General features: G+C 46.7%; 426 protein-coding genes, 7 tRNA genes, 1 other RNA gene and 3 pseudogenes (1 of these 437 only partly in view). 227 read left to right on the top strand and 210 right to left on the bottom strand.

What is annotated here, in order from left to right:
- The 4 genes from D0S45_02185 to D0S45_02170 form a co-directional block, all read left to right on the top strand.
- Window positions 1-764 carry the 3' portion of an 8-amino-7-oxononanoate synthase gene (locus D0S45_02185; GenBank protein ID TIH20173.1) on the top strand. 412 nt of this gene lie to the left of the window's left edge, so the window shows 764 of its 1,176 coding nt (coding positions 413-1,176); its start codon lies off the left edge, out of view; its stop codon occupies window positions 762-764.
- On the top strand, window positions 764-1,363 hold the full coding sequence (locus D0S45_02180; protein TIH20172.1) for a hypothetical protein: 600 nt from the start codon (window positions 764-766) through the stop codon (window positions 1,361-1,363). The genes D0S45_02185 and D0S45_02180 overlap by 1 nt, the downstream gene beginning before the upstream one ends.
- 7 nt (window positions 1,364-1,370) lie before the next feature.
- Window positions 1,371-2,120 (top strand): methyltransferase domain-containing protein, encoded by a 750-nt coding sequence (locus D0S45_02175; GenBank protein ID TIH20171.1) that lies wholly within the window; start codon window positions 1,371-1,373, stop codon window positions 2,118-2,120.
- Window positions 2,121-2,218: 98 nt separating this feature from the next.
- Window positions 2,219-2,899 carry a CBS domain-containing protein gene (locus D0S45_02170; protein TIH20170.1) on the top strand — a complete coding sequence of 227 codons (681 nt, stop codon included), beginning with the start codon at window positions 2,219-2,221 and terminating at the stop codon, window positions 2,897-2,899.
- Window positions 2,900-2,954: 55 nt separating this feature from the next.
- On the opposite strand, the gene D0S45_02165 is transcribed toward D0S45_02170, so the two are convergent.
- The gene (locus D0S45_02165; GenBank protein ID TIH20169.1) at window positions 2,955-3,368 is read right to left on the bottom strand and encodes a hypothetical protein; all 414 of its coding nucleotides are present in this window, start codon (window positions 3,366-3,368) and stop codon (window positions 2,955-2,957) included.
- Window positions 3,369-3,400: 32 nt separating this feature from the next.
- Window positions 3,401-3,637, bottom strand: a complete 237-nt coding sequence (locus tag D0S45_02160) for a hypothetical protein (protein TIH20168.1) — start codon at window positions 3,635-3,637, stop codon at window positions 3,401-3,403.
- 219 nt (window positions 3,638-3,856) lie between these two features.
- Here D0S45_02160 and D0S45_02155 point away from each other — a divergent pair, with 219 nt between their 5' ends.
- Window positions 3,857-5,011, top strand: coding sequence for a hybrid sensor histidine kinase/response regulator (locus D0S45_02155; protein ID TIH20167.1), 1,155 nt, complete (start codon window positions 3,857-3,859; stop codon window positions 5,009-5,011).
- A gap of 20 nt (window positions 5,012-5,031) precedes the next feature.
- Window positions 5,032-6,603, top strand: a complete 1,572-nt coding sequence (locus D0S45_02150; GenBank protein TIH20166.1) for a DUF3369 domain-containing protein — start codon at window positions 5,032-5,034, stop codon at window positions 6,601-6,603.
- Between the two features lie 58 nt (window positions 6,604-6,661).
- On the opposite strand, the gene plsY is transcribed toward D0S45_02150, so the two are convergent.
- The 3 genes from plsY to D0S45_02135 all read right to left on the bottom strand — a co-directional run bounded on the left by plsY (window position 6,662) and on the right by D0S45_02135 (window position 11,096).
- Window positions 6,662-7,249: a glycerol-3-phosphate 1-O-acyltransferase gene (plsY, locus tag D0S45_02145; GenBank protein TIH20165.1), complete on the bottom strand. Its 588-nt coding sequence runs from the start codon at window positions 7,247-7,249 to the stop codon at window positions 6,662-6,664.
- A gap of 204 nt (window positions 7,250-7,453) precedes the next feature.
- Window positions 7,454-9,517, bottom strand: coding sequence for an RNB domain-containing ribonuclease (locus D0S45_02140; protein ID TIH20164.1), 2,064 nt, complete (start codon window positions 9,515-9,517; stop codon window positions 7,454-7,456).
- A gap of 304 nt (window positions 9,518-9,821) precedes the next feature.
- Window positions 9,822-11,096 carry an IMP cyclohydrolase gene (locus D0S45_02135; GenBank protein TIH20163.1) on the bottom strand — a complete coding sequence of 425 codons (1,275 nt, stop codon included), beginning with the start codon at window positions 11,094-11,096 and terminating at the stop codon, window positions 9,822-9,824.
- Window positions 11,097-11,274: 178 nt separating this feature from the next.
- On the opposite strand from D0S45_02135, the gene D0S45_02130 reads away from it, so the two are divergent.
- A complete protein-coding gene (locus D0S45_02130) occupies window positions 11,275-11,646 on the top strand; it encodes a hypothetical protein (protein ID TIH20162.1) in 372 nt (123 codons plus the stop codon).
- Here the strand turns inward: D0S45_02130 and D0S45_02125 are convergent.
- Entirely contained in the window at window positions 11,587-13,068 is a 1,482-nt protein-coding gene (locus D0S45_02125; GenBank protein TIH20161.1) for a lytic transglycosylase, read from the bottom strand. The two genes, D0S45_02130 and D0S45_02125, sit on opposite strands and share 60 nt — an antisense overlap.
- Window positions 13,069-13,301: 233 nt before the next feature.
- Between D0S45_02125 and D0S45_02120 the strand changes: the two genes are divergently transcribed.
- Window positions 13,302-14,582, top strand: a complete 1,281-nt coding sequence (locus D0S45_02120) for an adenylosuccinate synthase (GenBank protein TIH20160.1) — start codon at window positions 13,302-13,304, stop codon at window positions 14,580-14,582.
- Between the two features lie 74 nt (window positions 14,583-14,656).
- Here D0S45_02120 and D0S45_02115 read toward each other — a convergent pair whose 3' ends face one another.
- Complete coding sequence (locus D0S45_02115; protein TIH20159.1) at window positions 14,657-14,878, bottom strand: hypothetical protein; 222 nt, start codon at window positions 14,876-14,878, stop codon at window positions 14,657-14,659.
- On the opposite strand from D0S45_02115, the gene D0S45_02110 reads away from it, so the two are divergent.
- Window positions 14,865-15,731, top strand: a complete 867-nt coding sequence (locus D0S45_02110; protein ID TIH20158.1) for a DNA polymerase III subunit delta' — start codon at window positions 14,865-14,867, stop codon at window positions 15,729-15,731. The genes D0S45_02115 and D0S45_02110 overlap by 14 nt on opposite strands.
- Window positions 15,732-15,740: 9 nt before the next feature.
- Here D0S45_02110 and D0S45_02105 read toward each other — a convergent pair whose 3' ends face one another.
- The 5 genes from D0S45_02105 to D0S45_02085 form a co-directional block, all read right to left on the bottom strand.
- Complete coding sequence (locus tag D0S45_02105; protein ID TIH20157.1) at window positions 15,741-17,225, bottom strand: peptidase S41; 1,485 nt, start codon at window positions 17,223-17,225, stop codon at window positions 15,741-15,743.
- Window positions 17,226-17,929: 704 nt separating this feature from the next.
- The gene (locus D0S45_02100) at window positions 17,930-18,940 is read right to left on the bottom strand and encodes an alpha-hydroxy-acid oxidizing protein (protein ID TIH20156.1); all 1,011 of its coding nucleotides are present in this window, start codon (window positions 18,938-18,940) and stop codon (window positions 17,930-17,932) included.
- Between the two features lie 19 nt (window positions 18,941-18,959).
- The gene (locus tag D0S45_02095; GenBank protein TIH20155.1) at window positions 18,960-19,757 is read right to left on the bottom strand and encodes a sulfite exporter TauE/SafE family protein; all 798 of its coding nucleotides are present in this window, start codon (window positions 19,755-19,757) and stop codon (window positions 18,960-18,962) included.
- Window positions 19,758-19,785: 28 nt separating this feature from the next.
- Window positions 19,786-20,484, bottom strand: a complete 699-nt coding sequence (locus D0S45_02090; protein ID TIH20154.1) for a FadR family transcriptional regulator — start codon at window positions 20,482-20,484, stop codon at window positions 19,786-19,788.
- Between the two features lie 146 nt (window positions 20,485-20,630).
- Entirely contained in the window at window positions 20,631-21,281 is a 651-nt protein-coding gene (locus D0S45_02085; protein ID TIH20153.1) for a succinate dehydrogenase/fumarate reductase cytochrome b subunit, read from the bottom strand.
- 333 nt (window positions 21,282-21,614) lie between these two features.
- On the opposite strand from D0S45_02085, the gene D0S45_02080 reads away from it, so the two are divergent.
- Window positions 21,615-24,443: an insulinase family protein gene (locus D0S45_02080; protein ID TIH20152.1), complete on the top strand. Its 2,829-nt coding sequence runs from the start codon at window positions 21,615-21,617 to the stop codon at window positions 24,441-24,443.
- A gap of 45 nt (window positions 24,444-24,488) precedes the next feature.
- On the opposite strand, the gene D0S45_02075 is transcribed toward D0S45_02080, so the two are convergent.
- Window positions 24,489-25,118, bottom strand: coding sequence for a YigZ family protein (locus D0S45_02075; GenBank protein TIH20151.1), 630 nt, complete (start codon window positions 25,116-25,118; stop codon window positions 24,489-24,491).
- A 185-nt stretch (window positions 25,119-25,303) separates the two neighbouring features.
- Here D0S45_02075 and D0S45_02070 point away from each other — a divergent pair, with 185 nt between their 5' ends.
- The 3 genes from D0S45_02070 (at window position 25,304) to D0S45_02060 (ending at window position 29,200) form a co-directional block, all read left to right on the top strand.
- Window positions 25,304-25,648, top strand: a complete 345-nt coding sequence (locus D0S45_02070) for a hypothetical protein (protein ID TIH20150.1) — start codon at window positions 25,304-25,306, stop codon at window positions 25,646-25,648.
- A gap of 149 nt (window positions 25,649-25,797) precedes the next feature.
- Complete coding sequence (locus D0S45_02065) at window positions 25,798-27,801, top strand: response regulator (GenBank protein ID TIH20149.1); 2,004 nt, start codon at window positions 25,798-25,800, stop codon at window positions 27,799-27,801.
- A 208-nt stretch (window positions 27,802-28,009) separates the two neighbouring features.
- Entirely contained in the window at window positions 28,010-29,200 is a 1,191-nt protein-coding gene (locus tag D0S45_02060; protein TIH20148.1) for a PLP-dependent aminotransferase family protein, read from the top strand.
- Window positions 29,201-29,279: 79 nt separating this feature from the next.
- On the opposite strand, the gene D0S45_02055 is transcribed toward D0S45_02060, so the two are convergent.
- Window positions 29,280-31,001, bottom strand: coding sequence for a chemotaxis protein (locus D0S45_02055; protein TIH20147.1), 1,722 nt, complete (start codon window positions 30,999-31,001; stop codon window positions 29,280-29,282).
- A gap of 161 nt (window positions 31,002-31,162) precedes the next feature.
- Window positions 31,163-32,095 carry a LysR family transcriptional regulator gene (locus D0S45_02050; protein TIH20276.1) on the bottom strand — a complete coding sequence of 311 codons (933 nt, stop codon included), beginning with the start codon at window positions 32,093-32,095 and terminating at the stop codon, window positions 31,163-31,165.
- A gap of 166 nt (window positions 32,096-32,261) precedes the next feature.
- Between D0S45_02050 and D0S45_02045 the strand changes: the two genes are divergently transcribed.
- The gene (locus D0S45_02045) at window positions 32,262-32,699 is read left to right on the top strand and encodes a hypothetical protein (protein TIH20146.1); all 438 of its coding nucleotides are present in this window, start codon (window positions 32,262-32,264) and stop codon (window positions 32,697-32,699) included.
- Window positions 32,700-32,716: 17 nt separating this feature from the next.
- Here the strand turns inward: D0S45_02045 and D0S45_02040 are convergent, their stop codons facing one another.
- From D0S45_02040 to D0S45_01975, 14 genes are all read right to left on the bottom strand, one after another.
- Complete coding sequence (locus D0S45_02040) at window positions 32,717-33,487, bottom strand: ABC transporter substrate-binding protein (GenBank protein TIH20145.1); 771 nt, start codon at window positions 33,485-33,487, stop codon at window positions 32,717-32,719.
- Window positions 33,488-33,720: 233 nt separating this feature from the next.
- Window positions 33,721-34,632 (bottom strand): bifunctional enoyl-CoA hydratase/phosphate acetyltransferase, encoded by a 912-nt coding sequence (locus D0S45_02035; protein TIH20144.1) that lies wholly within the window; start codon window positions 34,630-34,632, stop codon window positions 33,721-33,723.
- 65 nt (window positions 34,633-34,697) lie between these two features.
- Window positions 34,698-35,177 carry an acetolactate synthase small subunit gene (ilvN, locus tag D0S45_02030; GenBank protein TIH20143.1) on the bottom strand — a complete coding sequence of 160 codons (480 nt, stop codon included), beginning with the start codon at window positions 35,175-35,177 and terminating at the stop codon, window positions 34,698-34,700.
- A gap of 100 nt (window positions 35,178-35,277) precedes the next feature.
- The gene (locus D0S45_02025) at window positions 35,278-38,400 is read right to left on the bottom strand and encodes an EAL domain-containing protein (protein ID TIH20142.1); all 3,123 of its coding nucleotides are present in this window, start codon (window positions 38,398-38,400) and stop codon (window positions 35,278-35,280) included.
- Between the two features lie 87 nt (window positions 38,401-38,487).
- On the bottom strand, window positions 38,488-40,689 hold the full coding sequence (locus D0S45_02020) for a transglutaminase domain-containing protein (protein TIH20141.1): 2,202 nt from the start codon (window positions 40,687-40,689) through the stop codon (window positions 38,488-38,490).
- 102 nt (window positions 40,690-40,791) lie between these two features.
- Window positions 40,792-41,103, bottom strand: a complete 312-nt coding sequence (locus tag D0S45_02015) for a heme biosynthesis protein HemY (GenBank protein TIH20140.1) — start codon at window positions 41,101-41,103, stop codon at window positions 40,792-40,794.
- A gap of 152 nt (window positions 41,104-41,255) precedes the next feature.
- A complete protein-coding gene (locus D0S45_02010) occupies window positions 41,256-42,092 on the bottom strand; it encodes an AraC family transcriptional regulator (GenBank protein ID TIH20139.1) in 837 nt (278 codons plus the stop codon).
- A 10-nt stretch (window positions 42,093-42,102) separates the two neighbouring features.
- Entirely contained in the window at window positions 42,103-42,495 is a 393-nt protein-coding gene (locus D0S45_02005; protein TIH20138.1) for a cupin domain-containing protein, read from the bottom strand.
- 157 nt (window positions 42,496-42,652) lie between these two features.
- Window positions 42,653-43,048, bottom strand: a complete 396-nt coding sequence (locus D0S45_02000) for an osmotically inducible protein OsmC (protein ID TIH20137.1) — start codon at window positions 43,046-43,048, stop codon at window positions 42,653-42,655.
- A 130-nt stretch (window positions 43,049-43,178) separates the two neighbouring features.
- Window positions 43,179-43,640, bottom strand: coding sequence for a YkgJ family cysteine cluster protein (locus D0S45_01995; GenBank protein ID TIH20136.1), 462 nt, complete (start codon window positions 43,638-43,640; stop codon window positions 43,179-43,181).
- 40 nt (window positions 43,641-43,680) lie between these two features.
- Window positions 43,681-44,130 carry a GtrA family protein gene (locus D0S45_01990; GenBank protein TIH20135.1) on the bottom strand — a complete coding sequence of 150 codons (450 nt, stop codon included), beginning with the start codon at window positions 44,128-44,130 and terminating at the stop codon, window positions 43,681-43,683.
- 188 nt (window positions 44,131-44,318) lie between these two features.
- Window positions 44,319-45,521, bottom strand: coding sequence for an MFS transporter (locus D0S45_01985; protein ID TIH20134.1), 1,203 nt, complete (start codon window positions 45,519-45,521; stop codon window positions 44,319-44,321).
- A 53-nt stretch (window positions 45,522-45,574) separates the two neighbouring features.
- Complete coding sequence (locus tag D0S45_01980; protein ID TIH20133.1) at window positions 45,575-46,012, bottom strand: MarR family transcriptional regulator; 438 nt, start codon at window positions 46,010-46,012, stop codon at window positions 45,575-45,577.
- Window positions 46,013-46,215: 203 nt separating this feature from the next.
- Window positions 46,216-46,614, bottom strand: a complete 399-nt coding sequence (locus D0S45_01975) for an N-acetyltransferase (GenBank protein TIH20132.1) — start codon at window positions 46,612-46,614, stop codon at window positions 46,216-46,218.
- Between the two features lie 272 nt (window positions 46,615-46,886).
- Between D0S45_01975 and D0S45_01970 the strand changes: the two genes are divergently transcribed.
- The 14 genes from D0S45_01970 (at window position 46,887) to D0S45_01905 (ending at window position 60,314) form a co-directional block, all read left to right on the top strand.
- On the top strand, window positions 46,887-48,206 hold the full coding sequence (locus tag D0S45_01970) for a diguanylate cyclase (protein ID TIH20275.1): 1,320 nt from the start codon (window positions 46,887-46,889) through the stop codon (window positions 48,204-48,206).
- Between the two features lie 570 nt (window positions 48,207-48,776).
- Entirely contained in the window at window positions 48,777-49,154 is a 378-nt protein-coding gene (locus tag D0S45_01965; GenBank protein TIH20131.1) for an NADH-quinone oxidoreductase subunit A, read from the top strand.
- Window positions 49,133-49,672 carry an NADH-quinone oxidoreductase subunit B gene (locus D0S45_01960; protein ID TIH20130.1) on the top strand — a complete coding sequence of 180 codons (540 nt, stop codon included), beginning with the start codon at window positions 49,133-49,135 and terminating at the stop codon, window positions 49,670-49,672. Before D0S45_01965 ends, D0S45_01960 begins: the two co-directional genes overlap by 22 nt.
- Complete coding sequence (locus D0S45_01955) at window positions 49,669-50,202, top strand: NADH-quinone oxidoreductase subunit C (protein TIH20129.1); 534 nt, start codon at window positions 49,669-49,671, stop codon at window positions 50,200-50,202. Before D0S45_01960 ends, D0S45_01955 begins: the two co-directional genes overlap by 4 nt.
- Window positions 50,199-51,350, top strand: a complete 1,152-nt coding sequence (locus tag D0S45_01950) for an NADH-quinone oxidoreductase subunit D (protein TIH20128.1) — start codon at window positions 50,199-50,201, stop codon at window positions 51,348-51,350. Before D0S45_01955 ends, D0S45_01950 begins: the two co-directional genes overlap by 4 nt.
- Window positions 51,351-51,363: 13 nt before the next feature.
- Window positions 51,364-52,332, top strand: a complete 969-nt coding sequence (nuoH, locus tag D0S45_01945) for an NADH-quinone oxidoreductase subunit NuoH (protein ID TIH20127.1) — start codon at window positions 51,364-51,366, stop codon at window positions 52,330-52,332.
- Window positions 52,333-52,344: 12 nt separating this feature from the next.
- Window positions 52,345-52,962, top strand: a complete 618-nt coding sequence (locus D0S45_01940) for a 4Fe-4S dicluster domain-containing protein (GenBank protein TIH20126.1) — start codon at window positions 52,345-52,347, stop codon at window positions 52,960-52,962.
- A complete protein-coding gene (locus D0S45_01935) occupies window positions 52,962-53,483 on the top strand; it encodes an NADH-quinone oxidoreductase subunit J (GenBank protein TIH20274.1) in 522 nt (173 codons plus the stop codon). The genes D0S45_01940 and D0S45_01935 overlap by 1 nt, the downstream gene beginning before the upstream one ends.
- Window positions 53,483-53,791, top strand: a complete 309-nt coding sequence (gene nuoK / locus D0S45_01930) for an NADH-quinone oxidoreductase subunit NuoK (GenBank protein ID TIH20125.1) — start codon at window positions 53,483-53,485, stop codon at window positions 53,789-53,791. Before D0S45_01935 ends, nuoK begins: the two co-directional genes overlap by 1 nt.
- A 4-nt stretch (window positions 53,792-53,795) precedes the next feature.
- Complete coding sequence (locus tag D0S45_01925; GenBank protein ID TIH20124.1) at window positions 53,796-55,289, top strand: monovalent cation/H+ antiporter subunit D family protein; 1,494 nt, start codon at window positions 53,796-53,798, stop codon at window positions 55,287-55,289.
- Window positions 55,290-55,300: 11 nt separating this feature from the next.
- The gene (locus D0S45_01920) at window positions 55,301-55,561 is read left to right on the top strand and encodes a hypothetical protein (GenBank protein ID TIH20123.1); all 261 of its coding nucleotides are present in this window, start codon (window positions 55,301-55,303) and stop codon (window positions 55,559-55,561) included.
- Window positions 55,551-57,323 carry a Na(+)/H(+) antiporter subunit D gene (locus D0S45_01915; protein ID TIH20122.1) on the top strand — a complete coding sequence of 591 codons (1,773 nt, stop codon included), beginning with the start codon at window positions 55,551-55,553 and terminating at the stop codon, window positions 57,321-57,323. Before D0S45_01920 ends, D0S45_01915 begins: the two co-directional genes overlap by 11 nt.
- A 15-nt stretch (window positions 57,324-57,338) precedes the next feature.
- Window positions 57,339-58,874, top strand: a complete 1,536-nt coding sequence (locus tag D0S45_01910; protein TIH20121.1) for an NADH-quinone oxidoreductase subunit M — start codon at window positions 57,339-57,341, stop codon at window positions 58,872-58,874.
- Between the two features lie 18 nt (window positions 58,875-58,892).
- Window positions 58,893-60,314, top strand: coding sequence for an NADH-quinone oxidoreductase subunit N (locus D0S45_01905; protein TIH20120.1), 1,422 nt, complete (start codon window positions 58,893-58,895; stop codon window positions 60,312-60,314).
- Window positions 60,315-60,397: 83 nt separating this feature from the next.
- On the opposite strand, the gene feoB (D0S45_01900) is transcribed toward D0S45_01905, so the two are convergent.
- Together feoB (D0S45_01900) and D0S45_01895 are read right to left on the bottom strand one after the other, a co-directional pair.
- Window positions 60,398-62,524: a ferrous iron transport protein B gene (gene feoB / locus D0S45_01900; protein TIH20119.1), complete on the bottom strand. Its 2,127-nt coding sequence runs from the start codon at window positions 62,522-62,524 to the stop codon at window positions 60,398-60,400.
- Window positions 62,525-62,526: 2 nt separating this feature from the next.
- The gene (locus D0S45_01895; GenBank protein ID TIH20118.1) at window positions 62,527-62,763 is read right to left on the bottom strand and encodes a ferrous iron transport protein A; all 237 of its coding nucleotides are present in this window, start codon (window positions 62,761-62,763) and stop codon (window positions 62,527-62,529) included.
- A 472-nt stretch (window positions 62,764-63,235) separates the two neighbouring features.
- Here D0S45_01895 and D0S45_01890 point away from each other — a divergent pair, with 472 nt between their 5' ends.
- Window positions 63,236-63,799 (top strand): type I restriction endonuclease subunit R, encoded by a 564-nt coding sequence (locus tag D0S45_01890; protein ID TIH20117.1) that lies wholly within the window; start codon window positions 63,236-63,238, stop codon window positions 63,797-63,799.
- Between the two features lie 212 nt (window positions 63,800-64,011).
- Here D0S45_01890 and D0S45_01885 read toward each other — a convergent pair whose 3' ends face one another.
- From D0S45_01885 to D0S45_01875, 3 genes are all read right to left on the bottom strand, one after another.
- The gene (locus tag D0S45_01885) at window positions 64,012-65,757 is read right to left on the bottom strand and encodes a long-chain fatty acid--CoA ligase (protein TIH20116.1); all 1,746 of its coding nucleotides are present in this window, start codon (window positions 65,755-65,757) and stop codon (window positions 64,012-64,014) included.
- Window positions 65,758-65,882: 125 nt separating this feature from the next.
- On the bottom strand, window positions 65,883-66,560 hold the full coding sequence (locus tag D0S45_01880) for an acyltransferase (protein ID TIH20115.1): 678 nt from the start codon (window positions 66,558-66,560) through the stop codon (window positions 65,883-65,885).
- Between the two features lie 187 nt (window positions 66,561-66,747).
- A complete protein-coding gene (locus D0S45_01875) occupies window positions 66,748-68,346 on the bottom strand; it encodes a sodium:solute symporter family protein (GenBank protein ID TIH20114.1) in 1,599 nt (532 codons plus the stop codon).
- A gap of 652 nt (window positions 68,347-68,998) precedes the next feature.
- On the opposite strand from D0S45_01875, the gene D0S45_01870 reads away from it, so the two are divergent.
- The 5 genes from D0S45_01870 (at window position 68,999) to D0S45_01850 (ending at window position 75,164) form a co-directional block, all read left to right on the top strand.
- On the top strand, window positions 68,999-70,345 hold the full coding sequence (locus D0S45_01870) for an NADP-specific glutamate dehydrogenase (GenBank protein ID TIH20113.1): 1,347 nt from the start codon (window positions 68,999-69,001) through the stop codon (window positions 70,343-70,345).
- Between the two features lie 118 nt (window positions 70,346-70,463).
- The gene (locus tag D0S45_01865; GenBank protein ID TIH20273.1) at window positions 70,464-73,442 is read left to right on the top strand and encodes a hypothetical protein; all 2,979 of its coding nucleotides are present in this window, start codon (window positions 70,464-70,466) and stop codon (window positions 73,440-73,442) included.
- 55 nt (window positions 73,443-73,497) lie between these two features.
- Window positions 73,498-73,866: an anti-sigma factor antagonist gene (locus D0S45_01860; protein ID TIH20112.1), complete on the top strand. Its 369-nt coding sequence runs from the start codon at window positions 73,498-73,500 to the stop codon at window positions 73,864-73,866.
- 299 nt (window positions 73,867-74,165) lie between these two features.
- Complete coding sequence (locus D0S45_01855; GenBank protein ID TIH20111.1) at window positions 74,166-74,570, top strand: anti-sigma factor antagonist; 405 nt, start codon at window positions 74,166-74,168, stop codon at window positions 74,568-74,570.
- A 117-nt stretch (window positions 74,571-74,687) separates the two neighbouring features.
- Window positions 74,688-75,164, top strand: a complete 477-nt coding sequence (locus tag D0S45_01850) for an anti-sigma factor antagonist (GenBank protein TIH20110.1) — start codon at window positions 74,688-74,690, stop codon at window positions 75,162-75,164.
- Between the two features lie 185 nt (window positions 75,165-75,349).
- Here the strand turns inward: D0S45_01850 and D0S45_01845 are convergent, their stop codons facing one another.
- Together D0S45_01845 and D0S45_01840 are read right to left on the bottom strand one after the other, a co-directional pair.
- The gene (locus D0S45_01845) at window positions 75,350-78,436 is read right to left on the bottom strand and encodes an efflux RND transporter permease subunit (GenBank protein TIH20109.1); all 3,087 of its coding nucleotides are present in this window, start codon (window positions 78,434-78,436) and stop codon (window positions 75,350-75,352) included.
- Between the two features lie 2 nt (window positions 78,437-78,438).
- Window positions 78,439-79,608: an efflux RND transporter periplasmic adaptor subunit gene (locus D0S45_01840; GenBank protein TIH20108.1), complete on the bottom strand. Its 1,170-nt coding sequence runs from the start codon at window positions 79,606-79,608 to the stop codon at window positions 78,439-78,441.
- Window positions 79,609-79,836: 228 nt separating this feature from the next.
- On the opposite strand from D0S45_01840, the gene D0S45_01835 reads away from it, so the two are divergent.
- Window positions 79,837-81,639, top strand: coding sequence for a DegV family protein (locus D0S45_01835; GenBank protein TIH20107.1), 1,803 nt, complete (start codon window positions 79,837-79,839; stop codon window positions 81,637-81,639).
- A gap of 391 nt (window positions 81,640-82,030) precedes the next feature.
- Here the strand turns inward: D0S45_01835 and D0S45_01830 are convergent, their stop codons facing one another.
- Window positions 82,031-82,297 carry a hypothetical protein gene (locus D0S45_01830; protein TIH20106.1) on the bottom strand — a complete coding sequence of 89 codons (267 nt, stop codon included), beginning with the start codon at window positions 82,295-82,297 and terminating at the stop codon, window positions 82,031-82,033.
- A 74-nt stretch (window positions 82,298-82,371) separates the two neighbouring features.
- Here D0S45_01830 and D0S45_01825 point away from each other — a divergent pair, with 74 nt between their 5' ends.
- The 11 genes from D0S45_01825 to D0S45_01775 all read left to right on the top strand — a co-directional run bounded on the left by D0S45_01825 (window position 82,372) and on the right by D0S45_01775 (window position 93,314).
- Window positions 82,372-83,100, top strand: a complete 729-nt coding sequence (locus D0S45_01825) for an amino acid ABC transporter ATP-binding protein (GenBank protein TIH20105.1) — start codon at window positions 82,372-82,374, stop codon at window positions 83,098-83,100.
- Window positions 83,101-83,157: 57 nt separating this feature from the next.
- Entirely contained in the window at window positions 83,158-83,973 is an 816-nt protein-coding gene (locus D0S45_01820) for an amino acid ABC transporter substrate-binding protein (GenBank protein ID TIH20104.1), read from the top strand.
- An 83-nt stretch (window positions 83,974-84,056) separates the two neighbouring features.
- Complete coding sequence (locus D0S45_01815; protein TIH20103.1) at window positions 84,057-84,758, top strand: amino acid ABC transporter permease; 702 nt, start codon at window positions 84,057-84,059, stop codon at window positions 84,756-84,758.
- 12 nt (window positions 84,759-84,770) lie between these two features.
- On the top strand, window positions 84,771-85,466 hold the full coding sequence (locus D0S45_01810) for an amino acid ABC transporter permease (protein ID TIH20102.1): 696 nt from the start codon (window positions 84,771-84,773) through the stop codon (window positions 85,464-85,466).
- A gap of 202 nt (window positions 85,467-85,668) precedes the next feature.
- Window positions 85,669-86,322 (top strand): deoxyribose-phosphate aldolase, encoded by a 654-nt coding sequence (gene deoC / locus D0S45_01805; GenBank protein TIH20101.1) that lies wholly within the window; start codon window positions 85,669-85,671, stop codon window positions 86,320-86,322.
- A gap of 3 nt (window positions 86,323-86,325) precedes the next feature.
- A complete protein-coding gene (locus D0S45_01800; protein ID TIH20100.1) occupies window positions 86,326-87,000 on the top strand; it encodes a precorrin-8X methylmutase in 675 nt (224 codons plus the stop codon).
- Between the two features lie 117 nt (window positions 87,001-87,117).
- Window positions 87,118-89,949 carry an EAL domain-containing protein gene (locus D0S45_01795; GenBank protein ID TIH20099.1) on the top strand — a complete coding sequence of 944 codons (2,832 nt, stop codon included), beginning with the start codon at window positions 87,118-87,120 and terminating at the stop codon, window positions 89,947-89,949.
- A 410-nt stretch (window positions 89,950-90,359) separates the two neighbouring features.
- Window positions 90,360-90,689 carry a 4Fe-4S dicluster domain-containing protein gene (locus D0S45_01790; GenBank protein ID TIH20098.1) on the top strand — a complete coding sequence of 110 codons (330 nt, stop codon included), beginning with the start codon at window positions 90,360-90,362 and terminating at the stop codon, window positions 90,687-90,689.
- 11 nt (window positions 90,690-90,700) lie between these two features.
- Window positions 90,701-91,852 (top strand): 2-oxoacid:acceptor oxidoreductase subunit alpha, encoded by a 1,152-nt coding sequence (locus D0S45_01785; protein TIH20097.1) that lies wholly within the window; start codon window positions 90,701-90,703, stop codon window positions 91,850-91,852.
- Window positions 91,853-91,854: 2 nt separating this feature from the next.
- Window positions 91,855-92,691, top strand: a complete 837-nt coding sequence (locus D0S45_01780; GenBank protein TIH20096.1) for a 2-oxoacid:ferredoxin oxidoreductase subunit beta — start codon at window positions 91,855-91,857, stop codon at window positions 92,689-92,691.
- The gene (locus D0S45_01775; protein ID TIH20095.1) at window positions 92,691-93,314 is read left to right on the top strand and encodes a pyruvate ferredoxin oxidoreductase; all 624 of its coding nucleotides are present in this window, start codon (window positions 92,691-92,693) and stop codon (window positions 93,312-93,314) included. Before D0S45_01780 ends, D0S45_01775 begins: the two co-directional genes overlap by 1 nt.
- A gap of 205 nt (window positions 93,315-93,519) precedes the next feature.
- Here D0S45_01775 and D0S45_01770 read toward each other — a convergent pair whose 3' ends face one another.
- The 5 genes from D0S45_01770 to D0S45_01750 form a co-directional block, all read right to left on the bottom strand.
- Complete coding sequence (locus D0S45_01770) at window positions 93,520-94,104, bottom strand: hypothetical protein (GenBank protein ID TIH20094.1); 585 nt, start codon at window positions 94,102-94,104, stop codon at window positions 93,520-93,522.
- A gap of 3 nt (window positions 94,105-94,107) precedes the next feature.
- A complete protein-coding gene (locus D0S45_01765; protein ID TIH20093.1) occupies window positions 94,108-95,676 on the bottom strand; it encodes a GAF domain-containing protein in 1,569 nt (522 codons plus the stop codon).
- A gap of 176 nt (window positions 95,677-95,852) precedes the next feature.
- The gene (locus D0S45_01760; protein ID TIH20092.1) at window positions 95,853-96,440 is read right to left on the bottom strand and encodes an indolepyruvate ferredoxin oxidoreductase; all 588 of its coding nucleotides are present in this window, start codon (window positions 96,438-96,440) and stop codon (window positions 95,853-95,855) included.
- Window positions 96,440-98,284: an indolepyruvate ferredoxin oxidoreductase subunit alpha gene (gene iorA / locus D0S45_01755; protein TIH20091.1), complete on the bottom strand. Its 1,845-nt coding sequence runs from the start codon at window positions 98,282-98,284 to the stop codon at window positions 96,440-96,442. Before iorA ends, D0S45_01760 begins: the two co-directional genes overlap by 1 nt.
- Before the next feature lie 156 nt (window positions 98,285-98,440).
- Window positions 98,441-99,091 (bottom strand): hypothetical protein, encoded by a 651-nt coding sequence (locus D0S45_01750; protein ID TIH20090.1) that lies wholly within the window; start codon window positions 99,089-99,091, stop codon window positions 98,441-98,443.
- A 307-nt stretch (window positions 99,092-99,398) separates the two neighbouring features.
- Here D0S45_01750 and D0S45_01745 point away from each other — a divergent pair, with 307 nt between their 5' ends.
- Both D0S45_01745 and nadD read left to right on the top strand, forming a co-directional pair.
- Window positions 99,399-100,658: a glutamate-5-semialdehyde dehydrogenase gene (locus D0S45_01745; protein TIH20089.1), complete on the top strand. Its 1,260-nt coding sequence runs from the start codon at window positions 99,399-99,401 to the stop codon at window positions 100,656-100,658.
- 177 nt (window positions 100,659-100,835) lie between these two features.
- Window positions 100,836-101,486 (top strand): nicotinate (nicotinamide) nucleotide adenylyltransferase, encoded by a 651-nt coding sequence (gene nadD / locus D0S45_01740; protein ID TIH20088.1) that lies wholly within the window; start codon window positions 100,836-100,838, stop codon window positions 101,484-101,486.
- Between the two features lie 111 nt (window positions 101,487-101,597).
- Here nadD and D0S45_01735 read toward each other — a convergent pair whose 3' ends face one another.
- The gene (locus D0S45_01735; GenBank protein ID TIH20087.1) at window positions 101,598-102,611 is read right to left on the bottom strand and encodes a glycosyltransferase family 9 protein; all 1,014 of its coding nucleotides are present in this window, start codon (window positions 102,609-102,611) and stop codon (window positions 101,598-101,600) included.
- A 220-nt stretch (window positions 102,612-102,831) separates the two neighbouring features.
- Here D0S45_01735 and D0S45_01730 point away from each other — a divergent pair, with 220 nt between their 5' ends.
- The 21 genes from D0S45_01730 (at window position 102,832) to D0S45_01630 (ending at window position 122,179) form a co-directional block, all read left to right on the top strand.
- The gene (locus D0S45_01730) at window positions 102,832-103,893 is read left to right on the top strand and encodes an HlyC/CorC family transporter (GenBank protein ID TIH20086.1); all 1,062 of its coding nucleotides are present in this window, start codon (window positions 102,832-102,834) and stop codon (window positions 103,891-103,893) included.
- 14 nt (window positions 103,894-103,907) lie between these two features.
- Window positions 103,908-104,324, top strand: a complete 417-nt coding sequence (locus D0S45_01725) for a cytochrome c maturation protein CcmE (GenBank protein ID TIH20085.1) — start codon at window positions 103,908-103,910, stop codon at window positions 104,322-104,324.
- A 78-nt stretch (window positions 104,325-104,402) separates the two neighbouring features.
- Window positions 104,403-106,280, top strand: coding sequence for a heme lyase CcmF/NrfE family subunit (locus D0S45_01720; protein ID TIH20084.1), 1,878 nt, complete (start codon window positions 104,403-104,405; stop codon window positions 106,278-106,280).
- A gap of 9 nt (window positions 106,281-106,289) precedes the next feature.
- A complete protein-coding gene (locus D0S45_01715) occupies window positions 106,290-106,970 on the top strand; it encodes an ABC transporter ATP-binding protein (protein ID TIH20083.1) in 681 nt (226 codons plus the stop codon).
- The gene (locus D0S45_01710) at window positions 106,963-107,640 is read left to right on the top strand and encodes a heme ABC transporter permease CcmB (GenBank protein ID TIH20082.1); all 678 of its coding nucleotides are present in this window, start codon (window positions 106,963-106,965) and stop codon (window positions 107,638-107,640) included. Before D0S45_01715 ends, D0S45_01710 begins: the two co-directional genes overlap by 8 nt.
- A 36-nt stretch (window positions 107,641-107,676) precedes the next feature.
- A complete protein-coding gene (locus D0S45_01705; GenBank protein TIH20081.1) occupies window positions 107,677-108,342 on the top strand; it encodes a cytochrome C biogenesis protein CcmC in 666 nt (221 codons plus the stop codon).
- A 22-nt stretch (window positions 108,343-108,364) separates the two neighbouring features.
- The gene (locus tag D0S45_01700; GenBank protein ID TIH20080.1) at window positions 108,365-108,505 is read left to right on the top strand and encodes a CcmD family protein; all 141 of its coding nucleotides are present in this window, start codon (window positions 108,365-108,367) and stop codon (window positions 108,503-108,505) included.
- On the top strand, window positions 108,495-109,118 hold the full coding sequence (locus D0S45_01695; GenBank protein ID TIH20079.1) for a tetratricopeptide repeat protein: 624 nt from the start codon (window positions 108,495-108,497) through the stop codon (window positions 109,116-109,118). Before D0S45_01700 ends, D0S45_01695 begins: the two co-directional genes overlap by 11 nt.
- A gap of 479 nt (window positions 109,119-109,597) precedes the next feature.
- Complete coding sequence (locus D0S45_01690; GenBank protein TIH20078.1) at window positions 109,598-110,713, top strand: branched-chain amino acid ABC transporter substrate-binding protein; 1,116 nt, start codon at window positions 109,598-109,600, stop codon at window positions 110,711-110,713.
- Window positions 110,714-110,790: 77 nt separating this feature from the next.
- Complete coding sequence (locus D0S45_01685; GenBank protein TIH20077.1) at window positions 110,791-111,693, top strand: branched-chain amino acid ABC transporter permease LivH; 903 nt, start codon at window positions 110,791-110,793, stop codon at window positions 111,691-111,693.
- Between the two features lie 68 nt (window positions 111,694-111,761).
- Window positions 111,762-112,985 carry a branched-chain amino acid ABC transporter permease gene (locus D0S45_01680; GenBank protein ID TIH20076.1) on the top strand — a complete coding sequence of 408 codons (1,224 nt, stop codon included), beginning with the start codon at window positions 111,762-111,764 and terminating at the stop codon, window positions 112,983-112,985.
- Window positions 112,978-113,781, top strand: a complete 804-nt coding sequence (locus D0S45_01675; GenBank protein ID TIH20075.1) for an ABC transporter ATP-binding protein — start codon at window positions 112,978-112,980, stop codon at window positions 113,779-113,781. Before D0S45_01680 ends, D0S45_01675 begins: the two co-directional genes overlap by 8 nt.
- Window positions 113,774-114,481, top strand: a complete 708-nt coding sequence (locus D0S45_01670) for an ABC transporter ATP-binding protein (protein ID TIH20074.1) — start codon at window positions 113,774-113,776, stop codon at window positions 114,479-114,481. The genes D0S45_01675 and D0S45_01670 overlap by 8 nt, the downstream gene beginning before the upstream one ends.
- A gap of 487 nt (window positions 114,482-114,968) precedes the next feature.
- Entirely contained in the window at window positions 114,969-116,426 is a 1,458-nt protein-coding gene (gene guaB / locus D0S45_01665) for an IMP dehydrogenase (GenBank protein ID TIH20073.1), read from the top strand.
- Window positions 116,427-116,438: 12 nt separating this feature from the next.
- On the top strand, window positions 116,439-117,986 hold the full coding sequence (locus D0S45_01660; GenBank protein TIH20072.1) for a glutamine-hydrolyzing GMP synthase: 1,548 nt from the start codon (window positions 116,439-116,441) through the stop codon (window positions 117,984-117,986).
- Between the two features lie 381 nt (window positions 117,987-118,367).
- On the top strand, window positions 118,368-118,703 hold the full coding sequence (gene tatB, locus D0S45_01655; protein ID TIH20071.1) for a twin-arginine translocase subunit TatB: 336 nt from the start codon (window positions 118,368-118,370) through the stop codon (window positions 118,701-118,703).
- A complete protein-coding gene (gene tatC, locus D0S45_01650) occupies window positions 118,700-119,848 on the top strand; it encodes a twin-arginine translocase subunit TatC (GenBank protein TIH20070.1) in 1,149 nt (382 codons plus the stop codon). The genes tatB and tatC overlap by 4 nt, the downstream gene beginning before the upstream one ends.
- 38 nt (window positions 119,849-119,886) lie before the next feature.
- Complete coding sequence (gene hisB / locus D0S45_01645; protein ID TIH20272.1) at window positions 119,887-120,474, top strand: imidazoleglycerol-phosphate dehydratase HisB; 588 nt, start codon at window positions 119,887-119,889, stop codon at window positions 120,472-120,474.
- Window positions 120,474-121,130: a hypothetical protein gene (locus D0S45_01640; GenBank protein ID TIH20069.1), complete on the top strand. Its 657-nt coding sequence runs from the start codon at window positions 120,474-120,476 to the stop codon at window positions 121,128-121,130. The genes hisB and D0S45_01640 overlap by 1 nt, the downstream gene beginning before the upstream one ends.
- Window positions 121,127-121,855: a 1-(5-phosphoribosyl)-5-[(5-phosphoribosylamino)methylideneamino]imidazole-4-carboxamide isomerase gene (gene hisA, locus D0S45_01635; protein TIH20068.1), complete on the top strand. Its 729-nt coding sequence runs from the start codon at window positions 121,127-121,129 to the stop codon at window positions 121,853-121,855. Before D0S45_01640 ends, hisA begins: the two co-directional genes overlap by 4 nt.
- A 117-nt stretch (window positions 121,856-121,972) precedes the next feature.
- Window positions 121,973-122,179, top strand: coding sequence for a heavy-metal-associated domain-containing protein (locus D0S45_01630; GenBank protein ID TIH20067.1), 207 nt, complete (start codon window positions 121,973-121,975; stop codon window positions 122,177-122,179).
- 65 nt (window positions 122,180-122,244) lie between these two features.
- Here D0S45_01630 and D0S45_01625 read toward each other — a convergent pair whose 3' ends face one another.
- From D0S45_01625 to D0S45_01590, 8 genes are all read right to left on the bottom strand, one after another.
- Window positions 122,245-124,080 carry a hypothetical protein gene (locus D0S45_01625; protein ID TIH20066.1) on the bottom strand — a complete coding sequence of 612 codons (1,836 nt, stop codon included), beginning with the start codon at window positions 124,078-124,080 and terminating at the stop codon, window positions 122,245-122,247.
- A 176-nt stretch (window positions 124,081-124,256) separates the two neighbouring features.
- Window positions 124,257-124,520: an RNA-binding protein gene (locus tag D0S45_01620; protein ID TIH20065.1), complete on the bottom strand. Its 264-nt coding sequence runs from the start codon at window positions 124,518-124,520 to the stop codon at window positions 124,257-124,259.
- A gap of 413 nt (window positions 124,521-124,933) precedes the next feature.
- Window positions 124,934-126,397, bottom strand: a complete 1,464-nt coding sequence (gene gatA, locus D0S45_01615) for an Asp-tRNA(Asn)/Glu-tRNA(Gln) amidotransferase subunit GatA (GenBank protein ID TIH20064.1) — start codon at window positions 126,395-126,397, stop codon at window positions 124,934-124,936.
- Window positions 126,398-126,418: 21 nt separating this feature from the next.
- Window positions 126,419-126,712 (bottom strand): Asp-tRNA(Asn)/Glu-tRNA(Gln) amidotransferase GatCAB subunit C, encoded by a 294-nt coding sequence (gene gatC / locus D0S45_01610; protein ID TIH20063.1) that lies wholly within the window; start codon window positions 126,710-126,712, stop codon window positions 126,419-126,421.
- 106 nt (window positions 126,713-126,818) lie between these two features.
- Window positions 126,819-128,888 carry a hypothetical protein gene (locus D0S45_01605; protein TIH20062.1) on the bottom strand — a complete coding sequence of 690 codons (2,070 nt, stop codon included), beginning with the start codon at window positions 128,886-128,888 and terminating at the stop codon, window positions 126,819-126,821.
- A 202-nt stretch (window positions 128,889-129,090) separates the two neighbouring features.
- Window positions 129,091-131,010: a molecular chaperone DnaK gene (dnaK, locus tag D0S45_01600; GenBank protein ID TIH20061.1), complete on the bottom strand. Its 1,920-nt coding sequence runs from the start codon at window positions 131,008-131,010 to the stop codon at window positions 129,091-129,093.
- A gap of 88 nt (window positions 131,011-131,098) precedes the next feature.
- Window positions 131,099-131,677 (bottom strand): nucleotide exchange factor GrpE, encoded by a 579-nt coding sequence (gene grpE / locus D0S45_01595; protein TIH20060.1) that lies wholly within the window; start codon window positions 131,675-131,677, stop codon window positions 131,099-131,101.
- Between the two features lie 143 nt (window positions 131,678-131,820).
- Window positions 131,821-133,032: an aminopeptidase gene (locus D0S45_01590; GenBank protein TIH20059.1), complete on the bottom strand. Its 1,212-nt coding sequence runs from the start codon at window positions 133,030-133,032 to the stop codon at window positions 131,821-131,823.
- A gap of 282 nt (window positions 133,033-133,314) precedes the next feature.
- Here D0S45_01590 and D0S45_01585 point away from each other — a divergent pair, with 282 nt between their 5' ends.
- Genes D0S45_01585 through D0S45_01575 form a run of 3 tightly spaced genes read left to right on the top strand, consistent with a single transcriptional unit; the run spans window position 133,315 to window position 136,849 of the window.
- On the top strand, window positions 133,315-133,548 hold the full coding sequence (locus D0S45_01585) for a ferrous iron transport protein A (GenBank protein ID TIH20058.1): 234 nt from the start codon (window positions 133,315-133,317) through the stop codon (window positions 133,546-133,548).
- Between the two features lie 3 nt (window positions 133,549-133,551).
- The gene (feoB, locus tag D0S45_01580; protein TIH20057.1) at window positions 133,552-135,732 is read left to right on the top strand and encodes a ferrous iron transport protein B; all 2,181 of its coding nucleotides are present in this window, start codon (window positions 133,552-133,554) and stop codon (window positions 135,730-135,732) included.
- A gap of 49 nt (window positions 135,733-135,781) precedes the next feature.
- Window positions 135,782-136,849, top strand: a complete 1,068-nt coding sequence (locus D0S45_01575; protein ID TIH20056.1) for a DUF1016 domain-containing protein — start codon at window positions 135,782-135,784, stop codon at window positions 136,847-136,849.
- A 122-nt stretch (window positions 136,850-136,971) separates the two neighbouring features.
- On the opposite strand, the gene D0S45_01570 is transcribed toward D0S45_01575, so the two are convergent.
- The 8 genes from D0S45_01570 to coaE all read right to left on the bottom strand — a co-directional run bounded on the left by D0S45_01570 (window position 136,972) and on the right by coaE (window position 145,850).
- Complete coding sequence (locus D0S45_01570; GenBank protein ID TIH20055.1) at window positions 136,972-137,142, bottom strand: transcriptional regulator; 171 nt, start codon at window positions 137,140-137,142, stop codon at window positions 136,972-136,974.
- 283 nt (window positions 137,143-137,425) lie between these two features.
- Entirely contained in the window at window positions 137,426-140,047 is a 2,622-nt protein-coding gene (clpB, locus tag D0S45_01565; protein ID TIH20054.1) for an ATP-dependent chaperone ClpB, read from the bottom strand.
- A 290-nt stretch (window positions 140,048-140,337) separates the two neighbouring features.
- On the bottom strand, window positions 140,338-140,652 hold the full coding sequence (locus tag D0S45_01560) for a MerR family transcriptional regulator (protein ID TIH20053.1): 315 nt from the start codon (window positions 140,650-140,652) through the stop codon (window positions 140,338-140,340).
- Between the two features lie 12 nt (window positions 140,653-140,664).
- Window positions 140,665-141,654 (bottom strand): J domain-containing protein, encoded by a 990-nt coding sequence (locus D0S45_01555; protein TIH20052.1) that lies wholly within the window; start codon window positions 141,652-141,654, stop codon window positions 140,665-140,667.
- 332 nt (window positions 141,655-141,986) lie between these two features.
- A complete protein-coding gene (locus D0S45_01550; GenBank protein ID TIH20051.1) occupies window positions 141,987-142,313 on the bottom strand; it encodes a hypothetical protein in 327 nt (108 codons plus the stop codon).
- Window positions 142,295-142,894, bottom strand: a complete 600-nt coding sequence (locus D0S45_01545; GenBank protein TIH20050.1) for a hypothetical protein — start codon at window positions 142,892-142,894, stop codon at window positions 142,295-142,297. The genes D0S45_01550 and D0S45_01545 overlap by 19 nt, the downstream gene beginning before the upstream one ends.
- A gap of 182 nt (window positions 142,895-143,076) precedes the next feature.
- Window positions 143,077-143,808, bottom strand: coding sequence for a rhomboid family intramembrane serine protease (locus tag D0S45_01540; protein TIH20049.1), 732 nt, complete (start codon window positions 143,806-143,808; stop codon window positions 143,077-143,079).
- A gap of 392 nt (window positions 143,809-144,200) precedes the next feature.
- Window positions 144,201-145,850 (bottom strand): dephospho-CoA kinase, encoded by a 1,650-nt coding sequence (gene coaE, locus D0S45_01535; protein ID TIH20048.1) that lies wholly within the window; start codon window positions 145,848-145,850, stop codon window positions 144,201-144,203.
- Window positions 145,851-146,046: 196 nt separating this feature from the next.
- Between coaE and upp the strand changes: the two genes are divergently transcribed.
- The 11 genes and pseudogenes from upp (at window position 146,047) to D0S45_01480 (ending at window position 157,333) form a co-directional block, all read left to right on the top strand.
- Window positions 146,047-146,673 carry a uracil phosphoribosyltransferase gene (upp, locus tag D0S45_01530; protein TIH20047.1) on the top strand — a complete coding sequence of 209 codons (627 nt, stop codon included), beginning with the start codon at window positions 146,047-146,049 and terminating at the stop codon, window positions 146,671-146,673.
- A 61-nt stretch (window positions 146,674-146,734) separates the two neighbouring features.
- Complete coding sequence (locus D0S45_01525; GenBank protein TIH20046.1) at window positions 146,735-147,988, top strand: uracil-xanthine permease; 1,254 nt, start codon at window positions 146,735-146,737, stop codon at window positions 147,986-147,988.
- Between the two features lie 192 nt (window positions 147,989-148,180).
- The gene (gene mnmA, locus D0S45_01520; GenBank protein ID TIH20045.1) at window positions 148,181-149,263 is read left to right on the top strand and encodes a tRNA 2-thiouridine(34) synthase MnmA; all 1,083 of its coding nucleotides are present in this window, start codon (window positions 148,181-148,183) and stop codon (window positions 149,261-149,263) included.
- A gap of 441 nt (window positions 149,264-149,704) precedes the next feature.
- On the top strand, window positions 149,705-150,472 hold the full coding sequence (gene pssA / locus D0S45_01515; GenBank protein TIH20044.1) for a CDP-diacylglycerol--serine O-phosphatidyltransferase: 768 nt from the start codon (window positions 149,705-149,707) through the stop codon (window positions 150,470-150,472).
- Between the two features lie 172 nt (window positions 150,473-150,644).
- Window positions 150,645-152,192, top strand: coding sequence for a 2-isopropylmalate synthase (locus tag D0S45_01510; GenBank protein ID TIH20043.1), 1,548 nt, complete (start codon window positions 150,645-150,647; stop codon window positions 152,190-152,192).
- Window positions 152,185-153,444, top strand: coding sequence for a 3-isopropylmalate dehydratase large subunit (leuC, locus tag D0S45_01505; GenBank protein TIH20042.1), 1,260 nt, complete (start codon window positions 152,185-152,187; stop codon window positions 153,442-153,444). The genes D0S45_01510 and leuC overlap by 8 nt, the downstream gene beginning before the upstream one ends.
- A gap of 244 nt (window positions 153,445-153,688) precedes the next feature.
- Complete coding sequence (locus tag D0S45_01500; GenBank protein ID TIH20041.1) at window positions 153,689-154,183, top strand: 3-isopropylmalate dehydratase small subunit; 495 nt, start codon at window positions 153,689-153,691, stop codon at window positions 154,181-154,183.
- Window positions 154,184-154,368: 185 nt separating this feature from the next.
- Window positions 154,369-155,436: a 3-isopropylmalate dehydrogenase gene (leuB, locus tag D0S45_01495; protein ID TIH20040.1), complete on the top strand. Its 1,068-nt coding sequence runs from the start codon at window positions 154,369-154,371 to the stop codon at window positions 155,434-155,436.
- A gap of 253 nt (window positions 155,437-155,689) precedes the next feature.
- Entirely contained in the window at window positions 155,690-156,253 is a 564-nt protein-coding gene (locus D0S45_01490; protein TIH20039.1) for an N-acetyltransferase, read from the top strand.
- Window positions 156,254-156,842: 589 nt separating this feature from the next.
- Window positions 156,843-156,941, top strand: a pseudogene (locus tag D0S45_01485) (dinitrogenase iron-molybdenum cofactor biosynthesis protein).
- 14 nt (window positions 156,942-156,955) lie between these two features.
- Window positions 156,956-157,333 carry a CGGC domain-containing protein gene (locus tag D0S45_01480; GenBank protein TIH20038.1) on the top strand — a complete coding sequence of 126 codons (378 nt, stop codon included), beginning with the start codon at window positions 156,956-156,958 and terminating at the stop codon, window positions 157,331-157,333.
- A 241-nt stretch (window positions 157,334-157,574) separates the two neighbouring features.
- On the opposite strand, the gene D0S45_01475 is transcribed toward D0S45_01480, so the two are convergent.
- From D0S45_01475 to D0S45_01395, 17 genes are all read right to left on the bottom strand, one after another.
- Window positions 157,575-158,453, bottom strand: a complete 879-nt coding sequence (locus D0S45_01475; GenBank protein ID TIH20037.1) for a 4-hydroxy-tetrahydrodipicolinate synthase — start codon at window positions 158,451-158,453, stop codon at window positions 157,575-157,577.
- Between the two features lie 22 nt (window positions 158,454-158,475).
- A complete protein-coding gene (locus tag D0S45_01470) occupies window positions 158,476-159,207 on the bottom strand; it encodes a hypothetical protein (protein TIH20036.1) in 732 nt (243 codons plus the stop codon).
- A gap of 155 nt (window positions 159,208-159,362) precedes the next feature.
- Window positions 159,363-159,638, bottom strand: coding sequence for an integration host factor subunit beta (locus D0S45_01465; GenBank protein ID TIH20035.1), 276 nt, complete (start codon window positions 159,636-159,638; stop codon window positions 159,363-159,365).
- A gap of 93 nt (window positions 159,639-159,731) precedes the next feature.
- The gene (locus tag D0S45_01460) at window positions 159,732-160,556 is read right to left on the bottom strand and encodes a MinD/ParA family protein (protein TIH20034.1); all 825 of its coding nucleotides are present in this window, start codon (window positions 160,554-160,556) and stop codon (window positions 159,732-159,734) included.
- 15 nt (window positions 160,557-160,571) lie between these two features.
- Entirely contained in the window at window positions 160,572-161,423 is an 852-nt protein-coding gene (locus D0S45_01455; protein TIH20033.1) for a GGDEF domain-containing protein, read from the bottom strand.
- Window positions 161,413-162,480 (bottom strand): peptide chain release factor 2, encoded by a 1,068-nt coding sequence (locus D0S45_01450; protein TIH20032.1) that lies wholly within the window; start codon window positions 162,478-162,480, stop codon window positions 161,413-161,415. Before D0S45_01450 ends, D0S45_01455 begins: the two co-directional genes overlap by 11 nt.
- A 69-nt stretch (window positions 162,481-162,549) precedes the next feature.
- Window positions 162,550-164,076, bottom strand: coding sequence for an apolipoprotein N-acyltransferase (lnt, locus tag D0S45_01445; GenBank protein TIH20031.1), 1,527 nt, complete (start codon window positions 164,074-164,076; stop codon window positions 162,550-162,552).
- Window position 164,077: 1 nt separating this feature from the next.
- Window positions 164,078-164,896, bottom strand: a complete 819-nt coding sequence (locus D0S45_01440; protein ID TIH20030.1) for an HlyC/CorC family transporter — start codon at window positions 164,894-164,896, stop codon at window positions 164,078-164,080.
- Window positions 164,897-165,126: 230 nt separating this feature from the next.
- Window positions 165,127-166,161 (bottom strand): hypothetical protein, encoded by a 1,035-nt coding sequence (locus tag D0S45_01435; GenBank protein TIH20029.1) that lies wholly within the window; start codon window positions 166,159-166,161, stop codon window positions 165,127-165,129.
- A gap of 97 nt (window positions 166,162-166,258) precedes the next feature.
- Window positions 166,259-168,142 (bottom strand): tRNA uridine-5-carboxymethylaminomethyl(34) synthesis enzyme MnmG, encoded by a 1,884-nt coding sequence (mnmG, locus tag D0S45_01430; protein TIH20028.1) that lies wholly within the window; start codon window positions 168,140-168,142, stop codon window positions 166,259-166,261.
- An 18-nt stretch (window positions 168,143-168,160) separates the two neighbouring features.
- Complete coding sequence (locus D0S45_01425) at window positions 168,161-169,381, bottom strand: M20 family metallo-hydrolase (GenBank protein ID TIH20027.1); 1,221 nt, start codon at window positions 169,379-169,381, stop codon at window positions 168,161-168,163.
- 265 nt (window positions 169,382-169,646) lie between these two features.
- Window positions 169,647-169,937, bottom strand: coding sequence for a hypothetical protein (locus D0S45_01420; GenBank protein ID TIH20026.1), 291 nt, complete (start codon window positions 169,935-169,937; stop codon window positions 169,647-169,649).
- Between the two features lie 156 nt (window positions 169,938-170,093).
- Window positions 170,094-171,413, bottom strand: a complete 1,320-nt coding sequence (locus D0S45_01415) for an amidohydrolase (GenBank protein ID TIH20025.1) — start codon at window positions 171,411-171,413, stop codon at window positions 170,094-170,096.
- 132 nt (window positions 171,414-171,545) lie between these two features.
- Window positions 171,546-172,292: an S-methyl-5'-thioadenosine phosphorylase gene (gene mtnP, locus D0S45_01410; protein ID TIH20024.1), complete on the bottom strand. Its 747-nt coding sequence runs from the start codon at window positions 172,290-172,292 to the stop codon at window positions 171,546-171,548.
- A gap of 103 nt (window positions 172,293-172,395) precedes the next feature.
- Window positions 172,396-172,908 carry an adenine phosphoribosyltransferase gene (locus D0S45_01405; protein TIH20023.1) on the bottom strand — a complete coding sequence of 171 codons (513 nt, stop codon included), beginning with the start codon at window positions 172,906-172,908 and terminating at the stop codon, window positions 172,396-172,398.
- A gap of 157 nt (window positions 172,909-173,065) precedes the next feature.
- Complete coding sequence (locus D0S45_01400) at window positions 173,066-173,518, bottom strand: hypothetical protein (GenBank protein ID TIH20022.1); 453 nt, start codon at window positions 173,516-173,518, stop codon at window positions 173,066-173,068.
- Between the two features lie 96 nt (window positions 173,519-173,614).
- Entirely contained in the window at window positions 173,615-174,925 is a 1,311-nt protein-coding gene (locus D0S45_01395; protein TIH20021.1) for an NCS2 family permease, read from the bottom strand.
- A 147-nt stretch (window positions 174,926-175,072) separates the two neighbouring features.
- Here D0S45_01395 and rsmA point away from each other — a divergent pair, with 147 nt between their 5' ends.
- The 9 genes from rsmA (at window position 175,073) to D0S45_01350 (ending at window position 186,850) form a co-directional block, all read left to right on the top strand.
- A complete protein-coding gene (gene rsmA, locus D0S45_01390; protein TIH20020.1) occupies window positions 175,073-175,861 on the top strand; it encodes a 16S rRNA (adenine(1518)-N(6)/adenine(1519)-N(6))-dimethyltransferase RsmA in 789 nt (262 codons plus the stop codon).
- Between the two features lie 249 nt (window positions 175,862-176,110).
- Complete coding sequence (locus D0S45_01385; protein TIH20019.1) at window positions 176,111-176,383, top strand: HU family DNA-binding protein; 273 nt, start codon at window positions 176,111-176,113, stop codon at window positions 176,381-176,383.
- Between the two features lie 347 nt (window positions 176,384-176,730).
- Window positions 176,731-176,931, top strand: coding sequence for a 30S ribosomal protein S21 (locus D0S45_01380; GenBank protein TIH20018.1), 201 nt, complete (start codon window positions 176,731-176,733; stop codon window positions 176,929-176,931).
- Window positions 176,932-176,934: 3 nt separating this feature from the next.
- Window positions 176,935-177,381 carry a GatB/YqeY domain-containing protein gene (locus D0S45_01375; protein TIH20017.1) on the top strand — a complete coding sequence of 149 codons (447 nt, stop codon included), beginning with the start codon at window positions 176,935-176,937 and terminating at the stop codon, window positions 177,379-177,381.
- 127 nt (window positions 177,382-177,508) lie between these two features.
- On the top strand, window positions 177,509-179,830 hold the full coding sequence (locus D0S45_01370) for an endonuclease MutS2 (protein ID TIH20016.1): 2,322 nt from the start codon (window positions 177,509-177,511) through the stop codon (window positions 179,828-179,830).
- Between the two features lie 100 nt (window positions 179,831-179,930).
- On the top strand, window positions 179,931-181,670 hold the full coding sequence (gene dnaG, locus D0S45_01365) for a DNA primase (GenBank protein TIH20015.1): 1,740 nt from the start codon (window positions 179,931-179,933) through the stop codon (window positions 181,668-181,670).
- A complete protein-coding gene (gene rpoD / locus D0S45_01360) occupies window positions 181,657-183,414 on the top strand; it encodes an RNA polymerase sigma factor RpoD (protein ID TIH20014.1) in 1,758 nt (585 codons plus the stop codon). Before dnaG ends, rpoD begins: the two co-directional genes overlap by 14 nt.
- 290 nt (window positions 183,415-183,704) lie before the next feature.
- Window positions 183,705-184,664, top strand: coding sequence for a cobalamin biosynthesis protein CobD (cobD, locus tag D0S45_01355; GenBank protein ID TIH20013.1), 960 nt, complete (start codon window positions 183,705-183,707; stop codon window positions 184,662-184,664).
- Between the two features lie 218 nt (window positions 184,665-184,882).
- Window positions 184,883-186,850, top strand: coding sequence for a hypothetical protein (locus tag D0S45_01350; GenBank protein ID TIH20012.1), 1,968 nt, complete (start codon window positions 184,883-184,885; stop codon window positions 186,848-186,850).
- 221 nt (window positions 186,851-187,071) lie between these two features.
- Here D0S45_01350 and proC read toward each other — a convergent pair whose 3' ends face one another.
- From proC to D0S45_01285, 13 genes are all read right to left on the bottom strand, one after another.
- On the bottom strand, window positions 187,072-187,875 hold the full coding sequence (gene proC, locus D0S45_01345; GenBank protein ID TIH20011.1) for a pyrroline-5-carboxylate reductase: 804 nt from the start codon (window positions 187,873-187,875) through the stop codon (window positions 187,072-187,074).
- 1 nt (window position 187,876) lies between these two features.
- Complete coding sequence (locus D0S45_01340) at window positions 187,877-188,296, bottom strand: nucleoside-diphosphate kinase (protein ID TIH20010.1); 420 nt, start codon at window positions 188,294-188,296, stop codon at window positions 187,877-187,879.
- Window positions 188,297-188,382: 86 nt separating this feature from the next.
- Window positions 188,383-189,177 carry an ABC transporter ATP-binding protein gene (locus D0S45_01335; protein TIH20271.1) on the bottom strand — a complete coding sequence of 265 codons (795 nt, stop codon included), beginning with the start codon at window positions 189,175-189,177 and terminating at the stop codon, window positions 188,383-188,385.
- Between the two features lie 17 nt (window positions 189,178-189,194).
- Window positions 189,195-190,094: an ABC transporter permease gene (locus D0S45_01330; protein TIH20270.1), complete on the bottom strand. Its 900-nt coding sequence runs from the start codon at window positions 190,092-190,094 to the stop codon at window positions 189,195-189,197.
- A gap of 199 nt (window positions 190,095-190,293) precedes the next feature.
- A complete protein-coding gene (locus D0S45_01325; protein ID TIH20009.1) occupies window positions 190,294-191,244 on the bottom strand; it encodes an ABC transporter substrate-binding protein in 951 nt (316 codons plus the stop codon).
- Between the two features lie 164 nt (window positions 191,245-191,408).
- Complete coding sequence (locus tag D0S45_01320) at window positions 191,409-192,680, bottom strand: divergent polysaccharide deacetylase family protein (protein ID TIH20008.1); 1,272 nt, start codon at window positions 192,678-192,680, stop codon at window positions 191,409-191,411.
- Window positions 192,681-192,699: 19 nt separating this feature from the next.
- Entirely contained in the window at window positions 192,700-193,971 is a 1,272-nt protein-coding gene (locus tag D0S45_01315; GenBank protein TIH20007.1) for a S41 family peptidase, read from the bottom strand.
- 49 nt (window positions 193,972-194,020) lie between these two features.
- Window positions 194,021-195,145, bottom strand: a complete 1,125-nt coding sequence (locus D0S45_01310) for a peptidase M23 (GenBank protein TIH20006.1) — start codon at window positions 195,143-195,145, stop codon at window positions 194,021-194,023.
- A 9-nt stretch (window positions 195,146-195,154) separates the two neighbouring features.
- A complete protein-coding gene (locus D0S45_01305) occupies window positions 195,155-195,808 on the bottom strand; it encodes an endonuclease III domain-containing protein (protein ID TIH20005.1) in 654 nt (217 codons plus the stop codon).
- Between the two features lie 117 nt (window positions 195,809-195,925).
- A complete protein-coding gene (locus D0S45_01300) occupies window positions 195,926-196,786 on the bottom strand; it encodes a 50S ribosomal protein L11 methyltransferase (protein TIH20004.1) in 861 nt (286 codons plus the stop codon).
- A 154-nt stretch (window positions 196,787-196,940) separates the two neighbouring features.
- Complete coding sequence (locus D0S45_01295) at window positions 196,941-197,150, bottom strand: hypothetical protein (protein ID TIH20003.1); 210 nt, start codon at window positions 197,148-197,150, stop codon at window positions 196,941-196,943.
- Window positions 197,151-197,186: 36 nt separating this feature from the next.
- Window positions 197,187-198,389 (bottom strand): aspartate aminotransferase family protein, encoded by a 1,203-nt coding sequence (locus tag D0S45_01290; protein ID TIH20002.1) that lies wholly within the window; start codon window positions 198,387-198,389, stop codon window positions 197,187-197,189.
- A gap of 25 nt (window positions 198,390-198,414) precedes the next feature.
- Window positions 198,415-198,888, bottom strand: coding sequence for a dUTP diphosphatase (locus tag D0S45_01285; protein ID TIH20001.1), 474 nt, complete (start codon window positions 198,886-198,888; stop codon window positions 198,415-198,417).
- Between the two features lie 207 nt (window positions 198,889-199,095).
- On the opposite strand from D0S45_01285, the gene D0S45_01280 reads away from it, so the two are divergent.
- The 12 genes from D0S45_01280 (at window position 199,096) to D0S45_01225 (ending at window position 213,538) form a co-directional block, all read left to right on the top strand.
- Window positions 199,096-201,663 (top strand): glycosyltransferase family 1 protein, encoded by a 2,568-nt coding sequence (locus D0S45_01280; protein ID TIH20000.1) that lies wholly within the window; start codon window positions 199,096-199,098, stop codon window positions 201,661-201,663.
- 10 nt (window positions 201,664-201,673) lie between these two features.
- Window positions 201,674-202,360, top strand: a complete 687-nt coding sequence (locus D0S45_01275; protein TIH19999.1) for a nuclease — start codon at window positions 201,674-201,676, stop codon at window positions 202,358-202,360.
- A gap of 144 nt (window positions 202,361-202,504) precedes the next feature.
- Complete coding sequence (locus D0S45_01270) at window positions 202,505-204,031, top strand: 4Fe-4S dicluster domain-containing protein (GenBank protein ID TIH19998.1); 1,527 nt, start codon at window positions 202,505-202,507, stop codon at window positions 204,029-204,031.
- Window positions 204,032-204,106: 75 nt separating this feature from the next.
- Window positions 204,107-204,556 (top strand): 4Fe-4S dicluster domain-containing protein, encoded by a 450-nt coding sequence (locus D0S45_01265; protein TIH19997.1) that lies wholly within the window; start codon window positions 204,107-204,109, stop codon window positions 204,554-204,556.
- Window positions 204,553-205,830 carry an NAD(P)/FAD-dependent oxidoreductase gene (locus D0S45_01260; protein TIH19996.1) on the top strand — a complete coding sequence of 426 codons (1,278 nt, stop codon included), beginning with the start codon at window positions 204,553-204,555 and terminating at the stop codon, window positions 205,828-205,830. Before D0S45_01265 ends, D0S45_01260 begins: the two co-directional genes overlap by 4 nt.
- Before the next feature lie 107 nt (window positions 205,831-205,937).
- On the top strand, window positions 205,938-207,038 hold the full coding sequence (locus tag D0S45_01255) for a hypothetical protein (protein ID TIH19995.1): 1,101 nt from the start codon (window positions 205,938-205,940) through the stop codon (window positions 207,036-207,038).
- A 4-nt stretch (window positions 207,039-207,042) separates the two neighbouring features.
- Entirely contained in the window at window positions 207,043-207,795 is a 753-nt protein-coding gene (locus tag D0S45_01250) for a hypothetical protein (protein TIH19994.1), read from the top strand.
- A 45-nt stretch (window positions 207,796-207,840) separates the two neighbouring features.
- Window positions 207,841-208,191, top strand: a complete 351-nt coding sequence (gene yajC / locus D0S45_01245) for a preprotein translocase subunit YajC (protein ID TIH19993.1) — start codon at window positions 207,841-207,843, stop codon at window positions 208,189-208,191.
- Between the two features lie 116 nt (window positions 208,192-208,307).
- Window positions 208,308-209,909 carry a protein translocase subunit SecD gene (gene secD, locus D0S45_01240; protein ID TIH19992.1) on the top strand — a complete coding sequence of 534 codons (1,602 nt, stop codon included), beginning with the start codon at window positions 208,308-208,310 and terminating at the stop codon, window positions 209,907-209,909.
- 13 nt (window positions 209,910-209,922) lie between these two features.
- The gene (gene secF / locus D0S45_01235; protein ID TIH19991.1) at window positions 209,923-210,996 is read left to right on the top strand and encodes a protein translocase subunit SecF; all 1,074 of its coding nucleotides are present in this window, start codon (window positions 209,923-209,925) and stop codon (window positions 210,994-210,996) included.
- Window positions 210,997-211,192: 196 nt separating this feature from the next.
- Complete coding sequence (locus D0S45_01230) at window positions 211,193-212,008, top strand: sulfotransferase (protein ID TIH19990.1); 816 nt, start codon at window positions 211,193-211,195, stop codon at window positions 212,006-212,008.
- A 378-nt stretch (window positions 212,009-212,386) separates the two neighbouring features.
- Window positions 212,387-213,538 (top strand): aromatic amino acid permease, encoded by a 1,152-nt coding sequence (locus D0S45_01225; protein TIH19989.1) that lies wholly within the window; start codon window positions 212,387-212,389, stop codon window positions 213,536-213,538.
- 39 nt (window positions 213,539-213,577) lie between these two features.
- On the opposite strand, the gene D0S45_01220 is transcribed toward D0S45_01225, so the two are convergent.
- Window positions 213,578-214,816, bottom strand: a complete 1,239-nt coding sequence (locus D0S45_01220) for a hypothetical protein (protein TIH19988.1) — start codon at window positions 214,814-214,816, stop codon at window positions 213,578-213,580.
- Between the two features lie 406 nt (window positions 214,817-215,222).
- Here D0S45_01220 and D0S45_01215 point away from each other — a divergent pair, with 406 nt between their 5' ends.
- Complete coding sequence (locus D0S45_01215) at window positions 215,223-216,950, top strand: aldehyde ferredoxin oxidoreductase (protein TIH19987.1); 1,728 nt, start codon at window positions 215,223-215,225, stop codon at window positions 216,948-216,950.
- 60 nt (window positions 216,951-217,010) lie between these two features.
- On the opposite strand, the gene D0S45_01210 is transcribed toward D0S45_01215, so the two are convergent.
- The 11 genes from D0S45_01210 to D0S45_01160 all read right to left on the bottom strand — a co-directional run bounded on the left by D0S45_01210 (window position 217,011) and on the right by D0S45_01160 (window position 226,811).
- Window positions 217,011-217,484: a universal stress protein gene (locus tag D0S45_01210; protein TIH19986.1), complete on the bottom strand. Its 474-nt coding sequence runs from the start codon at window positions 217,482-217,484 to the stop codon at window positions 217,011-217,013.
- 116 nt (window positions 217,485-217,600) lie between these two features.
- Window positions 217,601-218,701 carry a hypothetical protein gene (locus D0S45_01205; protein ID TIH19985.1) on the bottom strand — a complete coding sequence of 367 codons (1,101 nt, stop codon included), beginning with the start codon at window positions 218,699-218,701 and terminating at the stop codon, window positions 217,601-217,603.
- A 10-nt stretch (window positions 218,702-218,711) separates the two neighbouring features.
- The gene (locus tag D0S45_01200; GenBank protein ID TIH19984.1) at window positions 218,712-219,677 is read right to left on the bottom strand and encodes an HlyD family secretion protein; all 966 of its coding nucleotides are present in this window, start codon (window positions 219,675-219,677) and stop codon (window positions 218,712-218,714) included.
- A gap of 148 nt (window positions 219,678-219,825) precedes the next feature.
- Entirely contained in the window at window positions 219,826-220,800 is a 975-nt protein-coding gene (locus D0S45_01195; protein ID TIH19983.1) for a 4Fe-4S binding protein, read from the bottom strand.
- A 19-nt stretch (window positions 220,801-220,819) separates the two neighbouring features.
- Window positions 220,820-221,704, bottom strand: a complete 885-nt coding sequence (gene rfbD, locus D0S45_01190; GenBank protein ID TIH19982.1) for a dTDP-4-dehydrorhamnose reductase — start codon at window positions 221,702-221,704, stop codon at window positions 220,820-220,822.
- Entirely contained in the window at window positions 221,701-222,723 is a 1,023-nt protein-coding gene (rfbB, locus tag D0S45_01185; GenBank protein TIH19981.1) for a dTDP-glucose 4,6-dehydratase, read from the bottom strand. The genes rfbD and rfbB overlap by 4 nt, the downstream gene beginning before the upstream one ends.
- A 116-nt stretch (window positions 222,724-222,839) precedes the next feature.
- Complete coding sequence (locus D0S45_01180) at window positions 222,840-223,325, bottom strand: tRNA (cytidine(34)-2'-O)-methyltransferase (protein ID TIH19980.1); 486 nt, start codon at window positions 223,323-223,325, stop codon at window positions 222,840-222,842.
- A 476-nt stretch (window positions 223,326-223,801) separates the two neighbouring features.
- Complete coding sequence (locus D0S45_01175; protein ID TIH19979.1) at window positions 223,802-224,182, bottom strand: RidA family protein; 381 nt, start codon at window positions 224,180-224,182, stop codon at window positions 223,802-223,804.
- A gap of 15 nt (window positions 224,183-224,197) precedes the next feature.
- Entirely contained in the window at window positions 224,198-225,181 is a 984-nt protein-coding gene (locus D0S45_01170; protein TIH19978.1) for a hypothetical protein, read from the bottom strand.
- Between the two features lie 76 nt (window positions 225,182-225,257).
- A complete protein-coding gene (locus D0S45_01165) occupies window positions 225,258-225,611 on the bottom strand; it encodes an anti-sigma factor antagonist (GenBank protein ID TIH19977.1) in 354 nt (117 codons plus the stop codon).
- An 81-nt stretch (window positions 225,612-225,692) separates the two neighbouring features.
- Window positions 225,693-226,811: a response regulator gene (locus D0S45_01160; protein TIH19976.1), complete on the bottom strand. Its 1,119-nt coding sequence runs from the start codon at window positions 226,809-226,811 to the stop codon at window positions 225,693-225,695.
- Window positions 226,812-227,015: 204 nt separating this feature from the next.
- On the opposite strand from D0S45_01160, the gene D0S45_01155 reads away from it, so the two are divergent.
- The gene (locus D0S45_01155) at window positions 227,016-227,702 is read left to right on the top strand and encodes a pilus assembly protein PilZ (protein ID TIH19975.1); all 687 of its coding nucleotides are present in this window, start codon (window positions 227,016-227,018) and stop codon (window positions 227,700-227,702) included.
- 1 nt (window position 227,703) lies between these two features.
- Window positions 227,704-227,907 carry a hypothetical protein gene (locus D0S45_01150; GenBank protein TIH19974.1) on the top strand — a complete coding sequence of 68 codons (204 nt, stop codon included), beginning with the start codon at window positions 227,704-227,706 and terminating at the stop codon, window positions 227,905-227,907.
- A gap of 73 nt (window positions 227,908-227,980) precedes the next feature.
- Here the strand turns inward: D0S45_01150 and D0S45_01145 are convergent, their stop codons facing one another.
- The 3 genes from D0S45_01145 to D0S45_01135 all read right to left on the bottom strand — a co-directional run bounded on the left by D0S45_01145 (window position 227,981) and on the right by D0S45_01135 (window position 230,699).
- The gene (locus D0S45_01145) at window positions 227,981-228,712 is read right to left on the bottom strand and encodes an amino acid ABC transporter ATP-binding protein (protein ID TIH19973.1); all 732 of its coding nucleotides are present in this window, start codon (window positions 228,710-228,712) and stop codon (window positions 227,981-227,983) included.
- Window positions 228,712-229,725 carry an amino acid ABC transporter permease gene (locus tag D0S45_01140; GenBank protein ID TIH19972.1) on the bottom strand — a complete coding sequence of 338 codons (1,014 nt, stop codon included), beginning with the start codon at window positions 229,723-229,725 and terminating at the stop codon, window positions 228,712-228,714. Before D0S45_01140 ends, D0S45_01145 begins: the two co-directional genes overlap by 1 nt.
- 155 nt (window positions 229,726-229,880) lie before the next feature.
- Window positions 229,881-230,699 carry an amino acid ABC transporter substrate-binding protein gene (locus D0S45_01135; protein TIH19971.1) on the bottom strand — a complete coding sequence of 273 codons (819 nt, stop codon included), beginning with the start codon at window positions 230,697-230,699 and terminating at the stop codon, window positions 229,881-229,883.
- Between the two features lie 430 nt (window positions 230,700-231,129).
- On the opposite strand from D0S45_01135, the gene D0S45_01130 reads away from it, so the two are divergent.
- The 5 genes from D0S45_01130 to D0S45_01110 all read left to right on the top strand — a co-directional run bounded on the left by D0S45_01130 (window position 231,130) and on the right by D0S45_01110 (window position 236,767).
- On the top strand, window positions 231,130-231,873 hold the full coding sequence (locus D0S45_01130; GenBank protein ID TIH19970.1) for a basic amino acid ABC transporter substrate-binding protein: 744 nt from the start codon (window positions 231,130-231,132) through the stop codon (window positions 231,871-231,873).
- A gap of 97 nt (window positions 231,874-231,970) precedes the next feature.
- Window positions 231,971-232,753, top strand: a complete 783-nt coding sequence (locus D0S45_01125) for an amino acid ABC transporter permease (GenBank protein TIH19969.1) — start codon at window positions 231,971-231,973, stop codon at window positions 232,751-232,753.
- Window positions 232,743-233,480 (top strand): amino acid ABC transporter ATP-binding protein, encoded by a 738-nt coding sequence (locus D0S45_01120; protein TIH19968.1) that lies wholly within the window; start codon window positions 232,743-232,745, stop codon window positions 233,478-233,480. Before D0S45_01125 ends, D0S45_01120 begins: the two co-directional genes overlap by 11 nt.
- A gap of 159 nt (window positions 233,481-233,639) precedes the next feature.
- Window positions 233,640-235,595 (top strand): hybrid sensor histidine kinase/response regulator, encoded by a 1,956-nt coding sequence (locus D0S45_01115; GenBank protein ID TIH19967.1) that lies wholly within the window; start codon window positions 233,640-233,642, stop codon window positions 235,593-235,595.
- A gap of 77 nt (window positions 235,596-235,672) precedes the next feature.
- The gene (locus D0S45_01110) at window positions 235,673-236,767 is read left to right on the top strand and encodes an AI-2E family transporter (GenBank protein ID TIH19966.1); all 1,095 of its coding nucleotides are present in this window, start codon (window positions 235,673-235,675) and stop codon (window positions 236,765-236,767) included.
- Window positions 236,768-236,852: 85 nt separating this feature from the next.
- On the opposite strand, the gene D0S45_01105 is transcribed toward D0S45_01110, so the two are convergent.
- The gene (locus tag D0S45_01105) at window positions 236,853-238,478 is read right to left on the bottom strand and encodes a bifunctional metallophosphatase/5'-nucleotidase (protein ID TIH19965.1); all 1,626 of its coding nucleotides are present in this window, start codon (window positions 238,476-238,478) and stop codon (window positions 236,853-236,855) included.
- 147 nt (window positions 238,479-238,625) lie between these two features.
- Here D0S45_01105 and D0S45_01100 point away from each other — a divergent pair, with 147 nt between their 5' ends.
- Window positions 238,626-239,861, top strand: coding sequence for a transglycosylase (locus D0S45_01100; protein TIH19964.1), 1,236 nt, complete (start codon window positions 238,626-238,628; stop codon window positions 239,859-239,861).
- A 4-nt stretch (window positions 239,862-239,865) separates the two neighbouring features.
- Entirely contained in the window at window positions 239,866-240,594 is a 729-nt protein-coding gene (locus tag D0S45_01095) for a hypothetical protein (protein TIH19963.1), read from the top strand.
- An 80-nt stretch (window positions 240,595-240,674) separates the two neighbouring features.
- Here D0S45_01095 and D0S45_01090 read toward each other — a convergent pair whose 3' ends face one another.
- Together D0S45_01090 and D0S45_01085 are read right to left on the bottom strand one after the other, a co-directional pair.
- Entirely contained in the window at window positions 240,675-240,884 is a 210-nt protein-coding gene (locus D0S45_01090) for a zinc ribbon domain-containing protein (GenBank protein TIH19962.1), read from the bottom strand.
- Window positions 240,885-240,991: 107 nt separating this feature from the next.
- Window positions 240,992-241,984 (bottom strand): hypothetical protein, encoded by a 993-nt coding sequence (locus D0S45_01085; GenBank protein TIH19961.1) that lies wholly within the window; start codon window positions 241,982-241,984, stop codon window positions 240,992-240,994.
- A gap of 329 nt (window positions 241,985-242,313) precedes the next feature.
- Between D0S45_01085 and D0S45_01080 the strand changes: the two genes are divergently transcribed.
- Entirely contained in the window at window positions 242,314-242,769 is a 456-nt protein-coding gene (locus tag D0S45_01080) for a hypothetical protein (protein ID TIH19960.1), read from the top strand.
- 94 nt (window positions 242,770-242,863) lie between these two features.
- Here D0S45_01080 and D0S45_01075 read toward each other — a convergent pair whose 3' ends face one another.
- The 7 genes from D0S45_01075 to D0S45_01045 form a co-directional block, all read right to left on the bottom strand.
- Window positions 242,864-244,972 (bottom strand): electron transporter RnfB, encoded by a 2,109-nt coding sequence (locus tag D0S45_01075; GenBank protein TIH19959.1) that lies wholly within the window; start codon window positions 244,970-244,972, stop codon window positions 242,864-242,866.
- 70 nt (window positions 244,973-245,042) lie between these two features.
- Entirely contained in the window at window positions 245,043-245,618 is a 576-nt protein-coding gene (locus D0S45_01070) for an RnfABCDGE type electron transport complex subunit A (protein ID TIH19958.1), read from the bottom strand.
- Window positions 245,619-245,630: 12 nt separating this feature from the next.
- Complete coding sequence (locus tag D0S45_01065) at window positions 245,631-246,296, bottom strand: electron transport complex subunit E (protein ID TIH19957.1); 666 nt, start codon at window positions 246,294-246,296, stop codon at window positions 245,631-245,633.
- A gap of 1 nt (window position 246,297) precedes the next feature.
- A complete protein-coding gene (locus D0S45_01060; protein TIH19956.1) occupies window positions 246,298-246,885 on the bottom strand; it encodes an RnfABCDGE type electron transport complex subunit G in 588 nt (195 codons plus the stop codon).
- A complete protein-coding gene (locus tag D0S45_01055; GenBank protein ID TIH19955.1) occupies window positions 246,882-247,862 on the bottom strand; it encodes an RnfABCDGE type electron transport complex subunit D in 981 nt (326 codons plus the stop codon). Before D0S45_01055 ends, D0S45_01060 begins: the two co-directional genes overlap by 4 nt.
- A complete protein-coding gene (locus tag D0S45_01050) occupies window positions 247,859-249,019 on the bottom strand; it encodes a 4Fe-4S dicluster domain-containing protein (GenBank protein TIH19954.1) in 1,161 nt (386 codons plus the stop codon). The genes D0S45_01055 and D0S45_01050 overlap by 4 nt, the downstream gene beginning before the upstream one ends.
- A gap of 16 nt (window positions 249,020-249,035) precedes the next feature.
- Complete coding sequence (locus tag D0S45_01045) at window positions 249,036-249,782, bottom strand: cytochrome C (protein ID TIH19953.1); 747 nt, start codon at window positions 249,780-249,782, stop codon at window positions 249,036-249,038.
- A 334-nt stretch (window positions 249,783-250,116) separates the two neighbouring features.
- Here D0S45_01045 and D0S45_01040 point away from each other — a divergent pair, with 334 nt between their 5' ends.
- From D0S45_01040 to D0S45_01030, 3 genes are all read left to right on the top strand, one after another.
- Window positions 250,117-251,631: an alkaline phosphatase gene (locus D0S45_01040; GenBank protein ID TIH19952.1), complete on the top strand. Its 1,515-nt coding sequence runs from the start codon at window positions 250,117-250,119 to the stop codon at window positions 251,629-251,631.
- 88 nt (window positions 251,632-251,719) lie between these two features.
- Window positions 251,720-252,847, top strand: coding sequence for a YibE/F family protein (locus tag D0S45_01035; protein ID TIH19951.1), 1,128 nt, complete (start codon window positions 251,720-251,722; stop codon window positions 252,845-252,847).
- Between the two features lie 81 nt (window positions 252,848-252,928).
- Complete coding sequence (locus D0S45_01030) at window positions 252,929-253,606, top strand: acid phosphatase (protein ID TIH19950.1); 678 nt, start codon at window positions 252,929-252,931, stop codon at window positions 253,604-253,606.
- A gap of 125 nt (window positions 253,607-253,731) precedes the next feature.
- Here D0S45_01030 and D0S45_01025 read toward each other — a convergent pair whose 3' ends face one another.
- From D0S45_01025 to D0S45_01015, 3 genes are all read right to left on the bottom strand, one after another.
- Window positions 253,732-254,643, bottom strand: a complete 912-nt coding sequence (locus D0S45_01025; protein TIH19949.1) for an NAD(P)/FAD-dependent oxidoreductase — start codon at window positions 254,641-254,643, stop codon at window positions 253,732-253,734.
- Window positions 254,644-254,753: 110 nt separating this feature from the next.
- Window positions 254,754-255,515: an HD domain-containing protein gene (locus D0S45_01020; protein TIH19948.1), complete on the bottom strand. Its 762-nt coding sequence runs from the start codon at window positions 255,513-255,515 to the stop codon at window positions 254,754-254,756.
- A 3-nt stretch (window positions 255,516-255,518) separates the two neighbouring features.
- Entirely contained in the window at window positions 255,519-255,845 is a 327-nt protein-coding gene (locus D0S45_01015; protein ID TIH19947.1) for an SHOCT domain-containing protein, read from the bottom strand.
- Window positions 255,846-256,001: 156 nt separating this feature from the next.
- Here D0S45_01015 and D0S45_01010 point away from each other — a divergent pair, with 156 nt between their 5' ends.
- From D0S45_01010 to D0S45_01000, 3 genes are all read left to right on the top strand, one after another.
- A complete protein-coding gene (locus tag D0S45_01010) occupies window positions 256,002-256,412 on the top strand; it encodes a response regulator (GenBank protein TIH19946.1) in 411 nt (136 codons plus the stop codon).
- 97 nt (window positions 256,413-256,509) lie between these two features.
- Window positions 256,510-257,448 (top strand): DUF1517 domain-containing protein, encoded by a 939-nt coding sequence (locus tag D0S45_01005; GenBank protein ID TIH19945.1) that lies wholly within the window; start codon window positions 256,510-256,512, stop codon window positions 257,446-257,448.
- A gap of 158 nt (window positions 257,449-257,606) precedes the next feature.
- Window positions 257,607-257,909, top strand: coding sequence for an Hpt domain-containing protein (locus tag D0S45_01000; protein ID TIH19944.1), 303 nt, complete (start codon window positions 257,607-257,609; stop codon window positions 257,907-257,909).
- Window positions 257,910-257,915: 6 nt separating this feature from the next.
- Here D0S45_01000 and D0S45_00995 read toward each other — a convergent pair whose 3' ends face one another.
- Entirely contained in the window at window positions 257,916-259,058 is a 1,143-nt protein-coding gene (locus D0S45_00995; GenBank protein ID TIH19943.1) for an HD-GYP domain-containing protein, read from the bottom strand.
- 406 nt (window positions 259,059-259,464) lie between these two features.
- On the opposite strand from D0S45_00995, the gene D0S45_00990 reads away from it, so the two are divergent.
- A complete protein-coding gene (locus tag D0S45_00990; GenBank protein TIH19942.1) occupies window positions 259,465-260,403 on the top strand; it encodes a MerR family transcriptional regulator in 939 nt (312 codons plus the stop codon).
- 98 nt (window positions 260,404-260,501) lie between these two features.
- Window positions 260,502-260,930: a hypothetical protein gene (locus D0S45_00985; protein TIH19941.1), complete on the top strand. Its 429-nt coding sequence runs from the start codon at window positions 260,502-260,504 to the stop codon at window positions 260,928-260,930.
- A gap of 36 nt (window positions 260,931-260,966) precedes the next feature.
- Here D0S45_00985 and D0S45_00980 read toward each other — a convergent pair whose 3' ends face one another.
- From D0S45_00980 to D0S45_00920, 13 genes and pseudogenes are all read right to left on the bottom strand, one after another.
- Window positions 260,967-261,380 (bottom strand): PqqD family protein, encoded by a 414-nt coding sequence (locus D0S45_00980; protein TIH19940.1) that lies wholly within the window; start codon window positions 261,378-261,380, stop codon window positions 260,967-260,969.
- Window positions 261,364-262,260, bottom strand: a complete 897-nt coding sequence (locus D0S45_00975) for a hypothetical protein (GenBank protein TIH19939.1) — start codon at window positions 262,258-262,260, stop codon at window positions 261,364-261,366. The genes D0S45_00980 and D0S45_00975 overlap by 17 nt, the downstream gene beginning before the upstream one ends.
- A gap of 167 nt (window positions 262,261-262,427) precedes the next feature.
- Entirely contained in the window at window positions 262,428-264,389 is a 1,962-nt protein-coding gene (locus tag D0S45_00970; GenBank protein ID TIH19938.1) for a peptide transporter, read from the bottom strand.
- Window positions 264,390-264,659: 270 nt separating this feature from the next.
- Complete coding sequence (locus D0S45_00965) at window positions 264,660-266,633, bottom strand: hypothetical protein (protein TIH19937.1); 1,974 nt, start codon at window positions 266,631-266,633, stop codon at window positions 264,660-264,662.
- 17 nt (window positions 266,634-266,650) lie between these two features.
- Window positions 266,651-271,519: an FtsX-like permease family protein gene (locus D0S45_00960; protein TIH19936.1), complete on the bottom strand. Its 4,869-nt coding sequence runs from the start codon at window positions 271,517-271,519 to the stop codon at window positions 266,651-266,653.
- Window positions 271,520-271,538: 19 nt separating this feature from the next.
- On the bottom strand, window positions 271,539-272,273 hold the full coding sequence (locus D0S45_00955) for an ABC transporter ATP-binding protein (protein ID TIH19935.1): 735 nt from the start codon (window positions 272,271-272,273) through the stop codon (window positions 271,539-271,541).
- A gap of 46 nt (window positions 272,274-272,319) precedes the next feature.
- Window positions 272,320-272,997 carry an FtsX-like permease family protein gene (locus tag D0S45_00950; protein TIH19934.1) on the bottom strand — a complete coding sequence of 226 codons (678 nt, stop codon included), beginning with the start codon at window positions 272,995-272,997 and terminating at the stop codon, window positions 272,320-272,322.
- Window positions 272,998-273,263: 266 nt separating this feature from the next.
- Window positions 273,264-274,049 (bottom strand): DUF2334 domain-containing protein, encoded by a 786-nt coding sequence (locus tag D0S45_00945; protein TIH19933.1) that lies wholly within the window; start codon window positions 274,047-274,049, stop codon window positions 273,264-273,266.
- Entirely contained in the window at window positions 274,049-275,206 is a 1,158-nt protein-coding gene (locus D0S45_00940; GenBank protein TIH19932.1) for a glycosyltransferase family 28, read from the bottom strand. Before D0S45_00940 ends, D0S45_00945 begins: the two co-directional genes overlap by 1 nt.
- Window positions 275,203-275,820 carry a histidine phosphatase family protein gene (locus D0S45_00935; protein TIH19931.1) on the bottom strand — a complete coding sequence of 206 codons (618 nt, stop codon included), beginning with the start codon at window positions 275,818-275,820 and terminating at the stop codon, window positions 275,203-275,205. Before D0S45_00935 ends, D0S45_00940 begins: the two co-directional genes overlap by 4 nt.
- A complete protein-coding gene (locus D0S45_00930; protein ID TIH20269.1) occupies window positions 275,820-276,938 on the bottom strand; it encodes a glycosyltransferase family 1 protein in 1,119 nt (372 codons plus the stop codon). The genes D0S45_00935 and D0S45_00930 overlap by 1 nt, the downstream gene beginning before the upstream one ends.
- A gap of 269 nt (window positions 276,939-277,207) precedes the next feature.
- A pseudogene (locus D0S45_00925) lies at window positions 277,208-278,471 on the bottom strand (colanic acid biosynthesis glycosyltransferase WcaL).
- Window positions 278,471-279,637 (bottom strand): glycosyltransferase, encoded by a 1,167-nt coding sequence (locus D0S45_00920; GenBank protein TIH19930.1) that lies wholly within the window; start codon window positions 279,635-279,637, stop codon window positions 278,471-278,473. The pseudogene D0S45_00925 and the gene D0S45_00920 overlap by 1 nt, the downstream one beginning before the upstream one ends.
- A gap of 249 nt (window positions 279,638-279,886) precedes the next feature.
- On the opposite strand from D0S45_00920, the gene D0S45_00915 reads away from it, so the two are divergent.
- The 4 genes from D0S45_00915 (at window position 279,887) to ilvN (D0S45_00900) (ending at window position 284,010) form a co-directional block, all read left to right on the top strand.
- Complete coding sequence (locus D0S45_00915) at window positions 279,887-281,056, top strand: hypothetical protein (GenBank protein TIH19929.1); 1,170 nt, start codon at window positions 279,887-279,889, stop codon at window positions 281,054-281,056.
- Entirely contained in the window at window positions 281,043-281,756 is a 714-nt protein-coding gene (locus tag D0S45_00910; GenBank protein ID TIH19928.1) for a class I SAM-dependent methyltransferase, read from the top strand. The genes D0S45_00915 and D0S45_00910 overlap by 14 nt, the downstream gene beginning before the upstream one ends.
- Window positions 281,757-282,073: 317 nt before the next feature.
- The gene (gene ilvB, locus D0S45_00905) at window positions 282,074-283,735 is read left to right on the top strand and encodes a biosynthetic-type acetolactate synthase large subunit (protein ID TIH19927.1); all 1,662 of its coding nucleotides are present in this window, start codon (window positions 282,074-282,076) and stop codon (window positions 283,733-283,735) included.
- Between the two features lie 2 nt (window positions 283,736-283,737).
- The gene (gene ilvN / locus D0S45_00900) at window positions 283,738-284,010 is read left to right on the top strand and encodes an acetolactate synthase small subunit (GenBank protein ID TIH19926.1); all 273 of its coding nucleotides are present in this window, start codon (window positions 283,738-283,740) and stop codon (window positions 284,008-284,010) included.
- A gap of 45 nt (window positions 284,011-284,055) precedes the next feature.
- On the opposite strand, the gene D0S45_00895 is transcribed toward ilvN (D0S45_00900), so the two are convergent.
- The 4 genes from D0S45_00895 to D0S45_00880 all read right to left on the bottom strand — a co-directional run bounded on the left by D0S45_00895 (window position 284,056) and on the right by D0S45_00880 (window position 289,223).
- Window positions 284,056-284,886: a hypothetical protein gene (locus D0S45_00895; GenBank protein ID TIH19925.1), complete on the bottom strand. Its 831-nt coding sequence runs from the start codon at window positions 284,884-284,886 to the stop codon at window positions 284,056-284,058.
- A gap of 319 nt (window positions 284,887-285,205) precedes the next feature.
- Window positions 285,206-285,790, bottom strand: a complete 585-nt coding sequence (locus D0S45_00890; GenBank protein TIH19924.1) for a hypothetical protein — start codon at window positions 285,788-285,790, stop codon at window positions 285,206-285,208.
- Window positions 285,791-285,794: 4 nt separating this feature from the next.
- Window positions 285,795-287,225: a DNA-binding protein gene (locus D0S45_00885; protein ID TIH19923.1), complete on the bottom strand. Its 1,431-nt coding sequence runs from the start codon at window positions 287,223-287,225 to the stop codon at window positions 285,795-285,797.
- Between the two features lie 75 nt (window positions 287,226-287,300).
- Window positions 287,301-289,223 carry a YgiQ family radical SAM protein gene (locus tag D0S45_00880; protein TIH19922.1) on the bottom strand — a complete coding sequence of 641 codons (1,923 nt, stop codon included), beginning with the start codon at window positions 289,221-289,223 and terminating at the stop codon, window positions 287,301-287,303.
- A 212-nt stretch (window positions 289,224-289,435) separates the two neighbouring features.
- On the opposite strand from D0S45_00880, the gene thiD reads away from it, so the two are divergent.
- The 4 genes from thiD to D0S45_00860 all read left to right on the top strand — a co-directional run bounded on the left by thiD (window position 289,436) and on the right by D0S45_00860 (window position 291,740).
- A complete protein-coding gene (thiD, locus tag D0S45_00875; GenBank protein TIH19921.1) occupies window positions 289,436-290,797 on the top strand; it encodes a bifunctional hydroxymethylpyrimidine kinase/phosphomethylpyrimidine kinase in 1,362 nt (453 codons plus the stop codon).
- Between the two features lie 151 nt (window positions 290,798-290,948).
- A tRNA-Leu gene (locus D0S45_00870) sits at window positions 290,949-291,033 on the top strand.
- A 105-nt stretch (window positions 291,034-291,138) separates the two neighbouring features.
- Window positions 291,139-291,441: a type II toxin-antitoxin system RelE/ParE family toxin gene (locus D0S45_00865; GenBank protein ID TIH20268.1), complete on the top strand. Its 303-nt coding sequence runs from the start codon at window positions 291,139-291,141 to the stop codon at window positions 291,439-291,441.
- 2 nt (window positions 291,442-291,443) lie between these two features.
- Window positions 291,444-291,740: a putative addiction module antidote protein gene (locus D0S45_00860; GenBank protein ID TIH19920.1), complete on the top strand. Its 297-nt coding sequence runs from the start codon at window positions 291,444-291,446 to the stop codon at window positions 291,738-291,740.
- A 109-nt stretch (window positions 291,741-291,849) separates the two neighbouring features.
- On the opposite strand, the gene D0S45_00855 is transcribed toward D0S45_00860, so the two are convergent.
- On the bottom strand, window positions 291,850-292,524 hold the full coding sequence (locus D0S45_00855) for a hypothetical protein (protein ID TIH19919.1): 675 nt from the start codon (window positions 292,522-292,524) through the stop codon (window positions 291,850-291,852).
- 202 nt (window positions 292,525-292,726) lie between these two features.
- Between D0S45_00855 and D0S45_00850 the strand changes: the two genes are divergently transcribed.
- Both D0S45_00850 and D0S45_00845 read left to right on the top strand, forming a co-directional pair.
- On the top strand, window positions 292,727-293,116 hold the full coding sequence (locus D0S45_00850) for a hypothetical protein (protein TIH19918.1): 390 nt from the start codon (window positions 292,727-292,729) through the stop codon (window positions 293,114-293,116).
- Window positions 293,117-293,183: 67 nt separating this feature from the next.
- On the top strand, window positions 293,184-293,417 hold the full coding sequence (locus tag D0S45_00845) for a hypothetical protein (GenBank protein TIH19917.1): 234 nt from the start codon (window positions 293,184-293,186) through the stop codon (window positions 293,415-293,417).
- Window positions 293,418-293,514: 97 nt separating this feature from the next.
- Here D0S45_00845 and D0S45_00840 read toward each other — a convergent pair whose 3' ends face one another.
- Window positions 293,515-293,898, bottom strand: a complete 384-nt coding sequence (locus D0S45_00840) for a hypothetical protein (GenBank protein TIH19916.1) — start codon at window positions 293,896-293,898, stop codon at window positions 293,515-293,517.
- Window positions 293,899-294,232: 334 nt separating this feature from the next.
- Here D0S45_00840 and putP point away from each other — a divergent pair, with 334 nt between their 5' ends.
- Window positions 294,233-295,705 (top strand): sodium/proline symporter PutP, encoded by a 1,473-nt coding sequence (putP, locus tag D0S45_00835; GenBank protein TIH19915.1) that lies wholly within the window; start codon window positions 294,233-294,235, stop codon window positions 295,703-295,705.
- Window positions 295,706-295,760: 55 nt separating this feature from the next.
- Here putP and D0S45_00830 read toward each other — a convergent pair whose 3' ends face one another.
- Complete coding sequence (locus D0S45_00830; protein ID TIH19914.1) at window positions 295,761-297,743, bottom strand: HAMP domain-containing protein; 1,983 nt, start codon at window positions 297,741-297,743, stop codon at window positions 295,761-295,763.
- 316 nt (window positions 297,744-298,059) lie between these two features.
- Here D0S45_00830 and D0S45_00825 point away from each other — a divergent pair, with 316 nt between their 5' ends.
- The 7 genes from D0S45_00825 to argH all read left to right on the top strand — a co-directional run bounded on the left by D0S45_00825 (window position 298,060) and on the right by argH (window position 305,682).
- The gene (locus D0S45_00825; protein ID TIH19913.1) at window positions 298,060-299,226 is read left to right on the top strand and encodes a class I SAM-dependent RNA methyltransferase; all 1,167 of its coding nucleotides are present in this window, start codon (window positions 298,060-298,062) and stop codon (window positions 299,224-299,226) included.
- 133 nt (window positions 299,227-299,359) lie between these two features.
- Window positions 299,360-299,728 carry a response regulator gene (locus D0S45_00820; GenBank protein TIH19912.1) on the top strand — a complete coding sequence of 123 codons (369 nt, stop codon included), beginning with the start codon at window positions 299,360-299,362 and terminating at the stop codon, window positions 299,726-299,728.
- A gap of 80 nt (window positions 299,729-299,808) precedes the next feature.
- Complete coding sequence (locus tag D0S45_00815) at window positions 299,809-300,789, top strand: PhoH family protein (protein TIH19911.1); 981 nt, start codon at window positions 299,809-299,811, stop codon at window positions 300,787-300,789.
- Between the two features lie 71 nt (window positions 300,790-300,860).
- Complete coding sequence (gene ybeY / locus D0S45_00810) at window positions 300,861-301,244, top strand: rRNA maturation RNase YbeY (GenBank protein ID TIH19910.1); 384 nt, start codon at window positions 300,861-300,863, stop codon at window positions 301,242-301,244.
- A 208-nt stretch (window positions 301,245-301,452) separates the two neighbouring features.
- On the top strand, window positions 301,453-302,430 hold the full coding sequence (gene argF, locus D0S45_00805; GenBank protein TIH19909.1) for an ornithine carbamoyltransferase: 978 nt from the start codon (window positions 301,453-301,455) through the stop codon (window positions 302,428-302,430).
- 230 nt (window positions 302,431-302,660) lie between these two features.
- Entirely contained in the window at window positions 302,661-303,896 is a 1,236-nt protein-coding gene (locus D0S45_00800) for an argininosuccinate synthase (protein ID TIH19908.1), read from the top strand.
- A 403-nt stretch (window positions 303,897-304,299) separates the two neighbouring features.
- Window positions 304,300-305,682: an argininosuccinate lyase gene (gene argH / locus D0S45_00795; GenBank protein ID TIH19907.1), complete on the top strand. Its 1,383-nt coding sequence runs from the start codon at window positions 304,300-304,302 to the stop codon at window positions 305,680-305,682.
- 92 nt (window positions 305,683-305,774) lie between these two features.
- Here the strand turns inward: argH and D0S45_00790 are convergent, their stop codons facing one another.
- Window positions 305,775-306,176, bottom strand: a complete 402-nt coding sequence (locus tag D0S45_00790) for a hypothetical protein (protein TIH19906.1) — start codon at window positions 306,174-306,176, stop codon at window positions 305,775-305,777.
- A 191-nt stretch (window positions 306,177-306,367) separates the two neighbouring features.
- Between D0S45_00790 and D0S45_00785 the strand changes: the two genes are divergently transcribed.
- On the top strand, window positions 306,368-306,835 hold the full coding sequence (locus D0S45_00785; GenBank protein ID TIH19905.1) for a hypothetical protein: 468 nt from the start codon (window positions 306,368-306,370) through the stop codon (window positions 306,833-306,835).
- Between the two features lie 128 nt (window positions 306,836-306,963).
- Here the strand turns inward: D0S45_00785 and D0S45_00780 are convergent.
- A tRNA-Sec gene (locus D0S45_00780) sits at window positions 306,964-307,057 on the bottom strand.
- Window positions 307,058-307,253: 196 nt separating this feature from the next.
- Between D0S45_00780 and D0S45_00775 the strand changes: the two genes are divergently transcribed.
- The 8 genes from D0S45_00775 to priA are packed head-to-tail and all read left to right on the top strand — an operon-like array spanning window position 307,254 to window position 317,269.
- Window positions 307,254-309,341 (top strand): ATP-dependent metallopeptidase FtsH/Yme1/Tma family protein, encoded by a 2,088-nt coding sequence (locus D0S45_00775; GenBank protein TIH19904.1) that lies wholly within the window; start codon window positions 307,254-307,256, stop codon window positions 309,339-309,341.
- Between the two features lie 13 nt (window positions 309,342-309,354).
- Entirely contained in the window at window positions 309,355-310,197 is an 843-nt protein-coding gene (gene folP, locus D0S45_00770) for a dihydropteroate synthase (protein TIH19903.1), read from the top strand.
- Complete coding sequence (locus D0S45_00765) at window positions 310,197-310,943, top strand: TIGR00159 family protein (GenBank protein ID TIH19902.1); 747 nt, start codon at window positions 310,197-310,199, stop codon at window positions 310,941-310,943. Before folP ends, D0S45_00765 begins: the two co-directional genes overlap by 1 nt.
- A 5-nt stretch (window positions 310,944-310,948) precedes the next feature.
- Window positions 310,949-311,860 carry a YbbR-like domain-containing protein gene (locus D0S45_00760; protein TIH20267.1) on the top strand — a complete coding sequence of 304 codons (912 nt, stop codon included), beginning with the start codon at window positions 310,949-310,951 and terminating at the stop codon, window positions 311,858-311,860.
- Window positions 311,861-311,896: 36 nt separating this feature from the next.
- Window positions 311,897-313,246 (top strand): phosphoglucosamine mutase, encoded by a 1,350-nt coding sequence (locus D0S45_00755; GenBank protein TIH19901.1) that lies wholly within the window; start codon window positions 311,897-311,899, stop codon window positions 313,244-313,246.
- Window positions 313,247-313,299: 53 nt separating this feature from the next.
- A complete protein-coding gene (gene galU, locus D0S45_00750; protein ID TIH19900.1) occupies window positions 313,300-314,169 on the top strand; it encodes a UTP--glucose-1-phosphate uridylyltransferase in 870 nt (289 codons plus the stop codon).
- The gene (locus D0S45_00745) at window positions 314,160-314,924 is read left to right on the top strand and encodes a hypothetical protein (GenBank protein TIH19899.1); all 765 of its coding nucleotides are present in this window, start codon (window positions 314,160-314,162) and stop codon (window positions 314,922-314,924) included. The genes galU and D0S45_00745 overlap by 10 nt, the downstream gene beginning before the upstream one ends.
- 2 nt (window positions 314,925-314,926) lie before the next feature.
- Entirely contained in the window at window positions 314,927-317,269 is a 2,343-nt protein-coding gene (gene priA / locus D0S45_00740) for a primosomal protein N' (protein ID TIH19898.1), read from the top strand.
- 133 nt (window positions 317,270-317,402) lie between these two features.
- Here the strand turns inward: priA and D0S45_00735 are convergent, their stop codons facing one another.
- Both D0S45_00735 and D0S45_00730 read right to left on the bottom strand, forming a co-directional pair.
- On the bottom strand, window positions 317,403-318,425 hold the full coding sequence (locus D0S45_00735; protein ID TIH19897.1) for an anti-sigma factor antagonist: 1,023 nt from the start codon (window positions 318,423-318,425) through the stop codon (window positions 317,403-317,405).
- Complete coding sequence (locus D0S45_00730) at window positions 318,425-319,168, bottom strand: DNA mismatch repair protein MutS (GenBank protein ID TIH19896.1); 744 nt, start codon at window positions 319,166-319,168, stop codon at window positions 318,425-318,427. The genes D0S45_00735 and D0S45_00730 overlap by 1 nt, the downstream gene beginning before the upstream one ends.
- 282 nt (window positions 319,169-319,450) lie before the next feature.
- Between D0S45_00730 and D0S45_00725 the strand changes: the two genes are divergently transcribed.
- The 3 genes from D0S45_00725 (at window position 319,451) to D0S45_00715 (ending at window position 322,069) form a co-directional block, all read left to right on the top strand.
- Window positions 319,451-320,215: an ABC transporter ATP-binding protein gene (locus D0S45_00725; protein ID TIH19895.1), complete on the top strand. Its 765-nt coding sequence runs from the start codon at window positions 319,451-319,453 to the stop codon at window positions 320,213-320,215.
- A gap of 25 nt (window positions 320,216-320,240) precedes the next feature.
- Complete coding sequence (locus tag D0S45_00720; protein ID TIH19894.1) at window positions 320,241-321,401, top strand: SufD family Fe-S cluster assembly protein; 1,161 nt, start codon at window positions 320,241-320,243, stop codon at window positions 321,399-321,401.
- Between the two features lie 215 nt (window positions 321,402-321,616).
- Entirely contained in the window at window positions 321,617-322,069 is a 453-nt protein-coding gene (locus D0S45_00715) for a hypothetical protein (protein TIH19893.1), read from the top strand.
- A gap of 77 nt (window positions 322,070-322,146) precedes the next feature.
- Here D0S45_00715 and D0S45_00710 read toward each other — a convergent pair whose 3' ends face one another.
- On the bottom strand, window positions 322,147-322,584 hold the full coding sequence (locus D0S45_00710) for a CBS domain-containing protein (GenBank protein TIH19892.1): 438 nt from the start codon (window positions 322,582-322,584) through the stop codon (window positions 322,147-322,149).
- Window positions 322,585-322,820: 236 nt separating this feature from the next.
- Here D0S45_00710 and D0S45_00705 point away from each other — a divergent pair, with 236 nt between their 5' ends.
- The 19 genes from D0S45_00705 (at window position 322,821) to D0S45_00615 (ending at window position 340,854) form a co-directional block, all read left to right on the top strand.
- Window positions 322,821-323,465 carry a protein-L-isoaspartate(D-aspartate) O-methyltransferase gene (locus D0S45_00705; GenBank protein TIH19891.1) on the top strand — a complete coding sequence of 215 codons (645 nt, stop codon included), beginning with the start codon at window positions 322,821-322,823 and terminating at the stop codon, window positions 323,463-323,465.
- Between the two features lie 6 nt (window positions 323,466-323,471).
- Entirely contained in the window at window positions 323,472-324,431 is a 960-nt protein-coding gene (locus D0S45_00700; protein TIH19890.1) for a DUF368 domain-containing protein, read from the top strand.
- 55 nt (window positions 324,432-324,486) lie between these two features.
- A complete protein-coding gene (locus D0S45_00695) occupies window positions 324,487-325,383 on the top strand; it encodes an ATP-binding protein (protein TIH19889.1) in 897 nt (298 codons plus the stop codon).
- Window positions 325,384-325,560: 177 nt separating this feature from the next.
- Complete coding sequence (gene pgsA, locus D0S45_00690) at window positions 325,561-326,106, top strand: CDP-diacylglycerol--glycerol-3-phosphate 3-phosphatidyltransferase (protein TIH19888.1); 546 nt, start codon at window positions 325,561-325,563, stop codon at window positions 326,104-326,106.
- Between the two features lie 39 nt (window positions 326,107-326,145).
- Window positions 326,146-326,424 (top strand): hypothetical protein, encoded by a 279-nt coding sequence (locus D0S45_00685; protein TIH19887.1) that lies wholly within the window; start codon window positions 326,146-326,148, stop codon window positions 326,422-326,424.
- A gap of 11 nt (window positions 326,425-326,435) precedes the next feature.
- A complete protein-coding gene (locus D0S45_00680; GenBank protein TIH19886.1) occupies window positions 326,436-326,762 on the top strand; it encodes a septum formation initiator family protein in 327 nt (108 codons plus the stop codon).
- On the top strand, window positions 326,746-327,621 hold the full coding sequence (locus D0S45_00675; protein ID TIH19885.1) for a hypothetical protein: 876 nt from the start codon (window positions 326,746-326,748) through the stop codon (window positions 327,619-327,621). Before D0S45_00680 ends, D0S45_00675 begins: the two co-directional genes overlap by 17 nt.
- A gap of 93 nt (window positions 327,622-327,714) precedes the next feature.
- Entirely contained in the window at window positions 327,715-328,515 is an 801-nt protein-coding gene (locus D0S45_00670; protein ID TIH19884.1) for a hypothetical protein, read from the top strand.
- Between the two features lie 86 nt (window positions 328,516-328,601).
- A complete protein-coding gene (locus D0S45_00665; GenBank protein TIH19883.1) occupies window positions 328,602-329,618 on the top strand; it encodes a class 1 fructose-bisphosphatase in 1,017 nt (338 codons plus the stop codon).
- Entirely contained in the window at window positions 329,618-330,688 is a 1,071-nt protein-coding gene (gene tsaD / locus D0S45_00660; protein ID TIH19882.1) for a tRNA (adenosine(37)-N6)-threonylcarbamoyltransferase complex transferase subunit TsaD, read from the top strand. Before D0S45_00665 ends, tsaD begins: the two co-directional genes overlap by 1 nt.
- 214 nt (window positions 330,689-330,902) lie before the next feature.
- The gene (gene trxA / locus D0S45_00655; protein ID TIH19881.1) at window positions 330,903-331,223 is read left to right on the top strand and encodes a thioredoxin; all 321 of its coding nucleotides are present in this window, start codon (window positions 330,903-330,905) and stop codon (window positions 331,221-331,223) included.
- 3 nt (window positions 331,224-331,226) lie between these two features.
- Window positions 331,227-332,147: an FAD-binding protein gene (locus tag D0S45_00650; protein ID TIH19880.1), complete on the top strand. Its 921-nt coding sequence runs from the start codon at window positions 331,227-331,229 to the stop codon at window positions 332,145-332,147.
- On the top strand, window positions 332,147-332,878 hold the full coding sequence (locus D0S45_00645) for an outer membrane protein assembly factor BamD (protein TIH19879.1): 732 nt from the start codon (window positions 332,147-332,149) through the stop codon (window positions 332,876-332,878). Before D0S45_00650 ends, D0S45_00645 begins: the two co-directional genes overlap by 1 nt.
- 216 nt (window positions 332,879-333,094) lie before the next feature.
- Entirely contained in the window at window positions 333,095-333,895 is an 801-nt protein-coding gene (locus tag D0S45_00640; protein ID TIH19878.1) for a hypothetical protein, read from the top strand.
- 47 nt (window positions 333,896-333,942) lie between these two features.
- Window positions 333,943-335,967 (top strand): elongation factor G, encoded by a 2,025-nt coding sequence (fusA, locus tag D0S45_00635; GenBank protein TIH20266.1) that lies wholly within the window; start codon window positions 333,943-333,945, stop codon window positions 335,965-335,967.
- 49 nt (window positions 335,968-336,016) lie between these two features.
- A complete protein-coding gene (locus tag D0S45_00630; protein TIH19877.1) occupies window positions 336,017-336,520 on the top strand; it encodes a DUF2062 domain-containing protein in 504 nt (167 codons plus the stop codon).
- A 193-nt stretch (window positions 336,521-336,713) separates the two neighbouring features.
- Window positions 336,714-338,891, top strand: coding sequence for a chemotaxis protein CheA (locus D0S45_00625; protein TIH19876.1), 2,178 nt, complete (start codon window positions 336,714-336,716; stop codon window positions 338,889-338,891).
- Window positions 338,891-339,778: a chemotaxis protein CheR gene (locus tag D0S45_00620; GenBank protein ID TIH19875.1), complete on the top strand. Its 888-nt coding sequence runs from the start codon at window positions 338,891-338,893 to the stop codon at window positions 339,776-339,778. The genes D0S45_00625 and D0S45_00620 overlap by 1 nt, the downstream gene beginning before the upstream one ends.
- Window positions 339,779-339,780: 2 nt before the next feature.
- Complete coding sequence (locus tag D0S45_00615) at window positions 339,781-340,854, top strand: chemotaxis response regulator protein-glutamate methylesterase (GenBank protein TIH19874.1); 1,074 nt, start codon at window positions 339,781-339,783, stop codon at window positions 340,852-340,854.
- Here D0S45_00615 and D0S45_00610 read toward each other — a convergent pair whose 3' ends face one another.
- Together D0S45_00610 and crcB are read right to left on the bottom strand one after the other, a co-directional pair.
- Window positions 340,855-341,199, bottom strand: a complete 345-nt coding sequence (locus D0S45_00610; protein ID TIH19873.1) for a DUF190 domain-containing protein — start codon at window positions 341,197-341,199, stop codon at window positions 340,855-340,857. It lies immediately after the preceding gene.
- A gap of 33 nt (window positions 341,200-341,232) precedes the next feature.
- A complete protein-coding gene (gene crcB / locus D0S45_00605; protein ID TIH19872.1) occupies window positions 341,233-341,613 on the bottom strand; it encodes a fluoride efflux transporter CrcB in 381 nt (126 codons plus the stop codon).
- A 69-nt stretch (window positions 341,614-341,682) separates the two neighbouring features.
- Here crcB and D0S45_00600 point away from each other — a divergent pair, with 69 nt between their 5' ends.
- From D0S45_00600 to D0S45_00585, 4 genes are all read left to right on the top strand, one after another.
- Window positions 341,683-342,258 (top strand): CYTH domain-containing protein, encoded by a 576-nt coding sequence (locus tag D0S45_00600; protein TIH19871.1) that lies wholly within the window; start codon window positions 341,683-341,685, stop codon window positions 342,256-342,258.
- A 126-nt stretch (window positions 342,259-342,384) separates the two neighbouring features.
- Window positions 342,385-342,693, top strand: coding sequence for an ATP-dependent Clp protease adapter ClpS (gene clpS / locus D0S45_00595; GenBank protein ID TIH19870.1), 309 nt, complete (start codon window positions 342,385-342,387; stop codon window positions 342,691-342,693).
- A gap of 1 nt (window position 342,694) precedes the next feature.
- Window positions 342,695-345,004, top strand: coding sequence for an ATP-dependent Clp protease ATP-binding subunit ClpA (clpA, locus tag D0S45_00590; GenBank protein TIH19869.1), 2,310 nt, complete (start codon window positions 342,695-342,697; stop codon window positions 345,002-345,004).
- A gap of 175 nt (window positions 345,005-345,179) precedes the next feature.
- Window positions 345,180-345,902: a leucyl/phenylalanyl-tRNA--protein transferase gene (locus D0S45_00585; GenBank protein ID TIH19868.1), complete on the top strand. Its 723-nt coding sequence runs from the start codon at window positions 345,180-345,182 to the stop codon at window positions 345,900-345,902.
- Between the two features lie 71 nt (window positions 345,903-345,973).
- Here the strand turns inward: D0S45_00585 and D0S45_00580 are convergent, their stop codons facing one another.
- The 3 genes from D0S45_00580 to D0S45_00570 form a co-directional block, all read right to left on the bottom strand.
- On the bottom strand, window positions 345,974-346,312 hold the full coding sequence (locus D0S45_00580; protein ID TIH19867.1) for a type II toxin-antitoxin system HicB family antitoxin: 339 nt from the start codon (window positions 346,310-346,312) through the stop codon (window positions 345,974-345,976).
- On the bottom strand, window positions 346,309-346,569 hold the full coding sequence (locus tag D0S45_00575; GenBank protein ID TIH19866.1) for a type II toxin-antitoxin system HicA family toxin: 261 nt from the start codon (window positions 346,567-346,569) through the stop codon (window positions 346,309-346,311). Before D0S45_00575 ends, D0S45_00580 begins: the two co-directional genes overlap by 4 nt.
- 116 nt (window positions 346,570-346,685) lie before the next feature.
- On the bottom strand, window positions 346,686-347,183 hold the full coding sequence (locus D0S45_00570; protein TIH19865.1) for a hypothetical protein: 498 nt from the start codon (window positions 347,181-347,183) through the stop codon (window positions 346,686-346,688).
- Between the two features lie 100 nt (window positions 347,184-347,283).
- On the opposite strand from D0S45_00570, the gene uvrB reads away from it, so the two are divergent.
- The 5 genes from uvrB to D0S45_00545 all read left to right on the top strand — a co-directional run bounded on the left by uvrB (window position 347,284) and on the right by D0S45_00545 (window position 354,803).
- A complete protein-coding gene (uvrB, locus tag D0S45_00565) occupies window positions 347,284-349,290 on the top strand; it encodes an excinuclease ABC subunit UvrB (protein TIH19864.1) in 2,007 nt (668 codons plus the stop codon).
- A 37-nt stretch (window positions 349,291-349,327) separates the two neighbouring features.
- Window positions 349,328-350,365 (top strand): potassium channel protein, encoded by a 1,038-nt coding sequence (locus tag D0S45_00560; GenBank protein TIH19863.1) that lies wholly within the window; start codon window positions 349,328-349,330, stop codon window positions 350,363-350,365.
- A gap of 263 nt (window positions 350,366-350,628) precedes the next feature.
- Window positions 350,629-352,473, top strand: coding sequence for a DNA ligase (locus D0S45_00555; protein ID TIH19862.1), 1,845 nt, complete (start codon window positions 350,629-350,631; stop codon window positions 352,471-352,473).
- 300 nt (window positions 352,474-352,773) lie between these two features.
- The gene (locus D0S45_00550; protein ID TIH19861.1) at window positions 352,774-353,550 is read left to right on the top strand and encodes a 4-hydroxy-tetrahydrodipicolinate reductase; all 777 of its coding nucleotides are present in this window, start codon (window positions 352,774-352,776) and stop codon (window positions 353,548-353,550) included.
- Window positions 353,551-353,699: 149 nt separating this feature from the next.
- A complete protein-coding gene (locus D0S45_00545; protein TIH19860.1) occupies window positions 353,700-354,803 on the top strand; it encodes a metallophosphoesterase in 1,104 nt (367 codons plus the stop codon).
- A gap of 47 nt (window positions 354,804-354,850) precedes the next feature.
- Here D0S45_00545 and D0S45_00540 read toward each other — a convergent pair whose 3' ends face one another.
- A complete protein-coding gene (locus tag D0S45_00540) occupies window positions 354,851-355,555 on the bottom strand; it encodes an SDR family oxidoreductase (protein ID TIH19859.1) in 705 nt (234 codons plus the stop codon).
- Window positions 355,556-355,774: 219 nt separating this feature from the next.
- Here D0S45_00540 and D0S45_00535 point away from each other — a divergent pair, with 219 nt between their 5' ends.
- Together D0S45_00535 and D0S45_00530 are read left to right on the top strand one after the other, a co-directional pair.
- A complete protein-coding gene (locus D0S45_00535; GenBank protein ID TIH19858.1) occupies window positions 355,775-357,844 on the top strand; it encodes a GAF domain-containing protein in 2,070 nt (689 codons plus the stop codon).
- On the top strand, window positions 357,837-358,490 hold the full coding sequence (locus tag D0S45_00530) for a DNA-binding response regulator (GenBank protein TIH19857.1): 654 nt from the start codon (window positions 357,837-357,839) through the stop codon (window positions 358,488-358,490). Before D0S45_00535 ends, D0S45_00530 begins: the two co-directional genes overlap by 8 nt.
- A gap of 30 nt (window positions 358,491-358,520) precedes the next feature.
- Here D0S45_00530 and D0S45_00525 read toward each other — a convergent pair whose 3' ends face one another.
- A complete protein-coding gene (locus tag D0S45_00525) occupies window positions 358,521-359,318 on the bottom strand; it encodes an amino acid ABC transporter substrate-binding protein (GenBank protein ID TIH19856.1) in 798 nt (265 codons plus the stop codon).
- 88 nt (window positions 359,319-359,406) lie between these two features.
- Here D0S45_00525 and D0S45_00520 point away from each other — a divergent pair, with 88 nt between their 5' ends.
- The 5 genes from D0S45_00520 to D0S45_00500 all read left to right on the top strand — a co-directional run bounded on the left by D0S45_00520 (window position 359,407) and on the right by D0S45_00500 (window position 362,684).
- Window positions 359,407-359,931 carry a hypothetical protein gene (locus D0S45_00520; GenBank protein ID TIH19855.1) on the top strand — a complete coding sequence of 175 codons (525 nt, stop codon included), beginning with the start codon at window positions 359,407-359,409 and terminating at the stop codon, window positions 359,929-359,931.
- Window positions 359,928-360,500 carry a flavin reductase family protein gene (locus D0S45_00515; protein ID TIH19854.1) on the top strand — a complete coding sequence of 191 codons (573 nt, stop codon included), beginning with the start codon at window positions 359,928-359,930 and terminating at the stop codon, window positions 360,498-360,500. Before D0S45_00520 ends, D0S45_00515 begins: the two co-directional genes overlap by 4 nt.
- Window positions 360,501-360,513: 13 nt before the next feature.
- Window positions 360,514-360,945: a hypothetical protein gene (locus D0S45_00510; protein TIH19853.1), complete on the top strand. Its 432-nt coding sequence runs from the start codon at window positions 360,514-360,516 to the stop codon at window positions 360,943-360,945.
- Between the two features lie 87 nt (window positions 360,946-361,032).
- Window positions 361,033-361,860, top strand: a complete 828-nt coding sequence (locus D0S45_00505) for a nitroreductase (GenBank protein ID TIH19852.1) — start codon at window positions 361,033-361,035, stop codon at window positions 361,858-361,860.
- A gap of 95 nt (window positions 361,861-361,955) precedes the next feature.
- Window positions 361,956-362,684 carry a hypothetical protein gene (locus D0S45_00500; protein ID TIH19851.1) on the top strand — a complete coding sequence of 243 codons (729 nt, stop codon included), beginning with the start codon at window positions 361,956-361,958 and terminating at the stop codon, window positions 362,682-362,684.
- 42 nt (window positions 362,685-362,726) lie between these two features.
- On the opposite strand, the gene D0S45_00495 is transcribed toward D0S45_00500, so the two are convergent.
- The 5 genes from D0S45_00495 to D0S45_00475 all read right to left on the bottom strand — a co-directional run bounded on the left by D0S45_00495 (window position 362,727) and on the right by D0S45_00475 (window position 368,334).
- Window positions 362,727-363,557, bottom strand: coding sequence for a hypothetical protein (locus tag D0S45_00495; GenBank protein ID TIH19850.1), 831 nt, complete (start codon window positions 363,555-363,557; stop codon window positions 362,727-362,729).
- Between the two features lie 10 nt (window positions 363,558-363,567).
- Entirely contained in the window at window positions 363,568-365,397 is a 1,830-nt protein-coding gene (locus D0S45_00490) for a hypothetical protein (protein ID TIH19849.1), read from the bottom strand.
- Window positions 365,397-365,987: a hypothetical protein gene (locus D0S45_00485; GenBank protein TIH19848.1), complete on the bottom strand. Its 591-nt coding sequence runs from the start codon at window positions 365,985-365,987 to the stop codon at window positions 365,397-365,399. Before D0S45_00485 ends, D0S45_00490 begins: the two co-directional genes overlap by 1 nt.
- Window positions 365,988-366,145: 158 nt before the next feature.
- Entirely contained in the window at window positions 366,146-367,225 is a 1,080-nt protein-coding gene (locus tag D0S45_00480) for a hypothetical protein (protein TIH19847.1), read from the bottom strand.
- 2 nt (window positions 367,226-367,227) lie between these two features.
- Complete coding sequence (locus D0S45_00475) at window positions 367,228-368,334, bottom strand: hypothetical protein (GenBank protein TIH19846.1); 1,107 nt, start codon at window positions 368,332-368,334, stop codon at window positions 367,228-367,230.
- A 150-nt stretch (window positions 368,335-368,484) separates the two neighbouring features.
- Here D0S45_00475 and D0S45_00470 point away from each other — a divergent pair, with 150 nt between their 5' ends.
- Together D0S45_00470 and D0S45_00465 are read left to right on the top strand one after the other, a co-directional pair.
- Entirely contained in the window at window positions 368,485-368,892 is a 408-nt protein-coding gene (locus D0S45_00470) for a hypothetical protein (protein ID TIH19845.1), read from the top strand.
- 81 nt (window positions 368,893-368,973) lie between these two features.
- Window positions 368,974-369,288: a hypothetical protein gene (locus D0S45_00465; protein ID TIH19844.1), complete on the top strand. Its 315-nt coding sequence runs from the start codon at window positions 368,974-368,976 to the stop codon at window positions 369,286-369,288.
- A 90-nt stretch (window positions 369,289-369,378) separates the two neighbouring features.
- Here D0S45_00465 and D0S45_00460 read toward each other — a convergent pair whose 3' ends face one another.
- The gene (locus D0S45_00460) at window positions 369,379-370,404 is read right to left on the bottom strand and encodes a hypothetical protein (GenBank protein TIH19843.1); all 1,026 of its coding nucleotides are present in this window, start codon (window positions 370,402-370,404) and stop codon (window positions 369,379-369,381) included.
- Window positions 370,405-370,650: 246 nt separating this feature from the next.
- Between D0S45_00460 and D0S45_00455 the strand changes: the two genes are divergently transcribed.
- On the top strand, window positions 370,651-371,397 hold the full coding sequence (locus D0S45_00455) for an ABC transporter substrate-binding protein (protein TIH20265.1): 747 nt from the start codon (window positions 370,651-370,653) through the stop codon (window positions 371,395-371,397).
- 5 nt (window positions 371,398-371,402) lie between these two features.
- Here D0S45_00455 and D0S45_00450 read toward each other — a convergent pair whose 3' ends face one another.
- From D0S45_00450 to D0S45_00405, 10 genes and pseudogenes are all read right to left on the bottom strand, one after another.
- Entirely contained in the window at window positions 371,403-371,675 is a 273-nt protein-coding gene (locus D0S45_00450) for a hypothetical protein (GenBank protein TIH19842.1), read from the bottom strand.
- Window positions 371,676-371,749: 74 nt separating this feature from the next.
- Window positions 371,750-372,379: a hypothetical protein gene (locus D0S45_00445; protein TIH19841.1), complete on the bottom strand. Its 630-nt coding sequence runs from the start codon at window positions 372,377-372,379 to the stop codon at window positions 371,750-371,752.
- 111 nt (window positions 372,380-372,490) lie between these two features.
- The gene (locus D0S45_00440) at window positions 372,491-374,323 is read right to left on the bottom strand and encodes an SLC13 family permease (GenBank protein ID TIH19840.1); all 1,833 of its coding nucleotides are present in this window, start codon (window positions 374,321-374,323) and stop codon (window positions 372,491-372,493) included.
- A 233-nt stretch (window positions 374,324-374,556) separates the two neighbouring features.
- A complete protein-coding gene (locus D0S45_00435) occupies window positions 374,557-375,531 on the bottom strand; it encodes a sirohydrochlorin cobaltochelatase (protein ID TIH19839.1) in 975 nt (324 codons plus the stop codon).
- Window positions 375,532-375,630: 99 nt separating this feature from the next.
- Window positions 375,631-375,966, bottom strand: a complete 336-nt coding sequence (locus tag D0S45_00430; protein TIH20264.1) for an ABC transporter ATP-binding protein — start codon at window positions 375,964-375,966, stop codon at window positions 375,631-375,633.
- Window positions 375,967-376,044: 78 nt separating this feature from the next.
- A pseudogene (locus tag D0S45_00425) lies at window positions 376,045-376,620 on the bottom strand (ABC transporter ATP-binding protein).
- On the bottom strand, window positions 376,569-377,522 hold the full coding sequence (locus D0S45_00420; protein TIH19838.1) for an ABC transporter ATP-binding protein: 954 nt from the start codon (window positions 377,520-377,522) through the stop codon (window positions 376,569-376,571). Before D0S45_00420 ends, D0S45_00425 begins: the two are co-directional and overlap by 52 nt.
- Window positions 377,498-378,349: an ABC transporter permease gene (locus D0S45_00415; GenBank protein ID TIH19837.1), complete on the bottom strand. Its 852-nt coding sequence runs from the start codon at window positions 378,347-378,349 to the stop codon at window positions 377,498-377,500. Before D0S45_00415 ends, D0S45_00420 begins: the two co-directional genes overlap by 25 nt.
- Window positions 378,349-379,203: an ABC transporter permease gene (locus D0S45_00410; protein TIH19836.1), complete on the bottom strand. Its 855-nt coding sequence runs from the start codon at window positions 379,201-379,203 to the stop codon at window positions 378,349-378,351. Before D0S45_00410 ends, D0S45_00415 begins: the two co-directional genes overlap by 1 nt.
- A gap of 101 nt (window positions 379,204-379,304) precedes the next feature.
- The gene (locus D0S45_00405; GenBank protein TIH19835.1) at window positions 379,305-380,840 is read right to left on the bottom strand and encodes an ABC transporter substrate-binding protein; all 1,536 of its coding nucleotides are present in this window, start codon (window positions 380,838-380,840) and stop codon (window positions 379,305-379,307) included.
- 79 nt (window positions 380,841-380,919) lie between these two features.
- Between D0S45_00405 and D0S45_00400 the strand changes: the two genes are divergently transcribed.
- Both D0S45_00400 and D0S45_00395 read left to right on the top strand, forming a co-directional pair.
- Entirely contained in the window at window positions 380,920-381,780 is an 861-nt protein-coding gene (locus D0S45_00400) for a methyltransferase domain-containing protein (protein TIH19834.1), read from the top strand.
- 396 nt (window positions 381,781-382,176) lie between these two features.
- A complete protein-coding gene (locus D0S45_00395) occupies window positions 382,177-383,208 on the top strand; it encodes a hypothetical protein (protein TIH19833.1) in 1,032 nt (343 codons plus the stop codon).
- 583 nt (window positions 383,209-383,791) lie between these two features.
- Here D0S45_00395 and D0S45_00390 read toward each other — a convergent pair.
- Window positions 383,792-388,093, bottom strand: coding sequence for a hypothetical protein (locus D0S45_00390; protein TIH19832.1), 4,302 nt, complete (start codon window positions 388,091-388,093; stop codon window positions 383,792-383,794).
- A gap of 219 nt (window positions 388,094-388,312) precedes the next feature.
- On the opposite strand from D0S45_00390, the gene D0S45_00385 reads away from it, so the two are divergent.
- Together D0S45_00385 and D0S45_00380 are read left to right on the top strand one after the other, a co-directional pair.
- The gene (locus tag D0S45_00385) at window positions 388,313-389,422 is read left to right on the top strand and encodes a Fic family protein (protein ID TIH19831.1); all 1,110 of its coding nucleotides are present in this window, start codon (window positions 388,313-388,315) and stop codon (window positions 389,420-389,422) included.
- A 97-nt stretch (window positions 389,423-389,519) separates the two neighbouring features.
- Window positions 389,520-392,744, top strand: coding sequence for a hypothetical protein (locus tag D0S45_00380; protein TIH19830.1), 3,225 nt, complete (start codon window positions 389,520-389,522; stop codon window positions 392,742-392,744).
- A gap of 4 nt (window positions 392,745-392,748) precedes the next feature.
- Here the strand turns inward: D0S45_00380 and D0S45_00375 are convergent, their stop codons facing one another.
- From D0S45_00375 to D0S45_00325, 11 genes are all read right to left on the bottom strand, one after another.
- Window positions 392,749-393,012, bottom strand: a complete 264-nt coding sequence (locus D0S45_00375; GenBank protein TIH20263.1) for a type II toxin-antitoxin system RelE/ParE family toxin — start codon at window positions 393,010-393,012, stop codon at window positions 392,749-392,751.
- A gap of 1 nt (window position 393,013) precedes the next feature.
- Window positions 393,014-393,259, bottom strand: a complete 246-nt coding sequence (locus tag D0S45_00370) for a ribbon-helix-helix protein, CopG family (protein TIH19829.1) — start codon at window positions 393,257-393,259, stop codon at window positions 393,014-393,016.
- A 73-nt stretch (window positions 393,260-393,332) separates the two neighbouring features.
- Complete coding sequence (locus D0S45_00365; GenBank protein TIH19828.1) at window positions 393,333-394,085, bottom strand: ankyrin repeat domain-containing protein; 753 nt, start codon at window positions 394,083-394,085, stop codon at window positions 393,333-393,335.
- A gap of 12 nt (window positions 394,086-394,097) precedes the next feature.
- A complete protein-coding gene (locus D0S45_00360; GenBank protein TIH19827.1) occupies window positions 394,098-395,618 on the bottom strand; it encodes a hypothetical protein in 1,521 nt (506 codons plus the stop codon).
- The gene (gene mobC / locus D0S45_00355) at window positions 395,609-395,914 is read right to left on the bottom strand and encodes a plasmid mobilization relaxosome protein MobC (GenBank protein TIH19826.1); all 306 of its coding nucleotides are present in this window, start codon (window positions 395,912-395,914) and stop codon (window positions 395,609-395,611) included. The genes D0S45_00360 and mobC overlap by 10 nt, the downstream gene beginning before the upstream one ends.
- 267 nt (window positions 395,915-396,181) lie before the next feature.
- Window positions 396,182-397,831, bottom strand: a complete 1,650-nt coding sequence (locus D0S45_00350; GenBank protein TIH19825.1) for a DUF3987 domain-containing protein — start codon at window positions 397,829-397,831, stop codon at window positions 396,182-396,184.
- On the bottom strand, window positions 397,803-398,027 hold the full coding sequence (locus tag D0S45_00345) for an AlpA family phage regulatory protein (GenBank protein TIH19824.1): 225 nt from the start codon (window positions 398,025-398,027) through the stop codon (window positions 397,803-397,805). Before D0S45_00345 ends, D0S45_00350 begins: the two co-directional genes overlap by 29 nt.
- A gap of 147 nt (window positions 398,028-398,174) precedes the next feature.
- Complete coding sequence (locus D0S45_00340; protein ID TIH19823.1) at window positions 398,175-398,831, bottom strand: hypothetical protein; 657 nt, start codon at window positions 398,829-398,831, stop codon at window positions 398,175-398,177.
- A 14-nt stretch (window positions 398,832-398,845) separates the two neighbouring features.
- Entirely contained in the window at window positions 398,846-400,045 is a 1,200-nt protein-coding gene (locus tag D0S45_00335; protein ID TIH19822.1) for a DUF4102 domain-containing protein, read from the bottom strand.
- A 203-nt stretch (window positions 400,046-400,248) separates the two neighbouring features.
- Window positions 400,249-400,609, bottom strand: a transfer-messenger RNA (tmRNA) gene (gene ssrA / locus D0S45_00330).
- Window positions 400,610-400,767: 158 nt separating this feature from the next.
- Window positions 400,768-401,091 carry a hypothetical protein gene (locus D0S45_00325; protein TIH19821.1) on the bottom strand — a complete coding sequence of 108 codons (324 nt, stop codon included), beginning with the start codon at window positions 401,089-401,091 and terminating at the stop codon, window positions 400,768-400,770.
- Between the two features lie 130 nt (window positions 401,092-401,221).
- Here D0S45_00325 and D0S45_00320 point away from each other — a divergent pair, with 130 nt between their 5' ends.
- Window positions 401,222-401,425: a hypothetical protein gene (locus tag D0S45_00320; protein ID TIH19820.1), complete on the top strand. Its 204-nt coding sequence runs from the start codon at window positions 401,222-401,224 to the stop codon at window positions 401,423-401,425.
- A 4-nt stretch (window positions 401,426-401,429) separates the two neighbouring features.
- Here D0S45_00320 and D0S45_00315 read toward each other — a convergent pair whose 3' ends face one another.
- The 4 genes from D0S45_00315 to D0S45_00300 form a co-directional block, all read right to left on the bottom strand.
- The gene (locus tag D0S45_00315; protein ID TIH19819.1) at window positions 401,430-402,797 is read right to left on the bottom strand and encodes a response regulator; all 1,368 of its coding nucleotides are present in this window, start codon (window positions 402,795-402,797) and stop codon (window positions 401,430-401,432) included.
- Between the two features lie 161 nt (window positions 402,798-402,958).
- On the bottom strand, window positions 402,959-403,723 hold the full coding sequence (locus tag D0S45_00310) for a DUF4198 domain-containing protein (GenBank protein TIH19818.1): 765 nt from the start codon (window positions 403,721-403,723) through the stop codon (window positions 402,959-402,961).
- A gap of 33 nt (window positions 403,724-403,756) precedes the next feature.
- The gene (locus D0S45_00305; protein TIH19817.1) at window positions 403,757-404,392 is read right to left on the bottom strand and encodes a hypothetical protein; all 636 of its coding nucleotides are present in this window, start codon (window positions 404,390-404,392) and stop codon (window positions 403,757-403,759) included.
- 170 nt (window positions 404,393-404,562) lie between these two features.
- Window positions 404,563-405,948: a hypothetical protein gene (locus tag D0S45_00300; GenBank protein TIH19816.1), complete on the bottom strand. Its 1,386-nt coding sequence runs from the start codon at window positions 405,946-405,948 to the stop codon at window positions 404,563-404,565.
- A 243-nt stretch (window positions 405,949-406,191) separates the two neighbouring features.
- Here D0S45_00300 and D0S45_00295 point away from each other — a divergent pair, with 243 nt between their 5' ends.
- Complete coding sequence (locus D0S45_00295) at window positions 406,192-406,971, top strand: ABC transporter substrate-binding protein (GenBank protein TIH19815.1); 780 nt, start codon at window positions 406,192-406,194, stop codon at window positions 406,969-406,971.
- 9 nt (window positions 406,972-406,980) lie between these two features.
- Here the strand turns inward: D0S45_00295 and D0S45_00290 are convergent, their stop codons facing one another.
- The 5 genes from D0S45_00290 to D0S45_00270 form a co-directional block, all read right to left on the bottom strand.
- The gene (locus D0S45_00290; GenBank protein TIH20262.1) at window positions 406,981-407,394 is read right to left on the bottom strand and encodes a hypothetical protein; all 414 of its coding nucleotides are present in this window, start codon (window positions 407,392-407,394) and stop codon (window positions 406,981-406,983) included.
- Window positions 407,395-407,407: 13 nt separating this feature from the next.
- Complete coding sequence (locus D0S45_00285; protein TIH20261.1) at window positions 407,408-409,690, bottom strand: PAS domain S-box protein; 2,283 nt, start codon at window positions 409,688-409,690, stop codon at window positions 407,408-407,410.
- A gap of 173 nt (window positions 409,691-409,863) precedes the next feature.
- Window positions 409,864-409,940 (bottom strand) — tRNA-Met (locus D0S45_00280).
- Between the two features lie 168 nt (window positions 409,941-410,108).
- Window positions 410,109-410,185: transfer RNA gene (locus D0S45_00275), tRNA-Met, on the bottom strand.
- 133 nt (window positions 410,186-410,318) lie between these two features.
- Complete coding sequence (locus D0S45_00270) at window positions 410,319-411,113, bottom strand: undecaprenyl-diphosphate phosphatase (GenBank protein TIH19814.1); 795 nt, start codon at window positions 411,111-411,113, stop codon at window positions 410,319-410,321.
- Window positions 411,114-411,261: 148 nt separating this feature from the next.
- Here D0S45_00270 and D0S45_00265 point away from each other — a divergent pair, with 148 nt between their 5' ends.
- From D0S45_00265 to D0S45_00255, 3 genes are all read left to right on the top strand, one after another.
- Window positions 411,262-411,456, top strand: coding sequence for a hypothetical protein (locus D0S45_00265; GenBank protein ID TIH19813.1), 195 nt, complete (start codon window positions 411,262-411,264; stop codon window positions 411,454-411,456).
- A 102-nt stretch (window positions 411,457-411,558) separates the two neighbouring features.
- Window positions 411,559-412,719, top strand: a complete 1,161-nt coding sequence (gene lptF / locus D0S45_00260) for an LPS export ABC transporter permease LptF (protein ID TIH19812.1) — start codon at window positions 411,559-411,561, stop codon at window positions 412,717-412,719.
- Window positions 412,716-413,846, top strand: coding sequence for an LptF/LptG family permease (locus tag D0S45_00255; GenBank protein TIH19811.1), 1,131 nt, complete (start codon window positions 412,716-412,718; stop codon window positions 413,844-413,846). The genes lptF and D0S45_00255 overlap by 4 nt, the downstream gene beginning before the upstream one ends.
- Window positions 413,847-413,904: 58 nt before the next feature.
- On the opposite strand, the gene D0S45_00250 is transcribed toward D0S45_00255, so the two are convergent.
- A complete protein-coding gene (locus D0S45_00250) occupies window positions 413,905-414,516 on the bottom strand; it encodes a YihA family ribosome biogenesis GTP-binding protein (GenBank protein ID TIH19810.1) in 612 nt (203 codons plus the stop codon).
- A 127-nt stretch (window positions 414,517-414,643) separates the two neighbouring features.
- Here D0S45_00250 and D0S45_00245 point away from each other — a divergent pair, with 127 nt between their 5' ends.
- From D0S45_00245 to D0S45_00235, 3 genes are all read left to right on the top strand, one after another.
- Window positions 414,644-415,099 (top strand): 3-dehydroquinate dehydratase, encoded by a 456-nt coding sequence (locus D0S45_00245; GenBank protein TIH19809.1) that lies wholly within the window; start codon window positions 414,644-414,646, stop codon window positions 415,097-415,099.
- Window positions 415,100-415,225: 126 nt separating this feature from the next.
- On the top strand, window positions 415,226-415,786 hold the full coding sequence (efp, locus tag D0S45_00240; protein ID TIH19808.1) for an elongation factor P: 561 nt from the start codon (window positions 415,226-415,228) through the stop codon (window positions 415,784-415,786).
- A gap of 150 nt (window positions 415,787-415,936) precedes the next feature.
- Window positions 415,937-418,141 carry a DNA translocase FtsK gene (locus tag D0S45_00235; protein ID TIH19807.1) on the top strand — a complete coding sequence of 735 codons (2,205 nt, stop codon included), beginning with the start codon at window positions 415,937-415,939 and terminating at the stop codon, window positions 418,139-418,141.
- Between the two features lie 175 nt (window positions 418,142-418,316).
- Here D0S45_00235 and D0S45_00230 read toward each other — a convergent pair whose 3' ends face one another.
- Window positions 418,317-418,784 (bottom strand): L-2-amino-thiazoline-4-carboxylic acid hydrolase, encoded by a 468-nt coding sequence (locus D0S45_00230; protein TIH19806.1) that lies wholly within the window; start codon window positions 418,782-418,784, stop codon window positions 418,317-418,319.
- Window positions 418,785-418,844: 60 nt separating this feature from the next.
- On the opposite strand from D0S45_00230, the gene lolA reads away from it, so the two are divergent.
- The gene (gene lolA / locus D0S45_00225; GenBank protein TIH19805.1) at window positions 418,845-419,489 is read left to right on the top strand and encodes an outer membrane lipoprotein carrier protein LolA; all 645 of its coding nucleotides are present in this window, start codon (window positions 418,845-418,847) and stop codon (window positions 419,487-419,489) included.
- A 159-nt stretch (window positions 419,490-419,648) separates the two neighbouring features.
- On the opposite strand, the gene D0S45_00220 is transcribed toward lolA, so the two are convergent.
- Both D0S45_00220 and yedF read right to left on the bottom strand, forming a co-directional pair.
- Window positions 419,649-420,404, bottom strand: coding sequence for an rRNA pseudouridine synthase (locus D0S45_00220; GenBank protein TIH19804.1), 756 nt, complete (start codon window positions 420,402-420,404; stop codon window positions 419,649-419,651).
- A gap of 163 nt (window positions 420,405-420,567) precedes the next feature.
- Window positions 420,568-421,188, bottom strand: coding sequence for a sulfurtransferase-like selenium metabolism protein YedF (gene yedF / locus D0S45_00215; GenBank protein ID TIH19803.1), 621 nt, complete (start codon window positions 421,186-421,188; stop codon window positions 420,568-420,570).
- Between the two features lie 186 nt (window positions 421,189-421,374).
- Between yedF and D0S45_00210 the strand changes: the two genes are divergently transcribed.
- Together D0S45_00210 and D0S45_00205 are read left to right on the top strand one after the other, a co-directional pair.
- Window positions 421,375-423,138, top strand: coding sequence for an ATP-binding cassette domain-containing protein (locus D0S45_00210; GenBank protein ID TIH19802.1), 1,764 nt, complete (start codon window positions 421,375-421,377; stop codon window positions 423,136-423,138).
- Between the two features lie 2 nt (window positions 423,139-423,140).
- Entirely contained in the window at window positions 423,141-423,785 is a 645-nt protein-coding gene (locus D0S45_00205; GenBank protein ID TIH19801.1) for a DUF374 domain-containing protein, read from the top strand.
- An 86-nt stretch (window positions 423,786-423,871) separates the two neighbouring features.
- Here D0S45_00205 and D0S45_00200 read toward each other — a convergent pair whose 3' ends face one another.
- On the bottom strand, window positions 423,872-426,310 hold the full coding sequence (locus D0S45_00200) for a PAS domain-containing protein (GenBank protein TIH19800.1): 2,439 nt from the start codon (window positions 426,308-426,310) through the stop codon (window positions 423,872-423,874).
- A gap of 290 nt (window positions 426,311-426,600) precedes the next feature.
- Between D0S45_00200 and D0S45_00195 the strand changes: the two genes are divergently transcribed.
- Window positions 426,601-427,320 (top strand): HD-GYP domain-containing protein, encoded by a 720-nt coding sequence (locus tag D0S45_00195; protein TIH19799.1) that lies wholly within the window; start codon window positions 426,601-426,603, stop codon window positions 427,318-427,320.
- On the opposite strand, the gene D0S45_00190 is transcribed toward D0S45_00195, so the two are convergent.
- The 4 genes from D0S45_00190 to D0S45_00175 all read right to left on the bottom strand — a co-directional run bounded on the left by D0S45_00190 (window position 427,314) and on the right by D0S45_00175 (window position 431,028).
- Window positions 427,314-428,207 carry an amino acid ABC transporter permease gene (locus D0S45_00190; GenBank protein ID TIH19798.1) on the bottom strand — a complete coding sequence of 298 codons (894 nt, stop codon included), beginning with the start codon at window positions 428,205-428,207 and terminating at the stop codon, window positions 427,314-427,316. The two genes, D0S45_00195 and D0S45_00190, sit on opposite strands and share 7 nt — an antisense overlap.
- A 9-nt stretch (window positions 428,208-428,216) precedes the next feature.
- A complete protein-coding gene (locus D0S45_00185; protein TIH19797.1) occupies window positions 428,217-429,101 on the bottom strand; it encodes an amino acid ABC transporter substrate-binding protein in 885 nt (294 codons plus the stop codon).
- A gap of 256 nt (window positions 429,102-429,357) precedes the next feature.
- On the bottom strand, window positions 429,358-430,191 hold the full coding sequence (locus tag D0S45_00180; GenBank protein ID TIH19796.1) for an amino acid ABC transporter substrate-binding protein: 834 nt from the start codon (window positions 430,189-430,191) through the stop codon (window positions 429,358-429,360).
- 24 nt (window positions 430,192-430,215) lie between these two features.
- On the bottom strand, window positions 430,216-431,028 hold the full coding sequence (locus D0S45_00175) for an amino acid ABC transporter permease (GenBank protein TIH19795.1): 813 nt from the start codon (window positions 431,026-431,028) through the stop codon (window positions 430,216-430,218).
- 227 nt (window positions 431,029-431,255) lie between these two features.
- On the opposite strand from D0S45_00175, the gene D0S45_00170 reads away from it, so the two are divergent.
- A complete protein-coding gene (locus tag D0S45_00170) occupies window positions 431,256-432,014 on the top strand; it encodes a M15 family peptidase (GenBank protein ID TIH19794.1) in 759 nt (252 codons plus the stop codon).
- 61 nt (window positions 432,015-432,075) lie between these two features.
- Here D0S45_00170 and gap read toward each other — a convergent pair whose 3' ends face one another.
- From gap to surE, 3 genes are all read right to left on the bottom strand, one after another.
- Entirely contained in the window at window positions 432,076-433,062 is a 987-nt protein-coding gene (gap, locus tag D0S45_00165) for a type I glyceraldehyde-3-phosphate dehydrogenase (protein ID TIH19793.1), read from the bottom strand.
- A 235-nt stretch (window positions 433,063-433,297) separates the two neighbouring features.
- Window positions 433,298-434,221 carry a class II fructose-1,6-bisphosphate aldolase gene (fba, locus tag D0S45_00160; GenBank protein TIH19792.1) on the bottom strand — a complete coding sequence of 308 codons (924 nt, stop codon included), beginning with the start codon at window positions 434,219-434,221 and terminating at the stop codon, window positions 433,298-433,300.
- Window positions 434,222-434,417: 196 nt separating this feature from the next.
- The gene (gene surE, locus D0S45_00155; protein TIH19791.1) at window positions 434,418-435,173 is read right to left on the bottom strand and encodes a 5'/3'-nucleotidase SurE; all 756 of its coding nucleotides are present in this window, start codon (window positions 435,171-435,173) and stop codon (window positions 434,418-434,420) included.
- 159 nt (window positions 435,174-435,332) lie between these two features.
- Between surE and D0S45_00150 the strand changes: the two genes are divergently transcribed.
- The 6 genes from D0S45_00150 (at window position 435,333) to D0S45_00125 (ending at window position 441,234) form a co-directional block, all read left to right on the top strand.
- The gene (locus D0S45_00150; GenBank protein TIH19790.1) at window positions 435,333-436,367 is read left to right on the top strand and encodes an HD domain-containing protein; all 1,035 of its coding nucleotides are present in this window, start codon (window positions 435,333-435,335) and stop codon (window positions 436,365-436,367) included.
- The gene (locus tag D0S45_00145; GenBank protein TIH19789.1) at window positions 436,343-436,996 is read left to right on the top strand and encodes a dTMP kinase; all 654 of its coding nucleotides are present in this window, start codon (window positions 436,343-436,345) and stop codon (window positions 436,994-436,996) included. Before D0S45_00150 ends, D0S45_00145 begins: the two co-directional genes overlap by 25 nt.
- Before the next feature lie 483 nt (window positions 436,997-437,479).
- A complete protein-coding gene (locus tag D0S45_00140; GenBank protein ID TIH19788.1) occupies window positions 437,480-438,427 on the top strand; it encodes a twin-arginine translocation signal domain-containing protein in 948 nt (315 codons plus the stop codon).
- A gap of 57 nt (window positions 438,428-438,484) precedes the next feature.
- Window positions 438,485-440,194, top strand: coding sequence for a nickel-dependent hydrogenase large subunit (locus D0S45_00135; protein ID TIH19787.1), 1,710 nt, complete (start codon window positions 438,485-438,487; stop codon window positions 440,192-440,194).
- 269 nt (window positions 440,195-440,463) lie between these two features.
- Entirely contained in the window at window positions 440,464-440,955 is a 492-nt protein-coding gene (gene hybD / locus D0S45_00130) for a HyaD/HybD family hydrogenase maturation endopeptidase (protein ID TIH19786.1), read from the top strand.
- Between the two features lie 21 nt (window positions 440,956-440,976).
- Window positions 440,977-441,234, top strand: coding sequence for a HypC/HybG/HupF family hydrogenase formation chaperone (locus D0S45_00125; protein ID TIH19785.1), 258 nt, complete (start codon window positions 440,977-440,979; stop codon window positions 441,232-441,234).
- A 76-nt stretch (window positions 441,235-441,310) separates the two neighbouring features.
- Here the strand turns inward: D0S45_00125 and D0S45_00120 are convergent, their stop codons facing one another.
- On the bottom strand, window positions 441,311-441,871 hold the full coding sequence (locus D0S45_00120; protein ID TIH19784.1) for a lectin: 561 nt from the start codon (window positions 441,869-441,871) through the stop codon (window positions 441,311-441,313).
- A gap of 236 nt (window positions 441,872-442,107) precedes the next feature.
- Here D0S45_00120 and D0S45_00115 point away from each other — a divergent pair, with 236 nt between their 5' ends.
- Entirely contained in the window at window positions 442,108-443,214 is a 1,107-nt protein-coding gene (locus tag D0S45_00115; protein TIH19783.1) for a M20/M25/M40 family metallo-hydrolase, read from the top strand.
- A gap of 80 nt (window positions 443,215-443,294) precedes the next feature.
- Entirely contained in the window at window positions 443,295-443,798 is a 504-nt protein-coding gene (gene tsaA, locus D0S45_00110; GenBank protein TIH19782.1) for a tRNA (N6-threonylcarbamoyladenosine(37)-N6)-methyltransferase TrmO, read from the top strand.
- Window positions 443,799-443,894: 96 nt separating this feature from the next.
- Here the strand turns inward: tsaA and D0S45_00105 are convergent, their stop codons facing one another.
- The 8 genes from D0S45_00105 to D0S45_00070 all read right to left on the bottom strand — a co-directional run bounded on the left by D0S45_00105 (window position 443,895) and on the right by D0S45_00070 (window position 453,134).
- On the bottom strand, window positions 443,895-444,314 hold the full coding sequence (locus D0S45_00105) for a cytochrome C (GenBank protein ID TIH19781.1): 420 nt from the start codon (window positions 444,312-444,314) through the stop codon (window positions 443,895-443,897).
- Window positions 444,315-444,331: 17 nt separating this feature from the next.
- Window positions 444,332-445,075: a formate dehydrogenase gene (locus D0S45_00100; GenBank protein TIH19780.1), complete on the bottom strand. Its 744-nt coding sequence runs from the start codon at window positions 445,073-445,075 to the stop codon at window positions 444,332-444,334.
- Window positions 445,075-447,498, bottom strand: coding sequence for a formate dehydrogenase-N subunit alpha (fdnG, locus tag D0S45_00095; GenBank protein ID TIH19779.1), 2,424 nt, complete (start codon window positions 447,496-447,498; stop codon window positions 445,075-445,077). The genes D0S45_00100 and fdnG overlap by 1 nt, the downstream gene beginning before the upstream one ends.
- A gap of 48 nt (window positions 447,499-447,546) precedes the next feature.
- Window positions 447,547-448,137, bottom strand: coding sequence for a twin-arginine translocation signal domain-containing protein (locus D0S45_00090; protein ID TIH19778.1), 591 nt, complete (start codon window positions 448,135-448,137; stop codon window positions 447,547-447,549).
- A 408-nt stretch (window positions 448,138-448,545) separates the two neighbouring features.
- Complete coding sequence (locus tag D0S45_00085; GenBank protein TIH19777.1) at window positions 448,546-449,382, bottom strand: class I SAM-dependent methyltransferase; 837 nt, start codon at window positions 449,380-449,382, stop codon at window positions 448,546-448,548.
- A gap of 177 nt (window positions 449,383-449,559) precedes the next feature.
- Window positions 449,560-450,180: a hypothetical protein gene (locus D0S45_00080; GenBank protein ID TIH19776.1), complete on the bottom strand. Its 621-nt coding sequence runs from the start codon at window positions 450,178-450,180 to the stop codon at window positions 449,560-449,562.
- An 86-nt stretch (window positions 450,181-450,266) separates the two neighbouring features.
- Window positions 450,267-451,328, bottom strand: coding sequence for a glycine cleavage system aminomethyltransferase GcvT (gene gcvT, locus D0S45_00075; GenBank protein ID TIH19775.1), 1,062 nt, complete (start codon window positions 451,326-451,328; stop codon window positions 450,267-450,269).
- Between the two features lie 60 nt (window positions 451,329-451,388).
- A complete protein-coding gene (locus D0S45_00070; GenBank protein ID TIH19774.1) occupies window positions 451,389-453,134 on the bottom strand; it encodes a hypothetical protein in 1,746 nt (581 codons plus the stop codon).
- A gap of 370 nt (window positions 453,135-453,504) precedes the next feature.
- Here D0S45_00070 and D0S45_00065 point away from each other — a divergent pair, with 370 nt between their 5' ends.
- The 4 genes from D0S45_00065 to D0S45_00050 are packed head-to-tail and all read left to right on the top strand — an operon-like array spanning window position 453,505 to window position 456,573.
- A complete protein-coding gene (locus tag D0S45_00065; protein TIH19773.1) occupies window positions 453,505-453,711 on the top strand; it encodes a hypothetical protein in 207 nt (68 codons plus the stop codon).
- A 3-nt stretch (window positions 453,712-453,714) separates the two neighbouring features.
- On the top strand, window positions 453,715-454,740 hold the full coding sequence (locus tag D0S45_00060; GenBank protein ID TIH19772.1) for a GAF domain-containing protein: 1,026 nt from the start codon (window positions 453,715-453,717) through the stop codon (window positions 454,738-454,740).
- A 27-nt stretch (window positions 454,741-454,767) separates the two neighbouring features.
- Window positions 454,768-455,793, top strand: a complete 1,026-nt coding sequence (locus D0S45_00055; protein ID TIH19771.1) for a rod shape-determining protein — start codon at window positions 454,768-454,770, stop codon at window positions 455,791-455,793.
- A gap of 3 nt (window positions 455,794-455,796) precedes the next feature.
- Entirely contained in the window at window positions 455,797-456,573 is a 777-nt protein-coding gene (locus D0S45_00050; GenBank protein ID TIH19770.1) for an inositol monophosphatase, read from the top strand.
- 1 nt (window position 456,574) lies between these two features.
- Here D0S45_00050 and D0S45_00045 read toward each other — a convergent pair whose 3' ends face one another.
- On the bottom strand, window positions 456,575-457,090 hold the full coding sequence (locus D0S45_00045) for an NUDIX domain-containing protein (GenBank protein TIH19769.1): 516 nt from the start codon (window positions 457,088-457,090) through the stop codon (window positions 456,575-456,577).
- Between the two features lie 130 nt (window positions 457,091-457,220).
- On the opposite strand from D0S45_00045, the gene rimI reads away from it, so the two are divergent.
- From rimI to D0S45_00015, 6 genes are all read left to right on the top strand, one after another.
- Window positions 457,221-457,685 carry a ribosomal-protein-alanine N-acetyltransferase gene (rimI, locus tag D0S45_00040; protein ID TIH19768.1) on the top strand — a complete coding sequence of 155 codons (465 nt, stop codon included), beginning with the start codon at window positions 457,221-457,223 and terminating at the stop codon, window positions 457,683-457,685.
- A gap of 36 nt (window positions 457,686-457,721) precedes the next feature.
- Window positions 457,722-458,912 (top strand): phosphoglycerate kinase, encoded by a 1,191-nt coding sequence (locus tag D0S45_00035; GenBank protein ID TIH19767.1) that lies wholly within the window; start codon window positions 457,722-457,724, stop codon window positions 458,910-458,912.
- Window positions 458,912-459,667 carry a triose-phosphate isomerase gene (locus D0S45_00030; protein TIH19766.1) on the top strand — a complete coding sequence of 252 codons (756 nt, stop codon included), beginning with the start codon at window positions 458,912-458,914 and terminating at the stop codon, window positions 459,665-459,667. Before D0S45_00035 ends, D0S45_00030 begins: the two co-directional genes overlap by 1 nt.
- A 42-nt stretch (window positions 459,668-459,709) precedes the next feature.
- On the top strand, window positions 459,710-460,051 hold the full coding sequence (gene secG / locus D0S45_00025) for a preprotein translocase subunit SecG (protein ID TIH19765.1): 342 nt from the start codon (window positions 459,710-459,712) through the stop codon (window positions 460,049-460,051).
- Between the two features lie 54 nt (window positions 460,052-460,105).
- Window positions 460,106-460,192, top strand: a tRNA-Leu gene (locus tag D0S45_00020).
- A 130-nt stretch (window positions 460,193-460,322) separates the two neighbouring features.
- Window positions 460,323-460,409: transfer RNA gene (locus tag D0S45_00015), tRNA-Leu, on the top strand.
- A 60-nt stretch (window positions 460,410-460,469) separates the two neighbouring features.
- On the opposite strand, the gene D0S45_00010 is transcribed toward D0S45_00015, so the two are convergent.
- On the bottom strand, window positions 460,470-461,003 hold the full coding sequence (locus D0S45_00010; GenBank protein TIH19764.1) for a hypothetical protein: 534 nt from the start codon (window positions 461,001-461,003) through the stop codon (window positions 460,470-460,472).
- A gap of 236 nt (window positions 461,004-461,239) precedes the next feature.
- Between D0S45_00010 and D0S45_00005 the strand changes: the two genes are divergently transcribed.
- Window positions 461,240-461,326, top strand: a tRNA-Leu gene (locus tag D0S45_00005).
- Window positions 461,327-461,373 lie beyond the last annotated feature (47 nt).

The following is a 461,373-nucleotide window of genomic DNA, read 5'->3' as shown; positions in this document are numbered from 1 at the left end:
GTATATTGGATGGTATTAGGATGTCCGGGGCGCGTCAGGTGCGTTATCGCCACAATGACATAGACCATCTCACCAAAAGGATGGAAGCTGCTAAGGATGTTGAAGAAAAAATTTTGATTACAGATACTATTTTCAGCATGGATGGCGATCTGGCATATTTGGAAGAAATTGTCGATCTTTGCGATTTTTACGATACCATGCTTGTGGTGGATGAGGCCCACGCTGAAGGTGTTTTTGGGGCAGGGAAGGGCGTTGCCCACGAACGAGGGCTTGCCAAGCGAATTGATTTGCACATGGGAGCCTTTTCCAAAGGTTTCGGTTCCCTCGGAGGGGCTGTTTCCGGGCGTAAGGAACTTATCTCTTACCTGCGAAACAAAGGGCGTTCCTTTGTTTTTAGCACAGCCTTGCCTCCGGCGGTTATCGGTGCGAATCTCGCCGCTCTGCGGCTCGTTGTTGCTGATCCGTCACGGGGAGAGAAATTGCTGCGCATGAGTCGTGAGCTAAAGGTTTATCTTGAATCGTGTGGATTTGATTGTGGGCAGTCTGAAAGTCAGATTATCCCGGTGATTCTGGGTGATAATGAAAGAGCTCTTGCCGCACGCGATAAGTTGATTGCAAAGGGACTTTATACGGCCGCCATCAGGCCACCCACCGTGCCGGAAGGGACGGCCCGTTTGCGTCTTTCCCTGCGTGCTGATCTGACTGAAATTGATCTGCAAAAAATAAAGGCCGCTTTTGCCGGGCTGAAGGCGGAACTGGAATAATGAACATAGTTTTTGTGGGCGGATGGGCTACCTCTGCGCAACAATATCCCGCATTGGCGAAGTCTGCGCGTTTTTTAGTGCCTTTCACCGGATTTGAACCAAGGGAGCTACCTGATCTGGTTAAGGATGGAGGCGATATTCTGGTGGGCTGGTCCACCGGGGCGCACATGCTTTTGAAGGATTGTTGCCATTTATTCGAATTATATGACAAGGTTCTCTTGATAGCTCCGTTTTTATCGTTTACCGACTCTTTTCCTGCAAGGTTGGTCCGGGGGATGATTGCCGGGATGGAAAATGATCCTGCTGCTGTTGTCAGTTCCTTTCATGAAAATTGCGCAGAGCCGCAGCCGCCTGATTATGATCCGGCAGACCATGGCTCTTTGGTTGCCGGGCTTGAATATCTCATAGATTCAAATATCGAGCCGGATGGAAAAATGATTTTGCCCAATTGTACTGTGCTTTACGGTTCTCGTGACCGCATCGTCCGGCGTAAGGCTTTTGATAAATTTGCCGCAGTTGTCGAGGAAGCAGATATTTTGAATATTGAGGGCGGACATAAAATTTCAGAATCGCAATTAATGAGCATTCTCAGGGGATAGTAATCAAGTGAAAAATAGGATTCGTCAGTGTTTCGGTAAGGCTGCCGCAAGTTACAGCAAGGCCGCATCCGTGCAGCGTATCGTTGCCGGGAATTGTGCTGCCCTTTGCTCGGAAGCTGAATTTGGCAATGTTTTGGACATAGGTTCAGGCGTTGGTTTTTTGCATGATGAACTACGCGAACGCATTACTTACGATAAGTATCTTTCCCTTGATTTGGTGCGGCCTATGCTGATGGAGCAAAAAGGTTCCGGGGCTTTGCTTGTGGCAGCGGATGGCGAAGAGCTTCCTTTTGCGGCCGAGAGTTTTGATCTTTTGGTCAGTTCTTCGGCTATGCAATGGTATGTCGACCCGGAAAAATCCATTCCACGCAGTTTTGAGGTTTTAAAGTCCGGTGGAAAGTTTGCCATTGCTATTTTCGCATACGGCACCCTTTGTGAGCTTGCTCAAGTGAGCGCAAAGACTGGATTCGGTTCAGTAAAGGAACTGAAGACATGTTCTTTTTACCGAGAGTTATTTAATAGTATAGCAGGACTTAAGGTGGATTACGCAAGTGAGGAGCATGAGGTGTTCTTCCCTTCCGTAAAACACTTCCTGAAGAAGCATAAGATGACCGGTGCCGTCGCCTCTAGCGAGAACCTCTCGTGGGGACGGGAGAAATACCGTCGGTTTGTTGAAGAGTATGAAAATTTATACAGGGGAGAATCAGGCATAAAAGCCAGTTACAGGGTTTTTCTTGCTTATGGTGAGAAATTGTAGCTAGCCGGATAGTGGAGAACGGCAGTTTCCCTTTGACTTTTTTGCCGATCAATACGAACTTCTTCGTAAGATTAATGATGAGATTCAGGAGTGAATAAATGCTAGTAGGGGATTGGATGACTGAAGAGGTGTTGACCCTCATGTCGGGTGCACCCATAATTGACGCCATGGAAATGATGCGTGATGCCGGAATCAGACAGATTCCGGTAACAGAGGCTTCCGGCCTTGTGGTTGGTATTGTTTCCGACAGGGACGTGCGTGACGCAATGCCTTCCAAGTTTTTGCCCGGAGATAATACATCTGGAAAAGGTGACGGATTAATGGGCCTCAAAATCAAGGACATTATGACCCATGATCCCTATATAGTTTCCCCGGATACCTGCATGGAAGTTGCGGCTGAACTGCTTCTGGAGAAGAAGATCGGCGGTCTGCCTGTTGTGGATGAGTTCGGTCTTGTCGGGATTGTTACTGAAGTTGATATTTACCGTTTCTTGACTACGGTGACAGGTGTCAGCAAAGGAAGCTCCCAGTTTGCCTTTGTGCTTGAAGATACAGTTTCCGCCCTTGAAGATTTGTTGAGTGATCTTTGGGCAAGGGGAGTAAGGCTTTCCACTGTTTTTACTTCTTATGAAGGGGTAGAGCAGGGATCTCGCCGTGTTTTTGTCTGGGTGCAGAAGCTTGATGACGATATTGTGGAAGCATTGGTCATGCATCTGAAAAAGGCATACGACCTCAAGTATCATGTACATCGAGGCGAGACTTATAAGACTGAATTTTAATTTTTTTGTACTGCTAAAGAGAACCGCACTGGGACACCGGTGCGGTTTTTTGTTTTTAAAGTAACTTCAGCTTTTTAGCTTCTTCGTAAAGTTCTACCGAGACCATATTCAAGGTCAAAAGCGCAGCAATTACATCAATGTTTTTTTCCGTGGCATATATTTCAGCGGATAGGAACTGTGCTTCGCTCAATATTCCTCTATGAACCAACCAGCCTTTAAGATCTTCGGGTTCTTCTTTGGGTTTTGCCGCTGCTTCGGTTTTAATTCCTGCTTTTAAAAAAGTTTTTAAATCATCAAGTCTACGGGAAAGCTCTTTGCGTTTGCCACGTAGGTCTTGCTGTTTTTCAAGCAGTTTTTTTTCTTTTTCTGCCAGAGCTTGGTTCTTGAGATCAAAGTTGTCGTTGATCGTTTTGCAGGCAACTATTGTGGCTATTGTTCCAAATAAGACAAATATAATGGAAAAAGTCATGATTATGATATCTTGTGGTGTTGTCTTGGCTGTTAAGACTCTTCTGGGTCTATGTCCAGTTCATCAATTTTTTTTTCAGTCTCAGCCACTTCTTTCTCAATTAAACTGATTTCAGAGCGTATTTTGTCCATAGATTTTTCCATGTGTTGCTCTTTCAGTTCATATGCTTTTATTCGCTGGGCATATTTTGCACCTTGTGCAGCGTATGCTGAATAAATAATGAAGGCAAAAATGATGAGTGCAATTGATGCAACAAGCAGTTCCGTCATTTCAATTCATCCCTGTGTGTGTATATTGTGGGAACCTTAGTTTATATATCTTTCATGTTCAAGGGGAAATAGCTATCTGTTTAAAATAATGTGTAATGTGCAAGGCTGGACTAAATAATTAATCGATTGAGGCCAAAATACAGTTTAACTTTTTTATTAACTGAGGTAATATCCTGATAGGATTGTTCAATTATATTTGTTTTTTTGGCGAGGGCTTGCATGCATAATGATGATCTGTTTGCAGATGATGAATTGCTTTTTTCCGGTGAGGATTCGGAGGAATCCGCGGTTCGCAAGGTTGAACCGTGGATGGTGCTTGTTGTTGATGATGAGCCGGACGTCCATTCTATGACCAGAATGGTTCTTGGGGATTTTGTGTTCGAGGGGCGTCCTCTGGAGTTTGTCAGTGCTTATTCAGGAGAGGAATCAATAAATATTCTCAAAGCTAATCCTGATTTTGCAGTGGTCCTTCTCGATGTAGTAATGGAGACCAATACTGCGGGGCTTGATGTTGCTCACAGAATCAGGAATGAATATAATAATCAGTTTATCAGAATTATTCTCAGGACGGGGCAGCCTGGGTTTGCACCGGAACATAAAGTTATTACCGAGCTGGACATTAATGATTACTGGCAGAAGGCAGAGCTTACTTCAAGAAGGTTAACCACTTCTATGACTACGGCTCTTCGTTCCTATCGGGATCTGCGCAAGATAGAACTCAATCGCGAAAGCCTTGCTCAGATGGCCAAGTCCGTAGCCCATCAGATTCGTAACCGGACCATGACTATCAATGGTTTTGCAAATCTTGCTTCCCGCAAGTTGGGGCCGGATTCCGAGGCTGCACAGTATCTTGAAACTATTTCCCATGAAACAGCACGGCTGGAAGACATTGTGAACAGTGTTTCTTCTTTTGCGGCTATTGACCGTTGTGACCATTGCAGTGCAGATATGAAAGAGGTTGCAGAAAAGGCGATGAAGCTTTGCCGCGAATATGCGGAAGTGCTTGGAAAGGATGTTCAGTTCACCACTGATTTTAAAGAGCTGAAAGTGGACTCCCGGCCGGACCTGCTTTCCAAAGTCATAGTTGAGCTTGTGAATAATGCTATTGTTTTTGCTGATGCCCAGAAGCCTCGTGTCAGCGTTGAGATCATGGTAGAAGGAAATGTTTGCAAACTGGTTGTTTCCGATAATGGCTCATGCATTTCTGACGAGGACTTACCTTATATTTTTGATCCATTTTTTACGACCAAACCAGAAGCTGTAGGAATGGGGCTAAGCATTGTAAATCGAATTATCAGTGGCTATAATTGGAGTATGGATGTTTCCTGTTCGGGCGAAGGTGGAGCTGTTTTTACGTTAGTGATTTCCCAGTGATATTCAAGTGAGGTCAGGTTATGGTAGATAGTTCTAATCCTGTTGATAATGATGAGCTTTTCTTTGCCGATGAGACTCCCGAAGAAGTCGGGGGAAGAAAAGGTAAGAACTGGAAGATACTTATCGTTGATGATGAAGATGATGTACATAGCACAACCCGTCTTGTTCTTGATGATTTTGCATTTGAAGGTGCCGGGCTGGAGTTTTTAAGTGCGTATTCAGCGGAAGAAGCCGTTTCTGTTTTGAAAGATAATCCTGATATTGCAGTGATTCTTCTTGATGTCGTCATGGAAACAAACCACGCCGGACTGGAACTGGTGAAGACTATCCGTGAAGGAATGAATAATTCCATGGTGCGCATCATCCTGCGCACTGGGCAGCCGGGACAGGCTCCGGAACGTCAGGTTATTATTGAATATGATATTAATGATTATAAACATAAGGCGGAGCTGACCGCCCAGCGTCTATTTACGTCCGTTCTTTCAGCGTTGCGATCCTACCGGGATCTTCAGGTTATTGAGCAGAATCGCAAGGGCTTGAAACATATTATTGAAGCTTCTGGAAGTCTTTTTAAACAGCAGTCAGTGGGGCGGCTTGCGCAGGGAGTGCTGACGCAGGTCATCTCACTTATCGGTTTGCGCGATTCGGTTTACCTAGAAGGGGATGGTGTTGCCGTTTCCAGTCCGGATAAGGAAAGTATGAGAATTATTGCTTCCACCGGTAAGTATGCAACTTGTAATTCTTCAATTGAAGATTGTCCTGTGCTGTCTCAACAGACTAGGGAGCAATTAGAAAAGGTTCGTGCAAAAGGGTGTGGTAGTTTCGCGAACAATGACTATATAGGTTATCTGCCTACCCATCAGATGGGCTCACATCTTCTTTATGTGGAAAATTGCGGTGATGAATTCAGTGAGCAGGATGAGGATTTGCTAAAAATTTTCTCGGATAACGTAGGTGTTGCCTTTGACAATATTTATCTTAATCAGGAAATTTTGGATACGCAGAAAGAGATTGTACGCATGCTTGGCGAGGTTGTGGAATTTCGCTCCAAGGAAACAGCTTTTCATGTAATTCGCGTTTCGGAAATTGCCCGTATTCTGGGAATGGCTGTAGGACTTGATCCGGTTAAGGTCGATGAACTTTACTATGCATCTCCCATGCACGATGTCGGCAAAATCGGTATTCCGGATTCAATCCTGCTCAAGCCGGGCAAATTGAGTGATGATGAAATGGCAATTATGCGCAGTCACACCGAGATCGGATATAATATCCTTCGGGCCAGCAACCGCAAACTGCTTAAAGCGGCTGCAACCATTGCCCATGAGCATCACGAGTACTGGGATGGCTCTGGGTATCCGCAGGGCTTGAAGGGGGATGAAATCAGCATCGCCGGACGCATAATATGTATTACCGATGTTTTTGATGCGCTGTGCAGCGACCGTGTTTATAAGCAGTCCTGGGAAGTTGATCGGGCATTGGAATTTCTTAAGTCAAAAAAAGAAACCATGTTCGACCCTGACCTGGTGGATCTTTTCTTTGAAAATCTTGATAAGATAATGGAGATCAGGGAAAAGTATAAAGATGATTTCTAAAAAAAAGGGGAGCTTAGAAGCTCCCCTTTTTTTAGTGTATATCTAGTAATTTGCGTGGTTATTTTTTCTTTTTCCAGGAATTTTCTTCGCCCTTAGCCAGACGTCGGATGTTTTCCCGGTGGGTCCAGAAAAGGAGCAGGGTCATGCCACAGGCCAGTGGAACGATACCGATTGATCCGGTTACCAGTGTGAAAAAGGGCAGGGCCACGGCAAAAGTGAGCGAACCCATGGAAACGAATCCGGAAAGGAGTATTACGGCCAGCAGTACTACGATGGAATAGAGTGTTGCTGCCGGGGCAAGAGCCAGAAATACACCGATGGTGGTGGCTACAGCTTTGCCGCCTTTCATATCCATGAAGATGGAGAATACATGTCCGATAACGGCTGCTGCGGCTACAAGTGAAATAAAAATCCAGTTATGGCTGTACTGATAGGCCATAAGCACAGGGATGAAGCCTTTGGCTACATCAAGAAGCAGGGCGGCCACACCGTATTTGAATCCACAGAGACGGGCCACATTAGTGGCTCCGGTGCTTTTGCTGCCTTCTGTGCGGATGTCCATGTTGTAGCAAATCTTGCCAATAAAAAGTCCGAAGGGAATAGATCCCAGAAAATAGGCGAAAACCAGCCAGAATATCCAGAGCATGTGCTAACTCCTTTAAGTCGTTTTCGTTACAGGTCTGCCGGGTTAATTTCCCGCTGCTTTCCCCTTTGCGGGATGGTCCGGGGTGCCTGTATGTTTCCTTGATGACGGCATTTAAAGTCTTACGTGACCTTAAAAACCGAAATCTCATTATGCTGATTCCCGTAAAAATAACAACCGGAAATCAGCATCTCCTCTCCTTGAAAATTATTCTTCCATTGCTTCCACAACCCGAAGTTCATTGGTCAGTGGGTCGATTTTATTGAAGCGTATTTGAAAGCCCTGACCGGGATAGAGCTTGTCACCCAGCATAGGTTTGGGGACTCGTACGTTGATCTGGATTTCAGGCATGGCCAGTGTGGCAAGAGGACCGTTGTCATCCACCACAACTGCATGGTGCCAGCCTTTTCTGTTCTGGGCCAGATAGAGCAGTTTCCAGTAACGCGGCCTAAATCTCTGAATTTTGATGACCGACTGCAAACGTAGTTGCAGATTGTTAGCAATGGATTCCAGGTCTTCCGCATCCCATTTGGGTTGTTCTTCAACAAGATAATGGCAAAGCTGTGCCATGTTGAGGAAGTCCGCGTAACGGCGCAGTGGCGAAGTTATGGGGCTGTACCCGGTTACTGCCAGTGTCGCGTGTTTTTTGGGAGTGGTGTCCATCTGCGGGGGAACCATCTGACGCACCCGCATATAAATTTCGTGCGGTTCGGTAATGATTCCGCTTAGATCTGAGGGCAGGGCAATGTCCTGCGTACGGTAAAGTAAGGGAAAACCATTTTCCTCGGCGAATTTCCCCAGTCCAGAGTTGGCGAGGATCATGAATTCGCTGATGATCTGGTCCGCGCGGGTAGTCTTCTCTTTGGAAGACATTATTACTTTGGTTTGTTGCGGCCAGTTTTCAAGAGAAAGTTCCGGTTCCGGTCTGCGGATGACAATTGCACCGTGTTTGATACGTTCCTGAAGCAGTTTTTCGGAAAGTTCAAAGGCAAGGGCCATTTCATCATCGCTACCTTCTTCAAGCATCTGCTCAACAGCGAGGTAGGTGGAGTTGTCTGTTATTTTCACCCAGCCGTTGTGGGGAGTTACAGACTGTAAAATTCCATGCGCATCCAGTTCAAAAGTAGTGATCAAAGCCGGGCGAACTTCCCCGGCAAAAAGACTGAATGCCCCGATGCCGAGAGCTTCGGGCATCATATGGCTTGTTCCCTCGGGGAGGTACACGCTTGTCCCGCGGTTCATAACCGCCTGATCCAGATCGGAGCCGAAGTCCCAGCCCATGCAAGGGCGGGCAAGGGCGATGGTCAGAGTGTAACCGCCGTCTTCTTTCTTTTTGAGATTGAAGGCGTCATCAATATCTTTTGTGGTAGCAGAGTCGATGCTGCGCATGGGCAGGGGGCAGGGATCAACTGCTTTTGTTTCGACTGCTTTGACCAGTCTGTCAATTTCGTCGCCATGTTTGGCAGACCAGCTGTCGTCAAAAGCGTAATCTGCTTCATCCAGCAGATAGTTGTGGTGAGGATGTACTATTCCCCAACCTTGAGCCAGCAGCAGCGGCAGATGGGGATGGTCGGGCAGTCCCTTACGCAGTGCGGACCACATTTTGTTTGATTTGTCTTCATTCAGTCCGGAAACCCTGTCCATGAGAAAAGATTTAAGCCCTTCAGCGATTTCATCGGACATAGCCGGAATCTGGTCCGGCCTGATTTTTCCGCCGGATTCACGGGCGGTCCAGATTTTTTTGAAAAGATCCTGACCTACACTCATTATTTCTTCGTGAGCTTTTTCTTCTGCCTGTTGTTTCAGGCGGAGATCTACTTTTTCCTGAGTGTAGATGATAAATTCAGGCGGCTGAAATTTAAAGTGGGTCTTGGCCGCGATCATGGCCCGTCCGAGAGCGGAAATCTGGTCAGTATCAGGTTTTTCCCAGAGAAGTCCTGCGAACCAGTTCAGGGGTGCTTTTTCAAGCTCACCCTGAGCTAAATCCCAGATTTCCATGGTATCAAGACTGGCTTGAAGTTCGCCCCGTTTTTCCTGATGGGTGACCATGTAGTCCAGCATTTCCTGACGGGATGCCGTAGCGGAATATTGCGGCCCAACCCAAGGAAGTACCCGTGCTGCGGGCATCTTGGTTTCGCGCTTATTGATGGTGTATAGTTTGAGCTTTCCGGATTGCTCTTCCATGACAAAGGCTAGCTGAGGCTGGTTGCCGTGCATGAATTCCACAATATTTCCGGGCGCTACGTAGCGTCCTTCCTTGAATAGGGACATGTAAATCCTTCCGGGAACTGCTGTGTTTGCTTGTACAGTAAACGTTTCCCGCACTCCGCCTGTTCGCAATCAGGTGGAAGAAATGTTCTAACTTGTAAGTCGTAAAAAAAATAAACCCCGAGCGTCTGAAAAGACATCCGGGAATTCTTAACATAAATGTTTAACTATTGAAATGGCAGGCCTAAGCTAAAATCAATTTGAGATTCGAAGCGGCGAAGCCTAATAAAAGTTTTTGGGATTCTTAAACCCTTTTTACAAAAAGGGTTTAAGGCCCCCGGCAGGGCCGCCGGGGGCCTTCTTGGTCTTAATGCTTAAAAGATCTTTGACCGGTAAAGACCATGGCAACCTGCGGTGAGGCTTCGTTGGTAGCCTGAATCACTTCGTGGTCGCGAATGGAACCGCCGGGCTGGGCGATGGCGGTGATGCCCTGCGCCATGCACAGGTCTACGCCGTCACGGAAGGGGAAGAAGCCGTCAGAAACCAGCACGGAACCTTTGAGTCCGCCCTTTGCTTCAACTGCGGCCTGTTCGATCTCAGCGAGATCCTTGGCAGCCTGCTCGTCTTTGAGGGCTTTAAGTTTCAGTTCGAAAAGGGACATCTGGAATTTTTCAAAGCAGAGTCCGTCAGCGAACTTAATGCGTGCTTTGGTCACAGCCAGTTCTACGCAACCGACGCGGTCCTGCTCACCGGTACCGATGGCAGTGGTCACACCGTCTTTGGCGAAAATTACGGAGTTAGAGGTCACACCTGCTTCAACAGCCCATGCGAAGAGCATGTCATCTGTTTCCTGCTTGGAAGGAGCACGGGAAGAAAAGCTGGAGCCATCTTTCTCCGCGGTGGCGGGGATGAAATCTTCAGCATCGAGGATGCGGTTGCGGAAAGAGAACTGCACAACCATGCCGCCGTCCATGAGAGATTTTACATCAAGAAAAGGCTGACCGAGCATTTTTTCCAGATCGGCAATGCCGGGAATCTGAAGAATGCGCAGGTTCTTGCGTTTCTTGAGTACTTCAAGGGTTCCCTCTTCAAAGGAAGGAGCTGCAACAACTTCAAAATATGCTTTGTCGACAACTTCAGCCGCTTCCATTGTGAAAGGACGGTTGACTACGATGGCTCCGCCGAAAGCGGCAATACGGTCAGCCTGAAAAGCGTTGTGCAGAGCTACGCCTACGCCTTCTTCAGACCAAGCCGCGCCGCAGGGGTTGTTATGCTTAAGGATAACAGCCGCAGGCTTGGCGGTGAGGTATTGCAGGATGTTCAGAGCGTTATCTACATCGGTCAGGTTGGTTTTTCCGGGATGCTTGCCTGCCTGAATCATATGTTCTTCGGTGAGTGCGGAAACAAGTCCCTGCCCTTCGCCGCGAAATTTGATGCCGTCATATTCAAGTCCGCCGGAAACCAGCTCATAAAGGGCTGCGGGCTGATCCGGGTTTTCGCCGTAACGAAGCCCTTTGGTTTCGCCGTCGATTTCCCAGGTCCTTTTTTTGAAGGTCAGTTTCTGGTCGCCGAGGGTAACGGTCATGTCAGCGGGAAAAGGGTCCTGCTGCAAGGTTTTGTACATCTTTTTAAGATCACTCATTGTTGTTCTCCGTGAATTGTTGCCTTGTGGTAAGCCGCTCATAGCACACCCTTTTCCGACGGGCAATTTTGAATTGCGGTCCCGGCAATCTTTTTGTAGGCTGATTTTGATCAAGTGCGCGGAAAAAAGTTTAATTTTTCCCATGAGATTCAGTTATAGCACTTAATTGGGAGAATATATGTCAGAAGGTTATATGGAAAAGGCTCTGTTGAAATTGGCAAAACAGCTCAACGCCTATGATGAGGCATCTCTTACAGAGTTATGGAATAAGTACGAAGCTGAAGTTTCCAATTTTGAGCCCACCCGTAAATGGGAAGAGGCCGCAGTCGTATTCGGAATGATACAGGCCGTACGGCTTAAAAACCAGCTTTTTAATTATCATTGGGCCCAGACTGCCGGGCCGGAATCCATGTCACCGCGCCCGGATTTTATTCCCGGAAAGGGTGAGGATGATCTGTTTGGTTCAAAACCGGGCAAAAGTTCCGGTGGCTCAGCGGGCGGTAGCAAGGGGAGCAAGGTAATCAGACTCCAGCCCCGGAAGGATAGCTAATCCATTCATGATGTAATAATAGTAGCGAATGCTATCAACATAATCCACGGCTTCATACCCACGTGTGTAGCCGTGTTTTGTTTTGGAATGATATTTAGTGCGGGTCAGCAGTGGAAATACTTGTTTGAGGGAACGCCATGTGCCCGGATGTCTGCTCGTATACTTGGCAATATCAATGGCATCGTAAACATGCCCTAAGCCTTGGTTGTAGGCCGCAAGGGTAAACAGCCAGCGATCCCAGCCTTCGACGTCCCGGCTTTCCAGCTTGTTCCAGATAAATCTTAGATAGCGGGCTCCGCCGTTAATTGCCTGCTGCGGGTCCAGCCTGCTGGTCAGCCCAAGAAGCTGGGCCGTGTCGTTAGTGAGCTGCATCAGGCCGCGAACCCCTGTCTTGCTGCGTGCAAGAGGGTCAAAACGAGACTCCTGATACATTACAGCAGTGAGCAGCAGCGGATCTATTTCGTATTTTTTTGCGGCCTTGAGGATGTAATTGTGATAGCGGGGCAGTTTTTCACGAATATCCTTACGCAGAGAATAAAGATCATAAAAGTCTGTTTCTTCCGGGATGAAACCGAAATATTTTTCCTGTAAGTTTTCAATGGTGCCGTTGGTGGTTACCAGATGCCAGTAGTCTTCGGTTTTTTGGCCAAGCCCATGCACGTCTTTGCGCAGGTACCATCTATATTCCAGCTCATCTCCGAAATGATCGGTGATCCTGAGTTTATGCAGGAATGGCCTGATGGGCTTGAATGCTCCTGACTCCACCAGATGGAAACGCATTGTTTTATTGTTATTGTATTGCAGCAGTGGTTCCAGATGGGTGGCGTCATTGCCGCCGATCATGGTTGGCAGACAGTCTAATTGTTCGCTAAGGTTGCTGAAAGTTTTTACCAATCCTGAATGGGCGGGTACAAAAACGTCCTGATCGCAAAGTTCAAAAGGAGTGCGCAGTTCAAATCTGCGGATGTGGTGCAACATTGCCGCAGGGTTCTTTTCATAAACCGGACCTTTAAACAGCGGGGTTGTGGTTGCCTGCAAGTCAGGGTTGTATCCGGTGGCCAACATGATGTCGGCCCGTCCTTTGGTCAGAGCTTCAAAGGCTTCATCATGGGTAGAATAGGCCTTGATATCAAGGTCGGTGTCAATGAATTCTATGAATTCATCTACAAGCTCACGTTCAAAGCCCGGACCCCATGGAGATAGTTTGGGAAAAACTCGTTCAATGTCCACTGCGGCAACACGGATCGTGTCAGGCAGGGGAATTATGTATTTTACTGAATAAATGTAATAAAAAAGGAAGAATAACGCCAAGTACACAACAATATTGATAATATGTTGTGAAAAAAGTATCAAAATACCCGTTTTTGGGTCATTTAATTTGCTTTGATGTATTGACATTTCCCCTAAAGATTTTTTACGCATTAAAACCCGTCTGCCGTGCTTAGTACTGACATACCTCCGTTAAAGGAAGTATTAAAAGCAGGTAAGCAGATCGTCTTGGGCGGCCTTAACGGATTTAAATTTATGAGCGACAGGCCCGTTCCTGTCGAATATACGTCAGACGTAGTGCCGCTATCAAGTAATCAAATTACAGCAAGAATTCCATGCCTTAAGTCAAGTGCATGCGGAAATACTGTAGAAGGAGCACATTAGTAATGGCTAATACCGTAATCGTGGGAACCCAGTGGGGGGACGAAGGCAAGGGCAAGATCGTTGATATGCTCGCCGAACAAGCAGGTGCGATTGTACGTTTCCAAGGCGGAAACAACGCCGGTCACACACTTGTTGTGGAAGGAGAGCAGTGTATCCTGCATCTCATCCCGTCCGGGGTTCTCCATCAAGGTAAAAAGTGCCTCATTGGTAACGGGGTAGTACTCGACCCTGAGGTTTTTCTCAAGGAGATTGACGGACTCGCCGAAAAGGGCGTGGACGTTTCACCTGAGCGCTTGATGATCAGTAAGAAGACACAGATTATTATGTCTTACCACAGATTGATGGACAATTGCCGCGAATCCCTCAAATCCGCTGATAACAAGATCGGAACCACCGGTCGCGGTATCGGTCCCTGTTACGAAGATAAAATGAACCGTTGCGGCATTCGTGCCGCCGATCTTGCTGATCCTGAACTGCTGCGCGAAAAAATCGTGGCCGGACTTCAGGAAAAGAACGTTCTTTTTGAAAAACTTTTCAATGTTGAAGCTCTTGATGCTGAAAAGGTATATCAGGAAATGCTGCCCATCGCAGAAAGGATAATTCCTTATCTCGCCGATGTTTCATCCATTATTCAGGATGTAAACAAGGAAGGCAAGGACGTGCTTTTCGAAGGCGCACAGGGCGTGCATCTCGATATCGATCACGGAACATATCCTTTTGTTACTTCTTCCAACGTTGTTTCCGGCAACGCTGCTGCCGGGTCCGGTTGTGGTCCTCGTCAGTTGGAACGGATCATCGGTATTTGCAAGGCATACACCACTCGTGTTGGTGCCGGTCCTTTTGCTACCGAACTGTTCGACAAAATCGGCGAAACCTTACAGAAGAACGGTCATGAGTTTGGTGCAACCACCGGACGTAAACGTCGCTGCGGCTGGTTGGACATGGTTGTTCTGCGCGAAACCGCAAGACTCTGCGATCTTACCGAGTTCGCATTGACCAAGTTGGACGTTCTTTCCGGTCTTGAAGAAATTAAAATCTGCGTTGCTTACGAGTATCGCGGTGAAAAAGTTGATTATCCCCCGCAGGAACAGAACGGCATGGCTCACGTCAAGCCCGTTTATGAATCCATGCCCGGTTGGGAAGAAGATATCACTAAAGCTTCCAGCTATGATGAGCTGCCCGAAGCTGCGCGCAACTACATTGCACGCATTGAAGAACTCTCCGGCGTAAAAGTCGGCATAGTCTCTGTCGGTCCCGACCGCGCTCAGACTATTGTAAGATAGTGCCTCCGGCGGCTGGGGAAGGGAAACTTTTGGGAAAAGTTTCCCTTCCCCAGACCCCTTCCCTTCAAAACTTTTCATTGGGTCTTCGACTCAGGGGATGTTTTGAAGTACGGGCTATTGAACTTTTCTTTCCCACGTAATATTTTGCGTGGGATTTGTTTTTTTGAAGCTAGTGCGTTTTTTAGATTAAAAGACGCGAAGCCTAATAGAAGTTTTTGAAGTGTCCAGAGAAACTTTTTACAAAAAGTTTCTTTGGCCCTCGGAGAGCCGCCGGAGGCATTTATGTTTGCATCCATAAAAGAAACTGCATCAAGACAAAATTTGGTTCTGCCAAGGTTAGCTAAATTGGCGCAGAAGCCTCCGCAGTGCTTGTTGATCGAAGGCGGCAGTGCAGAAGAGCGTATGGACATGGCCCGTTACTGGGCTTGCGTGCTGAACTGCGAAAACGGTCAGGACCCTTGTGGAAATTGTCAGTCCTGCCATCAGATTGCAGATAATGCTTTTAATGATTTTTTACTCATCGATCGTGAAGAAAATGATAGCGGCACCGGACTGAAACAAGATATTTCCGTAGATTCTATTCGTGAACTTCTCCCGGTCTGGGGTCAACCTCCCCATGGCGGAGGAACCCGTGTGACCGTGGTCCGTGAAGCGCAACACCTTAACGGCAATTCAGCTAACGCGCTGCTCAAGACACTTGAAGAACCTCGCCCCGGTAACGTTTTTGTACTCACCGCACCGCAGCGTGAACGGCTGCTTGAAACCCTTGTTTCGCGAAGCTGGGTGATTACCCTTGCATGGCCTACAGACCAGCAGAATTCCCCGGCAGTGGCTGAATGGGTCAATGCCATGGTCCATTTCTGGCGTTCCGGTCAGGGCTGGTTTGCGCGTACTTCCGCAAAAGGCGCGCTGGATAAAGAAATGGGCTTGCAAGTGGTCATGGGATGCCAGCGGGAACTCAAAAACGCGCTCCTTAATCCCCAATCTACTTCCGCAGCCAATGCCCTTTCAGGTTTGTTCGATCCCAAAGGCCTCCGCAGGCTCGATCTTGTGCTCGGTAAGGCGCAAGAATCCCTCAACTACAATGTAAACCCGCCGCTGGTGCTGGACTGGGTTTGCACTGCCGCCATGCCTAAGAAGAGGCGGTAGGAGGCGAGCCTACAATGAGTTCAAAAAACTCACCGCATAGGCCAGTTCTGTGTCTACTCCATTGGCGTAATCTATCATGCGGGCAGATGTTTTTGGCACTCGAACGTCAGGAGTAATTCCGCCAATTCCATTTTTACTATCTAGCTGAATCACTTTATTTACGTCCAGTGATTGCCCGTTGGGAAAAGTGATTGTGTAGCCGAGGGGCATTTTAGCTTCTCCCCCGGTCATTCCGAATGATCCGTTTGTTCCGTAAAAGCTTACAATGTATCCATTATCCAGATTTTGGATGGTCATTGCTACACCTTCAGCAGAGCTGGTGCTGTCCGGGTTTACTATGCCAACTACAGGCCCTGTGAATTGAAGGGATTGCGGAGTTATATTTAATGATATTCCCCAGCCGATTATGTATGAATCATCATGGCTTGGTAGGAGTATTTCCCGCTGTTCATTGTATGCATTGTAAATGTTTTGGTATTCGTAAAATGTCCTTTCGGAATAAAAATAACCTGAAATTTTGGCAGCAAGATCATCTGATCCACCGCCATTCGCCCGAAGGTCGATAATAATTCCCGGAACATTTCTTTCGGTCAGGAATTCCATTGCCTCTTTAAACTTATCAAAGAGTTGATCAAAAGAAATATCGTCGCTTTCCAGCGTGCCTAATTGGATATAGCCGTACCCGCTGGCAAGTACTTCATATTTGATAGGGTCGGCTTCATCCACTCGATCCCAGAGTTTTGTCTTGAATTTAACTTCTCCACCGTCATCTGCGGCAGCTAGTAATGGAGTTACAAATGGTCCAGTTCCGTCAGCCTTAAAGTATGTGATGGTAATGTTGGTGCCGACAGGGTCCAGAGCAAGAGCTCTGTATTGTTCGAGAATGGTGTGTTCATTTGTTGCGATAGAAGCCGGGTTGGGCCGCCATAATGTAGATGCCTGCGATACGGCTGTGGCAATGGGTACGCCATTCCAATGAGTTATTTCGGCGCCGACATCTATTCCGGCGGTATTGGCTGGTCCTCCGGCTTTAACAAAGTTAGCTATAACTTTCCCATTATCTAAACCGATAATTCCGAGTCCGTAAGTTCCTTTCGTATTTGTCGTAATACCATTAAAAGTCGTAGGGTTCCATGTGACATGTCCGTCAGGAATTGATCTGGTGTATTCAAGAAGAGCGGAGGTGTAATCATCAGCATTTACTGCTGCTTCTGCCGCAACTACCTTCGGACGGATAGTGTTATCAAGCGCGTTCCAATCAATGTTTTTCCAGTTACTAAAGGCGTATTGCTTTTGCATTAGTGCATGCAAAGAATCATATGCCTGCGTCCAGCTCATTCCACTATAATCAGCAGCTTCAGTTTGTACAAAAGGATGATGTCCGGGGGATGTGCCGCAACCGGTGTTTCCATTAAAGATGAAGATACAAATTAGCGCGAAAGCTAATACAGCGTATCTTTTTGTAAAATATGTTTTTTTGAAATAGTCTAACATTAATATCCTGACTGAATCCATGTGTCTGTTCATGTAAAAGTGAGTTTGTGTAGCACCTAATGAATGTAAATGGAACTTATATTGTGTCGGTCAGGATGTTTGGTGGTGGGCAAAAGAAAACCCCGGGTGGAACATGCGTTCCGCCCGGGGGCTTTAAAACTTGTTTTACAGATTGATTGGAACAGTGTCCTAACCACATGTTAGCGGTTTGCTTTTAGTATTACCTAAATTACGCGTTTCAACCAAGATTAGCGGTTGTTTTGATGTTATCTACTACGCGTCTAAACCGATTTAATGGTTGGTTACAAAGTTAAACTTAATCCGTTTTGCCTTAGAAGAGGGGGTCCGTTTTCGCATTTGCCGGAATAACCGGCGATTTCCAATCTCTCCGTGGGCCCGTTGGAGGTCTTAAAAGAACTCTCGCGGTAGGCTCCCCTCGAATTGAGTCTCGCTTAGAGACTCGCTTTTAGAAAGTGACATCAAGTCGATTTCACTCCCATCTTTGAGGGTTGGTTGCAAGTTGCGTTTGGAACAACTACCTCTGCCTTTGATTAAAAGATAACTCTGCTAAAGCAGTACGTCAATACCTAAAATATATTTTTTGCGTTACTCGCAAGAAATCAAACAAATTTAACCTGATGAACGGACAAAAAAAGCGAGGTAAAGCTTCATTTGAAGTTTTTACCTCGTTGGGTATCGGTCCATTAGCGGTACAAAACTCGTATATCCACGAAGCTTGCCTTTTCAGTTCCGGTGAGAACCATGGCGGCGGTAAGTTCGGATTTGAGTTGGTCGATGTATTTTTCTACGCCTTCCTGCAAGCCGCCCATAGTGGCGATAGAGAAGGGACGTCCGATCATGACCGCGTCCGCGCCAAGGGCCAGCATTTTGAGTACATCGCTTCCGGTGCGTACGCCGCCGTCAACCATTACGCAGCACTGTCCGGCCACTGCACGGGATATTTCAAAGAGTACCTCCGCTGTGCCGGGGCAGGAGTCGAGCACGCGCCCGCCGTGGTTGGAAACAACAATTCCCTTGGCTCCGGCATCAATGGCCATGCGTGCTTCGTCCGGGGTCATGATGCCCTTGAGGATGAAGTCGGCATTAACTGATTCGATGATTTCGCGCAATTTACGCATGCATTTGGGGGTTACCGGGCGGCCCATTTTTTTAAGGGTGATCAACCCGGCGGCATCAATATCTATGCCGATGATTTTGCATCCGGTTTCTTCGGCTTTCTGGAGTTTTTCGTTTAGTTCTTTGTCTTCCCAAGGTTTGATGAAGGGAATTCCGTGTCCTGCAACATCTTTAATCGCTGCAAATCCGCTTTCATGGATAAAGGGCGGTACGCCGTCTCCGGTGCAGCCGATGATGCCTTTGTCCTTACAACCTTTGAGTTTGTTGCTGACGTAGTCAAGTTCGCTGATCTTGCCGCCCATGTTGAATTCAACTCCGCCGATGGGAGCAGCGATAACCGGGATATCAAGCTTGATGCCCATGATATTGACCGAAGTGTCCGGTTCGCTGAATTCATGGATGGTGCGCATGTTTAGCTTCAGCTCTTCAAGGGCTTTTACATTGTTTTTAAAGCTTGCCGCAGTACCAAGGCCACCCATGCCGGGGACTTCGCCCACGCAAGCCTTGCCGTTACAGACAGGGCATACTTTGCAGTAGCCTTTCATCAAATCACGTGCATTGTCGCGTACTTCTTTCATGTGGATTCTCCTTAAAATACTAAAAAATAGTAATTAACATACGGGTTGCTACGATAATAAGCAGCACTGCGAAAATCTTTTTGAGCTTGTCGACGGGCAGGCTGTGGGCCAAGCGCACACCGATAGGCGCAGTCAGCATACTTGCTGAAACAATCCCGATCAAGGCGGGCAGGTAAATATAGCCGAAGCAGTATGGGGGCAGTCCTTCTACTCCCAGTCCGGTCCACACATATCCGGCGGTCCCAGCTAATGCGATGGGCAGTCCGATGGCCGCAGCTGTGCCGATGGCTGTATGGATGACGATGTTGCACATAGTCAGGAATGGTACGGAAAGGGTTCCGCCACCGATACCTACAAGACTGGAAAATATTCCTATCACGCTACCGGCGGTAAACATTCCTTTGGAGCCGGGAACTTGCCGTGAAGCCTTGGGCTTAAGTCCGAAGAGCATCTGCGAGGCCACGTAGTAGAGGAAGATTACGAAGACAGCCTTCAAAAAATTGGTATTCATGAATGATGTGGATAGAGAACCGAGAAATGTACCTACGATAATTCCGGGTGTGATAGTCTTAAAAATATCCCAGCGTACGGCCCCGCGTTTATTGTGTGAACGCATGCTGGAGATGGAAGTGAAAATGATACTTGCAAGGGAGGTTCCCAATGCGATGTGCATTAAGTGAATTTCCGGGATACCCAGCGGGGGCAGGGTGAAGACGAGAATAGGCACAATGACCAGTCCGCCGCCGATGCCGAGCAGTCCGGCCAGAATTCCGGCAAAAATACCAAGTACAACGAAAATCAGTAAGGTAGAAAACATCAGTTCCTCCTCTACTTTTAGCTACAGGTTATTCAGATTGATTACGGCCTGTTGCCGTTTCTTCGACTTCTGCTATGTGCTTGCGCATGGTCTTGCGGGCCATTGCCGGGTCGCGGTTTTCAAATGCTTCGAGGATTTTGAAATGTGCAGTGATTGAAGCTTGCTGTCTTGCGGGCGGTTGCAGAATTTCGCTACGGCTTTCTTCCATGATCTGCTCAAGGGCCTGCATCATTTCCGGGAAAATTGAGTTCCCGGTGGCCTTGGCAATTTCAAGGTGCAGCAGGGCATCAAGGTCGCTGCTGTTTTTGCCGCTCTGGGATTTCATCTGTTGGTCGCAGACGATCAATTTTAAGCGGTTGAGTGTTTCATCATCCATTGAAGCGGCTGCCAGCGCGGCTATTTCCGGCTCAATCACTCTCCTGAATTGGAAAATGTCGCTTATTCTTTTTTTCTGGTCGCTGAAAGCAGTGGTGAATGCGTCAAAAATGTCAGCATCCATGTCTGCAAGGATGTAGGTTCCATCTCCCCGGCGACTTTCAACCAGATTTTTTTGGGCAAGCGATTTAATCGCCTCACGTATCGAACTTCTGGAAACCTTGAATCTTTCAGCTAAGGTCCTTTCTGCGGGTAGCTTGTCACCTTTCTTGAGATTGCCCGATTCAATCAGCTCGGCAATCTGCCGGGCCACTGACTGGTGCACTGTTTTAGCTGGATTTGTTGAATCCATGATAGGTCCTACCAATTTGTGTTATTGAACAATTGGTCTGACCAATAGCATTGATTGGAAAATCAAGCAATGGAAAGCTGAACATAAAAAAGCCGTCTACTTCATCAAAGTAGACGGCTTTTCCGCAAAGGGTTGCAGCTGTAAATCTATGTACTGAGGGTCATAAAACGGGCCAGAGTGGCCAGACCGATGCAGATGAAGAATACGGCCAGACCAGTGGCGAATTTGTTCAGCCCACCGCGCTGGTAATCCTTGATGAAGCCCCACTTAACTGCAATTCTGTAGAGGCCTGCAACAACGTGCATAACCACCAGCGGAGCCAGTACAAGGTAAAAGAAAATCCAAGGGCCGGACTGGATACGCTCAGCAGAGCGGGCCGCTGTAATGGGCAGGTCGCTCAGCACAGCCCACATGTGAATAGCCCCCATGACAAGAATCAGCATAGCGGAAACCACCTGCACAATCCAAAGCCATGTATCACGATGTTTGAGCATTTTTGCATGTTTCCAGATGGTTTTCTGGCCTTCAAGTCTGAAGGGAATCTTGCGTGCTGCAAGGTAGAAATGAAAAAGGAAGAGCAGGAAAAGAAGAGGGCCGCCGATCTGGGCCATGTAGTTTTCCTCGTAAGTATGAGCAATGGTGTCCATGATTGATGGACTGAAAATCACACTTGAAACAAGACTCATATGCATAAATACAAAAATGATAAGAGCCACCCCTGAAAACATCTGGAGCCAGTCCAGAATAGCGTCACTCTTGCCCCGCTTGACAGGAGCGACCGTAGAGTTGAAAGACATCAGCACCTCCGTTTAATAATTGAAATAAAATACCTCGCAACCGGTATTTTCCGCGCCGCAGATAATGTCCCTCCCCTGTTGTTTTGTCAATCAACTTAAACATTCATAGTTGTAGATAACATCTTGTAATCATGGATGCAGATGACTTTTTTACGTTTTTCGTAATTGTGTTTGTATGAAATGATTTTTGACATCTTTTGTCTTCCTTCCGTTGACCTTGTCGCAACCTGTGTTTAATTTCTTTTTCAGTGTTTATGGGATATTGTTAGTCGCCCTCTATTTATATGATAATTTGTACTTCAAACCTGATTGACATACCGGAGTTTAAAAGACATGGTCCCTCAAAAAAATGCGAAGGCTGCTGAGGCCGTTAAAGGATTTGATTTTGAAAAAATATGTATTTTTATGCTTCTTTGCGGGGTGCTGCTGATGAGTACCGGATGCAAAGTTGAAAAGATAGATGCCAATAAAAAAGAAGACGTAACTGCCGGATTTATTGAGAATGAGTCCGGTGCTGCTCCAGCTGTTCAGTCCACAGCTGATTCTGTTGCTGAAAAGGTTGCAACTGCTGAACTGAGCGATGAGATTAAGAAAGCCCTTGCTTCAGGTGAAGGTCCGCATGTGATCAAACTCAAGAACGGCATGTCCGTTCTGGTTAAGGAAGATGATCGTTTTCCTTTGGTCAATGTGCGTCTTTTCGTTCATGCCGGATCTTCTTATGAGGAACCGGAGCAGGCCGGTATCAGCCATTTGCTGGAGCATATGGTCTTTAAAGGGACCGATACCCGCGCTCCCGGTCAGACCGCACGTGAAATCGAGTCCGTGGGCGGCGATATGAATGCCGCCACCAGCTTTGACTACACAGTATATTATGTGGAAGTCCCTGAGAATGAATGGAAGCTGGGCATGGACATTGTCACTGATATGACCTTCAACGCCAAGATTGATCCCGAAGAACTCAAATCCGAGCGTGAAGTTGTTCTGTCCGAGCTGGAGCGGGGCGAAGACAACCCCGGCAGCAGGATTTTCAAGACCCTGCAATCCATCGTCTGGAAAGATACCAGTTACCAATGGCCCATCATCGGCTACCGTGACTCGGTAAAAGGAATTTCATCCGAAGATATTCACGCCTATATTGACCGTCTCTATCAGCCGCAGTCCATGTTGCTGACCGTCGTCGGTAAGATTGATCCCGAAGCAGTGGTCAAGGAAGCTGAAAAACTTTGTGGCAGTCGCAAATCAGTGACTCCGGTTGTTCCGCCCACTGCTTTTCCTGTTCCCGCAACCGGAAAGACCACAGTCAAGGTGGTTCCCGGTAAATGGAATAAGGTTTACATCGGCGCGGCTTTCCCCATTCCCGGTCTTGATTCTGCTAAGATTGCCGGACTTGAAACCATGTGTGAGCTTCTTGGCGGCGGTGAAACTTCCCGTCTGTACCGCAAGTTCAAGTATGAAAAACGTATGGTGGACAGCATCTCCGTTTCATCCCTGACCCTTGAACGGGCCGGGATGCTTTACGTGTTCGCTACTCTTGATGCGGATAAAGTTGATGAGTTCTGGAAGGAGCTTATGATTGAGCTTTCCTCAGTTGATTTTAAAGATTTTACTGACCGTGAAATGGACAGGGTGGTTATCAACCTTGAAGACTCCCTTTTCCTGACCAAGGAAACCCTTTCCGGGCTGGCTTCCAAATTGGGCTATTTTCAGTTCTTTGAAGATGGACAGCAGGCTGAGGAAAATTATCTCTACGATCTGCGCAACGTTACTAGGGATCAATTGCAGCAGCTTTACGATGAATATTTCGATCCCGAAAAGCTGGCCGTCTGCATGCTCATGCCCGAGGGTGTTGAAGTTGATGCGCAGGATTTTGAAAAGGCCGTGGCTGATAACTGGCCCGCAAAGGCCAAAGATGCTGCTCAGGCAGACGCAGCCGGACCGGGTGAAGCAGCAACCATCGAACTTTCAAACGGCAGCAAGCTTGTTTTTATTCCCGATGCAACCCTGCCGTATACAGCCCTGTCCATGTACTGGGTAGGCGGTGATGCAGACCTTACTCCTGAAGAGCAGGGCCTTGCGGCAATGGTTTCTCAGAGTCTGACTCGTGGAACTGAAAGCTTGAATGCTACTGAATTGGAAGATTTTGTTTCTGATCGGGCTGCGTCTCTCGGCGCTACTGCCGGGCGTGAAGTTTTTGCTATCAACGCAAAATTCCCGTCTCGGTTCACTGCGGATATGCTTCCGCTCATAAACGAAGTTATTACCAGTCCCCGCTTTGCTACGGAGGAATTGGACCGGGCAAAACAGGATCAGGTTTCAGCTATCAAGCGTAAGGAAGACCGTCCTTTGGGGCTTGCTTTCAGGAATATTTTCCCCTTTCTATATAAAGATGGAAGCTATTCCTATTTCCACCTTGGGCAGCCTGAAAATGTGGATAAATTTACCCGCGAGGATATCTTTGCTTATTGGAAGAAACAATCCTCCCGTCCTTTCGTAATTTCCATTTGTGGTGATTATGATCGCGAGGCTCTCGCTGCTTTCGCAAAAGAGTTGGACGGTAAGCTGGTTGTTAAGGATACCGCTGTATCTGTACCTGCACCTAATTGGGGATCGGAGAAGGATCTGACCATGACCCTGCCGGACCGTAATCAGGCTCACCTGATGGTGGTATTCCCGGTTCCGGGTATGGAAGATGAAGAGGCAACAGCTGGGCTTTCCCTGCTTCGCGCCTCTCTTGCAGGGCAGAGTGGGCTTCTTTTCCGTGACCTGCGCGATAAGCAAGGGCTTGGTTACACTGTAACCGCTTTCCTCTGGCAGGCTCCCAAGACCGGGTTCATGGCCTTTTACATCGGTACTAAGCCGGAACAGCTTGAACAGGCTATGACCGGATTTGAGAAGACCGTTAAGATGCTCAAAGAGCAGGATCTTCCTGAAGATGAAATCCTGCGCGCCCGCAATATCCTGCGCGGTGAATACTATCAGGATCACCAGAGCCTGCTCTCCCGCAGCCGGGAAGCGGCCAGCCTTATAGTAAAGGGATTTGAGCCGGATCTTGACCAGAAGATAATCGAGCAGGCTTCAAAAACAGACGCTGCTCAGGTTCGCCAGTTGATTAATAAATACATCGACTGGGACAAAAAATATACTCTGACTGTAAAGCCTTAAAGTAAATTAAAACCCCTCACTTCATATGAAGTGAGGGGTTTTAATTTACCTCCAAATATCTTTCTCTTCCACTAATAGCTCGGCTGTTCCGTTGGTGTCTTCTACAATTCGTTCGCAAAAAGCATCCACCTGATCTGAGGGCATGATTAACGTAAACATCAGGCTGGCCCCAAAAGATTGCTCTTCAATCTCAGCCCGGTACTCATCAAGCATGCGCCGTAGCATGCCTTCCTGCGCATATGAAATTTCAAGACTTAGTATACGCATGGGCACTTTCATAACGACATCAAGTGCTTCCAGCCCTTGCTGCACTGCGCCGGAATAAGCCCGCACAAGGCCCCCGGTTCCCAGTTTTATCCCGCCGAAATATCTGGTCACTACCACTGCAATATCACCGATTCCGCTTCCTTGTAGCACTTGCAGCATGGGCTTGCCTGCCGTTCCTTGCGGTTCGCCGTCATCACTCATGCCCATATCACCGGTCTGGGGTGGCCCGGCTACAAAAGCCGAGCAATGGTGGCGTGCATCCGGGAATTCTTTTTTGATATCAGCAATGAATTGTTTTGCCTGATTACGGTCTTGAACTTGACGTATGTCACATATGAAACGGCTTTTCTTTATTATTTCTTCAGTACGGACTGTTTTTGCGGGGACAGGGTATGCTTGGTTGGCCATGATTAATTAGTCTTTGATATGATTGAATTTGTTTGTTCTTAATTTCCTTGATGTCCATTAATACAGCACAGAAATCGTAATTTAAAGACATTTATTGCTTGACTCAGTAATAAGAATTGTTATTATTTAATCAAGGTTGATGGGAAAACAACTAATTTAGATATTTTAGACGTAAGGAGAGAGTTATGGGAAGCCTTAGAGATTACAAGAATTGGGATATTGATTGGGAAATGACCCCTGAAGATGCTGTAACCCTATACCTCGAGTGGGGAAACCATCCTTGGAATTCAAAGTTTGCACCGGTAACTTCCAAGAATGACTATACTAACTATTTCACCGTTTATCTGTGGGACGAAAAGCCGAGGGTGCTGTTTGTCCGCAGAAACTCGGAAGAGGCTCGTGAGCTGATGAGCATTGAACTTCCTAAGGACATTGCTGAAAGGTTCAGAAAGTCGGTCGGTGGGCTGAAGGGAAATTATCCCGTTAACACCGAAGTAAGAGAATGGATTGAAACACAGATGAATAATTAGTTCCCATCTCCTTATCATCTAACCGCAGGGGGGCAGACTCGGAGTCTGTCCCCCTAGTTTATTTCATATGTATTTAGTCGTCTGTTGTGGTATGATACTCTATACTGTTTTTTGGCGGCGGATAGCATTGTTTCCAAGGGAAGGACCATATGCCTGATATGACAAAGCATCAGGAGCTTGGCGAGCTCCTGCCAGCTATGATATGCGAGTTTTTACCGGATAGCACCCTTACATATGTGAATAGGGCATATTGTGAGTACTTCGGGAAAACAGAGGAAGAACTTTTAGGGAAAAGATTTCTTGAATTTCTTCCGGCTGCTGCTGTGGATGCAGTCAAGGACAGGTATCTAAATCTTCTTCCTGAGAATCCAATACATACTCATGTTCATGAAGTGATTAGAGACGGTGAGATTTGCTGGCATGAATGGACTAATAGGGCTTTTTTTGATGAGCATGGCCAAGCGGTCCGTTTTCAGGCAGTCGGCCAAGATACAACTGAACGTAAACTTATGGAGAGTTTGCTTCAATCTCGGCTTATGTTACGTGAGTATTCCATTAAACATAGCGTACAAGAGATTGTGGCACTCATACTTGATGAAGTTAAAAGGTATACTTGTAGTGATTATACATTTTTTCGTTTTGCTGAGTCTGAAGAGTTTGTTCTTGATGTAAAAGAACAAGTTCTTTTAAATCGTCATTTTATAAATACATATGATGCTAATGTAGTTGATTTCGGTATAGTTAATTCTTTGTGCGATGAGTGCTTTTCTAAATGTTGTTCAATTTACAATGAGTCATTCACAAAATGTTCCGATAAACAAGAGCCTTTGTTGTCTGGTGCGGTGAAAGATCTTGTTGTTACTCCAGTTATGTATCAAGGTGTTGTTTTTGCTTTGCTTGGTATTTATAAAAAAGAACATGGGTTTAGCAAAAACGATACGAAAGTGATTAGTCAATTCGTTACTACTGTGGTTGACGTTGTTGTAAATAAAATTATGAATGATGTTTTAGTGAAAAGTAAAGAGCAGGCAGAGGCAGCAAATAAAGCAAAATCCGAATTTCTTGCTAATATGAGTCATGAAATACGTACGCCCATTAATGGAGTTATGGGGATGCTTCAACTTTTGGAGACGACCGAACTTGATGAGGAGCAATTAGAATATGTCGACTATGCTCTTAAATCCAGCAGAAGATTGAGCACTCTACTCACGGACATCCTTGACCTTACAATGGTTGAAGCTGGGCAGCTTGAGTTGCGGAGTGCACCATTTGAAATTGTTGAAGTTTTGGATTCAGTTAGCCAGCTATTTTTACAGGAGGCACGGAACAAAGGTTTGGGGTTGAATTTTAGTATTAACCCTCAGGTTCCGTTTTTTGTAAAGGGTGATGCGTCTAGATTGCAGCAGGTTCTTGTAAATCTTGTAGGTAACGCTTTGAAATTTACCGAGAGCGGGAGGGTTGATGTAGAAGTTTCATTGGTCAGCGGCAGCTCACAGAGGCTTTTGTTTGAGGTTAGTGATACAGGAATCGGAATTTCTAATGATATTCAGGAAAAGCTTTTTGAACCTTTCATTCAGGCTGACGGGAGTTACAAAAGGCGTTTTCAGGGCGCTGGGCTGGGGTTGTCTATATGTAAAAGGATTCTTAAAGTTATGGGCGGTGAGATAGCTGTTTTTAGTGATTTGGGGGAGGGGGCTGTCTTTGCGTTTACAATGCCGCTTGTGGATGGAAATGTGGACTCAAAGGTTTCTGCTGTTGATGAACAGAAAACCATAGATGGTGTATTGCGCATACTAATTGCTGATGATGATTTGATAAGCAGGTTTGCCATCCAGAAACTACTTGAAAAAATGGGTCATGAAGTCCATTTTGTTGATAATGGAAGGCATGCTCTCGAAAGACTTGGTGAAGGCATTTTTGATCTTGCGCTTATGGATATTCAGATGCCCGTAATGGATGGGGTTGAGGTTATCAGGAAAGTTCGTTCAGGTGTGCTGGGCGAAGAGTTGCGCAACATTCCCATTATAGCTATTTCTGCCTATGCTATGGCTGGAGATGCTGATGTGTTTATTAATTCCGGGGCCGATGATTATCTTGCGAAGCCTTTGTTGTTCGAAGATCTTGAGGCCTTAATTTTGAGAAATATTTCTTAGCATTTTAATTTTTCTGTATTGTGTTAAAAAAAGCATTCTGACACTTGTGTTCTAAACGAAAATCAGTATGCTTTCTTCCATTCCAGCGTTCGCATTTCTTTTTATCCACAAATAAGCAACGAACTGCCGAAATTCTACTGCTCTTAGTGCAGTGGCGTACTCCTGTATGTCTTTTTTTCGGCATTTTTATATTCATAAGGAGGCTTATATGCCTGTTAAATTTGCTGACCGCATGTCCACCGTGCACAGGTCTTTTATTCGTGAAATCCTGAAAGTAACTGAAGATGCATCCATTATCTCATTTGCTGGCGGCTTACCAAATCCCGAGCTGTTTCCCGTGGCTGACCTAGAAACTGCCGCAGTCAAGGTCATGCGCGAAAGCGGACCTCAGTCCATGCAATATTCCACTACTGAAGGCTACCTGCCTCTGCGTCAGTACATTGCTGATCGTTACCGGGAAAAGAAAGGAATTGAGGTTGATGCTGATGAGATTTTAATCACCTCCGGTTCACAGCAATGTCTTGATTTACTGGGCAAGGTCTTCCTCAATGCCGGTGATAATGTTGTTATTGAACGTCCCGGATATCTTGGTGCTATTCAGTCTTTTTCCGTTTTTCAGTCGAACTTTCTTACCGTTGGGCTTGAGCAGGACGGTCCTGATCTTGGTGAGCTTGAGCGAGTGCTCGATGAAAATGAAGCCAAGATGTTTTATGCTGTTACCAATTTTCAAAATCCGTCCGGCCTGACCTATAGTGCTGAAAAACGTCAGGGCGTTGCAGAAATCCTTAAAGGCCGGGATATCTTGTTTGTAGAGGATGATCCTTACGGTGAGCTTCGTTTTATGGGTGATTTTCAAAAGCCTGTTGTACGCGGTTACCTTGAAGATAACGGAATTTTGCTCGGTTCATTCTCTAAGGTTGCTGCTCCGGGGTTTCGCCTTGGCTGGATGGTCTGTCCTGGCGAAATGCGCGATAAGCTGATTATCGCCAAGCAGGCTTCTGATTTGCATACCAGTACTTTCGCTCAGCGTGTTATGCATCAGTATGTCACTTCCAATAGTCTCGACGATCATATTGAAACTATTCGTGGCTGCTACGGAAACCAGCGCAAAGCAATGGTTCAGGCGATTGAGAAGTATTTTCCTGCTGAGGCTAAAGTCACTCGTCCTGAAGGTGGGATGTTTCTTTGGGTAACCTTGCCGGAAGAGATGTCTTCCATGGATCTGTTTGATGAAGCCATCAAGAACAAGGTGGCTTTTGTTCCCGGGCGTCCCTTTTATGTGGATGGTAGTGGTGAAAACACCTTCCGTCTTAATTTCTCCAATTCTGATGAAGAGCATATTGAAGAAGGTATCAAGCGTCTTGGTGCAGGGATTAAGGCTTTCTTGAGTAAGGCATAGCGTCCCGCTAGATTTAAAAATATGAAAGGCCCTGAAGTTTAACTTCAGGGCCTTTCTTTCTGTCATATGTGGCTGTTTTTTAATGATATCCGTGCTTATGCATGAAGTCGGTGTATTTGGCATCCACCACCATGATATGTTTGATGAGCCAGTCCTTGAGAAAGCGGATGATGTCTGTGGACGCGGTAACTTTGCCAGCATCAACATCATCTTTAAATTCTGCAATCTTTTCAATGAATGTTCTATGAAGTTTCTTGTGAGGTTCGGTTTCAGGGTAGCCGTGTTTGTCAAAGATTTTCTCTTCGTAGCCAAAGTGGTAGGTGGTGTATTCAAGCAATCTTTCGGCAACTTCGCCGATAACCGTATCAGCCTTGCGCTGTCTCATCGCACCGTATAATTCGTTGATGAGATCAAGAAGTTTCATATGATGTTCATCAATGGTGCGAACATTAACTGAGAGGTCATCAGACCATTCAACTATTTTTCCGGTGCTTGTATCCACAACTCTACCGGATGAAATTCCTTGTACAATTGAATCCAGTTCCTCAATGATACCTGCTATTTCTGTGAGTGCGTGGGCAGAGGCAGACATTCCTTCCGACGTTTCCGATGAAACTCTTGCTACGTCACTTATGGCCATGTTGATTTCTTCAGATGCGGCGGACTGTTCTTCGGAAGCTGTGGCAATGGATTCAACCTGGGTGTTGGTTTCATCAACGATGCCCACAATGGCTTCCATTAATTCACCCGATTTTGCTGCGGACTCGGTGGAATTAACAATATCTTCGGCTGCTGATTCAACAGCGGCGATATTTTCGCGGGCATTATCTTGAATCTTGGAAACTGCTTCACCAACCCCTTTAGTGGCATCCATTGTTTTTTCTGCCAGCTTGCGAACTTCGTCAGCAACAACTGCAAAGCCTCGTCCAGCTTCACCGGCGCGTGCAGCTTCAATGGCTGCGTTAAGGGCAAGCAAGTTGGTCTGGTCGGCAATGTCGGTAATAACGGTCATAATCTGGCCGATGCTGTCAGCCTGTTCGCCAAGGGTGCCCATGGTCTCTTTGAGGTTCAGAATTGTTTCCTTGATTTGCTCAAAGGACTTAATGGCTTCAGTGACACCCTGTGCTCCGTGTACTGCGTTTTCTTTGGACTGACCGGAACTGTTGGCAGCAAGGCTTGCATTCTGGGCAACTTCCAGAACTGTGCTGTTCATTTCTTCCATAGCGGTTGCGGTCTCGGTCACGCGGTCTCTTTGTAAGTCCATGCCAGAACTGACCTGATTGACCTGTGCACTGAGCTCTTCGATTCCTGCGAAAAGTTTTCCTGAAATTCCGCCCGCGTTTGCTGCGGATTTTGCGATGGCTTCGAGAGCTTCTTTTTGGTCTTTAAGTTCCTTGCGGATTTTATCCGTTTCTGATTCCGCAATGTTTACACGGCTGCGCAGGCTATCAGATTCCTCTTTTGCTTTGCGGCAGTCTTCGGCTAACGAATGAATAGCATCCCCAGTTTTTTTTGCCATATCATGTATTTCATCATCAAGATCGGCAGGGATGGAGGTTTTCTTTTTGCCTTTGCTCAAGTCGACAAAATAATTGTTCAGAATCTTAAATTGATTGCTAAACCCTGAATTAAGAGAAACAAAGGCTAACACTGTTGCCGCAATGGCAATACAGATAATAATGATCTGGGAAAGGGAAATTCCTGAATCTGTAGCGGGAAAAAATGCAGCCATGACAACCGAAGCAACGGCCATCAGAAAAATCACAGCTATAGACAAAGTCAGTTTTAGTTTCACGGGCATGTTTTCTCCTTTTTCGGGAATTTCAATGGTCAGTTTTGTTAACTATTCTTATAAAATAAAAAAAGATTATTGCGCAAGCGTGTAGGACGGAAAAACTGTTTTCATTTGGAGATTATAGCATTTTATTTGCAGAGTTGTATACTTGTCGTAAGTTCTTTTGATTACTCCGTCTCCAATGGTGGCAAAGACGTTGCTACTTCCTTTATCGTTGAGCGCATCCATTTTTGGGCTGGATCATTGTCATTCAATGAATGCCAGTGTTGCGCCACCTCAAATCCTGTATTTTCCAGCGGCATCCTTACAATACGCAGTCTACCTTGCGCAACATACATTTCTGCCAAGCGTTGGGCCACACTGCCGACAAGGTCTGAATTCTCCACTAAAGAGGGGATTACTGTTTCTTGTTGCAGTACAACTTTAATTTTTCTTTGCACTCCTTTGCGGTAAAGGTAGTCCTCCAGAAAACCCAACCCGGATTCGGAAAGGGAGAGGGCCGCAAATTCACTATCGGCCATTTCTGCCTCATCCATTACCTTCCCTTTAATCGGATGATCATTGCGGACGACACAGACCTCTCTGTCATCAAACAGTTTTTCCTTGATCACTCCGGCTCCGTATTCTCTGGGGCAACCTAGGAATATATCGAGCTTGCCGCTTTTAAGCATTTCAGAACGTTTTTCATAGGTTGTCTGCATTACACGAATGGAGATGTCCGGAGCTTGGGTTTCAATTCTATTTAGTATTCCCGGAAGCAGTAGTTTGCAGAGATAATCGCTGAGTCCAAGGTTGAATGTACGTTTGGATGAGGAAGGCTCAAATTCTCCCCGGTCATGCAGAGATTGAGTAATTGCTTTCAGACAGGGGGATATGTTGCGGTGCAGTGTTTTGCACAGCGGAGTTGGTTCCATAATATTGCCCCGGCGGATAAACAAGCGGTCATCAAAATGGTGACGCAGTTTGGAAAGGGCATGGCTTACCGCAGACTGGGTCATGAACAGCTTGTTTCCGGCAAGGGTCAGGCTGCGTTCTGAAAATATGGTGTCGAGAATCACCAGCAGGTTCAGATCAAGATTGGAAGGATTAGTTTTGCTCATACAGGGAATGAATAACATTCAGTGGTAAAGGTTAATAAACAGGGTTACTTATCTCATCAAAAGAATGCTTCTTCGAAGTCGGGAATAACTTTCTTGTATTTCTTAGAATGCTGTTTGAAACCTGATTCATTATCAACTTAGTTACTTTATTTATAGGGAAATTGAAATGCTCGCTCTTTATGGTTCAATCGCGGTTGTAGTGGCCTCTTCCGTGATTTATCACCTTGCCCAGAAAAGTATTGCCAGTGGTGGTTCCATATTCGGATCACTTGCTTTTGCTTATGCCATAGCCATGGTTTTTAGTCTGGCGGGCATGTTTTTCCAGACTGGAAGGATAGAGGTCCTTAATATTGTCAGTTTTAAGAACTGGCCGGTTTTGCTGCTGGGGCTGGCTGTTTTCGGGATTGAAATTGGTGTGTTGCTTACTTACAAGGCTGGTGCCAATGTAAATACTCTGCCTATCATGGTTAACGGAGTGGTTATGGCTTGTCTGATTCCTTTGGGTGCACTTATTTACAGGGAGCACATTTCAATGAGTTCTGTACTCGGCATTATGCTCATTGGTTCCGGGGTCTGGGTCTTGTGTTCATCAGGGCATGCCTGATTTGAAATTTAAAAAAACTATTTACACGGGGAATCTACTTCAATTGGCAATCTAATCTTGCGCATGAGTTCATCACATTTATCTGTTTTTTTAAAATCTTTAAGTTTGTTTGAGAATTTGCGGCTGATTTTGCCATTACCTGGTTTACGGGTGAATCCAATATATAGCGGGGTGACATGTATCGCTACAGGACAGGCTACAATCTTGTCTTCAAGGTTCATGGCTTTTAAAATATGATTTCCTACAATGCGATAGCCAGCGACCAGATCAATTCGTCCAGCCAGAAGTTTCAGAAAATTTTGACGTATGTTTTTTACTTCTTCTTTCCGGAATGAAGTACTGTTGTCGAATTTATTTCCGTATGTATATCCTTTGATGACCCCAATGATTTTTCCTTTAAGGGATGGTACGTCCTCGTATACAAACGGGTCATCAACACGTTTATATATTGTTGAAGTTATGTTCATCAGCGGTTCGTCCGGAAAGATCAGCCATTGTTGCCTGTTCTTTGTTTTGCGCAGTCCGAATATTCCATCCACTTTTTTGGCTTCTGCCATGAGCAATGCTCTTTTCCAAGGGACGAAGTCCACCTTGATTCGGGTGTACATTTTGTCAAAAATTATTTTTGCAAGTTCTACCTGAACCCCTTTAGCGGTTCCGTTCTCTTCATAATAGTATGGGGGGAAGGGGTCTGTTGCGAAAGTCAGCTGCCGAGCTGAGAATCCATATTCTGGGTTAAGGAGTATGATTGCCAAAGATGCGATGATGACTTTTGTTATGTTTTTCATATGCCCTCCGGCCATGATCTTGTTGTACTCTTTGAGAAAGATAGCAGATTTGATTTGGTCTAACCCGTTTAAATATAGCAGTACCGACTCCTGCAATAGGTTCGTCAGGAAAAAATAACCAACATAGCCGATTTTAAGTTCTTTCTCACGCTGAACAGCTCATGCATTCGCCGAGTTCTTGTTACAGGCTCTATATCGCTATAGTACGATAAATCCTGTTGCAATTCGTTGGATTACATTCCTGATAAATAACAGGCTAGTGCTATGGAATGGAATTTTGAGCTGTCGGAGTCTCCTCGCGATGAAACAACAATGGGCACTTCACTGCCAATCACGACACTGGCCATGGTTTTGTTTGCGATGGTAGTCAACGCCTTGTAAAGAATATTTCCGCTTTCAATGTCAGGAGTGAGCAGAATGTCCGCGCAACCGGCTACAGGGTTCTCTATCCCCTTACATGTTGCGGCTGTTGTGGAAATAGCAAGATCAAGGGCGAGCGGCCCGGCAACGTATGCTGCACCAAAGGCATCTTCCGCAGCCATTTTGGCAAGGATATCCGCATCAAGGGTGGCTGGCATGGCCGGGTAGTTTACTTTTTCGGTGGCTGCGAGGATGGCCGCTTTGGGTTTTTCCATCCCTAGTTTGCGGGCAACATCAATGGCATTACGCAGGATATCCGCTTTGCGTTGCAAATTGGGTTTAATGTTAACCCCGGCGTCGGTTAGTAGCACAAGCCTTTGTCCGGCAGGAGCCTCAAAAACACTCACGTGGCTGATAATGCCTTTAGTAGGAACCCCGGTCTGCTTGTTGAGGATTGCTTTGAGTACAACACTGGTGCTGACCAGCCCTTTCATGATCAGGTCGGCTTTATTTTCTTTGAAGAGAGCTACAGCTATTGCCACGGCTTCGGCATCATCGTTTTCTTCGTGAAATTCAAATCCGTCTATGTTCAACCCGTGTTCATCCGCCACAGCGAGGGATCTTTCCCGGTTGCCGATAAAAATAGGCTCGGCAATTCCTTCCTTGTGCGCGGTGAGAGCAGAGCGGATTACAAATTCTTCAGCGCATGGGGCTATTGCCACGCGTGCAAGCCGTTCATGATTGCGAACTGCTGCAATGATTTCATTTAGTGATGTTATGGTCATGTACGCACCTTTTTACGGTCTTGGTGTTCCATTTGGATTAAGATCAATTCCGCGATTGTTCAGCGTTATTCATCTCCACGTTTTAGTGCGATCATACCTGTGCGGCACAGGCTTTTGATTCCGAAAGGCTGGAGTATCTTGATAAGTCCTTCAACCCGTTCCTGGTCACCGCTTAGTTCCACTGTGATGGTTTTTTGGCCCATGCCGACTACATCAGCCCGGAATACTTCGAAAATCTGCATAATCTGGGACATGGTGTCTTTGTTTACTTCAATCTTGATCAGAACCAGTTCACGGTCCACAAATTCCTTGCGGGCAAGGTCGTCAAGTTGGATGACAAAGTCCATGGCCTTAAGTTCTTCGGTCACTTTGGCTATTTCGCCTTTGCTTCCCTCTGCACATATGACCATGCGCGAGACTTCCATGTTCTCTGTTTCACCACAGGATATGGAAGTAATGTTAATTTTATTATCTTGGAAAGCAGCTGAGGATTCTGCCAGAACCCCGGTTTTATTTTTTACCAGTGCAGATATAGTGTGTTTCATCTTTACTCCTGAGAATGATAGTTCTTTTTAAGGAAGCATACACGCAAAAGTATTCGCGAACAAGCAAGGACAACAAAAGGAAAGGAGATAGGGAGAGAGGCTAGATTGAGGTTAGTCCGGGAGGACAGAATCCTTTAGAACGCATTTTGACGAGCTTTTCAGCATCATCTTTAGTCTGGGGTTTATCAAAATAGAACCCCTGAACATAATCGCAGCCGATTTCTTTGAGCAGAACAAGTTGCTGTCTTGTTTCAACGCCCTCAGCAATAACATCCATGCTCAGGCTGTGTCCAAGCGCGTTAACAGCACGGACGATTTCAAGAGATTCATGGTCTCCGGCCATGTAGCTGACGAAGGAACGGTCGATCTTTACGGTGGAGGCCGGGAAACGTTGCAGCTGGGCTAGAGATGAATATCCAGTACCGAAGTCATCCACCGCAAGTCTGATACCCATCTCACCTATTTTTTTCAGGTTCAAGGATGATGCAGCATTGCGTTCCATGATTGCTGATTCGGTTATTTCCAGCTTGAGGTTATCCGGAGGAATCTCGGTTTCCTGTAGAATTGTCTCAATTGCATCGGCCAGATCCGGCTTGGAAAGCTGACTGGGCGAGAGGTTGGCAGTAAGGAAAAGATCGCTGGCATTGGGGTAGTCTTTGATCCATGAAGACATGTATTTGCATGCTTCAAAGAGAATGATGCGGTCAAGTTCAACAATAAGTCCGGTCTCTTCGGCGACGGGGATTATCTGGTCCGGAGTCAGGAAGCCCCGTTCGGGATGGTTCCAGCGCACAAGAGCTTCGAACCCTGCCAAATTTTTGTTTTGTATACTGTATACCGGCTGAAAGTATGGGAAAAATTCGTTCTCCGGGATACCCTGCCTGATTTCAGTCTCAATCAGCAGGCTTTGTAGGGCTTTCTCGTGCATGGTTTTGTTAAAGACCTTGAATTTGTTCACCCCTTGTTCCTTGGCCTTGTACATGCTGATGTCAGCATCTCGGATGATATGCTCGGGATGGTCGTAGCTTGAGGTCTTAAAAACAATGCCGATGCTGGAACTGATCACTATTTCTCGTGAAGATATATTGGCTGGTTTGCGTATTTCATTACGAATGTTGCGGATTATCTGGATGACCTGCTGAGGTGTGGAAAAGTCATCAATCAAAACAGCAAACTCATCGCCGCCCATTCTTGCGACTGTATCAACAGAGCGCAGGCAGTGTTTAATTCTTTTGGCTACTTCAACGAGCAGTTCGTCTCCGGCCTGATGTCCGAGACTGTCGTTGATGCGCTTAAACATGTCGATATCCAGCATGAGCACCGCAAAGGATCGTTCCGGTCTCTTGCGGGTCATATCCAGAGTTTCTTCCAGCCGCTCAAGGAAGAACGTGCGGTTGGGCAGCCCGGTCAGGGAGTCGTGCAGGGATTGGTAGGAAAGCCTGCGTTCATACTCCTTGCGCTGTGAAATATCGTCATAAATTATAAATGTTCCTGAAATCTCGTCATTGTAGATAAACGGGTAGCCAAGGACTGAAACCGGAATCAACCTTCCGTTTTTATGGCGGCGCATATCTTCAGTACGGTATGTCTCTCCACCAAGGATTTTTTTCAGGTTCACTCTGATTTTACTTGTGTTGGATGGGGATAGGTTTTCGCAACAGGGGGCCATTTCTTCGGTGGTATAACCGAAAAGTTTTGTGAAAGCCCGGTTTGTGTCCACCACATTTCCTTTGGAATCCGTAAGAGTAATGGCTTGCGGAGAACTTTCGAACAACTGCATGAAGCGGGATTTGTGCTGGAATATTTTGCGTTCGGCTACCATTTCAAGGGTGGAGTCAAAAGCAGTCCCGGTATAAAGTATGGGGTTTCCCTGATTATCGTATGATGTCCGGGCATTGATGGTTGCCCATTTCTCTTTACCATTGCGGTGGATGATGCGTAAGAGCATCCCGTTTACCGATCCGTCGACACGTAGACGTTTCAGGAGATTGAGGCGTGCCTTGCGGTCATAGAGGAATAATGTTCCTTGATCGTTTTCTGCCAGCATTTCGTTAACACTGTCATAGCCCATGATTGCAGCCATGGCCGGGTTGGCGACAGTTACTTTTCCCCGGGCAGAAATCTGGAAGATGGCAACAGTTGCGTTTTCAAATATTGAGCGGAATTTTTTTTCACTTTCAAATAAGGCTGTTTCAGCTTGCCTGCGCATCAGGGCTGCGGCTATCTGTTCGGAAATAGCGACCATCAGGTCTATATCCTGAGAGTTGTAGACCCCGCTCCGTTCGTATGACTGGATAGCCATAACTCCCATTGTCTTTCCCCCGAATTTCAAGGGGATGCCCATCCATGATTTTGCAGGTGAACCGATATGGTTTATTTTATTAGTTCTTTGGTCACTGAAATCATTTTCATCAAGTAACAGGGGGTGTCCTGCCTTAATAACTTCTACGCTTAAACTTTTGCCTTCAACTATCGGCAGAACTTCATTTGGTGACATGAAGTCCTTTTCATCAACATAGTAAGGAAAATTTAAGTTTTTCTGTTCTTCGTTATAAAGACCTACAAAGAAGTTTTCAGCTTCAATGAACGGCTTGATGCTTTCGTGGACTTGCTGGAGAAATATGGGAGTGTCCGCAGTTGAACTCAGAGCTGATGAAATTTTGTAAAGGATCAAGTTTATATTTTCGGTCTGTTTTCTTGCTGAAATATCGCGAAGGGATTCAATAGCCCCGATTGTGTTGCCGTTGTTATCCTGAATGGGAGCCGATTGAACCCACAGATTTGTACTTTTGCGGTTACCGAGATTCTGGATACAGATCTCAGCGGCAAGAGCTTGGCCCCTACGGCTGATGGCTTCGTATTCAATTTCGCCTATTTCCTCACAACCGTTTACAAGGTCGATCAGTCCCGGAGTTCTTTTGCCATGAAGAATCTTGATGTGTTCGAAATTATTTTTGCCGATGACATCTTCGGCTCTGATGTCGGTCAATTTTTCAAGGGCCGGGTTCCAGGCGACGATAACTCCATCTTTATTGATAATGAATGCAGGATCGGGGATGAAGTGTAAAATGCTTACAGCAGGGGAGTCTGGGACGAGGGTAGATGCATCAAGACCGGAATACGTTTTCTCAACGAGGTCTATAAAATGATTCAACTCATCGGCCAGTTCTGTGGACTGGGTGCCTATGGTTTCTTTCAGTTGTTTTTCCAGCAATTCGTGCATTGTAGATAAGGAGTACTTTATTAATTGTCGAGTTGCAAGTTAAGTGCCCATTTTTTTGAAATATCGTTATTTTTACTGCTAGTACCCTTATTTGCCGATTTTGTGGACAGAGATAGTAGGTTCGTTCTTTTCGTTCCTTTGGACACTGATCAGGTAATATTCTCCGTGAGGAGTGCTTATCTCCCATTCTTTGTTTTTTTGGTCCATTTTACCTTGAACAGTTTTTTCAATAATTTGAAATCTTTCCCCGTCTATAAATTGGGACACTGAAAAATCTTTAAAGTACTGCGGGCTTCGTTTCTTGTTTTCAAAATAGGGGAGTTTGAATTTTACACTTTGCCATGGGGAATAAAAAGATTTGCTCTGGTTCGTTGCGTTTTTATTGCCTGTCTGTCCCGGAAGTTGGGGATAAAAAGGCTGCCAGTTTTTACCATCGTAGAATTCAATCCAGCCCTGTTCATCAAGGTATCGGGCCGGGATGCCAGCACTACGCAGCAGTGCGGTGTTAAAGATGCAGATCTCCGCCTTTGAGGATGCTTTGCGGGTATCCAGAACTTCGCAGGGAGTAAGTGAATTTCCCAATGGTCCGCGCTGAATTGATGATATTTCGGTATTAAAGAGTTCAATTTTTTTCAGCAGTTTCCTCAATCCACCAGTTTTGGGCAGATTGAACTTCTCGTGCAGAAGCTCGCGCCAACTGCTTTGCTGCTCGTACATTATCCGCGGATTGAGAACGTATTCAGTGAAAATTTGGTCAGTATAATTTAATCCGGCAGATTTAGCCTGTTCTCTGGCCAGATCGGAGAACCGTGCAATTTCGATCAATTCATCAGTTGCAATGGTCAGCAAATCAGCCGGGCCCATTATGGATATCAGTTTGATTAATGAATCCCGGTAGCGAGCGGGGCAGTTGGCGATGGCCTGTTGGACTTGCGGGGTGTTTAATCCCGCTTTTGTAATGGTTTCAGCATGTTGAGGGTACGATAGCTCCGCGCTTTTTTTCATGCCTGCCAGTTTTTTCAGCCGCATTTCTTTGATGGAGTCGAATTCAGCTTTTCTGGCTCCTTCTGAATTTTTAGGCGGTGTAGGGATATTCAGATTGTCATTGTAGGCAAAACGAAAGCTAATGGTCCCTTCCGGTTTATTGTCTGCTTGCAATCGAAGTATGATTGGAGCTCGCTGAGTTTGTTCTCCGGGAATCCAGATGGAGCCAGCATATGCAGCGTTCCCTTTCTGTGTAGCTGAAATAAGTACGGATCCGGGGCCGAGAATTATTTTTGCCTTTCCTTCCGTATCGGTAATCTTGCTGGCAACAGGGCGAAAGGATGCGTAATTCAATACCGAGAAAAATATTCTTGCTTCTGGGACAGGTTTGCCTTTGGAGTCAGTAACCATAATTTCAGCTTCACTTGCCGGGGCATAACGTGCGGTGGTGTTGATGAGTGTGCAACCGAAGGAACGGCCCAAAATCGGATAATCCGATGAATCCACATCACCATATGCGTAGGAGATGACGAGCGGGGCCTTGCGCACCGAGCCGCTGAACCATGCATGGTCAAGTCCGTAGTCCGGGTTGGCGGATTCAATGTAATGCCATTTACCGTCTACCTGAACTTCAGTCCAAGTGTGGTTGTCGTTGGAATGCTGCCATGCAGGGACCATGGCCTGCCGTGCGGGGATGCCCACACTGCGCAACGCACTGACTGCAAGGATAACCGCTTCTTCGCATCTTCCCCAGCCGCGGTTGATGGTCATGATCGAATTCTGATCCCAGCGTTGGGTGGATTTGAATCCAGTCTTAGAAAAACACCAGCGGTTTACCGCCAGCACAGCCTCTTCCATGGATGCGCACTCAGAGACCAATGGGAGTAATTCATTGTAAAAATCTTTGCGCCAACTGACCGCTTTTTCCTGACTTACCCGGTGAGGCAAAACGTAATGGAGGAAATCGGTCCATGAGACATTTCTTCCCCATGCAGTAGATTTGCGGGCAAGAAATGCATAGTCGAGGTTCTCGGTTAACTGGTCCGTTGAAAGTCCGGCCCGGTCAGAAGGGGGCAGGTTGGCAACCAGAAATTGCGCGGCCTGATGTTTTTCGGGTTGGTCTTCATATTTGGAAATGAAATCTTCCAATTCGCTACGGTTGCTGCCCGAAGTTTCGAGAATTGTTTTGATGGAATTCGAATATGGAGAGAGTTGGGCCTGATAGTTTACAGTTGAACAGGCACACAGGGATATACAGAGGATAGCAGCGGACAGAATTGAGGGAAATTTTTTGATAGAATGCATGAAGATTGGTCTAGCATATCGTCAATAGCATGTAAAAAAAGACCGGAACCATACGGTCCCGGTCAGAATTGATAGCGAGTCTAGAAGGTGCCTTAAGGCTCGTTAGCCGCAACCGCCGCAGCAGCTGCCGCATCCACCTTCGGCTTCTTCGAAGACGAGGGAAGAAGAGATTTCAATTCCCATAGGGGAAAGGTCAATCTGCATAGGCTTAGCCTGTTCAAAAAGCTCTTTGTCTACTACAAAGTCGTAGCCTTCCAGATTGATGGTTTCATCACCGTCTTTTGCGGAATCAATTCCAAGCGCCAGACGGGTTCCGCTGCATGCGGAAGCGATGTATATGCGAATCGGCTCTTTGTCTTTTTCATCAAAGTGCTGATCAAGAACTTCTTTTGCTTTTTCTGTGATCTTAAGCATTATTTTTCTCCTTTTGAGGTTCATTTTTTAAAAGAATAGCCCTCATGCAAGGTAAGTCAACCTGATTTGCCGAAAAAAGTGTTCACTATTTGTGCAGCTTTTAAGTTCAGCAAGTTTGCATTGGAAAATTCTATTTACGGGTAGAATTCAGGCTACTTGTTCTCCCGGAGAAAACGTCCGGGTGATATACCTATTACCCTTTTGAAATGGCGAGAAAAATGACTTTGGTCAGAAAAACCGGAATTAAGTGCAGCTTCAGTTAGTGATTCCCCTGATTGAATCCGGGTCTTAGCCTCAAGTATCCGGCTGGAGATGATGTGTTCCTGCGGGGAAATTCCATACTTTTTTACAAAAAGTTTTTGCAGGTGAAAAGGGCTGATGCACCCGGTATCCGCAAGATTATGCAGGGTCATTTTATTCTTGAAATTTTTATCGATGTATTCTTTTACTCTGTCCAAAGCTTCATGTTGTGGTCCGGTTTTTTCCGGTATTAATTTTCGGGTGCTGAGATGTTCTATGGCATGGTAGAGAAATGTATTCAGGGCGGCTTGTTTCTCAAGCACTGTTCCTTTTGTTTTTTGTAAGGCGAACAATTCGTTGAATGAGTTTTGCTCAAAATCGATATAAATTACTTCAGGATCAAAATGTGGTTCCATGCATGATTTTCCGCTGATTTCTTCGGCTAGTTTTTGCAGATATGAAGCACTGACGCAAAGGGAACGATAGGAATGGGGGCCGAATTTGTTTCCTGAAATTGATTCACAGCTATGTGGAGTGCCGGGGGGAAGTATGCACATCTCCCCGGCACGGTATGAATATGTTTGGGAATTAATACTGACCTTGCGCTCGCCACGGTCTATCAGGCTGAATATGAAACTGGTGTGGACGTGACGAGGGAACCGGTTAGCAATTCCGCTTGCTTCCACAAGTGTTACGTCAGGTATGCTTTCCAACTCATGGAAGATCAGTTTTTCATTTTGTTTTGTCATTTGCCTAAGTTCATATCAAAGCCGGGAAAAACTTGGCAAGTAGAGTTAGACCCTCCGGTCCGGCCTTTACGCTATGCTGTTCCCCCTTTGGAATGATTGCAGATTTTCCGGGGTGATAGGGTGTGGTTTTCTCCGCAAGTCTGGCACTGCCTTTGCCGTTAATAATTTCATGCAATTCCCATTGGTTTTCATGAATATGTGTTTCAAGAGTGCAGCCGGGATCAATTCTGACAATGTGACAGCTGAGCTGGTTTGCGGTTTTGTCCCCGGTTATGAGATGTTTGAGGTATACACCTTTAAATGCCGGATGCGGATTCCAGTTTAGGTCCGAACAATTGATGGCCCCGGTTGTTGTCTCAATTGTTCCGTTTGCGGCAAGGGTGGGGAATTCTTCAGTGGTCATTTTATTCTCCTGTTTGTGATAATGTTTTGTCTGCCTGTTTTATATGCAGGTACAGGAGGGAGAGTATTGTACGATCTTGGGAATATGTTTTGGTAAATAAAAAGCGGAGAGATTTTCACCTCAACCGCTTTAAATTGAACCAAATTTGTTGATAAAATTAGACTATTTCAAGTTGGAAAGCCGGGGGGCTCAGGAGCAGTTTCTTGATTGGACAGAGGTCCAGCGCGCGAAGCAGGGCGGCTTTGTATTTTTCCGGGAAACCTTCTGGAATAGTGAGTTCGTAGGTGAACTTGGTTATCTGGTTTCCGTCATCATTAAATTTGTATCTGATGTTAAGTCCCAATCCATCCATGGGCAGGGATTTAGATTCACAGAATATGCGGGCATAATGGGCCGCACAGGTAGCCAGTGAAGCGAGGAAGAGCTGCGTCGGTTCCGGGGCGGAACCATCTCCTCCCTCGGAAACGGGCATATCAACGTCTATACAGTAATCATCACCAACAGCCGAAAGTTTTTTACCCGGACCGAACTCTATTTTGATTTCATTGGTCATCATGACTCCAATACGCCATAAGTGTTGATAAATGGTGCTGCTGCGGCAGCAACCTAAAAATAGCGCTGAAATGTGATAAAAATCAATGATTTTTATGTTGTAAAATCGGGTGAATATGTGTTTTTTAACGTCATTTACCGTTGGGGATGTGCCCGGATTTGATGTCGTCTTGGTCATCCATTGCTTCATGCAGTACTTTTTCGAAATCTATTTCAGTTGACATGCGAAAGCCGCATCCGGCAGGCAGTTCGCCGAATTGCATGAAAATTGAGGGATTTGGAAAGGTGCGGCAAAGGCGGGGGCGGTTCTCGTAATCGTCGCATGTACCGTTTTCGTTCAGGCAGGTGCAGGAAAACTTAAGGTAACCTTCCTCGGTTTTACCGCAGATTTCAAAGCGCGATAAAGCTTCGTCTTCATCAATCGCATTTGCCAAATGTTTTTTTGTTTTCAGCCATTTATTGCCAACGTTAAGGCAGATAGAGCGGCAGCAGCTACCACACATTTTGCAATTTCCGCGTATGACTACGTTCTGTCTTTTTCTTTTAAGACGCCATTTGCGGTATTGAAGTTCCAGATACTCGAATAGGTTCATACGGGGAAAATAGTCCGCTATGTTACGGAATGCAAGGGGCTTAGGGTAGGGGCTTACCCGCAACCTTGAAATTGACGTAAAGATTGAACAGATAATTCCACATCCCGGTGATCAAAGAAACAAGGATTCGTGAGACGACGTACTGCCATTTGAGAATGTCTACCATAACGAACATCCCTCCGGTAACAACTACCAGTCCAGTTCCGGCAATCAGTATGAAGCCGAGGTAACCTTGTTTAAATTCACGGGTCGTGCCCTTGAATACGAGCTTTCGACTAATGAGGTAATTTATTGAAACTGCGATGAAGAAAGCCAGACCTGCCGCAAATACAGGGGCCCAGTCTAGTTTGTCCGTAAACAGATAAAGCATGGCCAGATCGAAAAGGAATGTTCCACCTCCCACACAGGTGTAGCGAATGAAACGCAGGATTCCTTTGTTATCCCATCTAGGGATTCTATTTTTATTTTCAAAAACGGGCTTCGCAATCATGGTAAAGGCTTAAGGTTGTGTGAAACGATTGTTTTGAGCAGAAGGCCAGTTTAAACTAGTAAAGTCAAGGGCTACCGGGAAAGGTGACCTATTTGTAACCAAGCCGATGCAAAAAGAAAGGCCCCGCTGGATGAGGGTGGAATCCTCCTCATCCAGCGGGGCTTGCGGCGTTCGGGGTAGTACAAATATTAATTTGCTTTTTGAGCTACTCCATCCGTTCTTGGGGTTGGTTTACGGATTGCCATTAAGGCCAAAGGTTGGAAAATAGCCAACACAATAGCCAGTAAGCCAACCCATTTCATGTCCACAAGTTCTCCGGTAGGGCCGGTGCTTAATATTGCAGAGGCCACAAGTGCGCCGATTCCGTTGCCTATATGCTGAACCGATGAGTAAAGGGACATGAAACCTGCACGTTCATGTGGTGCCGGGAGTTTGGATGCTTCAGTTGTCGCTGAGACGTTCCTGAAGCAGACCATGCCCATGAACATAATAAATATGACTAGCAGGGGCGAATTGGGTGAGTGCATAAAGCCGTCATAGAGAAAGATAATCAGTAAAACAGTACCAATAATGTTAGTCGGAATAGGTCCAATCTTGTCTGAAGATCTACCTCCAATCTGAATAAGAACTAGACTGAATGCTCCTCCCACAAGATAGAGGAAGCCAAGTGAAGATCTGGGGTAGCCAAGGTTGATCTGAAAATAAGCGGAAATATTCGGGATGATTGCGTATGAAGATATCATCGCTGTGAACATCATGAAAAATGCCAGCAAATATTTTTTGTTGGATAACAATTTTCCCAGCGAGAGAGGTGCTACTTTTGCCTGTAAATGGCCTCTCATGGAGGGAGTGAATTTAATGATGAGAAAAAGAAGGATAAATCCGAGAATGGCTATGGCGTAGAAAGGGGTTTTCCATGTTCCTCTTTCTGCTAATTCCAGCCCGAAAGGAATAGCTGCAATAGCAGAAATGGAAAAGGTTCCCATGACAATTGCCATTGCTTTTCCTCGCCTTTCAGGTGGTACTGCATCGCAGACCATGGAGAATGCAATCGCAGCCGCAGGCCCGCCGAATAATCCGGCAAGAATTCTTGCGCCTATCAAGGTCGACAGATCCCAGCATAGCGTTGCGCATAAGGTGGCAAGTGAAAGTCCGAAGACAGTAACAACTGCAACATTTTTACGGTCATACTTATCAAGAAATTTTGCGCAGGCAAGACCGGAAAAGCCCACTGCTAGAGTATAGCATCCGCAGATAAGACCAATGTCCGGATTAGTTATTGGGAGGTCATTTGAAATGTCCGGACCTAAAGGCATAACCATCATAAAATCCACAATATTAAGTAGCTGGATCATTGCTGCAATCCAGACAATTCTTGTTTCCTGTTTCATGTTCAATTCCTCCGAAGAAATGTATGGTGTCCATACGTTTGAGGTAAAAAAAATTACAAATGATCTTCGATCATATCATATGCTTTGTTGAGAAAGTTTTCCAAAAGCGCCTTGTTTTCGGGAGTTAGCGACTCCAAGAAGTTCTCCATCTCCTTATGTTTTTGCTGGTGATAATCAACATGGGCCTGATAAGCGGACATGCCTTTTTCTGTTAGGTTGGCAATTTGGCGGGTATTGTTGCTTTCGTCTGTCCTTTTTACAACCAACCCTTTGCTTTCCAGTCTCCTTACAATTTGCGAAACTGTACCTTTGGTTACCCCTATCAGTCTGGATATTTCTGAAATATGAACACCTTGGCGATCCCCAATCAACTGAATGATATGGATTTCGCTACGGTAAATGTTCACATCAGTACCAAAAGATTTGTATGCCTTTGTGGTATTCGAGATCTTTTCAACCAGCACCATGTATTTTTCTACTATCGGATTCATATTGGTTACATCGTATGGACTCCATACGTTTGTCAAGAAATAATTTTTGATTAAAAAGAAAGGCCCCGCTGTGCGAGGGGGTGAAATCCTCGTCAGCGGGGCTTGCGGCGTTCGGGTCAGGTTGCGCCAAACCTCCCTTGTGCCGTCTGGAAGAAAGGGGTGTTTGTTCGGTGATGAACAAAGAGTGAAAGTAAAATTTATATTTATAAGGTGGATACAAACATAGGTGCTTTCTCTATATGGTGAGTGAAGCCGCAATTTTTGTAAAAGCCGACCTTGTCTTCCATTGCGATCAAAACTTTTCGTGGAATTTCAGAGTATGTTTCCAGCATTCCCGTTACCAGTTTTTTTCCTAGTCCATGTCCCTGATATTCAGGGTCTACAAGCAGGTACTGGAAATATGCGGTCAGTACTTGGTCGGTTATGGAATTGATTAATCCTATCAGGCGATCTCCATCGCGGACTGAAAAGACTTTATGGGAATTAAACATGGCTTGCTTCAATTTTTCCGGATATTTCCCGGATTCCCATTCTACAGAAAGGAAGAGCTTTTCAAGTTCATCAGCGCTGAATTCTTTGTTCCAGCTAAATGATATTGTCATTTGCGACCTCCTTTCTGCGTTCCGTTGATCTGTTTATATGAAACGACTTTCCATATGTCTAATATATAATTTGTGCCTATTTGATATGTTTTAAGTCTTGATTGGCATGGTTCTGCTGTTTGCTGAGGAAAGTTAGGCAAGAAAATTATTTCCAGAATTATGTTTGTTTTTGGTCTGTTTTATAGGTGAAGAGTTCTTTTTTCTTATTTCGACTCTGTTTATGTTTAGTTATGGGTTTTATAAATTTTGATTTTATATTAATTGAAGAAAGTATGGAAAATAGCCTGAAAATATTGCTGGTGGACGATAATGCCGTCAACTTGACTCTTCTCGAGCGTTTGCTGAAAGATGAAGAGGCTGAGTTGTACAAGGCTATGGATGGGGAGGAGGCAATAGGGCTTTGTCGGGAAAATGATTTTGCCCTGATTCTGCTTGATGTGCAGATGCCCGGGATGGATGGTTACGAAACGGCTCGTGTCATCAAGGATATTGAGTCGTGCTGTCTAGTTCCGATCATTTTTCTAACCGCTATTTATAAAGATCCGGCCTATGCCCGTATGGCCTATGAGGCCGGTGCTGTCGATTTTCTTACGCAACCCATTGATCCGCCGACTTTAAGGGGAAAGGTCGGAGTTTTTTTGGAGTTGAAGAGACAGAAAGACAGGCTTGAACGGGAGATTGCGCAGCGTATCATGACCGAACAGGCGTTGCGGGCTGCTGAGGAAAAATACCGCAACATATTTGAAAGGGCTGTGGAGGGGATCTTTAGATCCACTCTTGATGGGAAATTTGAGGAGATCAATCCTGCCTATGCTCGCATCTTGGGTTATGAAAGTTCAGAAGAAGCTGTAAAATCTGTCCATACGGATAAGCTCTACAAGAATCCCGGTGACAGAAGGGAATTTCTTAAAAAACTGATGCAGGAGAAGTCCCTTCGGGATTATGAACTGCGTTTCAGGCGCAAAGACGGTTCTCTTATTTGGGTCTCGGAGAGTTGTCGTCTGTTTGAAGAAGGTGGTGAGTTTTATATCGAAGGTGTGGTTGAAGATATCACCCACCGCAAGCTCTGCGAGCTTGAATTGCAGGAGAAAGCCACTCTTGATGCCCTGACCGGAATCCCGAACCGTTACCTTTTTTTTGATCGGTTGGGTAAATCTGTGGCTAATGCAGGTCGTTACAGAGAAAAATTGGCTCTGCTATTTATAGACCTGAACGATTTCAAACAGGTTAATGATCAATACGGGCACCATACCGGAGATATGTTGCTCTCCAAGGTCGCGGGAAGGCTTAAGTCTCGTTTGCGGGCGTCAGACACTTTTGCCCGGCTGGGTGGTGATGAATTTTGTGTTCTGCTTGAACGTCCTGCGAATCGGGATAGTATTGCGCAGGTTGCCGACGAATTTATTGATTGTTTTTCAGCTCCGTTTGAATTTGAAGGAATCAGCTGTAGTGTCGGGGCTTCGATAGGTATCAGTGTCTATCCGGAAAACGGTTCCAAATCCGAGGAGCTGGTCAAAAAAGCTGATCAGGCCATGTACCGGGTTAAGGAACAGAAGGATTGCAAGTACTGTTTTTATAGCGCAGAGGATTAACCCGCTGAATTTTTTCTGTATCTTTTTATGCCCGAGAGTATTCCGGCAGAGAGGTGTTTCCGTTAGATTTAGCGGGAACACCTTCTTTTTTCTCAACTGGTTATCTTAATTTTATGTTTGAGAGTGAGTTCTGTGTCATTTTAGTACTATATTGGCTTTGACTTAGAGCTTGTGAAATATATTCTTTTCTTTCATCCCTTATACTTTGTGCTTTTACGTAGCAATAAACTCGGTGTGTCGAAATGTTTTGTAAAAACACTATTGAGTATGTTGTAAATTGTGTTATTAGTTAGCGGAAAATTTGTTTTGCATAGTCAAATTGTTTTCAAGCTTCTGAATTTAAAATAAATTATTTTGTGATTAATTGAACTATCGAAGACTTAACAGTTGTTAAACCCTGTAAAAGTAGCAGGCATCCTTGACACAGCAATGGTCGGGTGAGATACATTTAGCAAAAATATATTAAGATATTTTTTAGACTTTTTCTTTTTGGCGCTTTACAATTTCACATAATAAATATTAATAGGCATTTTGTGTTACTAATTTAAAAAAAGTAAGAGAGGTGAGAGAATGGTTTTCAGCTGGCTTCAGTTTGCCATCTTCATGTTTTTGATAGGTGGGCTGCTCTTTGCAGGCGGACCTCTTCTCTTGTCCGCACTTGTTTCACCGAGAGCGAAGGGTGGAGATATGGGCATGCCTTATGAATGCGGCATGAAACCGCACGGCAGGGCATGGAATCAATTCGGCATCAGTTACTATGTGTACGCCTTGCTGTTTCTGGCCTTTGATGTTGACGTCCTTTACCTTTTCCCGGTTTCCGTCTGGTATCCCCATGCTGATGGAATGTTCTACTTTCTTGAAGTTGCCGGGTTCCTGTCTGTTCTTGCTATCGCGATTATTTATTTCTGGAAAAAAGGAGTGTTCACATGGCCGAGAAAAATCTCCTGACCCCTGGCGGGCATGTCATTGAAGATGGGATTGTCCATCTCGAACTTGCCGAAGACGCCATGAATATCTGCCGCTCCATGTCGCTCTGGCCTATGACTTTCGGGTTGGCCTGTTGCGCCATTGAGATGATGGCTGTGGGTATGGCCCGTTTTGATATGGCCCGTTTCGGGGCCGAGGTTTTCCGTCCTTCCGCCCGTCAGGCTGACCTGATGATTGTGGCCGGGACTGTTACCAAAAAAATGGCCCCGGCAGTTGTGCGTCTTTATGAACAGATGCCTGCTCCCAAATGGGTTCTGGCTCTTGGGAATTGTGCCATTTCCGGTGGTCCGTTCAAGTTCAAGGGTCAGTACGGAATAGTAGAAGGCGTGGACAACCTCATTCCGGTTGATGTTTATGTTCCCGGCTGTCCGCCGCGGCCCGAAGCCTTGCTTGAAGGTTTGTTCCAGATTCAGGAAAAGGTGACTGGAAAACGCTGGTGGCCTGTGCCTGAAGAGCTTGAGAAGGAGCGTGCCTTATGATGGATGGCAATTTAAGTCTTCCGGTAACCCCGCTTATGGTCGGTAAGGGAAGTGTTGAGACTTCCGGGGTAACCATGAATGTCTTCCTTATGTCCGATGACATTACACAGGCGGCAGAGGCCATGCTCAAACAGGCCTACCATCTTGAAAATATTGATGCCCTTGATGTGGCTGAAGGTTTTCTGATCACTTATCACTATGAACATTTCACCAAGCCGGGACGTATTGCCCATCGGGTGCTGGTTTGTCGTGACGAACCGGAATTACCGTCTATTTCTTCTCTTTTTCAGGGAGCTGATTGGCATGAGCGTGAGTGCCATGACTTTCATGGCGTGAATTTCAGCGGACATCCTAATCTTTTACCTCTGCTGCTTGATCCTGAAACACCGAACGGGGTGCTGCTTAAGGATGATAAAGGGCGTAAGCCATTGCGTGATATTCTTAACCCCGGTGAGATTGTATTCAAAGGGGAAGGGTTCACTCTCTTTGATGAGGACGCTCCAGAATCGGAAGAGGAGTCTGCATCATGAATACATTTCTTGAAGGTGACTACTACACCAATCATTTTGAGAAGGGCGCAGACGATCACACCATGATCCTGAATATGGGCCCGCAGCATCCTTCTACCCATGGAGTTTTGCGGGTCATCCTTGAAATGGACGGTGAATACATTGTCCGCGCTGAGCCTGTGCTGGGCTATCTGCATCGCATGCATGAGAAAATGGCTGAGGTGAAAAGCTGGGTTCAGTTTATTCCCAATATGGGCCGTGTGGATTACCTGCATCCGCTGGCATGGAACCATGCTTACGTGTGCGCGGTGGAAAAACTGGCCGGGATCGAAGTGCCTGAAAGGGCCGAGTACATCCGGGTTATCACCACGGAGTTGAACCGCATTTCCTCGCACCTGCTCTGGTGGGGGGCCTATTTGCTGGACCTCGGCGCATTCACCCCGATCATGTACGCATTTGATGACCGTGAAATCATGATGGACATGATGCAGAAGGTGACCGGAGCCAGACTTACTTACAGTAATTTCCGTTTCGGCGGGGTGGTACACGATCTTGATGATGATTTTTCTGGAAAGTGTACCGAATTTATTAAACGTCTGCGTGACCGTCTGCCCATGTACAAGGATCTGGTCACCGACAACATAATCCTGCGTAAACGTATCGAGGAAATCGGCTACATGGATGCGGATATGTGTAACCGCTACGGTGCCACCGGCCCGCTCATTCGTGGCGCAGGTGTTGAACATGATACTCGTAGAGCCGAACCTTACTCGGTTTATGCTCGCTTTGATTGGAAGGTTCCGGTTTATTATGAAGCTGATGCCATGGCCCGCTATATGGTGCGCATGGAAGAGATCGAGCAGAGCCTGAATATTGTTGAGCAGGCCCTTGAGCAGCTTCCTGAAGGTGAACACATCATCAAAAAGGCTCCCAAGCCCACTTGGAAGGCCCCGGCAGGAGAAGCCTATTTCTCCACTGAAGGTGCCCGTGGCAAGGTCGGAATTCATATTGTGAGTGACGGAAGCAAAATTCCATACCGAATCAAGCTGCGTGCTCCGGGATTTTCCAACCTGTCTCTGTTCGCCGAATGTGCGCAAGGTACTATGTTGGCTGATGCGGTTGCCATTCTCGGCAGTCTGGACATGGTAATCCCGGAAATCGACAGGTAGTCAGGAGCTATATATGTCTCAAATTCCTGTAGAACTCGTAAAACTGCTCATCGCGCTGGTGGCAATCGCTGCTTTTGTGGGATTGAACGGGCTGGTGCTGGTCTACCTTGAACGTAAGGTTGCCGGATTCGTGCAGCGCAGGCCCGGACCTTATGAAGTAGGACCGCAAGGGTTGCTGCAACCGCTTGCTGATGCAGTAAAATTGATCGGGAAGCAGCTTTTCACCCCCAGCGGTTCGGATAAATTGCTTTTCTGGATGGCTCCGATTCTGTCTTTCATGCCCGTACTTTTGTTGTTTTTGCCTATCCCTTTTGGTCCCGTTGCAACCGGGATGGAAATGGACCTCGGGCTGCTGCTCATTTTGGCCTTCGCAGGTTTGAACGTGCTGGCAATCTGTCTCGCTGGCTGGGGATCAAATAACAAATGGGGAATCCTCGGCGCGGCAAGGGCTGTGGCTCAGTCCGTGGCTTATGAAATTCCGCTGCTGCTTTCAGTTCTGGCAATCGCTTTCATGACCGGAAGTCTGAACCTGACTACTGTTGTCGAAGGGCAGGGCGGCTGGCCGTGGCAGTGGAATGTGTTTTTACAGCCGCTGGCCTTCATCATTTATTTTATCAGCGCACTTGGTGAAACCAACCGCGCTCCCTTTGACTTGCCGGAAGCGGAAAGTGAACTGACTGCCGGATTCCATACTGAATATTCAGGCATGGGGTTTGGTATGTTTTTCCTTGCTGAATACGCCAACATGATCGTGGTCTGCTCCGTGGCCGCGGCCCTGTTTCTCGGCGGTTGGCAGGGACCGTTTTTTGACGGCGCATGGTGGTTCCTTGCTAAGGTCTACACCCTGCTGCTGGTTATGATCTGGCTGCGCTGGACTTATCCTCGCGTACGCTTTGATCAGCTTCTGAATATCAATTGGAAATGGCTTATGCCCTTAGCTTTGTTGAACCTGTTTATCACCGCTTTCGTGATGAAGTTATAGGAGGGCGTTTCAATGAGTGTAATTAAAAAAATTTGGGACGACGTAACTTCTCTCTGGTCTCTTATCGTGGGGCTGAAGGTCACAGGTAGAAATTTTATCGATAAAAACGTCACCCTGCATTACCCGCGTGAAACGGTTACTTTCGAGCAGCTTGAGGGTTTTCGCGGTCCGTTGGAACTAATCGGCAAACCCAAAGATCCGGGCAAGCCTAAATGTATCGCTTGTATGATGTGCGTTACTGCTTGTCCCAGTAAATGTATTACCGTGCTTAAGGCTAAAGCTCCCAAGCCTACCGAGGCTGAACTTCAGGCTATGAAGGAAGCCGAGGAGCGGGGCGAAAAGGTCAAAAAGCCTAAAGCACCCAAAGAACCGGCAAAGTTTCTTTATGATTTTTCACTTTGCTCACTTTGTGGATCATGCGTGGAAAATTGTCCCGCTAATGCTCTTAGATATTCATCAAATGTATATCTGACCGTGACTGACCGTAAGGAACTTAAAATGGATCTGCTGGCGAGGCTCGGTGCACAGGCCGAAGCGTCTATTGCGGAAAAGAGGGCGGAAAAAGCGGCAGAGTCTCCTAAAAATATTGAAGCTGAAACTACTGAAAAAGAGGCAGGGACAGAATCATGATGGAAACGCTCGCTAAAATTGCTTTCGCTGTCTACACGCTGCTGATACTCGGCGGCGGGTGTATAGCTGTGGGCGCACATAGTCTGGTTCGGGCCATGGTGGGGTTGATCTCATCCCTGCTGGGCGTGGCCGGAATGTACATGCTCATGGCAGCACCATTTATGGCCTTCATGCAGATTCTTATCTACGTGGGTGCGGTCTGTGTGCTCATCTTCTTTGCTATCATGCTTACCCGCGCTGATGACCAAGGCGTTGAATCCGGAAGTCGCAGGTCGGGTAAGTCCGCACTGGCGGCCCTGACTTTCATCGCCCCGGTTACAGTTATCGGGTTCATTCTGGTCAAGTTCCAGCCTGCGTCAATCAATATTCCGGTTGAGGTCCCGTTGATCCAGATCGGTAGAGGGTTGCTGGAAGACTATCCGGTGGCATTTGAGCTTATTTCAGTAGTCTTGCTTGCTGCCATGGCCGGGGCTGTTCTGCTGGCTTTCGAACAGAAAGGCAAGAAAGGGGGGAAAGCATAATGAGTCCTCTTTTGATGTATCAACTGGTGGCTCTTCTGCTGCTGGCTATCGGGCTGTACGGCATTGTCTGGCGTAAATCGCTGGTGGGTATGCTTATTTCTGTAGAGCTGATGCTCAATGGCGCAGGGCTGTCCATTGTCGCTGCCTCCCAGCTTACAGAGGCCGGAAGCGCAGTGGGGCAGATCGCCGCACTTTTTGTCATGGGGCTGGCCGCTGCTGAAGCGACCCTTGTGCTGGCAATAATCATTGTGGTGGCAAAACGGTTTAAGTCCGTTGAAACCGACGCAATAACAAGGCTGAAAGGGTAGGCGTATGACAGTTAGCACAGAATTCATCACCAGTGCTCGTATTCTCGTTCCGCTGGCAATCACCCTGGTGGCACCGTTTCTTATCTGGTTCTTCCGGGAGAATATCAACCGCCGTGAAGCTGTTTCCATCTGGGCCGGGATACTGACTTTTATTTCAGTAGTATCGATGGTCCCTGACGTGATGGACGGAAAGATTGTTGAGTATACTTTGTTCACCCTGTTTCCGGGCGTGAATGTCTCTTTCGCTGCTGACGGGTTGGCATTTATTTTCGCCCTGATTGCTTCGTTACTTTGGGTTTTCGCTACAAGCTATAATATCGGCTACATGCGTACCCTTAATGAACACGCCCAGACCAGATATTATTTCTGCTTTGCGGTCGCCATTTTCGGCGCCATAGGCGTGGCTTTCTCGGCAAATATTTTCACTCTCTATCTTTTTTACGAAATCATTTCCGTATTCACCTATCCGCTGGTTGCTCACCATCAGGATGATGTTTCCTTTAACGGGGCACGGAAATATATGGTCTACCTGATGGGTACTTCCAAGTTGTTCCTGCTTCCGGCCATGGTTATGACCTATGTGCTCTGCGGAACACTGGATTTCCATCTGGGTGATGTGGCGCAAGGGATCTTCCCGGCGGACGCAGACCCTACATTGGTGACCATCACCTACGTACTTTACATCGCAGGTCTGGCAAAAGCCGCACTCATGCCGTTTCACAACTGGCTTCCTTCAGCAATGGTCGCGCCGACTCCGGTCTCCGCTCTGCTGCACGCGGTGGCAGTTGTTAAGGCCGGGGTGTTCTCGGTTTCCCGTGTGATCCTCTCCGGCTTCGGGGTGGACCTTATGGATACGCTGGGGCTGGGATTGCCGACGGCCTACCTTGCGGCATTCACAATCGTAACCGCCTCTCTTATCGCCTTGACCAAGGATGATATTAAGGCTCGGCTTGCATACTCCACGGTCAGTCAGCTTTCTTACATCATTATCGGTGTTGCTATGCTGACTCCAGAAGCTGTGCAGGGCGGGTTGATGCATATCGCTCACCACGCTTTTTCCAAGATCACTTTGTTCTTCGGTGCCGGTGCCATTTACGTGGCAACCCATCTTAAACAGATCAGCCGCATGGATGGGCTGGGGCGGCGAATGCCATGGACCTTCGGGGCTTTTGCCATTGCGTCGCTATCCATGATCGGGGTGCCTCCGGTCTGCGGATTTGCTACCAAATGGTATCTGGTCAAAGGAGCTGTAACTATAGGGCAATGGGGACTTTTGATAGCCTTGCTGGCAAGTACTTTGCTGAATGCCGGGTACTTCGCTCCCATTGTTTACCGGGCATTCTTTAAGGCCCCGGCAGAAGGCGCAAATATTGAGCAATACAATGAAGCCCCGCTGTGTATGGTTATTCCACTCTTCACCACGGCCCTGATTTCGGTCTGGCTGGGACTTTATCCCCAGACCTTCCTGAACTTCATTAACGTGTTCGGCAAATTCTAAGGAGAACCGCCATGATAGAAAAACTTGGAAACTGGTTCGAAACCCAACGCACGCAGAAAATGAAGTTCTGGAAGATATTATTCGCGGGCTTCCTTGCTGTGCTGGTGATCCTTAATTTCTTCATCCATCCGCATCATGCTGAATATCATTACGATGTTTATCCCGGCTTCTGGGAAATCTTCGCCCTTGTTGTTTCAGTGGGTATGGTTTTCCTGATGAAGGTGCTCATTCAACCTTTTCTTGTAGGACCGGAGGAAGATGATGACGCTTAACGGTTTTCTCCATCCCGCACTGCCCTTTATAGCTCTGGCAATGGCTCTGCCATTCTTCCGGGGTAAACAGTGGAAATGGTTTCTGCTCATTCCGCCGATCATTGCTATCGTTGTTGTTTTTACCGCGACGCTGGGCAATTTCGGAGTCATTCCCTATCTCGGCAATGTGCTGGTACTGGGCAGAGTGGATAAACTTTCGCTGGTCTTTGCCAACGTTTTTGCCATCCAATCACTAATCGGTATGATCTACGCTCTGCACATGGATGATAGAGCGCACCATGCTGCGGCAGCTCTTTATGTTGCCGGATCATTCGGCTGTGTTTTTGCCGGTGACTATTTGTCCCTGTTTATTTTCTGGGAACTTATGGCGGTGGCTTCCACCTTTTTGGTCTGGCTGCACCGCACCAAGACTTCCAGCGCAGCAGGTTTCAGGTATTTCCTGTTCCACATGCTGGGTGGTCTTTTCCTGCTCGGTGGATTGCTGCTCCGCTATTCCGAGATCGGCACTTTTGCCTTTCTGCCTGTGGACCCACAGGGCATAGAATATTACGATTGGCTGATCCTGATCGGGTTCTGCGTCAACGCCGCTGTTGTGCCTTTGCACGCATGGCTACCTGATGCTTATCCCGAAGCTACTATTCCGGGCGCGGTATTCATGTGCGCCTTCACCACCAAGACTGCGGTCTACGTACTGGCCCGTGGATTCTCCGGAGTCTACGCGCTGGCTGTAGCCGGAACATTCATGGCGGTCTATGGAGTGCTTTACGCGTCCATGGAGAACAACGCGCGCAGGATTCTTTCCTATCACATTGTTTCGCAGGTCGGTTACATGGTCGCGGGTATCGGTATCGGTACGGCCATGTGTCTTAACGGCGCAGTGGCTCACGCTTATGCCCATATCCTTTATAAAGGATTGCTCTTCATGAGTGTGGGAACAATTCTCTACGCTGTCGGGACTGCTGACCTTGACCGTCTCGGCGGATTGGTCGGGAAAATGCCTGTGGTCATGCTCCTTTATATGGTTGGTGCGGTTTCCATTTCCGGTATGCCGCTCTTCAATGGATTTGTAAGTAAAACAATGACCATCACCGGGGCTGCTGAATCACACCATACCCTGCTTGCCGTAGGGCTTGAGATTGCCGCAGTGGGTACCTTCTTATCGGTGGGGATCAAGCTACCGTACTTCGCTTTCTGGGGTAAGCCCGCAAAGACGGATATCAAGCTTAATCCCATTCCCAAAAACATGTATGTGGCCATGGGCATCGCCGCTTTCCTCTGCTTTGCACAGGGTGTTTATCCTCAGATGCTTTACAAGCTGCTGCCGTTCCCCGTGGAATATGATCCTTATACTCCTTGGCATCTGTTGCAGGCGGCTATGCTGCTTGGTTTCACCGGAGCCGGGTTCTGGATCATGCGCAAGGTTATTGTACCGCATCACGGACGCAACCTTGATTTTGACAAGCTTTACCGCTTCATCGGTAATATGGGGTTGCTCCTTGTCTGCCGTCCCATCGCCTGGGCGGATTCAATATGGACCACCGTTTACCGGGTAATCGGTTTGAAGTGGCTGATGGATTCCGCCGCCGGGTCATCGTGGTTTGACCGCAAGGGTATTGATACCGTTGTGGACGGAACCGCGTATACCGTACGCGATATCGGCAGGACAGGGGCGAAGATACAGACCGGACGTTTGCAGGATTACCTCGGGCTGGCTGTGTTTATCGCACTCTGCGTTTACGGACTTGTCTGGTACTTTGGATAAACTGGAGAGAATGCAATGCAAGAAGTAGCTTATCCTGTTCTGACCGTCCTGATCTTTTTCCCGCTGCTGGCGGCCATCGGACTTTTTTTCCTCCGTGGCGAGAACACAGTGCGGATATATACTCTGGTCGTGTCAATCATAGAACTCGCGCTCTCGTACCCTCTCTTTGCCGGATTCAAACTAGAATCCGCCGCTTTCCAGTTTGTGGAAAGGATGGATTGGGTAGGGCAGTGGGGTGTTGAATATTATCTTGGTACCGACGGCATCAGTTTTTTGATGATTATTTTGACCATCGCTGTGCTGCCGCTCTGTGTACTTTGTTCTTGGACCTACATCACTACAAGGATTAAGGAATTCCATTTCTGTCTGCTGTTTATGACTGCGGCCTGTGTTGGAGTTTTTACCGCCCTTGATCTGGTCCTTTTCTACGTATTCTGGGAAGCAATGCTGGTTCCCATGTACCTGCTTATTGCCGTTTGGGGCGGACCTGAGAAGCGTTATGCATCGCTCAAGTTCTTCCTCTACACTTTGGCAGGCTCGGCACTGTTGCTGGTGGCAATTGTCGCCTTCAGAGTTGCCGGAGGAACCTTCGCTATTCCTGAACTCATGGAGCAGAACTTTGCCTTCAGTTTTCAGTTCTGGGCATTTTTGGCCCTTGCACTGGCTTTTGCGATTAAAGTTCCAATGTTCCCGTTCCACACATGGCTTCCAGCTGCGCACGTACAGGCCCCCACAGCCGGATCGGTTATTCTGGCTTCTGTGCTTTTGAAAATGGGAACCTACGGGTTTCTACGTTTCAACCTGCCTTTAACTCCGGCAGCCAGTGATTACTTTGCACCGTTCATGATTGCCATTTCCATTGCCGGAATTCTCTACGGCGGAATCGTGGCTCTCGGGCAGAACGATATCAAAAAAGTTATCGCCTACTCATCTGTGGGCCATATGGGATTTGTCACTCTCGGCATCTTCCTCTTCAATCAGCGCGGGCTGGAAGGCGCGCTCTTCCAGATGCTCAACCACGGTATCACTACCGGTGGTCTGTTTATGATGATCGGTGCTGTCTACGAGCGCAGTCACAGCCGTGAACTGGAAGATAACCAAGGTCTTGGTAAATACATGCCAGCCTACATGTTCTTCTGGGGTCTTTTCGCGCTGTCCTCCTTCGGCTTTCCCGGAACCAACAGCTTTGTGGGTGAGATTCTTGTCTTTGTAGGCGCGTTTGAGCAGAATCCATGGATTGGTGCACTGATGGTGCCCGGAGCCATGGTTGCCGCAGCCTACATGTTGCGTGTATCCCTCAAGCTGGCATGGGGCCGCCCGACTTCATGGAAGCAATGGCCTGATCTTAACCTGCGCGAATGGACATACTTGGCCGTTCCGGCAGTTTTTGTCCTTTACATCGGTCTGGCACCGGGGCTTTGTTTTAAGATAATGGATGCCTCGCTCATCAAGCTGGAGAAGGACGTGAAGGAAGGGGCTAAGATTGTTTCCATCCAAAAGGAAAACCCGCTGCAACTGGCATTCAATTCCCTTAAGGGAATTGTGAAATAGACAACAGGAGATATTGAAATGAATGTGAATCCATATCTTTTCATGCCGGAACTTTCCATGTTCCTGATTATTGCCCTGTTGTTTGTGCAGGCGGTGGGCAGTGAGAGGATGCGTGATAAGGTCGGCGTCTGGCTGCCCATTGCGTCTCTTTTGCCGATTGCGGTCTCTCTGCTTTCAGTCGGTCAGGAAGGGTTGTTCTTTCATGGGGCCTATCAGATCGATCCGCTTTCGCAGTTTTTTAAAGTAGCCATAGCTATCGGCTTTAGTGTGACGATATTTAACGCCACCCGTCAGCCAACATTGGAGACTGAAAAAAGATCTGATTACTTTCTGTTTCTCGCCATTAGCGCATGGGGCCTCATGATGCTCGCTTCGTCAGTGGAGCTGATCACCATGTACCTTGCGCTGGAGCTTTCATCTTATGCCCTTTATGCGATCATCGCACTTAGGGCCAAGGACAAAGGCGCGGCTGAAGCGGCAATTAAGTACATCATGTTCGGTGCGGTTTCTACGGCACTTGCCTTGTACGGATTTTCCTACATCCTCGCCGGAATGCATACTACCTACCTTGCGGAACTGGTCCAGAAGACATGGTCTTTCGAGGCCGCACCCATGGCTGTAACTGGTATGGGATTGTTCTTGCTGGGTATGTTTTACAAGCTGGCTCTGTTTCCATTCCATTTTTGGTGCCCGGATGTTTATGAAGGTGCGAGCAACGAAACCGCCGCTTTTGTGGCAACCCTGCCCAAGCTCGGCGCGGTGGTAATTTTGATTCGCCTCGCAGCCATGTTCAAGCCCGGTTACGATATCACAACCGTGATCGCCGTACTTGCTGCATTGTCTATGACCTTCGGTAACCTTGCTGCGCTGGCCCAAAAGGATGTGAAGCGTATTCTCGGGTATTCATCCGTTGCCCATGCTGGTTACATTATGATCGGACTTGTTTCAGGCACTGCCGAGGGACTTGCTGCCGCGTCATTTTACACACTGGCTTACGTGGCAATGAACCTGACCTGTTTCTGGGTGGTCAGCCGCGTATCCGTGGATGGACGTAACTTGCAACTGGATGACCTGAATGGCCTACACAAGCGCGCCCCGGCCCTTGCTTTTGCCTTGGCTGTTGGAGCTTTCGCGCTGGTCGGCCTGCCACCCATGGCAGGATTCATGGGCAAGCTGTTCCTGTTCTCATCAGGCTGGAATCACGGCTACAACTGGCTGATCATTATCGCCGGGATTAACACCGCCATTTCCATATACTATTATCTGGGACTTGTCCGCCATGCCTACACCAAGGATGCTGCCGAGGATCTGCCCCTGCCGGACACTTCCGCATTCAGCTTCGCCGGGGCGGCTCTGCTTTCCCTGCTCGTGCTGGGACTGGGCATGATGCCCGCAGGCGTGTTTGATTTCGCGTTGAAGGTGGGGAGTGTTATGCCGTAGGGTTTGTTGATTAAGAATTAAGAAATTGAAACGCCCCGTCTGATTTTTCAGGCGGGGCGTTATTTTTGTGTTGCAATATGTGTTTACAAATTCAAAGGTCTAAGCTGAGGCTCCTCTTTAACCTCTTTACTGCCCAGATATTTCAGCGTGCCATAAATCCCTCCAAGAATAGCAACTGCGATTCCCATGTAAATAGGATTTTTACCTTCAGCGATTTGGTAGAACAAGGTTGAAACAGACCAGCCAAGCGCAGTGCAGTACATCGCCATTACTGCGGAGTAGAAGCCGCCCATTTCCTGTCTGGTGGCTCCGATTACCGCGAGGCAGGGGAAGTACATGAGTACGAAGAGCAGGTAGGCGAAGGCGGAGTATACAGTGAAGTTTGCAGCAAGATGTTTGTAAACAGATGCATCTGCGCCGATTTCTTCGGATACGGTTGCGCTGTCTTCGCTGATCAGCCCGATTCCGAGCAGGTCTACTGAAGTCACAACTCCTGCAAGGCCGTCAATTACAGTGCCGAATGCTTCGTTAACTGCGCCGCCGATATCAAGTCCGCTTTCTTCTTCGGTTCCAGCTTCAACTTCGGGAGTGGCAGCGGCATTATCCATTGATGAGTAGAGGGAGTTTACAGTACCGACGATTGCTTCCTTAGCAAATAGTCCGGTGAACAGGGCCACGGATGCTGGCCAGTTTTCTTCTTCGATACCCATGGGCTTGAAGATGGGGGAAATGGATTTCCCGGCAATGGCGAGCACGGAGTTCTGGGAATCTTCGTTACCGAAGGTCAACTGTCCATTATTGATACCTACAGAGTTGAGCATGGAGAGTATGAAAACAGCGGTGACAACGATTACACCAGCACGTTTGACAAAACCTTTCATACGCAGCCATGCGCTTTTGAAAACCGCGCTAATTCTGGGAATGTGGTAAAGGGGCAGGTCCATTACAAAGTGGGAAGCAGTGCCCTTGAAAAGGGTGTTCTTCAGCAGAAATCCGGTAAAAATAGCCATGGCCAGACCGGAAAGGTAGATAAGGAATACAGCCAGACCGGAATATGCGCCGAATAGAGCTACGCAAAAGAGTGCGTAAACAGGCAGACGTGCGCCGCAGGACATGAACGGGGCCATGAAAATGGTCATGAAACGGTCCCGTTTGGAGCTAAGAGTTCTGGCGGCCATAACTGCGGGGACGGTACAGCCGAAGCCTACAACCATAGGAATAAATGCAGAACCGGGTAACCCGATCTTGCGCATGAAACGGTCAGCAACAACAGCTACGCGGGCCATGTATCCGAAGTCCTCAAGAATCGCCAGCGCGAGGAACATGAAGAATACCACCGGAATGAAGGTGGCAACGGTCTGGATACCGGCACCGATGCCGCCAAGTGTTACAGTTACCCATTCAGGCGCACCTATTGTGCTAAGCAGGTCTGCGGGGATATCGATGAAGATAAGTCCGGCCATGATGTCGAAAAAATCGATGAAGACCGAGCCGAGGCCGATAGCGAACCAGAAGGTCAGAAACATGGAAATGAGAAACACGGGGATAGCCGCGAATTTATTCATGACAATGTTATCCACCCGGTTGGTGAAGTTCTGGCTGCGGTCTTTCCTTTCCCTGAGAACCTTGGAGTAGATGGTGTCGATGTGGTTGTATTTTTCAACCGTGTCCATAACTTCCTGGCGAGTGGGGTGCGAGTCGTGCTCCGGAAGATTCTGCGATTCATTTCCAAGGGCTTCCACTGCTTTTGCAACAGAGTTTTTATCAACGGCAATTATGGGAATGACCGGGACTCCAAGCTCTTTGCTGAGCTTGTCCACATCAATATCAAGACCTTCGCTTTTAGCAACGTCAAGCATGTTCAGCAGGATGACAATCTGGTCGGTGCGTTCCAGTAGATCCATAGTCAGGAACAGGTTTCTGGAAAGATTGGTGGCATCCACAACGTTAACGATCATGTCATACTCGCCGCTGCGGATAACACGTTCAGCTACTTTCTGGTCTTCGGTATCAGGGCTCAGGTTGTAGGTCCCGGGCAGGTCTACAAGCTCAACCTTGGCACCGGAAAGTGAAAATGTGCCTTCGATTTTTTCTACTGTAACGCCGGGCCAGTTACCGACTTTCTGGCGGGCACCGGTCAGGGCGTTGAAAAGAGTTGTCTTACCGCAGTTGGGCACGCCTGCAATGGCGATTCTTTCAATCTTATGCATGACTAAAGCTCCTCTACCTTAATTTGATCCGCTTCGTCCTTGCGTAGTGCGATACGGCTTCCCCGGATTTCAAAGATCATGGGATCTGAAATTTTAATAGGAGCGAGGGCTATTTTAGTGCCTTTAACAAAACCCATTTTACGAAGTTTCTGTGAATATTCGGATGCTTCAGTTTCAAAACCGAGAACTGCGTAAGTCCGGCCTTCAAGGATTTTGGAAAGATTTATGTTTTTAGTCATTTGTGTCTCCCTTTTGTAATGACTGTTTTGATTTGGATGTTGAAAATCAATGTCAACTGAATTCTTGACTAGTCAAGTATGGAATGTGAGTCAAGGAGAAAGTGAAAATTATTTTCAATTGATAATATGTGTCAAAGTGAGGTGGGCTTTGGATGATTTGCTTATTTTGTCGGGATAAGGGGGGTATGCAAAGCTTGCGAAAGTTCCCCAAAGATTTTAATATAAAGACGATTGCATGACTCATAGGGAGTTGTGCTTCAAGGATAAAGAAGGGCGGGCGACTTGATTGGCAGGTCGTCAACCCTTCTTTTGTCTTTAATCACTTGCACAACAACCCAGCATGCTTATATAATTGCTTAAGCCGATAGGGATTCCAAAGGGGCTTAGCTCCTTTGGCCGCCGGAGGCGAAATCATATATCAAAAGCGCGTAGCGCATCAAAATAAGCCCCGCAGGGCCGTCGGAGGCACAATATGCATGAAACAAGTATGGGTGGAACATTGCGTGATTATTTGAGTGGTGAAGAGATTGAAGAGACCACTTACGAGGAATTTCGTCAGGCATTGGCAAAGCTGCTGGTGGAAGAGCTGGGCTACCCCAAGGAATCCTTGAAGGCCAAGATCGACATCTGTTTTGATATAGATGGTGAGGAAATGTGCCGTACAATTGATCTTGCTATTTACGATAAGAATGATCAGCCGATCATGATAGTTATGTTTTGCGCCGGGGATGTGGGCAGCTATGAGCGTGAGGCGGTCTGTGCGGGTAAGCTCTTCCAGGGCGGTCCGGTTCCTTACGTGGTAATTTCCGATTCCATGGATGCTTTTCTTCTGGATGCAATTTCCGGCAAGACCTTGGCTCACGGCATGAAATCAGTACCGAATTATGAAGATCTGCTGAAAATGACCGCAGATTACAAACGCGAGCCGCTTCCAGCGGAAAAGCGGACCAAGATCGAAAGGATTTTTTATACTTACACCGGATTCCTTCAAGGCACCTGCTGTAGCGAATCTTGTTCGCTGCCGCCTAAGAAGTAAGCTGGAGAGAATTTGATTGAGTACAGGCCGCTACGTTGAACGTTGCGGCCTGTTTTATTTGGGCAATTTAAAGCAAACCATGCCTATTCATAAAGCTCCGAATCATGCAGTTTATTTCCCGCTTGAGAGAGTAGCATGAACTATTAAGTTTATCGGCAGGTCAAGTATCAAAACAGAAGGGCTGGAACATTTCTGTCCCAGCCCTTAAAAAATTATCGCTTTTGGTTCTCTTCCATATCTATGTAAAGATAACGCTTGATTTTTTGGGTGGGCGTTTTTTCAAACGGTTCGACTTGTTCGATTACCTTGGAGAGCCTTGCGAAACTGGAGACTTTGCCGTTGACGGTCTTCTTGACGGAATCGAGATGCTTCTGCACTGCATCACGGGCTTTTGATTCAATCATTTTGCCGGTGCCGCGTTCTTCGTCGAATTTGACATAGTCGAGATGAATACGGGCAACGAGCTTGCCCTCAGCGCGATAGACGATTGATTCCAATACGTGATCACATTCGCCGATAATGGATTCAACTTCTTCGGGATAAATGTTTTCACCACTGGGGCCGATGATTACATTCTTCAGACGACCGCGCAGGAAAATGTATCCATCCTCGTCAATGTAACCGAGATCGCCGGTGCGCAGAAAGCCGTTTTCCATGAGTACTTCTTCCGTGACTTTAGGTGCCTTATAGTACCCTTGCATGACGTTGGGGCCCTTAACCAGAATCTCGCCTTCTCCGGTATCGGGATCTGGGTTATCGATTTTAATTTCCATGCCTTGGAGAAGGCGTCCGGCAGAACGGAAGCGGGCGGATCTTGGGGGTTCACCGGAACAGAGCGGACTGGTCTCGGTCATACCGTAGCCGACAGTATAGGGCAGACCGGAATGCATGAGAAAGTCCTCGACTTCAGGGGCCAGGAACGCACCGCCGATGGGCATGCAGCGAAGTTGTCCGCCAAAGGCTTCCATGAGTTTCTTACCGGCAACCGCATAGAGCTTTTTACGAGCGGCACCGAGCTTCATGACATTGCGCATGATGCCCGATCCTTTGAGCTTGGGCTGGACACGGTTCTTAAAGATCTTTTCAATAATCAGCGGCACGATGAGCAGCAGGGTCGGTTTGACCTTGCACATGGCTGGAAGCAGGGTTTTAGGCGTGGGCGGCTTGCGAAGGTAATGGATAGATGCACCGTGGATAAGCGGCAGGACCATACCCAGTGTGCATTCGAAAGTGTGTGCCAGCGGCAGGACCGAAACAAGACGGTCTTCGGTGTTCACGTCAATGATATTGGCACTTGCCATGGCGTTGAACACGATATTGCGGTGCGTGAGGATGACGCCTTTGGAGCTTCCCGTGGTGCCGGAGGTGTATAGGATCGCGGCAACGTCATTAACGTCGATTTCCGTTGATGGGCGAACGTATTCCTTGCCCATGTCCGTGTATTTCTCAAGTTCCTTGCTGATTCGTTCCTTGACCTGCTCAAAAGATTTGCGCGCTTGAATTATGCCTTCCTTGAAAGTTTGGCGTAGTCCGTCAGCAGTGGAAAGTGAAAAGTTATTGAGAGTGATGACGGTGTGGATATTGTCGGATTCGTACTCATCCACCTTGTGCTTCAACCGTTTGGAAACAAAGATGGCCTTGGATTCGGAATGGCGTAGAATGTGATGCACTGCACCTTCGTGAAATTCGGTGAGTATAGGAATGGCAACACCGCCCATGCAGGTGATGGCAAGATAGGCGGCACTCCAGTTGGGCATGTTCTCGCTCAGGATGGCAACTTTGTCGCCCTTGGTGATGCTGCGGCTGTGAAGTAACAGAGAAATGTCGTCTACCAGCTTTTTGAATTCGCGGTAGGTCATAGGGGCTTCGCCTACAAAGCAGACAGCGGGGCGATCAGCATATTTATCGGCACTCAGTGCCAGCGCATTTTTCAGGGTCGGGGTGTCTTGCAGACTCACGGACAAGTCTCCTTATTTCCTTATATGTAAATGAGTTTGCCAGTTTGACCGCTAAATTGCATTGGGTCAAGCGGAACGCGCCCTTTCCCCCGTCAACACCATGAATCTTGAAGTTTTATAGCTGTTCAATTTTCTTTCTCGCCGTCTACCAAGGGATTGCCACCTTTTTCATAAAACACATCGGGAGTCCATGTTACGTTGCTCTTAATCATCTTTGCGGGGTTGCCGGCAGCAAGGCACTGCGGCGAAATTTTTTTGCTGAGAACAGCTCGGGCTCCAAGTATTGAATCGTGTCCCATTGTTGCTCCTTTCAACAGCATAGCCTCATAGCCAATCCAGACATGGTTGGCGATGGTTATATCTTGGCCGTAGTTGATGCGCTTTCCTGTCTTGGCGTCAACAATCGAGTGGGCATCGCCAGTCCAGATTCGTACTCCACAACTTATGAGACAATCCTCTCCAACAACAATTTTGGTGCCAACTTCAAATGAAATCAGTTCCGCCTCGATGATTGTGGTTCTTGCTCCTATCGCTATTAGACCACCTCCATGGATAAGACGTAAAAGACCCTCGTTCATCTGTACATCGCTACCCACAAAAAGGCGATGATGATCACCACGCATATGGATTCTCACTGATCCTAGCCGAGCTCTGGGGTGGATTTTAATAATGTTGTCATTTCCAATAATGTCTATGCTCGCTTGAGATATACTTGGACGTTCGTACTCAAGAGTATTTCTATCTCCACAGATACTTACATTGTCATCGCTACTGTTTGACATTTGATCGCTACTTTCACTCATTATGTGTTCGTCCTTCAAGGATAGGATGTCTTCGATTTCCTAGGATAAGTGCTATTTACCCACTAATAAGAGATTTATATCCATTTTGTTGTTAGCACGTCAAACTGTCCGTTTTATATCCATATAAAATAGAAAAAGGGTGTAACCAACATAGATTACACCCTTTATTCTAGAAGTCTCAGTCGCTCTACATATTAGCCCAGCAAAGCTTCAAATGTTTCTCAGTCATCTTAGGAGTAATCATTGCCACTCCGATAGCCAGTGCCATGGATACAGGCAGTGCGACCACGTTGGGGTCAACCCATTGTAGCAGCCAGACCCATGATCCCTTGGTGGCTGAGGATACGAGGGTATCCATTCCGGTCAGGGCCTTACAGAGTCCGATAGCCTTAGCTTCTTTGACGTGTACGAAAAGCAGCCAGAACATGGATGCGCTGAATCCACCTACCATAGAGATCTTTGCGGCTTTCTTGGTCATGCCTTTCCAGTACAGACCCAGCAGATAGATGGGCAGGAAGGATGCGGCGCAGAGGCCGAAGAAGAAAGCGGTTGCGCGGGCAATGATGGACGGAGGCAGAACCCATGCCCAGAGGATAGCGGCCAGCAGGGTGATGGCAACACCGATCTTGGTAATCTTGACTGATTTGTCTGCTGGAACATTGATGAATCTTTCAAAGAAGTCACGACCCAGCGCGGTTCCGCCCACGTGGTACTGAGAGGAAAGGGTGGACATCCCGGCTGCAAGCATTGCCAGCAGGAACAGGGCTGAGAACCATGAAGGCATCATCTGTTCGATGTACATGGGAATGATTTTGTCCATGTTACCGCCTGCGACAGCGATAGATATTTTACCTACTTCTTTATAGAATACGGCATTTGAAAGTGCCCCGGTGAGGAAGGCTACCCCGGTCATGAGCGGGATGAATATTCCGCCGTAGAGTACCGCACGGTTCAGTTCGCGGTCAGAGGGGACAGTCATGAAACGTACAGCCAGCTGCGGCTGGGCCAGAACGCCGATACCCACGCCGTAAACAATGGTGGTATAGATAACCAGCCAAAGCGGGGTGCCGAATTGTGCCCCTTGGGTCCAGCCGATCATGCCGCCTTTCTGGAGTTTGGCAGGCATAAGGTTGACCATATCGGTCAGGGCCTGATGCGCTTCAGTCACTCCTCCGAGCATGGAGTAAGTGGAGACGATAAGGATGATCATCATAATTGCCATGATCAGCCCCTGAAAAGCATCAGTGTACATAACCGCTTTCATGCCGCCTGAAATTACATAACCCGCAAGAATGAAGCTGATTAAGATCAGTGCGGTGTCGTAAGGGATACCGAAGGATATTTCCATCATACGCGAAATACCTATCAGCACCGCCGCAGCGTAAACAGGGATGAAGAGAAAGATTATCCCGCCAGCAAATCCCTGAATAAATTTGGAATCGTAACGGCGGCCCAGCAGTTCCGGGAAGGTGTGGCTCTCAAGGGCCAGACCCATTCTACGGGTTCGCTTGCCGAAAAAGACCATAGCGATGAGTACGCCGACAACGATGGTGGCAAGGGTCAGCCAGAGCAGGGGGAAACCGAAAAGGCCTGCTGCTCCGCCGAAACCAATGATAGCGGATGTGGAAACAAAGGTCGCGCCGTAAGACATGGCCATGATGAACGGGTTCATCTGCCGCCCGGCAAGCATGTAGTCGGTGGATTTTTTGGTGGACTGCCAGCCCTTGAAGCCGAGATAGAAAATTACGCCAAGGTAGATACTGGTAATGACGATCTTGGTAACCATCACTTATCCCCTTTCTTTTTTACATCCACATTCAGTGCGGTTGCGTCGGGCTTGCCCCGGTTGTTCCAGTTCAGGATTCCATAAACCACGCAGCCGAGCGATGAGAGCAGGCAAAGCCAGAAGACCGCCGCAATCTCAACACTTCCAAGTCCTAACATCATTTGAAGCCTCCAATGATATTGAGTTGATTAAAATTGTAAAAAAGTCGTGTTAAGTTGAATTGATAGAGCTGTTTGATAAGGGCAGGCTGGTTGTGGAAACCCGGGCAGAAAATAAAAAAGGCCGCGGGCTGTTCGCCTGCGGCCTGGGAGAAAACTCATTCAACTTTCGCTTACGCGAGTGAACACCTCCAGACCACAGGGCTGGTAAAGCTAAAAAAATTAAAAAAGAAAAATAGATCTTTGTAGGTGTTCATGATTTTGTGTCTACAGTAAGTGTTTACTTACTGTCAACCTGTTTGTGTTGCGGTTTGGTTTTAATGTCTTGATTGGTAGATCAAAAAGCACAATTTTAGCAAAAAAAAGATGAAGATTTTCAGTGTTTTTTTAAAAAGAGGTGTGGACTTAGTTGGTTAGTGGTGAAATAAAGGAATTGAAAATTTATTGGATGTTAATTTCATATCAACTGCTTAAGGCCGATCAGGAGGCTGTGCATGGAAATTTTGGAACTGGTCAAACTCAGGGATCCCAATGAACGTGAATTCCATCAGGCTGTGAGCGAGGTTGTTGAATCGATCAAGCCTGTTCTTGACCGCAATCCCGAATACCGCAGTGCCGGGATTATGGAAAGAATTGTTGAACCGGAACGGGTAATCATGTTCCGTGTGCCATGGGCTGACGATGAAGGCGACGTACACGTTAACCGTGGATTTCGCGTGGAGATGAACAGTGCAATCGGTCCGTATAAGGGCGGCTTGCGTTTTCACCCTTCGGTAAACCTCGGTATTCTCAAATTTCTGGCCTTTGAACAGGTCTTCAAGAATGCCCTGACTTCTTTGCCCATGGGGGGCGGTAAGGGCGGTTCCGACTTCGATCCCAAGGGCAAGTCGGATATGGAAGTGATGCGTTTCTGCCAGAGCTTCATGCTTGAACTTTCTCGCCACATCGGCCCCAATACTGACATCCCGGCAGGTGATATCGGTGTGGGTGCGCGTGAGATTGGCTATATGTTCGGTATGTACAAGAAGATTCGCAATGAATTTACCGGCGTACTTACCGGGAAGGGCCTTAACTGGGGCGGCAGTCTGGTCAGGCCTGAAGCCACCGGTTACGGATCGGTCTATTTTGCTGCTGAAATGCTTAACGCTCAGGGGCAAACCCTTGAAGGCAAGACCGCACTAGTTTCCGGTTCCGGTAACGTGGCCCAGTTCACCATGGAAAAGCTGCTTGAACTCGGCTGTACTCCGGTTACCTTTTCCGATTCATCGGGCTATGTGTATGATGAAAAGGGTGTTGACCGTGAAAAGCTTGAGTACATCATGCAGCTCAAGAATGTGCGCCGCGGCAGAGTTAAGGAATACGTGGAGAAGTACCCTGAAGCTGTATATTTCCCGGTCGATCCTGATCAGGAATTTAATCCGCTCTGGAATCACAAGGCTGATTGCGCATTTCCTTCCGCAACCCAGAATGAAATCAACGGCAAGGACGCATCCAATCTCGTTGCTAATGGTGTTCGCGTTGTTTCCGAGGGCGCAAATATGCCGACCATGCCTGATGGTGTAAATATTTTCCTTGATGCCGGACTGCTTTATGGACCGGGCAAGGCTGCCAACGCAGGTGGTGTTTCCGTTTCCGGCCTTGAAATGAGCCAGAACAGCATGCGCCTCAACTGGCCCCGTGAGGAAGTTGATAATCGCCTCAAGCACATCATGCACAATATTCACAAGTCCTGCATGGATACTGCCGAGAATTATGGCACCCCCTACAACTACGTGAACGGAGCCAACATCGCAGGTTTCGTAAAAGTAGCACAAGCCATGCTTGATCAGGGTGTTGTCTAAAACAGTTTCATATTATATTGTAATATAACGAATCTGACCAAGAAGGCGGACTGCGATGATTTCGCTGTCCGCCTTTTTTTTAATTTATCGAATCCGGGGCATCCTTATGGAAGACAAAATGCGATTTTTGGGTGGGCAGAGCCGCAAGTTCAGCCTTTACCATGACCTGATGCAGGTTAAGGTCCGGGATATCCTGCTCATTTCCAGCCCTTATGATGCTTGGGTCATGGAAGAAGATAGCCGTATTTCCGAACGCATTGTCAGTGAATACCGTGGCTTGAATTTGAGTCGTCCTCCGCGCCTTACATGGGTTTCCAATATTGATGAAGCCCTTGAATTGCTTGATATTCGTTTTTTCGATCTTGTCATTATCATGCCTCATCTGACCAATATGGACTGTTGCGACATGGGCCGCCGTATCAAGGATAAGATTCCGGGTATCCCGGTGGCAATGCTGGCCCATAAACAACTGGCCGTACCCGATGAGGTGCTTTGCGAGGGCACAGACCGTCAGTTTGTCTGGTCCGGTGATGCAGAACTGCTGGTAGCCATGGTCAAAAATCTCGAAGACCTGCTTAATGTGGAGCATGATACTTCCGAGGTCGGGATCAGAGTTATTATTGTGGTTGAGGATTCGCCTCGTTATCTGGCTTCATTTCTGCCCATTCTTTATAAGGAACTGGTGCGCCAGACTCAGGCCGTGCTTGAGGAAGGGTTGAATTCCGAGCACCGTCTGCTGACTATGAGGGCACGGCCTAAGATACTGACCGCCCGCACCTACGAAGAAGCTATGGTTGTTTTCGAGAAATACGAGCCATATATCCTTGGCGTAATTTCTGATGTACGATTTCCGCGCATGGGCATTCTGGATGGAAATTCCGGCATAGAGTTGCTCAAAACCATCAAGGCTTCCCGTGATGATATTCCTCTTCTTTTGACCAGTAATGAACCGGAAAACAAGGAACGGGCAGAGGCTGTCCCGGCCAGTTTTGTGGATAAGAATTCCCCGGACCTCATGTCCGAAGTGCGCAAGTTTGTCACGGATCATCTTGGCTTCGGTGATTTTGTTTTTCGTGATCTTGAAGAAAATGAAGTGGCACGGGCATCCAGCCTTTACTCATTGGAAAAATGTCTGCGTAAAATTCCGCAGGATATTTTTATGCGGTATTGCATAAGGAATGACATTTCCCGCTGGTTTTATGCCCGTACTGAAATTACCCTTGCCAATAAAATCCGTCCACTTAGGGAGAAGGATTTTCCTGATGTGGAAACCCATCTCGAGCATATGCTTTCCCTGATCCGTGAAAGACGCATGCAACGTCAGCAAGGGGTCATTGTATCATTCAACCCCAAGGATTTTGACCCGGATACGGATTTTCTAAAGATCGGGGCTGGATCGTTGGGGGGTAAGGCGCGCGGCATGGCCTTTATCTGTTCCATGCTGGCTCGTAATTCTTGGTTGCACGATAAGTATAAAGATGTGCTCATTACTGCGCCGCGTACTCTGACCATCGGAACGTCCGGGTTTGATGATTTCATGGAGATGAACGATCTTTCTTATCTTGCCACTACCGACCTTGAAGATGAGAAGGTGGCTGAAATTTTCAGTGAGGCTTTTTTCCCCGGCTGGATTGAGGCTCAACTCTGGGCTTATTTGCAGGAAGTGAAATATCCACTTTCCATTCGTTCATCCAGTTTGCTGGAAGATGCCCAGTATCAGGCTTACGCTGGATTGTACCAGACTTATATGATTCCCAATGACCATCCTGATATAGAGCAGAGATTGCAACAATTGGTGGACGGCATCAAGCTGGTCTGGGCTTCCACATATTACAAGGCTCCGAAATCTTTTTCCCAACGTGTTAACCAGCGCACGGATGAGGAGAAAATGGCGGTCATTATTCAGGAAGTGGCCGGACAACAATACGGAGATTACTTTTTCCCGGCCATATCCGGGGTGGGGCAGTCCTACAACTATTATCCCTTCGGGAAAATGAAGCCGGAACACGGGGTGGCGACGATTGCCTTAGGCATCGGAAAATCTGTAGTGGACGGGGAGCAGTGTATCCGCTTTTCACCAAAATATCCCAAGATACTGCCTCAGTGTCCCACTTTGCAGGATTCGCTGAAGAATGCCCAGACTTCTTTTTACGGTCTGCGTATGGGCAATGGTGAAGTTTTCGACATCCACGGGGATGCCAATCTTGAAAAGCTTGATATTGCGGATTTTGAGGATACGGTTCCTGTACGCAGGCTTGCTTCCACTTATCTGGCTGAGGAGGGCAGAATTAGAGATACCGCAGCTATTCCCGGTCCCAAGGTGGTTCTTTTTGCTCCGGTTCTCAAGCATAAGCTTCTTCCGCTTCCGGGAGTGTTGACCGATGTCTTGAAGCTTGCTGAAAATGGCATGGGTGGTCCGGTGGAAATGGAGTTTTGTATCAATATTTTCGATGATGGGCGCAAGCCGGAATTCAACCTCCTACAGCTTCGGCCCATGAGTGCTAGGGCAGACCTTAACCGTATCGATATTAGTGAACAGGAGCTGAAGAATGCTGTCTGTGTTTCCAGCCATGCCCTCGGCAATGCTGAGAAGGATGATATCGTAGATCTTCTTATTGTCCGTCCTGATAGCTTTGATGTGTCCAAGACCCGCCAGATAGCTATAGAAATCTCAGCCATAAACAGGCGCTTGATTAAGCAGAATCGTAAATATCTGCTGGCCGGTCCCGGACGTTGGGGTTCTGCGGATCACTGGCTGGGTATTCCGGTAGAGTGGCCTGATATTTCAAATGTATCAGCTATTATCGAGACCTCAAGTGAATCCCTCAAGGTTGAGCCTTCGCAGGGGTCCCATTTCTTCCATAATATTACGACCTTGGGGATTAATTATCTGATGGTGCTTGATAAGCCGGGTGACTTTATGAATTGGGAATGGTTCGAAAATCAGCCGACCGTTGAGAAAGGAGAGTTTATAAGTCACCTGAGATTGCCGGCTCCCGTAGTACTTAAAGTTGACGGCAGGAGTTCGCAGGGAGTTATTCTCCCGGCTAAGGGCAGTGAAGACTATTGCCTGCTACGCGAGTGCGTGGCGGAATAAATTTTCTATTTACTGAATAGGATTTCGTCCTTATTTTGTTTTGGAGGAGTTTCATATGAGCAAGCCGGAGCATAATGGAGTTGTTTTTGACTTTACGGAAGAAGAGCGGGAGGACTGTCTTCTTTTGTGTCCAAAAGGCTGCTTCAACCATTCCACAGTACCTTTGATTCGAGATCGTTTATACAGCCATTGCTGTGATGACGGATGCCGGATCGTCATGAGTATGAAAGATGTGGATTTTATTGACAGTGCAGGGCTGGGAGTAATGGTCCATGCCCATAAATACTGCGATAAGTACGGCGGCATGATCGTTTACAGTGACATGAATGATATGATCACCAAGAATATGAAAATGCTGACCATGGACCGTTATTTGAATTTAAGTCCCGACCTTGATTCAGCTTTGATGAAATTTGATTGGTAGTATTATTTAGTAGAAGTTCTTAATGGCGGAGCCAGTTTAATGCTGGTTCCGCTTTTTTTGTTATATGTCGTTTTTTGTTTTGTAGTAATGCTGGCCCTGTTTACATTTCATGATGGATGTTAGTTTGTTATTTCTTTATGTATACTTTTTTGGTATAGAATTTTCTTAGTGAACGTTTATATAGTGTTCTTGTCGTAAAGATTGACTTTTCCTACCTCTTTTCCATTGATTATATTGCCTTCTTTTCTCCTTTTTTTATCAGTCTTTTGTTCCGCTAATCTTATTAATACGGATCTATTATGCGTGATTTAGGTGCCGTGTCAGGTGATTCTGCAACTAGGCAGGGCGAAGTTAGACCGGTCAGATTTGAATTGACCGAAAGACAGATTGAAGATGTGGTGATTTTGTGTCCCAAAGGAAGCATTAATAGTGCAACCGTTCCATTGTTTCGTGAACTATTGTACCATGTTATCCGAGAAGAAGGCTGTAAAGTTATTATGTCTTGTAGTGAGGTGGATTCAATTGACAGTATGGGGCTTGGAGTGATGATTGCAGCCCATAAGAATTCGGATAAGTATGGTGGCATGATCGTTTACAGTGACATGAATGATATGATCACCAAGAATATGAAAATGCTGACCATGGACCGTTATTTGAATTTAACTCCTGACCTTGATTCAGCTTTGATGAAATTTGATTGGTAGTTTTTTAGAGTATGTGATTTTAGCCGACGGGCCTGAATTTTCAGGTCTGTTTTTTTATTTGTTAAATTTATAACTCCCTGATTTAATTATTGGCATCTATAATGCAATCTCCAATCCATGACTAACATAAATGACAGCATAGAGCGTATTGGTCTGGGGGCTAATGCGCTAAAGTTAAAGGAAAAGGTGGAGGGGCAAAATTCTGACACTATGCAGAGTCTCGACTCTGTTATTGATCAGGCTTTTGAAACCCAGTTCGATTTTATCGAACGTCAGAAGGGAGAATTCTGCATTTTTGCCCCCAAGGGACGGATCAGTAACTCAACTGTGAAGTTTTTTAAGGATAGAATATATAAAGCTGCTGGCGAGTCAGGCGGTAAGACCATCATTAATCTCAGGTATGCCAATTTGATAGACAGCGTTGGTCTAGGGGTGTTGATCAATGCTCACAAGATGGCTGATCAGAAGGGTGGCATGGTTGTTTATACCGACATCCCGGATAGGATCATGAAGAACCTTAAGATGTTGTACATGGACCGTTTCTTAAATTTTGCCCCTGACATGAAGCATGCAGTAAATATGATGGACTGGTAAGTTAGTTATCATACGTATTGATAAACCCCGGCCCTGAATATTCAGGGCCGGGGTTTTATTTTTAAAGCAAGTTGTTTCTTACGAAGTGGCGAAGCCATATTAAAAGTTTTTGGGTTCTTAGCCTTTTTTCAAAAAGGACTAAGCCGCCGGAGGCAAAATCCTTTTATTTATAAGTGCGTAGCACATCAACTTTCATCTTTATGCGGAATTCCGAGCAGTTCTCGTTTGGCCCGCCCGCGCTCGTAACTCCATCTCTGGTACGAATCCATGTAGGTGTAGAAGACAGGGGTCAGGTAGAGGGTAACCACCTGCGAGAGGATCAACCCGCCTACAATAGCAAGCCCCATGGGTTGTCTTGCCTGCGCCCCCGCTCCAAGTCCAAGCGCGATGGGCATGGCCCCGGCAATGGCCGCGATGGTGGTCATCATGATCGGGCGGAACCTTTCCAGTGAACCTTTCATGGCTGCTTCCGCCGGGGATAGATTCTCTTTTTCCTCGGCTTCAAGAGCGAAATCCACCACCATAATGGCATTCTTTTTAACGATACCGATCAGCATGATGACACCCACAATGCCGAACAGGTCGAGATCCTTGCCGAAAAGGGTCAGGGTTATAAGTCCGCCGATGGCTGCTGAGGGCAGCCCGGATATAATGGTGATGGGATGAATGTAACTTTCATAGAGAATTCCCAGAATCATAAAAATGACGAAGACCGCAATAGCCAGCAGAAAATATACACTGGCCATTGATTTTTGGAATTCATCAGCCGTTCCTTCGAAGTTGGAAACCACCGTATCCGGCAGATTGTCCAAGGCCAGCTTGTTGATGGCCGAGGTGGCGTCACTTAGCGAGTAACCCGGAGCTATGTTAAAGGAATATGTTACTGAGGGTAGCATTCCTGTGTGGTTAACCTGCATAGGGCCGGGTTTTTCTTCAAAACTGGCAATATTGTCCAGCCTGATCAGATCACCGTTTTTGTTGGCAACGTGCAGCTTCATCAAGTCGCGCGGGTCGCGCTGGTTGTAGGGCAGCACTTGCAGGATAACCCAGTACTGGTCCGTATCTCCGTAAATGGTCGAGACTTTGCGTTCTGAATATGCGGAGTTGAGCGTGTTCTCAATATCGTGCGCGGTGACTCCGTAATAAGATGCCTTGTCCCGGTCAATCTTGACCCAAAGTTCCGGATTCTGGTCCAGAAGATCGGAGGTCAGCCCGGTCAGAAACGGGATTTGACGCATCAGCATTTCAAATTTCGGGGCAATGGAATAGAGTTCCTGCTGGTCCGGGGCCTGTACAGTGTACTGATACAGGTTTTTGGTGGACTTGGCAGTCAGCCTGATCATGGGCGGGTTCTGAATCCAGACCATGATGCCCGGTTCTTGGTTGAGTTTATACATCAACTGGCGGGCTACCTGATCTGCTGTCATTTCTCGATCATCCGGTGAGACCAGCATGGGGAAGATATAGCCCTGATTCTGGATGGGGGCCCCGGCTACGGTAATAACGCTTTTGATGTTTTCATCGGCCATGAGGAGCGGTTCAAGCTTTTTCACATGATCCTTCATGGCATTGTAGGAAATCCCCTGCTTGGCCTGTGCGAATCCCTGACAATAGCTCATGTCATCCGTGGGTAGGAATCCTTTGGGTATGACCATGAAAAAATGAATGGTCGCCAGTAGAATCAATCCGGCTGCTCCCATGGTCCAGCCACGGTGGCGCATGACAAAATGCAGGGAACGGTCGTACATGCGCAGCAGGAAATCGAAAAAAGGATCGGATTCTGAAAGTTTGCTGCCCGGCTTAAGAATGCGACTTGCCAGCATGGGGGTCATGGTCAACGAGACCACTCCCGAAGCAAGGATAGCCACGGTAATGGTCATGGCGAATTCATGCAGAATACGTCCGATAATCCCTGACATATACATAAGCGGAATAAATACCACCGCCAGTGATAAGGTCATGGAAATAATGGTGAAGGTGATCTGTTTTGCTCCGTCCAGTGCTGCTTGGTACGGCTTTTTGCCCATTTCCAGATGGCGGACAATATTTTCGATCATGACAACAGCATCATCAACCACAAATCCTACAGAGAGTGTCAGAGCCAGCAGGGAGAGAGTGTCCAGCGAATAGCCCAGCACATACATGATGGCAAAGGTAAAGACGATGGAGACCGGAACCGCTACTGCGGCAATGATGGTCGCTGAAAAGTTTTTCAGGAAAAAGAAGATAACGCAGATAACAAAGAAAATCGCCAGCAGCAGGGTTTCCTGTACATCATTTACAGCATCCTCAATAGGCACAGAACGGTCGTAAAGGACCTTCATCTGGATGCCTGCGGGGATCTGGTTGCGGATGGTGGGCAGCATGTCCCTGATGGTTTCACAGACCTGAATGGTGTTGGAGCCGGGTTGTTTTTTGATGGCGATAACAATGCCGCGCTTGCCGTCAATCCATGAACCGGATTTATCAGACTGCACAGAGTTGATAACCTCACCAACTTCGGAAAGGCGCACAGTCCTTCCGTCCTCTGACTCAAAGATCATGGGCATGAATTCATCAGCACTTTTGAGCTGCCCGGTGGCTTCCACGGTTACGGACTGCTTTTTGTTATCCAGCGTACCGACAGGTTCCTTAACGTTCTGGTCGGCTATGGCCTGACGGATGTCATCTATGTTCATGCCCCGTGCGGCCAGCTTTTCCGGATTGACCCGAACCCGCACCGCCAGCTTGGATTCTCCATAGACTTCCACCTTGGAGACTCCGTTGACCATGGAGATGGTGTCGGTCAAAAAGGTGGTAGTGTATTCATTAACTTTATAAAGAGGCATTGATTCCGACCAGATAGCCATATAGAGCACTGGATCGTCAGCCGGATTAAATTTTTCGTAATAGGGCTGCTGCGGAAGATCGGTGGGCAGATTGCCGCTGGCCCGTGATATGGCTGCCTGAGTGTCTGAAGCCGCGCCGTCAATGTCGCGGTCAAGGTCGAATTGCAGGGTGATCAGGGTCTGGCCCTGCGAGTTAACGGAACTCATGGAGCGCAATCCCGGAGTGGATGTGAATTCTTTTTCCAGCGGGGTAGCAACCGATGATGCCATGGTGGAAGGACTTGCTCCGGGCAGGGTGGCGGTGACCTGCAAGGTCGGAAACTCAACCGCAGGCAGATAACTTACCGGGAGCCGCAAATAACCTACAATTCCGAAAAATACCATGCCGATGACCACAAGTGAGGTCATGACCGGGCGTTTGATGAAAATTTCGGTGACATTCATGATTACTCACCGCTCTTGGCTTTTGGTCCGGTTGCTGTGTTGTTAGCTGATTGGTTTTTGATGGTGATAACCGCACCGGGATAGAGGCGCAATTGTCCGTCCGAAACCACTAACTCCTTATCTTTGAGTCCTTCATCAATTATATCCAGTTTTCCGGCCCTGCGATCCACTTTGATGGGGCGCATATCAACGGTATTGTTGCTGTTCGCTATCCAGACGAATTTACCTTCCGGTCCGGTACAGGTGGCTTCCATGGGAATACGAACGACATTTTCGTCGAAAAGCTTGAGCCGGATCTCAACATAGTTTCCAGGCCAGAGGGCTTGGTTATTGTTCTCAAACCTGCCTTGCATCCATATTGTTCCGGTTTTGGTGTCCACCTGATTATCGATGAAGGTCAATTTGCCTATTTGCGGCTTGTCGCGGCCCTCGGTAATGGCCAGTACTTCGAGGGTGTTGTTGCTGGAATATTTTTGCACTTCGGCTAGATATTTTTGCGGTAGATAGAAATTTACGGCAATGGGTGAAATCTTGTTGATGACCAGTAACTCATCTTTGTTCTCTTCAATAAGGTTACCTTCTGTGGGGGTGACGTATCCGGCAAGGCCGTCGATGGGGGATCGGATGAAGCAATATTTGAGATCATTACGTGCATCATCGAGTTTAGCTTGAGTAACCGCAATCTCATCACTGGCAGTTTTCATGTCCAAACGTTTTTCTTCGAAGTTTTCTTCACTGACTACTTTGCGTTTCACAAGGTCGCGATAGCGGTTGTAATCTTTTTTGGCTTGTTCGTATTTGGTTATGTCGGAAGCAAGTTCCGCTTTGAGCTGGCCGATGGAAGCTTCATAAGGTGAAGGGTCCATAGTGAAAAGCTGTTGGCCTTTGTCTACATATTCCCCGTCTTTGATGAATATTTTACTTAGGTATCCGGTTACTCTTGAGCGGACAGTAATGGAATCCACAGCCTTTACTGTGCCGATGGCGGTAAGGTAGTAGGGCGTATTTTTAAGTTCAGCTTTAGCAGTAGTTACAGGTGCGGGTGGATAGCCGCTTGTTGCCTTTTTCTCTTCCTTGCATCCAGAAAGTATTAAGCATCCAAAAAAGATGAAAGATAAAAAGAAAATTTGGGGAATAAGACGCATTGAAGGGAATATTTCAGTCCGGGACATCGGCAAAACTCCTTACTGCTGTGATATAAAATAAATATATCCTAAATTGTTGTTATTTAAAAGCCAGTGGCTGTTTATTTCTTTTGATTTGAAAAAGACACAAATGAATTTATTTGCGTAATAACTTGATTTCTTATCATATAGCATGCAAGTAGAGATTGCTTTTGTGACGATTGTTACAACGTTTATTTAGCCACTTTAAAAAAAAATATTTAGCTCTTTTTATATATGACTACAGCAAATACTGTGAAAATTGACTATGTTGATGGTGTCCGCTTCAGGAGGGGAGTTGTGGCTGCTGCAAGCAAGCTTATAGCCAATTCCCCACATCTGGATGCCATTAACGTTTTTCCGGTGCCCGACGGGGATACCGGATCTAATATGGCCGGAACCATGCGCAGCATAGTAAGTTCCACCGGTAAATCTGTGGAACGTTCTATCGAAAAAATGACCGCCCTTGTTGCGGAATCCGCCCTTGACGGGGCTAAAGGGAACTCCGGTGCCATTCTGGCCCAGTTTCTGTGTGGATTCGCCGAGGGTGTGAAAGATATGCCGAAGCTTTCTCCTTCGGATTTTGCCAAAGCTGCTTCCTTAGCAGCCAAGCGTTCCTGCGAAGCTATTTCCGATCCTAAGGATGGCACTATCGTAAGTGTTATCAGGGATTGGGCGGCGCACCTGCATGCGAATGGAGAAAATTATCGCGATTTTCATCATCTCCTTTCTGATTCTCTCGAATTCGCACGTAATTCCGCAAAATGTACCACTGAAAAGCTGGCTGAACTCAAGGCCGCCGGGGTTGTAGACGCCGGGGCGCAGGGTTTTGTCTATTTGCTGGAAGGTATCGTCGATCTGCTGGAAAACGGAAAAATAGAAAAAAGTTTTCTCCCGGATGCCCGCAATTCTAAATCCTTTGCTAATGTTCAGAATAAAGTCGCAGTTGAGTCTCTTGATTTTCGCTTCTGCACTGAATTTCTCATTAAAGGTAAGGATGTTGATAAAGGCGCCATTCGTGATTCCATCTCTGAAATGGGCGACAGCCTGATCGTGGCCGGAACTTCCGGTTCGGTGAAGATTCATATCCACACCAACGATCCTGATGCCGTGGAAAAAATTGTCAACGGTTATGGCGAAGTGGTTAAGCGTAAAGTGGACGATATGCTGGTTCAGCATAAGCGTTTGCTTGCTGATGACCGCAAAGTCGGTATCCTTACTGACAGTACCTGTGACCTTCCTGATGAAATTCTGGAAGAATTTGATATCCGTGTGGTTCCCATGCGTTTATCCATTGATGAGAATGAGTACATTGATCAGGTAACCCTCAGTTCCGGTGAGTTTTACAAAATACTGCCCGGAGCAACTAAAGCTCTCACTTCCCAGCCGTCTCCCGGTGATATGAAGCGGGCTTATGCCAAGGTCAGCTCTGATTATGAAGATGTTGTTTCCATGCATGTCGCCAAGGTTCTCAGTGGGACTTTTCAAAATGCTCTGACCGTGAGCAATCCTTTTGATAATGTTTCTGCCATAGACAGTAAGATGCTCTCTGTAGGTCTTGGTCTGCCCGTGCTTGAGGCAGCCCGTGCCGCTCAGAAAGGAGCCACTACTGCCGAGGTTCGCAGGGTTGCGGACCGGGCTGTTGAAAATGTTAAAATCTTTGTGACTATTGATACTCTTGATTATGCTGTGCGTGGTGGACGTATGAGTAAGGGGCAGGGATTCATTGCCAAGGCACTGAATATCAAGCCTATCTTGCAGTTTGCCGGAGAAGGAAAGCCCAGAGTTGTGGCTAAGTCTTTCGGTGTTAAGCGGCAGGAAGATGCTTTGATCAAGCTGGTCAAGGAGAATGCATATGGTCGTGGCAATTTCAGATATGCCATTTCCCATGCAGATGCTCCTGAGACTGCTGAAAAATTCATACGGATTCTCAAAGCAGAGTTCGGTGTAGATCCGGAATTCGTTGTAGAAGCTTCTCCTGTACTGGGATTGCATTCAGGTCCCGGAGCATGTGCGGTGGCTTTTCTTACCGACGATTAATTCTTCTTTTCCATACAAAGCTGATTCAGCGGGAGCAGGTTATGCCTGTTCCCGCTTTTTTTATGCTTGAGCTGGGTTTCAAGATATTTATTGTTGGTATGATTTGTTGTGATGTGGCTTTATAGATTGTTTGATCAATCAATGAGTTTACAACAATGGCAACTAGCTAAAATTTTATGATTTAGAGGGAGGGTGGGCCTTCTTAGCGGCTCTATTTAAGGGATTGAGGCTCTTCTGGTTTGTCTTGCAAAAAAGCGTAAAACGTTTTTGAGCCTTTGTGGAAGGGCTTGTAAGCTATTAAATTCGGCTTTTTAGCAGGGAATTTTCATAAAAATGAAAAATAATATATAAATTTCATTTTTGCGGAAAAATATTTCTCTTTTTTGTATATTTATTTCACATGTTCTGGCAAAGGTGTTATAGGTGTCATCAGGTCTGGGAGTCCCGTCATTTCGAGAAAAACAGGTTTTGGTTCTTCCTGCGTAGTTTGTCTAAAATAGGAAATTTTGCATATAGGGAAGTTCTGTTTTTGGATTGTACATAAATGGGAAAACAGGGGTAATCCCTTGACTTTTCTTTGTTTTGGGCTATAAAAGTCTCTCATTCTCGAATTCTGGGCGAAATCAACGTGAGTTTGAAGAATGGCGGCTGTAATCATGGATATACGCGTTTTTTTACTATGATGGCCGGTCCTGAACTTAATAAACAGTACGGGAGTTGGAGTTAAGCATTATGGCAATGATTGAAATTAAGAATCTCCACAAATGGTACGGTGATTTTCACGTATTAAAAGGTATCAATGACCATGTGGATAAAGGTGAAGTTCTTGTTATCTGTGGCCCCAGTGGGTCAGGTAAGAGTACTTTCATCCGCTGCATCAATAGGCTTGAAGATTACCAGAAAGGGACTATTACCTTTGATGACAAGGACATTCTTGACAAGAGTGTAAATATAAATGAACTGCGCGCCGAAATCGGCATTGTTTTTCAGCAGTTCAACCTTTATCCCCACCTGAGCGTTTTGGATAACGTCACCCTTGCACCCCTGAAAGTGCGCAATATTCCCAAGGCTGAGGCCGAGGAAAATGCACTTTACCTTCTTGAAAGGGTAGGCATCCACGATCAGGCCCATAAATATCCTGCAGAACTTTCCGGCGGACAGCAGCAGCGTGTCGCCATTGCAAGGGCACTGGCTATGAAGCCCAAGGCTATGCTTTTTGACGAGCCCACTTCTGCGCTGGACCCGGAAATGATCAACGAAGTTCTTAATGTAATGAAAGATCTTGCCCGTGAGGGCATGACTATGCTTTGCGTGACCCACGAAATGGGCTTTGCCCGCGAAGTGGCGGACCGCGTAATTTTCATGGATGGCGGCGAAGTTATTGAACAGGCTCCCCCGGAGGAGTTTTTCCGCAATCCCAAGCATGATAGAGCCAAAATGTTCTTGAAGGAGATTTTGTAATTGTCGCTCTTGCCGGCGATATTGGTAGGTAACCTTAAATGTTTCAGGAGGACCCTGATGAGAAGACTCTCAATTGTTGTTGCTATGGTTTTGGCGATGGCTCTTTGCGCATCTGTCGCAATGGCCGATAAGTTGCAGGAAGTAAAAGCCCGCGGCGTTTTGGTCAGTGGTGTTAAAGATGCTGTTGTACCTTTCGGTTACATCGATGCAGACACCAAGAAACTTGTCGGTCTTGATATCGACATCTGCAAATACATCGCCAAGGAACTGGGTGTTAAGGCTGAGTTCAAGCCCGTAACTTCCGCCACCCGTATCCCCATGGTTGTTCAGGGTTCCATTGACCTTGCTGCTGCTACCATGACTCACAAAATTGCTCGTGACGACACTATTGACTTCTCCATCACTTACTTCATGGACGGTCAGAAACTGCTCGTTAAAAAAGGTTCCGGCATCAATTCTGTTGCTGACCTGAAAGGCAAAAAAGTCGGTACCGCCAAAGGCTCCACCTCTGAGCAGAACATTCTGGCTGCACAGCCTGATTGTAAGGTTCTTTCCTTCGAAGGTTACCCCCAGGCAATGCTCGCCCTCAAACAGGGTAAAGTTAAAGCCGTTACAACTGACTCCACCATCCTTCTCGGTCTCAAGAATTCCGACCCCAACCCCGAAAAATGGGAAATCGTTGGTGAGTTCATCTCCCCCGAGCCTTACGGCATCGGCCTGCCCGAGAACGAGTCCAACTTCCGCGATGCAGTCAACCAGGCTCTCATCAAAATGTGGAAGAGCGGTGCTTACAAGCAAGCATACAACAAGTGGTTCGGTCCTGATACCAAGTACTACCTGCCCCTTACCTGGAACATGGAAGTTTGGCCCTAAGCCGACAGCCTGAGGTTTTAGTTCTGTAAGATAACGGGAAGGCCGTGCCTGCACGGTCTTCCCGAAAACAACGGATAGATGTTTTGAATTATCAGTTTGATTGGAATCTGGTTCTCAGCGGACAGTACGGGCAGTGGATTATCGACGGGGTCAAGGTAACCCTTCAGATTTCCGCAGTATCCATCGTATTTACACTGCTTCTTGGGACAATTATCGCAGTCATGCGTATGTCCAAGTTCAAGCCTTTTGAGTGGTTTAGCTTTGCATTTGTTGAGTTTTTTAGAAACACACCTTTGCTTATTCAGATATTTTTCTGGTATTTCGGCTCATATTCCATTTTGCCTGAAGGGGTAAATGAATGGCTCTATGATCATGATTTCGAATTTGCGGCCGGGGTAATTTCTCTGACCGTTTATACCGCAGCGTTTGTTGCTGAAGAAATCAGGGCCGGTATCAACTCCATTCCCAAGAATCAGTTGGAAGCTTCCCGCGCGACCGGACTCTCCTTCTTGCAGGCCTATCGGTTTGTTATTTTACCGCAGGCTTTCAGGATTATTATTCCTCCCCTTATTTCCCAGTCGCTGAACCTGATCAAAAACTCGTCACTGGTCATGACTATCGGGGTTATGGACCTCACCTACATGGCCCGCCAGATTGAATCCTACACTTTCCACGGATTCGAGGCATTTACTGTGGCGACCGTTATCTATCTGTGTATCTCGCTGATCGTGTCGCTCATGATCAATATGTATAATAAGCATTTCCTGCTGCAAATTAAATACTAGGAGTGGCGTCTCGTGCAATGGGATGTAGTTTGGAACAATTTGGATTATTTTCTCTGGGGCGCCTTTCCTGATGGACCCATCGGCGGTCTGGCAGCCAGTATTATTCTGGCCTTGCTTGGTATATTTGGTGCTTTCTGGATCGGTCTTGCCGCAGGATTGATGCGTCTTTCCCGCAACAGGCTGGTTAAGTCCGTATCTGTTGTCTATATTGAAGTTATTCGCGGGATTCCCCTGCTGATGCTCATCTTTTGGTTCTATTTTCTGGCTCCAGTTGTGCTTGGTCGCTCTCTGCCGGAATTTCAGTGTGCCTTGGTCGCTTTTATTGTTTTTACCGGGGCCTATATTGGTGAAATCGTAAAAGCCGGGGTTATCGCCCTACCGAGAGGGCAGATGGAAGCCGCAAGGGGAACAGGTCTTTCGCATGTTCAGGCCATGCGCTATGTAATCCTGCCGCAGGCCTTGCGCAATATGATTCCTTCTTTTGTTAACCAGTTCGTATCTCTTACCAAGGATACCTCCCTTGCTTATATCATCGGGGTGAACGAACTGACCCGTACAGCCACACAGGTTAACAACAGAACCCTGTCCGCGCCCACGGAAATTTTTATTGCCATCGCGTTTCTTTATTTCATAGTCTGTTACGTGCTGACGTGGTCCAGTCGTCGTATGGAAGCTCATATGGCAAAATATCAGGCCAGAGATCGTTAGTTTTTTAAGTTTTATAAGGTGTTTATACCCCTGCTTCAATTGAGGCAGGGGTTTTTCTTTTGCACTTTTTTATTTATATTTTGACCGAAATTTCTAATTCGCATAGTGTCGTTCTAATGGGAAGTATGTTCTTGTTTCAGGCTATGCAGTTTTGCCGTATCTGAAGCAAGGTTTGTTTTTTAATTTCAGCCGGGAGGCGGACATGGACAAAATAGACAAATTGGCGTCGTACATTGACCATACTTTACTGAGCGTATCAGCGGTTCCTGCGGATATTGAGCAGTTGTGCAGGGAGGCGGTCCATTACGATTTTGCTTCTGTGTGTGTTCATCCCTCGCATATCGCCCGCGCGGTAGAGCTGCTTTCAGGTGAAAGTCCCATCGTCTGTTCTGTTATAGGTTTTCCGTCCGGAGCTACTTTAGCTGAAGTTAAAATGCTTGAAGCAATGCGTGCTGTGGACAAAGGTGCACGTGAGCTGGATATGGTGGTCAATGTCGGGGCATTAAAGGCGGGGGATCAGAAAACTTTCCTTAATGATATTTTCATGACCGTAGAAGGAGCCGGGGGAGTACCGGTAAAGGCCATTATCGAAACCGGGCTTCTTGATGACGACCAGAAGAAGCTGGCTTGCGATCTTGCGGTGACAGCAGGGGCCTCTTTTGTTAAGACTTGCACCGGATTCGCTCCGGGATGTGCCTGTGTAGAGGATATTAAGCTCATGCGTTCTGTTGTGGGCGACGATATTGGGGTAAAGGCCAGCGGGGGAATCAAAACATTTGAACAGGCTCAGGAGCTTTTACAGGCAGGAGCCAGCAGGATTGGTACTTCATCGTCCCTTGCAATAATAAGGAGATAATTCTTGTCCGGGAAAATAGAATTAATGACCGTGGCAAAGCCCGGTGATATTGAAAAAAAGTCTTTCGAAATAATTGATTCCGAGGTCCCGGAACCACGAAAATTCGATGGTATTGAATGGCAGATCGCAAGGCGCATGGTCCATACTACCGCTGATTTTGAACTGATTGATCTTGTGCGTTTTCACCCGGACGCTGTTGTTTCCGGTCTTGATGCCTTGCGGTCCGGCTGTACTATTGTCACGGATACCGAGATGGCCCGCTGTGGAATTCCTATGCGCAGGATGACTCCTCTAGGCTGTGATGTGCGTTGCCTGATGAATGATCCGCAAGTTATAGCATCCGCCAAAAAGAATTCAACTACACGGGCACATGCTGCTCTTGAACTAGCGGCAGGTTCTTTGAAGCCTGCTATTCATGTTATCGGCAATGCCCCCACGGCACTCATACGTCTTGTCAATCTGGTGGAGGAGGGTAGAATGGTTCCTCCGGCACTGGTGGTGGGGATGCCTGTGGGGTTTGTTAATGCCGCTGAATCAAAGGCCATGCTGATGAATTACGGGAGAATTCCTTTTATTGCCATTGAAGGCAGAAAAGGCGGATCTGCTCTTGCTGCGTGTGTAATCAATGCCCTTGCCGAAGTGGTTCTTGCTGAGCGTAACCTTTCCGGTGAGATATGAGCTTTTTCAAGCAAAAGATTATTAATTATAGACTTTGAGAGTTAATTATGAAAACAATGTTGTAATCAATTTTGTTTGTTTTTTCGAGTGATAATGCTACTTCCGGTGCAATAAGGTATGTCTGAGAATAAGACCGCTTCAAAAAGATCTTTTGTTATATTCAGAAAGGGGGAGAGATCAATTTCACGTGATCTTTCCGCCTGTCTTGTTTTTGCCCTTGCCATAATTATCGGATTGGTTACCGCTTATGAGTATTTTGGCCGTTCGAAAATGATGCGTCAGGAGTATGAGGACAAGGCTGATAATTACATTGAGCAACTTGCAAAATCAGTTACGTTTCCAATATGGAATTTCGATATGGGGTCGCTTAAGCACGTTTGCAGTGCTTATACCCAGAATGAACAATTTTCGAAGTTGAAAATTATCGATATGAATGATGAGGTTCTTTTCAATTTTGTCCGTCCCGGCGAAGAGGATGATAACCCCATTGTTCGTGTACGTGAGCTTTACATTTCCAAGGAAAAAATAGGTTCCATCCGTATGGAGCTCAGCAGCAGGATCTACCGCCGCAACCTTGATTGGATTCTGTTTGTTTCAAGTCTTACCTTTCTTACTTCTGTGGCGGTTATCTACATAATTACCGGGTTTTTAATGGATTACTTTATCCGCAATCCCATAGCCAGACTGCGCAAAGGGATGGATAAAGTTGCCATGGGTGATTTTTCCTATCGGTTTGATGAATTTCAATACATAGAATTGCTGGAGATAGGCTCCCGCTTCAACCGCATGACCGAGGAGATTGCCAGCCGTGAAAGCCGACTGGAGGAAGTCAATAAGGTCTTGCAGGGTGAAGTTCATATGCGTGAAAAAGCCGCCCGCTCACTTGTAAAAAGTGAAAAGCGTTACCGCGCACTGGTGGAAACCACTGCGGAAGGTTTTTTCATGATTGATGAGTCATTGGTGCTGCTTGATATAAACCCCGCATTCTGCACTATGATTGGTCTTAACAGGGAAGAGATGCTTGGGGGCGAAGTTGGGTCGATTCTCGGTGAAGTTGCCGCCGAACGGTTTAGCAATAATGATGGTCATGCACACAAGTTTGAACTTAGCTTTGTCAACAGCAATGGCCGCGAAGTTGATATTTTTATTAATGCCACCAATCTTTTTGAAAGTGACAATGTAAAGCTGACTTTCGCATTTGTTACTGATGTTTCCGGCTACAAAATGATGGAAAAGGCTCTGCGTGCGTCTGAAGAGGAGTACCGTACCATCGCTGAATACACATTTGACTGGGAGATGTGGATCGGTCCTACCGGAGCGGTTAAGTACGTCAGTCCGTCATGTGAACGTATTTCCGGTTACCCCAAAGCTTATTTTATGGAAGGACCGGTCAGGGTGGAGCATATTCTGCATAAGAATGATCGTGAGTTCTGGCAGAAGGCTCTGCGGGGAACTTTTCCTTCACCTGATGGAACTGATATGCGTCTTTTTCGCAGGGATGGGTTGCTGCGTTGGGTGTCGCTTACCGGGCATCAGGTTTTTGCTGATGATGGGACTTCGCTTGGTTTGAGGCTTTCTCTACGTGATATCACCAAACGTAAGTTCATGGAAAAGCAGTTGCAATACGAAGCCTTGCACGATCCGCTTACCGGGCTGGCAAACCGAACTCTGTGTTGTGACCGTATCCTTCAGGCTGTAGAGCGTTCTCGTCGCCGGGATAATTATTATTTTGCGGTCGTTTTTATGGATCTTGACCGCTTCAAGATCATCAACGATAGTCTCGGCCACAATATCGGTGACAAGCTACTGGTGGAAGTTTCCAAGCGGCTGCTCCAAACCATTCGTGAGCTGGATACGGTTTCCCGTTTTGGGGGCGATGAATTTATTGTCGTGCTGGAGGAGTTGTCGTCACCGCGTGAGGGAATCCGCATTGTACGACGTATTCGTGATTGTCTGAATGATCCTGCTGTAATCGATGGACATAAGATCAATATTGCCGCCAGTTATGGCGTGCTGCTCAGCCCCACCGAATACGACAAGCCGGAAGAGATTATTCAGAACTCCAACGTTGCTATGCATCAGGCCAAGGAGTCAGGCAGGGACAGGATTAAGGTCTTTAACAAGAGGATGCTGGAAGAGGCTGTTCAGGCCATGCAGTTGGAGAGTGATCTTCGTGCGGCAATGCTTTCTGGTGAAGAGCTTTACTTGGATTACCAGCCTATTTACTCTCTTAAAGATCAGAGTGTTGTAGGCTTTGAAGCCCTTATTCGCTGGGACCACCCCCGTCGCGGTCTGGTCATGCCCGGTGAATTTATTCCTATGGCTGAAGAGTCTGGACTTATTTTTGAACTTGGGAACTGGGTTGTTAGTGAGGCCTGCCGTCAGATGAAGAGCTGGTATTCCAGTTATGAATCTGCTTCTGAAATGATGATGTCCATTAATATTTCTCCGCGCCAGTTCTCCCAGCCAGCTCTTGTGGATAATATCCTCTCCAAGCTGAGTGAGTTTGATCTTCCGGCTCGGAATTTGAAGATTGAAATTACAGAAACAGCAATTATGGAACGGGCCAAGCAGTCAGTTGATATGCTTAACAGGCTTAAATCAGCAGGTGTTCTGGTTTCTATTGATGACTTTGGTACAGGGTATTCATCCATGAGTAATTTGCAGGAATTCCCGCTTGACCAGCTCAAAATTGACCTCAGTTTTGTGCGCAAGATGCATGAATCCTCTGAGAATCTTGAAATCATTAAAGCTATTATTAACCTAGCCCACAATCTTGGCCTGAATGTTGTTGCCGAGGGCGTGGAAGAGCATGAGCAGCAGGACGCTTTACGCGATCTTGGTTGTGAGTTCGGGCAAGGGTATTTGTTTTCAAAACCTATCAGTCGCATGAAGATTGAATCTTTTTTTAAGGATGAGATTAAATTGATTGAATATCGTTTGTCATGAATGGTTTTTTGATAGTGTTAGGAAATGATTTGTCTGTTATTGGGTGATCGATGGTGTTTGTGTCTTTGGTACAGATATGCAGAGAAAATAATTTGCAGGAGTCGGCTTTGTGTCGGCTCTTTTTTTTGTATTTAGGCTTGTGATTGTACAATCAATCAAGGTCTATTTGCATACTATTGTCCATCATTTCATAAAATAGGTGCAAAGCATATTCATGTCAATTAAGTTGTGCTTATTTTATAATATTGCCACAAATCTTCTGTTTCCTGTTGCATGTGCGGTATTACCATGCTAGGGCCGAATTTAGGCCTAGTAAAAATAAAAATTTACAGAGGCTGTTGGCAAGGTTGACCCGTTTCATGGGGAGTTACGAAACGGGTTTTTAAGTCACCCTCAACCTGGATCAGGTTATGAGTGTCAAACGCAAGGGAAATAGCACGGTTACGATTTTTCCGGACTGGTGTAAGGGGTGCGGCATCTGCGCAGCCTTCTGTCCGGCAAAGGTCATGGAATTGAACGATCAGGGTAAAGCGGTCGTCATCCGGGAGGATGAATGTATAAATTGCGGATTCTGTGAGCTGCATTGCCCGGATTTCGCAATTATGGTTCGTCCCAAGGTTGATGATGAGATTCCTGCGGTATGCAGGGCTGTCCTTGAAAAGGCCGCCCGGAAAACCGACAGGCCCGCCGCTTCCGGCGGTGCTGCGGAAAAAGCCGGTTCCGGTAAAAAAAAGGAATAAGGTGAATTTCCATGGCCAGACCTAGAAAAAAAAGAAACAAAGAGATTTTCGCTCTGGGCAACGAGGCTGTTGTCGAAGGTGCGCTTTTGGCGGGCTGTACCTTTTACGGCGGGTATCCCATTACTCCTTCTTCGGAGATTATGGAGATCATGGCTCAGAGATTGCCGCTGATTCCCAACGGTTCATTTGTCCAGATGGAAGATGAAATTGCCGGACTCGGTTCGGTTATCGGTGCGTCGCTGGCGGGCAGGAAAGCCATGACCGCCACATCCGGTCCTGGTTTTTCGCTCATGCAGGAGCATCTTGGGTATGGATGTATTACCGAGACACCGCTTGTAATCGTCAACGTCATGCGCGGTGGTCCCAGTACTGGCCTTCCCACATCCCCTGCTCAGGGTGATGTGCAGCAGGCCCGTTGGGGAACCCACGGTGATCATTCCATCATAGTTCTTTCCGCCTCAAATGTTCAGGAATGTCTTGATAATACTATTGAGGCTTTCAATCTGGCGGAGAAATACCGCACTCCGGTAATTTTGCTCATTGACGAAATTACCGCCCACACCCGTGAGAAGATCGTCATCCCTAATCCGGATGAATTTGAGGTCTTCAATCGCATTGTCCCGACTATGCCCCCGGAATGGTACAAGCCGTATGAAGAGACTGTGCGCGGAGTTCCGCCCATGCCTTCAATCGGTTCCGGTTACCGTTTCCATGTTACCGGGCTGACCCATGACACCAACGGATTTCCCACTTCTCGTCCTGATGAGGTTCGCGAATTGAACGAGCGTCTTTTCCGCAAGATCGATCAGTTCCTGCATGATGTGCAGATGGTAGATGAAGTGGATACTGAAGATGCGGATGTTGTTGTTATCGCTTACGGCACAGTGGCTCGGTCCGCTGAACTTGCTGTAAAGCAGGCACGTGATCTCGGCGTAAAGGCCGGACTGCTCAAGCTTTCGACCCTGTTCCCCTATCCGAGAAAGGCAACTGAGAAGGTTATGGCCAAGGCCCATACTCTCATTGTCCCGGAAATGAATATGGGGCAGATGTCAAGAGAAGTGAAAAGGGTCAATAACGGTCAGGTAAGTGTGCGGACCATCAATAAGGTGGACGGGCAGATCATTACCCCCGCCGAAATCCTCAAAGTCTTAACACGGGTGTAGTCATGGTTGATATGAAAGGTACACAGCTCATTCATGAGTACTTAAGGCATAACAAGAAGTTTCCGCACGTTTTCTGTGCTGGTTGCGGGCACGGCATCGTGCTCGGCTCGCTGATCAGGTCCATTCACGGTCTCGGCCTTTCCAAGGACGAAGTCTGCGTGGTGGCAGGTATCGGCTGTTCCGGCAGGCTGGCGGCATATGTTGATTTCAACACCGTACATACCACTCATGGTCGTGCACTCACTTTCGCCACCGGAATTAAGATGGCAAAGCCGGGCATGCACGTGATTGTGGTCATGGGCGATGGCGACTCAATGGCTATCGGCGGTAACCACCTGATTCATGCAGCGCGCAGAAATATCGGCGTGACCGCGTTGATCCTCAATAATAACATTTACGGTATGACCGGGGGGCAGTGCTCTCCGACTACGCCTTCCGGTTCTTTCTCCATGACTACCCCAATGGGGCAGATGGAACAGAGCTTTGATTGTGTGGAACTCTGTTCCGCAGCAAAGGCCAATTATGTGGCCCGAGGAACCGTTTTCCACGTTAAGAAGCTCGATAAGATGATCATGGATGGTATCAGCAATCCCGGTTTCGGAGTGGTGGAGATTCTTACTCCCTGCCATACCCAGTACGGCCGTAAGAACAAGTACAAGACTCCGGTTGATATGTATAAGACGCTCAAGAAGGATGTCATCGACATTGACCGCTACAACAAGTTGAGTGAAGCCGATAAAGCCAAGAAAGTTCCTTCCGGCGTGTTCGTACAGAAGGACGAGCCTGGTCTGGAAGAAAAATTCTATGAAATGGCTGCAAACTGTCAGGGAGGTCTGTAATGAAAAATCAACCTCTGGACAGATTTGAAATTCGCCTTTCCGGTCTTGGCGGACAGGGTATTCTGACCCTTGGTAAGGTCATGGGATCTGGTCTGGCTCTCGGGCACGGCTATTTCGTGACCCAGACCCAGAGTTATGGCCCGGAAGCTCGTGGCGGTGCCAGTCGTTCCGATTTGGTGATCAGCTCCGAGGTAATCAGTTACCCCAAGGCTGAATCAGTCGATCTGCTCATCGCCCTGAGTCAGGAAGCGTGTAATATGTATTACCGCAACCTGAAGCCCGGTGGTTTGCTCATGATCGAGACTGATCTGGTCAAGCAGCCTCCGGTGAACCAGTTTATCGGTCTGCCTTTCACTAAGCTTGCCAAGGATAAGCTGGGATTGCCTCAGGCCATGAATACTATTGTTCTCGGCGCGGCAACCTACCTGCTTCCTTTTGCGCAGCAGCGGACCATGCGTAAGAATCTTGAGGCTGTACTTCCTGAGAAAATCAGGGAGATTAACGTCAAGGCATTCAACATGGGATTCCGTGAAGCCAAGAAGAATTTTGGCGATCCCGAAGAGCTTTGGAAGTCCAATTCAGTTATCGTCTCCGATGAGGAGTATGATTACGATTCCATTTAAGAATCCCTCCGGGGGCCAAAGGGAAAACTTTTGCAAAAGTTTTCCCTTTGGATTCCCTTTCAAAACCTTTTATTAGGCTTCGCCGCTCCGTATATTTAAAAGTGCGACAAACAAAGCCCGCAATATCTTGATCGATATTGCGGGCTTTGTTTGTGTGACGTTTGAATAAGCTATATGCGAAGCTTATTGAAGGTTTTTGGGATTCTTATTCAAATTTAAACAAAGAATCAGAAGTCAGGTTGAAAGTTTCAACTTCTTCCTGCTGATCAGGGCTGAGGTTGTGCGGGTCCCATTGTTTGCAAAGTTCCTGCGGCTCCCGCGCCCTGTTGCGTACTCTGATCACGGTGAGACTGCGTTTTCCGGTAGGAATGAAGGTTGTGCGTACCAGATGGCAGTCGATGTGCGCTGTGTAGCAGTTTACGCCTTTTTCACCACTTAAGCAGTTGCCAACGGATACGGTTGACCAATCGCCGATTTCAGGCATGTCTACGGTTGCTTTGCGGTTTAAGATTAGACGTATGCTGGCAGTACAATTCTTGTTGCCAAAGTAGAAATCCTGATGGGTGATGGTTTTGAAGTCGCGTTCATCATCGCCATTAGGATAAAGTTTAGTGGATACGGATAGGGATTTATCTGTTGTGATGTGATCGGAGTCAAAAGGAATGACAAAGGGTTGCTCCGGTGCATTTTTAGCACTGGAACAACCCATAATAATAAATGTCAGCAGACATAAAGCTGCGCAGAAGAGAGGCTTGAGAATGCCTTTTCCGGCGTGCTTTAAAGTTTGCATATTCTATTTTTTCTTTTTTGCGCCTGCGTATTTCTTAACGTCAATATTGTACTTTTTGACCTTGTAGTTGACGATACGGTAGCTTACCCGCAGGTCTCTTGCTGCCTGTAACATGTTCCCGCGTGCCTTTTTCAAGGAGTCCACCAGCAGTTCCTGTTCGAACTTAGCCACAGCCTCACCAAAGGAAAGGGAGGTGTCAGTGGCTGTGGATTCTGCGGTCTGCAAGGTTGGGGGCAGGTGGTAAGTCCTGATTACCTCTTCTTCGCAGATGAGCACGGCGCGCTCGATGCAGTTCTTCAGCTCACGCACGTTTCCCGGCCAGTGGTACTGGGTAAAGAGGTCGATTGCGGGGCTGGAGATTCGTTTGATTTCCTTGCTGTATTCCCCGGAAAACAGATCGAGGAATTTTTCTGCCAGCGGTAGGATGTCTTCGCGACGCTCACGCAGAGGCGGAATGAAGATGGGGAAGACGTTGATGCGATAAAAAAGGTCTTCCCTGAATTTGCCTTCGCGCAGCAGTTTTTCCAGAGGCTGGTGGGTAGCGCAGATAAGGCGGACATCAACTGCGATGGGCTGTTCTGAGCCTACGCGCTGAATTTCCTTTTCCTGAATGGCGCGCAGTACTTTGGCCTGTGCGTCAAGGGAGAGTTCCCCGATTTCATCAAGGAAGAGGGTTCCGTTGTTGGCGATTTCAAAGAGACCGCGTTTATTTTGATAGGCGCCGGTAAAGGCACCTTTCTGGTGTCCGAAAAGTTCACTTTCCACCAGTTCAGCAGGAAGGGCTGCGCAGTTGAGCTTGACCAGCGGCTTATCTCTTCTGGGGCTGCATGAATGAATGGCTTCGGCAAGAAGTTCTTTACCGGTACCGGATTCACCACGCAGCAGGGCTGTGGCGCGGCTGGGGCCGACCTGCCGGGACTGTCTGAGCACTTGTTTCATGCTTTTGGAAGTAGCCACAAAGTCGGCCGGTGGAGGAACGTCCACAGCTCCGGGCATCATGCCCTGAGAAAGCATCTGTGCTTGCAGGGACATTTCTTCCTGTAAGCGGGATACCTGATTGGAAATCAGCGCAGCAACTACTTCGAGAAATTGCTTGTGTTCGAGCAGATCATTCATGGGCAGAATGGGAGAATCGACACTCAGAGCGCCGAGAACTTCCTGATTGCCATCTGAATCAGTGCTTTTAACAGGGACGCAGATGAAAGAAAGTTTTCTCTGTTCTTCTTCCGACCTGTTGAATGCTTTGTTCAGCAACTGGTTGTCTTCCGACATTCTAGGGATGATTACTGATTCACCCGTTTCGTAAACTTTCCCCACAACACCTTTGCCCGGTGCGTATGTGGCGGTGTAGTCTTTTGCGGGGCTATGGGTAATTGATAGCTTCAGTTTTTCCGATTCCGGGTCCATAATGGCCAGGAATGCACGCGGGAAATGGAGATCTTTGGACAGAACTTCAAGAATAGCATTGAGGCTGGGTTCCAAATCGTGATGGGGAGCTACAGAATCAAGAATTTCACTCAAAGTTGAAAGATAGATATTGTCCACTCGTTCCGTCAGTCCGTTTCTAATCATTTTTTTACTCGTGCCGCCCAGGCTGTTTTTAGATTTCAGCTTTGTCGAAGCGTTCTTCTGCTCCGTGGTTCCGGCCTAAAATTTTGTTGGCGCTTCGGGAGTGTCCTCCCGATTATAATAGATTGTTCAGAAAAGTCGACAGCCGCATTGTATAATGCGGCTGTCGATCATTTTACTTAAGAAACTGCCTTCACTCCGAGTTCCAGAGCCTTCAGGTTTATATCCGCAATTTTCGGTTTCATGGCTGATTTTATTGTTTCAGCCAGTTGTTCCGGTTTAAGCGGAATGCATCCTGTGGCGCAGAGTGCTCCGAGCAGAGCAATGTTACCGCTCTGCACAGCTCCGGCTTCAAGGCCTAAACTCTGGCAGGGCAGGTAGTATGCTTTTCCGGCGCATCCATCAACCCTTTCTTTGATAACTTCAAAGGGGGTGTTTTCTGCTTTTCCGGTGCATACGGAAAGCGGAGGAACATATTCGGTGCTGGAAAGCACTGTTCCGCCGGGTTTCAAGTAGGGCAGGGCGCGTAGGGTTTCCAGCGGCTCGAAGCCGAGGATGACGTCTGCTTCACCATGTCCTATTTTGGGGGAGGCCAGCCCGATGAGCAGTGCGGATTCAACAACACCGCCGCGCTGGGCCATTCCGTGAATTTCTCCGGCAGTGACATCGATACCGCAGTCAAGAACCGCCTGTGCAAGGAGGTTGGTGGCTGTCAGGGTTCCCTGTCCGCCGACCCCGGTCATGAATATACGCAACCTAGTATCCATTAGCTGCTCCTTTTCCGGGCTTTAATATCTTTAGTCAGCTGCAAGCAGAGCATACAGCCGGAACAAAGAATTTCGTTAATTTCAACGCCTTCCGCAGTCTTTTCAAATGCAGGACAAGCAAGCTCTTCCATTACACGAAGGACATCGTCACTCTGGTTCTCAACGTAAGCGGTGCGGCCGGGCTTTTTGCGCAGTACACGGCGAGCGAAAAGCGGGCAGGGGTCCTTGGCAATAAGAACGCGGACACCACTCATTTCCTTGAGTTCTTCAAGGTCCTTGGTAATAGCCTTCTGGTTAAGAGGGCTTACAGTACGGACTTCGTTTACGCCACAGCCCTTGACGATAGCTTCCATGTCAATTTGGGCCGGGTTGGAACCTAACATAGTGGTTTCAACACCGGGGTTGGGCTGGTGCCCGGTCATGGCTGTTGTGGAGTTATCAAGGATCACCAGCAGAATGTCGTGCTGGTTGAATACAGCATTGATCAGTCCGGTTATGCCGGAATGATAGAAAGTGGAGTCGCCGATAAAGCCAATTACAGTCTGGCCCGCAGCTTTGGATGCTCCGGAGCCTGCTGAAATGGATGATCCCATGCAAAGCAGGAAATCAGCCGCATTAAGCGGAGGCAGAATTCCCAGAGTATAACAGCCGATATCTGACGAACAGACTGCATCGGGTCCGAATACTTTCTTAACTGCATAGAATGCTGCGCGGTGAGAACAACCGGCACAAAGGTTCGGCGGACGCATGGGCAGTCCTTCCTCGGCTGTGCAGTTCTCGAGCTTCTCAGCTTCCATTCCTAGAACTTCGCGGATAATCGCGGTGATGTTCAGGGTGGAGTATTCGTCGTTCAGCGGCAGCAGGGCGTTCTCTTTGCCGATAACCTCAACTGCAATGGAGTTTTTCTGGGCCAGAACCCTGATTTCATTTTCAAGGAAAGGCTCCAGTTCTTCCAGAACGACAATTTTTTCCACGGAGGAGATAAAGTCGGTGAGCATGTTGGTGGGCAGCGGATAAGTGAAGCCCAGCTCAAGGATTTTAAATTTGTCGGCAAGGCCGGTATCAGCCAGTGCATCTGCAAGATAAGCTCTACAGATACCGGAAGCTACGATACCGATTTTTCCGTTGCCGGAAACTTTGTTGTATCTGGAGGTCTCCGCCATTTCACGCAGCTTCTCGAGTTTTTCGAGGAGGTCTACGTGCATTCTGCGGGCAAAAGCCGGAATGGGCACGTACTGTGCCGGATTCTTTTTGAATCCTTCAGCAGGTGCCAGCTTGGCAACTTCGCCGTACTCAACCGGTCCACGAAGGTGGTTGACGCGAGTGGTTGTGCGCAGCAGGAACGGAGCGGACATTTCGCGGGACATGTTCAGCGCATCGCGGGTCATATCCTTTGCTTCCTGAGCGGTAGATGGCTCAAGGCAAGGCATGCCAGCAAGGCGTGCGTAGTAGCGGTTGTCCTGTTCGTTCTGGCTGGAGTGGCATCCGGGGTCGTCTGCGGAAAGCAGAACCATGCCGCCGGGTGTGCCGGTGTAGGCCAGAGTCATGAGCGGGTCGGCAGCAACGTTTACGCCGACATGCTTCATGGTGGTCAGGGTCATTGCTCCGGCAAGTGTGGCTCCGCCACCAACTTCCAGTGCGACCTTTTCATTAACCGAGTATTCGAAAGTGAAGTCGCCTTCAGGTGAAAGGCGGAAGAAAGTGTCCGGAACTTCGGAGGAGGGGGTGCCGGGATAACAGGTAACAACCTGAATACCGGCTTCAATTGCGCCTCTGACAATGGCTTCATTGCCGAGAAGCAACTTTTTCATGCCCGGACTGTCCTTGAGAAGTGGGTGAGCCATGAATGTGCTCCTTAGGTCATGGGGTTAACAGAATGTTCACAAACGCACGACTGGCGAGTTTAAGCGGGGATCCGGCCCCTATGGTTAATGCCGGAGCCCCGTTTTACTGCTCATCTGATCATATAGTCGTACACTTATGATCAGCCTGTATTGAATTTAGAGTTTCGCTTTGAGTTCTTTGATTTTGAACTCAAAGAAAGAAGCTTCTTGAGGGGAACTGGTCATCAGTCCCTGATAAGCCTGTACTGCGAGCTGGATATTTCCGGATTTTTCCGCAGCATCAGCCAGCAGTCTGTTGATGGAAGGAGCAAATGCTGGTCCTGCACTCTCTTTGAGGCCTTGCAGGATAGTGATTGCTTCGTTTGCCTTATCTTCAAGCATCAAGCATTTAGCCTGTCCGAGACCGGCAACAGGTGCCAGTATGGGAGAAGTTTTGGCAATATCAGCCCATACGGATTTTGCATCAGCAAAACTGTCGGCGTCCATCCATGCCTTGGCAAGGGCGAGCTGCACTGCGGGCTTCATGGAAGCGGGAGCATCTTTTTCAAAAGCGGCCAGAGCTTCTGCCTGTTTTGCTCCGCTGAACTTGATCAGGATAGTTCCCATTTCGCTCTGTGCTTTGAGCATTTTCTGCTGGTTCATATACTTGAAGCCGGAAACTCCGCCGGCAATAAGAATAATCGCTGCTATCCCGGCTACAATCATCTTCCCGTTCTTGATTATGAAGTCGAGCAGAGGATGCAGGGTGTCGGGTGTGGATTCGTGAACCTGATTCAGAATGTCCTGTGTGTTGTTTTGTTCTTCCATTTTAAAGGAAAGCCTCCATGAAAATTTTATACAAGTTGAAGTGCGCTTTATAATGCAGTCTGACAAAAAGGTCAAAAACGAAATCTTAAAATAACATGCCGAAAATTAAGACTAATTGCTAAAGTGGTTGAAAAAGGTGACAAAAAAAGAAAAAAATATTTTATATGTTTTTCATCAATACCCCTTGCCGATGGCTATCATTGGTAAATGGTAGTTGACTTTTTTGCAATATCCTTAGTAGCCAAAAAGAATCAATCGGCGGAAAAAATGATATTTAAGTCAATATAAATGTTTTTGAGGTAGAATAATGAGCCATTTTGAAGCAATGAAAGCTGTGGCCGTGAAGGCCAAGGAAGCTTCCCGTAAGATAGCCTGTGCAGATGGAGCTGCAAGAAACGCGGCCATAGTTGAATTGGCCGGTTTGCTGGAGCAGGAAAAAGAATTTATTTTTGCAGAGAACAAAAAAGATTTGGATGCTGCCAAAGAACGCGGCCTTGATCAGGCTCGGTTGCAGCGTTTGGAAATTACCCCGGCAGTACTTGAATATATGATTCAGGGTTGTAACGAGGTTGCGGGACAGGCTGATCCTGTGGGCGAAATTGAAAAGATGGAACGTCGTCCCAACGGCATAATGGTCGGTAAGATGCGCATCCCCCTAGGCGTGATCATGATGATTTTTGAATCGCGCCCCAACGTTACTGTTGATGCTGCCGTGCTTTGTCTCAAGGCCGGAAACTCGGTAATTCTGCGTGGTGGGTCTGAGGCAATTCATTCCAATCTTGCTCTTGCTTCCCTGTTGCAGAAAGCTCTTGGTAAGGCCGATCTGCCAGCTGAAGCGGTGCAGGTTGTAGAGGTTACTGACCGTGAGGCTGTCAGCGAACTGCTCAAGCTGGATGAATACATTGATGTTGTCATTCCCCGCGGCGGTGAAGGCCTGATCCGTGCGGTTGTGTCGCAGGCGACCATGCCTGTGCTCAAACATTATAAGGGTGTCTGCCACATTTATGTGGATAGGGATTGTGAAATCCCTGAAGCCATGGACATCATCATGAACTCAAAAACTCAGAAGCCAGCGGCCTGCAATTCTTTGGAGTGCCTGCTTGTTCATGAAGATATTGCTAAAGAAATTTTGCCATCTCTCGGTACTTTGCTGGGAGGCTACGGTGTTACCGTGAAAGGTTGCCCTCGGGCCATGCCTTTGCTGGGCGTAAAAGCCATTGCCGCAGATTTTGATGACTGGGGTATGGAATATCTCGATCTGATCCTGTGCGTGAAAGTTGTCAGCAATCAGGATGAAGCTCAGGATCATATTGCGCGCTACGGTTCCAATCACAGTGAAGTGATCCTTACCAAGGATCATGCAAGGGCCATGCGTTTTATCCGCGAAGTTGATGCTTCCATGGTTGGGGTTAACGCTTCCACCCGTTTTAACGACGGCGGACAGCTCGGACTCGGTGCGGAGATCGGAATTTCTACCTCTAAGCTGCATTCCTACGGCCCCATGGGAGCGACTGAGCTTACCAGTACTAAGTTTGTTTTGCTTGGTAATTGGGATGTACGTAATTAAATTTGCCTCCGGCGGCTGGGGAAGGGAAACTTTTGGAAAAGTTTCCCTTCCCCAGACCCCATCCCTTCAAAACTTTTTAGTAAGCTTCGCTGCTGGGTACGTTACGGCATAAGGAGCATTTAAATTTTACCCACGTTAAATATTGCGTGGGATTTGTTTTTTTGAGTGGGCATTCTTATGAAAATAGGTTTATTCGGCGGCAGTTTTAATCCTGTACATTCTACGCATATTGATGTTGCGCAAGGGGTTAGAAAGCGTCTTGGTCTTGATAAGATCCTGTTGGTTCCAGCAGGGAATCCTTATCATAAAGGGCAGAGCGAAATGCTTCCTGCTACGTTACGTTATGAATTGGTGGAAAAAGCCGTAGAGGGGTGTACGGGCTTGGAAAGTAGCGATATTGATATTTCCGCAGACGGTCCGACTTATACTATCGATTCTTTGCGTGAGGCCGCACGCCGTTATCCCGATGCCGAACTTTACTTCATCATGGGGCAGGATTCGTTGGAAGCTTTTACGACTTGGAAGGATTGGCAGCAAATTCCTGAGCTAGCCAACATTGTTGCTGTTAGCAGAGCTGTGGCGGATCATGGTTCCATGGAGCAGAAGTTGAAAAGTATTTTTCCTGATGCCGAACAGGCCGAGCATAACATCTGGAAGCTAAAGGACGGGAAGTCGATTTACATAATCGGAGATTTTGATTTTGTAATCAGTTCTACTCTCGTGCGCGAAGAGTGGAAAAAAGGGCTGGATGTCTCTGGATTGGTTCCGAAAGCTGTTGCAGAATGCATGGCGGAACGTGCTGTTGAGATAAGTAAATATTGGAAATAATAGTGGCGAAGCCCAATGAAACGTTTTGGTTTTCTTAAACCCTTTTGGAAAAGGGTTTAAGGCCCCCGGCAGGGGCGCCGAAGGCAAACTCTTTTCATTCTTTATAGCGCGTTAGCGCATCAAGTCTAAAATCTTTTCAAGCACATCTTCTGGCTTAATTTTCCGCAGACATTCCCGGTCTTTCTTGCAGTTGCTCTTCCCGTGCAGGGAACAGGGACGGCAATCCATTTCAGATTCCAGAACAACATCACGCGGCCCGGCAGGGTAGAATCCCCAAGCTTTCGAGGTGGGTCCGAACATGGCGATCACCGGGGTGTCTACAGAAGCCGCAAGGTGCATGGGCCCTGAATCACCTGTTATGAGCAATGCGGATTTCTCCAGCAGGGCGCAGGTTTCGCGTAATCGTAATTGGCTGGTGAAATTGCATCCCGGTCCTTGTGGCTCAAAAACATTGTCGTCGCGACCAATTATGGTCCATTTTATGCCGGATTCATTGAGCAGATTGATGAGCGTGTGCCAGTTTTCCGCAGGCCACGCCTTGTCCGGGTGGGTGGCATATGGATGCAGTGCTATGAAGTCCTTACCCAAATCATGTTCTTCAATTAGTGTGCGGGCTATGCTTTTTTCGTCTTCAGTCAGATAGATACGGGGAAGCAGCTCGGAAGCAGTCGGTATACTTTCTTCGAGGGCGGAGGCATAACGTTGGGTGACCCGCAGTTGGGATAGTTTGTCGTCCAGCTTTGCGGATCGAGTCGCCTTGAAAATGCGGCGTTCAAGGGAAAATTTGTTGTAGCGTGAGACCTTTCCTTTCCACCGTGCACCAAGAATTCTGGAACGCAGGGTGGAGTGCAGGTCTATGAGCTCGCAGCCTTCGTATTCAGTAGCAATCTCACCGGCTTTTTTAATCCATGCCAGATCACCAAGATCTTTTTTATCAAGGCAGATGACATTTGTGATATGAGGATTACTTTCTAATACAGGGCTGCTGGAAATTTTGGTAATGACCGTGAAGGTGCAATTGTACTTCTTGGCCCAATACTCAATTGGTCCGGTGGTCAGGACCACGTCTCCGAGGGCACTGAGCCTGAATATTACTTTGTGATTTGTGTTTGGCATCGCGCGCATATTTTAGTTGTGAAGCCCAAAAGGTCAATGTCTTTTTTTTATGCTCTAACTGTTTGAACTCTTGCTAGTTTTATTTTAAAATTTTATTTTATAGCGAAACCGTAGGGAATCGGGCTTTACTAGCCCTATTTCTATTGCGCCACTATCTGCCTTCTGGTACTGATGCCAGTATCAAAAAGATGCCGGATGGCGTCATTTAATAACTTTAACTCAAAATTTAATGCTGGAATTAATACTTTCCGTTAGTGTTGCCACACTTATTTCTGCCTACTGTTCAGTCAGTGAAGCCGTATTTTACTCCTTTCCGTGGAGCAGGATTGAAACCCTGCGCAAGGAAGGCCACAAGTCCGGAGCGATTTTGCATAAGCTGCGCTCCAATGTGGATAGGCCCATCACTGCCATTCTTACCCTTAACACCATTGCCCATACTGCCGGAGCCGCGTTTGCCGGAGCCGCATGGGCCACTGTGTACGGCGCGGAAACCCTGCCTTGGTTCACCCTCGGCTTCACTATCATCATTCTCATTCTCTCTGAAATTCTGCCTAAGACTATCGGCATTGTTTATTGTGAACCGCTGGGACGGGTTTTGGCTCGGCCCATGGAAATTTTAATTTGGATATTCCTTCCGGTCATTTGGATCTGTGGTATTTTCTCTCGCCTTGTTCATAGGAAAGGAGATGGTCCGCAGGCCACGGAAGATGATATAAGAGCTATGGTCAGCTTGACCAGGAGATCCGGGGCGATCAAACCGTATGAAGCCCTCTCAATTGCCAACATCCTGTCGTTGGACGACAAGATTGTTGAGCAAATTATGACTCCCCGGACTGTGGTGTTCTCTCTTCCTGCCGAGATGACCGTAGCTGAGGCACATGTCAAATACAGCGCATGGCCTCACAGCCGTATTCCTGTTTACGAAGGAGATGATCCTGAAGACATTGTCGGGGTTATTTACAGGCGTTCTGTTTTTGAAGCGCTTGCGGATGACCATGATGATGTAAAGCTTTCAGAGTTGATGAATCCGGTCCGTTTTGCGCTGGAAAACATAACCCTTGATAAGCTGTTGGTTAAATTCCTCGAAAGTCGCATGCACCTTTTTGTTGTGCTTGACGAGTACGGTGGAATGTCAGGGGTTGTTACCCTTGAAGATGTAATGGAAGAAATCCTCGGGAGCGAGATCGTGGACGAGACCGATCAGGTCGTTGATATGCGAGAACTTGCCCGCAGGAGACGAAAAGAACTGGTCGTCAGTAAGGAAGATGCTTCCGCTGACGTTTCGAAATAAAACGGAGTACGAGAATGGCCAAAAAAGGCGGAAAAGGCGTATATTTTGCTGCCTTGATCCTTTTTCTCGGAGGGCTGGGATATCTGATATATTCAGGTATTTCACAGGATAGCGTGTATTTTCTCAACGTATCAGAGGCAGTTGCCATGGATGAAGCCGAGCTGGGACAAGCAAGGCTTTTTGGTAAAGTTGCGCCTCAGAACATTGAGTCTAAAGCCGGTGGATTGGGTGTTTCTTTTGATCTTTCCGATCAAGAGGCAGGCTCACAGACTATCCGCGTTGACTACAGCGGCGCAGTTCCCGATACCTTTAAAGAAGGGGTCGAGGTGATCGTGGAAGGGACTTTTGTCGGCGGCAATAAGCTGTTTAAAGCCACCTCCCTGATTACCAAGTGTCCTTCCAAATACGAGAAGGAAAACCGCGAGGGTTGATCCTGTCGGTCGTGCTTCGGTCTAGTGCCGGGGCTTCCGTTTTCATAAAGATTTTATCCGTAATGGAGTAAATATAATATGCAGCTTTTTGCCAACCTGTTGCTTCTCATCGCCCTGCTTGTGGCGTTGGGGGCAGGTGCTTATGCATGCTTGGCCCTACTTACGGGCAAACGCAGTGTGCTGGAACTGATTGACAAGGCGAATATTGCAATCGCCGGTCTGGTCGTAGGTGCCAGCTTTATCCTTACTGTTGCCCTTATCAACAGGGATTATTCATTTAAATACATCTACGAGTATGTAGATAATACACTTCCCATCTTTTATACGCTTACAGCATTCTGGGCCGGGGCCGACGGTTCTCTGCTCTTTTGGATGCTGTCTATTGCTGTTATGGGAGTTATTTTTGCGAAACTTCCTCTCTTTAAGGAATTTTCAGAAAAAACAAGACTTTATTACTGGCTGTTTTATATGGTGGTGCAGGCCTTTTTCCTGCTCCTCTTAACCAGCTGGTCTAATCCTTTTATGGAACTGGTGCCAACACCTGCGGACGGACGGGGCATGAACCCGTTGCTGCGTAACCCCGGAATGATTTTTCATCCGCCGCTGCTTTTCCTCGGCTATGCAGGTTTTACAAGTACTGCGGCCCTTGCTCTTGCAGCGTACCTTGCCGGCGAAGTTAAATCATGGGTTGCCTTTTCACGTAACTGGAACATTCTGGCCTGGATTTTCCTGACTGCCGGAATCGTCCTCGGTTGCTGGTGGTCCTACATGGAACTCGGCTGGGGCGGTTACTGGGCATGGGACCCCGTGGAAAATGCTTCCCTCATTCCGTGGCTTAGTGCTTCCGCTTTCATGCATACTGCTATCATCCAGATTAAGCGCAAGGCACTTCATAGGACTAATGTCTTTCTTATGAGTCTGACGCTGCTGCTCTGCATCTTTGCTACCTATCTGGTACGTTCCGGTGTAGTGCAGTCCCTGCATGCCTATGGTGAAAATGGTGTGGCACTTCCTTTGCTACTTTTCCAGCTTTCCTTTCTTGCTATGATCGTGTTTGTTCTTGTGGCCGGGCCTCGTCCTGATTCCAGAACTCTTTCCGGTTTGAACAGCAGACAGGGCATGCTTGTTATTGCGGCATGGGCTTTTCTCGGTCTCGGCCTTGTGGTCGGTCTGGGAACCATGTGGCCGGTGATCAGCAAGATGTGGAGCGCGAATCCAATCGGGCTTGACGCTGGTTTTTACAACCGTGTCTGCCTGCCTTTGTTCAGCTTGATAATTCTTATTTTTACGGTCTGTCCGTGGTTCAACTGGAAAGAGGGTATTTTTGATAAGCGTGGTCTGTATCTGGTGGGCGGTGCCTTTATCGGCGGCGGTGCTATCAGTTATGCTTGCGGCTTGCATAATCCTCTCGGTTTGATCACCAGTGCGGCGTCAATTGCTTCTCTGGTCGGGATTCTCGGCGTTTTTGCTTTTATCCCCCAGTTGCGCAAAGTTCGCTCCATGATCGGTGTTTACGGACTGCATTTCGGTGTGGCTCTTGTATTCCTCGGTGTGGCATGGTCCGGTCCGAACAAGGTTGAACATGAATATGTAGTGAAGCAGGGCGAAAGTGTTCAGCTCGGCACCTACACAATGACTTTTAAAAAACTGACCGAAGGCCAGACTCCCGAAATGGCGCATATCGCCGCAATCGTGGAAGTTACCCAGAACGGCAAGCCTGTCGGTCTGCTCGCGCCTGAACGCAGACTTTATCGTAACTTTGATCAGCCTTTTGCTGAAGTTTCGGTTATTCCCAGTCTCGGCAGCGAAATATACGCTACTTTGCTGAGCGTGGATGCTGAAGGTAATGCGACGCTTAAGATGAGTCTTAACCCGCTTATTAACTGGATGTGGATCGGTGGTACTTTGATGTGCCTCTTTGGATTCATGGCTTTCAGAAAACCGAAACTGACTTAGGCGGATTCCGTGGCTGAGAATGAAAGAATAGCTCTTAAGGTTCGTAAGGCGGCCAAGTTCTTCGGGACAAGGTTGATCTTCAAGGATGTCAGTTGCGATGTACTGCGCGGGGAGATTCTTCTCGTGGTAGGGCGTAACGGTGCCGGTAAAACAACTTTGCTCAAGATCATGTCCGGTCTTTCTCGGCCTTCAGCCGGGGATGCGGAGATTTTGACTGAGCCGGAAAAGACCGCGTATCTCGGACATTCCACCTTTATTTATCCGCGCCTCAGCGGGCTGGCGAACCTTTCATTCTGGGCCTCCATGTATGGTCTTTCCCCTTCCCGTGAGGAGCTTATGGCTTTACTCAAAAGGGTGGAGTTGGAGAGAGCTGCCGAAGAACAGGCCGGTTCGTATTCAAGAGGTATGGCCCAGCGTTTGAATCTGGCCCGTGTTTTCCTTGTTAATCCGGAGCTTCTTTTTCTGGATGAGCCGGGAACAGGGCTTGATCAGGCTTCGCTTACGCTTTTGCGTGAGGAAGTTGTGGCCATGCGTGACCGTGGCACTGCCATTGTCTGGATCAGTCATGATGTTAATCACGACACCTCCCTTGCCGACCGGGTCCTTGGACTCGCCGGGCGCAGGATGGCCTATCTTGGTTCCGCTGCTGAATTCGACCCTGAAACCGTATTGGGAGGGGAGAATGCTTAAGCGCGGACTGACCATAGCGGCTAAGGATTTGCGCCTTTCCATCGGTGGAGGGCAGGGACTGACTCAGGCTGTTTTGCTGGGATTGCTGCTGATCTTCGTGTTCAGCTTATCGCGTCCGGCAGGGCAGCTGGTTGAGCCGCAGGCGGCTTCAGCCATTTTTTGGCTCGCGTCATCCTTCGGACTGGTTTTGGTTTTCAACACTTTGTTTTCAATGGAAGAATCAAACGAAGCGCGTTTGGGGCTGCTGTCATCACCAGTTCCATTACACGCTGTTTGGTTTGGTAAAGGTCTTGCCGGGTTCGGGCTGCTGCTTTGTTCGCAGCTTGTGTTTCTCCCGGCCACAATTGTATTTCTCGGTCAGGATATGAAAGGATCGTTTGCAATTTTTGCTGCGACCCTGCTGGCTGCTGATTGGGGGCTGGTCGCCCTTGGGGCATTGCTCGGTGCAATATCTCAAGGACAGGCTGCGCGGGAATCTCTGCTTTCAGTGATTCTTTTCCCTTTGCTGCTGCCCATCCTACTGGGAGCCATACAATTGATGACTTCGGTGTTCTCCGGGGTTAATATCATGGATCAGGATTCGTGGATGGGCATTATTGTTGCCGCCTCGGCCCTGTTCAGTGGTGCAGGCCTGATCCTTTTTCCTTTTGTGTACAGCGGCGAGCAATAGGCTGGCCGTTAAATATAGCTATTACGGAGCTTGTAAATGAATCTTGCAATCGCGGCACTACTGGCCGGTATAGCACTTTGTGCCGGACAATATCTTATCTGGATGTATGCCCCCGTTGAGATGACCATGGGGCTGGTTCAGAAGATTTTCTATATCCACATGCCAATGGCGGCTTGGGCCATGATTAGTTTTTTCGTGGTTTTTGTTGCCAGTGCGGCGTATTTGCTGAAACGTGATATCAAGTTTGATTATATTGCCGGAGTTGCTGCTGAGATCGGTGTGATCTTCAGCGGACTGGCTCTTGTCACCGGTTCCCTTTGGGGCAGGGCGGCATGGAATGTCTGGTGGACTTGGGACCCGCGGCTGACCACTACATTAATTATGTGGTTTGTTTACGCTGCGTATCTCGTGCTCAGGACTTCTCCCATGTCGGCTGAACGTCGTTCACTTGTCTGTGCGGTTCTCGGAGTTGTCGCATTTGTAGATGTCCCTCTCGTTTTTTACTCTGCGCGACTCTGGAGAAGTGTGCATCCCAATGTCCTCGGTGCAAAGGGCGGCGGAATGGAGCCTGAAATGTTGACTACGTTGATGGTCAATCTGGCGGCATTCGGTCTGTTCTGGCTGGTCTTGCTGGCGGTACGTTATCGTCAGGTCAGACTTTCGGGCAAATTAGATGCCCGCATGGTTTGGGATCAAGAATAAAATAAATTCAGGAGTATATATAATGAATAGTGAAACTTACCTTCTGATTGCTAATATCGCTGTGTGGACCGTGATTGCCGGTTATCTGGCTTTTATCGCGGCCAAGGGAGCATCAATGGATCGCCGTATCAGGCAGATGGAGATGCTCGATAATGACAAGTAAATCACTCAAGGATTTTACCCTCATCGGCGGGCAGAAAGCTGTTGTCTGGCTGCTTGGTCTTGGGCTTGTTGCACTGTTTGCTTCTTCGCTTACTTACCGGATGAGCCATCCCGGCAACAAGGTTGAGTTCCAGCAGCAGAGTAAAGGCGGCGGTATGCCCGGCGGCATGGGCGAAGGTATGAGCGAAGATGCCATGAAGCATGTTCGTGAACTTATGGAACAGATGGGTAAGGAGCCGGATAATTTGGAAATCCAGCTCGAACTCGCTAATTCCTTTATGATGATCCGGGCCTATGGCCGTGCGCAGACTTTCTTCGAGAAGGTGGTCAGCGTGGAGCCGGAAAATGTGCCGGCTCTTATGGGACTTGGTATGTGCTACTATCAGGCTGAGCAGTTTGAACAGGCTGCAACAGTGTTTGATAAAATTGTTGCAATTAATCCGGACGATTCCATGGCCGGGTTTAATGCCGCTATTGTTAAGAAGTATTACCTGCATAAGCATGAAGAAGCTGATGCCCAGCTGAAGCAGATCATTGCCAATTCCAAAACTTCTCCTGAAATGAAAAAACGTGCTGAAGAGGAATTGAAAAAGGACGCTCACCCAGAACAGTAATTGTTGTTTATATATTACTTTTAATAGGGAATCCGTGAAAACGGGTTCCCTTTTTTTGTATATGAGTTGCATATGCTTTTCATTTTTGCGAAATAGCAGTAGTGAGTGTTTACTTCGAACTTTTGATTTTCTTACAGGTGTAAAAGAGGGTAAAACAGACTATTTATTTACGAGCAGGTTAATTTGGCTTACTTTATTCGTGATTTGTAGCCAAACATTGACAAGTTTGCTCAATGCTGGCTAGTTAATAGTGAAGGTTAGTTGTTTTTGCGCAATCTTAATATGTCCGTCTTGCCGGATCTGGACATTACTTGCGGGAAATCAATGAATAGTCGCAGTCTGTTGTTTTCAACAGCTGTAATAACATGATAGGGTTATTCACGTTTCTTACTTGTGGCGAATTGGCACGAGTTGTTACGCAGGTGAATACGGTAACCGGGCTTGAACGGCCCAAATTAACGCAGTCAAGGAGTGTTATAATGAAACGTTCATTGCTGGTACTGCTGGTCGCAGCTATGATGACCATCAGTAGTTTCGGTTCTGCTTCAGCAGGCAAAATTGTTCTCGGTGTTCCCGGTGCTCATAGTGGCGATCTCGCTTCCTACGGTCTTCCTACAGTTGAAGCCGCAAAGCTCGTGGTTAAAGCCATCAACGAATCCGGTGGCGTAAACGGTGAACAGGTTGTTCTGTCTCTTCAGGATGATCAGTGCAAACCTGAATTCGCTACCAACGCGGCCATGAAACTTCTTTCCGATCAGGTAAACGTTGTTCTCGGCCACATTTGCTCCGGTCCGACCAAGGCAGCTCTTCCTATCTATAAAGAGTCCAATCTGGTCTGCATGTCTCCCTCCGCAACCAGCCCCTCGCTGACCTTAAGCGGCGACTATCCCAACTTTTTCAGAACTATCGCTTCCGATGACGCTCAGGGTGCATTGGCAGCCATGTTTGCTGTTGAAAAACTCGGCCTCAAAAAGCCCGCTATCATCCATGATAAAGGTGATTACGGTAAAGGTTTCGCTGAGTATACTATGAAGTACCTCAAGGAAAAAGGTGTTGAGCCCGTTCTGTTCGAAGGCGTAACCCCCGGTGCTGTAGATTATTCCGCAGTTGTGCAGAAAATCAAAGCTTCCGGTGCTGACGGCGTTATCTTCGGTGGTTATCACCCAGAAGCTTCCAAAGTCGTTTCCCAGATGCGCAAGAAAAAAATGACCATTCCTTTCCTGTCTGACGACGGTGTTAAGGCTCAGACTTTTATCGACATCGCTGGCAAAGCAGCTGAAGGTGTTTACGCTACCGGTCCTCAGGATATTACCGGTAACCCCATGTATGCTGTTGCTCTTAAGCAGTACAAAGATTCCCACTACGGTGCGGAACCCGGTGCTTTCTACTTTGAAGCATATTCCGCAGCTCTGGCTCTGCTCAAGGCTATTGAATACGCCAAGTCCACTGATTACGACAAAATCGTTGATGCTCTGCGCAACAACGAAGTTGAAACTCCCGTTGGTAAGATTAAGTTCGATGCCAAGGGCGACGCCATCGGCGTAGGTTTCTCCGTGTATCAGGTTAAAGATGGCCAGTACGTGGAAGTTAAATAAACTTCCTTTTTTAGCAATTCCGGTTCAGGGGGCAGACCTTAAGTCTGTCCCCTGACTCTTGATTCAGCAGGGTCCAAATGGAATATTTTCTGGAATTATTTTTCAGTGGTCTGACCAGGGGAAGCATCTACGCGCTCATCGCCCTCGGTTACACCATGGTTTACGGTATTATTGAACTGATTAACTTTGCCCACGGTGAAATCTATATGATCGGGGCATTTGTGGGGCTTGTTGTCGCAGGGATTCTTACCAGTTTCGGGTTCCCGGCAGCTTCCATCGTCGTTCTGGCTTCCATTGCTGCGATAATCTATGCCGCAGCATATGGTTATACTATTGAAAAGATTGCATACCGCCCGTTGCGTGGTGCGCCGAGACTTTCTCCGCTCATTTCCGCCATCGGTATGTCCATTTTTCTTCAGAACTACGTGATGCTGTCCCAGACTTCAGACTTTCTTTCCTTCCCCAGCCTGATTCCTGAGTTTAATTTTCTCGGGAAGTATGAATCCATGGTCGGCTCATCTGACTTTGTCATCATTGTCGTAGCCGCAGTGGTTATGGTTGCTCTTAATCTTTTTATCAAATTTACCAGAATGGGTAAGGCCATGCGCGCCACGGCTCAGAACCGTAAAATGGCTATGCTCGTAGGCATCAATGTTGATCAGGTTATTTCAGCCACCTTTGTTATCGGTTCCGCTCTTGCGGCCGTGGGCGGGGTGCTTATTGCCTCACACATTGGGCAGATCAACTTTTTTATTGGGTTTATCGCTGGTATCAAGGCTTTCACAGCCGCTGTTCTCGGCGGAATCGGTTCCGTTCCCGGTGCTATGCTGGGCGGTCTTATTCTCGGCTGGACCGAGAGTTTCTGCACCGGATATGTTTCCAGTGACTACGAAGATGTTTTCGCCTTCGCATTGCTGGTTCTTATCCTCATCTTCAGGCCTTCCGGGTTGCTTGGAAAGGCTCCGATCCAGAAGGTGTAACAGCTCGGCTGATGGTGCGGGAGCTGTCTCCCGCTGATTAAAAATGATAAAAATGGATAATTTTTAATATGGAAGGCTTGAAAAAATCTATACTGGCTTCATTGTGGTTCATGTTTTTGACCCTGCCCATTATGGGGGTCTTCGTGAATACCATTGATAAGTCTGTAACCTGGCATTTTGACCGGGTTTTATATGTAGGGGTAGCTGCTTTTGTTTTATCCTACCTCTGGCGTTTTATGCTGGAGCGCAAGGAAAAGGGCCAGAAGGCAGAAGAGCAGGCCAGCGTTGAAAAGGTAACCCTTTTCAGCAAACTCATGTCCAACCCCAAAGTATACTGGCCTGCACTTATAGCTGTGGCCGGTTTTGCCGTTGCATTTCCCAAACTGTTTTCAATGTATCAGGTTAACGTTATGACCTCGGCACTTATTTACGTGGTGCTGGGGCTGGGGTTGAATATTGTTGTAGGTCTGGCGGGATTGCTCGACCTCGGTTTTGTGGCATTTTATGCGGTAGGGGCTTATTCCTACGCACTCATGAACATGTATTGGGGAATAAGCTTCTGGGTGGCTTTGCCGCTCGGTGCTTTGCTGGGTGCTCTTTGTGGTATCTTGCTCGGTTTTCCGGTGCTGCGTTTGCGCGGTGACTATCTCGCCATCGTAACCCTTGGCTTTGGTGAGATTATCCGCCTTGTGCTGGAAAACTGGGGGACATTCACCCATGGACCTTCCGGTATTTCCAATATTGCTCGTCCTGAGTTTTTTGGTTTTGCCAAAGGGTTTATGGCCCAGATCAATTTTATGTACTATCTGATGCTGGTCATGGTTATTTTTACCATCTTTGTAGTCAACAGGCTCAAGAACTCCCGTATCGGACGTGCATGGCAGGCTCTTCGTGAAGATGAAATTGCTTGTCAGGCCATGGGTATCGATAAGATGAAGACCAAGCTGATGGCCTTCTCGCTGGGTGCTACATGGGCAGGGCTGGTCGGTGTTGTCTTTGCTGCCAAAACTACTTTCATCAACCCGGCATCATTCACCTTCCTTGAGTCGGCAATCATTCTTTCCATCGTTGTTCTCGGTGGTATGGGCTCAATTCTCGGGGTAATTCTTGGTGCACTTGTACTGATTTTGTTACCGGAGTATATGCGGGATTTTTCGGAATATCGCATGCTCATTTTCGGTGCGACCATGGTTCTGGTTATGGTTTTCAGGCCACAGGGACTGGTTCGGGATGTTCGCAAAAAAATTGATATCAGCGCAGTGAAAAAGGCTTTAGGTGGCGCCCATGAGTAATGAAAGAAGAACAGTTCTTGAAGTTAAGGGCGTCAGTAAAGATTTTGGCGGTCTGCGCGCCCTGGATGATGTTGATCTTGATGTGAAAGAAGGTGAGATCGTAGCTCTTATCGGACCCAACGGAGCGGGTAAGACAACTTTCTTCAACTGCATTACCGGAATATATAACCCCACTGAGGGTGATGTTAATATTGATCCGTATGGCGAGGGCTTCAAACGCATTAACGGCATGAAGCCTAATAAAGTGACAGAAATGGGAATGGCCCGTACATTCCAGAATATCAGGCTTTTTCCTTCAATGTCAGTGATTGAAAATGTCATGATAGGCTGTCATTGCCGGACCAAGGCTACCTTCCTCGGCGCGGTTTTTCGTGATCCTCGAACCCGCAGGGAAGAGCAGGAGACCATCCTTAAGAGTTATGAACTTTTGCAGGAACTCGGTCTTGACCAGTTTGCTGATGAATTGGCCCGCAACCTGCCTTATGGTGCACAGCGTAGGCTGGAAATAGCCCGTGCTTTAGCAACCGATCCATTCATTCTACTTTTGGACGAACCCGCAGCAGGTATGAACCCGCAGGAAACAACAGAACTTGAAGAGCTGATCGTTTCCATTAAGGACAAGCATAAAATCTCGGTTCTGCTCATTGAACATGATATGAAGATGGTTATGTCTTTGTCGGACCGTTTGTTCGTGCTTGAATACGGGCGTGAAATTGCGCACGGCACACCGCAGGAAGTCAGCGAGAACCCCGCTGTAATCAAGGCTTATCTCGGGGAGGAACTCGTCGATGCTTAAACTTAAAAACGTAAATACCTTTTATGGAAATATTCAGGCTCTGCGCAATATTAATATTGAAGTAGGGCAGGGTGAAATTATCACCCTCATCGGGGCCAACGGAGCAGGCAAAACCACTACTCTGATGACTATCAGCGGTGTTGTGCCTCCCCGCACAGGTGAAGTTCTTTACAACGGTGAGCCTATCCATAAGGCCAAGCCGGACAAGATCGTAAAGATGGGAATTTCGCAGGTTCCTGAAGGGCGTCTTATCTTTCCTGATCTGACCATTACCGAGAATCTCGATATGGGCGCGTTTCTGCGTGATGATAAGGATGGCGTCAAAGCTGATATGGATCATGTATTTGAGCTTTTTCCTATCCTCTGGGAACGTCGCAAGCAGCTTGGTGGTAACCTTTCCGGTGGTGAGCAGCAGATGCTGGCAATTTCCCGCGCGCTTATGGCCCGGCCCAAGCTTTTGCTACTTGATGAACCTTCGCTCGGACTTGCTCCGCTGATCATCCGTCAGATTTTTGAGATAGTTAAGAAAATCAACGAAGAGAGCGGCACGACTGTTTTCTTGGTTGAGCAGAATGCGAATCTCGCCCTGAAGACAGCGCATCGTGGTTACGTTATGGAAAACGGGGAGATTATTCTTTCTGACACCAGCGATAAGCTTCTTGATAACGAGGATATCAAAAAAGCATATCTCGGATTGTAGATAGTACATCGAATGCCTCCGGCGGCCTGCCGGGGGCATTTGTTTTGATGCGCTATGCGCTTTTAATAATGATTGATTTTGCCTCCGGCGGCTCAAACCCTTTGAAAAGGGTTTGAGAATCCCAAACTTTTTTTAGTTAGGCTTCGCTGCTTTTTGTGAAAAAATATACTAGGATTCTCTGTCCCTCGAAGAGCTTCTGGAGGCAATATAAGTATTGACAAAAATCGGCCTTGCAAATATGCGGTGCCGAACACTTTTAATAACTTTTTGGTTACGGCCTTGAGTCCGTGGCAAAAAAGTATATAATCAGTTCATAAAAGATTGAAATTCCCGGCAGGGAAGAACCTGCCAAAACTCCTGTGAAACTGATGGCACCGCTGCCCGGTAGATCGCCAAAAACGACCGGGGCGGTCCCTTGAGAGGAATCATAATGTAATGATTTCTCTTTTCTTTTAGATAATATTTCAAATCATTTTGCGAGGGCAATATGGAAAAGGTAGTAGGTCAGGCTCTGACTTTTGACGATGTTCTGCTTTTGCCCGCCTATTCGGAAGTTCTTCCCGATAGTGTGGACGTATCCGCCAAACTCACCGAAGAGATCACTCTTGGAATCCCACTGGTCAGTGCCGCAATGGATACTGTCACCGAGTCCAAGATGGCGATCCAGATGGCCCGTCATGGCGGTGTCGGCGTTGTTCATAAAAATATGAGCGTACGCGATCAGGTCCGTGAAGTTGAAAGGGTTAAAAAGTCTGAGTCCGGTATGGTTACCGATCCCATCGTAGTTCATCCTGATGATACTGTGGGCAAGGCTCTCGACCTTATGGCCGAATTCAAGATTTCCGGTTTTCCTGTTGTAAAGGGTGAGCACCTTGTAGGTATCATTACTAATCGTGACGTTCGTTTCATTACCGACCGTAATGTTCCTGTTTCCGAAGTGATGACCAGCCGTAACCTCGTGACCGTGCTGAAAGGAACTTCTTCAGAAGAAGCAAAACGTCATCTGCACACCAACCGCATTGAAAAACTGCTGGTTGTTGACGAGGAAAATAAACTTACCGGGCTGATCACAATTAAAGATATCGACAAGGTTAAAAAGTACCCCAATGCTGCCAAGGATTCAGCTGGTCGCCTGCGTGTAGGTGCTGCTGTCGGCGTTGGTCGTGATCTTATGGAACGCAGCTCTGCGCTTATTTCCGGTGGTGTTGACTTTCTTACTCTTGATTCCGCTCATGGTCATTCCAAGGGTATCCTTGATTCCATTAAGGAACTTCGTTCCTGCTACCCCGATGTTCAGATCATAGGCGGTAACATCGCGACTTACGACGGCGCTATGGCACTTATCGATGCCGGTGTTAATGCTGTTAAAGTTGGTATCGGTCCCGGTTCTATCTGCACCACCCGCGTTGTTGCAGGTGTAGGTGTTCCGCAGATCACCGCTATCATGGAAGCAGCTCGTGCTTGTCAGGAACGCGGCGTATGCGTGATCGGTGATGGTGGTATCAAGTTCTCCGGCGATGTTGTTAAGGCTCTGGTTGCGGGTGCTAATACCGTAATGATGGGCTCCATGTTCGCTGGTACTGATGAAAGCCCCGGTGAAAAAGTTCTTTATCAAGGTCGTAGCTACAAACTCTATCGCGGCATGGGTTCCATCGACGCAATGAAGAAGGGTAGTTCTGACCGTTACTTCCAGAAGGATACCAACAAACTGGTTCCTGAAGGAATCGTCGGCCGAGTTCCTTACAAAGGACCAGTTTCCGACAGTGTCTACCAGATAATCGGCGGACTCCGTTCCGGTATGGGTTATGTTGGTTGTGCTAATATTGCTGAAATGTCAGAAAAAGCACAGTTCACCCGCATGTCTCCCGCCGGTTTCAAGGAAAGCCACGTACATGATGTAATTATTACCAAGGAAGCACCCAACTACCGGGTTGATTCCTACTAATCAGGAGTCGTCATGCAGCACGATAATAAAGTAATTATTCTGGATTTCGGTTCTCAGTTTACTCAGCTGATCGCCCGTAGAATCCGTGAAGCGGGTGTATATTCCGAAATTCACCCTTGTAATGTTGATCCGCAGAAGATCAAGGATCTCAATCCCGGTGCGCTTATCCTCTCCGGTGGTCCTTCCTCCGTTTTGGAAGATGAGTCTCCGCAGCTTGATCCTTCTCTGCTTGAGCTGGGCGTGCCTGTTTTGGGCATTTGCTACGGCATGCAGCTTATGACCAACGATCTCGGTGGTCGCGTTGTTTCTTCCGAAGACCGTGAATACGGCCGCGCCGAATTTAAAGGCTCTGCTGATTGCGCTCTCTTCGAAGGAATCGAAGACGTGGAAAAACTCACCGTCTGGATGAGCCACGGTGATCGCGTTGAAGCTATTCCCGAAGGTTTTGAAGTTTGCGGTACTACCGAATCCATTCCTTTCGCAGCCATGGCTAATGATGACAAGAAAATGTACGCTCTCCAGTTTCACCCCGAAGTGGCCCACACCGAGAGCGGTACTACCATCATCAACAACTTTGTTTTCAAAATTGCCGGTCTTAAAGCTGACTGGACCATGTCCTCTTTCGTAGAGAACTGCATCAAGGAAATGCGCGAACAGATTGGTGACAATCAGGTTGTTCTCGGCCTTTCCGGTGGTATTGATTCTACTGTTGTTGCTGTTCTGCTGCACAAGGCCATCGGCAAAAGACTGCATTGCATCTTTGTTGATAACGGTCTGCTGCGTATGCACGAGCGTGAAGAAGTCATCGGCTTCCTTGAAGAGCATTTTGAACTCAACGTTAAGTGCGTTGATTCCGCAAAGCTTTTCCTTGATAAGCTTGAAGGCGTTGAAGATCCTGAGAAGAAGCGCAAGCTTATCGGTTACACCTTCATTGATGTTTTCAACGAAGAAGCAACCGCGCTCAAGGATGTTAAATTCCTCGCGCAGGGAACTCTTTACCCCGATGTAATCGAGTCCGAATCTTTTAAAGGCCCCTCCGCAGTAATCAAGTCTCACCACAATGTTGGCGGACTGCCCGAAGATATGGATCTCGAGCTGGTTGAACCTCTGCGTGAACTTTTCAAAGACGAAGTCCGTAAGGTTGCTTACGAACTGGGTCTGCCCGAGTTCATTATCTGGCGTCAGCCTTTCCCCGGTCCGGGTCTCGCTATCCGCATTCTGGGTGAAATCACTGAAGAGCGTCTTGAAATCCTGCGTCAGGCTGACAAGATCGTACAGAATGAAATGCATGCTTCCGGCTGGTACCGCAAGGTCTGGCAGGGCTTCGCTGTTCTGCTGCCGCTCAAGACTGTCGGCGTAATGGGTGATGACCGTACTTATGAGCACGTCATTGCACTGCGCATGGTAGACAGTCTCGATGCCATGACCGCTGATTGGTCCCGCATCCCTAACGATATCCTCGCCCGTATGTCCAACCGGATCATCAACGAGGTAAAAGGTGTTAACCGTGTTGTGCTGGATATTTCCTCCAAGCCGCCGGCAACCATCGAATGGGAATAATTTATTTCCCGTAATTGAATTATTTAAATGCCCTCGACTTTTTGTCGGGGGCATTTTTTTTCAAAAAAATATAATTGTTGAGAAGGTGATTTCGTGCGTCTGCCCGGATAAATAATATGATGCTAAACAAAAGATAAGAGCGATGACCTGTTAAGCTGGTTATGTTGAATGCTATGTGTCTTGCGGTATTAATTGGCAAATAGTTGAAGGTGAGCCGGTTACACTGAATTTCAGTGGCGATAAGACGTAGATAAAGTTTTAGAAATCGGTTACAAGACGTCAGCAAATTTTGAAAAAGTCTACGCTGGGTTCCAATTGGGTCCGTGTCGGCTTTCCGCGCATTAGCGTGTTTTTTATTGTCGCAACGAAGAAGGAATTAATATGTTCGGTATCGGTTCAACAGAACTTATCGTAATTTTGGTTGTAGCTCTTATTCTCATCGGACCCCAGAAACTTCCGGAACTTATCAAGAATCTTGGTAAAGGTCTTTCCGAAGTAAAGAAGATGTCCAATGATGTGAAAAGCACTCTGGATGCTGAAATTTCCGCTGCTGACGAAGAAAGGGTGCAGAAGGAAGATGCTAATCGCGAAGCTGCACGCAAGAAAGCTGAAGCTGAAGCTATGGAAAAAGCACGTCAGGCCGAGGCTGAAAAACAGACTTCTGACACTGAAGAAAAAGTTGCTGAAGCACCTAAGACCGAGAGCGAGAAAGCATGAGTTCAGCGGAGAAAGATTCGCGTGAAGTAGGGCAGGAGAATCCTGAAGATAAAAAACAGGCTGAGGATACTGCCGAGGAGTCCTTGAATTCCGAAGAGGAAAACGCCGAAAGCACAGAGTCCGAAGCCGGACTTCCTGCTGAAAAAGATGCGGCTGATTCCGCGTTGGCGGAAAAGGATTCTGCTGAGAATGATGAGGACGCAGACGAAGACGATGAGGAGCTGGACGAAGAAGAAGCTCCCATGACTTTTCTGGAGCATCTGGAAGAATTGCGCCGCCGTTTTGTCAGGATTTTTCTGGCTTGTGGTCTCGGTTTTCTGGCCTGTTATTCTTTTGCCAAGCCGTTATTTTCCCTGCTCATGGCACCGCTGGTTGCGGTTCTGCCTCCTGATTCCACACTGATTTTTACTTCCCTGCCTGAAGGTTTTGTTACTTATCTTAAGGTTGCTTTTGTGGCCGGGATTTTTACTGTTTCTCCATATATTTTCGCCCAAGTCTGGGGGTTTATTGCGCCCGGGCTGTACGAGCATGAGCGTAAGTGGATGATCCCGCTGGCTTTTCTGTCTGCATTTTTCTTTGTGGGCGGAGCCTTGTTCGGGTATTACGTGGTGTTCCCTTTCGGCTGTGAATTTTTCATGGGTTTTGCTGATGAGTTCATTAGGCCAATGCCGACCCTGCGTGAGTATTTGGGATTTTCTCTCAAGCTACTCTTTGCTTTTGGGATTATTTTTGAGCTACCGCTGTTTATCTTTTTCCTTGCCAGACTGGGTGTCGTTACTGCCGAAGGACTGCGCAGCAAACGCAAGTACGCAATTCTGGTTTGCTTTATCTGCTCCGCACTTCTGACTCCGCCGGACGTCATGACTCAGACTCTGATGGCCGGACCCCTGATTATTCTTTATGAGATCGGTATTTGGGTGGCTTACTTTTTCGGTAAGCGCGGCGGCAGGAAGCTGAAAAAGGCCCAGGCTGAAAATGACGGCCCGGATGATTCCGGCCCTGATGGTGGAGAAGGCGCAGAACTTGCTGGCGAAGACAATTCTTCCGAAGCTAAGCCTGCTGCTGAAAAAAAGCCTGAAGCTGAGAAGAAAAAGAAGCCCAAGGCTAAAGATTCCGGTTACGACGAAGATTTGATTGAAATGTAATGGCTGTCAAAGAGGCCGCACACCAAGAGAGGTTGGTTTTGTCACATAGATCCGCATCAATTGCCCGTACCACCAAGGAAACCGATATTTCCCTGAAGCTTAATATTGACGGCGAAGGCCGTACTGATATTGACACCGGGGTGGGGTTTGCCGACCATATGCTGACCCTGATGAGTTTCTGGGCCGGATTTGATCTTGATCTGAAGTGCAAGGGTGATCTCGAAATTGATTCGCACCATACGCTTGAAGATATTGCCATTGTTTTCGGGCAGGCCCTGTCCGAGGCCATGGGAGATAAAAAAGGCATCAACCGTATCGGTTTTGCTAAAGTCCCCATGGATGAGGCTTTGGTGGAGGTCGTAATTGACCTTTCAGGAAGGGCCTATCTTGTGTATGATGACGACATCCTGCCCCCGATAATTGCCGGGGATGAAAGGGATGTCTGGCGTGAATTTTTCAAATCACTGGCTTTCAAGGCCGGTATGAACCTGCACATCAAGTTTGAATACGGACGCAACGGTCACCACCTGCTCGAGGGTGCGTTCAAGGCTTTAGGTCTTGCTTTCCGCAATGCCCTGTCCGTTGAAAGACAAGGTGTTTCCAGTACTAAAGGGAGTCTCGATTAATGAAACGGCTTTTCCCTCTACTTATTCTCTGCGTTTTCGCCCTTGTCGCTCTCGGTGGTTGTGCCAGTAAGAGTGAGATTGTTAAACTCCCGCGTCCTACAGGAAAGCTTGCGGTTGCCGGGTTCACCAATCCAGTGTTCAATTGGGAACTTCTGGCTGGGTATCTGCCTCATGAAGGCAAGCCTATCAAGAAGGATATCTTGCAGCAGCTTGATGCAAAAATGGTTGGCGTGCTTTCCAAGCACAATGTTACCGCTTTTGCGCGACCTGCCATTACCCGCCAGTGTCAGGAAATTGAAGTTTTCGAAAATTTAGGTGGCCGTCGCGAAGCCGCTTTTGCTTATTGGGTAAAGGTCGGCCAGTGCATGAGCGCCGACTATATTCTGGTTCCGCAGATTCTTTTCTGGCAGGACCTGCGCGGCATGCAGAAGGCGGATTTCAACATCCAGCCCGCATCTGTGATTATTGATCTGTATCTTATCGATGTTAACAACAGGCGCATCATCAGAAGATTTCATTACGACGAAACCCAGCAGCCTCTAACCGAGAACATGCTGGAAGCTGGCACTTTCTTTAAGCGCGGCGGCAAGTGGGTTACCGCAATGCAACTTACTGATGAAGCTCTTGAGACAGGACTTATGGAGCTTGGTTTATGATCGTTTTTCCCGCTGTGGATATCAAGGACGGCGTATGCGTACGCCTCTCACAGGGACAGGCTGATGCTGTCACCGTATTTTCCAGTGATCCCGTTGCCCAGGCTAACTACTGGGAAAATCAGGGCGCAAGGTATCTGCACGTAGTAGATCTTGACGGCGCATTCAGTGGAATGCCCAAGAATTTTGACCTCATCAAAGATATTTGCAGCCAGCTCAGCATTCCGGTGCAGCTCGGTGGCGGTATCCGTGATATTGAAATTGCTTCCAAATATATTGAAGCAGGCGTTAAGCGACTCATCATAGGCACCATGGCCCTTGAGGACGAGGAAACTTTTGCTAAGCTCTGCGCCAAGTTCTCCGGTCAGATCGGGGTGTCTCTCGATGCAGTTAACGGACAGCTCAAGTCTCGCGGCTGGGTAGAAGATGCTGGTATCTCCATTTTCGACATCATCCCTCGTATCGAAGCTGCCGGAGCCGCATTCATCATCTACACCGACATCAGCCGTGACGGCATGCAGACAGGTGTAAACGTAAATGCAATGGCAGAGCTTTGTTCCAAGACCAAGCTTCCGGTTATCGCAGCCGGTGGCGTAGCGACTCTTGAGGATGTAATCAATCTTCAGCCGCTGGTATCCAAAGGTCTCGAAGGCGCAGTTTCCGGTCAGGCAATCTACACCGGGACTCTCAATTTTGCTGAAGCTATTGAGTGGATTGAGAATAATTAATTGAGTTGATGCTTTTATAACTACATGATACGAGTTCTCAATTAGAGAACAGGGCGGTGAATTTTTCCGCGCTCCAAAATAGCTTAAGTATTCAGAAGTGAATAAAGGAGATTATCCATGAAAAAAGTAGAAGTAAAAGGCATGAGCTGCATGCATTGCGTAAGATCCGTCGAGAAGGCTCTTAGTGGTATCGAAGGCGTTACTGACTTAACAGTCAGTCTTGAAGACTCATGCGTTACCTATGAAGAATCCAGCCCGGTAGATGAAGCCAAGGTCAAGGAAACCATCACCAAGATCGGTTTTGAGGCTGGCGAAGTTAAGTAGCTCTTATTTTATATGAAGTTTTAAAGCCCCGCACTCATCCGAGTGCGGGGAATTTTTGCGTTCTATTAGCGGCGCAGCTTGTTTCGCAGGGCAAAACCGAAGAGGGCGGCTTGGAGGGTTATGGCGGATACTGAGAGGCCTTTAAGGAGGTAGTGGTAGCCGTCAAACATAATTTCCGTTGGAAATTTAACTTTTAGCAATGGCATGTACCATACAGCATCCTTGATCCAATTGGTGTTGTCGTTTTCAAAATTTAGATAAAACTGAACTGCGAATGGTAATAGCACCATCGTGAAAAATAAGAATCCAGCCCTGAACGGTTTCTCTCCGTATCCACTGATAACATAGTAGATATTCAAATAAATTTTAGCGAACCATCTTTTGTGCTTTTTGAACCCATCCGGGCAGTAAATGATGCATATAATTGCTAGCAGCATAACCGATACATATGATGTGCTGCCTGCAAGTAATGCAATTACAACAGAACCTAGAAAGGCTATAATTAGTAGCAGTGGTTTTAAAGAAGTCTTTTTTAGTTGCTCTCTAAGCATTTCCTTTTCTTTATAATGCCAAGCTGATGCTTGTATTTCATCATTGTTTTCACGGGCTACTTTTTTTAGTCGGCGGTAGATCTCTTCAAGTGTTTTGAATCGTTCTTTATCTTTCAAAACTAGTTCATCAGAGACGGCATTCATGCCTTTTACTTCAGGCCATGTACATTCTGTAAATCTAAATGATTCAATGTTTGTTTCGGTTAGTTTCAAGTGAGATAGATCAACTAGTTCGATTAAAATTGTTTCCTTAGAAATTGTTCCGGCGAATGATGTTTCATCATTAAATTTAGAATTGCGGAAGTAGGTCCACTCTTTGAACAGGGCGTGCCTGAACGATACTGGACCATTGAATTCGGTTTGTTCAAAGTTGGAATATTCATGAAATATAGTGTTTTTAAAAGAGGTTTTATTTTCAAATGATGAATTGTCAAAATAAACTGGTCCCTTGAATTCCATTTGGTCAAAGGTAGAATTAACAAAACTGACATTATCAAAATTAGCCTGTTTTCGTGACTCCGCTTTATAAAATGTGATTTTTTTAAAAGAAGCTGACGAAAAAATTATATCCCCGCGGAACTGTGAGCTGCGGAAATCAGCGTCCCCGTGGAACTGTGAGCTGATGAAATCAGCGGCCCCGCGGAACTGTGAGCTGCTGAAATCAGCGGCCCCGCGGAACTGTGAGCTGCTGAAATCAGCGGCCCCGCGGAACTGTGAGCTGMTGAAATCAGCGGCCCCGCGGAACTGTGAGCTGCTGAAATCAGCGKCCCCGYGGAACTGTGAGCTGATGAAATCAGCGGCCCCGCGGAACTGTGAGCTGCTGAAATCAGCGGCCCCGCGGAACTGTGAGCTGCGGAAATAAGCGGCCCCGCGGAACTGTGAGCTGCGGAAATAAGCGGCCCCGCGGAACTGTGAGCTGCGGAAATAAGCGGCCCCGCGGAACTGTGAGCTGCGGAAATAAGCGGCCCCGCGGAACTGTGAGCTGATGAAATTTATTGGGGGTAAATACATTTCGTTTTCTTCACTATATTCTGAAAATGAAATGTCGTAAGGAAAAATAGTGTCTGCAAAATTGCATCTAGGATTCCAGTCTCTCCACTGCCACTCATCCCGTTCTTCATCCTCCCCAGCCTCAATAACCCCCTGAATCCGATCAAACACCATTCCATTAAACTGCTCCGCCTCCATCAAGTCAGGCTTATCGCCACCCTCGCGCGCATCATAAAGCTCAGTAAACTTACACTCAGCAGGAGCATGAAAAATACAATACTTTTTCCCCTCAGCATCAATATAGACGATGTCGTAATCTTCGCACCAATTACTATGCTTCTCCCCAATGCAACAGCCCATGTGTACCTCTTTTAAATGGCGATTCTCAGTAAGTGGAGATTTTATATCTTATAAGGTTATGTTTAATCCAGAGGAAAAGAGTAGAGCGTGAGTTTCTTTCGCACCAAACAAAAAAACGCCCGATTCTCAAAAGAGAACCGGGCGCTAAAAAGTCTTTTAAGACTTACGGAAACAGACTACCAGCGGGGGCGTTCTGCTCTAGGCTTGGCTTCGTTAACCTTGAGGTTACGACCACCGAAGTCTTTACCGTCGAGAGCGTCGATAGCTTCGAGAGCACCGTTATCATCCATTTCTACGAAACCAAAACCACGGGGGCGACCGGTTTCGCGATCTTCGATAAGTTTAACAGAAACAACTTCACCGAAAGCTTCAAAGGATGCGCGGATTTCTTCTTCAGTAGCAGACCAAGGCAGGTTACCAACATAGATATTCTTAGACATTCAAAATACTCCAAAAAAAATAAAAAATTATATTAGCGCCCGTGCACCAAAAAAAAGGGCCGCGTACAAGATGCGTACTCGGCTCCTCGATAGACATGTTCAATTTAAACCAGCGCTAGTCACAGTTGGACCGTGCCTTCACGGGTACGGCTGGTGTTTGATGAAGAGACAATCCTCTTTTCCTCGGGTAATGTCAAGCAATACTCTGAGAAAAATGTGCATTAAATCGACATTTCTTTTGATTATCAATCTAAGGCACTGAAAAGTCGGAAGAAATTATTTAGAGGGATAATAATCAAAAGTGTTGAAATAGTACTTGAAAGGCTGCAAAGCTTGATATCTTACCGCTGATCATAAGAAAATCCCCACACTCGTTTGAGCGTGGGGATTAAGAAACTCAATCTATTTGCGTGCTAGAGCTTAACCTTGGGCAGTTCCGGGAGGTTCTTCTCAAGGATGTGCGCAGCTTGCAGCATGGTCTTTTCATCAAAGGCGGGAGCCATGAACTGGAGACCTACGGGCATTTTGGTTTCCTTGCCGAATGCTACAGGCAAGGACATACCGGGCATTCCCACTAAGTTGAGGGAGATGGTGAAGATATCCTGCAAGTACATCTGTAATGGATCGGAAGTCAGCTCACCCACGGGGAAGGCTGTGGTGGGGCATGCGGGACTTGCGATGAGATCGCAGGATTCGAATGCCTTGTTGAAGTCTTCGCGCAGCAGACGGCGAATCTGGGCGGCCTTGCGGTAATATGCATCGTAGTAACCTGCGGAAAGTACGTAGGTACCGATGATGATACGGCGCTGGACTTCGTCACCGAAAGCTTCGGTGCGGGATTTGGTGTAAAGCTCTGCCAGTTCCTTGGGATCTTCGGTGCGGTGACCGTAGCGTACGCCGTCGAAACGGGACAGGTTGGAGCTGGCTTCAGCCATTGCGATGATGTAGTAGGTGGCAATGGCGTATTCGGTCATGGAAAGCTTAACCGGAACGGTCTTGGCGCCCAGTTCCTCGGCCTTGGCGATTGCGGCGCGGCAGGCTTCGGAAACTTCTTCGGAAAGACCTTCGCCCCAGTATTCTTCGGGCAGGCCGATGGTCAGGCCGGAAAGATCCTTGCGCTCTTCAAGGGCGGCTACGAAATCGTCCATGGGCTGATCAGCGGAAGTGGAATCGCGCTGATCATGTCCGCCGATTACGTTTAGCACGCGGGCGGCATCTTCGACAGTTCTGGTCATGGGACCGATCTGATCGAGGGAAGAACCGTAGGCGATCATGCCGTAACGGGATACGCGGCCATAGGTGGGCTTAACGCCTACGCAGCCGCAGAAAGATGCGGGAAGACGGATGGAGCCACCAGTATCGGTACCCAGTGCTGCGAAACACTGTCCGGATGCGATGGTTGCGCCGGAACCGCCGGAAGAACCGCCGGGTACGCGGCTGGAATCCCAAGGGTTGGTGGTGGTCTGGTAGGCGGAATTCTCCGTGGTGGAACCCATGGCGAATTCGTCCATGTTTGCCTTACCTACTATGATGGCACCTGCTTCCTTGAGCTTGGCAACTGCGGTGGAATCGTAAAAGGGGGTGAATCCTTCGAGGATCTTGGAGCCTGCGGTAGTGGGGATGCCATTAGTAGCCAGTGCGTCTTTGATGACAACCGGAACACCCCAAAGCGGCTTGGATGCATCAGGACCAGCAGCGTCCATTTCTTCGGCCTGTTTGAGTGCTTCATCGTTGCAGATGGTCAGCAGGGCTTTGGTTGCGGGTTCGCTTTTTGTGATCTGCTCAAGGCAGGCTTTGACAGCTTCTGTGGCGGTCACTTCCTTGGCCATGAGCATGGCGTGGATTTCAGTGAGTGATTTTTCTATGAGTGAGGACATTATATATCTCGCGTATTCAAGTTAAACAATTCTAGGTACAACAAAATATTTACCGTCAGAATCAGGCGCATTGGAAAGAATTTCATCTCTGGTGTGTTCTTTCCTGACCTCATCTTTGCGCAGTCTGGTGGTGTGTTCTACCGGGCTGAACATGGGCTCCACTTCGCTGGTGTCGATCTCGTTCAACTTGTCCATGTATGAGAGGATGTTATTGAGCTGTCCTGCAAAAAGTTCAGTTTTTTCTTCTGAAAGATCAAGACGGGCCAGTCGCGCAACTCGCGCTACTTCCTCAAGATTGAGTTTCTCATCACTCATTGGTTTCTCCTAATAGCATTATTGTATGATAGCGGCGAAGCCATAATAAAAGGTTTTGGGATTTTTAAACCCTTTTGCAAAAGGGTTTAAACCCGCCGAAGGCAATCTATTGTTCAGTCTTAGATCCGTCAAGTTCAGCAGCTTCGGCCTGCTTGGCTTCGAATTCAGCCTGCTTTTCTTCCCAGGCTTTTACACGCGCCTCGCGTCTGGCCTTGGCCTTGGCGAGAGTGTTGCTGACCAGATCCGCATCAATGCGGGTCTTGCCGTTCTGCTCGGGGCGGAAAAGGTAAAGCTTCTGGCTTGCATGGCCTTCTGCGTTCCAGCTGATAGGCGCGAGACTAAAATCCATGTGCTGTGCATCGTTGATACGGGCATTGACGGTCTCAGCGGTCCAGCCTTCGGAAAAGGTGCCGAGACGGCCTGCAAATTTGATAAAATCGTAACCAAGCGCAACCCAGAAGTCAGGTGTGCCGAGACCTTCGCGATTCATCACATGTTTGAGGCGCGCGGCTCCGTCACTGGCAGGCCACCATGCTCCGGGCGCAACGGTCAGACGCAGGTTGCGAGCTTCAACGTCACGGGCGGAGTTAAGAGCCTGACTCCAGAGTTCCGGGCCGAGGAAGACAAGTGTGTCTGCCTCATGAAAAAAGAAGTGCGGAATCAAGAGTTGTGCCTGATGCCATGTGTCGGGAATGAATACCGCACCGAAGTCTGTTTCAGCAAGGGGTGCATCCTCGCCCAGACCTTCCGCTTCGTTCTGAGCCTGTTTCTGGGGAGCACGAACCAGCTGCCCAACAACTTTTCCCCATTTGGGGAAATCGCGAGGCGGGTATGATTTCATGCCGGTGATTTTAGCTCCGCGCATGGAGGCCATATCAAAGAATTTTTTGGACATCTGGCGGCCGAATTTTTCCTGCGGATAAAGCACGGCCAGCTTGGTGATTCCCAGATCGTTGACCGCAAGGTCGAGTGTGGAGCGAATCTGGTCCTCAGGGCTGGAGAAAAATCTCCAAGCCTGCTTGCCTTCCTCTAAATTGCCGGGTTTGGCAAGGAAAGAGAAGGTAACTTTGTCCGCGTAAATTCCGGTCTGTTCCATTTGTTTGAATGCTTTAACGCTGATGGGGCCACCGATGGTGGTGTACCACGGGGGCAGATTCTGGAGCTTTTCCAGCCAGTCCGGTGCTTCGGTGTTGATGACCTGTACGTCTACGTCGAGTCCGGCCTTGGTCATTTCCCACTGGGCTGCACCCGCACCGCGCACGATTTTCCAACCGTATTCCTGAAAGCGACCGGAAATGGGTAATACGAGGGCGATGCCAACACGCGGGATGCCGTATTCACCTTCAAGCCTGCTCAGAATAGCGGTGAAGAAAGTTCTATCAGCGATTTGGCCGTTCTGGATGATTCCGCTCATGGTGCGCCATGACATTGGCCAGTATTCGGTAGCTTCAGATTGCCGAACCGCTTTTTCGAAAACAAGCAATTCGTAGGGAAATTTCAGGTTTGCACCGCTGGGAACGAGAGTGGCCATGACGTCGATTTCAGCCTTGCTCTTTTCTTCAAGACCTTTCATGACCCATTGTTCCAGCTCCTTTTTGTTGGTCTCTTCGGGAGCAATGGCGTAGAGCCTTTCAAGTGCTTCCAGAGAACCGGCATCCTGAGTCATGCCGGAAAGATTCTTACCTGCTGTAGAGCGGATCTCCCAAGGCAGGAAAGGGTCTTCCATGGTCTGGGAAAGATGGGTTCTCAGCTTAGGAAAATCTTTGATGGCTGTGAGAGTGTCGAAGTAGTAGCTCTGCCAGACCGGAGAGTTGCTCGCTTCATCGGAAAGTTTTTTCCATTGTTCAAGGCGGGCTTCGGCTTCATGATAGTGCCCGGATTTGAATGAGCTTACCGCCAGTCTTTCCGTGGCCGGGAGGATTACCCGTTCCGGGATGTCGGTGCGCTCCAGCAGTCTGGTGTAGTAAAGTTCGCTGGTGATGTAATCCCGTGTCCGCCAAGCCTTGTCCGCTTCACTGACCAGTGCCTGTGTTGTCAGCATTTCTGTGGAAACAGTAAGCATTTTTACCGGCTGTTTCTGGAGTGAAATACAGCCCGATGCGGCAAAGATAAAAGTCGCCAGAAGCACAATAGCAAAAATATGATTTGAAAGGCGCGCGGCCTTGTCTCTATTCATTGAGTTTTCCATGCAAAGTTTGTGGCCCATGAAAGTAAATTCGTCAAGTTTAATGCCTAAAAGACGGGATAGTCTAACGAAGTGGCGAAGCCTATTGAAAGGGTTTAAGCCGCCGGAGGCAAAAAAAATCCGGCCTTCATTTACTAATGAAGGCCGGATTAAATTATACTTTACTAATCAGCTATGCAAGTGCGGACGCTAATTATTTTTTCTCGTCTTTAACTTCGGTGAAGTCTGCGTCGACGACATCTTCGTCTGCGGATGCTGCACCAGCGTCTGCTGCGCCTTCAGGACCGGCTGCGCCTTCTGCGCCAGCAGTATTCTGCTGTGCGTAGAGCTGTTCAGCAAGCTTGTGGGAAGCCTGAGCTAGAGCGTCGGTAGCCTGTTTGATGGCTTCGGGCTCTTCAGTTTCGAGAACTTTTTTGAGTTCTTCGCTTTTGGCTTCGATGTCAGCTTTGAGTTCAGCATCAACGTTGTCGCCAACTTCGCGCAGGGATTTCTCTGTGGTGTAGATCAGAGAGTCAGCCTGGTTGCGGGCTTCAATGAGTTCCTGCTTTTTCTTATCGTCTTCAGCGTGGGACTCAGCATCTTTAACCATCTTCTCGATGTCTTCTTCGGAAAGACCGGAAGAAGCAGTGATCTGGATGGACTGTTCTTTACCGGTACCCATATCCTTAGCGGATACGTTTACAATACCGTTAGCGTCGATGTCGAAGGTAACTTCGATCTGGGGTACGCCGCGGGGAGCTGCGGGAAGTCCGGTCAGCTCAAAACGACCGAGGGTCATGTTATCGGCAGCCATGGGACGCTCACCCTGCATAACGTGGATGGACACGGAGGGCTGGTTGTCAGCCGCTGTGGTGAACACCTGGCTTTTGCGGGTGGGGATGGTGGTGTTTCTCTCGATGAGATTGGTGAGAACGCCGCCCATGGTTTCGATCCCCAGAGACAGAGGAGTAACGTCGAGCAGGAGAACGTCTTTAACGTCACCGGCAAGGATACCACCCTGAATGGATGCGCCCATTGCAACAACTTCGTCCGGGTTAACGGAACGGTTAGGTTCCTTACCGAAGAATTCCTGCACTTTCTGCTGAACGAGAGGCATACGAGTCATACCACCGACGAGAATAACTTCGTCAATGTCTGCTGCGGTCAGGCCTGCGTCTTTCAGTGCCTTCTGGCAGGGAGCCTTGGTGCGATCAACAAGGTCTTCGACCAGTTTTTCCAGCTTGGAGCGGGAAATCTTGACCATCAGGTGCTTGGGACCGTTCTGGTCAGCTGTGATGAAGGGCAGGTTAACTTCAGTTTCCATTGCAGTGGAAAGTTCTTTCTTTGCTTTTTCGCCAGCTTCTTTCAGACGCTGAAGAGCCATACGGTCAGCGGAAAGGTCAATGCCGTTTTCACGTTTGAATTCATCGACGAGGTACTGGATTACAGCGTTGTCAAAGTCTTCACCGCCGAGGAAAGTATCACCGTTGGTAGCGCGAACTTCAACAACGTTGTCACCTACTTCGAGGATGGAAATATCAAAGGTACCGCCACCGAGGTCGAATACCGCGATTTTTTCGTTGGCTTTCTTGTCAAAGCCGTAAGCCAGAGAAGCAGCGGTGGGTTCGTTGATGATACGTTTTACTTCAAGACCTGCAATGCGGCCTGCATCTTTGGTAGCCTGACGCTGGGAGTCGTTGAAATATGCGGGGACAGTGATAACTGCTTCGGTTACTGGTTCTCCGAGGTAGGTTTCAGCGTCTTTTTTGAGCTGCTGCAAAATGATTGCAGAAACTTCAGACGGGCTGTATTTTTTGCCGTCGATTTCAACCCAAGCGTCTCCGCCTTTGCCGTCTACGATGGGGTAGGGGCAGTGGGAAGTCCATTTTTTTACTTCAGGAGCACTTGCCTGACGGCCCATGAGACGCTTGATGGCGAATACGGTTTTTTCAGGGTTGGTAACAGCCTGACGTTTAGCGATTTCACCAACGAGGCGTTCTTTGTCAGTGAAGCCTACGATGGAGGGAGTGGTGCGGCCGCCTTCTGCGTTGGTAACGCATTTGGGGTCTTTACCTTCCATAACATAAACGCAGGAGTTGGTAGTACCGAGGTCGATTCCGATAATTTTAGACATATATAAATTCCTCCAGATGTATTTTCAAATTTACTGCATTATGATTTAAGGCCTGATTCTCAGTTGTAAAGAGGGCAGGCTATAAAAATCAGGATAATTTATTGACCATTACTTTTGCAGGGCGGATAACGCGTCCTTTGAGGACATAGCCGCACTGCATGATCTGGGCGATGCTTTCAGCGGGAAGATCCGCATCCTGTGCCATGCCCATGGCTTCATGAAAATTGGGGTCGAACTCTTCACCTATCTTACCCACAGCTTCGAGGCCGTGCTTGGCGAGTGTTTCCAGAAACATTTTTCTGGTCATATCCACGCCGATCACGAAGTCTTTGCAGGCGTCAAGGTTCTGGGCGTGGTTAAGAGCGAGGTCGAGGTTGTCCAGCACAGGCAGCAGATCGGAAAGGATGGAGTCCGCCGCGAACTTTTTCAGTTCAACAGTCTCGCGGGCGAGTCTCTTTTTAATGTTTTCCGTCTCAGCCAGTGCGCGGAGCCGTTCTTCCTTGGCTTCTCCCATCACATCACATGCGGGACAGACGTGTTCGCGGCAGAGGGCTTTGAGTTCGTCTTCGCTTAGGGTCACTTCATTCTCAGCATCCGCGGTTTCTTCAGTTTCAGTTGCCGCGGTTTCCTGTTCATTAATTTCTTTATTATCGTCTTTTCCAGACATGGACTCTCCGGTGTCATGAATTAGCGGCCTGAGACCTTTTAAAAAGGACAGTCAGACCGCACAATTAGACAAATAAGCATCCCGCATATCTTGTCAACACATGAAAGGGGATCAAAGGGAACTTTTTTTAAATTCATGGTGTTTTAATCCATTTTGAACCGTCCGCCCTCGTAAATAGTCACTTTTTCCCCATCGGCAAGGTTTGCGGTAACAATTTTTTCTTCGGTATTAACTAAGTCCCAGTGGATGGCGGAGGTGTTTAAGCCAAGAGAATCCATCATCATTTTATCGAGGATTTCAGGAGGTCCGGCAAAAGTTTCGCTAAGGGACTGGCCTAGCGCGATGTGGCTACTTCCGTGTTCTCCTCCGAAATTTTCATCCAAAATGGTCTGGGCCATGAAGTGGTCTACCCGCGAGATGGAAGCATCGGTCAGCGAAAATTCACCAACCCGGCGAGCCCCACCATCTGCCCGAAGTTGATCGAGTAGGAATTTTTCTCCACCCATGGCTTTCACGCGCATGGCGATGCCGTCCATGAATTCGATCTGCACTCCGTAGGTGGCTTTATCCATATGTAATGAAGGGAGGTCCGCGTAGTAGATTCCGTTTACAGTACGGCAATCAGGGGAAATATAAATTTCATATCCGGGGATGTTCTCACCTGCGGCTCCTTGCCAGCGTCTGTTCTCACCGGGAGAAAAAAATAAATCGCAAAGCTCGGATTGCATGCGGATGGTTTTAATATCAAGAGAAGTCAGCCAGCGGGCAATTTCGTTGGTGCGTTCTGAAATTTTCTGCCATTCACGGGCCGGGTCAGGCATATTGAGATAGCAGGCTCTCATCAGCCTAGTGGTGTAATCTTCAATGGAGAGGCCGGACTTGGCAGCAAGTGCCACAGTGGGGTAAGCGCATTCAGTCCATGCCAGTTTGCCGTGAAGCTTTCGTTTTTCGATTGCCTGTCGGAAGGAATGCGAACCATTGCGGTTTTCCATAATTGAGCGCGGGTCAACTTCGGTCATGGCCTCCACCTCTTCGGGAGCATGGATGCGGATAACTCCGGCTGCCTGTTCGTACATTTCTTCTTTGCCAGGAGGAAAGAAGGTTAGTTGGCCGTAGCTGGAATTAATGTACAGCTCCGCCTTCATGGCCGGAGTCAGTCCAGTCTCCATGACCGGGTGCAGGTGTTTTTCAATGAGCAGCGCATAGAGGGCTTCCGCTAGCGGCGTTGCAAGGTAATCATATTTAATTATGATAATGTCTTTGTTTTTAAGGCCGTCTTCTTTCTGGCTGTTTAATGCCCAGAGCAGAACTTTTGCATATTGGCGCAGGTCTTCGTAAGTAATTAGCTTTTTCATATATAAATAATGGTTAGAAAGGTGGTTTATCTGAGTACTGTAAATGTTCCGTAAAATCTAATCTACAATAAAAAGAACGTTCTTGTTTGATAAGAAGAGAGACATACTTGTTTAGTGGGAAATTGCTTTGCTGAAAGTTTAACGAATTTTGTAGGATTTGAGATTGACTTTCAATCAGGGGCATGCCTATGAGATTCGTTTCGCACAGCGGTAAAGTAGACTGACTGTTGTTGAAAATGCTATTCAGAATCATGTTGCTAGATATAAGGTTTTAGGGAAGTTATGTCTGTATCGCTTAGGACAATGAGAAAGGACCAGAAGGGTGTTGTTGTTGCCGTTAATGCCAGCGGTGAACTTGGTCGCCGTATCCGTGACATGGGGCTGGTTCCCGGCACTGAATTTATGGTCGTGGGCCGTGCGCCTCTTGAAGACCCCGTGGCGTTACGTATGAAGGGTTTTACCTTGACTTTGCGTAATAACGAAGCTGATTTTATTGTGGTCAAGCCGGAGGATTAACTCATGGGCACAGAATATTTTGTAGCACTCTCAGGCCAGCCCAACTGCGGAAAGAGTACTATGTTCAATGCTCTGACCGGAGCAACTGCGCGGGTGGGCAATTACCCGGGGATTACGGTTGACCGCACTGAGGGGCGTTATTGTACTCCTGAATTCTGCGCCAATTTGGTGGACTTGCCCGGAACATATTCTCTTACTTCCTATTCCATGGAAGAGGTTGTTGCTCGCGATGTAATCGTTGATGAGAAGCCTGACGTGGTCATCAACATGCTTGATGCCACATCCCTTGAGCGTTCCCTCTATCTTGCCGTCCAGTTTATGGAGATCGGTGTTCCGGTCGTGCTGGGCCTGAACATGATGGATGAGGTGCGCAAGAAAGGTATCCGTATTGATTCTGAAAAGCTTTCCGAACTCATGGGCGTCCCCGTTGTTGAGTGCATTGCCCGCAGGGGAGTGGGTAAAGAAGAGCTGATGGAATCGGTCCAGAAAGTCGTTGAAAAAACTAAAGGCCAATGGACCCCGGTAAATATTTCATATGGACATGACCTTGATCCGGCGATCGATGACATGACCGAGCTGATCACTGAAAATGAATTCATGACTGACCGTTACGATCCGCATTGGCTGGCGGTGAAGTATTTGGAAGAAGATGAAATTGTCATGAAGAACGGTCGTAAGGCCGGTCCTCTTTCTGAGCAGCTTGAAGAAAAGGTACGCACTGTTTCCGAGCATATTCAGAAAACTTTGAATACCTATCCCGAAGCAGTTCTTGCTGATTATCGCTACGGCTTCATCAACTCCATTCTCAAGCAGGGCGTAATCAGCCGTGAGGACGATCTGCGTTTTGATTTTTCTGACAAAATCGATCTTGTACTAACTCACAAATTTCTCGGTCCGGTGATCATGTTGCTGATCATGTACTCCATGTTTTACATCACCTTTAATGTCGGCGCAGTGCCGCAGGGGTGGGTTGAAAGTGGATTTGCGTGGTTTTCCAATACGGTTGGTTCCTTGCTTCCGGACGGGCTCATTAAATCAATGGTCACTTCCGGTGTGATTGACGGCGTCGGTGCCGTTATGGGCTTTACTCCGCTTATTTTGATCATGTTCTCCATGCTCGTTTTTCTTGAAGATCTTGGCTACATGGCCCGTGTTTCCTACATGGTCGACCGGGTGTTCCGTTCATTCGGGTTGCACGGTATGTCGATCATGCCTTTCATTATGTCCGGCGGTCTTCCCGGTGGCTGTGCTGTTCCCGGAGTTATGACCTGCCGTACTTTACGCAGTCCCAAGGAGCGCATTGCCACTATCATCACTGCTCCATTTATGATCTGCGGCGCGAAAACCACCGCATATCTTATGCTCGTCCGTGCCTTTTACCCGGACAACGCCACCACGGTCATGTTCGGACTTGTGCTGATTTCGTGGTTACTAGCTCTCTGTTTCGGGCGTTTATTGCGCTGGACCGCACTTAAGGGCGAGTCTACTCCTTTTGTTATGGAGCTGCCGCCGTACCGTATTCCCACCCTGCATGGGATCGCTATTCACACATGGGATCGCGTCTGGGAATATGTGAAGAAAGCCGGGACCGTAATCCTTGCAATCTCTATCCTCATGTGGGCCTTGATGACTTTTCCGCAGCTGCCTGCTGAACGTGTTGCGGCCTTCGAAACTCAGCGTGCACAGGCTGTAGAGCAGAGTACTTCATGGGTCGGAACTGCTCAGGAGAAGCAGTCCAAGCTTGACATGGCCCTTGCTGAAATCAGTTACAACGAGGGAGAATCTGCTCTTAAACATTCCTATGCAGGACGTATGAGCGAGGCTATTTCTCCGGTAACGGATGTAGCCGGGTTCCCGTGGCAGGCCAATGTCGCATTTATCGGCGCATTTGCAGCCAAGGAAGTTTTTGTTTCTACCATGTCCACCGCTTATTCTCTTGGCGAGGAAGATCCGGAAGAATCTCTTTCGCTCAGTGAAAAGATTGCAGCGGACAAGGCGTGGACGACCCCGGTAATCTGGTCGGTATTCATCTTCCTGATGGTTTATGTGCCGTGCATGGTAACTGTGGCGGTTATCGCTCGTGAAACCAATTGGAAGTGGGCTACGTTCTCAGTTTTCGGGTCGCTTGCTTTTGGTTATTCGCTGTCAGTTGTTATTTATCAGGTGGGTAGTTTGTTGATGTAGGAAGGCTTCGGTGTAGTGTCGGAGCTTTTTTGGGGAATGAGGTTGAGTGATGAAAAGCAGCTTGGTTAGCGCAGAGTACAAGCAATGGCTGAGAGAGTTAAAAGACAGACTCCGGCAGTCTCAACTCAAAGCGGCAGTACAGGTTAATACAACTTTACTCGAGTTTTACTGGGAGCTTGGTGCTGAGATTGTAGAAAAGCAGAAGCATGCAACTTGGGGAAGTGGATTTCTTAAGCAGCTTAGTCATGACCTTATGAATGAATTCCCCGATATTAAAGGGTTTTCTTATCGAAACCTTCGCTATATTAGAGGATGGGTGCTTTTTTATATTGATGATGATCATAATTTGGCAACAGCCTGTTGCCAAATTGGCGAAGCTTATTCTCCTATCTTTCATATCCCGTGGGGACATAATCTTGTTTTGATTTCTAAATGTGCAGAGATCAATGAGGCCTTGTATTATGCCCGTATGACTGTTGAACATAGTTGGAGCCGTAATGTATTGCTGCACCAAATTGAGAATGGTTTGTTTCGCCGTGAAGGTAAGGCCATTACCAATTTTGCAGCCTCGTTGCCGACGTCTCAGTCTGATTTAGCTCATCAGATGATTAAGGATCCATATACCTTTGATTTTCTGACTCTTGGCGTTGATCATAATGAAAGAGAATTGGAAATGGGTTTGATTGAACATATTACCAAGTTTCTTTTGGAGTTGGGGGCCGGATTTGCCTATATTGGGCGCCAGAGACAGTTGCAGGTAGGCGAACGCGATTTTTTTATTGATTTACTTTTTTATCACACTAAACTGCACTGTTATGTAGTTATCGAGCTTAAAACAGGTGACTTTGAACCAGAGTATGCTGGAAAGTTGAATTTTTACATCAAGGCGGTAGATGAGCAGATACGCACTGAGCGTGATGAGCCGACAATAGGTATTTTACTTTGCAAGTCGAAAGATAAGGTCGTTGTAGAGTATGCGCTAAGTGACATCTATAAACCCATCGGTGTTTCAGAGTATGAGCTTGGCTTGTCATTGCCTGAGGATTTTAAGTCCAGTTTGCCCAGTATTGAGCAATTGGAGTTGGAACTAACAGGTCTTCTTGATGAAGAGGGCTAGTCGTTTTATTGAGTGATTGAAAATTAGACATATAGCTCAAATAGCAAAAGGCGGAATGTTCGGGTGGTAACGAACATTCCGCCTTTTTGCGTGGTGTGAGTGGTTATGAGGTTTTAAAATTTTTAAAGAGGCTCGTAATAGCAGCGTTTGGGGCTGTGAACTTTGCCTGCTTCCCTGAGCGATTTAATGGCTTTGGAAACATCTTTGGATTCTTCACCGATTGCTTTTGCTACATCACCGGGACGAACTGGCTTGCCAGCTTCTTTCATTGCTTCGAGTACTTTATTTTCCATTTGGAATCTCCTTATTAGTGCTGCTAAGAACTATTACTAGTTAATTTTAAGTATGCGGTCAACACAAAAATTAAGATTGTATGAAGTTATTTATGCGGCTTTAAATAATGAAGGAATTTTGTCTTTTCGGGGAAAGCCAATAAGGAAAGCAGGATATAGTTTTACGCAGGGTTGTAGATCACCGCAGCGCGAAGCCAACTAAAGGTTCTGAAAGGGATGGGGTCTGGGGAAGGGAGAACTCTTGTAAGAGTTTTCCCTTCCCCAGCCGCCGGAGGCATTTTAACTATTCAGTCTTAAATTCCAATCCATCAGCACCAGCATCGATGCTGACAGTGTTCTCTTCCTGCAATTCTCCGCCGATGATCTTTTTAGCCAGCGGAGTTTCCACGTGTGCTTGTAAGTATCTGCGTAGCGGCCTTGCCCCGTAGATGGGATCGTAGGACGCGTGGGCGATGAATGCCTTGGCTTGGTCGGTGACTTCCATGGACATCTTTTGTTCTTCAAGGCGTGAGCGAAGTCCTGCAAGTTGCAGATCTACGATCTTAACGAGATCCTTTTCGAGCAGCGGCTTGAAGAGTACTGTTTCGTCCACACGGTTCAGGAATTCCGGTCTGAAATGTCCGCGCAGTACGTTCATTACGCCGTCCTGAACTCCATCTTTGAACTCTCCACTATCCTTGATTCCTTCAAGCATGAGCTGGGAGCCGAGATTGGATGTCATGATGATGATTGTGTTCTTGCAATCCACGGTACGGCCCTGAGAATCAGTGATTCGGCCATCGTCGAGGATTTGCAGCAGCACGTTGAATACATCGCTGTGCGCTTTTTCTATTTCATCAAAGAGCACTACGGAATAGGGCTTGCGGCGGATGGCTTCAGTAAGCTGACCGCCTTCATCATAACCGATGTAGCCTGGGGGTGCACCAATGAGCCGTGCAACTGCGTGCTTTTCCATGTACTCGGACATGTCCATGCGCACTATATTTTCTTCACTGTCAAAGAGCGCTTCAGCAAGGGCCTTGCAAAGCTCGGTTTTACCGACCCCGGTGGGGCCGAGGAAGATGAAAGAACCGATAGGCCGCGAAGGATCTTTCAGCCCCGCACGGGCACGCAGTACCGCTTCGGATACCGCACGAACCGCATCATCCTGACCGATTACCCGGTCATGCAGAATGTCTTCAAGGCGGAGCAGTTTCTCTCGCTCACCTTCCACAAGGCGGGTGACCGGGATTCCGGTCCAGCGTGAGATGATCCCGGCAATGTCATCCGGGCCGACAAATTCCTTGAGCAGACGTTTGCTGTCCGCAGTGACTTTGTCCTCTTCGCCTTCAATATCATTTTCAATCCCTTCAAGCTGTTGTTCCAGTGCGAGTAGGGTGGAGTATTTCAGTTCCGCAGCGCGGTTGTAATCAAGGGCGCGTTCTGCTTCCTCGATATCGAGCTTGGTCTTTTCGATCTGGGCCTTGAGGTCGCGCACCGTGTCGATGGAGCCTTTTTCTTTTTCCCATTGCTCGACCAGCTCGGATTGCTTGATCTTCATCTCGGTGAGGGAGTCTTCCAGCTTGGATAAACGCTCACGGGATGCGGCATCCTCTTCTTTGCGCAGGGCCTCGCGTTCGATTTCAGCCTGCAAAATCTGGCGGTTGATCTTGTCCAGCTCGTAGGGCTGGGAATCGATCTCGGTCCTGATCATGGCTGCGGCTTCATCGATAAGGTCGATGGCTTTGTCCGGCAACTGGCGATCAGTAATGTAGCGGGAGGAGAGTCCTGCCGCTTCCACCAGCGCGCTGTCGCTGATGCGTACACCGTGGTGCACTTCAAAACGCTCTTTCAATCCGCGCAGGATCGAGATGGTATCCTCGATGTTTGGCTCTTCAACCATAATGGTCTGGAAACGGCGTTCAAGAGCCGGGTCCTTCTCAATATATTTGCGGTACTCATCAGTGGTGGTCGCGCCGATGCAGTGTAGTTCGCCACGGGCCAGCATGGGCTTGAGCAGGTTTCCGGCATCCATTGCGCCTTCGCTTTTACCCGCGCCCACAATGGTGTGGATCTCATCAATAAAGATGAGAATTTGCCCGTCGGATTCCTGAACTTCCTTGAGTACGGCCTTGAGTCTTTCTTCGAATTCGCCGCGATATTTGGCACCCGCAATGAGCGCGCCCATGTCGAGCATGAATACTGTCTTGTCTTTCAAACCTTCAGGCACGTCCTGTTTGACGATACGCTGGGCCAGCCCTTCGATGATAGCGGTTTTACCGACCCCGGCTTCACCGATGAGGATGGGGTTGTTCTTGGTGCGTCGGGAAAGAATCCGGATTACGCGCCTGATTTCGGAATCACGCCCAATGACCGGATCAAGCTTGCCTTTGCGGGCTTCTTCCACCAGATCGCGACCATATTTTTTGAGCGCATCGTAAGTGGCTTCCGGGTTGTCGGTAGTCACGCGCTGGTTGCCACGAATAGAGGTCATGGCTTCCAGCACTTTGTCCTTGGTCAGGCCGAAGGTTTTGTTGACCTTGCCTGCTCCGGTAGAGCCGTGTTCATCCATGATGGCCAGGAAAAGGTGTTCCACGCTGATGAATTCGTCCTGCATGCGCTGGGCAATTTCTTCAGAGGCCACAATAATCCTGTTCAACCGCTGGGTAACAAATACCTGTCCGGGCTGTGCTCCAGGGCCGCTGACCCGCGGAAGTTTGCGGATTTCATCCTCGACAGCCTTTTTATAGGCCGCGGGATCGATAGATGTTTTCTGGAGAATTTTGGAAACAATGCCTTTTTCCTGATCAATAAGAGCGAGGAGCAGGTGTTCCACTTCTATCTGCTGCTGACCGTTTTTTACAGCCAGAGATTGTGCCGCAGCAATGGCGTCGTTGGTTTTTTGTGTGAATTTGTTCGGATCCATATACAGTCTCCTTTTGCTTTATCTTAATTGACTTGCATTCAAGATTCACAACTCATTTTCAGGTATACTGCCTGAAATCCAGACGCACTTCTACTGTTCTCAAAGGGGAGGGTTTATCCTCCCCTTGAGTTCATGCTGCGTTTTAGGCAGGAGTTTGAATCCTGTAGAAAGATCGCAAGTCATTGCGTTTTTCTTTGCCCCCGGCGGCTTAAACCCTTTTGAAAAAGGGTTTAATAAGAATCCCAAAACTTTTTAGTAAGCTTCGCTGCTGCCGTTTGGCTAATTATCTATTATATCAGTTTTTTCATTTCTTCTATTTGCGACTCAAGTTTTTCGACCCGGTCGAGTAGATCGACGATAATCGATCCGCCTGTGGGGGTGACATCAAGGTCCTTGCAGAGCCTTGAAAGCTTGGTCATGCGATAGAGATCGCTTGTTTCAAAGAGATAATGTCCGTCCCCGGTTGTTCCGGGCCGCACCCATTCCATGCTGATCAGTTCCAGTACTACGGTCTCTTTCAGTCCGGTCATTTCCATGACCTGAGTGATAACCAGTCGCTTGGAACTGGAAGGAGGCTGCGCTTCGTTCCTTTCTTTAATATCCATGGCGGGCCTCCTTTAGAATGAGCGGGGTGAGAAGTCGGACTTTTCAGCCAGTTCTTCCCAGAGTTTTTTCATTTCGTCAGTTTCAGCTTTGGGCACCTGAATCATGATGCGCACAAACTGGTCGCCTTTCTTGGCTCCAGTGCCGAGTCCGCGTCCTTTAATGCGCATTTTCTTGCCGCTTCCAAGCCCTGCGGGAATGTTCATTTCAATCATTCCGTCGAGGGTGGGCAGCTTAAATTTTCCGCCAAGCGCGGCTTCCCAAGGGGCAAGTTTCAGATCGAGGATAACATTGGTTTCTTCGACCTTGAAATCCTTATGCGCTGCAAGTTTGATTTTCAGGTACAGGTCACCGCGCGGTCCGTCATGCGGGCCGGGTGATCCCTGACCGGAAAGGCGAATCTTCTGGCCTTCCTTGATACCTGCGGGGATTTTAACATCCAGAGTCTTGGACTGCACCATAGGATGCCCGCCCGGTCCGGTTGCCTTTTCCTGCACAGTAACGGATTTAGGGCCGCCTTTGTAAGCTTCTTCAAGGGTTAACAACAGGATGGTTTCAGAGTTTTCGCCTTTGCGAGGCCGTTGTTGATGGCCTCCAAAACCCTGCGCGCCGCCGAAACCGCCACCGCCGAAGCTAGCGCCACCGCCGCTGAAAATGGTTTCAAAAAAGTCGCTGAAATCACCGCCGCCTCCGCCGCCGAATCCACCGAATCCGCCGCCACCGCCGCCGAAGTTCATGTTCTCGTAGCCCGGAGGCGGACGGAAATTCTGTCCATGTTCCCAGTCCGCGCCGAACTGGTCATACCTTTTGCGCTTTTCCGGGTCCTTCAGAACTTCGTATGCTTCGTTGATTTCCTTAAACTTCTTTTCCGCTTCCGGGTTATCCGGGTTCAAGTCAGGGTGATACTGCCGAGCCAGCTTTTTAAAGCCTTTAGCAATATCTTCCTTACTTGCGGAGCGGGAAACTCCTAGAAGTTTGTAGTAGTCCTTATATTTCACGCTCATCTTGTAATTACTCCTTGAGTGATTGGACGATCAATTTCTTGAACGTCACTATACCAAAGTAATTCGAAGTTGGCGCAAGTCAAGCGTAATAATTGAAATTTAGGTGGGGGGGAGGGGATATTGTATGTTTTAGTGGGTCCTTTTTGGGCCCGACATGAATAATAATTTTTATGCATACAACCACCGAGGTTATAAAAGCAAAATAAATCATATTTATGAAAATCTTTAACGTGGGGTTTTAGGGTGAGATTTAAATTTAAACTTGAAATGTTACACAAAAAAAGCACTTCGCCATCTAAGCGGGGTGCTTCACTTCAAATCCGTAAAAAAACTTAAAATAAATCTCTTACTGCATTTAGAATTTCACTAGTTTTACTGCTGGTAAGCTTGGCGATCGGGGTTAGGATGTGCTGGTTTGCAGTCAGGATTTTAGAGTAGACTGCAAAACTCTCATCTTTCTTCAGAAATCCCTGATCAATATCATTCTCAAGAATTGAAATCCTTGGCAGGTGCTTATTATTCTGAGAAGTAACAGCACATAGTATGTAATCATCATGACCATGCATGGCCAAAACAATTGCCGGACGCTTCTTCGCGTGGCTCAAATCCGTGTACGGAAAAGGAACCGTGACGATTGAACCTACTGTAAGTGTGCCCATGCTTCATCCTCTTCCGGGCTATCCCAGACTTCAGCAAGAGCTGATTCAGAAGAGATCATGCAAAAATCCGACAACTCGTTAAGCTCTTGAACCTCAGCTAAATATTTTGTGTAAAGTTCATGCGGCTCTTCTTTAAGTTTTTCCCATGCAGCGGCATACCGTAGGAAAGTTTTGGTTTCACCTGTTTCTGCTGCAAGCTCAATAATAAAACCAAGCATTGTCAGATTGGACGGTTCAAGATCACAGGCAACCTTTGCATATGAAAGAGCATCTTCAGAGTCTCCACACACAGCCATAGATGCCGCATAATTAAACAAAAGAAGGCTGTCCGTCTTATGCTGCAAAGACATCTTATGATATCTGTGCATAGCTTTTATATCATTCTGAACACAGGCAATACTGCCCAGCGCAGAAAGACCCATTGCAATATCAATTCTTTTTAACCCGATGGCTTTCTCTGTAAGATCACGCACCTGTCTGGCCCGACTGATTTCATCGATTTCAATATCATCTACCAAGTCATTAAGACTACCGATGATCTCATTAAAAATTATTTCCCCTGCGGGTAATGGAGTGCTCATAAATTCCCTTCGTTTTGTTTTACTCCTTAGATATTTATTTATTATATCTTATAAGGCAAGTACATTTCTTCGCATATAGAACAAAAAGCACCCCGCCATCAAAGCGGGGTGCGTCATTTCAAATCCTATTTCCCGATTACCTTCGCCTTATCACAGCGTGTCCGGGCGGTTTTTGGCTCTTCCTAAAAATCCTCCGGCAACTCATAATCCTTCTTCTCCGCAACATAACAATAAACACAGCGATCCTTCTTCACGAAAAATCGAATCAATATTATGCCAGCCACAAACCCACCTACGTGCGCGGCCCATGCTACTTTTTGCGTTCCTTCGGCAAAATGCTCGGATACACCGGAAAATACTTGGATCAGAAACCATAGCCCTAAGAATAATGATGCCGGAATTTTGAAGAAAAACGGTATGATGATTACCGGAAATAGGGTCAAAACCTGTCCGTGCGGGTAGAGCAGCATGTATGCTCCCATAATCCCGGCAACTGCGCCGGATGCACCGATTACGGGTGCACTGGCCGACGGATTGATGATCATTTGTATGCCGATGGCGATTAGCCCGCAGACCAGATAGAAGACGATAAACCTACCATGCCCCATGGCATCTTCAATGTTGTCGGCAAAAATCCAGAGCATCCACAGATTGAGGATGATGTGCAGCCAGCCGCTGTGCAGGAACATGTAGGTGAAAAGCGGCAGCACCCCGGCATCGGGATATCCGGCAGAAACCGCCCATTCGGGATGGAAAAATCTTGCCGGGACCACGCCCAGCAGATGGAAAAGTGCGAGTCGCCCTTGTGGAGTCAGCATCTGCTCAAAGGCAAATACCGCGATGTTGAGGATCATAATTCCGCGCAACACGTAAGGTGTTATCAGGCAGGGGACGTTATCGCGGATGGGGATCATGTGTGATGCGCCTTTAAGTTTGAGCTTGAGATTTATTAAACTAAAATCAAGTCTAACAGAAAAATATTATGATCTCTATGGGGATAGCTCCACAAAAAAGACCCCCCGCTACATAAATGCGGCGGGGGGCGTGACGAGATTGAGTTGGTAGGTAAACTAGGGGTACTCACTCCCTAAACACTAAACCTAAAACCTAATGCTAAACCTAAAACCTAATCCTAATGCCGAAAGCGGGGTTGGACCTTGCGTAGAATTCTTTTATGTAAAATGGACTTGCATCCTAATCATTATAATATGTTCATTCTTCCGACTACGGTCCTGACCCTCGTTCCAGGTCTCACTTATAAAATAACACATGGGGCGGGTAAGTCAATACTTACAAGCGCGGAAACCTAGCTCTCATCAGAGTTGAACAGCTTTTTGAGCTGATTTTCGAATAAGGTTTCCTTGTCCTTGCGCTGTGCTGCCAGAACTTCTAGAATCCGGCTTGTTTCCGAATCAAGTTTAGTCAAGTCGCTGTCATTTTCTATGATAGCGGTGCAGCAGTTCATTTTGGCTTTTTCGTCCCACTGCCATGAATCGAATACAGCTAGAAGTTCCGGTGTAATTTTGCGTTTTTCGCGTAATTCTCCGGTCCTTTTATCATTCGGGCAGCGCACCCCGATTACTGCATCAACCAGCTTTTGGGTGTGCCAGCCGCCTTCCAGCAGCAGGGGAACTTCAGCTACTGCCAGCGGTTCATCGTTGTTTGCTTTGAAAAATTCTTCCACATCATGCTGCACAATGGGATGAACGATGTTCATTACTTCCCTGCGCAGGTCATCATTTTCGCGCATGGCAGTGAAAAGGGCGGCCTTGTCAACATCTCCTGTCTCAGGATCAATAAATTTGTTACCGAATCTCTGGCGCAGCAGCTCCCATCCGGCTCCGTCTTTTTCGTAGGAGCGGGCAACGGATTCATCCGCGCTGAAGGTGGGGATCTTATTGTCCGCAAGGAGATTTAACACCGCAGATTTTCCGCCACAGGGCATGCCGATCAAGCCGACACGCTGCACTGATTTGTTCAGGGCTTTGAGCATGTCAGTGAAATCTTCGGGCGGAGTTTGGTTGAAGCTGAGTTCCTCTCCTGATTCTGGATGGGCGAAGGAAAGGGAGTAAGCGTGCAGCATCTGACGCTCGGCAAGCTTGGCAAGCTGCGGCTGTTCCTGTTCCCAGCGGGCGTGCGGCATGGAACCGTAAACCTGATCTCCTACCAGCGGATGTCCGATATGGGCCATGTGGACCCTGATCTGGTGTGTGCGTCCGGTGTAAATTTTTACTTTTACGAGGCTGGCCCGTCCGGCAGGATCAGACCATAGGGTTTTGTATTCGGAGCGAGCATCGCGTCCGCCTTTGAGGATCACCGCCATCTTTGTTTTGTGCACCGGATGACGGCCCATGGGGGCTTCAATTTCAGCGAAATCACGTTCAGGCACGCCGTGTACAATTGCCAGATAGGTTTTGTTGACTGTGCGCTCGGCAAAGGCGGTGGACATGGCAAGGCGGTCATGCTCGTTCAGGGCAATGCTGATGAGACCGGAGGTGAATTTGTCGAGACGGTGCACAATTCCGGGCCGCCATTCGTTCATGTCGCGGATTTCCGGGAAGTGGTGAATCATGCGGTGAACAAGAGTCCCGGTAGGACAACTGGGGGCTGGGTGAGTGGTCAGTCCTGCTGGTTTGTTAATAACAGCGATTCTACCATCATTATAAATAATGTCCAGCGGCAGATCTTCAGGGACCAGTGAAGTAAGTTCAGCCTCACCTTTCAGACTAAGTTCTTCATTTCCCATCAATTTCTGGTTTGGTTTTTTGCAGACCTTGCCGTTGATTTCTGCAAATCCGGCTTTGATCCAGTCTTTAACCTTGCCGCGAGAAATTCCTTCTTCTTCGAGGGCAGTTCCCCAGAATTTATCCAACCGGGTGCCGCGGTCGGAAAATTTTGCGGTGTTTGTCCACAGAAGCTGGTTCTCATTTTCTTGAAAATCTTCGTTATTGCACATGTAATTTATTCCATATTGGGTTATATTCTTGTTCAGTAATCGAAAGCTTATTTGTAATTTTCAGTAATTCCAAGTGAATATGGTTTAACTGAAAAATAGATTCTTTTTTTCTTGACTGTCAAAGCGGTGTCTTATAGAAACACGAAGTTTTGACTTTTCAGATTTTAAACAAATAACATGGGATCAAGGAGGCACCGTGGCGGTACATGTGGTAGACCATCCTTTGGTAAGACACAAGCTCGGCATTCTCCGTGAAGACGGCATCAGCACAAGTCGTTTTCGCGCACTGGCTCAGGAAATTTCCAGGTTGCTCACTTATGAAGCAACCAAAGACCTCGCAACCGAAGCTAAAACCATTACTGGTTGGGCTGGAGAAGTTGAGGTTGAGGAAATCAAGGGTAAAAAAATCACCGTAGTTCCCATCCTCAGAGCCGGACTCGGTATGATGGATGGTGTCCTTGATATGGTTCCCGGTGCTCGCGTCAGCGTTGTCGGTTTTTACCGTGACGAAGAGACTTTGCAGCCTGTCGAATATTACGTCAAGCTCGCAAGCAATATTGATGAGCGCATCGCACTTATTCTTGACCCCATGCTCGCAACCGGCGGAACCCTGCTGGCTACCATCGAACTTCTTAAGAAGTCCGGTTGTACCAACATTAAGGGTTTGTTCCTCGTCGCAGCTCCTGAAGGGATTGAGAAAATCGTTAACGCCCATCCCGATGTGGATATTTACACGGCGTCCATCGATGAAAAACTTAACGATGCAGGATACATCCTCCCCGGTCTCGGAGACGCGGGTGATAAGATATTCGGCACCAAGTAAATGTTTTTAAAGGCACCAGAAACGGTGCCTTTTTTTTGGAAAAATATTACGGAGATTACTAATGAGCATATCCAGTACTGAGTATAATTTCAGGGCAAAAGACATTGTCCTTGGCGCACAGATGCTTTTTGTCGCATTCGGCGCACTTGTCCTTGTCCCTCTTCTTACCGGTCTAGATCCTAACGTGGCCCTGTTTACCGCCGGTGCGGGTACGCTGGTCTTTCAGGTTGTTACCAAGGGTAAAATCCCCGTATTTCTGGCATCTTCTTTTGCTTTTATCGCGCCCATTATTTACGGCGTACAGACTTGGGGTATTCCTTCCACTCTCTGTGGTCTTGCCGCCGCAGGTGTTTTTTATGTTGCACTCAGTTTTCTTATTCGCTGGCGTGGAACCGATATCCTGAAAAGAGTTCTGCCCCCGGTTGTTACAGGTCCGGTCATTATGGTTATCGGCCTAATCCTTGCCCCGGTTGCAGTTTTCATGGCTGTTGGTAAAACTGGTGACGGTTCTGTGGTGCTGGTTCCTGAGAAAACTGCTCTGATCATATCCATGGTTTCCCTTGCTGTTACCGTTGCGGTTTCTCTGCTCGGAAAAGGCTGGCTCAAGCTTATCCCCATCCTCTGCGGTATCACAGCAGGTTATGTTGTTTCCCTGTTCATGGGTCTGGTCAATTTTGATGCGGTTGCAGCTGCTCCATGGATTGCAATTCCTAATTTTACCGCTCCTGAATGGAATCTAGAAGCCATCCTGTTTATTGTTCCGGTTGCAATTGCCCCGGCAATTGAGCACTTCGGTGACGTCCTCGCCATCAGCTCCGTTGCTGATAAAGATTACGTAAAAGAGCCCGGTATTCAGAACACCATGCTCGGTGACGGTCTGGCTACCTCTCTCGCGGCTTTCCTCGGCGGTCCTCCGAACACCACCTACTCAGAAGTTACCGGTGCTGTTGCCCTGATCAAAATTTTCAACCCCGCAATCATGACTTGGGCCGCAATTGTTGCCATGTCCCTCGCTTTCTGCGGTAAGGTCGGCGCATTTCTGGCCACTATTCCGGTTCCGGTAATGGGTGGCATCATGGTTCTGCTTTTCGGTGCGATCATGGTTGTTGGTATGAACACTCTCGTTCGTGCCGGTGAAGATCTTATGGAAGCACGCAACCTCGCCATCGTGGCCCTGATCGTAATCTTCGGTGTGGGCGGCATGTCTCTGCCTACTCCTTTCAGCGATGAGTTCAGACTCGGCGGAATCGGTCTTGCCGGTATCCTCGGTGTTTTTCTGAACCTTGTGCTGCCGCAACCTAAGAAAGAAGAATAGTAATTCGCCGGATTGTTTCGGCTTATTATATAGATAGACTTGTGAGAGACTTGTCCGGCAGCCCATCGGGGGCTTCCGGGCATTTCTCATTTTTTGCTTGCTGGGCAAAGACCTGCTCTGTAGTTTGTAGCCGGAACGAAGTTTAACGGTTAATATGTCGTTATAAATAACTAGTAATTTGCGGAGAATGAAATGGAAACGGGGTTTAAATATCCTGAACTTAAAGATCTGACAGCCGGACGCAAGGTGGCCATGGCGGTCAGCGGCGGTGCGGACAGTCTGCTTTCACTGGTGCTGCTCAAAGAGAGCGGGGCGGATGTTATAGCTGTTCACGGTTGTTTTCTTGGAAAGGAAAAAGCACAGGTCGCTGTTGCCGGGCTGGAGAAAAGATGTGCGGAGCTGGATGTGTCTCTACATGTCTTCGATCTCACTGCCGAATTTGACCGCTTGGTGGTTGATCCGTTTGTTCAGGAGTATCTCAGAGGGAATACCCCCAATCCGTGTGCCCTTTGCAATCCTGAGATCAAGTTTGGTGTGCTTTACAAAGCAGCTCGTGAGCTTGGCGCGGAACTGCTCGGGACCGGGCATTACGTGCGTCTTGCCGAGGATGTAAATTTTGGAAAGGTGCTTGCCCGTGGTGCTGATATGGGCAAGGATCAGAGTTATTTTCTTTCCCTCGTTCCCCGTGATTCCGTTTTGAACGCGATTTTCCCCCTTGGCGGGCATAGCAAAGACCAGACTTATGCCGAGCTTGAAAAGCGTGGCGTGGAAATTCCACTTCCATCAGAGAGTCAGGAAATCTGCTTTGTCCCTGACGATGATTACCGGCAGTTCCTGATTGATCGCGAGGTGAAGCTTCCCGGCCCCGGAATAGCAGTTCTTTCCGACGGTACTAAAGTCGGCAAGCACAATGGTCTCTGGCGTTATACCCAAGGTCAGCGGCGCGGACTGGGCATAGCATGGAAGGCTCCGCTTTATGTTCTCGACAAGGATATGAGCCGTAACCTGCTTATCGTGGGGACACGTGATGAACTGGAGGCCGGAGGCTGTGTTGCGGACGATTTCAATTTTCTTGTTGATTTTGAGCGCTGGCCGGAAACTGTTTTCATCCAGACTCGCTACCGCCAGCGATCCAAGCCTGCAAGGGCGGCGCAGGATGGCAGCAATATAGAATTTGATTTTATTGAGCCGCACTCCCGGCCAACACCGGGGCAGATTGTGGCTGTATATACAGAAGAGGGGGCTGTGCTCGGAGGTGGTATCATCCGGGAATAGTCCTTCCAATCGCGGCTCCATGCGCGTTGCTTCCTAGTTGGGGATTCGAATTTGATGATCTTGTCTTCCGTGACGGTAGGTTGCGGCAGATGTATTCACTTCTGAAAGATTAATATTAAAACGAATTTCCCGCACCACTTGGACGGCTGTGGATTTTCGTTCAGTCTGGGTTAGTTTTAAATGTGCTGGGTGAGTATTCAATTAATATTTCGACAGCTCAGGTCATGCGGGACTTAGGGCACCGTAGCAGTCTGATACAAATATACAAACATTTTGCATTTCACGGGTTGACCTTTGTTTAACAGGGGAGTAGTAATGTTCCCTGAAAGCGGTAACAGTTCTGTTGCCAATCGAACATTTTGACCTGACAGGGTTAAAGTTAATTAATAATCTAATACGATTATACTGGAATTTATTTCCAAATAGGTTTAAGTAGTTTTCATGGCAAAGGAAAAAAGAATACCAAAGCACAAGGGCGTATACATTCTGCCCAACCTTCTCACCGTGACGAGCCTGTTTTGTGGGTTCCTCGCGATGAACTGGGTTGTGGAAGGTGCATACGAAATGAGTGCTGTCGCCATTCTGGTGAGCTGTCTGTTTGACGGTCTCGACGGAAAGGTGGCTCGGTTGACCGGAACCAGTAGTGAATTCGGCGTTCAGCTTGATTCATTGGCGGATGCGGTTGCCTTTGGTGTTACTCCTGCGTTCATGGTTTATCACTGGCAACTTCACCAGTTCGGAAGACTGGGTATGCTGGCAGCTTTCTTATTGATGGCTTGCGGTGTGCTTAGGCTTGCCCGTTTCAATGTTCAAGCTGGAACAACTTCCAAGGCTTATTTTATTGGTTTGCCCATCCCTGCGGCAGGCTGTACCTTGGCTACTTTGATCCTGTTTACCCCCTATCTCCCTGAGACTATTGCACTGAGTGTTCTGCCTATGTTCACTCTGGTGCTCGTATATTGCCTTGCTTTTCTTATGGTGAGTAATGTTCGCTACAATTCCTTCAAAGAATTTGGTGTATTCAAAGCTCATCCCTTCAGTTCCATGGTTACCGTTATTGCGCTCTTTACCATGGTTGCCTCCCAGCCCAAGTTTTTGGGTTTCATGATTTTTGCCGGATACATTATTTCCGGTCCTATTTATACTATTTTCATTCTATCCCGCAGAAGCAATAAGCTACTAGGAAAGTCCTCCAAAGAATTGTCATAAGCTTTTCCCGGGTAGTTCCAGAACTACATTCAGAACAAGCTTATAAGTTACAAAAATTCTTTAGGGGACGGTAAATTACTCAGTAGTTTAACCTGTTTCACTTTTTTATTCCCAAATTTTGTTATAAACTGCAAAAGGTCTTTTTTTGCAGCCTCTGTTAGGAGATAGATAAATGTCTGATAAAGTATACATTTTTGATACTACTTTGCGTGATGGCGAGCAGTCCCCCGGTGCAACCATGAATATGGCTGAGAAAATCACCATGGCCCGGCAGCTTGAAAAACTCGGTGTTGATATCATCGAAGCCGGGTTCCCCGCAGCAAGTCAGGGTGATTTTGAAGCCGTAACCGCCATTGCTAAATCCGTGGGTGATATTCAGGTTGCAGGCCTCTGCCGCGCATTGAAAGCGGATATTGACCGCGCTTTTGATGCAGTTAAGCATGCAAAAAATCCCAGAATCCATACATTTGTGGCTACTTCTGATATCCACATGAAGCACAAGTTCAATAAGGAACCGGAAGAGATTCTGGAAATGGCCCGCAAGGCTGTGCGCCACGCGGTGTCCCTGACTCCCAATGTTGAATTTTCCGCTGAAGATGCATCCCGTTCCCGTTGGGATTTCCTCGCACAGGTTGTTGAGATCGCCATTGCTGAAGGCGCAACTACCATCAATATTCCCGATACGGTAGGTTACGCCCAGCCGGATGAATTCGGTAAGTTGATCGAATACCTGCTCAAAGAAGTACCCAACAGCGATAAGGCTATCTTCAGCGTGCATTGCCATAATGATCTAGGCTTGGCTTGTGCCAACACTCTGGCCGCCATCAAGGCCGGGGCACGTCAGGCAGAAGTTACTCTTTCCGGTATTGGTGAACGTGCCGGTAACGCGGCTTTGGAAGAAGTGATCATGGCTCTGCATACCCGCAAGGACTATTACGATGTAGAAACTTCCATCCTTACCGAAGAGCTGTTCCCGTCCTGCCGCAGACTGGCAACCACCATCGGTCAGCCCATCTCGCCTTACAAGGCAATTGTCGGAGCCAACGCTTTTGCCCATGAATCAGGTATCCATCAGGACGGCATGCTCAAGAACCGTCAGACCTATGAGATTATGACCCCGGAATCCATCGGTAAGAAGGGGACTTCCATTGTTATCGGCAAGCATTCCGGCAGAAATGCACTGGGTTCCAAGCTCAATGAAATGGGTTACCAGTTGGATGATGAGCAGATTGGAAGGGTTTTCTCTGCTATTAAAGCTCTGGCGGACAAGAAAGAAGAAATTTTTGATGAGGATGTCGAAGCCCTCGTCCTGGAAGAGGCTTACCGTATTCACGATCTGTATCGGGTAAAGGAACTCTCTGTCTTTTCCGGTACTGCCGGGGTTTCTCCCCACGCTGCGATTGTGTTGGATGATTTCAGCAAGGATAAGGAAAACCCTGTAACCATGCAGGAAGTTGGTTTTGGTGACGGTCCTATCAATGCCGTGTTCTCTACCATTAACAAGATGGTTGATCGGACACCTAAACTGGAACTTTATTCCGTAAACGCGGTTACCGGCGGAACTGATGCGCAGGGTGCGGTTACGGTCCATATTACTGACAACGGTTTTAAATCAATCGGGCGCGGTTCTGACGAAGACATCATCGTCGCCAGTGCCAAAGCTTATGTCAACGCTATCAACAGGGTTGAACGCATGAAACAGGAGAAAGATAATGGGTAAAACTTTAGCTGAGAAAATTTTACAGGCTCACACCGATGAGACAGTGAACGAGCCGGGCCAGATTGTCCGCTGCAATGTTTCCATGGTACTGGCCAACGACATTACCGCCCCCCTTGCAATTAAATCTTTCAGAGCTATGGGTGCAGATCAGGTCTTTGATAAGGATAAAGTCGCCCTTGTCTGTGACCATTTCACTCCCAACAAGGACATTGATTCCGCAGAGCAGGTCAAGGTTGTCCGTGAGTTTGCTCATGAAAAGAATATCACTCATTATTATGAGGGCGGAGAAGTTGGTGTTGAGCACGCATTGCTGCCCGAGTTGGGCCTTGTCGGTCCTTCCGATATCGTAATCGGTGCCGACTCCCACACTTGTACCTACGGCGGCCTTGGTGCATTTGCTACCGGAATGGGCTCCACCGATATTGCAGGTGGTATGGCATTGGGTGAAACATGGTTCAAAGTTCCTCCGACTATCAAAGTTGAAATTGAAGGTACTCCCGGCAAGTACATTGGTGCCAAGGATTACATCCTCAACCTTATCGGAACCATCGGTGTCTCCGGCGCGCTCTACAAAGCGCTCGAATTCGGCGGTTCCGTTGTGGATAATCTTTCCATTGAAGGCCGCATGACCATTGCTAACATGGCAATCGAAGCTGGTGGTAAGGTCGGTCTGTTCCCGGTTGACGCTAAGACTCTCGAATATTGCAAGGCCGCTGGCCGTACTGGCGATGTTGCAATGCGTGCTGATGAAGGCGCAAACTACGAACGCGTGGTCAAGATTGACGTAACGGGCATGAAACCCCAGATTGCCTGCCCGCATCTGCCGGACAACGTCAAGCCCGTTGATGAAGTCAAGGACATGCAGATCCATCAGTCAGTCATCGGTTCCTGCACCAACGGTCGCATAGAAGATCTGCGCGAAGCCGCAGCAGTGCTGAAGGGTCGCAAAGCTAACAAGAATGTTCGTTTGATCGTGTTGCCCGCTACTCCGAATATCTGGAAGCAGGCTCTGCGCGAAGGTCTCATTGAAACTTTCATGGAGTCCGGAGCAATCGTCGGTCCTGCAACTTGCGGTCCCTGTCTCGGCGGTCACATGGGTATCCTCGCTGGCGGTGAAAGAGCAATCGCCACTACCAACCGTAACTTTAAGGGTCGCATGGGCAGCCTTGAGAGTGAAGTTTTCCTCTCCAGCCCCGCTGTAGCAGCAGCTTCCGCTATCACCGGAATTATTACTGATCCTGAAGCTCTGTAAGTTGATGCGCTACGTGTTTTGAAGAATGATTTGATTTTGCCTCCGGCGGCTTAATCCCTTTTGCAAAAGGGTTTGTTCCACTGTTGTTATCCCTAAGACTCGAAGCAAAGCTTCTCGCCTAAGGGCTAATGCAATAATCCCAAAACTTTTTAGTAGGGCTTCGCCGCTGGGGATGAGAGATTAAACATCTTTTATGAGTTCAAGTTTCTAGCGGGGAGTTTTAATCCTCAAGGAGAATTTATATATGTCTATTAAAGGAACAGCACATAGAGTCGGGGCGCATATTGATACTGATGCTATCATCCCGGCCCGTTTTTTGGTTACCATCGATCCTGATGAACTCGGTGCCAATTGCATGGAAGGTCTTGAAGCAGGCTGGATTAAGCGTGTTAAAAAGAACGATATCATGGTTGCCGATGAGAATTTCGGCTGTGGTTCTTCCCGTGAACATGCTCCTATTTCGCTTCTCGGTGCCGGTATTCCGGTTGTCGTAGCTAAAAGTTTCGCCCGTATTTTCTACCGTAACGGTTTCAACATGGGGCTTATTCTCCTTGAAGTCGGCGATGATTTTGAAAAGCTTGGCGATGGTGATCAGCTTGAAGTCGATGCTGATAAGGGTGAAATTAAGAACGTAACCACAGGTGAAACCATCACTTGTGCTCCGGTTCCCCCGTTCATGAAGGGTATCCTCGACTGCGGCGGACTGGTAGAATACGTAAAAGAACGTCTCTCTAAATAGAACTAATCAAGATGCAGGGCAGGTCGTAAGTTTAATACGGTCTGATTATACAAAGCGGCGAAGCCATATTGAAAAAGTTTGGGATTCTTAAACCCTTTTCAAAGGGTTTAAGGCTCCCGGCAGGGTCGCCGAAGGCATCATATCAAATATAAAGCGCGTAGCGCATTCAAATAGGAATCTAAAAAATGAAAATATGCGTAATGCCCGGTGACGGTATCGGGCCGGAAATCATGGCTCAGGGCGTCAAAGTTCTGGACGTAATCGGCGAAAAATTCGGTCACAAAATCGAGACAACTGAAGCACTCATCGGCGGCGCAGCCATCGATGCCACCGGAGTTCCGCTTCCTGACGAAACCGTCAAAGCTTGCAAAGAGTCCGATGCTGTTCTGCTCGGTGCTGTCGGTGGCCCTAAATGGGACACCATTGATCCCGCAATCCGCCCTGAAAAAGGCCTGCTCGGCATTCGTAAAGAACTTTCTCTGTTCGCCAACCTGCGTCCTGCTGCGCTGTTTTCTCAGCTCAAAGATGCCTGTTTCCTGCGTCCTGATATCGTAGAAAAGGGCATCGACATCATGGTTGTTCGTGAACTGACTGGTGGTATCTACTTTGGCGAACCGCGCGGCACAAAGGAAGAGAACGGCGAACGCATGGGTTACAACACCATGGTTTACTACGAGCACGAAGTAAAACGCATCGCCAAAGTTGCTTTCGAAGCTGCTCAGAAACGCAACAAGAAGCTTTGTTCCGTTGATAAAGCCAACGTGCTGGACGTTTCCCGTGTATGGCGTGAGATTGTCATTGAAGTTTCCGAAGATTATCCCGATGTTGAGCTTACTCACATGTACGTGGATAACGCCGCCATGCAGCTCGTGCGTGATCCTTCACAGTTCGACGTTATTGTGACTGGAAACCTGTTTGGCGACATTCTTTCTGATGAAGCGTCTGTCATCACCGGGTCTATCGGCATGCTGCCTTCCGCATCGCTTGGTGCATCCAACCCCGGTCTGTACGAGCCGATTCACGGTTCCGCACCGGACATTGCAGGCGAGAATAAGGCCAACCCGCTGGCAACTATTTTGTCCATCGCCATGATGCTGCGCTACTCTTTCAGCATGACTGAAGAAGCAGATTGCATTGAAGCCGCAGTTGAAAAGACCCTGTCCGCGGGGCTGCGTACCGGAGATATCATGGATAAGGGCGGCAAGCTCGTAGGTTGCACCGAAATGGGTGAAGCCGTTATTAAGAATTTGTAGTCGTCTCCGACGGCCAAAGGAGAGGGAAACCCTTTTGCTAACGCCAAAAAGGGTATCCCTCTCCTCTGGACTCCCCTCCCTTCCTAAAACGCGTTAGTAGGCTCCATATATATTTTCGTAGAGTTGACTTCGAAAGTAGGGCTTCTTTTTTTTAGCAGTCAGGTCTAATTGGACTTGGGCTGCTTTTTTATTTGGTAAAGAAGTCTGTGTCGAAAATTTACAGAGGCATCCCTTTTAGTATATTGATTTAAGTATGATCAGACATAGAACAGAGAGACTTATTTTGCGGGGTTGGAAACCTTCCGATTATGCCCTGCTTGCCCGGATTAATGCTGACCCGGATGTTATGCGTTATTTCCATGCGCCTCTTTCAAAAGCAGAAAGTGATGCCAATGCAGATGCAATAAATGCGTTGATTGAGGAACGGGGCTGGGGATTTTGGGCCGTGGAGGTTCCGGGTGTTGCGCCATTTATAGGGTTTGTCGGTTTGCATATTCCGATTGTTAAATTGCCTTTTTCTCCGTGCGTTGAAGTTGGCTGGCGACTCGATAAACAATTTTGGGGAAATGGATATGCCACTGAGGCCGCAAGTTTTGCTTTAAGTTATGGCTTCATGGAGCTTGATCTTGATGAAATTGTGGCTTTTACGGCTCAGTCCAATAAGCCGTCGCAAGCTGTGATGAATAGGCTTGGTATGGCTTACAATGGTGAAACTTTCGAGCATCCGTCAGTTCCCCACAATAGTTCGCTGCGTAAGCATGTTCTTTACAGGATGTCTCGGGAAGATTGGCAGGCAAAACAGTTAGGGAAGAAGTAAGCGCGATTAATTTAATTCATAAAATTTGTTGTTGCGGGAGATCTTTAAGGGATCATAAATATCCCATATTTGGGAATTAGGCTAATTTTGCGCCGGTGTTTTTTTAGGCCAATTAGCCAACTGGTTGTATCTTAAGGCGAAGTTCTGATTGGTTTCATTTATGCTTTAGTTGAAAAGAGTAATTAATATCAGAACAGGAGGCGTTATGCTTATCGCTGTAAGTGCAAATAATTCTAATGTGGACAGTCCGTTTGAACCTCGTTTCGGCAGGGCTGCTGGTTTTGTAATTTTCAATAGCGAAACTGGCGAGAGCCGTTTTGTTGATAATGCTGCTAATGCGCAGGTCGCTGGCGGTGCAGGCTTGCAGACTGCGCAGTTGCTGGCTGATCAGGGTGTGAATGTTGCTATTTCCGGTACCTTTGGCCCTAAGGCTGAACAGGCTTTGCAGGCCGGACGTATTGAAATGATCACTGCTGACTCCGGTACTGTGCGTGAACTGGCAGACAATTATGTGGCTGAATTTGGTGGTTCAGGCCAGCCCGTTGCTGACCTCAAGAGATCTCCAAACAATCTGAGCCGTTTTGGCGGTGGTTGCCGACGCATGGGCGGAACCGGCCGTGGCATGGGTATGGGCGGTGGTCGTGGCATGAGCGGTGGAGGCCGCGGTATGGGCGGCGGACAGTCTTAACTAGGAGGATCAGGATGACCAAGATAGGAATGATCCGTTGCGAAAAGAATGAAAATAAATGTCCGCTGACAAATTGCATAAAATGCCATGACCAGACCATTCAGGGCTTTAGTGAATATGATGAATGTTCGCTGGCAGGTGTTTTCACTTGCCGCTGTCCCGGTGATAATTTTACGGATATGGTCAAGATTTTAAAAGCCAAAGGTGCAGAATCCGTTCATGTAGTGACTTGTTCCTTTTCCAAAAAAGAGCAGGACGGCTGGAAGCTCGGAAATGGTTTTTGCGATGATATCGATGAGTTGGCGAGCAACGCTGCTTCAGAGGCAGGTATTCCTGTAACCAAAGGAACAGCCCATCTCCCGGAAGGATATATACCTGAGGTCTTTAAGTAAAATTATAAAACAACGCTGCGAAGCATAATAAAAAGTTTAGGAGAGTCCAGAGAACCCTTTTCAAAGGGTTTCTTACCTATAGCCGTTAGGCGGAGAGCTTCATGCACGAGTCTTACGGATATATAGAGCAGCGCTGGCCGCCGGAGGCTAAATCTTTTAATCAAAACGCGTAGCGCATCCAAATAAAGAAATCCCCGCACGGTTAACCGTGCGGGGATTTTAAATTGTATTGTAAAGCAGTCTAGATCAGGCCGCTTGCTTTGAGCTGTGCTTCAAGCTTGGCGTTGCTTTCTTCCATGAGCGGAACCAGCGGCAGTCTGAAAGATGTCTCGAATCTGCCCATCATCCCCAGTGCTGTTTTTACCGGGATGGGGTTGGTCTCAACAAACATGACTCTGTTAACTGGCTGCATTTTGAAGTGCAGTTTCTGTGCTTTTTTCATGTCTCCGGCCTTGAATGCCGCACACATGTCGGACATTGTTTTAGGCATAATGTTGGAAACAACGGAAATTACGCCGTGTCCGCCAAGGGAGAGCAGGGGCAGTACAGTGAAATCATCACCGGAAAGTACGGTGAAACCTTCAGGGCACTGCTCGATTACATCGGAAACCTGTCCGAGGTTGGCAGTTGCTTCCTTCACGCCGACTACATCAGGAACTTCATTCGCGATCATGGCGATGGTTTCGGGCAGGGCGTTTAGTCCTGTCCTGCCGGGCACATTGTAAAGGATGAAGGGCATGGAAGCCTCATCGGAAAGGGCTTTGAAATGCGCCAGCAAGCCCGCGGGAGTCGGTTTATTATAGTATGGTGTAATCTGGAGGGTGGCATCTGCGCCTGCCTGTTTAGCAAGCTTAGTCAGGTTTACGGCTTCCTTAGTATTGTTTGAACCCGCGCCAGCGATGACCGGGACACGTCCCTTGGCCTGCTCGACACAGATTCTAATAACCTTACCTTGTTCGTCATGGGTCATTGTTGCCGCTTCGCCGGTAGTACCGCAAGGTACAAGACCGTTGATTCCCTGTTCGATCTGCCACTCGATCAGTTCGCGGTATGCGTCCTGATCAATCTCCCCGTTTTTGAACGGAGTGACCAGAGCAGTGAATGCTCCTTGGAATGTCATTGTCTAAGCCTCCAAATTGATTTTACTTATCGTCCGAAATACCACTGAGCAGCTTTATGACTTCAGGCTCCTCGCGGAGTTTTTCCGTCAGGGTTTGCAAGAACCATTTTACATTTTGCCCGGAAGACCATTTAAAATCTTCATCTCTTGTGGGCCAGTCGTAAATATCGATCCTGTTAACCGCTTTTCCGGTTGGGTAGCTGCGAACCCACACAGTCTTGCCGTTTGCGGCAAGGTTGCCGGACATACCCGGTCCGTCACCGCTTCCCAGAAGAATATCTGGAGAAGCCTCGCCAATGACCGGATTGGCGAGAAATTTTTTCTCCCTGAAGTAACCCCATGAGCTCATGGCAATTACCAGATCCGCATTTTTTCTGTTCTTCTTGATCAGTGTGGCGCATTCATCAATAAGAGCATCTGGAAGATCGTCGGATCCTTTTTCAAGGTAAGGAAGAATTATTATGACCGCTTTCTTGCCATGGGCAAGAGGCTTGGTGATAATCCTTGCTTCCGTGTTGTCAAACCAGTTTTGCGGAATTCCTTTGGGGGAATTTTCCAGAAAAACCATTTCGGCAGGACTTAGAATTCCTAAATCATAATTAATGATTTGGAAAGCATCAGTCAGCGTATTTCGTTTTTTATCGGAAAATTTTTCGCCGGAGGTCGGCAGAAATTCAAATGCACCGCCCAGTATCAGGACATCATGTTTTTGTGCTGTCCGCAGATCCTGAAGATATCCGGCCCGCCGGGCCAGTCCGCCAAGGGTTTTGTTACCTCAGGTGGGGCAGGGATTGACAGTCCCGAAAGTGTTAGCGGTTGCGGCAATAGACAATAGCACATCCTTGCCAGCGTGGGCCATTGAAGTCCCCATGCTGGCAAGGATAAGAAAAACAACTATGAGAAGTCGCATTAACCGTTCAGATATTCTTTCAGCTCTTTACCGGGACGGAAAAAAGGCAGTTTTTTGGGTGTAACGTCGACAACGTCACCTGTCTTGGGGTTACGGCCGGTGTACCCTTTATATTCTTTCATCTTAAAGCTGCCGAATCCTCTGATTTCAACTCTGTCGCCGCGAACAAGCGCCTCTTTGATAGCATCAACAAATGCATCAACAATTTCGGCAGATTCATCCACGTGGAGACCTCTTTCGTCCGCAAGACTCTTGATCAGTTCGCTTTTGTTCATGTCCTCTCCCACTTCGCGTTGAGTGTGACAAGCTAGTGTTTTACCATTACTAGTACAACTATGCCGAAAAGTTACCCTTTTCGTCAAGCATAATTACTCGTCATGTGTTGGAAATTTTTTCATGACAGGTCTTTCACTGAGTCTGCCCATATTTTCCATTCTGATCTTCTGAATTTTAACCGCAATATTGAGAATATCCCGGCTGGCTTCAGATTTCGGTGCATACTTAATAAAAGGAATCTGCCGTCTTACAGCTTCTGTTACCGCTGGATCATAGCGCACATGGCCCATATTTTTCAACTTAATATTAAGAAATTTTTCGCAGGCCATATTGAGGCGTTCAAATGTCTCTCTTGCTTCTTTTTCGTTGGAAGCCTGATTTACTATTACGTTGAAATCACTGACATTGTGTTGAGAGTGAAGAACTTTTATCAAGGCGTAGCTGTCAGTCAGGGAAGTCGGTTCCGGGGTGATTACCACGATTCTCATCTGGGTCATGGCAGCAAAAGAAAGAACCGTGCCGTTAATTCCCGCGCCGAGGTCGAGCACCAGATACTGGTAGCCGCCGACAAGGTCGGTAATTTTGCTGAACAGGAGATCCTGCATATCTTCGTCCATTTCAACCAGTTCCGGTACACCGGAAGCAGCAGGAAGAATATCGAATTTTTTCCCTTTTTCAATGGGGATGACGATGTCGGAGGGTTTGGCTCCACTGGTGAGCAGGTCCTGCATATTTGTTTCCGGGGAAATGCCTAGCAGAACATCGAGGTTGGCCAGTCCGAGGTCGCAGTCCATGAGCAGCAAGCTGTTGCCCCCGGTGTTCAAGGCATAGGAAAGATTAAGGGAAAGGTTGGTTTTACCGACTCCGCCCTTACCGCTCATGATAGCAAGGCTTAAAGTTTTGTTGGCGTTGATCATGTCTTATCTTTTCCTTTAGTTACCCGTGAATAAAAATTTTTTTTCATTGGCGTGCACAAGGGTTTCCTTGGTCACTGTTTCAAAATCAAGAATGTCGGCAGAGCAAACCTGATCCTTACCGGATTTTTTGGCTTCATATAGAGCTTTGTCCGCTTTGTTGATCAGTTCGTGCATTTCGATATCCACTATCCCTTTGAAGCAGGCCATGCCTGCGGAGCAGGTTATTGAAAAAGTTTCGTTGCTGCCCGTTTTGTTAAATGTAAGCCCTCGTACTTTGTCGAGCAACCTTTCAAGAAGTTGCTTAGCTTTGACCAGCCCAACCCCGGAAAAAATGATTGCAAATTCTTCTCCGCCTATGCGGGCTACGAGGTCATAGCGGCGTGAGTTGTGAGAAAGAAGGTCCGCAAAGTCGATAAGAACTTCGTCTCCTTTCAGGTGTCCCCACGTATCATTGACTTTTTTGAAATTGTCGAGATCAAGGATGGCAAGGGTCAGCGGGGTTTTTCTCCTTCTGGTCCTTTCTATTTCCTGATCAAGAGTTCTTTCAAATACCCTGCGGTTGGAGAGACCTGTTAGCGGGTCATGTTCCGTTTTGTAGGAAAGTTCCTGCAATACAGACTGGATATGATTCAGGTGGGGAGCCATATCCTGATCAAGGGGCATGGTCATCCAGTCGTTAAGGCCGTGCCGTTCTGCAAGGATTTCCCATGCCTCAAGAGTCATTCCCGGGCAGAGGCGCATTACGGCCAGTCCTTCAGGGCACTCCTGAGAGTGGCAAACACCTTTTTCATTACAGAACTTGTCTCGCACGGAAAGCAGTTCTTCCAGAAGGCAGGCTTCATTTTCAGCGATGTACTCAGCGCTCATTTTCTCCGCCATATGCATCAAGCATGTATTTTCTGATCAGGCCGTTAAGCTCGCCGTCCAGAACCGCTTCGACATTGCCGTCTTCGGCTCCGCAGCGATGGTCCTTGACCAGTCGGTAAGGTTGCAGAGTGTATGTCCTGATCTGACTGCCGAATCCAATGGAATCTTTGGTCGCGTAGTCAGCTCTTTTGCTTTCTTCCTGCCTCTTGAGTTCCTGCTCGTAAAGCCGGGACTTGAGGACTTTCATGGCGGTTTCTTTGTTCTTCAGCTGTGATTTTTCGTTCTGACACTGAACAACAATGTTTGTGGGCAGATGGGTAATGCGTACCGCAGAGTTTGTTTTGTTGACGTGCTGCCCGCCGGGACCGCTGGCTCGGAAAACATCAAGGCGGATATCTTCATCCTTGACCTCGATCTCTATATCCTGAGTAATTTCAGGGTATACGTCAACGGATGCAAAAGATGTGTGTCGTCTGCCGGAAGCATCAAATGGTGAAATACGGATCAAGCGATGAATTCCGGCTTCACCTTTAAGGAAACCGTAAGCATAAAGTCCTTCAATGCGCAGGGTCACGCTTTTGATACCGGCTTCATCGTCGGGCTGGTAGTCGAGATAGCTTGTTTTCCAGTTTCTCTTGTCAGCCCAGCGCAAATACATACGCAGCAGCATTTCTGCCCAGTCCTGTGATTCTATACCGCCTGCGCCGGGGTGAATCTCCAGAATGGCAGTACTTTTATCTTCCGGCCCTGAAAGCAGGGCAGCCAGCTCGGTTTGTTCTACCAGCTTGGCAAGTTTTTCAACGTTTTCGGAAAGAGCTTCAAGAACTTCTTGTTCCTGATCTTCCGAGGCCATCATCAGCCATTCTTCTACGTCATCTTTTGTGGAAGAAAGGTTATCATATGAATTGACCTTTTCTTCGAGCATGGATTTTTCGCGCAGGACCGGAGTCAGTGCATCCGGTTTGTCCCATGCACCGGGTTTGCTGAGGTCATGTTCTATTTCTTCAAGTCTTTCCTTGCTTTGTGCGTGGTCAAAGACGCCCCCAGAGGGATTCATATTTATCTATACTGGTTAAAGCCTTGGATTTGAGATCTGAAAATTGAAGCATGTTCTGGTGCTATTCCTTTATATTTTAATTCCCGCCGGATTTTTGCGGCGGTTTATAATTATCCATATTGCGGCAAACAGGGTCAGTATTAATGGCGTCGTTGTGACTGCTTTGTAGTTTGCGTGATAAAAAGTTTCTCCGCTCATAAGTCCGGCTTCAGCTGCCACAGCTGCGTCAACAAAAAGTCCGGTGGCATGGCTGACCCGGCCCAGCGGATCAATACTGGCGGATATTCCGGTATTGGTACCTCTGAGCATGTAACGCCCCTGTTCCACGGCTCTCATTGTTACCAGATTGAGATGTTGCCGCGGAGCGGATGTGTCGCCGTACCATGCGTCATTGCTGATATTTATCAGTATATTGGCACCTTTTTCAACCCGTTCCTGTGCCAGTTCCGGGAAAATACCTTCATAACAAATGAGCATACCCATAGCAAGGTCTCCGCTTTGAAGCGGAGATGCGTCAGATCCGGGCAGAAAGTCTCCTGCACCCTGCACCAGCTTGCCAAGGGGCAGGAACTCCTTGAAAGGTATATATTCCCCGAAGGGAACCAGATGGGATTTGTCGTACCAGTCCATGTATCTTTTATCCGGTGAAATAAGATAGGCCCGGTTGTAGAGTGAGAAATTCCCCTTGTTGTGCAGCACATAGCCGGGTGCCCCGGTCAGAATCGGGGTTTTGGTTTCAGTTGCGAAATTAATAAGTTCCGCACGCATGATTCCGCCGTCCTGTAGATAGAAAGGCATGGCGGTTTCCGGCCAGATAACAAGATCGGTTTTGTCTATCACTTCTCTACTTAAGCGCAGATATTTTTCGAACGTTGTTTTTTTGTATTTGGCATCCCATTTCTTGGCCTGATCAATATTACCTTGAATCAGACCGATGGATGTATCCCCGGTCTTTACTAGGTTGGAAAATTGTTCCGGGTTGGTGCGCGCGCCTCCGAAGATGATGATAAGCATGACCACTGAGACAGTCCATATTTTTGCCGGATGGGATACTTTACAGCACAGGATAGCAGTTGCCACTGAAACCAGCAGGCCTGAAAGGCCGTAGGCTCCGATAATGGCCGCACCTTGAATCCATTCCGGTCTAAAAGCCAGCGCCGAAGACAGGGTCATCCACGGAAAACCGGAGAGCAGTATGCCCTGTGCTGTTTCCATGCTGGTCCAGAGCAGACCGCTGAATATGAATAGCGCAAAAGGCGGTAGTGCCCGGGCTGCATGGTGAAGGATGTAAGTGTAGCCGGCATAGTAGCAGCCGATCAGCATGGCGACTAAAATGGGGCAGGGGATGGCCAGTGCCCATGACAGTCCGCCGTAAACTCCCACGGGATATGCAATCCAGTACATACAGGCCAGAGCAGCTAACGATCCGGCAATCCAGCCCTGTTTCAGGGCCTTGCGCGGGGAATCAGCTGAAAAGGCGATCATGCCTAAAGCCAGCGGAAATGCGAGGATGGCAGCAGGGAGATGGTGCAGGGGATTGGCGTAACCAAAGCCCGCAGACAGCATTGCAATAAGAATCGGAATAGCTGGGTGCATTCTATTTACCGGTTGGCGGGTCTATGAGGATTGAAGTGATCTGTTTGGCATCACCTTCATGTACGGTGAATTTATAACCTGAAATATTGATGAATTCTCCCACATGGGGAATCCGTCCGGTCAGCTCGGAAATATAGCCGCCGATTGATTCCACGTGTTCGGAATCAAGGGTGAGGTCGAGCTTTTCAGATACTTCAGTCAGGGGAACTCTGCCGGAGATGAGAAATTTTCCGTTTTCCAATTCTTCAAAGTCTGAGGGACGGTCGGCATCATGTTCATCCGAGATGTCACCTACAATTTCTTCCAGTACATCTTCCATGGTGATCAGGCCGGATGTTCCTCCGTATTCGTCCTGAAGGATGGCCATATGAATGCGTCCTGTCCGAAATTCTTTAAGCAGGGTTTTGACTTTGACATTCTCTGAAACAAAGAAAGGCTTCCGCATAATTTCTTCAAGCGGAGTCTCGGTGTTTCCGCCAAGCAGCGGGGCGATGATATCTTTGGCGTGGATAATACCAACAATTCTGTCTTTGGTTTCCTGATAGACAGGAATACGGGAGTGTCCGTGTTCAATGATCTCCTGAGCAACATCAGCCAGACCGCCGCCTATTTCAACGCCGACCATGTCTGTGCGGGGGATCATAATTTCACTGGCTTCGGTGTCCTTTAGTTCCAGGACATTGAGCAGCATGGAAACGACTTCATCCTTGATTTCGCCGTCTTCACTTGCCTCGAGGATGTGCTCTTCAAGGGGAGGATCTGTTTTTTTAAAAATATTGACCATTTTGGCCCACAATCGGCCTTCAGAACCGTCGTCCAATTCAATTCTCCTTTTTGCGGTTGTTCCATCTATATAAGTAAATAGAAATCAGGTCTATGCTTATGTCTACGTAGTATGTGCTGTCGGTGTCAACATCCGACTGCCGATAAAGCACCCTCTGCGGCGTTGCTGCGAAAAGCACTGACTCTCACGTATGTCTAAATACGTATCGTTCCAGTACTTTTCTAGCGCCTTGCATATGGCACTTTCTCAACAGTCGGGTGAAATTGTTATTCATTACCTTCTCTGTAAAGTTCAAGGTAAAGGTTGTAGGTCCAGTCATCCATTTCCGGGCAACCGTTGTTGCCTACTTTTTCCCATTTGGGTTTTTTACTTTCTTCATCAAATCCCATAAATTGAGACTCAAATGAAAGCCCAAGTTGCGCTCTCCCTTGAGTGGGGTCAATGAATGCTCGTCTGATCTTGGTAACGAAAAGATGGCGTACGATGCCCTTGTCCCCGAAATCCACAAGGCTTAGCAGTACCAGAAAGTTCTGGCCTTTGTTAAGCTTGAACTTCGAAGCTCTTTTGGTTGTCATGTGGGTAAGCTCAAGGGAGAGTCCGCCTCCGGACATATCCGAAAGGAATACGTTGGAGTCTTTTCCACCCATGTGTCCGGGAGCATACTCGCCGTTGGTGGCGATAAATTTAAGACCAGCAGCCACACCCTGCTTGGTGTCAGGAATTATGTTCGCATAATCGTAGTGGCGTGAGGGAGGGGATACCCGTAGAAATTCCCGTTTCTGGGTCTGCTCCAGATATTCGGGCATCTCAATGGTCAGGTTGTAGTACTGTGACCCCTTGGTTTTTACTTCGGAAATGGTCGAGCTGAAATTGTAAAAAATAACCATCCCGGCTTGTTTGGCCGGAACATGGAAAAAACCTGAAACTTCACGTCCTACCCAAGACTGACCAATTTTACCGTTGGCAGGAAGTTCAAGGAGAATTTTATCCGTTATGTCATCTATGGCACAGGCTACAGTGCGTCTCTTTTCTGATTTTGAATGAAAGCTGAGATCTATCTTTGAACGGTATACCAAAGCTGTTTCAAAGATTTTATCAAGTTGATTCTTGTCTGTTATCCAGCTTGTTGGGACGACATTCAGCTTTTTTTTCAATTCCCTGTTATTGTACCAGAGCACGGCGGCAACAATAGCGATAATACAAAAGCCCACAATAATGAGCATATTGACTGTCTGCTGGGGGAGTCCTGTGTCCCCGAATCCGCGCAGGGTTTTGTATAAAAATTCCTGATCAACTGCCATCTGTTATAGCCTTCTTATAAAGTTAAAGCACTTTTTTTACTTATACTTTTTTTTTATTATTTTGAAAAGTAAATGCTTTAACCAGCAGGCATAATAATTAAATGGCCCCGATTTTTTTCAGGTGAATCTCAATTGATGAGACCGCAGCCGGGGTAATTCCGGAAATTCTGCTAGCCTGTCCAAGTGTTAAAGGGCGTACTTCCGTAAGTTTTTCAACTGCTTCGCGGGTTAGCCCTGAAACTTCAGAGTAGTTGATTTCATCAGGCAGGCTGACGGATTCCATTTTGCGGAATTTATCTACCAGCTCCTGCTGGCGGACGAGATATCCTTCGTATTTGATTTGAGTTTCCGCTTCAGTGAGAATGTCATCAGCATAATTTTCAATTTCAGGCCTGAAATGTTTCATATCTGAGATGGTGAGTTCAGGCTGGCGGAGTATAGCTGAAAGGGTGACTGATTTATTGGGAGCTGTGCCGCCGATCTCCGTAATTATCTCACGGGTGGGCTGGTCCGGCTTAATGCGGGTGGAATTCATCAGCTCCACAACTTCATCAAGCCCTTTCTTTTTGGCAGAGTACAGTGCCCAGTGGTCATCTTTTACCAGTCCTAGCTTATGGCCTATTTCAGTAAGGCGCAGGTCGGCGTTACCTTCGCGAAGCAGCAGTCTGTATTCCGCGCGGGAAGTGAACATGCGGTAAGGCTCCTGAGTCCCTTTGGTGACAAGATCGTCCACCAGCACGGCAATGTAGGCCTGATCGCGGGAAAGCAGGAACGGATCGCGTCCGGTCAGTTTGCAGAAAGCGTTACAGGCAGCCCAAAGCCCCTGTGCCGCAGCCTCTTCGTAACCGGAAGTACCATTGATCTGGCCTGCCAGATAGAGTCCGGGCAGAACCTTGGTCTCAAGGGTCGGTAATAGCTGGGTGGGCGGAACAAAATCATATTCAATGGCGTAACCCGGACGGACAATCTGGGCTTGTTCCAGACCTACTATGGAATGGATCATACGTTTTTGCACATCCAGCGGAAGGCTGGTGGGGATACCGCTGGGGTAGACTTCAGGACTTTCGTAACCTTCCGGCTCAAGAAAAATCTGGTGGCGGTCCTTTTCCGGGAATCGTGCAACTTTGTCTTCAATGGAAGGGCAGTAGCGCGCTCCGGTTCCCTTGATCACTCCTGTGAACATGGGCGAACGTTCAAAACCGCTACGGATGGCCTCATGGGCCTTTTCATTAGTATAAGTGATGTGACAGGAAACCTGCGGCAGGTTGATTTCCGTGGTCCGAAAACTGAAAGGTTGCGGCGGATTGTCACCGTATTGCTCTTCCAGCTTATCGTAATCAATGGAGTCTTTCAGCAGACGGGGAGTGGTTCCTGTTTTGAGTCTGCCGAGGGTCAGACCTGCTTCTTCGAGACTTTTGGACATGCCCACGGATGCTGGATCACCCATGCGTCCGCCGCTGAAATTTTCCAGCCCGATATGAATCAGCCCTTGCAGGAAAGTACCGGTGGTCAGCATTACTGAACGGGAATGGAATTTTTCTCCGATTCCGGTAACAACGCCCGCGGCTTTGCCGTCTTCAATGATCAGAGATTCAGCAATATCCTGCCGGACCCAGAGGTTCTCCTGTGAAAAAATATCCTTCTGGACCACGCGCATGTATTCATTGCGGTCCATCTGGGCGCGGCTGGCGCGAACAGCCGGACCTTTGCGAGTATTTAAGATACGGAATTGGATTCCGGCCTTATCGGACCAGAGCCCCATGTAGCCGCCCAGCGCATCAATTTCTTTGACCATGTGCCCCTTGGCAAGCCCGCCGATAGCAGGGTTGCAAGAGAGGTGACCGATGCGGTCCACATTGATGGTCAAAAGCAGGGTCTTCAAGCCAAGGTTGGCGGCAGCCATGGCGGCTTCGCAGCCTGCATGGCCCGCACCTGCAACAATAAGGTCAAATTTTTCCGGCGGAGGTGATTTTTTGATCATGATATTAATTAAATCTTCTTAAAATGGCAGAAGCGCCATTACTTTTGCATCATTGAGCGTATTGCTGATGGACCCTTTTTCATTGGGCTGGTGGGCCTGATGCAGCAGGGTGGACCAGACTACGGTCTGGTATCCGCGTTCGCGCAGATGTGCGGCAACAGTTCCGCCGCCGATTCCGCCGGGTCTTGCGTCTACGTCGTAAACTTCCTTAACCGCGAAAACAACTTTTTCCACGATCTCGGAATCCACCGGGGTGGGCGGGGCAGCCTGACTTTTGCTATCAATATCCACGGTGATTTTTACACCATATTCTTCGGCAACGTAAAGAGCCATGCCTTTAACCTGATCAATTACTTCCTGAAGGTCGTAACTGGGCAGTACTCGGCAGTCGATGTAGAAGACATCCTTGCCCGGAATTGTGTTGATGTTTTCTACGTTGGCTTCTTTCTTGGTCGGTTCGAAAGTGGAATAAGGGGGAGAGAAAAGTTCGTCTTCTTCGTCAAAATGAAACTTCAGTTCCGGAACTTCCATGATCATGGCTGCGGCAGCAACAAGGGAGTTTACGCCTTGTTCAGGAGTGGATGCGTGACACTGTTTGCCTTCCACGGTGATCTTGAACCAGACTGAAGACTTTTCCGCAATTTCAACCATGGATGAATCAGGCTCTCCTGAATCAGGCACGAGGAAAAGGTCGTTCTTTTTGAACATATCCTCATGTTCTTTGACCATGTATTCGAGTCCATAGTGGGAACCGGTTTCTTCGTCAGCCACAAAAATGAGGCCGACATTGATGCCCGGTGTCATGCCGGAATCCATCAGGGCTTTGACAGCCAATACTGAGCTAACCAGTCCCTGATGATTATCTTCTACTCCGCGACCGTAGAGGGCATCCCCGTCCTGTACCATTTTGAAAGGATCAGTTTCCCAGAGGCTGAGATCACCCACCGGAACAACGTCCATATGGGAGATGATCCACAATGTTCTGGAACTGTCCTGACCGGGGATTTTGGTAACCAGATTAGGTCTGTAACCGCACTCAACCCTGTCATCCGGCGCATTGTATGATTTGACTTCACCAAAACCGTTCTCTGTGAGGTATTCGGTCAGGAAGTCCGCTTTTGCTTTTTCCCCGGTACCGTTGTTGGTGGGACCGATGGCGGGAATGGCAACCAGCTTTGCGTGGAGGTCGAGAGCTGCGTCTTTCATATCATCAATTTTTGAAAGAAGCTGAGTGGGCATTGGTGTTTCTCCGGTTATGGATCAGATACAGGTTTAAGAAAAAAAATGTATTCCAGCGTACCAAAGAGAAGAGCCGGAACAAGTCCGGCTCCCATGATACACAAAATGAATCAGTTGAAAAACACTCATTACAAGTGTTTTTCAGGTAATATGCAGTTAACGACTTGCCTGAAAAGACAGTGTTCGCTTGAAACTGGCATCGTGATCGCAAAATGAAAACATTTTACGAATAAAATTAATATGTATTAATTTTAATGATGCTGTACTAGCGACCGCGCGCAGCACGCTTGGATGCTTTAAGCGGGTTAACTTTAACTTTACCTTCTTTGTCAACACCGGCACGCACGTGGGTGGCGAAGTTGCATACGCTGTGAGACCACTTTTTAGTGGGCTGAGCGTAGCTGGGACAGTATTTGGAGCCTTCGAAATCAACTGCGCGTTCACAACCGTCACATTTTTCAACAACGGTTTCGAGAATTACGCCTTTGTAAGAAAGACCTTCAGCAGTCATTTCTGCACCTTCGAGTGCGTGTACTCTTGCATTCTTTTTAGCCATGTAGCGCCTCCTGTTTGGCAAGTCGCTTGCGAACAAGCGTTGTTTTTTATCTAAAAATATCTTTACTTGGAAAAGCACAAATGCATATGCAGTCTTCCCCTATGTTGTCAAGGAAAAAACATCTTCAGGATCTCAAGAAATATCCGATCCGTGACCTCAGATCCGTTTTAAGGCCCATTCTACGGCCTTTTCCGCTTCCCGGGAAATAGTTTCAACATCAACAGTGAAAAAATCTCCATCACGATAAAGGACCTTCCCATCGCAGACCGTCAGGCAGACATCTTGTCCCCCGGCGGAGTAAATTACGTGCGAGAGGGGGTTGTATACAGGCTTAAGGTGCATCTTGTCCATATCTATAGCGACGATGTCTGCTTTCTGGCTTGATTTAATTGTTCCGGTGTCCATAAATCCCAGAAAATCTGCCCCGGACAGGGTCGCCATATCGAGAACTGTCTGTGCGGGCATGGCTTCCGGGTCTTGCAGAAAACCTTTCTGGAGCATGGCAGCGGTACGCATCTCGTCAAACATGTCCAAGTTGTTATTGCTGGCTGCTCCGTCTGTGCCCAAACCGGCGTTAACTCCGGCATCAAGGAACTTGGTGAGCGGGCAGATGCCTGACCCTAGCTTCAGATTAGATTGAGGATTATGGGCGATCATGGTGCCGGCATCCTTTATCCATTCTATCTCTTCGTCAGTCACGTCTACACAGTGATGCAAACGGGTGCGCTCGCGCAATAACCCATAGTCCTTCAGAATCTCAATAGGGCGTTTTCCGAAAGTTTCGAGAGTGAGTTTCGTTTCAGGCACGGATTCGGCCGCATGAATCTGCCAGAGCAGATCCAGCCGTTCAGCAAGTTTCATACTTTCGGCTAACTGATCCGGGTCGGTAGTGAAAATTGCATGGGGTGTAACAGAAGTTTTTATCCGCTCGTGCCCTGCGAATTTGTTATGCAACGCTTCAATTGTATCCCACGCATTTTGCGCGGTTTCGAAAAACGGTGATGGAAATTTAAAAAAACCTTCCCCGAGCACTGCTTTTAAGCCGATTTCATCAACCGCTTTGCCGACCACATCTTCATACATATAACCGTCAAGAAATGCAGTGGTTCCGCTGGCGAGCATCTCCGCACAGCCGAGCCTTGCTCCCAGTTCCACCAGATCTTTAGTCAGCCCGGATTCAATGGGAAACATATAATTATGCAGCCAGTCCAATAGGGGCAGATCATCCGCCACACCGCGCATAAGAGTCATGGGCACGTGGGTATGCGAATTGATTAAGCCGGGCAGGACGACGGATTTACCGCAATCTACGGTTTCATCAGCAATCCAGTTTTGCTCAATCTCAGAACATTTACCAACAGCAGAAATCATTTTCCCGCTGACGGCAATTGCTCCATCTTTAATTAGATCACGCTCCTCATTCTGGGTAAGAATGTAAGAGCCCTTAATGATTAAATCGCATTTACTCGGCTGCATAAAAAATATCCCGCACAACTTTCCGTCAATAACGGCGAAGCCAGAATAAAAGTTTTTGGGATTCTTAAACCCTTTTTACAAAAAGGGTTTAAGCCCCCGGAGGGACCGTCGGTAGACCCGCCGGAGGCATCATTAAATCTTTTCAATAGTCTTGATCAGCATGGAAGTTACATTCTCGGCATTGGCTTTAAAAATAGCGAGAATATCATCCCATGTGACAGGTGCTTCGTCGGTTTTCCAACAATCGTAGTCTGTGGACATGGCTACAGCGGCGTAAGGGATGCCTGCCTCGTTGGCGAGGATAGCTTCGGGCGCGGTTGACATGTTTATGATGTCCGCTGCCCATGCGCGAAACATGTGCGATTCGGCGCGGGTGGAAAAACGCGGCCCTTCGATGGTGACTACAGTCCCTTTTTCATGGACCGTAACGCCAAGTTCATTGCAGGCTTCGGTCATCTTTGCACGCAATCCGGCATCAAAAGGTTCAGCCATGGGTGTGTGGGCCGGGGCGTGCGGTTCAAAGCTTTCGAAAAATGTAAGCTCACGCTTGCGGGTGAAATCGATGAACTGGTCGATGATGACCAAATGTCCGCGGTCTATCTCTTCCCGCAGTGATCCTACTGCTGTGGTAGCGAGAATACAGTCACAGCCAAGATCTTTAAGTGCCTGAATATTGGCCCGATTGTTCACGTAGGTCGGAGGTATAGTATGCTCGCGTCCGTGACGGCCGATGATGTGCACTTCTTTTCCGGCGATAGTTCCGGATTTAATAGGCGAGCTGGGGGAACCCCATTTGTTGGAAACTTCCGAATCCTTTGCGCCTTTCAGAATATCGGGATTGTCCAGACCGCTGCCGCCGATGATGCCGATTACTGCCATGATTGTTTCTTTCCTTATCTGCAAAGGTGAAAAAAAGAAAAACTCCTGCCGGGATCACTGATTTGTAATCCGTGATCTGGGACAGGAGTTTGAAATATCCTGATTAAAGCTGGATGAGGCTGGTAGTTTCGATTCCGCTCAGCTTGCTTTTTCCGTTAAGAAAACCAAGCTCGGCGATGAAGCCCATTGCGGAAACGTTTCCGCCTGCTTTTTCAACCAGTTTGACCATCCCTTCTGCTGTTCCGCCAGTGGCAAGAACATCGTCGATGAGCAGAACATTTTCGTCCTTGGCAACTGCATCCACGTGCATGCTCAGATTGTCGGTGCCGTATTCAAGGTCGTAGCTTACGGAAATGGTTTCGTAGGGCAGCTTGCCGGGCTTGCGGATGGGCACGAAGCCGATGTCAAGCTTGGTGGCCAGCGGTGCTCCGAAAATGAAGCCGCGTGCTTCAGCTGCTGCGATCTTGTCTATTTTGTAATCAGCAAAGCGTTCAGCCAGCTGATCAATAGTATATTGAAATGCTTTGGGGGCAGCCAGAAGCGGGGTGATGTCAAAGTATACGATACCTTCTTTGGGGAAATCGGGTATATCGCGGATGTAATCCCTCAGATTCATGAAATTCCTCCATACGGATGTATTTTATGAGTCTGACTTAAAATCTTTCGGGGCTGTTGTCAAAGTTCGTAGAGAAATTATGCTGAAAAACAAAAAAAGCTGTAATCTACGTATGAGTTCATACGTAGATTACAGCCATATTTTTATGGGAATTTTGTTAGGTCAAGGAACTGCTCATGCCGTTAGCACGGGTTCCACCGCCGGAGCTGGCTCCTTCGGCTTTGTTTTTCTGTGTTTGTAATTCAGTTAGCTGCCCCTGATATTGCATCAATTCATTTTGCTTTGCTGCAATCTGGTCCTTGTTCTTTTCAGGGTCTTTTTGCAGCTTTTCGATCTCTTCTTTGATCTTTTTTATTTGCTCTTGGAGTTTTTCAATCTGCTGGTCGATGCTTGAAGTCTCTTCAGAGCTTTTTTCAGTACCGGAAGCACCGGACTGCATGGCCGCGAGCTTCTCTTGTCCCGCCTGAGAGATGGAAACGGTGTCGCCATCTTCGCTTTTACCCATGGTGAGTCTGGTTGTTTTATTTTCCACTCCTTCGGCTGCTGCGGTCTGAGCAGTGGGAGCAGCGTAAGCCTGCTGGTCTGCGCCGATGCGAAAATCGAAACTCATATAGCTATCCTCTTTTTTAGAGTTATTTGCGAAATATGAACTTTGTATCGACGGAAGTTGAGATAACTTTAGGTTTATTTGTTCATTTGTTTATTTTTAGTGTGGGCAGGTTAGAAAAAACAGTAGGGAAAGCGCACATAAAATCCAGAGTCCTACAGATATCTCTGAAAATTTTCCGGTAACGAGCTTCATTAGCGGGTAGGCAATAAAGCCGGCTGTCATGCCGATACCGAGGTTGTAGGTGAAGCTCATCAGAGTCATGACCAGAAAAGCTGGAACAAGTTCACTGATATCGGTCAGCTCCAACTCTTTGCAAGGAGCGAGCATGAGCATGCCTACCACGATCAGGCTGGGGCCGTAAGCGCAAGCCGGAATCATGGTCAGCAGGGGGGCGAGGAACAGGGCAGCAAGAAAAAGCAGCGCCGTTGTGACAGCGGTAAGTCCGGTGCGACCTCCGGCTTCGATTCCGGTGGCGGACTCGACAAATACTCCGGTGGTTGTGGTTCCCAGCAGGGAAGCAAAAACGGTTGTTACCGCATCGACCATCAGTGGTCGTTCGATCTGTGGCAGATCTCCATTTTCATCCAACAAACCGGCCCGGTGAGATACAGCGTAAAGGGTCCCCATTGTATCGAGAAAGTCGAGAATAAAGACTGTCAGGATTACGGAAATGAAGCCCCAGTTTAGCGCGCCCATAAGATCTAATTTGAAAAGAATAGGTTCAAGTGAAGGCGGTGTACTGAATATCTTTTCCGGCATGGGGGCAACGCCTGTAAGTATTGCTGCGGCAGAGGTGAGCATAATACCGATGATTAATGCACCGTTAACTTTGCGGGCCATGCGGATTGTTGTTAGAAAAAAACAGCTGATAGCCAGTAGAATCGGAGCACTACTAATGTCTCCGAGGCGAACGGGGGCGCCCGGAACACCTATTGAGATGATTCCGGTAGTATTTAATCCGATGAAAGCCAGAAAAAGGCCGATTCCGGCAACAAAAGCATTTTTTAAATTTTTTGGAATGGCTTTGATCAGCCATGAGCGAACCCCGGTAACCGTGAAAAGAATAAAAAGTACACCTCCGAAAAAGATTGCGCCCAGTGCGGTTTGCCATGTATGCCCCATTACTTTGACTACGGTTAAAGCGATAAATGCGTTTTCACCCATGTATGGGGGTACGGCAAAAGGGCGTTTTGCATAGAAACCCATAGCCATGGTGCCGAAGGCCGCACTTATTATTGTGGCAACCATACTGGGCCCGAATGGGATGCCCGCGGCTTCGAGAATTTTCGGGTTGACGATGATTATGTAGGCCATGGTAGCAAATGTTGTCATTCCGGCCATGATTTCTTGGCTGACAGTGGAGCCTTGTTTGGTTATCTCAAAGTAGTTGTCCAGAAAAGAACTCATGTGTATCTCCTGAGGATGGGTGTTACTTAATATTAAGATCTGCGGCGATATTCCTCAGCCCATTTTTATATTTGACGGGAATATTGAGCTTGCTTAGTCGACTGCCTGAAAGGTAGTTTATTTCATATATATCAAATCGGAGTTTTTGTGCAGACCAGACATAGAGCGAAAAAGAGCCTTGGGCAGAATTTTCTGCAAGATGCCAATATAGCGCGTAAAATAGTAGATAGTCTCAGGATTTCTGAGGCTGATTCAGTTATTGAAATCGGTCCCGGACAGGGGGCTTTGACTAAATTCATTCTTGAAGCCGGACCGGAAAGCCTTACTTTAATTGAAAAGGACCGTGATCTTGCGCCAGCTCTGGAGCATGAATATCCTGAAGCACATGTGGAGCTTGAGGATGCCATGAAATTTGATTGGGCCGGGCTTGATCCTGAGAAAAACTGGAAGATTGTGGGTAACCTGCCCTACAATGTGGCCTCGAAAATTATGTGGGACATAGCTGCGCAGTGTAACGCAACCTGTGTTTTTATGGTCCAGCATGAAGTGGCCCAGCGGATAACTTCTGGTCCTGGGTCAAAAAAATATGGAGCGATCAGTGTTTGGGTGCAGAGTTTTTGTCGGACGGATTATCTTTTCAAGGTTCCGCCGACTGTTTTTAAGCCCAAACCTAAAGTTGATTCCGCAGTCATAAAATTTTTTCCACTGCCCGCAGAAGAAAAACCTAGTGATATTGCGGGGCTCGCCAAGCTGGTTAAATACTGTTTTCAGTATAGGCGTAAACAATTAGGTAAGATACTGAAATCATTTATTTCTGATGCAGTTGTGAAATGGGCGGAAGAAGAGGGTTTGTCGCTCAAAGATCGCCCGGAAGCCTTGTCACCACTGCAATTTCAGAGCCTTTATAAATGCGTTAAAAACGATTTTCCCTCTTGACTTGTTGGCGAAAAAATTGTTTTAGATTTTCATCAAGGTCGTTTGATCAAGCGGTCCTGCTTTGTTTTCCATGGAAAATGCGGGATAGGGGGCTTGTTTTAAACAGTTTTGAGTGTTAGCAAGACAACTTGCTGGCCGAGGATGCTCGGCATTATTTTTATGAACCCAACTCTCGTCCAAAGACGAGGTTAATGGCAGGCACGATGCCGTGCCGCAATAATCATTTTCCGTTTCAAGGAGGAAGGACTGATGACTAAGGCTGAACTCGTTGTTAAGATTGCTGAAAAAGCAGGAATGACCAAAGCTGATGCAGAACGTTGCCTGAATTACTTTCTGGATACAGTAGAAGAAACCCTCGTTAACGAAGGAAAACTGACCCTTACAGGTTTCGGTACTTTCCAGGTTGACGAAAGAAAAGAGCGCGTAGGTCGTAACCCCCGCACTGGCGAAGAAATTAAGATTCCCGCTTGCAAGGTTGTGAAATTCCGCCCCGGTAAGCTTCTGAAAGACGCAGTAAAGTAATTTAAGGAGATTTAACTATGTTGCATGGTGAAACCGTTCAAAGTCCTCTTCCTATGGATCTTCCCTGGTGGATGCCTGATCATTTTATTTTCTTCGGCGTCCTTTACATTGTGATTGGTCTTCTTGGTGCCGGAATGGCCTACTGTGCTGTTAAGGCATGGATGGATTCCAAAAAAGACACCGCCGCTCACTAGTATAATTTTTCAGGTGAATTTTTGTTCAGCATCTGCGTGTGCGGGTGCTGAACTTTTTTTTGGGATAGTACTTGACTCTGTGCAATAATTAAAGTTAATAAAAATCTCTTCCGCACATTTTATGTGCGAGATCAATCCAGGGGGGTGATTTGATTGCCCGGTGTATACCTCGAAGATTCTGACAATTTTGAAATAGCACTTCGCCGCTTTAAGAAGCAGGTTGAAAAAGCTGGAGTTCTTTCCGAACTCAAAAAACGTCAGCACTATGAAAAGCCCAGCGTACAGCGCAAGAAGAAAAAAGCTGCTGCTCGCAAAAGGCTCATCAAAAAAATGCGCAAAATGTCAATGGGTTAGTATATGAGTCTCATTGAGCAGATTGATAAAGACTACATCACGGCCTACAAGGCCAAGGATGATGTGAAGAAGACAGTTTTGAGGCATCTCAAGACTGCCATCAAGAATCGCATTGTTGATTTGAAAGGGGAGACCCTTTCCGATGACGACGTACTTGATCTTGTTGCAAAACAGATCAAGCAGCGCAAGGATTCCATTGAGCAGTATACCACTGCCGGACGTCCTGAGCTGGCCGAAATTGAGGCCGTTGAAATCGAAGCCCTAGCCGGTTACATGCCGGAGCAGCTTTCCGAAGAGGAAACTGCTGCTGCTATCGACAAAGCAATTGCCGATCTCGGTGCATCGTCCATGAAGGATATGGGTAAGGTGATGAAAGCCATCACTGAAGCTTATAAAGGACAGGTTGACGGCAAGGTCGTAAGCACTCTTGTTCGTGCCCGTCTCTCCTGACATCAGCTTAAGCTGAATTTTAACGGCAGGCCCCGGAGATTCTCCGGGGCTGTTTGCCGTTTTTTCTGTATTGGTATCCCGGTTCACGCGGGGTGCGTGATCTAACACTTTTCTACATTGGAATCCCATGGAGCCAAGATCTCTCCTCCTACTTGAATTTCCGAAAGTCCTTAATGTCCTTTCCGGCCATAGTGTTTCCGCGTCCGGTGCAGAGGCTTGTCGCGCCCTGTCTCCCATGGATGATGCTGATTCCATTAATTCCACAGCAAGATTTTTTAGGCAGGGTCAGAATTTCGTAAAAGAATCGGGATTCCGCCTTGGAACATTTCCACCGCTTGAAGGACTTTTCCAGTATCTGGTCAAGCCCAGTAATGTACTTGATGTAGATGCTCTTTACGCTTTGGTTCAGACTATCGGGCAGGCCCGGACTCTCAAGGAAGCACTTGAAATAGCGGAGAAGAGAGAGTGGGATACAATCGTTGCATTTATCGAAGGTGTGAGCTGGCCTGAGAAAACCTTTTCCGGCCTTAAGCGTTGCCTTGATCAGGATGGCAACATCAAGGATGAAAGTTCCCCGGAACTTTATGATATCCGTCAGTCCATTCGCTCTTTGCACCAGCGTTGCTCCAAGAAGGTTCGTGATTTCATCCACGGTGAAGATATTTCCCGTTTTTTGCAGGATGACTTCATGACCATCACCAACGACCGCTACGTATTGCCGCTGAAAACAAATTTTAAGGGTCGGTTGCAGGGGATCGTTCACGATTATTCCAATACCGGTGAGACCTGTTATTTCGAGCCCATGTTCCTCGTGGAGCTGAATAACACCATGCAGGAGCTCAAGCAGCAGGAAAGAACAGAAGAACTGAAAATTCTGACCTATCTGACCGGGCTTGTGCGTTCTGAGTATGATCAGTGTGAAGCTGCCTATGGTTTTCTCGTTGAATATGATGTGTTGCAGGCCAAAATAAATTTTGCTGAAGCTGTAAAGGGAGTCGCTGTGGATGTTGGGTCCGATTCTGGATTCGATCTCCGGGGCGCGCGCCATCCCTTGCTTGCAGCGGCCGATGGCGGAGTCCATCCGCTTGATATTGAACTGCCCATTGATCAGAAAGTTCTCATTGTCAGTGGTGGTAACGCCGGTGGTAAGACTGTCTGCCTGAAGACTGTCGGTTTGCTCTCCGCCATGGCTTTCAGCGGGATTCCCGTTCCGGTGGAAAAGGGTTCCGTGCTGCCGCTGTTTAAAGAAATTTTCGTCATCATGGGGGATGAGCAGTCACTTGAGGAGAATGTAAGTACTTTTTCCGCCCAGATTCAGTCCATCAGTCGTATCTGGGAGGCCATGGATTCCTCAACGCTGTTTATTCTTGATGAATTCGGTTCCGGTACTGATCCGGCACAGGGTGCTGCTCTCGCGCAGGCTGTTGTGGATGGATTGCTTGAAAACGGGGTGACCTGTTTTGCTGCGACCCACTTTCCGGCACTCAAAACTTACGCACTTGTGACTGAAGGCGTACGCGCTGCCAGCGTGCTTTTTGATCCCTCTACCAAGAAACCTCTTTTTTCCATTGCCTACGATCAGGTAGGGGCTTCCATCGCTCTTGACGTTGCCCGTGAGCACGGTTTTCCTGAATCTCTGCTGGCTAAGGCTGAGCAGTATCTGCTCATGGAAGGTTCTGATTCCGGTTCGGTCATGAACAGGCTTAATGAACTTGCGGTCAGCCGTGAAAGAGAGCTTGAAGAAATGGACCGTATCAAGACCAAACTTGAAGCCAAACGTGCCAAGCTGGAAGAAAAATTCGAACGTGAGCGGCTCACTGTGCTTGCTGATGTTAAAAAGCAGGCTCAGAGCGTTCTCAAGGAATGGCAGGACGGCAAGCTCGGGCGTAAGCAGGCCCTGAAAAAACTTTCCGAAGCGCGTGGCATAATCGGTGGTGATGAAAAGCCAAAAGCCGATGTGAAGCCGTTTTCTTTTGATGACATCATGGTCGGTAAGCAAATCCTGAATATCAGCTGGAACCGCAAAGGCGTGGTTCTTGAAAAGGACGAACGCAAGAAGCGGGTCAAGGTTGATATGGACGGTGTGGCCATGTGGATTCCTGCTGATCAGCTCGGCCCTGTGGGTAAAAAGGCAGTTCAGGAGAAGGTTCGTCAGGTTGTTGAAAAGACTGCTGGGAAAGCCGATAAAAAAGCTCCCAAGGGTGAAATGACCCTCAAGGTTGATCTGCGCGGAAAGCGGGCAGATGTGGCAATTAGCGAACTGGACCGTTTCTTTGATCAGGCATTGCTGCGCGGAGCTACTGAGATTGAGATTGTCCATGGTCGCGGTACCGGGGCTTTGCGTCGTGAGGTTCATATTTTTCTTGATGGCAATCCGGCTGTTGCCGGGTACAGCCTTGCTCCGGAAGACCGGGGCGGCGACGGTATGACCGAGGTTGAATTAGTATAGTGCAAATTGTTTCATGCCGTGCTATTGATTTGCAGGCTGTCATGATTGTGCATTATTTCAACTGTTTCGAATTGTTTCGATGGATGTTACGGAGGATTCTTTGGACAGAGCAGCCATAGAGGCTATCAAAGAACGTCTTGACATCGTCGATATCGTGCGCAGGTATGTGGAACTGAAACCTGTTTCCGGACGCTGGATGGGACTTTGTCCTTTTCATAATGAAAAGACGGCTTCTTTCAGTGTTAACGGCGATGAAGGTTTTTTCTACTGCTTCGGTTGTCAGGCTTCAGGTGATATTTTTGATTTTTACTCCCATATTAACGGGGTGGAATTCAAAGATGCTCTTGAGCAGCTAGCAGCTGAGGCCGGGGTGGAGCTTACTCCGGGTAAGGTTGATCCGCAGGCGGCCAAAAGAAGCTCTGAACGTAAAATTTTCATGGATATGCATGAGTTGGCGGCTAAGTACTTTAGCCGTATGCTCAAGCTTCCTGAAGGGCGTGAAGCCCGAAAATATCTCGAACGCAGGGGAATGGATTCTTCTGTGATTGAGTCTTTCGGTCTGGGGTGCAGTACCGAGGACTGGCAGGGATTGGAAAAGTTTTTGGTTTCCAAAGGTTATACAGCCGAACAGGGAGTCAAGGCCGGATTACTTTCCCAGAATGCCAAGGGCCGCACTTATGATCGTTTTCGTGCAAGACTGATCTTTCCTATTACAAATTTATCGGGAAGGGTTATTGCTTTTGGCGGAAGAATAATTACAGATGGAGAACCGAAGTATTTAAACAGCAGTGATACTCCTATCTATAAGAAGGGGGAACACCTGTACGGCCTATCAACGGCCCGGAACTCCATAGCCCGAACCAAACGGGCCCTGCTTACTGAAGGGTACATGGATGTTATTTCCCTGCACCAGTTCGGTTATACAAATTCATGCGGGGTGTTGGGTACGGCACTGACTCCGGATCAGGTCAAACGACTTTCCGGGTTCTGTTCTAAAATTGACCTCGTTTTTGACGGAGATGCTGCCGGGCTGAAAGCGGCCTTGCGCAGCACGGAAATGATTCTTACGCAGGGGGTATCCTGCGGTGTAGTTGTCCTTCCCGACGGGGAGGATGTGGATAGTCTCCTTCAGGACCATGGTGCTGAAGGTTTTCAAACGTTTCTGGATCAGGCCCGTGACGGTCTGGCTTTCAGTCTGGAAACATTGCAGAAGGGGTCTTCACCCCGTGAAGTAATGGATTGGGCGCAGGGATTCCTGAAGAGGATGACCAGTACGTCTTTACGTGCGTTTTATCTGCCTAAGGTCGCATCCGGCCTTGGAGTGGCTGAAGCTGAATTAAGGTCTGTTTTTTCCGGTGCACTCAATGCTCCGGTTGCGCAGCAGCAGAACAATGTTCAGAGGGAGCAACCTCGCGCTGCGGCACCGGTGGGGGCACAGGTTAAAGATGATAAATATTTCTTGAGGTATGCGGTAAAGCATCCAGATTATGTTGCCGAATTATCGGAAAGGGGAGTAGCTCAGGTCCTGACCTCGCACTGGGGCAAAACACTGTGGTCTAAAATAGCGGCTCACAGCGGGCAGGACATTATCCCGTTACTCGATGATTCTGAAAAAAGATTCTATGCCGGTTGTCGGATGGAGGAAGCTCTATCCGGTGAAGAACTGGAAAATGAATGGCGACATGTCTGTAAGGTAATTGCCCGGCGGCGGTACGATATGGGCCGAAAAAAGCTCACCGATGCCTTGCGCCGTGCTCAGGCTCAAGGCGATACCGAACGCGTCAGCGCGTACCTCAAAGTCCTGAACGACTCTGTATGGAGGGATGATGAGCAACATTAAGGATATTCAGGCGATTAAAACTCTGATTTCTGAGGGTAAGAAACAGGGGTTTCTGACCTTTGAACAGCTGGGCAAGGCTCTGCCTGCCGAGTTCAACAAAGTTGATCAGCTTGATGATGTAATCAAGATTTTCGACCAGTTGAATATTGCAATCGTCAACACACCCGAAGACGGCAAAAAGATTATGGATGCCGGGGTGGATAGTGATAATGAAATCAATCTCACAGAAAGTGAAGAGGATAGCGTAGATTACGTTTCCCGTTCTACCGATCCTGTGCGCATGTATTTGCGTGAAATGGGCGCGGTAGGTCTTCTCGATCGTGAGGGCGAAGTTGTTATCGCCAAAAAGATTGAAAACGGCGAGATGGATGTTCTTTACGCGCTGGTTGAAATTCCAGTGGCGATTGAAGAACTCATCAGCGTCGGTCAAGACCTTGACGAATCCCGTATCAAGCTGAAGGACGTCGTAAAGACCATTGAGGAAGACGACCCCAGCGAAGATGAGATGAACCAGCGTCAGCGCGTTATTTTTCTGCTGGACGAAGTCAAGAAACTTTATGATAAAAAGAGGAAACTCTACGACAATCTCGATTACTGTGCCCGCCTTGATAAAAAGGTCGCTAAGGAACAGAATGAGATGGTCAACTATAAGCAGGAAATCGTCGAAAGACTTCGCGATATCAAGATCGAGAAAACTCTTGTAGATCAGATCATTGAAACTGTGGGTGACTACGTAAGGCAGATGCATAACTGCCAGCGCGATCTTTCTGCCTACATTCTCTCCACCGGGAAAACCCAGCAGGAGATCAAGGATCTTTTCAAGCAGATTGATGATCGTGAGATTAACCCTGTTGCAGCTTCAGATGAATTGGGGCTGACTGTGGATGAGCTTTTTTCCTTTAAGGAAATGATTTCCGGTAAGATGGAAATTCTCGTTCGTTTGCAGGCTAAATGCTGCCACAACGTGCATGACCTCGAGGAAGTGCTCTGGCGCATCAAGCACGGTAACCGCAGCGCAATGCGGGCTAAGCAGGAACTCATTCGCGCTAACCTGCGTCTCGTTGTTTCCATTGCCAAGAAATACACCAACCGCGGACTCCAGTTCCTCGACCTGATTCAGGAAGGTAACATCGGCCTGATGAAGGCGGTTGATAAATTCGAATATCAGCGTGGTTACAAATTCTCCACCTACGCAACATGGTGGATCAGACAGGCCATTACCCGCGCTATAGCGGACCAGGCCCGTACCATTCGTATTCCGGTTCATATGATCGAGACTATCAATAAGCTGATCAGAACCTCCCGCTACCTAGTACAGGAGCTGGGACGCGATCCTTCCCCGGAAGAAATTGCGGAGCGTATGGACTACCCGCTGGAAAAAGTTAAGAAAGTTCTTAAAATTGCCAAGGAACCCATTTCTCTTGAAACACCCATCGGTGATGAAGAAGATTCGAGTCTCGGCGATTTTATTGAAGATAAGAAGGCCACTGCGCCTGCCGAAGAGGTGGTCAGCACCAAGCTTGGCGAACAGATTGCGACCGTCCTTTCCGACCTTACTCCCCGTGAGGAGCAGGTCCTGCGTAAGCGGTTCGGCATCGGCGAAAAATCCGACCATACTCTTGAAGAGGTCGGTAAGCTGTTTAACGTTACCCGTGAGCGCATCAGGCAGATTGAGGCTAAGGCCTTAAGAAAGCTACGCCATCCGGTGCGTAGTGCACTACTGCGTTCCTATTACGAAAATTAAAATTAAAAGAGCGGTACGGATTGTTGTTCGTGCCGCTTTTTTATATGGTGAAGAGACAGCAAGCACCCGGTTCTGTGGGAAGAACCGGATGCGGGGCTTTTTATTACCCATTTGTAATGGGTGGAATAGTGAGGTTCCTGTCCCGGGCTGTCCCTGTGTGTCGGTTCTAGTGTTACGTTTGTTAAATTCATAGATTTGAATTTAACATTTAAGATAAATACGGATTTATTTTAAGTGAGTCGCGCTAGTCAGTCCGGCCAAACGCTTTAAGATTTGAGGATAAATATCTGATGGACAATTCTACTGTTTTGTTTCTTGTACCTATTATCGCACTTGTCCTTGATCTCGTTTTAGGAGATCCCAAGTGGTTCCCCCATCCCGTTCGTTATATAGGTATGGCTCTGGATAGGTATAAAAACTGGGTTTACTCCACCGGCATGTCCCGCAAAGTAATGGGCGGTGTTGGTGTATTGGCATCCGCAATAGTGGTTTGGGGTGTACTCAAGGTCTTTCTTTCAATTCCCTTTCTCGGTGTGCTGATTGGCCTGTACCTTGCTTACGCAGGTCTTGCTCTCGGCTCTCTGCTTAGCGAGCACAAGAATGCAGCTTCTCTGCTGGACAGCGGCAGAATCGAAGACGCTCGTTCCGCAATTGCTGAACTGGTCAGCCGTGATGTTTCTGAGCTGGATGAAAATGGTCTGCGCAAGGCTCTGGCTGAATCCACCAGCGAAAACTTGAATGACGGTTTCGTTGCTCCTTTCTTTTATCTTGTGGTTACCGGTCCCGCCGGAATGTGGGTTTACAAAACCATCTCCACCATGGATTCCATGTGGGGCTATAAGAACGAAGAGTACAAAGAGTTCGGATACTATGCAGCCAAGGCTGACGATATCCTTGCTTTCATTCCCGCACGTATCACCGGTTTCATGATGCTGGCAGCTGGCCGTATTCTCAAGCTCGATTGGAAATCTGCCTACGATAATCTCATCACTGATGCCAACAAAACCGAAAGTCCCAACGCAGGTTGGTCCATGGCTCCTGCTGCATGGCTCCTCGGTGCGCCCATGGGTGGCAAGGCTGTTTATTTTGGTGAAGAAAAAGAAAAGCCCGTTCTCGGTCCTGAATCCGGCGAATGGACTGCTCTTAAGCTGAAAAGACTCGGCGCACTGGTCATGACCACTGCGATCTTCTCCGCTGTTTTGCTCGACATTTACTTTGTAATGGTCTGGGCTTCCGGCGTAGTTCATTAGAAATTAATCAGCCCACAAGCTGACAACGAACCGGAATTCCGTATCAACGGAGTTCCGGTTTTTTTTATGTCTTCGGCGGCCCTACCGGGGGCTATGATTTGATGCGCTTCGCGTTATTTGTTTTTAAACTTCGCCTCCGGCGAATCCTTAATAGGGGTTTTAATTTTAGTTTATAAAAGTTAAAGCATTGTATCCTATTTTAGCCTACGGAGCCTTTCATGTTGCAGGATTCATATAGAAGCCGTGTTGTGCTGGTTATTTTTGTTCTGGCAATCTGTGTTTTTACAGGGGCCAGTTTTTACGCGTTCAATTCTTCCCTTTCCAAATCTGATAATACGTATTTGACTGCGTATCCAAAAGCTCGTTGGATCAAACTGGATCAGCCCTTTAGGCTCAATGCCCGTAGCAAGGGTTCCGAAATGATTCTTTTTCGGCGTGCTTTCGAGTTGGCTGAGCAGCAGGATATGACTCTTCATCTGAAAGCATTCCGGGGTGCCGGGATATGGCTGGATGGAATGCCTGTGCGTAAGTTTGACGGGGATATGGATAGGTGGCGTGAAGGAGTTACACTTGATTTGCCGGAATTGGCTGCCGGGAAACATGAATTGAAAATTGCGGTGGTGAACGAAAACGCGCACCCGGCTCTGTTGCTGTGGACGGATGGGCTTGATATTGCGACCCCACATGATTGGGAGGCCAGCCGAGATGATTTTGTCTGGAATCCAGCTGCGGATGCATCGAAAACAGGGCGTTTACGCATCACCGATGAATTTGAGCGTTCTGATAAGGCATTGTTGGCATCATTACCTTTCATGATGCCTTTGTTTCTGCTCGGGGCAGGGATTGTTTGGTTGCGCGAGGGCAACAAGGGACCTGCTTTCATCCGTAATTTTGAACTTACTCCCGCTTATTTCAGGTTCTTTCTCTTGGGGCTGTGGGGTGTCATGGCATTTAATAATTTCCATGACCTGCCTCTTAAACTGGGTATGGATTCGGTTGGGCATTTCAAATATATCGAATATGTTGCTGAAAATTTAAAACTGCCCAGCCCTCTGGAAGGGTGGCAGATGTTTCAACCTCCCCTCTATTACATTATTTCTGCTGCATTTTATAAATTCCTGCTTCTGTTTATGGATATTGAAAACAGTCTCTATTGGCTGCGGCTGATTCCGCTGGCTTGCGGCGCAGTCATGATTGAGGTCTGCTACAGATGTTCGATCATTGCTTTCAAAGAAGATCGTTTTGCCCAGATCGGGGCAACAGTTCTTGGCGGATTCATGCCCATGAATTTTGTTATGGCTCAATTCTGGGGTAATGAGCCGCTGGCGGCGGTCTTTTCTGGGTTGACCATCCACATGGTCTTGAACATTGTTCAAGTTCCTGAGAAACGAAATTTGAAGGAATTCTCTCTGCTGGGACTCTTTTTAGGTTTGGCGATTCTCAGTAAGGCTACTTGCACTTTGTTGATCCCGCTGGTGATCTTCTTTGTGCTGCTTCCGCTACTGGCTGAGAAAAGCGAATCCTCTGTACATAAAGTCAGCAGCATTAGGGGAGTTGTCCTGAGTTTGATAACCACCGCAATTGTCGGCGGCTGGTATTATCTGCGGAACTGGACCAGTTACGGCAAACCGTTTATCGGCGGTTGGGATAAGATTCGTGAGATTACTTGGTGGCAGGATCACGGTTACCGGGTTTGGGAACATTTCAGCACGTTTGGTAAATCTTTTCTTACGCCCGTTTACTCCACAACTGAGGGTCTCTGGGATGGCCTTTATGCCACGCTCTGGCTGGATGGAAATTTGAGCGGTGTGAGTAAATTTATGAGCAGGCCGCCATGGGATGACCAACTGATGATGGCAACTGCACTGTTGGCCTTGATCCCTTCAATTTTGATTCTGGCAGGAACCGGACGTGTATTTTATAAGCCTGTAAAATCAGTCTCTAACGGGCGGATGTTCCTTATAGCATGCATCGCAGTTTACTTTACAGCTGAGGCTTACCTCTACCTTAACTTACCTGTCTACAGCACGGCAAAGGCGAGTTATACCCTCGGTCTGCTGCCGTGTTACGGCATCCTAGTCATGGCTGGAATTAGGCCCTTGCTCAAAAATATCTATATCAAATCCGCATTTAGTGGCTTCCTGACAGTCTGGGTAGCTACGGTCTACCTGACTTATTTTGTCTAAATAAAAAAAGGAGACTTGAATAAATCAAGTCTCCTTTTCTATTTTTCTAAATACGCCTTTCCAAGCTGATCCTTAATTAAAACTAATAAAAGTTTTTGGGATTCTTGCACTAGCCCTTAGGCGAGAAGCTTTGCTTCGAGTCTTAGGGATAGCGACAGTGGAACAAACACTTTTTCAAAAGGGTTTAAGCCCTCGGAGAGCCGCCGGAGGCATTCTTTTTCTTATTTTTTCCCGAGTTCTATGCTGCGTTCATAGCTTTTGCGTACTGCATCAATAATATTGGCGCGTGTGGCAGTGCGGTCCAGATGTACGAGGGCTTTAACGGTTGTTCCTCCAGGAGAGGTGACCATTTCACGCAACTGGCTGACGTGGAATTTGCTTTCCTGCGCCAGTTTGGTGGAGCCTTCGAAAAGCTTCTGAACCATGGCTGTGGCCTGCTCGCGTGGCAATCCCAGTTCAACGGCGGACTCGATCATGGCTTCGATGAAATAGAAGACATAAGCGGGACCTGATCCGACAACCCCGGTGAATGCGTCAAACTGACTTTCAGCCAGTGCGTAGACATCACCAAGGGGAGTGAACATTTCGCGGGTGAAGTTAGTCTGCTCATCGCTGAGGTGAGTGTCATCAAGGCAGACCGCGAACACGCCCGCATTTACCAGCGCGGGGGTGTTGGGCATAACCCGGACAACAGGGCAGCGATTTTCGCAGGAATCTTTGAGCTTCTGCACGGTCAGGCCTGCGGCGATGGAGATAATGCACTTGGACTCAGTGAGCTCAGGTGCGATTTCTTCCAGAACTGCGGGAGCGTGCTGCGGTTTGACCGCCAGCACGATAAAGTCGGATTCCTTGGCAAGATCGCGGGCAGTCTCACATTGAATGAGCCCGGTCTCTTCGGCAAGGGCGTTCAGTGCCGTTTTGTTCAGGTCGGAGCCAAGCAGATTGATATTGTCATCGCCGGCCATTCCTCTGATTATGGCGGCGCCCATGTTGCCAGTGCCGATAAATCCAACTTTTTTTGTCATATTAGTTTACCATTTCGAGGCTGCTGAAGAAGTAGGGTACTTCGATTGCTGCGGTTTCGGGAGCATCGGAGCCGTGGCATGCGTTTGCTTCGATACCAGCACCGAAAGCCTTGCGGATAGTACCTTCTGCTGCTTCATTGGGGTTAGTGGCACCCATGAGGTCGCGGTAACGTTTGATGGCGTCTTCGCCTTCAAGAACGGAAACCACACAGGGACCGGAAATCATGAATTCAACCAGCTCGCCGAAGAAAGGACGCTCTTTGTGAACAGCGTAGAAACCTTCAGCCTGAGTCTGGGTCATGTGAATCATTTTAGTTGCCTTGATCTTCAGACCTGCGTCAGTGATCATTTTAAGGATGTCGCCGGTTTTACCGTCTTTTACTGCGTCAGGTTTGATGATGGAAAAAGTAAGTTCGCCCATTGTTTAAGTCCTCCAAGTGTATTCATTATTGCGGATTTTCGCATTTCTCAGGTTTTAACCTGAACGGGAAGTTCATGCAGCAGCGATCAGGAAAAAAGCATCCTGTCCGTAGCCACATCCTCGCCGCGAAGGGAGTAGAATCGATCTAGCAGATCTTCAACTTTCAGTCCCTTCTTCTCCTTCCCGGAAATATCCAGAATTATCATGCCCTGATGGAACATGATTAATCTATCGCCCATGTTGATGGCCTGATTCATGTTATGGGTCACCATAAGCGTGGTCAGGTTGTCACGATGTACAACGGCGTCGGTTATATCAAGAATTTTGCGTCCTGTCTTGGGGTCCAACGCGGCTGTATGTTCGTCCAGTAATAAAATATCCGGCCTTGTGGTTGTTGCCATTAGCATGGTTAAAGCCTGTCTTTGTCCACCGGACAACAATCCAACCTGATCCGCCAGCCTATTTTCTAATCCAAGTCCGAGGGTTGCAAGCTGCTCCCGGAACAGTTCCCGGTCGCGTGCTTTTACGCCCAGACCCAGCCCTCTGCGTTTGCCTCGTTTGAGAGCTAAGGCCATATTCTGTTCAATGGAAAGTGAGCCGCAGGTGCCCAGTAATGGGTCTTGAAATACGCGCCCAAGATTGGCGGCCCGTTTGTGCTCCGGCCATCTGGTTACATCATTGCCCGCAATGGATATTTTCCCGCTGCTGAGCATGAAGGTTCCGGCAACTGAGTTAAGAAAAGTGGATTTTCCGGCTCCGTTGGAACCGATGACGGTGATGAATTCCCCGGAATTAACTTTGAGGTCAACGCCGCGCAGGGCTTGCACTTCGTTGACGCTGTCCGGGTTGAAGGTCTTGGCTGCTTTTTCGACCCAAAGCATTTGATTAAGGGGATTCATTATGAAGCCCTCCTTTTCAGCAGCCCGGATTTGATATGAGGGGAGACCAGTGCCACAACAACCAGAGCGGCGGTGACAAGGTTCAGGTCGCTGGGGGTGAATGCGAAATCGCCGAATCTGACACCGAGTGCCAGTGCAATGGCTATGCGGTAGATCACAGAACCGAGCAGTGCGGAAAGCATGGCCCGGGTAACATTGGGCTTCCCGAAAAGGGTTTCCCCGATGATAACTGAAGCAAGACCTGCAATGATAGTCCCGATGCCCATGTTGACATCAGCAGCACCTTGGTTCTGGGCCACCAGTGCACCGGAAAGAGCAACCATGCCGTTTGAAAGTCCCACGCCGAAGATGATCATCATATCGCGGTTAACGCCGAGGCTGGTGACCATTTTGGGGTTATCCCCGGTGGCGAGCATTGCCAGTCCGAAAGATGTTTTCAGAAACCAGATCAGTGCCAGCAGGGCAGCACCGGAAATGATGGCGAAAAGTATTGGAGTGGAATAGTGAGGGGCGAGTCCGCTCAGTTCAATAAATTGGTCGATAAGGGTATCCTCACCGAGCAGGGTAATATTTGGTCTGCCCATGATGCGGATATTGATGGAATAGAGGGAGATCATGGTCAGGATGGAGGCCAGCAGGTGCAGTATCTTGAACTTTGTATTCAGGATGCCTGTAACTGCTCCGGCAATAAACCCGGACCCAACAGCCATAGCCATACCAGTAAGAGGGTGATAGCCGTTGCTGATTGCAACCGCGGAGACCGCAGCTCCGAGCGGCAGACTGCCGTCCACAGTAAGGTCGGGAAAGTCCAGTACCCGAAATGTCAGGTACACACCTAAAACCATGAGCCCGAAAGCAGTTCCCTGCTCAATAGCTCCCATGAAAGCATATAGACTAATCATAAGTATAAAATAATTCTTTTAAATACGTAAATATTTAAGAGGTATGACAGTTGAAAACTAATAAAAGTTTTTGGGATTCTTAAACCCTTTTTGCAAAAAGGGTTTAAGGCCCCCGGCAGGGTCGCCGAAGGCAGAAATAAAAAAAGGCGCAGAATGTACTGCGCCTTTAACTCTTATACGGAATATTTGCAAATATTTACTTAATCACTTCGTCGGCCCGATCCATGACCTGTTTGGGAATTTTCACTCCCATTCTGGCCGCTGCTTTCTCATTTACGAAAAGGCGCAGATTCTGGAGCGTTTCAACAGGCATGTCCGCGGTTTTGGCCTTGCCACCGAGAATGCGGGCGGCCATGTCAGCGGTTTGAAGTCCCATGCGATAGTAATCGACAGCTATTGCGGCAACGGTTCCGCGCTCGACAGAGTCGGTATCAGCGGAAAAGATGGGCAATTTGTTCTGGCGACAGACCTTGATAGCTGCTTCAAGACCGGAAACAACGGTGTTGTCCAGCGGGATGTAGATGGCATCGCATTTACCTACAAGGCTTTTGGCTGCCTGATAAACGCCGCTTGAGTTGGCAACGGAAGCTTCTTCTACCTTGATGCCGAAATCCTTACAGACTTCTTTGAGCAGGTTGGTCAGCACGATGGAGTTGGCTTCCCCGGCATTGTAGATGGTTCCGATTGTTTTAACTTCAGGCAGAAATTCTTTGATCAGCTCTACCTGACGCAGAACCGGGCTCAAGTCGGTCATGCCGGAAATATTTTTTCCGGGATGCATGAGGCTTTTTACAAGTCCTGCGGCTACAGGATCGGTAACACCGGTAAACAGTACGGGGATATCCTTAATCTTCTGGGCAACAGCCTGTGAAGAAGGAGTGGTGATGGTCAGTACCAGATCTGGGCTTTCACCTTTGATTTGGTTGGCAATCTGAATGTTGGTTGCCTGATTACCCTGAGCTATGTGCTCGTTGTAAATTACATCAAATCCGGCTTCCTTTAGCCTGTCCTTAAAACCATCTCTCATGGCATCAAGGGAGGGGTGTTCGACAATTTGAGAAATAGAGACTGTGTGAGTCTGGGCGGAGTGGATTACGGGAACCGTAACCATGAACAGCAGCACGAGGAATAGGAGGATTTTTTTCATCCTGATACAACCCTTTATTGAAAAATTATTTATTAAAGTGAATTTGCCCTTAAAATGACACTTAAGTCAAGACAGGATCAAAATTATTTTTTATACTGACAGATTTATCCGCAGATTCTAATTCCGGCTTGCTTTCATTTTAGCGACAGTTGTATGTCGGCAGATTAACCCTTAGGGCGCAACGAACTAACCGGAACTATCCTGATTTTTCCCTTGTTTTCAGCAACCCACTGGCGGATGGCCTTGAGGGTTTCATGGTTCGGATGTCCGATGGCGATGGCTTGCCCCCTCTTGCGGGCAATTTTGGCAGCTTTTGAAAGCTGGTATTTGATAGCACCGATATCTTTGACATTATCGAGGAAAATATTGCGTTCGTAGAAGGTGACACCAGCCTTGGAAGCAGCTCGGCGACCAGCACTTTTGGGAGTGGTCCGGCTGTCTAGAAAGAACAGTTGCTTTTTGTGCAGCTGTTTTAAAACAACGACCATTCCGTTGTAATTCTCTGTAAAGCTGGACCCCATATGGTTGTTGAGTCCGGTGGCTCCGGGAACTTTTGATATGGCCGCCAAAGTTATCTGGCTGATTTTGTCTGCGTTCATGCCTACCAGCAGGGCATCAGCGCCGGGATTTACCTTGGGGTAGCCTTTGGGCTGCATGGGCAGGTGGACCATGATCTCATTGCCGCTCTTTTTAGCAATGTCGATTGTCTTTTTCACATGTGAACTGCTGGGCCAGATGGAAAAGGTTATTTTCGCATCAAGTGCGGCCAATCCTTTAGCAAGTCTGACATCCTCGCCCATGTCATCAATGACGATAGCAAGTTTGGGGGCGTTGGGGTCAAGTTTAACCGGAGCGGGCTTTGTTTTTATCACCGCCGGGGTGAAAATGGAAAACTTATGAGTAGGTACTCCGTTGATACTGATCATCCAGCTGTCAGCCGCAATCTCATGCAGGCTTGCATTTAGCGCGGTGGATTCCAGACCCTTTTGTACGTTGCTGAGAAACAGTTTTTTATCGCCGGATACGGGAAAGCTGAGCTGCTGGAAATGGTAATCACGGCCCTGATGTTTTTTCAGGGAGACATCTTCCAGCCGCAGCTCGCTCATGGATATTTTGGCTGCTTTAAGGGTATTGATCAGGCTTAGGTCAATACGTTTGACCAGATCGTCAAGGTCCCCTTCCATGGGTTCTTCGTATAGCGGGATGGGGCGTGTTGAAGCCTGTTCAGTCACAGTCTGTTCCGCTTCAACCGGATCAATAGAAGCACTGCTTTCCGGGGAGCCGGAAACAAGCAGGGCAATTATCAAACAGATGCTGGCCGCAGCAGCAACCGTCAATACGGCAATGGCTACTGGCTTGGAAATATAAGCCCGAAGTCCCGGATTTGAATCCGGGATTTCGGGCTGTTCTTTTTGTTCGGGGCTGTTCTGGTCCACTTCTTGTAACCCTTTGATGCTACTTGATTTCTTTCAGGCGGGGGAGCTGCTTGACCATTTGCAGGGCCAGTCTGAGCTGGTTGTCCCTTTCAAGCATCTTTTTTGCCTTATCGTCTTGAACTTTGGTGCTTTTTATGTCTTTGCCGTTGTTTTCAAGATGACGGCTGAGCCCTTTTTCACGCAGGATGAAGCGGTCATCTTTGTCTACAGCCGGGGGGACAAAGGGGTAGACGATATCAGGATCAATGCCCTCGGCCTGAATGGAACGGCCGCTGGGGGTGTAATAAAGGGCAGTGGTCAGCTTGATACCGGAACCGTCAGCCATAGGAATAATGGTCTGTACGGAGCCTTTACCAAAGGTGCGTTCGCCTAGAAGCAGTGCGCGATCATGGTCCTTAAGTGCTCCAGCTACAATTTCAGAAGCGGATGCGGAACCGGCATTGATCAGGGTCACGATGGGTACGTGTACATCCGTGGCCTGTTCTGCAGCCATGAAATCCTTACGGCTGGCTTTGTTGCGGCCTTCAATGTAAACGATCAAACCATCATTGATGAAAGTATCGGCAACGGAAACCGCCTGAGTGAGCAGACCGCCGGGGTTGTTGCGCAGGTCAAGGACGACACCTTTGAGGGTGTGTTTTTTCTTGTATTCGCGCAGGGCTTTATGCATTTCACGGGTGGTGTTTTCGTTAAATCTGGTCAGTCGCAGATAGAGGACACCATCTTCAAGTTCCTGACTTTTGGCACTGATGATGGGGATAGTGTCGCGGGTGATGGTTATCTTTTCGGGCTTGTTGGAATCCTTGTGCAGAATGGTCAGGATTACGTCACTTCCGCGTTTGCCTCTGATTTTACCCACGGCTTCCATAAGAGAAATGGATTGGGTGGATTCACCGTTGATTTCAAGGATGAGATCTCCAGCCTTGAGTCCGGCTTTATAGGCCGGGGTATCCTCAATGGGGGAGATAACGGTCAAGCGACCTTTTTCCATGCTGATCTCAATGCCGATGCCGCTGAATTCACCGCTGGTGGATTCCTGCATTTCCTTGAAATCATCAGTGGAAAGAAAAGTGGAGTGGGGATCGAGCTGTTCAAGCATGCCCTTTACAGCGTCATCGACAAGTTCTTTGCGGGAGATGTCGTTAACGTAATTATGTTCCACCAGATCAAGTACCTGCGAAAATCTGCGCAGGGGTTCAAAACGGTTATCATCAACGGCTTGTGTTGGTTCCGGTGCAACGGAGATTACGAAAAGACAGATGATGGCTATCATCCACAAAGATTTTCTCATGTGTTCCTCCAGCTTGGTGGCTGCTGTATCTTGCTCAAGTTATTATTCATTAATTTCGGGCAAGCCATTTTTGCGGGTTAACGGGTTTCTGATGAAAACGCAATTCAAAATAGAGTCCCGTTTCTTTTAAGTTAGGGTAATACCCTGTTTTACCGATAATTTCATCCTTTTCAACCTCCTGGCCGGTTTTAACAAAACTTTCGGCAAGGTAGGCGTAAAGGGAGTAGTAGTTGTAGCCGTGATAAATAATCACAACCCGCCCGAATCCTCTGAGTGTGTCGTTATGCACGACTTTGCCCCAGAAGACTGATTTTACATCAACATTTCCAGTGGTCTGGATTCCGACACCGCGCACTGGCGGTTTGGCGGAAGGCTTGAACCGGACTTTGACATTCCCCTCGCACGGACGGGGTAAAGATCCTTTAAATGTGGCAATTTTTCTGCTTGTTAGGCTCTTAAGTCTGTAATTCAGTTTGTTGATTGTATCAAGAAGCCCTTTCAGTTCCTGCTCTCTGCTGATCTTGAGGGCGCGGATACTTTTAATACCGGCAAGCAGGCTCAACTTATCCTTCAGCAATCCGTCTTTGGTACTGTTGATTTCTGATAGCTTGGCTTGCGCTTTCAAGCGTAGGTCTTTCTGGACTTCAAGGTTGACTGAGATTTCATCGGCTTTTTCCTGTGCTTTATTCAGCTCAGTTTTGGTCTCTTTATATAAGGAGGCCAGCCAGACAAAATTGCGGTCTGCCTTTTCCCAGTCATCAAGTGAACCGAATTTATTTTCAAGCTTGCGGGAGTGGACTGGCCATAGTTTGGTCAGCATGGATTTCAGCTTATCAACGATTTCTGAAAGTTCATCTTCGAGAACACGCTGATCCGCCTTGGCAGCCTGTTCATCTTCCATGATGCCCGCAAGGTCGTCTTCCTGCCGGAAAAGTTCCCGTTCCACATCGGTGATACGGTCTTCGATTGTGGCAAGTTCTCCGAACATGCTGCGTTCTTCGCGGGTCAGCTTGAGCAGTTCCTGCTTTTGCTGCGTGACGGTGTGCTTTGTGTCCTGAATTTCATCCTTTAGCCTGCTTACAGTGGAATCCGCTGAGAGAATTTTAGCGCTGCACAACGTCAGCAGCATAAAAGCTGCGACAAACAGGTATGTTTTGAAATGGAATCGGGACATAAGCTGAAATCAATTTTCCAGAAATTTACCCAGCGGGCAGTTTTCGCAGTCAGGGTTTGATTTTTTACACCATTCTTTGGCTGTTCTCACAATCAATGCGTGATATTCATTGTACATTTCCACGTCGGGATCAAGTACATCCATGAAATAATCCTGCAATTCATGATAATCAATGTCTTCATGAACCAGCATATGGCGGTTGAAAATCCTGCGGGTATAGGCATCGACCACAAATACAGGTTTGCTTAAAGCGTACAGCAGGATGGAATCCGCAGTTTCCGGGCCGATTCCGTTGACTGCCAACAGTTTCTCGCGCAGCTCAAAGGTCTCTTCTTCTTCCAAGTCCGTGATACACCTTGCTGAGTTGGCGTCAAGGAAATCAAGGAAATTATTGAGTCTTACCGCTTTCATGCGGAAGAAACCCGAAGGTCTGATAAGTTCCTGCAATTCTTCCATGGAAAACTTACGCAAGCCTTGCGGGGTCAGACCATCGTTTGCTTTAAGATTATTGATAGCCTTTTCAACATTAGTCCAGTTTGTATTCTGGACCAGAATAGCACCCACGGCAATTTCAAACGGGCTTTCACCCGGCCACCAATGGCAAGGCCCTAATCTTTCGGAAAGGGCTTCGTAGTACTTATGTAATGTTTGCTCTCTGTTCATTAAAAAAGATTGATTGCGCTATATGCGAAGCAAACTAAAAGGTTTTGAAGGGATGGGGTCTGGGGAAGGGAAACTTTTGCAAAAGTTTCCCTTCCCCAGCCGCCGGAGGCATTCAAATTAATCTTCACTTACATCGCGCCAGAGAAGCCCGGCCCATTCACCCATGGTGACTATTTCCGGGGCGGGCAGCCCTGCTTTTATATAAGTTTCAGCTACTTTCTCGGCTTGTTCCACAAGGATACCGGAAAGGATCAGGATGGAATTTTCTTTCAGCCTTGCGGTCACATCGGGGCAAAGCTCGATGAGCGGACCGGAAAGAATATTTGCTACCACCAGCTCGTATTTGAGTTTGGGGTCAATGCTGTCCGCACTGCCTACGGAAAGGATGATGCCATCCACATCGTTGTTGTCGATGTTTTCCTGTGCGCAGACAATGGATTGTGGATCAATGTCCACACCAACACCTTTCAGTCCCAGTTTGGCAAGGGCAATGGCGAGGATTGCGGAACCTGTGCCGAGATCGAAAAATTCCATGTCCGCATTTAATCTGCCTTCTTCAGCAAGCTTGCTGATCAGTTCAAGGCAGAGGGCGGTGGTGGGGTGTCCGCCTGTACCGAAAGCCATTTTGGGTTCGATGATGATGTGGTCTTTGCCTTCGGTTTTCTTTTCCAACAACCACGGGGGCAATATTTCAAATTGTCCGCAGGTGACAGGCTCAAAGTAGTCTTTCCAGGCCAGTCCCCAGTTTTCATCTTCAATATCTTTGGCCACACATCCAGCATGAGGCCAGCGGGCTTTGATTTCTTCGACTATTTCAATTCCCAGCGGATGATCTTCCAGATGGATGGTGTAAAAAATAGAATCATCATCAAGCGGTTTTTCTTCCCAGCCGTGGGCGACTCGGCCGCCAAGGTAAACCTGACATTCATCGCTTTCCAATTCTGAAAGAGTGAACTGGATTCTGAGCAGTTTAGGCATTGGTGTTCCTTATATCTTTTATCGAGTTTGATTGTTCGTCGAGTCGTTTTGTTTTCGAAATAGCAGTACATGAAAAAGCCCAAGTACTAAAGCTAGTATTTGGGCTTTTGTGGTTTATTTATTTAATCCCGCACAAAGCAGGAAGATCGTAGTTTTAAACAATACGGTCAAGGAGATTGCCTTTGCCGGTCAGGCTGTGGATGGCTTTCTCTACTATTTTCTGCTGTTCTTGTTCATGCAGGTTGAGCGTGGGCGTATCAATAGAATCAGGGACTACGTCAGGTTTCTCCGTCGGAATCCACGGTTCTATACTGGTGTCTCGAACACCGCCTTCTACAGGTGTGGCAAGTGCAATGTCATCCATATTGTAAAGATAAGCCTGTATGCCGTATTGGTCAAGTTAAGCCTGTTCTGCCAGAAGGCCTTCCAGAGCTTTGAGGAACGCAACAAGGTCTTCCTTATCAATCGTCAGGGCCGGGAGCAATCTGAGGATTGTTCCTTTGGTCAGGTTGAGGATGAAACCTTGTTCCCGCAGGGCTGCAAAAACTTCACTGCCGTCGAAGCTGAGTTCAACGCCGAGCATGAGGCCGAGTCCGCGCACGGATTTGATCTTGCCGGGGAATTTATCTTGTAGTTTGCCGGCTTCGGACTTGAAGAAATCTCCCAGTTCGGCTGCACGCTGGTCAAGTTTATCTTCAGTCATGATGTCGATGACCTTGGATGCAACTTTGGAAACCAGTGCGCCTCCGCCGAAAGTAGTGGCGTGACTGCCGGGGGTGAACCCTTTGGCGACTTCTTCGGTTGCAAACATGGCCCCCATGGGCAGACCGTTGGCAAGGGCTTTGGCAGATGTGAAAATATGCGGGGTCACTCCGTAGTGCTGGTGTGCCCACCATTTTCCGGTCCTGCACAGGCCGGATTGAACCTCATCCACGATGAGCAGGATGTCTTTTTCGGCAACCAGCTCGGTTACGGCCTTAACGTAATCCTCGGGCAACGGCTTAATACCGCCTTCGCCTTGAACCATCTCGATCATGACCGCTGCGGTCTTCTCGCTGATGGCAGATTTGAGGGCGTTGGCATCACCTGTGGGGACATATTTGAATCCTTCGGGCAGGGGCGCAAAGCCGTCCTTAATGGGACCGGATTGTCCGGTTGCAGTCAGGGTGGCCAGGGTCCGTCCGTGGAATGAACCATCTAAGGTAATGATCTCGTAGGCGTCCCTTTTTTTGACAGTGCGCATGTACCGTCTGGCCAGCTTGATGGCGGCCTCGTTGGCTTCCGCACCGGAGTTGGAGAAGAAGACCTTGTCAGCGTCGCAGGTGGCGAGCAGCTTTTCAGCACACTCCACCTGTTCTTCCTGATAAAAAAGGTTGCTGACCTGCACCAGCTTGCGGGCCTGCTCAGCCATTACGTCTGCGAGATCCTCGCGGCAGTGGCCGATGTTGACCACGGAAATGCCGGAAAGCAGGTCGATGTATTCCTTGCCGTCAAGGTCCCAGAGTCTGGAACCTTTGGCTTTGGTTACGTTAACAGGGTATCTGCCATAGGTATTGCAGATTGATTTTTGTTCGGCGGCTACGAGTGTATCGTGTTTATTCATGGTATTTTTTTTATTTCAGTGGAGATTATTTTTTACCTGTATGTCCGAATCCTCCGGCACCTCTGGATGTGTCGGAAAGTTCTTCGCTGGGAGTCAGCTGGGCATGGCAGTAGGGCATAAAAACGAGCTGTGCAATGCGTTGTCCACGCTCAATTCGTCGTTTTTCGCCCGATGTGTTGAGCAGGGAAACTTTAATTTCTCCACGGTAGTCAGGGTCAATTACGCCGACTCCCTGACTGACGGTCAGGCCGTCTTTTGTGCCTAGTCCGCTGCGGGAATAAATAAACCCGGCGATACCCGGAGATGTGATTTCAATGGCTATTCCGGCGGGAAAGGCGTATCTTTCGCCTGGGCCGATTTCTACGAAATCACCTTCAATGCAGGCTCGCAGGTCCACTCCGGCGGAGTTGGGCGTAGCATAGTCCAGACCTCCTTCGCGGGCGGTCTCATTGAGAAATTTTACTTTTACTTCAACTGGATTGGATTGGGTAGGATTCATCTTTACTATCCTTGAACAAGTGATATTTTGAAGAGGCAGAATGCTCTTGTAAGGCAAGTGTGTCAACTTTCTATCCAGATTATTGCCAAACTGTCTTGAAATGTTAACCTGAATAAGGCAAATAATAAAAATGAGTGTGAAAGGTTCGGGGTTTCTGATATATTCGTCAAATCATCCCGTTTTGAATCAATCTTCAAGGAGATAACTATGCAGCCGCTTCGCGTTTACAGCGTCGTTCCACGTCTGCCCAGCCAGCTGAAAGAGCTTTGGGATTTGGCATATAACTTTCTTTTTGTCTGGAACAGCGACATTGCCAGTATATTTTCCTCAATTGATCAGGTCCTCTGGCGCGATTGTCAGCACAACCCGGTAAAGTTCTTGAACAGCCTGCCCCAGCAGCAGCTTGAAGAACTTGCCAATGATGATTTTTTTGTGCAGCGCCTTAAGGAAGCTGGCAAGGTGCAGAGAAGTTACCTTGCCCGTGAAGGATGCTCCTATCAGTTTGAGGGCGCAAAAAAAGGTGAGCCTGTTGTAGCCTATTTCAGCTTTGAATACGGCATCGGCCTCAGCCTGCCTATCTATTCCGGCGGTCTAGGGATTCTTGCAGGTGACCACCTGAAATCTGCAAGTGATTTGAATATTCCGCTGGTGGGGATCGGACTTTGCTACCAGCATGGTTATTTTCGGCAGTACATGACTCAGGATGGCTGGCAGCAGGAGCGTTATCCCAGTCATGACTTTGAGGAAATGTCCATCAAATCCGCAAAGGATAAAGATGGTAATGATGTTAAGTTTTCCATTGATATGAAAGGGGACCCGCTTCATGTCAAAGTCTGGTATGTAGAGGTTGGGCGCGTAACCCTTTATCTGCTTGATACCAATATCTCAGAGAATCCGGAAAATTTCCGCAATATTACCGCACGGCTCTATGGTGGTGGTCTTGAAATGCGTCTCTGGCAGGAAATTCTGCTCGGAATCGGCGGGGTCAAGGCTCTTGCTGCTCTTGGTCTGGAACCCAGCGTCATTCATATGAATGAAGGGCATTCCGCATTTGCCGGGCTGGAGCGTATCCGGGTATTCATGACTGAACATGGGCTTTCCTTTGAAGCAGCTATGGAAATGGTGGCTTCATCCAGTATCTTTACCACTCATACTCCGGTTCCTGCGGGTAACGACCGCTTCCCCGCAGACCTGATGCGTCCATATTTTGAACCGTATGCCCAGACCATGGGCCTTGCTTATAAAGTTTTTCTGTCACTTGGTAGAGAAGATCCCCGTGATGATGCGGAACAATTCTGCATGACCGTGCTGGCCCTCAAACTTTCCCGTTTCAATAACGGTGTTTCCCAACTTCATGGTCATGTCTCGCGTAACATGTGGAAAAAAGTATGGCAGCAGTACCCTGTGGAAGATGTGCCCATCGGAGCCATTACCAACGGTGTACATATGCCCACATGGGTTGCTACTGATTTTTCATTGCTTTTTGACCGCTACCTCGGCCCCAACTGGCGTGAAGATCCAGATTGCACCAGAGTCTGGAGACAGACTGACAATATTCCGGATGCTGAACTCTGGCGTACCCATGAACGACTCAGGGAAAGGTTAGTGGATTTCGTGCGTAAGCGTTTGCGTCGTCAGTTAATGAATATCGGTGCTCGTCGTAAGGAGATCGAACTGGCGGACGAAGTGCTTGATCCTCGTGCATTGACCATCGGTTTTGCGCGCAGGTTTGCCACTTACAAGCGTGCCGGACTGTTGTTTAAAGATAAGGAAAGGCTGCTCAAGCTCGTTTCTGATTCTAAGCATCCGGTGCAGTTTATCTTTGCCGGTAAAGCTCACCCACAGGACAACGAAGGTAAGAAACTTATTCAGGATCTTATTCAGTTCTGCCGCCGCGAAGAATGCCGCATGAGTCTTGTTTTTCTTGAAGATTACGACATGAAGATGGCAAATTATATGGTTCAGGGTTGCGACATCTGGCTGAACACTCCTAGGCGTCCTCTTGAAGCCTGCGGAACCAGTGGTATGAAGGCCATGGCTAATGGTGTCCTTCAGTTCAGTACCCCTGACGGATGGTGGGATGAAGCCTATCTTCCTGACAATAGTCTTGGCTGGGCAATCGGACGCGGAGAAGATTACAACGATCATGAATATCAGGATTTTGTAGAGAGTCAGACCCTTTACAAAGTGCTGGAAAATGACATAATTCCCGAATTCTATGACCGTGGACACGGCAGCCTTCCCCGCAGCTGGATTGCCAAGGTCAAAAAGGCACTCAGAATTTTGGGGCCGGAATTCAACGCCAACCGTATGGTGGAAGATTATACTGAAAAGGCTTACCAGCCCGCGTTCAGTAACTACAACACTATGCATACGAATGACTTCCAGGGAGCCAAGGATCTGGCTGCATGGAGAATGGAAGTGATGACCAAGTGGTCGAGCCTCAAGGTCCGCAACATTACTTCGGAAACCCATACCGATGTTTATGTGGAAGAGCCGATTATTGTCACCGCAGAAGTTTTCCTTAACGGCCTGACCACTGATAATGTTCAGGTGGAAATTTATGCCGGACCGGTGGGGCAGGATGGTAAGTTCGCCCGCCGTAATACCGTTATTATGACCCCGGAAGAGGACATGGGCGGCGGCTGGCACGTATATCAGGGAGAGGTCATGCCCCATGAGGCCGGAAGGTTCGGTTACACCGTACGCATTCTGCCCAAACATGAACTCCTGCTCGATCCTCATTCATTAGGATTGATCCACTGGGCACAATAAAAGTAACTAAATGCTCAAAGGAAAGATTAAAATAACCAATTTACGAAGCGGGGTCCTTAAGGGCCCCGTTTTCTTTATTGTGCTTTGCTGCCTGTTTTTCAGCGTGGCAACAGCTTCAGCTTTCGAGGCCAAGGTTCGTTATGTCATTGACGGTGATACATTTATCCTTGCGAACAACAAACATGTGCGCATTGCCGGAATCGATACCCCGGAAATCGGGCGGGACGGCAAACCGGATCAGTATTATGCTCGGCAGGCGCAGGACATGTTGAATAAGTTGATCCTCGGCAAAAGGGTGCGTATTGAATATGCCGGAAAAGGAAAGGATCGCTATAAGCGCATAATCGGCTGGATTTATCTGGATGATGTCTTTGTAAACAAAGAGATGATCCGCAAGGGTGCGGCTTTCTTTTATTTCCACAAAGGAAATGATCGCGCTAAACAGAAATTACTTCTCCAAGCTCAGAGAAAAGCTTACAATGAAAAGAAAGGCTTCTGGCCTGTGGTCAGTAAATTAAAGAAATTCAATAAGCCGTGGGTAGGCAATAAAAATAGCCGCCGTTGCTTTCTTGCTGGTGACAAATACGCTAAAAAGATCAGTTGGAGAAATAAAGTCAACTTTTCCAATCTAGGCGAAGCGTTTTACGATGGCTACTCACCAGCAAGGCATCTGAATTTTTGGCCCGTTGTAAGGTAAAGATGGTTAATAGGGATGCAGTAATGACCGATCCCGTAAAAATGAACATAACCCGTAGCGAAGCCCGATAAAAGTTTTTGAAGAGTCCAGAGAAACTTTTTTCAAAAAGTTTCTTTGGCCCTCGGAGAGCCGCCGGAGGCATCATTGCTATTTAGAAAATTTGCCAGCACATTTCATGAATTCCGTATAGTGCGCGACCCGGACCTGTGCATCGACTGTAAGGTCTGTATCATACAGTGTCCCTATGAAGCACATTTCTGGGACGACGCACGCGATAAAGTGTCCCATGATAATCGTAAATGCGTGGGCTGCCACCGTTGCGCTGCCATGTGCCCCACAGCTGCACTGACTATAAAATTAAACGAGTTGGACTTCCGGCCCAATGCAACATGGCGTCCTGAATTCGCGCGTAACATCTATAATCAGGCCGAAAGTGGCGGCGTGCTGCTGGCAGGTATGGGCAGCCCGGTGGATATTCCTGTTTACTGGGATCGGCTACTGCTGGACGCCAGTCAGGTTACCAACCCATCCATTGATCCGCTGCGTGAACCCATGGAACTTAAAACCTTTCTTGGATCTAAACCGGATCGCTTGGAGGTAAAGTTCGATGAGGATGGCAATCCTGCCCTACAGACTGAACAAACTCCCCAGATAGAACTTGCTACCCCGATCACCTTTGCAGGCATGTCCTTTGGTGCGATTAATTTCAATTTGCATGCGGCAATGGCTATGGCGGCTAAAGAGCTGGGCATAGTCTATAACACTGGCGAAGGCGGACTTCATAAGTCGCTTTACGAATATGGACAATGGACCATCGTGCAGGTTGCTTCTGGTCGTTTTGGTGTGCATAGCGATTATCTGAACGCCGGAGTAGGCATTGAGATTAAGGTCGGGCAGGGAGCAAAACCGGGCATCGGCGGACACCTTCCGGGAGAGAAGATTAATGGTAAAATTTCCGAAACCCGTATGATCCCGCCGGGTTCCGATGCAATTTCGCCAGCGCCGCATCATGATATTTATTCCATTGAAGATCTTTTGCAGCTCATTTTCGCACTTAAGGAAGCCACGGAATACCGTGTGCCGATAGCGGTGAAGATTGCGGCAGTGCATAATGTGGCTGCTATCGCTTCAGGCGTAGTGCGTGCCGGGGCTGATATTTTGACTATTGACGGCATGAAGGGCGGAACCGGGGCGGCTCCGGCCATGACCCGCGATAATGTGGGGATTCCTATTGAACTGGCTCTTGCCAGTGTGGATCAAAGATTGCGGGACGAAGGCATTCGTTCCAAGGCTTCGATTATTGCCGGAGGCGGATTTCGTTGCAGCGGCGATGTTATCAAAGCCATTGCGCTGGGCGCGGATGCAGTTAATATTGGTACTGCGGCTCTTGTTGCTGTGGGTTGTACTTTATGCGGACGCTGCTACACAGGGAAATGTCCATGGGGTATCGCTACCAACGATAAAAAACTCGCCAAACGTCAGAATCCCGAAGTTGCTGCGGAACGGTTGGTCAATCTTGTCCGTGGCTGGTCTCATGAGATCGAAGAAATGCTCGGCGGCATGGGTTTGAATTCCATTGAGAGTCTACGCGGTAACAGGGATAAGCTGAGAGCCGTAGGGCTGACTGAAGCTGAAATGCAGATTTTAGGCGTGAAGCACGCAGGTAGATAGGCCTCCGGCGGCCAGAAAGAAAAACTTTTTAGCGGGGCTTTGCCGCTTCGTTTGTTAGGTTCGTATGGTGTTAGTATGAAACGTATTTATCCAGATAGGGACATGTGCATCGGGTGCGGCCTGTGTGTTTTGGGTTGCCTTGCTGCTCATTCCAAATCACATGACCTAGTCCTTGCTTATAAGGAAGAACGGGCCAAGGGATTGGTTTCCCGTAAGCGGCTGATAGAAGCTGATGAAGTTTGCGTTGCCATCAGCTGTCGCCATTGCGAAGAACCGGAATGCGTTCCGGTTTGTATTTCCGGGGCACTGTCCAAGGACGAGAAGACCGGGATCACGGTTTATGACGCGGATAAATGCGTGGGCTGCTGGACTTGCATAATGGCCTGCCCATACGGAGCTATCCAGCGCGACAAGTATAATAATAAGATTATCAAATGTGACCTTTGCGCGGGCAGAGAAAGTGGTCCGGCCTGTGTAGAGGCTTGTTCCAATCGAGCTTTGAAGTACGAAGAGAGGCAGTCATGACATATGTGATTATCGGTAACGGCATTGCATCGCTTGGAGCCATTGACGGCATTAGAAAGTATGACCGTAAAACCCCGATAACTGTGATCGGGGCTGAGAATACAGCTGCCTACGGCAAGCCGTTGACTTCCTATCTGCTGGCCGGAAGGATCAGTCCTGAGCGGTTGTCTATGCGTCCTGACGAATATTACAAGGGTAAGAATGTAACCCTCAGATTGGCGACATATATCAATAATATTGACCTTGAAGCTGGGGAGTTGCGGACCTCCGACGGTGAGAAAATTCAGTTTGAAAAGCTTCTTCTAGCCACAGGCGGCACGCCTTATGTGCCGCAGGTGAATGGCCTGAAAGGCGAAGGTGTTTATAATTTTACTGCTGCCAAGGACGCCTACAGCTTAATTGAATCAGTTAAGGATTTGAAGAGGGCGGTTATCATTGGGGGCGGGCTGATTGGTCTGAAGGCTGCGGAATCTTTATATAACCGTGGTGTTGAGGTGGCTGTTGTCGAGAGTGAAAGGCGAATTCTGTCCCTTGCTTACGATGAAGAAGCTGCCGGACTCATTTCTAAGCGGGTTGAAGAGGCTGGAATGCTGGTCCGCTGCGGAGTGAGCGGCAAGGATATTGTGCGCGATAAGAATGGAAAGCTGCGCGGAATTCTACTGGAAGATAAAAGTTTCCTTGAGGCGGATGCCATTGTCATAGCTATCGGGGTGGTTTCCAATATCAGGCTGGCAGAGGAGGCCGGGATCGAAGTTGATAAGGGGGTTGTTGTCGATGACAACATGTTCACCGGAAAAGATGGAATATTCGCTGCCGGCGATGTTGCTCAGGCCCGGGACGTAATCTTTGATAAAGATAAAGTCGTTCCGGTTTGGTCCAATGCTTATACTCAAGGGTATTATGCCGGAAGGAATATGGCAGGGAATGAATCGAAATATCCCGGAACCATGTCCATGAGTTCGATCAGTTTTTTCGGTTTGCCGACAATTTCAGTAGGCGAGGTTAATCCTGATCCTGAGAATCCTGATTATGAGATCTACACTTTCTTTGATGAACCTAAGCAGAGCTACCGCAAGCTGGTGTTCAAAAAAGATCAGCTCGTCGGTTATGTGCTGGTAGGGGATATCGATTTTGCCGGAATGTATACCTCATTTATCAAATTCAAATTCAAGGTAGACGCGCAAACCCGCAAAAGGCTCAGCCAAGGCGAACCGGATGTGCTCATGTGGCCTGATGAATTTTTCAACAAAGCATGGAATCCAGATTCAAAGTAAGTTTAAGAAAATACGTAGCGAAGCCTATTAAAAGTTTTTGAAGAGTCCAGAGAAACTTTTTTCAAAAAGTTTCTTTGGCCCTCGGAGAGCCGCCGGAGGCACCAAACATGAAAGCACCAGAAAATTATCATGATTTTGAGAAGGACATCTCCGGTTGCGGTGTGTTCGGTGTAATTAGTAAAAGCCGTGAATGTATCCCCGGTGATATTCCTATTCGGGCTATGAGCTGTATGCATGACCGGGGCAACGGCCTTGGCGGCGGCTTTGCGGCTTACGGAATTTATCCGGATCTGGCGGATAAATATTGCCTCCAACTGCTCTGTGATGACCAGCAGGCCCTTGATAAGGCTGAAGTTATTATCAAAAGATTTTTTGATATTAACGAATCAGAACCCATCAGGACTAGGAAAGTGTTGAGTATTCCTGATCCGCCTGTGGTCTGGCGGTACTTTGTTTACCCCAAAGAGCTGCGGCCCCAGTCCCGGTTCAGCGGGGGGAGCGAATCCGATTATATCGTGGGCGTGGTCATGAAGATCAATAAAGAGGTTCCGGGCGCGTTTGTCCTTTCCAGCGGCAAAAACATGGGTGCTTTTAAAGGCGTGGGCTATCCCGAAGATATTGCGGAGTTCTATCGTCTGGATGAATATGCGGCTTATATCTGGACCGGACATAACAGATTTCCGACCAATACTCCGGGCTGGTGGGGCGGGGCGCATCCGTTTACCATTCTGGACTGGTCCATTGTGCATAACGGAGAAATTTCTTCGTACGGCATTAATAGGCGGTACTTATGTACCCACGGGTATGAATGTACCATGAATACCGATACGGAAGTTGTTGCATATTTAATTGATTTATTGGTACGTAAACACGGTTTGAGCCGAAAACTGGCTTCGTCTGTTTTTGCGCCTCCTTTCTGGGAGGAAATAGAAAGAATGGATGGGCCGGAAAAAAAGCTTTACAGCGCACTGAGAACCACATACGCAAGTGCAATGTTGAATGGTCCGTTTGCCATTTTGGTGGCGGATTCCGATAGTTTGTGGGGACTTAATGATCGTATCAAGCTGCGGCCCCTTGTTGTTGCTAAGAAGGATGACCGGGTGTTCATGTCCAGTGAGGAAAGTGCCATACGGCTGGTCTGTCCCGACCTTGATGAGGTCTGGATGCCCAAGGCCGGGGAACCGGTCATAGTTCAGGCGGACGGGTGACGGTATGGCAGGATCATTAAAGATAGATGCCACAGGCATGAATTACCGCAGGCTCAATGAGATCGTGCGGGAAAATGTTCGAAACGGAGTTGGTGAATTCGTTCTCGACAATGTTGTTGGACAAAGGTACATAGCTACAGCCCTTAAGGGGAATTTGACTTTCACAGTCAATGGCACGCCCGGTCAGGACATGGCTGCTTTTATGCAGGGGCCGAAAATAGTCGTTAACGGCAATGTGCAGGACGGCACCGGAAATACCATGGATGACGGACAGATCGTCATCAAGGGGCTTGCCGGTGATGTTTTGGGATACGCAATGCGCGGTGGGGCTATTTACGTTCAGGGCGATGTCGGGTATCGGGTAGGAATCCATATGAAATCTTATATGGATCAGCAGCCTGTGATTGTCATCGGCGGAAAGGCCGGTGATTTTCTAGGTGAATATATGGCCGGAGGAGTGATTTTACTTCTTGGCATGTTTTCTGGTAAACCAGATGCTCCCATTGCGGGAATGTCTCTGGGAACCGGGATGCACGGAGGTGTAATCTACGTGCGTGGCGAGGTTTCCGAAGATATGGTCGGCCATGAAATAGTGGTTGAACCCGCGGATAAGGGCGATCTTGAGGCAATAGCCGAGATTGTCCTTGATTATTCAGAGGAAATCGGTGTGGATGCGGCAAAGATAATGGCTTCAGATTTCATGAAGCTTTTGCCCCGGTCACACCGCCCTTACGGGAATATGTATGTTCCCGTGTAATAGGCGGATTGTTTTATTCGTACACAGTCTTTTCAGGAGGACGTAATGTTTTTTGCAGATGTCGCACACGCGATGGGTGCAGCCGGACAGCAGGCCCAGGGCGGGCCCATGGGCGCACTTGGTTCTTTTCTCCCTCTCATCCTCATGTTTGCAATTTTCTATTTTCTGCTTATCAGACCGCAGCAGAAAAAAGCTAAAGCGCACAAAGCTATGCTGGAAGCAATCCAGAGAGGCGACCGTGTTCTTACCGCAGGCGGTATTTACGGCAGGGTAACCGCTGTAGATGGCGATGAACTGACCGTTGAGCTTGCAGAAGGTTTTCAGGTCAAGGTTGAGAGATCTTTTGTTTCCAACCTCGCTAATCCTGCGAAAAAAGAAGAAAAGAAAGACAAATAAGTCTTTTGGTGTAGTGAAGCCTATCAAGGCAAGACACTTTTCGGATGAGTCCGTAAGTGCTTGCCTTTTTAGTGTTTTTGTAACCTATCCTAGTTGAATTTATAAAGGGAGAGGAGATGAACGGGAGTCTTCGTTGGAAAATAGTTCTGACCCTGCTTGTTGTCGTGTTTGGAGTTGCTTACCTCCTTCCTTCAATGCCTGCGGTTCAGAATTCGGGAATGGCTCGCTTCCTGCCTGATGATAAAATCAGTTTGGGGCTTGACCTTAAGGGCGGTATCCATCTCACACTTGGTGTGGATATGGATAAAGCTCTGGATAACAACCTTTCTCGTATGGGAGACGACCTCAAGGCCGTTGCTCGCGAGGAAGGCATCATTGTATTGAAGCCCAAAGTGTTGAAGGGCGAGAGAGTCGAAGCTATTCTTCTCAAGCAGGCCCAGCAGGAAAAGCTGGAAAAGCTTGTTAAGGAAAATTTCGGTAATCTCACTATCCTCAGCACCGCAGTGAAGCCTGACGGCAAAGTCACTTACGTTTTTGCTCCTACTCCGGAATACAAGAAGTACCTGACCAAGCTGACCATGGATCAGGCTATCAAGACCATCCGCAACCGTATTGACCAGTTCGGTGTGGCTGAGCCGGATATCCGCAAACAGCAGGGTAACCGCATTCAGGTGCAGCTGCCCGGTATGCAGGATCCTGAAAGAGCTATCAAAATTATCGGTAAAACCGCCCATCTTGAATTCAAGCTGGTCGACGAAAATGCCGATCTTGAAAAAGCTCAGAAGGGTATTGTTGCCCCCGGCCGTGAAGTTACTGTCATTATGCACAGACTTCCTGACGGTTCATACATTGAAAAACCAATTGTTCTTAAGAAAGACGCCATGCTGACCGGTGAATACATCACCGATGCTCAGACCCGTTTTGACCAGTTCAACCAGCCTTACGTAACCCTGAACTTTAATAGCAGGGGCGCAAGAATTTTTGAAAGGGTCACCGGTGAAAACATCAAGAAACGCATGGCTATCGTTCTTGACGGAAAAGTATATTCCGCACCGACCATTCAGGATAAGATTGCAGGCGGCCGCGCTTCCATCACCGGTAGCTATACTACTGAAGAAGCACACGACCTCGCTATTGTTCTGCGTGCCGGTTCACTGCCCGCTCCGGTTAAAATCCTTGAGCAGAGAACTGTCGGTCCTTCCCTTGGACAGGAATCCATTGATAAAGGCGTTTCCGCCGCTGTCGTGGGTAGTGTGCTCGTGCTTGGCTTTATGCTTGTCTACTACGGCTTTGCAGGAATTGTTGCCAACGTTGTGCTGGTGCTCAACGTGGTTCTGATTCTGGCTGGTCTGGCAGCATTCGGTGCGACTCTGACCCTTCCCGGTATTGCGGGTATTATCCTGACCATCGGTATGGCTGTTGATGCAAACGTCATTATTTTCGAACGCATACGAGAAGAACTCAGAAGAGGGCTCACTGCTAAGGCTGCTATTGTAGAAGGCTACAGCAGGGCGACCCTGACTATTCTGGACGCAAACATCACCACTGTGATCGCTGCGGTTATTCTTTACCAGTTCGGTACCGGGCCAGTGCGCGGTTTCGCGGTAACACTTACTCTGGGTATTCTTACCTCCATGTTTACCGCTATTTTCGTGACCCGCATCTTGTTTGATCTTTACACCTCCAAGCGTGCCGCTGATGCGCCGCTGAACATTTAAGGAGAGTGAATAAATGGGATTGCAGATAATTAAACCCGATACCAAAATCGATTTTATCGGATTCAAGACCAAGGCGTTTGTCATTTCCGCTGTGCTGATCCTTCTCGGACTCGGTTCACTGGTTATGAACGGCGGCCCTAAGTACGGCATCGACTTTGCCGGCGGTATTGTGGTTCAGGTTAAGTTTGATAAAGAAGTAGGCGTAAAGACCGTTAAAAGCGCTCTCAAGGAAGCCAAGCTTCCCGGGCTGGTAGTCCAGAGTTTCGGTCATGAAGATGACAATGAAATCCTGCTCAGGACCTCTTCTTCCGAGATCAGTTCTTCAGAAGTAAGAGATAAAATCTCTGCCGGTCTTGAGTCCGGTCTGAAGGGTACCGGATTTGAGATCCAGCGTCTGGAAATGGTCGGACCCAAAGTTGGTGCCGACCTACGTACTAAGGCTATTGAGGCATTGTATTTTGCAGTGCTCCTGATCGCTATTTACATTTCCGGTCGTTTTGAGAAGCGCTGGTTTGCTGCGGCAATTATGGCTGGTGGCCTTTTCGGCGGAATCACCCTGTTGCAGATGATCGGTATGTCCACCACCGTACTCATTTTCGGTGCGCTGTTCATTACTATCGGATTGTGTTGGTACCTGAAGCTTAATTACGCTCTAGGTGCAATTGTGGCACTTATCCATGATATTACGATCACTGTGGGTATTTTCTCCCTGCTCGGCAAGGAGTTTGACCTGACCATCATTGCAGCCCTGCTGACCATCATCGGTTACTCTCTGAACGATACCATTATCGTTTTTGACCGTATCCGTGAGAACCTGCTCGGCAAGATCAGTGATTGCCTCGCTGATACCATCAACATCAGTATCAACCAGACCCTTAGCAGAACCATCCTTACTTCCGGCACAACCCTGCTGGTTGTAGCGGCTCTGTTTGCATTGGGCGGCGGCGTAATCCATGATTTCGCTCTCGCACTGCTCATCGGTGTCGGCGTCGGTACTTACTCTTCAATCTTCGTTGCAAGTCCCATCCTTCTCGGGTTTGGACCCAGCAAGATCGAAGACGATATGGAAGAAGCTGAAACAGCTTAGTTTCAGAAACTTTCAGATTGCTTATTCAAGCGGGAACGGCTCAGGCTGTTCCCGCTTTTTTGTGGCTCCTTTGTTGATTGATCTTATGGTTTGGTTTGGGTAATATTGACAGGTGTTACGGGCAGTTCTGAAACCGAAACAAGTTCTCTGCATGGTTTAGCTAAATTAATCTGAGTCTTTCGCTCAAGGAGTTCCTTTGCATAGCCCTTTCTTTTTTTTGCATATTCCAAAAACTGCAGGGACAACGCTAAATCATATTTTTGCAGCTAAATTTCCCGAAGAAACAATCTGTTCAGTATACAGCAAAGAAGAATTTGATTTTTTCAAAAAGATTACGACCAAGGAATTGGAAAGAATAAAGCTTGTTCAAGGGCATGTCTTTGTGCACGATTTTGATGAATTCTTTTCTGGTTTTATGGGTAAAAATGCCTTTACTTTTTTACGAGAGCCGGTGTCGAGAGTCGTTTCAGAATACAATTTTTTGCGTACCTGGCCGGGGAATCATCTTTATAACTATTTGAATGAAGAGAAAGTCACACTGGCAGAGTATGTCAGCAGCCAGCGTCCTGAGCTCATATATCGGGGGAAGAATTTGATGACCCGTTCGCTTTGTGGTGCTGTCGATGATGATAGAACCATGCTTGAACGGGCAATGGAAAATTTACAGAGATTGCATCTTGTCGGCATTACAGAACGATTTGATGAAAGTCTGTTGATGCTAAAGAAGATGATGAATCTTGAGAACGTCTTGTATGAAAAGCATAATGTCAGAAAGAAAAAAAAAGAGATAACAGAAGAAGATGTAGCCGTTGTGCGTGAGTATAACGAGCAGGATATTGAACTGTATAATTTTGCATGCCAGCTTTTTGAACAACGTATAAACGATTTAGGCGCTGATTTTAAGAAAGAGTTAAATATGTTTCAAATGATGAATGAACGCTATCAGCGAATATCAGCACTTCTTATGAAGCAAAATGAAGAAAACGGGGATGATTTTATTTACGGTAAGTAAATTCGATCGTACACGTAGATAATCTTTCTTTTGCTGTTTGGTTGATTTTTGCAGATTTAGATGAACGGGAATGCTCTGGGCGTTCCCGTTTTTTATGGTCTTGCGATTTTTGCGTGGAAGCTTTAAATTTGACGTATATATTTTGTTATCCTTAAAATTATTGCAAATAATTTCGATAAGAGTATGTTTTTCTTGAGGGAATACGAATATAGTATTTTCTGCTTCAAAGCTCAGAATGAACTTCATTTGGTCTTTCTTCTGTGTGCTTCAATATCCCGTCTATATAATTTTTGTTTCCAATTTCTGTCAGACTAAACATTTGTATTCATTCTTGGAATGCAGGTGTTTTTTTGATGGTTATTTTTCAAGGAGATTGTTTTGAATACTAAAACGCTAGGCGCAATCAGCGTGGTGGCTGGAACTTCTATTGGTGCAGGTATGCTGGGCCTACCAATGACTTTAGGAAATCTTGGATTTACCACTGGGGCGTGTGCCCTTGTTTTTATGTGGGTAGTGGCTGCTTACTCCGCTTTGATGCTGCTGGAAATTAATTTGGAATTCGGGAAGGGCGTAAATTTTAACTTCATGACCCGCAAAATCCTCGGTCATACCGGACAGCTGATAGGCACCGGGAGTGTCTTCTTTTTGTTGTACTGTCTGATTGTGGCATACCTTAGTGGAATTGGAGGTCTTGTTTCTAATGCAAGCGGAGTTGATCCCCGACTGGGTGCCGCTATTTTTACTGCCTTCAGCGTAGTGGTTCTTGTTGCAGGTACCCATATTGTAGTGCAGGCGAATAAATATCTTTTCATTTTGATGATTGCAGCGATGCTTGTTTGTTTTGGTACTCTTGGTGGGCAGATGGATTTAAATTCTCTCTCGCAGGGCAATCCTACTCCGCAAGCTCTCTTTGTAACCTTTCCTGTTTTGATTACTTCTTTTGGTTATCATGTCTGTATACCAAGTATCGTGAATTATATTGGTGAAGATAAAAAGAGTCTCATCCGAATTTTGATTGTCGGTGGGGCCATGCCAAGTTTTTGCTATCTTCTCTGGCTGTTCCTTTCTCTTGGAAGCACGACACCGGAGCAGCTTGCTTCAATCACAAATGTTGATGCTTTGGTCGATTTGATCAGCGGTGGAACTGTGTGGGTTAAGACTGTAGTCTCTGTCTTTGCGTCACTGGCCCTTGTTACTTCGTTTTTGGGCGTTTCGTTGAGTTTGTTCGATCTTGTAGCTGAAACTTTTAAGCGAAAAGATGATAATATGGGACGTATCGGGACCAGTTTGATTGTATTTCTTCCACCGCTTGGTGCATCAATGCTGGCTCCAGACGGTTTTATCGCTGCCCTTGCTCATGCCGGTGCAGCCTTTACAGTTATTGCGGTTTTGTTACCCTGTGTCATGATTTGGAAAATGCGCGCAGCAGGGTTGAACCAGAAGTTTAGAGTTTTTGGCGGCCGTCCGGCAATTATAGCCAGTTTCTTTTGCGGATTGGTGATTATTCTCGCAAATTACGTTCATGCATAAATAAGGGGCCCGTGTGTGGCCCCTTTTCTTATCGCCTGTTTAATACCTGAAAATCCAAGGCAATACGAGAACCGAAAACCCGGTCCAGATTGCATAAAGTGGTAGGTAGCGGGCAAGTCCGATCTCGATATCTTCCAGTGTTCCCTTGCTGGAATGATAGCGCAGGTAGCCCATGCCCATTACAGCCAGATTTCCGAAAGTGACAAGGTTAGAGCCGAGAACACTCATCCGGTTAGCAGTCAGGCCGTATTCGAATATACGCCAGCCGATGGCACAGATTCCTACAAGGTCAAGAATGACAGTTGCCACAACCATTAGACTGATTACTGCGATACTCAGACGGCCTGTTTCCTTTTCGCCTCGTCCGGTCAGTGTGAATACGGCAGTCGCCAACACACTGAGCAGCAGGATATTGTAGGTTAGTAGGGTGGAGCGGTCCTGAAAAAGTTCTTCAGTGTTCCAAGCCATTGCTCCCATGTAGCTGAGAATGAGCACCAGCAGTAGCGGTGAGAAAATACGGGCTAATAGGGGAACCAGTTTCCGGGCAGCAGAATATGTGTCCGTGGCCCATGCTGCCACCAGCGGGATTGAACCCATTCCGTAAATCGCCAGATCTTCAATTATCCAACTACTGTCGATGTGCAGCATATCAAATAATCCGAAGGTCAGCAGAAGTAGTACGCCTCCCCCTAAAAAAAGAAGCCCTGAGTGAATGATTAGCTCTCCGCTGAAGCGTAGGTATTCGATTCGCTGAGCTGTTGATTGCAAGTTATTTGCAACTCGACTCAGTCCGTATAGAGACCAGATTAAAAAGGGCAAATTAAGGCAGGCCAGCGCATACACGTCATCCCATTTTTCAGGGATGAAACTCATGAGCAATCCTAGAAAAAGACTGATACCAATCCCAAATGTCGTTGTCCTTCTGGGCCAGCCGCGCATGTGCATGGTGTAAAGGAACATGGCTGAAAGTGGGATCAGTGAGACCATCCAGCCGAATAGTTCAAAATTATCAAGGTCGGCCCAGTCCGGTATTTTCAGCAAAGTCCCAGACGCAAAGCAGAGCAAAAGCATAATTAGAAGGTCGGTTGAGGAAAGGGCTTGAGTCTTTGCAGGGGAGAAATTCAATCTTGCCTGCCATGCCCGGAATAAAAGTGAATCCTCTAGTCCGATAAAAGCATCCCGATATTTATCTCGAAAGTCCTTTGGGTTATCTCTGTATATTTGTTCAATGTTTTCCGGTTCATCGATGGCCGCTCGAATTTTGGATTCAAGAGTCATGTTTTGTCCTTTCACGGCTGGAGGGCCGGGCAGATAAGTGATTTTTATTATTTCAAATTATTCTTAAGATACCTTTCTAGTCAATGTTTGTAAAAAAATGCAATTTTTAAAATTTGTGCATTCTAGTTATGCAGTATTGTTTTTATGAGTGATTTTTATTGTATAATTGGTGCTGTTGCTCTTTGGATTTAATGCAGCGTTTGAAGTTGTGGGTGTGTTTGTGCAACGAAAAACATAAATATGTCAAAAAAGATATAATAGAAATTTATGTGCTTGCCCGGATATAATTTAAAATCTTTGACAAGCGTGTGTACAAGTATATAATTGCCTCACTTATTAACGGAAAAGATTTTTTTAAGAACGAAGGTTGTTTTTACTAATTTTTCAAAATTTATAGGTGGTTATCATGCCCAGAATCCTTAGAATCAACACCCGTACCAAAGAGTTCAACTTTGAAGAACTCGGTGATTACGCAGGTCTCGGCGGACGCGCTCTGACTTCAAAACTCGTAAACAGCGAAGTTCCCGGTGATTGTCATGCTCTTTCCGCAGAAAACAAGCTCGTATGGGCTGCCGGTATCCTTGCCGGTTCCGGTGCAGCAAACTCCGGTAGACTTTCCTGTGGTGCTAAGTCTCCCCTGACTGGTGGTATCAAAGAAAGTAACTCCGGCGGCCAGTTCGCACAGGTTCTGCCCCGTCTCGATATTCTGGCTATTGTTTTTGAAGATAAGCCTGAAATGGACGCTCCTTTTTCCATCGTTGAAATTTACGCAGACCGTGTAGAGTTCAAGGATGCTACTCCCATCGTAGGCATGGATAACTATCCTGCACACGAAAAACTCAAAGAAACTTACGGCGACAAGGCTGTTACCGCTCTGGCAGGACCTGCTGGTGAACAGTGTCTTGCTGCTTCCACCATCCAGTTTTCCGATCCGCACCTGAATCCTGCTCGTTCTGCAGGTCGTGGCGGCATGGGTGCTGTTATGGGTTCCAAAAAGGTCAAGGCTGTTGTTCTTGATCCTGAAGCAAAGGGCCGCATTAAGCCTGTTAATGAAGAAGCTTTCAAGGTTGCGCGTAAACGTTGGCTCGAAATTCTCATGGGCCACCCCGTAACCAGTGAAGGTCTGCCTGCATTCGGTACTGCTATCCTCGTTAACATCATTAACGAAGCTGGCGCACTGCCTACCAAAAACTTCCGTTACGGTCGTTTTGACGATGTTGCAGAAATCTCCGGTGAAAAGATTGCTGAAGTTATTGAATCACGCGGTGGTAAAACCAAAGAAGGTTGCCATACCGGTTGTGTTATTCAGTGCTCCCAGCGTTACAACGATAAAAACGGCAACTACCTGACCTCTGGTTTTGAGTACGAAACCGTTTGGGGATTCGGCGCTAACTGCCTGATCAAAGATATTGACGATATCGCCACCATGGACCGTATTTGTGACGAAAAAGGTATCGATACCATTGAAATGGGTTGTACCATGGCAGTTGCAATGGACGGCGGCGTCCTGAACTGGGGTGACAGCAAGGCCGGTATCGAGCTGCTCAAGAAAATCGGTTCTTCCGATGCCATGGGCCGTATCATCGGTAACGGCGCAGACTTCGCAGGTCAGGCTTTCGGCGTTGACCGCATCCCCACTGTTAAGGGACAGGGTCTGCCCGCATACGATCCCCGCTCCGTAAAGGGTGTCGGCGTTACCTACGCAACAACCCCCATGGGCGGTGACCACACTGCCGGTTACGCAGTAGCTACTAACATCCTCAAGGTTGGTGGTGATGTTGATCCTCTTTCTAAGGAAGGACAGATCGAACTTTCCAAGAACCTTCAGATTGCTACCGCAACCATTGATGGTCTCGGCCTCTGCCTGTTCGTAGCCTTCGCAGTTCTGGATACCGAAGATGCAGTTCAGTGCATATGCGATCTCGTTGCCGCAACTCACGGTATCGAATTCACCGTTGAAGACTTTATCGCTCTCGGCGTGAACACTCTTAAGGATGAACTTGATTTCAACCGCAAGGCCGGCTTCACCAAGAGTGACGACCAGCTGCCCCGTTTCTTCAGCGAAGAAAAGCTTGCACCCCATGACACTGTCTGGGAATACACAGTTGAAGAACTTCAGGCTGCTAAAGTCTAAAGCTGCTTAAAATAAAATGAGTTAAGCCCGGTTGAGAATTTCTCAGCCGGGCTTAATTTTTTATCTGTTTTTGATAACGTGTACTGAAACCGGGGATTGCTTGATAACCTGATCTGTTACACTTCCGATGGCGTCAGGAGCGGAGTTTTTCTTTTCACTCCCCAGACCGTGACTGGAAATGACAATTAGGTCGGCGTTTTCCTTTTTTGCATGTTCAATGATATTTTTTACTGGATCTCCAAGAGTGAGTCGGATTTCAATCAGCGGGCAGCTTCGCAGTTCTTCTTCACAAAGTTTGTTGAGGGATTTTCTGGCCTTTTCAACTTCCCAATCCCGGAAGTCGTTGAGTCTGTCTTGGTCTGGATAGTTTCCGTAGGCGGGGAAATAAGAGCAGAGGTCAATTGTAGAGTAGAGTACAACAACCTTGGCGTTGTAGAGGGTAGATAGGGAAACCACCTCATCTATTGATTCACGTGAGTAGCGCGACAGGTCCGTCGGCCACAAAATAGTTTTAACTGACATATGTTCCTCCATCTTTTGAAATGGAATTAGTATCTATTTATAATATAATTCTTCGTTTCAGAATTGAAAGGGGCGCATAGTATATTTGCTTTGGGGGTTAAGCCCGGTTGAGAATTTCTCGACCGGGCTTAATTTTTGGCTTCATCTATGGGATCGGGATTATTATTTTCAAAGAGTGCATGAATTATATTCCAGAGAATCAGTCCGGCAAGGATGCCGCATAACCGTGTAATAGGCGGTTGAAGCTCTGTGCCCGGACCAAGTCCCTGCACAAGGGTTAGAGTCAGGGCTATGCCTGCTTGCAGTCCCATGTAAGAGCAGCGCGGGTCACCATGATCAATGTAGGAAAAAATAAAGATAAGCACCCCATAGCTAATTCCCCAAGTGATGAGGTAGTACCCCGCCGTGCTTCCGAGCAGGAACAGGCCTATGCTTCCTCCGGTCACACATCCCAGCAGTCGTAGAATTCCTTTGCGCCACGTTTCTACCGGGGTTGGCTGAAGCAGAATTAATGAGGTTACCCCGATTTGTAGGATTCCCGGCAGATCTAGCCATTTCCAGATCAGGGGAACTGAAACCATGGCAAGAGCCAGACTGATAGCCTGTTTGACCAGTTCAGATTCCTGTTTCGCTGTCATTTTGTTGGACTCGGTTGATGCTAACGATTTTGTTGATGATTGTGGGGTTTTGTCTGTTTCCGGTGGGGAAGGATTGAAAATCGCACTCATGATGATGGCCATGATTGTTCCAAGGCTGATTTCAAAGGTGCGGTAAAAAGCGAAATTGAATATTGAGTGCGGTACGACCAGCCCGGCAATGGAGAGTAGAACAATCATGAAGCCAGCCATGGACCAGGCATAGCTGTCCCTTCCTCGTAGGGCTGAGACCATCACAGTGGCTACAGATGCAAAAAAAATAAGGCATAGAATAGCAAAGACGTTGTCGATAAACGTCCCTAGTAGAATTAGAGCGATTAGGCACCCAAATATTGTTCCGATTATGCGCAGAGTGCCTTTGATGAGAGATGCATCATAGCTTGAGCGGGAAACAACCAGTGCTGATATCCCGGACCAGTATGGCTTTTCCAAATTCAGCCAATTGGCGATAAGCACTGCGCAGAGAGCTGCCATGGCCGCCCCGAGAGCGCAACGGGCCTGATTTGCATCAAATCGGCTAAACTCTTTGGCAAGCCCCTGCTTGAAATCGCGGAAGACAATTGCGGCATGCATTTTAAGGTCCTCAGTAGACGACTATTGTACGGGCATCGGAACCGCTCAGCAGGCGAATTCTTTCCGGTCTTTTAATGTGGATACGCACCGGAAAGCGACGGGAAAGCCTGATCCAGTTTGTTTTCGGTTCCACATAGGGGAGCAGTTTCTTAGAGGCCGGACTGCGCGAAACCCCGCGGGCGATTCCTTGCACCTCACCATCAAAAAGCTGCCATGGGTAATTATCGAGATGCACGGTCACATGTTGTCCCGGTTTTATGTGCCGGACCAGCTGCTCGCGATAATTTGCTATGACCCGCCAATCTTCATCTGAAACCACAGCCATTATGGGCTGGCCGATTTTAGCGTAATCACCGGGTTTGATGTTCAGGGCGGTGATAAATCCATTTACCGGGGCATAGAGTCTGGTGTGCTCCATTTCATATTCAGCCATATCCAGCTGGGCCTGAGCATGGTGTGTGTCGTGTGTCTGTGCGAGAACAGCGGCCCTTGCTTCGGCTACTTCTGCCCCGGATTCTTTGTGTCTGTCCAATGCCTTGCGGTAAGCTTCGAGTTTTTCATCATAAGCCTGCCTTGATACGGTCTTGGATTTTATAAGTTTGCGAAATCTTTGTTCAGTTGTTGCGGCAAGGGTTAGAGATGCCTGACTTTCTTTGAACAGGGCTTCTGCTGCTTCAAGGTTTTTGTTCTGCATCTCAAGTTTTGAAGTGGCTTGATTCAGTCTTGCTTTTGAGCTTTTAAAATTGATTTGAAAAGGGGTAGGGTCGATGACTGCCAGAAGTTCGTCTTTTGCAACCAGCTGGTTGTCTTTAATTTCAACCGAAAGTACATGTCCTTTCACTCGCGGAGCCATGCGGATAATGTCCGTTTCCAGATATGCATCATCTGTGTAGGCTATGAAATATGTTGATACCCAATATAGAAATAGTAGAAATAGGGCTGCAAAAAGCAATTTGAAAACGGTCTTGCGGTTCATAGTTGCTTCCTTGAATAGGGTGCGAGTGCGGATTTGGGTATAATGATAAACTGATTTATGTAAATTTACCACTGCTACAAAAAAACGGCACCCCTCGACTTAGATAGTCGGGAGGTGCCGTTTTAATTTTGTGTTTGCAATTAATTTTTTACATCATCATGTAATATTTGCGCAGCATTTCCAGCGGATAGGGAGAGTCCCAATGGTTGGTGAATTTTGCAGCTGCATAGTAGACCAGCAGAATCAGCAGTGATCCGGCAGCGATGATATACCATGGTAGTTTAACCCGGCTTAAACGGTCGGTGACATTCAGACAGCCATCCACCGGACAAGCGTTGATGCACTGGGTACAGCCCACACATTCTGGGGAGTTGATGGTCTGCTTCAGGTCCACTTCAATTCCTCCGGGGCAGGCCGTATTGCATTTTCCGCAGCTGATGCATTTGTCTTCGTCACGCTTGATGGCAACCGGGGAAATCTTGGCGAGTATGCCTAGCAGTGCGCCGTAAGGACAGAGGAAACGGCACCAGAAGTAGGGGATAAAAACTCCCAATACCAATATTGCCCCGACAATCAAGGCCGCAGTGGTGCTCATGTCGGTGAAGAAAAGCATCATTTTGGCTTCGGCAGTGAAGTTGTACGGGGAATGGATGAAGGCATCCACTTCACGTCCGCTCATTTTGAAGAAAACAGTAATCAGGAAAAAGGCCAGAGCAATGTATTTGGGAATCAGCATCCCGAATTCTATTTTGCCTTTGATAGTAATAATTTTGCAAAATTTTTGTCCGATTCTGTTCAGCAGATTGTGAATAAACCCAACCGGACAGAGGTAACCGCAAAATCCTTTGCGCACGATCAGGCTCATGACCATGACCGCAATAAAGATAGTCAGCCCCGCGGGATGCACTTCATCAAAGACACCTTTGCTGAAAAGCTGTTTCAGGGAAAGCAGGGAGCTGATGGGCAGGAACCCTTCCACCGCACCGGGCTTGCTCACTGCAATGTCGGAATTGCCGATCATCCATTGGTAGAAAAGATAAAAGCGGTGTCCCACCCAGATGCAGAATAGAGTCATGGCGCATTGAATGGAATCCCGCAGCAGTTGAGGGGATATTTTTTTCATTTTTCCTTTGGCGGGAAGATTAATCTTCCTGATGGTCTTTCAGGTCGTTGTACACATAGTCCCTGAGAGCCTGTACCCACGGGCGTGGAGTTTTGCCGGTCACCTCACTGAATTTGGAGGTATCCAGCACAGAGTAGGGAGGCCTCGTGGCCTTAGTGGGGTAGGCGGAAGTTGGGACCGGGTCGACTCGGCAGTTGATGGCGCAGCTGTTAATGGCTTCGGTGGCCAGTTCACACCAGCTTGCTTTGCCGGAGTTGACTACATTGAAAATTCCTTTGGCTTCATTTTTGAGCAGCTCAATTGTGTATTCAGCAAGATCTGGCGTGTACGTGGGCGACCCGGCTTGATCATGAACAACGGTCAGGTTTTCCCGTTCTTTGGCAAAGTTCAGGATTTTGTGCACGAAGTTGGTTTTGTGAGGGCCGAACAGCCAGGCTGTGCGGATGATCAGGATCTCTTCGTAATCAAGATCTCTGAGCCGTTCTTCTCCGGCCAGCTTGGTTTCGCCGTAGACGGATTGGGGATTGGTCCGGTCTTCTTCCGTGTAGGGAGAATCCTTTTTGCCGTCAAAGACAAAGTCAGTGCTGAAGTGGATCAGTTTGACATTGAATTGCTTGCAAAGCCTGCCCAAGGTGGCGGGCAGGGTGGTGTTCAGCAGGTGGGCGTTGTTTTCTTCATCTTCGGCAAGGTCAACCATGGTATAGGCCACGGTATTAAATATGAAATCCGGTTCTTCCCTTTCCAGCAGTGCTGTCAGAGATTCCTCGTTCATGGGGTCAAAGTCGGAGCGGGACAAGGGTATGGTTACGATTTCCTGTGCCTGCATTTTTTCTGCAAGACTTTGTCCGAGAAGTCCGGTGCGTCCGCCGAGAATTACTGCCTTTTTACCTGCTAAATCTATCATTTGCGTTCCCCGTACCATTGGTCCATGAATTCGCGATAAGCACCGCTACGAACATCTTCAAGCCATTGTCCGTTGCTCTGGTACCATTCGATGGTTTTGCGGATTCCTTCATCAAAAGTCACTGCCGGAGTAAAGCCAAGCTCTTTTTCAGCCAGTGAATAGTCCATGGCATATCGCATGTCATGGCCGGGCCTGTCTTTGACATAAGTTATGAGTGACTCATCTTTTCCGAGAATTGTCAGCAGTTCCCTGACCAGCTCAAGATTGGTTTTTTCAGCAGCACCGCCGAAATTGTATGCCTTGCCGGGCTGCCCTTTGAGCAGGGTCAGTTCCACTCCGGTGCAATGGTCGTCAACGTAAATCCAGTCCCTGATATTGGAGCCGTCACCATAAATGGGAAGGCTTTCACTCGCAGTTGCCTTGATAAACATGAGCGGGATGAGTTTTTCCGGGAACTGGTAGGGACCGTAGTTGTTGGAGCAGCGAGTGATGGATACGGGAAATTTGTAGGTCTCGAAGTAAGCCCGGGCCATGAGATCCGCACCGGCCTTGGAGGCGGAGTAGGGGCTGTTTGGCTCAAGGGGATTTTCTTCGCTGAAGGCCGGATCGTTTGGTCCGAGAGTGCCGTATACTTCGTCAGTGGAGACGTGGACGAATTTCTCGATTCCGGCACTGCGGGCGCATTCCATTATGTTTTGTGCGCCGAGGGTGTTGGTGGTCAGAAAGGGCGCTGGGTCATTGATGGAGCGGTCCACATGAGATTCAGCCGCAAAGTTGACCACTGCATCGATCTTGTAATCGTGCAGTACGGAGGTGACGAATTCCTTATCGCAGATGTCACCTTGAATGAATGTGTAGCCGGAATTTTCGTCCTGCTCCAGTTCAAGCAGGTTTTTGCGGTTCCCGGCATAGGTCAGTTTATCGAGGTTGAACAGTTTCCAGTCAGGATGTCTTTCCTTCATCAGATAGATAAAGTTGGTTCCGATGAAACCGCATCCGCCGGTAATAAGAAGTCGCATAGATTCTCCACTAAAGATTAAAATTCAAAGGCGAACATAACTGTTGCCGCAGCGTTATGCAAGAAAGTGCAGTAGGTAAATTGATATGCACAAATCGAAGTGTGCCTGAATAAAAATTATTTGAAGGAAACCTCTGCGTCCAGACAGGACAATGCCTGATAGAGAATTATCCCTGCCGAGGTAGAAAGGTTCAGGCTGCGCACATTGTCCGTAGTGGGAATCTTTACGGCGTACTCGAATTCATCAAACATCCACTCGGGCAAGCCCCGTGTTTCCGGGCCGAGCACAAGATGGTCTCCGGGTAGAAATTTGAAATTGAAAAGATGGGTGCCCCGTTTGGCACTGGTGGTAACCAGTCGCTGGGGTTTTGCGTTTTCTTTGTAATCCTGCCAGTTTTTCCACACTGAAAGCTTTACCTTGGGCCAGTAATCAAGTCCCGCACGCTTGAGGTGCTTGTCGGAAATAGAAAAGCCCAGCGGCTCGATAAGGTGCAGCGGGGTGTCGGTGCCGGCGCAGAGCCGTGCAATGTTTCCGGTATTGGGAGGAATTTCCGGTTCAAAGAGAACGATACTAAAAGGATTAGTGAATTTTTCCTGCTTCATGGGTGGAATCGATAGCAGGTGAAAGTAGATAGGGCAATCCCTGATTCGGGATTAAAATTTTGGCATAAAAAAATGTCCGGATCAATCGCGGGAGGGAGGCAGAATCGCTTTTGTATAAATTTTTTCTAAGCTGTTCGTTTCTACCGTTTCCTGCACTCGCCTATCAGTCCAGAACATTTTTTAAAGATGGATGAAGAACGACTCTTATTTTTAAATTTATTTTTGTGTTTGTTTAGTCTGTTCTTTTTGTCCGTCTTAGTTGTTTATAAGCAGAATACATGCCAGTTGTTGTCGGTAGAGAGTAACTGCTTTGATTCGCATGTCTTTTTTGCTGGTCAAGGAGAGATATAAATTTAGGTTGGTGAGGCTGTGTCGGAAAATGGACGGATAATTGGCAGCAAAAAGGGGTCGCTAGGACCCCTTTTAAAATTTCAAGTAAGATATGCCAATCGAAGCGGCGATAGCGCATCAATCAATTAGATGGCAGCGATGCATTTAATTTCCACGAGTCCGCCTTTGGGCAGTGCACTTACTTCGATGGCGGCCCGTGCTGGTTTGTGATTGGTGAAGAATTCGGAGTAGACTTCGTTGACCTTGGCGAAGTCGTTCATGTCGGTCAGAAAAACGTCAACACTGATGACTTTGGTCATGGCACTACCACAGGCATCAATAATGGCTTTCAGGTTTTCAAGAGCCTGCCTTGTCTGGTCCTGCACATCCTCGGAAACGAATTCCCCTGTGTTCGGGACAAGGCCAAGCTGTCCACTGACAAAGGCTTGTGAGTTGTAGATGGTAGCCTGTGAGTATGGTCCGATTGCCGCGGGCGCATTCTCTGTGTTCACGGTAGTAACTATCATATCCATTCCTTGTGTTTAAGATTGTTTGGGGAGTCCCCATAAATATTTGTCGGAAAAGCTTTCCGGGATAAATTTGGTAATCTGAACCAGTGCCGCTACAATCATACAGGACATAATCAGCCGACCCCAGAACAGGCCGGAAACATGCCCCCCGATCATCATAAGCAGCAGGGTGTCTTCGATCAGGCTGTGGCAGATGCTCATCAGGGTCAGGGAATAAAAAACGTCTTTTTTATCGATACGTCCTGATTTTGTTTCATGGATGATCATGCCGCCGCCGTAGGAAAGGCCCATGGTCAAGCCTACTACGGTCAAGGCAGAAGCCTTGGTGCCGATTCCCATCATGGTCAAAAAAGGACGGAGCAGGAAATCTATAGCTGCAATGACCCTGATTTTGGTCAGGATGCGCATGACCGCCAGCAGACATAAAATTATACCGAAGATAGAAATCAGGTTGCGGATTTCTCCCAAGGCCCATTGTAAAATTGTTTTCTCAATGGCGGAGTTGTCCGGGGTGAGCAGGATGTTGGCCGGCCCCTGAAGCATGTCAAAGTTCTGGTAGATCAAGTTCAGTACCAAGCCCATCAGGAAAGCCGCTGCCATTCTGATCACCAACTGGAATCCGAGTTTGGGGCCGGAACTTTGAACTACCCGCAATTCTACAGGCATGGAGTGAGCCACAAGAATCATTGTGCCCAGTACGGTTGCCTGCGCTGCTGTGAGGGGTTGGTCTTGAGCAAGACTCAAAAAGACGATTAGTCCGCTGTATATGTTGTTGATGAGTGCGGTGGCCCATACAAGACCCATTTCACCGGGAAGCCCGACCAGTTTCATGATCGGGGCAAGAGGAGCGGCCAGATAGCCGACCAGATTTAATTCCTGAAGAATTTTAACGGCAATAACCACCGGAATCATGATTTTGAATAGATCAAGACTAATGCGAGTGGCATCTTTTATTGTATCAAGAGCAGGGTGGAGTAGATTTTCTTTGAGGGACATAATTGTGGTGGATGGAGGATGAAAAAAGAAAACCGGGCAGACCCTTCAGTCTGCCCGGCTTATATATCAAGTTCAATTAGGCCAGCATTTTTTCTTTTAAGCCGTTCACTGCATCTTCTTCAGTTCCGTAGAGTTCGAAAACTTTGTGCAGAGCGGCGATGTCGATAATTTTTTTGACCCGGTCACTGATGTTGAACATAGCAATGTTGCCTTTTTCCTTCATCAGCTTGTTGCGCAGGGTAATCAAAGTGCCGATGCCCATGCTGTCCATAAAGTCAACGCTGTTCATATCAAGTGCTATGTTGAACTGCTTTTCTTCGAAAATCGGGCTGATCTGGCGCTGAAAATCATGGCTTACGGCATGGTTCAGTTCAGAGGATTCAATTTTTACGACGGTGATTTCATCTATTTGTTTAAAGCTGAGTTCCATTTTTTTTCCTTCTTATGTGGTTCTATTGCAAGGATCACGGGTGCAAACTACACCGCCTTTTAATTTCAATCAAGTCTGAGTTTAGCCGGGAAAACTGATTTGGAATGTTGCTCCGTCATCATTGAAAAAATTTACTTTTCCATTTAATTGCTGAGCAAGTGTTTCTACCAGGGTCATACCAAGTGTTCTTGAGCCGCTTATGGAGAAATTTTCGGGTAATCCTATTCCGTTATCTGACACTTCCAGCTCAATGTGGTCGTTCTTTCTATGCATGGAAACTTCCAGTTCCCCGCCGGTGTTCATTTCGTACGCATGGGTCAGGGCGTTTGAGACGAGTTCATTAATGATTAATCCACAAGGAATGGCAGAATCAATACCCATGTGTATGTCATTAATATTGTATGTAGGTTTGACCTTTCCGTCTACGGAATAAGATCTGAGCAGGAAGCTGATCAGGGTCAGAGCATATTCGTTCATATCAATGCGTGAAAGATCTTCTGAGCGGTAAAGCTTTTCGTGCAGCATGGACATGGAGCGAACTCTATGTTGGCATTCGCGCAGCAGGTTGTGTGCCTCAGCATCATCAGTGTAGCCACTTTGCAGGCTGAGCAGACTTGAAATCACTTGCAGGTTGTTTTTGACCCGATGGTGAATTTCTTTGAGCATGACTTCTTTTTCAGCCAGAGAAGCCCTGACCAGTGCTTCTGTTTTTTTGCGGGCTGTAATTTCTTCAGAAAGGACCTTGTTTATTAATTGCAGTTCTTCAGTCCTTTCACGGATTTTGCATTCCAGTTCTTCTTTGTACCGTTCATTTTCAACCAAAAGCCGTGCCCTTTGCCGGGTACGGAGAATGGCATTTTCCAGATCGTTAAGGTCGGTGATGGGTTTTGGAATGTAGTCCCATGACCCGAGCCTGACCGTTGCAATTACATCCTCGAAAGATCCTGTCCCGGAAACTACGATCACCGGGGTCTGCGGGGCTTCCTGTCCAAGTTTCTTGAGTACAGACAAGCCGTCCATTTCAGGCATTCTGAGGTCGAGCAAGACGACATCGGGTTTCTGTTTCCGGAAAATTTTAAGTCCTTCGTGACCATTGACGGCCTGCAATACTTCGTAGCCGCTGTCTTCAAGATAGTGTGCAATGGAAAGGCGCACGCTTTCGTCATCATCAATCGTTAATATTCTGAGGATTTCATCCATGGCAATATCCAATTTAGGCTTTAGTTATTTTGAGAAGCTGCAAATTTGCCTGATAATAATTTGGCACATTGGTTGTTAGTGTTTCCGGCTTAAGCTATATTATAGGTTGAAAAGCTTTATAACGGTGTGATTTTTGATTTTGTGATTATATATTGATAACGACTGTTAGCCAAGTGGATATTTTTTTATGGAGGTTGATTAAGGGTGGATAGATTGAGAATTTTGCTCGTTGCAGCCCCTGGCGATAACCGGGGTGTATATCTTCAGGCTATGAAGGATTATGATCTTGACTGCGATGTCGCCGAGTCTCTTCATGAGATTTCCCTCAATCACAATAAGATTAAATATAACGGTTTTTTAATCGATATTCCAACTCTACTCCGCTCAACAGCTACGGATAAAGCCGAAGCAAATCTTTTGAGCGATAATTTTCCGGTTATGCGATTAAGCTATAAGGCTTCTGAGGGCATCCGTTGTATACCGACGGGTAAATTTTCTGGTCATGGCAACTCCCTTGATTCTTTTTTTAAGGGAAGTTGCTTGAACTTTACAGCAAGATCGTTACGTGGCACCAAAAGGGCGAACAAGGTTTTGAATGTTCTGTTGAACAGGGATATCAATTCTCCTAAAAGTCATCTGGAAAAGAGCGTTGCCCTTAATTTTTCAGCAGAAGGTTGTTTTCTGTATTCTGTTTCAAGGTGGAAAAAGGGGGATCATCTCTGGCTGGCTTTTATGGAGCTTGCTGAAAAAACCCCCATTAAGTCGGAAGTTCTCTGGGTTGTCCCATGGGGCGTAAAGTCACAGATGCCCGGTATCGGGTTGAAGTTTTTATCCCTTTCCGAAGAACAGGCGGATCAGATTGATGCGTTAATTCAGGATAAGAAGGTGTAATATGAGTGAATTAAAGGAAGATAAAAATTTCGAGAGACTGCTGGAATGCATGGCCCGGGGGATTCTGGTTGGTGGATCAGTGGGAGCCATTGCGGGATGGTTTTTCATGGATATCCAGCGGGCATTGCTGCTGGGAATGCTGGTCGGGTGCGTTGCCGGGCTGACCATGAAGAATGTCCGCGATAAGAAGGATGCGGATGATTAACATCCAATATTTCTAATAAAAGAGGCCGTTTCCAGTATGGAAACGGCCTCTTTTATTTTGAGCTGTAAAAGAATTACAGGATCTGGCTGAGGAAAGCTCTGGTCCTGTCTGATTCCGGTTTGGTGAAGAAGTGTTCCGGATCTCCTTTTTCAATGAGCATGCCTTGATCCATGAAGATTACTTCGTCAGCTACTTCACGTGCAAAACCCATTTCATGGGTTACCACGACCATGGTCATCCCTTCTTTGGCAACTGTCTTCATTACGTCCAGAACTTCACCGACCATTTCCGGGTCAAGAGCGGAAGTTGGTTCGTCAAAGAGCAGAACCTTGGGTTCCATGGCCAGTGAGCGGGCGATTGCGACTCGCTGCTGCTGTCCTCCGGAAAGCTGGGCGGGAAAGACTCCGGCTTTGTCATGGATGCCTACTTTTTTCAGCAATTCCATGGCAATTTCCCCGGATTCCTTCTTAGATCTTTTGCGGACTACGGTCTGTGCTATGGTCAGATTTTCCAGTACGGTTTTGTGCGGAAAGAGGTTGAAAGACTGAAAAACCATGCCTACTTCTTCACGAATTTTGTTAATATTCGTTTTTGGAGAGAGGATATCAACTCCGTCAATGAAGATGTGACCGGAATCTGCGTATTCAAGTCTGTTCAAGCAGCGCAAGAAAGTTGATTTACCGGAACCGGAAGGGCCGATAACTACTACAACCTGTCCTTTGTTCACCGTATGGGAGACATTGGAAAGGGCTTGAACTTCATGGGGAACGTAAAATGTTTTGTATATATTTTTTACTTCAATCATTATCTCTGCACCATTCTTTTCTCAAGATACTGAACAAACATGGAGAAAGCAAAAGTCAGCAAGAGGTAAAGCAGCGCACAGAGGAACCAGAATTCAAAGGGCTGGAGGCTTGTGGAAACCGCTTCTCTTGTTCCTTTGGTTAATTCTCTGATGGCGATGACTCCAAGCAGTGAGGAGTCTTTGATCATGCTGATGAACTGTCCGGCCAGCGGAGGCAGAATTCTTCTGAAAGCCTGTGGCAGGATGATATTTTTCATAGCGTGATATTTTGACATGCCCAGTGACCGGGCTGCTTCCATCTGGCCGCGGTGAACTGACTGAATACCTGCACGTACAATTTCAGCCACATAGGCTCCGGCAAAAATAGCCAAAGAGGCTATACCGAACCACAGCGGCGGTATCTGAGAAATGTCGTACCTTGCAAGCATGTTGTTAATCAAAGTTCCCAGCACAAAATACCAGATGAATATCTGGACCAGCAGTGGAGTTCCGCGGATAAGCTCAATATAAGTTATTGCGGAAAGCCGTAGGGCCGGGTTTTGTGAAATCCTCGCCAGACCGGTGAAAAGGCCAAGCAGGATACCGAAGACGATGGCGATAGCACTGACCTTAAGGGTTACAAGTAAACCTTCAAGAATGACCCCTGTCTTCCATTCTTTTTCAATACCGATGGTATCACCTACAAAAATGGAATCATCTTCGTAGACTTGCAGATCGGAAGCAGGGACTTCGAATCGTTCAGATTCGTTATCTTCCCCTCTAACTATGACGATAGCATCATTACCCTGCTGTTTTATCGAGGTGACGCTGCCTTCAATGTTTGAAGTGATATGTACTTCATCTTCGTAATAGAAATAATTGGGAATTCGCTCCCACCTCCAGACATAATCAACCTGCTGCGTAGCCCAGTAAAGGCCGGAGATTGTAGCAAACAGACCGATATAGAAAACTGTCTTCCAGAAAATTTCGTAGTTCCGGCCTTTGCCGGGAGCTCTCATTGATGTTCCACTCATAATAAATCAAGCCGATGTTTAAAAATTATATACTTACAAAATTAAAAAATCAGATTGTTGAGAAAAGGCCGGTCAAATGGCGCATGTGACCGATCATGTTTCAACAATCTGAATCAGGAGCGGCCGTATGAGCCGCTCCTGTTGATATTAATATACTATTGGACGTTTTTACGCCATGCGGTGCTTTCAAACCACTTGTGGTAAAGTTTGTCGTAGCGACCGTCGTTTTTGATCTGGTGCAGGAAGTTGGTGAGGAAGTTCAGGAAATCGGGATCACCTTTGCGAACACCCCAGCCCAGAGGTTCAAAAGTAAAGGGCTTTTCAAGGAAGATGAGCTTGTCTTTACCCTGTTCCGCCATGAAGATAGCGTTAAAGGGCAGGTCATAGATCATTGCGTCAGCTTTGCCGTTGAGAACTTCAAGAGCAGCGTCGGTTTCAAGGTCGAAAGATTTGTACTTTGCCTTGGGCAGCATACGTTTTGCAGCCTGTTCACCAGTGGTTCCAAGCTTGGAAACGATGGTGTATTCAGGTTTGTTCAGGTCTTTATAGGATTTGATTTTGCCTTCAAGCTTTTTGTTTACCAGAGCAGTCTGGCCAACAACCATGAAAGGTTCTGCAAAGTTAATCTGGAGGTTACGTTCCTGGTTGACAGTCATACCGGCAGTGATGATGTCAATTTTGTCAGTAAGGAGGGCGGGGATGATGCCGTCGAATTCCATGTTGACCGGAACAAATTTTACACCCATGGCTTTAGCCATTTCGCGGGCAAGGTCGATTTCAAAACCGACGATACGGCCTTTATTGTCAGTCATCTGAAAAGGAATGTAACCGGAGGCGATACCGCAGCGGAGTTCACCTTTCTTTAGAATGGAGTTGAGAGTTGATTTCTTGGCCAGATCAATGTCGGCTGCGTTGGCGGTGGCTGCAAAGCACAGAGCCAGCACCATGATCAGCATCATGCAAATTCTTTTCATAGCTTTCTCCTTTAAAATCCTTGTCTGCATTTAAGTCAAAATACCTGTGAGCAAAGGGCCGATCAACCGTATTTGCCTTCTGTCAGTACTTCCTTAACAATCATTTCAACCTTGCAAATAGGGCAGGTCGGCATTGATTCCTTGGGGAAGTAGACAATACGTGTGTCACGGCATTTGGGGCAGATAACTTCTACAGCTTCCTGCCTTTCTTGTTTGACTTTGTTTTTCATTCGTAATGCCCCTTTTTGAAAAAAAGAATCTGGAAAATTAACTTTTTTTTGAATAAAGTTCAAGAAAACATTTTTTTACATGCATTATAATTCAAAGAAAACAATATTGTCCATGGAAACCGTTATTGACACGGTTACTTTTTTGTATAATTTTCATGCATGTGATTTTAAGGGTATTTTAACTTATTGGAGGAATATTTATGAAGAGGATTATAGTTGCCCTGTTGTTGACTATTCTTGCCGCAACACCTGCTCTTGCCGGAAAAAAGGTGATTAACATTGCATCAGACTGTACATGGCCCCCCATGGAGTTTGTCAATAAAGATAAGCAGATTGTAGGTTTTTCTGTTGATCTCATGAAAGCCTGTGCCAAGGCGGCAGGTTATGAAGTGAAGATCAAGAACGTTGCTTGGGACGGTATTTTCGCAGGTCTTGCAGCTGGCAAATATGATGCTATTTGCTCTTCCGTTACAATTAACGAAAAGCGCAAAAAAGTAATGAATTTCTCCGCTCCCTATTTTGAAGTTCAGCAGTCTGTTGTTACCGCCAAGGATTCCGCTGCGAAGACTCTTGCTGATTTCAAAGGCAAAAAAGTTGGTGCTCAGATCGGTACCACCGGTTACTTTGCTATTAAATCCGTTGAAGGCGTAACTCCCAAGTCCTATGACGAAATTGGACTTGCAATGGAAGACCTTTACAATGGACGCCTCGCCGCAGTTGTCTGTGACGATCCCATTGCAGCAGACTTTGCTTTGCAGCAGGAAGATTACTCCAAGAAGCTTAAAATTGCCTTTGTTGTAAAGAGTGACAAAGCTGAATATCTCGGTGTTGCTGTAAAGAAAGGTAATTCTGAAATCCTTGATATGATCAACAAAGGTCTTTCAGCTGTACGGGCTGACGGTACCTACGATATAATCAAAGCCAAGTGGTTCGGCAGCAATTAATTGCGCAGACCGCAGGCTTGAGTTGATAACAAATGGCCGGGATCGGACGTAACTGAGCCGGTCCCGGCATTTTCATGCAGCCCGGGTAAAATATATTATGAAAGAAAAACAAGTTAAGATTGAGGTTACGGACGGGGCCAGCATTCCCGATAGCAGTGATAAAGGGCTGTTGAATGCTTGGTGGGTTTCCTTTATCGGAGCCGTAGGGATTATCGCTTATTTGGTGATCACCAAGCCTGACCCGTACAGGGATATTCTGCTCTTTATTCCTGACGGAATTGTTGTAACCTTTGAAGTCACCATCTGTTCAATTTTCGGCGCTCTGTTCATTGGCCTTTTTACCGGGCTGGGTAGAATTTCCAGCAACAAAGTCATTAACCTGATTGCTTCTACTTATGTTGAAGTTGTCAGGGGTATCCCGCTGCTCGTACAGCTTTTCTACATTTATTATGCAATGGGCCGGGTGCTTCAGGTGCCGGATATGCTTTCCGCCATAATTGCTATGAGCGTCTGTTACGGTGCGTACATGGGTGAAGTTTTTCGTGCCGGTATTGAATCCATTGACCAAGGTCAGGTTGAAGCTGCAAGGTCATTGGGATTCAACAAAAATGAAACAATGTTTCTGGTTATTCTGCCGCAAGCATGGCGGACTATACTGCCTCCGGTCGGTAACGAATTTATTGCCCTGCTTAAAGATTCCTCGCTAGTGTCTATCATTGCTGTTGCAGATATTCTCAGGCGCGGACGTGAATTTGCAGCGGAAAGTTTTCAGTATTTTGAAACATATACTCTGATCGCACTTGTTTATCTGGTTATCACCTTGATTCTTTCAAGAGCGGTAAGCCACATGGAAGAGAGGTTGAGCCATTATGACCGTTAACCCCATCATTGAAATTAAAAATGTCTATAAGTTTTTCGGTGATCTGGCTGCACTCAGCGACGTTTCCCTTGATATCAAGCCGGGAGAAAAGGTCGTAATTATCGGACCATCAGGGTCCGGTAAAAGTACGCTTCTGCGCTCCATCAACCGCCTTGAAGAGATCAACAAAGGGTCAATTGTTGTTGACGGTCTTGATGTGCATGACAAGGATAACGACATTAATACTATTCGTCAGGAACTGGGAATGGTTTTTCAGTCCTTTAATCTTTTTCCGCATAAGACCGTATTGGAAAATCTGACCATGGCCCCGATCCGCCTTAAAGGAATGGAGAAGGAAGAAGCCAAGGCTATTGCCGTTGATCTGCTTAAAAAAGTAGGCATTCGTGAAAAGGCCAATGTGTATCCTTCCAAGCTCTCGGGCGGGCAGCAACAGAGGGTGGCTATTGCTCGCGCTCTGGCGATGAATCCTAAGATCATGCTTTTTGACGAACCTACTTCCGCGCTCGACCCGGAAATGATCGGGGAAGTTTTAGATGTAATGAAAAATCTGGCCCGTGAAGGCATGACCATGGTGGTTGTAACCCATGAAATGGGCTTTGCCCGTGAAGTTGCCGACAGGATTGTTTTCATGGAAGATGGAAGGATTATAGCATGTGCTCCCCCGGAGGAATTTTTCAGCAGTGCCGATCATCCGCGTCTTAAGCAGTTTCTGGATCAGATTTTATAAAATAATAAAATGCATTATGCTTAATTGGAGCCGGTTCTGTAAATTTCAGGACCGGTTTTTTTAGTGATAAAATAAATAGAATGTGTTTTCAATTCTGTTAATATCTATTATATCACATGTTATGATTTGTTTTAAATAAGTATTAACGGGGTAGAGTTGATGGCAGGTAAGCGGATTCTTGTTGTTGATGATGAAAAGATAGTCAATCTTGATATTCAGGCGACACTTAGGCGATTGGGGTATATTATCGCAGGCAGTGCCGGGGCCGGAAGAGAAGCAATTGATAAAGCTGAGGCCACACAACCTGATTTGGTTATCATGGATATCAAGCTTCAGGGTGAAATGGATGGAATTGAAGCAGCTAATGCTATCATCAGAAAATTTGATATTCCTATTGTTTTTCTAACCGCCTTTTCTGATGAAAAAACCCTTGGCAGGGCGAAACTTTCCGGGCCTTTCGGTTATCTGCTGAAACCTTTTGAAGAGCGTGAGTTGCGTTCATCCATTGAGATTGCCTTATTCAAGCACGGCATGGAGCAGGAATATCGGCAGGCAGTTGCTGATGCTGAAGCTGCAAACGAAGCCAAAAGTTCCTTTCTTGCTACCATTAGCCACGAATTGCGTACCCCCATGAACGGAATTCTCGGATTGAGTGAGATCCTGCTTGGAAGTGGACTTGCTTCTGAACAGCAGGAATATGTTGAATTGATCAAGGGGTCTGCTTCCTCATTATTGCGGGTTTTAAATGATATGCTGGACTACTCAAAGATCGAGCGGCGTATTCTTGAATTGCGGGAAGGGGTTTTTGATATCCGTCAGATTCTGTCATTGGTCGTAAATTCTCATACTCCTAATGCCGAAAATAAAGGCTTGACCATGGAGTGTTTCCTCCATCCCGATATTGCCGGTGAAATGCAAGGTGATTCAGGGCGGTTGACCCAGATTTTGAATAATATTGTCAGCAATGCAATTAAGTATACGGACAAAGGAGGCATTACGATTGAAGTTATGCCGGACGAATGTGATGTAGACCCGTATCCCGCAGGTTGCGTAAGATTGCTTTTTATTGTTTCTGATACCGGAGTAGGCATTTCTCGAAATAAGGCTGATTCAATTTTTGAAAGTTTCACCCAACTTGAAGATTATATGACCCGAAAGCACGGCGGTATCGGGCTGGGACTGGCTATCACCCATAATCTTATTAATATGTTGCAAGGATCTATATGGCTGGAGACAAAGCCTGCACAGGGTAGCAGTTTTTATTTTACCGCAGTATTCAAGTCTGTCGATGGAGACATGGAGGAGAAAGCTCAGGGAGCTGTTAATGAATGTATAAATTTTAACCAGTTCAAGCGGGTTATGCTTGCTGATGACAATATTATTACCCGCAGGGTTGTGTCTGCTTTTCTTGAAGATGCCAACTGTGAACTTGAAATGGTTGAGAACGGACGGGAAGCAATAAGTCTTTTAGCCCGAAAGCCTTTTGATCTGGTTATTATGGATATTCAGATGCCGGTCATGGACGGTTTGGAAGCGACGCGTCTTATCCGTACAGGTTATATTGAAGAAGTTGACCCGCAGATTCCTATTCTTGCCCTTACTGCACATGCCATGAAAGGGGATAGGGAGCGGTGTCTTGATGTGGGGATGAACGGATATTTGTCCAAGCCTTTCAACTCCTGTGATTTGATGCAGGCTATGTTGTCAGTTGTGCAAGGTGAAGATAGCGTTGATCAGGTAGTGATTGAACAGGATACAAATTTTGAAAACGCCCTCAATCTTGATTTGAAGGGAACCATCAATAGACTCGACGGTAATGGCCAGCTTGTGCGTGAAATCTATCGCCATTTTCTGAAACTTGTCCCCATGCACTTTTCTAAGGTTGATAAAGCAATTGCCGACTGTGATCTGGAAATTCTTAAGTGCGAGATTGCTCTTTTGCATGGCCTGTCTCTTGATGTTGGAGCTCACAAGCTTTCCTCTCTGGCACAGGAGGTTGAAAAAATTATCCAGCACGGAAGTATGGCTACAGTGGAAGGATTGGTCTCATGCATGAAGAAGGAGGCGGACAATACTTTTGCAGTAATGTCCGATTATATTTTTAAATCAGCCTGATTTTAATTGTGCTTGTTTTTTTTATCTGTGAGTATGGGCATCCTTCAGCATAATTAATCAGATTTAAGGACTTGCGCATGACCCCCCCTGATGAAAAAATAATCAAATCTCCTGCTATCTATACTTTTTTTCTTATCCTGTTGCTTATCTCCGCCATTGCGCTGGGATATTCCGTTATTAAGCCTTTCATAAATACTATAGTTATTTCAGTTGTTTTGAGTGGTATTTTTTATCCCTTGAATAGGAAGATATGCCGTCGACTTGGAGGAAGGCCTGCTGTCGGGGCATTTCTGACCGTACTCATTATTGTTTTTGCCATTATTATTCCCGCTGTGATTTTCTTTTTGGGTTTGATCGGGCAGGGGGTAGATTCAGTTTCCGCCATAAATGAATGGCTGCGAACTACGGATTTTTCGAAACTTTTTGATTCACAACAGTATAATGCATACCTGCAATGGATTGAGCATAAATTTCCTTTTCTTGAGATTAGCTCCAGTGACATTCAATCCAAAGTTCTCGAAATTTCACGTAGTTTCGGGCAAGCAATGCTTACATCCGGAACATGGCTTGCGGGCAATATGGCAAGCCTTGTCGCTCATTTCCTGATCATGAATTTTCTTGTTTTTTCTTTTCTCAAGGATGGGGACCGTTTCATCAACCGTGTTAGGTATCTTTCTCCTTTAAGGTCTGAGCAGGAAGACTTTATTATTGAAAGTCTTAGGAAGGTATCTAAATCGGTTCTTTTCGGCAGCCTTTTTATTGCTTTATTGCAGGGAGTTGTCGGCGGGATCGGTCTGGCAATATCCGGTATCCCCGCTCTTTTTTGGGGAGCCATGATGGGGTTTACTTCCTTGATTCCAGTATTGGGTACCGGGTTAATCTGGGTTCCGGCTACGGCTTATCTGCTTATAGTTGGAAAGACGAAATTAGCAATCTTTCTACTGCTTTGGTGTGGTGTGCTGGTGACCGGGATTGATACCGTGCTTCGGCCCATTATTGTTCGTGAAGCTTCACGCGTCTCAACCATTTACGTCTTTTTAGCCATTCTTGGAGGCATCAACGCCTTCGGTCCACTTGGTATTTTGTATGGCCCGCTGATATTGTCTTTTTTGATGGTAATGCTCCACATCTACGGAGTCGAATTCCAGGACGTGTTAAATCACAAAGAGTAGAGATATTCTTTGTAATTTCTGCTGCTACTGCTTCACGTCTACCATGATGAATTTCAGGATATTTTTAGTTTTATACAAATAAGGATTACTTTTTGTATAGAGATCCGTCCGGTTTATATATGACTGGTGGGTATTCTGTGTTGAGTTTGTCCTGTTTTTGCATCCTGGATTTGATTACTTCGTTGACCTTCACAAAGGTTTCAACTTTTCCCGGTACATTTTTGAGCATGATGTAGCCGTCGCCGCCTCGAGCAAGATAGGAGTTGGTGGCGATGGAGTATTTGCGGTCATTGTTCAGGGATTTATAGGCTCCTGATTTGTCCTGAATCTTTATGTTTGAAATTCGAGACCCTGCGGTTTTTATTTTTGCAGGTTTACCCTGAACGTTTATTTCCAGCTCTTGAGGTTGTCCATTCAGGTCAAGGGTGAATTTAAGGCCTGAAATCTGGAGAAAGGCACCTGAAGGAGCGGGGAGTTTATGCACTGAACGTTCAAGGATTTGCTTCAGGGTTTGTCCGGTAACTTTCATGACTGTGATTTTATTGCCAAAGGGAAACATGGTGTCGATGTCCTGATCAGTTATCGGACCTGTGGGAATTATTTTGTCTCCCCTGATGCCGCCGCCGTTCTGGAATGCTATATCGGTATTGAATTCGTTGCGTATGATGGCACTTACCATGCTTCCGGCTACAGTCTCTTCGGTCCGAATAAAGACCGTTCGCGTATCAAGTGCTACCGGGCTGACGGCAATAGCGACGCTCTTGGTGTCTTTTATTTTTGTTGAAAGAAAAGACTTTATGTTGCTGTCTTCCTTCGTTTTGTCCGTTACCGGGATGATGGTCCATTCGTGTTTGTGGATGGATTTAGCATCCATGTTGATTTTTAGAACACCGACATAGCGCCCCTGATTTCCGCATTGGACCATCAGACCGGGGTTGGGGGCGTCGCGCGCAATAATTTCCTGTCCGGGCAGGATGTCTTTGTTGCTGTGTCCGCCGCAGATGATATCGATTTCAGGAACTTCTTGCAGGATTTTTTTCTGTGCTTCTAGCGGCAGGTGGCTCAGCAGGATAATCAAATCTGTTTTTTGGCTTTGCTTCAGTTTCTGTGCTGTTTCCCGAGCTGATTTGACAATGTCGGCAGGTACGGAAACACCTGAACCGGGATTGGAAATAAGTTTCAGTTCAGGCAGAATCATGCCCATGAATCCAACCTTGACGAAATTGCGTTCAAGCACATCCGTGCTGCGGATATATTTCCGCAGGGGATTTCTTTTGGCTATTTTCAGGTTGCTGACCACTGTTGGAAATTTTTTTGATTTCAGGGTGTTGACCAGAAATTTTGATCCCCTGTTAAATTCGTGGTTACCAAGGGTGGAAATATTGAAACCCATCATGTTCATGGCTTCGAAAACGGTTTTGCCTTTTTCGTTTGTCAGTGATTCTCCCATGAGGTCGTCACCTGTTGCCACTGTTATTGTCGCTCCGGGATACTTATCTCTATATGATTCAAATACTGACTGAATTCTTGCAAATCCTCCGAAAGTACGTACCATGCTGGTACTGTGTTGCTCATTCTTTTCTTCCGCCGGAAGCAGTTGCCCGTTAAGCCCGGAAGTTGTGAGTATCACCAGATCCCAGCGGTCGGCAAAGACAGGGGATGATACCATTAAGATGGTGACTATGGATGCAATGATAGGAAGTAAACGCATGCTTGTTCCTGTGGGAGTGGCGTTTGTTTTGGAGTCGTGAATAACAACGCGCATTATTATGTGTATAGTTATGCTTTCTTTATGCCAATTTCATTTTTTTTTCCAGTCCAATAGTAAATAATATATCATAAAATAAGGCAGGGTTCGGTGGCTTCTTTGAGTTCTAAGAAATATTTTTTAGCTTTTATTTGGGGAATAGTGATTCTTTCTTTTTTAGGTGGTTGCTCAACCCGCAGTACCCCTACTGATATTCCGACAAAGGGGTATCACAAAATAGAGCGGACTCAGGTTTCCGGCCTTATAAAACGTTTGGAGTTTCAGAGCGGTTCTGAATTTTCATGGCTTGATTTGCAAAACGGAATTGAGCGCAACCTCAGATATTTGTCTCGCAAACCGCAAAAAAGTGTAGCCGCAAAATATGGGCGCATGCAGATTACTTGGGGAATGCTTAAGCGAACCAATGAGGAAATGCTTGAAATTTTGCCGCTGCTTGCGGAGTCTCCTGAGCTTCTGAATGAAAAATTCACCTGGTATTCCATGGCTCCGCGAACTCTTCTGACCGGATATTATGAGCCTTATTTGGAAGCATCACTGGTACCTCATCCAGACTATCCTTATCCACTATACAGTGTTCCCTCAGATTTGAAAAATCTTGATCTTGGAAAATTTCATCACCGCTGGAGAGGGCAGCATTTGATTTATCGTCATGAGAATGGAGAAGTCTTTCCTTACTATGATCGTGAAGATATTGATTTTAAAGGAGCGTTGCAGGGCAAGGGGATAGAAATCGCGTGGGTTAAGGATTTGGTTGATGTTTTCATTCTTCAGATTCAAGGCTCAGGGCGTCTTATTCTACCCGACGGAAGCGTGAAACATGTTCTTTATGCCGGGAAAAACGGTTTAAAATACGTATCCCTCGGTAAGATCTTGATTCAGCGCGGACTGCTTCCCAAAGAGGGTATGAGCATGCAGAAGATCAAAGCTTTTCTTGCTGCTAATCCCGAACTGGTTCAGGAGTTGCTGACTACCAACCCCAGTTATGTCTTTTTCAGGATTGATGACGAAGGTCCCTTCGGTTCCATGGGCGCACCGCTTACCCCTATGGCCAGTGTGGCCGTGGATAGCAAGGTTTTGCCTCTCGGCTCTTTGGCTTTGCTGACCACTCGTCTTCCGCAACAGGGAGAGAAGGGCAAGACTCCGTTTGCTAAAATCGTAATGGCGCAGGATCGCGGTGGAGCCATCAAAGGGACTAGGGTTGATTTGTTCTGCGGTTCCGGCCCTGAAGCTGAATATCTGGCCGGACATCTGACCTCTTGGTCCCATGTCTACCTGCCGGTGAGCCGTGCTCTTTTGGAAGAGCAGGAAGCAGCCAAAGCTGAATAGTTCTATGGAAATCCGTCTTGTTCATATCTTTCATAACTGCTTTGTGCTTGAGGCGGGAGAAGATAGTTATGTCTTTGATATTCCCGCCCAGCGGTTCAGGAGTAATAAGGTCCTCTCTGCTTTGCAGGAAGTACTGGCGGGTAGAAAGGTAACCGCTTTTTTTTCTCACAGTCATTTGGATCATTTCGCTCCGGATTACCGCGAAGTTTGCGCAGGGGCTGCGTCCTTAAAGGCTGTTATTTCTGACGATATTGAAGAAATGTATCCTGATTTGGATTTTGGCGATGCACTGATTGTTGAACCGGATGAAAAGTATGAATTTCATGGACTTATAATCGAGACCCTCATGTCCAATGATCTGGGGGTAGCTTTCCTTTTCAGTACCCCTGAAGGGTTGAAGGTGTATAACGGCGGGGATTTGGCTTGTTGGGATTGGGAAACAGCTTCACAGAACGAACTTGATTTTACTCGGTCGTTCTTCCGCTCAGCAGTGGAAAGAGTGGCTGATTACGGCGTTCATGTCGTTTTTTCCAATGTGGATAGAAGGTTGGAAAGTTTAGCCGGAGGTCCGCAGCTGGCGCAGGAGATCAGGCCGCAAGTATTTGTGCCTACGCATGCCTTTGGGCGTACCCAGTGGCTGGCAGGAATTCACGAAAGGCTGGGAATTAATGAAAATAATTGTTTCAGCTATCGCCGAACAGGTGACGCTCAAATTTATGATATCCGAGCTTGAACAGCAGATCTAAAAGAACCCCGGAAGCACAGGCTTCCGGGGTTTTTATTTCTTAGCATTTGAAATTCGCAGATTTGGTTTTATCCGCAGCCGTTGCAACCTTTACACGGCTCTTTATATCCGCCCATTCCTTTGGGGATGCCGTTGGGGCGTACATTGCCTATGGAGAGCAGCTTTTCACATTCTTTGTGTCCGCACTCGGGGCAGTCTGCTTTAGCTTCCTTTCCGGGCATTACCAGTTCATCAAATTCTTTAGCGCACTTGGGGCATTTAAATTCATAAATAGGCATTTGCTGACTCCTTTCATCCTGAAAATTATATGTAAGGGAGCGTGGCTCCATATCTGTCCGTACAGGTTTCAGGGGTAAGAGAAAACGGAGTATTTTTCAAGTGAAATTTATATGCTTCTTGAGAGCAGAGTTCCGCCCCCCATCATTCCCAACTGGGAGAAAAAGCCGTTAAGCTGCCCGTGAACTTGACCGGCCTGTTTGTCCTGCTGCTCTTGAATAGCGGCAGCTTTATCCAGCAGTATGTCGATGTTTTTGGTTATTTTGGCAAGTTTATCCTGTTCTTCATCAGATAGGGTAGATTCTTTGGCTTTTGCTTTAAGAGCATCGGATTGTTCATCAAGTTTGTAGTACAGATTTTTCTCAGCATTGCTGAGGCCATGGGTGACTAAGCTTCCGGCAATCTTTTCCATTTCAAGAAGAAGTTCATCAGCTCGTTTCTTTTCTTCTTCATTGAGTTCTTTTTTGGTTGTGCCGCATATTTCATCAATTTGTTTATTAAGCTCGTCCGCTGTGGCCTGTTCTTCTTTGCTCAGGGTCTTGGGGCCGGTTATGCCGAAGATTTCTTTTAATTCTTTTTGGATAGATGCTTCTTTTTTCTTTTCAGCAGCAGTCAGAACTTTACCTTCTGGGTAATATAATTTTTTAAGTTCCCATTTCAGGCTTTCTGCCCTTGTGCGATCTGCTCCCTCTGGATCTTTTGTGGGAACGATTTCATAAAGCTCGTCAAGTTTTGTCTGGAGATCATCGACTTTCTTTTGCTCTTCAGCGGTGAGCTTTTTGGGCTTTTTGTCGAGACCGTAGAGTTCATCGAGTTCTTTTTTAAGTTCTTTAAATTTTTTTTCCTGTTCTTCGCGGATAGACGAATCATTGACGCCATAAATATTGTTCAGCTGTGAGAAATATCCGTTTACCTGTTGCTGTTCACCGGAGTTCAGCCCAAAGCTCATGCTGGCGAATTGCATTTGCAACTGCCTGCGGATCTGGGTTGGGCTTAAGTTGTTCGAAATATTAGGTGTTTTCGCACTTTGTGAGTTGTTGGCAATGTTGGAAAAATAGCTTCCGGCAGTGCTTGATCCGTTTGAAACTGAGCTGGTGAACATGTCAGGCTCCCGAGAATATTATCTAATTATTGTTAGGAAATATTTTCCACAAATTTATTTTTATTAAGAAATAGCAAGTATTGTGCCGGGAATTGATTTCACAGTTCAGGAAGGATTAAGCGGCTGCGGGATTTTTTTATCTTATTCAGCTTTTAAGTTAATGGTTTTGATTTATCATGGTTGCGCAACTTGATTTTTTGTGAGAGTCACGGAGTGTTTACAGGGAGGATGGATCAAAAATTTTAAAAAAGGTTTAAATTCTTGATTTGAAGTCGTCCTTGAAGTATAGTCCATTTTCGTTATAAACACGATCATTTAGGAGGAAAAAAATGAGCGCAGCAACTGAAAAAGTGCATCAGATGGAAGATTACCAGCAGAACGAAGAAGTGCTGGTTGAAGACGTCGCATCCGGCGTCAGCGAAACTGCTCAGAAGGATATGGGTAAGGTAGCAATTATCATTTCCTTTATGGCAGTAGTTCTTCTTGTAGTATTTTTCTACGGCCTGAATCAGAATCTTACCAGCCTTACCGCTGAAGTTAAAGATTTGCAGACCGTACGCGGTGATGTGGAAGCCCTGAACACCCAGATGACTGTTGTAGACGGCAGACTGGTTGAACTTGAAAAGCTCCCCACTAAAACCAGACATATTATCATGGACGGTATTATTGAAGAAATGAACCAGAAAGCTTCTTACGTTGGCGCACAGCTCAGCGAAGAAGAGCAGGCAAAACTTGCCAAGGTTCAGGAGCTCCTCAAGGACGTACAGTCCGGCCTCCAGAAATAATAGCTTTGAGCGATCAAAGTTTAGGCGCACTGGGATTACCCGGTGCGCCTTTTTTTGCGCCTTGCAGCAGGCACTTTCTAAGTAGTCTGAATCATTATTCTACTTTTTCGCCGACCCGGTTGGTGAAGATGTTTTCCAGCGGAATGTCCCGGTCATAACAGGTCAGGCCGCAGCGCAGGCAGCGTGAAGTTTCATGGTGTAATTCTTCTTCACAGAGACAGCCTTCGATTTCCTTGAATGTGCTGGTCCGATCATCACCGGAACAGAGATGCGGCATTTCTGAGCGTTCCTTATGCTTGCAGCCGTCTACATCTTTGAAAAGAGTGTAAGGAATCAGTTCGCGCAGGATATTATCAGCCATAGGTATTTGATCTGTGGTCAGCAGGTAATGAATTGAGCGGGCGGCCTGCCTGCCTGCACCAACTGCGGAGATAACTAGATCCGGTCCTGAAACAGCGTCTCCCCCCGCGAAAACTTTTGGGACGGATGTTTGCAGGGTTTCGGGATGGGCATCAATTGTCCGCCAGCGAGTGAAACCAATGCTGCATTGTTCTTCACCTTTCGTATAAAAACATGAAAGTTGAGGCTTCTGTCCGATTGCTGAAATGATGGTATCAACAGGATAGCGTGCTTCGGTACCTTCCACTGGTACAGGGCGACGGCGTCCAGATTCATCAGGTTCGCCAAGCTCCATTCTTGTGCATTCCAAATGGGTGGCCTTGCCTTTGTCATCAATGATAACTTTGGTGGGAGCAGACAGGAAAACAAACTTAATTCCCTCATCCGCAGCTGCTATAATTTCTTCTTTATTTGCGGGCATTTCATCGCGGGTACGTCGATAGAGCAGGGTGACATCGCAGCCAAGACGAATACTTGTCCGGGCAGCATCAATGGCTGTGTTACCACCGCCGACAACAATCACTTTCGGACCTATTGCCGGGGTTTGCCCAAGTCCTACCGCAGTAAGAAATTCAGTTCCTGAAAGCACTCCCTGTGCGTCTTCGCCGTCAATACGCAGGGTTCCGCTGGCCCATGCTCCGATACCCATGAAAAATGCTTCGAATCCTTCTTCTTCAAGGTCGTTTATGGTGAAATCCGGACCCAGTCTTTGTTCCGTGCGCACTTCTACGCCAAGATCAAGGATACCTTGAATTTCCCAGGCAAGATCATTTTTAGGCAGCCTGTACTCAGGGATACCGTAGCGTAGTTGTCCGCCCAGATCCGGCATGGCTTCGATTATAGTCGGGCTATGTCCGAGGCGGCGCAGAAAAAAGGCGCAGGAAAGGCCGGATGGGCCGCCGCCGATGATTGCTACTTTGCGTCCGGTCTCCTTGGCGCAGGGGATGGGCAGACGCAGGTTGTTTTTCATTTCCCAGTCAGCAACAAAACGTTTGATCATGTTGATGCCAACTGCTTCATCCACATGGGTTCGGCGGCATACCAGTTCGCAGGGGCGCGGGCAGACCCGTCCGCAAACCAGCAATAGCGGGTTGCGTTCACGGATAATATTGACCGCTCCGGCATAATCGCCATTGTTGGCGGCTTCAATGTAGCGGGGAATATTGATGTTTGCCGGGCATTCTTGCTGGCAGGGGGCAAGGCAATCGTTCACTTCTTCCACATGCAGCAGTTTCGCGCTCATGGAGACGATGGAAAGTACTCCGCGCGGACAGGCTTCAACACATTTGCGGCAAGCAAGGCAGGCCAGTGGGTCCACTATGGGTAATCCGTCCGGTCCCATGTGGATGGCATCAAAAGGACAGACCGCTACGCAAGTCCCAAGGCCGAGACAACCTTCAGGGCAGGTTTTGGCTCCATTGTAAAGCAGGGCTTGCGCGCGGCAGTTGCCTGCTCCTTCGTAATTGAAAAGTTCTTCAGCCCGTTCGCCTCCGGTGCAGTCTCTGAAAGCAAGTTCCGGTTCCATGTCCAGTACTTCAAGGCCCATGACCGCGCCAACAGCCTTGGCGGTTTCTATCCCGCCGATTACGCAGACATTGGCTCCTGATTTACCATCAATCACCGCATTAGCAGCTCCGGCGCATCCTGCGTAGCCGCAGCCTCCGCAGTTTACTCCGGGCAGAACGTCCTCAACCTGCGCAATACGCGGGTCTTCCTTAACATACAGGATCTTGGAGGCCACAGCTAGAATGGTAGCGGCAGTGAAGCCCAGTCCCATAAGTACGAATAGTGATGAAAGAACCATATATATCCCGCCTATTCATTAAGTAATTTAAACTAATAGGGATTCCAAAGGGACTTAGTCCCTTTTTAGTTTAAATCATCCCTTTAAATGCGAAAAATGCCAGTGACATAAGCCCGGCCATGACCAGCGCAATGGGCGTGCCTTTCATGGATTTGGGTGTCCTTGAAACTTCAATCCTTTCACGTATTGCCGAGAGCACTATAAGTGCCAGCATGAAGCCCATGCCGGAAGCAAAGGAGAAGGCTACGGTCTTGATGAAAGTAAATTCTTCCCGCTGGCAGATGATAGCTATACCCATCACCGCGCAGTTGGTGGTGATCAGCGGCAGGAATATACCTAGCGATTTGTAAAGCGGAGGCACGGCCTTCTTCAGGAACATCTCCACAAACTGGACCAGCGAGGCAATGACAAGGATAAAAGTCAGGGTCTGGAGATATTGTAATCCCAAAGGATCGAGCAGGTATTCCTGTACCGCCCATGTAATTGATGCAGCCATGGTGGCTACAAATACCACTGCGCTGCCCATGCCTATAGCCACTGAAATTTTCTTGGAAGTGCCGATGAACGGGCAGTTGCCCAGATATTGGGCCAGCACAATATTGTTGACGAATATGGCTGAGATGAAGAGCAGGAAATATTCTTTCATGGCTTACTCCCTTTAACGGCTGCAAATGCCGCAGGACCTGCATTCGTGGCTGGGGTTATCAAGAACAGCCTGTCCTTTACGTCTGGCTTGCCAACTGGTGAAGATGTTCATGGCTGAGAGCAGCAATCCGAGGCAGACAAATGCGCCGGGAGCCTCGACCATGAAGCTGAAAGGCTTGTAGCTTGCGGGCATAATCTGGCTGCCGAACAGTGTTCCGTAACCGAACAGTTCGCGCAGTCCGCCGAGCAGGGTCAGGGAGATTGTAAAACCGATGCCCATGCCCAGTCCGTCCGCAGCCGCAAGCAGAACTGGATTTTTGGAGGCAAATGCTTCAGCCCGTCCGAGGATGATGCAGTTAACCACAATGAGTGGAACGAAGATGCCCAGCTGCTGGTATAGCGGGTAAGCAAAGGCCTGCATGAGCAGTTCTACTGAGACAACCAGTGAGGCCGCGATAACAATAAAGCAGGCAATACGCACTTTGGGCGGGATTATTTTACGGAAAATGGATACAAGTACGTTGGACATGGTCAGCACAAAGATAACCGCCAAGCCCATGCCGAGGCCGTTATCCGCTGTCTTGGTCACTGCCAATACTGGGCAGAGACCGAGTACGACTTTGAACGGCGGCAGGTCTTTCCAGAGTCCTTTTGAAAATTCTTTCCATAATCTGCTCATCTTACGACCCCTTTGACCATGCTTGCGTAATCTGCGGTCTTATCTTTTCAAAAATGGTAACAGCCTGCTTCACCGCTTCAACCGATGCAGTTGATGAAATTGTGGCCCCGGCAATCCCTTCAATGTCTCCGCCTTTGGATGTCAGTTCTACAGCAGTAGGATGATCCTTGAACTGGCTGGTAAAGCCGTGCCCGGCAACTCTTGACCCGATGCCGGGGGTTTCTTTCATAGTGGTTATGCCGATGCCGGAAAGCTGTGCTCCATTTAAATCGAATCCTACCATAACTCCCACATCTCCGCCGTAACCTTTGGCAAAAGTTTCAAGGGCCACGCCGAGCAGTTTTCCGTCTTTCAGTGCCGGGAAAACCGTAATCTCTGTTTCAGTGCCGTGGATGGTGAATTTTTTGCGGTCCTTAACCGGGGAATTATCATAGCCGCTGAGCACTTCATTGATGGCCGGGCCCTGCACATAGGTCAGCACCTGCTCTTCAATGCGTTCCTGAGTGGCTTCCTTCAGGGTGGCGAGGGTGACGCTGAACATTGCGCAGATCAGGGTCAGCACTGCGATCATTTTTAAGCCTTCTTTCATGACCGTCTCCGCAAGTGAATATTAGTTATACCGCCGAAAGGTGCAGGTTTGATTTTATCGACCAGCGGGGTCATCAGATTGGCAAGCAGTATGGCGAATGGAACACCGTCCGGGTAAATTCCGTATACCCGGATAATGACAACCAGTGCCCCTGCGATAAATCCGTAGATGAGCATGGGAATGTGTCCCGCAGGTGAAGAAGGACCGTCCGTTGCCAGAAAGAATGCCCCAAACAGAGTTGATCCGCAGAGTAAATGGTACTCAGGTGAACCGTATTCCAGAGGATCTATGAAATAATAAATTGCAGCGGTAGCTGCCACCCCGGCAATGAAGGCCAGCGGAATATCGGGCCTGATAATTCTGCGGGCCAGCAGGTATACTCCGCCCAGCATGATAGCCCCGGTCTGAGCTGCCCCGGTTCCGCCTAGCTGAAAACCCAGCAATAGTGATTTGAGCGGATATTCATCAAGCATTTCCGGCCCGAAGTTCTTTAGCTGGCTTAATGGATAAGTCAGTTCCGAAGCGAGCATGGTCATGTCGAAATCCATAAGGTCCGGCCATGAAACAGCCAGCACAGCCCAGCCGACAAGCGGTACGCAAAGCGGATTGGTTCCAAGGCCTCCGAATATCATGCGGCCCATGAAAATTGAAATTGCACTGCCTGCTGCCACCAGCCACCATGGAGATGCCGGGGGAATCAGGAAGCCGAACAGGAGTCCGTAAAGGAGGGCGGTATAGTTGTCTGCCTCAATTTTACGCTTCATGAAATAGAGGCAGATGGTTTCAGTGACTACCGCTGCGAAACATGACAGGGTCAGTACCCGCACTGCCAGCATATCGTAATGCCAGATGGCGAAAGCCGCAGCCGGAAGCAGGGCGATTATGGTCTCAAGTGCGTCCTGTTTGAAAGTCCTTCCGCAATGGGCATGGGGAGGAATGGAGACGGTCAGTACGGGTGACCCGTTTAGTGGCTTCATTGTTGCTCCCTCAAATCTTCAAGTATCGGTTTGGCGGCCAGTTCCTTTTTAGCAAGGCGGATGTATTGCAGAAGCGGTCTTTGCGCCCTGCACCAATAGCCGCAGAGTCCGCACTCAATGCAGGAGGCTATGTTGTAGGCTTGGGTATTCTCGTATAGTCCGAATTCCGCATGCCGGGAGATCATGTTCGGTTCCAGCCGGGCCGGGCAGTGTATTACGCATTCGCCACAGCCAACACAGGGATTGTCCTTTACCGTAGGTCCTCTGTCAGCTTTGAGTACCGTAATGGCTTGCGTGTCCGGGCGGACTCCGTGTTTCAGGCTGTAGACGGCTTCTCCGGTTAATGGTCCGCCCAGAATTACCCGGTCATGTTTTGCGGGCCTGAATCCGGCCAGTTTTAGTAGCACACCGACCGGGGTACCCACCGGAGTAAGAAAAGAGGTGTTGCCTATCTTAATAATAACAAGGGTGACCGGTTGGCATCCATGAATGGTTCTGCCAATGCGGTACAGGGTAGCCACGTCCATGACACAGACTTCCGGGGGAAATTCTTTTCCGGTTATCGCTTTTGTAACCAGCTCCGGGAGACTGTTGGGATAAACAGGATTAATTTCGTGCCCTGTGCAGCCGGGAATAGTCCAATCCATTCCGGTGGGGCAGGCCAGCGCACATGCTTTAGGGGAGAGGGCCTTTTTCAGATAATTAAGCCCGGTAGTCATAACATCGCTGAACTCCTCAATCAGGAAACGATGGCCGTCCATTCCCGCTTCATGGGGCAGGCCATTTATTATCAGGGTACAGCCTTCTTTAAGTCCACGGACATTTATGCCGTTTTCCCTCAATGCATTAAGCATGGTCCGGGGATCAGTGCTTAGGAATTCTGAAGGCAGAGCCACGCGGGTTCCTTCCTCTCGGATGGTGATGAAGTCTTTCTTTACATCAATCACCGTGCCTGAAACAGAGCTGTGGACGGTAGGTCTTTTACTAGCCGGGTCGCTTGCAATCGGCTGGGCTTTTGCCACTTGTTCATTTGGTTGCACAAGGGGAGTCAGCCCGGTGATTTCAAGGGAGATAACCAGTGGGCCGCCCAGTTCCTGCTCCCATGTGTTGACTATGGGGCCGCGTTCAGAAGGAGTAAGTGAAAAAAGAGGATTCATAATCAGTCTTCCCGCTTTATTTTAAATGGCATTTAGCGCAGTCACTGTCTTTGTATGGGCCGCGTTTCATTTTTTTGTGGCAGTCCATGCACTGGTCATGAAATGCATTGGTCCGGTTGAGTACAAGGTCCTTATCATTTTCCTGATGGCACTGGCTGCAACTGGTGAAGTCTCCAGAGTAGTCTTTCATATTCTGCATCTTGTGACATGGAGTGCAGCCTTTTAGGCCTGCCTCGAACATCTCGTCATGACAATCAATGCAGCGGTCATGGGCGGCATCCCTTACACTTGGTATTTCCGCAGTTCCTGCATTAGTGTGGCAGTTTCCGCATTTTTGCGGTTCTTTTTCAATATCAGTGTCGTGGTGGCAGGATTGGCAGTCCTCGTCAGCATATTCTTCATGTGCAGCGTGGTCGAAATTAAGCTTGCCCAGTTCGGCGTGATGGCATTTCACACAGTAACTGGTGTCCGGAAAGGAGCGGATATGTTCGCGTACATAATTTTTATCGAATGATTCAGGATGGCAGGAACCGCAGGGCAATGGCTCCTGATCACTTGTTTCCCGCTCATGGTGGCAGCTATCGCAGGGGATTTCATAATCCCGGTGATGGCGTATGTGGGTGAAAATTACTTTACCACCGCTGTTTTTGAATAAAATACGGACAGGCATCTGTTCTTTTTTTTCAGGAGTAATATAACCGGCTACAGCCAGTCCGAAGAGAACAGCAAGTACTAATGAGATGGGGATGAAATTTCTATGCACCGATTCAATCCTTGTTTTGTTAAACAATATTAACTGTCTATTGTATACTGAGTGAGGGTGGAATTGTCCAGCTTAAAAATATGTATGTGCAAAAAGTGTCATGCAATTTTCGTTTGTGTATACGGAGACGAGGCAATGGTAATTTTGTTTTCATTATTAATGATAGTTGAAAAATTTATTAGGCGTAATGATTAATTGAAGATTCTTTATGTGATTGGTTTACATAAAATTCTTTCTCCTGTGACTTGATAGACACATTGTCCTGTTAATACTTCCCAGTGAAATGGGAATGAGGTTCCTGTTTTGAAATAAACAAAAATATCAGGAGAAAGTGATGAGATTTTCCAACAAATTACAGGTTTTGATGGCTCTTATGGTCTGTGCCATGTTTGTGGTAGCAGCACCTGCTTACGCTAAGGCTAAAAAGGTCCGCGTATACAAAGGCCAGCCCGCCAAGTACGTTTTCCTCTTTATAGGTGACGGTATGGGATTGCCTCAGAAAGGTGCTACCGAGGCATTCACCGGTGAACAGTTGCTCATGAACACCTTCCCCGCACAGGGAATGACCACCACTTACGCTGCTGACAGGTTCATTACCGGTTCCGCAGCTTCTGCAACTTCTCTTGCCAGCGGCCAGAAAACAAATATCGGCATGCTCGGTATGAGTCCCGGACAGAAGAATGTAAAATCAATCGCTGAAATGGCTAAAGCAGACGGCAAGAAAGTAGGTATTGTTTCCAGCGTATCCATTGACCACGCAACCCCCGCAGCTTTTTACGCTCATGTACCCACTCGCGGTCAGTATTATGATATCGACGTTGCTCTCTCTGAAAGTAATTTTGATTTCTTCGGCGGTGGCGGTCTGAAAGATATTACCAACAAAAAGAAGAATTCCAAGAACTTCAAAGGCAATGCTCTCGATCTGATCAAGAGAGCCGGATATAAAGTCGTAACTGATAAAGAAGAATTCATGGCTCTTAAACCTGCTGACGGTAAAGTCATTTCATGGAATGCATGGTTGCAGGATTCCAAGGCTCTGCCTTACGCCATGGACATGCGCCCACAGGATATCACTCTTCCTGAATTCACCTCTAAAGCAATTGAAATGCTCGATAACCCAGAAGGTTTTTTCCTGATGGTTGAAGGCGGTAAGATTGACTGGGCCTGTCATGCTAACGATGCAACCGCTTTCATTAAGAACACCATTGCTTTTGATAACTCCGTCAAAGAAGCTGTTGAGTTCGCTAAAAAACACCCTAAAGAAACTCTCATCGTTGTAACCGGTGACCATGAGTGCGGTGGCCTCACTCTCGGTTTCGCAGGCACAAAGTACGGTTCCTATTACGATGCGCTTAGTTCCCAGACCATCTCTTTCCAGCAGTTTTCGGATGAAGTTGTTAAACTTTGGAGGGACGAACACAAAGGTAAAGCAAGCTTCGAAGATTTTCAGCCCACCATCACTCACTTTTTCGGTCTTGAGTTCGAAGGCGATGCCAAAAAGAATCCCCTTGTTGTAAAAGATTACCAGCTTGCCATGCTCAAGGACGCTTACCAGCGCACCATGAAGGGTGAGAAGAAGTTCAAGAATCCCGAACTGTACAATCTCTACGGCGGTTATGATCCTCTGACCGTAACCATCACCCACGTACTGAATAACAACGCAGGTCTTGGTTGGACTTCCTACAAGCACACCGGTGTTCCCGTTGCAACATCTGCCATGGGCGTTGGGGCTACTTCCTTTAACGGGTACTACGATAACGTTGATATCGCTTTCAAAATCATGGCTATCATGGGCATGACTCCCAAAATTCACGCCGGTATCAATAACGCTGAGTTTGCTGCCAAATAGCAATCTGGGAATGCTTTAATTGTTTTAGGCGGAGTGTCGTACGACACTCCGCCTTTAGTGTATCTGATAAAACTAACCCCCTGAGAATATGCGCGAATTATTAAAAAACAGAGAGTTTATACTGGTTGCGGTCTTTGCAATGTTGACCGCCATTCTTTATTTCATCCCTACTGAATTTGATCAGCGTGTTGCAGAAAATGCTGAACGCTGCAAGGCGGAGATCATTTCGGTCGACAATTCGGATATTGATCAGTTCGGTATAGTAAAAACAGGCCCGCAGGCCGTGACCATGAAGGTGCTTGAGGGGAAATTCAAAGGCCAGATTTTTAAAGGCACTAATGAACTTCTTGGTCAGATGGATAAAGATAAGCTCTTCATCGTAGGTGATGAGGCTCTGGCGGTGATTACTTTTAATGAGAATGGAGAACCGCTTTTTGCCGTTCCGCAGGATCATTATCGCATTGATCTTGAAGTGACCATGCTGCTGCTGTTTTCATTTCTGCTGCTGCTCTTCGGTGGCTGGACCGGGGCCAAGGCTCTATTTTCTTTTATGTTTACCGCGTTGGTTCTCTGGAAGCTGCTCGTCCCGGCACTTCTTGAGGGTCAGGACCCGGTCTGGATCACACTTGCAGTTGTGGCAGGACTTTGTGCGGTTATTATTTTTATGGTTGCCGGGTTGAACCGCAAGGGCGTCGTTGCCTTCGTTGGGTCGTTTCTAGGCGTTTTTACCAGTTGCCTGCTGGCCATTTATTTTACCGGGAAATTGCATCTGCATGGTGCTGTTATGCCTTTTGCGGAAACCTTGCTTTATTCCGGGTTTGGACATCTCGATTTGACCCGTATTTACATTGCTGCTGTTTTTCTGGCTTGTTCCGGGGCGGTCATGGATCTTGCCATGGATGTTGCCGCCAGCATGGATGAAGTTGTGCGGGCCAATCCAAAAATTACACACATGCAGGCTCTTGGGTCCGGGATCAGAGTCGGTAGGGCTGTTGTGGGAACCATGACTACCACCTTGTTGCTGGCTTATTCCGGCGGGTTCATCACGCTGTTGATGGCTTTCATGGCGCAGGGGGTTCCTCTGATGAATACTTTTAATTTTGTCTATGTTTCAGCTGAGATTTTGAAGACTCTGGTGGGTAGTTTTGGGCTGGTTACTGTTGCTCCTTTTACCGCAGTGGTTGGGGCATTTGTTTTTATCAGGAAAAACAAATAGTTCAGCAGGGTCACTTGTCGGATACAAGTTTGTTGTGCTAATTTCCATATACGTTGATATTTTTGGTGGAGGGAAATTAGTTTGAAGTTACGTTTGATTTGTATTTTGCTTGCTTTGTTTTGTGTCAGCGGCTGTGTTGCTTCCAAAGCACGTAAAGTGAAAGCACCTGCTGAGATGGTTTCCCTGCCGGAAATGCGGGAGCGGGTCATCGCTTATCATGAGAGCGGTCAGTATGAGAAAGACGTTGCCCGTAAAGCTGCACAGGTAAAGGATGCTGTAATAAAAAGTTTACAGGATCAGGTGAAATATCCGGCAGTGTTGGTTGTAGTGGAAGATGTTCTGCTCTCAACTTACAGGGCGCGTAAGAAACAAGGCTTTTCTGATAATTCGGCTGCTAAGAGTGATCTGGAATCCCATGTTATTTTGAGTGCGCTTCCCCCGGTTGTTCCTTCAATTGCCCTTTTTGATTTTTTTCATGAACGCAATATTCCGGTCTTTTTTGTTTCTTACAGACCAGAAGGGTTCAGGGTACCGGTTATGGAGAATCTGTCCAAGTCAGGATTTTTCGGCTGGCAGAAATTGTTTATGATGCCACCCGATTACCCGGAAGATTCAAATTATTGCGAGGAAGTTCGTAAGGGCTTGCAGATTTCCGGCTATAACATAGTCGCAACTATCGGGGTGTTGCCGGAAGATGTTTCGGGAGAGTTTAGCGGAACCGCTGTACTTTATCCCAATTATATTTATTCTGAGCGTTAAAAAAACGAGCCACCCTTAAGGATGGCTCGTTTTTTTAACTGCTAGGGATTCCAAAGGGGCTTAGCTCCTTTGGCCGCCGGAGGCGAAATCCATTTATTAAACGCGCGTAGCGCATCAAATTTGAATTAAGCTTTACGAACGTATTTAGCTGCGCTTAAACCTGCCACACATCCTTCTCCGACGGCTTTCGCCATCTGGAGCGGCGGTCCGCAAATATCTCCGGCGGCAAATATGCCGGGAACATTGGTGCGCTGCTGCTTGTCCGTTTCAATAAATTTCATGGATTCATCCAGTTGGATGCCCAGTTCAGCGGCAAGGGACATAACTCCCTTGGCACCAAGTTCAATAAAAACACCTGTTACATCCAGTTTACTGCCATCCTTGAACACAAGACCGTCAACACCGCTTCCTCCGGTGATCTCTTCAACTTCAACACCTTCGTGAATGATGATGTTTTCGGCTTTGAGTTTTTCCATCAGTTCGGGGGCGAAATTGAATTCTTTGGAAGCAAGGTGAACCTTGGATGCAAGGTGAGAAAGATGGAGAGCCCCGCCTGCTGCGGCACTTTCACCGCCCACGATAGCCACTTCCTCGCCTCTGAAGAAGTTGCCGTCGCATTCCACGCAATAGCTCACGCCTTTGCCGAAAAGATCCTTTTCACCCGGTACACCGAGCTTGTTGCGGGTGGTTCCGGTGCAGATGATGATTGCTTTGGTTTTGAATTCTTTCGTCTCGGAAGTAACAGTAAAACCGGCTCCGCTGAGGTCCATGAGGTCAGGGGTTTTGATCTTCAGAACATCTTCATTGAAGAAAACCGCACCGAAGCTTTCAGCCTGTTGCTGTCCTGTTTTCAGAATTTGTTCACCGGAAATTTCGAGTGTACAGCAGAAGTTTTCAATGTGTGCCCACCAGAGACTGCTCTTGTCGTTTTTACCAAGGATGAGAACTTTAAGTCCTTTTCTTGCGGAATGAATAGCGGCCTGCAAACCCGCAGGACCTGCTCCCAGAATGATAATGTCGTAGTTGGTTTCGGTCATATTCTAATTGTCCGTGGTAAGTAGTTGTGTTTTTAAAGTATCTTTAAAAAAAGTAAGCTTAAAATCAAAAATGACAAGAGAGCTTGGAAACCATTATTCCATAAAATCGATCAAGAGTTAAGCTGTTCTATTATCGGACTATGCAGGGCTTGTATTTGATCTGTGTCAGGAAGCTGGCCCATGAGGGTTTCAACGTATCCGCGTTTTATCATTTCTTTTCGCGACCATTGAAAATTCAGATCATAGGCCCAGCTGAGCAGGAGCAGACGGAAATCATTTAGGCAGCGCATTTCCTGATAAGCTCCCTGCTTACCTTCTTTAACTGCCAGAAGGACCGCATCGGTTACTTTATCGGGGCTCTCGGTCAGCCCCATTAGTGGGACTTCGTTGCCGGATTGAACTCCGGTCAAATGGGGGATCAGTACTTTGATGATATCTATTTTGTCCGAGTCCCGGACGATTTCCGTACAAATCCTAAGCTCATCAGAGATGAAACCGGGCAGTTCGCTACGGTTGTGCAGGGCTATTGCGCCGAGGACCGTATTGCGCTGCTTCCGGGGTAGTTTGTCCAGAAGCTTGTTTTTTAAAACAGTTCTGGCTCCCAGTTTACCGTGATTGCAGGAGTTTGCATCTATGAATGTTCCGTACTTACGATACTGCGGGAATCTTCCTGTATCGTGGAACAGGGCTGCGATCTTGGCTGTGTCGACCAGTTCGGGGGTAAGCGGTAAAGATTCGCAGATGTTCCGGCTGTTCTCGAAAACATCAAAGGAGTGATCTATTTTCAGCTGAATATCCGGTCGTTCCTTGTCACTGGCGTTTTGCAGATAAGGACTGACGAATTCGCTGAAAATTGTCTTCAGGTGTTTCATCGCCTAGTATAAGATTCTTTTTTTCTTAAATTTGTAATCGACTTCGGAAATTTTACCTGATTTCAGGTCTTCTTCCAATTGTGCAAGGGCTTTTTCACGCATTTCCGCGGCCTCACGGTCGAGGTCATGGTCCCTGAATTTACCGTTGGGACCAAAGAGAACCCGCAGGAAAATAACGATTACACCGAGAATTGCCGCTACAAAGAGCATCTTGGCGGCTGAGGCCCAGAAATCCCCATATCCGGGACCGAATGGCCAGTGGTCCCAATGCGGATTGCTTTCATATTTGCCTGATATAAATGAAAATACGGATGATATTGTCTGGAACATGAATACTTCCTATTATGTTTTTGTGAATATCTACATCTCATTTCAACTCTCCGCAAGATAAACCGTAAGGGTAAACTTTATGTATATAATTGCATATATAATCTCAGTGTGGTTTAATGGAATGATATAGAAATATTGTAGGGATGAGGAGATGGTATGAGGATTTTGATTGTTGAAGATGAGCTTGCGAGCAGAAAGTTTCTTACGCATGTGATGACCAGCTATGGCGAATGCGATTCCGTGGAGGATGGTGCGGAAGCCGTGTTGGCTTTTATTGAATCCATCGAATCCGGAAATCGTTATGATTTGATATGTCTGGACATTATGATGCCTGAAATGGACGGACAGGAGGCTTTAAAGGAGATTCGTGAAGTTGAAAAAGAACATGATATCCCTCACAGGCTTGAAACCAAGGTCATGATGACAACAGCACTTGCTGATCCTTCTAATGTAGTAGAAGCGTACTATAAAGGTGGGGCTTCCGTTTATCTAACCAAACCTCTTGATGTTGAAAAAATACGCGAAGCCATGGTTGAACTGGGCTTTTTGAAAAAAAGTATCGAATAGCTCCGATATCTCTGGACAGGCAGCGTTAGCGTAATTATCTAAAGGACTGCGGCTTCGGTCGCAGTCTTTTTTATAACCTAAGTAAATGAGGTATTAGATGAAACTACTCGGGTATTTGGTTCTTCCCCTTACTGTTGTCTGCTTGCTGGCTATTATGGCCGGTGATGCGGATGCGAAAAGAATGGGTGGTGGGAGATCCTTCGGCAGCAAGCCATCTTTTTCAAAGAATTATAATAAACCAACTTCAGCAGCTACTTCCCAGAAGCAGACAAGTGGAACCAACAAGCAGCAGGGCGGTCTTGCCCGTCCCGGTATGGGGCTTCTCGGCGGACTGCTGGCCGGTACTTTTCTCGGCTCAATGCTTGGCGGTTTTGGTGGAATGGGTGGCGGATTTTTCAATATCCTGATCATCGGTTTGCTTGCTTATCTTGGATTTAAATTTTTCAAGTCCCGCAAACGTGGGGCGGATGATATGCATCGTCAGGGTAATTACCAGCGCGGCCCGGATAACTCTCAGGCACAGCACAACAATACAAATAACGATCCTTATGCCCGCAGGGATCAGAACGCTCAGAATGCTTGGGATCACCTTTCATCCAAGCCTTCTTCTCCGCAGTCAGCAGATTCTTCCGCCCAGCAGGGTGGCCCGTCTGTAAATATCCCCGCCGGATTCGATGAAGAAGACTTTCTCGAAGGTGCCAAGGCTGTTTATACCAGACTTCAGAAGTCATGGGATAAGCGCGATATGGCAGATATTGAGCTGTTTGCTAGTGCTGGCGTGCTTAATGAAATCAAGCAACAGGCTCAGGAAGATCCCGGTCCATCTCAGACTGACGTGCTTATGGTAAATGCAAGGCTGCTGGAAGTTAAAGAAGAGGGCGGCGTTACTCACGTAACTGTTTACTATGACGTTCTTCTGCGCGAAGATCCCGCTCAGTCCCAGCCTTCGCAGGCACGTGAAGTCTGGCATTTTGTAAAACCTGTGAATTCTGATGGTATGTGGAAACTGGATGGCATCCAGCAACTTGAAGAATAATTTTTAGGAAGCAGTTGTTTTGGCAATTTCTTTTTGCCTGTGGCTGCTCAAATTGATAATAGATAAGGGTATCGCTGAAATTGCGGTACCCTTTTTCTTGTTCCAATTTCCTTGGTAGGTAATCCGCTAGGGAGTAAAGCATGTGAGGTGAGGGTCGCATGGATGTAAAGATTGTCGAGAGAATAGATGCAGATCTTCAGGGGCTTGTGTCAGGATTTATAAAGATAACCTACAATGAAATCAAAGACCTTGAAGATGCCTTGAATGCTGGTGACATGGATGTTGTCGCCCGTATAGGGCATAACCTTAAAGGTTCGGCTTTGAATTATGGTTTTTCTCAGTTAGGTGCCATTGGGCTCAGAATAGAAACTTGCGCAGCACTTAATAAACCGGATGAGGTTCAGGTCGAGTTGGAAGTCCTTAAAGATTATGTGGAGCGGGTTGAAGTGGAATTTGTATAGCTGCGGTTACCAGAGGAATCTGTCCAGTTCCAATTTGAATGTCTTCGGGTGAATACATTCAATAATTTCAAGATTGTTTTCCTGTGTCTGGGGCGATCTTTTGGACAGGTCTACAAATTCCGGATGAATGGCCCTGAACCTGCTGTTAAATACGATCTTCACCTGCGGCAGCAGTGGTGCCTTGGGAGTGTTGGTGACTACAACCCCGTAGCGTCCATCTGATAGTTTGACAAAACAGCCTACAGGGTAGATCCCGACACACTTAATGAAGCTCTCCAGGTATCTGGGATGAAAAGATGAATTGGCCATGGAATATAGGTGTTTGATGGCAGCATTCGGAGTCAAGGCTTCACGGTAGGGGCGGTCTGAGGTCAACGCATCGTATGAATCACAGATGGAAATGATGCGTGCAAATTGTGGTATCTCATTACCGGTCAACCCTTGAGGGTATCCGGTTCCATCATATTTTTCATGGTGTGATTTCACTGACTTGATGATGTCTTGTGGGGAATTTTGCGCGCTAAGAAATTCACATCCTTTCAGGGTGTGAATTTTTATTTGTTTGAATTCATCCTTTGAAAGCTTGCCTTTTTTATGCATCAATTGTTTCGGCAGCCATAGTTGCCCGATGTTCATCAGCATCGCTGTCATGGAAAGTTCTTCTACCGCTTCCCGTGAAAGGCCTATATAGCGGCCAAGGATGGCGCTGAGAATCGCTGTATTCAGGCTATGAGTGTATAGATATCTGTCTGCGCGGGCCAGCACAGTCAGGCTTGCTGCGGCACTGTTGTTTCTGTCTATAGAATCGATAAGGGGGCTGATATCTTTTTTGTATTTGGAGATTTCAAGCGGATCTTTTTGCTCTACTGTATGAAAAATTTTCTGAACGCAACTGAGAGCGTTATTGTATGCTTCACGGGCAAAAAATATTTCTTCTGAGTAGGTGGTCTGGGGGAATGAGTTTGAAACGGTGCTTTTTTCGGAATCTATCAGGACTTCGTTGATGTTGAGCTGAAGGATGGCAGAGATATCTGCTTTGCAGGATATCGTTTGGTTGGAAAGTTCCGTGGGCAGGCTGGTGAAGCCATTGGCGGAGCACACAACAAACATTCCTTCCTGAAGATTTGTAGTTTTGATCTTTTCTAGCATCTTTTGGCGCTTTATTATTGCGGGGCAGGTCTTGTCCCACTTCTCCTACCGAATGATTACACTTTATGTGCTGTGCAGGGCAAGAGAAAAGTGCGCTTGCCACGCTACGTGGCTGTGGGATGTTACTCCGTCACTGTACGCACTCTAATTTTTAGCTAGGCGACTCAATTCGCATGATGTGTGTTCTTTTGATCCTATTTCCACATACCCTCCGTCGATATTTTTCCCATCTGTTTAAAAAATAATCACGATTTTGGTTTTGTCTACTTTTGAATAGATTCTTGTTCAATTGATCAAAGTGTCGTGAGATTTGAACAACAGATTGTTCAAATTAGTGTTGACTTGTTTATGTATAAGGAGTAGCGTTTGTTCAATAGTTGAAATGAACAACAAATGAGCAGGGGATATGTCAAATCAGTACTTAAGTTTAAGGGAAGTTGGCAGGAGGTTGGAGATTCCTCCTTCAACCGTGGTGTACTATAAGGATAAGTACTCGAAATTTCTGCCATCAACAGGCGATGGCGGGCGTAGGCAGAAGTACTCTGTGGAGGTCGTTGAAATTTTCAGGAGGATACGTGAAATGTATGGAATGAATTGGACAACTGAACAAATCGAAACTGAATTAAGTCTTAAGTTCGGTGTGTTAGTTGATAGTATTAAGAATGATCAACAACTGATCAGTGGTGCAGGTCTTGAGTCTGGTTCAGATATGGAGACAGTGATTAAAGGGTTGTCTTCTGTTCTTGGTAAAGTCTCCGATATGTTGTCGAGTCAGGCTCTTTTTCAGACTGAATTGCGTGATTTAAGAGAGGAAGTCTCAACTCTTAGGAGTGAAAAGCGCAAGCTTTCTGCTGATACTAATGAGAGAATCATGGATATGGCCATGGAGATTGGTAGCTTAAAGCGTGACCGTGCGGAGCTTTTTAGGCTCTTGCGGGCTGGCGGGGGTATAGGTCCGGATGAATCGTCTTTTCCGTCTTCTGATTATCTGGAACGTCCTCTGGTTATCCGTAATTCTGAAGGTGATTACCTTGGTGTAGCCGGAAAAGGGCGTAAGCATTTTTCTCTTGAGGATTTTGTCAAGCTGCTTGAAAACAGTGTAAATTCTCATAGAAGTGTTGATCTTAACTGGAAGGAAGAGAGCGGTCAGTGGGTTTTGGTTATTGATGCTAGTGAAGGGCAGTCTGCATCACAGAAAAAAATTGTTCTTGTAACTGAAGAAAATGTTACACCCAATAATAACACTGTTGTGCGTATTGAGAGTATGGAGATTAATAGTAAGGCTGTTCCTGGTGCTCTTTTATTTAGTCTTTTTAAGCAGATACGAGAAAGTTTTGACAGATAGAAAGTTTTGGTGATTTTCTAGAAAAAGTCTTGATATATTCAGTTAATATGGTTATTAATGTCTTGTTATCAGTAGAGGAGTAGTCTTAGGAGGAAATCATGCCGCAGGTTGCAGCCAGAATTACGCACGATCACGAAAAGTGGCTCAAGAATTATTTCAAGACCAAAAGTGCAGGTGCAGAATTTATTCTGCCTTGGGCTGTTGATATGTTTTTTAAATCCATGCGTGCTGTTGCGCAGGAATTGAATGTTGCTGAGCTAAAGACTGTTCTGGAATCATATGAGGGTGTGAAAATCCTGCCCAACCAGTGCAAGGGGGCCTATCTCTTTTTGCAGGTTGAGGAAGCGTGTGAAACTGAGAATGTACACAGCAATCACGGGGTCAGCTGGCCTAATCTTGAAGCCAAGCTGAAGCGGCTTTCTGATGTGCACTCAACAGCACTCATGATTTGGGCTTCCGCTTATTGGGTGAGCAAGGTCTGGAACGGCGTCAGCTTTGAGGAATATATTAAGCTGACCTGTGGCTAATGCCCTGAGTTGAAATCTTACTATTTCCGGGCAAAATTATTTTGTCCCGGTGCTTTTGTTGCTGAAAGCAATAAGCCCTCTTTTCCCTAGATCTCTCAGGAATGAAGCCGTTGCCACTTCTGCTTCACGGGGCAGGACCTGATATTTTTTTGCAAAACCCGCAGCTATTGTGCGGACACTGTTATTGCCATCAATCATATCCCAGACAAGGGTTCCCATCTCATCCAGTTCTAGCTGTTTTATGGGCGGGCTTCCGTCCTTCCACATGCCGAATCTTTTTGCCACGTCCGCGAAAAGCGGCTTAAGCCGCAATGGATAAGACAGCATTATTAAACCATTTTCCGCACGAGTTTCTTTTATATCCCGGTTCTTAAGGGGAGTGCAGGCCATGGCTTCGCCCCTTGTCATTTGCGGGATAATTGTCTTTTCTTTCTTACTGAATAATTTCATAGTTTTTGAAAATATTTTTTGCCCTGTCTTCGGCTATATGCTGGCGAGATTTAACCATCACAGCCAGAATGCGGTTACTTTCCTGCGTATAACGGATCTCGATCTGCCCGTAAGGACGTCGTTTGGAATTCAGCTTTGAAAGTGCAAGTTTCGTAGTGGAAGGGCTTTTTACCTGACCATACATGCAGGTTGACCCCTTGTCGTATTCCAGCTCCGCTATGGAAAGTCCCAGTTTTTTTATGTCATCTTCGAAGAGTTCCTTAGAGAACTCTCTAAGTGTACAGTCTTTGAGGATTACGTCAGCAGGACTGAAGCGGTAAAGGTCAATGGTTTCGGTTTGATCTGTGAGGCATATGTTGAATCTGCCCGGTTTGAATTCAAAGGATTCCAGCGCCATTGAGCCGGGGAGAGTGGCTTTCATGTCATAGATGCACCAGAGTTGTTCAGTTTCAGGATTGTTGAAATTCAGGCTGTTAAAAAGTGTTACCGCTGCGTGATCGATTTGCTCATCGCATTTACCGATGAACTGAATTAACATGACCTTGGCTGAATCTTTGCAATAGAACATAACCCCGCGGCCTGTGGCGAGGTCGGACTGCCAGTAGAAAGCGGTGGTATTGTATTTTTTTAGCGGTCCTTTCCATGAAGCTGGAAGGACTGTTGATTCGATTTTTACGCCTGAAGATGATTCAATTTTTTTGGCAAGCTGCCTGAAATATGTTTTTTCCTTGTATGTCTTTCCGGCATCATACCAGCGAAGTTCGATACAGGGGTACTCTCCATTATCGAGTTGCAGGAATCTTTTGTCGATTCCGCTGACCTCGAAATTGGACGGGATATCAAAGCAGATACCGTCCCACGCTATATTCTTAAGATCCATTACCTGTTCCTTATGGAAATAGTAAATTTCCACCTGATCAAAGGTGAAACCCGAATAATCATATTGATACAAAATACTGCGGCTTATTTAACCGAAGTTGAACTACCTAAATCATTTTTTATGCATCCGCAAAGTTTTAATTCTTATCCTGATTTGAGTTAAAAGAATTAGTAGGCCATTTTTCCTAACGATTTCAGGATAAGGGTGCAACCCATGGCGAACATACCTGTTAAACCCATGCCGCAGGAAAATCCTGCCAGTAAGACCGGGGCATACTGGCGCCACATGGCGCCGTATTTTTTCTGGAAGAAGTAACGGCCGATGAGTGCCCCGGCAACTTCCAGAATAAAGCCGTGTGGCGTACTTTGTCCGAGGCCTCTAACTACGCCGTAAACCAGCAGAATTGGTAGTCCCAAAGTGTTAAGTATGGCGTAAAGCACAAGTCCCAGACTGATCCCTCCCATTACGACCGGACCGCTTAATGCTTGAAAGAACAGCGAGTTGCCTTCAAGGGTCGAAGTCTGCATGAGTAGTGTATTCAGAGCCTGTAAGTGCCAGAGTTCCTGCGCGTAAGGGTAGTTCGAAGATGGAATGGGCGCAAGCTGCCAGATGAACTGTGAGAAGAGCAGACTGGCAATCATGACTACCGGGAAAACGACCAGCTCAGCTTTGATGATACCCCGGATGGATGTTCCGGTCAGTTCGATCTCGCGGAAATGGACTGTCGCTTCCCCGTAGTTATGGATCGGAATCGGTGCGTACCAGATTTCAATTCCCTGATAACCGAAGAATTTTGCCCCGGCAATGAAACTTGCCTCTCGCACAAGTGGCAGGCTTACAAACTGCCCGGCTATACCTTCCATTCGCGCTGTGATGTAGGATATCACTGGGGTATAGATGAAGCCGTAGAGCAGGAAGAAAATCCATGGAAAATTGGGCACCAGCAGCAGACTCATACCCACGTAGGCAAGAGTTGAAAAAACATAAATGGCAATGGATACCCAGAAGTTGATGTCTCCGCGTCCTTCCGGTGGCTCGAAAAGTTTGCTCCATGATTCACGGCTCTTGGCATGTTCACCGCGGAAAGATTTTACAACGTACCAAATACCGATCAGACCGATAGACAGCCCCAGCCCGATTGAAAAACTCATGTAAAAGTCAAAGTTGTTGGCAAAAACTGTTTCAACAGTTTCCATGCCCGGATGCCAGCGATGCAGGATTCCGTGTTCATAAAGTACCGGGTTGGCAACGAAAGTGATTATGATCCCGATCAGTCCGCCGATAACAGCCCAGAACGGCAGGACCATACCGATGAAGAACAGTCCAAGATCAAACTGGATACCTGTGGCAACAGCCGGGAGAATCTTTTCCGTATACGGCGTCAGCTCAATCCACGGTATGGGAATTATCCTGATCGGTTCCGTAAATAGAAGTCCTGAAACCGCTGGAAGTAGTACATAAACTGCCCCGAAAGCCAGACCGATAACACCTCCTACTGAGAAGACCCGCCATTTCCAGCTGGCCTGTTTTTCTTCGGTAGATTCGGCAAGAGCCATGGTACCCAATGCGCCGACAGGGGCCATAGGAAAGGGCAGTTTTTCCACATCAGATGTGATGCGATAAAGAGCATATCCCAGCCCGAAATGGTCTATTCGCTGGACAATCTGCGCCCCTACCAACAGCAAAATCGGTATGAGCCAGTCGCGGTGAAAGAAGGTTCGTTCAAGGAGCGAGTCCGATCCCGGCTGAGGGGCAACCCACGTGGGAATGAATTCGGTCAAACCCAGCATACGCGCCGCGTCCGATTGCACTAAATATTGTTGCCATAGCAAGCCCGAGAACGGCGAGGCCAGTGCTGCCCCGGCCATGTAGTAGAGCAGGAAAATTTCCTGTTGTTTCAGCTCGGTGTACGATCTTTTGGCAATCTCGGCGAAAAGAATAATTGTTACCCAGCGCGCAGCAGGACCAATGCCCTGACCGATGACCAATTGCAGGTACATACTTCCCGGCATCATCAGGAAGCCGATGAAGATGGCACCGACTACTGTTTTCCAGTCAAAGCCCTCTTCAAAGTGGGTCGGGGTTTTTAGCAGGTCCCGATATTCTTGTAGCTCTTTATCATTATGCATATGTTTGCCTCCGGCGGCCCTCCGGGGGCTTAAACCCTTTTGCAAAAGGGTTTAAGAATCCCAAAATCATTTAATAGGGCTTCGCCGCAGTTAATGTTAAATCGTCTTTCAAATATTTATTTTATACCGTCCAGCAAAGGAGGTGAGATTGTCCGTGTTTAATATTTTTTTGATCCAATTCGGCAAAGCCCTATTAAAAGTTTTTGAAGAGTCCAGAGAAACTTTTTCCAAAAAGTTTCTTTGGGCCCCGCAGGGCTGCCGAAGGCATTCCTATCCCGGTAAGACCTGATAACTTTGTCCTGCATAAAGCCCGTAAAGTGCCCATGCTCCGCCCATGAGGAAATCTCCCATGATCAGGCCGAAGAATAGATACCGGACCCGTTTGAAAAGCCCCACGCCGCCATAACGCAAAGTGAGTTGGTTGCAGGCCCAGCCGAGAAAAAAGCTGAACCAGAGAATTTTCATGGCTGAGCTGTAGGCAGTAAGGTATCCGATGGGATGCAGCGGCCACCAAGGCAATCTGTTGTAGGCCAGTATCAGCATGAACATGACCACTGCGCCTATTGTGGCGAAGGTGGTTACCCAATGGGAAGCTGCCGCAGGTTCTTGAATGATGCGTACAACGTTGTCGTAGACGTTCATTGATGTGCGTGTTGCCCAGTCCAACTGCAATTCTCGGATACCGTATTTGTAGCAGACCATAAGCATGGCCCCGAAAGATACGATCACGCCCAGCAGCAGGATGGTGGTAATTCCGAACAGGAAGAGCCTTTTATTCTTAATCCATTCGTTGATTTTGGAACCATGCACCAGCGAGGGCATGAGTGATTCCCTGAGATCAACAAAAAGGATTTTCTGACACATGGCGGTGATGGCGATTCCCATCGAGCCGAAGAATTTTGATCCGAAAATGGTGGTCACGCAGTCAATTGGCGCAGCAGTCAGGGTGAAGTAGGCAATACCTCCCTGGCAGATTGCCTTGGAAGCCACCAGCGTAAAAACGAAGAAGGCCAGCAGAACGACTACAGCCACCAGCAGGGGGATGCCGAAGTATACACACCACGCGGTGAGCAGCAGACCGGAAACAGCCAGTCCCCAGAAGGAAAATCTGAGAGACATCCATTCTGCTTCTCCGCGTGTGGATTCAGCACCGAAAGCCTCTTTGATAACTTGCTTGAGGTGTTGTCGGGCCAGCCAGACGATGAAGCAGAAGAATACAAGATAAGCCCCGATCATCTGGGTTTCTTCAGGCCGGGTTAAGGTCGGCCCAAAGGTTACGCCAAGTGCAGAGGCGGGAATGTTCAGTCCTGATGCACTCAGGATTCCGTAGAACAGTCCGCCGAGTAGGAAAAAGAACCAGAAGCTGAAGGAAATCTGCCTTGAAGCCAGAAAGGCGAAACCAACGAAGGCAGGGTAAAAATAAATTTTTAACTTGTGGAATCCTGAAAACAGTCCGGTTTTGGCAAAATATTTACCGGCTAGAATCAGGGTCGGCATTTCCGGAACCGATGGAATGTAAAAATGTAGTCCGTTGATCAGGTGCAAGCAGACACAGAAGATCAGCCCGATCAGGAAGAATTTGTTTCCAAGGAATGATCCGTACAAGCCCTGATCCATTGCTTCTTCCATGAAGCGGGGAAGCTGCAATAATGGGAAGTTCAAGCGTTCGTTTTCTACCCATTGTCTGCTGAAAATATTGGTCAGGCAGAGCATCATGAAATAGCAGAGCAGAATGAATGCACCCCACCACATGAGCGGTGTCAGCCATGATGCCCAAGGGATAGATTTAAATATTTCAAAGTTGTCCATGAACGGACCGCCCTTAATGCCGTTATAAAGCTGCTCCACTGCTTTGGGGTCAGTTGGATGCAGGGCATCTGGCAGTAGAGGCTGGAGCACTTCCTTCCATCTGTTGCCGATGGTGGCAAAATGGAACGGGGCGGTCAGGTTGATGAAAAAGGTTCGGGCCAGCCCGGTGTAGGATATTCCGGAAACAATAACCATAAGAATCCACATGGTCATCAGGTCCAGTCCGGTCAGCAGCGGATGCGAACGCAGAAGCTTACGATGCAGTGCGCAGATTGCGGTCAGCCATGCCAGTATGAAGAACGGGGCCAGAGGGAAATGTCCCCCGGCAAGCGGAGTCGCATTCAAGTAGGCGTTGTTGAAAGGTGTGAAAGCGCAGATAAGCAGCCCGAAGAAGGTGCCCAGCAGAATCGCTCTTTTCCTTATTTTACCATGCATCTGTGGAGTCCTTATATTTAAAGGTCAGCAAGTTTTTTGCTTGTATTCAGTCCGGTGAAACCAAAGGCCATCATTTCCGGTACTTTCTCACGGAAGCCCTTTTGTTTTTCCGGGTCGAGTGAACGCCAGATAAGGAACTGCTTCCTGATGGCGTTGATAAAGTCTTTATTTAAACGTTTCCAAGCTCCGATTTCACCTGACTCGCGGGTGATGAACAGGACGGCCTCAAGGAATTGCGGATGAGCTTTTGCAGGTCTGAAACGGAGTTCGACCATTTGTTTGACCCCGAAGTCAAAGGGAGCCAGCCAGACCCGCACGTTGAAACGGAAGCAGGTGATATGGTCCGGGCAACCTTCCAAAAGGTCGCAGACTGATTCCGGCAATGCTTCCTGACTGAAGTTTACTTCGATCTCCGAAGTGGAAAACAGTCCGTGGGAGACTTCGGTATGTGATTCAAGGTATTCCAGCACGAATCCGCCTGCATCCTGCTGCTCGGCATGTTTGAGCAGGAAGGGCAGGGTCGCTTCGATGGTGTTGGTATCGGTGTCGGGCATCTTCCACGAGCGGTTGACGTCCGGGATGGCGATGTTCGCCGCTACCTTTGAGGGGTAGATAACCGAGATAAGGGTTACGGCAATGACCAAAATCATGGCCGCAACACCTGCCATGGATGAATAGTTGGCTGTCATGCCCGCCCAGAGCGGGGTTCCGGCCAATAGACCGGATGCGGTTTGGGCGATCAGGTAACCGACCACCACACTGATTACTGCGAAGGCGATGGCCTCGGCAATGAACAGGAACGATACGTGGGTCGGGGCCATGCCGATTGAAGTATAAACCGCAATTTCTTTTTTGCGTTCGTAAACACTGGTAATCATGGTGTTAAGAACGATCAGTGCGGAAATAATCAGCGGGATCATTATATTGCCCATGCCTGAATAGTTCATGGTGTCCGAGGACTGACAGATATACGTTCCGCTCTTGTCACATGAGAAAATAGGCAGTCCGTAGCGGTCAATAAGACTGTTGACTGTCTCCTTGGAGAATTCACCGGAAACGGGCGCGATTGCCACTGCCTTTAGGTGTCCGCCCATAGCCATGAGGGTTTTGTAGGGGATAATTGCGGTAACCTCACCGGGCACATGGGTGTAACGGCCCTGAAAGGTGTCGATATCTTCCCCTGATTCAATGGCTTCCGCTTCAACTTCGCTGAGTTCCTGCGCTGCGGCAGAAGGGAAGATGACCGGCGTCATGGGTTCACCGTCAAGATCGGTGTGTTCACTGAATTTTTTACCATTGAAAATACCGGTAAGTATGAATTTGCTGCCCCAGACATCCACTTCATCTCCGGGAGTAGCTCCAAGGCGGGAGGCCATTTCCTGCGAAAGCAGAATCTGGTTGGTCTTACCGGGGATAAGCCATTTGCCGTTTACAAGAATATCTTCAATGTTGCTGACTTGAGGCTCTCTGGAGCTGAGTCCCACAAGTCCTTTAACTTCTTCCTGCTTGGTGCCGAAGCTGACCGGGGTAACTGCGGAGGTTGTTTTGTCCTTCAGTTCCATCCACCCGCGCGGGGCAACAATGCCACTTTGGTCAAAATCGTTGCTGACAATACCGAGGGTTTCTCGGGGCAGATCATGCCAGCCGAGATTCTTCATGAACAGGCCGTAGTAGGGCTGGGAATCGTTGAATTTTACGTAGGTGTGCTGGCGCAGTGATTTTACTGCGGTAAAGCTCATGATGGTAAAAGTCAGGATAGTCAGGGTCAGACAGGTCAGGAAGGTCCTGAGTTTTCTGCGGCGCAGGTTGCTGACTCCGATAACAAATGCGGAAGTGAATGCTTTCCATTTGCTGATTTCCGAAGTCTGGGTTTTGTGCGCCCTTTGCTGAAGCAGGATCATTTCTTTTTCAAAGCGGAAGAAGATGATCAGCGAAACCATGACTGAAAGGCCGAGAATAAAGAAGGCCAGAATTACAACCATGGGGCTGTAAGTCAGCTCAAAGGCCGGATGTACGGAATAGATGACCGCGATAACCGCTGAAAGGATTGCCAGAAAACCGATAATCCTTTTGTGGATATCCGCGAAAGAAAAAATTAGCCGTTCCATGCAGTAGGCAAAGGGGATGAACAGGGCGATGTAAAACAAGACACCGACCAGCACGTCCTTTTGGGTCTGGTCCACATCAAGGTAGACTTTGGAGGCCAGTGCCCATGCGCTACGGGCATTGGTCATGAAATCGTCGTAACGGCGTTCTTTCCACGCATTTTCTGCATCAGTCAGAGCCTTGGTACCTTTTTGCTCCAAATTTCTGATCTGCTGGTTAACAATGCCGTGCGATTCCAGATTTTTGATGCGCGGAGCAAGCAGGGTCCACATATCTTGGGCAGCGCGATAGTCTGTTGCCGGGATAATGGGCCATTCTTCGAGGTAATAACCTTTACCCGCCGGATCATCCGGTTTGGATTGAATGAGGATCATTTTCCGGTTCAGAACTGAATCCGAGAGAGTCATCTTCAGCGGAACATCCGGCTCTAGAAAAACACTGGCAATGGTTGAGGAACGGGTATCAATGCGGCTGTACCAGTAATGCATGGGAGTCGCATCACGTGTTCCGTCCAGCACTTCCACCTTGGTCATGTAGCGGAAGGTGCGCGGAGTGAGCAGGTCGAACAGAGTCGTCTGGCGGCAACCGAACATGACCAGTTTGGTCTCCATGTCCAGTCTGCGCATTTTTACCCTGTACGCGCTTTTCCCGGTTTTTTGTTTGTCGATGGCCCAGACAATCCTGCCGTCATCATTGTATTTGTAACCTTCGATGATCAGCTTGGACTGGACCAATTTTTTAGAGGCCACGCCTTTGTACTTGAAATCCCCTTCAGAATCGGAAAGGGCATAAAATCTGGTTTTACCCTGAAAACCCATGAATATGGCACCGGGTGCGGGCTGGTCTGCGAAGAGTTCACCCTGACGGATGAAGCGGGCCTTGCCATTGACCATAGCGTAACCTTTGCGCGGCAACTTGGTAGTCAGCGGACCTTCGCTGTTGGAAATTTTACGGATCAGTCCTTCAGTTAACTCGGCCTGTTTGCCGATATTGTCCCAGTTGACATTTTCAACGGTATCAAAAGGAGTTCCCCAGTATTCGCGTCCGTCATTGACTGTGGCAAAGGTAAAACCGAGCTTGCCGGACATGGTGGCTACTTCACTGCTGAATTGCGGTTTGTCGAGTAGCCATGTCTGCCACGGGCGGGTGCGGTCCGGGCGCAGCGTATCTTTGTACATACCGTCTGTCCCGGTTATTTTTTCAACTTCCGGGACAGCATCTTCAAATATATCGTTGATGCGGGAAAAAGTTCTAGATAGGTTCACCCGCGGGCGGAGTTCATAAAACCAGCCTTCACCAAAGGCTCCGACACCTTCTCCGTGACTTGAGAGGTGCAAGGAAACGGCGCAAACCAGTTCTTTTGCCCGCACAATTTTGCGCAATGTGCGGGCACTTTTGATAGCGTTAAGCTGCTGCTTAATGTCTCTCTTGGTTTTCAGGACTTTTCCCTTCACCTGCGGAAACAAGTCTTTTACTGCCGCCTTTTCTTCGGAAGGCAGGGTGGAGAAGTCTGATTTCCACGAAATGCGGCGCAGAAGTTTGCGTTTATCATCCAGTTTCGTGATGGCATTTTGATCAGCGTCCTCTTGCAATCTAAGTTGCATGAGATTTTTACTGATAATGTCCACTTCATCTTTGATCTGGTTTTTCAGAGTTTCGTATAGCAGCGAAAAAAGTTGCGGATTTTCGACCGCTAGTTCAGTTGCCAGCGGGTCATCCAATTCAAGACCATCAAGGATCTTGGAAGCGTCATTTTTTTTATTGCGCAGTTCTACCTTGATTTTCTTGAGTGTTTTACTTTTGCCGGAAACAGCAGAAGCGAATTCCCGTATACCGCGCAAGGATTGGCCGTGTCCGGTGGTTGCAAGCAGCAGGACCGACCGTTTAGGCGGGTTGGCGGCCATCTTTTTGCCGATATCAAGAAGTGAGGCAATGGAAAGAGCCTCGTCTGCACCGGGAGAGTTGCCCATAATGTATGCGGAGCTGTCGTAAAAGGCTTCAATTACGATCAGTTCTTCGCTCATTTCCGGGTCACTGCCCTGAATCATGCAATAGACGTTTTCTGCTTCAATCCGTTTCCATTTGCTTTGTGATTTGAGATTACCTGTTTCAGCGATCAGTTTGTTGCCGATACCTGCATCCAAGCCCAACTCACTGCGTGCATCTTCGGCACTCATGTAATAGCGGGGGAAATCCAGCGGCGAAAGTTCCAGCTTTTCTTCAAAAAAACCTTTCATGGTTGGCCCGTTATCAATGTAAATAAGGGCTGAGGCTCCGAGGCTTGCCGCATTAAGCCAGTTTTTACCGGAGTTCATATCCATGATTACGATGGCGTCTTTGACAGGAAGTCCGTTAAAGTCGTCAAGCCTGCCTTGGCCCACATAGATAACCGGACCACTCACTCCGTTTACAGGGGTGGTCGGCGGAGAAATTGCGTTGAATTTAGCTGGTTTGATGCTGATGAGTTGCCCATTCTGGATACTGAAAACAGTTTCCGAGACTGTCATGGCCGGAGCAAGGAAGAGGTGTTTCCCGGTTTTGAAATCACCAAGTGCCTCGAACTTCATTTCGATATAGTCGGCAGTTCTTTTGGCTCCCTCAGACCCGAATGAGCGGTCTTTGAAAGAAGAAAGATCGGAAATGGTCTGCTTGATTGAGTCTGTGGAACTGTAAGCTTTAGCAGGGATTCCCGCGGTTATGATAAGCAGCGCGGCAAGCAGGAACATTATGATCCTGTTGCGTTGGCGAAAAAATATGTTTTCAGCTGGAAGTATGGACATTAACGGGTGCCTCCGGCGATCAGGCCATGCGGATGCAGCCCACATCGATGTTGAGCTGGTCACGGTGTTCTATTTTCTTGATCAGTCCGTCTTCGATCCAGACAACCCGGTCAGACGCATTGAGCATTTTGTAGTCGTGGGTAGCGGTGATGATAGTTACCCCGCGTTCCTTGCTCAGTTCGCTCATCAGTTTAATAATTTCCTCCCCGGTGGAGAGGTCAAGGTTCCCAGTAGGTTCGTCCGCGAGGATAATGGCCGGGTCGTTGGCGAGCGACCTTGCGATTGCCACGCGTTGCTGCTGTCCGCCGGAGAGTTCCTGCGGTTTGTGGTTGTAGCGTTTGTTAAGGCCTACAAGATCGAGCAGTTCGATGCCCTTGGCAACTGCGGCGTCGTTATGCATTCCGGCAAAGATCATGGGCAGGGTTATGTTTTCCAGTGCGGTCATGACCTGAATCAGGTTGAAGGTCTGGAAAATATAGCCGATTTTGCGGTTACGCAGCCACGCAAGTTCAAAGGCATCCAACTGGGCAATGTCCACTTCATCAATGTAGACCTTACCTTCTGAAGGTTTATCCAGCCCGCCGATCATGTTGAAGAGGGTGGATTTACCGGACCCCGAAGGCCCCATGATGGAAAGGTATTCCCCGGCATAGATTTCAAGGTCCACGCCTTTGAGAGCCTGAACATCAGTGCTGCCGAGTTTGAAATTACGTTTTACCCCGGTTACCCTGACTATGGTGTGCTGGTCGGCCATATCTCTCGCCTTTTATCTTATTAAGTTGTTGTTCTGTTTGAAATTTTTATTCTTCAACCCGCATGGCCTCAATGGGCCGCATGCGTGCAGCAATGAAAGCCGGGTAAAGTACGCCCAGAAGGCTCAAACCGAATCCCACCCCTATCGAATAAAGCAGGGACATGCCCACGTCATTAAGGGGCAGCATGGTCAGGGCATCGAATCCAAAGCGCAGCATGCCTATCAGAATAGCGATGATAGCCCCGAAAAGGGACCCGAGAAGTGCCCCGGTAGTTCCCTGCATAGATGCTTCAAGCAGGAATAACCTTAGAACAAAGCTGTCCAGCGCGCCGAGGCATTTCATGGTTCCGATCTCACGGAAACGCTCGGTAACCGCCATGAGCTGGGCATTGATGATTCCCACGGTGCAGACCAGCAGAGAAAGGATGACGATCCAGCGTTCCTTGGCACTGCCCCCCGGTTCATAGCCTGTTTTTTCAAGTGCTTTGATCAGATCAAGATCACCTGAATGATAGAGACCGCTTGAAATATCAGCTCCTACAAGAACATAGGCCAGAAAGGAGACAGCCAGAATGAGGCTGGTCACCGTGACCATGTTTCTTAAAAAGCGTGATTTCAGGCTTTTTATGCTGATTTCAAATGATTTTTTAAAGGGCAGGACTACTTGAGCCGCAATGTCCGGCTGTGAGTCCTCACCTTGAAACGGAATTTTCTTTTTCGACATGTCTTGCTCGGTGGATATGCCGGGGTCTGGACCGAAAATTTCGGACCATTGAAAATATGTATCTGCACCCCATAGCCCGACCCCGTGGGTCATGGGTGATTAATTTGCGATTAGCTATATATAAATAACTGAAACGGGCTGAAATGCAAAGGGAAAATACAAAGATTGGCACTACTTCGCCGTTATAAACCCCAACTGTGAGGGATATACAGCAAAATGTGCCATCGATGCATTACAATGTGGTAAGTTTGATTACAAATATGTAATTAAAGTATGTTCCGGATGTCTTTGACGCGCAGTCCGGGAGTACTGTTTATTTTACCGAGCAGATAAGATAGAAAAATTTGAGATGTTTTGTTCATCCGTTGATGGTGAAGCATAAATCCGGCATTGCCTGATAGCACTGCTTCTTCAATTTGGGATTGCAGAGTTTTAATTCCCTTGGCGGGGCTGGATTCTTTTATAGTGTGCAGGTCAATGTTGACCGGAATATCCGGTAAATTCTGTGGAGGTTGCGGGGAAACATTGGTGCTGCGCGAAATGGCATTGAACCTAAGTTCCACAAGAGCTTGCATGGTTTCAGCAGAGCAGCGGTTCCATGGCGGGGTGAAAAAAGGAGTGAAATCGTCACCCAGCAGGCTACTGAGTTTGTCCTTCCCTCGTCCCAGCTCCCCGCTGACTATGACTTTCTCACGCGATGAGCCGAACTCGAATTTCTTGCCCTGCTGCTCATGGTTCATGTGCCGGTAACCGTGCTGGTGCAAACACCATAAATTTAGGTTTGGACTCAATTCAGCAAGCAGCATGTCCCGGCGTTGTTCATTAAACCATGCCGGAACCACAGCAAGGGCCAGCGGGGTATTATGCTTTTGAAAAGCATTGATCATGGCGGAGAACTGTTTGCCCGGGTAGCCGATATCGTCAGCCCTGAAGAATACATCACGCCCGTTTTGCGGAATAATTTTGCTGAAGTCGTCCCACCAAAGGTCGAAGGATTCGGTGAGGGTGGAAATTTTGTTTTTCCAGATTGCTGATACGGGTCTGCCGGGCATTAAATTGTCCTAAGTTTTCTAATCAGTTCAGCTGAATTGCGTGAGCCTTCCAGATCAATCCCGTGATCGGCTGTTGTGCGTTCCCTATTTAGCAGGGTGCGCATGGTCTCGGTCATTGCAGATTGCTCTTCCGAGTCAAGGATTTCCAACGGGATGTATTTTGCGATACGTTCTGCACGCATACGCTGCTCATGGTTCTGAGCAAAGGGCAGTACTGCCGCCGGAATTTGCGAGGTCAGGATATCCATGCAGGTGTTGTATCCGGCCATGGAAATCATGGCATCCCCAGCGGTAAGCAGGTTGGTGAAGTCGGCAGCGAAACGCTGTATGGTGATGTCTTCATGTCCGTTTGCTATTGAGTGCAGGGCATCAAATTTATCGTCATCAAGAAACGGTCCGCTGAGCATGAGTAGCTTGTTGTTCTGTGGGGTCAGATCAATAAACGATTCCAGCACAGACTGCATTAACGGACCGCCTACTTTTCCGCCCCCTGCACTGGCGATGAACAGCTTTTCGTGATCGCTTACACGCAAGTCTGCACGAATTTTGTCACGTACATTTCTCGCTGGTTTGCGAGCCGCAAATCCGGTGTATTCACAGGGGATCTGTACTTGATCGAAAGCTTGAAAGGTTTCATCAAGTGCCGCGATTTTGGGATCGGAATGGATGAGTAACAGATCGAAATATTTGTTCAGGTATTTTACAACGCGGGCTTCGTGCTTGCCGCCGTCATCACGTTCCACAAGGATATCCCGCAGGGAACAGACTACTTTTACATCCCCGAATCTACCTTCTTTAATGGCATCTAGAATGGGCAGTAGTTCAAAGCGGAAGGCCTTGCGTCCGAAGGGGAAAAGCTCAATGAGAAATATATCCGGTTTTTCCTCTTCAAATATCTTGAAAAGGGTTGCCGTACGTTCTTCCTTGACTTCTTCAAGTTCACGTCCTTCGTCGGTAGGTGCAAGTCCGCCGAAATTTTCATTCATGCATAGGCCGGGCAACTGGCGGTATTCCACATTGGGTGGCAGCGGCTGATTCGGACGTTCGCCCCCGGCTACAAAAATAACCTCTTCCCGGTCCAGTGCTCTTGCGATTTCAAGGCTGCGGAAGAAATGCCCCATGCCCAGCACGTGCTGGCAGTAATGAACTATTTTCATAATTCTTCGTTTAACCTTTCAATGGAGAGTTCTCCGTTCCAGTTCAGCCAGTGCAGTCTGCGTTTTTTGAGCAGTTTTCGTTCTTCAGGCATGAAGTCATGGCCCAGCAGTTTGTAGATCACGGATTTTATAACCCCTTCGTGGGCCACGGTCAGAATCTTGATTTCATCCTTATCCACAGTACGGATGATCTCACTGATTCCATCCTCAAGTGCTTTGGTTCCGCGTGTGGCGCATTCAATACGATTTTCGCCATTGTTAGGAGTAAAGAGCCAACCTTTGGCAACTTCTTCATCGAGTTTGCCGGGGAATTTTGTATGCAATTCATCCATGGTCAGCCCGGACCATTCGCCCCAATCCTGTTCGCGTAATCCGCTAAGTCGTAAGGTCGGCAGGGTTAGTCCCTCGGTGATGATGTCCGCTGTTTCGATTGTCCGGCCCAGATCACTGGTCAGCACTGCATCGAAGGTCTGCGGCTTAAGCTTTTTTATCCATCCGGCGGCCAGATCTCTTCCATGTTCAGTCAGTGGAGAATTGAAATGGCCCTGAATGCGTCCTTCTGCGTTCCATTCAGTGACCGAGTGGCGGATAAATGCGATTTTTACGGATTTCATTAATATCTCCTACGGCTGATGCTGATGAGTTTCTTCTCAACATCCTGAAGGTTTCTGCTCAGGTCGAATTTTGTCTTTACGTGTTCTGGAGCGGCTTTTGCCATTTGCTTCCGTTGACTTTCGTTTGTCAGAAGGCTGGTCAGGTTGGCGGACAGGGCTACAATGTTTCCTTCAGGAGAAAGTAAACCAGTTTTTTCGTGGACAACTGCTTCCTTGGGGCCTCGCGTTGAATAAGCAACTATCGGTAGGCCTGCACACTGAGCCTCAAGGTAAACCATTCCCAAAGATTCATTAATACCAGGATAGGCAAAGAAATCTGCTGCGCTGTAATATTTGTAAAGCTCATCCCGTTTGACCTGACCGAGGAAAATAACTTTGTTTCCAGCCATATCAGCAGCCAGTTTTTCAAGGCGTATGCGTGCTTCGCCATCCCCGGCAATGAGTAGTTTTGCGTCAGGAATTTCTTTAGCCACTGGAGTAAACGCTTTTATCAAATCGGTAATGCTTTCGGCTTTTACATCTTCGCGGAGCATGGCTGTGCTCAGGATTACTTTATTTCCACTTAGGTCATATTTGTTCCGTATCTCTTCCGCTCCCATGGGACAATATTTGAATTTGTCCGATTCAATGCCGGGGTAGGTGCGCGATATTTTTTCCGGGAGAATGATCCGCGAGAGGTTGTGAAAATCAATATCTTTGTTGGCAAAAACATGGTTGGCGTGGAGCAGAGCGTGTTTGTTAGCCATGTAGCCTGTCCACGTTTTGTAATTGCGGCGGTACTTGGTGGCGAAGACTCCCTGATAGATAACGTAGGGAATGCCGAGTTTTGCAGAAATGTACGGCCCCAGCAGGTCCGGGGATTTGTAGTAGCTGTGGTAGGTAAGCCAGAGGTCGGGCTTGAATTCTTGAACCTGTTTCAGGGTATGCTTGAATTCAAAGTAGAGCGAGGGCCATTTCAGCGGTTTGCAGGTGATGTGGCGCAGCCTGAAACTGCTGGCAACCAGCACTTCGTGCCCGTGATCTTTCAGGAAATTATGCAGGGTTCTCCCGATGATCAAATCCCCGGAAGGGAGCGGATGATCAATGGGTTTGTGGGGTGCGAAAAAAGCTATTCGCATCTGCATAACTCCCTGATTTATGTTATATTGCCTCCGGCGGCTGGGGAAGGGGAGAGAAAACTTTGCTAACGCCCAAAGCTTTCTCTCCCCTTCCCCAGACCCCATCCCTTCTCTTTCAAAGACGGTTTAGTAAGCTTCGCATATAGCGAGCTAGAACGACCTTCTAAAGATATTGGGTGAAGCCTTGATAAAAAGTTTGGGATTCTTAAACCCTTTTCAAAGGGTTTAAGACCCCCGGTAGGGCTCTCGGAGAGCCGCCGGAGGCTATTTTAAGCCTTTATACCGTACTGTTCGTAGACATCCGCCAACTTGTTGATCCAGTAGCGGTTGTCGAAAATCTCATGAACCCTTTCTTTAGCCGCCGGGATCAGGGTTTTGCGAAGTTCCTGATCAGTGAGCATCCGTTCCATGGCATCAGCCATTGATTCTGCATCGCCCGGCTCAACCAATAGTCCGGTTTTGCCGTTCTCAATGAGTTCGGGGATACCGGAAACAGTGGTGGTTACAACAGGAACGGACATGGCCATGCTTTCGGCCAGTAACGTTGGGGATGCCATCGCGGTCCCCGTTGGGTGCAATTTCGCAGCCGAGGGCAAAGAGGTCAGCCGTGCGGTAATGCTCAAGCACCTCTTCATGCGGCTTGCTGCCCAGCCAGTTGCATCTGCCGTTCAACTCAAGTTCATCCAGCAATTTAAGGGTCTCTTCGCGTTCATCGCCGTCACCGACAATGTTGTAATTGAAGTCGATGCCTTTTTCTTCAAGCTTCTTAAGGGCTTTAAATACTGTGGGCAGACCTTTCTTGGTGGTGAAGCGGGCAACGGTGAAAATTTCATAAGGACCGGAACAAGTGAATTCCTTGTCGGAACTGAACAGGTTCAGATCGATGCCGTGGTAGACCTTGTGGATCGGCTTGCCTTCCGGGGCAATCGATTGCAGGTAATCGCAGTTGTAACCGGTGCAGGTTACCGCAAATTTTGCCTCGGAAATCTTGGCGGTGATCTTTTCCGGCTTCTGGGTGTAAATATCCTTGGCATGCGCAGTGAAGCTGAAAGGCAGTCCGGAAAGGCGGCTTGCATTTCTGGCTACAGAGCAGGGGGAGTGCGCAAAGTGGGCATGGAAGTGAAAAATATCAGAGCCGGGCAGGATCTTTTCTACAATGTATTCACCCTGCAACATATGCTTGAAGGATGCTTCACTTCCTGTTTCCCGGTAGACATTCCAGATTTTGTCGATGCGTGCAGTAAATTCATCATCCTTACCGTAACGTTCATCTTTAAGTCCGGCATCCATATCCGTAGAACCGAAAAGCTCTTCAAGGCAGCCTTCAATCGTTGATGGTAGGTATGAAACTTCGGCCTTGATTTCAGAAATGGACTTGTGGGTGAAATTTTCACGCGGCTTGCGCATGGAAATAATATGAATCTTAACCCCTCTTTGTTCGAGGAGTCTGATTTCATTGGAAATAAAAGTTTCGGAAATACGTGGATAGCCCTTGAGAATCATCGCAAGGACAGGCTGGGTAGAATTTGTCATTAGCAGTTATCTTTAAAGTAGCCCACGCGGTCGTGCATGACCTCAAGGCCCGTGAAGTTGAAGTTTTTAATAGATTCCCGGATGGAATGGGAATTATTGAGTAGGTGATTGACCTTCTCCATTATTGTGTCAGGCCCAAGATCGTGCCAGGGGAGAAAATCAGCAAGATTTTGCTCTTTCAGAACGTTGGCGCGGATAGTCTGCTCAAGGCGCGGAGTTTCGCGGGGTATAATCAGACTTACCTGCTGGTGTGAAAGAATTTCGCAGATTGTGTTGTAACCGCCCATGCTGACAACGAGGTCGGCATTGCTGAACAGTTTTTCCATCCTTCTGTAAAAATGGTAGAAAGTCACAGAAAGGTTTTTAGCTCTTTTAGAAAGATCCAGACGCTGTTCCTTGGACATGAAAGGTCCGGTAACCATTACGGTTCTGAAATCCTGAGGGTCATATTTTTCAAGGGCCTTCAGGTAAGCATCCATCATGGGGTAGCCGTCACCGCCGCCTCCGGCTGTGATTACAACCAGTTTTTTGCCGTTCTTCCTTTTTTCCGGGCAGGAGCGGCTGTGGACTTTACGGGGAATATACCCGGTAAAAACCATTTTTTTACTGACTGATTCTGGAATGGCGTATTCCTTGATGGGATCATAATAATCCTGATGACCGTAAACCCATATTTCGGAATAGAGGTTTTCCAGCACATCGTAGATGCCTTTATCTGTCCAATCCTTAATGGTGCTTTCCGAGTCATCCATGATGTCTCGCAGTCCGAGGATGGTGCGAGTCTGGCCGATCTGTTTCATCCACTCAAGGGTGGGCATAATCTCATGCTTCATTCCTTTCGGGGCCTTGTCTACAATGAATAGATCCGGGCGGAAACTTTTGGCAGTAGCATCAATGATGGACTGGCGGATGGACATGGCGTGAACAGGTTCAATCTTGATGGAGTGCGGAACATAAAGGTCGTTGGACTTTTTGATCATTCCGGGTACGCGCACAAAATCAATCTGTTCGGGAAATTCAAAGCGTCCCACAATAGGGGAGCCTGTGAGGATGAGTATGTTTACCCCTTTGCATTTTAGCTGTGATGCTATCGCCATTGTACGACGGATATGCCCAAGACCATAGGTGTCGTGGGAGTACATTAAGATGTTGTAAGTCTTGTCCATTTATCGTACCGATTCTCAGGGGTTAAATCGTTTCCGCTAAAGGCGGATTTCTGTTGCATCGCTGTAGCCGTTGGCATATCTAGCGGAAAGGATAATTTCTGTAAATCCTTAAACGCGACGAATGCATGCGTGCTAATTTCTATTATTTTTTTTGATCAGAAGCAATCCCTTTTCTGAATTTTTGTTGATATGAAAAATGGTTTTTATTTACCTGAAATTATTGTGATTAATAAATAATAAGGTTGTTTGATGGATTCAAAGTTAGATGTTTTAATCTATGCCCACGATGGCAGGGGCCTTGGGCACGTGAGCCGTAGTGTCGGAATTGGGCTGGCTCTGCGTCGTTTGTTTCCGGAATTGTCAGTGCTTCTGGTTACCGGATGCGCAACCACGGCGGAGCTGATCGGTGACGGTCGGTTGGATTGGATTAAACTGCCGTCATACAAAACTAATGTCACAGCAGGTAAATCCTCCGGGGTGAAAGGGGACAGCAATATTGATGACAAATTGCTGGGCGAACTCCGGGCGCGTAATATCCGGGATATTGTGGATGCATACAGGCCGAAAGTCTTTCTGGCTGACCATACTCCGCAGGGTAAACATAAGGAGTTACTGCCGTCTCACAGTGTGTCACCGGAAACTATCCGTGTTCTGGGGATCCGTGCTGTTGTCGGTGAAGTGGGCAAGGTCTGGTCTGAATTTTCCGCAGATGTTTTTTGCGGCACCTATTCCAATATTCTATGGTACGGGGATTCATCCGTAGCCGGAACAGGTGAGCTTGAGCGGTTGTCCGATCATTACGGTGTGACTCCTCATGCTGCCGGTTATGTTTCGCGTTTGTCCGAATTGCAGTTTTTAGCCCAGAAAAATGATGAACGTGAAAAGCTGGCCGGGGTTATTTCAGTGCCTTGGGCCGGTGAAGGCACCTCCGTGTTGCTGGAAAAACTGGCCCAGACTCTTGCCGGAATTGATGCTTCTTACGGGGATTGGAAAATTTATATGAATTTGCGTGAACCCGGAGTTGAAACGGCTGTTGAGAATTTCAAAGGGTTGAATCATGTTCGTTTTGAGCAGGTTGGGCCGCAGTTCCTTACAGACTTACGCAATTCGCGTAGTGCGGTTATTTACGGTGGGTACAACAGCTTGACCGATGTGATGGTTTGCGGTGTGCCTTCCCTTGTTTTGTTACGCGGCATGAAAGATGGTGAACAGGAAGAGCATGCGGCTGTCTTGGCCCGAAAGTCTTCCGCTATTCAGGATGTTTTTCCTGAGCAAAGCGTGACTGCTGATGAATTGCGGGAGTCGCTTGCCGGGTGTCTTGAGGCGGATGTGAGTGAGTCTTCCATAAAATTGAATGGTGCTGAAAATGCAGCCCGCTATCTGGCGGAGCTGGCAGGAGGTTCTGATGCTGACCGCTAGTCCTGAGTTGAGAAAGAAATTGCGTGGTCTGACAAAAGAATTTTCCCGGCATGAAATGATGCAGTGGGAAAAAATTCTAGCACCTCTTGATCGCAAGATGAGTATTCTTGAAGTCGGCTGTGGCCGGGGCGGAAAGACCGATTTCCTGCGGGCGCAGGGATTCAGTAATATTCTCGGTGTTGAGAAGAATGAATTTCAGGTCCGGGAATGCTGTAAGCGCGGACTTAATGTGGTTACCCTTGATGAATTTTCTGAAAACCACAGTGCTGACAAATTTGATTTCATCATACTTTCTCACATAATTGAGCATTTTGATTTTGCAGGGCTGGTGGAGTTTATTGATGGTTATCTGGCTCATCTGAAGCCGGGTGGCTTGTTGCTTATTGCTACACCTATGTTGCATCCTCATTTCTGGCTCGATCTGGATCATCAGAAGCCTTATTATCCGCAGGGTATAAAGAATTTTTACAGCGGCGCTGATGAGCAGGTCGGTTTTACTTCAAAGTACCGTCTCAAACTTAAAGATATCCGCTTTCGTAAAAGTCCGTTCAGGGTAAAGAATGATCGCAATCTACTACTAAAGAAGAACGACTTGCCTATGCTTGTCTTTAATATGATTAGTGCAGCTCTTTTTAAGATTAGTTTTTCCATTTTGGGATACAAGAGTGGATGGATCGGACTATATAAGATACGTTTTTAATAATTGTTTATTAAAAAAGTACTTGCGTATGAATCTGAGTTAGACTATTAATCTCTGAACGTTTTAAAAATTTTACGGATTTTTTAGAGAAGAAACTGAAATGCTACTATCTACCCTCGATCATATTAATGCAGTCGCAGCAACCGTCGCCAATGTGGTGATGGTCGTGATTACTGTCGTGGTCGTGCGAGGCTTAATTGAGCCGGAGGGAAGGTTGTAAGCAACAGTTTACATTCACAAAATGTAGTTGTAACCCCCCGCCGGCTTAGCCAGCGGGGGGTTTTTTATTATCATCAGGAAATTGTGAGGGTGCGAAAATGGAAATCAGCGGTGCTAAATTGGTTATTAAACTCTTGGAACAACAGGGGATTGATATTGTTTGCGGTATCCCCGGCGGTTCCAATCTGCCCATCTACGATGCCTTAAGGGACAGTTCTATTAAGCACATCCTTGCCCGCCATGAGCAGGGTGCAGGGTTTATGGCTCAGGGTATGGCCCGAACCACCGGAAAAGCAGCCGTGTGCATGGGAACATCCGGTCCCGGCGTAACCAATCTACTCACCGCTATTGCTGATGCACGGCTTGATTCCATTCCTGTTGTTGCTATTACCGGACAGGTTACCAGTACCCTTATCGGTACTGATGCTTTTCAGGAAGTTGATACTTATGGCCTGACCATTCCTATTACCAAGCATAATTTTCTGGTCCAGTCCGCAGCGGATTTGTTGGAGATAATCCCTGAAGCGTTTAGGCTTGCTGAGTCCGGCAGGCCCGGTCCGGTTGTTGTGGATATTCCCAAAGATGTTCAGAAAGAGATAATTGAGATTTCTGATATTTCAGTTTCTGCGCCTAAAGCTTCTGTTGAGGAATGTGATCATGCACTTCTTGGTAAAGCAGTAAATATGATCAACAAAGCCCGCAGGCCCATTATATATGCCGGGGGCGGGGTTGTTGCCGCGGATGCTTCAGCGGATCTGCTCAAGTTTGCCCGCAGGAATTCCATTCCGGTTGTTACCACCCTCATGGGTCTCGGCGCGTTTCCTCATGGCGATCCTAATTATTTAGGGATGCTCGGCATGCATGGTTCCCGTTCAACCAATATGGTTATGGAAGAGGCTGACCTGATCATTGCGCTGGGGGTACGGTTTGATGATCGCGCTGTAGGCAAGGCCTGTGAGTTCTGCAAGCATGCTGACATTCTGCATATTGATATCGATCGGTCCGAGATCGGGAAAATTAAATCATCCAATCTTTCTATTGTAGGTGATGTCGGGCAGGTTTTGCACGAATTAGTCGAAAAGGTTGAGGCTTCCATCAGGATTGGCTGGAGTGCTCGTATTGCATCCATCCGCATGATGTATCCTGATGTTCGCCCGGATGAAGAGGATACCTTTCATCCTCTTAATTTGATTCGGGTAATGGGTGAAACCTTGCCTGATGACGCCATCATTACCACCGATGTCGGTCAGCATCAGATGTGGGTTGCCCAAGGGTATCCTTTCCGTAAGCCCCGGACTCTGCTCACTTCCGGTGGATTGGGCACAATGGGGTTTGGTCTTCCTAATGCCATTGGTGCGGCTTTGGCAAAGCCGGATAAAAAGGTTGTCTGTGTAAGTGGTGACGGGTCAATTCTCATGAATATCCAGGAACTTGCTACCCTTGCGGAACAAAGGCTGAACGTTAAGATTCTGATTATGAATAATAACCGTCTTGGTTTGGTTCGTCAGCAGCAGGAGCTCTTTTTTGAGGAACGTTTCTTTGCTTCCAGTTTTGAAAGCAATCCCGACTTCGCCTCCATTGCCAGAGGATTTGGGCTTCCGTCGTTTGACCTTGGTGAACAGGAGAACCCGGAACTGTTCCTGCGTAAGGTTCTGGGACAGGACGGTCCATGTGTAATTAACATTCCCATTAATTTTGAAAACAAGGTTTTTCCCATGGTTCCCCCTGAGTGTGCCAACAGGGAAATGATCGGAGGTTAGCCATGTGTAAACATAATTTTGTAATTGATCTGTTGGTACGTAACCATGCCGGGGTAATGAGTCAGATTACAGGACTTTTTTCCCGCCGTAATTTTAACCTTGAGGGGATTGTCTGTGGGCCTGTGGGAGATGGTGGAGAAAGCCGCATGATTCTTACTGTTGCCGAAGACAGCAAGCTTGAGCAAATTCTGTTGCAGCTTGAGAAGTTATACGACGTGATGGAAGTGAAACAGGTTGAGAATCATCCTCTTACTGAAGTTTTCAACCGTCTTTAAATATTGCGCTAAAAAACAAGGCCGGATATTACCCGGCCTTGTTTTTTAGTTTTTTGCTAAGAATTCATCGCTGTTTAGTATTTTCCAGTCCTCAGTTGTCTTGCAGTAAAAACCACCCTGAGTCAGCAGTTTTTTTATTAACCCGTTTTTGCGCATGGTCTTGATTCCTTTTTGTAAGGCATCATATATTTTTTCCCCGTCAGGATGAGTTTTAGAAACTAGGAAATGTCTGCTTTCTGTCAGGGAAAATTTAATTCCTTTGACCGGAACAAGGGTAATGCCGCTTCTGCTGATACTTAAATCTTTAGAATTATGAAAACCCAGCGGAATCCAGTCTGCGCGGCCTGCTTTGATCATTCTGAACAGGCAGTCCATGGTGGGGCCTTTTTGAATATCCTTAAATCCCAATTCATTTAGAGTGCTACATTCATTAGACCAGTGTATCCCAATAAGGGGCTTGCCTGCTTTTTTTAAATCGTCAATTGTTCGAGCACTTTTAATTTTGTGATTTCCGGGTAAATAGAAGATTCCCTTTTCAAATTCGCCGTCTTTTATGACCGGTCCGCTTACATAAATTTTGTTTCTGTACTTGGACTGGGCGCTGGCTCCTTTGTTGAACAGGTGCGCGCTGACAACAGCATACCCTTTGAGTAGTTCATCTTCTTCGCGTTTTACATTAGGTGTTTTTAGAAAATTAAACTGGGCATCTATTCCTCCCAGTATGAGCGCGTTTTTCAGGATCATCAGACTGGCAATGCATCTGGTTTTTATTTCTGGAGGAAGTTTTTTGTTGGAAAATGGAACTTTTCGTGCTGATTCGGGCAGATTGTCATATTTTTCAACTGCGCTTTGGGTTGTGGCCACAGCAACTACCATCTTCTCCAATGCTGATGCAGGAAAAGAGTGTAGGGTTGTAAGCAGCAAAACAGCAATTCCACTGAAGGTTGAGCGGTTAATGTTCATTAATTTAAGTTTGTTATGTTTTTAAAAAAGAAACTGATATGCGTTGTCATTTGTTTTTAATGATCAAATAATTTAACTAGGTTTGTTTTTGCACCAATCTTAGTTGATAGGCAAGTATTTAATGTATAAAACAAGCTCGTATGTTGTTTTAGTTAATGAAAACAGGCGGTAGTAGTTTTATAGAATTGCATCATGATTGACACAATAAAGGTGAAGTTTAATTGCTGGTCTATTACTTTGCAATAATTTTTACGTTGTCCAAAGCCCAATATTCGGTTTTGCGCCCGGTCAGGAACCCTTTGAATCTTATTTTGATTGTTCCGTCCGCTATTTCCGTAGCTGGAATTTTTATACTCACAGCTTTGACCCAGTATGCGCGATCCTTAGGGCCAACTTTTACAAGCCCGTCATTGCCTAAAGGTCGTGAGTCATCATTATCAATCAAAGTACATGGGAATTTGGTCATACTAAGTAGTTCGGGGCCATCTACAACTGAGACAGTAAATTTATCCGCGAGCTTGCCTTCATTGTCCCAGCTTCCAACGAAAACCATATCAAATGTCAGTACCAGATCCCGGTTTGCGGGCACGTCTTTGAGGGTCAGGGTTGCAGCTGATGGAAAACGTTTATTGCGGTCATTAAAAAGACCTAATCTCCGGTTCTCACCGACTATAAATGTTTTTCGAGGAGACCAGTCTTTGGCAGCTTTCTTTTTTTCAAAAGAGTAGTTTTTTATGGCTTTGGGGGCGGCTGATACCGGGAGAGAGTAAAAAAAAGCGAAACCAAATACAGCTAGCAGAACAATAGTTTTTTTCACGGAATTACTCCTCAGTCCAATTTTCAAAAATCGGGGGGGTGCTCACGCAGGCAAAAAGTTGTTTCCATTCACAGATGGCGGTTAACTCTACGCCTCGCTGGATGATTGAGACCGGTTTGTCTGAGGAAACTACAATTACGATTAGATTGTCGTATTTGGCGGTAAAACGCAGGGCGGAGTTGAAACGGGCACCTCGGGCACGGTTTTCCCCGGAGACAGCCTTGCCGTCCAACAAGCAAGCAAAACCGTGCAACTTTAAATCCTTACAGATGTGAACCGCGCCATCGAGTTTGGTCAACGACCGGGCAAGACCGCGTATCTCGGGGTCGCGCAGGTCCAGCGGTTCTTCAATGGTCTGTCCGGCAATGGTTACCGGCTCATCGTTGAAATCGAGTACTAGCGTGCATCCGTGGCTGCGGTGGTTGGCAGTGGAGATCATCTGGATTACCAACTGGAAAAGGCTGTGCCGGGTATCCGCATCCAAATCCAGCTCAAGAAGGTATTCTTCAAGATGGACAAGGTTCGGCTTGTAGTTGGTGGAAGAAAATTTGGCATCCGCAAAGCTGCATACTGCTTCAGTGCCGAGATAGACCAATCCCCAGTCCCCTTTGAACTGAACAGAGATGGAATTGTTTGTGGGCGGGATGGAGGCGATCCCGACTACGCATTTGCCGTCGGAAACAAGTTTGCGGCTGGAGCTTTCCACAGATTGGAGCAGCTTGCGTACATGCTTATGGTTTTTCAGAGAGGGCCGCTCATTCTCTGGGAATTTTGCCATATATTGTATGGAATCAAGTTCCGATGGTTCAATAAAGATTAGCTCCCCGCGCGCCCAAGCTCCTTCTTCACGGGTTTTGGATATCCCTAGTACAGAGTCTAAAATAGGATAGACTCGTAACTGTGTATCCCAGCCCATAATGCGGTTACGCTGGTCAACAATGTAATCGCGTACCGCGTGGGTGGAGTATTCGCGCAGCAGGTGGCCGGAACTGTCGATTCGCAGGATGTTCTGGGTTGCGAAATCCTGAGAAAGAAGCAGGGCGGCATATTCCATCCAGCTTTCAGTGGGACCGATGGAGCACATGTCCGGATGTTGCTCTGTGAACCAGCATTGGTAAAAAATACTGCTGGCGCGGGCACTGCAAGTGATCAGTCCCGCAAGGGCGAGATCTTTGGAGCGGACAACTTCAATAAGCCTTGTGTTGTCATCGTGATTGCCGCCTTTGCGCCAGTCCTCTGAATCAAGGTAATATTCCTTGAGTTTTGGCTGATGCTCCCGGAGTAGATCCTGTGGATCATAAATGCGCAACGGGTCATCAGGTGTTACCGCATAAATCAGGGCTGTCCGGCTGTTGGAGGAAAAGTGGGAAAGGCCGTCCCGCAGTCCGTCCATGATGTGAAAGATACATAGATTGGCAAAGGATTCAGAACTCATAGAATAATCCGCTGTTGAAGTTCAGGTTAAGGCGCATGTTATATCAATTGCCTTTTCTTTCCAACAGGAATTACTTCATTTTTTCTTCTTGGTGAACCTTTTTGACTTGTCTTTGCGGTTAAAATTTTTGCCCGCATCGGTACCTTTAGAACCACTATTGTCACGTTCCGGCTTTTTGCCTCTTTTGCCGCCTCTTTTTCCCTTCGGTTCAGAAGTATTGCGCTTTTCTGTGAATTCTTTCTTTTTTCCTTGCCTGCCTGCTCGTGGATCACGGCCCGGATCAGGAATAAGAATGCGGTGCTGCTTCAGACGCTGGGCGTCTGTTTTGGCAACATAAATTTTATTGCCTTCAGGATCGGTCTCACAATAGAACATGGCTGTGGCAACAGTTCCCGGTGTTGGGATGAAGCACTGAACCTGCCGTGGTTTCCAGCCTCTTGAGGCCAGCCATGAGGCCAGATGGCGCATGTCGCTGTCCGTACAACCGGGGAACGCGCTCATCAGGTAGGGGATTACATATTGCTCTTTGCCTGCTTTTTTTGATTCCGCAGCAAACATTTCCAAAAAGCTTTCAAATATGGGCAGGTCCGGTTTGCGCATATGCTTAAGTACGGATGGGGCAATATGCTCCGGGGCCACTTTCAGCTGCCCGCCGACAAATTCCTTGAAAATATCTTTCAGGCTGGTCCTGTCTTTTTGGCCGAGATCGTAACGGACTCCACTGGCTACCCGTACATGCTTGATGCCGTCCATCTTCTGCGCGTCACGGAAGAGTTTCAGGTTCGCTTTTTGGTCATATTTGAAATTGGGGCAGACTTTGGGTACTAGGCAGCTTTTGCGTTTGCATTTGCCTCGTTCAAGTGAACAGTTTGCATTCCACATATTCGCACTGGGACCACCGATATCGGATACCGAACCTCTGAAGTCCGGGTGATCCTGCATGCGTTTGAGTTCGCCGAGTATGGATTTCTTGCTTCGGGAGCGAATATGTCTTCCCTGATGCATGGCGATGGAGCAGAAGGAACAGCCTCCGCCGCAACCCCGGTGAGAGGTGACGCTGAATTCAATCATATCCGCTGCTGGAATTCTACCTTTGTCCTTATAGATAGGGTGGGGCATCCGGGCATAGGGCAGGCTGTAGAGCCAATCAAGTTCCTCAGTGGAAAGATGTGTGGAAGGGGGAGTCAGCACTACATGCCGTTTATCGACCGGCTGGATGGCCCATGAGTCCCCGAAATGAACCTGCTCTTCAAGGGCTAATGTTGCTTTCATCAATTGTTTTGATTCATCAACAATTTCTTGATGCGAGGGCAGCTCAGTCACTTTTTCTTCGGCTTCGATATCATCGGGACTGCCCATAAAAGCTGTGCCGGGAATACCTTTTAATACGGCAGAGGATTGTTCGTCTGCTCCAGAAAGGCGAATGGCCGCTTCAAGCATGGCCCGTTCTCCCATACCGTAGATCAGCAGGTCAGCCTTACTGTCCATGAGGATGGGCTTGCGGATTTTGTCGGTCCAAAAATCGTAATGGGAAATGCGGCGTAGGGATGCTTCAATCCCTCCGATGATCACCGGGAGTCCTTTAAAGGCCTTTTTGATCAGATTTGTATAAATAATACAGGCCCGATTGGGGCGTGCTCCGGCTTTGCCGCCGGGAGTGTAGGCATCGTCGCTTCTTTTTTTGCGGAAAGATGTGTAGTGGGCGACCATGGAATCGAGTGCCCCGGCAGAGACTCCGGCATAAAGGCGCGGACGTCCCAGATCTGCCAGCGGTTTGGGATCGTTCCAGTCCGGCTGGCATGCTATTGCCACTTTGAATCCGTGTGCGGAAAGAACTCTTCCAAGCAGGGGAATACCGAAGCTGGGATGGTCGATGTAGCTGTCACCGGATACAAGAATAATGTCCGGTCTGTCCCAGCCTAGTTTATCCATTTCTTTTCTGGTCATGGGCAGGAACTTGGGCTGGGGCCGCTTTTTGGCGATAATGCTTTTTGTCATGGGGCATACATATAGCTGAACCCCGTAGCTGGCAAGGAACTAAATGCTTTATTTTCCTTGCAGGGATTCATGAAAATGAAAGTTAGTTTTGCGGTGAATTTCCGGCCAAATTCTATTCTTAATTTAAGCATAGTTCAGCATCTATTGACCCGGAGCATGGCGATGGGTAAAATCAGTTGATCAAAAATATAAAAAATGCCCAAGGAGGCATGATGAAACCGCTTCCATGTGTTTTGACTATTGCAGGTTCTGATTCCGGCGGAGGGGCTGGGATTCAGGCCGATCTTAAAGCTATTTCCATGGCCGGATGTTACGGGGCCAGTGCCATCACCGCACTTACCGCTCAGAACACAACCGGAGTAGCAGGGATTGAAGCTGTATCTCCTGAGTTTGTTGCCCTCCAGATAGAAACGGTTTGTAATGATATTAATGTCCGGGCTGCTAAAACCGGGATGTTATTTTCCGCACCCATCATCAAAGCGGTTGGTGAAACTTTGAAAGACAGGGATATCCCACTGGTTATTGACCCTGTCTGCGTGGCAACCAGCGGAGCCAAACTGCTCAAAGATGATGCTGTGCAGGCCATGAAGGAAATTTTTCCGCTTGCTGACCTGTTGACCCCCAATGTGCCAGAAGCTGAACTTTTTACCGATATGGAGATCAAAAGCCGTGAAGATATTTTCAAGGCCATAGAACTCCTGCTTGAGATGGGTCCCAAAGCCGTACTTGTGAAGGGTGGGCATTTTGATTCCGTAGCCGCTACTGATTGGCTGGGTATTAAAGGACAGCAGCCGATTCCGCTTATGCAACAGCGGGTCAAGACTAAGAATAGTCACGGCACCGGATGCACGCTTTCTGCAACCATCGCCTCCGGTCTGGCAAAAGGATATGATATGGTGACGTCTGTACGTAAGGCTCAGGAGTATCTGAACCTTGCTCTGCGGGCTGGATTTGATCTCGGCGAGGGGAGCGGACCACCTAACCATCTTGCTCCTATGCTCATTGAAAAAATGAAACAGGGAATTTTGTCCGATCTGCATGAATTCGGATTACGTCTTGAGTGCATGGCAGGATTGAACGAACTAATACCTGAAGTGCGCATGAATGTGGCTACGGCCTTGCCTCATGCCGGAGATATTAACGATGTTGCTGCTTTCAGCGGAAGAGTATCCTGCACTCGTAAAGGTGAAGTCATGGTTTGCGGGCATCCTGAGTTTGGAGCTTCTACTCACATTGCCAAAGTCCTGCTTTGCGCCCGCAAGTCCAATCCGGAAGTCGGCTGTGCTGCTGGTTTACGGCTCAATGAACGGATTATGGCCTCTGTCGCAGAGTGCGGATTTGTAGAAGCATGGTTCGATCGGGCCGATGAGCCGGGAGAGATTCCGGGAACCGAAGAAAATACCCTTGAGTGGGGCACTTGCAAAGCCATGTCTGAGCATCCCGACCCTGAGATGATAGATGTTGTTTGCGATTCCGGGGCAAAAGGTGTAGAGCCGTGTCTTCGCTTGCTGGCAAAGGATTTTGAAGATTTGGAAGCAAAGCTTAAAAAGCTGCTTGCTGCAATGTCCGGCTGATCGAAGTTACCGTTTATATGGATTTTTAAACGATTTTTGTTGACAAGCTGTGACACTGCTTATATTAACGCAACGGCTGCACGGGACAGTGCCTTTGTTTGGTTTAATCCATAAGGAGCAATGTCCAATAATTAGCCTATAATATTTGGTTGCGAGAGTGGCGGAATTGGTAGACGCACTAGATTTAGGATCTAGCGGTTAACCCCGTGAGAGTTCGAGTCTCTCCTTTCGCACCAACTGTAATATAAACACCCCCTTACAAGGACTACCGCATGGTCCGTGTAAGGGGGTGTTTTTGTGTGGTTATTGACACTCTGTATTCGAGTGGATACATTATATGTATGAACCAGTTTGATAGCACAGATGTTTTTGATAAATGGCTTTCAAAACTTAAAGATCACGTTGGTAAGGCCCGAATTCTTTCGAGGATTGACCATGCACGATTCGGATTATTTGGAGATTGTAAGTCCGTTGGCAACGGCGTTTCTGAGATGAGAATTTCAGTCGGTCCGGGTTATAGGGTATATTTTACCAAGGTCGGAGACAGATATTACTTTTTGTTGGCTGGCGGTGATAAATCCAGTCAGACAAAGGATATCCGAAAAGCGCACGAACTAGCTGACGAAATAAACAACGAGGGGTAACTATGGCAAAGACAAAGCCTTTTGAAGCATATGAACATTTGAACAATGAAGAGGTCATAGCTGAGTATTTGAATGCCGCGCTTGAATCCGGCAATCAGGATGTTCTGCTTATGGCTGTCGGGAATATTGCCAAAGCCAGAGGCATGAGCCAGCTCGCCAAGGATTCAGGTCTTGGTCGGGAGAGTTTGTACAAGGCTCTAAGTCCCGGATCTCAGCCGCGTTATAGTACAATTATGAAGGTATTGGGTGCTCTTGGTGTTTCCTTGCGGGTACAGCCAAAGGATACTTCTGTGCAGTAGCATTTTAGTGTGATGAGAGTTCGAGTCTCTCCTTTCGCACCAACTGTAATATAAACACCCTCTTACAAGGACTACCGCATGGTCCGTGTAAGGGGGTGTTTTTTTATCCTCACACCCGCCGTCGAATCATAACAACCGGCGCAATTAAGCTAATCTCGCTGACAAGCTGCTGAATATTAAATTCTGTCTGCGGCTTATCTCCTTGTTTATTCAGCCAGCCTTGTAGATATACCCACTTTTCATCCTGCCCGTTGTAGATTTTTACTCCGGCGGATTCTTCTTGCTGGGCATCCCGGCGCATTACAAATACTGGTTCTCCGATGGAGGGCTGAAGGCGTGGATCGCAATAGACGATATTCCCGGGCAGGATTCCTGCGGGGACCATAGAATCTCCTATGGTAAGGGCGGCGATGTAGTCTTTGTGGAATTCCGGTACGGAGCTGTTTATGGCGATAGGCATGGTCTGGGACCAGCCGTCTATTCCACATTGGGCTAAGCCGATCAGGTTTATGTTTTCACCTGTGTTCAGCACGTTTGGATCAGCAGGACGTGCCGGGGCCGGGGATTCGTCCATGAAGACTTCGCCTTCCCCGGTGAGCAGCCAGTGCCCGTTGATGCAGAATTCCTCACAAACTTTGCAGAGAAATGGAGCTTTGGGAGTTCCCTTGCCTTTTTGATAATTATCGTGGGTTGTAGCTGAAACGCCGACCCTTTTGCAGAATTCGTTGCGTTTAATACCCACCAGATTTTTTATGCTCAGGAATCTTTCAACAATATCGGACATAGGAAGTATATCTCTTTTTTTATAAAATAGTCCTTGAAGTGGGTAAAAAGTTTGTCTATAAAGCAAAAAAGAGGCTGATGAAAAACTTTTTACCTGATTATCCATTTGATTTTTCTAAAACAGGTAAAAGTTTATTTAAAAAAACGAATAAGCACAAGTCGGCTGAAGTCGATGTGCAGATTGTTTTTCAAGAGAGGCTTTTATGGTGGAAAGTTTTAATTTTAGTGAAGCATTATCCAGACTAGGTGAAGCTTTACTTTTTGATAAAAAAATCACTCAGGTCAGGCTGGCCGAAGTCCTGGGGATCAGGCAGTCTTCCATTTCCGACGCAAAGCGCAGAAACTCCATCCCCTCCGACTGGCTGCTTAAAGCTCTTGAAGTTGCCGGGGTTGATCCTAATTGGATTCGTACCGGACTGGGGCCGAAGTACAGGGTGCTTTCTGATGAACCTTCCGGTGCTTTGACTTATGTTGAGATCGAAAAAAGGATCACCCGTGAGCAGCAGCGTGAACTTACTGTCAGTGAGCTTATGGAAGCTCTTACTGATAAATTGCCGGAAGGAGCATCCCTAAGCATTCAGTATGGCGGATAGTTCGTGTGGGTGGATTTAAGGTATTTATGACTTGAGTTTATTTGAGGGATATGTATCGATATTGCACATGAATCATTTAAAAAAATACGCGGACCAAGTTCAGTATATTTCAGGTGCAATGAAGGCCGGACAGATGACTCCGACTCAGGGGGCCATTCAATTACAGGCCGTGGCAACGCTTGCCGAGCAGGATGCTGATGTTGCTGAGGATGAGCAATACGCGGAAAAGTTACGTAAATTTGCGGAAATGATTTATGATGCGATTGATAAAATGAATCCTGAGCGGCGGGTGATTCAGTAGTAACTTTCTAAATATGTTCGATAAATATTTACGGTCATACTGTGCTTCATCGACAGTATGAGCCCCTGTCTTGAAAGTTCAAGGCAGGGGCTTTGTTTTATTCTTTGGTTTGGTTTGATTGTATAATGACGGTCTGGTTGGCTGCGGTCCCATTCTGGTCCGGCGGGGCAACTCTATTTATGTGGATGGAAAGAGATATCCCGAGAATTATCAGGCCGGGCAGGGCGTAGAGAAATTTCTTGGCCCCTTTGGCATGGGCAATGATCACGCCGATGGAAGTGACCATAACCCCGATCTGGCCGAGGATGTCCACTAACATGAATGGTTTACCTTCCGGCAGGGTAACAACATAAACTATGATTGATGTTATGCAGTATAGCAGGAAGAATACGCCGAGTCCGCTATGGCCCTTTTTCTTGGCGTAGAATGAGATTCCGATGATGGTCAGCAGGGTGATGCCTGCGAGTATTATTGCTGGCAAGAAGAGCCTCCTTGTCTGATTTGGTGGTGAGCTCTTTTTTTGTTTTAACTGGCAAGTACTGTCAAGTTGTTCTTACTAAATTGAGCAGAGTTAATAATAGTTGATGATGTGTAGTTGTCTTGTGTTGAATTCTTCGTTCATAATTTGTTGCGAATGGAAATAATGAACTTTTTGAATGAAAAGCTGAATAATTTAATGCGTAATGAAGTGATAGCCGTACAATCGACGCTGAAAAAAAATATCTTGTACATAGCTCTCATGATGGTTAAATAGTGGCCCCTTTTTACGTTTTAGGTTGTTTTTGTTTTCTTTACTTGTTCAAAAAGGATTTATTGTGATTCAGACTGAGACTTTGCTTACATTTGGTGTTTATTTGGTCTTCCTACTGGCAGTGGGTTGGTATTTTTACAAGCGTACTTCAAATATTGAAGGCTACATTCTCGGCGGACGCGGACTTGGCGGCTGGGTTACAGCTCTTTCCGCACAGGCCAGCGATATGTCCGGCTGGCTGCTCATGGGATTGCCCGGAGCGGTTTACCTTGGCGGTATGACCGAGGCATGGATTGCTATCGGCCTTTTTGTGGGTACTGCTTTGAACTGGATTTTTGTTTCCGCCCGTCTGCGCGTTTATACCCAGATGACCGATACCCTCACAATCTCATCTTTTTTTGAAAAACGGTTCAAAGATCCGACCAGCCTGTTGCGTGTAGGCTCTGCGGTCATCATCCTGATGTTCTTCACTATTTACTCTTCGTCCGGTCTGGTTGCTGCGGGTAAGCTTTTTGAATCCATGTTCAATATTGATTACTCCGTGGCTGTTATCACCGGGGCGGTTGTAATTGTTTCTTATACTTTTCTTGGCGGATTCATGGCTGTCTGCTGGACTGACTTTTTTCAGGGCGGGCTGATGTTTTTCGCTATTATCCTTGTTCCGATTCTCGGAACCATCGATAATGGTGGGATTTCCGTTATTGAAGCTGAGATGGCAGCAAAGAACATTTCTACCAGCCTTTTTCATAACGGTGCCGGAGTTCCTCTTTCCATCGTCGCTATAATATCAACCATGGCTTGGGGACTTGGTTACTTTGGACAACCGCATATTCTGACCCGTTTTATGGGTATCCGTTCTATTAAAGAACTTCCTAAAGCCACAGCGGTTGCCCTTATATGGGTAATTATCTCCCTTGCCGGGGCGGTTGTTGTAGGTATGGTTGCTATCCCCATGTTTGACGGTCTTCACGGCGGTGAGCAGGAGAAAGTATTCATCTACATGATTTCCAAGCTCTTTAACCCTTGGGTTGGCGGCGTGCTGCTGGCGGCTATTCTTTCCGCGATCATGTCCACCATTGATTCACAGTTGCTGGTTTCCTCTTCCGCACTGACTGAGGATTTTTATAAAAAGATTCTGCGCCGTGAAGCTTCTGAGAAGGAACTTATGCTCGTGGGCCGCCTCTGTGTTCTGGTTATCTCCATCATTGCCATGAGTATGGCTTTGACTCCGGGTAATACCGTTCTGGGGCTTGTTTCTTACGCATGGGGCGGATTCGGTGCCGCGTTCGGTCCGGTTGTTTTGTTTTCTTTGTTCAGCAGAAAAACAACATGGATTTCAGCTCTTTCCGGTATGATCGTCGGTACTCTAGTACTCATTTTTTGGAAAGATGCAGGACTTGGCGCAACCATGTACGAAATTGTTCCGGGTTTTGTGGCAAACTTTTTGACTATTATGGCTGTTAACCTGTTCGTTCCACAGAAGGATGAGCAGATTCTCGCTGACTTTGCCGAGATGGAAGCGGCTCTTAAGAAATAAGGTTTAGATTTGATAATTATAAAAAGTCCCCGTCTAATTAAGACGGGGACTTTTTTTAGAATCTTTCGAAGCCGTGATCCCTGATCTGTTGCGAAGCGGGAAGGGGAGGACGCGTGAATTGTCTGGTTTCAAGTTCAGGAGTGTAGTAATGGACGGCTTGGTCGTTTGCTCCTGAAGATATTGGAATGTGCTGGTCTACAGCATGGCTGCGAACTTTGAAGAAATCTACAGTATGCTGAAGGTGTGATGCCTCAGACGAAAGACTTTCAGCGGTAGAGGTCATTTCTTCAGCAGCTGCGGCATTTTGCTGTACTGTCTGATCAAGTTGTTTCAGGGAATTGTTGACCTGCATTGCACTTGAATCCTGCTCAGCACTTGCACTGCTTATCTCCTGTACCAGCTCTGCTGTCTTTTGGATATCCGGAACAATAGCCTGAAGCATTTCGCCTGCATTCTCAGCCAGATGTACGCTTGAGGATGAAAAATCGCTTATTTCTGCTGCTGCCTGCCCGGATCTCTCTGCAAGTTTTCTGACTTCACTCGCTACAACAGCAAATCCTTTACCATGTTCTCCTGCTCTGGCAGCCTCAATTGCAGCGTTGAGAGCGAGAAGGTTGGTTTGTCTGGCGATTTCTTCAATGATTGAGATTCTGTCAGCAATTTCTTTCATTGCTTCAACTGTCTCATTGACAGCTTTGCCAGTGGATTCCGCATTTATTGCAGCAGCAGAGGCAATCTTTTCTGTTGTGCCTGCATTATCGGCATTGGATTTGGTGGCGGAGGCCATAATTTCCATTAAGGAGCATAGCTCTTCAAGTGAAGCAGCCTGCTCGGTGGCACCTTCTGATAAGGATTGAGCTGCAGCTGAAAGCTCTTCACTGCCTGCAGCAACAAGTTCACTTCCTGATGCTACGTTTGCTATGGTGTCAGCAAGTTTGTCTGAAGTTATATTCAGTGATTTCTGGATATCTCCGATCTCATCATCGCTGTTTTCCTCAGTCCGTTCAGTAAAATCTCCGTTTGCGTTTTTGCCAAGATTAGTGACTATAGAATCTAGAGGACGAATAATTACGCGATTTATGAAGAACCACATACTCAATGCAGCAATTGTCATGCATAAGAATATGAGTGCAAATGAATAAATTGCATTTTGGTAAACAGGTTGCATGATTTCAGTTTCATTGACCAGCCCCAGATATTTCCATCCGTTTGTCGGGGATGTGAATACCACGGCAATATATTCTTCTGAACCGATGAATAGCTGCTTGTGGCCTTTATTTAAGTTGAATAACTCTGCATATCCATCATCATTGAGTTCATAAATCTTTTTGAAGTTGTGTTGGGGGAATTTAGGGTCGGCGATAACCGTTCCATCATCTTGGAGCAATACTATGTACCCGTGATTTCCGAATTTAACTCCTGCCAATCGGTCAGTGATGTCCTGAAGGGAAAAGTCCAGTCCCACAACACCGACGATTTCTCCTCTATTCTTTACCGCCTTGACTGAAGTCAGCATGGCATCTCCTGTCGTTGATTGGTAAATACTCGATGTCGTGGCTTTGTCAGGGTTCTTCATTGCATCTTTATACCATGGGCGATTTCTTGGATCGTATCCGGAGGGTAGCTTGGAATCGTTGCCGACAATCATTCCTCCGTTTCGTGTCCCGATGTAGGCATTGAGGTATTTGGGATGCGACTGAAGTACGGATACGTAGTTTTCTTTTAAGCTCTCGCCAACAGAATCTCCTGCGATAGGGGCCGGGGAGATCATGTCGCCGGTTCTGCCTATAAAAGAAGTGCTGATTTGATCTGCCTCTGCGGCATCTGGAGTCCATGAAAGCATCAGGGTATTCGCTTCTGTTTCCTTCATGAAGATTGCTATTTCGCTATCCAGAAGTTCAAGTTGTTTTGTTGTTGATTCAATGATCTTTTCATTTGTTGAGTCATGAAAGTTTATACTGACTGCAGTTAGAATTATTCCACCGGTAATTGTTAATGCTGAGACAAGGCCAGCAATAACTTTCCATTTGATTGACATATTTTACTCCGCGACCTGTTTGAGTTGAGATTGAGAATCAAAAGCATTTAAAGATTGATAAGTCAAGCGGAATTGATGAAAGCGCAGTAATTAAAGTTTAAATATGTGTGTTTAGAGGCGTAATGATGGGCAACTGATTAAGAGATGAGAATACCCGGCTTGATTACTGTGGCTTTTATGGGTATTAAGCTTCGCCTAAATCATTGTTGTAATGTATTAATGAAATGTAAATGATGCTGAGGCGGTTTTTTTAAGACCTACTCTGTATGTAAATATAATATATTTTTTGTCTGATATATATCTTGAGGAGTTGTATATGATGGATTTCGAACGTAAAAGTGTTGTGCTGGTTACTTGTCCCAAGGGCTTCAGTCCTTATCTTGCGGAAGAGATGGGGCGGCTCGGATTTAAAATACGGGCTGAGCTTTATGCCGGGGTAGAGACCAAAGCATCGCTTAACGACTGCATGCGTCTTAATCTCTGGGTCCGCTGCGGGCACCGGGTAATGTATCAGTTGAAGAAATTCAAAGCCGACACCCCGGACGAGATGTACAATCAGGTTAAGGATATGGTCTGGGAAAATATTCTTGGACCGGATGATTATCTGACCGTGACCTCATCTGTACGCACCGAGACAGTTAATGATTCCCGTTTCGCCAATGTTAAGGTTAAGGATGCTGTTGTTGACCGTATTCGCGAAAAGTGCGGGAGACGTCCTTCCTCCGGTCCCGAGATGTCCGGCATAGTTGTTTTTCTGCATTGGAAAGATGATGAATGTACCGTTTATCTGGATACTTCCGGTGTGCCTCTTTCCCGTCGCGGATACCGCAAATTCCCGCACAAGGCTCCTTTGCAGGAAACTCTGGCAGCAACTCTGATCAGGGCTGCTAAATGGTACGGTCGCGGTAATTTTGTTTCTCCCATGTGCGGTAGCGGCACTCTTGCCATTGAAGCTGCTTTGGTTGCACTTAATGGCGCACCGGGACTCATGCGTGAGTATTATTCTTTTATGAAGCTTCCCGGCTACAATCCTGAATATTGGGATAACCTCTGTATTGATGCAGAAGACAGGGAACGTGATTCTTTCGACGGAAAGATCATTGCCACGGATCTCGATCCCGAAGCGGTGGAAGCCGCCAAAAAGAATGCCCGTGCTGCCGGGGTTGAGCATCATATTGAATTTGATGTTTGCGATTTTCGGGATACGCAGATTCCTGACGGGGGTGGGGTGGTAATTATGAACCCTGAATACGGGGAGCGTCTTGGTAGCCGGACCAAGCTGGAAAAGATCTATGCTGCAATCGGTGATTTTTTGAAAAATAAATGTCAGGGATACAAGGGATTGGTTTTTACCGGAAATCTTGAATTGGCAAAATTCATTGGCCTTAAAGCTTCAAGACGATTGATTTTTTATAATGCAAAGATCGAATGCAGGCTGCTGGAGTATGAAATTTTTGAGGGTAGTCGTAAGTCGCGCTATTAAGTTTTTTCTTTAATATCTTGAAAATATTTTTTTTAACAGTTAATTCCTAGCGTGACAGCTGTGTATAGATGATGGCTAGCAGCTGTCGGTCCATTGTCTTAGTAATTATTTTGGGAAGTTAAGGAGAATATTTATGCCCCGGATTCTCGTCGTAGATGATGATCCAATTTCACGTCAGGTTCTTAAAGCAATGCTTGAGAAAGAAGGGCACCTTGTTACGGAAGCCGAGGATGGAGTCAAAGCCGTAAAGGGGTACGACCGTAATCTGATTGACTTGGTTATCACAGATATTTTCATGCCGGAAAAAGAGGGTGTGCAGACTGTCAGGGAATTAATGAAAGAAAACCCGGATATAAAGATTATCGCAGTGTCCGGCGGCAGTTCCTCTGCAAACTACGATTCGCTTGATTGGATTAAAATGTTCGGAGTGAAATACACTTTTACTAAACCTTTTAATGCCAAGGCCATACTGGCTGCTGTAGATGACCTTCTTGGATCATAAATTTCAATTCGTTTTAATTAGTTGCAACTTCGTTCATCCTGCCGTATTCCATCTTCACAAAAAAGAACGGGAAATAATTAATGGCAGATAAAGAAAAGTTTCGGGTTAAGCTTGAGTTTGATAATGTGGGACTGGCCAGCGTGCTCTTCGGTGCCCAGAATGCAAACCTTGATCTTATTTCACGCCAATCCGGTGTCAGGATAGAGAGCAGGGGCAATTCCTTGCAACTTATATCTGAGAATGAAGAGCTTATCGATCCGGTGGCAAAATCATTTACTCAGCTCTATAAGCTGCTCAAGTCCGGTAAAGAGGTTTTTCCGCAGGATGTGGAGGCCGCTTACCGCATACTCTGCCGTGATCCACAGGCTGACCTGATTAAAATTTTCCGGGATGAGCTATTTGCTGTTTCCCCTAAGAAAACCCTTACTCCGCGCACTTTGACCCAACGGGCTTATTTTTCCGCAATTCGTGAAAACGATATGGTATTCTCCGTTGGTCCTGCCGGAACCGGTAAGACTTATCTTGCTGTTGCCATGGCGGTTTATGCCTTGCAGCGTAAGGAAGTTAACAGGATTATCCTGACCCGTCCTGCTGTTGAGGCCGGGGAAAAGCTTGGCTTTTTGCCCGGTGATCTGGTGGATAAGGTTAATCCGTATATGCGTCCCCTCTACGATGCTCTGTACGATATGCTTGATATGGGCAAGGTGCAGGATATGATTGAGGAAAATATTATTGAGATCGCACCGCTGGCCTTTATGCGCGGGCGGACGCTTTCCAATGCCTTTGTCATTCTTGATGAGGCGCAGAACACTACGCCTGAACAGATGAAGATGTTTATTACCCGGCTCGGTTTCGGCTCCAAAGCAGTTGTTACCGGAGATATCACCCAAATCGACCTGCCGAATCGCGATCCTTCGGGCTTAGTGGAAGCCGTTAATATTTTGCGTGATGTGCGGGGTATCAGCTTCATAAAATTCGAAGATACTGATGTTATCCGCCATCCGTTGGTGGCCCGGATTGTCAAGGCTTACGATTCTTACGAGTGTCGGGGCGACAAGTAGTGGGAGTGAATCTGAGCATAGAATGTACGCCTGATGCGAATTTTCCTCTAGCAAAGAGGGAATTGCTGTGCATGGCTGACATGTTGCTTGAGGTTCTGGGGGCAGCTGGCTTTGACTTTGATCTTAAAATCGTCGATGATGCCGCCATTGCTGAAGTTAATGAAGAATTTTTGGGCTGCGTCGGTCCGACCAATGTGCTCAGCTTTCCTTTTTCCGAGACTCCTGATCTGGGAAAAAATAATTTTTTAGGAGAAATAGTTTTGTCTGTGGATACTCTTGTCCGTGAAACAAGGCTCTACGGCCAGCAGCCGGAAGAGCACACTGTAAGGCTGCTGGCGCACGCGATGCTGCACCTTGCCGGGTATGATCACGGTCCTGAAATGTATTCACTTACCGACACTGCTGTTGAATCCGTTGCGCCTGTTTTTCGACAGCGAATTTTGGGTTGGCAATAGTTGAAAAGCCAACCCGTTTCCTTGCAGCACGGTCCCGTCCGGGACTGTCCATGTGCTGTTCTAGAGAAAATCCCCGTTTTTTGTTCTTTTTTTGAATAAAGACCATGCTTTTATGGTTTACAATGGCGGGCCTTATGGGCAATAATTCCCGATTGCTATTTTTCATAGTCAGTTAAGGCTCACCTCAAATATCTCTGGAGTTTTTACGATGATCAGACATCTTCTTAAAATAAATGATGTTCCCCGCTCAGAACTCGGTCAGCTCCTGCTGCGTGCAAAAGAGCTTAAAGATAATAAAATCAGAAATAACGCCCTTGAAGGGAAGACCGTTATCATGGTTTTTGAAAAAGCTTCCACCCGTACACGAGTTTCTTTTGACGTTGCTATTGAGCAGCTTGGCGGTCATTCCATTTTCATGACTCCGGCAGAATCCCAGCTTGGCAGAAGTGAACCGCTGGAAGATACCGCACAGGTTCTTTCTCGTTACGCAGATGCCCTTGTTGTTCGTACTTTTGGGCAACAGAAGGTCCGCACCCTTGCTGAGCACAGCTCTGTTCCGGTTATTAATGCCCTGACAGACAGGTATCACCCTTGTCAGGTTTTGAGTGATATGCTGACCATTTATGAAAGGACTCCCGATCTTGCGAATGTACACGTTGCATGGGTCGGTGACGGCAACAACATGGCTCATTCATGGATCAATGCCGCTATTTATTTTCCTTTCTACCTGACTTTGGCATTCCCTAAAGGGTATGAGCCTGATCATGACATTCTTTCCCGTGCACTTGCCATGGGGGCGAAGATCAATCTCAGCTATGACCCTGCTGAAGCTGTAAAAGGTGCTCATTACGTGAACACCGATGTTTTTGCTTCCATGGGACAGGAAGAAGAGCAGAAGAAGCGTGAAATGGCTTTTGCCGCATATCAGGTAAACGACAAGCTTCTTGAAAATGCAGACCCCGATTGTAAGGTGATGCATTGCCTGCCCGCACACCGTGGCGAAGAAGTTACAGCTGAAGTCCTCGATGGACCTAGATCAATCATTTTTGATCAGGCTGAAAACAGATTGCACATGCAGAAAGCTATCCTTGAATGGTCAGTAAACGGTCTTGAAGTTGATTTCGATGCAGTTGAAAAACTTCTCGGACCTGTGCAGGCTGTTCCGCACATGCATACTATTGAGTAAGAATACCTCCGGCGGCCCTCCGGGGGCCAAAGAACCTTTTGAAAAGGGTTCTCTGGACTCTCCGGAAACTTTCATTAGGCTTCGCCGGAAGGGATTGAGAGATATTTATTAAAATAAAAGACAAATTAGTGCCAACAGCGGCGTAGCCCCGATAAAAGGTTTTGGGATTCTTAAACCCCTATGCAAAAGGGTTTAAGCCGCCGGAGGCAAATGTTTTAAGGATTTATAAAATGAGTAAAATTGAAAAAGTAGTATTGGCTTATTCCGGCGGTCTGGATACCTCCATCATCCTTAAATGGATTAAGAAGGAATACAACTGCGAAGTTATTACCCTTACTGCCGACCTCGGACAGGGTGAAGAGCTTGACGGTATTGATGAAAAAGCACTTAAGACCGGTGCTAGCAAAGCGTATGTTGAAGACCTGCGTGAAGAGTTCGCCCGGGATTTTATTTTTCCTGCTTTCCGTGCCGGTGTGATCTATGAAGGTCGTTACCTGCTCGGTACTGCCATTGCACGTCCTCTCATTGCTAAAAGAATGGTTGAGATTGCTGAAATGGAAGGCGCACAGGCTGTTGCCCACGGCGCAACCGGTAAAGGTAATGATCAGGTCCGCTTTGAACTGGGCGCAATGGGCATGAACCCCAAGCTCACGAATATCGCTCCTTGGCGTGAATGGGATCTCAAGTCCCGTACCGATCTCATGAAGTTTGCGGAAGAAAACGATATTGAGATTCCTAATACCCGCAAGAAGCCATGGTCCATGGATGCCAACCTGCTGCACGTAAGTTTTGAAGGTGCCGAGCTTGAAGATCCTTGGAATGCTCCTTCTCCTGAATCCTATCGTTACTGCCGTCCTATTGAGGAAGCACCGGATGAGCCTGAAATCATCACTATTGATTTCGAAAAGGGTGATCCTATTGCAATCAACGGCACAAAATATTCCCCGGCTGCTCTCATTGAAAAACTCAATGAGCTTGGCGGTAAACACGGCGTAGGTCGTGTGGATATGGTTGAGAACCGTTTCGTGGGCATGAAGTCCCGCGGTGTGTACGAAACTCCCGGCGGAACCATTATGCACGTTGCCCATCGTGATCTTGAAGGACTTTGCATGGACCGCGAAGTAATGCACCTTCGTGACAGCCTGATTCCCAAGTACGCTGAGATGCTTTACAACGGATTCTGGTACGCTCCCGAACGTGTTGCCCTTCAGGCAATGATCGACGAAACCCAGAAGACCATCACCGGTACTGTCCGTGTGAAACTCTACAAGGGTAACGTTATTCCCGAGGGCCGTAAGTCTCCTTACTCCCTGTACCGCGAAGACCTCGCTACTTTTGAAGAAGACGAAGTCTACGATCAAAAAGATGCTGAAGGCTTCATCAAGCTGGTGGGTCTGCGTCTCAAAGGCAAGACCTCTTCCGGTTCCGAATGGATCAAAGAAGGCGACGTCGAAGACGTAGATTAGTAATGTTTTAAATAACCCGGACGGACGCAAGTTCGTCCGGGATTCAAATATCTCCGCCTGTTTTCGTCACAAAAGCTGACCACAGGCTCAGACTGCTGATAAAGCACCATCTGCGGCGTTACTGCTAAAAACACTGAAACTCACGTATGTTTATACGCATCGTTCCAGTGTTTTTCTTGCGCCTTGCATCTGGTACTTTCTCAACACTCTGACGGTTTTTTGATAAAAATAATATCGTGTCGTCTTAAGATGAGGATACGGGATTATAAATTTCGCAATAATAAAAGTCTCCAGCGGCGAAGCCCTATCAAAAGGTTTTGAAAGGGATGGGGTCTGGGGAAGGGAAAACTTTTGCAAAAGTTTTCCCTTCCCCAGCCGCCGGAGGCAAGACGAGGTTAATAAAATGGCAGATAATAAATTATGGGGCGGCAGATTTGCTGCCAAGACAGCCCAGTCCGTAGAAGATTATACTGAATCCGTAAGCTACGACCAGAACCTGTACCGCGAAGATATTTCCGGTTCTCAGGCCCATGCCCGGATGCTGGCAGAGCAGGGTGTGCTTACCGCAGAAGAGGCCGAAACTCTGGTCAAAGGCCTTGATCAGGTGCTGGAAGAGATCGAATCCGGAAAATTTGAATGGAAAAAGGAGATGGAAGATCTCCACATGAACATTGAAAGCAGATTGACCGAGATTGTAGGTGCTGTGGGCGGTAAACTGCATACCGGACGTAGCCGTAACGATCAGGTTGCAACAGATTTTCGTCTGCACGTTTTGCGTTCCCTTGATGCATGGAAAACAGCCCTTGAAAAGCTGATCGCAGTGTTTACTGCTAAAGCAGATGAGAACAGGGAAGTACTGCTACCCGGTTATACTCATCTCCAGCCCGCACAGCCTGTCAGCCTTGCCCATCATATGCTGGCCTATGCTTGGATGTTCAAGCGTGACCACAGCAGGGTGGTTGATTGTATTAAAAGAGCTGATGTCTGCCCGCTGGGTGCTGCTGCGCTGGCCGGAACCACCTATCCGCTTAAGCCTGCGACTTCTGCAAAATTTCTCGGCATGGAAGATACCTTCCGTAACAGCCTTGATGCTGTTTCCGATCGCGATTTCGTCATGGAAGCCATGTTTGCCGGAAGTCTGGTGATGACTCATTTGAGCCGCATTTGTGAAGAGCTGATAATCTGGGCCAACCCTTGCTTCGGCTTTATCAAGCTTCCTGATGAATTTTCCACCGGATCTTCCATCATGCCTCAGAAGAAAAACCCGGACGTTTGCGAACTTATGCGCGGTAAGACCGGACGTGTCTACGGCGATCTCTTTTCGCTGATGACCACCTGTAAAGGTCTGCCTCTGGCTTACAACCGCGACATGCAGGAAGACAAAGAGCCTTTCTTTGATTGCGATAAGACCGTACATGCTTCCGTGGTTATCATGGCTGATATGATGGATGCCATGGGTTTTAATCCTGAAAATATGGAATCTGCCCTCAAAAAGGGTTTCCTTAATGCCACTGAACTGGCTGACTATCTCGTGGGCAAGGGCATTCCCTTCCGCGAAGCGCACCATATCACCGGTTCCGCTGTAGCTAAGGCTGAAGCGGAGAGCAGGGGCCTTGAAGATATGAGCCTTGAAGATCTCAAAACTTTTTCAGATAAAATTGAAGAAGATGTCTTTGAGGTGCTTTCATATGAAGCAGCGGTAAGACGCAGGGTTTCCCCCGGAAGCACCGGACCTGAGTCCGTGGATGCTCAGATTGTCGAACTCAAGGCTTGGCTGGATAAGTAATTTCGAAATTTTAGATGGTAAGATTAAAGGCCGGAAGACTTGTTGTTGAATTCTACAAGTTTTCCGGCCTTTTTTTTAGATAATTTAAAAAATCAAGAATTGTTCTTCACGTACTCAAGATCTCTTTTGTCGATATTTAAGATGTGATCAATAAACCATTTCTCAATAGTTTCGGTCATCTCTTGCACAAGGTATTCGTCCTCTAAGATAATTTTTAATCTGAGTTCTTCAATTGTCTCAACAAAATTTTGATGAATTTCTTTGTGTTCGTCTAGATTTGGAACCTCTGCTGCTTCCATTATTCTTTCTTCTGCTTCAAAATGATAGAGTGTGTAGAGGTGTATTTCTTCAATAAGACTAGATAGCTGAGAAGAATCTTCTTGGAGTGGACTATTCTGAATTCTTTTGAGAATGGTAAAGAAGGTTTGATGCTGGCTGTCGATAATTCCAATACCAGTGTGAAGCGGTTGTCCTGCTGAAGTTTTTGTGTCCATGCTAAATCCTTATAGATTTATATGCTAAACATTACTTATCTGGAATTTATATTATACATACCCCATAATATAGCAAGTCTGCTTGCGCTGCAATTGTCGTATATTGCTACTCTTTGTCTGGATGTGTTGTATGTTGGATGTGATTTGTGATATATGTCTTGGGTGTTTATAAATTTTACGATGGAGGGAGTATGTTTAGTTTAATTAAGCAGAAGTGGGCCTGTCTTCTAACTGGTTATTTATTATGTAGCTTGTTTGTGCTCCAAGGTTGTCCTTTAGCTATTGTTGCAATTGTTGCGGCTTATAGTAATGACGGTGCGGATATAACCGTTACAGTGGAAATTCCAAGATCAGCTGATAGAGTTTTTGAAGCTGCTGTTCTGCGAACCAAGAAAGGTATTTCGGAAACTGGTGTTCCGTATAAAGTGACTGCCATTAACGAGGAAAAATATACTATCTCGATCGAAGGTACTGATGGTTCCTGGCGTGGAGATTTTATTGTTGTTCCCATTAATTCAAATGAAAGTCAGATTATAGCTCATGGCTCAGATGATGTGCGGAGTAGAGCTGAATCGGAAAACTTGATTCTTCTGGGTATTGAAAATCTTTGTAAAGACCTTGGCGTGCGCTACGATGTTATCAAACGCAATATGGACTGATTTTAGGACGTATTCGTTTTATCTGGTGGGCTTCAATTTTTTTGAGGCCCTTTTTTTATTTTGAAATTTATTAGACAGAGTCTTGATAACAAAATGATTTATAATAGAATTGGTCTGAGGAAGGAATTTGGCGGAAGTGTATAGGAGTCGAACCTACCGACGAGGGTTAACCCGTCCACTGGATTTGAAGTCCAGGCGCAACACCGGTTACGATACACTTCCTCTTCGAAGAAGAAATGGCTAACAATTTTGTCGGCAAAGGGCAAGCATTAATAATATTTTTGAATATGCCTTGCCTTTTCCAGAATTAGTCTTATTAATAGCTGATTGATACTGTAGAAAAAATGTAAATACAGTCCGTGCTTGCCGCATATTGACAGGCTTTGGCAGTCCGGACGCATATCCAAGGAGATAGACTTTGAATAGTTTTGCCAAGAATCTCTTGGTCTGGGTAACCATTATGTTGGTGATGATTGTATTGTTCAATCTGTTTAACCAGCCACAGACTTCCCAGCTCAAACTTTCCTACACCGACTTTTTAAGCAGGGTCGATGAAGGAGAGGTCCTTCAAGTTAAGATTCAGGGGCAGAAAATCAGCGGGGTAATGGTCGGTGACAAACGTTTTGTCACTTATAACCCTGAAGATCCGGCCCTTGTTCAGAATCTGATCAAAAACAAAATTGAAGTTGTGGCTGAGCCGGAAGAAGAGGCCCCATGGTATATGACATTGTTCATATCATGGTTTCCTATGTTGCTTCTGGTCGGTGTCTGGATCTTTTTCATGCGCCAGATGCAAGGCGGCGGTGGAGGAAAGGGCGGGGCCATGTCCTTCGGCCGTTCCAAGGCGCGGTTGATCAATGAAGAGACTGCACGCGTAACATTTGAAGATGTTGCCGGAGTTGATGAAGCCAAGGATGAACTTTCCGAGGTCGTTCAGTTTCTCAGCGAACCCAAGAAATTCACCCGTCTCGGCGGACGCATCCCCAAGGGTGTGCTGCTGGTGGGCCCCCCCGGTACCGGTAAAACACTGCTTGCCCGCGCTGTTGCCGGTGAAGCTGGTGTGCCTTTCTTTTCCATTTCCGGTTCCGACTTTGTTGAAATGTTTGTCGGTGTCGGTGCTTCCCGTGTGCGTGATCTTTTCGCACAGGGTAAGAAAAATGCACCCTGCCTGATCTTTATTGATGAAATTGATGCTGTGGGCCGTCAGCGTGGCGCAGGCCTCGGCGGCGGGCATGATGAGCGTGAACAGACTTTGAACCAGTTGCTGGTTGAAATGGACGGTTTTGAGTCCAACGAAGGTGTTATCCTCATTGCTGCAACCAACAGACCTGATGTCCTCGACCCCGCATTGCTGCGTCCCGGTCGTTTTGACAGGCAGGTTGTTGTGCCTACTCCTGACGTTCAGGGCCGTGCGCATATCCTTAAGGTTCATACCCGCAAGACCCCTCTTGCAGGTGAGATCGACCTTGATGTTATCGCTCGTGGTACTCCCGGTTTTTCCGGTGCAGACCTTGAAAACCTCGTTAACGAGGCTGCCTTGTATGCTGCTAAGAATAATCAGGACTACGTCAAAATGGTGGATTTCGAAGAAGCCAAAGACAAAGTTCTCATGGGCCGTGAACGCCGCAGCCTGATTCTTACCGATGAAGAGAAAAGGACCACTGCCTATCATGAGGCCGGTCATGCTCTCATCGCCAGACTGCTTGAAAATTGCGACCCCGTACATAAAGTTACCATCATTCCTCGTGGCCGTGCTCTGGGTGTTACCCAGCAGTTGCCCGTGGATGACCGCCATAACTATAATAAAGGCTATCTTGAAGATACTCTTGTTATGCTGCTTGGCGGACGTGTGGCTGAAGAAATTATCCTTAATCAGGTTACCACCGGGGCCAGTAATGATATTGAGCGTGCTACCAAGATGGCCCGTTCCATGGTTTGCCAGTGGGGTATGAGTGAGAAGCTCGGTCCCATGACTTTCGGTGAAAGTCAGGATCAGGTTTTCCTTGGTAAAGAGCTTGTTCAGCATAAGGATTTCAGTGAAGATACTTCCCGCCTCATTGATTCAGAGGTCAGAAGGATTATTGACACTGCTTATGAAACAGCCAACAAACTGCTCAGCGAAAATGAGGACATCCTGCATCTGCTTTCCGATGCCCTTCTGGATCGTGAAACCATTACCGGTGCTGATATTGACACCCTCATGGAGGGCGGCGAGCTTGCTCCGGTTGAGACTGTTACTCAGGTGAAGCCTGCTGCAGCGGCAAGAGCTTATGGTTCCACCCCCAAGTCCGGCTACACACCTGTTTCCGAATCTGAAAAGGATGAGGATGCAGACAAGGAAGATTTTTCCTTTGATGAGCAGCCTGCTGAAACTGAAAAAGAAGATGAATTCAAGCTCTCAGAAGAATCTAACGAATCTGAAGAGACTGAAAGAAAAGAAGAGAAAGCTAAAGAAGTTAAAGCTGAAGATGCCAAAGCTTCTGAAGATAAAAAGAGTTCCGAATAAGGATTCAGGATTTATGTCCCGTAATTATTCATGGACCGTCAAGGGGGGCAGGGTGTTAGGCCCTGCCCCTTTTTTTATTGCCGGTATTGTCAATGTCACCCCGGATTCATTTTATGATGGGGGAAAGAATTATGATCCGCAGCAGGCCGTAGAGCATGGTCGTCAGCTTGCTTCTCAGGGTGCTGATATCCTCGATGTAGGCGGTGAGAGTACTAGGCCCTATGCTGATCCGGTCTCTCTTGAAGATGAGCTTGCCCGCGTAATCCCGGTTATCAGCGAACTCAGTCGTGATCATATCGTTTCTGTTGATACGGTGAAGAGCGAAGTCGCCCGTGCATCAGTTGAAGCCGGAGCAGCAATAGTCAATGATGTTTCAGCTTTTGCGCAGGACCCGGCCCTTCTTGATGTGGTGGCTGATCTCAAGCCCGGATACGTACTTATGCACAGTCAGGGAACACCGGAAGAGATGCAATTGTCGCCGAGTTATGATAGTGTCATAGAAGATATTTTGACATTTTTTGAAAAAAGTCTTGAAAAACTCGTGAAGTCAGGCTTACCGGAAAATCGGATAGTGATTGATCCGGGCATAGGTTTTGGAAAGACCCTTGGACACAATCTTGAGATTTTACGCAGGATTGATCGCTTTATGGAGCTGGGATTCCCGGTTTATATGGGACTTTCCAATAAGTCTCTCTGGGGTAAGTTGCTGGGGCTGGAAGCCGATGTGCGGCAGAACGCAACTCAGGCTGCCACTGCTGTTCTTGCTGCCCGCGGGGTGCCTATTCACCGGGTGCATGAAGTAGGTTTGACCAGTCAGACTTTGAAAATAGTGAAGGAGATCGGCGGAGATTATTGATGTTTGAATTTCTGGGCTTTCAAATTTCCTGGAAAGAGCTGCTTGACATCGGTCTGGTGGCGATTGTCTATTTTTACATCATTCTTTTGGTGCGCGGCACCCGTGCGGCTGCTGTTATTTGGGGATTACTGCTGGTTCTTCTGGTCTACTATATTTCTGATGTTTTCGGTCTTTATACTCTCAATTGGCTGCTTACCAATTTTCTGAGTTCAATTTTTCTTGTCATTATCGTCCTTTTTCAGCGGGATATCCGTAAAGGTCTGGCCCAGATGGGCGCAGGTCGTTTCTGGCGTAAACAGGATTTTGAAATAGCTGTCATCGATGAAATCTGTTCCGCCATGGATTCCATGGCCCGTCAGAAGATCGGGGCATTATTGGTTATCCAGAAAAATGTTCCTTTAGGGGATATCCTTGAAAAAGGTGTTGAAGTTAACGGCCGAGTCAGCAAACAATTGCTGATCAATATTTTCTGGCCGGATACCCCGCTGCATGACGGGGCGGTGGTCATCAATTCAAATAAAATTGTTGCAGCTTCCTGTATTCTCCCTCTGGCGCAGGTTTCAACTCGTCAGAGTGCTATTGGAACCCGGCACAGGGCAGCTTTGGGCATTAGCGAGGAAACCGATGCTATTGCCCTTGTTGTTTCCGAGGAACGGGGAACAATGTCTGCGGCGATTGGTGGCAAACTCACCACCAGTCTTGATATTATCCGCCTTAAACGTGTTTTGAAAAACGTTTTGACTTGATGCTTATGAAAGTACAGCACTGGAAAATAGCCGCCATAGCTCTTATGATGTCAGTTCTGACCTGGTACTTGGTTACCGGGCGAGATCTGGTTGAGACGTGGGTTGAATTCCCGATGGAGATTATTAATCCCCCGCAGGGAATGATTATCCGTGAAGGCATGATCAGTAAGGTTTCAGTTCGTTTGCGCGGTCCCAAAGGGTTAATTCGTAATCTTGACACCAAGAAAATAGCTTATTCGCTGGATACCGGACATCTTGTTGTGGGTAATAACCCGATTAATATTGTGCCGGAAAATCTGGGACTCGGCAGCGCGCTTGAGGTTGTGGAACTTAATCCTTCCAATATCAATCTGGTAATGGATATGTTTGTTAAAAAGCGGGTCCGGGTTATTCCTACGTGGGATGGGGACTTGCATCGCGATTATACCTTGAAGAAAAAGTATAGCGAACCTGATGAAGTAACCCTGCGCGGTCCTGCTTCAGTTTTGAAAAAAATTGCTCAGGTCAGAACCCAGCCTATCATGCTTGATACTGATTCCCCCGGTAACTGGCACGGGGAACTTCCCCTGCAATTACCTGAAACTGTGGAGTCTAATCCGGGTCTGGTCAGTGTTTCTCTGGATTTTGCGGTCCGCTCAGGGAAAATGTGGGTCAAGGTGCCACTTTACATTTTAAGCCCGGATGATATTGACTTTGCGGCCAGCCAGAATTACGTCAGGCTGCTTGTGGAGGGTCCAAAACCCTTCTTCAGGAGAAATGGATTCAGAGATGAGATTACTGCTTCAATAGATTTGAGCGCGACAATTCCAGAGGGTGAGAATGTAGTACCTTATGAGGTTACCCTGCCCAAAGGGTGTTCCGTTAAAAAGAGAAAACCTGAAGCAATAACCGTAACTATATCGAGGCAGGAGCCGTAATTAATATGAACGGCCTGCATATTTTTGGAGAGATGGATGAGTAAACGTTTGTTTGGAACTGACGGTCTGCGTGGCCAGGTAAATATTTTCCCCATGACCGCAGAAGTGGCTCTGCGTATGGGCCTTGCGGCTGGATCTTATTTCAGGAATGGAAAACAGCGTCATAAAGTTATTATCGGCAAGGATACCCGTCTTTCAGGTTATGTATTCGAATCCGCGCTTACATCCGGCCTTTGTGCCATGGGTATGGATGTTTTTCAGGTCGGTCCAATGCCTACCCCGGCTGTGTCCTTCTTGACCCGCAATATGCGTGCGGACCTCGGTATTGTTATTTCCGCTTCCCACAATCCGTTCATGGATAACGGCATCAAATTTTTTGATGCCAACGGTTACAAGCTTCCAGATGCAGTTGAAGATGAAATTGCGGATATGGTCCTTTCTCAGGATACCCAGTGGGATTATCCGCAGGCGGAAAAAGTGGGCCGTGCTTACAAGATTGAAGACGCCCGTGGACGCTACATCGTTTATCTTAAATACAGCTTTCCGCAGGATATGACTCTCAATGGGGTTAAACTCGTTTTGGATTGCGCCAACGGTGCAGCCTACAGTCTCGGACATATGTTTGAAGAGCTGGGGGCAGAAGTTGTTCGTATCGGCGACCAGCCTGACGGCCTTAATATTAACGATAAATGTGGCTCTCTTTATCCTGAGATTCTCGGGCAGCGGGTAGTTGAAGAGCATGCCGACATCGGACTGGCACTTGATGGTGACGCCGACAGGCTGATCGTTGTTGATGAGAAGGGTCAGGTCCTTGATGGTGACGTGATTATGGCCATGTGTGCAGCAGATCTCATGGAGCGCGATAAGCTTGCTCATAATATGCTGGTGTCCACAGTCATGAGTAATATGGCTCTTGAAAATTTCATGAAGGAAAAGGGCGGAACTCTGCTGCGTACTCCGGTGGGTGACCGTTACGTAGTGGAGGCCATGCGCCGCGAGGGAGCAATCCTCGGCGGAGAGCAATCCGGTCATCTTATTTTTAAAGAATTCAGTACCACAGGTGATGGTCTGCTTGCAGCCTTACAGTTATTGCGTATACTGTGTGCGAAGAACAGACCGCTTTCCGAACTTTCCGGACTGCTTGAACTTTATCCGCAAAAATTACAGAATGTTCACGTTAAGCGGAAAAGACCTTTTGAAGAGGTGCCCGCTGTGCAGGATGCCCTCAAGCAGGTCGAGCAGGAATTGGCCGGAAAAGGGCGGGTGCTGTTGCGTTATTCAGGAACTGAATCCGTAGCCAGAGTAATGGTGGAAGCGGAAGACAGTTCCAAGGTTGAACTTTATACTTCCGAGCTTGCAGGAGTTCTGGAAGAACATTTACGCTGATAATTTCTTCAGTTGCTGTAGAAGCACTGAATCTTTCCAAGGAGATATGATCAATGGTCATCAAGAAAGTTATTGTTCCGGTTGCTGGGTGGGGTACAAGATCATTGCCTGCTACTAAGAACATTCCTAAGGAAATGCTGCCAATTTTCAAAAAACCCGTTGTGCAGCACGTGGTTGAAGAGGCCATGTCCAGTGGACTGACCGATGTTGTTTTTATTAACAACCAGAACAAGAAGATCATTGAAGATCACTTTGACTACAACCTCTCCCTTGAGGATGTGCTTAAACGTGGCGGCAAGACCGAGGCCCTTGAAGAAGTAAGGAAGGTGGCGGAGATGGTTAACATCATTTCCGTACGTCAGAAAAAACAGCTCGGTCTGGGCCATGCTGTTCTTTGCGCCAAGGAAGTCTGCAAGAACGATCCTTTTGCCGTAATGGTTGGTGATGACCTCATGTTCGGCCTGGAACCGGGCATCAAACAGCTTATTGATGCCGCCCGTACCGAAAACATGGCTGTTGTTGGCGTTATTGAAGTGCCTGACAACAAGGTTGATCGTTACGGTATCATTCAGGGTGAGGAGTTCGCACCGGGGATGTACAGAGTTCGTTCTCTGGTGGAAAAACCCCCCATCGGTCAGGCTCCTTCAAGGCTGGCAATTGTAGGGCGTTATGTTCTGTTGCCTGAGATTTTTGATCATCTGGAAAGACTTGAGCCGGGCGTGGGCGGAGAAATTCAGCTCACCGATGCTTTGCAGGGGCTGGCTCAGGATAACAAACTGCTGGCCGTGAAACTTCGCGGACAAAGGTTTGACGCCGGGGACTGGGTGGATTATCTTACCGCAAATGTTTACTTTGCCCTTCAGGATGAGGGGCTGCGTGATGACGTTGTAGCCAGATTGCGGGAGCTTTTGTCTTGTTCTTAAAGAATTTAAATACTTATGTGATACTTTCAGTCCTTGCCGTGAGTTTGTTTTTCAGCAGCCCGGCAAGGGCTTTTTTTCCATCTGATGAAAGCATCAATGAAACAATGTACCATAAATACGGGGCATTGACTTCATTTGAAGCGGAACTTACTTTTCCTTCAGAGCCAGGAACAACCCTTGTAATTAAGCGCGGTCATGATCATTGGCAGCAGACCTTTTCCGAAGCAGGCAGCAACGCTACTGTTGAGGCAAAATCTGTTGGGCAGTATTTTAAGACTATTGCCCAGTGTCCTGCTGATGCCGGGATGCCTGTCTCAATGCTTCAGTTCTGGGCTCCGGATGATCCTGTTTCCGATTGGATGTCCATCGGCATGACCAATTCTACAAAGAGTTATGGTTTTCATCAGGATGTTCCGGCTTTCGTTTTCGGAGCAGAGCAGGGCGATGATGCCTCTCCTCAGATCTGGTTTAATAATGAGAATTTTTCACCGCTTAAAATAGTCCTTGGGCCACAGCAGGAAATTATTTTTGGCGCTTATTCCAAATTTGCCGGGTTCATGCTGCCCCATACCGGGACTCTGAAAATAGGCGATGATATCCTTGATTTCAATGTCCAGTGGAAGAGCATCCGCAAAAAGATTGGACCGGCAGTTTTTTCTCCGGTTGCAGTCAAAAAATCCAAGGGATGCGGAGTTCCTTCCGGTCAGGTGTACGAATTTTTGAAAAAATGTCTCAGACTCAATAAATCGGAATAAAAATGACAACTCTCTGGCAGGCCTGTCTCGCCAGCCCACCATATTCAATTTACACATACGAAGCACCCGCCGACCTTCCCGAACTCATGGAAGGACAGCGGGTTCTCGTGCCTTTGGGCCGTTCGGTGCGGGTGGCCTTTCTTATTGAGACAGTGGACAGTCCGCCGGAAAATGTGGAACTCAAATCCGTTATCTGGCCCCTTGAACGGGAGCCGCTTTTAAATTCCAATCACTTCAAGCTCTATCGCAACATCGGTGCTCGTCAGATGCAGCCTTTGGGTAAGGTGCTGGAGAATGTTGTTCCCAAGCGGTTTCGCAGTGCCAAGGTTTCTTTTAAAGTGGCAGACCGTTCTTTTCCTGCGCGGCTCAAGGCTCTTGATATTGCCCGTCTTCCTTCGGAACGGCGTATGGAGCTGGTCAAAATTTATGATGAAAGGCGGATGAATGTGAGTCTGCCTGCTTCCATTGAAAAGGAAGAATACGTCAGCCTGACTTCCGATCCTCCGTGGCCTGTGCGACCTAATGCTGCCCGTCAGTTGCAGATTCTGGAATTTATTTTTGAGAACGGTCCCCGCGAAAAAGGGTTTTTGAAAAATATCATGGGTGACTGGACCGCCGGGGTGATTAAAAAACTTCATTCCGATTCGCTGGTCAAGATCGGTCCGCCTCCTGAAGAAGAGCGCAATCCATCGGAGAAATGTGCTGCAACCGGACCCAAATGGGATTTTACCCCTTCGGAACAACAGCAGCTTGCTATTGACGAATTGCTTGCGGCCCTTGATGAGCCTAAAAGTGCGGTCAAGCTGCTGCACGGGATCACCGGGAGTGGCAAGACTCTTGTCTACATGACGGCGGCCCGCAAATGCATGCAACAGGGCAAGTCTGTAATTGTTCTGGTCCCGGAAATAGCCCTTGCCTACGCTTTGTGGAATGGCATTTGTCCGCTTTTTCCTGACGCGCGTAAATATCTTTATCACGGCTATCAGACCCCGGTGCGTAAGGAAGCTATTTTCCGCGCGCTTGCCGAGGATGATAGTCCTGCCTTGATTGTGGGTACCCGTTCTGCCCTCTTTCTTCCGGTGCGTAATCCCGGCCTGATAATTATTGATGAGGAGCATGACGAATCCTACAAGCAGGAAGAGCGGTTACCTTATCAAGCCAAAGAAGTGGCTTATGTGCTGGCTCATATGACCGGAAGTCTGCTGGTGCTCGGTTCGGCAACTCCTGACATTAAGACTTATCACGCCGCGCAGCAGGGTGCTTTCGAAGTCATTTCTATGGGAAAACGGGTCGGTAAATCAGTGCTTCCTGCGGTTAAGGTGGTCGATACCAGTGCCATCAAGAACCCGGAAGAGCCTTTTGCCCCGGAAACAGAAGCCCGTTTGAAAGAGGTGGTGGAGAAGGGAGATCAGGCCGTGGTCATGCTCAACCGCCGTGGTTTTTCGCCGCTTATTTACTGCACGGATTGCGAAGAACCGTTCAAGTGTCCGCATTGTAATGTGAGTATGACCTACCACAAGGGACGGGAGCGGGTAATCTGCCACTATTGCGGCAATGCCTATCATTTCCCTCTGCCGTGTGCCACCTGCGGGGGAAGCAATCTTTTGCCTTTAGGTGGTGGTACGGAGCGGCTTGAAGAACAGGTAGCCAAGGCGTTGCCGCCGGAAACGAAAATTTTGCGCATGGACCGTGATTCTACCCGCAGGCAGGAACGGCTAGATGAAATCTTGAAAAGTTTTGCCAGAGGCGATGCGCAGGTGTTGGTCGGTACTCAGATGCTTTCCAAGGGGCACAACTTTCCCGGCGTAACGCTGGTAGTTGTTTCCGAGGGGGACCTTGGTCTTAACTTGCCGGACTATCGTTCAGCCGAGCGGACATTTCAGCTTCTGGTGCAGGTTTCCGGGCGTGCCGGTAGGGGCGAGAAGCCCGGTGAGGTTATTATTCAGACCCGCAACCCGCAAAATCCCATTTGGGGCGCGGTGACTTCTGCCGATTACAAGACTTTTTTTGAAAAGGAAATTGAGAAACGGCGCAGGTTTCGTTATCCGCCGTTCACCAAGTTGACTTTGGTCCGCATCAGCCATCCCATGGGCTGGGAGGGTGAGCATCTTTGCCCGCAGTTTTTCAGCATTATCCGCGATGTTGCAAAAGAGGCCGGGATTATGGCCATGGGGCCAGTTCCTGCTCCGCTTGCTCAGTTGCGCGGACGAAAGCGGTTTAATTGTCTGCTCAAGTCTGATGATTGGATGAAGACCCGTGAACTTTACGCTCAAATATTGCGCCGCAATCCTGACAAAAAACAGATTCGCATCACTATGGATCTTGATCCGGTGAATATGCTTTAAGATGTCTCCGACGGCTGGGGAAGGGGAACTTTTGGGAAAAGTTCCCCTTCCCCAGACCCCATCCCCTCAAAACTTTTCAATATGCTTCGCTGGATTTATTTATAAACCGTCATTCATAAATTACAGCTTTTGGTTATAAATCGTTCAGAATGCCGGGATAGTTTGTAAAGTAAGATAGTATCCCTGAGCGATGCAGGATATTTTGCAGTTCACTTGAAATTTCGGATATGTGAAGTTCTTTGCCGGCATCACGGAATTTACGGTTTAGGAAGCACAGGGCTTCCATGCCTTTGACGGAAGCCGCATGGGTCGCGGATAAATCCAGTGTCGGGGAGAAATTGCGTTTCAGCATACGGGTTCCGGTGCGAATCAAATCGGGGGCTATCCCAGCATCAAGGGTGCCTGATATTGCAATTGTAGGCGGAATGCTGCTTTCGTCAAAGCTGACAGAAGACGGCAGGGCCATTGAAGCTTTGCGTTTGATCGCGTCCAGAAAATTAATCTCTTCGCGCAGAAGCAGTAGCGGGATGAAGATGTTATCCAGCTTGTCTGCGACCCTATTTTTGTCCATATCTTGTGGAATACAGATCAACACACAGTCGTGGAGCTGTTCATATATTTTAGGAATGCAGCTGCTTATGGATTCGGGCGGGGCCGAGATAAGCACAATATCCGGGCGCAGATTATTCGCGCTGCCGACAATTGATTGTATATCGATTTCATCCAAATCACCTGTGGTCTTGAAATGGGTGAACAGGTCCCACGACAGAGGGACGTAGCCGTCACGAATGAGGATATCAGTTTTCAGCGCTGATTCAGAAACATGGAGCAGGCTGAACCCGTAGTGAGCGCAAATGCGTGCGATTTGCTCCGGGAATTCGAAGTATTCTAAAGGCATCTTCAGTTTGATTTCAGCTTTTTGGGCTAAGCTAACCATTTCTGAATCTGTGGGTAGAATAAAGTCTGCACAATCCGGGCATAAGTTTGGATATTTGGCGTAATCAAGCAGCCACGGGAAAGAGGGCGCGAAAATCATAGTCTTTTCTTTCGCGCCAGCCCGTTCTCCCACGGTCAGCATCAGCTCATTGAAATCCATATTGAAAAAAGGGATTCCAAAAGCCAGTTTTATGCGATCCGGGTTGTCGTAAATTTCCATTAAAATTCCTTACCCCAATTTATGCCTTTGTCCCATTTGACCTTGCCTTGTACTTTCTTCTGCTTGCGCAGCAGAATGTACAAAGCCCCGGCACCGCCGTCTTTTGGCTGGGCAGTGCAGAAAGCCAGTACCACGCGGCGGAAGGGATCGCGGGTCAGCCAGTCTTGAATTTCCCGTTTGAGTACGGAATGTCCACCCGGTGAGTTTTTACCTCGTCCGGTCACTGCCAGCACACAACGATTGCCCTGCAAAAAAGATTCGCGGATGAAAAACAGCAGGTTGTCAAAAGCCTGTTCGGAGTTCATGCCGTGCAGGTCTATATGCGATTCGTAGCTGAAGGCTCCGGCCTTAAGTTTTTGAAATACCTTGGAATCGGTTCCGCGTACATAGCCGAACATGAATTCGTCGGAATATTCCAATTCAAATTCGATTTTACCGGAAACAAGGCTGCTCAGGTATTCCTTACCTTCATCTTCTTCCGACATTTTAGGGGCCGGGGTTGGTTTCGGCTTCTGGGTGGCAACGGTAGAGCGGTCCATGGGCTTAACTCCATTCATGGCATTCATGAATGCCTGATCATCGTCCACTTCAATTTCCTTTTCTTCCGGCTCTATGGGGGCGGGCTTTTTCTTAACAGCTTCAAGAGCTTTTCGAACCGCCTTGGGAACATGTTCTTCTTTCTTGTCTTTTGTGAATTTGAGTCCCTTGAGATCTGACAGGGAACTCATTTTTTTCTTAGCCATAAAAATTTCTCCTGAAAAAATGAGTTACCAAATTAGTCATTATCCGGCGTGAAGTAAATCTTTCTATTCAGGAAATTTGAGTTTTTTTATTTTGTATCTTGACTTTTTCAGAGTCGTCACCATTTTTCATAACGTGCGTTTGGGCATTAAATCTGGATATTGTGAAATTAATCATTATTTATTCTGGACTTGAAAAGTGAATTTTATTAGCTCTTCAAAGCGTACTTAATTCGACTAAATAACTCCATTTTTGGCTTTTCGCTTATAAAGTGAGGAATTTCAATGCTTAAAATAGAAGACTTGCACGTCAGTATCGGCGACAAGGAGGTCATCAAAGGCCTCAACCTGCATATAAAAGAAGGGGAGACTTTCATCCTTTTCGGACCCAACGGTTCCGGTAAGACCTCCCTGCTCATGACCCTCATGGGCTTTAGTAACTACGACATTACCCAGGGCAAGATTACTTTCAAAGGTGAAGATATCACCTACGCCCCCATTTATGAACGTGCCCGTCTCGGAATCGGCATGTCCTTCCAGCGTCCCCCGACCATCCACGGCCTTAAGACTCGCCATCTGGTAAAGATGTGCGGCAACGGTTCCAATGTGGATGTTGAAATGCTGGCTCAGCGTGTCAATATGACCAACTTTCTCGACCGTGATATCAACTCCGGTTTTTCCGGTGGTGAGATTAAGCGTTCCGAGTTGCTTCAGCTCATGGCCCAGAATCCCGGCCTGCTGCTTTTTGATGAGCCGGAATCCGGCGTTGACCTCGAAAATATGCACCTGATCGGTAAAATGGTCCGCACCCTGCTTGATGGCGAAATTAAGCCCAATCTTGATCTGAGCATGAAAGAGCAGAAGATGAAGAAAAGTACTAAGACATGCGGCTTGATTATTACCCATACCGGACACATTCTGGATTACATTAATGCTGACCGTGGACAGGTTCTTTTTAACGGACACCTCTGCTGTGAAGCCAGACCTCGCGACATTTTGGAGCACATCCGCAAGTACGGATACAAAGAATGCGTGAAGTGCCTGAACTAGCAGTGTAAATCCACGGAGGAATATCATGAATAAAGTTGATCTGAACGATTTTAAATTTGATGGTCTTGAACACGATTTTATTGAAGACCTTTCTTCAATAGATGCTGAAGAAAAAGAGCAGTTGATCATGGCCGGTGTTGACGTGGACGCCAAGGATGTCAGCGGTACCTTTATGCAGGTTGACCACTCCAACGTACATTGCGGCACTAACGATAAAGACGTTGAAGTCATGGATATCAAGAAGGCTCTTGATAAATACGACGACCTGCCTGATTACTACTTCAAGCTTATTGATAAAGACAAGGACGAGTTCACCCGCAACGCCGCAGATAACCTGCATGGCGGTTACTTCGTACGCACCAAAAAGGGTGCGAAAATCGAAAAGCCGGTACAGTCCTGCCTCTTTCTCAAATCTGAAAATTCCGGTCAGAACATCCACAACATCGTTGTTGTTGAGGAGAATTCCGAACTGCACATCATCACCGGTTGTGCCGCTGCCCATGACAAGTTCACCGGCGGACATTTCGGTCTTTCCGAATTTTACGTTAAAAAGGGCGGTAAACTTACTTTCACCATGGTCCACAACTGGGGTGAAAATACCGTTGTACGTCCTCGCACTGTAGGTGTTGTTGAAGAGGGTGGAACGCTCATTAACAACTATGTGCTGATGAAAAAGGTAAAAGACCTTCAGTCTTACCCGACTATTTTCCTGAATGGTGAAGGCGCGGTTGCCCGTTTTAATTCCGTGCTGGTCGCTCCTGAAGGCTCCTATATCGATACCGGGACCCGGATCATCCAGAACGCACCCAACACCAAAGCGGAAACCATTTCCCGCACCATTACCACCGGCGGAACCATTATCTCCCGTGGGCATATTCAGGGTAACTACGAACCTGCACGCGGTCATATCGAGTGTCAGGGGCTTATCCTCGGCGGCGGACGCATTCATGCCGTTCCCGAGTTGGAGGCAACCGTGGAAGGTGTTGAACTTTCTCACGAGGCCGCTGTCGGTAAGATCGCACAGGAAGAGATCGAATATCTCATGGCTCGCGGAATGGATGAGGACGAAGCTACCTCAACCATCGTACGTGGCTTCCTGAACGTTGACATCATGGGCCTGCCTGAAAAGCTGCAAAAGGAAATCGATAAACAGATCGAAGAACTTGATTCCAGCGACGCCATGTAGGCATTTACGCATATTGAATTTAAAAGTGCCTTTCCTCGCGGGAAGGCACTTTTTTTGTGCCTCCGGCGGACAGAGGAAAATCTTTTCTAGGCTTTACTCCAGTTCGCCAGAGTAATTTGGGAATTGGACAACTATGTTGTAATGCCATATACGCAGAAACAGAAAATCTAGGTTTTACTTTATGTTTATTTCAATTAAAAATAAGTAGTTATTAAATGCCGGGATATAAGGTTCATGTTAGTGGCTCCGTTGTTGCCGGAGCTTTGGTTCTTCTGGGGCTGGTAAATATTGGTCTGTATGTGATTGATCCAGAGCAGGTGATTTCGTTGTTCGTGCTTTGCGTGCTGGGGGCTCTTTTCCCGGATATCGATACGGACTCAAAAGGCAAGAGAATCTTTTATTCAGGTATGCTTCTTTTGTCTTTGTCTCTGATTTATCTGGAGAGATTTAAATGGGCGGCTTATCTGGGGGTACTGGCCATGCTGCCCGGTATCAGTGCCCATCGCGGCTGGACCCATACATGGTGGGCCATGCTCTTGGTGCCCATGCCGATGTTGATTTTACCTTATTATTTATACGGGCAGCCTTTTCCTACTTTATTGCCCTATTATGTGGCTTTTGTGACCGGATATTTTTCGCATCTTTTGTTGGATCGTAAATTTATATAAAGAAACGGAATTGAGATTATCTCAATTCCGTTTCTCAGTCGTCTGGTTTACAATAACAGAGTATGGAGGATAATGGCCTAATCGTCGTTTTTCTCAAGAGCTTCCATCAGGCTGATAGTCAGCTTGAGAAAGTCTGCTTCGGTTAGTATTCCAACCAATCCGTTTTGCTCGTTAACCACCGGAAAACATCCATATTTATGATTTAGGAGCGTTGTGGCAGCTTCCTTCAAGGAAGTTTCGGCTGAAATTGTTTTGATGTCGGTACGCATAATTTCACCGACAGGAATTCCGGAATCAATCTCACCCTGAGTGTTTGGGTCAATGTCCGCCAGTTGCGAAATAGTGGCCCGCAGGATATCTCGGTGAGTTACCAGTCCGATAAATTCCCGCTTATCATTTACGATGGGGATATGTCTGATACGTTGCAGGTCCATTAGAGACCTAGCCATTTTTAAATTATCAGATTCGCTAAGGGTGAACAGTTCAGTTGTCATAAGATCGTCAACTTTGAGCATGTGGTCCTCCTTTTGTCCTTACTATAATCTCTCTTTATGTCGCTTTCGTGTCAAGATGTATGTGGAAAAAACGGGTTTAAACCTCAATTTGGACCATTCAGGTTGACTTGACCGCTAAAATCTGATTTTCAACTGCAAACAATGAATTAATCCGGTTGTTATTATTTGTCCGGGAATTCATAGTTAAAAAATAATTTTCAGGCTTACTGGGAACGGTTTTGCCTGACGGGGGATAAGTGCGTATAGACCCAAAGCGTTCCAGATTGAAAATGGTGGAAGAGCAGATTTCGGCCCGTGGCGTGGCTGATAAGAATGTTCTGGATGCCATGCGTAAAGTTCCGCGACACCTGTTCGTGCAGGACGCCCTAGCTTCACGTGCTTATTCAGACAGTGCTTTGCCCATCGGTGAAGGGCAGACTATCTCCCAGCCATACATCGTAGCAGTAATGTCCGAATTGCTTAAAATCGAGCCAGGGCATAAAGTACTGGAGATAGGAACAGGTTCCGGTTATCAGGCAGCCGTGCTTGCAGAGATGGGCGCGGATGTTTTTTCTGTGGAGAGGATTCGTAAACTGTTCATATCCGCACGCAAGCTTCTTTTTGATATGAGACATTTCAATATTCAGCTTAAGCTGGATGACGGTACTATGGGCTGGCCGGACAATGCCCCTTATGATCGTATAATTGTCACCGCAGGCGGACCTGAGATTCCTCAATATCTCCTCGATCAACTGGCTGATCCCGGAATTTTGGTAATACCTGTCGGAGGACAGAGGCGGGCGCAGCGGCTGATGCTGGTTACAAAAACAGATGGCAAAATCGAAACCACCGATATGGGCGGATGCGCCTTTGTTGATCTGGTGGGCAAACAGGGCTGGTAGGTCATAATGAATTTCGTTCAAGCTTGGAAAAAAGGTCCGGGGCCGGAATCCTTACGTGATTACTGCGTGCTTATCCTTAAAGGTTTATGCATGGGGGTTGCCGATATTATTCCCGGTGTTTCCGGCGGGACCATGGCCTTTATAACCGGGATCTATGATAACCTCATTGATTCAATCCGTTCCTTTAATGGGACGTTCATCAAAAGCCTGTTCAAGCTTGATCTGACCGGGGCTGTTGCCGAGGCACATCTTAAATTTCTGCTGCCCCTTTTGTTCGGGATTGTAGTGGCTATGGTTTCCATGGCTCAGGTTATTCATACCTTGCTAGGAACTCATCCGGTGCAGGTTTGGTCACTTTTCTTCGGTCTTATTGCCGCATCTATTCTAGTGGTCGGCAGAAGAGTTGGGGAATTTTCTGTTAAGAATGTTCTTTCCGGTGTTGTCGGTGCTGTGTTTAGTTTTTTTCTAGTGGGACTTATTCCTGTGACCACTCCCGACACCCTCTGGTTTGTTTTTATTTGCGCTTCAATTTCTATTTGCGCCATGATTCTTCCCGGTATCAGCGGGGCCTTTATTCTATTGCTTCTGGGTAAATATGAATTTATCACCGGAGCTATCCGCAATCCTACGACCGTTGAAAACGGTGCTATTCTGCTGGCTTTTGTCTGCGGATGCGCTTTCGGTATTTCTCTTTTTTCCCGTGTCCTGCATTTTTTGCTGGAAAAGCATCATGCATTGACAGTTAGTCTGCTCACCGGATTCATGGCTGGGGCCATGCGTAAGATCTGGCCTTGGAAAGAGGTTCTTGATTCGGTGGTGATACGGGGTAAGGTCCACGTCATAAGTGAGGCCAATGTGCTGCCTCCAGCTTATGACGGTGAATTTGCGAGTGCAGTGCTTTTGATGGTTGCCGGATTCGCAGCAGTGATTATCTTGGAATGGGTATCTTCAGCCAAGGACAGCTGAAGTTAACAGGGGAGAAGGCTTCCCTGAATTTTTAATATACAACAAAGGCATGGATATGAGTTCATCATGTAGTTCCTGCTCTTCTGCTCCCCAGAAGGGTGGCGACAAAAAAGCGAGTGCTGCTCAGGCTCTGCAAAATGAGTTGATTTCTTCAACTTTGCAGAAGATCAAATACAAAATTTTTGTAATGAGCGGCAAAGGCGGTGTTGGTAAAAGTTCTGTGGCGGTCAACATTGCCGCAGCTCTTGCTGATAAAGGTTTCAAAGTCGGTATCCTTGATGTTGACATCCACGGCCCCAGTGTTCCCCATCTGCTCGGAATTACCGGGCAGCTTGATGTTGAGCGCGGCAACCTCGTGGTTCCCAAAAAGGTAAACGACAACCTGCATGTTGTTTCCATGGAGTCCCTGCTCAAGGACCCGGATCAGGCTGTTCTCTGGCGTGGTCCCATGAAAACTTCCGCTATTAGACAGTTTATTTCCGACGTACAGTGGGGCGAGCTTGACTTTCTCGTCGTTGACTCCCCTCCGGGTACCGGTGATGAGCCCATGACCGTGCTGAAAACTATTCCCGAATCCCTTGCTGTGGTTGTTACCACTCCGCAGGAAATTTCCCTTGCCGACGTAAGAAAAGCGATCAATTTTCTGCAATACGCTAAGGCAAATATCATGGGTGTTGTGGAAAACATGAGCGGACTTGTCTGTCCCCATTGCCACGAGAACATCGACCTTTTCAAAAAGGGCGGTGGTGAAGAGCTTGCTGAAAAGTACGGCTTGCCTTTTCTCGGTGCTGTTCCCCTCGACCCAACTACTGTTGTCGCTGCTGACCTTGGCAAACCCGTGGTTCTTCTTGAGGAAGATTCCCCGGCCAAGATTGCTTTCCGCAAGGTAGCTGACGAGATCGCTGACGCAGCTGAAAGTAGCTTTGAGGTTGCTTCCAGTACTCATACTTAGAAAAAAACGGTTTTTTTCAGACCTAAACCGTTTGCCGGGTTGACATACAGTCTTCCTCGGCACAGAATCATGTAGTTTATGCGGGGGGCCGTTTTATGGCTCCCTGCGTTATACAAAGGCTTTCAGGCTTCAGGGCAGTTGCTCTGACTAAATGAATTTCACGACCCGGGACACTTTATGTTCAATCTTGCCAATTCCCTGACTCTTGGACGCATTCTTGCGGTACCTTTAATCGTTGTTCTGCTTTATTATCCGAGCAAGCTGACCATGTTTCTGGCAGCCTTTGTTTTTTTTCTGGCCTCGTTGACCGACTTTTTCGACGGGTACATTGCCCGCCGCAGCAATCAGGTTACCAATCTGGGTAAATTCCTTGATCCGTTGGCTGATAAATTGCTCATCTGTTCAACCTTGGTCATGCTGACCCATATGGGCTATGTAAGCGGTTGGATTACTGTGGTTATTATCTGCCGAGAGCTGGCTGTTACCGGACTCCGCGCCATTGCTGTGGATATGGGGCTGGTGCTTGCGGCCGATAAATTCGGAAAACTTAAGACCGTTACCCAGAGTTTTGCTCTCGGTCCCTTGTTGTTGCATTTCCCTTATTTCGGGATCGATATGCATCAGCTGGGAATGTGGATACTCTACGCGGCTCTTTTCTTGACTGTGTTTTCCGGAGCTAATTATATGTACAATTTGCATAAAGTCTGGTTAACTAACGAATAATAAAATTTTATTAGAAAAACGTCACAGACAGGACTATCAATGAACGGCAATGACCGACAAAACCTTGTGCTAAGGCTCAATAACTGTCTTGAAACAATTATTGAGATGGAGCAAGAGCTTGAAAAGCTTGACATGAACAGCAGGTTTATTGAAGAACTTGAAGTGCTTAAAGGATTTATGAGTAAAATGGAAAAAATCAGGGTGAGCGAAGCCGAAGTTGAACGGATCGAATCCGCTACTGATAACTTTTTGCTCGAACTCAGGGTTCCGCTTGGTCAGGTTGAGTCTCCTAGAAAAATGTTTATCCGGTTGCAGTAGGGGCTTCGCTAATGCTGCGACGTAGAGTTTTGCTGGGTTTATTGGTTATTATCAACCTTGTGCTGCTTATACGGCTTGGGTTGAGTGAACAAGGTTTTTTCGGCTACGTAGAGCTGGATGATAAGGTTCAGGAACTTGAGCGGAAGATTGACGCCGCAGATAACCGGACCCTTGAACTCAGCAGAGAAATTAGGCGGCTGAAGACTGATCAGGCGTATCAGGAGAAAGTCATCCGCAGCAGGATGAACTACGTTAAGGAAAATGAAGTGTTATATATTTTCCCCAAATCAGGGAAAGTAAAGACTCAGGGAGCAGGTGCAGATGCAAAGCAAGATTGAGTGGTATCAGGAAGTACTGGCTCTGGAGCCCAGCTCGAAAGTTTTTTTTCCTCTGGCCCGTCTTTATGTAGAGATGGGTAGCCACGAAAAAGCTGTAACCACTCTCAGGATGGGGCTTGACCGTCATCCTGATTATCTTGAAGCACGTCTGTTGCTGGTGGAAACCCTTGCCAAGCTTGGCCGGGATTCTGAAGCAAAAGCAGCCGTTGCTCCTTTGACCAGACTTTTTTCTTCATACCCCTCATTCTGGAAAATGTGGGGTGCTTCTGTTTCTGAAGGCAATGATGACGTTGCCGGGGCCATGGCCTTTCTTTTTTCCGCACTTCATGGTTCGCCCATGTCGTGGTCTGATGTTATGGCTGAAGGCATTAAGCAGCTGACCGGGGTTTCTGTTGCAGAACGTCCACAAAAAACCGAATCTGCTGAGACTAAGGATGAATTTGATAATGCCGGTGATTTTGTTCGGCCTGATCCCGAAGAGAGTGAACTGCTGGTAGATGAGATATCAGAAGCTGCTGCGCTTGTTGATTCTGATGGTGAATCTCCTGAAGCCCTGACTAGTGCCGTGGTCATGGATAGTCTCAAAACCAAGACAATGGCAGAAGTTCTAGCCTCACAGGGTGACCTTGAAGGTGCTCTTGAAATCTACCGCGATTTGCTTTGTAAGGCTTCAGATGATGAAAAAGAGGAACTGATGTCCTTTATGGCCGATATCTCAAGTCGTATAAGTCAGACTCCCATTGACGAAGTGGATGGCGATGATGCAAGTAAAGATCCTTATTTCAAACATGCCAAAAGTAAATTGATGAGTACCCTTGAACTTCTTGCTGAAAGGCTTGAAGCAAGGGCTACCAGATAAAAAATATTCCTATTTGCGGCCTTATTTAAAGATATAACTTAATAATATACATAAGGATTCGTGCTTACTATGCACGGAGTCCGGGTATGAGATATGGAATTAAAAAATTCAGTGCGTCTTGTCGCGCTTTTTGTTTTTCTGGCGACTATGCTGTGTGTGAGTGGGTGTGAATACGGCAGTAAGGTCTGGCATGATGCGCAGCAGACTGTGGACCCCAATCCTCAAATTAATCTTAAGCACGGTGGGATTAAAAATCCCAATGATAATAAACTGGCTCTCCTTTTTACCCCAGTGGATGCGAAGATTCTTTCTTTATGTGAGATTCTCTCCACTGTGGATTCCCATCCTGATGAAAATTGGTTCAAGCTTCTTTTCATGCGCTTTCCGTGGATCAGCGGTGTATTGACTGTTGATGACGAAGCGAGCGTGCTTGTTAAACTTCCTGAAGCGGAAATCAAGCCGTTTAAGCCCGGGCCGCTCATTGAGTATGAGGGAGACTGGAATGAGATCAATCTGAAATCTTTTGTCAGTTACTCTGAATTCGGCCCTGAAATGTATTTGGCAACTCCTTTTTTCAAGGATGCCGATTTCAAGGGGCTTGTAGTTGTTCATTTTGATCCCCGTATTTTGTTGAATTTTTGTCCGGACCCCAAGAAATTGGTCATCATGCAGCCTGACGGAGGCGGTGTCTGGACCGGAGCAGAAGATCTTAACAAAGAAGCACTTCTAAAAATCGACTGGGACGAACTTCTTGACAGTAAAGTCAGGGGCACGGTTTCCGTGGCCGATGTTGAATATGTCTGGTTGGCACGTTATGTTGGTGATACTCAGATCGTTTATTTGACCAAGATTGTTTCAAAGGAAGAAGAGGACGACGGCATACTCTTTTTTTAATTTTATAGGTCTTATTAGAAAAATCTGGTATTAAAGCTTAATTCTTTCTGAAAATCACTCAGCAGGGACATTCCTAAGGAGGATAAATGACCCAGCAGATCACTGTTACTGAGCACCTGTTACTGCACCAGAAACAAATCCCCGGAGCTACCGGGCAGTTCACCCGTCTTTTTAATGAACTTGTCCTTTCGGCCAAGATTATTTCAAGAGAAGTTAATAAAGCCGGACTCGTTGATGTTCTTGGTTTTACAGGTGAAGTTAATGTTCAAGGTGAGGAAGTAAAGAAGCTTGACGAATATGCAAACAGGATTCTGATTCACCGCATGGCCCGCTCCGGCGTACTTTGCGCTATGGCTTCTGAAGAGAATGCGGATATCATTGAAATTCCTCACGGCCTGCCTCAAGGGAACTACATAACTATCTTCGATCCTCTGGATGGGTCTTCCAATATTGATGTAAATGTCAATATCGGAACCATTTTTTCCATTTTTCGCCGGAAAAGCAAGCTGGGCACCCCAGTGCAGTCAACTGATGTACTTCAGGCTGGCTGTGAACAGGTGGCAGCGGGTTACATTCTTTACGGATCATCCACCATGCTGGTTTTTACTACCGGGGATGGTGTTCACGGTTTCACCCTTGACCCCGGTGTCGGTGAATTTCTTCTTTCCCATCCGAACATCAAAGTCCCGGATACCGGAAAAATTTATTCAGTTAACGAAGGTTACTGGCCGTTCTGGTCCGAGGCGACCAAGAAGGTTGTCGGTCATTTCAAATCAAAAGATAACATTCACGGTAAGCCATACAGCTTGCGTTACATCGGGTCCCTTGTGGCCGATTTCCACCGCAACCTTATTTATGGTGGGGTCTTCATGTATCCGGCAGACCATCGCGATCCCTCAAAGCCGCGCGGTAAGCTGCGGCTTCTCTGTGAAGCCTCGCCAATGGCTATGCTGATAGAGCAGGCCGGAGGCTTGGCTACCGATGGAACAAAGCGCATTCTTGATATTGTCCCTGATGATCTGCATCAGCGTGTTCCCTTGTTTATCGGCTCTCGTCACGAGGTAGAGACCATCAGTTCTCTTTATAAGGAGTATGACGGATAATGCTCTGTCTCGGTATTGAAAGCTCCTGTGATGAAACAGGACTTGCCCTTGTGCGTGATGGAAAACTGATTGCGGAAAAACTGGCTTCTCAGGTTGACGTGCATGCCGTATTCGGCGGTGTTGTGCCGGAAATTGCTTCTCGCGAACATTTGCGCGTGCTCCCTGTGTTGCTGCGCGAATTGCTGAAGGAACAAGATCTGACCATTGATGATATCGATGTTGTTTCCGTAGCTAGAGGACCTGGGTTACAAGGCTGTTTGCTTATGGGTTTAAGCTTTGCCAAGGGACTTGTGCTTTCCAGTCGTGCGAAACTGATCGGGATTAACCATCTTTGGGCACATCTAACTGCGGCAGGACTGGAGCAGGAGCTGCAATTTCCTTCTCTGGGGTTGCTGGTTTCCGGCGGACACACCCACATTTACCTGATTGAAAGTCCTTTGAAATTTACTTTACTTGGCAGAACCCTTGATGATGCTGCCGGGGAAGCTTTTGATAAGACCGCAAGATCCTTGAATCTTCCCTATCCGGGAGGTAAGCTGGTTGATGATCTGGGCAAGCAGGGCGTTGTGGATAAAAAACTTTTTCCCGTACCTTATATCAATAACGATAACCTCGATTTTAGTTTCAGCGGTTTGAAAACCAGAGTGGCTAATTACGTAAATAAGCATTCTGAATTGCGCCTTGATGCCATGGGTGTGCCGGATGAGGGCCGCGAGGACTCCGTAATTTCAGAGCAGCGTAAAAATATGCTGGCCTCATTTAACTACACAGTGGGCCGAAAACTTGAGGTTAAGGTTGAGAGGGCTCTTGAGCGGAACAGGGGTGTTAAGTCTCTGATCGTAGCGGGCGGTGTTGCCGCAAATTCGGTTGTCCGTTCCGTTATGGCAGATGTGGCTGCAAAATTTTCTATTCCGTTGGTTTTGCCCTCCATGCATCTCTGCACCGACAACGGTGCCATGATTGCTTATGCCGGGTATCTTATGGCCAATGCCGGATGTCGGCATGATCTTGATCTGGAGGCAATCCCCCGCGGCAGGGTGGTTCCTTCCGATTGGATTTGTGACGCTTAAATTTGCGAAGCGGGTGTTGCCTTTGCCTTTAAGGGTGGGTAGTATCTTTTCAGAGCATTGATAACCTATTGTGTCTGTTCATCTTGACACTTGGGTCAACGGGAATTAAATTTATACATTGAATATCACCCTCAAGGGTGAAATCCGGAAGAAGAAAAATTGATGTGTCTTTTTAAAGGCGCACCAACCTGAATACTGTAACAAGGAGAAAATCATGGCTTTGCAGGTAACCGATTCCAATTTCCAAGAAGAAGTTCTCAATAGTGATAAGCCTGTTCTGGTTGATTTCTGGGCTCCGTGGTGCGGACCCTGTCGTGCAATGGGACCTGTGATTGACGAGCTTGCTGAAGAATTCTCCGGTCAGGTGAAAATCTGCAAGATGAATGTAGATGATAACCCTGCATCTCCCGGAAAGTATGGCATTCGTGCTATCCCGACCCTCATCCTTTTCAAGGATGGCGAAGTTGTAGACCAGACCACTGGCGCAGTTTCCAAAAGTAGCATTAAGGAAATGATCAGCAGCAAGGCTCTGTAAATAATGAAGTCTTATGACGCCGTTGTAATCGGGGGCGGCCCTGCCGGAATGGCGGCCGCCCTTTATCTTGCGAGGGCAGGAGTTAATTTTCTTGCCATTGAAAAGATGTCCCATGGCGGACAGATGCTCTTGACGGATGAGCTGGAGAATTTCCCCGGATTTCCTGATGGAATCAAGGGGTACGAGCTGGCCGACAGAATGGACAGGCACGTTAAACATTATAAGTTTGACCATGTTTATGATGAAGTGCTGGAGCTTATTCCCGGTGAAGAGTTTCATGAAGTTGTGGTTGCGAGCGGTGATCATCTTAAAACCCAGGTCGTTATAATTACATCTGGTGTGACTTTTAGAAAATTAAAGGTTCCTAACGAGGAGAAGCTGCTTGGACGCGGGGTTTCATACTGTGCCCTGTGTGACGGTCATTTTTACCGGGATAAGGTTGTGGCTGTGATTGGCGGCGGTAATTCTGCGCTTGAGGAGTCTATCTATCTTTCCAGACTGGTAAAAAAACTTTACCTTGTGCATCGCAGGGGTGAATTTAGAGCGGACAGGGTTTATCAGGACAAGTGTTTGGCTAACCCGGTGATTGAGCCGATTTTTAATTCAGTTGTTTCAAAGATTGTAGGGGATATGGAAGTGGCCGGTCTTGAGGTCAGGGACGTAGACTCCGGAGATTATTCCGTTCTTGATGTGGACGGAGTTTTCATTTTTGTCGGCTTTGACGCCGTGTGCAGTTTTTTTCCTAAAGAACTGGCACTTGATAAGTATGGATTTATAAAGACAACCTGCGAAATGGAATCAAGTATTCCCGGAATATACGCAGCAGGTGACATCCGCTCGAAGAAATGCAGGCAGGTTGTCACTGCCGTGGGTGACGGAGCTACAGCCGCCACGGCCGCATATGCGTATCTGGAACATAAATAATGCGAAATAAATTTTTTTCTATTGTTTTAGCTTCTTTTTTACTCATCAGCCTTACTGGCTGTGGACTTATTGATTATTATTTTCTCCCTAAACCTGAAGATACCGCACAGGAGCTTTATGAAGCCGGTGTGGAAGCTATGTCGGAAAAAGAGTATTACGATGCTGCGGAGTTTTTTTCCAAATTGAAAGATCGTTATCCGTTCAGCCCGTATACCGTAAAAGCAGAGATTAGCCTTGGCGATGCATATTTTCTCGATAAGAAATACTTTGATGCTTCCGAGGCGTATAAGGAATTTTCAGCACTTCATCCCGGTAATGATGAGATTCCATATGTGCTGTATCAGATCGGTCTGAGTAACTATTCTCTTTTTAGTTCCATTGATAGGCCGCAGAACAATATTACCGAAGCCCTTGAATATTTTTACAGGGTTGAAGAAGCATACCCGGATAGTCAGTATGCCAAGGCCTCCAAGGAATATATTGTAAAATGCCGCCGTGCACTGGCTGATCATGAATTGTTCGTTGCCGATTTTTTCTGGAGATCTGAAAAGTTCGGTTCCGCATGGAAGCGTTATGCATATGTGGTCAGGAATTTTAAAGACCTGCCTGAAGTGCGTAAGTACGCCATGAAACAGGCAGAAATGTCTTACTACGAATATCAGAAGACCCTCTCTCAGGAAGAGCGCGAGCGTCTTCAGGGAAGCTGGAAAGAGCTGGTTGATTGGCTCTAGTTCCTGCAATCTATGTTTAAAATAAGCCCGGCAGATGTGTTTCTGCCGGGCTTTTATTTAGTGAAGTTTAATCCTTTTCTTGTTAATACCCGGCTAAGCCATATTAAAAGGTTTTGGGATTCTTAAACCCTTTTGCAAAAGGGTTTAAGCCGCCGGAGGCGAAATCTTTTCTTAAAAAAGCGGAGCGCATCCCATCCAAAACCACCGGAGACATATATGTTTGAATTTCCACTTTGGTTGCAGGATTACCAGATAGCTGACGATATTTTCGGTGAAGCTTACGAAGCCACCTTGCCGCCACAGCGCGCATGGCTGAAAAAGACCATCGCCCAAGTTTACGGAATTAATTCCCCGGAAGCACCAGGTAAAACATGGAAAGTGAATACATGGCGCGGCGGTTTTGAAACGGAAGTTTCCACTGCACCGTTGGAATGGACTGTATTGCTTCTGGATGAAAAATCTGTGTCGGCAGTACGTATTCTGGCCGCGTTGGTCCCGGCTCTTGCTGCCGGGGTAAAGAAGATACTAGCTGTATCCTGCGGAGAAGGTGATATTTCCCGATCAGTGCTGGCTGGTTTTGAGCTGGCCGGGCAGGAGGATGTGGTCAGGCTTCCGCAGGAAAAGGTTGAGGAATTGTTGGCTTCACTTTTCTCTGGAGGTGTGGAAGGAGCGGTACTTGATTTGCGCGGCACCCCCGACTTTATACCTCATGGATCATGTGTGCGTTACTGGCGTGCACCGGAAATTTCCAGTATATCCGTCTATAAGGAAGATGACTCTCCTGATATGGATGTGCTTGCTTTTGTTCATCCTGATGTTGAATTAGTTGAAGAGGATGAAGATTCCTTTGATGACGCTGAGACTGATGCTGCGGTTGTTCCTGCTGAAATTGTCGGCGATGCATTGCTTAATTTCAGTATTGTGCTGGCCCATGGGCAGGAAGGTTGCTGGCTGTGGAACGGCTTTAACAGTTCCTTTTTCAAACGCGAATCCGTAGCTCTAGCTGTGGCTGAATAAGTATTATACCCGGAAGGTGACCTGTGAACGCAAAGCCTGATTTCTCTATGAAAGGTATTGGAAAGATACGCAATATTGGCGTTATTGCCCATATTGATGCCGGTAAGACTACGGTCACCGAGCGTATGCTTTATTTTTCAGGTCGTATCCACAGGCTGGGTGAGGTTCACGAAGGAACCGCCACCATGGACTACATGCCTGAAGAGCAGGAGCGCGGAATTACAATTACTTCTGCTGTGACCACCTGCTACTGGGGAGAGAAAACAGTCAATATTATCGACACTCCCGGCCATGTTGATTTCACCATTGAGGTTGAGCGTTCCCTGCGGGTACTGGACGGTGCCGTTGGTGTGTTCTGTGCTGTGGGCGGGGTAGAACCGCAATCGGAAACTGTCTGGCGTCAGAGTGAGGCGTATGGGGTACCTAAGCTCGTATTCATTAATAAAATGGATCGGCTGGGTGCTGATTTTGATGCCGTGCTGGAATCCATGGCCGACAAACTAGGCATTAAGAGTCTTCCGGTGCAGGTTCCGGATGGAGCCGAGGATGAATTTTCCGCAGTATACGATATTATCCGTATGAAGAAGCTGGTTTTTGATCAGGACAGCAATGGCGAAGAATTTGACGTGCTTGATCTGGATGCACAGGATGAGGAATTTGTTGCACCGTGGCGGGAACGAATGTGCGAGACTCTTTCTGAAGTGGATGATGAATTCATGGAGAGGTATCTGGAAGATGATATTGATCCAGAATATATTGATGAAGTGATTCGCAGAGCGACTCTCGGCTTGGAATTGGTTCCTGTCTTTTCCGGCTCGGCATTGAAGAACGTCGGAATTCAGCCGCTGATGGACGGGGTTGGAAAATTTTTGCCAAGCCCGTTGGAAGCATCCAAGGTCACCGGGATCAATCCGCGTACCGGGGTTGAGATAGAAGTGGAGCCTTCTGCTAATGGACCGTTTCGGGCCCTTGCATTTAAGGTGGTCATGGATTCGGGGCGCAAAATGGTGCTCATGCGTATTTATTCCGGTAAGATAGAAGCCGGGGATACTGTAACTAATTTCACGCAGTCCAAGGATGAACGGGTTGCCCGGCTTTTCAAGATGCACGCAGGGCGTAAGGAGCCTCTTGATATGGCCGGAGTTGGTGACATTGTTGGTGCTGCCGGATTGAAGGATACCCGTACCGGGGACACACTTTCAATTGGCGAAACTCCGCTTGTGCTGGAACAGATCGAAATGTACAAGCCGGTTATTTCCATGGCCATTGAACCGCGCAATGTGGATGAGTCTGAAAAGCTTGAAGAAGTTCTGGATAAATATTTACAGGAAGACCCGACACTTGCTCTGAAGACTGATGAGGATACTGGCCAGATTATTCTTTCCGGTATGGGGGAGCTTCATCTTGAGGTTGTGCTGGATCGCATGCGTCGAGAATACAAACTCGAACCGAGGTCGGGTAAACCGCAGGTTGTTTATCAGGAAGTTCCCGGCGGCAATGCTGAAGCCGAGGAAGAGTTTGACAAGCTTCTTGGCGATGATAAGCATTATGGCTATGTGCGTCTGGCTGTTGAACCACAGGAACGCGGAACAGGCCGGAATGTCGTTTTTGAGATCGATCCTGATGAATGGTCTTCCGAGTGGATGGATGCCGTTGCCGAAGGAGTGGATGACGGCTTGCATAGTGGGGTTATTAAGGGTTTTCCGGTTCAGGATGTGAAAGTTCGTATCCTTGAACTGCGTAAACGGGACGGGGAATCCAGTGTTCCCGGATATCATATGGCGGCGGGCAAAGCTCTGAAAGCTGCTCTGGCTGCATCTTCGCCCAAGTTGATGGAACCGATTATGGATGTGGAAATTTCGGTTCCTGATGAATTTGTGGGCGATGTTATCGGGCTTCTTGGTTCAAAGGGGGCTCGCATAGAAAATATGCTTGACCGCAACAACCAGAAGATCGTTCAGGCATTATCTCCGTTGCGGAGTATGTTCGGTTTTTCTACCGATCTCAGGTCATCCACTCAGGGAAGGGCCGGATTTGCCATGAAGTTCCACAGTTTTGATGTTCTGGATTAAATTGGGCGGAGATCAGCGTTTTAGGAATTAATTCAACAAAGGGAAGTTGATGCAGAGGAATTTCAGCAGATGGGAGAAGTTAAAAAGACTTCTCAAGCTACAGTATTTTAAGTTGATGCGTATCAACGCATCACCGCACAATATTGCCATGGGGGTTGCCTGCGGTGTTTTCGGCGGGTGTTTTCCTGTAATTCCGGGGTTGCCTTTGCAGACAGTCATTGCGGTGGCAATGGCTTTTTTGACCCGAAGTAGTAAGATCGCAGCAGCCGTTGCCACATGGGTTTCAAATCCCTTAAACTGGTTACTTTTTTATTATGTTCAGTTTAAGATTGGAACTTTTTTGTTGCCCATAGATGTTCAATTCGATCCGGCTAAGTGGCAGGTTTCCGATTTTATGGATATCGGCTGGCAGGGCGTTACTATTCTTATTTTTGGTGGTTTTGTGCTTGCCATTCCAATGGGAATAATTTCATATTTTATAGCTCTTTATTTTGTGCGTCGGTATCGCAGGCGTAAGACTTTGCGGATGCTTGCCCGCAGGAAGAAGCTGTAAGTGTTATTATTTCTGCGTATTGGAATAGTATGAATAATAATCCTCACCAGTATTTTATCAAGGCTCTTTGGTTTCAAAGAGCCTTTTTTCGGTTTTTTACGCGTTTGATAATTATACTGCTTGATTGAAATTGATTAAATGTTTAAAAATAGTAGTGTTTATCAGCCTATTCAAATGACTTGGAGAAAATTTTATGTCTGACGATATGACAACTCAAGTATTCAAGGAAGAAGCATACGAACTGCTTGGTGAGCTTGAAACATCTTTGCTTGAACTTGAGGATGTTCCTGATGATATGGATATAATTAATCGTGTATTCAGGGCCTTACATACGATTAAAGGTTCCGGTTCCATGTTCGGCTTTGAAGCCATTGCCGAGTTTACCCATGAAGTTGAGACCGTATTCGACATGGTCAGGAACGGGGAACTTGCTATATCCAAAAATTTGCTAACTCTCTCTCTTTCAGCACGTGACCATATTTACTCCATGCTGGAATCTTCCTCCGGTGAAGGGGACAGCAGTCTCGGGGACGGCATTCTTGAAGGATTAAAGGATGTTGCTACACATGGAGACGAGGTTGATGATTTTGAAGAAGAACCAGTTGTAGCAACTGTCGAAGTTCACGAAGCAAAAGATCCTATAGTCGATTCTGTTAATAAAACTTCAGCTGATCAACCATTAAAAAGCCTTTACCAGATCATAATCAAAGTTGCTCCCGGCAATGATGTAGAAGAGGAAAGTCTTGATCCTCTGATGGCTGAATTGGGCCGAATTGGTATGGTCCGTTCAAAGATTTTATATAAGGAAATCGAAATTTGGTGGGACGTCATTTTTGAAAGTGATGTTGACTCCATGTCCATTGAAGAAATTTTCTTTTTCACCGATGTCCCAGTTACGGTGAATGTTCGTGAAGTTGCACGGGAAGACATAGCTGATGTTCTTAATATCACGCACGCTGACGAAGATATTGATGATGTTTCCGTATCTGCAAAGTCAACCAAAAAGCTGGGCGAAATTCTTGTGGAAAGGGGGGATGTTCCTCCTGAAACAATTGATGCCGTATTGGCAGACCAGAAACCTCTTGGTGAACTGCTTACAGAAAAAGGTGTGGTCAGTAAGGATAAGGTGGAAAGTGCTCTTGCCGAACAGAATGCGGCAAAAGAATTTAAAACCGCTGCTAAAAAGTCCCGCAAAAAGATTGATACAGCTTCCTCCATCAGGGTTTCGGCAGAGAAGCTTGATTATCTGGTTGACCTTGTAGGTGAGCTGGTTATTGTTCAGGCTCAGATCAGTCAGGTGGTCAGTTCTAAGGGTGATCCTTCGTTGACCGTTCTTTCTGAGGAGCTTGAGCGTCTTTCCGATGAACTTAGGGACAGCACCCTTGGAATCAGGATGCTGCCTATCGGAACAACGTTCAGTAAATTCAGGCGACTTGTTCGTGACCTTTCCGAAGACTTGGGTAAGGAAATCGACCTTAACACCAATGGAGCCGAAACCGAACTTGATAAGACCGTTATTGAGCGTCTTGGTGATCCTCTGGTCCATTTACTGCGTAACTCTATTGATCACGGCATTGAAGATCCCAAGACCCGTACCGCAAAAGGTAAATCGCGTAGAGGAACTATTACTCTTTCCGCTGAACATTCCGGCGGAGATGTAATGATTCTTATTGAAGATGACGGTAAGGGCATGTCCAAGGAAGCTATCAAAGCCAAGGCCGCTGAAAAGGGACTTATCACCGCTGATCAGGACTTGAGTGATAAGGAAATTTTTAATCTTATTTTTGAGCCGGGATTTTCCACTGCCCAGAGTGTAACTAATGTTTCCGGGCGCGGGGTTGGGATGGACGTTGTAAAACGGGCCATTGATTCCCTGCGTGGCAGCATTGATATTACCAGCCAAGAGGGCAAGGGCACGATCATCACCATCAGGCTGCCGCTGACCCTTGCGATAATCGATGGTTTGCAGGTCAGGGTGAATGATGATTATTTCGTTATTCCGCTTTCTCTTGTTGAGGAGTGCGTGGAACTTACCCGCAAGGATGTGGAAGAATCCAATGGTCAGCAATTTGTTAATCTTCGTGGAGAAATTGTCCCCTATATCAGGATTCGCGAATGGTTCGAGGTTGAGGGGGAATCCCCGCCCATTGAGCAGATTGTTATTACCGGACTTGATGGCAGCAGGATCGGAGTTGTTGTAGATACGGTCATTGGAGAGCACCAGACTGTAATCAAGAGCCTTGGTCGTGTGTACCGGGACGTGGAAGGTATTTCCGGGGCCACCATCAAGGGTGACGGAACTCTTGCTTTGATTCTTGATATTCCAAAATTATTCCGGACAGTTCTGGCAGAAGTAAAGGCGGCAGGTTGATGGTTTTTAAAAAAAATAAAAAAGATAAAAATAAGTCAAAGAAAGAAGAGTGCAGCCCAGCCTCACTTACTCCGAAAATGACTGAAGCTGATTTCAGGAAATTCAGCACGCTGATCAAAGAAGAGTTTGGGATCAAGATGCCGCCTTCCAAGAAAACCATGCTCGAAGCCCGTCTTCAGAAAAGGTTGCGTGCTCTTGGTTTTGCCAGTCATTCCCAGTATTGCGATTTTCTGTTCAGTCCCGGCGGTTTTGAAAAGGAGTTGACCCAGCTTATTGATGTGGTGACTACGAACACTACTGATTTCTTCCGGGAACCCAAGCATTTTGAATTGTTGCTCAGTACGGTATTGCCGGATCTAACCCAGCGTAATAGCAGGCCTATTAAGCTATGGTCTGCGGGATGTTCCAGTGGTGAGGAGCCTTATACTTTGTGCATGGTTCTTAATGAATTTGCTGAAAAGAACCCTAATTTTAAATATTCTCTACTTGCTACTGATATTTCTAATGATATTTTGCGCAAGGCTATAAATGCGGTATATCCTATGAGCAAGGTGGATGTGGTGCCCATGGTCATGAAGAAAAAATATCTGCTTAAAAGTAAAGATATAGCTAAACCCTTGGTCCGTATGGCTCCGGAATTGCGTAATAAAGTTGATTTTCGACGACTTAATTTTATGGAACCTTTTCCTTTTAAGGATCAGAAAGATATAATTTTTTGCCGTAACGTTGTAATATATTTTGACAGAGCTACACAATACTCATTGTTTCAGAAGTTTTGCTCCACTTTGCCCAGAGGCGGTTATTTGTTTATCGGTCATTCTGAAAGTATTTCGGGAATGGAACTTCCTGTCAGGCAGATTGCTCCCACTGTTTATCAAAAGGTTTAGGTATGATTAATAAGACTAAGGTTTTGATTGTTGATGATTCTGCATTGGTCCGTCAGGCATTACAGCAGCTTTTTGCTACTGATTCCAATATAGAGGTCGTCGGCAGCGCGAGTGATCCGTTTGCCGCCGCAGAAATAATGAAACGGGTTGTTCCCGATGTGATTACCCTTGATATTGAAATGCCCAAAATGGATGGGCTAACTTTTCTGCGTAAACTGATGACCCAGCATCCGATTCCGGTGGTTATCTGTTCCACCCTTACGGAGCAGGGGTCTGATGCGTATATGAAAGCTTTGGAGTTTGGAGCTGTTGAAGTAATAACCAAACCTAAAGTTGGGACTAAACAATTTTTTGAAGAATCCAGCATCCGGGTCTGCGATGTTGTCAAGGCTGCGGCTATGACAAAGCCCCGGAAGCTTTCAGCGCGTCCCATGTCAGTTCAGCCTAAGCTTTCCGCTGACGCGGTTCTGCCCAAGTCGCGTCCAAGAGTCACAACTCTACAGACTACTGAAAAGGTTGTTCTTGTGGGGGCTTCCACCGGGGGGACCGAGGCAATTCAGAGTTTTTTGCAAAACATGCCTCTTGATTGTCCGGGAATCGCTATTGTGCAGCACATGCCGGAGAAGTTTACTGCTGCATTTGCTTCAAGGTTGGATACTATTTGCCGTATCACCGTCAAGGAAGCCAGAGATGGCGATAGTATTTTAAGAGGGCAGGCCCTGATTGCTCCCGGTAATAAGCATATGCTGCTTAAACGTTCCGGTGCCCGTTATTATGTTGAGATAAAAGACGGTCCTCTGGTTAGTCGCCATAGACCTTCCGTGGATGTGCTTTTCCGTTCCGGTGCTTCAAGTGCAGGCAAGAATGCAGTAGGAGTCATTATGACTGGAATGGGCGATGACGGGGCTAAGGGCATGAAAGAATTACATGATGCGGGAACCCATTGCATTGCTCAGGATGAGGCTTCCTGCGTTGTGTTCGGCATGCCGCAGGAAGCCATTAAGCTTGGCGGAGTGGATAAGATTATACCTCTCAATAGTATTCCCGGAACAGTGGTCAACTTCTGTAACCGATAATTATTTTGAACCCTTGTTGTGTTTATGAATGACTATGTTCACCTCTTCGGAGGTGACAAGTCCTTCGGTTATATTTTCGCTTAGGAATTCTGTAAACTTTTCAATTTTTTCAGGTTGATCAACAATCTCGATGATCAAAGGCAGGTCTGCGGAGAGTCGGAGGATGGAAGTGGTGCGGACTTGGCTGTTGGCACCATAGCCCATCACGCCTTTGTAAACCGATGCTCCGGCAAGACCCTGATTTCGGGCTTCTTCAACAATGACTTCGTAGAGGGGACGATGCTTGATTCTATTTTCCTCTCCGGTGAAGATTTTGAGTCTTACTGCTTTTTCAGTTAAAGTCATGACAGGTACTCCGTATTAAATGTTTGTTTGCAATCAGGAAACAATCAGTCTGCCCAGTGCCAGCCCGCCGATGATGCAGGCAAATCCCAGCACGCTTTGTCCGCCGATATTAAGGGCGGTCATGGCCCATTGTCCGGATTTGATAAGGTTTGTGGATTCGAACATATAGGTGGAGAATGTTGTGAATGCGCCCATGAATCCGGTCAGGATCAGGAGTCGCATTTCCGGGGGAAAGCCAAGACGGTCCTCAAACATTCCGGTAACCAGCCCGAAAAACAGGCAGCCGAGCATGTTCACCATAAATGTCCCTATGGGGAATGCTGTGTCGAATATTCGCTGGGTAAAACCGGAAGCAAGATAGCGGCAGAGGCTCCCGGCTGCTCCTCCTGCTGCGATGTATAAATACTTATGCATATAAAAGTCCTTTAGTGACGTTCATTTATTAATTTTTTGTAGCATTTCAAGTTAAGAGAGAAAAGGAAAATGGCCTTAGAAATCGAATTGAAATACCTGAATGCCGATCACGACAAAGCTCGGAGAATTATGGAAGAGCAAAGTGCTAAATTTTTGACTCGGCACTATGAACGCAATATCGTCCTCGATGATCCGGGCCGGACACTATATAAGAGATCAGCACTGCTGCGGGTGCGGCAGGCGGAAAAGGTAACCATGACCGTAAAGCGTATTCCAGCCGGTCCGGTTTCCGGTAAGGCCAAAGTGTATATCGAGCATGAAACAGAAGTTTCAGATTTTGACGAAACCGTCGCGGCCTTGCAGGTTCTGGGATATTCGCCTGTGTTTCGCTACGAGAAAATTCGGGAAGAATGGGAGTTTGCTGATTGTCATATTTGTTTGGATCTGCTTCCTTTTGGCCCATTTATTGAAATTGAGGGAACAGAAGACGAAATATTGGCCTGTGCTGAGAAGCTTAAACTCAGCACTTCTGATACTTGCAAAAAGACTTATCATGAGCTGAACCGGGATTATAGAAAGCAATCCGGGTTTGATATTGATGAAAATTTTGTTTTTACCCCTGAAGAAGTTAAAGAACTACTTTAAGACTTTGTTTTATAGCGATTTAGGTTTTTTATAGCACAAAAATTCATAAATCTTTCTCGACAGGTCGGGAAATTGTTCTTATTGTTAACTATAGTCTAACAAAAAAACATTTGAAGTTTAAAAAAAATGGCTGAATATAAAGAAAATTTTGAGTCAGATGTACTGCTTGAGGATGAACTCAAGGAACCTCGGAAGTTCAGGGTGCTTTTGCATAATGACGATTATACTTCCATGGAATTCGTTGTAGCCGTGCTCATGCAGATTTTCAGGAAAACAGAAGAGGAATCCACGAAAATAATGCTCAAGGTCCACAATGATGGGGTCGGAGTGTGTGGAGTTTATACGGCCGAAGTTGCTGAAACTCGCGTTGAAATGGTCAAGCAGCTTGCACAGCAGGCTGGTTATCCACTGAAATGCACAATCGAAGAGGTCTAGTATGCTCAGCAAGGCATTAGAACAGGCGCTGACTTCTGCGGTTAACGAAGTCAGGCTAAGAAATCACGAATTCCTCACTCTTGAACATCTGTTGTACGCGATAATTCAGGAGGAGGTTGGTGCTGACGTTATTGCCGGGTGCGGGGCAGAGCTTCCGAAGCTTCGCAGTCAGCTGGAACGTTTTTTTGACGAAAACCTTGAGCCGCTCCCTACCGGTGTGGATACTGAAGTTATCCAGACATTGGGAGTAAGGCGTGTCCTGCAACGGGCCATCTGGCAGAAGAAGGCCGCAGGCAAGGATTCTGTGGAAGTGGGCGATGTTGTCGCTGCCATGTTTGAGGAAGAGGACTCATACGCAGTCTATTTCCTCAAGACCCATGATGTTTCACGCCTTGATATTCTTGAATATATTTCACATTCCATGAGTGAAGGAGATTGGGCTGAAGGACTGGATATCAGCCCGAATCCACAGCATGGCGGAAGCGGACCTTCTCCGGAAGGTAAGCCATCTGCCGGCAAGGATGATAAAAAGTCCCCGCTGGAAGAATTCACAACCAACCTCACTCAACGGGCTCGGGACGGCAAGATTGATCCGCTTATCGGGCGCGACAACGAGGTTGAGCGTACTTTGCAGGTCCTTTCCCGCAGGCGCAAGAATAACCCCATTTTCGTGGGTGATCCCGGCGTTGGTAAGACTGCCATGGCTGAAGGGCTGGCGCTTGCTATCGCAAAGGGTAACATTCCGGCTTCCTTTGAGGATACTGATGTGTTTGCCCTTGATATGGGCGCGCTTCTGGCCGGAACCAAGTATCGTGGTGATTTTGAATCCCGTCTCAAGGGAGTGTTGGCCCAGCTTAAGCATAAGGAAGGGGCTATTCTCTTCGTGGATGAGATTCACACCATCGTAGGAGCTGGAGCGGTCAGCGGCGGTTCTATGGATGCTTCCAACATCCTTAAGCCGTTTCTCGCATCCGGTGAAATTCGTTGTATCGGGGCTACCACCTACGAGGAATACAAGAATCATTTTGAAAAGGACCGCGCCCTTTCCCGCAGGTTCCAGAAGATCGACATCACTGAACCCAGTGTTGAAGAAACCATAGAAATCCTCAAGGGTTTAAAGCCTTACTATGAGGAACACCATAATGTGATTTACGCTCCTTCGGCAATCAAGGCCGCTTCGGAGCTTTCCGCAAGACATATCAATGAACGTTTCCTGCCGGATAAGGCCATTGACGTAATTGATGAGGCTGGGGCGTTTTATAACCTCAGTCAGCGTAAGCGCAAGGATAACCGCATCGTGGTTGCTGATGTGGAGAAGGTTATCTCTAAGATGGCCCGCATCCCCACACGGCGTATCACCATGTCCGACCGTTCCCGTTTGCAGGAACTGGACCTTAATCTCAAGTCCGTTGTCTTTGGACAGGACGAGGCTGTGGACCAGATCACCAAGGCTATCCTGCGGTCACGCGCAGGCATGAAGCAGATCGGTAGACCGACTGGTTCTTTCTTGCTCACCGGACCTACCGGGGTTGGTAAGACCGAGCTGGCCCGTCAATTGGCATCCACCATGGGCGTTCATTTCATGCGTTTTGACATGAGTGAGTACATGGAGAAGCATGCGGTGGCCCGCCTTATCGGTGCGCCTCCGGGCTATGTGGGATTTGATCAGGGCGGACTGCTCACCGAAGGCGTGCGCAAGAATCCTCATTGCGTGATCCTTTTTGATGAAATCGAGAAGGCCCACCCGGATGTATTCAACATCCTCTTGCAGGTGATGGATTACGCAACCCTGACTGATAACAATGGTCGCAAGGCTGATTTCAGACACGTTGTTCTGCTCATGACCTCCAATGCCGGAGCGCGTGAAATGGTCAAGGGTGGAATTGGTTTCGGTGCCAGCGTGAAGGGCGGCGAAGACAAGGGCCGCGGACTCAAGGCGGTTGAAAAGATCTTCAGCCCTGAATTCCGCAACAGGCTTGACTCCATCGTGTCGTTTAATGCTTTGCAGATTGATGTGATGGAACTCATTGTTGAGAAGTTCGTCAAGGAACTCAACGGGCAGTTGCTCGATAACAAGGTAACCATTGAAGTGGACAAGAAGTCCCGCCGCTGGTTGGCTGAAAAGGGTCACGATCCGGCTTACGGCGCAAGGCCCATGGCCCGTTTGATCCAGACTTCCATCAAGGATGAAATTGCTGATGAAATCCTCTTCGGCAAGCTGGTCAAGGGCGGAACCGTTCGGGTCTCCACCAAGGGTAAGGGCGAAGATGAGAAGCTCAGCTTTAAGTTTAAGCCTGTGGGTAAGAAGTAAGGTTGTTAGGCTGAACTCATAAATAGAATTCGAAGAGGAAGCTTCCGTGCGGGGCTTCCTCTTTTTTGTTTATGGAGGGTTATAAAATTTTCAATCAATATAATGAATCAAACTCTATTGCCAAATCATAATAATCGTTTATTATTAAGTGTAGTTGGAAAACCAAAGGATTATTATGGTTGTTTACAGATTAATAGAAGATCCCATTTTCCCTCATCCTGATGAAGCAGAACCGGACGGTTTGCTGGCTGTTGGTGGGGACTTAAGTCCGGAGCGGTTGATCTCCGCTTATGCTTCGGGGATTTTCCCGTGGTATGATGAGCGGTCTCCTATTTTGTGGTGGTCGCTTGATCCCCGTTTGATACTTAATTTTGATAAGTTGCATCTTTCTCGCCGAGTCAGGCGCAAGATTAGAAAAAAAGAATATACGGTAACTCTGGATCGCGCTTTTGAAAGTGTGATCGCTAATTGCGCTCGTAAATTTCGTCCTGGACAGGCTGGAACGTGGATTCTTCCTGAAATGGTTGAGGCTTATGTGAAGCTGCATAAGCTGGGCTTTGTGCACAGTGTAGAGGTCTGGAATAGCAAGGGAAATCTTGCCGGGGGGCTTTACGGGGTCTCACTTGGCAAAGTCTTTTCCGGGGAATCCATGTTTTTCCTTGAACCTGATGCTTCAAAAGTGGGGTTCTCCTACCTTGTTCAATGGCTTAAGAACCGCGAATTTCATTTTGTGGATTGCCAGCAACCGACGGACCATCTTAAATCACTTGGCGCCGAAGAAGTCAGTCGCGAGCATTTTTTGGAAAAGCTTGATGAAGCCCTTGAGCATCCGGCCCTGCGGGGGCAGTGGGAGTTTATGGAAGGGGAGTATGAGATGATAACGGAAGCTTTAAGCTAGAAATATCAAAGCGGAAGATTCAGGGTGAATCCTCCGCTTTTTAATTTTAAACTGGAGATCGTTTGTGTCGGCTAATGAGCCTCTTTCACTCTCTCGTTTAAGGTATCGGATATCCAAGCATTCAGGCTTTTACCCGATATAGCTGCGGCTGCCGCTGCTTCTCTGTGAAGTTCCGGTTTTATGCGTAGGTGAACTTTGCCGGAATAAGGCTTTTCCGGTTTATCGCCTTCCTCGCGACAGAAATCAAGATAGTCCTCCACAGAGTCAGCTAGAGCTGTTTTTAGCTCGTCAATGGATCGGCCTTGGAAAGTAATCACATCTTTGAGATTGATAACCTCGCCGTGAAAAATATCTGCGTCTGGGTCGTATTCAAATTTCCCTAGATAGCCTTTGTATTGAATGGTGTTCATGGCTTTACTCCTGCCGCTTCAAGAAAACGTCGAACAGATTTTACTGCACCTTTATCCGTATTCGGTGCCGGGTGCGGCCTATGAAAGATAGCTCTCACGCCATTAAGTTTAAAACGAACGCGCGAGCCATTACCCTCAGATTTTACTGCACCGACTGCCGCGAGCAACGCCTCAATGTCTGTCCATGCAATGGATGGGCTAACCGGATTTCGAAAGATAACTTCCAGTATCTTGCGTTGCTTTTTGTTCATAGGGATATGATATCGCTTTGTGGTATTATGTCAAGAGGGAGGGCATATTTTGGTCATTAAAAAAGCCTCCGCAAAAGCAGAGGCTTTAGATTACTGATAAAATTAAATGCTATCAGCGAGCCTTAATTATCATCACCTTCACGTGTCTCAACCAGCGGGCGGTGTGCGCCGAGATTGTAGAGTCCGCGCAGGGCGAAGGGCAGGTCGAAATGGGGGACCTTTTCAAACTTGATCAGCCCGATATCTTTTCCTTCGGTGATGGAAGAAAGCGGTGGCAATCCTGCGGGCACGGGAAATCCCATGGGTGTGGAGAAGATGGATTCCAGTCTTGAGGAATAATGGTCTTTGAGATAATCAACGACCTGATCGCGTTCGTCTTTAGTGAAAGCTTCAAGGACGATTTTGCGGTCTTTTTTAGGGTCGGGAATAGCATCAAGAGTGGCGGGTGCACCGAAAATATTATCCCACTTGATTTCACCTTCGTCCGCTTCATTCCATTCGGGACGGAAAAGATGCACTTCAACATCGCGGCGACCTTTGAAGCTCTTGATAACCATGGATACAGCGTAACCGCGCTGGATGGGGATATCCCCGTTTTCAATTTGAATTATAGGAATCATTGCTACCTCGCAAAATGAATGTTTTAATGAGCTTGTCAGCTTGTTTATCAGATTAACATAACTATTTTAATTTAACAGCACAAGTCGGGAAACCAGTATAATGGCGAACAATTTTGAGCTTGTCAGCGACTATACCCTTAAGGGCGATCAGCCCGAAGCGGTAAAGCAGATGGTCGAAAATATTAAGCATGGCGTGCAGGATCAGGTCCTGCTCGGTGCTACCGGTACTGGTAAGACTTTTGCCATGGCCAATGTGATCAAAGAACTTAATCGTCCTACTTTGGTCATGGCTCCCAACAAGACTCTCGCCGCCCAGCTCTTCAATGAATTCAAAGCCTTGTTCCCGAATAATGCTGTTGAATATTTTGTCAGTTATTACGACTATTACCAGCCGGAAGCTTATCTGCCGCATTCCGATACATTCATTGAGAAAGATTCGTCCATCAATGACGATATTGATAAACTCCGCCATTCCGCAACCCATGCTCTGCTGACTCGCCGTGACGTGTTGATTGTGGCTTCTGTTTCCTGCATTTACGGGCTCGGTTCGCCGGAATTCTACTCCAAGATGATTATTCCAGTAGAAGAAGGGCAGGAGCTATCCATGGAAAAACTCATGGATCGGTTGGTGGAAGTGCAGTACGAGCGCAATGATTATGATTTCCATCGCGGTACATTTAGGGTGCGTGGTGATGTCATTGAGATCATTCCTGCTTACAGCCGCGAGCAGGCTTTGCGTATTGAATTTTTTGGCGATGAGATTGATTCTATCCTTGAAACCGACCCCTTGACCGGGGAGGTTACCGGACGCAGGCGCAAGACCGTTATCTACCCGGCCAGTCACTTTGTTTCGGATCAAGACAACCTTGAAAGGGCGCGTGAAGAGATTCGTAACGAACTCACCGAAACTCTGGTTACTTATAAAAATGACAACAAACTGGTGGAAGCGCAGCGCATTGAACAGCGTACCATGTATGATCTGGAGATGATCGAGGAGATCGGCTACTGTAATGGAATTGAAAACTATTCCCGACACTTGGACGGGCGTAAGGAGGGTGATCCTCCGGCAACTCTGATTCACTATTTCCCGGACGATTTCCTGTTATTTATGGATGAATCTCATATCGCCGTGCCGCAGGTCGGAGCTATGTACAACGGTGACCGTTCGCGTAAAACCACGTTGGTCAATTTCGGTTTCAGGCTGCCTTCTGCTCTTGATAACCGTCCGTTATGCTTTGATGAATTTCTCGACAAAATAGGGCAAACCGTTTATGTTTCCGCAACTCCCGGACCTTGGGAAATGGAACGGTCACAAGGGTTGGTGGTGGAACAGATCATTCGTCCCACCGGGCTGCTTGATCCTGAGATCGAGGTCCGTCAGGTCAAGGGACAGATGGACGACCTACTGGCTGAATGCAAGGAACGTGAGAAGCGCGGTGAGCGGGTTTTGATCACTACCCTGACCAAGCGTATGTCCGAAGATCTGACCGATTATTTCAATCAGATGGGTGTAGAAGCCAAGTACCTGCATTCGGATATCGACACCATGGAGCGCATGGCGATTATCCAGTCCCTGCGGGCCGGGGAGTTTGTGGCCCTTGTGGGGATTAACCTGCTGCGTGAAGGTCTTGATATCCCGGAAGTTTCTCTTGTTGCCATTTTAGATGCGGACAAGGAAGGTTTTCTGCGTTCTACACGGTCTTTGATTCAGACTTTTGGTCGCGCGGCCCGTAACTCCGAAGGGCGGGTTATTCTTTATGCGGATAATGTTACCAAATCCATGCGTACGGCTATGGATGAAACTTACCGCCGCCGTGCCAAACAGGTCGAGTACAACGAGGCTCACGGCATCGTGCCCCAGACCATCGCTAAATCACTGGATAATATGCTGGGAACATTGTACTCTGACAACTGGTCAGGCGGTGAGGTCAAGATCGCTGCTGAGGAAGCTGCCGAGTATGGACTTGATCCCGCAAAAATGGAAAAAGAAGTTCGTAAGCTTGAAAGGGATATGCGCAAATATGCGGCAGAGCTTGAATTTGAGAAGGCTGCCGAGCTACGTGACCGTATTCAGGTCTTGCGGGAGAAGATTCTAAGTCTCGGATAATAATCTGTCGGTTAACAATCAACCTGGACTGTCGGGAATGAAATCCAAATCCATATTCGTGAAGCTGCTCCGCTTAAGGCGTGATTTTGGGATGTTCTGGGGACTTATCTCCGGTTTCATTTACATGACGCTTGTATTTATCAGCGGAATTATCGGCTACATGTGGTTGGAGGGTTGGAATTTCCTGAACAGCTTCTACATGGTTGTTATCACCCTTTCCACTGTAGGGTTCATGGAAGTTTTACCCCTGTCCGATCAAGGCAGGGTCTTTACTTCCATTCTTATTCTTGGCGGTGTGGGTGGTTTTGCATATTTGATCGGTGCCTTTTCCCAGCTGTTGGTGGAAGGGCGTTTGCAGGCAATTCTAGGGAGACGCAGGATGCAGAATACAATCGGAAAACTCAGGGATCATATTATTGTCTGCGGATACGGCAGGATCGGTGCCATTGTGACCAAAGAGGTCATGGATGAAGGGTTGGAAATCGTTGTAATCGAAAATAACCCTGATCTGATTGCCCAGATGGAAGCTGCCGGAATAGCCTGTGTTGAAGGTGATGCCACAAATGATGAGATACTCAAGCTGGCCGGGTTACACAATGCCAAAACTTTGATCGCCGCTCTTTCTGATGAAGCCGCTAACGTTTACGTTACCCTGATTGCCCGGCAGTCAAACATCAATGTGAACATCATTGCCCGTGGTAACGATACTACAAGTATTTCCAGACTCGAATTTGCCGGGGCCGACCGTGTTGTCTTGCCGCACACAATTGGCGGAATTCGCATGGCCCAGTCCGTATTGCGGCCCACAGTGACAAACTTTCTCGATATTGCCATGCGCGGTAAAATTGACTTGCAGATGGAAGAGCTTTTCGTTAGCGATACTTCCGAACTTGTCGGGTTGGATCTGATTGAATCCAAGATTCGTCCGCGCTTCAATTTGATCATTATTGCCATCCGCAAAAGTAACGGTGAAATGGTTTTTAATCCCGGTCCCAAAGAAGTCATCGAAGCAGGTGATACCCTGCTCACAGTCGGCAAGTTAACCGATCTTTCTGCTATTAGTAAAATTTTGTAAGAATTTTTGCCTCCGGCGGCCCTTCGGGGACCAAAGAAACTTTTTGGAAAAAGTTTCTCTGGACTCTTCCAAAACTTTTATTGGGGCTTCGCCTTTTGTTTTATTCGAAGGGCGTTTTAGTGCGCTATATGCGAAGCTTATTAAAAGGTTTTGAAAGGATGGGGTCTGGGGAAGGAAAACTTTTGCAAAAGTTTTCCTTCCCCAGCCGCCGGAGGCATACTCCTTCCATAAAAAGCGCGTAGCGCATCAAAATAAAGATAATTGTGAAAAATAAGAATAAAGAAATCAAAAGCTTAGTTGTGCTTCTTGAGAAGCATAACGAAGCATACCGCCGTGGTATGCCGACCATCAGCGATGCTCGTTATGATGAACTGACTGAGCAACTGCGTGACCTTGATCCTGAAAACCAGTTCTTGACTAACGTTGAACCTGAAAATTTCAGCGAAAAGGTTGAGGTGCGCCATCCGCGGCCTATGCTATCTACCGAGAAAGCGTACACGACCGGAGAGCTTGAGCGATTTGTTTCCCGTGTGGAAAAGGAAGCAAAAGCTATGGGTATCAAGGAAGTGACCTATCGGATTACTCCCAAGCTGGACGGTCTAGCTGCCCGTGATGATGGGAAAGTTTTTGCCACCCGTGGTAACGGTGAAGTTGGTTATGAAATTTCCAGCGCTTTTGCTAAAGGCGTAATCGCTGTTGGCGGGCGTGGTCAGGGCGTGGGCGAGATTGTTTGCAGCCTTGATTATTTTGCTGAACACCTTGTTGATTCCTTTGAACATCCGCGTAACATGGTTGTGGGCATTATCACCTCGGACAAGGTGAATGAAGCTTCCAAACAGGCTTTGCAGGATGAGGCTGTACGCTTTGTTCCTTACAGCACTTTGCCTAAGAAAGTTGTGGATGGTGAGGAACTGGTAAGTCGGGTTTGGGAGATTACCGACGAACTTTGGGAAGCTGCTGATTATCCGTTGGACGGCATGGTCGCTGAAGTGACCGACACTGCTTTGCAGGAACGGTTAGGCGCAACTGCCCATCATTACCGCTGGCAGATTGCCATTAAGAAGAAGGGCGAATCAGCGGTTACCGAAGTTGAAGGAATTCGCTGGCAGGTGGGACGCATGGGCGCAGTTACTCCGGTCATGGAAGTTAAACCTGTTTCTGTTTCCGGGGCCACAATCCGTAATGTTACCGCCCATAATGCCGGAATGCTGCGAGATCAGTCTATCGGCATCGGGGCGACGATTCGGATTATCCGCAGCGGTGAGGTCATCCCCAAACTTGAAGAGGTCATCAAGCCCGCGCAGGATGTGGAACTACCTGCTGAGTGTCCTTCTTGCGGTGCAGAACTTTTCTGGCAGAACGATTTTTTGAAATGTCCTGATTTTAGCTGCCCGGCCCGTGTGGAACAGCGGCTGGAATACTGGTTCAAGACGCTGGGCAATGCTGATTGGTTTGGTAAAAAGACAATCGCCAAGCTGGTCAAAGCCGGGCATAATTCACTCGAATCGGTTTATACCATGGCCGAAGATGATTTTCAGAAGCTGGGCTTTGGCCCGGTGCAGTCCACCAACCTTGCGGAAGCCCTTTACATCAGCAAGACCAAGGAAACGGACGATTGGCGTTTTCTTGCAGCGTTCGGAATTCCCGATCTGGGTAAGGCGGACAGCCGCAAACTGCTGGGGCATTTCAAGCTGGAAGATGTGGTAAGCGTCAAACAGGAACAGCTTATCGAGCTGCATGGTTTCGGTGATCTTACTAGTCATTCAGTTACCCAAGGTATCGCAGCGATTAAAGAAACAATTCTGCACATGTTGGAGTTTGATTTCAATTTGCGCCGCACTCCGCTGGTTGCTGAGACCGAGTCCATGGAAAGTCCTATTACCGGAAAAGGCATCGTCTTTACCGGAAAAATGGAGCAGGGTTCCAGAGAAGACATGCAGGCCATGGCGAGACGTCTTGGGGCTAAAGTTCAGACCTCTGTTACCGGCAAAACTGATTTTCTCGTCTGTGGAAGCAAGGTTGGAGCCAAGAAGATTGAAGGAGCTAAGGCCAAGGGCGTTGAGATTATGCCTGAAGCAGATTTTATGGATATAGTTAATAGTAATTAATGCCTTCGGCGACTCTCCGAGGGCCAGCGTTGCTCTCAATATCCGTAAGACTCGAGCAAGAAGCTCTTGCCTAACGGCTATAGGTAAGAAACTTTTTGGAAAAAGTTTTTCTGGACTCTTCCAAAACTTTTATTAGGACTTCGCCGTTTATTTATTCGAAGGGCGTCTTAGTGCGCTACTTGCGAAGCTTACTAAAAGTTTTTGGGATTCTTAAACCCTTTTGCAAAAGGGTTTAAGCCGCCGGAGGCAAAATCAGATCAATAAAAGCGCGAAGCGCATCAAATTTTATAGGAGCTAACTATGACAGACGTAGTAATTATTGGCGCGAAGGGTCGCATGGGCGACACACTTGTTCGTTGCATACAGCAGAGCGATGATTTGAAACTTGCAGCAGTCATGGAGCGTTCCGGCTGCGAAGAGGGCCTTGAGTCTTTGGGCTGCGTCTGCGGTACCGATGCACAGGAAGTGCTGACCAAAGTTCCCGGTGCTGTGATTGTAGATTTTACCGCCCCGGCTGCGACTTTGAAACTTCTGGAAACCGCCGCTGTTACCGGCAACCCGGTTGTTATCGGTACTACCGGCATGACCAATGAAGAGATTGCGCAGGTGGAAGAATTTGCTAAAAAAGTTCCGGTTTTCCTCGCTCCGAATATGAGCGTTGGCGTGAACGTGCTGCTTAAAATTCTGCCCGAACTGGTACGTATGCTCGGACCCGCATATGATATGGAAATGACTGAAATTCATCATAATAAGAAAGTGGACTCCCCCAGTGGAACCGCGCTTAAGCTGGCTGAATGCATGGCTGAAGCACGCGGTCTGGTTTATGATGAAGTTAAAAAGCATTCCCGTGACGGTATCATCGGCGCAAGAACCAAAGATGAACTTGGCGTAATGGCCGTTCGCGGTGGTGACGTTGTGGGCGACCATACCGCATATTTCCTCGGACCCGGTGAACGCATCGAAGTTACCCATCGTGCCCATTCCCGCGAAACTTTCGCACAGGGCGCACTGCGTGCCGCACGCTGGCTGAGCGAACAGAAGCCCGGAAAATTGTATTCCATGGCTGACGTATTCTAGGTTTTGAGTAAAAAATGATTATTAGTAGGGAGGTGTCTTATGACATCTCCCTTTTTTTACGAGTTTTGTCTGATCCTTTTTACAGCCAGAAATCCTTAGTATATGTTCGATAGAATTTTGAATTTAAAATTTAAATCATCAGGCTTAGTATGTCATTTTATGTAAGAGCAACGCTTACTTATATTGCTTTTTATCTGTATGTCCGGCTCTGGATATGCAGGTTGTTGGTTGATAATCCAAAGATTAAGCGCGGAGTGCTCATCGCTACCGATGTGATGACTCTTGTTCTGCCAATTACTATCTTTTTCCCGGAACATATTCCGTATTTGCTTAAGATTCTGATGCAGGGAGCGGGCTACAGCTGGGCGGCGATTATTGCCTGTATGGTTCCGGTAGGGCTGTGCTTTGAGCCGATTCGCTGGGGCATGAAGATTTTGGGCAATGGGATTAAGGTTCCCAGGCTGAAAATATTTGCTGCGCTCTGTCTTGTCTCCATTGTGATGACCGTGGGTGGGTTTATTAATGCGACTTCCCCAGTGGTTAAGGAAGTTGATTACGATCTTTCCAAGGGCAGCAAGGATGCAAAAGAGTATCGTATTGTCATGTTCTCCGATCTGCATGCCGGAAAGCTCATGACTCGTGATCGCGTTGGGGCGGTTGTTAATTTGGTCAATTCTTTGAACCCGGACATTGTGCTTATGGTCGGTGATGTCTTGGATGATCATGATTGCGAATTTACTGGAGCGGCTGAAGAGCTTGCCCGCATCAAGGCTCCGCTTGGCAAGTATGCTGTGCTGGGTAATCATGAATATTATTTGGGCAACGGCTGGTCCCGGCGCATGCTGGAAGAGCAGGACGTACAGATTCTGGGAGATAGCTCTACGGTGGTGGATAACCGTTTTTTACTGGTGGGACGTAATGATTTCGCAAATCTACGCAGTCATGGCATACGTTACGCGCTAAAGAATGTGATTCCCAAGGGCAATGAGTTGCCGATTATTTTAATGGACCATACTCCGCATCATCTTGAAGAAGCTGAGCAGAGCAACGTGGCTTTGCAACTCTCCGGGCATACCCATAATGGGCAGCTCTTTCCATTCAATCTGGTTGTGAAGCGTATTTATGAAGAGGAGTACGGAGCTTATCAGCGGGGTGACACCAAGTATTATATCAGTTGCGGTGTCGGCTTCTGGGGACCGCCGCTACGCACCACAGCAAGGCCTGAAGTGGTGCTGATGAAGGTCAAAATTTAAGTTTTGAAAGTCCGGGGAAATAATTGAATCTCCCCGGACTTTTTTAATTATCTGGGGAATGAACCGTTGTTTATGTCGATGCAGGTGCCGTTGATGTATTCCGGGCAGTCAGTTGCAAGCCAGTGCATGGCGGAAGCCACTTCTTCAGGTTTACCGAAGCGGCCTGTGTGTACCGCAGCTTTAATTGCATCCCTGCGTGCTTGCGGGATTGTGTGCAGCATATCGGTTTCAATGGGGCCGGGGGCAACCGCATTAACTACGATTCCGTGCGGGCCGAGGATCTTGGCAAAACTTTTGGTCATATTGATCATGCCGGCTTTGGTAATACCGTACCAGACATCAGGGTGTCCGATCTGACCGGCAATGGATGCGTTGTTAACAATTCGTCCATATTTTTGGGCAATCATGGATTTTGATACAGCGGTGATTAAAGCTACCGGAGCTTCAATATTGACCTTGAGTACTTTCTCAACGTCTTCGGCTGTGTACTCGTCATGAGGGGTTGCATACATGACCCCGGCATTGTTAATCAGCACGTCGATTGTTGGCAGACTGCTAATGAATTCCGGGATGTCTGCTACATTGCTAAAGTCAAATACTTCTGTCCTTACCTGCGGGTGGTCGTTATATTTGAAGCTTGAGAAATCGCGGGCCGCAACAATCACATTGGCCCCGTCATTGATAAACATTTCAGTTAATTCAAGACCGATCCCTTTGTTGCCGCCAGTGATCAGAACATTTTTATTTCTCATTATAATTTCCTTGTGTTTTTGAAGTAATACTTTAAGTTTTGGCAGCGTAGTAAAGCCTAAAGAAAAGCGAAAATCAAGTTACAAATGGTAGCAGGAGAAGAAAGTAAGCTTTCATCCTTTTGTCTGATTGCCCCGCTATTTGACTGTGCTAAAAGATAATTTAAGAATTGAATTTCAGGGCCGGACCGCAGTGAATGGAACGTGCCGGGGATTAAATATATGAAGAATGAAAAATTAAAAGAAATTGGTAAATTCCTGCTGGATGACATCGATGGTGTTTCCGAGAATTTTGTTGCAATGCTGCTGAAGCACCAGCCTCGCTGGTATGGCAATGTTGACCATGATGAGCGCAAGCGCATGGCCGGAGCCGGGGCATCTATGACTCTTGAGTGCTTTACCCGCGGCGATCTGGTTCCTATGAAAAATTATTTCAATAGTTGCGCCAACATCAAACTTGACCGGGGGATGGGGATTCGCGACGTTGTTGAAGGAACCATGCTTGGTAAGCGGGCTTTTATTTCTGCCGGGCGTAATTTTTATGCTGATAAGGATGAATACATTACTTTTCTTGAAGAGCTGGAAGCTTTTTATGTTGAGGTGATAATTCTGACCACGGACCGTTATTCCGGTATGCTCCTTTCCCGACTCAATGCAGAGCATGTGCGTAATAAACTTTTGCTGGAAGCATCACGAACCGTGACCAGTGCCCTTGATCCGGATGAGGTTTTGAGCAGACTGGCTGAGGTTCTGGCCGGGACTGTTGCGGGCGGCTGTTGCACTATTTTTCTGGTTAACCCGGAGAGTGGCGGCCTCGCTCCCTGTGCCGGATTCGGTTACGGGTCAAAGGAGTGCCAGAGTGCTTTACAGGGCTTAAGGCTTTGTCCTTCTGGTAGTACTCTCAGTAGTGTTGACGGCAGCAAGAGTTACGGATTCTGTTCCTCCAACCGGGCCAGTTCTTCTTTTGCGGATATCCTGCCCGAAGCAGTGCGTTCTGGTAGTGCTTCATTATTTCATATTACTAACAGTGACCGCATGGTCGGGGTGGCCCTTGTTTCATCCGATCAGCCGGGATTCACTTTTGATGAAGCAACTACTGAGCTTATCGGCGGTATTTTGAATACTGTGGCTGTTGCCATTGAAAGTGCCGCAGCAGCACGCCAGACCAAACGTCAGCTCATGGAAAGTGAAAGCTTGCGACGGGTGGCCAACGTTCTTTTGCAGAGTCCCGAAGGCAAGAACGGTAGTGTGCTCAGCCTTATTACCGACGAAGCCCGGGCCATTGTTAACGGTATGGGTAGTGCTTTGCTGTTGCTGGAGGGAGATTCCCTGCATTGTGTATGCAGCTCCGGTTCGCCAAAATGTCCCATGGAATATTATCCGGTGGAGACAACTTATTACGGCAGTTCTTTTCAGGCAGGCAAGACCACAATTGTGCGTGATGCTCAGAGTGAAATTCCCGAAGCTGAGCGCAGTGACGAAGTGCATACTTTGATTATTGTTCCTTTGCTGGAAGGTGACAAAAAGCTGGGTTTGCTCATGATTTCTAATAAGAGCGGTGGTTTTGACCATGCTGATAAGCGCATTATGGAAATGTTTGCCGCTCAGGCCGTACTTGCTCTGCGCAACAGCCGTATGTTTGAGCAGAGTGAAAAGCTGGTCGTACAGGGTGAACGTCAGAGGCTGGCCCGCGAGCTGCACGATTCCGTGACTCAGGCCCTTTACGCTATTACTTTTTGTTCTGATGCCGCAGCGCGTTCCTTGGAATCCGGTAAAGAATCTTCTGCCATTGATCAGCTTAAGGCTTTGCAGGGAATGGCCCAGCAGGGCATGCGTGATATGCGTTCTCTCATTTTCGACCTGCATCCGCCGGAACTTGAAAGCGAGGGGCTGGTGGGAGCAATTCAGGCTCGTTTGAATTCAGTTGAAATTCGTTCCGGCTTGGGAGCGGAGCTTTTTGTGGAGGGTGATGAAAGGCGTCTGCCCCTGCGGGTGGAAGAAGAGCTTTTCCGCATCGCCATTGAGGCTTTGAACAATTCCACCAAGCATTCCAAGGCTGAATCTGTTACTGTGAATGTCGATTTTGCCGAGGGCGAGACAATAGTTCAGATTATTGATGACGGTCAGGGGTTTGATTTCGCAACTCTGCCCACTGGCGGTATGGGCTTGCGTGGTATTCGCGAGCGGACTGAACGGATTAATGCTGATCTTGATATAAGCAGTGAACCTGAAAATGGTACTGTGCTGACTGTGAAAGTTTTTGATGAAGGACATGGAGGCGGAGATGAGTAGTGTGATTAAAGTTCTGCTGGTTGATGACCATGATATCGTGCGTATCGGCGTGCGCAGTTTTCTGGGCAGTTTTGATGATATAGAAGTGGTCGGCGAGGCTGCCAACGGTCAGGAGGCGGTTGAGCTTACGGCTGAACTTTCCCCGGATATTATCCTTATGGATATGCTTATGCCGGTCATGGATGGTATTCAGGCTATCCGCGAAATCAGGGACCGTAAGCTTCCGGGCCGAATCATTGCTCTGACCAGCTTTGCCACTGATGATAAGCTTTTTCCGGCAATTAAGGCTGGAGCCATGGGCTATTTGCTCAAGGATTCAACTCCTGATGAATTGCTTGAAGCAATCCGCCGGGTGCATCGCGGCGAACCTTCTCTTGCTCCGGATATAGCACGCAAAGTGCTTTCCGAGCTTTCCCAGCCCGGTGAAGAGTCCACCAGTCCGACTCCTGATCCGCTCACCCCGCGTGAGCTGGATACCCTCAAACTGGTCGCCAAGGGCAAGAGTAACAAGATTATTGCTGCGGATATGTTTGTCAGTGAAGCTACAGTGCGTACCCACATGACCAGCATTCTTTCCAAGTTGCATCTGGCTAACCGCGTAGAAGCGACTCTCTATGCCTTGCGCGAGGGGATTGCTTCTCTTTAAACAGAAGTGTTTATGACTTCTCGTGCTGGGTTAATGCTCTCGTATAGCTTGCTGAGTGTATTTTTGGATAATGCGGTCTATTGTCCCGTCTGCAATCATTTTCTGAATAATCCTATCAAGTTCAGGTAGTATTTTTATGTACTTGCTCTTTTTACTGATCAACAGGTGAAATGGCATTGATGTCATTGTCCCATTTGTAAGTACAATCTTCTCTGATAGATTTTGTCTTTTAATTTCGGGCCATGCCGCCATAGGCCATTCAATTATAATATCTCCTCTTTCATAAGCCAGCATGAGCCAGATGTTATCAGGTTTATAGGCTTCATGCGTTGTTATGCCTAGCGGCTTGATGTTGTTTTCGTTCCACCCGTTTCCAAGATAGGTAATTACTGTCAGGTCTGCATTTTTAATGTCTTCCGGGGTTTTGATGCTGTCCATAATCTGCTTTTTGGGGTGTCCCTTATAGGTAAATATTTGGGTGTACGAATGATAAAACGGGGTTGGGTGGGTCTCTGTATATGTGCTTCTTTCATCGGTAGGAACAGTCATTATCCCATCAGCCGTACCTGATTTTACATGGCTTTGACATCTGGTCCATGGATAAGATTCCCATTTGATCTTTATGTTAAGCTTGTTCATAGCTTCAGACACTATTTCATAGAAAATACCGGATCTGGTTCCGTTGTCTTCTGTCCAGAAAAGGGGCCAGAAATCATTGTATGTAATGATTATGGTGTCTTTTTTTGCCTGTGCTGGATACGTGTAGAAAGTAGAAACAGCACAGAGTAAAAAAATAATTTTTAATACGTTTTTGAAGCTAATTTTCATCTCTTAATACTCAATACAAATTTAAGATTTATCAACTTAAGTTAATCTCTAGCAAGTCAAACAAAAAAAGTCCAAATCTGTTGAAGATATGATGTCTTTTCTTTGTTTCTCTTTTTTAAATTATTCATATCTACGACAAATGTCGTGGGTGTTACAGTTTTATGTTCATCTTTCCTGCGGATGTGGTTTTCGGGACGGTTCGATTATATTAACTAGGAATGGGCAGATGAGTGCGCAACACATCATTTTCGGCCCAATAAATAGATATTATAGAAAAATAAAGGTTAGTGTTATGTTTTGCAGGGATAATTTTATTCTGACTGCCCGTATCAAGTCCAAACCCGAATGTGAGAATGAATTAAAGAAAGTGCTTGAGAAGGGTGTGTGCGAATGTTTCGGGCAGGAAGGTTTGCTGATCTACAATTTGCATCAGGATAAAGACGATCCTGCCATGTTTTTGCTTTATGGTCATTTTACTTCCGAGGCATCTTACCGCATGCATATGGATAGCGATCCAGTACGCAGGACCTACGACGCTATAGTGCGGCTTGCTGATGAGGGCCCGGAAATAAAGTTTTGGACAATGCTCGAAAAAACAGGAGAACTGAAATGAAAAAAGCTATCAAACCCAACACACTGGCCATGGCTACTCCGGTATGGTGCGTCGGAAGTTACGACAAAGAGGGCAAGCCTAATGTTATGACCATTGCCTGGGGCGGTATTTGCTGCTCTGCTCCTCCCATGCTGACAGTTTCCCTGCGCAAAGCTACTTACACCTACGGGTCCATAGTAGAGCGCGGTGCATATACCGTTTCCATTCCTTCTGCCAAGCATGTTGCAGAAGCAGATTATTTCGGAATCGCCAGCGGTAAAAATAGCGATAAATTTGCTGTTTCCGGATTGACTTCGGTTCGTTCTGATGTGGTGGATGCCCCCTATGTGGAAGAGTTTCCGCTTATCTTTGAATGCAAAGTTGTTGAAACAATCGAACTGGGATTGCATACTCAGTTTGTGGGCGAAATTGTCGGTATAAAGGCTGATGAGAACATCCTCAATGAAAAGGGTGCGCCCGTTATGGGGCAAGTTAATCCCATTGTTTTTGACCCCGCTACTCGCGGATATATGGATATTGGCGATGTGATCGGTCAGGGTTTTAAGTCCGGCAAGAAATTTATGGAATAAATGGTGATTTGAAATGGGAATTTCTCATATTCTTTTGGGTGGTCATGTGGATGGTCGTCCTGATTATCTTCCTCTGGCAGGGGAGCCGCGTATTAACAGCAAGCTGTCCCTTGCTGCTGTTGAAATTGATAAAGAAACTGAACTGCATGACCGGATTATGGAAGAAGGAAAATTCAGCCTGAATTTGTTTTCCGGTAAGGCTTTAAACTGCCTTGGTCTTGTTAATTCACTGTCTGAAAAAAATAAGTGTTGCGACAGCTCATGTGTTAGCTTTCATGGGAAGCTTGGAAACGTCCCCATGCTTGATGCTGCTCTGCTGGCTCTTGAATGCAGGACTTATGAGGTCGTTGATCTTGGCAAGTCATCTTTTATCATGGCAGAGGTCGCAGGCAGTTGGACCAAGGGGAATTGCTTCAAAAATGCTTGCCGTTCTTCAGCTGTTTGAACACCGACAATTCTATTGTCTGACATGAAAGTGTAAGGTTGTTTTTTTTGTAATATAGGCATCAATAGTGAAATTTGTGGGGTATAAATGTTGAATTTTTCAGTGAATGAAGATCTCTGCGTTCTTTGCGGGCTGTGTGCTCAGGATTGTTTCCATGGAGTAATCGAACTTGATGAATATCCTAAAATTGTGGATGAGCAACGTTGTTTTGAGTGTCTGCACTGTCTTGCGGTTTGTCCAGAAGGCGCCATCTCCATTCTCGGACATTCCCCGGAAGAGTCTATCCAGCTAAAAGGAAACATGCCTGATGAGGATATGGTGGCAACCCTCATTAAGGGCCGTCGTTCTGTTCGTGCATACAAGCCGGAACCGCTGGAGCCGGAAAGGATTCAGAGACTGCTGGATGTTGCATGGCATGCCCCCACAGGTGTTAACTCACGTAGCGTGCACATCACCCTCATGGATGACCCTGTTTCGGTAAAAAAGTTTCGGGATGAAATTTATGAACGTCTTGAAGACGCCCTCGCTAAAGGTACTTCCGAGATTCCGTATGTGGCAAACCTTTTCAAGATGGTCTGCCAGCAGATGAAGGAAGACAGTGTGGATATTCTTTTTCGTGATGCACCTCATTTCATAATCGTATCCGCGCCTGAAAGTGCCCCCAGCCGGACTGCGGATATGACAATTTTTCTTTCCTCTTTTGAACTGATGGCCCAGTCCATGAAAATCGGCACTCTCTGGAACGGCCTGCTTCGGCGCGTAGTCGAATCCATCCTCCCGGACCTGAAAGAAAAGCTCGGCATTCCCGAAGATCACGAAATCGGCTACGCCATGCTTTTCGGCAAGCCCGCTGTTAAGTATCAGCGCACGGTTGAACGTGGAGAGGCGCGGGTGAGGCGGGTTGAGTGGGGGTAGGGTTGTTTTATCTTGATGAAGTAAATCCCAGTTTTTTGTTGTGAAAAGCTGGGATTTTTTATTGCCCTCGACCTCCAATCACGTACAATAAAAGTATGGAAAACTCCCGTAAATACACACAAGCCGCGCGTTATCTGGGCATAGCCGTTGCGACCATTATGGTTCTGCAATCCTGCATGGTTGTGGTGCATGAATTTACGCATAGCACCATGGCATTTTTGCTGGGTGAGATGAAGAGTCCGCTGGATATTGTCTGGGGTAATCCGATCATGATGACCGGCTGGGATGAGGGAGTGGATTACACACGTATCTTTGCGGAAGGGCATGACTTGCATGGTGCATTTATCGGATTCAGTCCGCTGATTATGCATTCCTTTGTGACCGGAATTTGTCTGTTTATGATGAATACCGGCAGGCTTCGCAATAGATGGGCATATCACTTTGCCTACTGGCTTGCTGTGGTTAATCTCATGGAGCTTGTTGCCTACATCTACATGCGTGCTTTTGCCGACAATGGTGATGTGGGCCGGTTTAATCAGGGCATGCACCTTTCGCCGTGGCTGGTTTTCCTGCTTGGAGGAGCTCTTGTGACATGGCTGTTATGGTTGCTGTTTCGAAATGCCTTACCGCGATTACTGGAATTATTTGCAGCCCATAATCTTGTATGCGCATGGTCCATGCTGACTCTAAGCTCATTCACAATTTTCCTTTGGGGTAGTGGAATTCGAGTGATCGCTTATGTTAGTGGGGCGCAAAGTTTATTCGGAGTCGCCGGAATTTTTATTTTTATTCTTACGTTGATTTTGTTCAGAGTGAGAACTTAAATTTTAATCCCCACCCTTCGGTTTGAAGGGCGGGAATTGATTTCATTTATCTGTTACACTTCGCCAATAATTATAAATTGTCGTTAGTTCTTCTGATTGGGATTTCTTTTTCATTTTTTCCAGAAGACTGATTAGGTCTAATGTTTTTTGTCTTGATTGATCATAACTAGAGGTTCTTTTTTTTATACATTTTTCGTTTGAACTAAGATCATCTTTTGCAGATCTATATGCCTCTATGCGGTAGTGATGGGCCAGAAGGTTGCATTGAATGGCGTATAATCTCAGGTTGGCAGGGGTTGCGGTATTACTGATCACTTTTTCCACATCACCGAGCGGAGCATCCTTAATAATGGACATTGCTTTATTTAAATTAAAACAATTTTTATCATGCTGTTCTGATGCGTTTTGGTAAAATGGTTTGGCTTCTTCGACTGCAATAAGGGCGGGCATGATTTGGATAATGCCTTTATCTCTAGTGGTAAAATTGATCTCTTTATCTGCTGCTTCAGCCACAACTTTGTATACAGCATCATAATTCTCTAATTTCCAATTAGTTAAACCTTTCAGGACCAGATAGTTACCGTACAAATTGTTCTTTTTAAGGTCTTCTCGTTCCTTTTCGCTGAAGTCGTTTAAAATTTGATTTGTTTCTTGGTATAGTAGTGCGGATTCATTTTGTTTTGCCAGATCGGTTACGGAAATACCTTCAAAGCTGATTGAACCAAAGTTTTGTTGATTATTCAATTCAGCGGCTTGGTTAAAAGAGTCCTGAGCTGATCGGAGCTTATTTATTGATTTACATCCACAGAATGAAAAAATGAGTATGACTGTCAGCAGGACGGAAAAGTTTAATCTAATTTTGCTGGTAATCATGTTTATCTCCCTAACTTATTGCTTGAAGTTCTTTATTTGCCAGTTCTTTAAGCTTGGCAAAGTCAATTTTTCCGCCATCTTTAATGTCGTTAATGAATGAGTCTAATATACTCTTTAAGGAGTTAACTGCTTCTGGTGATGCTTTTGAGTCTGCCAGTTCAGACATGAGCACTTTTACAATTTCTTGAAGTACTTCATCACGGCAGAGTCTCCATTTTATCAAATCATCCGGGCAGTCGAATATTGATGAGATCATGGCATCAATAGCGGCTGCGGCAATGTTTTTGCGACCACCATCTGCAAATATTGTTTCTTTAAGTAATTCTTCTCGCAGGGCTATACCCTTGATTACCTCGGCAATTATTTTTGCTGATGTTTCTACAGATATGTCTGTTTTTCGGGCTTTGAGGCAGGCAACAGTCTGGGTTAGCGCCAGATTTAATGCGGTGTTGTAGTTGTCATTGTTTCCGGTAATCCAGGCTGGATTGCTTTTGATTTCATCGCATACTGATTCAACAACCATAAGCATTTCTGCATGGGTGAAGTCCGGCCTCCAGTAAGGATAATCGGGGTTACTGTCTGTGAGGGCTTTTATGGTCGCCTGCGTGGCTATGAACAGGATGTTTTCTTTTGGTGAATGTTGGTCGTTAGGCCAAAGTAAATCGAGATTTTCTCCTGTTTTTTCTAACATTATGCGGGCGACTTCCGGTAGCATAGCATCGTCAAATAGAGGCATATTTGTTCCGGCTAGTCCCGCTGCAATTTCAGATAATAATTTATTGATTTTATCGTCTGAATTGGTGATCAGCTTAGGATGTTTACTGATAACAGCTAATGCTGTTTTGGTCAGCCGTTCCGCTCCTGCTTGACTGAAAATCGGCTTGAATTCGATACTATCATCACCGATCATCAGTTCTAGCACGTCGTCACCGATTCTTTTCGCTATCTCTTGGCTGGCTTCGCCTTGTATGCCTAAAAAGTTTCCGGGATCGGAAATTGCGGTGCGAGCTGATGCATCCAAAATCCCACGGAAGACAAGTTCTCCCCACTCTTCCATTTCAAAGCGTTTATTTCTTTTTTCAGTGGCAGTAAGTCCGGTTTGGTTGATTTTGTTATTACGGTCTTTAACGAGAGTGGCTATTTTATTGGCTGAATTTCCGATTAAGGCATGTACATTCTTATTGTTGCCAAATATTTGAGAATTTGAGCTTACTGTTTCAAGGGTTGCTGCGAAAAGCAATACGGGAAGATTGTCTAGGGTTTCTTCGGAGAAATCTATTTGATCAAGTTCATCAATGAAATGTTTGATCAGTTTTCCCTCAGATGTATTGGTATTAAATAATTGTGGGTTCAGTTGTAGAAAATCAACACCGACTTCAATTATAGTACCTGCTACATGCTGTACTGCCGTCGCAGTTGATAAACCTTTTTCCCAGCCTTGGACCGTGTGTAACGCGCTTATGCTATGAATATTGCTTAATGAAAATTTCGGATCTTCTTCCAGAAGGATAGCCATCTTGGCCTGTTTTGCCAGTTCCAGAAGAGTTTCAAGTTCCTCTTCAGTCAATGATTCAAGTGTCTTTTCTTTAAAATTTTGAAGCTTGGGCCATGCATTTATCTTTCTTTCATTATCACCGTCGACAAAATGTCTAGCTTCACCTTCCTCATTGAAAAACAAGCGCCAAGCTCTGGTATTGGTCATAAGTTCCGGCATTCGTGGCAGAGGCAGCACCAATTCCCGGTTACGGGTAATATCCACATAACTCTTGTATCCAGCCTCCCCGATTTTAATGGAAGCCCGTATGGCGAAAATAATGATTGTTGCTGTATCCATTATCATTATGCACCTCCTTCAGTGGCGGATGGAGTTGCGTCCGGCTCTCCCTTGAGTTGGCGAATTTCTTCTTTTAGACGTTCATTTTCACTTTTAAGATTATCTTCACCTTGCGCTTCAAGGAATCGTTTTTCCCTTTGCTTGGGATCGCGTATTTTAAGCTTTTCAAAGAGGGCGTTCATGCTCCCGCTACCTCCGGCTAGCAGCATGGAGGTCAGGAAGAAATCAATATTTGCGTTTACTGGATGTCCATCGCCGAAAAGGATAGTTACCAATTTTTGGACTATGTCCAGATCAGCTGATTTGCAGAAAATGAAGAGGGTGATGACGATGACGGGGGTTTTCCAACCTTTATTGTAGGTGTGTTTGATAAATACTCGCCAGTCGAAAAGGGTTGTAAATGAGACTTCTATGAAGGTAGCGAGGATGAAGGTTTTGAAAAGCAAAGTGAGTGCTTCGTCATAGACCTGCTGGTCGGCCGAGGCCGGTCCAGCTGGAGTTCCGTTAGTTAGGGCAAGGACTGGAACAGCCCAAAATAGAATAGCTAATACTGAGAGCCATAAACTTGGTTTTGAGAATTTTGAGACGAGTTTCATCTGTCCTCCCATTTTGATAGCAAAATAAATACTTACCAGTAGTTACTGGTTATTCTTAAAATATCTCTATTCGGGGAGTTGTCAACGAACTTTTTCGTACAATTTAGTTGCATGAACGAAGGGGGGAAAAGCTCAACAATATTAAGATGTGGCGGGGATCAGGACAGAATTATGGTGTCAATATACTTAACCAATGCAGGGTGCATACTATAGAATGTCAGTCCTTTTGAGGTGTTGTTTTTAGCTATTGGTTTTTGATTAGAGCTTAGGATTTTAATAGATTCAGCAGCCCGTTTATCTGTTTCAGAGCGGATAACCTTTTTTATGGCACTAACGGATTTCAGTTTTGTGGCCTGTTCGTAAGAATGGCAAGCCACTATAGGGCCGGTATCAATTGTAGATTCCACCAGATGAGATGTTGTTGCCAATGGAACTCCGCAAAGTAGTGAAAATTCTATTGAGGAGCGTCCGCGTATATAGGGAAGCAGCCCCCAATGATCATTGATAAGTCCAGTTTTAAAGGCGTTAATAATGTTGGGTTTGATTATGAATCCGAGCTTGTGGAATCCTACATTGAGGTTGTGCTTTTCTAGTTCGTTGCCGATGCTTATATTCGAATGATCTGCCGCAAGCTTCTGGTAAGGAATGTGGCAACCTTTAAGTATCCGATAGATGAAAAAGGCCAGTCTGTTCTTAAAAAGTAAGCGTACTTTTGAGTTCTGGTGATGCGGGATAAAAAAGCACTTAACGTTGAATCCGCAGGAAGTAAGTTTTTTATATATATTTGTGAAGAATGTAGGGCTGCCCAAAAGGGCAATGTTGCCTTGGCTGTAATTTTGCGGTGCAGAAGCGGTTTTTTTTAATAGATCATTTAAATGGGCTGTGTGTTCTTTGTCTTCAGATATAGGAAAGGGGTGGGTTGCATTGCTGGTCAATTGGTTATGAAAATGAGCAACAACAAGATCTCTCAGGTTTTTGTCTTGATCCGCATTGTCTGAAAACCACAGGTACTCGTTAAAAAAGCGCACATCGTTTGAATTTAAGTAAAAGACTGCCAGTGTCTTGCAGACCTCGTGAAGATCCGCCGTGCTGAATGAGTTGTTTCTCTTGAAATGGATTTTGGATAAATAGGATTCGCGATATTCACAGGTATCCGGCATGCCGCTAGCAAGTAACTCGGCTTCTAACTTTTGGTCGTATGTGTCAGGCTTATGCAGAATGTTTCGTTTCCTAGCCATGTTCAGGACCTCGATTTTACCTTGATTGCTCCGGCTGCAATTTTCTTTGCCAGCCCGGTCATATCATCAAATTCCACCATATCTTCGTATTTCTCAAGTATATAATCAAGAAACCGTTCTATGTCTCTGACATAGTTATGGATTTGCTTGGTATGACACTCAATGACTATAGGAATCAGCGGTAGGTCTGAATTCTGAAAATTTCTGATTACTGTATCAAATGATGTCTTAAGATAGCTGAATCTCTGGTTACCGATTTTTAAATGGGTTTTATACGGATGCAGGGAAAAATTAATTTTTTTACTACCTAGCGGAGACGTTTGTTTTATCTTGCCAGAGATTTTTTGTGTATGCAGATAATTGATATTGTTGCTGTAGCGATATCTGTCACTCAGTTGATTAAAGGCGTAGCGTGCAAACGTCAGCAGGTCAGGGGCGAAAGGTTGTAAGGGGATGATTGTAATGTCGCTTTTGGGACCGACGCGTTCAATGTTCGCAAAATCAGGATGGTAGGGCTGGCAGGATTCTTCAAGTTTGCGGTAGTCAATTCCGGCTTCAGGAAAAAACATTCCTTGGCGCACCCCCATGACGATTTTGATTCCGTTATCAGCCAGAATAAAGAGCAAAGAACTTGAGGGCTGCATACCCCATGACCCGGCTTTGAAGGATATAATTTTATGATTATTATCAACTTCAGCAGCCAATCCATTCAGTAATTTCAGTGAATTTGAAATAAGGGCCTGCTGATCTTGATGTGTAAATTTGCCGATATTCCAAATGTTTCCGAGTTCAAATTGTCCATTAGTGTATTTTGCATCAAGCCACTGTGGATGCAGATGTAGTTGTACATCGAAACCGCTTTCCAGCATTTCCAGCACAGTATCATCCCAAAGATGGGCCTGTGTGTTGATAGAGCGGCAAGTATTTTTCAATCTTTCCAGCACAAGACGGTGCGCTGTTTCTACCATAAAGGATAATTTTATATCTCGGCAACGGGCTATGTTCATGAGCATTTTAGCCGGGTAATGCTGATGGTAAGCCACATGTCCGGTTCCGTTGCCCATGATTTCAAAGTCGTCTTCAATGGCTATTACAAATTTCGGTTTCATTTATCCCCAAATACCATGATGCGGGAGCGAATGACAGGACATTGTCAAGCTGGGTGGAGACCTTTTTCTTATAGATAATAAAGATGGGCTTGAGTGCGGTGATGCAGGTCGTTCAAGTTTAACTTTAATTATTTTAAGGAAGGTTTGTGTATGCGGAAAGTGGAATTGATACGTGTTGAATCTGGAGAGGAAGCAACGCTTGGAGGGCTGCTTGTAGATGGTAAATCTATTTGTTGGACTCTTGAAGAACCATGGCGTGGTAATCGGAAAGATGTTTCGTGTATTCCTGAAGGGCGTTACCCATTAAAACTTGAATTTTCCCCCTCCAAGGGACGGAAACTATGGACAATTAAGGATGTTCCTAACCGTTCCTATGTGCGTATCCACACAGGAAATACGGCGGATGATACTGAAGGGTGCCCGCTTACAGGTACTAAGCCCGGATATCTGAAAGGAAAACGGGCTGTGCTGGGGAGCAGGGCAGCTTTTATTGAATTTATGGCCGCCATGTCCGGCTGCGTGGAAGCGGATATAGTGATTCACTCATCAGTAGTTTGACAAGTCTAAATCAACTGGTGTAGATGAGTTTGAAATTCAATTTCAAACTAAATATAAATCTATACCCAAAGGGGGATTAAAATGCTTGATGGAGTAAACAGATTCGGAACAACTGCGGACATGATTATTCAGGAAGTTGAACTGGACGGCGAGAAGAGACTTTTAGCTATAGATAATAGAGGTTTGTATCTGACAGAACAGACTCGTGTGGATAAGAAGCACGCTGATGTTAACAGGTATGGAGTCGATCGTCAGGAGGCATGGGATCTTTTAGAAAAACATGGTTTTGCTACTGTTGATCTATTTGAAGATAATAAACATCTCATCAAAACTAAGGTAGCCGGGAAATCAAAAATGGTTAACCCGCTTAAGGCATCCAAGCGCGGCATGAAGTAGAAGAAAATTCTGCTGCAACTTTAAAAGAATCCCCTTGCTATTCATATGAATAGCAAGGGGATTTCTCATTACTGTATTTCGTGGATGAGATTATGGCTTGATGCTCCGCTCCTTTAACCCCAGCACTTCCTGAATCTTAGGCTGCAATATATTTTCTTTAGTTATTAAGTATACTTTGGTTGTTGTTTCTGTCGGTGTCTTTTGGCCTCTTGCAGCCATTGCCGCTTGGGTAACGGCAATTCTTCCTATCTCATACGGGTCTTGCGCCACCCCGGCGGAGATTGTGCCTTCTTGAATCTCCTTAACCATCTGCGGATCTGGATTGAAAGCTACAAAAGTTATCCCTTCACGTTTGTCTAACTGTTCAAGGGTCTTAATAAGTATCTCGCTGCTGCTCTCATTAAAGCCGATTACGGCTTTAATTTTCTTCTTCTTGTGCGGATTATCGTTGCCGTACATAGCTACGCGAATCTTAGAGGAGCCTTTGTCCAGTTGCTTGCCGACATAAATAGCCTTGGCAATTTTAAGCTTGGAACCGGACTCTTCTAATTGATGTTTAAAACCTTCAATTCTTCTATTCACCGGGGAATTGCCCTTTGTGAACATGCCCAGCACCACTGAACCTGAACCGCTCAATTCCTTATGCAAATATTCTGCGGCCAGTGCCCCGCCTTTGAAATTATTAGAGTGCACGTAACCTGCGTTTATCTTGTTGGAAACCCTTGAAACCATTTGGATGACCGGTATCCCTTTCCGTATGACTTTCTTTAAAGAGTCATACATTCTCAAGCTATGTACCGGGGAAATAACAACGGCGTCCACTTTATTTTGGATGCACCATTCAAGTTCTTTTTTTTGCTCTTTGAAGCTTCCATAGCCAGCCGGATTGATCCAAAGCACTTTGATGTTGCCATCGTCAGTGGCGGCTTTGATTGCTCCTTTTTTCAGTAAGTGCCAGAAGTCCAGATCGCCACGCTCAGGGATTACCGCAATGTTGAGTTTCTTAGGCGCAACAGAATCTGCGGCTTTTGCCGGGTGCGCTACGAGCAGTGTTGTGAAAATAAGAATGAATATAGCGATGAATTTGATTCGAGGCATGAAGTTGTACAATTTCATCCGATCTCCTTAAATAGCTGACGGGTTTGATATATAAGGAAATAGTATAACTCTAAGGAATTATTCAATCAAGGGTAGATAATGTGAATTATATTTGTGAGTAAAAAAAGATACAACTATTTATTTTTACCTGGGAAAAGATTATAAGAGGACGTTTTATTATATTGGAATTGCACGAGACGGGTCGAATTTTGGTGTTTAAGTTTTGGGGAAAACTGGTTTGGTGGAGATTTAAAGATGCATAGCATGAAATATATGGTGATTTGGATAGTCGTAGTTATTTCAGTTGTGGTTCCGTATTTTGCAAAAGACAGTGCTGCTGAGAATTACCGTGTTCTTCGCTATATCGAATCCTTTCCTCCATACTATTTCCCGGCAAACAGTTCTCAGACGGGCATTGTTAAAGATATTTTTACTGCACTTTCTAAGGAAACCGGGGATACATTTGAGTTTGTTCGTCTTCCCTACAAGCGTGCCTTATACCAGTTTGCAACAGGCAAAGTTGATATAGAACCCATGGCCAATCCCGCATGGAGGGGGCATTCTTCTGTTCCAGGGATTTACAGCATTCCGTTTGGTGTGTCCGAGCAGGTTGTTTTGTATAACGCCAAATATGCGCAATCAGCTTGCTTGCCGAAATATTTAGTAGGTAAGACCCTGGGGACTGTAGCGGGCTACACATATCCTGTTTTCGGTCCATATTTTGCGGATGGACGCATAAAGGAACATCAACTCAAAAATGAGAATAAGCTTATCCAGATGTTGATCGCCGGTCGTTTGCATCAGGCAATTATGAATAAAGATTTTGCCTTGTATAGAATTAAGACTGAGCAACTCAAAAATCAATTGGCCGTAAGTCGGCCGTGCAATTCCGTACCCATGATGATTCGTGTTCATCCCAGCAGGAAAGACGCACTCCCCAAGCTCAATAAAGCTATCAAGAAGCTTTTGGATGATGGCACTATTTCAAAGATTTATGGTCGGTATCGGTAGGGCTATTACTTTTCTCTCCAGCCCCGCGACCTCATGCATTTATCAATTTCATTTGTCCTGATGTAGTTGCCGGAAAATCTAGCGCTATTAGTTGTCATGGTTCTTGATCGATCCCCTTTGCCTATCTGGAGCTTTTCTTCTATTCGCTTTTCACATTTCTTTCTGTCTTTTTTAAATTCTGCTTTAGCCACTGCCGGGTCAGGGTAATTATCATTATGCCATGAGGAGCAGCCACCAAGAATTATCAGTAAGGCTGTGAGGGTAATGAACTTATTCATATTGAATCTCCATCAGAAAAATGCTGGTAATATAGATTTAATGAGCGTCAGGTTGCACGGGGAGGTTCTGCGAACTAGTTAGCCGCAGTAGCAAAGCGTTTACGCAGGAAATCGGTCAAACCTTGGTTCACGCCCTGTCCGCATTTTGCAAAAGGACAACCTAATTCATAGGGAACCTCAATAGGATCAGGGGAACCGGAATAGATTACAGTTTGGCCTTGGCCGTTACTTTCTTTCACCAGCAATTCCACAACAAGAAAACATGTGTTCGGCCCGGTTTTAGCGCGTTCAATTCCGGGTGACCAAGTATTCACAACCACCGGGTAGCTTCTGAATGTAGGGCCATAAGGCAGGGAGTCGGAGAAACCTACTTGTTGCTGCGCGCCATGAGCCATTGCTTTAGGGGAAATAGAACCCACACGGGCTTCAATAAGGTAATCAACTTCGCCGTCCGGCTGATATTTATATCCAAGTCCGGCCAAAGTTTGAATTGCACTTTGAGCAATAGGAAGCGCGCCGGTCTCAACACGTTCAGGGATGCCGCTTCCTTTCAGCTGAAAAAGCACAATACGTACATTAAATGAACCAAGAGCCGGGTTAAAGGCAGATAGCGGAGTCGGTGGAGTTACGTTGCGGGTAGAGCAGCCGCCCATGCAGAGGATGGAAAAGATAACAATTGAAAGTAGAATGAGTTTCTTATGCATAACGACCCCACGGTTTATTTGGATTTAAAATAATCAGTTATGAACTCCGTTAATAAGGAGTTTTTGTCAATGGGGGTATTATTTATTTTTAGAAAAAGGGGGTGTTGTTTCTCAAAGATAAATCATCGGCAGAACAATTGATAATGTTATCCACATGATTATTACCAGCGGGGTTCCAACTTTTAAGAAATCCGAAAATGAATATTCCCCTGCGTTCATTACCAGTAGATTGGTTTTGTAGGCCATGGGAGTGGCAAAACTCATGTTAGCCCCGAACAGGACTGCCAATACGAACGGTTCCGGATCAAGGTTTAATTGGTGGGCAATGGACAGGGCTATGGGAGTGCCGATTACAGCTGTCGCATTATTGGAGATGGCGTTGGTGAAAACGGCCATCAGCAGCATGAGGCCACTGATAATCATGGCTGCCGGAGCATCCCCGCTCAATGACACGAATAATGTGCCCAGAAAGTCCGCACCGCCAGTTATAAGCATGGCTTTGCCGAGGGCAAGACTGGTCACAACAATCAGAATTACCTGCACATTCAGGGCTCTTGTGGCATCTCTCCAAGTTATGCATCCGGTCAGAATCATGAACAGTGCCCCGCATGGTGCGCTGATGGCTATGGGGAGTATTCCGAAAGCAGCGGACAGTATTATTCCCAGCATGATGCCCATTGCAAGGTGAGTCTTCCGAGAATATGGAAGATCCATTGTGGAATCCAAGACCAACACCTTGGTGTTCTTTTTGAGTTCCGATATTTTTTGTCTTGGTCCCTGAATCAGCAGAATATCACCGAGTTCCAGTTTTATGTCACTAATCTTGTCTAAGTACCGTTTGAGTTTTTTGCCGGAACGGTGAATGGCCAGAGGTGTCATGCCGGTCCGTTCTGCAAAATGATATTTTTTTAATGTAGTCCCGTTTAGCGGTGATCCTTGATAGATCACAATTTCAGCGATTTGCTGGTCAGCAGCCCTAAAGGGGTGCTCAGCATCAAAGGGGACTACTGATCCTACAGGGTACAAAGTTCCGTGCAGAATTTTTTCAAATTCTTTCAGTTGTTCCGGGGTGTCGTTTATGACCAGATGGTCACCGGCTTGTAGGATGGTCCCCGGATGCAGATATATCGGTTTTCCCTCGCCACGTTCAATGGTGGAAACCTTCATGGTGTTGTCGGTCAATTTAAATGCTTTTGAAAGGGGGCTTCCTTCCAGAGGGCTGCCCTCGGTAACCTCCAGGTGGGCGGTGAATATGCGCGGAGAACTGTCAGTCAGAGTGATTTCTATTTCTGGAATGATACGTGGGGCGATCAGCCAAAGATATAAAATTCCGATGCTTCCGGCGATGATTGCAGGCAAGACAAAATCAAACATTTCTATGCGTTTCAGCCCCATATCCGCTGCGACCGAGACAACCAGCAGGTTGGTGGATGTCCCGATGGTAGTGGCGGTTCCGCCAAGCAGGGTAGAAAAGCCCATGGGCATGAGTACGGATGAAGCCGGAGCCCCTGTTTTCAGGGATACGCTAATGAGGACCGGCAGCAGTAAAACCACCACAGGAACATTATTGATGAAGGCGCTGATGAATGCTCCCAGCAGCAGGGTCAGTAAAAATGAAATGGAAGGGCTTTTCCTCCAAGCCCGGGCCAGTAAACGGCCCAGTGGGTCCAGCGATCCTGTTCGTAAAATTCCTTGTCCGGCAATCATAAGCGCGCATACCGCAATCAGTGCTTCGTTGCCGAAGCCGTAAAAGAAATTGACGGCATGGAAGGTTTCCCCTTCGGATTTATAGGGGAAAATTTGGAATCCAACAGTCAGGAGTAAAAGGATGAGCAGGCTTGAAGTTTCAAGTGGAATTTTCTTTTTACTGAACAAGAGCAATGCAATAGCCGTTAAGGTCAGTACAGCCAGTGCGTGAAGGTTCAGGGGTGGAGGTAGGGTCATGGAAATTCTCCATTAGCAGGATGAATATTGTTCACATGGTTACATCATAGTAATGGAAAATTGTGGGTGTGGATAGGGGGAGGGAAATGTGTTTGCTGGTAGGGCAATTTTAAAATCCCAGCCTTTCAAATGAAGGCTGGGATTTTTCGGGCGAAATTAAATGATGGATGCGGACGGAGTACCCGTTATCGGTTGTTTGAGGATTAGCCTATGGTATTTGGAGTTGCCCTCGTTTATTCTAGTTCGTGTACTGCCTTATCCAGATGTTTATGCCAGATACTACGAAAATCATCGTGTTCGAGAGTTCCTTTGGTGACAGGGACTACTTCTATACCCATGGCGGAAAGGGTACTTCTCCAAGCGTGTTGACTCTGTCCGAACAGGTCAACTTGGACATGATGACCGGGTACACACATGAACGGGATTAGAAAGACCCGCTTTATCCCTTTATCCAAAAAATGTTCGCCGAGGCTGGTCGGGCCTGTTTTGTCCATAAGCGTACCTACCACGACATTGGGTAAAGTCCGTGAAAGCAAACCTTCAAGGGCCATATAAAAGGTATGCCCTTTATGATACGTTCCGTGGCCGACCAAAATGACGCCATCACTTTCTTTCCGTTCGAATGGAAGGTATCTGGCGATAGCTTCTACGGTTTGCTCCAGATCTTCCATTACGTGGAGCAACGGTGCTCCTATGCTGATCTGAGTTAACCCTTTACGCGGATGGCACATGCCCTGAGCCTGTTGCACAACCCAATCATATTCTACGCCCGGCACTGTGTGGAGAGATTGAATTGCTACATGGCTGAAACCATCATCCACCATTTGTGAAAGGGCTTCAGCTATGGACAGACAGGGGATACCGCGCTTGCGAAGCTTGGTTCGGATACGGTTGGCTGTGAAAGCCCAGCGGATGTCCATATCAGGATATTGCTGCCGGACTTCATTTTCAAACTGGTCATAGAGGTGATGGGTATGCGGAAGTGCACAGCCGAAAGCAGTCAGCAGAATGCCTCTTTTTCCATCTAGAGGCTGGGGGCAATGATCGTGTGAGTGACTATGGTCGTGTGAATGACTATGATCGTGGTGATGATGGTCGTAATGCTCATGACTGTGGTCGTGACATCCATGATCAGATTTTTCGTTTGGAGCATGATCATGTTCGTGATGGCTGTTACCTGCTGTGGTCTTTTCTGAATCAAGGTGCATAGTTGTTCTCGTTGTTGGGTTCAAGTTTGGTTTAGTTGCCAAAATGGCAGCGGATACAGACGGTATTTTCCTTTTTTATACAGAGAGTCAGGCAAAAAATTAGTTTGAATGGCTGCACCTGACCCAGTGGTTGTTGCCAAAATTTTGCAACGTTTGCGGTGTGTTCTGGCAAGATTCAACAGCAATGGGGCAACGGGGATGCAGGGAGCATCCTGCTGGGGGATTTATCGGGCTGGGCGGTTCCCCTTTCAGTCTGATTCTCTCAGTCTCTGGCAGCAGGCCGGGAACAGATGAAGCAAGGGCTATTGTGTAAGGATGGCAGGGATGCTTCAATATTTTTTCAGCAGATCCATACTCTACAATATTTCCATAATACATGACTGCAATCTGATCCGCCATAAGCCGTACTGATCTCAAATCATGTGTAATAAGCATTAATGATTTATTTTCTTCTTCAACTTTCTCTTTTAAAATTGAAAGCACATGGGCTTGAATAGATCTGTCCAGAGAGGCCGCTGGTTCATCAGCAATAATCAGTGACGGGTTCAAACAGAGCGTCCGGGCAATGGCGATGCGTTGGCGCTGTCCCCCGGAAAGCTCGTGTGGATATCTGCCGAGAAGGTCAGATGTCAGCTTACCTGTCTCAAGGGAGCCTTCGAGCAGTTTCTCGCGGTTTCCATTCAATTGTTTCGTTATTTTGAAAGGTTCAAGCAGCAGTTCTTGGACTTTCATGGCCGGATTCAGACTTGCTGTTGCATCTTGGGGAATCATTTGAATAGCTCTCCGGCAGGATTTAGCGTTTGTCCTGTTGAAGATGTTTTCGCCATTAAAAAAAACGTTTCCGGCTGAAGGTCTTTCCATCCCTAGAATGATTCTACCTAGAGTGGTTTTTCCCGAACCTGATTCTCCAACCACGGCCAGACACTTTCCCTTTTCCAGAGAAAAAGAGATCTCTTTCAGCGCCATAGTTCTGATCTTGCGTATCAGGCCTGTGCTGAAAAATTTATCAATTCTCTCGACTTGCAGCATTTGCCTGTTCATGCGGAGCACCTCACTCCGTTTTGTAGCAGAGGCTTTTCGATAGAGCATATTCCATTTGCTTCAGGGCAGCGGGGATGGAAGCGGCAGCCTTGCGGCGGAGCAGTGAGTGGGGGCGGGCTTCCGCAGATGGGACAGAACCTTTCATGATCAAACGTTTTCATCAGGGCCTGCACGTAGGGATGGCGTGGGCTTTTAAATATTTTGTGAAGCGGACCTGTCTCCACTATTTGCCCTGCATACATGGCGGCAACATTTGCGCAAAGTTCTGCGGCCACATCAAGGTCATGGGTAATCAGCAAAAGTGACGCTGAAAGCTCATTTACTACATCCTGCATAAGTTCGATGATCTGCATCTGCACCGTAGGGTCAAGGGCGGTGGTCGGTTCATCTGCAATGAGCAGTTTCGGTTTTGCCGCAAGTGCCATTGCAATCATGACCCGTTGCAGCATTCCGCCTGAAAATTGGTGGGGATACTGGCGGGACCGGATTTCTGGATCAGGCACTCCGGTCCTTGCTAGAATTTCTATCGCAGCCTTGCGGGCCTGTTTTCTAGTGAAACCCTGCCGTTCTATGGCTTCGGCGATCTGTTTACCGATACTCATCACCGGATTAAGACAGGAGGCAGGGGTTTCAAATATTATGGCAATGTCTTTGCCTCGGACCTGTCTTATTTTATCCGGAGTTAAGCTAAGTAGATTTCTGTCTTCAAAAATTATTTCGCCTTTGATCTCTGCTGCGGGAGGAAGAAGGTTCAGTATAGCAAGTGCAGCTACGGTTTTTCCGCAACCGGATTCCCCGAGAAGGCAGCACTGATCATATCTTCCGATGCTGAGATTGAAGTCATCAACCACGGAGACAATTCCTGCTTCGGAAGGGAAGTTTATGGAAAGATCTTTTATCTCAAGAAGCGGTGGCGGATTGTTCATTAAATTTCCTCCGGCAGGGGGCATGATAAATGCTTCTTGTACGAGTGCGGGTCGAGCATATCCCGCAGTCCTTCGCCAGTAAGGGTGAAGCCCATTACCGAAATCGCAATGCAAAGCCCTGCAAGCAGCGGAACATGCGGTGCAACTGCAAGCGAGGGAAGTCCTTTGCTCATGATGGTTCCCCATTCCGGAGCGGGAGGCTGAACTCCCAGTCCCAGAAAGCCCAGTCCGGCAATGGCGGTGATTTTTCCGCCCACGCCGATGGCGGCTATGGTTGTTATCTGGGGCCAGACTTCAGGCAGTACACAGGTGCGAATAATGTACAGTCTTCCGGCTCCCATCGAGCGTACAGTCTCAACATGCAGGCCGCTCATGGCGGTGCGGGTAACGCTGCGGGCAACACGGGCAAATTTTGGCCAGCCGGGAATCGATAGGGCCAGAATGAGTCCTGTCGCACCGGGGCCGGTTATGGCAATACACAGCAGCGCCGCAACTATTCCCGGAAAAGCAAAAAAACAATCCGTTATGCGCATAAGTAATCCGTCCAGCCTTTTGCAGCACCCTGCAATAACCCCTACGGTCAGTCCGGTGAAAGCGGTTATGAGGGTCACGGTCAGCGCAAGACCTATGGAAGGGCGTATTGCATAGATAAGCCTGCTGGCAACGCACCTGCCGAGATAGTCAGTTCCGAGAATAAAATTTGCATCCGGTCCCTTAAGTCGGTGTCGTAAATGCTGCTCAACCGGATCATGGGGAGCAATGTGCGGAGCGGCAATCCCTATAATGGCAATTGCTGATATTATGATCAGTCCTACGGCAAATGATTTACTGAAGAATTTGGGTTTATACATTATTTGCCTTCTTCAAATCTGGGGTCGAGAAATATATTGATCAGGTCAGCAGCCAGTATGATGACAACATATGCGGTTCCGATTGCCAGAACGCATCCCTGAACTACGAAAATATCACGGGAGCGTACAGACTCCACAAGCAGTCTTCCTATTCCGGGCCAGAGAAAAATTGATTCAATGACAACAGCCCCTCCGATCATGTGCCCTGCCTGCGTTCCGAGGTAATGCAGCACAGGAGGAAAGGCATTTTTAAGTGCATGCCTGCCGATCACTACCGACTCCCGCAATCCTTTGGCCCTTGCGGTAAGTATGTATTTTCCCCGCAGGGTCTGGAGCATTGAGGTGCGCATCAGTCTGGCAGTTATGGAGGAGTTGATCAGGGCCAGAGATGCCGCGGGAAGTATGAGGTTGTACCAGTTGCCGTATCCGGCCACAGGAACCAGCTGTAACTGGAGCGAAAAGATCAGTATAAATATTACGGCCAGAAAAAAATCCGGTATGGATGACAGAATCAATGATATTCCAAGAGCAGCTTTGTCTACAGCCTTTCCGGCATTTACCGCTGCTGCTGTGCCGAGAGGGATGGCAATAAGTGCTGTCAGGAATGTGGCGACAGAGGCGAGGAGTACTGAGGGGCCTATCGCCTGCCGCAGCTCAGTTGTTACGGGCTGACCGGATTGGATAGAATAGCCGAGATCTCCGCTTAAGCCCCGTTCCAGCCAGCAGAAATACTGAACAGCAATAGAACGGTTGTAGCCCATTTCTTCCCTGAGCTGCTGAACCGCTTCCTGCGGCGGGGATTCCATTTCCATCAGATGGACAAGCGCTATCTCAGCAGGATCACCGGGAAACATTGCCAGAGAAAGAAAGGCTGCGACGCTGACCCCGATAAGTACGGGGACCAGCGTCGCAACTCTAAGAAGGGCTGATTTGAAGATATACACAATGAGGCAATCTAGTTGAGTTCAATTCTTTCAAGGTGAAAGCAGTGTTCAACCGGGTGCATCACATACCCCTTTACTCTGGGGCTTACACCGTCAATGTTTGTGTAGTAGTTGAGGTAGGCCATGGGAGCGTCTTCAAGCAGGAGCTCCTGAATCCGGTCATAAATCTCTTTACGTTTTTCGGTGGTAAATTCCTGACGTCCCTGATTAAGAAGTTTATCCACTTCCGGGTTATCATAATGATATGCACCCCAGCCCGGCTTGAAAGTGTTGGCAGATAAATAGTCTGCGTTCAGGTTGAAATCCGGGTCCGGGACAAAGAGAAGTCCGCGGCCTACGATGGTCATTCCAAAGTCACCAGAATCACGCATCTTCTTGGCCAGATCTACCTGAACAACTACCAGTTCAACCTTGATGCCCAGCTTTTTGAGCTGGCTTTGAATCACTTCAGCAGTCGGGGGCAGGGTTGCTCTTTCCGGGTAGGTTACCAGTTTGAAGGCAAAAGGCTTACCGTCTTTATCAAGGATTCCATCTCCGTCAGTGTCCTTCCAGCCAGCCTCGGTAAGAAGTTTTTTGGCCTTTTCAGGAGAGTAAGGGAAGCCTTCAAGTTTTGTGTTGGACCAGAAAATTACCGGGGGATAGATGGTTTTTGCCGGTTCACCGATGCCGTCGAGTACAAAGTCAACAAGGTCCTGACGGTTTATGGCGTAGTTGATGGCAAGTCTTGTTTTTCTATCTGTGAAAGGGCCTTCGGCCATGTTGAATCCGGCAAAACGAGTACGTCCGATGGCTTTGGTCTGTATATTTTTACCACTGGCTTTGAGGTTGGCGATAGCTTCGGGAGGAAGGAGTTGCGCAATATCGAGCTCTCCTGATTGCAGCATGGCTGTGCGGGTCATTGCATCGGGAACACCTTTGTAGATCACTTTATCGATCTTGGCCTTTTGGCTTCCCCAATAGTTCGCGTTGCGGACAGCAACCAGATTGTCTTTTAATTTGCACGATTCAAATTTGAAGGGTCCGGTTCCTATCGGTTTGATCACATTGCCTTTTGCATCAAATGAAGAAGGCGCAAGAGCTGCCGCCTCTCCTTTTGATAAGTATGCTGCAAGCGGGGCAAAGGGCTTGGATGTTACAATTTTCAGGGTTTGATCATCGCTGGCTGTAATTGATGTGATAGGGACAGACTTGAGAAGTGCTCCCTTTTTCATGAGTCTTTTCAGGTTGTCGGCCATGATTTGCGCTGTGAGAAGCGTTCCGTCATGAAATTTAACACCTTTGCGCAGTGTGAAAGTCCAAGTCTGCTTGTCATTAGATACAGTCCATTTTTCTGCTAGGTGCGGAGTAAATTTTAAGTTGAAGTCAACACCGATCATGGATTCGACTATTCCGATTCGCTGAAATGCATAACCTGATTTCTGGACATCAAGGGTTTTTGGACCCCACGGTGAACCTATTTTAATGGTTTTCTGTCCGGCAAAGGCAGTGCTGGAAATTAGTGTAAGCAGGATTGTCAGTAAAATGGATCTCATAAAAATATTGCGCATTCGGGTATTTTCCTCCTAAGATTGTTTTGACAGTGGCACGATATTTAAATTATTAAAACTAATCAAGTCATAAAGTTAAATGTGTAACAGGTTTAGCGTGGGAGATAATATGGATAGAGATTTGATTAGCGCGGAGCAGGGTATCGATTGGATAAAAGCGTGGCGCGACAATATGGGCCGCATGAATGAAATAAGCAGCGTGGATTACTGGAACGGACGAGCTGATGATTATGATGATTTCATATGCACATCGGAATTTTCATATGGCTATGAAATTGTTAAGATTCTTGAGGAAAGTGGTGTGATCCAGCCGGATTCATCAGTGCTGGAGATTGCATCCGGTGTGGGAGCAGTGACGATTCCCCTTGCCCGTAAATCTTTGAAAGTTATTGGGGTTGAACCCGCCCAAAATATGGCTGAGCGGCTAGAGAAGAATTCACGTGCCGCAGGGATTGAAAATATCGAAATGCGAATTATGACCGGGCAGGAGTATGCTGAGGCTATGGCTTCACCGGACCATAATTTGAGTCTGCTCTGTCATGCAGCATGGCAGTTCCCGGAGATTGCAGAGCTTGCTGATATGATGGAAAGCGGAAGCAGGCAGTGGTGTTGCATTTGTGATACTGAGCTTGATCCTAATTCGGAAAATGCAGCACTTCACAAACAGCTCGGAGTGGTCTCCAGTAGTTTTGACCGTGTTGAAGGCGTGTTCCGTGGGCTTGAGGCACTGGGGCGCGAACCTTCAAAAAAATCTTTCGGCTATACCATGAAAAGGTCAGTAGAATCAGCCTACAGCATGTTCACCAAGGTTCTATCCAAGCAACGTACACCCACAGAGCAGGATCTCGAGTTGATCAACGCTCATATTGAACGTCATTCCATAGATGGAATTTATAATGAACCCGGCAGAATGTCCGTGGTTTGGTGGCGTAAAGCGTAAGTCGTGATACGAGGGAAGGTAGAACAGTAGCTTAAAATGAAATTGCTCAAATTTTATAGGAGATGCTTCGGTAGTCTTCCCGGTAATCCCCCTGAAAAACAAAATCCCGGTCTTTCTTAGAAAGGCCGGGATATTTTGGGTGAATTAATGGTGAGGCGGGGGGGGACTCATATAGGGAAAATTTTCATATTTTATATTACACGCTGCGCTGGAATACAAAGAGCCATAGCAAGCTTGTTGCAGCTTAGTTCTAATGATTCCTTCAAATCCAAAACTCATTGCCCTTGCGATAAATAAAATCTACATTCACCGCATTCAGTGCGAGTTGAATTCTGGCTCGGTAGAATGAGTAAGAAAATGTGATAATGTGAATAATAAAGAAAAAAGGGTGTTATTATGAGTATTTTTAAAAAACTGCATAAAATTGTTCCGACTAGTGGTAAGGTGTTGGCTATCTTTATCCCCTTGTTACTGTGGGGATTTTGGTGGGCCTATTCGGGCCTTGGTTATATGTTCTCTGTTACTCAGTGGCCTGAAATTTCATCTTCTGTTCGCTCGGAGATCGTAGCAGTTAAGGCTGATCCTGCTTTTAACAATCCAAATGCTTCTGAGGCGAATAAGGAAAAGCTTGAAACTTTGAAGGGTAGGGTACTTGCGTTGGCAATTGTATCCCGTTTGGAGACTGAGCTGGCTGATGGGTGGACCCCTCAGTATCTGTTTGTGAATCCAAAATCTCATTTCGATAATGCGGTCAATCGCAAGCTTGGAGTTCTTACAGCGACAACTCTTTTGCAGAAGTTTTTCTCCACTACCATGGCAAAGTATGGCTCTATGGACCCTGAAAATAAGTGGATGCAAGAAGCTCGTGAGCGAGATTTTACCTATGGCCCTCGGATATGGGGTTTCTTCGAGAGGTCTTCCAATTCAGCGTATGAAGATGGCGTGGCTAACGTTCACAAATATGCCGATAAGCTGATAGGCATGGAGGTAACCAAAAAGAAGAAGGACGATGGCCGTGCTATTGTCAACATTAAGGCTAGTGAGATCTATGATATGTTGACCTTTATCCTTTCTAAAGACTTTATCGACGTTCCACTCGGTTGGCTCTCCGCACCTGGAGGGACTTTGACGTGGTCCGAGCTGGATGATCGTGTGTACTTTGCGCAAGGCATGACGTTGGTTCTGCGTGATGTAATCACCGTGCTGAAAGAACTGTATCCTGAGAAAATTACTAATGTGGACAAGGGTGGAACTCAGAACCTTGAAGAGGCTATGATGGCCATGAACAAGATCTGTACCTTCAGCCCTGCGGTTGTATTGCGAGGCAAAGAAGATTCCATGTTCGCTGACCACCGAGGAAAGATGGCTCGCTATATGTTCACAGTGAGAGAGCGACTGCTCGACGTGGCGGAAACTATTCGAAGATAAAGAACTTATTCGTCATAAAATATGATTTAAATAAAGGGCTTACATTAAATGCAATGTAAGCCCTTTATTCTTTATTGTGATTTATCAACATCCTCAAGCAAGCGATCAAAGTCGGATACAAAAAGTCTATCCTGAATAATCTGGTATTTCTCTAATTCTGATTCGGCATGAATTTTAGTATCTAGCGCGGTGACTTTGCCGTTTCCTTGCAGGATATCGCGGTCTTAGAAGTTTAGGAATATGTCTATGCGTTTTGCCTAGTGTTTCTAGTCTTGTTTTATCGAGCTAATAGCAGTGTAGTTATTTTCAAAAGATATTGTAAGCAATAGGCAATATCTTTTATATCGTGAGTGAATAAATAAATGTAGCGAATTAGAGTTTTCTGAGAACGAAAAAACCCTTGCTATTAGTATGAATAACAAGGGTTTAACGTTCTTTGTGAAACTGTATGGGACAGTATGAAATCAATGAAATGGTGGAGGCGGGGGGCACCGAATTGATGGTGTATTGTGTCGGGATGTATTGACTTTTTAGTTTTTGGAAATTGGTGTACTCGTGTGGGTACTCGTGGTGGGGAAAATTTTTAGACAATAATTTTATTTTGCTCTCTCTTTGTAAGGTCAATACCTACAATTTTGACTTCGTCACATTTTTCTTCGCGTTCAATTATTTTATTTGCGTATTCTTGAAGTTTAAGAATCAATTTTGAAAAATCAAGATTCTCCCCCTCAGGGCTTTTCCAGTACAACTTGTCGCCTTTATAACTAAGTAGAAAGATACCATAGTTCGATTCGGCATTACGCATATATTGCCCAACAAGTTGGTTTGCTAGTCTTTCAAAAAGTTTGGTTCCAGTCCACTTGTCCGCAATTTTAAGCTCAATCGGAATAGCACTAGAAATATTAGGGTTATGAATATGGATATCGGTCCTTTTCTGTGCTGCGTCTTCATCCTCTTGCGATGTGCTATAAAGACCACAGGCTAGTCTTTCAAGACATTTAGCATATGAGTTCCGTAGAACAGTCTCTTCGTTAACTCCTTTGTAAACGGTTGCTTCGCTATGTTCTCCATTTTCAAGATCATCTTTAACTTCTTCAAGCTTTTCTATAGTTACAACGAAGAGTTCATGATTGCTTTTAGGTGTTTTGGTTTTTGTCTTTTGGAATTGTTTAAATTCCTTAACTGACCATGGAGTATGTTCAGATTCTGTTTCAGATTTATCTTTTAAAAGTTTTTTAACGTAATCTCGTGTGTTTTTGTGCGGTAATTCATGAGATAAATCTTTAAGCATTTTAAATGATTCATCTCCTTCTATGTCAAAAAGATATCTTAAGAATACTCCTCTTGTGTGTTCAGCGTCATCACGAGAAGTTGGTGTAAAGACTCCCTCTCTAATTCGATCCTCTTCTACCCGAATATGGTTAAACGATAGCAGGGCTAATTCTTTAAGTATGCTGGGCTTATTGAAGTCAATATGTATACTGTGAAACCTAATATTGTGATGGGGATAAAAAGCCGATAGAAAATTCAGCATTCTAGAATCAGAATCTGTAGAAGATGGTGCTTCATTTAGCCATTTTTTTAGTTTTCGTAGAGCTGAATTTGCATTTGTGCACATTAAAGCGATTAGCCAAGTAAGATTAGCTTTAGGATCATTTTTCTTTGAATAATGCTTTTCTGCTATTGTAGAAAACAAATCCTTATCTACGTTTTTTGACTGTAAAATTATATCTATAGCGTACTCAAGCGTATATCCTACCGCACCGTATTTATTTAGAAGAGATAGAATGACTTGATGATATTTGTCCCAATAGTTTTTTGCCCCATAGCGAATTGACGAGAGTGTTCTAGGATGCTCAATAGAAGTACTTTTGTTTTTAAATTCCCATTCTAATTTTGGTATAATTACGCTGTCAACAGCATTAGGGTGTTCTTGTAATAGCTGAATTCCCCAAAATGGGAATCCATTTAAATCAAAAGGAATATAATGGGCAGCTATAATTGCATCAGACGGTTTTAATTTTTGAGCCCATTGAGGAGTTTCGGACGCCTCAATTGAGAGTCCGTATAGGCCAGCTATGTTGCCATTTGTTCGGGGGTGTTCGGAGTTCTCAGACCATAAGTCAGGAGTGTAAAGTCTCCAGAATTTAACCAAACCATTTCGTGTGGCTTTAGCTACACTTGTTCCAAAATCTTTAATTAATAGTTCCCAATCTATTGCACTATAATTATGTGAATTTGATTTTGAACAAATAGAATTTCCAAGATGTAGCAAATCAGGGAAAGTTTCTTCTAGATTGTCTGCTGTAATTGAATACAGTTTTTCTGGATTAGCTTGCAGTCTAGATACAAACTTATTGAAATTAGCTGTACGTTCGTTATTTATTTTACGTTGCTTTTTTTTGAAAGCACTGTCTTCCTCAGCTAGTTTATATTCGGCCTCTTTCTTGGCAATTTCTTCAATCCGGGTGTGGAGGATGCTGGAGAGCTCCTTGCTTGAAATTGCTTGCCTGATTGTTTGAAGAATTGAATCTTTTTTTTGGCAATCTATCCATATTTGAATTGCAGCATTTAAAGCAATTTTTCCCAGATCAATTGGTTCGTTCTTTAATATTTCTAAAAAAGCTGGAAGATCATTCTCCGTCATGAGTCCCCATCCAGGAATACGGATGTTGAAGGGGTGAGGCTGTCTTTTATTCGCAGATGCTTGTTTGATATTTCGCCAGTAGAATATCTGTCGTAACTCTGTATTACTTGAGAGATGTTGAGATGTCTTTTGGGCTAGATTATGGTTAAATTGATGATAGTCTCTTGTTACATAGTATAGTTCAAATATACAGAGAACTCCATCTGTAATTCTATGTGGATTATCGATGTTTTTATTTAGGTCAATTTCAGCTACTGCCATAGCAAAATCAAATATCCATGAATAATTTTTTGATATTTGACAGTATTTGTCGATATATGGTTTTTGCCTAATCAAAGTTAAAAATTTAGAACAAATATTTTCCCTTATTTTTGGTGGAAGATTATAATTTTCGATGAAGTGAAAGTAGGAATGCAGTCTGCTATGTGAAAATTCTTTGGGGGTGTATGTGCTTTGCAAGATATGAATCAATTCATCAACGGAAATATGATATGGAAATAAATTTTCTAGTGCAGCACCAATCAAGTTGTGGTTTAAATTTGCACATTCTTTTAATATCGAATTTGCCAAAATTTTTTTTTGCTTACTGCTGCTAACTACGCCGACTGCGTTGAAAGCATGTATTCGGGTCAGGTCTTCATTGCTTGAGTCTTTTGCAAAAGATAAGGCGAGATCAGCGCAATTCTCGATTTCTCCAACCCAAATCATTTCCAGTAGCAAGTGCTTAATGTCTCTAGGGATCGATTTATTAAGTAAATGTTTGTTTATTTGGTCTGCTAGGGCAGGGGAAGCAATCCTTTTTATTGAAGACTTATCAAAATTATGACCGAGATAGTCTCTACCTTCGCTTAGCTTTATATAGTTATTTAAGAGTGCTGAGCGAAAATTGATAGGTAGTTTTGAAGCATCGCCTTCTGCGAGTAAAATTTCCGGTGCAATTTGGAATAATTTGTCTCTAATTTTTTTGTTTTCTAATGCGATCCATGCTGAAATTGCGCGCATGGAAGGCCTGACAACATATGTTTCGTACTTGTTGCCAAAGAGTATTTTTTGGATATGTAGGTGAGATGTACCTGAATTAAGTAAATCAACAAACCACAGGGCTGTAAGGTATTCGCGGACAGAACGGTGATGAAATTTTACCCTTCCATACGTTGCTTCATCAAAAAGAGGACGGTCCAGTAGGGTTTTTATGTCTGTGTTGGACCAGTCTGTTAATATTTCATCAGCATAAATATGATTGGAACTTCTTCCGGTTGTCTTGCTGTATTCAGGAAGAGCTATATTGTTGTTTTTTATAAGTGTTAGTGCCGTTGCTAAAATTTTAGCTCCATTGACAAGTTGTTCTCCACTGATTTGTGAATTTTCAGCTTTGTCTTGGTTGTGCTCTTTTAGTTTAGTTTTAATGTTAAAGTCTAACATTTCTGAATGAGAACCTATTTTCCCATTGTTTTTCCAGTATATAATAAGGTCTAAAAGATCTTGTGGTCTTCGAGCATATATTTCTACATTAGCTTTATCTATCGCATCAATAAATTTATTTGTATCAATACCATTGTTTTTAACAAATATTTGTTGTTGTTCTCTTGTAAGGGGAGTTAATTGGAAAATCTTGAGTTGTTCACTATCTTTTGTGCTGTCAATATTTGTGGGGTTTTGACTTCTTGGAATAGGAAGAATTTTTGAAACCAATTCTTTATCTGATTTTGGACGCCACTCGCTAACTCTAGCAGAAATTATTATGTGGGCACGACTCAAATTCTTATTCAAAATTTTTGCAAGTTTTTTTAAAGCCTTTTTGAAAAAATTTGCGTTAATCAACCTAGCTTCATCTACAGAATCAAGTAGGAACCATGCATCGGTATTTGATTTTTCCCAGTTATAAAATTTATATTGGTCCTCATCTGTTAATGAGTCGACTAGGCCATCTTCAGCAAGATCTTCTATGGGGATGAAGAAGGAAATTTTGTTTTTTTTATGAAGGCGTTGAGCAATAGCCCTGAATTCATGAGTTTTTCCCGTTCCTGCTTCAGCTAAGATTACGACTCTTTTATATTGGGATACGTCATCCCATGTTTTTGTTTCTGAATCAGAATATAGTTCAAGGTATGTCTCATGGATTTCGGAAATCTCATCATCAGTAAGTGAGCGGAGTGTCCTATTTAGCTCGATATGTTCACGCATTTTATGTTTTAGTATAAAGTTAAATATTGATAATATAAATATGTTTTGGATCAAACTAAACTGTTTGTCCTATCTTATCAATAGTTATGAATATTTATCAGGCCACGAAAGGTCATGGGATGAATTTGTTGTGGCAAAATTTATTTGTGTGGTTCCTTCTGTATTCGCACTTTTTGGGTACTTTCATTTGCCATTGCCCCAAATACTTTCTACAATCACCGCAAAACCTGCGGCGAATAACACCCGCATTCACCGCAAACAAGGGCAAAAGCAATGTGGATACACGAACATCAAGACTGGCCGAACTTCTCATGGAACGCTGAAAAGCTCATTTCCAAACTGGCAGACGTCCGCCATCGGCAGGGCGTGTTGTTGGGTAAGATTGGGAATCTGGGCTTTGATCTGAGAAATGAGGCGGGGCTGAAGACTCTTACCAATGACATAGTTCATTCATCAGCCATAGAAGGAGAACTCCTCAATCCAGAGGAGGTTCGGTCCTCTATTGCCCAACGTCTGGGAATTGACATTGCCGGACTGAAACCGGCAGGGCGTGATGTGGACGGCATAGTTGAAATGATGCTCGACGCCACGCAGCGATATGCGGAGCCGTTGACCAAAGATCGGCTCTGCGACTGGCACGCGGCTCTATTCCCGACAGGGCGTAGCGGTATCAAACGGATAACCGTTGCAGACTGGCGTCCTGCGGAAGTTGGAGCCATGCAGGTTATCTCCGGACCAATGGGACGCGAGAAAGTCCATTTCGAAGCACCGGATGCTGACCGCCTTGAAGATGAGATGGTAAAATTTTTGGAATGGTTCGAGAGCGAAGATGATACTGATCCGGTTCTGCGTGCCGGAATAGCTCACCTGTGGTTTGTTACCATCCACCCCTTTGAAGACGGCAACGGACGTATTGCGCGTACAATTGCTGATATGGCCTTGGCCCGTGCAGATGGCGCGGCGGAGCGGTATTACAGCATGTCCACGCAAATTGAATTGAAGCGCAAGGATTACTACTCCCATCTGGAGCGGCAGCAGCGCGGCACACCGGAAATTACCAAATGGCTGGAGTGGTTTCTGGATTGCCTGAAAGAAGCCCTGATCAATGCCGAATCCACACTGAGCCATGTACTCCATAAAGCCAGCCTGTGGGAACGGATCTCCCAACAATCGCCGATTAATGAACGTCAACAGCTCGTACTAGGGCGTATGCTAGACGAAAATTTCAAGGGCTACATGAACTCATCCAAATACGCTAAGCTGGCTAAGTGCTCCACTGATACAGCCCTGCGTGACATCAAGGATCTGAAGGAGCGCGGAATACTGGTGCAGAACCCCGGAGGCGGGCGGAGTACTAGTTATCGGTTGAGTGAAAAAAACTAATTTTTATCGATAAGTAATATACCCTTCTTGCCGCGGTGTGCAAAAAGACGTAAGGCTACAGTGATAATGTTATAATTTCACTTTATGCGGGGCGGTTATGTCTATTTCATACCAATGTCGATTCCTTATATTTGTATCTGTTTTCACTCTCGTGTTTAGTTTCCAGCAAGCTCAGGCTAAAGATAGGATCGTAGTTGCCATTGATAGTAACTATGCTCCTATGTCTCTTTTTACACCTGCTGGTGATCCGGCGGGGATTCTGGTTGAAATGTGGGATTTATGGAGTAAGCAGACAGGTACAGAAGTCACTTTTTCAGCAGGGACTTGGGATGAAACTTTGGATATGGTTAAGTCTGGCAAGGCAGATGTTCATTCCGGTTTATTTAAGAATGATCAGCGTGCATCATGGCTGGATTTTTCCGATACCTTGCATTCAATTAACAGCGCGTTTTATCAGCGGACAGATTCCAAACCACTTTCAATGGGTAGGTTGGACGGTAAGAAGTTCGGCGTTGTCGCAGGCACTTATCAAGCTGATTATTTGAAGAAAAATTTTAATGATATTCTGATTCATGAATATCTTGATCATGATGAGATAGTAAAAGAGTTACTTGCGGGTAAAATTGATGTTGTTTTTGATGAAGTGACTACTGTTTCAAGGATTTTGACCAGACTAGGATGCGAGGGGCTTGTTGTTCGTATCCCGGATTCAACCACAGCCAATACCGTTCATGCTGGCGTACTTAAAGGGAATACTGATTTAGTAAAACAAATCAATAAAGGCTTCCGAGATATTAATCAGTCTAAGCTTGCTGCAATTGATAAGCGCTGGATCAAGAGCTCTGGAGACCGTTTTTATCAGAAGAATAAAGCCGGGGCCGAAATAGTCTTAACCGCCGAAGAAAAGAAATATATTCAACAAAACCCTTCGCTTTCACTGACTTCAACCCCGAATTGGCCGCCATTTGAAATGAAGCAGGACGATGACTCTTATGCCGGTATTGCTGCGGATTTTATCCGTATTGCTGCCGGTAAAGTCGGGCTCGATATAAATCCTGTATTTGATACCAATTGGCAAGCTCATATGGAAAAATTGAAAACAGGAAAGCTGGATGCCGCGCCGGGATTGAATGAGACTCCGAAGCGTCTCAGGGATTTCATTTTCACCAAGCCATATATAGAATATTATTCCGCTATATTTACCACAGCGGATCGTGAAGATATTTTTTCGCCTGATGATTTATCCGGAAAGACAGTAGCTTTGGAAGAAGGCTACGCTATAGCAAGAAATTTACCCACTGATCGTCCTGATATCAAAATGTTGCTGGTCAAGACTACGCAGGAAGCCCTAGAAGCTGTTGTAACAGGGAAGGCTGATGCTTACATCGGTAACCAAGTTGTAGCCTCCTATCTCATTAAAAAGTTTACTTTGCCAGATTTAAAGCTGGTCAGCCTTTGGCGTACAGACTTGCCCGGTCAGCTACGTATCGCTGTTGATAAAGATAATCCTATTCTAAAAAGTATACTCCAGAAAGGTCTAGATGCCATAACAAAGGATGAAAAGGAGGCAATTTTAGATACTTATCTTGATGCATCCGGTTTTCAGCAAAAGGTCTTTTCACTCACCAAGGAACAGTGGACATGGCTTAAGTCTTATCCACAATTCAAGCTCGGAATAGACCCGAAAAGTGCACCGTTTGAATTCATTGATGAAGATGGCAAAATGCAGGGTATAGCTGCAGAATATATCGATTTTATTCAAGATAAGCTTAAAGTTGCGATAACTCCTGTAGATGGTCTGAATTGGAATGAAGTTCTTCAGTACGCTAAAGAAGGGCGTTTGGATATTCTGTCTTCTGTAGCCAGAACTCCTGCAAGAGAAGAATATCTTCTTTTCACCGATCCTTATATTGAATTTCCCATAGTTATTTTTTCATCCAAACAAGCGTCGCTGATCAGCCAGTTGGGTGATATTACTGATGGTAAAATAGCAGTGGTCGAAGGGTATGCTGCTCATGAATACCTGGCATCGGATTATCCAGAATTGGAACTTGTTTTATATTCAACAGTTCCTGATGCAATAAATGCAGTCTCGCATGGTAAGGTCGATTGGTTTATTAATGATTTGGCTACCAGTAGTTATGTTATTGAACAAAAAGGGATAACAAATTTAAAAGTTGCGGCTGCAACTGATTATGTCATGCCGCTCTCAATGGCTGTCCGTAAAGATTTGCCTGAGTTGCTCGAAATTTTGAATAAGGCTTTGAGCGTTATTTCCGATGAGCAGGATGAAGAATTTAAAGGAAAATGGCTGGCCCTGAAGTTTGAGCATGGCTTGGATATGTATACGGTTATGACTTGGGCATTGCCTATTACTTGTGGTGGGCTTTTAATTATAGGTCTGATCGTGTTGTGGAATCGAAAACTCGGTAGTGAAATCTCAGAAAGAAAAAAAGCACAAGCAGAGCTGGCCGAAACTTTAAGTTCATTGGATGAAAAGAATGATATGCTGGAAGGTCTCTCTGCAAAGCTTGCGAAGTATCTTTCCCCGCAGGTTTATGATTCAATATTTTCCGGCAACCGGGACGTAGTCTTATCCACAGAGCGCAAGAAGCTTACTGTCTTTTTTTCAGATATAAAAGATTTTACCCAGACTACAGATGACATGCAGCCTGAAGATCTTACGGCTTTGCTTAATCTTTATTTCACTGAAATGTCCGCTATAGCCCTTGAATATGGTGCCACCATTGATAAGTTCATTGGTGATGCGATGCTTATGTTCTTTGGTGACCCTGAATCCAAAGGTGTGAAGGAAGATGCTAAGCTTTGTGTGCGCATGGCAGTCGCGATGCAAAAGCGAATGGTACAGCTTGAAAAAGAGTGGCAAAGCATGGGTTTTGATAAGCCGTTTAAAATGCGGGTGGGCATTAATACAGGGTATTGCAACGTTGGTAACTTCGGCTCTGAATCACGGATGGATTATACTATTATTGGTGGGGAAGTTAACCTTGCTGCCCGTCTTGAAGGGCAGGCAGATCCCGGCGGAGTACTTATGTCCTCGGAGACTTATGGCTTAGTTAGGGATATTGTAAATGCTGAAGAACGCGCCCCTTTAGCAGTTAAAGGGATTCGTCGTAGTATTCAACCATACGCAGTGATTTCAATTTGTGGTGAGGATGACTCTTGTTCTGAATATGGGAATGTCATCAGTTACAAGGAGCAGGGCGTAGATCTTTCGATAGATCTTGATAAGCTATTGCCAGAAAAACGTAAGGCTCTTTCAGAGCGTTTAAATGAAATTGCTTTATCGCTAAATGAATAGGTTTTTAAATCTTCTGAGATGAATGGAAAATATTTAGAATATCCACAGCTTCACCCTGAATACGGTAGGGGATAATGTAAGGTGAGATAATCACTTCTCGTGTCATTGGAACTCGACCGGGACGGCCACTTTCTGGGAACTGTTTCAATCGCTGGCAGCCGTCCCATATACGTTTTGCTTCTGACTCCATGACTTCTTCGTCAGCTTGCTCAGCTAGATAGCGGCGGATAGAATTAAGATCTTTGATTGCGTTCTTTGTCCAATTGATTCTAGTCAGCTTCAACCTTTAATCCCCACTTTCCGAAAGCTTCTTCCACTTCAGATGCTGTAGCGAATTCGCCTCTATCGGCCTGTTCAAGGCTTTCAACCGTTTGGGCTATCTGCCATGCCTGTTCTTCAAGAAAACGCTCCAGCGCGCTTGCAACAAGAAAGGACTTGCTGCGGTTCGTCGCCTTGGCAAGGGCTTCAAGTTTTGATGCGGTTTCATCTGAAACTCGTGCGGTTACTGTGCTCATAGTTAACTCCTTTTAGACAATGTAGACATTGTATACATTGTAGTCAACTTTCTGATCGAGAGCTTTTTTAGCCTTAATCGTTGAGTTCTTCCTTCAGTCGCGCAGTTTCAACCAGTTGCTTTTCCAATTTCTCAAGTAAAGGATTAACTTTTTGTCCCGCTTCGACGGATTGACTGTCAGCTGCCTTTCGGCGTTCTTTCACCATTTCTTTAAAGGCTTCAAAATCTCTACCGTTCTCGTCCTTGAGAGTAGGATCTGCACCAAGTTTTAGAAGTAGCTCGACCGCTTCAAGTCTCTCACTCCCGTAAGCATAGTGAAGCAGGGGGTGGCCTTCTATGCCGTCAACACTGAAGCCCATTGAGATGAACGCTAGCAATATGGCTTTGCAGTTATCCGAAAGAAAGCTGTTATATATTGCCGGTAATCCTCCGTCTGAAGGTTCGGCATAAATATCAGCACCAAGAGCGACCATGGTCGTTACTGCTTCCACGGACAGACCGCAGGCCGCACGGTGTAGAGGAGGGCCGTAAGAGCCATCTTCTACGGTTAAGGATGCGCCGTATTCATGTAGCATGATAATTGTTTCAGCCTTGCTCGCGTAGCATATGGGGGTGAGATCTTCGGCGTTACGGTTATTGGGATCTACACCGACATCAAGCAGCAGCTTTGTGGCATCGGTCTTATCATTTAACGCTGCGATATGGAGCAGTGAGTCTCCGTATTCAGTGATATGGCGCGGATTGCCGCCATGCTCAAGCCATTCCCATACGGCTTCAATGTCGTGCTTGCTGAGCGCATCTTCTATATTCCCTTCGTAATGATTCATTTATTGACTCCTTTACCTGCTCAATAGTTTATTAATTCCAGCTTTTAAAGTCTTTTTGCGGCTTCTGGGGTTCATAATTTTCTGGACTAGAGCTGAGCTAATTTTCCCAATTCGTTCAAAACTTGCTCCAATTCGTTCTGCAAGTCCCGGCAACCCTGTATTTCCTTTTCCAGCTTGGCTATCTTTTGATCTTGTTCGTCCAGACGGCGTGCTTGTTCCTCTTCGATTCGGCTTAGCGCGTCCAATAAGCTCTTCTGTAATTCGTTCATGGCTTAATCCTTGATTAAAATGGCGGGACGGTTTCCTGATTGCCAATTCTGATTCAGGCTTGTTCCGGCTGGTAGAACTATGAATCTGCGGTTGTTGTCCAGAAGGGGCGTAACGCCCCAGCTCACGAGCTTTTTCTCTATTATCCTCTGGTTGTCTATCTTCTCGGAAAGCTCCGCTAGGGTTGTTCCCTGAAGATCTATCCAGAATAGAGTCCCACCCACTAGGACCAGACAGCAAACGATTGTCACCGCTAATGATACTGCGACGGGGATCTTCAAGGATCGGTGCATGTCGCGGATTAAGGTTTGTTGAATTTTTGAGAGTTCTGCGGTCTCTGTTTTTATAGCGGTTTCGATGGTACTCAGCTCGTGTTTGGCGGATTTTAGAAACGCTTTTCTCAAGCTCTGCAATCCTTCTTGAATTATCTGCTTGGAACTTTGCGCTTGTTCTTCCATCTGCTCCTTCATTTTCTCGGCTAAGCTCAGCGCGTTGTTTGAACTGCTCGGCTGTCCATGATTTTGCATAAAGTACTCCTTTTAGCCTGATGCGGCGGTTTTTCCGTTTCTGGGAAACAGTGCTGTTGTCGTTTTCTGGTAGTTCAATAGTTATGTATTCTTTGCCTTGGCGCGGTACACCAAAGCCGAATTTCTCAAGAGTTCTGACGATGTCTTGCCGGTTATGAATAAGACCGGCTTCCACACCTTGAACGATCGCTTCAGTTACGGTCCGTCTTACCTCTGAAGCATTGCTGGACTTATAGCTCTGTATTGAGCTGCCCGGACTGACCAACCTTGCGCGTTTCATTTCATCAGGGCGTGCCCAGTTGTGACGACGATTGTGAAGTTCACACCATGGATTATATTGCTTCTCCCATCCCGGCGGGCAGGGATTAAGAGCTTTGTCTGATCGTAGTTCTGTGCGCGGAATTACAAAATGCATCTCATGATGGCCAGCATGGCTGTGACGCACCCAAAGGATTGAATATTGGTCCGGTTCAAGCCCTGCAAAAGCGTATGATTCAAAGCTGTCCATGAGCTTTCTTTCGTCTTCAGGCGTGACTGTGTCCTCCGGAGCCCATGAAAGAACGCCGGAAGTGTATCGCCATTTGCGGGTAGTGGTATCGATAAGGTCTGAGATTGAATCAGGATCTCCGCGCAGTACTTCTGGTGGATTTTCCTTCCTCTTAGAGTCCTTCTTACCCGTCACATATTCGACGACCTTTGCCCCGCGCCCGACTCCGTGCCGGAACACTTTCATAAGCATTTGAGCTGCTCCTTGATTTCGAGGAGAGCTAGAACCATCTGTGCCGCTTCAGCATTTTTCTTATAAGTATTTGCCCAGCGAGCTAGTTGGTTCATGTTGTTGCCGATGCGGGCCAAGTGGATGACTTTTTGTCTTTCTGCTTTTGTTTTCCTGACTCGTGGGCTATTCAGTTTTTCGCGCACATAATCGCCTAGACTCATGTCTTCGGCTTCAGCCTGAAGCTTGAGTATTTTCTTTTCCGAAGGAGTGACACGTGTGTTCACGAACTCGGTGCGTTTCTCTTCATTATTCTTCATGGAGTCCAAACCTCGCAGAGAGTGGAGTGCTTGCACGGCTCTTAATCTTACGTGGGATCGAAGGGAGAGAATCTCCCTCGCCAGTTCCCAGTGTGCAACATTGGGTAAACTGGCTTGGACAGCTACAGCACATTACTATGTACGAATCTTGGTCTATCGTGCTGGCGCGAAATTGGGTCGCAGGTTTAACTCCATGGAGAAATGTGAGAGCACTTTTATCAATATGAGTTATTAACCCTAAATGTGGTGTCACAAGTGTCACATCCGTCACTCCTGTTGTAGATTGCTGATTTTATGCACATTTTTATCGGTGACACTTGGTGACGGGTTGAAAATTGGTGTCACCTTATGTGTCACTCTGTTATCATCTTGAAATTCCTTACTTTTAACTGTGTCAGTGACACTTGTGACGGTTGTGACGGATTTTTCAGGTGGGAAGTGCTTAGAAAGAGCTTGGATAATTTCAGGCGATATTTCAGCCCCTCTTATCTTATTTGTGCGGCTCGATTCGATGCCTAATTTCTTATAGGTTTTGCCAACTGCACCTGATGTGATGTGAAATGCTGGAGCTAAATCTTTGTTGAGAAAATCAACGATTTTTGAAGTAGGCAAAAATGATTTTTCTAGGCTAACAGAAAGCTTAACAATGGCTTTTGCAACTCTCCGTTCAATGGCTGAAGCTTCCTGAAATTTGTTTCCGGCAGAAAGTAAGGTCCAGACTTGTCGTTGCTGTTCCTGAAGCCATTCCATCAAAACAATGGTTCGCTGAATTGATTCATGATGAACAGGACTCATCTCAGATTTGCCAGTGCTCCAGCAGTCCAACATGTGAATAATAAGGCAGATTTTGAAGAAAGCACCGCGTAACTTAGGTGCAAGAGATTCGAATTGTTCAAGCTCCGGTTGATACCAGTGAGACAGAACCTGATTGTCGTACCAGTCTTTGACTTTGTGTTTGCCTGCATCGGATAGCTTTATTATTTCAGGGGAGTTCTCCTGGCCAAAATTTAAGTCCAGTGCCTGATGAATGAAACCATGGATATGGTCAGCCGATTCTCCATCAAAACTTTCGGATGTCCATAGGGGCGGAGCTTCTTGCTCACAACGAATGAAAAGGAAGCGGGGCAGAAAGCCGGAAACAGTATCCTTATGCTTGAAGAGTGATGGAAGCAGATCCGGCTGGACTGTCCCGAAGATAGAAACGCAGGCGTGCGGTATATGAAGGGCGTCCTTAGTGCTGCGAGATACTTTCCATGCGCCACAATCGTATGCGGAAAGCAGACGAGCTTTGTCGCCTCCGTCACTGCCTTTGTTGTCATAGCGGCCTAGATCGGCCAGCAGGCCGGAAAGTTCATCACGGTACCAGAGAATGCCACGGGGATTATTGGACAGAATTGATCCCACGGCCTGCGTGGTACTGTCCTCAACGTAAATTTGTTCCCAAGTAGGGTAGATGGGCTTGTCTGGAAGTGTGTCGTTTTTGCGTTGAGCGCGAGCAAAAGAGCTTTGCCATTCCCTTAATTCCAGCTCGTATGCTTCTAACTCTCGCTTATGCTCTTTAAATGCAGCATTCTCTTGCGCATGAATTGGTTTTAATATGGCATTTGAGCATGGACTTTTACCCATGCCCGACCGCGCCACCAGTCCCCAATAGAGATTCGGGTGCGTGATCCAGCTCGGTTTAACTTCAAGGCCTCTTGTTCGTCCTACTGCTGCGCCGATTACAGCAAGAAAGGTTACGGCAGGAACGGCAAAAGGAACCGTAAAGGCTGAAGCCGCTACAGATAGCGAGTCTTCAACACTGGCCGGAAGAACTCCTTGCGGGAAAGAGGTTGGCGAGGGGAGCAGGTTACTCCCCTCAAAAGCCATGGACGCCATATTAGACATGTTAGGCTTCGCTCTGATTTGGAAGTTCATCAATCAGTCTGCGAATATCACAAACACGCCATGCTGTTGTGCGCTCAGTGAGTTTGACTGGCTTCGGGAATCTGCCGGTCTGAATGCCTTTCCACCAAGTTGTTTTAGATACCGGGATGACTTTCAGGACATCTACAAGTCTCACAAAGCCCGTATTAGGCAGGTGGTATGAAGTCTGGTTTGATTCGGTTCTCATAAGCTTTCCTCCGTTTTTTGACGTTTGAGGAAAGCCTACAAGAACCGGATTTGTTTTCTAGACGGGTTGAAGGGGTAAATGGGGTTAAGAAAATATAAGCACTTGTTTTTATGGTTTTAATTTTTAAAGAATTTGAGTCTTAAATATCTATTTCGAGGCTTTTTTACCCCTTCCTGAGCCTCCTGTCATATCTTTAACCGTGACCGGAACACATTTCCATGACTCTCTTAAAGCTGAACCAAAAGGTTCTCCTTTTACGTTTTTAATTTCATGGAAATTTGGATAGTGCGATATCACTCTGGAAAAAAATTGTTCTTTTTCGATTATGATAGGATGGCTTGAATTAACTGTGTTCTCACGAATAATATCCCCCATAGCAGTGCATGCAGGGATAAACCATTTTTTCCATTTATTTTTGCTTATGATGTCTTCTTGTTCGGCGAGTTGTGTTTCTAAGGATTTAATCTTTTCCTTAAGAACTAAAGTCTGTTCCAGATCTTCCACTGTGTTTTCTTTCGTATTCTGTTGGGCATCATGAAGTTCGCTAAGAATAAATTTTTTAGTACTAGAAAGAACTTCCAGTTCATTTTCCAAATCTGATATCTTTTTATGGTTTCTGATGATTACTATCGCGTAGCAGATAAATATTGCTGCCAGCATTGCGATTCGGATAAACCATACGAAAAATAGTTCTTCACCAATGGGTAAAAATGATACTCCAATTGCTGTATACAGCATGAAAATTGGAAAAATGTCTTTTGCAATATCTTCTTTTTTATCAATTAACTCTAAAAATGATCTCATACTAACCTCCAGTTTTAATTGATCTCTGGTATTTTCTCTTCATTCTTCAAAGCATCTAAATAATCAGCCCACCATTGCATCATCTTGCGCCGTTCCGGCAGATAGTCGGCATGGTTGTATGCTGCGCGCACGCTATTTCCCTCAACGTGAGCAAGTTGTCTTTCAATCACGTCTGGACGCCAGCCATTTTCATTGAGGTTTGTTGACGCCATGGAGCGGAAACCGTGTCCTGTGAGTTCTTCTTTGGTGTAGCCAAGGCGGCGCAACGCTCCGTTGACAGTGTTTTCACTCATGGGCGTTAGCTTGCTGCGTACACTTGGAAATAGAAACTCACCATCACCGGTCAGCGGTTTTAGTTCATATAAAATTTCTAAGGCTTGCCGGGATAATGGAACGATATGTGGGCGACGGGCTTTCATTTTACCCGCAGGGATTCGCCATTCAGCAGCTTCGAGGTCAATCTCACTCCATAGACCATGTCTCAGTTCTCCGGGGCGGATGAAAACTAACGGAGCCAGTTGCAAAGCGCACTTGGTTATGTGTCTGCCTTCATATTCATCAATGCTGTTGAGTAGGGGGCCGATTTGTTTAGGGTCAGTGATTGACGCCATGTGTTTGTGCTTTACTGGCGGAAGAGCACCTTTAAGATCTGAAGTAGCATCACGGGTGGCGCGGCCGGTGGCTACGGCATAACGTAAAACCTGACCGAGAATACTGCGTACACGGTGGGCGGTTTCAAGCGCACCCCGGCTTTCAATTCTTCTGAGGACTTTTAAGATATCCGGCGGTTCAATCTCACTGACAACCATTTTGCCGATCCAAGGGAAACAATTTAGTTCAAGACGTCTGATAACTGTTTGGGCGTGTCCTGCGGTCCAAGTGTTTTTGAATTTGGTGTGCCATTCGCGGGCAATTGATTCAAACTCGTTTTCTCCACTTATCGTGGCTTGCTGGTCTTTTTTGTATTCGGAGGGGTTGATACCACGTTCTAGAATTTTTCGTTGCTCATCTCGTTTATCTCGTGCTTCTTTGAGGCTAGTCGCAGGGAATGAGCCTATGGCCATCATTTTTTCTTTGCCGTTAAAACGATACCGGTATCTCCATAACTTTGTGCCCGAGGGGGTGACTTCAAGACACAGCCCGTTTGAATCTCCAAGGCGGTACAATTTCTTTTTGGGTTTTGCGGCTTGAATCTGCTTTACGGTAAGAGCCATGCTGGTTCCTCCTTTTTGCGGGTAGATTGAGTGAGTGTTCTTGATATACTCGACCGTCTACCCACATCATACCCCGGATGTCAACGGGGTTAAGCGAACTATAACGAACGTAGAAGAAACGAAAAAACCCTTGCTATTCGTATGAATAACAAGGGTTTAACGTTCTTTGTGAAACTGTATGGGACAGTATGAAATCAATGAAATGGTGGAGGCGGGGAGAATCGAACTCCCGTCCGAGAATGCTCCACCAAGATGTCTACAGGTTTAGTTCAAGTATTGTTTCTCGCCCAAATGAACGCCCCTGAACAGGCAACAAATGAGCCAGCGCGTGCTAGGTTCTCGCCTCCTTCCGGACGTGCAACGGAAGAATAGCCAGCCTGATGGGGTTTGTTGTCAAAGCTAATATCAGACATCAAAGCTATGACATGGCAAGCTTAATTAAGCTGCCATTGCGTAATCGTAATTGTCGTTTGCAATTATGATTGTGCCGCTTTTTACGTGGCCAGCGGCGCCACGACCTGCAACCTTGGCTTCATTCACCCCCGTCGAAACCAGTGCGCCCCCATTTTTTCAAAGAACACTTCCTACTTATATAGTATACACGCAGGAATATGATGCAAGAGGCTACAAGAAAAAGAAATTCTGAAGCCCCTTTAGGTGAAGAGATGTTATCTATAACATTGCCGTGTGCTTGGCAAGGGTTGCGGAACCACTAATTTAAATTATTTCCAACCTTCCTTGCACGGTCCGCAGAGTTTGGAGCAGAGCGAGGTTGCCATAGGATTGAATCCGCCTTTGCGGACTTCTCCGGTTAATTGGTTTGTGCAGGAGTATTCAAGTTCATATTCACAGACCCAATCGGAGAGCACGTCTCCATTAACATCGGTACATTTTATTTCTGCTGTTCCGAAATTGACCCTTTCGTCAATACATGCAGGGCCTTGGTTACATTTATAGGTTAAGGTCTCAGCAAATACTGTTGAATTTAAGGTAATTGCAAACAAGAAAGCTGTAAAAAGAACTTTGGGAGCGGTGAAGAGTTTCATAGTTCTACCCAGTTGTTTTTTTGTTGAAATGCGGTTTGTATTTTGAATTCTTATAATATTAACCCTTTCTTGTCATTGCGCAAAGTGGTAAAAGCTCTGTGTTTGCAAACAATAATTTAATGGAGGAACTATGCAGAATCCTTTTAAGTTTTATATTTATGACGAGGCCGCTTACATCTACGATACCAATCAGAAATTGATTTTTAAAATGGGCGTGGAAGAGAGCGCGGATGTAGACGGAGAAATGCAGAAAACGATTCTTGATGGCGGAGAAGAGGTAGAAAAAGAAAAAGCGTGGGAAGTTTCAGGCTTGGACCAGCTTAATCCTGCCTAAAGTTTTAGTACAACAGGCTGTCATTTTCCAGCATGACAGCCTGAAAAGCTCTAGCACATTCCGGGCAAAGTTCGTGATTTGACTTATCTTCAATGAATTCCATGGTGTCTTGATGTGTGAATGCATCCTTGTACGGGCGGTCCGTAGTCAGGGCATCATACACATCGGCGATGGATATGATTCTTGCCCATAGCGGAATTTCATTACCGCTCAGACCATGCGGATAGCCCTGTCCATTCATTTTCTCATGATGATGCAGCACCGCAGGTATAATGTCTTCCATACTTGGGATAGGGCGCAGGATCTCTGCCCCTAATACGGGGTGCTCTTTAATCTTGGCAAATTCATCCTCACTTAGCGGCCCGTTTTTCAGTAAAATATCATCGCGGATGCCGATTTTTCCAAGGTCGTGCAACCTTGCCGCAAATTCTATTCTCTCCTGATCAAAATCGCTCAGGGATAATTTTTTAGCGATTTTTACTGACAGGTTTGAAACTGTGTCCGAATGACCTTTGGTATAGGAGTCTCGTGCTTCCAAAGCCTGAATAAGGCTGGTGATACTGCCCATGAGCAAGGTGCGTTCTTTCTTGAAATTTTCTCGCTGCTGTAGGATAATTTGAAAATGGTCGCTGAGTAACTTTTCGGCGGTAATTACCAACTGGTCGATATTAAAAGGTTTGACCAGAAAGGCAGCCGCGCCTTTATGTAGTAATTCGCGCATGGTCCTGCGGTCAGCACCGGAGCTCATTATTACAAACGGAATATGGGATAGTGCTGGGTGATTCTGAACTTTTTCGCAAAGCTTGATACCGTCCATAACCGGCATGTTGATATCTGAAAGGATTAGATGAGGTGTAATTTCACTCGCAATTTCAAAGGCCTCAAAGCCGTTACGGGCAGTGATAACTTTAAACCCTGCTGAGGTAAGGCCAGTTTTTACTACATTTAAAATGTATTTGGAGTCGTCAACAACAAGGACCAGTTTGTCACGGAGCAGCTTAGCCCGGTCCAGAATTTCTTTAATGTATGGGAGCAGGTCTTTCCGGGCTTTATTTTTGGTTACATATGCGGCAGCTCCGACTTCGAAGCCTCTTTCGATATGTTCATGTCTTTCGTTGCTGGAGAGTATTATTACCGGGGTGGATTGGGTATCTGGATTTCTCTTGATTTCAGTGCAGAGTTGATAACCGTCCATGCCGGGCATGGTAATGTCAGTTATTACCAGATCGTAGTGATGATTGCGGGTATAGTCCAATCCCTGAGAGCCGTTAATAGCTTCGGTTACATCTATGGAATGCTTTTTTAGTTCCGAACTGATGACAGTGCGGATAGTTTTGCTGTCGTCGACAACCAAAACTTGTGGGTTAAGCATTCCAACTCCATTAATTGTTAAGCATTGCAGATGAAAACGTCCTATTGTGGACGCTAGATAATTATTTCAAATAAGTCATAGTTAGCTTGAAGATAAAAGTAAAGGCCGGAAGATAGCACTCCCGGCCTTCTGAATAGTCTGCCTAAGGCTTCACAAGGTGCTTATTTACTTGTTTTAAAAGGAACCATTTCAATCCAGAGTACCGCACCTAGCTCGACATCTTTTCCTTTGATTTTATAATCTGCATCATTCAAAGCTGCAAACCCCCACCATCCGGCCTTCGGACAGGCAAAGGTGAAAACTCCGTTTTCATCGCAAAGCACTTCCTGAGTGACCATACACTCATAAGGTGCTTCCAGCTTTCCGTCTTTATTATAAAATTCTACTTCAACACGAGTAAAAGGAGCCGGCTTACCGTCCAGCAGGACAATTCCCTGAAAAACATTGCCAGCATAATTACCCCATGGGCGAGTCAGGGGGACGATTTCAGTCTTAACGCCAAGTGGTTTATTCCATTCTTCTCCTTCATTGAAGGCGGAGACTACGGTCTTGGTGTAGTGAATAATGTAATTATCTTCGGCAGGCTCGGGGTAGGGCACAGGTTCCATGTAGAATGTATACATGCCGGGGCGTTTGACTTTGTATTCTGTCTTAAAGGAATCATGCCCCATGATTCTAGTTTTCTTCAGTGAAGAGAGAAGATCGGTCTCTTTTCCATCATAAAAGACGCTGAATTTTTTGGGCTTAACCAGATCCATCCCAACCAGTTCAAACGGATGTGAAAAAGATAGCTGTACCTCAGTTTTCTTTTTCTCCGGAGTGATTATTGACTTTTCAGGGATTAACATTCCAAAATGTGCAAATGCGGAACTGCTGAAGGCCAGAATCAACAAGATGGTCAGAAGGGGAACAATCTGTTTTCGCATGAAATCACTCCGTTTAATAAGGTGGTGAAAAAACTACTTCTTCCGTGAAAGAAAGAAAGCGGCAACTCCGAAAAGGCCGAGGATGTATCCGATCCCCGAAAATATTTCATTCACGCCGGGACCTTTCTCCTGCTGAGTGATGATCAGTCGTTTCAAGGTCTCGACTTTGTTTGTGAGATTTTTTACCTGCGTAGTGAGTTCTGCTATTTCTTGTGATGAAGCTTCTGGTGGTGTGCCTGTCGCATAAGTGGCGGTAGTCATTTCAGGTTCTTTGACAGAAGAGGGGGCGGGGGATGCAGGTGCATTTGTTTCTGTTGTGTCTGGGAATATTTCGTCTGCACTTAGAGTCCAGACTGCTCTGTGTCCCTCTGATGCGTAAAGGTTGATCAGTAGGCCGCTCCTGTTCATTTTGATTGAATCAGGGATAGGAAAATTAAAGTTACCATTATTGTCAGTAACGCCTTTAAGAATCTCTTCTCCTGTTTTGGTGCTGAAAACTTCAAGTTTACCTTTGTGAACTTTTCTTTTCTTGCTGAAATAGCTTTCGGTATAGACCGTGTCTCCTTCAATGTATGCAAATAGACTTACCCTGTGGGCAAATGCAGGTGTACTTGCAAGAGTAAGAAGGACCATCACGGCTATTAGTCTGGAAAGGTATTTTATTGGCATTATTTTCTCCTTTTGAGGGTAGTTCTCAAAATGGATGTTTATTTAGTGCTACTCTTTTGCAAATTGTAGTACAACTCTAGCTTTAACAAGTCAATAATGAAATAAAAATAGCCCTTAACTTTATATAAGTTAAGGGCTTGGACGTATTTATCTACGGAAATGATCAATGGTCAGTCGAAGGTGTAACCTACGTTGAATAGCGTATCGAAAAATCCGCTTGGATCATCCTTCTTGCCACCGATAGTTTTTAGATAACGGGTATCAAGACCAATGGTGAAACCGGAATCGAACTCATATAGAAAACCTGCTCCACCACCGGCAACCGGAGCACCGTCTGACATCTCGAATATGTTATTCGGGTAATCAAATACAGAGTATCCAGCATGGGCAGCCACATACGGTGTGAAATTTCGGTCAGTGTAGAAGCGGTATAGCAGTGATCCGGTAAATGTATACGTAGTAAAGTTTTTGTTTTTGTAATCGTAGTCGGTACCGTTTGTTGCTACTGTCCCGTTTGCGTAGGAGCTTCCACCGTATGTGCCTGAAGTCCCAGACGAGCTGCTCATAAAAAAATCACCGCCGAGACCAAAACCTGAAGGATAAAAATGTCGCGCGGAAAGTCCTCCCACTCCTCCGAAGGATGAATAGGGAGCTTCATTTTTTGATTTCATGGCTCCCTGTACTCCGCCGGAAACTCCTACAAAAGTTTCTGATCTTTTCTTTGGAACGAAAAATCCTTTATTCTTGGTGCGCTTAGCTCTTTTTTGTACTCTCACGGCCAGTTCATAGTCGCGCTTTGCTGCATCACCGGGATTCTGTATTTGCTGTGCAACCGGAACCGGGGTCTGTGTGGACTGCAATCCAGGTTGTTGTGTGTGAAATACCTGCTGAACAGGTTGAGGCGTAATCGCTGGTGCCGGGCGTCCGGGCCAAAGTCCTAATTGTTGTTGCGGCGGCTGGTAGACCTGAACATAGCGAATCTGCTGATGCTGTGGCTTAGCCTGTTGTGCAGGTTGCTGTGCAGCCATTTGGGGAGCCTGTGTGGGTGCTTGCGCGGGGGCTTCCGGAAAAAGTTCATTAGCGATCTTTGCCGCCTCTGCATCAGCTGTGGGGGGCGTTGCAGTTTGCGGAGCAGGGATACTTTCCGGGGGAGTTGATGGCTCGGTTATTTCTTTGGGGATTTCTACCGGACTGGTATCAATCGCAGGAGCTGCCTGAGCAGAACTTTTCACAATCCCTTCATCCAGGAGTTCTTTGGACAAGGACTTACCGTTAACAGAGATGTCGCCGATGATTGTTCCATCATCATTCTTGCTCAGTTCCCTGACTTCGACATCGCGCATGAGTAAGAGGTTGCTGCTTTCCAGACGTGCCTTTGCGGGGTCCATGCCCGGAATAGGCTTAACCCCGGCAATGTTGACCTTAACAGGGGTTTGACCATCCTTGAGTACTACAAATGTTGTAACTCCTTCCACTGCAACTATTTTTCCCGGCCAGGCATAGACCAACGCGGGGAGTAGGAGGAGAGTTATAAGTATGGTCAATAATCTCAGCATAATTCAGCCATTTTTTATGGTTAAAGTCTTATTACAAAAATGATCGGCATTAACAGGATAAACTTAACACCGGAACTGATTATTTTATAACTTTCTGGTGTTAGGCATTTAAATTATACTATACCATCTTTGAATTTTTATGAATCATTCCCAGATGATTATCAATGCAGATAATGATTTGATTGTTGTCAATTGGTTTTGCTGTTAATATATAGTTGAAATTTAACGGAGGTTGGGCCCACTGTGTTTAGGTTTTGCTTATGGATTATTGTTTTTGTTTTATTGTTTCCGTCCGCTCTTTACGCGAAAAATTTGATTCTAGTTACATTGGATACTCCTCCCCAGACATATATGGATAATGGCAAACCTACTGGTTTTCTGGTGGAAATTGTTTCTAAAGCGGTAGAAAGGGCCGGATATACTCCGCAAGTGCTTATTCTCCCTTGGAAAAGAGCAATGACCATGGTGGAGAAGGGGACGGCTGATGCAGTTTTCAACGCCGGATATAATAAAAAACGTAATGAATTCCTCAAATATCCTGATACAGTTTTGATTACAGAAAAAGTTGTAGCTTTGCGTCTTGTCGGTTCTAATACTTTCTTTTCACCTGAATTCGCAGGGGGGAAGCAGTATGTCGGCGGCGTGGGGAGGGGGTTTTATTACGGGGAAACCGTAGCTAAGGCTTTGAAAAATAATTTATTCAAGCGGATTGAAGAAGTTCCCAATATTGATCTTAACGTGAAAAAATTGCTTTTGGGCAGGATTGATTTCTTTTTTGCAGATTATTATCCAGCATTGAACTTTTTAAATGATCATAATTTGCTTGATAAAATTGAAGCAATACTCGATCCGGCAACAGGATTGCCACTGACTTATTCTCAGTCGGACACATACTTGGCTTTTTCCCGGAAGAAAAAATCTAAGGCATTTGAACTGGTTAGTGAGGAGCTGAAAAAGATGAAGAGTGAAGGTGAGTACAGAAAAATAATGATTAAATATATACCTGTACATGATGGATTTTAAGGGCCGAAATTATTTCCAGCCCATTGTTTCGTATCCCTTTTCTCGTAGGCAGCGTTCCACAAATTTTTTGTATAGAGGATCTTCATTGTCTTGAATTGCCCCACCAACTGCTCCTCCGGCAGCACCACCGGCCGCTCCGGCCAAAGCTGATGAGCCGGGACTCCCGGTAACAATTCCAATGCCCAGACCAACTGCTCCGCCGATTAGGCCTCCCTTTACGCCGGTTTTGACTGAAGTCTTCCCTTTGGATTCTTTGCCGACACTTTTTTCCGCAAATTCCATGCAATATTCAATGTCTTCGGAAACTTTTGTTTCTCCTGCCTTTTTGTATTGCTCATTGGGGTAAAGAACCGGTTTTTTCGCACAAGCAGGGCAAGCCAGCAACAGCATAGCCAGAATCATAAAGATAATATTTTTATTTATAATTTTAATCATATTAAACTATTGGTATTTTGATTGTGAATTTGGTGCCTTTCCCGATTTCGGTGTCTATTTCAAATGTCCCTTTGTGATTTTGGGTTATTATAAAATATGAGACAGAAAGTCCAAGCCCGGTTCCAACTCCGGGCGATTTGGTAGTGAAGAATGGTTCAAATACACGACGTTTTGTCTTTGCGTCCATGCCCGGGCCGTTATCTTCCACTTCCGCAATGATGAATTTACCATCCATTCGGGTTCGTAAATTGATGGTAGGTGTTCTTATATCGGAAATTTCGTTTGTTGCGTATGCTGCATTTTTTACTAAATTAAGTAGTACCTGCTCAATTTCAATACGCATGCAACTGATTTCTCCAAGGTTCTCTTGATAATCTTTGATAATTTTAGTGTGTTTGAAATCATATTTTTTCTTCAGGTCATAATCGCAGGTAATGATATTCATGATGTCATCAAAGAGCTTATTCAGATTACACTGGGTCATGCCTTCTTCGTTGCGCCGCGTAAAGTTGAGCATGGTCCTTACAATGTTGGCTGCCCGTTCCCCGGATGAGTGAATGCCTTCAAGCATTCTGATAATACCTCTTTTTTCAAGGTAGTTCTGGATTTGCTCGCAGGAGCAACCCATTTCATCCGCTACCTTGGTATTCGCCGGGATTTCCGGGGAAGTCCTGCGGTAAATATTTTGCACAGCCTGAAGTATTCCGGCCAATGGGTTGTTGATTTCATGGGCCATGCCTGCGGCCAGTCCACCAACTGAAACCATTTTTTCCGTTTGAATAAGCAGTTCCTGAGTTTTTACTTTTTCAGTCATATCAACGAGTGATGCAACGCAATCGGTACTGCCTTCAATTACTTCTACGTGTGTATGAACGTTTCTGATTTCTCCATCGGTCTTCCTGAATTTAAAATCATATGATTTTGGAGAGGAAAGTTCGGGAGAAGTTCTAGATTTTGCATAGCTGGTCATTCTTTCCAGTTCTTCGGGAACGATGAAATCGGTCCATTTTCGTTTCATTTCAATTTCTTCAATGGGAGAATCGCATAATTGGGCAAAGTTGCTGTTGCACTTTTTTATCATGTGGTTTGAGTCAATGATGACTGTTGCCGTACCAGTGTTCTCAAAAAGACTCCGGTAATATTTTTCACTTTTTTTGAGTTTCTTTTCAATCTCTTTGCGGGAATTAATTTCTTGTTTAAATTTACCGGCTGCAAAAATTGAGGCTAGCAGGACAATCATAATTGACACAAATATTACTGCGGCCAGAATGGCTGTCTCCTGTCTTATGGTTACCTTTCCTTCAGTCGGATTGAAAAAGAAATCTTTAATATTTTTTTTACTTTGGGTTAGTCCCTGTTTTCTGAAGGCATCGCCGATTTGTTCCCAGCGGACAGGATTGCTGTGCCCTATGCGTACAAGATCCGGGAGTACTAACGTACGGATTGTCTTTGCTTCATATTGAAGATGCTCTTTAGATTTCAAAGATCCGAACTTTTCGATGATGATGTCGATCATTTCGTCAGGGTTTTCGAGGGCGTATTTCCATCCTTTTAAGCTGGCCCTAAGAAATTTATTGGTTCGTTCAGGATGTTTTGTCGTTTCAATGCGTGAACTAAAGAGAGTGTCTCCATAAAAATCAACTCCATAGGTATATGGGTAGATTATGGCGTACGGGACTCCTTCTTTTTTTAGATAATAAGGTTGGTTAGTGATGTACGCGGCAATAATATCAATTTCAGGATTAAAGTAATCTTCCGGAACAGCAAAGCGGTTGATAAGATTTATGTCCTTCGGAGAAATATTATTTCTTTCAAGCAACACTTTTAGTTCAATGTCCTGAGTTGCCGAACTCATGAGCACTGATTTTCCCATAAAATCTTGCGGTGCATGTATCAGCGGTTGTGTTTTTGAAATGAAAACAAGTGGGGAATGTTGAAATAGAGAAGCCAGAAGAACTACTTTTTTTCCGTTCAGGTAGTGGAGCAGGACTTCTGAATTGCTGACTCCGAAATCAGCATTACCACCAAGTACTTGATCTATGGGATTGTGCCGCAAGTCGCGCTCAACGATGGTTACATCAAGCCCTTCATCCTCATAAAATCCTTTTTCAAGGGCGGCATAATAGCCCGCAAACTGGAATTGATGAAACCATTTCAGCTGTAGAGTGACTTTATCGAGCTTTTTGTTGGCATATGAGTCTGAAGTGAAGCAAAGTAGGGTGCATAAGGTCACTAGCAGCCAAAAAAGAAAGGCCAGAGGACCGATGTGTAAAGGTATATGTATGAAGGAGGCCTTTTTCAAAATGGTAACCTTATTGTTTTAGAGATTCGATTACCTGAATAAATAGCAGAAATGGTGCATTTTGGAAATAATTCATGAGAGGGAAATACTGATCTGTTTGGGAATGATTGGGTAAAAAGAAAGGCCCTGCAAAATGCAGGGCCTTATGATTATCGTGGTAGCGAGGAAGGGAATTGAACCCCCGACACTGCGGATATGAGCCGCATGCTCTAACCAACTGAGCTACCTCGCCACGTTTTGTGTGTTGAACTTCCCGCCCAACGAGGACAGTGTTTATACACTCTTGATCCGCTTGGCAAGTAAAAAATGATAAAAATTTCGGTATAATAATTATATGTTTATTTATCGACAGTTGAAAAAGAAAAAGGCCCTGCAAAAATGCAGAGCCTTATAATTCTTGTGGTAGCGAGGAAGGGAATTGAACCCCCGACACTGCGGATATGAGCCGCATGCTCTAACCAACTGAGCTACCTCGCCACGTTTTGTGTGCTGAACTTCCCGTCCAACGAGGAGAATTTCTATACATTCTGCGTGTGCTTGGCAAGCAAAAAAAAGACTTTTTTTGAATTTTTTTTAAAATAGGTCAGATTGCCAAGTAGTTGCGCAGTTCTTAGCTCCAGAAGAAAAGTACCAGCGGAGCCAGCGCAAGGCGGTAATATGCAAAGGGACGCAAGGTCAACTTGCCTAGCAGATAGATAAAGCCTTTTACTGCTGCCCATGCGGAAAAAAAGGAGACAACAAACCCGACAGCTAGAAAAGGTATATCTGCCATGGTGAAGAGCTGATAGCTTTTAAGCATGTCATATCCGGTTGCCGCAAACATAATCGGGACAGCGGCAATGAAGGAATATTCAGCAGCAATTTTTCGTTTAGCACCCAGGAGCATTCCGCCCATGATGGTAGCCGCTGAGCGGGAAAAACCAGGCCAGAGTGCAAGACACTGAAAACAACCGATGCCGAGAGCAAGCTTTGGGGTGACTTCGTCTAAGGTGTGGCAGTTCGGATGAATTTCCTTTTTTTCAACAATCAGGATCATAATTGCTCCCACACCCAGTGCCCATGCGACTGTATAGGGATTAAATAAGTGCAGTTTGATGAAGTCATGTGCTAACAAGCCAAGCACTGATGCCGGAAGACTTGTCAGGAAAAGCAAGTAAAGCCCCCGGATTCCGGAAAACCGTTGGGTCGGGTTAGGAACAATCAGCCCCCAGAAACGGGACCAGTAGAGCACAACCACGGCGAGGATTGCGCCCAGTTGGATGGCGACTTCAAACGAAGCAGCTTTTTCTCCGGTAAAACCAAGTAGATGTCCGGTGATGATCAGGTGTCCGGTGCTTGAGACCGGGAGAAATTCAGTTAGCCCCTCAACTACACCCAGAATGGCGGCAGTAAATAGCGATGTCATTGGTATTCCTTTATGATTGCCGGAAGTTCCGGCCTTGTTTTCAAGTTACCCGCTTTGGGTAAGCCAGCCTGCACAAAGTTGCAAGGGGCGGCAAGCTGGTGTACTGCTAAATAATAATCAACTACGTTTAAAATTAAGGATTAAATATATGACTACTGTCGTGCCTCCCTGTGAACTGACCAAAAAAGCGATCAAATGGATTTCCGAGCAGCAGGCTGAAGCTGAAAAGCCTTTGAAATCCTTGCTTGAAGAGGCAGCCATGAGATTCAATCTTTCCCCCAAAGATATGGAATTTATGGAACGTTTTTACGCCGAAAACAGCAATGAAAGCCCTGATTGCTAATTCCCGGCTTCGGGATGAATTCTAAGTTACGGGCTGAGATAAGGCCTGCTATGACTTTTTTTGTGATTAACTTTATTGTCTGCATATTTTGCGGGAAACAAATTGAAGCTTCTTCATCGCAATATTTTTAAAGAACTCATATCCATATTTGCTCTGAGTATTTCAGGGTTCATGGGGTTGATCCTCATTGGCAGGCTGCTCCAATTCAGAGATCTGTTCATGGGCCAGAGTCTTGGCATATTTGAAATAGCCAAGCTGTTCATGTACCTGTGTCCATTTTTTCTGCTTATGCTCACCCCTATTGCGACTATGCTTTCGATCTTCCTTACCTTTCTGAGGATGAATGCTGATAATGAGATCACCGCGTTAAAATCCGGTGGGCTGAGCCTATACAAGTTACTGCCTGCGCCGATTATCTTTTGTCTGCTCTGCACCGGGGCGGATTTTTATTTTTCTATTTACGGCCTTTCATGGGGTACGGAAAATTTCCGTAACGCACTCATGGAGTTTGCCCGTACCCAGAGTCAGCTGGCAATTCAGCCCGGAGTTTTTAACAAGAATTTTCCGGGACTGGTCTTCTATGCTGACGGAGTGGACGAAGAAAGCGGGATTATGCGTTCTGTTTTTGTGCGCGATAACACCCGAAAAGGCATGACTGCTACTATCGTGGCTCCGCTGGGCGAAATTCGTACTGATCTTAAAATGGGGCGTCTGCTCATTCATCTGGAAAATGGCCGTATTTATCAGCAGGAGAATGAGCAATTAAGCGTACTTAAATTCAAAAACTATGACGTGCGCATCCCTCTTGCCAATATTCTGAAAGGATATGACGTTGATGAGCTGCGTCCCAAAGAGATGTCTTGGGAGAAGCTTGTTCGTATCAGCCGGGGTGGAGATCGCGCCGGTGAAATCGACCCCGGTTTCTTTAGAAAAGTTCAAGTAGAGGTTCAAAAAAGGCTGGCCCTGCCTGTGGCTTGCTTGGTACTTGGCATGTTTGCAGTGCCTATTGCTTGTATTTTCAGGGGGCTCAAGCAGCAGTATGGCTTGATAATTTCCATGGGGCTTTTTCTCGTATATTACACCATGCTTTCCCTTGGCGTTACTTTCGGGGAGAGCGGCGTGCTAACACCTGTGGTCGGCCTCTGGTTACCAAATATAACATTCGCAGTGATTTCAGTGGTTCTGCTTAAGATGGCGGTTATGGAGCATTCATTCAGTGTCAGGATTCCGTTCCTGAAAAAAATCAGGAGGAAGGAAGCATGATCCGCAGACTTCTTCCCGGATATCTCGCATCGTATGTTCTGAAGCAGAATCTCTTCCTCATGTGCGTCTGCCTCGGGGTCGGAACGGGTATTTATTTGCTCTCAGACCTTTTTGACCGTCTGGATGACTTTATTGAAGCTGGGCTGGGCATGGGTACCATACTCAAGTATTTTCTGGTTAAGATGCCGCTCATCTTTTCCCAGATTCTGCCTGCGGTTTTTCTGATTTCCATGATCGTACAGCTTTGTGTCATGGCTCGGAATAAGGAGCTTTTGGCCCTGCGGACAGGTGGGCTATCCCTCCTCTGGTTCCTTAAATTCTTTGTTATTTATGCCGTAATCTGGTCTTTTGGACAGCTGCTATTTTCTCAGGTTATCGGGGTTTACGGTGAGCAGGAAGCTTACCGCATTTGGAAAGAGGATGTGCGCAAAAGCATGCTTGATAAACGGGTGCTGAAAAACATCTGGCTCAAGGAAGGCAATTTCGTGGTCGAGGCCAAGGAAGTCATGCCTTTTGGTAACCGAGCCAAGGGCATAACCGTGTATGAATTCGCTGATGATAACAGTGGAATCCAGCGGGTGATAACTTCTGAAAGTGCCGAGGTCAGCAGTAAATACGGTTGGAAGCTTGAAAATGCAGTTGAGTTAAGCCCGGATCGTTTTGCTTCTCGTAAGCACCCGATGTTCACTATGCCCATTAAGCTTAATCTCAATGTTTTTAAGGTAGTAGATCCTGATATAGACCCCGCCCAGCTACCGCTATGGCAACTGGATCAGGTTATCGAGCAGCTTAAGCTTTCCGGCTCCAATGTAGACCGTCTGATTACCGCATGGCATTCTAAGTGGGCCTATGCTTTTTCCCTTTTGACCATGGCTCTTGTTTCGTTGGCATTGGTCACTATTTCTGAGAATGTTTACCTGAATATTGGGCTTGGATTAGGTTTGATTTTTGCCTACTACGCGCTGTTCATGGTTGGTGCCTCAGCGGGGGATAGCGGGGCTATGCCGCCAATTATTGCCGCATGGTTCGGTAATATTTTTATCAGTTCCCTTGCGCTGGGAAGGATTGCTTGGGTCTTTGTGCCTGAGCATTTCGGCAAGTATATTACCAAGTTCAAAACTAGTTAATAAAAAAGGGCATTTCATCATTTGATGAAATGCCCTTGATATAAATTTTCTGAATTGTTTATTCCGCTTCGTTTTCTTCTTCCGTATATGCTAACTCAGGAATTGCGGTAACATCCAGCAGGTTCCAGAGCCTGGTGCGGTTCATGCCGGTTTTACTGGAAACGCAGATCGGCTTGACCTTGAGGATTTCTTCCCATTTGTTTTGGATCTTGGAACGGTCCTTCTGCTTGGCTTTATCCGCCTTGGTCATGATCGGAATAATGGGAATATTGCAGTGTTGGAAATATGAAATGAGATCCAAATCATTTTGCTGTGGATTGTGACGGCTATCCAGCAGTACTGCTGCCGCTGCAACGTACGCATTGTCCATCAGGTAGTTGTCGATGAGCTTAGCCCATTTAGCGCGCTCGGTCTTTGAGCAGCGTGCGTACCCGTAACCGGGCAGGTCAACAATAAAGTAGCCGTGAGGATCTACTTCATAGTAGTTAAGGCTGCGGGTTTTACCGGGGGTGGAACTGATTTTTGCCAGCTTTTTTCTGCTCGCAAGGCAGTTGATCAGCGAGGATTTACCAACATTGGAACGTCCGGCCAGAATGATTTGCGGAGCTGCAAATTCCTCAAGCTGATTGATCTCGTAAACAGTTTTAATTAACGTAAGTGTATTATCCATAAGGAATCGTCCTTGATTATTCGTGGTTGCATGAACCTGCCTTGTTCACTTATTTATTAAGGCTAGTCAAGCAAAGCAATCATTACAAGGATATTTTCCCTGAACCTGAACTTGAAAGGTGGATTTGATGAAAACTTTCCTGATCCTGAACGGGCCGAATCTCGGATACGTGGGCAAGCGTCAGCCTGAGATTTATGGTTCCGATAAAATTGAAGATATTCCCGAACATCTCAAAACCCTCATGGGCGACAAGGCTGACGAGATCAAGCTGGAGTTCTTTCAGTCCAATTCCGAGGGAGCGTTGATCGACAGGCTGGAAAAAGCCCGTGAAGACGGGGTTGCCGGAGTGGCTTTCAATGCCGGAGCATACACCCATACCAGTCTTGCTCTGGCGGATTGCCTTGCGTGGATTGAAGTTCCCTGTGTGGAAGTTCATATCAGCAATATCTGGGCGCGCACCGAAGATCCTGTTCGCCAGCAAAGTTTTATGGGAAAACAGTGCATTGGAGTAATTGCCGGATTCGGAATAATGAGCTATGCCTTGGCCGTTCAAGCATTGTTTTCGCATGTGGCAGCTGATTAGTTTTAGAGACGATGTTCTAGCCGCAGAAAACCGCTGCTGCTGTCACTTTTATTAATATGAAGACAGCGGGGTAACGCTTTAGGCGCCATTTAAGGCCCTGCAAATAATATTTTATTCGGAGGAAATATGATTTCTACTAAAGATTTTAGAAACGGACTTAAAGTTGAGATTGATGGTAAACCTTACGAAATCGTTGAATTTCAGCATTTTAAACCTGGAAAGGGCGGCGCATTTGTTCGCACTAAGCTGAAAAATATGTTTACCGGTCGTGTTACTGACCAGACTTTCCGTTCCGGTGAAAAAGTGAAAAAACCGGACATGGCTAGCAAAGACATGCAGTTCCTCTACAAGGACGGCACTGACTATATCCTTATGGATCTTGAGTCTTATGAGCAGATGAACGTTTCTGCTGATGTTATCGGTGGTTCCGGTGGGTTTCTTAAAGAAGGAGAAACCAACAAGGCTCTGCTTTATAACGGAGATGTTATTGGTATTGAATTGCCTGCTTCCGTAATTCTTGTTGTTTCTCAGACCGATCCCGGCGTGCAGGGTGACCGCGTAAGTAACGCAACCAAGCCCGCTACTCTCGAAACCGGTCTGGGCGTTAACGTACCTCTGTTCATTAATGAAGGGGACAAGATTAAGGTTGATACTCGTTCCAGCGAATATCTCGGTCGTGAAAAGTAATTTGATTTGTTAATAATTTCGGGGAGTCTCCGGCTCCCCGAAAATTGAATATCTTATCCATCTTAAGTTAGATGGATGCTGCGCTAACCAGCCCTTTTCCGGGATTAAACGGAGGATGAGACACTGCCAAGCGGAAAATTCGCAAAAGAGATTTCCGGCATGTTCTGGATTTTTTTAGCCGTATTTCTTTTTATAAGCATGTACTCGTACCATCCCGGTGACCCGACCCTTAATCAGGCTGTCAGTGACAGCTGGAAAGTTAAGAATCTGATCGGACCTGTCGGATCATATGCATCCGGGGTTCTGGTTGATTTTCTAGGCCTCGGCTCTTGGCTGGTTCCTTTCTATTTTCTTTTTCTTGGTATTGCTTCATTTTTTTCTGCACTTAGGCAACCATGGTGGCGCTGGATAGGCTTGGTTCTGCTTTATGTCTGTCTGCTGGCTTGGTCTTCACATCCGTGGCTGGTGCAATTTCAGAAGTCCCTTGTTATTCATGAAGGCGGCTTTATCGGCGGCCTTCTTTCAAAGTGGTCTTTCAAATATCTCAAGCCTGTGGGGGCATTCCTTTTCTGGATGTTCATGACCCTTGCCGGAATTCAGCTGACCCTTAATCTCAGTTGGGCTGCCATCGGCAAGAGAATTCGTTCCCTGTTTACTGATTTTTGGCTCAAGAACAAGGAACGAGTAGGCCGCAAAGCCAAGCGCATGAAGGCCGAACAGAAAATCAAACGTGCCGAACGCAAAAAGGCCAAGGCTGAAGCTAAAGCCCGCAAAGAAGCTGAAGAAGAGACTCCTGAATCTGTTGATGTTGAAGAAGAGGGCGACGTTCTCGTACTCAAGCCTTTTGGCGACAAGCCAGTTAAAAAAGATAAACCTAAAGCCAAGCCCAAGAAGCCCAAAGCTAAAAAGATAGATACCAGTACGGATTTTCCGGCTCTTGATTTTCTTGCCGAGCCTAAGGTTGCCGGGGTTCAGTTTGATCCCAAGGATCTTGAAGAGAAGACAGAAGCCTTAAAGGTCTGCTTGAAGGATTTCAATATTGACGGAGAGGTTCAGAATGTTATCCCCGGTCCGGTGGTAACCATGTTTGAATTCCGTCCCGCACCGGGTGTGAAAGTCAGCAAGATTGCCAACCTTACTGATGACATTGCCCTCGCTTTAAAAGCCACTGCGGTACGTATTGAAGCTCCCATTCCGGGCAAAGATTCAGTTGGTATTGAGATTCCCAACGATAACAGGCAGACAGTTTATCTGCGTGAAATTTTCGAGCACAGTTGTTTTATCAAGTCCAAGTCCGCACTGACTATGGCACTCGGTAAAGATATTCAGGGAGAGCCTGTTTCAGCCGACCTCGCCAAGATGCCTCACCTGCTTGTTGCAGGGGCTACCGGGGCCGGTAAGAGTGTTTGCTTGAACGGTTTGCTCCTGTCCATGCTCTACAAGGCCGGGCCTGAAGAACTTAAGCTGCTGCTTATTGATCCCAAGCGTATTGAATTGGCTGTATATGCCAGCCTGCCGCATCTTGTGCATCCTGTGGTCACTGACATGGCTCTTGCCAAGTCCGCGCTTGAGTGGGCTGTTTTTGAGATGGACAAGCGTTACGAAAACATGGCCCGTCTTGGTGTACGTAATATCGCCAGCTACAATGAAAAGCTTGCTAAGTCCGCTGACGATCTTCCTGAAGAGTTGGAAGATCTTGAACCTATGCCTTACCTTGTCATCATCGTTGACGAGTTGGCTGACCTTATGCTCACTGCCGGAAAGGATGTGGAGATCAGCATTGTGCGTCTGGCGCAGCTGGCCCGTGCTGCCGGGATTCATATTATCCTCGCCACTCAGCGTCCATCGGTTGATGTTGTAACCGGACTTATCAAGGCCAACTTCCCGACCCGTATTTCATTTCAGGTTACCTCCAAGCATGATTCACGTACCATTCTTGATATGATCGGTGCGGAAAAATTGCTCGGACGCGGTGACATGCTTTTCAAGCCCAGCGGCTCCAAACTACGCAGGCTGCATGGTGCACTCGTTGAAGATGATGAGATTAAGGGCGTAGTAGATTTTTGGAAGAAGAAATATCCGCAGGATTTCGAGCTTGATTTCAGCGATTGGAAAGAATCAGGATCATCCGGACCCGGTGCAGGAAGCATGCCCGGTGAATCAGATGACCCCGTCTACAACGAGGCCGTACAATTTGTTCTGGAGCAGGGCAAGGCCTCCATTTCGCTCTTGCAGCGTCGGTTCCGCATCGGCTTTAACCGTGCTGCTCGTTTTATTGAGCAGATGGAGCAGGATGGAATTCTCGGCCCACAAGACGGCAGCAAGCCACGTATCGTTTTAATTACTAAAGATTAAGAAAGCCTCCGGCGGCCCTTCGGGGACCAAAGAAACTTTTTGAAAAAAGTTTCTCTGGACTCTTCAAAAACTTTTATTAAGGCTTCGCCGCTTCGCAAGAAAAATTTGTATAAAATTGAACCGCAATATTTTCTGAAAATATTGCGGTTCTTTTGTTGAAAGTCGGATTATTGCGCTATTTCCAAACAAATTTAAAAGGACAACAGTCTCCGCCTTCGGCTAGTGTTGTTTCGCGGACCATGCTTAGCTTGTCGCTGTAGCCTTTTGCAAAAGGCTCATCACGGGAACAGGAGAGCAGGGTGCAGAGTTCTTCGGATAACCCCATTTCGCGATATGATTCCTGATAACGGCAGCGGCTAACTTTTACTGTCAGTTCATTGTCGTTGATGGAAATATTCGAAACTTCGATGGCGTTACCTTTCTTCCATATTTCGACGACTGTTGAGAAATGTTCAAGATTCGGCGCATCTACGGATGCGGCAAATGCTTGGCCGGACTTGCGGGCCGATTTTTGCAGGTTTTCGGTTATGACTTGCAGGGCTTTTTCTTTGCCGAATTGTTCGGTCATGGTTTTATAAAGTTCGCCGTACAGCTCGGCTTCAATCAGGCGGCGGGAAATTTGTGATACAGGTTGTACTTTCATAATCAATCCAAAAGGGTTAAGACTGTTTTTGTAGATGAACCCGAATTCACGAGGAGAATAATGCGATTCAGGATTTTAATACTTGTTGTCTCGGTCCTGCTTTCTTTCAGCTCCGTAGCGGTTGCTGATAAACTTACTGCCGAGATTCAGAAAACATACGATTCAATTAAAACTTTCAGTGCGGATTTTACCCAGACTTTAACTAATGCCGCAAGTAAGGAACAGGATATCCGTTCCGGTAAAATTATTTTCAAGCAGCCTTCATTGCTGCGCTGGGAATCAGTTAAGCCGGAACCGGAACTGCTTATCGTGGGTGAATCCATTGTCTGGGATTATTTTCCTGAAGACAAATTGGCTCTTAAATACCGCACCAAGCAGCTTTTCAATTCTAAAACCATGATCAAATTCATTTCCGGGCAGGCTAAACTCGAAGAGGATTTTGTGGTTGAAAATCAGGGTGACGACAACGGGCTGATTAAGCTTAAGTTGCTTCCTCTTGAGCCTGAAACCGGTATGGTGTTGGCTTTCGCATGGATTGATCCCGATCGTAAAATGATGAGCAAGATTCTGGTGGTAGATTTTTACGGCAACGGTAATGAGGTTGCCATGAGCAACATTGAGATTGATCCTGATGTGGATGATTCAATGTTCCAGTTCATCCCGCCGAAAGGTGTGGATGTGGAAGACAATACGCAAATTAAGTAGATTAAAATTAGTACAAAATTAAAAAGACCCAGATTTGATCATCAAATCTGGGTCTTTTTAATTTACGCTGGTTTGCCATGAAAAATGGCGAAGCCTTACTAAAAGGTTTTGGGATTCTTAAACCCTTTTGCAAAAGGGTTTAAGCCGCCGGAGGCATTCCTATTTTATCTTCAAATCTTTTTTAAGCAAAGCCAGTTCTTTTGCGCTTAGTTCGCGCCATTCACCGGGCTTGAGATCGCCCAGTTCCACGCGGCCCTGACGGACTCTTTTCAGGCGCAGGATAGTTTTATTGTATTCATCAAACATGCGTCTGATCTGACGGTTAATCCCTTGGTGAAGAACCATTTCGTATTTGGTGGTTTCACCTACTTTACTAATGGCTTTAATTTGTACCGGAGCGAGTAGTTCGTCTCCGTCTTCAAGGAACATTCCGGCTTCCATAATGGACATTTCCCGTTCAGAAAGTTTACCACGAATTGTTACGTGATAAACTTTGGGCAGGTGCCATTTGGGATGGGTCATGCGGTTGCAAAGCTCACCGTCCGTGGTCATCAAAAGCATTCCTTCAGAGTAGAAATCAAGTCTTCCTACGGAAAAGACACGGCGTTTGACAATTCCTGACGGCAGCAGATCCATAATAGTTTTTCGGCCTTGCGGATCTCTGGCTGTAGTCACTGTTTCAACGGTTTTGTGCAGCATGATGTAAAGATCATCTGCTTTTTGATCATTCTGTATAGGTTTGCCGCTCACTTCGACTATGTCTGTTTCAGGATCTACCTGAATTCCGGGAGAGTCAGCGGTTTTACCGTTGATTGTAACTTTGCCTTTTTGGACAAGTTCGTCGGCTCCACGCCGTGAAGAAATCCCTGCGGAAGCAATATATTTATTTAATCTGATAGTTTTTTTGTCGGTCATGTTTGTATTTAAAGTTAAAAATGCATTTTAATATACGGCAATACTCTCCTATCAGCAAAGCTAACCATAAATGGTAGCGAAGCATACTAAAAAGTTTAGGAGAGTCCAGAGAACCCTTTCCAAAGGGTTCTTTGGACCTCGGAGAGCCGCCGGAGGCAAATCTTTAAGCTTTAATTACTTTGCTGGCAAGCTGCATGCTGGTGACTACGTCGAGCATGTTTGTTGTTTCACCTACTTGCTTTTTGCTTAGCAGGTCGAAATGATCAAGACAGGTTCCACATACAAGGATAGAAACTCCATCTTTTTCAAGCTGCTGAAGCTTCTCAAGGCACTTGCTACCTTCAGTTGCAAGCTTGACCGCACCGTTGACCATGATGATCCGCCACAGGGAACCATCAAGTTCAGGCAGAGTGGAAATAAAATTGAACATCAGGCTGGCACCCAGCTTATCATCACCGCTGCCAAGGAATTCACTGTTCAGGAATACGAGAGTTTTGCTGCCTACGTTAGCGATTTCATCGTCGTTCATGACCTGACAGACTTCGCACTCAGCGGGAGATTCAGAAGTGACATCTTTTTTTCCTTTAATCACGAAAAGATTATCCTTTTCTTTGACGCTCACTTCATATCCCTTGGTAGTCATGAACCGGGATACATTTTCTTTGGCCGCCTCGTTATCTACTGTGATTTTGATTTTGGCGGGATTCTCGGATTCAATAGCGTTTTTGCATTTGATCACTGGCTGCGGGCAGGGCAACCCTTTACAATCTATTTTAACTGACATTTAAATTCTCCTTTTAATGGAATTAAGATAACAGCCAACGTTTTGTGGTCAAATTGATTAATCTAATGAAAAGAATGACAAACTATCGACTAAATCTATCTATGCAGAATAGACACTTGCGATTGCCGCCAATGAGAAGTAAGGAAATAGCGCAATCGGCGTTCAGCCACAATAAAGGAGTCTAATTTGCCTAAAGGCGGAAAATACAGCTATCTGAAAAATAAACATCTCATTAGGAGATGTCTTTCATATTTCGGGCCCTATAAGTTCAAAATATTTATTTCTTTTGTCTCCATGATAATCGTTGCAGCCGCAACCGGCGCAACTGCTTATCTAATCCAGCCAGCCATGGATGATATATTTATCAACAAAGATCGCGAGGCACTTATGATGGTGCCCATAGCCTTTGTTGCAGTCATGCTGATTAAGGGTGTGTTCAGATTTTTACAGACCTACCTGATGAACAGTACCGGATTATTGGTACTGGAGCAGCTCAGAAATGATCTTTTTCATAAGATCATTTGTTTGCCCATGAATTTCTTTGAAGAAAGTCAGGTGGGCATGCTTATGTCCCGTATATTGAACGATGTTATTGAGATTCGGGCCAGCCTACCTTCTTTTATTATGATGATCCGTGAGGCCTTCACTATTATCTGCCTGATCGGGCTGGTTTTCTATCGTGATCCTTACCTTGCTGCTTTTGCAGTACTTGTGCTGCCGTTGGCAATTTTTCCGTTTTTCTATTTCGGTAGAAAACTGCGTAAGCTGGGCCGTAAGAACCAAAGCAAAATTTCCGACATCAACTCTCTGTTGCAGGAAAGTTTTAGTGGAGTGAAGGTCATTAAGGCTTTTGCCAACGAAAATATTGAGACAGGAAGATTTAAAAAGGAAAACGGCCGCTTGGTCAGAATTGCCATTAAAGAGATTCTGAACAGTGAACTTTCCTCCCGAATCATGGAAATTGTAGGTGCTTTCGGAATCGGCCTTGTGCTTTGGTATGGCGGGGTACAGGTTATTGACGGGCATTCCACACCGGGAACTTTCTTTTCATTCATTGCCGCACTGGTCATGCTCTATGATCCCATCAAAAAGATGAACACCTCAAATATTGCCATCCAGCGCGCACTTGCCGGGGCGGAGAGGGTCTTTGAAATTCTGGATTCGCCGAAGATAAATGTAGAGCAGGGCGGTGTGACTGAACTGGAACAGGATTTTAAAAAACTGGAAATTAAAAATCTGACCTTCAGCTATCCCTCTTCCGAAGCACCTGTGCTGGATAACATCAATCTTGATGTTAAAGCCGGACAGAAGATCGCTATTGTCGGCCCTAGCGGATCGGGTAAGACCACCTTGGTTAATCTGATTCCCCGTTTCTACGATGCCAAGCAGGGTGTGATTAAGATTAACGGCAGGCAGGTTAGTGACTACAGCTTGAAGTCCCTGCGTTTGAATATCGGTATGGTTTCGCAGGAAACCTTCCTTTTTAATGCTACCGTGCGTGATAATATCGCCTACGTGAGTCAGGACGCAGATCTTGAAAGTGTCCATCAGAGCGCCAAGAATGCTTTTGCTCACGAGTTTATCGAAAAATTGCCTGAAGGTTATGAAACCATGGTCGGCGAGCGTGGAGTGAGGCTTTCCGGTGGGCAGAAACAGCGTTTGACTATTGCCCGCGCATTGCTCAAGAACCCGCCCTTGCTTATCCTTGATGAGGCTACCAGTGCCCTTGATACTGAAGCTGAACGCATTGTGCAACTGGCCCTTGAAAACCTCATGAAGGACAGGACCAGTATTGTTATTGCGCACAGACTTTCCACCGTGCTGTCCGCTGATGTGATTGTTGTTATGGAAAAAGGTAAAATTGTCTCCAAGGGTAGTCACAAGGAACTTCTGAAAAGATGTCCGCTGTACATAAAACTTTACAACATGCAGTTTCAGGATAATTCATAGCTATGAAGATAAAGGTTGATCCCGTCATATTCGCGCCACAGGTTGCTTTTCTGTATCGTTGGTGGATACGTTCCATGCGATTTGATATTACCGGGTACGATAATGTTATGAGTCTGCATGAACAGGGCAAGCCGCTCATGCTGGCTTTGTGGCATAATGAACTGTTCAGCCTGATCGGTCTTGGTTTTCTTGAAAAAATGCCGCTGGTGACCATGGCCAGTGACAGCAAGGACGGGCAGATCATCACCGAAGTGCTGGAACGTATCGGCTATGATGTTGCCCGTGGTTCATCCACTCGTGGCGGCCTGAAAGCAATGCTCGGTGTGGCTCGGATTATGCGTAAAAAGGGCAAGGTCGGAGCGATTACTATGGATGGTCCCAAAGGGCCACGCCATGAGGTCAAGCCTGGAATTCTGGCAATTGCCCAAAAGACCGGAGCTTCTATCATTCCCATGCGGGCTTATCCCTCCAATCCGATTGTCTTTGAAAAGTCATGGGACAGATTTGAACTGCCCAAGCCTTTTTGTCGCTGTAAAGTTTTGCTTGGTGAGCCTTTCAAGGTGACTGAGCAGAAGCTTGATGAGGATATTCTTGCAAGCGAAGCCCGCCGCCTTGAAGCTATAATGGAAAGTATGAAACCGTATTAATTGTTCGTTTTTTATATATGATAAAAAAATGCGCCTTGTTCCGTGATGGAGCAGGGCGCATTTTAATTTACCTGAATTGTAGAAGGCTAGATGCCGGCAGCATCACTGAGTCGTTCTATGAGCTTTTCCAATTCATGTGCTGTTCTAGCCAGAGAAGTAGTCGATTCTGTGGATTTCTGCATATCGGACTTGGTATTCCCGGCCAGTTTTTTGAGGTCTTCCACACTTTTATGAATCTGGTCGTGGGCTTCAGATTGCTGGTCCGTAGCTTGGGCAATTCTTTCAATTTCAGTGGCTGTATCTACAGACATGCTTGAAATTTCCTGAAATGCCTGCACGGATTTTCCTACCAGTCCGCTGGCATGTTCTACTGCGTCCACTGTTTGATCGGTGTTTTCGATATTGGATTGTGCGGAGTTTTGGATGTTCTTGATTGCGTCCTCGACTTCTCTTGTCGATTGCACCGTTTTTTCCGCCAGCTTGCGGACTTCATCCGCCACAACCGCGAATCCGCGTCCGGCTTCACCTGCACGGGCTGCTTCAATTGCGGCATTCAGGGCCAGGAGGTTGGTCTGGTCGGCGATATCATTGATTACCCCGATTATGCCGCCGATGGATTGACTCTGTTCACCGAGTCGGTGCATGTTTTCTTTTACCGTGTCAGAGAGGGATTGCAGCTGGTCGATAGCAACACTTGTTTCTGTCATGGTCAGCATGCCTTCTTCTGCGTGCAAGCGGGTCTGCTTGGCCTGCTTTGCCGCATTTTCCGCGTTGGTAACAGAGTTCAGCAGAGTCTGGTTCATTTCAGTGATTGCCTGAGATGAATATTCAATACGGTCAAATTGCTTTTCTGTGTTGGATGAAACCTGATCCACTTGTGTTTCAATTTCGGATGCGCCTTTGGTCAGGTATTTGGAAATAATCTTTGCTTTCTCGGTAATTTCTACCATGATCTTGTGTTGGTCGCTGACTTGTTTTTCCTTGGCTTTCATATCACTTAAATTAACGATTACAGCAAACCCACCAATGAGTTTGTTATCAAGGTCGTAAAGCGGAGCCGCGTCTATGCGCACGTCTCGGTAGTTCTCTTTTTTAGTTTTCCAGCAGCGTTCGACATTAACAATGGGTTGTTTTTCTTCCAGACAACGGGTCAGTATTCCTTTTTCGCCGGAAGGGGCCTGCAAGAGTTCTTTGACTGGACGGCCTATCCAGCTTTCGCATGATTTTCCACTTTCAAGCAGTTCGCAGAGTGGTTGGTTCAGGTAGGATATTTTGGCATCTGTATCTGAGATCAGGCAGGGGACGGTCATACCGTCCAGCATTCCTTGGGAGAATCCTAGTTTATTTTTAAGTTCCCCGACCATGACCTGAATTCCATCAGCAAGGTTCTTAATCTCACTTTTAAATTTTCCTTCCAGTGTGGACTTGAAATTTCCTCCGGCAATGGAGGTTACAAAACTCTCTATTCTTTCAAGAGGGCCGAGAATGGAGCTGCGCAGGAAAACCAGAGTGACAAATATAACTATTATCGCCGTGACCACTGATATTATCAGGGCAAATATTCTGAGAGTTGTTACAGCCTGAAAAGCTTCCTCTTTGTGAATTTCAGAGATCAGTGCCCAGCTTGTTTTGCCGATTTTAATGGGAGTGTATGCTGTAAGCTGTTCCACTCCGTTTGCACTTTTCATCAGTGCTGTGCCCTTTTTATCTTCCAAGGCTAATTGGACTGCTTCGTAATCGACTTTGCCTTTAGCTTGATTCTTGAAAGAGTTTTGAACGGTCCGATACTCAGGATTAAGTTCAGAATCTGAGCGCATCAGAAAGTCCGGCCCCACAAGGTAAGATTCACCTGTTTTTCCCATACCGGAACGAAGGGTCATTATGGAATTGATTTCGGTGAGTGGGATTCTAAGGGCGACGACCCCTTGAATATCCCCGGCATGTGAATGAACCGGTGCGCAGACAAAAGCTACCGGCGTTCCTCCCATGGGGGCGTAAGGTTCAAAGTCTGCAAATACAATTTCGCCTTTAACAGCTTTTCTAAATGCCCGGGCAAGATTCGAATTTTTGTATTGCCCTTTTTTCAGATCAGCACCGAGGTCTTTTTCTTTTTTAATAGAAAAAAGAACCCGGCCATAATCGTTGATAAGAATGGCATCATCATAGCCGAGAGTTTTGACGAAAGGGATAAAGGAAGTTGCTGCGTATTGGTGAACTTCATTATATTCATCTGATGTTACATCCATGGGTTTACCGGAAATTTCATATTCCATGGCATATTCACCAACTAATCCTACCGCATTATAGACTTCTTTTACGTTGGAGAAGAATTTTATTTCTTTGAACCATTTATTTACCAAATCTTGAAGGTTTTTCTGTTTAGAGTCACGTACGGATTCGAGCTGTCCGAATGCTTGATGGGAAAGAGCTTTAGAAGCCATATCGACACTTAAAGTGCCAATCAAAATTAACGGGATCAGGCCTATCGCAACGCAAAAAGTGATTAGTTTTAATTTCAGAGACATTCAGGAGTCCTCCTCGACTTTGTTGAAGGCAATCTATGTCCCGAATGATTATTTACCGTGTCTTAAAGGTTACGATCTGGTGAAAATTATAACATTTCAACCATATATCTTATTTTACTGAGTTGTTCTTTATAATATTTTTGTTTTATTCAAAATTTATAAATGAATTCTATTTCATTATATTTTAACTTAAAAAGTTTAACTTAAATGGAATTGACAATCATTTTCGATTAAAATAGGTTTCCACTCAGAAATACAATTAATTCATATATCAATATTGATGGTGAGCTATGAGAAAGATAATAAATTTTTTTACTAGAAAAAAAGAACACGACAACAGCGTTGCGAGTATGACTGTTCATCAATTTGCAGAGTCATTGGGAAATGCAATTGATGCCAAAGATCATTACACCTGTTCACATTCGGAAGAAGTGGCCGTTGTTGCTCAGGCTTTGGGTGTGCAGTTAAAAATGAACGACCGGGAATGTGAATTGCTGCATATTGCAGGACATTTGCACGATATCGGTAAAATAGGGCTTCCTGATTCGATTCTAAAGAAAGAAGGTCGGTTGACTGATGCAGAATATGAACTTGTCAAACAGCATCCAGCTATTGGTGCGGATATTGTAAAACCTGTTGCTTCCGTTTCCGGTTTGGATCGTATTACAGGGATTATCCTCCATCATCATGAACGATATGATGGCGGTGGATACCCGCAAGGACTTGCAGGTGATCAAATCCCTTTTGGCGCAAGAGTTATTGCTGTTGCCGATACCCTTTCAGCAATGGCGAGTAACCGCCCATACCGTGAGGCAATTGAATTTGAAAAGATTGTGGAAGAGATAAAATCTTGTTCCAGAAGTCAGTTCGACCCTGTGGTGGTAAACGCTTTCTTAAACATTTCTGATGAGATTAAACTATATTTTACTCAGGGCAATTCAATTATTCAGGACAATTACGAAGCATATGGAGATCGTATTCCAGAGCAGGCGGTTTTGGTTCATCAATGATGAGAATCTTTGTGGCTGTTCATTCTTTTTTCAAGTTCACGCACTGCGATGGAACAGGGAAAAGTTAAAATAAAATACATAACAATGACCAATGTCCAGATTTCGAAAGTTCGGTATGTTGCGGACATTAACTCCTGTCCGGCAAAGGTTAGTTCCTGAATGGAAATAACTGAAACAATGGATGAATCTTTAATTGTAGAAATAAACTGACCAGCCAGCGGCGGCAGTGAGCGGGAAAAAGCTTGCGGCAGGATGATGTGGATAAGTTGATTGCGTCTGTTGAATCCCAGTGCAGCTGAAGCTTCCCATTGTTCATTGTCAATTGATTCAATTCCTGCCCTGACAATTTCAGTTATGTATGCACCTTCAAAAAGAGCCATGGTCAGTACTCCAGAAAGGAAAGCCGGGAGTTGTTCCACAGGGCCGAATAATGTTGTGAGTATTGGCGAACTGTTGTCATCAAGAGAGTATGAAAGTTCGGTAATTCCGGTTACCTGCATAATCTGGTCACCGAGAAAAAAGTAAAAAATGAAGATTAGTACCAGTGGTGGAATATTGCGAACCAAGCCCACATAGCTGCTGGAGATCATGCGTAATAGAGGGCGTGGGCTTAACCGCCACATACCCATGACTGTTCCGGCCAGCAGCCCCAGCAGGATAGACCATAATGAAAGGCGCAGGGTGACAAGTAATCCCTGAGTGAGCAGTCCGGCTCTCCAATTCCCTGATCCGCTGTCAAAACGTGCGATGTAGCCGGGAATGACGGACCAATCCCAATTGTAATTGAGTTCTTGAGCCAGATGGTGGAAAAGCAAAATAACTCCTCCCATGATGCATGCCAGCAGCAAAACATCACGGGGGGAGATTTTTTTTTGTGAATCAAACATAATTAGAAACTATTCAACCTGTGATTTCCATTGATTGGTTTTAAACCAGTAATTGTAGCGCGCTTCGAGCCAGCCCTCGGAATTACAAACCCTGATCCAGTTGTTGAGAAAGTTCAGGAAATCCGGATCTCCTTTACGTACAGCAAAGCCGATAGGTTCCTGAGTAAAGTCAGACTTCAGGGGAAGGTAAAGTTTGCCGGGGTATTTTTCAACAAGTGTTTCCGGTAAGGGATGGGAGGCAACAAGACATGCTGCATTGCCATTGAGTAATTCCTGAATAGAGGCAGCTTCATCATTAAATTTAACGATTGTTGCCTTTGGCAGGAAGTTCTTTGCCGCCTTTTCAGCTGTGGTGCCAAGGCGTACAGAAACACGAATTTTAGGGTTATTAAAATCTTCTAAAGCCGCAAGACGTGCGGCCCCGCCGGTCTTTGCGTTGTTATAGTCTGCACGGGTTAATTTACCGGTTGCCACGTTTTTATTGGCCACAATAGACATGCCGCTGAATTCATAAGGATCAGAAAAATTGACCTTGAGGTTCCGTTCCGGGGTTATGCCCATTCCGCCAATGATTATATCGAATTTCCCGGTCAGCAGTGCCGGAATGATCCCATCCCATTTGGTGGGGATGAACCTTATTTTCACACCCATAGCGGATGCAAGCCTCTTGGCAACATCAATTTCAAAGCCGATAAATTCCCCATTTTTGCCTTTCATGGCCCATGGTTTGAAAGTGGAAAAACCAACTCTGAGTGCTTTACGTTTGAGGACTTTTTCAAGGGTGCTGTCTTTTGAAAGTTCTTGTCGTGTGTCATTTGCCATGCCTACCGATGCAAGACTCATGATCAGGATAGCAGTTACAATGCTTACGCAGACAGTTCTCAACAGGTTCATCATTACCTCCGATGGTTAATATACGCTTTTAATTTTTCGAGGGATGGCGTTGTCGCTCTCGAGCAAAAAAGCGTTATTAAAATATTGGTCATTTTTATTATAATCTATAGTAAAAAAAATCGGAAGTGATTAATAAAAAAGGACAAAACTGTCGTTCTAAAAAATAATTATATGCGATTTAAAGGTGTAGACAAGATCCTCTCATGACATTTTTGACGTGAGAGGATCTTGTTTGGTGAATCAAGTAGGGGGCTGATTATTCTACCTGCGATTTCCAGTCTTCGGTTTTAAACCAGTAATTGTAGCGCGCTTCAAGCCAGCCCTCGGAGTTGCAGACCCTGATCCAGTTGTTGAGAAAGTTCAGGAAATCCGGATCTCCCTTACGTACAGCAAAACCGATAGGTTCGCTGGTAAAGTCGGCTTGCAAAGGAAGGTAAAGCTTGCCGGGATATTTTTTCACAAGTGTTTCGGGCAGGGGATTGGAAGCTACGAGGCAGGCCGCCTTGCCGTTGAGAAGTTCCTGAATGGAAGCAGCTTCGTCATTGAATTTTAAGAGTTTTGCCTTGGGCAGAAAATTTTTCGCTGCTTTTTCCGCGGTGGTTCCAAGACGAACGGAAACACGGGTGTCAGCATTATTAAAATCAGCCAGCGCGGATTTGTCCGCAGCCACGTCTTTGTTGGCTACAATGGACATGCCGCTGAATTCGTAAGGATCAGAAAAATTGACCTTGAGATTACGTTTGGGTGTGATACCCATGCCGCCGATTATGATATCGAATTTACCGGTGAGCAGGGCAGGGATGATGCCGTCCCATTTGGTGGGGATGAAGCGGATTTTCACTCCCATGTCAGAAGCAAGTCTTTTGGCCACATCAATTTCAAAACCGATGAATTCGCCGTTCTTGCCTTTCATTGCCCACGGTTTGAAGGTCGAGAATCCAACTCTGAGAGTCTGACGTTTAAGGACTTTTTCAAGAGCACTGTCTTGCGAAAGATTTTGTCTGGCATCTCCGGCCCAGACTGCGGAAGAAAGTCCCATGATCAAAATCGCGGTAGTGATACCGACGGTGATTGTTCTCCATAAGGTCATTTTTTTCTCCAGTTTGTTTGTAGGTTACCATTCGCTCTTGAATCTACGGGCGGCAGTATCCAGTACCCACGAAAGCAAAAGCGTAATGGAAAGGTATATGGCTGCAACAACAAACCAAATTTCAAAAGTTAGGAATGTTTCAGAAATAATGGACTGCCCCTGCATGGTCAGGTCGTAAATGGCGACAGTGCTGACCAAAGCAGAATCCTTAACCAGTGCAATGGCCTGCCCAGCAAGAGGAGGAGCTATGCGGGGCACAGCCTGCGGCAGGACTACATTCAGGTAGGCGAATTTTTTATCTCCCCCTAGGCTGTAGGCCGCTTCCCACTGGCCTCTATCTATGGAAGTTATCCCGGCTCTGAATATTTCAGATGCGTAAGCACCTTCAAAAAGACTAAGGGCAATAACTGATGCCCAGAATCCGTTAATCCCAATTATGGGAGCAACAACAAAATAAATGAAAAAGAGCTGGATGAGCAGCGGGGTGTTACGGATTATTTCCAGATAGATGCGGGATAATCCTTTAGCTGTAAATGAATTGGACAAGCGCATAATGGCCGTACCCAAGCCGATTACAAAGGTCAGGATAAAGCTTAAACCCGTAATTTTAAGGGTAACAGCCAATCCTTCCAGCAAAGGTCCTGCAACGAGTTTACCTTCATTGAAGCTGAATATAAATCCTGGAATCCGAAACCACTGCCAATTATAACCAAGAGATTCTGTTCCTTTATAAAGAAGGTAGCAAAAACCAAGAAGGATTAAACAGAAGAGCAGGGAATCAAAAAGGTAAGTTTTTTTATTATCGGCCTTTAGTTGTTGGCCGTCAGAAGCAAACATTAATACTAAGTACTATGAAATAGAACACAAATCCAGAAGGTTAATTAATTGATCAGGTCAATGACAATTTGGATGAAATGCTGGTACTTTTTTATTGATATTCATTGCTGGTTAAATGAATAAGGTTTCTTTTGATATTATTTTGTGTATAAATATGACTTGGTTTTCCTGCTTTCAAAATTCTGTATGAAGCCTTTTTTAGTTGTCCTTTAAATAGTGGAGGAGAAATGAATAGGGAGATAGTCAGATTTGTACAAAAAAGATTGAACGAAGAAGGCTTTAGCCTTGTTTGTGACGGTATTGCTGGACCAAAGACTATGGGAGCTTTGCGAAGTTTGACGGAAATTGAGAATCATTGGACAAGGCGCGAATGTCTTTCCGGATATCTGCAATTGCTGATGGGCAGAATTTTCGGTCCTGTGATTATCAATGGTCGTTGGACTGATGAAACTGATGCTATGTACCGTAAGCTTAGATTTCATTTTTCTTCAAGAGAGGGAACTGTTTATCAGCAAATGAATTGGCCTTCACAAAGTGAAAAAGAACTTTTTAAATTTTATGGTAAAGTCGGACAGAATCAAGTTCGTCTGCACCTCCCGTATCCGCACATCCTTTCTTGGAAACCAGAGAAAGTCATTAATTCATTTTTTTGTCATGAAAAAGTTCATGACAGCCTTGAGCGGGTGTTGCATAGGGTGTTTGAACATTACGGATATGATCGCATACAAGAATTAAATCTGGATAAATGGGGTGGGTGTTTGGATGTCCGTAAAATAAGAAAAGGTACGCGTTACTCAACGCATAGCTGGGGTATTGCGGTTGATTACGATCCAGCCCGCAACCAGCAAACTTGGGGACGCGATAAAGCCATATTTGCACAGCCGGAATATGACAAATGGTGGGAAATATGGATAGATGAAGGCTGGAACAGTTTAGGCTTGAAAAAGAATTATGATTGGATGCACATACAGGCCGCTGTGATATAAATAAAATCCCTCTCAACCCAACGGGTCGAGAGGGATTTATGCTTTCAGATGAGAATATTTTCTACATCATTCCAGCTACTTTGTTCATCAAACGGACGAGCTGATTAGTGAAGCTTGCTTCATTGTCGTACCAGATGATGAGCTTGAGCATTTTGCCGTCCATAACTTCGGTCAGCGGACCGTCAACAACACCGCCGTGGGTGTCGCCAAGATAGTCAGTGGAGACAAGGGGTTTTTCAGTATAGCCCATGTGCTCATTGGCAGCTTTGGCGAGCACTGCGTTAACCTCTTCCTTGGTGGTTTTGCGTCCGAGGTCGCAAGTAAGGTCCACAAGGGAGACGTTGGGTGTGGGAACGCGGATGGACATGCCGTCCAGTTTGCCTGCCAGTTCAGGAATAACCATAGTTACGGCCTTGGCCGCGCCAGTGGTGGTGGGAACCATATTCACCGCACAAGCCCGTGCTCTGCGGATGTCTTTATGGGAACCATCCAGAACTCTCTGGCTCATGGTATAGGCATGAACAGTGGTCATCAGCCCGCGTTCAAGGCCGAACTCATCGTTGATGACTTTGGCAACAGGCGCAAGACAGTTGGTGGTGCAGGATGCTCCGGAAATGATATTGTGTTCCGGTGTAAGGTCACCATCATTCACACCCATGACGATTGTTGTATCTGAATCAATGCCGGGTGAGCTGAGAACAACTTTTTTCGCACCGCAGGCCATGTGTTTTTCACAGCTGGCACGGTCACGGAATTTTCCTGTGGTTTCAACAACCATGTCGCAGCCGAGGTCTTTCCAGAGCCACTCGCCGGGAGCGCATCTGGTAACCTTGATCTGCTTGCCGTTGATGGTAAAGCCGTCATCATTAGCTTCTACATCAGCATGGAAGGTTCCATGTACGGAATCGTGCTTGAAAAGAAGAGCGAGGTCTTCATTAGATGCACGAGCGTTTACAGCGACAAGATCGAAATCCTTACTGTCGTGAATCAGGCGGACGAGGTAGCGCCCGATTCTGCCAAACCCATTAATACCAACTTTTACAGCCATTGCTTGTTTTCTCCTTATTCTGTCTCAGAAAGCCCGAAACCCGGAGAGCTCCTTTAGCTGATCCGGTTAAATTCAAGATTTCCGGGGCTGAACACGTCTGAACCGCGATTTTCCCTGATTGCGGTGTGTTTGCCCTGAGACATTCTTCCCTTTGGCATCTATCAAAGATGCGGGTCCCTGGTTTATTTAATACAGGCCGTTAATTCCCTAAAAAACGGCCTGTAAAAATTCATATCTATATGGTGTTGGAGCAACCCAGCACATTGATAATTTTGTGGCGAACCATTTCCTTAACAGCCTTGCGGGATTCACCCAGATAGCCCCTCGGGTCGAATACAGTGGGGTTCTCAGCCATGAATTTGCGGATAACCGCGGTCATTGCAAGACGGATATCAGTGTCGATGTTGATTTTGCAGACGGCCTTAGAAGCTGCTTTGCGCAGGAGATCTTCGGGAACGCCTTTTGCGCCGCCAATATCCGCACCGAATTCATTAGCCATGGCTACGAACTCGGGAACAACACTGGATGCACCGTGCAGTACGATGGGATAGTTAGGCATCAAAGAGCTGATTTTATCGAGGCGGTCAAAATCGAGTTTTGCTTCACCGGTAAATTTGTATGCGCCGTGACTGGTGCCGATGGCGATAGCAAGGGAGTCGCAACCTGTGCGCTCTACGAATTCCACTGCTTCGTCAGGGTCGGTGTAGATGGTTTTTTCGGAAACAACATCTTCTTCAACCCCGGCAAGGCGACCGAGTTCAGCTTCTACCCAAACTCCTTTGTCGTGAGCGTATTTAACTACTTTTTGGGTTTCAGCAATGTTTTCTTCAAAAGGAAGATGTGAACCGTCGATCATGACAGATGTGAAACCGCCATCGATTACTTCCTTGCAGATTTCAAAGTTCGCGCCATGGTCGAGATGAAGCACTACCGGAAGGTCTGTCTCCAGCAGGGCAGCTTCCATCAATTTTGTGATGTAGCCCAGTCCGGCATATTTTTTAGCTCCGGCGGAAACCTGAAGGATAAGGGGAGCGTTCTCCTCGCTTCCCGCTTCCATGATTCCCTGAATGATCTCCATGTTGTTCACATTGAACGCGCCAATGGCATAGCCGCCGGCATAGGCTCCCTCGAACATTTCCTTGGGCGAAACTAGTGGCATGTAATCCTCCTTAATGGATAACAATACTTAAATGATGACGCGGCAGTTTTTCTGAAATTATTACCGGGCAGACAAAATTATTTTGCCTGCCTTACTTCCCTTATTCAGTTGCAGTTGCCGCAAATTGGTTCCAAATATTCTTTATATATCCTATCATGAAACAAAATGTCCACATACTCTTTAAAAAGAACATGAACTATGCACCGAAGCTTTGCTCCAGTGTCACAATTGCTTCACGGTCAGTAAAATCGAAATGCAACGGAGTCATGGTGATATGCCCTTTTGTCAATAGATCCCGGTCTGTACCGGAACTTATTTTTTCTTTGGGCATCACCCCGTCAAGCCAGTAATATTTATGTCCGCGCGGGTCTTCACGTGTTTCATACCAGTCCTGCCATGAGACACGAGTATGGCGACAGATTTTCAGTCCCCCGGCATCCTTGACCGGGACAGCCGGGAAATTCAGATTGACCACGGTCTTGTCACCAAGGCTCTCCCAAGGGATTTTTTTGAGCAGCTCTGCGCAGTAGTCTCCCTGATCTGTCAATTCTTCCGGTTTAAAACTGTCATACGAAACCGCCATTGCCGGGTAGCCCATGAGCGCGCCCTCAGTTGCAGCGGAGACCGTTCCCGAGTATAGAATATCAACGCCTACATTGGCTCCGCTGTTAATCCCGGAGACCACGATGTCAGGTTTTGTTTCCAGCAGGGTGGTCAGTCCGAGCTTGACGCAGTCGACCGGAGTCCCGTAAACACCCAACCCGGTAAAGCCGTCTTCTTCAAATTTCTTGACTCGAAGGGGTGAAGAGAGCGATACGGCGTGTCCCACTGCGGATTGTTCCGCTACAGGGGCGACCACCTGAACATTCATCCCGGCTCTTTTCAGGCCGTGATAAAGTGCGCGCAGGCCGATAGCCTGAATGCCGTCGTCGTTGGTCAGAAGTATATTCATCAACTTTCTCCGGTGGACATTTCAAAAATAATTGGACAGTCTTCTTGTAGGTTGACTATGAATACAAATTCCGGGCAGTTATATAAAACGCCGTTGATAAGGGTAAAAAAAATCGTTGCCTGTTGGCGAGGTATCAAAGCAATTCAGGAATAGCAAGAAGTGTCACAAAAATATACATATATTAAAGATCTTATAAACGGAGAGAGAGCTAAGGATGTCTTCCTTATCGGCGATGCTCAACTGCGTGAATCCCGAAACGGTCCGTTCTGGAATCTGCGTTTGCAGGATAATTCCGGCGCTGTTGAAGCAAAGATCTGGAGTCCTTTAAGTCAATCTTTTCAGTCTCTTGAGGCGGGCATGTTTGTTGTTGCCGGGGGACTGGTCGGGGCGTACCGGGATAAACCGCAACTCACTGTGGAATTTCTCAATATCATTGACCCTGAAGTCGCCGGACTGGATATCACAGACTTTCTTCCTTCCAGTGTAGAAAAGCCCGAAGATATGATGCAGGATTTGGATTACCTTATTGCCGAGCATATGGTTCATATTCCATGGAAAAAATTCTGTCGCCGGGTACTCAAGGATGAAACTATACATAGCAAGCTATTAACTGCCACCGGGGCCAAGACTGTCCACCATGCATATGTGGGCGGTTTGCTGGAGCATACATTGGCTGTTGTCAGGCTGTGTATGTCCATCTGCGATAACTACCCGGAAGTGGATAGGCAGGTCGTACTTGCTGCTGCAATTTTTCATGATCTCGGCAAGGCATGGGAGCTTTCCGGCGGCTTGACCAATGACTATACTGATGAAGGGCGTTTGCTTGGTCATATCCACATCGGTGTGGAAGTTCTGGAGCCGTTTTTACAGAAGGCAAAAGATCTTGATCCAAAGTTAAAGCTTCACTTGAAGCATTTAATCCTTTCGCATCACGGGGAGTATGAATACGGCGCACCCAAACGTCCGAAGACCCCGGAAGCGTTTATTCTACATTTTGCTGATAATATTGACGCTAAAATGAATACAATTTTCGCGGAATTAGGTAAATTGGAAGGCTCAGACAGTAACTGGACTCCGTATCAGCGGTTTCTGGAGAGATATTTATACAAGGCGGAAAAATCACCTGATAACCCGTCAAGCAAGTGTGAACTCAAAAAATCGGAGGCTCAATGTTCATTACCTTTGAAGGCATAGAAGGGACCGGTAAAACGACCCAGATCAAGAAACTTACAACATTTCTTGAAGAATCCGGCCACGATGTTGAAGTTACTCTTGAGCCGGGAGGCAGCCGCATTGGGAGGGAACTGCGCAAGATTCTGCTCAACATGGATAGCACCGATATTACAGGCGAATGTGAGCTTTTTCTTTATCTTGCTGACCGTGCCCAACACGTAGGACAGGTGATTAAGCCTGCTGTTGATGCCGGAAAGATTATCATTTCTGACCGTTTTGCTGACTCTACCATAGTTTATCAGGGCTATGGACGCGGTCTTGATCCCAAGCTTCTGCGCGAACTTAATGATGTTGCGGTTTCCGGGAACTGGCCTGACCTGACTGTCCTGCTTGATATTGAACCGGAGATTGGCCTGAAGCGAGCCATGACTCGCAATTTGCAGGAAAATAAGATGCAGGAAGAAGGGCGTTTTGAAGCTGAGTCTCTTGATTTTCACGGTCGGGTACGCGAAGGATATCTGACTTGGGCCGCACTTAATAATGAACGAATAGTTGTTATTAATGCAGATCAGACTCCTGATGAAATATTTGCTGAAATTAAGGAAAAAGTTGTTGAAAGGATAAAAGGGAATTTCGTTACTAACGGTTAACGTTTGATTTTATAAGTTTTTTTGTATGGCGCAGCTCTTCTGGAGTTGCGCCTTTTTATTGTGTGTTACGATTTTGAAATATGTAAGAAATGCAAGTTTATTATTTCAAGGTTAAAGCTTTTGCAATTGAAGGTAACGAAGTAAGTGATGATTGTTGTTTAGAGCATATGAATTGAAAAATGATGATACTTAGTGCAATTTTTATCTATGATCTACCGAAATATGCATCAAAAACAATAATCTTCTATTTGGGGTTGACGCTGTCATAGTAAAATGATTTAAGAGTAATTAGAATTTTCAATACATTAGCGTTCGCATGAGAGGCAGTATCAAGGTGAGACTTGTATTGATAAAGCGAACCTGATGGATAAAATTATTATGCATTGCGGTTTTTTTGGGCGGGAACGTTTCCGGCCTTGGATCGAAGCCCGCAATGTCAGGGGGTAAGCCCCACTGATCTTTAATTAGAGGATGGAGGTTTTTATGAAATTCTCTGTGGGACTCGGAAAGGATGGAGCGGAAGAACGCCTTGAGCAGAATGGCGTCTCCCGCCGCGATTTCATGAAGTTCTGCGCAACAACCGCCGCCGTAATGGGTATGGGACCTGCTTTTGCGCCGACCGTAGCGGAAGCCCTGACTCAGAAAAAGCGTCCTTCTGTTGTTTATCTGCATGCAGCTGAATGCACAGGCTGCTCAGAAGCTGTTCTTCGTACTGTTTCTCCTTACATTGATGCTCTTATTCTCGACACCATTTCCCTCGACTACCATGAAACTATCATGGCTGCCGCAGGTCATGCCGCTGAAGAAGCACTGCACGAAGCAGTAAGCTCTCCTGAAGGCTATATCTGTGTTGTTGAAGGAGCCATTCCCACCATCGAAGATGGAGCATGGGGTAAAGTAGGTGGTAAGACCATGCTTGAAATCGTTGAGGAAATTGTTCCCAACGCAAAAGCTACCATCTGTATCGGTACCTGTTCCTGTTATGGCGGTGTGCAGGCTGCTGCGCCCAACCCTTCCAAAGCCAAAGGCGTTTCCGATGCTCTCGGCGGCGTGACTACCGTAAACCTGCCCGGTTGCCCGACCAACCCATTCAACTTCGTTGGTACCGTTGTTCATTATTTGACCAAGGGTATTCCCGAGCTTGACGATATCGGTCGTCCGTCTCTCTTTTACGGTGAGTCCGTGCATGACAACTGCCCGAGACTTAAGCATTTTGATAATGATGAATTTGCAACTTCCTTTTCATCCGAAGAAGCCAAGAAAGGCTACTGCCTGTACGAGCTTGGATGTAAGGGACCGGACACCTATAATAACTGTCCGAAAGTCAAGTTTAATCAGACCAACTGGCCTGTTGAGGCTGGTCACCCCTGCATCGGTTGCAGTGAGCCCGATTTCTGGGATGAAATGAGCCCGTTCTACGAGCAGGGTTAGTACTGTCAACTACATAGAAGTTTAAAGCCAACTTTCTATTCATTTGGAGGATTGTATATGTCTGGTTGCAAGGCTAAATCGGGCCCCGCAGTAGCGGCGACCCCTTTTGATAAAAACTACACCGGTCCGGTGATTGTCGATCCGCTTACCAGAATTGAGGGTCACCTCAAGATCGAAGTGGAAGTCGAAAATGGTAAAGTAAGTAATGTCTGGAGTAGTTCCCAGCTCTTCCGCGGTCTGGAGATTATTCTGAAAGGCCGTGATCCTCGTGATGCTCAGCATTTTACCCAGCGTTCCTGCGGTGTATGTACTTATACCCACGCACTGGCTTCCACCCGCTGTGTTGATAATGCAGTCGGTGTTGATAAGAACCTGCCTGAAAATGCGCGTCTTATCCGTAATCTCGTGCTGGGTGCTCAATACCTGCATGACCACATCGTGCATTTCTATCATCTGCATGCCCTTGACTGGGTTGATGTTGTAAGCGCGCTTCAGGCTGACCCTGTAAAGGCGGCCAAAATCGCAAACAGCCAGTCTTCACGCGTAACCAAGCCTGAAGATCTCAAGGCAGTGCAGGAAAAGCTGAAAAAGTTTGTTGATTCCGGCCAGCTCGGTATCTTCACCAATGCTTACTTTCTCGGCGGTCATGATGCGTACTACCTGCGCCCCGAAGAAAACCTCATTGCCACCGCGCACTATCTTGAAGGTCTGCATCTTCAGGTTAAAGCTGCACGCGCAATGGCAGTTTTCGGCGCAAAGAACCCGCACACCCAGTTCACCATCGTGGGCGGCGTGACCTGTTACGAATCTTTGACTCCGAAACGCATTCAGGAATTCAAGGATCTCTATAATGAGACAATGGCGTTTGTTAACGAATGCTATATTCCTGATCTGCTGATGGTTGCATCTTATTATAAAGATTGGGCCGGAATCGGCGGTACCACAAACTTCCTGACTTTCGGTGAATTCCCTGATGTTGAATCTGATGTCAACAGTCGTTACCTTGAGCAGGGCGTGATCATGAATCGTGACCTCAGTAACGTCATGGATTTCAACCCTGATTCCATCAAGGAAGACATCAGTCACAGTTGGTATGATGGTGATTCTTCATTGCATCCGTATGAAGGCGAAACTGATCCCAAGTACACAAACTATGAAGATCGTGATCGTTACTCATGGATGAAGGCTCCCCGTTATAAAGGCGAATCCATGGAAGTTGGTCCGCTGGCACAGATGCTTGTTTCTTACGCTCGTGGAAACAAAGATGTTGTTCCTGTCGTCAATCACGTTCTTGGCACTTTGGGTGTTGGGCCTGAAGCTCTGTTCTCCACCCTCGGTAGAACTGCTGCTCGTGGTATTGAGACTGTTGTCGCCGGTAAGAAAATGGCTGACTGGGTTAACAATCTTGAAGACAATGTTGCTTCCGGTAACACTGACCTCGCTGTTGAATGGGAAATGCCTGATGAAGCAGAAGGTGTTGGCTTTGTTGGCGCACCTCGCGGAGCCCTGTCTCATTGGATTAAGATTAAGGGCGGAAAGATCGAAAACTTCCAGCTGGTTGTTCCCTCAACCTGGAACCTCGGTCCCCGCTGTAACCAGAACAAGATGTCCGCAGTTGAGGAAGCCCTCATGGGTACTCCTATCGCAGATCCTAAGAGACCTGTTGAAATTCTGCGTACTGTTCACTCTTATGACCCCTGCATCGCTTGTGGTGTACACGTCATCGACGCAAAGACCAACGAAGTTCACAAGTTTAAGATCCTTTAGTTGGTTTAAGTTTCAAGGAAATATTACGGGAACCCGCAATGCGGGTTCCCGTTTTTAATTTTTATACGTAATATTTTGATTTTTCTATTGAATTACCATTCCGAATTGAGCTACACAAATCTATAGGGATGGAATAGAAATGGACTGTAAAAATTTGAAGACCCGTAGCGAAGCCCGCTAAAAGGTTTTGAAAAGGGGAGTCTAGAGGTGGATAGCTTTTTGCAAAAGTTTTTCCCTCTGGCCCTCGGATAGCCGCCGGAGGCATCTGAATGACCGAAGAGAAAAAAATTTTAGTTCTTGGTGTGGGAAACATACTTTTTACTGATGAAGGTATCGGCGTGAAGGTGGTAAATGAGTTGATGACCCAATACTCATTTCCCGACAACGTCGAAGTCATGGACGGAGGCACTCTAGGCACAAAGCTTATGGGGCCTATGATGGAATGTGACTTCCTGATTGTAGTGGATGCGGTGCTGGGTAATGACGAACCGGGTTCGGTTTACCGCTTGACAGGAGAAGATTTGCGTAGGAGTCTGGCTTTCAAGGATTCAATGCATCAGACCGACCTGCTTGACACAATGGTCCTGTGTGAGTTGTGCGACAGACGTCCTGAATGCGTGGTTATCGGCGTAGAGCCGAAGGATTATGAGACCATGCATGATGAAGTTTCTGATGTAACGCTGGAGCGGCTTCCATTCATGATGGAAAAGGTGCTTGAGGAAGTTTCTGCTGCCGGCGGCAGTTATGAAAAGATGGCGTAATCGCCGAGAAGGGGTGTTTCCATGTGTTTAGCTATTCCTGTTCAAATTAAGTCCATTGAAAATCAAGTTGCAAAATGTAAAGTGGGTGAGGGCGAGACCTACCTTGATGCGTCGCTCATGCTCTTACCCGATGAAGTTGAAATCGATGATTATCTCATTGTTCACGCCGGATTTGCTTTGCGTAAGCTCGATCCCAAAGAGGCGGAAGAGACCTTGAAAATTTTACGCGAGATGATTGAATTGACCGAAGCTGAAAAGAATAAAGCATGTAATGCTTAACAGCTAAGCCTTTCAAACAAAAAAATCCCGGCAGCCTGATAGGTTGCCGGGATTTTTTTGATTTATTTGAAAATGATTATTTGACGAATTTCTTTTTGAATCCAAACAAGGCGACAAGGGATGCCCCGAGGAGCCAGATAGCACCGGGGATAGGAGTCGGTGCTGTTGGTTTTTCAACCACATACCCGCTGATCATGGTAGATATTGCTGAGCCTTCATCATTCCATTGGAAGTCGAAGCGCTGATCTGCACTTAAATACATTTCATCAATTCTTTGGTTGTTCGGTTCAGAGGCGTACCAATCAGTAAAATCCCAATTCTCACCTGTCACCCAATGCCAGTTAGATGTCGGGTTTTGGCGGTTTTCATCATTTGTCTGATAAGCTCCAAGCCAGTAAGCTTTGTCCAGCCCCTGAAATACTGTACTTTTAAGGAAATTGTTCTCGGCAACAGATGTAATAGTTGCCAGATGGCCGCCTACGGATTCTGCTGCAAGTTTGGCGTCGCTCCAATTTATACCATTCGACTGAAAAATGATATATTCAGATCCGCCAAAAGAAAATGTTGAAGCAAGTGTTGGTCCGCCAGTCAATGTAATAAGGATTAAAACAAAAGCTAATACATTTAAGTGTTTCATTTTTGACCCCTCAATGTTTCCCCTAAGTCTTTTCATACCTTTAAATAATATTCATTAAGTATGCATTAAGCAAGTATTACTTAGTATAAAGTCGTTTATCTCTTTGGTTGAATTAAAAATAATGAAAAATGATAATGTGTTGCAGGGTAATATTTTGGTAGAAAATTCCACAGTTCAAGCATATGGTTCACTAATAATTTTGCAAATCTTAATTTAATTAAATTTTTGGAGATAATATGATAAATCAAGAGCGAATTCTTAAGCTTTTTTTAAATCTTGTACGAATTGACAGTCCATCCTTGAAAGAGAAGGATGTTGCCGCTTATCTGCGTGAAAAAATGGAGAAACGAGGCTATAACGTCCGCGAAGATAAAGCCGGGGAACTTAGCGGTGGAAATACCGGGAACCTCATCGTGCATATTCCTGCTACCGGAGAGGGCGAGCCTATAGCCTTTTCCGCTCACATGGATTGTGTCCAGCCCTGCATCGGTGTTGAACCGATTCTTGACGGTGATGTGGTCCGCAGTGCCGGGGAGACTGTTCTTGGCGGTGATGACAAAGCCGGGATAGCCATAGCCATCGAAGCTTTGGCGCATCTTGAAGAAGAGTCTATCCCGCATCCTGATATCTATTTTGTATTTTCCATCTGCGAAGAATCAGGCATGCACGGCGCAAAGAATATGGATGCTGATTTGCTTCCGGCTAAAGATATTGTTGTACTTGATTCCAGTGGTGATGTGGGAACCATAGTTGTTGCCGCTCCTGCCAAGGCTGGAATTACTATGACCTTCACTGGAAAATCCGCACATGCCGGAATTGCGCCGGAAGAAGGAATAAGTGCTATCCAGATTGCGGCGGAAGCTGTTTCCAATATGAATTTGCTGCGTATCGATGAAAGCACCACTGCAAACCTCGGACATATTGAAGGCGGGAGCGCAACCAATATTGTTGCCGAGTCCGCAATTCTGACAGCTGAAGCTCGCTCATTGCATGATAAATCTCTCAATAAACAGCTTGAGCATATGGAAGCATGCTGCGCTGCTGCTGTTAAGAAAGTAGGCGGTGAGTACAAGTTTGAATATGAAATTTCATATCCCGCTCTCCATGTGGCCGATGATAGTGCTGTGCTGGCAAGAGTTGAAAAATCCTGCAACAATATTGGTGCTACTCCTAAAAGAGTACCTACCGGCGGCGGCAGTGACGCCAACATTCTTTATGGAAAAGGGTACAATGCCGTGGCCTTGGGCATCGGCATGAGCAAGGTTCACACTACTGAAGAATTCATTAAAATCGATAGTCTTACCAGCTGCGCTGAGTTGGTGGCTGAGATTATGAAAAGATAGATTGATTAAAAGTCTCTCCTGAAGTTAAAGTACTACTTCAACTTCAGGAGAGACTAAACTAACGGATTGCGGAGAGAATTATGCCATTACCGGAAAAAGACGCCATAATATTTCATCCTATCGGATACATCCGTTCCCCTTTTGAAACACCGGAAGGTATGCCTATCCAACCTTCCGGGGCAAAAGATATTGAAGGGACGATTGAGCTTCACGGTGCTTTGGAAGAAGGTTTACAGGACCTTGAAGGTTTTTCGCACATTATCTTGCTGTATCATTTTCATAAAAATGAAGGTTACAAGCTGAAGGTTAAACCGTTCATGGATACAGAGGAGCGGGGACTTTTTTCCACCCGTGCCCCGCGCAGGCCGAATATGATTGGTAAGTCTACTGTGGAATTACTCCGCATTGAGGGAAATATTTTGCATATCCGGGGCGTGGATGTGCTTGACGGAACCCCGTTGATCGATATCAAGCCTTACGTGACAAAGTTTGATGCAGTTCCTGCCGATCGTTTCGGATGGCTGGAAACCAATGCGGAAAAATCCGAGACCCTAAAATCTGATGAGCGATTTGCGGAAGATTAAAACGTCTGTTTTTTTAGGCTGTATGAAAAGTAAAAAGCCCCCTGCCTTTCGGCGGGGGGCTTTCTTAGAGGAATAGACTGTTTTTATATTAGGTTATTACTTGATTCCTTCGGGGTGACAGGCGGAATTAACGCATCCGGTCATTTCTGTGTCATTACCGAATTCCTTTACGTGACAGCCGAGGCAGGAAGCGCGCTTAAGGTCTTTACGCTTGTAGTGCATGGCCTTGAAGTAGGATTTGTACCCCTTAGCCGGAATCGGTTCAAAGTTATTATGACAGGTGGCGCAACTGGTCGGCTCGCCTGTTTTCTTCATTTTGTGGTGGCAGTCAGCACATTCGTAGTTTTCGTGGCTCGAATGATTGAATACCACACCGTGATCTTGAGGACTCTTGCCTTTGATGAAGTTGATGACCTGATCATCATCAGGGGCGGTCCAATCTTCCTGTGCTCCCGCGCCGATGGCGACAAACACAATGCCCATCAAGCACAGGCATGCGATCAATAATTTTTTCATCTTATTTCTCCTGCCTGCTAGGCTTTATTTTTAAGAGCGGTAAGAAATCCGCGTCTTGAGGTTTTGGACGGGGTTCTTGCTGCCATGATTGTTTTGCGTTGGTCAGCAGAAGCTACAACATTATCAAAGTAGTTCTCAGGCTTGGTTTCGCAAAGGTAAATCACGCGCACATCCTCGGGATCGGCGAGGTAGGCGTTGGGGTTGGTCTTTTTGACTACCGCAAGCCTTTCTTCAGCCAGCTTAAGCATGTCTGCGCGGTCACCGAAGTTCATTGTTCCGGTGGGGCAGCTCTGTACACAAGCAGGCTGCATGCCCATTTCCACGCGATCGATGCACATATCGCATTTGGAGAAGAGACCAGTTTCCGGGTCCTGACGGGGAACGTTGTAAGGACACATTTCCCAGCCTTCCACTTTACCCTTGGGCAGCACGGCCTTGTCAGTCATGATGACTGCCCCGGTCTTTTCGTCCTGAACCACTGAGCCGGGCTTGTACATGTTCGCGATGTACTTACAGGGAGGCTCGATGCAGTGACGACACTGTTCCGGGAAGAAAAGCCAGCGGAATTTACCGTCTTCGTCGCGTGCTTCGCTGAAGCGGACCAGACGGATTGTTTTGGATGACAGGTCCTGCGGGTTCTGGTGAGAACCCACATTACGAGTGTGCTCGGCAGGGAGTTTTTTCCACTGCTTGCAGGCAACCTGACAACCACGACAGGCGGTACAAAGGGTGAGGTCTACAAAGAAGCTTTTACCGGACATTATTTATCACCCTCCTTCCACTTGCGGATGTTGACCATGAAGGCCTTGTATTCGGGGATACCGGTGTTCGGATCGCCTACGTTTGGAGTTACGATGTTTGCAGAGTCGCCGCCGTTGATGGGAGTTACCCAGCCGTAGTGCCAAGGCATACCGACCATGTGAACGTCGGTTCCGTTGATGTTGTAAGGCTGAATACGCTCGGTAACCATGGCGATTGCCCAGAGCGAGCCACGTACACTTTCAACAGTGACTTTTTCACCGTTTTCAATGCCGCGCAGTTTGGCCAGTTCAGGACTGATTTCCACGAACATCTGCGGCTCGGCTTCTACCAGCCAGTCTTGCCAGCGGGTCATGGAACCGGTCTGCCAGTGTTCGGTGACGCGGTAGGTGGTGCCGACGAACGGGAAGCGCGGATCGCAAACTGCCTTTTCCTCACCCTTGATCTGAACAGCCGTGGGGTTGTGCAGGGTTTTGGAGAAAGGATGTGTCTTTACCGGACACTCAAGCGGTTCGTAGTATTCCGGCAGGGGACCGTCAGCGCGACCGGGGCCGTAGAGCTGTCCGAAGCCGTTTTTACGCATGATGAACGGATGACGGGTACCGGGCTTCCAGCCACCATCAGGTACATCACCGATCCACTTGGAACCGTTCCATTTGATGACTGCTTTCTTAGGTGCCCAAGGCTGTCCCTTTTCATCAACGGATGCACGGTTATAGAGGATGCGGCGGTTTACAGGCCAGCACCATGTCCAGTTCGGGAAGAGTCCGATATTGGCCTGTTCCTTGGTCTGGGAAGCGTCGTGACGCATACTCTTGTTTTCATCATCGGTGACAGAGTTGCAGTACAGCCAGTTACCGGAGGTAGTGGAACCGTCTGTCTGCAAGTAGGCGAAGCTGGGGACCTGTTGTCCTTTTTTGAATTTCTTGCCCTTTACTTCAACATCGCGGGTAAACCAGCCGTTACAGAGTTTAGCTGTTTTACGGGCACTGAATTCCATGTGGCCGTGGTCATTTTCCTCGCACATGTTGTCAAAGCTTAGGTGGGTGATGGGTTCAGGGTACGCACCACCTTCTTTTTCATAGAGGGCTTTAAGTTCTTCCCAGATTTCATGGAAGTAATGGCCGTCGGTCATTACATCGCCAAAAGCGTCAGGACCTTTGTAACGCCACTGCATCCAGCGACCGGAGTTTGATACGGAACCTTCTTTCTCGATTGCAGAAGCACAGGGAATGAAGAAGGTCTCGGTCTTGATCTTTTTGGGATCCATGTCCGGGCCTTTCCAGAAGTCGCTTGTTTCGCACTGGAAGAGGTTGACGTTGACCATCCAGTCCAGTTTGCCCAGAGCCTTACGGGTCTTGACGGAATCGGAACTGGAACAGGCCGGGTTCATACCCCAGATCAGGCTGCCGCTGAACTTACCTTCATACATACGGTCGATGAGCGGAATCCAAGAATACTGGCTGGCCTTATGGTTATCAAGGCGAGGCAGGTACTGATAGCCCTGTTCCGGGGTATCTTCAGAGTACATGGCCTTGATCAGGCTGGCCGAGTACTTGGGATAGTGCTGCCACCAGTTGGCGGATTCAGGATCGTTGCTCTTGGGAGTGTACGTATTGTTGTACTGTTCAAGGGAATCCTGTCCGGCAAGAGGAGTTTTCAGATAGCCGGGGAGGATGTGATAGAGCAGGGCATAGTCAGTGGAGCCCTGCACGTTACATTCCCCACGCAGGGCGTTAACGCCGCCGCCAGCAATACCGATGTTACCGAGCATGAGCTGGATCATGGCCATGGCGCGGATATTCTGTACGCCGACGCTATGCTGGGTCCAGCCCATGGCGTACATGATGGTTCCGGCCTTGTTCGGTTTTCCGGTGGCGGTGTAGGTGTCGTAAAGTAATTCGAGATCTTTTACGGATACACCGGAAATGGAGGATACTTTTTCCGGGGTATAACGGGCATAGTGTTTTTTCAGGATCTGAAAAACACAATTGGGATCTTGCAAGGACTTATCCTGCTTGGGAATGCCCTTGTCGTCCACTTCAAATGCCCACTTGGATTTGTCGTAGGAATTGGTCTTGGAATCAAAGCCGGAGAACAGGCCGTCTTTGAAATCAAAGTCTTTACCAACAATAAAAGAAGCGTTGGTGTAATCAACCATATATTTATGGAAGTAACGCTTGTTCTTGATGAGATAGTTGATCATCCCGCCAAGCACTGCGATATCAGTACCGGAACGCAGGGGGATGTATGCATCCGAGCGTGCGGAAGTACGAGTGAAGCGCGGATCCACATGAATGATCTTGGCACCGCGTTTCTGTGCTTTTACAGCCCATTTGAATGAAATGGGATGGTTTTCGGCAGCGTTACTGCCCATTATCAAAATGCAATCACTGTTCTGAAGGTCATTCCAGTGGTTGGTCATCGCGCCGCGTCCGAACGACTCTACCAGAGCCGCAACAGTTGCGCTGTGTCAGATACGAGCCTGGTGCTCAACATAGACCAGGCCGAGTGAACGCATGAAGCTGTGCATGGCATAACATTCTTCGTTATCCAGCGCAGCGGAACCGAGAGAGGCGATACCCATGGTGCGGTTGACCACCTGCCCCTTTGCATTTTTCTTTTCAAAGCTTTCATCGCGAGATTTTTTGATCAACTGTGCGATGCGTGTTTTACAGAAATTCCAATCCTTCTCTTCCCATTCTCCGCTGTAAGGAGCGCGGTACAGGAATTTCCCAGGGCGCTTTGGGTTTTCGGTCATCTGAATAGATGCCGCACCCTTGGCACAGAGCGCACCTTCGTTGATAGGGTGGTCGGGGTTACCTTCCACGTTTACTGCGCGTTTGGTCTCAAGGTCAGTATTGACCAAAAGGCCGCAACCCACGGAACAGAACGCACAGACTGATGTAGTCTGCTGTGTCCATTTAGGACTGAGCTGCTTTGCCCGTTCCTCGGCAGTATTGGCAAAGGCTTGCCCAAGTCCGCCGAATGCCGGAACTGCGGCGATACCCGCAGCTGCCGCAGTCGTCAGCTTCACAAAATCTCTACGATTAATATTCATCATCGCTCCTGAAAATTGAGGGTGTTCCAATCATCTGGATAACAACCTATCGGTCAAGAGGGATGAAGAAAAAAAAAAGTTGCTTGTGATGTGAATGACACAATTCAATATATGCGGAGTTTGATATAATTAAGCGTTTGTATTGTATGTGCCTGAATTTTAATTAATAATTAAAGTATTAAATAAATATTAAGATGTGAGGAGAATTTAATTCAGCACTATTTGGTGAAAACAATGCTGCATAGAGTTATTTTATGTAACACACTGAAATAGTGCGCTTTAGTATGAGCCGGAAATTACCTTCTAAGCCGTCTATAAAGCTATTATTGCTGAATTGACATAATTGCTTGAAATTATAAGTAAATAGGGACCGTTTTTCTAAAGAAAAACGGTCCCTCTCAATATATTCAGCTACTTATGAGCAATGACAGCAAATTCATTGCTTTCGTTTTGGTACTTGTTTCCGGCCACGTTACCCAGCAATTCAATTTTGCTGAATCCGCAATGGAGGAATTCTGCTTCCAAATCATCAGGAGAGAAGTACTGCAACCAGTTGTAAATTGTGCGAGTACGTTCAGCCTCAATGATGTCATATTTTTCTAGAACAACCTTTTCGGATTCATATTTAAATCTGTTCATAAATCCAAAGTAGTCTCCAACCGACCAGAAACCATCCATAAGATTGGGTTCAAAAGTATGTTCTTCCGAGAGGTTCTTAAAAGCACTCAGGGAAAAAACATCAAGCAGAACAGAACCATCTAAATCGAGAAGATTATGGAATTTATGGAGAATCTTTCGGCGTTGGGCAGGACTGAGAGCGCAGAAATCACACATGATCATGGTGATGAATTCAAAACGCTGATCTGTGTTGAATTCCAGATAATCGGCATTGATATAATCGACTTCAAGACTCTTGTTGCTAGCCTGTTTACGGGCATAAGCAAGAGAATTCGTTGAGAAGTCTATTCCGGTTACATTTGCTCCGGCTTGCGCAAAAGCAGTTGTGTACAGACCGGGACCGCATCCGAAGTCAGCAACTTTTTTACCGGATGCCAAATCAAACCGGGTTATTATCCATTCCGATGATTCAGAAATGAACGATGAATTGCGGGAGGCCGCATCAATTTCGGGGTGTAAATGGTAGTTCAGCATCTGTGTGGCGATGTGTTCATCGGTCCAAAGGTCGGATGCTGTATAGAATTCAAAAGGCAGGGGACGTGAATTAATGTCCATAAGTTCTTTAAACATAACAAAACCTTAATATCCTTACATAGAATATTATCAAAAAAGTTGCTTCATGCCGCAAAAACAGCAGAGCAACGCAAGAGCCGAAAGGTCTTTATATGATTAAAGTCTGGACATAATGAGTTGCATTTAGCCTGTGAAATTTAGAAAGTCTACTTTTAATTGACCGCTTGCCCCCACTTATTCACTAAAAAAATTACGTAAGGGACGAAATCTTTTTTTGAGTTTCTTTTGTTGTTGGGGAGTCTGAAGAAAATTTATAATTTTAGTTGCTCCAGATATTTTCTGTACTGATTTACACACAGACTCTTGTTCTTGAGATTCAAGAACACCGAGAATAACCACAGTATTCTGTATCACTTTTACAGTAACCTTAGATGATGGGTATTCCGGTTCAATTAAGCCCTTGAGCTTTATCTCAAGCCCTGAAGATACGTTGTCATCATTAGCTTTCGACTGGGGCAAGAAGTAGCTGATTCCGTTCAGTTTGCTTACACCCTTTGCGCAATTTATCAGGGCATCCCGCTCTGCATCACTTTTAACTTCGCCGATTATGAATCCATGCCCTGAGTACACATAGCTTGAAACACTGATCAGACTTTCCGGGCAATTCAGCAGAAGAGCTTTATGCAATTGTAGCTGCAACCTGCTGTCTTGGGCTTGAGTTATGTACGGCCGTTCATCTTTTGCAGCTTTGAATATCCTTCCATAAGGCACAAATCCGGCCTTGGCATTAAAAGCATTCAAGCTGATCACTGTCAGGACTAGGGGAATAAAAAGATATTTAGCGATAATGTTCATAGCTTAGTTCTAATGTGCCTTGCACAAAAAAGAAACCCCGCCACTTGAAAAGCAGCGGGGTTGATTTCATTTTCAGACTCTGAAAATTAATCCAGTTTCTTACGGGCAGTACCCTCTTTATAAAAAGGTAACTCGCTCTTCTTAGCCTCCAGGTCCTTGCGTGCGCCCTTGATGGTGAAGTTTTCGGCTTCAGCAGCATCTTTGGCAACGTAAGCCAGTGCGATAGAATAGCCGAGAGTAGGGGAGAAGGAACCGCTGGTAACTTTACCAACTTCTTTGCCATCGAGCATGACAATGTCATCGTGACGGGCAGAGCGGCGGCCTTCGATGGTCAACGGAATAAGGATTTCCTTTACATCGGTGTAGGCATCCGCGGAAAGCAAGAAGCTGTAGCCGCCTTCACGGGGATTGTGCTCGGTATCGAGATCCTGACCATAGAGGGGATAACCACACTCAAGGCGCAGGGTGTCGCGTGCGCCGAGTCCGATGGGTTCAACCTTTTCATCCGCAACAAGTTTTTCCCACAGGGAAACGGCTTTGTCTGCGGGGAGGTAGAATTCGTAGCCCAGTTCGCCGGTGTATCCGGTACGGCTGATGATCAGCTTGTAGCCGTCAAATTCGGTTTCTTCAAAGTTGAAATACTTAAGGTGTTTAAAATCACGTCCGAAAACGGATTCCAGAACATCGAGAGCCAAAGGACCTTGAAGGTCAATTTTTGCGGTCTCGTAAGAAATATTTTCAAAGTTCAGGCCTTCAGGAAGTCTGGAATCAATCCAGTTGAAGTCACCGTCTTCGCAGGAGCCGTTAACTACCAACATGTAAGAGTCTTCAGCAAGGCAATAGATGATCAGATCATCAAGGACGCCGCCTTTTTCGTTGGGCAGAAAACCGTAACGGCATTTGCCCGGTGCGAGAGTATCCAGATTCTGGGTAACCAGTTTGTTTAAACCGTCTTTGGCACCTTTTCCGGTAAGTTTAAATTCACCCATGTGGCTGATGTCGAAGATTCCGACATTTTCACGGGTATGCTTATGCTCAACGATAATGCCTTTATATTGGACAGGCATCTCAAAGCCGGCAAAAGGAACAAGTTTAGCGCCGTTTTCACGGTGCCATTCAGTCAGGGGGGTAGTGCGCAGTGCAGTCAATTTTTTACTCCATATAAATTGAAAGCACCCAAATCATTCAGAGTGCTTTCGCAATTAAATTTAAACCAATCCGGTTACTGAGGCTCCTTCTTCATAGAGGGAGCGGCTTTTGCGGATCGACCTGAATTCATCAAGTACCACCACCATACGACCATAATATTTTTTTACATTAAGGCCATAGGGCGTTAGTTCTTCTTCCGGGCAGGAAATATATTTTCGTCTTAAGTATGCATCATTGAGAACTCTGTTCCCGATTTTTAAAGCTGTTTCAACCAGCTTGTCAAAGTAGTTGACTATTTCAAATTTGAGTTCATTCATGATCTCATGCATTGTTTGAAGCATTTCAAGGTAGCCAATTTTTTTACCCCGAATCTTCCTTTCTCTGAGATCTTCAAGCACCTTCAGTTTGCGGGCCTGCTGAATGTAGCTGTATTTGGACCAGACTTCCTGATAAAGATCCGTAAGCTCATTAAACGGCTCATAATTGTCAGGTGCCAGCAGATAGCTGTCCAACACTTTGACCACGCCGGAATAAAATTCATCGGAATAGCCGATTATTCTGCGCTGATGTTTGGAAAGCCAGGCAAAAAGGAATTTAAGTCTTCGCTCATGAGTTTCCGTATCCTCAATAAGCTCATTGCGTTTGTAGACAATGTTGCCTGTGTATTCGCCACGCACAATGTCATTAAGCAGAATGGTCATGCTGGATGCATCTTTAATCACATTGAAATGGGACGCGCATTCCCCGGTATAGGGATGGATTACTTCCTGCCGGTAAACAGAAAGAGCGCGGTCTTCGCGGACGTTTTCCGGGTTGAACTTATGCTGGCGGTATTTCACCTTCAGGATAACTACTCGTTTCTTCTCATCTACAAAAAAACCGCCTTTTTTCATCTCAGCAATGGTTTCTTTGTTGTCCTTGCTGACCTGCACCAATGCGATTTTTTCCACTCGAGGATAGTGGGTGGCTTTGGAATGTGAAAACAATGAGGTGATTGTGCGGTCAGACTGGCCAAGAACGCGAACCATGAATTTCTCACCCATTCTGTGCAGTCGACGGGCAAAAAGGGCAGATGAAGTACGCCGTTCCGATACAATGGGGAACCCGTGCAGCTCCATAAGAAAAGTGTAAACGAATAAACGATTATATTCGTAAAGCAGATTGTCACCTGGTTTAAATTTGCCGATCCTAATACCGAACCGCTTCAGTTCCGTATCGAGGTCTGAAGGAAAAGAGCCGAAAACCCCTGAAAGATAAAACTTCCCAGTGTTGTCTTGAGCCATTACCTGCGCTCTTTCAATTTCGAGCAGATGGGGGAGAATTCGGTCGTAATTTTCAATGGCGGAAATGTCAGTATTTCCGAATTCATTGATAAAGTCTTTGTGGGAACGTTTGGGGAGCCTGCTTTCAAAGGTTTCAATATTAGCTTTGACGATTGATTCAAAAAGCGGACAGGCATCTTCAGTGGTGGTATCGTCCAGTAATCGTGGACTGTGCAGGATATCAAACTGAAAAATTTCCTGAAAATAATTCAGGGGCCGCTCTAGGGCAACCATACTGAAGCCGGGAAGTTTTTTGTATTCGTAGAGGTCTACTTCAAAAGAGGGCAACAACTCACGGGAATCAACCAGAGGGTATTGGTTGCGCTGTTCAAAATAAGGACGGAGCAGGCAGTTTTTGATGTGCACATGATCCAAATGCAGGCGTAACCCATCCAAAGACTTCATATCGTAAACATCCTGAGATGTTACGACTTCCGTGTTACAGGCTTCCCCTGTATATTTGGAAAAAGCTTCCTGCCACATATTTAAACCCTGCATGTTGCTGTAGGATTATAAACGGATCTGTTTATTCGAGCAGTCATCAAGACAGACCTTATTTATATTAAGGTATGATTATCCCGAACTGCAAATAATTACAACAGAATTTATCTAGATAAATTGTAGAAATTAAATTTATTTTAAAATAGTTGTCATTTTCTGACAGAAAACGGGTTTTCAGCAAAAAAATAGGTTAAATTTGTAAAGAGTTGCTCTTTAGCCGCTTTGAAAAAGGGACAGTATTAAACCGGGTATCTGTTGACCACACAAGCTCTTTCAAATAAGAATGATACGGATTTGATTATATCATAAGATACGTATCTTTTCTAAAGAACTTAATTTGAGGATAAAATATATGAGTTTAGACGGCTGTGCCAAAATTGAGAGTAATAAGGTTGATTGTCCCTGTACTTATAACGGATGCTCCCGAGCCGGGGCCTGCTGTGAATGTATCAAGTATCACCGAGCCAAGGATCAGCTCCCGGCCTGCTACTTTACACCTGAGCAGGAAAAAACATACAATCGGAGCATTGACTATTTTATCGAGTGCAGGACCAAATAGAGCATGCCTAGAAACGAAATTCTGATTAATATCCTCAGCATCGTCTGTAATGTTTTTGAAGCTCATAGTGTTGTTTTGTTTTTACCGGACGGACAGCACGGATATTCCCTGTCCACTTATTTCAGTCTTGGGGATGACATTTCCCCCAAAGGTACTCCTTTGCAAAAGAAAAGCCTTGCTGGAATTGTGATCGGTAAAAACGAGCCGCTTTTCATTAATAATATGGATCGCAAAGGATCAACAACTCTCGGTTATTATGAGAAGCGTGAGGACTCCAAGGTTAAAGCCTTCATGGGCACTCCGCTGGACCAGTCTTTGGGAGCCATCTGTCTTGACAGTAAACGGACTTATTCTTTCAGCACCAAGGATTTAAAGATTCTTTCCCAGTTCGGAAAGATGATTACCTCCATGCTTTCATGCATTCGTTCCGCTGATGCAGATGGCAGAAAAAATGAATATTTCATGACCCTTAAACTGCTGCATGATCTGCGTAAAAGACAGCCGAAATGGAATTCATTTCTGGACAATTTACTGAGCATGACTGCCAGCACAAGCGGATTTTCCCATTCTTTCCTCACTGTTATCGATCAGAGAGGGACATCTTTTTATATGGAAGGGGAGAACAAACCCATTCTGCATAAGGGTGATCCAAAATCCATGGCCTTCCCGCTTGGAAGCGGTCTTGTCGGCTGGGTTTATAAAAATAATGAGCCGATTTTTATTGAAGAAAATAATGCCGGACAGGCTGCCTCAAGTCTTCTTGGAGCAAGTGCAACAACCATTGATTTTATGAGTGTTATCTGCCTGCCTCTTGTTTTTCAACGTAAGACCCGTGGGGTTCTTGTTCTTGCCAATGAAGATTCAAAACGAATTGACGAGGACTTGAAGGATTTTCTATTTATGGTATCTGAGTATTTAAATCAGTTTCTTGAAAATCTCTTTCTGAAAAGCAAACTTGCGGAAGCACGCACTGCCTTGCAGAAAGTAAATCCGGCCAAAAATGATCCGGTTTTAATCAACGACAACTAACTGCTTCAAGCACGAGGCCTTAATTATATGCTCTGGGCTAAACTAATGAGTTTTTTCGGCAAGGACCTTGCCATGGACCTTGGTACGGCTAATACACTTCTTTACACTCCCAAGGATGGAATTATCCTTAACGAGCCGTCTGTCGTAGCCCTCGATGCCCGGGATGAATCAGTGATTGCTGTGGGGAAGGAAGCTAAGGAATACCTTGGCCGTACCCCGGACAAAATCAAGGCCATCCGTCCCATGAAAGACGGTGTTATCGCTGATTTTGAAGTGACCAAAAAAATGATCGCCTTTTTCATTAAAAAGGCGATTAAGGGTCGTAATCTGGTTAAACCCAAAATTATTATTTGCGTACCCACCGGGATCACACAGGTTGAAAAAAGGGCGGTAATTGAGTCCGGTCAGCAGGCCGGGGCGCGGGAAGTCAGGCTCATTGAAGAACCCATGGCTGCGGCTATCGGTGCGGGGCTGAATATCCATGAGCCTGAAGGTAACATGGTTGTGGACATAGGTGGCGGTACTACCGAGGTTGCGGTCATCACTCTGTCTTCGGTGGCTCACAGCCAGTCTGTTCGCGTTGCCGGGGATGAGATGAACCTTGCCATTATGCGCTATATGCAGGACGAATTTAAGCTGCTTGTCGGTGAAAATACAGCCGAGAAAGCCAAAATGCAGATCGGCTCTGCAATTGAATTGCCGCAGCCGCTGACCATGACTGTTTCAGGTCGAAATCTCATAGACGGCAAACCCAAGGCCATTGAGATTAATGATGCCCATATCAGGGAAGCTATTGCTGATCCTGTTGCGGCTATTGTGCACTCAGTACGAGTGGCTCTTGAACGCACACAGCCCGAACTTGTAGCCGATATCGCCAATAATGGCTTGCTGCTTGCTGGCGGTGGGGCACTGCTGAAAGGTCTGGATGAGCTGATTCATCGCGAGAGTTCACTTAAGGTCATAATAGACAACGATCCCCTGACTACAGTTGTGCGCGGGACCGGACTAAGTCTCCAAAAAGATAAAGGCTTTGAAAAAGTCTACATTAATTAATATATGCAATCATTACTTGAAAAAGCTACTGCGGTCGTCCTTGAGGCCGGTGAAATAATCAAGGAAAGCTACAACAAACCTAAGAAAATTAAGTATAAAGGCCGCATTGATCTCGTAACTGAGACCGATCTGGCGGTTGAGGATTTTCTTAAAGCAAAACTTGCAGAAATCTTGCCGGGATCATCTTTTCTGGCTGAAGAAACCTCCGGTAATGCTGAACTTGGTGACCTTACATGGATTATTGATCCTCTGGATGGAACCACCAACTTTGCCCACGGCTTACCCATGGTGGCCACTTCCGTAGCTCTATGGGAGAACGGACAGGTGGTTCTGGGGATCGTCAATCTGCCTATTCTTAATGAAGTATTCACTGCCGTGCACGGTGGGGGAGCTTTCATGAATGGCAAGCCGATTCATGTTTCGGATTGTGATTCCCTTGAAGAATCCCTGATTGCCACCGGATTTCCTTACGCGATTGAAGATCATGTGGATTTTATTACCGATGCTTTGAGCAGAGTATTAGTCAGCACGCAAGGTGTGCGCCGCCCCGGAGCGGCTGCTTTTGATCTCGCTTATCTGGCATGCGGCAGGTATGAAGGGTATTATGAAAATTCCCTCAAGCCATGGGATATGGCTGCCGGATGGTTGTTGGTAAAAGAGGCCGGGGGTCGTGTTACTGAATACGGGCAAGATGAATTCAATTTGTATTCACCCGCAATTCTGGCTACAAATTCCCGCATTCACGAAGCATTGAACAGACTGATTCTGCCTGAGAAATAATTTATTTGAATTTGAAGAGCAGAGATCGTTCATGTAGGAAAACAAGGGACGGAACCAGTAATTCGCGATATTCACGGATTAACCAGTCCAGTTCACTTTCAGAATAAAAGAATCCGGAATCAGCTTCTTCCTTGTTCAGTTCGGGAAATGTGCTCAACTTGTCCAGAACGTAAAGGGAAATGAATTCGTATCCTGTTTCAGATGAGGCTTCGATTTCTTCAATCAGCTTCAGGCCGGAACTGCGGATACCCAGTTCATGCTCAAGCTCGCGTAGAGCGGCTTTTTCATTGGATTCTCCGGTAAGGACGTGCGCGTTTGCGGAAACATCCCAGCGTCCGGCATATATTTTTTTGCGGGGGCTTCTTTTTTGAAGAAAAAGTTTTCCTTCATAGTCGTAGACAAGTATAATCACCGAGCGATGGCGCAGTGATTGACGATGGACTTCTTGAATGTCCATACTTGTTAAGGGTCGGTTGTTCCGGTCGACAACTTCGATTTGAACGAACTTTTTTTTCACTTTTAAACAAATTCTTTTCGTTTTTGAACGCTGTGTTCTTTCAATTCAGAGAAATTGCGTGTATGAAGTTCACGTTGACTTTGATTGTGACCCCACACACTCCACTCATGTACAGGTAGATAACCTATTTATGAAAAGCGCGGAAGTCACCTCTGGTACTCAGAAAATTTTCGATCTAGGCCCTGAACACATAACTCAGCTCAGGGCACTTGAGTCTCTTTGCTTCGCATACCAATGGACGGAAGAACAGTTTCGGCTTGGGCTGGAAAAAAACGCATTTTTCGTCCTTGGATATGAAGAGCAGGGCATGCTGATCGGCTATTTGGCCTACTCTATCGTGCTGGATGAAATGGAAGTTCTTAATCTTGGGGTACACCCGGAGTTCAGGAGAAAGGGAATTGGCAGGGCGCTTATGCATGACCTCATGCGCAGGTGCCAGGAGATGGATATGAAAAGAGGGCTTCTGGATGTTAAGGAATCCAATATTCCCGCCATCGGACTTTATGAAAGTCTCGGCTTTGTGCAGGTGGGGGTCAGGAAGAATTACTATCCGGATACAAGGGAAGATGCCCTCCTGTATGACTTGAATTTTTAGTCAGTAAACTCAAACCGATTTAACCACGGAGTGATCATGCGCTTCATTGACCAACTTGACATTGCAGGTAAGAAACTGCTGATGAGAGTTGATTTCAACGTCCCTCTGGACGGTGAAACCATCACTGACGACAACCGCATCAAGGCCGCAGTCCCTACCTTTAAATATGCTCTTGAAAAGGGTGCCTCGGTTATCGTCATGGCCCATCTGGGTAAACCTAAAGGCAAAAGGGTAGATTCCTTGAGCCTTGCCCCCGCTGCCAAACGTCTTGGCGAATATCTTGGAATGGAAGTCCCCCTTGCGCCTGACTGCATTGGTTCCGAGGTGGAAAAAATGGCTGCCGAGCTTAAACCCGGACAGGTTATGATGCTCGAAAACTTGCGTTTTCACGCTGAAGAGCAGGCCAAGACACCTGAAGAGCGTGGCGATTTCGGTAAACAACTCGCCGCTCTGGCTGATATTTATGTTAATGACGCTTTTGGCGTGGCCCATCGTGCCAACGCTTCTGTTGTTGACGTTCCTTATGCTGCAAAAGACAGCTGCGCCGGTTTCCTGCTCAAGCTGGAATGGGAATACCTCGGAGAAGCACTCAAGAATGCCCGCAAACCTTACATCGCAGTTTCCGGTGGTGCCAAGGTTTCCTCCAAACTCGGCATCCTCAACAACCTGATCGGCAAAGTTGATGATTTCATCATCGGCGGTGCTATGGCCAACACCTTCTTGCTCGCTCAGGGCAAGTCTGTTGGTAAATCTCTTGTTGAAGCGAGCCTTGTGGATACTGCTAAAGAAATCATGGACAAAGCTGCCGGTTCCGGCACCACTCTGCACCTGCCCACTGACTTTATTTGGGGTAAGGATATTGATACCGCGCAGGGTGTTTGCGATGGCGACAGTGTACCTGATGATGGTATGCTACTCGATATCGGGCCCGAATCTGCCAAGAAGTTCTGCGAAGTGATCGAAAGATCCAAGACAATAGTCTGGAACGGTCCCATGGGTCTGTTCGAAAAACAACCTTTCGCGCAGGGTTCCCTCAAGGTCTGCGAAGCTATGGCAAATCTTGAAGACGCCACCACAATCGTTGGCGGCGGTGATACCGACGCAGTTGTGCATCAGGCCAAGCTTGAAGATAAGTTCACTTTTATCTCCACCGGCGGCGGTTCATTCCTCGAATTTCTCGAAGGTAAAGAACTTCCCGCATTCAAAGCGCTCAAGGAGAACAGCTAATGAAAAAATTAATGGCAGCTAACTGGAAAATGTACAAAAACCGCGCTGAAGCAAAAGCAACAGCCGCAGATCTGCTTACAAAAATCGAAGGCAAACTTCCCGCTGACCGCGAAGTAGTTATTGCCGCTCCTTACACCGCTCTGGAGACCGTAGGTTCCGTGCTGGAAGGAAATGCAGATTGTCATCTTTCCGCTGAAAACCTTTACCCTAAGGCTGAAGGTGCTTTCACCGGAGAAATTTCTCCCGCAATGCTTAAGGATGTAGGCTGCGTTTATTCGCTTGCAGGTCACTCCGAACGTCGTGCCATTATGGGCGAAACCGATGAAATGGTTGGCGAAAAAGTATCTTTCGGCCTTGAAAACGGCCTGTCCATGATCCTGTGTATCGGTGAAACTATCGATGAAAGAAAAGCCGGGGAAGTACAGAAGGTTATTGACGAACAGCTCGAAGCTGGTTTAAAGAATGTAGCTTCCGACTTCGCAGCCGAAACCGTTGTTGTTGCCTATGAGCCTGTGTGGGCCATTGGTACCGGTGAAGTGGCCGGCGAAGGTGAAATCGTTGAAGCTCATGGCTTTGTTAGAGAAAAGCTGAAAAAGCTTTTTCCTGAAAAAGCTAGTGAAATCCGTATCTTGTATGGCGGAAGCGTAAAACCTGCTAACTGCGCCCAGATCATTGCACTTGACAATGTGGACGGAGTCTTGGTAGGAGGCGCGAGCTTGGACGCGGAAAGTTTCAGCCAGATCGCACTGGCTTAAATATCTGCCTTATTCCAGGTGAAAAAATAAAGGAAAAAAGCTTTGCAAACGCTCGTAATTACTGTACACATTATCGCCTGCGTCTTTCTGATCGTTTTCGTTCTTTTACAGAGCGGTAAAGAAGACATGGGCGTAATCTTCGGCGGAGGAAGTGGTTCTGTTTTCGGTAGCACCGGAGCAGGCGGAGTTCTTGCTAAGATCACTGCATTTCTGGCAGCAATCTTTCTGGTAACTTCTCTCTCTTATAACTACCTCTCCGGCAACAGGATTGCTGATGAGTCCGTCATGCTTGAAGGTGACACCATCATCACTCCTATAGAAAAGAAGCCTGCTGTCACTTTCGAAGAGCCCGCAAAGGCTGAAGACGCGAAAGAGACCAAATAGTAAGTTTTTAAAAACTTCACTGAAGTTCTTTAAAATATAAGCTCGTATTTCAGAGCCGAGGTGGTGGAACTGGTAGACACGCTGTCTTGAGGGGGCAGTGGAAGAGATTCCGTGGGGGTTCGAATCCCCCCCTCGGCACCATCTGAAAAGTAGGTGCTTCGAAATGAAAAACCTAAATATTACGAGCAATTATTTGCAAAAACATCTTGCAAATATGTTTTGAGAGCGTTAAGTATTTCCTCAACGAGACGTTCTTAGAACGACACCTCATGCCGAGGTGGTGGAACTGGTAGACACGCTGTCTTGAGGGGGCAGTGGAAGAGATTCCGTGGGGGTTCGAATCCCCCCCTCGGCACCATGCAACTAAAGAAGGGTTGAAGCGAAAGCTTCAGCCCTTTTTGCATTTTAAGTCTATTAACTATTTCTTTTGTTTCTTCTCTTCCTTCCATCTCTTATATAGAGTTAATACAAGATCACGATATTCAACTACGTCTTCTTTTTGAACAATTGGACGATATTTTTCTGGTGGGGCATGAGCGATTGCATTTCGGACCTTACCCCAGAGAAGTAGTTCTTTTTTTTCATCGGCGGATAGAGAATATCCTTCTGCAAGAATGGCATTAATTTTACTTGAAAGGCCAATTAATCGTATTCTAGGAGAAAGACGAGCGAATTCATTAGTCATTACAGCTTCAATTAAACCTTGCAATCGAATCAAGGCGTGTTGCCATAAATGTTGCTCATCAACATATTTATAGTAAGCAAGGTCATCTATAATGTCGTCAGCACATAATGGGTCGCCTTTTTGTATTTTATCTGATTCTAATTCAAAATCTTTTGTTCTTAAGGTTACAATCTTATCTATTAGTTCTACTGTATACTCAAATTCACTTTCAGTCACTCCGTAGACATAATATTCATCCTTGATCACTTCTTTCAAACGAGAACGCATTTTTGCTCCTAGCTTATCACGATGATGAGTTTGATATGATTCTTCAGTATGCATATTCTTAGGTGATAATTCTAGTTGTATTTCTAGAAAAGAAGCACATATATTTCTTATTGATTTCATTGATAAAAACAAAAACAAACTTGTTTTAAATTATTACAAAAAACATCTTGCCAAGGGCGTCAGATTTACGTAAACACTTCTTCACACGACGTTCTTAGAAATGTTGTGCACCTCGTGCCGAGGTGGTGGAACTGGTAGACACGCTGTCTTGAGGGGGCAGTGGAAGAGATTCCGTGGGGGTTCGAATCCCCCCCTCGGCACCATGCAACTGAGAAAGGGTTGAAACGAAAGTTTCAACCCTTTTTTGCGT

It is taken from the genome of Marinifilum sp. JC120 (assembly GCA_004923195.1).
GTDB lineage: Bacteria > Desulfobacterota > Desulfovibrionia > Desulfovibrionales > Desulfovibrionaceae > Maridesulfovibrio.
Note: the sequence above shows the minus strand (reverse complement) of the source record. Positions and strands in the feature narration are given on the sequence as shown.

Excerpts from the sequence above, each read along its gene's own strand:
- D0S45_00220 (TIH19804.1), bottom strand. The coding sequence starts at position 420,404 with ATGACCGACAAAAAAACTATCAGATTAAATAAATATATTGCTTCCGCA.
- D0S45_01780 (TIH20096.1), top strand. The coding sequence starts at position 91,855 with ATGGTTGATATGAAAGGTACACAGCTCATTCATGAGTACTTAAGGCAT.
- D0S45_00995 (TIH19943.1), bottom strand. The coding sequence starts at position 259,058 with ATGCTAGAAAAGATCAAAACTACAAATCTTCAGGAAGGAATGTTTGTT.
- D0S45_01215 (TIH19987.1), top strand. The coding sequence starts at position 215,223 with ATGCCCAGAATCCTTAGAATCAACACCCGTACCAAAGAGTTCAACTTT.
- D0S45_02090 (TIH20154.1), bottom strand. The coding sequence starts at position 20,484 with ATGGATTCAACAAATCCAGCTAAAACAGTGCACCAGTCAGTGGCCCGG.
- D0S45_00505 (TIH19852.1), top strand. The coding sequence starts at position 361,033 with ATGTTGAATTTTTCAGTGAATGAAGATCTCTGCGTTCTTTGCGGGCTG.
- D0S45_00600 (TIH19871.1), top strand. The coding sequence starts at position 341,683 with ATGGCCTTAGAAATCGAATTGAAATACCTGAATGCCGATCACGACAAA.
- D0S45_02040 (TIH20145.1), bottom strand. The coding sequence starts at position 33,487 with ATGAAAAACATAACAAAAGTCATCATCGCATCTTTGGCAATCATACTC.
- D0S45_00415 (TIH19837.1), bottom strand. The coding sequence starts at position 378,349 with ATGTATAAACCCAAATTCTTCAGTAAATCATTTGCCGTAGGACTGATC.
- D0S45_01075 (TIH19959.1), bottom strand. The coding sequence starts at position 244,972 with ATGGTTCTTTCATCACTATTCGTACTTATGGGACTGGGCTTCACTGCC.
- D0S45_01140 (TIH19972.1), bottom strand. The coding sequence starts at position 229,725 with ATGAGTGGAACATCAATGAGAGCTCCCGGCAAAGGCCGGAACTACGAA.
- D0S45_01560 (TIH20053.1), bottom strand. The coding sequence starts at position 140,652 with ATGGATATTAAAGAAAGGAACGAAGCGCAGCCTCCTTCCAGTTCCAAG.
- D0S45_00800 (TIH19908.1), top strand. The coding sequence starts at position 302,661 with ATGAGTAAAATTGAAAAAGTAGTATTGGCTTATTCCGGCGGTCTGGAT.
- deoC (TIH20101.1), top strand. The coding sequence starts at position 85,669 with ATGGACAAAATAGACAAATTGGCGTCGTACATTGACCATACTTTACTG.
- D0S45_00340 (TIH19823.1), bottom strand. The coding sequence starts at position 398,831 with ATGAGATCATTTTTAGAGTTAATTGATAAAAAAGAAGATATTGCAAAA.
- D0S45_01790 (TIH20098.1), top strand. The coding sequence starts at position 90,360 with ATGAGTGTCAAACGCAAGGGAAATAGCACGGTTACGATTTTTCCGGAC.
- D0S45_00825 (TIH19913.1), top strand. The coding sequence starts at position 298,060 with ATGATGGATTTCGAACGTAAAAGTGTTGTGCTGGTTACTTGTCCCAAG.
- D0S45_00955 (TIH19935.1), bottom strand. The coding sequence starts at position 272,273 with ATGGCCGACCAGCACACCATAGTCAGGGTAACCGGGGTAAAACGTAAT.
- D0S45_00910 (TIH19928.1), top strand. The coding sequence starts at position 281,043 with ATGCTGACCGCTAGTCCTGAGTTGAGAAAGAAATTGCGTGGTCTGACA.
- D0S45_02180 (TIH20172.1), top strand. The coding sequence starts at position 764 with ATGAACATAGTTTTTGTGGGCGGATGGGCTACCTCTGCGCAACAATAT.
- D0S45_01895 (TIH20118.1), bottom strand. The coding sequence starts at position 62,763 with ATGACTAAAAACATAAATCTTTCCAAAATCCTTGAAGGCCGGACTTAC.
- D0S45_01025 (TIH19949.1), bottom strand. The coding sequence starts at position 254,643 with ATGACCGAAACCAACTACGACATTATCATTCTGGGAGCAGGTCCTGCG.
- D0S45_00725 (TIH19895.1), top strand. The coding sequence starts at position 319,451 with ATGCTTAAAATAGAAGACTTGCACGTCAGTATCGGCGACAAGGAGGTC.
- D0S45_00405 (TIH19835.1), bottom strand. The coding sequence starts at position 380,840 with ATGCGCAATATTTTTATGAGATCCATTTTACTGACAATCCTGCTTACA.
- ilvN (TIH20143.1), bottom strand. The coding sequence starts at position 35,177 with ATGAAACACACTATATCTGCACTGGTAAAAAATAAAACCGGGGTTCTG.
- D0S45_00480 (TIH19847.1), bottom strand. The coding sequence starts at position 367,225 with ATGGCTAGGAAACGAAACATTCTGCATAAGCCTGACACATACGACCAA.
- D0S45_00720 (TIH19894.1), top strand. The coding sequence starts at position 320,241 with ATGAATAAAGTTGATCTGAACGATTTTAAATTTGATGGTCTTGAACAC.
- D0S45_00515 (TIH19854.1), top strand. The coding sequence starts at position 359,928 with ATGAAAAAAGCTATCAAACCCAACACACTGGCCATGGCTACTCCGGTA.
- D0S45_01350 (TIH20012.1), top strand. The coding sequence starts at position 184,883 with ATGTTGCAGGATTCATATAGAAGCCGTGTTGTGCTGGTTATTTTTGTT.
- D0S45_00585 (TIH19868.1), top strand. The coding sequence starts at position 345,180 with ATGGTTGTTTACAGATTAATAGAAGATCCCATTTTCCCTCATCCTGAT.
- D0S45_00845 (TIH19917.1), top strand. The coding sequence starts at position 293,184 with ATGAATCATTTAAAAAAATACGCGGACCAAGTTCAGTATATTTCAGGT.
- D0S45_00860 (TIH19920.1), top strand. The coding sequence starts at position 291,444 with ATGGCAAAGACAAAGCCTTTTGAAGCATATGAACATTTGAACAATGAA.
- mnmG (TIH20028.1), bottom strand. The coding sequence starts at position 168,142 with ATGATCAAAAAATCACCTCCGCCGGAAAAATTTGACCTTATTGTTGCA.
- D0S45_01575 (TIH20056.1), top strand. The coding sequence starts at position 135,782 with ATGAAAAGCAGCTTGGTTAGCGCAGAGTACAAGCAATGGCTGAGAGAG.
- mtnP (TIH20024.1), bottom strand. The coding sequence starts at position 172,292 with ATGGCAGTAATCGGCATCATCGGCGGCAGCGGTCTGGACAATCCCGAT.
- D0S45_00100 (TIH19780.1), bottom strand. The coding sequence starts at position 445,075 with ATGTCCGGTAAAAGCTTCTTTGTAGACCTCACCCTTTGTACCGCCTGT.
- feoB (TIH20057.1), top strand. The coding sequence starts at position 133,552 with ATGGGCACAGAATATTTTGTAGCACTCTCAGGCCAGCCCAACTGCGGA.
- D0S45_00730 (TIH19896.1), bottom strand. The coding sequence starts at position 319,168 with ATGGCTAAGAAAAAAATGAGTTCCCTGTCAGATCTCAAGGGACTCAAA.
- D0S45_00265 (TIH19813.1), top strand. The coding sequence starts at position 411,262 with ATGACTACTGTCGTGCCTCCCTGTGAACTGACCAAAAAAGCGATCAAA.
- D0S45_00815 (TIH19911.1), top strand. The coding sequence starts at position 299,809 with ATGGCAGATAAAGAAAAGTTTCGGGTTAAGCTTGAGTTTGATAATGTG.
- cobD (TIH20013.1), top strand. The coding sequence starts at position 183,705 with ATGGACAATTCTACTGTTTTGTTTCTTGTACCTATTATCGCACTTGTC.
- argF (TIH19909.1), top strand. The coding sequence starts at position 301,453 with ATGATCAGACATCTTCTTAAAATAAATGATGTTCCCCGCTCAGAACTC.
- fdnG (TIH19779.1), bottom strand. The coding sequence starts at position 447,498 with ATGACCAACCACTGGAATGACCTTCAGAACAGTGATTGCATTTTGATA.
- D0S45_01010 (TIH19946.1), top strand. The coding sequence starts at position 256,002 with ATGAGGATTTTGATTGTTGAAGATGAGCTTGCGAGCAGAAAGTTTCTT.
- D0S45_01130 (TIH19970.1), top strand. The coding sequence starts at position 231,130 with ATGAAGAGGATTATAGTTGCCCTGTTGTTGACTATTCTTGCCGCAACA.
- D0S45_00365 (TIH19828.1), bottom strand. The coding sequence starts at position 394,085 with ATGAATCATTACGAAGGGAATATAGAAGATGCGCTCAGCAAGCACGAC.
- D0S45_00085 (TIH19777.1), bottom strand. The coding sequence starts at position 449,382 with ATGTTTAAAGAACTTATGGACATTAATTCACGTCCCCTGCCTTTTGAA.
- D0S45_02120 (TIH20160.1), top strand. The coding sequence starts at position 13,302 with ATGGCTAATACCGTAATCGTGGGAACCCAGTGGGGGGACGAAGGCAAG.
- crcB (TIH19872.1), bottom strand. The coding sequence starts at position 341,613 with ATGCATAAGTATTTATACATCGCAGCAGGAGGAGCAGCCGGGAGCCTC.
- D0S45_00540 (TIH19859.1), bottom strand. The coding sequence starts at position 355,555 with ATGAGAAATAAAAATGTTCTGATCACTGGCGGCAACAAAGGGATCGGT.
- D0S45_00010 (TIH19764.1), bottom strand. The coding sequence starts at position 461,003 with ATGCGTTCTCGTTTGAAAGAAGTGATCAAGGATGAATATTATGTCTAC.
- D0S45_02045 (TIH20146.1), top strand. The coding sequence starts at position 32,262 with ATGCTCGCTCTTTATGGTTCAATCGCGGTTGTAGTGGCCTCTTCCGTG.
- D0S45_00190 (TIH19798.1), bottom strand. The coding sequence starts at position 428,207 with ATGTTTGATTCACAAAAAAAAATCTCCCCCCGTGATGTTTTGCTGCTG.
- D0S45_01860 (TIH20112.1), top strand. The coding sequence starts at position 73,498 with ATGAGCAAGCCGGAGCATAATGGAGTTGTTTTTGACTTTACGGAAGAA.
- D0S45_01295 (TIH20003.1), bottom strand. The coding sequence starts at position 197,150 with ATGGATGACATTGCACTTGCCACACCTGTAGAAGGCGGTGTTCGAGAC.
- D0S45_00895 (TIH19925.1), bottom strand. The coding sequence starts at position 284,886 with ATGGTAGTTGCTGTGGCCACAACCCAAAGCGCAGTTGAAAAATATGAC.
- D0S45_01095 (TIH19963.1), top strand. The coding sequence starts at position 239,866 with ATGGAAATCCGTCTTGTTCATATCTTTCATAACTGCTTTGTGCTTGAG.
- D0S45_00615 (TIH19874.1), top strand. The coding sequence starts at position 339,781 with ATGATTAATAAGACTAAGGTTTTGATTGTTGATGATTCTGCATTGGTC.
- D0S45_00560 (TIH19863.1), top strand. The coding sequence starts at position 349,328 with ATGAAATCCAAATCCATATTCGTGAAGCTGCTCCGCTTAAGGCGTGAT.
- D0S45_00520 (TIH19855.1), top strand. The coding sequence starts at position 359,407 with ATGATGTCTTTTCTTTGTTTCTCTTTTTTAAATTATTCATATCTACGA.
- D0S45_00090 (TIH19778.1), bottom strand. The coding sequence starts at position 448,137 with ATGATGAATATTAATCGTAGAGATTTTGTGAAGCTGACGACTGCGGCA.
- lolA (TIH19805.1), top strand. The coding sequence starts at position 418,845 with ATGCGATTCAGGATTTTAATACTTGTTGTCTCGGTCCTGCTTTCTTTC.
- D0S45_00675 (TIH19885.1), top strand. The coding sequence starts at position 326,746 with ATGCAAAGCAAGATTGAGTGGTATCAGGAAGTACTGGCTCTGGAGCCC.
- D0S45_01065 (TIH19957.1), bottom strand. The coding sequence starts at position 246,296 with ATGAGCAGATTATGGAAAGAATTTTCAAAAGGACTCTGGAAAGACCTG.
- D0S45_02095 (TIH20155.1), bottom strand. The coding sequence starts at position 19,757 with ATGTTTTCTACCTTACTGATTTTCGTTGTACTTGGTATTTTTGCCGGA.
- D0S45_01050 (TIH19954.1), bottom strand. The coding sequence starts at position 249,019 with ATGAATCCTCTTTTTTCACTTACTCCTTCTGAACGCGGCCCCATAGTC.
- leuC (TIH20042.1), top strand. The coding sequence starts at position 152,185 with ATGGGTAAAACTTTAGCTGAGAAAATTTTACAGGCTCACACCGATGAG.
- D0S45_00695 (TIH19889.1), top strand. The coding sequence starts at position 324,487 with ATGAGTTCATCATGTAGTTCCTGCTCTTCTGCTCCCCAGAAGGGTGGC.
- D0S45_00545 (TIH19860.1), top strand. The coding sequence starts at position 353,700 with ATGTCATTTTATGTAAGAGCAACGCTTACTTATATTGCTTTTTATCTG.
- D0S45_00305 (TIH19817.1), bottom strand. The coding sequence starts at position 404,392 with ATGCCAATAAAATACCTTTCCAGACTAATAGCCGTGATGGTCCTTCTT.
- D0S45_02010 (TIH20139.1), bottom strand. The coding sequence starts at position 42,092 with ATGACAAAACAAAATGAAAAACTGATCTTCCATGAGTTGGAAAGCATA.
- clpS (TIH19870.1), top strand. The coding sequence starts at position 342,385 with ATGGCTGAATATAAAGAAAATTTTGAGTCAGATGTACTGCTTGAGGAT.
- nuoH (TIH20127.1), top strand. The coding sequence starts at position 51,364 with ATGTCTCAAATTCCTGTAGAACTCGTAAAACTGCTCATCGCGCTGGTG.
- D0S45_00855 (TIH19919.1), bottom strand. The coding sequence starts at position 292,524 with ATGTCCGATATTGTTGAAAGATTCCTGAGCATAAAAAATCTGGTGGGT.
- D0S45_00530 (TIH19857.1), top strand. The coding sequence starts at position 357,837 with ATGAGTAGTGTGATTAAAGTTCTGCTGGTTGATGACCATGATATCGTG.
- D0S45_01150 (TIH19974.1), top strand. The coding sequence starts at position 227,704 with ATGAGTGAATTAAAGGAAGATAAAAATTTCGAGAGACTGCTGGAATGC.
- D0S45_00205 (TIH19801.1), top strand. The coding sequence starts at position 423,141 with ATGAAGATAAAGGTTGATCCCGTCATATTCGCGCCACAGGTTGCTTTT.
- D0S45_00970 (TIH19938.1), bottom strand. The coding sequence starts at position 264,389 with ATGCATAATGATAAAGAGCTACAAGAATATCGGGACCTGCTAAAAACC.
- D0S45_00385 (TIH19831.1), top strand. The coding sequence starts at position 388,313 with ATGTGGATACACGAACATCAAGACTGGCCGAACTTCTCATGGAACGCT.
- D0S45_00640 (TIH19878.1), top strand. The coding sequence starts at position 333,095 with ATGTTTGAATTTCCACTTTGGTTGCAGGATTACCAGATAGCTGACGAT.
- D0S45_00940 (TIH19932.1), bottom strand. The coding sequence starts at position 275,206 with ATGAAAATAGTTCATTACTGCCAGCACGTGCTGGGCATGGGGCATTTC.
- D0S45_00250 (TIH19810.1), bottom strand. The coding sequence starts at position 414,516 with ATGGATAATACACTTACGTTAATTAAAACTGTTTACGAGATCAATCAG.
- D0S45_01000 (TIH19944.1), top strand. The coding sequence starts at position 257,607 with ATGGATGTAAAGATTGTCGAGAGAATAGATGCAGATCTTCAGGGGCTT.
- D0S45_01125 (TIH19969.1), top strand. The coding sequence starts at position 231,971 with ATGAAAGAAAAACAAGTTAAGATTGAGGTTACGGACGGGGCCAGCATT.
- D0S45_01210 (TIH19986.1), bottom strand. The coding sequence starts at position 217,484 with ATGGAGGAACATATGTCAGTTAAAACTATTTTGTGGCCGACGGACCTG.
- D0S45_00490 (TIH19849.1), bottom strand. The coding sequence starts at position 365,397 with ATGATAATGGATACAGCAACAATCATTATTTTCGCCATACGGGCTTCC.
- D0S45_01420 (TIH20026.1), bottom strand. The coding sequence starts at position 169,937 with ATGGCTAAAAAGAATGCAAGAGTACACGCACTCGAAGGTGCAGAAATG.
- D0S45_01405 (TIH20023.1), bottom strand. The coding sequence starts at position 172,908 with ATGAATCTGAGGGATTACATCCGCGATATACCCGATTTCCCCAAAGAA.
- efp (TIH19808.1), top strand. The coding sequence starts at position 415,226 with ATGATTTCTACTAAAGATTTTAGAAACGGACTTAAAGTTGAGATTGAT.
- D0S45_01260 (TIH19996.1), top strand. The coding sequence starts at position 204,553 with ATGACATATGTGATTATCGGTAACGGCATTGCATCGCTTGGAGCCATT.
- mnmA (TIH20045.1), top strand. The coding sequence starts at position 148,181 with ATGGAAACGGGGTTTAAATATCCTGAACTTAAAGATCTGACAGCCGGA.
- D0S45_01705 (TIH20081.1), top strand. The coding sequence starts at position 107,677 with ATGAATCTTGCAATCGCGGCACTACTGGCCGGTATAGCACTTTGTGCC.
- fba (TIH19792.1), bottom strand. The coding sequence starts at position 434,221 with ATGCCACTAGTTTCGCCCAAGGAAATGTTCGAGGGAGCCTATGCCGGC.
- D0S45_01145 (TIH19973.1), bottom strand. The coding sequence starts at position 228,712 with ATGATTGAAGTAAAAAATATATACAAAACATTTTACGTTCCCCATGAA.
- D0S45_01985 (TIH20134.1), bottom strand. The coding sequence starts at position 45,521 with ATGAAACAGGAAACAAGAATTGTCTGGATTGCAGCAATGATCCAGCTA.
- D0S45_02165 (TIH20169.1), bottom strand. The coding sequence starts at position 3,368 with ATGACTTTTTCCATTATATTTGTCTTATTTGGAACAATAGCCACAATA.
- D0S45_00395 (TIH19833.1), top strand. The coding sequence starts at position 382,177 with ATGAGTATTTTTAAAAAACTGCATAAAATTGTTCCGACTAGTGGTAAG.
- D0S45_02005 (TIH20138.1), bottom strand. The coding sequence starts at position 42,495 with ATGACCACTGAAGAATTCCCCACCCTTGCCGCAAACGGAACAATTGAG.
- D0S45_01165 (TIH19977.1), bottom strand. The coding sequence starts at position 225,611 with ATGGAACTCAGCTTTAAACAAATAGATGAAATCACCGTCGTAAAAATT.
- D0S45_00200 (TIH19800.1), bottom strand. The coding sequence starts at position 426,310 with ATGTCTCTGAAATTAAAACTAATCACTTTTTGCGTTGCGATAGGCCTG.
- D0S45_01760 (TIH20092.1), bottom strand. The coding sequence starts at position 96,440 with ATGGATACTAGGTTGCGTATATTCATGACCGGGGTCGGCGGACAGGGA.
- D0S45_00230 (TIH19806.1), bottom strand. The coding sequence starts at position 418,784 with ATGAAAGTACAACCTGTATCACAAATTTCCCGCCGCCTGATTGAAGCC.
- D0S45_01915 (TIH20122.1), top strand. The coding sequence starts at position 55,551 with ATGACGCTTAACGGTTTTCTCCATCCCGCACTGCCCTTTATAGCTCTG.
- D0S45_01480 (TIH20038.1), top strand. The coding sequence starts at position 156,956 with ATGACCAAGATAGGAATGATCCGTTGCGAAAAGAATGAAAATAAATGT.
- D0S45_01220 (TIH19988.1), bottom strand. The coding sequence starts at position 214,816 with ATGACTCTTGAATCCAAAATTCGAGCGGCCATCGATGAACCGGAAAAC.
- D0S45_01020 (TIH19948.1), bottom strand. The coding sequence starts at position 255,515 with ATGAAACACCTGAAGACAATTTTCAGCGAATTCGTCAGTCCTTATCTG.
- D0S45_00960 (TIH19936.1), bottom strand. The coding sequence starts at position 271,519 with ATGTCCATACTTCCAGCTGAAAACATATTTTTTCGCCAACGCAACAGG.
- tsaD (TIH19882.1), top strand. The coding sequence starts at position 329,618 with ATGCTCTGTCTCGGTATTGAAAGCTCCTGTGATGAAACAGGACTTGCC.
- D0S45_01920 (TIH20123.1), top strand. The coding sequence starts at position 55,301 with ATGATAGAAAAACTTGGAAACTGGTTCGAAACCCAACGCACGCAGAAA.
- pgsA (TIH19888.1), top strand. The coding sequence starts at position 325,561 with ATGTTCAATCTTGCCAATTCCCTGACTCTTGGACGCATTCTTGCGGTA.
- D0S45_01425 (TIH20027.1), bottom strand. The coding sequence starts at position 169,381 with ATGCCCACTCAGCTTCTTTCAAAAATTGATGATATGAAAGACGCAGCT.
- D0S45_00335 (TIH19822.1), bottom strand. The coding sequence starts at position 400,045 with ATGGCTCTTACCGTAAAGCAGATTCAAGCCGCAAAACCCAAAAAGAAA.
- D0S45_01695 (TIH20079.1), top strand. The coding sequence starts at position 108,495 with ATGACAAGTAAATCACTCAAGGATTTTACCCTCATCGGCGGGCAGAAA.
- D0S45_01080 (TIH19960.1), top strand. The coding sequence starts at position 242,314 with ATGAGCGCAGCAACTGAAAAAGTGCATCAGATGGAAGATTACCAGCAG.
- secF (TIH19991.1), top strand. The coding sequence starts at position 209,923 with ATGGGATTGCAGATAATTAAACCCGATACCAAAATCGATTTTATCGGA.
- D0S45_00435 (TIH19839.1), bottom strand. The coding sequence starts at position 375,531 with ATGCACCTTGATTCAGAAAAGACCACAGCAGGTAACAGCCATCACGAA.
- D0S45_01035 (TIH19951.1), top strand. The coding sequence starts at position 251,720 with ATGCGCGAATTATTAAAAAACAGAGAGTTTATACTGGTTGCGGTCTTT.
- D0S45_01590 (TIH20059.1), bottom strand. The coding sequence starts at position 133,032 with ATGAAAAAGCTAATTACTTACGAAGACCTGCGCCAATATGCAAAAGTT.
- D0S45_01510 (TIH20043.1), top strand. The coding sequence starts at position 150,645 with ATGTCTGATAAAGTATACATTTTTGATACTACTTTGCGTGATGGCGAG.
- D0S45_00350 (TIH19825.1), bottom strand. The coding sequence starts at position 397,831 with ATGAACTTCCAAATCAGAGCGAAGCCTAACATGTCTAATATGGCGTCC.
- D0S45_01880 (TIH20115.1), bottom strand. The coding sequence starts at position 66,560 with ATGAGTGAAAGTAGCGATCAAATGTCAAACAGTAGCGATGACAATGTA.
- D0S45_00830 (TIH19914.1), bottom strand. The coding sequence starts at position 297,743 with ATGTCAATCAAATGGAAAGTTATTGCTGGCCTTGTCTCAGCATTAACA.
- D0S45_00820 (TIH19912.1), top strand. The coding sequence starts at position 299,360 with ATGCCCCGGATTCTCGTCGTAGATGATGATCCAATTTCACGTCAGGTT.
- yajC (TIH19993.1), top strand. The coding sequence starts at position 207,841 with ATGTTTTTTGCAGATGTCGCACACGCGATGGGTGCAGCCGGACAGCAG.
- D0S45_00070 (TIH19774.1), bottom strand. The coding sequence starts at position 453,134 with ATGTGGCAGGAAGCTTTTTCCAAATATACAGGGGAAGCCTGTAACACG.
- D0S45_00625 (TIH19876.1), top strand. The coding sequence starts at position 336,714 with ATGTCTGACGATATGACAACTCAAGTATTCAAGGAAGAAGCATACGAA.
- D0S45_01275 (TIH19999.1), top strand. The coding sequence starts at position 201,674 with ATGCTCAAAGGAAAGATTAAAATAACCAATTTACGAAGCGGGGTCCTT.
- D0S45_01055 (TIH19955.1), bottom strand. The coding sequence starts at position 247,862 with ATGAAGCCACTAAACGGGTCACCCGTACTGACCGTCTCCATTCCTCCC.
- D0S45_00765 (TIH19902.1), top strand. The coding sequence starts at position 310,197 with ATGTTTGAATTTCTGGGCTTTCAAATTTCCTGGAAAGAGCTGCTTGAC.
- D0S45_01435 (TIH20029.1), bottom strand. The coding sequence starts at position 166,161 with ATGGCAGTTGATCAGGAATTTTTATACAAAACCCTGCGCGGATTCGGG.
- D0S45_02075 (TIH20151.1), bottom strand. The coding sequence starts at position 25,118 with ATGGCCAACCAAGCATACCCTGTCCCCGCAAAAACAGTCCGTACTGAA.
- D0S45_02080 (TIH20152.1), top strand. The coding sequence starts at position 21,615 with ATGGTCCCTCAAAAAAATGCGAAGGCTGCTGAGGCCGTTAAAGGATTT.
- D0S45_01175 (TIH19979.1), bottom strand. The coding sequence starts at position 224,182 with ATGATAGTTACTACCGTGAACACAGAGAATGCGCCCGCGGCAATCGGA.
- D0S45_01950 (TIH20128.1), top strand. The coding sequence starts at position 50,199 with ATGAATACATTTCTTGAAGGTGACTACTACACCAATCATTTTGAGAAG.
- D0S45_01255 (TIH19995.1), top strand. The coding sequence starts at position 205,938 with ATGAAAGCACCAGAAAATTATCATGATTTTGAGAAGGACATCTCCGGT.
- D0S45_00885 (TIH19923.1), bottom strand. The coding sequence starts at position 287,225 with ATGAGTTCTGAATCCTTTGCCAATCTATGTATCTTTCACATCATGGAC.
- D0S45_00950 (TIH19934.1), bottom strand. The coding sequence starts at position 272,997 with ATGTCGAAAAAGAAAATTCCGTTTCAAGGTGAGGACTCACAGCCGGAC.
- ilvB (TIH19927.1), top strand. The coding sequence starts at position 282,074 with ATGGAAATCAGCGGTGCTAAATTGGTTATTAAACTCTTGGAACAACAG.
- D0S45_01940 (TIH20126.1), top strand. The coding sequence starts at position 52,345 with ATGAGTGTAATTAAAAAAATTTGGGACGACGTAACTTCTCTCTGGTCT.
- D0S45_00120 (TIH19784.1), bottom strand. The coding sequence starts at position 441,871 with ATGAAACACTTAAATGTATTAGCTTTTGTTTTAATCCTTATTACATTG.
- guaB (TIH20073.1), top strand. The coding sequence starts at position 114,969 with ATGGAAAAGGTAGTAGGTCAGGCTCTGACTTTTGACGATGTTCTGCTT.
- D0S45_00610 (TIH19873.1), bottom strand. The coding sequence starts at position 341,199 with ATGACTTTAACTGAAAAAGCAGTAAGACTCAAAATCTTCACCGGAGAG.
- D0S45_01825 (TIH20105.1), top strand. The coding sequence starts at position 82,372 with ATGGCAATGATTGAAATTAAGAATCTCCACAAATGGTACGGTGATTTT.
- D0S45_01070 (TIH19958.1), bottom strand. The coding sequence starts at position 245,618 with ATGAAAGAATATTTCCTGCTCTTCATCTCAGCCATATTCGTCAACAAT.
- D0S45_00850 (TIH19918.1), top strand. The coding sequence starts at position 292,727 with ATGGTGGAAAGTTTTAATTTTAGTGAAGCATTATCCAGACTAGGTGAA.
- D0S45_01630 (TIH20067.1), top strand. The coding sequence starts at position 121,973 with ATGAAAAAAGTAGAAGTAAAAGGCATGAGCTGCATGCATTGCGTAAGA.
- D0S45_01115 (TIH19967.1), top strand. The coding sequence starts at position 233,640 with ATGGCAGGTAAGCGGATTCTTGTTGTTGATGATGAAAAGATAGTCAAT.
- D0S45_02035 (TIH20144.1), bottom strand. The coding sequence starts at position 34,632 with ATGACCATAACATCACTAAATGAAATCATTGCAGCAGTTCGCAATCAT.
- D0S45_00270 (TIH19814.1), bottom strand. The coding sequence starts at position 411,113 with ATGACATCGCTATTTACTGCCGCCATTCTGGGTGTAGTTGAGGGGCTA.
- D0S45_00920 (TIH19930.1), bottom strand. The coding sequence starts at position 279,637 with ATGGACAAGACTTACAACATCTTAATGTACTCCCACGACACCTATGGT.
- galU (TIH19900.1), top strand. The coding sequence starts at position 313,300 with ATGGTCATCAAGAAAGTTATTGTTCCGGTTGCTGGGTGGGGTACAAGA.
- D0S45_01905 (TIH20120.1), top strand. The coding sequence starts at position 58,893 with ATGAATGTGAATCCATATCTTTTCATGCCGGAACTTTCCATGTTCCTG.
- D0S45_01570 (TIH20055.1), bottom strand. The coding sequence starts at position 137,142 with ATGGAAAATAAAGTACTCGAAGCAATGAAAGAAGCTGGCAAGCCAGTT.
- D0S45_00790 (TIH19906.1), bottom strand. The coding sequence starts at position 306,176 with ATGGACACAAAAACTTCAGCAGGACAACCGCTTCACACTGGTATTGGA.
- D0S45_01490 (TIH20039.1), top strand. The coding sequence starts at position 155,690 with ATGATCAGACATAGAACAGAGAGACTTATTTTGCGGGGTTGGAAACCT.
- D0S45_01710 (TIH20082.1), top strand. The coding sequence starts at position 106,963 with ATGCTTAAGCGCGGACTGACCATAGCGGCTAAGGATTTGCGCCTTTCC.
- D0S45_01280 (TIH20000.1), top strand. The coding sequence starts at position 199,096 with ATGCAGCCGCTTCGCGTTTACAGCGTCGTTCCACGTCTGCCCAGCCAG.
- D0S45_00140 (TIH19788.1), top strand. The coding sequence starts at position 437,480 with ATGAAATTCTCTGTGGGACTCGGAAAGGATGGAGCGGAAGAACGCCTT.
- D0S45_01015 (TIH19947.1), bottom strand. The coding sequence starts at position 255,845 with ATGTTCCAGACAATATCATCCGTATTTTCATTTATATCAGGCAAATAT.
- D0S45_00935 (TIH19931.1), bottom strand. The coding sequence starts at position 275,820 with ATGAAATCCGTAAAAATCGCATTTATCCGCCACTCGGTCACTGAATGG.
- D0S45_01395 (TIH20021.1), bottom strand. The coding sequence starts at position 174,925 with ATGAGTTCTTTTCTGGACAACTACTTTGAGATAACCAAACAAGGCTCC.
- hybD (TIH19786.1), top strand. The coding sequence starts at position 440,464 with ATGACCGAAGAGAAAAAAATTTTAGTTCTTGGTGTGGGAAACATACTT.
- D0S45_00050 (TIH19770.1), top strand. The coding sequence starts at position 455,797 with ATGCAATCATTACTTGAAAAAGCTACTGCGGTCGTCCTTGAGGCCGGT.
- D0S45_00255 (TIH19811.1), top strand. The coding sequence starts at position 412,716 with ATGATCCGCAGACTTCTTCCCGGATATCTCGCATCGTATGTTCTGAAG.
- trxA (TIH19881.1), top strand. The coding sequence starts at position 330,903 with ATGGCTTTGCAGGTAACCGATTCCAATTTCCAAGAAGAAGTTCTCAAT.
- fusA (TIH20266.1), top strand. The coding sequence starts at position 333,943 with ATGAAAGGTATTGGAAAGATACGCAATATTGGCGTTATTGCCCATATT.
- D0S45_01310 (TIH20006.1), bottom strand. The coding sequence starts at position 195,145 with ATGTCCCGATTCCATTTCAAAACATACCTGTTTGTCGCAGCTTTTATG.
- D0S45_00685 (TIH19887.1), top strand. The coding sequence starts at position 326,146 with ATGAACGGCAATGACCGACAAAACCTTGTGCTAAGGCTCAATAACTGT.
- D0S45_01340 (TIH20010.1), bottom strand. The coding sequence starts at position 188,296 with ATGGGCGAACTTACTTTTTCCATCATCAAACCTGACGCAGTAAAAGAC.
- D0S45_02150 (TIH20166.1), top strand. The coding sequence starts at position 5,032 with ATGGTAGATAGTTCTAATCCTGTTGATAATGATGAGCTTTTCTTTGCC.
- D0S45_01745 (TIH20089.1), top strand. The coding sequence starts at position 99,399 with ATGAGCCATTTTGAAGCAATGAAAGCTGTGGCCGTGAAGGCCAAGGAA.
- D0S45_01375 (TIH20017.1), top strand. The coding sequence starts at position 176,935 with ATGAGTCTCATTGAGCAGATTGATAAAGACTACATCACGGCCTACAAG.
- nuoK (TIH20125.1), top strand. The coding sequence starts at position 53,483 with ATGAGTCCTCTTTTGATGTATCAACTGGTGGCTCTTCTGCTGCTGGCT.
- D0S45_00030 (TIH19766.1), top strand. The coding sequence starts at position 458,912 with ATGAAAAAATTAATGGCAGCTAACTGGAAAATGTACAAAAACCGCGCT.
- D0S45_01820 (TIH20104.1), top strand. The coding sequence starts at position 83,158 with ATGAGAAGACTCTCAATTGTTGTTGCTATGGTTTTGGCGATGGCTCTT.
- D0S45_01975 (TIH20132.1), bottom strand. The coding sequence starts at position 46,614 with ATGACAATATCATTTAGCTGGAACAAAGAATTCAGCGCTGATGAACTT.
- D0S45_01550 (TIH20051.1), bottom strand. The coding sequence starts at position 142,313 with ATGGGCACACTTACAGTAGGTTCAATCGTCACGGTTCCTTTTCCGTAC.
- D0S45_01465 (TIH20035.1), bottom strand. The coding sequence starts at position 159,638 with ATGAACAAAAGCGAACTGATCAAGAGTCTTGCGGACGAAAGAGGTCTC.
- D0S45_01835 (TIH20107.1), top strand. The coding sequence starts at position 79,837 with ATGACTACAGCAAATACTGTGAAAATTGACTATGTTGATGGTGTCCGC.
- D0S45_01795 (TIH20099.1), top strand. The coding sequence starts at position 87,118 with ATGTCTGAGAATAAGACCGCTTCAAAAAGATCTTTTGTTATATTCAGA.
- D0S45_00915 (TIH19929.1), top strand. The coding sequence starts at position 279,887 with ATGGATTCAAAGTTAGATGTTTTAATCTATGCCCACGATGGCAGGGGC.
- D0S45_01855 (TIH20111.1), top strand. The coding sequence starts at position 74,166 with ATGCGTGATTTAGGTGCCGTGTCAGGTGATTCTGCAACTAGGCAGGGC.
- D0S45_01990 (TIH20135.1), bottom strand. The coding sequence starts at position 44,130 with ATGATTGCGAAGCCCGTTTTTGAAAATAAAAATAGAATCCCTAGATGG.
- D0S45_01110 (TIH19966.1), top strand. The coding sequence starts at position 235,673 with ATGACCCCCCCTGATGAAAAAATAATCAAATCTCCTGCTATCTATACT.
- D0S45_00980 (TIH19940.1), bottom strand. The coding sequence starts at position 261,380 with ATGAAATTATTCAGTAAGAAAGAAAAGACAATTATCCCGCAAATGACA.
- D0S45_01890 (TIH20117.1), top strand. The coding sequence starts at position 63,236 with ATGCATGAAACAAGTATGGGTGGAACATTGCGTGATTATTTGAGTGGT.
- D0S45_00525 (TIH19856.1), bottom strand. The coding sequence starts at position 359,318 with ATGAAAATTAGCTTCAAAAACGTATTAAAAATTATTTTTTTACTCTGT.
- D0S45_00345 (TIH19824.1), bottom strand. The coding sequence starts at position 398,027 with ATGAGAACCGAATCAAACCAGACTTCATACCACCTGCCTAATACGGGC.
- D0S45_00460 (TIH19843.1), bottom strand. The coding sequence starts at position 370,404 with ATGAAATTGTACAACTTCATGCCTCGAATCAAATTCATCGCTATATTC.
- grpE (TIH20060.1), bottom strand. The coding sequence starts at position 131,677 with ATGTCTGGAAAAGACGATAATAAAGAAATTAATGAACAGGAAACCGCG.
- D0S45_02110 (TIH20158.1), top strand. The coding sequence starts at position 14,865 with ATGTTTGCATCCATAAAAGAAACTGCATCAAGACAAAATTTGGTTCTG.
- D0S45_00755 (TIH19901.1), top strand. The coding sequence starts at position 311,897 with ATGAGTAAACGTTTGTTTGGAACTGACGGTCTGCGTGGCCAGGTAAAT.
- lnt (TIH20031.1), bottom strand. The coding sequence starts at position 164,076 with ATGCACCCAGCTATTCCGATTCTTATTGCAATGCTGTCTGCGGGCTTT.
- D0S45_00400 (TIH19834.1), top strand. The coding sequence starts at position 380,920 with ATGTGTAACAGGTTTAGCGTGGGAGATAATATGGATAGAGATTTGATT.
- D0S45_00080 (TIH19776.1), bottom strand. The coding sequence starts at position 450,180 with ATGAACATTATCGCTAAATATCTTTTTATTCCCCTAGTCCTGACAGTG.
- D0S45_00945 (TIH19933.1), bottom strand. The coding sequence starts at position 274,049 with ATGCCCGGCAGACCCGTATCAGCAATCTGGAAAAACAAAATTTCCACC.
- pssA (TIH20044.1), top strand. The coding sequence starts at position 149,705 with ATGGCAAAGGAAAAAAGAATACCAAAGCACAAGGGCGTATACATTCTG.
- D0S45_01870 (TIH20113.1), top strand. The coding sequence starts at position 68,999 with ATGGAAATTTTGGAACTGGTCAAACTCAGGGATCCCAATGAACGTGAA.
- mobC (TIH19826.1), bottom strand. The coding sequence starts at position 395,914 with ATGAAGAATAATGAAGAGAAACGCACCGAGTTCGTGAACACACGTGTC.
- D0S45_01730 (TIH20086.1), top strand. The coding sequence starts at position 102,832 with ATGCTGGAATTAATACTTTCCGTTAGTGTTGCCACACTTATTTCTGCC.
- surE (TIH19791.1), bottom strand. The coding sequence starts at position 435,173 with ATGAATATACTTCTGACCAACGACGACGGCATTCAGGCTATCGGCCTG.
- D0S45_00245 (TIH19809.1), top strand. The coding sequence starts at position 414,644 with ATGAAAACTTTCCTGATCCTGAACGGGCCGAATCTCGGATACGTGGGC.
- D0S45_01850 (TIH20110.1), top strand. The coding sequence starts at position 74,688 with ATGACTAACATAAATGACAGCATAGAGCGTATTGGTCTGGGGGCTAAT.
- rpoD (TIH20014.1), top strand. The coding sequence starts at position 181,657 with ATGAGCAACATTAAGGATATTCAGGCGATTAAAACTCTGATTTCTGAG.
- D0S45_00135 (TIH19787.1), top strand. The coding sequence starts at position 438,485 with ATGTCTGGTTGCAAGGCTAAATCGGGCCCCGCAGTAGCGGCGACCCCT.
- D0S45_01995 (TIH20136.1), bottom strand. The coding sequence starts at position 43,640 with ATGAACCTATTCGAGTATCTGGAACTTCAATACCGCAAATGGCGTCTT.
- D0S45_00550 (TIH19861.1), top strand. The coding sequence starts at position 352,774 with ATGACAGACGTAGTAATTATTGGCGCGAAGGGTCGCATGGGCGACACA.
- D0S45_01720 (TIH20084.1), top strand. The coding sequence starts at position 104,403 with ATGCAGCTTTTTGCCAACCTGTTGCTTCTCATCGCCCTGCTTGTGGCG.
- D0S45_01785 (TIH20097.1), top strand. The coding sequence starts at position 90,701 with ATGGCCAGACCTAGAAAAAAAAGAAACAAAGAGATTTTCGCTCTGGGC.
- tatB (TIH20071.1), top strand. The coding sequence starts at position 118,368 with ATGTTCGGTATCGGTTCAACAGAACTTATCGTAATTTTGGTTGTAGCT.
- D0S45_00450 (TIH19842.1), bottom strand. The coding sequence starts at position 371,675 with ATGAATAAGTTCATTACCCTCACAGCCTTACTGATAATTCTTGGTGGC.
- D0S45_01300 (TIH20004.1), bottom strand. The coding sequence starts at position 196,786 with ATGCCTAAACTGCTCAGAATCCAGTTCACTCTTTCAGAATTGGAAAGC.
- D0S45_00735 (TIH19897.1), bottom strand. The coding sequence starts at position 318,425 with ATGGAAATTTACGACAACCCGGATCGCATAAAACTGGCTTTTGGAATC.
- folP (TIH19903.1), top strand. The coding sequence starts at position 309,355 with ATGTCCCGTAATTATTCATGGACCGTCAAGGGGGGCAGGGTGTTAGGC.
- proC (TIH20011.1), bottom strand. The coding sequence starts at position 187,875 with ATGACAAAAAAAGTTGGATTTATCGGCACTGGCAACATGGGCGCCGCC.
- D0S45_01840 (TIH20108.1), bottom strand. The coding sequence starts at position 79,608 with ATGTCCCGGACTGAAATATTCCCTTCAATGCGTCTTATTCCCCAAATT.
- D0S45_00700 (TIH19890.1), top strand. The coding sequence starts at position 323,472 with ATGAATTTCGTTCAAGCTTGGAAAAAAGGTCCGGGGCCGGAATCCTTA.
- D0S45_01685 (TIH20077.1), top strand. The coding sequence starts at position 110,791 with ATGGAATATTTTCTGGAATTATTTTTCAGTGGTCTGACCAGGGGAAGC.
- D0S45_00185 (TIH19797.1), bottom strand. The coding sequence starts at position 429,101 with ATGAACCTGTTGAGAACTGTCTGCGTAAGCATTGTAACTGCTATCCTG.
- D0S45_00115 (TIH19783.1), top strand. The coding sequence starts at position 442,108 with ATGATAAATCAAGAGCGAATTCTTAAGCTTTTTTTAAATCTTGTACGA.
- D0S45_01750 (TIH20090.1), bottom strand. The coding sequence starts at position 99,091 with ATGGAAGAACAAAACAACACACAGGACATTCTGAATCAGGTTCACGAA.
- D0S45_01955 (TIH20129.1), top strand. The coding sequence starts at position 49,669 with ATGATGGATGGCAATTTAAGTCTTCCGGTAACCCCGCTTATGGTCGGT.
- D0S45_02060 (TIH20148.1), top strand. The coding sequence starts at position 28,010 with ATGCCTGTTAAATTTGCTGACCGCATGTCCACCGTGCACAGGTCTTTT.
- feoB (TIH20119.1), bottom strand. The coding sequence starts at position 62,524 with ATGCATAAGATTGAAAGAATCGCCATTGCAGGCGTGCCCAACTGCGGT.
- plsY (TIH20165.1), bottom strand. The coding sequence starts at position 7,249 with ATGCTCTGGATATTCTGGCTGGTTTTCGCCTATTTTCTGGGATCTATT.
- D0S45_00495 (TIH19850.1), bottom strand. The coding sequence starts at position 363,557 with ATGATTACCAGCAAAATTAGATTAAACTTTTCCGTCCTGCTGACAGTC.
- D0S45_00195 (TIH19799.1), top strand. The coding sequence starts at position 426,601 with ATGAGAAAGATAATAAATTTTTTTACTAGAAAAAAAGAACACGACAAC.
- D0S45_00125 (TIH19785.1), top strand. The coding sequence starts at position 440,977 with ATGTGTTTAGCTATTCCTGTTCAAATTAAGTCCATTGAAAATCAAGTT.
- D0S45_01060 (TIH19956.1), bottom strand. The coding sequence starts at position 246,885 with ATGAAAGAAGGCTTAAAAATGATCGCAGTGCTGACCCTGATCTGCGCA.
- D0S45_01690 (TIH20078.1), top strand. The coding sequence starts at position 109,598 with ATGAAACGTTCATTGCTGGTACTGCTGGTCGCAGCTATGATGACCATC.
- D0S45_01200 (TIH19984.1), bottom strand. The coding sequence starts at position 219,677 with ATGAACCGCAAGACCGTTTTCAAATTGCTTTTTGCAGCCCTATTTCTA.
- D0S45_01925 (TIH20124.1), top strand. The coding sequence starts at position 53,796 with ATGACAGTTAGCACAGAATTCATCACCAGTGCTCGTATTCTCGTTCCG.
- D0S45_01170 (TIH19978.1), bottom strand. The coding sequence starts at position 225,181 with ATGTCCCTCAAAGAAAATCTACTCCACCCTGCTCTTGATACAATAAAA.
- clpB (TIH20054.1), bottom strand. The coding sequence starts at position 140,047 with ATGGATCCGAACAAATTCACACAAAAAACCAACGACGCCATTGCTGCG.
- D0S45_00760 (TIH20267.1), top strand. The coding sequence starts at position 310,949 with ATGAAAGTACAGCACTGGAAAATAGCCGCCATAGCTCTTATGATGTCA.
- D0S45_01660 (TIH20072.1), top strand. The coding sequence starts at position 116,439 with ATGCAGCACGATAATAAAGTAATTATTCTGGATTTCGGTTCTCAGTTT.
- D0S45_01455 (TIH20033.1), bottom strand. The coding sequence starts at position 161,423 with ATGAGCGCTGAGTACATCGCTGAAAATGAAGCCTGCCTTCTGGAAGAA.
- D0S45_00710 (TIH19892.1), bottom strand. The coding sequence starts at position 322,584 with ATGCTCAAAGTTGACGATCTTATGACAACTGAACTGTTCACCCTTAGC.
- gatA (TIH20064.1), bottom strand. The coding sequence starts at position 126,397 with ATGTCCTCACTCATAGAAAAATCACTCACTGAAATCCACGCCATGCTC.
- D0S45_00320 (TIH19820.1), top strand. The coding sequence starts at position 401,222 with ATGCAGAATCCTTTTAAGTTTTATATTTATGACGAGGCCGCTTACATC.
- D0S45_01475 (TIH20037.1), bottom strand. The coding sequence starts at position 158,453 with ATGACATTCCAAGGAGCATTCACTGCTCTGGTCACTCCGTTCAAAAAC.
- D0S45_01675 (TIH20075.1), top strand. The coding sequence starts at position 112,978 with ATGAGTAATGAAAGAAGAACAGTTCTTGAAGTTAAGGGCGTCAGTAAA.
- D0S45_00510 (TIH19853.1), top strand. The coding sequence starts at position 360,514 with ATGGGAATTTCTCATATTCTTTTGGGTGGTCATGTGGATGGTCGTCCT.
- D0S45_02170 (TIH20170.1), top strand. The coding sequence starts at position 2,219 with ATGCTAGTAGGGGATTGGATGACTGAAGAGGTGTTGACCCTCATGTCG.
- D0S45_02140 (TIH20164.1), bottom strand. The coding sequence starts at position 9,517 with ATGTCCCTATTCAAGGAAGGACGCTACGTAGCGCCCGGAAATATTGTG.
- D0S45_01385 (TIH20019.1), top strand. The coding sequence starts at position 176,111 with ATGACTAAGGCTGAACTCGTTGTTAAGATTGCTGAAAAAGCAGGAATG.
- hisA (TIH20068.1), top strand. The coding sequence starts at position 121,127 with ATGATCGTTTTTCCCGCTGTGGATATCAAGGACGGCGTATGCGTACGC.
- D0S45_00440 (TIH19840.1), bottom strand. The coding sequence starts at position 374,323 with ATGACCCTACCTCCACCCCTGAACCTTCACGCACTGGCTGTACTGACC.
- D0S45_01460 (TIH20034.1), bottom strand. The coding sequence starts at position 160,556 with ATGATCAACGCCAACAAAACTTTAAGCCTTGCTATCATGAGCGGTAAG.
- D0S45_01640 (TIH20069.1), top strand. The coding sequence starts at position 120,474 with ATGAAACGGCTTTTCCCTCTACTTATTCTCTGCGTTTTCGCCCTTGTC.
- D0S45_01135 (TIH19971.1), bottom strand. The coding sequence starts at position 230,699 with ATGAAAAGAATTTGCATGATGCTGATCATGGTGCTGGCTCTGTGCTTT.
- D0S45_00455 (TIH20265.1), top strand. The coding sequence starts at position 370,651 with ATGAAATATATGGTGATTTGGATAGTCGTAGTTATTTCAGTTGTGGTT.
- D0S45_01415 (TIH20025.1), bottom strand. The coding sequence starts at position 171,413 with ATGCAGCCGAGTAAATGCGATTTAATCATTAAGGGCTCTTACATTCTT.
- rfbD (TIH19982.1), bottom strand. The coding sequence starts at position 221,704 with ATGATAGATTTAGCAGGTAAAAAGGCAGTAATTCTCGGCGGACGCACC.
- D0S45_02015 (TIH20140.1), bottom strand. The coding sequence starts at position 41,103 with ATGCTTAAGATCACAGAAAAAGCAAAAGAAGTTCTTGATCAGCACTTT.
- D0S45_01980 (TIH20133.1), bottom strand. The coding sequence starts at position 46,012 with ATGAATCCGATAGTAGAAAAATACATGGTGCTGGTTGAAAAGATCTCG.
- D0S45_00430 (TIH20264.1), bottom strand. The coding sequence starts at position 375,966 with ATGCTTATTACACATGATTTGAGATCAGTACGGCTTATGGCGGATCAG.
- dnaK (TIH20061.1), bottom strand. The coding sequence starts at position 131,010 with ATGTCTAAAATTATCGGAATCGACCTCGGTACTACCAACTCCTGCGTT.
- D0S45_01160 (TIH19976.1), bottom strand. The coding sequence starts at position 226,811 with ATGGATGAAATCCTCAGAATATTAACGATTGATGATGACGAAAGCGTG.
- D0S45_00785 (TIH19905.1), top strand. The coding sequence starts at position 306,368 with ATGTTTAGTTTAATTAAGCAGAAGTGGGCCTGTCTTCTAACTGGTTAT.
- iorA (TIH20091.1), bottom strand. The coding sequence starts at position 98,284 with ATGGCTCACCCACTTCTCAAGGACAGTCCGGGCATGAAAAAGTTGCTT.
- D0S45_00175 (TIH19795.1), bottom strand. The coding sequence starts at position 431,028 with ATGTTTGCTTCTGACGGCCAACAACTAAAGGCCGATAATAAAAAAACT.
- D0S45_01335 (TIH20271.1), bottom strand. The coding sequence starts at position 189,177 with ATGCTTTGGGTCGAAAAAGCAGCCAAGACCTTCAACCCGGACAGCGTC.
- D0S45_01195 (TIH19983.1), bottom strand. The coding sequence starts at position 220,800 with ATGAAAAAAATATCCCCTCAACTGCTGCGGGATTCCATTCAATGCGCC.
- D0S45_01325 (TIH20009.1), bottom strand. The coding sequence starts at position 191,244 with ATGAAAAAAATCCTCCTATTCCTCGTGCTGCTGTTCATGGTTACGGTT.
- ybeY (TIH19910.1), top strand. The coding sequence starts at position 300,861 with ATGGCTGACATGTTGCTTGAGGTTCTGGGGGCAGCTGGCTTTGACTTT.
- D0S45_01585 (TIH20058.1), top strand. The coding sequence starts at position 133,315 with ATGTCTGTATCGCTTAGGACAATGAGAAAGGACCAGAAGGGTGTTGTT.
- D0S45_00965 (TIH19937.1), bottom strand. The coding sequence starts at position 266,633 with ATGCATGGTAAAATAAGGAAAAGAGCGATTCTGCTGGGCACCTTCTTC.
- nadD (TIH20088.1), top strand. The coding sequence starts at position 100,836 with ATGAAAATAGGTTTATTCGGCGGCAGTTTTAATCCTGTACATTCTACG.
- D0S45_00500 (TIH19851.1), top strand. The coding sequence starts at position 361,956 with ATGGAAAACTCCCGTAAATACACACAAGCCGCGCGTTATCTGGGCATA.
- D0S45_00985 (TIH19941.1), top strand. The coding sequence starts at position 260,502 with ATGCCGCAGGTTGCAGCCAGAATTACGCACGATCACGAAAAGTGGCTC.
- D0S45_01970 (TIH20275.1), top strand. The coding sequence starts at position 46,887 with ATGGAAAATAGCCTGAAAATATTGCTGGTGGACGATAATGCCGTCAAC.
- D0S45_02155 (TIH20167.1), top strand. The coding sequence starts at position 3,857 with ATGCATAATGATGATCTGTTTGCAGATGATGAATTGCTTTTTTCCGGT.
- D0S45_00650 (TIH19880.1), top strand. The coding sequence starts at position 331,227 with ATGAAGTCTTATGACGCCGTTGTAATCGGGGGCGGCCCTGCCGGAATG.
- leuB (TIH20040.1), top strand. The coding sequence starts at position 154,369 with ATGAAAATATGCGTAATGCCCGGTGACGGTATCGGGCCGGAAATCATG.
- D0S45_02125 (TIH20161.1), bottom strand. The coding sequence starts at position 13,068 with ATGCGTAAAAAATCTTTAGGGGAAATGTCAATACATCAAAGCAAATTA.
- D0S45_00975 (TIH19939.1), bottom strand. The coding sequence starts at position 262,260 with ATGGATCTTAAGAATATAGCGTGGGACGGTATCTGCTTTGATATCCCG.
- D0S45_01865 (TIH20273.1), top strand. The coding sequence starts at position 70,464 with ATGCGATTTTTGGGTGGGCAGAGCCGCAAGTTCAGCCTTTACCATGAC.
- coaE (TIH20048.1), bottom strand. The coding sequence starts at position 145,850 with ATGTGCAATAACGAAGATTTTCAAGAAAATGAGAACCAGCTTCTGTGG.
- D0S45_00035 (TIH19767.1), top strand. The coding sequence starts at position 457,722 with ATGCGCTTCATTGACCAACTTGACATTGCAGGTAAGAAACTGCTGATG.
- D0S45_01965 (TIH20131.1), top strand. The coding sequence starts at position 48,777 with ATGGTTTTCAGCTGGCTTCAGTTTGCCATCTTCATGTTTTTGATAGGT.
- D0S45_01700 (TIH20080.1), top strand. The coding sequence starts at position 108,365 with ATGAATAGTGAAACTTACCTTCTGATTGCTAATATCGCTGTGTGGACC.
- D0S45_01555 (TIH20052.1), bottom strand. The coding sequence starts at position 141,654 with ATGAGCGTGAAATATAAGGACTACTACAAACTTCTAGGAGTTTCCCGC.
- D0S45_02100 (TIH20156.1), bottom strand. The coding sequence starts at position 18,940 with ATGAAAGAAGTACGCGACAATGCACGTGATTTGATGAAAGGCTACTGC.
- uvrB (TIH19864.1), top strand. The coding sequence starts at position 347,284 with ATGGCGAACAATTTTGAGCTTGTCAGCGACTATACCCTTAAGGGCGAT.
- D0S45_01290 (TIH20002.1), bottom strand. The coding sequence starts at position 198,389 with ATGAATAAACACGATACACTCGTAGCCGCCGAACAAAAATCAATCTGC.
- D0S45_00465 (TIH19844.1), top strand. The coding sequence starts at position 368,974 with ATGCTTGATGGAGTAAACAGATTCGGAACAACTGCGGACATGATTATT.
- D0S45_01005 (TIH19945.1), top strand. The coding sequence starts at position 256,510 with ATGAAACTACTCGGGTATTTGGTTCTTCCCCTTACTGTTGTCTGCTTG.
- D0S45_01935 (TIH20274.1), top strand. The coding sequence starts at position 52,962 with ATGGAAACGCTCGCTAAAATTGCTTTCGCTGTCTACACGCTGCTGATA.
- tatC (TIH20070.1), top strand. The coding sequence starts at position 118,700 with ATGAGTTCAGCGGAGAAAGATTCGCGTGAAGTAGGGCAGGAGAATCCT.
- gap (TIH19793.1), bottom strand. The coding sequence starts at position 433,062 with ATGGCTGTAAAAGTTGGTATTAATGGGTTTGGCAGAATCGGGCGCTAC.
- D0S45_01040 (TIH19952.1), top strand. The coding sequence starts at position 250,117 with ATGAGATTTTCCAACAAATTACAGGTTTTGATGGCTCTTATGGTCTGT.
- D0S45_02000 (TIH20137.1), bottom strand. The coding sequence starts at position 43,048 with ATGACCAATGAAATCAAAATAGAGTTCGGTCCGGGTAAAAAACTTTCG.
- rfbB (TIH19981.1), bottom strand. The coding sequence starts at position 222,723 with ATGCGACTTCTTATTACCGGCGGATGCGGTTTCATCGGAACCAACTTT.
- D0S45_00630 (TIH19877.1), top strand. The coding sequence starts at position 336,017 with ATGCAGAGGAATTTCAGCAGATGGGAGAAGTTAAAAAGACTTCTCAAG.
- D0S45_01090 (TIH19962.1), bottom strand. The coding sequence starts at position 240,884 with ATGCCTATTTATGAATTTAAATGCCCCAAGTGCGCTAAAGAATTTGAT.
- D0S45_01205 (TIH19985.1), bottom strand. The coding sequence starts at position 218,701 with ATGCATGCCGCAATTGTCTTCCGCGATTTCAAGCAGGGGCTTGCCAAA.
- D0S45_01285 (TIH20001.1), bottom strand. The coding sequence starts at position 198,888 with ATGAATCCTACCCAATCCAATCCAGTTGAAGTAAAAGTAAAATTTCTC.
- argH (TIH19907.1), top strand. The coding sequence starts at position 304,300 with ATGGCAGATAATAAATTATGGGGCGGCAGATTTGCTGCCAAGACAGCC.
- D0S45_01735 (TIH20087.1), bottom strand. The coding sequence starts at position 102,611 with ATGCGCGCGATGCCAAACACAAATCACAAAGTAATATTCAGGCTCAGT.
- D0S45_00370 (TIH19829.1), bottom strand. The coding sequence starts at position 393,259 with ATGAGCACAGTAACCGCACGAGTTTCAGATGAAACCGCATCAAAACTT.
- D0S45_00145 (TIH19789.1), top strand. The coding sequence starts at position 436,343 with ATGTTCATTACCTTTGAAGGCATAGAAGGGACCGGTAAAACGACCCAG.
- D0S45_01450 (TIH20032.1), bottom strand. The coding sequence starts at position 162,480 with ATGAATCCCTCTGGGGGCGTCTTTGACCACGCACAAAGCAAGGAAAGA.
- D0S45_02020 (TIH20141.1), bottom strand. The coding sequence starts at position 40,689 with ATGCATTCTATCAAAAAATTTCCCTCAATTCTGTCCGCTGCTATCCTC.
- secD (TIH19992.1), top strand. The coding sequence starts at position 208,308 with ATGAACGGGAGTCTTCGTTGGAAAATAGTTCTGACCCTGCTTGTTGTC.
- D0S45_01670 (TIH20074.1), top strand. The coding sequence starts at position 113,774 with ATGCTTAAACTTAAAAACGTAAATACCTTTTATGGAAATATTCAGGCT.
- D0S45_01085 (TIH19961.1), bottom strand. The coding sequence starts at position 241,984 with ATGTTCACCAGCTCAGTTTCAAACGGATCAAGCACTGCCGGAAGCTAT.
- yedF (TIH19803.1), bottom strand. The coding sequence starts at position 421,188 with ATGTCAGTTAAAATAGATTGTAAAGGGTTGCCCTGCCCGCAGCCAGTG.
- D0S45_00475 (TIH19846.1), bottom strand. The coding sequence starts at position 368,334 with ATGAAACCGAAATTTGTAATAGCCATTGAAGACGACTTTGAAATCATG.
- D0S45_01370 (TIH20016.1), top strand. The coding sequence starts at position 177,509 with ATGGAGCCAAGATCTCTCCTCCTACTTGAATTTCCGAAAGTCCTTAAT.
- D0S45_02085 (TIH20153.1), bottom strand. The coding sequence starts at position 21,281 with ATGTCTTTCAACTCTACGGTCGCTCCTGTCAAGCGGGGCAAGAGTGAC.
- D0S45_00180 (TIH19796.1), bottom strand. The coding sequence starts at position 430,191 with ATGACCTTATGGAGAACAATCACCGTCGGTATCACTACCGCGATTTTG.
- D0S45_01500 (TIH20041.1), top strand. The coding sequence starts at position 153,689 with ATGTCTATTAAAGGAACAGCACATAGAGTCGGGGCGCATATTGATACT.
- D0S45_00880 (TIH19922.1), bottom strand. The coding sequence starts at position 289,223 with ATGACAAAAAGCATTATCGCCAAAAAGCGGCCCCAGCCCAAGTTCCTG.
- D0S45_01105 (TIH19965.1), bottom strand. The coding sequence starts at position 238,478 with ATGCGTTTACTTCCTATCATTGCATCCATAGTCACCATCTTAATGGTA.
- D0S45_00065 (TIH19773.1), top strand. The coding sequence starts at position 453,505 with ATGAGTTTAGACGGCTGTGCCAAAATTGAGAGTAATAAGGTTGATTGT.
- D0S45_00680 (TIH19886.1), top strand. The coding sequence starts at position 326,436 with ATGCTGCGACGTAGAGTTTTGCTGGGTTTATTGGTTATTATCAACCTT.
- D0S45_01305 (TIH20005.1), bottom strand. The coding sequence starts at position 195,808 with ATGAACAGAGAGCAAACATTACATAAGTACTACGAAGCCCTTTCCGAA.
- rimI (TIH19768.1), top strand. The coding sequence starts at position 457,221 with ATGAAAAGCGCGGAAGTCACCTCTGGTACTCAGAAAATTTTCGATCTA.
- D0S45_00310 (TIH19818.1), bottom strand. The coding sequence starts at position 403,723 with ATGCGAAAACAGATTGTTCCCCTTCTGACCATCTTGTTGATTCTGGCC.
- D0S45_02070 (TIH20150.1), top strand. The coding sequence starts at position 25,304 with ATGGGAAGCCTTAGAGATTACAAGAATTGGGATATTGATTGGGAAATG.
- priA (TIH19898.1), top strand. The coding sequence starts at position 314,927 with ATGACAACTCTCTGGCAGGCCTGTCTCGCCAGCCCACCATATTCAATT.
- D0S45_01265 (TIH19997.1), top strand. The coding sequence starts at position 204,107 with ATGAAACGTATTTATCCAGATAGGGACATGTGCATCGGGTGCGGCCTG.
- thiD (TIH19921.1), top strand. The coding sequence starts at position 289,436 with ATGAAACCGCTTCCATGTGTTTTGACTATTGCAGGTTCTGATTCCGGC.
- gatC (TIH20063.1), bottom strand. The coding sequence starts at position 126,712 with ATGAGTGATGAGAAACTCAATCTTGAGGAAGTAGCGCGAGTTGCGCGA.
- D0S45_01545 (TIH20050.1), bottom strand. The coding sequence starts at position 142,894 with ATGAGCACTCCATTACCCGCAGGGGAAATAATTTTTAATGAGATCATC.
- ilvN (TIH19926.1), top strand. The coding sequence starts at position 283,738 with ATGTGTAAACATAATTTTGTAATTGATCTGTTGGTACGTAACCATGCC.
- D0S45_00670 (TIH19884.1), top strand. The coding sequence starts at position 327,715 with ATGGAATTAAAAAATTCAGTGCGTCTTGTCGCGCTTTTTGTTTTTCTG.
- D0S45_01605 (TIH20062.1), bottom strand. The coding sequence starts at position 128,888 with ATGAATAGAGACAAGGCCGCGCGCCTTTCAAATCATATTTTTGCTATT.
- D0S45_01830 (TIH20106.1), bottom strand. The coding sequence starts at position 82,297 with ATGATTACAGCCGCCATTCTTCAAACTCACGTTGATTTCGCCCAGAAT.
- D0S45_02065 (TIH20149.1), top strand. The coding sequence starts at position 25,798 with ATGCCTGATATGACAAAGCATCAGGAGCTTGGCGAGCTCCTGCCAGCT.
- D0S45_02050 (TIH20276.1), bottom strand. The coding sequence starts at position 32,095 with ATGAGCAAAACTAATCCTTCCAATCTTGATCTGAACCTGCTGGTGATT.
- D0S45_00535 (TIH19858.1), top strand. The coding sequence starts at position 355,775 with ATGAAGAATGAAAAATTAAAAGAAATTGGTAAATTCCTGCTGGATGAC.
- D0S45_00055 (TIH19771.1), top strand. The coding sequence starts at position 454,768 with ATGCTCTGGGCTAAACTAATGAGTTTTTTCGGCAAGGACCTTGCCATG.
- D0S45_01680 (TIH20076.1), top strand. The coding sequence starts at position 111,762 with ATGGAAGGCTTGAAAAAATCTATACTGGCTTCATTGTGGTTCATGTTT.
- D0S45_00445 (TIH19841.1), bottom strand. The coding sequence starts at position 372,379 with ATGCATAAGAAACTCATTCTACTTTCAATTGTTATCTTTTCCATCCTC.
- D0S45_02115 (TIH20159.1), bottom strand. The coding sequence starts at position 14,878 with ATGGATGCAAACATAAATGCCTCCGGCGGCTCTCCGAGGGCCAAAGAA.
- D0S45_02135 (TIH20163.1), bottom strand. The coding sequence starts at position 11,096 with ATGAGTGATCTTAAAAAGATGTACAAAACCTTGCAGCAGGACCCTTTT.
- D0S45_01315 (TIH20007.1), bottom strand. The coding sequence starts at position 193,971 with ATGAGAAAATCTTTGTGGATGATAGCCATCATCTGTCTTTTCGTAATC.
- D0S45_01960 (TIH20130.1), top strand. The coding sequence starts at position 49,133 with ATGGCCGAGAAAAATCTCCTGACCCCTGGCGGGCATGTCATTGAAGAT.
- D0S45_00715 (TIH19893.1), top strand. The coding sequence starts at position 321,617 with ATGCCGGGATATAAGGTTCATGTTAGTGGCTCCGTTGTTGCCGGAGCT.
- D0S45_02055 (TIH20147.1), bottom strand. The coding sequence starts at position 31,001 with ATGCCCGTGAAACTAAAACTGACTTTGTCTATAGCTGTGATTTTTCTG.
- D0S45_00665 (TIH19883.1), top strand. The coding sequence starts at position 328,602 with ATGACCCAGCAGATCACTGTTACTGAGCACCTGTTACTGCACCAGAAA.
- D0S45_01620 (TIH20065.1), bottom strand. The coding sequence starts at position 124,520 with ATGTCTAAGAATATCTATGTTGGTAACCTGCCTTGGTCTGCTACTGAA.
- D0S45_01525 (TIH20046.1), top strand. The coding sequence starts at position 146,735 with ATGAGCATATCCAGTACTGAGTATAATTTCAGGGCAAAAGACATTGTC.
- D0S45_00060 (TIH19772.1), top strand. The coding sequence starts at position 453,715 with ATGCCTAGAAACGAAATTCTGATTAATATCCTCAGCATCGTCTGTAAT.
- D0S45_00990 (TIH19942.1), top strand. The coding sequence starts at position 259,465 with ATGTCAAATCAGTACTTAAGTTTAAGGGAAGTTGGCAGGAGGTTGGAG.
- D0S45_00645 (TIH19879.1), top strand. The coding sequence starts at position 332,147 with ATGCGAAATAAATTTTTTTCTATTGTTTTAGCTTCTTTTTTACTCATC.
- D0S45_00570 (TIH19865.1), bottom strand. The coding sequence starts at position 347,183 with ATGATTCCTATAATTCAAATTGAAAACGGGGATATCCCCATCCAGCGC.
- D0S45_00930 (TIH20269.1), bottom strand. The coding sequence starts at position 276,938 with ATGCGAATAGCTTTTTTCGCACCCCACAAACCCATTGATCATCCGCTC.
- D0S45_00315 (TIH19819.1), bottom strand. The coding sequence starts at position 402,797 with ATGCTTAACCCACAAGTTTTGGTTGTCGACGACAGCAAAACTATCCGC.
- D0S45_00105 (TIH19781.1), bottom strand. The coding sequence starts at position 444,314 with ATGAAAAAATTATTGATCGCATGCCTGTGCTTGATGGGCATTGTGTTT.
- D0S45_00380 (TIH19830.1), top strand. The coding sequence starts at position 389,520 with ATGTCTATTTCATACCAATGTCGATTCCTTATATTTGTATCTGTTTTC.
- D0S45_01845 (TIH20109.1), bottom strand. The coding sequence starts at position 78,436 with ATGAATGTCACCGAAATTTTCATCAAACGCCCGGTCATGACCTCACTT.
- D0S45_01540 (TIH20049.1), bottom strand. The coding sequence starts at position 143,808 with ATGATCCCCATCCGCGATAACGTCCCCTGCCTGATAACACCTTACGTG.
- D0S45_01120 (TIH19968.1), top strand. The coding sequence starts at position 232,743 with ATGACCGTTAACCCCATCATTGAAATTAAAAATGTCTATAAGTTTTTC.
- D0S45_01765 (TIH20093.1), bottom strand. The coding sequence starts at position 95,676 with ATGATTAGAAACGGACTGACGGAACGAGTGGACAATATCTATCTTTCA.
- D0S45_02025 (TIH20142.1), bottom strand. The coding sequence starts at position 38,400 with ATGCACGAATTGCTGGAAAAACAACTGAAAGAAACCATAGGCACCCAG.
- D0S45_00300 (TIH19816.1), bottom strand. The coding sequence starts at position 405,948 with ATGCTGAGATTATTGACCATACTTATAACTCTCCTCCTACTCCCCGCG.
- D0S45_00410 (TIH19836.1), bottom strand. The coding sequence starts at position 379,203 with ATGTTTCCCGGTGATCCTGCTGAGATAGCGCTTGTCCATCTGATGGAA.
- clpA (TIH19869.1), top strand. The coding sequence starts at position 342,695 with ATGCTCAGCAAGGCATTAGAACAGGCGCTGACTTCTGCGGTTAACGAA.
- D0S45_01910 (TIH20121.1), top strand. The coding sequence starts at position 57,339 with ATGCAAGAAGTAGCTTATCCTGTTCTGACCGTCCTGATCTTTTTCCCG.
- D0S45_00170 (TIH19794.1), top strand. The coding sequence starts at position 431,256 with ATGAATAGGGAGATAGTCAGATTTGTACAAAAAAGATTGAACGAAGAA.
- D0S45_01770 (TIH20094.1), bottom strand. The coding sequence starts at position 94,104 with ATGCAAACTTTAAAGCACGCCGGAAAAGGCATTCTCAAGCCTCTCTTC.
- D0S45_01250 (TIH19994.1), top strand. The coding sequence starts at position 207,043 with ATGGCAGGATCATTAAAGATAGATGCCACAGGCATGAATTACCGCAGG.
- D0S45_00325 (TIH19821.1), bottom strand. The coding sequence starts at position 401,091 with ATGAAACTCTTCACCGCTCCCAAAGTTCTTTTTACAGCTTTCTTGTTT.
- D0S45_02130 (TIH20162.1), top strand. The coding sequence starts at position 11,275 with ATGTCAGAAGGTTATATGGAAAAGGCTCTGTTGAAATTGGCAAAACAG.
- tsaA (TIH19782.1), top strand. The coding sequence starts at position 443,295 with ATGCCATTACCGGAAAAAGACGCCATAATATTTCATCCTATCGGATAC.
- D0S45_00865 (TIH20268.1), top strand. The coding sequence starts at position 291,139 with ATGAACCAGTTTGATAGCACAGATGTTTTTGATAAATGGCTTTCAAAA.
- D0S45_00485 (TIH19848.1), bottom strand. The coding sequence starts at position 365,987 with ATGAAACTCGTCTCAAAATTCTCAAAACCAAGTTTATGGCTCTCAGTA.
- D0S45_00360 (TIH19827.1), bottom strand. The coding sequence starts at position 395,618 with ATGCTTATGAAAGTGTTCCGGCACGGAGTCGGGCGCGGGGCAAAGGTC.
- D0S45_00470 (TIH19845.1), top strand. The coding sequence starts at position 368,485 with ATGCGGAAAGTGGAATTGATACGTGTTGAATCTGGAGAGGAAGCAACG.
- D0S45_02105 (TIH20157.1), bottom strand. The coding sequence starts at position 17,225 with ATGTTAGACTATTTCAAAAAAACATATTTTACAAAAAGATACGCTGTA.
- D0S45_00620 (TIH19875.1), top strand. The coding sequence starts at position 338,891 with ATGGTTTTTAAAAAAAATAAAAAAGATAAAAATAAGTCAAAGAAAGAA.
- D0S45_01180 (TIH19980.1), bottom strand. The coding sequence starts at position 223,325 with ATGAAGCAGGAAAAATTCACTAATCCTTTTAGTATCGTTCTCTTTGAA.
- D0S45_01875 (TIH20114.1), bottom strand. The coding sequence starts at position 68,346 with ATGGTTACCAAGATCGTCATTACCAGTATCTACCTTGGCGTAATTTTC.
- D0S45_00420 (TIH19838.1), bottom strand. The coding sequence starts at position 377,522 with ATGCCCCCTGCCGGAGGAAATTTAATGAACAATCCGCCACCGCTTCTT.
- D0S45_01725 (TIH20085.1), top strand. The coding sequence starts at position 103,908 with ATGGCCAAAAAAGGCGGAAAAGGCGTATATTTTGCTGCCTTGATCCTT.
- D0S45_01400 (TIH20022.1), bottom strand. The coding sequence starts at position 173,518 with ATGAGTTTCGATTTTCGCATCGGCGCAGACCAGCAGGCTTACGCTGCT.
- D0S45_01775 (TIH20095.1), top strand. The coding sequence starts at position 92,691 with ATGAAAAATCAACCTCTGGACAGATTTGAAATTCGCCTTTCCGGTCTT.
- D0S45_02160 (TIH20168.1), bottom strand. The coding sequence starts at position 3,637 with ATGACGGAACTGCTTGTTGCATCAATTGCACTCATCATTTTTGCCTTC.
- D0S45_00580 (TIH19867.1), bottom strand. The coding sequence starts at position 346,312 with ATGAACACCATTCAATACAAAGGCTATCTAGGGAAATTTGAATACGAC.